Origin of the sequence: Lysobacter yananisis, assembly GCF_031199375.1 — a bacterium.
Taxonomy (GTDB): Bacteria; Pseudomonadota; Gammaproteobacteria; order Xanthomonadales; family Xanthomonadaceae; genus Lysobacter; species Lysobacter yananisis.
Genome location: NZ_CP133568.1, coordinates 2,145,531 through 2,595,018, shown reverse-complemented (window position 1 = coordinate 2,595,018; position 449,488 = coordinate 2,145,531). Strand labels below are relative to the sequence as shown.

Sequence of the window (449,488 nt, the reverse complement as noted above, 5' to 3'; positions counted from 1 at the left end):
GTCACCGCCCGGTACTCGGGGAAACGATTGAAAAGGAAACTTTCCTTGCGCAGGACGAAATCGCGCAGCGCTTCGTCGAAGTAGTCGTCGGCATCGGCGCGCTCGCGGGTCTCGTGCGCCTGTTCGGGCAGCACCCGTTCATGCATGCGTACCGCCTCCGCCTGCGCGGCACCGACCCCGAAGCGGGCGAGCAGGTCGGCCAGGCCGTCGTTCAAGGTTTCCGTCTTCAGAAACTCGACCGGATATTCGTACGGTTCCGCGCGGCCGCGTTGCAGCGCTTGTTCGGTGAGGCCGGCGAAGGCCTGGCGGGAGTCGCGGCAGTAGAAGCGCACGAACTGCTCGGTGTGCCAGCCCGGCGTCAGCGCCGGCGGCAAATGCGGCGTTTCGTAGCCGGTGGCGACACCGCGGTGGACGTTGACGAAGAACCGATTGGCGATCTTCACGAAGTCGGCGAAGCCGACGTCCGGATAGCGCGGGAAGTCCGCGCGGATCGTGGCGGGATCGCAGTACTCCTGCGGCTGCGTACGCCACCAGCCGTAGTGGTACTGCGACACGTAGCGGTCGAACGGCGAGCGCATCACCGACACGATCGGCTTGCCGCGCTCGGCCTCGGGGATCTCGTCGCAAGTGGCGTGCTTGCGGCCGGTTTCCACGGCCGCGTCGCCGTAAACCTTCTGCAGCATCCTGACGATGAAGGTGCCGCCCGTCTTGGGCATGTGGATGAAGACGAAATCCGGAGTGATCAGCATGCGGTCGTCAGGCCCTCAGCGGCTTGGTGTCGCCGGTGAACACCCGCCGCAGCCCGGCGCCGAGGTAGCGGCCGCTGTAGTCGCCGTAGACGATGCCTTCGTCGGTCAGGCGAAGACGGCCGTCCTCGACCGCGACCAGGCCTTCGCGCGACAGGTGCGCGATCTCGTCGGCCAGCGCGTGATCCAGGCGCAGGCCGTGCCGGCGACGGTACTCGTCGAGATCGATCACGGTCGTCTTCAGGCCCATGACCAGGTCGCGCATCATATGGTCGGCGCTGCTGAGTTCCAGCACGCGCTGGGTCGGAATGCGGCCGCTCTCGACGCGTTCGAGGTAGACGTCGATCTCGCTGACGTTCTGGCGCGCATGCCCGGCCACGGTGCCGAACGCGGAGGCGCCGAAGCCGTACAGATCCTCGCCGCGCCAGCGGCTAATGATGTGGTGCTGCGGGTACTTCCCTTCGCGGGTGAAGGTGAAATAGGTGGACGGCGCATAGCCGTTATCGCGCAAGCGGTCCAGGCCCCAGCGCGCGAACGCCAGTTCCTCGTCCTCGCTCGGCAGCGAGAGCTTGCCCTGGCGGATCTCGCTCATGTAGTGCGCGTTGGAATACAGCTCCATCTTGTAGACGGTGACCGCATGCACGCCCAGCGCGATGGCGCGGTTGATCGAATGCTGCCAGCTGTCCATCGTCTCGCCTTCGAGCCCGGCCAGCAGGTCGACGTTGACCACCGCGCCGGTCTGCAGCGCGCGCTCGATCGCCCGCGAGTTCTTCTCGTCGGTGTCGTGGCGGCCGGTCAGCGCGACGACGCGGTCGTCGAAGGACTGGATGCCGAAGCTGATGCGGTTGACGCCGAGGTTCGCGAGGCCGTCGATCATCCGGTTGTTGAGCGTGATCGGTTCGATCTCGAACACGAACTCGGGATCTTCCAGGCGGAAACATTGCTCGATGGTCCGCTTGATCCGCGCCAGCTGCTCCGGCGGAATCACGCTCGGCGTGCCGCCGCCGAAGTAGATCGACCGCACCGCGCGCCCGCGCAGCCGGTGCGCGTCGGCGACCAGCTCGATTTCCCGGCACAGCGCGCTGACGTAGCGCTCGCGCTGCGCATGCGAGGAGTCGGACAGTATCTCGATCTTGTAGAAGCAGTAGCGGCAGCGCTGCAGGCAATACGGAATATGGAAATACAGGTGCAACGGCTTCTCGGAGGTCAGGTCGGTTTCGCTCGCGGACTTCCAATAGCGTTGCGGCGGCCAGGCGACGACGAATCCGTTGCGGTTGGGCGTTTCGCCGCGATAGTCCGCCGGCGCTTCGGCCAGCGGCGGCGGGGCGTCGCCGACCAGCGATATCTTGAGCGGTTCCATCACGCGCCGACCTCGAAGGCGCTCTCGGCCAGCCGCTTCTGCACCAGCGCGGCCACGTTGTCGAGCGACTGGAACGTCGCCGACTCCAGGTCCTCGTCGAGGATGCGGATCTGGAACCGGCGTTCGAGCAGGTTGATGAACTCGGCCATGCTGATCGAGTCGAGCGCCAGGCCGTCCTCCAGGAACGAGGCCGCGTCGTCGACCTGGTCGTAGCCGATGTTGAGGTCGAGATCCTCGGCGATGATCTGCTTGAGGATGTCGATGACCCGGGATTTATCCATGGCGGTAGTCCTTGGTGATGGTGTTGCGGTCGGGTTTGCCGCTGCTCAGACGCGGGAGCTCGGCGGCGAGCGCGTAGCGGTCCGGCCGCGCGAACACCGGCAGCGTGTCCGCCGCATGCTGCTTGAGGGCGTCGACGGTCAGCGCCGGCGACGAGGGTTGGATCACCACGGCGATGGCCTTGCCGGCGGCGCTGTCTTCGTCGAGCGCGATCGCCACGGCGAGATCGACGCCGGGCCAAGCCATGATCGCGCGCTCCAGATCGGCCAGAACCAGCAGCTTTCCCGCGCGATTGAGGCTGAGGTCGGCCCGCCCCTGGATCGCGAAGCCGCCTTCGTCGTGGAAGATCGCGATGTCGCCGGTGTCCCATGCCTGCGGCAGGGCGATGGGCGCGTCGGTCTGGGCGATATGCGTGGCCGCGTGCGGATGGCGCACCAGCAGCCGGGTCTGTTCGGCGCCCGCTTCGGCCGCGAACGCGCGCACGCCATCGAGCGGATGCAGCGCGCGCGGTTGGTTGGGGCCGGAAATCGCGATCACGCCCAGTTCGGAACTTCCATACAGGTCGAAGACGCGCTGGAACACCAATTGCGCCTGCGCGCGCAGCGGCTCCGGAATGCCGTCGCCCGCCAGCACCAGACTACAGGGCGGCGAGATAGCGGTTTGCTTGCGCTGCACCAGCGTGCGCAGCAGATGCGGCGTCGAGTACACCCAGCTCGGCGCGGCCGCGCGCAGCGCGTCGTTGAAGCTGAGCAGGTTGGCCTTCGGCAGCAGATGCACCTGCGCCCCCGCCAGCAGCGCGGGGATCAACGCCGCGCCGAGGCCGTACATATGGTGCAGGGGCACGGTCACCAGCACGCGGTCGTCCGCGCCGAGCGCCAGCCGCCGCATCACCAGCGCCGCGGTCGCGAGCAGGTCGCGCGGGTCGTGCCAGATGGTTTTTGGAGTTCCGAGCGTGCCCGAGGACAGCACCGCCAATCCGTCCGGGCACCGCTCGCGTTCGCCGGTCGCGGACGCGCGTTCGCCCGGCGCGTCCGTCGCGCGCGCCTCGGCCGCGGCGCCGATCGAACCGTCGCACATGGCGGGCGGGGTCGCGTCCGCGGCGCACAGCAGCACCGGGCGCCGGTCGACGACGGCGGCCAGCAACAGCGACAGCATGTCGACGTCGCCGATCCCGCGCAGCGCCGGAAAGCTGCAGGCCGCATGCGCCCGCCAGCCCGCGCGCCCGCGCGCCAACAAGTCCTTCGCCGAAATCGATTCGCCGCCCAGGCGCACCACGCTGGCGCTGTCGGCGAGCGCCTGCGTCCAGTCGCGCCCGGTCCGGCGCGCGCGTTCGACCGCGTTCATCGTGCGCGCTCCAGCGATTCGTTGTTGAGGATTTCACGGATCTCGCCGCAACACTCGCCGTTGAACTTCAGCGAGAAGTAACGCGAGACGGCCCAGTCCGATGCGGTCTGCAGACTGTGCGGCGCCGGTACGCGCGAGACTTCGATGTCGTTCTTTTCGAGCAGGCCGAGATTGCCCGGATCGAGCAGTTTGCCGATGCCTTCGCTGCGCTCGATGAGTTTCCGTCGTTGCCCCGGATCGAGCCGCGACAGTGCGATCTCGGATTTGGCGACCAGCACGATGTTGCGCGCATGGCGCACGTACAGGCGTGCATGCCGGCGCAGGATGTCGCCGCGATTCGGATGCGTCTCGACGCTCTGGTGCAGGACTTCGACTTCGACCGGATGGCCGGAGACGGCTTGCAGGAAGAAGGTCGTCGAGCCTTGCAGGGCCAGGTATTCGGCGAGCCGCTTCGAAGGCGCAGCCTCGACAAGACTCGGATCGGCGAGGCTTGGATCGACAGGGCTCGGATCGACAGGGCTTGAACGGGAGTCTGACGAAACAAGCTCCGCGCCCGAAAGCGCTGGCTGGAGAGCTAGCAAATCGGAGTTCATGGACGTCCGTGTCGAGAAGCAATTCCAATCGGCCGCAAGCGCGGCCAACGCATGTGCGCATCCAGCAACGCCGTCGCGCCCCTTGGCTTGCCTGCCGGTGGACGCGCTGCGATTTGTTGAAGATACGTGACGACTATAGGCACCGAAAACGCGGGAATTCAATACACCTGTCTAATCGCGATCACCATCGATCAGGAACGACATCACGAAACCTTTGAAGACTTCCGCGACGACGCGTTGTTGCGAACAAGGTAGGCCGCGCGGGTCTCGCCGAACGAGAATTCGTCCGTCGCGAACCTCGGATCGGCGGGACCCGAATCGTTATCGCGTGCGTTCAGCGAGCAGGGTTTCGGTCGATGCCGAAAACACCCAGGCGGTCTGACGGCATCGCTTGGCGTTGGGGTCGTAACCGCCGACGTACCACAGGCCCGACGCGAACGGCGACGCGGCGAAGCTGCGCGCGGCGACGAGATCGGCGACGGCGGGCGCGTCCGGATCGTCGACGCGCCCCAAGGTGTAACGCGCGCCGTCGGGGTCGCGCACCAGATACCACGCGTCGCCCACCCAGGCGTCGGCCGGGTGGGTGTCGAGCTGCGTGCTGTAGGTCGCGCCCAGTCCGCACAACAGCCGCGGCGCGCCGCCGCGCGGATCGGGCACGGGGGTGAAGTCGTCGTAGGCGGCCACCGCGTAGGTCGGACGCGCACCCCAGTGGCGCTCCAGGAAATCGATGACGTCCAGTTCGAGGGTTTCGCGGTAGCCGTCGTTCGGATCGATGCGCACCACCCGGCACAGGTCGCCTTCCAGCGCGGCCAACAGCACTTCGCCGCGTCCGGCCGGATCGGGCACGCTGGTCAGCCCGCGAAAACCGCTGCTGGGAACGACCAGCGGCAGGCCGATGGTGTAGACCTTTTCCCAGCGCGGCGCCGGGCCGTCGATGCGCCGGTAGATGTCGGGCTTGATGCTGACGTACAACTGGCCGTTGCATCGCGCGAACGACATCGGCCGACGCGTGCGGCCCGACAGTTCCGCCGTGTCGTCCCAGCGGATGCGGCCCGGCACGCCCGGATCGTAGACGCCGCTGAATATGCCGGTCGGCGCGGTGCCGGCGAACACCCGCTCCTGGCCGGTCGCCGTGTCGCGATGGACGAAGAAGCTGCGGGTGCTGCCCGCGCCGGAGCCGCTGCCCAGGTGAATGCGCGTCCACTGGCCGCTGTCGTCGTCGTAACTGTCGACATAGACATGTCCGCGGCTGTCCGAAGGCGCGGCGAGCAGCAGCGCGACGGGCGCGTCGAGCCTGCGTCCCTGGCCGTCTTCGGTGAAGGTCACCGATTCCAGCGTCGCGCGCCAATGCACGCGCTCGTAGCCGTGGGCCAGCCGCCAGTCGCCGTCGGCGCGGTCGAGCACCGCGATCTGCGCACCGGTGTCGGGATCGTCCGGCCGATAATCGTTCAACTTGTACGACAGCGAGGCGAACAGGCGCCCGCGATGCGGCACCAGGTGCAGCACCTCGGTGCCGCCCAGCAGATGGCCCTGGGCGTCGCGCAGGCCGGCGCGGAAGGCGCGGCGGAATCCAGCGGGCGTGGGCGACGCCGATCCGTCCACGCCGGCGTTGCAGGGGAAATGGCGGTCCAACACCGCGTGCGAAGCCGGCTGTCGCGCATGGGCATAGAGCGATCGCCGGAACTCGGCGCGCCGCGCGTCGTCGGACGGAAAGTGATTGGACACCCAGGTGTGGATGCGCGCGCCCATACCCTGGATGTCGCGGTCTGCGCGCTCGTCCAGATACGCGCGCACATTGTCGGTGGCCGCGTAGCCACGGCCGAGGAACTGCAGGATACGAAAGGTGATGCGGTAGCCGGAGTCGAGCACGCGCCGGTCGGCGATCAGCCGCAGCGCCCTGGCGCGCACGTCGTCGCCGCCGCAGCCCAACGGATCGAGCAGCGCCTGGTCCCGGCAGTCGTAGTAGAACGCGTTGACCGAGAAGTCGCGCATCCGCGCGTCCTCGATCAGATCGGCGCGCGGGACGAAGGCGGTGCTCCACATGTCGCCGTTGCGGATGTCCTCGCAGCTGCGCAGGATATTGATCTCCACGCCGCCGCTGGCCTCATCGCCCCAGCGCAGCACGCCGAAGCGCTGGTTGTGCATGCGCACGCCGTCGATGTCGGGATAGGCGTCGCGCAATCGCTGCAGCGCCTCGTCGACGGACACGTCCACGCACAGGTCGATGTCGCTCCCGGGCAAGCCGAGCAGCCAGTCGCGCGGGACGCCACCGACGACGAACACGCGCATGCCGGCGGCCTGGAGCAGATCGATCACGTCGCGCACGCGCACGTCGTGGCGGTCGTCGCGATACACCGGCCGCTCGTAGGCGGCGGCGACCAGGCCGGGGTCGATCGCGAGGGTCAAGTGCGCGTCCCCACGCCGCGGCCGAGCAGGAACAATGCGAGCGCGGACAGGCCCAGGGTCAGGACCAGCATCACCGCGATCGACACGCCGACGCCCGGCGCGCCGGTGCCGAGCACGCCGTAGCGGAACGCGCCGATCATGTGCGCCAGCGGATTGACTTGCGCGATCTCCTGCCAGGGCGTCTTCAGCAGGCCGATTGGATAGAACACGCCGCCCAGGTAGGCCAGCGGCGTGAGCACGAAGTGGGTGACGTGGCCGATGTCGTCGAGCGTCTTCGCGTACAGCGCGTTGATGAAACCCAGCAGCGAGAAGATCGTCGCGGCCAGCAGGACCGACAGGCCGGCGATCCACGGATGCGCCAGCGGCAGCGACGGCGCCAACGCCAGCGCGATGGCGACGACGATCGCGCCGACCAGCAGGCTGCGCACCAGGGCGCCGACGACGTAGCCCAGCAGGATGGTCCGGTTACGCATCGGCGACGCCAGCATCTCCTCCACCGCGCGGTTGAAGCGGACGAAGAAGAACGAACTGGAGGCGGTGCCGTAGCTGCTGGTGATGACGCACATCATCACCAGCCCGGGCGTGATGAAGTGCAGGTAGCTCGCCCCGCCCTCGACGCTGCCGATGCGGTCGCCGATGAGCTTGCCGAAGATCGCGAAGTACAGCGCCGTGGAGACCGCCGGCGGCACCAGCGTCTGCAGCCAAAGCCGCAGGATCCGCACGACTTCGCGACGCACGATACAGTGCAGCGCGATCAGCTCGGAGCCGACGCTCATGCCCGCGCGCTCCCGGCCCGGCCGCGATACCGTCCCATCCAGGCTCAAACCCCGCCGCCGGCCGCGCGCCAGGCGTTGGCCTGCGCGGTGATGCGTACCACCAGGATCTTCTTCAACGCGCTGTATTCCAGCCAGGTCTGGCCCGGCGCGGCCGCCAGTTCGCGCTTGAGCTCCACATAGCGTTGCCGCTCGTGCGGAAAGGCGCGCAGGAAATCGCGGAAGTTCCTGACTTCGGCGAAGCGCGGATTGTCGGCGGCGCAGGTGTGCACCACGAACGAGCGGCCGCCGTCGGGCCCGATCCGCCAATGCCACGAGAACCCGGCGTCGATCGGACTTTCGCCATGCGCCCGGTAACCCAGCCCGGCCAGCGCCGCGGCCGTGCGCTCGATCGCCGCCGGCTCGCGCATCGCCACCACGATGTCGAGGATGTCCTTGCTGGCCAGCTGCGGGATCGACGTGCTGCCGATGTGTTCGATACCGGCCACGTCCTCGCCGGCGAGCGCCGCGAGCAGGCGCTGCTTCTCCTCGTCGAAGGCTTGCGGCCAGGCCGGGTCGCAACCGCTGCGCAGGTTCAGGTCGAGCGTCGGCGCGCGCACGCGCGAGTAGCGGCGAACGAATTGCTCGACGCTTTCCGCGCCCAGCTCGCCGGGCTGCACCTGCTCGCGCAGTCGCCTGAGCACGCGGGCCACCTGCAGGGCGCCGCTGAGGTCTCCCGTCGAGGCGTTCATCGCGTTGCGCCTCGTTCTTCCGTCGCGACGGTCTCGCGGCATGCGATGCGCGGTGGCGAGAACGCATCGGAACCCGCGCCCGGGATGCGGCGGTCGGCGTTGCCGGGCACGGCGGAGATGAGCGGGTGAAATACGGCGGGTACGACGGCTAACGAATTCATCCTGATCCTTGGACGCGACTACTGAACTCCTGCAAGCGCCATAGCATGCCCCTACTGACGTATCCGAAAGTGAGACTCGGTGCCGCGATCGTGCAATGCCGACCCCGCGGCCGATCCCGCTCGACTCGCCCCAGAGTCGTTCAGCACGGCTTCGTCCTGGGCAGTCGCTTGGCTTGAACGGGGGAGCATCGACAGATCGTCTCGGTGAAGCGCCACCACCGAGGCGACAGGCGCACGGCCGCCGAAGATGACGTCGGCGCGGTCGCGGAGTCGCCGCGCCGAGATCGGTCGCCAACGCCTGTCAGCCTGACAGCGTGGCTATCGAGACCCGGTCGACCGCGGCTTGGACTCACACCCGCTGACTATGCTGAACAACGTTCGGTCGGTCGCATCAGGAACGCGGCAGAGAAAACCCGGGCGCGCCACGCAACTCGCGACATTGCCGACGCTGCGGCAATAAAAAAGGGCTCCTAGGAGCCCTTTTTCAGCAGCATTAGCTTGCGCAACTGCGGCGCCGGCCGCTTCCGCGTGCGCGACTGCCCGGCAGCGACTTGCGGGCCGCCCACACAGCGACCCGATACAGCCCGAATCGCAGCGTGTGGCTTACCGCACGGACCAAGCCAAGCCGATCAACCGCCCCGCCTCACCCACACTTCGAATATCCGCAATTCAAACACGTCGCGCATCCGTCCATGATCACCACCGCCTTGGTGCTGCACTTGTGGCACATGGTCGCGCTGGGCGGGAAGCTGGCACCGTCGCCGGTGACGGTCACGTCTTCGTTGCGCGGGGCGACTACGGTGATCGAGGCGCCGGTGTCAGCGTTTTTTTTTGAGCGCTCTTCGTACGCGCGACGCTTCTCGGCGATCAGTTCGCGGTGGGAGTCGCTCATTTCCGGGTCGTGGATCATGCCGATCGACTTGAGGTGGTCTTCGACGATCGCGCCGAGCTCGGCCACCAGCGAGGGCATGTACACGCCGCCGGCCTTGAAGTAGCCGCCGCGTGGGTCGAACACGGCCTTCATCTCGTCGACCAGGAAGGTCACGTCGCCGCCCTTGCGGAACACCGCCGACATGATGCGCGTGAGCGCCACGATCCACTGGAAGTGGTCCATGTTCTTGGAGTTGATGAAGATCTCGAACGGACGCCGCGACTCGTGTTCGGTGCCGGCGTTGAGCACGATGTCGTTGATGGTCACGTACAGCGCATGCTCGAACAGCGGCGATTTGATCTTGTAGGTCGAGCCGATCAGGATCTCGGGGCGCTCGATGCGTTCGTGCATCTGGATCACGTCGGCGGTCGGCAGTTCTTCCGCCTTCACGGACGCGGCGCTGGCCGCGGCCGCTTTCGCCGCTTCCTTGGCCTTGTCTTCCGGCGTGACCACGCTGTAGCCCTTGATTTTCTTTTCGATCTTGACGGCCATCGGCCCGACTCCTGCGTTGCTGCGCTGCTGGTGCTGATTGGAGGAACTTCGTTGCCGGGCGGGAAACCGCCCTGCCCTCTCCCGCCGTGCGACGGGAGAGGGACTCAGGCCGGCCTGGCGGGGGCTCGCTCGGCGAAGGCGCGCCCGGCCAGGCGCCGGCTCAACGCTTGGCGGCCTTCTTGGCGGCCTTCTTCGCCGGGGCCTTCTTCGCGGCCTTCTTGGCGGCGGCCTTCTTCACCGCTTTCTTGGCCGGGGCCTTCTTGGCGACCGCCTTCTTCGCGGCCTTCTTGGCCGGGCTCTTGGCCGCGACCTTCTTGACCGCCTTCTTCACCGCCTTCTTGGCGGCGGCCTTCTTGGTCGCGACCTTCTTGGCGACCTTCTTGGCCGCCTTCTTCGCGGTCTTCTTGGCCGCGGCCTTCTTGCCGGTGGCCTTGGCCTTGAGCGCGCTCACTTCCTTCTTGGCCTCGGCGCTGGCCTTGGCCAGTTTCTTCTTGGCGGTGCCGACGGCCTTCTTGGCGGCCTTGCGGGCGCGGGTGGCGGTCTGCTTGACCGAAGCCACCGCTTCCTCGGCGCGCGTGGCGATGGCGCTGCCGAGGTTGCTCGCGGTTTCCTTCACGTTCTCCGCCGCCTGGGTCAGGGTCGCGGTCACTCCGTTACCGTTGCTCATTGGTGCCCTCCTGGTGGGCTTGTCTTGGCGTACGCATGGTCAGGTGCAGCAATCGGGGTGTTGCCGGAGTGATGCTATACCCGCGGCGCGCGAGAAAAACAGAGGGCGCGCGCCGCTTTCGACCGACGGCGCCGGCGCGGCGGCGGACCGTGGTCCGCGTCCGGATTTCCCGCCGCGGGCCGCGGTTTCGCGCGCCGCCGCCTGAACGCGAATGCCCGCCTCGCGCAGGCCGGCCCCGGGCCGGCCGCGCACGGCGGGCGCGCCGTCAGAACTTGCCGTAATAGCCTTCCTTCAGGGCGTCGAACAGGTTCGCGGCGGTGTGCATCTCGCCGTCGTACTCGATCTGCTCGTTGCCCTTGACCTCGAGCACGCTGCCGTCTTCGAGCTCGAAGCGGTAGGTGGTGTTCTCCAGGTCCGCTTCCTTGACCAGCACGCCCTGGAAGGCGGCCGGGTTGAAGCGGAAGGTGGTGCAGCCCTTCAGGCCCTGCTGGTGGGCGTAGCGGTAGATGTCCTTGAACTGCTCGTACGGGTAGTCCGTGGGCACGTTCGCGGTCTTGGAGATCGAGGAGTCCACCCACTTCTGCGCGGCGGCCTGGACGTCGACATGCTCCTTCGGCGAGATGTCGTCGGCGGCGATGAAGTAGTCCGGCAGCTTGGCCTCGGGCTCGTCGCTGAACGGCATCGCGCGGGCGTTGATGAGCTCGCGGTAGGCCAGCAGCTCGAAGGAATAGACGTCGACCTTTTCCTTCGACTTCTTGCCTTCGCGGATCACGTTGCGGCTGTAGTGGTGGGCGAACGACGGCTCGATGCCGTTGGAGGCGTTGTTGGCCAGCGACAGCGAGATCGTGCCGGTCGGCGCGATCGAACTGTGGTGGGTGAAGCGCGAGCCGACGTCGGCGAGTTCGTCGACCAGCTCCGGCGCCGCCTCGGCCACGCGCTGCATGTAGCGCGAATACTTGGCGTGCAGCACCTTGCCCGGGATGTCCTGGCCGACCTGCCAGCCGTCGCGCTTCATCTCCGGACGCTTGCGCAGCATCTCGGCGGTGACGGCGAAGATCTCGTCCATGATCGGCGCGGGACCCTTCTCCTTCGCCAGCGCCAGGCCCATCTCCCAGCCGGCCACGGCCATTTCGCGGGCGATGCGCTCGGTGAACTCGCACGACTCGGCCGAGCCGTACTTCATCTTCAGCATCGTGACCGTGCTGCCCAGGCCGAGGAAGCCCATGCCGTGGCGGCGCTTGCGCATGATCTCGTTGCGCTGCTGCTCCAGCGGCAGGCCGTTGACCTCGACCACGTTGTCGAGCATGCGGGTGAACACGCGCACGACTTCCTTGTATTCCTCCCAGTCGAACTCGGCCCGGTCGGTGAAGGCGTTGCGCACGAACTTGGTCAGGTTGACCGACCCCAGCAGGCAGGCGCCGTACGGCGGCAACGGCTGCTCGCCGCAGGGGTTGGTGGCGCGGATGGTCTCGCACCACCAGTTGTTGTTCATCTCGTTGACGCGGTCGATCAGGATGAAGCCCGGCTCGGCGTAGTCGTACGTCGAGACCATGATCATGTCCCACAGGTGCCGCGCGCGGATGTGGCCGTAGATCTTGCACGCCACCAGGCCGTCGTCGCGGACGATGTAGTTGCGGTGGGTCGGCCAGTCGCGCCAGACCACGACGTTGGCGTCGTCCAGGTCGAGGTCGCCGCGCTCCTTGATGTTGACCGGGAACACCAGCGGCCAGTCGGCGTCGCTGTCGACCGCTTCCATGAAGCCGTCGGTGATCAGCAGCGACAGGTTGAACTGGCGCAGGCGGCCGTCTTCGCGCTTGGCGCGGATGAAGTCCTTCACGTCGGGGTGGCTGACGTCGAACGTGCCCATCTGCGCGCCGCGGCGGCCGCCGGCGGAGGACACGGTGAAGCACATCTTGTCGTAGATGTCCATGAAGGACATCGGACCCGAGGTGTAGGCGCCGGCGCCGGCGACGAAGGCGCCGCGCGGCCGCAGGGTCGAGAATTCGTAGCCGATGCCGCAGCCGGCCTTGAGGGTCAGGCCCGCTTCGTGGACCTTGTCCAGGATCCCGTCCATCGAATCTTCGATGGTGCCCGAGACCGTGCAGTTGATCGTCGAGGTGGCCGGCTTGTGTTCCAGCGCGCCGGCGTTGGAGGTGATGCGGCCGGCGGGAATCGCGCCGCGGCGCAGCGCCCAGACGAAGCGCTCGTACCAGTACTGCTGCTTCTCGGCGTTGGGCTCGGCGTCGGCCAGGGCCCGCGCCACGCGCTGGTAGGTGCCGTCGATATCGGCATCGACCGCCTCGCCCGACTTGGTCTTGAGCCGGTACTTCTTGTCCCAGATGTCCTGGGACGCGGGCTGCAGCGCGATTTCCTGCTCTGCCGCCGGGTTCTTGACCGCCTCGAGGCGCACGGTGCTCATGCCTGTTTCGTCTCCTTCAATGGCGGCGGGCCGTTGGGTTGCGCCCGCCGCCGGTGGTTTCTTTGTACGAGGTAACCGGGGATCGTCGTGTTGCGGCGTGCCGGGTCAAGGGCACGGTGTTGCGCTCGCTACGTCGTTGGTGCTGGATCGGTGAAGCAGGTCGAAGCGGTAATCGGGACGTTCTTTTTGTGTCCCGGGACGTAGCTCCTCACTGACGTGTTGTGTATCGATTCACGTGTGTAGGAGTCGTCGCGGGTTGTCGCATCCGCTCGGGCGGCAGGAGCCCGGGGCGGGGTCGTTCGCGGCCCGTCGTCAGCCCCCCGCCGACGACGAAGCCCACGGCGCGTTGGCTTACGCGCCGCGTGCGGCCATTAGTGTCATTGCGAGGTTCGCGTCCGCTCTCGTCATGAGCATGTCCTGCCTCAAGGAGACGTGAAGACTTTCCCAAGCCGAACCCCTACGCTTGGGCTCCCTCTGCGGGGCCGACCACTACATGTTGTGGCCTCGCAGGGGAGTCACGCTACGCCCGGCGTCTGCGGAAGTCAACGGCTTGTTGATGACTATCACGCTTCGGCTGTCATCGCCGCGACCCGAATCGCAGCGCCGGCGCAGTCGGTCTGCAACGCCGAGGCACTTCGCCGGTGCGCCTCGGCACGGATCGGCTTCGCGCATCGCCACAAGGGCCACTTCATCGGTTATTTATTGCCGCTCTCCAACACTGCGGCGCAGCGGGGCGGACGCCGTCGTGCGGAACGCGGCGCGGCCGGCGCGGTCCAAGCCCGGCACGGCGCGCTTGAAGCCGGGCGCCGCCGCCACGATTGCTGAAACACGATTGCTGAGATCGGTCTTCGTCACCGCACCGCCCTTTCTTCCACGCACTTCCGGAACCGCGACACGATGCGTCCCTTGCCGACCCTGTTGACCCTCGCCCTGGCCGCCGCGTTCGGCGGCTTCGCCGCCACCGCCGTGCGCGAAGGCTTGCAAGCGCCGGCGCAGGCCGCGCCGCCGCCGATTCCCTCGATCACCGTGCCGGCCGCGGCCGCGCTGCCGGCCTCGGTCGCCGGCCAGGCGCTGCCGTCGCTGGCGCCGATGTTGCAGCGGGTGACCCCGGCCGTGGTCAGCGTGCACACCAAGCAGACGGTGCGCATCCGCAACCCGTTCGCCAACGATCCGATCTTCCGCCGCATGTTCCCCAACATCCCGCAGGAGCGGATCAACGAATCGCTGGGCTCGGGCGTGATCGTCGACGCCAAGAACGGCTACGTGCTGACCAACCATCATGTGATCGAGGGCGCCGACGAGGTCTCGGTGACGCTCGCCGACGGGCGCACGGTCAAGGCCGAGTTCCTGGGCTCGGACCCGGACACCGACGTGGCGCTGATGCGGATCCCGGCGCAGAACCTCAGCGCGATCTCGCTGGCCGATTCCGACGGGCTGCGGGTCGGCGACTTCGTGGTCGCGGTCGGCAACCCGTTCGGGATCGGCCAGACGGTCACCTCCGGCATCGTCTCGGCGGTCGGCCGCAGCGGCCTGCGCGGGTTGGGCTACCAGAACTTCATCCAGACCGACGCCTCGATCAACCCGGGCAATTCCGGCGGCGCGCTGGTCAACCTCAACGGCGAGCTGGTCGGCATCAACACCGCCAGCTTCAACCCGCAGGGCAGCATGGCCGGCAACATCGGCCTGGGCTTCGCGATCCCGGTCAACCTGGCGCGCAACATCAAGGACCAGCTGATCGCCAACAACGGCGTCGTGCGCCGCGGCACCCTGGGGCTGGAATCGCAGGACGTGACTCCGCAACTGGCGGCCGCGCTCAAGCTGGCCGAACCGCGCGGCGCGCTGGTCTCGCGCGTGTTCGCCGGCAGCGCGGCGGCGGCGGCGGGGCTGCGCCCGGGCGACGTGATCCTCTCGGCCAACGGCCAGCGGGTCGACGGCCGCGACGCGCTGCGCAACTTCGAGGGCTTGCAGTCGATCGGCAGCAAGATCGCGCTGGAAGTGCGCCGCGACGGCCAGGCGCTGCAGCTCGATGCGAGCCTGCGCGAACAGCCGCGTTCGATGCCCGGCGCCGATCTCGATCCGCGCCTGGCCGGCGCCACCTTCGGCGAGCTGCCCGAGCGCCTGCGCCAATCCGGATTGTCGGGCGTAGTGGTCGAAAGCGTGACCCGCGGCAGCCGCGCGGCGGCCAACGATTTGCGCAAGGACGACATCGTTCTTGCGGCCAGCAGCGGCAACTTCGACGATCTTCCGGGTTTCCGCGCGAGCTTCACGCGCGCTCCGGCACAGTTGATCCTGCGCGTGCAGCGCGGCAACGGCGTCGGCAACCTGGCCATCCGCTAGGGCCGCGGTCCTCGTGACCTTGCACGCGGGCCGTTAACATCGGCCCGCTAAGATCGACCCGCAAGCCCGCCCATCCATTCCAGGCAAGCGCGCCTGGTTCGTGGCAGACATGCAGATCCAGCGCACGCGACCGCCCGTCGGCCGCAGCGCGCGTCACCCGTTCATCGCCGTCGAGGGCAGCCACATCGCCCGGTCTTGTCACGGCCCGCCGAACCCGGGACCCGTTCCGCGGTTCATTCCCGCAGCACTACGGAGCAACACGGAGGAAACACCATGACCCCCACCTCGACCGACAACGTCAAGAGCAACCTCGGCCAGGCCGGCGGCCACCTCAAGCAGGCCGCCGTCGATGCCGGCGACGCCATCCGCAGCGCGGCCGGCGTGGCCGGCGAAGAGCTCAAGCTCGGCAAGGCCAACGTCAAGTCCGATCTCGCCGACAGCGCGCTGGCCGGCATCGCCGCGGCCGAGCACGCCGGCGGCGCGGCGCGCGAGCAGGTCGATGCGCTGATGGACAAGGGCCGCGACCTGATCGAAAGCGCCGCCGAGCTGGTGCGCGAGCGTCCGCTGGCGTCGTTCGGCGTGGCCTTCGCCGCCGGCTTCATCATCGCCAAGCTCGCGCGCAGCGGCGACAAGTGAGCGCAGGCGACGCGCCCCACGGCGAGCAGGCGCACGCCGCGGGTCCCGATGGCGGCGAGCCCCGGCAGGGGCCGCTGCCGATCGACGAGGCGGTGCGCGAGATCGGCGAGGCGGGCCGCGAGGGCCTGTCCGCCGCGCTCGACACCGGCCGCGCGCTGCGCGGCCTGCTGATCGCCGATCTCGCCCTGGCCCGCAGCGCGCTGGGACGGGCGCTGATGTGGGTGGCGGTGGCGATCGTGTTCGGCGCGTCCACCTGGTTGTTGCTGATGGCGGCGCTGATCGCGCTGCTGCAGGGCGCGTTGGGTTGGTCGTGGCTGGCCTCGATGTCGGCCGCAGCCGGCCTGAGCCTGGTGGTCACCGCGATCGGCGGCTGGCAGGCGCTGCGTTATTTCGAACACACCCGGCTCTCGGCGACGCGGCGGCAGTTGCGGCGGATGGGGCTGGGCCACGACGACGACGATGACGACGACCGGGGCACCGGCGCGCGTCGGCAGGAGGCGCGATGAGCCGGTTCGATCGTCTGCAGCGGCGCGTGGACAAGCGCGAGCGGCTGCTCGAAGGCCGCTATGAGCAAGTGCAGGAACGCAAGCAGGTGCTGCAGCGTTCCTGGCGCGAGGCGTGGACGCCGGGTCGGATCGTGATCGCCGGCTTGGTGTCGGGCTTCTTCATGGGCCGCGCCGAGCCGGTCAAGATCGCGGTCAAGAGCGGCAATCTGATGCAGATCGTGAGCCTGTTGTCGGGGCTGTTCGCCGGCGCAGGCGCGCAGGAAGCGGCCGATCAGGCGGGTCAGGCCGCCGGTCAGGCGGGGCGGGCGGCGCGCGCGGCGGATCAGGCGGCCGATGGCGCGCAGGCGGCTGCGGAGCGCAGCGCGGCTTGATTCGGTTTGTGAGGCGTTGGGGGTTGGTCGCGGATTGGTTGGATCGGGCTTCGGACGTCGTCCGGGGCCAGAGCGAGACTTTCGTGTATCTGACGCTATAGGTGGTGGGGCGAGACTTCGGGCTTCCGGACCTTGGCCCGGGGAAGCTCCCCGCCGGCTAGGGCCTGCGGCAAACGCCTGCGGGGAGCTTCCCCGGGCCAAGGTCCTCCACCGCTATTGAGGTCCTGCTTGTTTGCAGGCCGCATGCATCGCATCAACACGCATGCCCCATGCGCCCAGCACTTCCCTCCATAGCCCACGAAAGCCGCAGCCTCGGGCCTGCCGGAGTCCCTCCCGGGCCTTTGCCGCAGGCCTTGGCCCGGGAGGGACTCCGGCAGGCCCGAGGCCCCGCGTAAGCCCCGGCAAGCCCGATGTCCCGCGCAGGCTCCGGCAGCCCCGATCCCCGCGTAGCCCCCCAAGCCCGATACCAACGCGCAAGCCCCGAAATCCCGCTGGCGCCTACACACGCAAGAGCGCACAGTTTGCGCCGGCTCACCGCACGCTGCCGCCTTGACCCCGTCCGACTCCGCTCCCAACCCGCCGGCCACCGCCGTCCCGCCGCCCGCCAGCGAACCCGCGGCGACACCGCCACGCCCGCGCGGCCCCGTCTCGCTGCTGGTCCTGGCCACCCTCGCCCTCGGCTACACCCTGTGGGCGGCGCAGGAATTGCTGCTGCCGATCCTGCTGGCCGCGTTCTTCGCCCTGGTCGGCAATCCGATCCTGCGCCTGCTCGGCAAGCTGCGCCTGCCGCGGCTGCTGGGCGCGCTGATCGTGATGGTCGGCGGCCTCGCCGTCGCCGGCGCGCTGACCCTGCAGCTGGCCGAGCCGGCCGGCGAATGGGTGCGCCAGGTGCCCAAGGAACTCAAGCAGGTCGGCCCCAAGCTGCGGCAGATGACCAAGCCGTTCCAGGACGCCAACCGCGCCGCGCAGAACTTCGCCCGCGCCGCCGGCGGCGAGAACACCGCCAGACCGGTGCAGGTGGTCAAGACCGAACTCGACGACCCCTACCGCGCGCTGACCTCCACCCCGAAACGCCTGGCCCAGGTGCTGGCGGTGGTGCTGCTGACGTTCTTCTTCATGGTGTTCGGCGAATCGCTGCAGCGCAACGCCATCGCGCTGCTGCCGAGCCAGCAGAAGAAGAAGCTCACCATCGACATCCTGCATTCGATCGAGCGCGAGATCTCGCGCTACGTGCTCACCATCAGCTTGATCAACACCGGCCTGGGCCTGGCCCTGGCCGGCGCGCTGTACGCGCTGGGCACGCCGCTGCAGGAAGCGCTGCTGTGGGGCACGATGGCGGCGCTGCTGAACTTCGCCCCGTTCGTCGGCCCGCTGATCGGGGTCGCGGTAATGCTGGTGATGGGCCTGGTCGCGTTCGACCAACTCGGGCCGTCGCTGTTGCCGGCCGGGCTGTACCTGGGCCTGCACACGATCGAATCGCAGGTGGTCACGCCGCTGGTGCTGGGCCGGCGCATGCGCCTGTCGCCGCTGGTGCTGATGCTGGCGCTGATGTTCTTCGGCTGGCTGTGGGGCATCGTCGGCCTGCTGCTGGCGGTGCCGTTGCTGGTGTGCGTGAAGCTGGTGCTGGCGCGCATCGACGGCCTGGAAGGCTGGGCGCGGCTGCTGGAATGAGCGGCGCGTGATCCTCGCCACCGACGTGCATTACTTCGACGGCCGCGCGCGAGCGGCCGGGGTGCTGTTCGCCGACTGGAGCGACGCGCTCGCGGCGGCGACGCTGACCGCCGACATCGACGCGGTCGCCGACTACCAGCCCGGCGCGTTCTACCGCCGCGAACTGCCGTGCCTGGCCGCGTTGCTGGCGAAGCTGGACGCGCCGCCGGAGTGCATCGTCGTCGACGGCCACGCCTGGCTCGACGGCGCCGGCCGCCCGGGCCTGGGCGCGCACTTGTGGGAGTCGCTGCAGCGCCGGGTCGCGGTGGTCGGCGTGGCCAAGACCCGTTTCGTCGACACCCCGGCCGAAGCCGAGGTCCTGCGCGGCGGCGCGCGGCCGCTGTACGTGACCGCGGCCGGCCTGGAGCCGGCGCTGGCGCGCGCGGCGGTGGCGCGCATGGCCGGCGCGCACCGGCTGCCGGACTTGCTCAAGCAGGCCGACCGGCTGGCGCGCGGCGGCTGAACGCGGCGATCGCCGCGCACGGCGACGCGCGTCGTCCATCGGCGCGGACGCGGCAGGCTAAAATGGCCGCCATGAACTTCCCTGTCCGCGCCATCACCCTGGACCTCGACGACACCATCTGGCCGATCGCGCCGGTGATGGTGCGCGCCGAGGCGGTCCTCGACCAATGGCTGCGCACGCATGCGCCGCGCACCGCCGCGCTGTACCCGATCGACGCGGTGCGCGCGCTGCGCGACCGCATCGCCGGCGAGCGCCCGGACCTGGCCCACGACTACACCACCCAGCGCCGCCTGACCCTGCAGCACATGCTGCGCGAGTCCGGCGACGACCTCGCCCTGGCCGAGCCGGCGTTCGACGCCTTCTTCGCCGCGCGCTGCGAAGTCGAGCATTACGCCGACAGCGAGGCCGCGCTGGCGCGGCTGGCCGCGCGGGTGCCGCTGGCGGCGCTGAGCAACGGCAACGCCGACCTCAAGCGGATCGGGCTGATGCCGCTGTTCCGCTTCCAGCTCGGCGCGCGCGAGCACGGCCGGGCCAAGCCCGACGCGAGCATCTTCCACGCCGCCTGCGCGCGGCTGGAGTTCGAGCCGGCGCAGGTGCTGCACGTGGGCGACGACATCGAGATGGACGTCGTCGGCGGCCGCGGCGCCGGCCTGCGCACCTGCTGGATCAACCGCGAGGCGCGCCAGTGGCCCGGCCAGCATCCGCGCCCGGACCTCGAATTCTCCACCCTTACCGAGCTGGCCGACTGGCTGGATCGCACCTCCCTGGACCGCGCCGTCGTCGACGGCGCGTCCCGCACGGACACCACCTGCGCATGACCGAACCCCTAGGCTTCACCTCTTCCGCCAGCGGCGCCTTGCCGCTGGACCTGGTCGGCCGCGTCGACTTCGCCGCCTGGCGCGACGCGCTGCCGCCGGCCTCCGCCGCCTGGGTGCAGACCCAGGGCTTCGACGGCGCGCCGGGCACCGTGGTGCTGGTGCCCGGTCCCGACGGCGAACTGCTCGGCGCGGCGATCGGCATCGGCGATCCGCTCGATCCGTATTCCTACGGCCACGCGCCGTTCGCGCTGCCGGCGCGCAGCTGGCGCGCGCCGACCGGGCTGGGCCCGGGCGTGCGCGATGCGCTGCGCCTGGGCTGGGGCCTGGGCAGCTATCGCTTCGACCGCTACAAGGCGCCGCCGCGCGCGCCGGCGCAGTTGCTGGCCGAGGGCTTCGACGACGAAGTCTTCGCGGTGCTCGCCGCCAGCATGCGCGTGCGCGACCTGGTCAACACGCCGACCGAGCACATGGGCCCGGACGAACTGGAGCAGATCGCGCGCGGGATCGCCGAGCGTCACGGCGCCAGGATCGAGGTGATCGCCGGCGACGAGCTGCTGGCGCAGAACTTTCCCGCCATCCACGCCGTCGGCCGCGCCTCGCACCGCGCGCCGCGGCTGATCGCGCTGGACTGGGGCGACGCCGCGCACCCGCACGTGGCCCTGGTCGGCAAGGGCGTGTGCTTCGACACCGGCGGCCTCGACCTCAAGCCGGCCGACGGCATGCGCTGGATGAAGAAGGACATGGGCGGCGCGGCGCACGCGATCGCCCTGGCCGAACTGATCATGGCGCGCAAGCTGCCGCTGCGGATCACCCTGCTGGTGCCGGCGGTGGAGAACGCGGTCGGTCCCAACGCGTTCCGCCCGGGCGAGGTGATCGCCACCCGCCAGGGCACCAGCGTGGAGATCGACAACACCGACGCCGAAGGCCGGGTGGTGCTGTGCGACGCGCTGGCCTATGCCGGCGAGCGCAAGCCGGCGCTGCTGCTCGACTTCGCCACCCTCACCGGCGCGGCGCGGATCGCGCTGGGCCCGGACTTGCCGGCGCTGTATTCCAACCAGGACGCGCTGGCGCAGGACTGGCTCGACGCCGGCACCGCCCAGCGCGACCCGGTCTGGCGCATGCCGCTGTGGCGTCCGTACCTGCGCTACCTCACCAGCCACATCGCCGACATCGCCAACGGCGGCCCGTCGAAGATGGCCGGCTCGGTGACCGCGGCGCTGTACCTGGAGCGCTTCGTGCCCGCCGACCTGGCCTGGGCGCACCTGGACGTGTACAGCTGGAACGACGCCGACCGCCCGGGCCGCCCGGCCGGCGGCGAGGCCCAGGGCCTGCGCGCGGTGTTCGCCATGCTCAAGGCGCGCGCGGCCGGCTGAGGCCGGCGGCGCGGGAGGACGGCGGATGACGTACCCGTCGGTGTGCATGATGGTGGCGCTGGCCGCCGCGGCCGCGCTCGCGGTCGGTTGCGCGGGCGCGAAGACGAAACCGGAGATCGCAGGCATGACCCAGGCGGACCCGACCGGGCGGATCGATTCGGACCAGGCCGCTTCGCGGCCGCCGCAGCCGGCCTCGGCCGCGCAGGCGCGCGACGGCACGGCGCTGGCGCGGCCGGCGAACTCGCAACTGGTGCGCTCGCCGCAACCGGTGCCGGCCGACGACCGGCTCAAGGTGTTCCTGGCCGGCAGCATCGACATGGGCGGCACCACCGATTGGCAGGCGCAGCTGGCGCGCGAACTGGCCGACGAGGGCGTGGTGCTGCTCAACCCGCGCCGCGAGGACTGGAACCCGGCGTGGAAGCCGGTCGCCGAGGAACCCGAGTTCCGGCGCCAGGTCGAGTGGGAACTCACCGCCCTGCAACGCGCCGACGTGATCGCGATGTACCTGGCGCCGGGCTCGCAGGCGCCGGTCAGCCTGCTCGAACTGGGCCTGCACGCGGGCTCGGACAAGGTCCTGCTGGCCTGCCCGGACGGCTTCTGGCGCAAGGGCAACGTCGACATCGTCGCCCAGCGCTACGGCATCCCGAGCTACGACAGCCTGCCGGCGCTGGCGCAGGCGGTGCGCGCGCGGCTGGCGGAACTGCGGCAGGCGCGGGCGCGCTGATCGCGCCCGGTCCGCGCGATGCGGACGCCAGCGGGCTTGCGCCGCGACGCTCCCCGGCCGTCATTCCCGCGAACGCGGGAGTCCAAAGATTTCAGCGCCCTGCCTGGATAAAGCCCTGGATGCCCGCCTTCGCTGGCACGACGCCGGCGGGCGGCCCAGCGACGCTCCCCAGCTTTCATCCACGCCAACGCAGGGCGGATCTGGTCACAAAGGCCCGGCGGATTCGCGCCACCCTGCCGGCTCCCAAGCCCGCCTCCCGCCCCGCCACGCTTTGCCGCGTCGGCCGGTGTCCTCTGCGCTCCTCGTACCGCGTTGATTCGTTTCGGTTCCGGGTCGCCCAGGGGACTGGCGCCGGCGCCGTCGTTCATACAAAATGTGATTTGTGGCACATCAATTCAGTGTCATGAATCACTGAAACAGGCTCAGGCCTTGCGCCTGGGCCCAGGGCCGCCAGGCAGCCTCAGCGCCCGAACCTTCGCAGTAAGGCTCGCAACAGGGGAATCCATGAATCGCTCGACCCACTTCGGCCGCAAGGCCGGCGCGCTGCTGTGCGCTCTCGCGCTGGCGTTCGCCGGCCCAGTCCTGGCCAGCGGCGCCAACAGCCAGCGCCAGGCCAACGCCACCGGCGGCGTGCTCACCGACGGCTCCGACGGTCTGCGCGTGATCTGGGGCAGCAACAGCCAGTTCCAGGTGCGCCTCGGCAACGCCGACCAGGTCTACAACGCCGGCGCCACGCCCAGCAACGGCAGCCTGTTCAACAGCGTCTACCTGCGGGTGGACCGCGGCAACGGCGCGGTGCGGGTCTACAACAACGCCAACAACGCCACCCAGGCCGCGTTCGCGCTGTTCAACCAGGTCTCGCAGAGCGCGCTGACCGGCGCCGGCACGCCGGCCTCGCCGTACCAGACCACCACCGTGCTGCGGCCGAGCAACGCGGCCGACACCAACATCACCCTGACCATCGTCGACAGCTACATCGTCCCGCAGGCCTGGTTCACCCGCCGGGTCTCGTTGAGCGGCATGCCCGCCAGCGGCGCGACGATCCGCTTCTACCAGAACGTCGATACCTACCTGCAGGGCGGCGACAACGGCCCGGGCTTCAGCCGCACCAGCCCCGGCAACACCAGCGGCCGGCCCGATCTGGTCGGCGTCGCCAAGGGCACCCAATTCGAAGCGCTGTGGTGGGAGCCCTCGTCGGGCACGCCGAACTGGGACCGCTACTTCAGCGGCAGCTACACCTTTCCGCAATGGCAGATCTGCAACGGCGGCAACACCCAGAGCGGCAGCTGCACCACCGCCGGCGGCAACCTCAGCAACGCCATCGACACCAACGCCAACACCGACAACGGCATGGCGGCGCAGTGGAACATCCCCAGCGGCGCGTCCAGCTTCGTCGCCGAGTACCGCATCACCTTCGCGGTCAGTTCGGTCGACCTGGTCAAGCGCTTCGCCCCGGCCACGATCAACGTCGGCGGCGTATCGACGCTGACCTTCGACCTGACCAACAAGAGCGTCAACACCACCAACAGCATCCGCTTCACCGACACCCTGCCGGCCAACGTGGTGGTGGCGCCGACCCCGAACGTGCGCACCAACTGCCCGGCCGGCGGCGCCTTGAGCAATACGCTGGGAAGCATGACCGTGACCGCAGCGGCCGGCAGCGGCTCGATCGCGGTCAACAACGCCACCGTCAACGGCGCGACCAGCAACGGCGGCCAGCTCGCCTGCCAGGTCACCGTCGACGTCACCTCCGCCACCGTCGGCGTTTACCACAACACCAACGCCAGCATCGGCAACACCAACAACCTGGTGAACCTGGTCGGCGACGAAGTGCTGACCGTGGTCCAGCCGCAGCTCACCGCCAGCAAGTCGGTGGTCGGCGCGCTCGCCGCCGGCCAGACCGGCGCGGCCGGCGACGGTTACTTCAACATCGGCGTGCAGAACAGCGGCAGCGGCGCGACCAGCGGCGCGATCACCATCGCCGACACCCTGCCGGCCGGCTTCAGCCTGGTCTCCGCCTCCAGTGCGCAGGGCGCGGTGAACTGCGGCACGTTGCCGGCCACCGGCACGGTCACCTGCAGCTTCACCCCGACCGCGCCGATCGCCGCCGGCGACAGCGCCAGCGTGCGCCTCAACGTCGCCATCGCCGCCACCGCGACCGGCTCGCCGGTCAACCACGTCGGCGTGGCCGGCGGCGGCGATCCCGATCCGCTGCCGGCCTGCCCGGCCGCCGGCAACGCGCAGTGCGCGCAGACGCCGTCGCCGATCGCGGTCAACGTCAGCCTGAGCCTGATCAAGACCGAAGATCCGGTGTCTTCGACCTACACCCCCGGCACCTCGACCATCTACACCCTGAGCGCCTGCAACGCGGCCGGGCCGGCGGTGGCCAACGGCGCCACCCTCAGCGATCCGCTGCCCAACGGCGCGCGCCTGTCCGGCCCCTGGAGCTGCACCGGCACCGGCAACGGCACCTGTCCGTCCGGCGGCGGCGCGGCCGGCGACGCCGCGGTCAACATCGCCGGGCTGGTCTTGCCGGTGGGCGGCTGCATCAATGTGCGGGTGCCGGTGCAGTTCAATCCGAACCCGTCGGCTTACTGAGCCGACGCCGCGCGCCGCAGACGGCCGTCGCCGGGGTTCCCGGCGGCGGCCGTTTCGCGTTGCGCCGGCGCGAAGCCGCGACCGCGCGCCGGCGCCGCCGGCACCGCCATGTCGCGGCCATGACAAGTGTCAGCCGCAGCCGGCGACAGCGGCGCTGACAAAAACTGACTTTAAGCAGGTTGGATCGCGCGCGCGCCCCGGTCACACTAGGCGGCATCTGGCGTCTTGGTTGGGAACATGAGCGCATCCGCCGATCTGCTGAAGGAACTCCGCATCGACCGCAACCGCCCGGCGCCGCCGTCGGGCCCCGGCCGCGGCCTGATCGTCGGCGCGATCGTGCTGGTGCTGGTGTTGGCCGCGGTGGCCGGCTGGTTCGTCTTCGGCCGCAACGCCGGCGTCCAGGTCCGCACCGCCGGCGTCACCGCGATCGGCGCCGGCAGCGGCGGCGCGGGCGCCTCGGTGCTCGACGCCACCGGCTACATCGTCGCCCGCCGCATCGCCACGGTCTCGGCCAAGATCACCGGCAAGGTGCGCGAGGTGATGATCGAGGAAGGCCAGCGGGTCGAAGCCAACCAGATCATGGCCACGCTGGACCCGATCGACGCCAACGCCCAGCGCGAACTCAGCGCCGCCCAGCTCGCCGCCGCGCAGAGCGACGTCGCCCGGGTCCAGGCCCAGCTCAAGGAGGCCGAGGCCAACGCCGGGCGCCTGGCCGGGCTGACCCAGCAGCAGTTGGTGTCGCGCTCGCAGTACGACCAGGCCGTCGCCCAGCGCGACTCGCTGCGCGCGCAGCTGCTGACCGCGCAGCGCAACGTCAAGGTGTCCGGCGATTCGCTGCGCATCTCCGACATCGGCGTGGACAACACCGTGGTGCGCGCGCCGTTCGCCGGCGTGGTCACCGCCAAGGCCGCGCAGCCGGGCGAGATCGTCTCGCCGCTGTCGGCCGGCGGCGGCTTCACCCGCACCGGCATCGGCACGATCGTCGACATGGATTCGCTGGAGATCGAAGTGGATGTCGGCGAGGCCTTCATCGGCCGGGTCCAGCCGAAGATGCCGGTGGAGGCCACGCTCAACGCCTACCCGGACTGGAAGATCCCGGCCGAGGTCATCGCCATCATCCCTACCGCCGACCGCGGCAAGGCCACGGTCAAGGTGCGCATCGCGATCAAGAGCCGCGATCCGCGCATCGTCCCGGACATGGGCGTGCGGGTGAGCTTCCTGGAAGCCGCCAAGCCCGCCGGCGCGGCCCCGGCCAAGCCCAGCGCGATGCTGCCCAACGCCGCGCTGGCCCAGCGCGACGGCAAGGACGTGGCCTTCGTGGTCGAGGACGGCAAGGCCCGCCAGGCCGCGCTGACCCTGGGCCGCAAGCTCGGCGACGACCGCGAGGTCACCGCCGGCCTGGTCGGCGGCGAGAACGTAGTGCTCGACCCGCCCGATTCGCTCGCCGACGGCGCCAAGGTCCGTGTCGAAAACGCCGGCGCCGATTCGTCGGATACGCAATGACGCCGTGACCCGGCACTGAGGCAGACCACGCGCCGGCGGCCCCACGCCGCGGCGCGCGCATCCACCGCAGTCGCGCGCATTCACCGCAGTTGCGCGCGGCCGTCGCGGCGACGCGCGCGTTCCACGGGTCCGCGACCGGCGCGCCCGCGCGCGCTCCGACCTCCGCCGCTTCGTTTCGCGCCGCACCGCTTCGAGCTGCACCGCTTCGAGCCGCACCGTACCGACCGCACCGCGCCCGTCGCCGCACCGCCCCGCATTGGCAACGCTCACCCGCATCCGCACACCCGAGGACGTCGAAGATGGACACCCTGGTTTCGATCAACCACCTCACCAAGACCTACCAGCGCGGCCCGGAAAAGGTCGAAGTGCTGCACGGCATCAACCTGGACATCGCCAAGGGCGACTTCGTCGCGCTGATGGGCCCGTCCGGCTCGGGCAAGAGCACCCTGCTCAACCTGATCGGCGGCCTGGACAACCCCAGCGGCGGCGAGATCACCGTCGAGGGCGAGCGCATCGACCGCATGATCCCGGGCCAGCTGTCGCAGTGGCGCAGCCGCCACGTCGGCTTCATCTTCCAGTTCTACAACCTGATGCCGGCGCTGACCGCGCAGAAGAACGTCGAACTGCCGCTGCTGCTGTCGCCGCTGGGCGCCGCCCAGCGCAAGCGCAACGCCGAGATCGCGCTGACCCTGGTCGGCCTGGCTGAGCGCCGCAGCCATCGCCCGAACGAGCTCTCCGGCGGCCAGCAGCAGCGCGTGGCGATCGCCCGCGCGATCGTCTCCGACCCGACCCTGCTGATCTGCGACGAGCCCACCGGCGACCTCGACCGGCAGTCGGCCGAGGACATCCTCGGCCTGCTGCGCCTGCTCAACCGCGAACACGGCAAGACCATCGTCATGGTCACCCACGACCCGAAGGCCGCCGAGTACGCCACCCACACCCTGCACCTCGACAAGGGCACCCTGGTCGAGCAGCAGCCCGACGCGCACTGAGCCGGAGGGACGGGCCATGAAGTACTTCCATCTGATCTGGGCCGAGCTGATGCGGCGCAAGACCCGCACCGCGCTGACCCTGCTGTCGATCGTCGCCGCGTTCCTGCTGTTCGGCCTGCTCGACGGCGTGCGCGAGAGCTTCGACCAGGCCGGCAACAGCGCCAACGGCGCCAAGCGCCTGCAGACCGGCTCGCGGCTGTCGTTCATCCAGCCGCTGCCGATGTCGCTCAACGACCGCATCGCCCAGGTCCAGGGCGTCAAGCAGGTGTCCTACGCCAATTGGTTCGGCGGCGCCTACCAGGATCCGCACAACCAGATCTTCAGCTTCGCGGTGGCGTCGAACTACCTCGACCTGTATCCGGAGATCCAGGTCGACAAGGCACAGCGCAAGGCCTTCGACGAGACCCGCACCGGCGTGCTGGTCGGCGCCCAGCTGATGCAGCGCTTCGGCTGGAAGGTCGGGCAGAAACTGCCGCTGCAGTCGACCATCTTCCCCAACAGCGACGGCAGCAAGAACTGGAACTTCGACATCGTCGGGACGATCGCCGCCGCCGACAAGAAGACCGGCGGCTGGTACGACCAGATGGTGCTGCTGCACTGGAAGTACTTCGACGACTCCAATCCCTACAACCGCGGCCAGGTCGGCTGGTACATCACCGAAGTCGGCGACGTGAACCAGGCCGACCGCGTGGCCAAGGCCATCGACGCGATCTCGGCCAACTCCGACCACGAGAGCAAGACCCAGACCGAGGCGGCGTCGGCGGCGAACTGGATGAAGCAGATGGCCGACATCGGCCTGATCGTCGGCTCGATCATGGGCGCGGTGTTCTTCACCCTGGTGCTGCTGACCGGCAACACCATGGCCCAGGCGGTGCGCGAGCGCACCTCCGAGCTGGCGGTGCTCAAGACGATCGGCTTTCCCGACCGCAACGTGCTGATGCTGGTGCTGGCCGAATCGGTGCTGCTGTTGCTGATCGGCGGCGTCATCGGCGTCGCCCTGGCGCGGTTGATGGGCCCGATCGTCAGCGCCGGCAGCCGCGGCGCGATCAACATCCCGCCGATCAGCGGCCACAGCTGGGCGCTGGCACTGGGCCTGATGGTCGCCATCGGCCTGGTGGTCGGCGCGCTGCCGGCGATCCGGGCGATGCGCCTGAACATCGTCGACGCCCTGGCCGGGCGCTAACGGAGACCGCACATGAAGAAGCTCTTATCGTTCGGCCGCGGCCTGCTGACCGCGCTGGCGTTGATCGCCGGACTGGCGTTGTGGGCGGTGGCGCCGTGGCCGGTGCTGGTCGGCCTGGCCGCGCTGGTCGCGCTGTGGATGCTGCTGACCCGCAGCGGCCAGCAGGCCGCCTCGGTCGCTGGCGTCGGCATCAGCACGCTACGCCAGCGCCTGGGTTCGTCCTCGGTGGTGGTGATCGGCATCGCCGGCGTGGTCGCGGTGCTGGTGGCGATGCTGTCGATGGCCGAAGGCTACCGCCAGACCCTGGCCCGCACCGGCAGCGCCGACACGGTGCTGGTGCTGCGCGGCGCGTCCGCGGCCGAGGTGATGTCGACCCTGGACCTGGCCAGCATCAACGTGATCGAACAGGCCCAGGGCATCTCCCGCGGCCCCGACGGCCGGCCGCTGGCCTCGCCGGAGACCGTGGTCGCGGCCAACCTGCCGATCAAGGGCGGCGCGCCCGACCAGGACGGCAGCGTGCAGTTGCGCGGCGTCGGCGACCGCGCCTGGCTGGTGCGGCCGCAGGTCAAGATCGTGCAGGGCCGCAAGTTCGAGACCGGCAAGCGCGAGGTGGTGGTCGGCAGCGGCGCGCAGCGCCAGTTCGCCGGCCTCGACGTCGGCAAGCAGATCCGCCTGGGCAGCGAGCAGTGGACCGTGGTCGGCGTGTTCAAGTCCGGCGACGCCATGGACTCGGAAGTGTGGGCCGACGCCGAGATGGTCGCCGCGACCTACCGCCGCGGCGCCTCGCGCAACGCGGTGGTGGCCAAGCTGACCTCGGCCAAGGCGTTCAAGCCGTTCAAGGCCGCGCTGGCCGGCGACCCGCGCCTGCAGGTCGACGTCACCACCACCGCCGACTACTTCGCCAAGCAGTCCGAGGGCATGACCACGGTGATCCGGGTCATCGGCATCGTGGTCGGTTCGATCATGGCCATCGGCGCGGTGTTCGGCGCGCTCAACACCATGTTCGCCACCGTCGCCACCCGCGCGCGCGAGATCGCGACCCTGCGCGCGATCGGCTTCCGCGGCCTGCCGGTGGTGGTGGCGGTGATGCTGGAGACCATGCTGCTGGCGCTGGTCGGCGGCCTGATCGGCGGCGTGCTGGCCTGGGCGATCTTCAACGGCTACACCGCCTCGACCATCGCCGGCGGCGTCGGCCAGCTGACCTTCGACTTCCGCGTCACCGGCGAACTGCTGTGGAGCGGGCTGAAGTGGGCGCTGGCGATCGGCTTCGTCGGCGGCCTGTTCCCGGCGCTGCGCGCGGCGACGCTGCCGGTGACCTCGGCGCTGCGGGCTTTGTAAGCCGCGCCGCTCGAACCGCATCGCCATCGCGCGGACACGAAAGCCCCCTTCGCCGAAGGGGGCTTTTTCGTGACGCGCGGCGCGCCGCGTCGCATCGCGCTGCGCGCGCCTCGCGCAGGTCGCGCGCATGCGCCCCGCGCGGCGGAAAAGGCGCTGGCGGCCGCCACGCGGCGCGCGCTAGGCTGCGCCAACGCCATCGTGTTCGGGGACCGGAATGAGCGCCAGCATGCGCAAGCGGCTGTACCACGTCGCCGCCGTGGTCCTGGGCACGCTCACCCTGATGTTCGCGCTCGAAGGCGTGCGGCCCGACGGGCATTCGCCGTGGCTCGGCCTGCTGCTGTTGCTGGCCGGCATGGCCGCCGCCGGCACCTGCGCGATCGCGGCCTGGCGCATCGACCTGGACGCGGCCGATCGGCGCCATGCGCAGGTACGCGAGGCCTTGCGCGACGGCGAAGTGCGCGGAGTCGGCGCCGACCCTGCGTGGACGCTGGCCGCGCTGGCCGCATTCGCGGCGTTGTGCGGCGGGCTGGCGTGGTCCGAGCTCGCGCGCGGCCGCATCGCCCTGGCGCTGATTCCCGGCGCGCTCGCCGCTGCGTTCGGAATCGGCGCGCTGTGGCGTTGGCGCGCGCGCGGCGCGCGAGGCGAACTGCGCATCGACGCCGCCGGCGTGCGCTCGCCGGACTTCGGCCTGATCGCCTGGGCCGATGTGGTCGGCCTGCGCCGCTACCGCATGCGGGTGCTGGACACCGACAGCGAAGGGCTGCAGCTGCTGGTGCGCGACCCCGCCCGCTACATCGCGCGCGTGCCGGCCTGGCGGCGTCGCTATTCGGGCCTGGACGGCGCCGGCCGCCGCTTCGCGCCGCTGCTGCTGCCGCTGGACCTGTACGGCATCGCGCCCGAACCGGCCTATGTCGCCGCGACGACGTTGCGCCGGCGCGTTGCCGCGCCGTTCGTGGACGGCTGGCAGCCGCAGATGGACGACACCGAGATCGATGAGCTGCTGACCGCTTCGCCCCTGCGCATCGCCGCGCCGGCCAACGACGGCCCGAACGCAGCGAACGACATCGCGAACGCGGCGGCCGACGACGCGCACCCGCAGCTGGCCGCGCTGCGGCGCCAGCTGCGCTGCCGCGCGCGCGAACGGCGCTGGCGCGAGACCGCGCCGGTACGCGCGGGCATCGCGCTCGCCGTGGCGCTCGGCTACGTCGTGCTGCGGGCCTGGAGCGAAGGCTTGCTCGGCTGACTCAGGCCGGGTTCGTCGCCGCCGCCAACCGGCGCGAGCGCAGCACGCCCTCGCTGGCGAACACCGCCAGCCCCGCCCAGATCAACGCGAAGCCGATCGCGCGCTTGGCGTCGAAGGCCTCGCGCAGCACCAGCCAGCCGATCAGGAACTGCAGGGTCGGCGCCACGTACTGGAGCAGGCCGATCGCGGTCAGCGACACCCGCCGCACCGCGTAGGCGAAGCCGATCAGCGGCAGCGCGGTCAGCGCGCCGGCGATCACCAGCAGCGCGTCGATGCCCAGGCCCCAACCGCCGAAGAAGCCGCCCATGCCCTGGGTTTCGCCCCAGGTCATCAGCGCCAGCGCCGCGGGGAACAGGTAGACGTTCTCCACGCCCAGGCCGGTCACCGCTTCCACCGCGACCAGCTTGCGCACCAGCCCGTAGACCGCGAACGAGATCGCCAGCCCCAGCGCGATCAATGGCGGGCGGCCGTGCTGCAGGGTCAGCCACAGCACCCCGGCGAAGGCCAGCGCGATCGCCAGCCACTGCACCGTACGCAGCCGCTCGCCGAGGAACAGCACGCCGAGCATCACGCTCACCAGCGGACCGATGAAGTAGCCCAGGCTGGTCTCGATCACGTGGCCGGCGTTGACCGCCCAGATGTACAGCCCCCAGTTGAACGCGATCAGGCAGCCGCTGACCGCGAGCATGCCGGCCTTGCGCGGCTCGCGCAGCACCTCGCTCAGCCACTGCCGGCCGTTCTTCCAGCACAGCCACGCGCTCACCAGCAGCGTGCTCCAGACGATGCGGTGGGCCACGATCATCAGCGAGGGCACCGAGTTGAGCAGGTGCCAGTACAGCGGCATCAGCCCCCACAGCACGAAGGACGCGACCGCGATCCACAACCCGCGGCGGTCGGTGCCGGTATTCATGTCGATTTCTCCAGTTCGCTCGCGGCGACGACGGCCGGCGCGGACGCGACCGCGGCCGCGACCGGCGCGGCCTTGGCCGCGCGCGCCTTGGCCAGGGTGATGATGACCACGCCGACCAGGATCACCGCCATGGCGCCCAGGTCGTGGGAGGTGAAACGTTCGCCCGCCAGCAGCGCGCCGAACAGTACCGCGATTGGCGGATTGACGTAGGCGTAGCTGGTCGCCAGCGCCGGACGCACGTGGTGCAACAGCCAGATGTAGGCGGTGAAGCCGAAGATCGAGCCGGCGACCACCAGATACAGCAGCGCCGCGGTGGCGCCGAAGGTCGGCACCTGCACGATGCGCTCGCCGGTGACGGCGGCCGCGCCGAGCATCCACGCGCTGCCGGTCAGCATCTGCGCGCTGGCGGTCATGAACGGCGACGGCAGGTCGAGGTCGCGGCTCCAGATCGAGCCCCAGGCCCAGGCGATCGGCGCGACGATCAGGCACACCAGCCCGAGCGTGGACGCCGACAGCTTGCCGCCGGCGTTGAGCCAAACGACGCCCGCGAAACCCACCGCCAAACCCGCCCATTCGATCTTCGACGGATGGCGCCCGCGCAGCATCGCGAACACGCCCGCGAACAGCGGCATCGACGCCACCGCGATCGCCGCCAGGCCCGAATCGACCTGGGTCTCGGCCAGGTTCACCAGGCCGTTGGACAGCAGCACCATGAAGATCGACAGCACCCACAACGTGCGCCACTGCTTGCGCGTCGGCGCCGGCACGCCGCGCCTGCGCAGCACCACCCACATGATCGCGCCGGCCAGGAACATGCGCGCCGCGCCGAGCAGGAACGGCGGATAGCTCTCCAGGGCGAAGCGGATGCCGAGGTAGGTCGAGCCCCACAGCACGTAGACCGAAGCCAGGGCGAAGGCGACGGCCAGCGGGCCGGGAGCGCGCGGGTCGGACGGCGGGGCGGCGGGGGCGCTCATGCGGGTACTCGCGGGGGAGGGGCGAACGGAACGGGGAGAAAAGCGCGATAGCTTGACGCGCCTGCGGGCTAAACAGGAGCGAGAAAAACTTGAGTCAGCCTGTAGCCAATCTTGAGTCCGCGCGGCGACGGCTGCGTGTCGCGGCGCGGTCGCGTCCCTGCGCTGCGGGCTCGCGTTTGCGGCGCCGCGCACCTGTACCGGCGCGCAGCGCTGCGCCGCCCGAGCAACGCGGCTCGGCTTCTTTGCCGGCGCGCCGCGGCGCTGCATCCTCGCGGCGCCGGCGACACGCGCGCGTTCCCGCGCGACACGCCTGCGTCCCGATGCCGCACCGCGCAGCGCCGCCGCACGGCGACGGCGCCCTGCCCGCTCAGTCCAGCGCGAGCAGGCGCGACACGCTGGTGCGGCCGCTGCCGACCACGCGCCGGCGCGGATCGTCGTAGACGTCGATGACCTCGAAACCGGCCTTGCGCATCATCCCGGCCGAGCCCTCGTTATCCTCGTGGCGCTCGATGTAGATCTCGCGCAGTCCCATCGCGCGCATCCGCGCCACCGCCGCGGTCAGCAGCCGCGAGCCCAGGCCCTGGCCGCGGTGCGCGCGGTGCACCACCGCTTCGCCGACGTGGCCCTGCCAGGCGATCTCGCGCCCGGCCGGCTGGTAGCGATGGAACGCGTCGCTGGGCTCGAACGTGACCACCGCCACGATCGCGCCGTCGGCCACGGCGATCATCGCCTGGGTGCGCCCGCGCCGGATCCCGGCCAGGTGCGTGGCCAGCTCGACCTCGGGCAGGTAGTTCCAGGGGTTGGGCCCGTGTTCGCGGATCAGCGCGAGGATCTCGCCGATCTGCTCGGGCGCGGCGGCTTGCGTCACGTACCGGGACATCCCGGGGGCGTCCGTTGTGGAGGGGCAGGGAGCGCGCGGCGGCACATAAAAATTCCTGAGGACCGATGCGCGAGAATAGCGTATCGATGTCAGTCAAATTGCGGTTGAATAATTGCCCGCGCCGACGCAAAAATCTTGCATGAATTCCGCCCCCCTGGTCCTCGACGAGTTCGACCACAAACTGCTCGAACTGCTGCAACAAGACGCCTCGGCGACCCTGAGCGAACTCGGCGACGCGATCGGCCTGTCGCCCAGCGCGGTGCAGCGGCGCATGACCCGCTACCGCCAGGAAGGCCTGATGCGCCAGGTCGCGGTGCTCGACCCGACCGCGCTCGGCAGCACCCTGGCGGCGGTGTGGGTGACCATGGAGCGCGAATCGGCCGAGGGCAACGCCACCTTCCACGCCCGCGTGCGCGCCGCGCCGGAGGTGCAGCAGTGCTACACCCTGGCCGGCGAGTGGGACTATCTGGTGATCCTGGCCACCACCGGCGTCGCCCATTGCCGCCAGGTGGTCGACCGGTTGTTCCTCGACGAAGGCAACGTCAAGCGCTACGACACCCACCTGGTGTTCGACGTGGTCAAGCACGGGCTGGAGCTGCCGACCCGCGATGCGCCGCGCGCGGCGCGCAAGCGGCGCGGCGGTGGGTGAGGCTGGGCGGATGCGTCGTGGCGATCTGAGCGGAAGGCGTCGGGCCTGAAGGCCCTCCCACAGCAGCCCCTTTAGAAGCAGCCCCGTCAGAAGCGGCACCTTCCGCAGCAACCTCAGCGAGCATTTGTGGGAGGGCCTTCAGGCCCGACGCTTTTCGCCCGGATCGCGACGTTCCGCCCCCGCCCCTGCAGGAGCGGGGCGAGCCGCGATCGCGACATCCGGCCTGCGGCGCAAGATTGAAGTATCGCGGTCGCGGCTCGCGCCGCTCCTGCAGTCGCTGCATCCGACAACGCGGTGGGTTCAAGCCGCCCGCTCGCGCTGCAACAGCGTCTGCTTGAGCGGCAAGCCCCAGCGATACCCGCCCAGCGAACCGTCGCCGCGCACGACCCGATGGCAGGGCACCACCACCGCTACCTTGTTGCTCGCGCAGGCCTGCGCCACCGCGCGCGCGCCGCGCGGCGAGCCGATCTGCCGCGCCACCTCTTCGTAGCTGCGGGTCTGCCCCGGCGGGATCTTCATCAACGCATCCCAGACCTTTTTCTGGAACGCGGTGCCGATCAGGTCGACCGGCACCTCGCCCGCCCCGCCGCCGAGCGTGTCGGCCACCGCCTGCACGCGCGGCGCCAGGAACTCGTCGCGACCGGCGTCCACCCGCTCCAGCGCCGCGCGCGGGAACTCCTCGCGCAGCCGCGCTTCCAGCGCCGCCGCGTCGTCGCCGAGCTCGACCATGCAGATGCCGCGCGCGGTCGTCGCCACCAGCGCCAGGCCGAGCGCGGTGCGGGTCACGCTCCAGCGGATCTGCTCGCCGGCGCCGCCGGCGCGATAGCGCGCCGGGGTCATGCCCAGGCGCGCGGCGCCGGCCTCGTACACGCGCGAAGGCGAGCCGTAGCCGGCGTCGTAGAGCGCGGCGCTTACGTCGTTGCCCTCGCGCAGCGCGTTGCGCAGGCTGCCGAGCTTGCGCTGGGCCAGGTATTCGGCCGGGCTGAGCCCGAAGCGCGCGCTGAAGCGGCGCTGCAGGTGCGACGGGCTCAGGCCGACCGCGGCCGACAGCTCGGTCAGCGAGAGTTCGCCGCCGTCGAGCAACTGCCGGGCGCGTTCGAGCTTGTCGCCGGCAACGGCGTTGGACGAAGCGCCGGCCGCCGCCTGATCGGCGGCGCCGGGACCGGACTTGCGCGTGGGGGTTTTGGCGTTCATGGGGCAAGACTAGGCCGGCGCGCGCGGGGTCGCTATCCGCATCTTGCGTGGGTGGGTTTTTGGTCGCCAATGGCGCGGGCGGCCAAAGCGTTCTGCGCGGGACCGGAGCGGCGCGGTCGCGGCTTGCGCCGCTCCTACCAGCAGGAATGGTGAGCGCGTCCGCAACCCCTCCCCTGTAGGAGCGGGCGCGAGCCGCGACTGCGATGTCTCGACCTTGCGCCGCAAGCCGAATGTCGCGGTCGCGGCTTGCGCCGCTCCTACAGGGGGCTACGGAACTTTCGCGGAACGCAAAAAGAAAGCGCGCCGTTCGGCGCGCTTTCGGTGTCGCGGGCGAGCGCTCGGGCTCAGTCGGCCCAATGCCCCGGCCGGGTCGCGGTCGGCAAGACCTGCGCCGACAGCTGCCGGTCGGCGTTGAGCAGGCGCACCGCGTCGGCCAGGATCGAGGCCGATTCGCGCAGCAGCGGGTCCGGACGCTTGTCGGCGAGCTTCTCGCGCGCCGCGTCCTTGACGATGTCGCGCTCCGACGAGGCCAGGCCATCGTCGTTGGCGTCGTCGGCCAGCGGGTCCAGGGCCAGGCCGAGGGTCTTGCGCTCTTCCTGGCGCTGCTTGCGCTTGGCGTCCTCGCGGTCGCGCTCGGCGCGGCGGTCGGCCTCGTTGAGCGAGATCCACTTCTTGGCCCGCTCCTCGCGGAACTGCGCCACGTCCTGCGACCACCACTGGAATTCCTTGTCGCCGGCGATGCGCGCGGTGTGCAGGCCTTCCAGCTTCGGCAGCAACGGCGCGAAGTTGCCGTAGCTGGTGTGCTGCACCGAGGCGATCTTGGTCCACGGCAGGGCGTTGTCGTAGGTGCTCTCGCCGTACTCGGTCGCGTCCACCGACACCGGGAAGGCGAGGTCGGGCACCACGCCCTTGTTCTGGGTCGAACCGCCGCTGACGCGGAAGAACTGGGCGATGGTCAGCTTGAGCTGGCCGAAGCGCGCGCCCTCGTTGGCCGGCCAGCGGTCCAGGTCGAGCATGTTCTGCACGGTGCCCTTGCCGAAGGTGGTCTCGCCGATCACCAGGCCGCGACCGTAGTCCTGGATCGCGCCGGCGAAGATCTCCGACGCCGAGGCCGAGCCGCGGTTGATCAGCACCGCCAGCGGACCTTCCCAGGCAATGCCGGTGTCGCTGTCGCTCTCGACGCTGACCCGGCCGCCGGCCTCGCGCACCTGCACCACCGGGCCGCGATCGATGAACAGGCCGGTGAGCTCGATGGCTTCGTTGAGCGAACCGCCGCCGTTGTTGCGCAGGTCCAGGACCACGCCGTCGACCTTGTCGGCGCGCAGCTTGACCAGCAGCTTGGCCACGTCGCGGGTCGCCGAGGCGTAGTCGTTGGCGTTCTTGCGGCGGCCTTCGAAGTCCTGGTAGAAGCCCGGCAGCTTGATCACGCCGATGCGCTTGGCCGGACCGTCGCCGGCCGCGGGAATGTCGATGATTTCCGACTTGGCCGCCTGTTCCTCCAGGCGCACCTTGTCGCGCACCAGCACGATGCGGTTGGGCTTGCTGTCCTGGCCGGCCTCGGCCGGGATCACGTCCAGGCGCACCTTGCTGCCCTTGGGACCGCGGATCTTGGCGACGACATCGTCGATGCGCCAGCCGATCACGTCCTCCATCTGCCCGCTGTCGCCCTGGCCGACGCCGACGATGCGGTCGCCGGGCTTGACCAGGTTGCTGCGCGCGGCCGGGCCGCCCGGGATCACTTCGCGGATCGCGACCACGTCGTCCTGCTTCTGCAACTGCGCGCCGATGCCGTCCAGCGACAGCGACATGGTCATGTTGAAGTTGTCGGCCGACTTCGGCGTGAGGTAGTCGGTATGCGGGTCGATCGCGTTGGCGTAGCTGTTGACGAAGGTCTGGAACACGTCCTCGCCCTTGAGCTCGCCGATGCTCTTGCCCATGTTGGCGTAGCGCTTGTCGAGCGTCTTGGCGATGTCGTCGGACTTCTTGCCGGCCAGCTTCAGGCGCAGCCAGTCGTTGCGCACCGACTGCTTCCACAGCGCGTCGAGCGCGGCGGTGTCGCCGACCCAGGGCGCTTCCTTGCGGTCGTAGTCGTAGCGCTCGCTGCCGCTGAAGTCGAAGTTGCCGTTCTGCTTGAGCAGGCCGCGCGCATAGGCGACGCGTTCGTCGACGCGCTGGCGGTAGGTGGCGAAGATCGAATAGGCCGGGGTCAGGTCGCCGCTCTTGATCGCGTCGTCGAGCTTGGTCTTGAACGCGTCGAAGCGGCCGATGTCGGCGGCGGTGAAGAACTGCTTGTTCGGGTCGAGCGCTTCGAGGTAGCGCTTGTACATGTCGGCCGACAGCGCGTCGTCGAGCGCGCGCGGCCGGTAGGCGTAGCGGCTGTCGGACAGCAGGCCGTAGACCAGCTTGGCCGCGGTCGCCTGGTCGGCGGTGGGCGCGTTGGGCAGGGTCGAGACGGTGGCCGCGGCGGCGGCGCCGTCGGGCCGGGCCAGCAGCGCCAGCGGGGCGGTCAGCAGCAGGCCTGCGAACAGGGTCAGGGCACGCGTGTTCTTGGGAGTCATCGCGGAGTCTTCCCGGCTGGGGGAGCCGGATTTGTCGGGTGCTGCGGGAGGATGATGCGGCGTTGGACAAGCCCACAGTGCCGAAAGTTGCCGGCCCTGTCACGCGAGCCGGCGCAAATGCGTGTTGCAGGGGTGAATCCGGTTCAGATTGCTCGCCGGGCCGCGCCGCGGACCGCGCGAAGCCAGGCGGGGCGCGGCATTGCGCCGGATCGGGCGGGCGCGAACCGGCTCGGGCCGGGCCGGCCGAGCCGGTCGAGCCGGATCGGGCTTGCCGCCCCAACCGGGCTCGACTATGTTGGCGCCGAGCAAAAGGAATGGCTGCGCGGCGCTTGCGCCCGGCCTGCCGCCCACCCGCACGTGGAGTCCCCATGGAACCGGACCCTTCCGCCTGCGCCCGCCGTCGCGCGGACGCATCCGCGCCCGGCCCGCGCCGCGCCGGCGCGATCGCCGCCGCCGTCCCGTTCGTATCGGGTCCGCGCCCGCCGGCCGCCCGCACACCGATCCCAACCGCGCCGACCCCGCCATGCGCCTGACCCGCCTCGCCCTGTTCGCCGCCCTTTCCACCTGCCTCTTGAGCGGATGCCCCATGTCCCAGTCCGACGACGCCCAGCATTACTTCACCCAACAAGTCGCCCACCTGCTGCAAGGCCGCGACTCGGCCGTGGTCGACGCCGCCCAGCTCACCGACTTCGACTGGCAGCAGCTGTGCTTCGAGCGCGAGGACCAGCTCGAACTCAAGTTCACCGGCGCCGGCGCCGAGAAGGTGTTCCGCTTCGGCTATGAGGACTACTTCGTCGCCGAGCCCTACGTCGCGCGCTCGCCGGCCGAGCGCTGCATCGGCCGCCAGGACAAGCTGGTGCTGAAGAAGAAGTACCCCGGCTACAAGGACACCGTGGAATTCCAACTCGCCGACGGAGCGGCGACGCCATGAACAATCCGATGAGCGACCTCAAGCGCGGGATCGAGCAGGACGCCTACCGCTATTACGAGCAACTCAGCGGCGAGAAACTGGCGCGGCGGCCCGACGGCAGCTTCGCCGGACAGGGCCACAACGATGCCCTCGACGCGTTCCGCCACGCCTACACCAGCGGCCGCACCACCCAGCTGGCGGCGGGCCAGCAATGGATCTCGCGCAGCTACGGCGACGACAACGAGATCGGCTCCAAGCATCCCAACGATCCGCGCGAACACCGCATGGACCTGTGGAACAACGAGGTCGGCCGGCGCCTGGGCGACGAGGCCTCGGGCAAGGACGACCTGGCCAAGCGCTGCTACGAGGCGGTCAAAAACGGCACCTTGATCACCGGCCTCGACGACAAGCGCATCGGCCAGCTCTATCCCGACGACCCGCGCCTGAAACGCCGCGAGGGCGACCCCGAGCGCGAGCTGATGACCAAGGAAGACGTCGCCAAGGTCAACCGCGACGTCAGCCACGCGCTCGACCATCCGCGCATTCCGTTTCCCAAGGACCACCCCGACCGCGACATGTACGACAAGCTGCGCTCGGGCCTGCCGGCCCAGGTCAGCGACGAAAAGGTCGCCGAGGCGGTGCTGGCGGCCAAGCGCGGCGGCATGCGCGAACCCGCCGACATCGGCAAGGTCGCGCTGCAGGACGGCCAGATCTTCATCGCCGGCAGCACTCCGGGCTTCCGCGCCCAAGTCGATGCGGGCAAGCCGGCGGCGGACATGGGCGGCACCGTGCAGCAACTGGATTCGCACAACCGCACCGAGACCTACGAGCAGAAGCAGCAACAGCAGCAGCAACAACAGCAGCAGCCGACCCAGCAGTACGGCGGACGCTGACGCCGCGCACCGGCGCGGTCGCCAGGATCGGGAAACGAAAAAGCCGACGCATCCGCGTCGGCTTTTTCGTCATGGCGGACCGCGGCGCATCGGCGGCGGATCGCGCAGCGGAGCCGGCGCCCCGCCCTCGCCCGCCGGCGACCGCGCCGCCCGGCTTACGCCACCGCGAACCCGGCGTCGATGGCCTGGCGGTCGGCGTGGTACGAGGAACGCACCAGCGGCCCCGAAGCGACGTGGGTGAAGCCCAGCGACATGCCGTAGACCTCGAGTTCCTTGAATTCTTCCGGCGTCCAGTAGCGCAGCACCGGGTGGTGGTGCGGGGTCGGCTGCAGGTACTGGCCGATGGTGATCATGTCCACGTCGTGCGCGCGCAGGTCGCGCAGCGTGGCCTGCACCTGTTCCATGGTCTCGCCGAGGCCGAGCATGATCCCGGACTTGGTCGCCACGTTCGGATGCTGGGCCTTGAACTTCTGCAGCAGGGTCAGCGACCACTGGTAGTCGGCGCCTGGGCGCACGTTGGAATACAGGTCCGGCACCGTTTCGACGTTGTGGTTGAACACGTCCGGCGGGTTGTTCGCCAGGATCTCCAGCGCGCGCTCCATGCGGCCCTTGCCGCGGAAGTCCGGGGTCAGCACTTCGATCTTGGTGCGCGGGCTCTGCGCGCGGATCGCGGCGATGCAGTCGACGAAGTGCTGGGCGCCGCCGTCGCGCAGGTCGTCGCGGTCGACGCTGGTGACCACCACGTACTTCAGGCCCATGTCGGCGACGGTGTTGGCCAGGTTGACCGGCTCCTGCGGGTCCGGCGGCTTGGGCCGGCCGTGGGCGACGTCGCAGAACGAGCAGCGGCGGGTGCAGACCTCGCCGAGGATCATGAACGTCGCGGTGCCGTGGCCGAAGCACTCGTGGATGTTCGGGCAGCTGGCTTCCTCGCACACCGTGACCAGCCGGTTCTCGCGCAGCTTGGCCTTGAGCTGGGCGACCGAATTGCCTGAGGGAATGCGCACGCGGATCCACGAGGGCTTGCGCAGCACCGGCGCGTCGGCGAACTGCACCGGCGAGCGGTTGATCTTGTCGCCGCCGAGCTGCTTGGCGCCCGGGGTCATCGTCGTGGACTGCAGCACCGCCGGATTCGCGACCGGATCGGCCGCGCCGACGACGGTGAGCGGGATGGTCTTGGACGCGGTGTCGCTCATGTGTGCTTCGACTCTGGAGATTGAACCCGCTCTCCCGTTGGCGGGAGAGGGCTGGGGGAGGGCCGCGGACGCCTGCCGCGTCGTGCCGCGCTGGGTCAGCCGAAATTCAACGGCGCCGCATCCTCGACGCTCAAACCGAACTGGCGCGCGATGTTCGCCACCAGCACCGGCTTGACCTGGTCCATGCCCGAGGGGCCGCCCAAGTCTAGCACCGAGGTCACTTGCAGCCCCTGGTAACCGCAGGGGTTGATGCGCTGGTACGGCGACAGGTCCATCGCGATGTTGAACGCCAGCCCGTGGAAGGTGCAGCCGCGGCGCACGCGGATGCCCAGGGCCATGACCTTGGCCCCGGCCACGTACACGCCGGGCGCGCCGTCGCGGCGCGCGCCTTCGAGGTTCCATTCGCCGAGGGTGTCGATCACCGCCTGCTCGATCCGGTCCACGTACTCGCGCACGCCGACCTTGAGCCGGCGCAGGTCCAGCAGCGGATACAGCACGATCTGTCCGGGACCGTGGTAGGTCACCTGGCCGCCGCGGTCGACGTGGATCACCGGGATGTCGCCCGGCATCAGCACGTGCTCGTTCTTGCCGGCCTGGCCGAGGGTGAACACCGGATCGTGCTCGACCAGCCACAGCTCGTCGGGGGTGTCGCCGTCGCGGCCGTCGGTGAAGGCCTGCATCGCCCGCCATACCGGTTCGTAGGGTTGCCGGCCGAGATCGCGCAACTGCGCGCGCGGCGGCGCGGACGGGGCGCCGAAGAACTCGGCGACGGCGTCGACTACAGCGTCCACTTCACTTCCGGATGGTCGCGCAGCACCTGGTGGGCCAGGTCGTACTGGGCGCGGTCGGCGGCGCGGAAGCTGATCCGGATCGACACGTACTTGCCGGTCGAGGAATGCTTCCATTGGATGGTTTCGGTTTCCACGTCGATCCCGGCTTCGAGCAGGCGCCGCGGCAGTTCGCGCTCCAGGCCGGCCTCGGCGGCGCCCATCGCGCTGAGCTCGAAGGTGCCGGGGAACTGGAAGCCGTGATCGGGGTTGTCGGAATGAATGTCCATGCCCGCCATTATGGGTCCGTGCGCAGGGCAACCCAAGCGCGGCGGCGGGACGGCGGCATTGCGCTGGTGGAACGCGGGCGCGGCGCGGCACCGGGCGCGCGGCGGCGGCGGCCCGGCCGCAGCCGCCAGATTCGGCATGGCCGCGGCCGCGCCGACGGTGGCGCCCATGCCCTGCCGAAACGGCGCGACAAACGTTAACGTGGGGCTCCCGTTCCGCAGTCAGGCCACGATGGGTCCGCGCGACCGCCAGCATTCGATCCGCCTCAAGGCCCCCGGCCTGCTCGCCCTGCTGCTGTTCGCGGCGGTGCTGGCGGTGGCGGTGCCGGCCCTGCGCAAGCCCGAGCACGAGGGCTGGATCGCGCTGCCGCCGCAGCCGATGGAAGCGACCGGCCCGGACATCCGCGAACTGCTGCGCAAATCCTCCCAATTCGCCCCCGCCGGCGAGCCGCCCCTGGCCGCCAGCTGCGGCGCCGACGAGGTCGAAGCCGAGCGCCTGCCGCCCGACTTCGCCCGCCCGCCGGCCCCAGCACAGACCGACGACGCGCCGATCCGGCAGCGCTACGCCGTGCTGATCGGCGGCCCGGACCGCAAGACCTGGCGGCTCGACCTGCGCCTGGACGGCGAACGCGCGCGCCTGCGCGCGCTCGCCCCCGGCGCGGCCGCGACCGAACGCGAACTGCCGCTGGCCGCGCTGGCGCCGCTGCGCGAAGCGCTGAGCGCGCCGGAGCTGTGGTCCGCGCCGCAGCGCAGCTCGGTGTTCTGCGCCGATCGCCACCGCCTGCGCCAGGCCTTCTTCGAAGCCTGCATCGACGGCCGCTACTACGCCCGCGACCGCGCCTGCGACCGCAACGCCTGGCCGCTGCTGGACGGGCTGTGGCGCCAGGCGCGTGCGCTGGCGCCGGCCGCCGCGCCGGCGCCAGCGCCGTGATCGCGCGCGACCGTCCCACGCCGCCCAGCGGCGACCGCCTGGCGCTGATGCTGGACCTGGACGAGACCCTGATCCACGCCAGCGACGTCGAGCTCGACCGCGCGGCCGACTTCCGCGCCCTCGACTACCACGTCTACCGCCGCCCGCACCTGCAGGCCTTCCTCGACCACGTGCTGGCGCGCTACGACATCGGCGTGTGGACCTCCTCCGGCCGGCTCTACGCCGAAGCGGTCTGCGCCGAACTGTTCCCGCCGCAGTCGCTGCGCTTCCTGTGGGCCAGCGAGCGCTGTTCGCTGAGCCGCGACTGGAACACCGGCGAGCACCTCTAGCGCAAGCGCCTGCAAAAGCTCAAGACCCACGGCTATCGGCTGGAACGGCTGATCGCCATCGACGACACGCCGAGCAAGCACGCGCAGAACTACGGCAACCTGGTGTGCGTGAGCGAATACCGCGGCGAAGACGCGCACGACGACGAACTGCTGCGGTTGATGCCGTACCTGGACGCGCTGGCGGGCGAGGCGAACGTGCGCGGGATCGAGAAGCGGCGCTGGCGCGAGCGGGTCGCCGCCGCGGGTCCGCGGCCGCTGTAGCAGCGGCGCGAGCCGTGATCGCGAAACCGCGGCGACGCCGTCTCCACGATGGCGCGGCCGCGGCCCACGCCGCGCCGGCGAGGGGCGGCCTCGGCAACCGGACAGTCTCAATTTTTGCGCACAACGCGCGGTAAATTGGCACTCAAATCGCTCCCGGAGCCCGGCCATGCCCGCCAGCCAGTCCGTCGCCCTGCCCCTGCGCGGCCAGTTCCGCGCCCTGTACCAGCAGCTCAAGCGCCGCGGCGCGCTGGCGCATACGCCGGTGGTGTTCTGCGAGGGCGATTCGTGGTTCTCCACGCCGCTGGCGATGAACCTGCTCGACTGGATCGTCTCGCCCGCGCCGCAGGACGAGGAACGCGGGGTGCCGCTGCTCGGCCGCGGCGGGCTGTTCTTCCGCGCCGAACGCAGCGGCGACCACGCCTCGCGCAATCCCGACGATCCCAAGCGCTCGATGTTCGTGCGCGACAACATCGACGACCTGATCGGCTGGTATGCGAATTTCGAATTCGACCTGATCCTGCTCAGCGCCGGCGGCAACGACTTCGTCGAGGGCTTCCTCAAGCGCACCCTCGGCAGCCGCAGCGGCCTGAGCGCGCAGGCGGCGTTCCAGCGCGTGCTCGACAGCGGCAAGTACGAGACCGTGCGCAAGGCCTACGCGTCGTTCCTGCAGGCGGCGATCGCGGCGCGGCCGGGCGTGCCGGTGCTCGCGCACACCTACGACTACCCGCTGCTGATCGGCCGCGCCGGCGCGCTGACGCCGGGCAACCTCGGCGTGGCGGCGCTGCTCAAGAAGAGCGTGGGGCCGTGGATCGGGCCGTACATCCAGGGCATCGCCGAGGCCGAGCGGCCGGCGTTCGCGCGCCTGCTGATCGACGGCTTCGAGCAGCACGTGCTGCGCGCGCTCAAGGCCGATGCGCGTTTCGCCGCGGTGTTCGACTACGTCGACCTGCGCGGCACGCTGACCCAGCCGGGGCAGTGGTTCGACGAGATGCACCCGACCGAGGCCGGGTTCCATGCGCTGGCGACGAAGTTCCGCGGCGCGATGCTCGGCAAGCTGCCGGCGGCCAAGCGCTGAAAGCTTGGGAGGGCCTGCAGGCCCGATACTCTTCGCTCTTGTGGGAGGGCCTTCAGGCCCGACGCTTTTCGCCCAGGTCGCGGCGATCCGAAACAAGAACTTCAGGCCTGAAGGCCCTCCCACAACAACAAAAAAGGCCGGCGAATGCCGGCCTTTTTCATCGCGGGGGGAGCGAAGCTCAGTCCGACTCCCACCACATCCAGAACTCGTCCCACAGCCGCTTGAAGAAGCCGCCTTCCTCGACCGCGGCCAGCGCCACCAGCGGGCGCTGCGCGACCACCTTGCCGTCGAGCATGACCTTGACCATGCCGATGGCCTGGCCCTTCTTGATCGGCGCGACCAGGGTCTTGGGCACGTCCATGCTCGGCTTGAGCTGCGGGTACTTGCCGCGCTGCACGGTCACCAGCAGCGGTTCGGCGACGCCGAGCTGCACTTCGGCGCTCTGCCCCTTCCACACCTTCTGCTTGGCGATGGCCTTGCCGGCGTCGTAGAGCTTGTGAGTCTCGAAGAAGCGGAAGCCCCAGTTGAGCAGGGCCTGGCTGTCGCTGGCGCGCTGGGCTTCGGAGCTGGAGCCCATCACCACCGAGATCAGGCGCTGGTCGCCGCGCTGGGCCGAGGCCATCAGGCAATAGCCGGCCTTGGAATGGTGGCCGGTCTTGATGCCGTCGACCGAGGAATCGCGCCACAGCAGCAGGTTGCGGTTGGGCTGGGTGATCGGCCCGACCTTCAGTTCCTTGATCTTGTTGTACGAGTACGCGGTCGGGAAGTCGTGGATCAGCGCGCGGCCGAGCAGGGCCAGGTCGTGCGCGGTGGAGTAGTGGTTCTCCTGCGACAGCCCGTGCGGGTTCATGAAGTGGCTGTTCTTCAGGCCGATCCGCGCGGCGTACTGGTTCATCAGCGCGGCGAACGCGTCCTCGCTGCCGGCGACGTGCTCGGCCAGGGCGATCGCGGCGTCGTTGCCGGACTGCACCACCATGCCCTTTTCCATCTCCACCAGCGGCGCGGTCTTGTTGACCTCGAAGCCGGAGTAGCTGCCGTCGGTGGCCGCGCCGCCCTTGCGCCAGGCGTTCTCGGTCATCATCACCTGGTCGGTGTCCTTGACCTTGCCGCCGGCCATCTCGGCGGCGATCACGTAGCTGGTCATGACCTTGGTGATGCTGGCCGGTTCGACCCGCATGTCGGGCTCATGGCTGGCCAGGATGTTGCCGCTGGCGGCGTCCATCAGCACCCACGCGGTGCCGGCGATCTGCGGCGGCGGCGGGACCGGCAGCGAATCGCTGGCCGGCGGCTGCGCGGCGGCCGGGGTGGCGGCAGCGGCGGCGGGCTTGGCCGCGGGCGCATGGGCCGAAGCCAGGCCGGCGACGGCGGTGGCGAGGAAGGCCGAGGTCAGCGCGGCGAAGGCGGCCGCGCGCGGGGCCATTCTCTTAAAGCGGGAACTCATCGTTGAACTGTCTCCGGGACCGGTACCGTGCCGGCCGCAAGGCTTGGAGGTCGGCGCCGCCGTCCTGGCGGCCACCGTCGAAAGTGGCCGGACCGTGCCTTCCTGCCGCGGTCCGCGAGCCGTGCATCGTGCCTGAGATGCGCGGCGCTTGCAGCCGCCGGCCGGTTCGGCCGGCAGGGCGGGTTCAGTCGGTCGTAGGCCGGACGCCGCCGTTCCCGGCCGCCCTGCCCGCCTGCGCGGCGCTCAGTCGCGCACGCGCTGCGGCTGACCGAAGCCCAGACCGACGATGCGGGCCGCAAGTTCCGGCGCGGCATCGGCCTGCAGCGGGCCGACCCGCAGGCGCCAGATCTTCTGGCCGCTGGAGGAGTTGCCGTCGAGCAGCCGGGCCGCGGAAATGCCGGCGCCGCGCAGCATGCCCAGGGCGCGGTCGGCGTTGCTGCGGGCGGAGAAACTGGCCACCTGCAGGGTCACGTCGCCCGCGGCCGGGGTCGCGGCGGCGACCACCGCGGCGGCCTTGGCCGGGCTCGGCGGCGGCGGCGCGGCCGGCGGCGCCGGCAATGCGGTCTGCGAGGCGGCTGCGACGGCGGTGGCCGGCGCGGCCTTGCCGGCCTTCTTCGCCGCCTTTTCGGCCTCGGCCAGGGCGCGCTGCTGTTCCTTCTGCTGCTTGGCCAGCAGTTTCTGCTGCTCGCGCTGCTGCTTCTCCAGCGCGCGCTTCTCGGCCTTGGTCAGCGCCTTCGCCGGCGCCGGCGCGACCGGCTGGCCGGTGGCGACGCGCACCTGGCGCGATTTCATCCAGGCGTCGAATTCGTCCGCGGTCATCGACTTGCCGTTCTGCATCATGTCGAAGCGGTAGTCGTGCGGACCGGATTTGCCGGCTGCTGCGGCCGGGGCGGCGCTGGCGACGGTCTTGGCCGGCGCCGGCTGGCCGGTGGCCACCGTGGTCTTGGCCGGCTCGGCCGCGACCGGCGCCGGCTTGCCGGTCGCGACCGTGGTCTTGACCGGCGCGGACGCCGCGTTCATCGGCGTCGGCTTGCCGGTGGCGATGCGCACGCCCGGCGGCAGTTCGCCGGCGTTGGCGCTGGCGATCGGCATCGCCGAGACCAACCGGTCGATCGCGCTCGGCGTTTTCTCGCTCGGGGTCTTGGGCGGCGCGGCGGCGGGCGCCGGCGGCGGATTGTTGGCGGCGCTGGCGTACATCGGCGGCGGCGCTTCGCCCGGATGCAGCGCGCGCACCTCGACCCGGCCGGTGCCGCGCTGGGTGATGCCCAGCTTGACCGCGGCCGCGTAGCTCAGGTCGATCACGCGGCCGTCGTGGAACGGGCCGCGGTCGTTGACCCGCACCGTCACCGCCTTGCCGTTGTCCAGGTTGGTGACCCGGGCGAAGCTCGGCAGCGGCAGCGATTTGTGCGCGGCGGTGAAGGCGTACATGTCGTACACCTCCAGGTTGGAGGTGCGGCGGCCGTGGAATTTCTGGCCGTAGTAGGACGCCGTGCCGGTCTCGACGTAGTCGTCGTGCGAGTCGAGCACCTTGTAGGACTTGCCCAGCACCACGTACGGCGAGCGGTTGCCGAACTGCGAGCGCGCCTCGGCGACCACTTCGGGCTCGGGAATGGAATCGACGTCGGGGATGTAGTCCGGCGTGGTGTCCTTGACCCCCGGCGCGTACAGGCCGCCGGCCTTGTAGTTGCCGCGCTTGCTGAGGTCTTCCTGGGCCGCCGCGTACGGCGATTTCTTGCGTCCGCCGGAGTGGGCCAGGGCCGAGCTGTGGACGCGGTCGCGGTCGGGCAGCGCGTGCGCCTGCGAGCTGGATTTCTTCGGGGAACTGGCGCAAGCCGCGAGGGCCAGCGGCAGCGCGGCGACGACCAGCCGTCCGATCCAATCGATCGACGGCCGCTTCGGGCCGGCCGCGCTCACGGGCGCGGCGCCTGGGGTTTGGCGGCGGGCGCCGGCGCGGCGGCGGGCGCGGCGGGGACAGCGGGTGCGATCGCGGTGGCCAAGGGATTCTCCCGTCCGGCGATCGCTTCCGCCAACTGATACACCGCCATGCCGTAATGCTTGGAGATGTTGTAGCGGGTGATCGCGTAGAAGTTGCGGAAACCGAGCCAGTATTCGGGACCGTTGACCCCATCTAGATTCAGCAGCGTCGCGGTCTCGGTCGACGCCACCGGGGTCAGCGGACGGTAGCCGCGCGCGGCCAGGTCCGTCAGCGAGTACACCGGGTCCATGTTCTCCGGCACGAAGTCCTGCGCGCTCGGATCGCGGCCGGCGCGCGCGACCACCGGGCCGCCGCGCACCCAACCGCCCTTCTTGACGAAGTAGTTGGCGACCGAGGCGAACACGTCGTCGAGGTCGGTGAACAGGTTGCGCTTGCCGTCGTTGTCGCCGTCCACCGCGAACTCGCGGTAGCTCGACGGCATGAACTGGCCCCAGCCCATCGCGCCGGCGTAGCTGCCGGTCAGGGTGGTGATGTCGATGCCCTCTTCCTTGCCCAGCGCGAACAACTGGCCGAGTTCGCCGCGGAAGAACGCCTCGCGGCGGTTCTCGCGATCGAGCTTGGCCGGGTCGCCGCTGCGCGGATAGGCGAAGGCGAGCGTGTACAGCGCGTCGACCACGTTGTACTTGCCGGTGTTCTTGCCGAAGCTGGTCTCGACGCCGACGATGGCGACGATGATCTCCGCCGGCACGCCGGTCTGCGCCTGCACGCGCTCGAGCTGCGCGCGATGCTCGGCGAGGAAGGCCTTGCCGCCGTCGATGCGCGCCTGGGTGATGAAGATCGGCCGGTAATCGCGCCACGGCTTGCCTTCGGCCGGCCGCGACATCGCCGCGACGATGGCGTCCTTGATCTGCGCCTTGGCCAGCACCGACTCGATGTAGGCCGGCTCCAGGCCGTACTGGATCGCGGTGTTGGCGACGAACTGGGCGCGGGCCTGCTCCAGCGGCATCTGCACCACCGGCTCGGGCAACGCGGGCGTGCCGACCACGGGCGTGGCCGCTTTGACCGGCGCCGGAGCCTGCGCGGCCGGAGCGGCGGGCCGGGACGCCGGGGTCGCCGGCGGGGCGGCCTGGGCCGAAGCGATGGGCGCGATCGGCGCCTGCGTAGCGCAGGCGGCCAACGCGATCGTGAGCGCGCCGAACAAGGCGCAACGGGCGGTATGGCGTCGGGTCATCGGCGCGAGAGTAGCACGCGATTGCGGGGCAAAAAACCTTGGCATTGCGGGACTTAACCGATTTTATTCATGTAGGGTTTGCGAAGTGCGGGCGCCTCCGGCCGGCACAGAAACATGAACAGCGGGCCACTTTTCTCCCCGACCCGGCCCGCCCGCCCCGGATCGCACGGGATCGTCCTCAGTGCTTCCGCAGGAGCGGCCTACCGCTTTCGTAAGGAAGGCCTGCCTGCTTTGTGGCAAGCATTTCCTGCTTTGCGGGAGGGACTTCCTGGCTTTTGTGGGAGGGACTTCAGTCCCGACGCTTTCCGCTCAGCGCCCCACGCCGCCCCAACCTCTCACTCCACCCCGCCCACCCGGCTATTGCCGATGGTCAGATGCAAGCCCGGCTGCGGCTCGCGCGGCAACCCCAGTTCCTCGCGCAACGTAAGCAGTCGCTCGCAGCGCACCGGGCACCACACGAACCCGTCGGTCTCGCGCACCGCCGGGTCGTATTCGAACGCCACCGTCGCCCCGTCCCAGCGCTTCCACAGCGCTTCGCGCGGCGGCCGCTCGCCGCGGATCGCCGAGATATGCGCGCCCCACAGCGGACTCTGCAACTGGCGCGTGCGTCGATGCCCCAGCAGGAACTGATGGCGCAGGTAGCGCCCCAGCTCCGGATCGCAGTCCACGATCAGCCACCACAGCGTGCTGCCGCCGTCGCGGCGGGTGTGGCCGCCGTGGCCGAGTTGCGGGCTGTAGCGCAGGGTGCCGGTGGCGGCGAGCAAGGCGGCGTCCATGCCGGCGTCAGTCCACGCCGCCGAACCAGCGCGCGCGCATCGCGTGCAGGAATTCGCGCTGCAGCGGAAAACCGGCCGCCGAACCGATCACCGCATCGATGCCGCAGACCGGGCACAGCGCAGTCGTACCGGTCTCGTTGTCGTCGCTGTCGGCGTCCGCGTCGTCCGCCGCATCGATCCATTCGTCGATGGCCTGCGGCGAGAACACCGCCAGGCAATAGAAGCAGCCGCAGCGCTCGCTGGCCAGCAACTCGGCGCGATGGCCGGCGCTGTGCCGATGGGCGCGGTCGAGGTCGAAACTCATCGCCGATCTTCCGGTTCGGCCAACACCGCGCGCATCCGCGCATTCGGCACTTCGACCCCGCGCACCACCGGCCGTTGCTGCGCCACGATGTCGAATCCGAAACGGGTGAAGAACGGCTGCGCGGTGCGGCTGACGTTCGAATGCACGACGCGCAGCCCGCGCTCGCGCGCCAGCGCGAGCAGGTGGGCCATCAGCGCGGCGCCGACGCCGCGGCGGGCGAAGTCCGGCGACACGTAGAAATGATCGATCAGGCCGTCGTCCTGCAGGTCGGCGTAGCCGGCGGCGACGCCGTCGATGTCGGCCACGAACGGATGCAGCGCGCGCACCCGCTCGATCCAGCGTTCGCATTGCGCCGGCGGCCACTGCGCCGGCGACCAGGCTTCGATCTGCTCCGGCGCGTAGTCGCGTGCGGCGGTTACGCGCACGGCGGCGCGGAAGATCGCCAGCAGCGCCGGCGCCTCGTCCGGCCGCAGCGCGCGGATATGCATCAGGCCCGCGGCGCGCCCACGCCGGCGGCCTGCGCCAGCGCGACCAGCGCCTGCTCGTCCTGCGGCGAGGCCAGCGCGCGCAGCGGAATCGCGTGCGCCTGGCGCGGCGCGAAGAACAGCAGCACGAAGCCCTGGCTGCGCTTGATCCGCACGATCGCCGACCACGGATGGGTGTGCGCGAACGCGGACGTGGACACGTGCACGCCGGCGCGGTCGAACACGTAGTTGAACGGCTCCTGCGGCCCGCGACGGACCAGGAAACCGGCCGCGGCGCTGAGCGCCAGCAGCACCGGGATGAACACGATGCACAAGCCGATCATGCGCCACAGCGGCGCGCCGACCGGCACGCCGCCGGCCAGGGCGAGGATCGCCAGGATCAGGCCCACCGCCGGCCACGCCAGCGCGAACGCCAGGAACAGCTTGCGTTGGAAGGTCAGCACCGCGGCGAGACGGACGCGTTCCCAGGGGGTGAAGGCGAACGAACAGCGGATGTCCTGGGCAGATGGCATCGAATACGGTCGGAGAAAGGCGAAAACGTTCGGAGCGGCGGCAGGCGCCCGCGCCGGTGCGGAAACAACGCCGACGCGCGCGCGGCGCCCACGGGGGCGACGCGATCGCGAGGCGATGCGCGGGCGGGCGCGATCCGCGCCGCCTGCGCAGGCGAGTGTACGTGGTGAGCGGCGTCGGCCGGAAACGTTGCGGCCCGAGCCGCGCCGCGGCCCGACGCGCACCGCGGCGGATCCGCGCCGCCGCGCCGCCCGCGCAGGACGGCGCGGCGCGCGGGGCGTTACTGCGCCATGGCCTTGGCCTGGGTCTGCTGCGGATCCTGGCGCAGCGGCGCGTTGGCCGGCACGTCCTGGGCCAGCGCCTGGGTGGTCTGCTCAACCGACGGCCCGACCGCCTGGGCCTTGTCGGCGACGACGCGGCGGTGGCTCGGGTCCTGCAGTTCGCCCTGCACCGCGAACAGGCGCTGGCCGTCGGCGCTGGCGACGACGTGGTCGATCTTGTCGAAGCCGCTGACCTTGGCCTCGTACACCATCGTCGCCGCGGCCCGCTCGAGCTTGTCGCGGTCGCCGCCGAAGCCGGCCTGCGGGCCGAGCTTCTCCAGCCCGGCGACGGCCTGGCGGTACATGCCGTTGTCGGGATGGTTCGCATCCGACAGCAGCGGCGCGGCCGGGCGGATCGGCGTGGGCTCGACCGCGCCGCGGGTCTGCGGCGTCGGCGCGACCGGCGTCGCGCCCGGCGCGGCGGTAGCGGGAGCCGGCGTCGCGCCCTGCGGCTGCTCGCGCGCCGGCGCGGGCGCGGTTTGCGTCTGGCCCTGGACTGGCTGGCCCTGGACCGGCTGGCCGATGCCCAGCGCGTTGAGGCTCTTGGCGCCGGCGATGCCGTCGTCCTCCAGGTCGTGGCTGCGCTGGAAGGCCTTGAGCGCGTCGGTGGTCGGGCGGTCGAAGGTGCCGGTGACCGGCAACTGGGCGCCGTTGCGGTTCAGCGCGGCCTGCAGTTCGCGCACGTCGTCGGGCCGGCCGCGGCCCTCGCGCAACGCGCCGCCGAGCACGGACGGATAGCCGCTGTTGCGATCGCCGGTGGAGACCTCGCGATACGCCTCGTTGGCCGACATCCCGCTCTGCAGGTTCTGCTGGTAGCGCTCGCGCATCTGGGTCAGCGCCGCCGCGGACTGCGCCGCGGTGATCGAGGAACTGTTGCCGCCCACGCCGTCGTGGTAGCTGCGCCCGGTGTTCGGATCGGCGACGCTGGCGAACTCCTGCGCCAGCGCCAGCTGCGCGCCGCGCAGCGACTGCGGATTGCCGTCGCCGGTGATGAACGCGCGCACCTGCGGGCGTTTTTCGTCGACCAGGTAGTCGGCGAACATGCGCTCCTGCAGCTGCGGGGTGAAACGCGCGTTCGGGTCGATGCCGAGCCGTTCCACCGTCTCGCGCATCGTGCCCGGGACCATCTGGTACTTGCCGACCGCGAACAGCTCGTCGCGATGGCCCGGGTTGGTCTCGTGCAGGCGCTGGCGGCGCATGACTTCGCCGACGGTCAGGTTCGAGAAGTCGATCTGCGCGCCATTGGCGTCGCCGGCGCGGCCGCGGTTGAACGAGTTGTAGCCGCCCTCGCCGCCGGAGATCAGCGCGCTGAGCGGACTGTCGCGGAACTGCGGCGTGGCCGCGGCGACGGCGGGCGCGGCGGGCGTCGCCGGCGTGGGCGTTGCCGGAGTCGGGCTCGGCGTCGGCGTCGGAGTAGTCGCGGCCGGCGCGGGCGCCGGGGCAGGCGTCGGCGCGACCGGCGCGACCGGCGCGGGCGCAGCGGGCGCAGCGGGCGCCAGAGCCTGCGCCTGCGTCGCGATCCCCAGCGACTGCAGCGTGCGCGGGCCGGCGATGCCGTCGACCGGCTCCAGCCCCTTGGAGCGCTGGTACGCGGACACCGCCGCCTCGGTCTGCGGGCCGTACACGCCGTTGGTCGGCAGCTGCGCGCCGTTGCGGTTCAGCGCCTCCTGCAACTGGGTCACCTCGGCGCCTTGCTCGCCGCGGCGCAGCACGCCGTCGCGCATCGGCGAGATCGTGCCCGGCTGGATGGTGCCGTTGTCGATGTCGCGCACGTAGTTCTGGAACTGGCCGCGCTCGACTTCGACGTGGGCATGGATCGACCCCGGCGAACCGACATCGCCCATGCGCCCCAGCGGCTGGCCGTACTCCACGCGCGCGCCTTCGGGCAAGGTCGAGCCGTGGGCCATGTGCAGCACCTGGCCCAGCCGCACCGCGCCGGCCTCGCCGAACGGGCGATCGTAGATCTGCACGGTGTTGGTGCCGTCGTTGAGACGGTGCACGTAGCCGGCGACCGGCGAAGGAATGTTGACCGGGCCCGGGGTGTCCTGCGAGAGGATGAAATCCTTCTTGATGAAGGTGCGCCCGTCGGACAGATGGCGGACTTCCTCGAGCTTGCCGCCGATGACCTCGTAGTCGCGCCCGTCCTCGCGCCCGGCGCTGGGATGGTGCTTTTCCAGGTCTTCGAAGCTGTGCACGTCCTCGCGCCCGCCATGACGGTCGACGCTCTCGCTGATGCGGTACCTTCCGCTCATGACTGCTCTCCTGATCCTTGGTGAGTCCGGTGGTGGTTGAATGCGGGCCGGCCGCGCGCCTCAGGGCGAAGGCGGCTCGGGGTCTTCGGTGAGGCTCCAGCAACCGCCCTTGTCTTCGAAACGGTACGAATTGCCTTCGGACATGTTGAGCCGGTAGGCGACCAGGCGCGCGTTCGCGCCCTGCTTGGACACGTTCAACTTCAGCGGCTGCTTGTCCGGCTGGCCTTCGTAGACGAAGTGGTAGGCGCCGTTCTGATAACGCACATCGAAGCCGCGATAGGCCGAGCCCAGCACGTACACCGGCTGCGGCACGTCGCCGTCCTCGTCCGAGCGCAGCTCCACCACCTTGACCAGCGGCGCGGTGAACTGGCGCGCCAGCGCCGGATCGGCCGCGAACCGGGTCAGGAACTGGTCGAAATCGCGCGAGGGGCACGCCGCCGCGGCCGGCGCATCCAGGCCGACGAACTCCCAGTAGCGCACCGCGGTGGCGGTGCCGTTGCCGAGGGTGTTGCCGCGGTCGTTGGGGCCGTAGGTGCCGACCCGCACGCGCAGGCCGAGGTCGCGGTTGGCGAACCACATCTTGCAGTAGCCGTCGGAACTGCAACCTTCGACTTCGGGCAGATACGTGCAGACCCGCGCCTCGCCGCCGACGTTGCCGCGGCAATCGGGATCGCGCAGCGGCAGCCAACCGGCGCCGAGCAGGCGCTTGCGCAGGTCGCTGTAGGTCATGTCCTTGGAGAAGGACTGGGCGATCTCGGGTTCGGCGACGGTCGCCGCAGGCGTCGGCACGACCGGCGCAACGGCCGGCGCCGAGGTCGCTTCGGGCGCCTTGGCTGCGGCGGGTGCCGGCGCGGGCGCGGCCTTGGCCGCGGCGGCCGCATCGGCGGCGGAAGCGGCCGGCTTGCAGGCCGCCAGCAGCAGCGCGAGCGGCAGGGCGGCGTAGATGGGGTAGCGCATGCTCGTCCGTGGGTGCGTTGATCCGCGCGCAGTCTAGCCAGAAAACGTGGCGGAACGCGCCGCGGGGCCGCAGGCGCTGATGGACGGACTATGAAACCGCCTGAACCGCGACGCGACCCCGCATTCAGCATCGGTGGCAGGCGCCGGCGCCAGTCATGCGGCCGCAATCCGCGCGGCCGGAGACGGCCGGCACCGGCCACCCGGTGCGCGAAGCGCCGCGGCGCGCGCGGCGGTTACTTCTTCTTCGACGCGTTCAAGGCGATCGCCGCGCGCACCAGCGCCTGCAGCGCCTTGCCGTCGATCTTGTCGCCTTCGTGGATGTCGATCGCGCGCCGGGTGTTGCCGTCGAGGCTGGCGTTGAACAAGCCCTTCGGGTCCGGCAGCGACGCACCCTTGGCGAAGGTCAGCTTGACCGCGCTCTTGTAGGTCTCGCCGGTGCACACGATGCCGCCGCGCGACCACACCGGCACCCCGCGCCACTTCCACTCCTCCACGATCTGCGGATCGGCCTCGCGGATCAGTTTGCGCACTTGGGCCAAGGTCTCGCCGCGCCAGTCGGCGAGTTCCTGGATGCGTTCGTCGATCAGCCGCGATGCGGCGACATCGGTGGGCGCGGCGTCCGCGCCGGTGTTCTTGCTCATGCGCTGGTTCCTGCGGTCGTGGTCGAAACTTCGGAGCCGGCGGCGCTCACATGCGCTCGCCCGGCAGGCGGCTGGCCTGCGCGATCCAATCGGCCAGTCGCGCCTCGTCGAAGGGATCGTGCTCGTGGATATGGTGATAACGCACGTCGGCCATCTTCGATGCGTGCGCCGGCGGCGGGTCCAGCGCCGCGCCGCGGAAGAAGGTGACTTTGAGATAACGGTCGAAGCAATGCATGGCGAGGAACCAATGGCCCTCCTCCACCGCGTACAGCGGCGTGTTCCACTTCACCGCCTTGCCCACGCCGGGCACGGTGCGTTCGACCAGCGCATCGAGACGGCGGGCGATCTCGCGCTTCCAGCCCGGGACCGCGTCGAGATAGGCCTGGACCGGGGCGTCGCCGTAGCCCTTGGGGATCTGCGGATTGCCGCCGGAGAGCAATCGCGGCCCGGGAGCCGCGGCTTTGCCGGGCTTCGCGGCCGTGGCTTTGCGCCGGGACGCGGGCGTTACGTCGGCCGGCTTGCCGGCCTTCGCCTTTGCCGTCTTCGTCGCCGGCTTTGCAGCCGGCTTGGCCGCGGCCTTCGCTGCGGATTTGGACGTCTTTGCGGTCATCGCCAGCGCTCCCACCGAGAAGCCTAACAGGGCCGGACGATACCCCTTTTCGCAACGCCAGGGCGCGACCGCGTCGGCGGCGACGATCATCGGCCGCCGAACGGGCGCGCTCAGCGCTTGCCCGGCGCGGGCTCGGCGCCGGCGTGATCCTGCGACAGCGTTTGCCGCAAGGTGACGCGGCAGACCGGATCGTAGGTCGCCACGATCCGGATCCTGCGGCGCGTGTCGGTCGTGCGCACCACTGCGAAATAGGTATCGCCCCAACCCAAGACTTCATGCGCGTGGGTACGCAGCCCCGTCGACAACACCACCTCCTCGCCGTCGAGTACTTCCATCCGCGCAACGTCCAGGTCCTTGCCGTCCACCTGCTTGGCCAGCAGTACGAAATACTCGACTTCGGTCTTGGCGTCGTCCGCATCCGTGGCCGGATGTTCGGAGACCTCATAACGGATCGGATCGGGCAGATCCTTGGGATAGCCGCGATCGGCGCAGACGACGCTCAAGGCGAACGCCGCGGGCGAGAAGACCGACAGCGCGACGACCGCCAGCCAGCGCATCAGCCGCCTCCCGATTCGGTGCCGCCGATCCCCTCGCCGAACTCGCCGACGCGCAACTCCATCCGCACTGTCAGGCTCAGCTTGCCTTCGTGATTCTCTACCAGCTGATAGCCCTTCATGTCGTCAGCGCTCATCGCCAGCTTGGCGCGCGCGCCGCGCGCCATCGGGTAGGCGTGGTCGTTGTCGTCGTTCGGCTCGCCCCACTGCTGCGACAGGCTGTGCACCGAGCGCAGCCGCAGCCCGGCGGCATCGGCGATCAGCCGCGCCTGGCGCATCGATTCGGCCACCGCGGCGCGCAGCAATTCGTCGCGCTCGGCGCTGAGGGCGCCGTATTCGCGGCGCATGCCGCGCAGCGACACGCCCTTGAGCGAGGCCAGCCCGCCCAGCGCCTCGGGCACCGACTGAGCGGGCACGTCGCGGATCTCCAGGTCGATCTCGACCGAGGAACCGGAGAACCAGCGTTCGCCGGCGGCGAAGGTCAGCGAGTCGATGCGGATCTTGTCATCGCCGACGCCGAGGCCGCGCATGAGATCCTGGATCGCGACCAGTTCCTTGCTCTTGCGCACCGCCGCCATCGAGCCGACCGACGCGGTGCCGACGACGTGGACCTGCAGGGTGATCCCGATGGGTTTGACCCAGGCGTCGCGGGTGACGAGGGTTTCGATGCGGTCGGGCGGCGTGGACATTCGGTTATCCAGAGGGAGGGGCGGGAGTGGCGCGACGAATCGGAACGGGCGCTCGATCTCAGGCCGAGCGCACGTCGGCGCCGTGCGCCGCGGCCATCGACACCAGCGCGGCCTGCACCGCGGAGTCGGGAATCGCGCGGAACGGAATGCAGTGCGCGCAGCCGGGCGAGAAGAAGAACATCAGGAACCAGCGCTTGCGCTTGACCTTGAAGATCGCCGGCCACTTGTGGGTGAAGTCGTAGGTCACCGCGGCGACGTGGATGCCTTCGCCGTCGAAGGTGTAGGTGAACGGCTCGCGGGACTGGCGATGGAAGTAGTGCGTCATCGCCGTACCCAGCAGCACCATCGCCGGGACGAACGCGAACAGCAGCGCGATGGCCAGGGCGAGCTCGCCGGTGATCGGCCGGCCCTTGACCAACGCGAACGCCGCCAGGCCGACGCCGCACAACGGCCACAGCAGCGCCATGCACAGGCTCACCGGGCGTTCGGCGATCAGCGCCAGGGTGGCGCGCGCGCGGTCCCAGTAGCCGAACGCCAGCGAGAAGCGGATTTCCTGAGCGTTTTCCATCGAGCCGGATCCATCCAGTCAGAGCGGGCGGGTCGGCCGCCGTGCGCGGCCGCTACCGCGCATTCTGCAACCGCTCGGCGAATTGGCGCAAAAACGGCCGCTCATCGCGCAGCCCCTCCGCCAGCAACGCCTCGAACCGCGGCGATTGCAGTTCGCGCAAGCACTCCAGCGCCGACATCCGCGCCCACTCCTGATATTCGTCCGGCCGATGCCACGCCGCCCAGGCCAGTTCCTCGGCCGCGCGCACGCCCAGGCCGGCCAGCGAGCGGGTCGCGCGGCGGCGCACGTATTCGTCCTGATCGCTGGCCAGCGCGAACAGCAACGCCTGCGCTTCCTCGTCCCCGCTCAGGTGTCCCAACTCCACCGCCAACTGCCAGCGCGCGTCGATCTCGCCGTGGGCGAGCGAGGCGCGCGCCAGGAAGCGCAGCGTCCCCGGACGCAACCGGCGGATCTCGCGAACCAGGTACTGCGCGTCGTTGTCGCGGGCGATCGCGTACAGCACGTGGCCGACCTCCGCGTCCGACCAACCGCGCGGATGGCGCCCCTGCACCCAGGCCAGCACCGCGCGGTGCCAGGCCGGCCACTGGCTGTAGTCGCATTCCCATTGCCCTTCGCGCGGAACGATGCCGGCCCCGGCCCATTCGCGAAAACGGGTGGTCTCGATGCTGAGGTCGGTCATGGCGGCGCGAAGGCCTCCGTGCGGGCGCTGGCGGCCAGCTTAGCGAAAAGCACGCGCCGCCGGAGCCCGCGGCGCGCGGCCGCCTCACCGCCGCTCACGATGCAACGCCAATCACACTCGCCGCGGTCGCCGCACGCCTAAGATCGCGGCGACGGCGCCCGCCGCCGTCCATCGCAAGGCCAGTCCCCCGCGCGCAAGCGCCGTCGTCCCCCAAGCCGCAGTCGCGGCGCGCGCCGTCCGTCTTTTCCTCCACGGAGCAGACCATGAGCCGACGCACTCTCGCCTTTTGCGCTTTCCTGATCGCCGCCCTGCTGGCCGCCGACGCGGCCGCCAAGAACAAAGTCACCCGCCAGCTCGGCGGCGCCTGCGGCGAAGACGCCAACACCATCGCCCAATGCGACGTCGGCATGAGTTGCAAGGACGGCTATTGCGCCATGAACAGCTACCTTTCCGAGGCGTCGAGGAGTTGCAAGGACCTCATGGTCAAGGCCGGCGTGGTCGGCGCGCGCGAAACCGTCTCGGTGCACGACGGCTTCTGCTACAAGCATTGCGACGGCATGTACGAACTGGCGATGGAGGCCACGCTGGTGACCGAGCGCCTGATGCACCGCGCGCGCGTCGGCTCCAAGGAGTTCGGCGAAGAGGTCGCCAAGCTGTCGGACAGCGAGAAAGCCACGTTCAAGGCGGCCGAGAACAAGTGCAACGCCTGCGGCAAGCAGTGCACGATCGGATCGAGTTTCCTCGGCCGCGGCGGTTACTGATCCGCAGCGGCGGCGCGCGCCTCCCGGCGATGGTCAAGGCAGGCCGGCCAGCGCGCCGGCCACGAATGCGCCGTGAGCGCCCGCCTGCGCGGGCAAGACCTCGGTGGCCGGCGCGGCGCAGTTGCCTGCGTGGACGCGAAACCCGGTCGGCAGCGGCCCGCCCGTCCGCGCCTCCGTCGCAGCGCGCTGCTGGCCGAACTCAGCTGCCAGCGACGACGGCATGGTTTAGACCAGACGCAGCGCCGCCGGCGTGCGCGCCCGCGCCTGCCGCGCATCGTCCGGCGCGAACCGCAGCGCCGCGCCGGTCGAGGTCATGGCCAACGCATAGACGATGAAAGCCGACCGCAGGGCCTGGATGAAATCGCTCGACGTCAGCATGGGCGGAGCCTCGGTGGGGATGCCATCGCACGCTATCGCCGGGGCGCCCACGGCGCGGGACTTATCTGTCGAGTGGGGGAATCGGGAGGCGAGCGGCCGCAGGGCCGGGCCAGCGGCAACGCGCGCAGCCGCGATGGCGTGCGGCGCTCGTTTGAACAGACCACCGTCCCCAGCCGATCGCTGCAGCAGTGAAACGCAGCGCCGACGTACCGGCCAGCCCTTGCGAGTCAATGCCCGTAACCGATGACCCGGGCATTCCCCAGCCATATCCTTGCCACGTCCACGGATGGACGAAACGCGGATGCGCCACCAGCGGTAGCGATGCCTCGACAAAAATCCCCGCGCCGCCGTTGGCCATTCGCTCGGCGGCCACACCGTGTATTCGTTCGCTGACAAAAGGCGCGATCGACTTGCGCAAGTCCGCCGCGCCTCCTGTTTCGCTCGCGGCGGTGTTGCACCGTTGCACGCCCGCCGGATGTCCGGTAGGCCGGAATGCCCGCGTTGTACCCAGTGGCGTCACCTGCATCCGCCCCGCCATCGGACCGCAATGCGCAGCGCGTGGATCGGTCTTGCGCACCTGCGTGCGCGAGCGGCCGACGCTGCGCCGCATCCCGCAAAAGGACCTTGCCATGCCTCCCCGTCTGCTCGACCAGATCGCCACCGGCATCCAACGCGCGTGGCAGGAATCCTTCGTCGACCGCTATCGCCTGTGGTCGGCGCGGGTCACCGGTATCGAAATCACCCAAGCCATCCAATACCACCGCGCGAACGAGCACCTGACCGATGCGGCCGACCGCGGCGCAGACAACTCGGTGCAACTGGTGGCGTTCAAGGCCGCATGGGTGCGCGTGTATGTGCGCTCGGGCTTGTTGGGCAACATCGTCAACGTCACCGGGACGCTGGAAGTGTCGCGCCGGAATCGCTTGCGCGACTACGAGCCGGTCGGCACCTACGCGCCGCAGGGCGGCCCGGTCGGCGCCGAACAGTTCCCCAACTACCGCGCCGAACGCGGCAACCTCGGTCGCAGCCTAAACTTCGTGATACCGGCCAACGAGTTGTACGGCACGCTGCGCCTGACCGCGCGCCTGACCGACCACGACGGCAGCGAGAAATCGGTGGAAGTCAGCGTGCGCCTGGTGCAGACGCTGCGCGTGCGCGGGATTCTGGTGGCCTACGACGGCGACAGCACCTCGGCACCGGCGACGCCGACCGCGCCGGTGATGCGATTGACCTTGGCGGCGCCGACGCTGGCGGATCTGCAAAACACCGCCGCGACTGCGCTGGCGGCGATGCCGGTACAGGCCACCGGTTCGTTCGCGGTCTGCTCGAACATGAATTGGTTCACGCCGCTGGACGATGCGCGCACCGCGCCCGGCAAGTGCTCGGACAACTGGAATAGCCTGCTCGCCTGGATGTCGCTGTTGCGCGACAACGACGGCAATCGCGACGACGTCGTGTACTACGGCCTGTTGCCGGCCGGCATACCGCTGGGCGTGCCCGGCTGCGGCGACGACGGACTGGGCGCGGCCGCGGTCGGCAACGAGCAGACCTTCCTGCACGAAACCGGGCACGGCTACGGTTTCCAGCACACCCCGTGCGGCGCCGCCGGCGACACCGATCCCGACTATCCGACCTACGAGCCGTACGCGTCGGCTTCGATCGGCGAGTTCGGCCTGGACATCCGCGACGGCACGATCCACGACCCCCAGCTCATCTCCGACTACATGAGCTATTGCCGGCCGCGCTGGATGTCGCTGTACCAGCATCGACGCCTGCTCAACCATCCGCGCCTGGCGCCGGAATGGCTGCCGCCGGACTTCCCCTTGGTGCCGCCGTTGGAGCGGCCGTTCAACCTCGAACACCTGTGGTGGCCCGACCCGCCGTGGCGCTACCAAGGCCCGGAATGGCGCATGACGCCGGTGATCTCCGTGCAGGGCCGGGTGCTGGAGAACGGACGCATCGAAGTCGAATCCGTCGCGCGCATCGAGGTGGCCGCGCCTGCGCTGGGCGTGCCGACCCGATGGAGCGCGCAACTGCTGGACGAGCAAGGCGGCATGTTGTCGCGCGCGGTGCTGATGCGGCGCGAACCGCAAGGCGGCGGTTGTTGCTGCGGGGGCGGCCATGACCATCGCGACAAAGACGCGCCGCCGTTCGCGTTTCGGGCCTACCTGCGCAACGTCGCGCCGGGCGCAGCGCTGCGGATCGACGGGCCGGACAAACAGACCTGGAGCCGCAAGGCCAGCGCGCACCCGCCACGGTTCACGGGTGTGGCCGCCAACGTGAGCGGCGAGAAGGAACTCGCACTGGAATGGAAGCTGGATACCGCGGACATCAAGGACGTCTGGGCGCAATGGCGCCGCGAGGACAAGGACGCCTGGCACGGCTTGGCCGTCGGCCTGCGCGGCGACCACGCGCGATTGCCGCTACAGGGCCTGCCGGCGAATCGCATCCAGGTCCGGCTGATCGCGCACGACGGCTTCCACTCCGGCGAATCCGAACCGGTCGACGTGGACTTGCCCGAGCGCGAGCCGGTGCTGGCCATCGTCAGCCCGTCCAACGGCGGGACGTTCCGCGTCGGCCGTCCGATGCAGCTGCAAGGCAACCTCACCGACAGCGCCGGCCAGCCGCTGCCCGACGAGAAGCTGACGTGGTGGCTCGACGGCGTGCAGATCGGGCACGGCCGCGAGCGCTGGCTCGACGCGCCCACCGCGGGGGATCACGAGTTGGTGGTGCAGACGCAGTGGAGCGGAGGCGTTGCGAAGCGCGCGGTGAAGTTCACGACGGAGCGCGGGCCTGGGCGCGGCGGGTGAGGTGTCCGCCTTGAACGGTGGTTACGCAGGCGCGGGCAAACGCTGAGACACCCAGCGCCAGAGTCGAAGGCAACAGGCTACGGCAGCCCGAGGATAGAGCCGACCGAGGCCTTGAGCAGATCGACGAGTTCCGGGTCCATGTACTGATATTCGTCCGGGATGTCAAGCACGTGGATGGGCCTGTCGGCGATGGCCTCGCCGAACTCGGCCTGCAACCTGGATCGATGCTTTTTTTCCATGACGAAGATAGCGCCAGCCCAGCGGATGTCGTCGGCCGACACGCGCCGGCGCGCGCTGGGGCTGGTGCCGGCGGACCTTGCCCGCAGGTCCGGGTGATTGCGCCATACGGCTTCGGCCGTTGGGCTTCGCCATTGGTTGCGGCTGCAGATGAAAAGGACGTTGAGCGGTTCGTTGGGCACGATCTAGCCGTTACTCGATAAAGGTGGGGACTAATTTCGAATGGGTTGCCGCGTCCGTGCTCAATCCCAGGCCGTCGCGTTCTTCGGAAACCCAGGCCGTTGCACCCGCACCACGCAGAACCGCTGCCCTGTAGGCGCCTGCATCACCACCCAACGTTCCAGGCGGTCGACCACCGTTGCGCCCAGCGCCTCAAGATGCGCCACCTCCGCTGGAATATCGTCGGTCTCGATATCGATATGAACCCGACTCTCGTGGTCGACCTTCTGAATCTGCACGATCGGCTCATCCGGCGGCGTTTCCAGCATGCGGTAAGGGCCACGGGTTCCCGGATGATCGGGATCCACCGGACGGCCCAGCGCGTCGGCCCAGAATCGGGCGGCGCGGTCGATGTCGGAGGTGTTGCAGTCGATCAGAAGGGCGCAAAGACGCGAGTGGTGCATGGCGGGTTCCTTCGATGTGTGGGGCGAATCGCACGTGGCGTGTTGTTCCTCGGGAATCCCTTCCTTTAGTCCCGACATCAACGACAGCGGCTGTAAGTCGTGGCTCGCTTCCCGTCAGTGACGGTGAGAGAGTCGCCGCTCAGAACGTAAGCAGCGAAATCATGAATGCTGAGCCGATAGTCCTTTTAGTTAGTTCGCATATCGTCGTCTGCCTGGGCGAAAGGTTGGTTTGCCGTATCCGAAGCCAAATTCGCTTTACGGAGTTCTGATCTTGTCCTTACGTTGGCACAACCGAGTCCGGATCGCGACGCAACACCGCCATCCGGCGGCCTTATGCCTCAGTCGCCTGCGACATGCCCGTAACTGATCACCCGGGCAATAATCCATCGCCCCTGCCGCTTCCACAGATACACAAAGCGCGGATGCACCGCCAGTTGCTCAGCCCCCTGTTTGCGTCACCCCTGTTTGCGGTGAGCCTGCGCGGCTTGCGATTAACTCAGACTGAGTCTGCGCCAAGGCATAAAAATAGAACTTGCGCACTCTCTTTCTTACTCTTTAACTCGCCTCAAAAAAGCTTCGGATGCCTGTAAGACTCGCTGTCGCTGCTCTTCAGCCTGCCTTTTTATACTATCCAGATCGACATCCAAATCAAATTCAGATCGGAGTAGCGCAGTAACCTCCGCCTGCAGGCCCATAACCTCGGCCATTTTCACGCCAACCATCGCACCATAAGCAGTGAGCGCATTATTATGTTTATCACTGAGGATCAAGTACTCCGTCGCAACAATCTCTAATGGAGATGTTGTTGAATCAAAGGAGCGCAATAGCGAACCTAGATGATGTTTCGAGTCTTTCAGCTCCCCTACATCCCGCATGGCGGCTATTAGCCTAGTACGCTCGGACTGGAGATCCCCATACTTCTCGCGATTAATATCGATCTCCATTTTCAGTTTGTGGGCTACGCTCGCCTCCCCCATTAATTCCAAAAAAATACCAGCGTAAGCTCCGGAAAGTTCAGCGATCTTGAATCTTGAGCGCTCACTAGCAACCAGTTGCACTCGACTGCATGCCCGAGCAAAACTATTGAATTTTGAAGTCAATGCCACACTATCGGTTGGATCAAGGACCGCCAATCTTCCCAGCAACTCACCTACCGCCACTACTTCATCAACGGCAGTGAGATAAACCTCGCGGCGCAGTTGCATGGCGCGGTCTTTAGCCTTCTGCGTGGCATCGTGCGCTAGCTGCCGCACAAATCGCTTGTCGTTGCTGCGATTCGAAAGAAAGTTGGCGCCTAAAGTTCCAAACACGCCAACGACCGTCCCAGCCAACCCCCATAGGGGCGCAGGTATTCCATTAACAAAACCAATAAAATCCATTTTTACTCCCCACTTGCCCACGAATGAGAAAACCAGCTCAGAAAGGCACGAAACCAGCAAAAATCCAATAAACCATCCATTAGAGAAGGGTCAGAGTAGCCTTTTTCGACTTATAGAGAGAAAGGCTACTCTGACCCTGTTTGCGTATCTCCGTGCACCTGCGATCTGGTTGCAATCTACCGAACCCCTGTTTGCGCTCGACTTGGCCGGCCCGAAGTCCTGCCGCCTCCAGTTGTGATTAACGCAAAGGGCGCCGTGACTGCGAGGGAGCCAAACACGCTTAACCACTTGAATGGACCTACTTTGTTTTAGTCAGTATATCTAAGAAAGATGGAGGAACCCCTTCATCTTTCACGATGCCATCAGATGCTGGACGAAACAACGCATTCAGAATTAGCTGCCGCTCTGCATCAGCCTTTAGCTGCCCGCCCTCAATTAATGATAGGTACGTCTTGAGCATCACAACTCGCTCGGACGCGTCAGTCGCCAAATGCACGTGACTCAGGAAAATTCTAACGACCAATCGAACCGCCCAGACAGCAAAAACACTTATCAGCGCCAGCACAGCAACGCGCCAATAGTCTGGAACAGTTCCAACTTTCGTATTATCAAGTATGCTCTTCACCTCTACCGATAGAAAATATGCGCAACCCACAATAGCAATAAAAGAGAAAAATCCAGAAATAGCAGCCATCCAGCGATGCGCGAATCTTTTTCCCGTCCAGTATTCAGCAGGGGCGCGAAGAGCCAATTCCTCTCGAAATGTTTTTCTCAGCGCCTCAAGCTCCCGCTTGTGCTCGCTTACAAGCACTCCAAATTCCTCGCCCCTACCATTCTGAGCGGCTTCGAAATCGGAGAGCTGACCTTCCTTCTGAGCACTAATTTCCAGCACGATGCTTTCATAGTTGCGATGAAGCTCATCGTATTTAGAGCGCCCGTCCCCGAGCAAATTTTCGACCCTGCCCCTCAGGTCATCAATCGAGCTTTCAATAGCTCGAACATTGCCACCTTCAGAGTCCAACGCTCCATATCTGTCCCCAATTGCTTCTACCAACCCTTTCCAGGCACTCAACTCGCTGGGCTGATAAGTCGTTCCAGGCCTATCCATTCGAGCGGCAGTATAGAAGCTCGCCGCCAGATCGCCGTAGGCGGAGCGAACCTCATCGACCCTGATAAATATCGGTGTGCTTATATGTGGTAGACCTCGATTTACGTAAACCTCATTAATGCTGTCGGCGACGGACTTGAGCAAGTTCCTTGAATGATCAGGGTTGCCCTGCATCATACTCAAAGCTTCCTGAGCATTCCTGAGAGCCTTCTCCAACAAAACAAGCGGGTCCCGCAACACTGCATCGTGGCTGCCAAACGATCTATTTCTTAGCCAACTCCAGTGCCCTTCATTATCTTTAATCCAATCGATGAGCTCTTCGTAGCTTAACGGGGCAAGAGCACCTCCGTTATCGCCAAGATCCAGTCTCATAATTGGCTCGGCATTCGCAGGCGTAAATTCTGTAGGCATACCCCCTCCTAAACATTAGCTACAGGACGGCGATCACAAAGACGTAAAATTTAAAATCACCTCATCGGATCGCCAATTCGAAACGTTTCACAAAGGAGCTCAACGAGACATTACAAGCGGCACAGTATTCCCGGAGTTGGATCAAGTCCAAACGGCGCGTGCCGCTTTCGATATCGCTTATATGAGATTGAGATCGTCCCAACACCTCGGCAAGAGCTACTTGTGTGATGCCTGAGGCTTGCCTCATCTCTTTGAGCAACCGGACAAGGATTGCGTGCTCGTCCTGATGTACCGACTTCTTAGGCATTTCTTGTGGCCTTGCTGTAACGAAGACCACAAAGACGCTATATCTACTTTCTAGATATCGGAAAACCAGATATAACTGTCTCGGCGTACTGGTCGCGATGATGCCTACCAGAGCGACCCGGCGCGGCTGCTCGCCTTCTGTCAGCTCGGAGAGAACCGTTATGTCTCACATCACAACCGCTTCATGCTCTACGCATCAGTTACTCCAACTATTGGAATCTGATCGAGATCACTTAGCTCAGACCCATCTCGCATGCCTAGATGTGAGTGTTCTGGAGTACCTGCAAACCAAGGCTTCAGGGCTGCACTTCCGTGCGCTTGGCGAGGCACGCAATCTACTGGATGTCGCATTGGAGGCACTGGAGCACCCTCTATCTCCAAATCATCAACGTTGCTTGCTCGAAAGAGCGGACGACGAGTTGGCATCGGCTCAACGTTGGAGCGAACTAGCCGCGAACGCTCGGTTCTGCCGGGAGCATCCCGAATTGGCGCTGCAATTGGCGGGCGATGCGTCGCCGGATGATGAGACGCTCGACAGAGCCCACCAGGCAGCGATCGGTGCGCCGACGCCGGGGCGCGCAAAACGAGGAGTGAAGATGCAGGACTGAAGCTATGGCATGCGGCCGGCGCATATCGTCCGAATCAGATTCCACGGGGCGGCGTAGTTCGCAGTCGCGGCTTGCGCCGCCCCTACAGCCAGATGACGCCCTTCGCCGACTGCCGATTCAACTCGCTACAAATTCGCCGCCCGAGTGCAGGCGACGAATGACGAGCGCGGCCAGCATCCCGTAGACGCCTTCCGGCGGGCAGTCGTTGTCGATAAAGCGGGCGCGGTCGATGGCGTAGGCGGTGCCCAATTCGGCGTTTGCGTGGGCGATGCCGGCCATGACGGCGTCGAGTACGGCTTGATCGGACAAAGGGCCGTGTACGCAAGTGCCCACGGCGGGCATGCGTTCGACCCGTGGCTCTGCATTCGGGTCTTGCGTGAGCCGCAGTTGCAGCAAGTTGTGCCTCGGGCCGGTGATGCGGCTGACGGTCAGGTATTCGCCCTGGCGGCTGTAGAACATGGGTGTCGGTGGCGGCGTTGTTGCGGGTTCGCGGTCGCGGCTTGCGCCGCTCCTACAGGTGGGCCATGCGGGTTAGCGGCCGCCGTGTACGGGTTTGTGAGCGCGTACGGCCATGACTACGCCCAGGCCGGCGAGCAGCGAGACAGCCGACGTACCGCCATAGCTCAACAACGGCATCGGCACGCCCACCACCGGCAGCAACCCGGAAATCATGCCGCCGTTGACGATCACGTAGACGAAGAACGCCAGCCCCAACGCGCCGGCGATCAAGCGCGAGTAGCCGTCGCGCGCGCCCGCGGCGATCCACAGGCAGCGGCCGACGACGAACAGGTACAGCGTCAGCACGGTGATCACGCCGACCCAGCCGAATTCCTCGCTGAGCACGGCGAAGATGAAGTCGGTGGTGTGTTCGGGCAGGTAGTTCAGGTGCGACTGCGAGCCCTGCAGCCAGCCCTTGCCGGTCATGCCGCCGGCGCCGATGGCGATCTTGGACTGGATGATGTTCCAGCCGGTGCCGAGCGGGTCGGTCTCGGGGTTGAGGAAGGTCAGGATGCGGTCTTTCTGGTACGGGCGCAGCAGCCAGAACCAGGCGACCGGGGCGATCGCGGAAACGGCGCCGAAGGCGGCGACGAACCACCACCACGACAGACCGGCGAGGTACAGCGCGAACGCGCCGCTGATGCCGACCAGCATCGCGGTGCCGAAGTCGGGCTGCAGCAGGATCAGCACGGTCGGCGCGCCGATCAGCACGCCGGCGACCAGCACGTTGAGGAACTTCGGCGGCAGTTGCTGGCGGTTGAGATACCACGCGACCATCATCGGCAGGCTCAGCTTGAGCAATTCGGCCGGCTGGAAGTAGAAGACTTTCAGGTCGATCCAGTGGCGGCCGTGCTTGCCGGTGCCGACCGCCAGCACGGCCAGCAGCGGGATCATCGACACGGCGTAGATCACCGGGGTCCAGTTGCGCAGTTGGGTGATCGACATGCGCGACAGGCCCCACATCGCGGCCAGGCCGACGGCGAAGCGCGAGCCCTGGGCGAACACCATGCGGGTGGAATGTTCGCCGGCGCTGTAGAGCACGGCCAGGCCGATGACCATCAGCGCCAGCAGCGCGGCCAGCATCATCAGGTCGAGGGTGCGGGTGAAGCGCAGGCCCAGGTCCCACAGGTAGCGCAGGATCACTCTCACCGCTGCGGCTCCACGGTCGGGCTCACGTCGTCGTCTTCGGGGTCGAGGTTGGGTTCGATCAGGGCGTCGTCGTGGCGCGCGGGCGCCGCGGCGCCGTCGGCGGCCGGTTCGGGCGGCGGCACGTAGCCGGGCAGGTTCGCCTGCAGGCCGGATTCGGCGCCGGCCGCGGCCTGCGGCACGTGGCCCGGCTGCGCGGCGACGCGGGCGTTGGCCATCGCCACCGCCTTGGCCCAGGCGCCGTTGACCGGCACCGCCACGACCTGGAGTTCGGCCGGCACCGCGGCGCCTTCGCCCGGCGCCTGGCCGGGCGAGACGGTCGGCGCGGAACCGGGCGCGACCGCGAGCGGGGCCACGGTCGGCGCGGGCTTGCCGTCCTTGCCCGCCGGCGCTTCGGGCATCTTGCCGAGCAGCCACGCGTCGAAGATCTTGCGCGCGATCGGCGCGGCGGTGCTGCCGCCGTAGCCGCCGTGTTCGACCACCACCGCGACCGCGATGGTCGGGTTCTCGGCCGGCGCGTAGCCGACGAACAGCGCCTGGTGGCGCAGGTGGTACGGCAGCGAATGCGGATTGAGGCTGACGTTGCCCTTGCGGCTGACCTTCTGCGCGGTGCCGGTCTTGCCGGCCATGCGGTACGGCGCGCCGCGCGCCATGATCCGCGCGGTGCCGCGGCCGCCGTGGATGGTCGATTCCATGCCCTCGTGCACGGCCTGCAAGTGCGCGGGGTTGTCGGTGATGCGCGTCGGTTCGTTGAGTTCCTTCGGCAGCCACGGCGATTCGTAACCCGTGCGGATCTCGCGCACCAGGTGCAGCTGGCGCAAGGTGCCGCCGTCGGCGATCGCGGCGGTGCCGCGCGCGAGCTGCAGCGCGGTCACCACCCAGTAACCTTGCCCGATGCCGGCGATGACGGTTTCGCCCGGGTACCAGCCTTCCTTCTTGTTGCGTTTGGCCTTCCACTCCGGCGACGGCAGGATGCCGACGTTCTCGCCGAGCAGGTCGATGCCGGTCTTCTGGCCGAAGCCGTAGCGCAGCATGTATTGGTCGACCTTCTGGATGCCCATGTCGAGGGCGAGCTTGTAGTAGTAGGTGTTGACCGACTGGGCGATGGATTCGCGCAGGTCGACCCAGCCGTGGCCGCCGCCGTGCGAGTCGCGGTAGCCGCGCTTCTGGCCGGGGATGTGGAACTCGCCGGTCGACAGGATCTTGTCCTCGGCGCGGCGCGCGCCGCTGTCGAGGCCGGCCAAAGCCATGAACGGCTTCATCGTCGAACCCGGCGGGCCGCCGCCGAGTACGTTGCGGTTGAACTGCGGGCGCGAGGGATCTTCGTTGAGCGCCTTGTAGTTGGCGCTGGAGATGCCGTTGACGAACAGATTGCTGTCGTAGCTCGGCAGGCTGACCATCGCCAGCACTTCGCCGGTGCGCGGGTCCACCGCGACCGCCGAGCCGTCCATGTCGCCGAACGCGGTGACCATCGCGCGCTGCAGGTCCAGGTCGATGCTCAGGCGCAGGTCGGCGCCGGGCTTGGCCGGTACGTGGCCGACCTGGCGGATCGGGCGGCCGTCGACATTCGTTTCGATCTGCTCGTAGCCGACCTGGCCGCGCAGTTGCTGTTCGTAGGAACGCTCCAGGCCGGTCTTGCCGATGTGGGTCAGCACGCCGGCGTTGACCCCGAGCGCTTCCTGGTCCTTGGTGTCGATGCGGCCGACGTAGCCGATCACGTGCGCGAACAGCTCGCCGTACGGGTAGCGGCGATTGAGGTAGGACACCAGCTCGACGCCGGGGAAACGCCAGCGGTCGACCGCGAACGCGGCGACTTCCTCGTCGCTGACGCGCAGCTTCAGCACGATCGGCTTGAACCCGCGGGTGGCCTTGCGCTCGGCTTCGAAGCGCGAGATGTCCTCGGGGGTCAGCGCGATCACCCGCGCCAGCTGCGGCAGCCATTTTTCGCTGTCGCCGGCTTCCGACGGGGTCACTTCGATCCGGAACGCGGGGACGTTGTCGGCGAGGATGCGGCCGCGGCGGTCGTAGATCAGGCCGCGTCCGGGCACGACCGGGCGCAGCTTGACCCGGTTCTGCTCCGAGCGCATCGCATAGTCGTCGTGTTGCCAGACCTGCAGGCGGAAGTACCAGAAGCCCAGGCCGACCACGCCGATCAGGACGAAGAAGAACGCGACCGCGGCGCGCAGGCGGAACTGGTCGGCCTCGGCCGCGGTGTTCTTGAGCACGCGCGGGCGGCGGTTGAGCAGGCGGCGGCGCGGGCCCATGTCAGCGCCTCCGCCAGGTGCCCAGGCGCAGCGCGTCGAGCAGCAGGAAGATCACCGGCCACAGCGCCATGCCGACCAGCGGCGCGAACCAGTAAGTGGTCGGCAGCGAGGGTTCGCGCAGGACCATGTGGACCACGGCGGTGACGATGCGGTCGTTGAGCATCAGGCCGCCGATCGCCAGCGCCTGCTGCGACAGCGGGAAGAACCGCAGCCGCGCGCGGAAGCGTTGCAGGATGAAGGCCATCACCACCAGCCGCAGCGCTTGTTCGCCGAGCAGGCCGTCGGAGACCAGGTCGCCGCACAGGCCGACGATGAAGGCGAAGCCCAGGCCGACGCGCTCGGGGTCTTCGATCACCCAATAGGCCAGGACCAGGCCGAGCCAGAACGGACGCAGCGGCGCCAGCACCTGCGGCATCGGCAGCAGGCTCAGCGCGAGCGCGGCGATCAGGCTGACCGGCAGCACCCAGTGGTGGCGGGCGCGGGTCATCGCTGCGGCTCCTGTGGGGCGTTGCGCGGTTGGGGGCGCGCGGCGGCGGGCGGCGCCGAGGTCGCGGGCGCGTTCGCCGGCGCGCGCTGCGCCGACGGGCGCGCGGCGGGCGCGGCGGCGTTGCGGCTGCCGGCCGCGGCGTTGGCGCCCGCGCCGGAACGCGCGCCCGCGGCGTCGGCCGGCGGCGCCGGTTCGATTTCAGACTTCAGTTCTTCCGGCGACGTCGCGCTGCGCGCCTTGGGCTTGCGCTGCTTGAGTTCGCTCAGGCGCTGCGCGGCGGCCTGCTCGGCCGCGGCCTGGGCTTCGGGCGTGGAGGCCGAGGCGGTCTCGGCCACCGCCGGCTGGGTGTCGAAGTCCTGCGTGTCCACCGGCGGCGGCGGCAGCGACAGCAGCACCAGCACTTCGCGGCCGCGGTCGAGCTGCGCGGCCGGCTTCACTTCGCCGACCAGGAACGCGCGGCTGTCGTCGGGCTTGAGCGCGGCGATGGTGCCGACCGGGAAGCCCGGCGGGAAGCGCCCGCCGAGGCCCGAGGTCACCACCACGTCGCCGACGCGCACGTCGCTGGACAGCGGCACGCTGCGCAGGGTCAGGCGGTCGCTGCGGCCTTCGCCGTACACCACCAGGCGCACGCCGTTGCGGGCGACGTTGACCGGCACCGCGTGCGAGGGGTCGGTGATCAGCAGCACGCTGGAGTGCAGCGGAGTGATGCCGGTGACCTGGCCGATCAGGCCGCCGGCATCGATCACGCTCTGGCCCACGCGCAGGCGCTCGCGGCTGCCGGCGTCGAGGATCAGGCGCTGTCGCGACGGGTCCAGGTCGATGTCGAGGATCGGCGCCAGCACCACGTCGAGGTTGCCGCGCTCGGCCACTTCCAACAGCCCGCGCAGGCGCTGGTTGTCGGCGGCGACCGACTGCAGCCGGGCCATGCGCGCCTGGTTCAGCAGCGCTTCGTTGCGCAGGCGGCGGTTCTCGTCGGTGAGCTGGCTCAGGGTGCCGGCGTCGTCGCTGACGCGTTCGACCAGCCGGCCGGGCCAGCCGGCCACGGCCCACAGCGGCGCGACCAGCGTCGCGGCCTGCTTGCGCGCCTGGCTCAGCCAGCCGCCGCGGTGGTCGAGCACGATCAGGGTCAGCGCCAGCGCCAGGTAGGCCATCAGGCGCAAGGTGTCGGCGACTTCGCCGCTGCGGGCTGCGGTGGGTGGGCCGGCGTAAGGGGGCATCGGGCCGGGAGGTCGCCGTTGGAATCAGAGGGAGTAGAAACGCGAACGCAGCGAAAGTTCGCTGCGCGCGTGACGATGGAGCCGGATTTGAATCTTAGCCACTGCAGCGCGCGCTGGGCGCATGGTCGGACCGCATCGGGGGAAACGCGGTCCGCGCACGCCGCGCGGTTGGATCGGCAGCCGGATCACTCCGGCGCGAAGAACTCGTTGCCGTGCATGTCCACCAGCTCCAGCGCGCGGCCGCCGCCGCGGGCGACGCAGGTCAGCGGGTCGTCGGCCACCTGCACGTGCAGGCCGGTTTCCTCGCTGATCAGGCGGTCCAGGTCGCGCAACAGCGCGCCGCCGCCGGTCAGGACGATGCCGCGCTCGGCGACGTCGGCGCACAGTTCCGGCGGGGTCTGCTCCAGCGCCAGCTTGATCGCCGAGACGATGCCCGACAGCGGCTCGCGCAGGGCTTCGAGCACTTCGTTGGAATTGATGGTGACCATCTTCGGCACGCCCTCGGCGAGGTTGCGGCCGGAGATCTCGACGGTGCTGGCGCGTTCCTGCGGGTAGGCGCAGCCGATCTCGAGCTTGATCCGCTCGGCGGTGGCTTCGCCGATCAGGGTGCCGTAGGTGCGGCGCACGTAGTTGATGATCGATTCGTCGAAGCGGTCGCCGCCGATGCGGACCGAGGCCGAGTAGACGATGCCGTTGAGCGCGATCACCGCGACCTCGGTGGTGCCGCCGCCGACGTCGACGACCATCGAGCCGCGCGCCTCGGTCACCGGCATGCCGGCGCCGATCGCCGCGGCCATCGGTTCCTCGATCAGGTAGACCTCGCGCGCGCCGGCCTCCTCGGCCGATTCCTTGATCGCGCGGCGCTCGACCTGGGTCGAGCCGCAGGGCACGCACACCAGCACGCGCGGGCTCGGGCGCAGGAAGCGCGATTTGTGCACCTTGCGGATGAAATGCTTGAGCATTTCCTCGGTATAGGTGAAGTCGGCGATGACGCCGTCCTTCATCGGCCGGATGGTGGTGATGTGGCCCGGGGTACGGCCGAGCATCTGCTTGGCCTCGCCGCCCACCGCCGCGACCGTACGGTTGCCGCCGATCATGCGGTCCTGGCGCACCGCGACCACGGACGGCTCGTTCAGCACGATGCCCTGGCCGCGCACATAAATGAGGGTATTCGCCGTGCCCAGGTCGATGGACAGGTCGTTGGAGAACATGCCGCGAAACTTCTTGAACATCGGGGGATTGGGCCGTCAAAAATGGGGGCGGAGCGGGGCCGTTAGCCTAGCAATCGCCCCCCCTGCGAGCAAGGAAAATCAACGGTTTCGGGCGCCGCCGGCTATTCAGCCAAGGCCCGCCCGGAGCGGCCCGGGACCCTGGGGATAACCCTAGGCCGGGGACCTGGCGGGGCCGGTCGGGGACCGGGTCCGGGGCGGGGTCCGGGGTCGCCCCCGGCACCGGCCGGGCCCATGCCTCGGGGCGGTCCACACGGCGCCCCGTCCCCGCCGCGCGACCGGCGCCGTGGCCGATCCCGGGGCCGGACTTCGCCGCTTCGAGGCGATCCCGATGCCATCCACGCGCCCCCGGCACGCAAAAAACTGGCCGCGCGCGCGTCCAGCCGCTACGCTACCGCCGCCGGGCGGCCACAAACCGCCCGTTCTTGCATTCGCGGACCGGCGCTTGCCGGTTTTTCCGTCCGCGACGACGACGCGACCAATAACAATCTTCGGGGTGAACCTACATGTCTGCGCTGATCTGCGGCTCGCTGGCCTACGACACCATCATGGTGTTTCCGGACCAGTTCAAGAACCACATCCTGCCCGACAAGGTCCACATCCTGAACGTCTCGTTCCTGGTGCCGCGCATGCGCCGCGAGTTCGGCGGCTGCGCCGGCAACATCGCCTACAACCTCAAGCTGCTCGGCGGCGATCCGATCCCGATGGCCACCGTCGGCCAGGACTTCGGCCCGTACCGCGCGCACCTGGAGTCCTACGGCATCCGCCTGGACTGCGTGCGCGTGTTCGAAGAGCAGTTCACGCCGCAGTGCTTCATCACCACCGACCTGGACAACAACCAGATCACCGCGTTCCATCCCGGCGCGATGTCGAACTCGCACAGCAACCACGTGCGCGACGTCGCCGGCGTCACCTTCGGCATCGTCGCGCCGGACGGCCGCGAGGGCATGCTGCAGAACTCCAAGGAATTCGCCGAGCTCGGCATTCCCTTCATCTTCGACCCGGGCCAGGCGATGCCGCTGTTCAACGGCGAAGAACTGCGCGCGTTCATCGAGCAGGCCGACTACGTGGTGGTCAACGACTACGAGTCGAACCTGCTGCAGACCCGCACCGGCTGGGACGAGAAGCAGATCGTGTCGCGGGTGAAGGCCTACATCACCACGCTCGGCCCGCGCGGCGCGATCATCCACACGCCGAAAGAGACCTACACCATCCCGCCGGCGTACGAGCGCCGCGTGACCGATCCGACCGGCTGCGGCGACGCGTTCCGCGCCGGCCTGATCTTCGGCATCGAGAAGGGCTACGACTGGATGACCATCGGCCGCATGGGCAACCTGATGGGCGCGCTGAAGGTCGAGCATCCGGGCACCCAGAACCAGCGCTTCGACTACGCCGAGTTCGCCGAACAGTTCCGCCAGCAGTTCGGTTACGCGCTGTAACCGCAGCGGCGTTCGCGACACCCGAAAAATCCCGGCTCCGGCCGGGATTTTTTTGGGCCCTCGCCGCTTCTTGGAAGACTTGGCTGTCGTGGGAGGGCCTTCAGGCCCGATGCTTTCGTCTCGGATCGCGGCGACCTGAGCGGAAGGCATCGGGCCTGAAGGCCCTCCCACAACAGCGTTCGCAAGCCGCGATCGCGAATCCGCAATTAAGACGAAACCTTCGACGCGACCGGTTATTGCACGCTCGCGGCTCGTGCCGCTCCGGCAGGCGGATCGCGCGGTTGTGCGTGCGCGTCGCGCCAACGCGCGAACGCGGCGGCGTCGCCGTCGAATACGTTGAGGTCCACCGGCCCGTCGATGCCCGCCACCCGCGCGCGGTTGTGGTATTGCCACAGCGTCCACGCGGCGCGCGAATCCGGCGCGCGCAGGATCGCGCGCCGCCACAGCGGCCGCGACGGCAGCGCCGCGCGGTAGGCGTCGAAGAATTCCGGGGTCACGTACAGCAACGCCGGTTTGCCGTAAGCGGCTTCCACCCCCGCCAGGAACGCATCGAGCTCGGCGCGCATCGCCGCGCCGTCGGGGCGGCGCCCGCAGTTGCCGCCGAATTCCAGATCCACCGCCGGCGGCAGCGCGTCGGCGGCGGCCGGCGCGGCGGCGAGGAAGTTCGCCGCCTGCGCTCCGCCGTCGCGGCAGAAGGTGAAGAAGTGATACGCGCCGACGGCAACGCCGGCCACGCGCGCGTCGCGCGCATTGGCCGCGTAGCGGCGGTCGCGGTGGTCGCCGCCTTCACTGGCCTTGAGGTAGGCGAAGGCGACGTCGTCGCGCGCGACCGCGCGCCAGTCGATCGCGCCCTGGTGGTGCGACACGTCGATGCCGCGCAGCGGGTAACGCGTGCGGTCGGGTTGCCAGTGCAGGAACCACCAGCGCGCGGCTATGCTCAGCGCCAGCGCGGCCACAGCGATAGCCAAAGTACGCCTGGCGATGCGGCGCCAACGGGCAAGAGTGAGTTTATCGGGCATGAGAGCGGATCCGTGTGCGGCCGAGTCCATGGCTGCGCGACCATTCTTCCCCAGTAGCCCAGGCCCTGGCCATAGCGTCGGCGCCGCTGTCGCGACTGGATTCAGCGTGACGCCGATACGACCGGGCGTCCGCCATCGCATCCTGTCCGGACGCCGCTATTCGTCCTCACCTTTCGCATCGGCGTCCTTGGACAACGGCACGCCCGCGCGGGTCAGGATCGCGTTGATCGCGCGCAGGTCGCTCATTTCGTAAGCCTGGCCGTCGCCGCTGTCTTGCTTGCCGTCTACCACGACCTTGACCTGCCCGCAGTGGTAGCACAACAGGACTTCGTATCGATGCGCCTGGTCGGCGAATGCAAGCGCATGGCGGTACACCGCACCACAGGCATAGCCGAAGTTTGGCACCTTGCCGAGCGATTCGCGGGCGGCCTGCAGCACGACAAGGCGGTCGGCGCCGCTGGTTTCCACGCGGCCAAGGACACGATTGGCATCGATGCAGGCGTACCCCCTGCACCATCGGCGCCGATCCTTTTCGAACAAAGCGTCTATCCGCCCGGATCGTTTCGCCTCGGGCAGTTTGTGCCAGGCAGTAGGGACGCGCGGTGCTTGCCAAGGTTCAAGCGAGTACAGGGTCAATGTCTCCGTCTGCTCCAGCGCCGCCAGCGCCTGGGCGCGCAGACTTCCGGCCTTGGGCGGTTCGACTTCGACCTTGAAGTCCTGGTTTTCGGCAGGCGTCCCCGGCTGCGGCTCGTTGGTTTGCGCAGCTGCCGCCATCGGCGCCAACGCGAGCGCGAGCGCGAATAACCGTCCTTTGTTCAGCGAATCCATTCGTCCCCCGCCGCTCGCTGCCTATGGTTTGCCGATGACGCCGCGACGACGCCTCACTTCCACCCCGGCATCTTCTCCGGCTTCAACCCGCCCACCTCGAACGTCGCGGTGCGGGTGCCGCCGGCCTTGACCGGAAACTCGATGCTCAATTCCTTCGCCCCGCCGAGCATCCGCCACAGCGCGCGCTCGTCCTCGACGAACATGGCGATGGCCTCGTCGGTCTTGGGCCGGCTGCCGGCCATGGTCTTGACCTTGCCGTCGATGCCGACCTTGAGCTTGCAACCGCCGTAGCAGTTGAAGTCGCCGACCTGCAGCACGAGGTAGCTGCTGCGGCCCCAGTCGGGATGGTCGCGGAAGATCAGCTGCACCGGGCGCGGGGTGCTGCCGTCGGTCTCCACGTTCGCCTTGGCATAGATCGAGGCCGACAGCTGGGTGCCGTCCTTGCCCTTGGCCAGCTTGACCGGCGTGCTCATGTACGACCACAGCGATTCGACCCGGCGCTGCTCGCGCGCGGTCTTGGCCTTGCCCTGCGCTTCCTCGTATTGGGCGCGGATGCGTTCGGCGGTGGGCGTGCCGGCGTACTTCGACGTCACGATCTCGCCGTAGGCGGCGGCCATGTCCCACTTCTGCTCGGCGTAGGCGCTGTCGAAGTTCTTGGCCTCGGCCGCGGCGGCCTGTTCCTTCTGCGCGGCCAGGGCGGCTTCGGCGGCCTTGGGATCGGGCTTGTCGCAACCGGCCAGGATCATCGCGGCGGCGAGCAGGGCGGTGGCTTGACGGACGTTCATCGCGGGCGGGCCTCGGTTATCAGTCGGTTCACCGCCTCGGCGGCTTGTTGCGGGCGTTCGACGATCGACATATGGCCGCAGCCTTGCAGCAGCACGCGTTGCGCCTGCGGCAGGCGCGCGGCGTACAGGTCCAGCGCGCTGGGATCGATCACCACGTCCTGCGCGCACCATAACAGCAGCGACGGCTGGCGGATGCCGGCGGCCTCGATGCCCGGCAGGAAGCGCTCGTCGCTGCGGCCGATCTTGTCGAGCACCGATTGCTCGAACGCGGCGTCGCGGCGGCGCTTGTCGATGTAGATGCGGCTGGCCGGCCACGGGATGACCGGCTTGGCCGCGTCGTCGTAGAACACGATGTCGATGTAGCGCTGCAGCGAGGCCGCATCGTCGACCGCGAACGGGTTCTTGCCGCGCAGCACCGCCAGTCCGAAGGCGTTGTCGTTGAAGCGCACGCCGGCGGCGTCGAACAGGCCCATGCGGTCCACGTCGTGCGGATGCCGCGCGGTCGTCAGCGCGACGATGCCGCCGCCCATCGAATGACCGAGCAGCACCACCTCGCTGCCGGGCTTGCGCGCCACTTGCTCGATGAAGCGCGCCACGCGCGCGCTCTGGGCGAGGAAGCCGTAGTCGCCGCCGGCCTTGCGCTCGCTTTCGCCCCAGCCCGGCAGGTCCGGCGCGAACAGGCGGTAGCGGCCGCGCAGGCGTTGCGCCAGCGGGTACCAGTTCTCCTTGCTGCCGGTGAAGCCGTGGATCATCACCACGGTCGGCGCGTTCGCGGGCGCGTCGTCGTTGTAGGCGTAGACCCAGCGGTGATCGTCGATCTTCGCCGCGTTGCGGGTCAGCCCGGCTTGCCAGCGCTGGCGCGCGTAGTCGGCCAACACCACGCGGTAGGGATCGGGCCACAGCCAGATCGCCAGCGCGCACAGCAAGACGGCCGCCACGAGGGCGGCCGTCCCGAGCAGGGCGCGAGACTTGCGCATGCGCCCTGCGCGCTTACTGGCCCGCCGCCGCGGCCGGCGCCGGCTTGGCCTTGGCGATGACCGCCTCGACCGAACCGGTGGTGATCGGGTGGTAGCCCGGCTTGGCCTTGGCGAAGGTGTCCTCGGCCAGCTTCAGGCCTTCGGGGGTTTTCGCCAGTTCGGTGTAGGTCGGCATGATCAGCTTGCGCCGGCCGATCTTTTCCAGGAACGCGGCGATCGCCTTGTCGGCATCGTGGTAACCGCTGCGCACCGTCAGCGGATACCAGCGCTGGGCGATCTCGCCGTTCGGCGTGCCGGTGAACTTGTAGGCCGCGTCCAGCGCCTTGAGCTGCTCGACGCTGAGCGTTTCGGGCATGCCCTCGATGAAGTGCACCCACTCCTGCGTGCTCCACTTCGCGGACGCCGCGGCCGCGGGCAGCGTGCCGCCGTCGACCCAGGCCTTGCGCGCGGCGTCGACCGCGTCGAAGCGCGGCGACACCGTCGCCGGCGCCGACTTCGGGATGCCCGGGCCGTAGATCCACTCGTCCAGCTCGGCCTCGCTGACCTTGCCCGGGTGCTTGGCCAGCAGGTTGGCCTTGGCGTATTCGACGAACTTGGTGGTCGGGATCGACTGGAACGCGAAGTGGTCGAAGTAGCTGCGCAGGAACGGGTCGAACACCTCGCGGCCGTAGCGCTGTTCGAGGAACTGCAGGAACCACGCGCCCTTGGTGTAGACGGTCGCGCTGGAGGCGTCGTCGGGATCCTTCAGCGTGCCCGGCTTCAGCGCCAGCGCCTGCAGCTTGGGATCGATGGTCTTGAACTCGGCGGCCAGTTCGTTGCGGCCGATCACGTTCTCCATGTCGGCGCGCTCCTTGCCGTACAGCGACTCGACGATGCGGTTCTCGACGTAGCTGGTGAAGCCTTCGTTGAGCCAGCCGTCCTTGCTGCTGCTGAAGGTGACCAGGTTGCCCGACCAGCTGTGCGCGAGTTCGTGCGCGACCAGCGACACCAGCGACTTGTCGCCGACGATCACGGTCGGGGTGGCGAAGGTCAGGCGCGGGTTCTCCATGCCGCCGTACGGGAACGACGGCGGCAGCACCAGGATGTCGTAGCGCTCCCAGCGATAGGGACCGTAGAGCTTCTCGGTGGTCTCCATCATCTTTTCGGTGTCGGCGAATTCGGTCGCGGCCTTCTTGACCATCGCCGGCTCGGCCCACACGCCGCTGCGGTTGGAGATCGGCTGGAAGCTCAGGTCGCCGGCGGCGATGGCGAGCAGGTACGACGGGATCTTCTGCGGCATCTTGAAGCTGTAGTCGCCGTCGCGCGCCGCCTTCGGATCGTTGTCGGCGCTCATCAGCACCATCGCGTCGTTCGGCGCGGTCACGTGCGCGGTGTAGGTGAAGCGCACGCTCGGCGTATCCTGCAGCGGTACCCACGAACGCGCGTGGATCTGCTGCGACTGGCTGAACATGAAGGGCTGCTTCTTGCCCTCGGTCATCGACGGCTCCAGCCACTGCAGGCCGGACGCGCCCGGCGACGTGAGGTAGGCCACGCGGATGCGCTTGTTGCGCTGCGGCGCGTCGATGGTGAGCTTGCTGCCGAGGGTCTTGTCGGCCTCGGCCAGGGCGAACGTGAGGTCCTGCCACTTGCCGTCGGCGCTTTCGCCGGTGACCTTGTCGATCTTGAGGTCGCGGGTGTCCAGCACCAGCTGGTTGGCCTTGGGATCGGTCCAGTCGAGCGTGTAGGTGGCGCTGCCGGCCAGGGTCTTGGCGGCGAAATCGACCTTCAGCTCCAGCGCGAGGTCGTCGATGCGGACCAGGTCGGGCTGGGCGTAGGAGTGTTCGTCGCGGTCGGCCGCGGCAACGGCGGTGTCGCTCACTTTGGCCTCCGGGGTCGCGGCGGGCTTGCTGGAATCGGCGGCCGGCGCGGATTCGCGCGAGCAGCCGGCGGCGGCGAGGGCCGCGACGAGACAGACGGAGAGGGTCGAAATGCGCATCGGAAAACCACGGAAGCCGGTGAATGGCCGAGTGTAGCGCCTCGCCCCGGGCCGGGGCTTGTGCATCTTGGCAGTCGGCGCGGGCGGCGCTCGCGCGGCGCCGCGGCGGCGGACCGGCATCGGCGCGGGCGCGCGACCGGCCCGGAACGGGTGCGCCGCGGGCGGGCAGAATCCGGATCGGGCCCGCCCCGCCGGACGGTCTGCGATGCGCGCCACGATATGCAGCGTCCCGGCCACGCGCACTGGCGCGACGGTCGCAGCCCGGCTAGCCTTGTACCGTTATTCCATCATTCGGAACTTTAGACATGACCCTTCCTCTCGCAGGCAAAGTCGCTCTCGTCACCGGCGCCAGCCGCGGCATCGGCGCCGCCATCGCCCGCCGTCTCGCCGCCGACGGCGCCGACGTGGCGATCACCTATGTCAGCTCCGCCCAGCGCGCCGAGGACCTCGCCGCGCAGATCCGCGCCGACGGCCGCCGCGCGATCGCCATCGCCGCCGACAGCGCCGACGCGCAGGCGGTGACCGCCGCGGTCGAGCGCACCGTGGCCGAACTCGGCGGGCTCGACATCCTGGTCAACAACGCCGGGGTCTGGACCTACGGCCCGTTCGAGGACGAATCGCTGGAGAACTACGAGCGGGTCATGGCGATCCACGTGCGCGCGCCGTTCGTGGCGGCGCAGGCGGCGTCCAAGCACCTGCCGCGCGGCGGCCGCATCGTCACCATCGGCAGTTGCCTGGGCGAACGCGTCGGCGCGCCGGGGATGGCGCTGTACTCGCTGAGCAAGGCCGCGGTGGTCGGGCTCAGCAAGGGCCTGGCGCAGGACCTCGGCCCGCGCGGGATCACCGTCAACACGGTGCAGCCGGGGCCGATCGACACCGACATGAATCCGGCCGACGGCGAAGGCGCCGACCACCAGCGCGGCGGCTTGCCCCTGGGCGAGTTCGGCACTGCCGACGACATCGCCGCGACCGTGGCGCATCTGGCGGGGCCGGGCGGCGCGTTCATCACCGGCACGCAGATTTCGGTGGATGGCGGGTTTTCGGCCTGATACGCGGTGGGGCGCAGGTCTCGATGCCGGTTCGCGGCGATTCGAGCGGAAGGCGTCGGGGCTGAAGCGCCTCCCACGAGTTTCGTCGCGGTGAAGCCCTGGATGTCCGCAAACGCGGGGATCCAGAGACTTCAGCGCCATGCCCCGACAAACGCCCGCCGCAACAAAAAACGCCGGGCGATGCCCGGCGTTTTGGTCTGCGCGAACCGCGAACGCGTCAGGCCTTGTAGCCCGTATGCACCGCGCAGATCCCCGCCGACAGGTTCTTGTAGTCCACCCGCGCGAATCCGGCATCGACCATCATCCGCTTGAGTTCGTCCTGCGGCGGATGCTTGCGGATGCTCTCGGCCAGGTAGCGGTAACTCTCGCTGTCGTTGGCGAACAGCTTGCCCAGCTTCGGCAGCACGTTGAACGAGTGGAAGTCGTAGATCGGCTTGAACCAGTCGGCCTTCACTTCCGAGAACTCCAGCACCCGCGCCTGGCCGCCGACCTTGAGCACGCGCAGCATCTCGCGCAGCGCGGCGTCCTTGTCGGTGACGTTGCGCAGGCCGAAGGCGATGGTGACCAGGTCGAAGCTGGCGTCCGGGAACGGCAGCGCCTCGGCGTTGCACTGCACGTATTCGAAGCCGGACACGCGGCCGCGGTCGGTCATGCGGTCGCGGCCGACCTTGAGCATGTCGTAGTTGATGTCGCCCAGCACGATGCTGCCGCTGTCGCCGACGCGGTCGCGCAACAGCGCGGCGATGTCGCCGGTGCCGCCGGCCAGGTCGAGCACGCGGTCGCCGCGGCGGACCTGGGCGGTGGCGGTGAAGTAGCGCTTCCAGACCCGATGGATGCCCAGGCTCATCAGGTCGTTCATCAGGTCGTAGTTGCCGGCGACCGAGGAGAACACTTCGCCGACCAACTTGCGCTTCTGTTCGCGCGGCACGTCGCGGAAACCGAAGTGGGTGGTGTCGTCGGTCTGGGGCTTGGATTCGTTCATGGGCGCGATTATCGCATGGCCGCCGGGCCGGGGCTTTGCCCTGGTGGCAGGGCCTTCAGGCCCGATGCTTTTGTTTCGGACCGAGGCGACCTGCGACCAAAGCATCGGGCCTGAAGGCCCTCCCACGAAAGTCCTCCTTCCCGCGGGAAAAATCCCCCAAAAGGATTAGCCCCGCCCCGCTCCGCCGGCCGCCCGCTTTGGCATGATGCGGGGATGACCGCGACCGTGACCTGGCAAGCCAAGCGCTACGCCGACCTCAGCCTCGACGAGCTCTATGAGCTGCTGCAACTGCGCTCGCAGGTGTTCGTGATCGAGCAGGACTGCGTCTACCTCGATCCCGACGGCAAGGACCGCCATCCCGAGGCGGTGCACCTGATGGGCCGCGCCGGCGACGGCCGGCTGGCGGCCTATCTGCGCATCCTGCCGGCCGGCCTGAGCTATCCCCAGGTCAGCTTCGGCCGGGTGCTGACCGCGGCGGAGTTCCGCGGCCAGCGCCTCGGCGGGCCGCTGCTGGAGGCGGCGCTGATCGAGATCGAGCGGCGCTGGCCCGGCGCCGACATCCAGATCGGCGCGCAATCGCACCTGCAGGCCTACTACGGCCGCTACGGGTTCGAGCCCGCGTCCGAGCCCTACGTCGAGGACGGCATCCCGCACATCGACCTGCTACGGCGCGGGCGCGGCGCCGGCTGATCCGCCGCGGCCCGCGGCCGCACCCGCGCGTAGCAACGCCAGCGCGCCGAGCAGCAGCAACAGGTCCTTGAGCAGGAACTGGCCGGTACCGCCGACGAACGGCGCGCCGTAACCCGGCTGCCAGCCCGGCGGGGTGAACAGGAAGCTGTTGGTCAGCAGATAGGTCGCCACCGCCGCCCACAGGCCCCAGCGCGCCAGCCGCGGCCGCCACGGCCACAGCGCGATCGACGCCGCGGTCGCCAGTTCGACCGCGCCGATCAGGTTCGACGCGCCCTGCACGTCCAGCGGCCCGTACAGCCAGGAAAACAGCGGGCTGGAGCGCATCAGCCCGGCCACGCCCTCGGCTTCGACCTGGGTGAACTTCATCAGCCCGATCCACACCAGCACCAGCAACTGCCCGGCCCACAGCGTCCACAGCGCGCGCGCGCCGCCGCGTTCGTGCGCGAACACGCCCAGCGCGAGGCCGGCGATGCCCAGGTGCTTGAGCAGGGTCTGGCCCGAACCGATCATCGGGAAACCGTCGTACGGCGGCTGGTGGATCCACGCCGCCGGGCTCAGCAAGCCCAGCAGGCCGGTGCCCCAGAACGCCATCGCGGCCAGCGCCGCGCCGCGGCGCCAACGGCCCGCGGGCGCGACCAGCAACGCCGCGCCGATCGCGCATTCCAGCGCGCCCAGCGCCGGGCTCAGCCACGCCGCCTGCGACGCCAACCCCGCCAGCCCGCTCGCGCTCAAGAACTGGGCCAGGGCCGCGATCTCGAAATCGAACGCGCGCATCGCGCCGAACCACAGCATCCACAGGCCCAGGACCCGGGCCGACACCTCCCACACGCGCGCCAACGGCGCGCGCTGCATCGCACAGTGCATCGCTCCACTCCAGTGTGTCCCGCGCATTTCGCGCGTACCCATAAGAGGCCGGCGCGGCGCGAAAGGATTCGCCGCCCCTCGACCCGGACGCGCCGGCGCGCCAGACTGCGCAGCGATACGCACCGGAGCCCCGCATGATCGCCACCCCCGACTACCGCGCCCTGCTCGCCACCGCCGTCGCCGAGGCCCGCCAGGGCATCGCCGAGGGCGGCATCCCGATCGGCGCCGCGCTCTATCACAACGACGGCCGCCTGCTCGGCTGCGGCCACAACCGCCGCATCCAGGAGAACGATCCCTCGGTGCACGGCGAAACCGACGCCTTCCGCAAGGCCGGCCGCCAGCGCCGCTACCGCGACACGATCATGGTCACCACCCTGGCGCCGTGCTGGTACTGCAGCGGGCTGGTGCGCCAGTTCAACATCGGCACGGTGGTGGTCGGCGAATCGGTCAACTTCCGCGGCGGCATCGACTGGCTGCGCGAGAGCGGGGTCGAGGTGATCGACCTGGCCGACCAGGAATGCATCGACCTGCTCGGCGGCTACATCGCGGCCAATCCCGAAGTCTGGAACGAGGACATCGGCGAAGACTGAGCCGCCGCCATGACCGCGGAAAACGGAATTTCCATGCGCGCGCGCCGCCTCTGGCCGCTGCTGCCGCTGGCCGCCGCCGCGCTGGCGCCGGCCGCCGCGCAGCCGCAAGACTGCGGCGCCACCGCCGAGATCGCGCTGATCTGCCGCCAGGCGCCGGACGGCCGCAAGGCCAGTTTGGTGCGCACCGAACTGCCCGCGCGCGGCGGCTGCGAGCGGCCGCTGCTGGAAACCTTCACCGACAGCGACCGCGACCGCCCGCGCAGCCTGGCCCTGGCCGTGGGCCAGAGCGGCGAATGCCGCTTCGCCGACGGCGGCAGCCTGCGCGTGCGCGTGCAGGCCGGACCGCCGCCGCCGGCCGGACCGTGCAGCGGCCAGCCGTCGGCGAGTTTCTCGCTATGGCTGGACGACCGCCGCGTGGCCGACCAGCGCGAGGTGCGCAGCCGTTGCGAAAGCGCGCCGACGCCATGGACCTACCGCGTCGATGGCGACGCCGTGTACGACTGCAGCAACGGCGACTGCGGGCCGCTGCTGGCGCCGGAGCAAACGCTGGCGGCGCTGCCGGTGGACGCCGGCGAATTTCCCGACGCCGCCGCCGCGGCGACGGCGCAGGCGGCGGCGCAGGCCGCGGCCGCGGCCGCGCCCAACGGCCTGCAACGCCTGCTCGACCGCGGTCCGGTCTGCGCCGAAGCCGAGCGCCAGCTGGCGCTCAGCTGGGACGCGTTCGATCCGTTCCGCCGCGGCGACGACGCCGACGCGCCGCTGCACCGCGTGGCCGCCAGCGAAGCGCCCGCCGGCACGGCGATGCCGGACGCGCTGGCGTTCGCGCACGGCGCATGGCGCGCGTTCGATTTCGACTTCGACAACGACGGCCTGATCGACCGGGTGTACCTGGGCGACGCCCGCGACGAAGGCGAGTGGTACGCCTCGCCTCTATTGGTGGTGCCCGGCGCGTCGGCGCAGCAATTCCAGGCGCGCGCGGGCGCCGCGGCGGCGCAGGCCGTTCCGTGCCAATGGGACGGCACGCGGCCGCCGCTGTCGCACTGCGACGACCTGCGCAGCCCGGCCTGGAGCCGGCGCCAACCGCTGCAGCAGGCGGTGCCGGCGCCGCTGCCGGGCCTGCCCGGCGGCGACGCGTTTTTCCAGACCCGCACCACCACCGCGTTGCCGCTGAGCTACGAAGACGCCACCTATGTCGCCCTGCGGAGTTCGGCCGGCCCCGCGCGCGATTACGTCGCGCTGTACCGGCCAAAGCCGGGCGGCGGACGCGAGGCGGTCTGTCTGATCCAGCGCCGGCCGGACGCGCGCTGAAGCCGCGCCGGCGCGCGCCGGGCGCTTACACCCGTCACTGGGCAAGCCGCGGGAGCGGGCGCAGAATCGCCCGCACATGGCCGCCGCTCCCGCCCCGCTGTCGATCCGCGCCTACCGGCTCAGCGACTGGCCGCGCCTGTGCCAGATCCACGACCGCGCGCGCCTGGACGAACTGCAGCGCAGCGCCAGCGTCGACGCGTTCCGCAACCTGGCGCGCACCGCGCACAGCGAGGGGCTGTTCGACGGCCGTCTCGACGTGGCCGAAGTCGACGGCGTGGTGCGCGGCTTCGTCGCGTTCCAGCGCGCTTCGCTCAACTGGCTGTACGTGGACCCCGACAGTTATCGCCAGGGCGTCGGGCGCGCGCTGCTGCGCCACGCGCTCGCGCACTCCGGGCCGGTGGTGTCGACCCAGGCGCTGCTGGGCAACGACCCGGCGATCGCGCTGTATCGCTCCGAGGGGTTCGTCGAGATCGAGCGCCGGCAAGGGCGGCTGGCGGGGTGCGACGAGTTCGTGGCGGTGGGGCTGATCCTGGAGTTGCGACGCTGAGCGATCGCGGCGCCGAATCCGTTCGTTGTTCGGGCGAAAGTCGACCACGCGGGCCCGTCATTCCAGCAAACGCCGAGGCCTCTCGGACGCGTCGTTCCGACGAAAGCCGGGACCTCACAAACCCGTCATTCCGGCGAACGCCGGAATCCATTTTGATCTTGCCATTGCCGTTTCTTCGCAAGAGCGCAAGCAACAGCAAAAAAAATGGATTCCGGCGTTCGCCGGAATGACGGGGTTGCGAGCGGCAGGCCTCCATCTGGAAAAGAGGCCGGGTGTTCGCGGCTTCGGGTTGCCGCGGCGGAGCTACATCGCTGCGGTTGGCTTCAAAACCATCAACCAGAAGATCCCCACCACGCTCAAGAACGCCGGCCAGCCGAGCCAGAACCACCAGAACATCGTGCGGTGGTAGCTCGCCGGCAACGGCGCGTTCGCGGCCGCCGCCTGCGCCGCGAGCCGGCGCGCGCGCGCCTGCAGCCACAGCACCGGCAGCCAGCACGCGCCGACCACGAAGAACAGGATCAACGCGGTCTTGAGCCAGAACAGCGACCACGGAATGCCCAGGTACAGCGCCAGCCACACGCCGGTGCCGAACTGCACCAGCACCGCCGGCGCGGTGAAACAGGCGTCGGCGATGACCACGGTGCGCGCGGTCTCGGCGATGACTTTCGCATCGCCGCGCTTGTGCGCGATCCAGAAGAAGAACGCGATGCCCAGGCCCGTGCCGAACAGCAGGGTCGAGGACAGGACGTGAATCCACTTCACCCACAGGTACGCCATCGTCTTATCTCCGGTCCGCCAACACCCACGCCACCGCCAGCGCCGGCAGCACCACCAGGTTCTTGGCCAGCCCGCCGAGCGGATCCAGCCACTGCGCCGGCAGCAGCGCGCCGAACGCCAGGGTGTAGGCGAGTACGCTGATCCCCATCAATCCCAGCATCGCGCGCGGCCGCCAGCCGATCAGCAGGCCCAGCGCCAACACCGCATCGAGCGCGCCGGTGATGCGCGCCAGCGCCACCGGCTGCCACGCCGCCAGCGGCGAGCCGGCGACCATCGCCTCGATCGTCGCCGCCGGCGTCGACCAGCCGACCGCGGCCGAGATCAGCCACAGCGCGACGATGGCCAGGCGCAAGGTCGGCGCGAGGAAATACAGCTGCGCCTGCCAGCGGTCTTGCACTTGGCTCGGCGTCGCCGCCAATGCGTCGGCCAGCGCCGCCGGCGCGTGGCCGAAATCGGCACGCACGCGCGCATGCGCGTCGGCGCGAGCGATGTTGCCGCGACGCAGCATGCGCCACATAGTTTCGCCGACCGGGCCGCGGCCCAGGCGTTCGCCGATCGCCACCTGCAGGCTCACCAGCGCTTCGGGAAAGAACACCGCGCCGCGGCCGTCGATGCGCAGCCAGCGCCGCCAGGTCGACTGGTACTCGCGCAGGCTCAGCGGCGCCGGGCCGCCGATCTCGTAAACGCCGGATTGCGCGCCGCCCGCGGCGCGCGCGGCGATCTCGCCCAGGTCCTCGGCGGCGACCGGCTGCAACGGCCAGCGCCCGTCGCCGGGCAGCAGCTGGCGGCCCGGAAACGCGGCCAGCGCGCGCAGCAACGAGGTGCCGCCGTAGGAGCCCGAGGCCGCGTAGACCACCGACGGACGCAGTGCGACCGCGCTCAGCGGCAGTTTCAACAGCTCATCGTCGAAGCGGTGCTTGGAGGCGATGAATTCGCCGTCGGCGGGTTCGCCCAACGCCGAGAGCTGGACGAAGCGCGGCACGCCGCAGTCGGCGCAGGCGCGCGCCAGCGCCAGCGGGCCGTCGACATGGATGGCCTGGAACGTCTGCGCGCCGGTTTCGCGCAGGATGCCGGCGGCGTTGACCACTGCGTCGACGCCGCGCAGGGTCTCGCGCCAGTCTTGCGGCGAGGTCATGCGGGCGAGGTCGGCCGGACGTTCGTCCTCGCGCAGCGCGCGGCCGCCGTCGCGGATGCCGCGCAGCACACGCCAGCCGTGGCGGCGCAGGGCGGCGATGAGGTAGCCGGCGAGGAAGCCGTTGGCGCCGACGACCAGAACGGTTCGCGGCGAGGCGGAGTGCGGAGGTGCTGCGTCGGTCCGTGGCGCGCGTGCGGGTGCGGGGTCGTCCATGGGGCGACACGGTAGCAGAGCGCGAAGCGGGAGAGGACTGTCAATAAAAAAGCGCCTTACGGCGCTTGTTTTTCTGCTGGTCCCGTTTGCCCTCACCCTAGCCCTCTCCCGCAAGCGGGAGAGGGAACGGCCTCGTCGCTATCCAACCTTCGCAGTCAAAGCCCCTCTCCCGTTGGCGGGAGAGGGGTTGGGGTGAGGGCCGCTGTACGCGATCAGAGAATGTACCGGCTCAAATCCGGGTCCTTCACCAACTCGCCCAAGTGCTGGTCCACGTACGCCTTATCGATCGTCACCGCTTGCCCATCGCGATCGGGCGCCTCGTAGCTCAACACATCGAGCAAGCGCTCCAGCACCGTGTGCAGGCGCCGCGCGCCGATGTTCTCCTGGCGCTCGTTGACCTGCGCGGCGATCTCGGCCAAGCGGTCCACCGCATCGCCGGTGAACTCCAGCGTCACCCCTTCGGTGCGCAGCAGCTCGACGTACTGCGTGGTCAGCGCCGCCTTGGGCTCGGTCAGGATGCGCACGAAATCGTCCTTGCTCAGCGCGCCGAGCTCGACCCGGATCGGGAAGCGGCCCTGCAGCTCCGGAATCAGGTCGCTGGGCTTGGCCAGATGGAACGCGCCGGAGGCGATGAACAGGATGTGGTCGGTCTTGACCGCGCCGTACTTGGTGCTCACCGTCGAGCCTTCCACCAGCGGCAGCAGGTCGCGCTGCACGCCCTCGCGGCTGACGTCGCCGCCGCTCACGCCGGCCTCGCTGCGCTTGGCGACCTTGTCGATCTCGTCGATGAAGACGATGCCGTGCTGCTCGCAGGCCTCGATCGCGGCTGCGCGCACGTCGTCCTCGTTGACCAGCTTGGCCGCTTCCTCTTCGATCAGTTGCGGACGCGCGGCCTTGATCGACAGATGCTTCTTGTGGGTCTTGCCGCCGGACACCTGCGAGAACATCTGCCGCAGCTGCTGGCCCATCTCTTCCATGCCGGGCGGCGCCATGATGTCGACGCCGCCGAGGTTGACCGCGGTTTCGATCTCGATCTCGCGCTCGTCCAGTTCGCCGCTGCGCAGTTGCTTGCGCAGCTTGGCGCGGGTGTCGCTGTCGGGCGCGCTGTGGTCGGCGGCCGGGGTTTCCGAACCGAAGCCGAAACCGCCGGGCACGCGCTTGGGCAGCAACGCGTCGAGGATGCGGTCTTCGGCGCGTTCCTCGGCCTGCACGCGCACGCGCACCTTGGCCTGTTCGCGGTACAGCTTGACCGCGGTGTCGGCCAGGTCGCGCACGATCTGCTCCACGTCCTTGCCGACGTAGCCGACCTCGGTGAAGCGGGTGGCCTCGACCTTGACGAACGGCGCGTTCGCCAGCGTCGCCAGGCGCCGCGCGATCTCGGTCTTGCCGACGCCGGTCGGGCCGATCATCAGGATGTTCTTGGGCATCACCTCGTTGCGCAGTTCCGCGGGCAGCTGCATGCGGCGCCAGCGGTTGCGCAGGGCGATGGCGACCGCGCGCTTGGCCGAATGCTGGCCGACGATGTGTCGGTCCAGTTCCTGCACGATCTCGCGCGGGGTCATGGTGGCGTGGCTGTTGTCGGGTTTCATAGAGGCAGGAGTGAGATCAGAGGAATGAGGAGTGAGTGGCGTGCGCTATGAACGGGAGACGGGGCGAGGAAACCGCTTTTTCTCACTCCTCTCCGCTCTTTTCTACAGCTCTTCCACTACTACATTGCGATTCGTGTAAATGCAGACGTCGCCGGCGATGTTGATCGCCTCGGTGGCGATGCCGCGGGCGTCGAGGCTGCTATGCGCCATCAGCGCGCGCGCGGCCGACAGCGCGTACATGCCGCCGGAGCCGATCGCGACGATGCCGTCTTCGGGTTCGATCACATCGCCCGTGCCGCTGATGACCAGCGAGGTTTCCTTGTCGGCGACCGCGAGCAGCGCTTCGAGCTTGCCGAGGCGGCGCTCGGTGCGCCAATCCTTGGCCAGCTCGACCGCGGCGCGGGTCAGTTGCCCGTGCTTTTCGAGCTTGGCTTCGAACAACTCGAATAGGGTGAACGCATCGGCGGCGGCGCCGGCGAAACCGGCCAGCACCTGGCCGTCGCGGCCCAGGCGGCGCACCTTGCGCGCATTGGATTTCATCACCGTATGGCCGAGCGTGACCTGGCCGTCGCCGGCGATGGCGACGCGGCCGTCGCGGCGGACCGAGACGATGGTGGTGGCGTGGAAAACGTTGGGATTCTGACTCGGGTCCATGGCGACCTCCGGGGGATAGCCCTTGGATGGGGGCGCCGGGCGGGCAGTCAAGCCCCCCGGAGGCGGAGGAGTGAGCGGAGAGAAGCGAGGAGTGAGCGAAAGCGGGACGCGAGGCTCTTGCTCACTCCTCGCTTCTCTCCGCTCACTCCTCGCGCTTGCGCTTGGCCCGCGGGTGCGCCGCGTCGTACACCTTGGCCAGATGCTGGAAGTCCAGGTGGGTGTAGATCTGCGTGGTCGAGATGTCCGCATGGCCCAGCAGTTCCTGCACGCCGCGCAGGTCGCCGGAGGATTCCAGGATGTGGCTGGCGAAGGAGTGCCGCAGCAGGTGCGGGTGCACGCGCTTGAACAAACCCTGGCGCTGGGCCAGCGCGCGCACCCGCAGTTGCACCGCGCGCGCGCTGATCTGCGCGCCGCCGCGGCCGGGGAACACGAAGGCGTCGTTGGCCGCGCCGGTGGACGCGCGCCATTCGCCCAGCGCGGCGCGCGCGTGCGAGCCCAGCGGCACGCTGCGCTGCTTGTTGCCCTTGCCGAGCACGGTGACCAGGGCGTCGTCGAGATCGAGGTCGCGCCAGCGCAATGCGCACAGCTCGCTCAGGCGCAGGCCGGAGGAATAGAACAACTCCAGCAGCGCGCGGTCGCGCAGTCCCAGCGGCGCGTCGGTGTCGACTTCGACCAGGGCCTTGGCTTCGTCGGGATCGAGCACCTGCGGCAGCTTGCGCGGCGCCTTGGGCGCGCGGATCGGCGCGGCCGGGCTGGCCTCCAGCGCGCCCTGCCTGACCTGCCAGGCATAGAAGCTGCGGCAGGCGGACAGGCGCCGCTGCAGGCTCTTGGGGGTGAGGCCGCGCCGGTGTTCGGCGGCGATGAAGGCGCGGATGTCCTCGGCCTGCAGCGCGAGCACGTCGCCGCCGGCGTGTTGCAACGTCCACACGGTCAGCGCATCGAGGTCGCGCCGGTAGGCGTCGAGGGTGTGCGCGGACATGCGCTTTTCCACCCGCAGGTGATCGAGGAAGGCGTCGACCGGATTCATGCCGCGCATCCTACTCCGCCGCGCGCGGACGCGGCGTCGCGGCGCCGCATCGGCCGCATCCGCCGCCGCCCCAGCTCAATCGAAGCGGCGCAGCGCCACGGCGAGCGATTCGCCCATCATCCGCAGGAACAGCGTGCCCATGCCCGGGAAGAAACGGTTGGCGTCGCGGCTGCCGACCGCGATCAGGCCCACGCCCGGCAGCGGCAACAGCGCGGTGGACTGCACGTCGGCGGCGCGATCGGCGTACAGCACCGCGTGCTTTTCCGGCTGCAGGCGGCCGCACAGCGGCTCGCCGTCGGCGAGCGCGTCGCGGAACGGCTGCAGGCGCGCGTCGCCGTCCTCGATGGTCTGCAACCACTCGCTGTCGGCGACGCCGTCGTAGCGGCGCAGAACGATCAACCGGACCAGGTCGCCGTTGAAGTCCTCGGCCAGGCTCGCGGCCATCGCGCGCAAAGTGTCGCCGGCGTTGGACTGGCGCATCAGCGCCAGGGTCAGCTGGTGGGTGCGCACGGCCAGGCGCTCGTTCTCCTGGGCGTTGCCGAACAGTTCGTGCAGGCGGCGCGAGAGTTCGCGGTTCTTGTCGCGCAGCACTTCCAGCTGGTAGCTGGCCAGCGAGGCGGCCGAACCTTCCTCGCGCGGCACCACCAGGCTCATCGACAGGTCGGGGAAGTGCTGCAGGAAACGCGGGTGACGGCGCAGCCACGCGGCGACTTCATGGGCGCCGAGCTCGGTCGGCTTGTCGCCGGATCGTTCGCTCATCGATTCCACTCTCCTTCGAACACGAATGCGGTCGGCCCCGACATCGACAGCGTCGACTCGGCGTCGGGCCAGGCGATGCGCAGCTCGCCGCCGGGCAGTTGCACGGCGACTTCGCGCTGGATGCGGCCGCGCTGCATCAGCACCGCGGCGGCGGCGCAGGCGCCGGAGCCGCAGGCCAGGGTCTCGCCGACGCCGCGCTCGTACACGCGCAGGCGGATGCGGTCGGGCGCCAGCACCTGGGCGAAGCCGACGTTGGCCGATTCGGGGAATTCCTGGCTGGACTGCAGCATCGGCCCGATGGTCTCCACCGGCGCGGCGTCGACGTCGTCGACCTCGATCACCGCGTGCGGGTTGCCCATCGACACCGCGCCGAAGCCGATCACGGTGTCGTGCACGTCGAGCACGTACTGGTCCTGGCGCGCGGGGTAGCCGCGCAGCGGAATCCGCGCCGGATCGAATTCGGGACGGCCCATGTCGATGCGGAAGCGGCCTTCGCCGAGCGCGGCGACCGGATGGCGGCCGGCCGGGCTGTCGACGGCGAAGTCGCCGTCGGCGGCGGCGCCGTCGCGCACCAGCCAGGCGGCGATGCAGCGAGCGCCGTTGCCGCATTGCTGCGAGGCCGAGCCGTCGGAGTTCCAGATCCGGTAGGACGCCACCGCGCCGGCGCTGAGCGGGTCTTCGACGGTGAGGATCTGGTCGCAGCCCACGCCGACGTGGCGGTCGGCCAGGCGCCGGCACAGTTGCGCGTCCGGCGCGACGCCGCCGCCGCGCAGGTCGAGCACGACGAAGTCGTTGCCGGCGCCGTGCATCTTGCTGAAACGCAGCGGCGCGGCCGGTGCGGCGGCCTCAGCCATCGCCCTGGCCGCTGGCGGGGACCGGCTCGGCGGACTTGTCCTGCGCCGGCTTGTCGGCGCCGTCGGTCGCGTCCTGCTTGTCCTTGTCCGTGCCTTCGGCCGGCGGCGGGGTCAGCACCTGGTCCAGCGACGGCACCGCCGCGCCCTTCTTGCGCGGGTCGGTCGCCACCGGCGGCGCGTTGGCGTTGGAGATGGTCACCGGCACTTCGCCGGGCTTGGCTTTGGGCGGCTCGGGCGGCGGCGGCGCGGTCGGCAGGACCAGCGGGCCCTTGTTGCCGCAGGCGGCCAGGACCAGGGTCAGCGCGGCCGGGATCAGGAGCGGGGCGAGGCGTGCATTCATGGCCGAAGTGTAGCCCGCGGGGGTGACCGAAACGAACCCGGGGCGCGGGGACTGGGAGCGGCGTCGGGGTGCGGGTTCAGGCTGGATGCGACGACGGCTCGGCGGCGCGCCAGGCCGGAACCAGGGCGTCGTGGGCGGCGCCGCGCGCGGCGCTCAACCGGCCGGCGGCTCGGGCCGACGCCACAGCCAGATCGCCACCACGGTCATGATCGCGGTGCCGGTGGCGGCCATCCACCATTTCGGTGAGGTCAGGAACATGATCGCCGCGCACAGCGCCATCATCGACACCGCCAGCCGCTTGGCCCGGCGGCTCACCGCGCCGTGCGCCTGCCAGTCGCGGATCATCGGGCCGAACTGGCGGTGCGCCAGCAGCCGCGCGTGCAGGCGCTGCGAGCCGCGCGCGGCGGCGTAGGCCGAGAGCAGCACGAACGGCACCGTCGGCAGGCCCGGCACGACGATGCCGACGATGCCCAGGCCGAGGCTGGCGTAGGCCAGCAGCCACCAGGCCCAGCGGAAACGGCTGGGGCGCGCGGGCGGCGGGGTCGGCGCGGCCTCGGTCGCTGAGGGCGGCGTCGGCGCGGGGCCGGCGGCGTCCTGGGGAGGCGGGGGTACGGACATGGCGGGAGTATGCGGGGTGGCGCGATGGGGTTGCAGCGGGGGTGCGGCGAGCTGGAACAAGAGCGTCGGGGCTGAAGCCCCTCCCACGACAGCCGCTCGAACCGAGGCCGCGGGCGGCTGTTGTGGGAGAGGCTTCAGGCCCGACGCTCTTCACTAGTTGTGGGAGGGCCTTCAAGCCCGATGCACTTCGCTCTTGTGGGAGGGCCTTCAGGCCCGACGCCCTTCGCTCAGATCGCGACGCCACCCCACAAACGAACAGGCCCGGCTCGCGCCGGGCCCGTCGTCGCTCAATCGCGGCGAATCACTTCGCCTCGACCTCGTGGCTCACCCGCAACTGGTCGATCATGAACGCGAACATCTCCGACTGCTCGCGATAGCGCCGGAACCGGCCCGACTTGCCGCCATGGCCGGCGTCCATGTTGGTGCGGAACAGCACCGGGTACTTGCCGGTGTCGAGCGTGCGCAGCCGCGCCACGTACTTGGCCGGCTCCCAGTACTGCACCTGCGAATCCCATAGGCCGGTGCCGACGAACATCGCCGGATACGCCTGCTGCTTCAGATTGTCGTAGGGCGAGTACGACAGCATGTACTCGTAGTAATCCTTCTTCTCCGGATTGCCCCACTCGTCGTACTCGTTGGTGGTCAGCGGGATGCTCGCGTCGAGCATCGTCGTCACCACGTCGACGAACGGCACCTGCGACAGGATCGCCCGGTACTTGTCCGGCGCCATGTTGGAGATCGCGCCCATCAGCAGGCCGCCGGCGCTGCCGCCGTACGCGGCGACGCGGTCGGGCGCGGCGTAGCCGGCCTTGACCAGCGCGTCGGTCACGTCGACGAAGTCGTTGAAGGTGTTCTGCTTCTTGAACAGCTTGCCGTTGTCGTACCACTGCCGGCCCATTTCCTGGCCGCCGCGGATATGGGCGATGGCGTAGACCATGCCGCGATCGAGCAGGCTGACGTTGGTGCCGGAGAACCCCGGATCGCTGGAGATGCCGTAGCTGCCGTAGGCGTACTGCAGCAGCGCGGCCTTGCCGTTCTTCTCGAAGCCTTTCTTGTAGACCAGCGACACCGGCACCTTGACGCCGTCGCGCGCGGTCGCCCAGAAGCGTTCGGTGACGTACTTGTCCGGGTCGTAGCCGATCACCGGCTGGCGCTTGAGCAGCTTGCGCTCGCCGGTGACGGTGTTGAGCTCGTAGGTCGTCGCCGGCGTGGTCAGCGAGGTGTAGGTGTAACGCAGCCACGGCGTGTCGTGTTCGGCGTTGACCGACAGGCCCATCGAGAACGCCGGCTCGTCGGCCTTGACGAACTCTTCCTTGCCGTCCTTGCCGTCGGCGCCCTTGTGGATCAGGCGCAGGCGTTCGAGCGCTTCGGCGCGCTCGGACACCACGGTGAAACCGTCGAACAGTTCGAAGCCCTCGATGAAGACGTCGTCGCGGTGGGCGATCCAGTCCTTCCATTCCTTGCGCGAGCGCGCGCCGTCGGGCGCGGTCACCAGCTTGAAGTTCGGCGCCGGCTTGCCGTCGGCGCCGGGCGCGTTGGTGCGGATCACCCAGCGGCCGTCGAGACGGTCGGCGTCGTATTCGACGTCGCGCTCGCGCGGGGCGAGCACGGCGAACTCCCTGGGATCGGCGGCCGGCGCGCAGCGGGTCTCGCTCGACACGGTGCTGTGCACCACGATGCACAGGTAGGCGTCGTCGCGGGTGCGGCCGATGCCCATGTAGAAGCTGTCGTCCTTCTCCTCGTACACCAGCGCGTCGCTGGAGGCCGGGGTGCCGAGCACGTGCTTCTTGACCCGCACCGTCAGCAGCGTTTCCGGATCGTTCTCGACGTAGAACAGGGTCTTGTTGTCGTCGGCCCAGACCAGGTCGGTGGACACGCCCTCGATGACGTCGGGATAGATCTCGCCGGTGTCGAGGTTCTTGAAGCGGATCACGTACTGGCGGCGGCCGACGGCGTCGTCGGCCCAGGCCAGGATGCGGTTGTCCTGGCTGACTTCCATCGCGCCGACGTTGAAGTAGTCCTTGCCCTTGGCCATGACGTTGACGTCGAGCATGACCTGTTCGGCCGCGTCCATGTCGCCCTTGCGGCGGGCGTGGATCGGGTAATCCTGGCCGGTCTCGAAACGGGTGTAGTACCAGAAGCCGCGCTCGCGGTACGGCACCGAGCTGTCGTCCTGCTTGATGCGGCCGACGATTTCGCCGTAGAGCTTGTCCTCCAGCGGCTTGAGCGGCTTCATGACCGCGTCGACGTAGGCGTTCTCGGCGTTGAGATACGCCAGCATCTGCGGGTTCTTGCGCTTGTCGTCGCGCAGCCAGTAGTACTCGTCCTGGCGTTGCGCGCCGTGCGGCGCCTTGACGGCGTGCGGCTGCTTGGCCGCGACCGGCGGCGCGGGCAGGCCGGCGGCGGGAGCGTTGAGGGTCGTGGTCATCAGGAGCGTGGCCGCTAGGGTAAAGAATGAAGGTTTCATATGGGGTCCGCCGGATTATTCCTCAATGGCGCGGGGTGGAGCGCGGGGAAACACGAACTGGGACGTGGGTTGCGGCAGCGCGAGGGCCGAGCGGCCGCCGGAGAGCGGCACGCCGTCGGCTGCGCCGGCGCTTCGCGAAGCTCGGTTTTCCAAGCCCGCAACTCCAGAACCGTCATTCCGGCGAAAGCCGGAACCCATTTTGATTTTGCCCTTCTCCGGCCAACGCAGCGAAGCAACAACAAGGTCAAAATGGGTTCCGGCTTTCGCCGGAATGACGGGGCGGGAAGAGGCGTCGCAGCTTGAAGCCCGTTTGTCGCGGCCGCACTGCGCGCTTCGCGCGAACCCGCCCCACCGATGCAAGAACGGGCGCCCGAAGGCGCCCGTCCATGATCGGAACCCGTCGCGGTCGCCGCCGGCCGGATCACTTGGCCAGCTGCTCCCACAGGAAGGTGTAGGCCAGCGCGTTCATGTGCGCGGACTGGGCGTTGTTGGCCGCGCCGCCGTGGCCGCCTTCGATGTTCTCGTAGTAGCGCACGTTGCTCTTGCCGGCATCGAGCATCTTCGCCGCCATCTTGCGCGCATGGCCCGGATGGACGCGGTCGTCCTTGGTCGAGGTCATGAAGATCACCGGCGGGTACTCGCGCTTGGCGTCGAACAGGTGGTACGGCGAGAAGGTCTGCACGAACGACCAGTCGGCGGTGTCCGGATCGCCGTACTCGGCCATCCACGAGGCGCCGGCCAGCAAGTGGCTGTAGCGCTTCATGTCCAGCAGCGGCACCTGCACGACCACCGCGCCGAACAGCTCGGGGTACTGGGTCAGCATGTTGCCGGTGAGCAGGCCGCCGTTGCTGCCGCCCTGCACGCCCAGGTGCGGGGTCGAGGTGATCTTGCGCGCGATCAGGTCGCGGCCGACCGCGGCGAAGTCCTCGTAGGCCTTGTGGCGGTTGGCCTTGAGCGCGGCCTGGTGCCAGCGCGGGCCGTACTCGCCGCCGCCGCGGATGTTGGCGACCACGTACACGCCGCCCTTCTCCAGCCAGCCCTTGCCGATGCTGCCGGAGTAGTTCGGGGTCAGCGAGATCTCGAAGCCGCCGTAGCCGTACAGCAGGGTCGGCGCCTTGCCGTCGTACTTGAGGTCCTTCGGCCGCACCACGAAGTACGGCACGCGGGTGCCGTCCTTGCTCGAGGCGAAGTGCTGCTCGATCACGTCCTTGGACGCGTCGAAATAGCTCGGGTTGGTCTTCAGCGTTTCCGGCTTCTGGCCGATCTGCGCCAGCGCCAGCGTGGTCGGGGTCAGGTAGTCCGAGGCCGACAGCCACACCGCGTCGCTGTCGTCGCTGTCCACCGCCGACACCGTCACGGTGCCGAACGCCGGCGCGCCGACGAACTCGCTGCGCTTCCACTCGCCCGGGCCCGGGGTCAGCACGCTGAGCTTGTACTTGACGTCGTCGAGCACGTTCAGCACGAGGTGGTCGCGGGTCCAGGCCGAGCTCGCCAGCGAGGTGGTGTCGGTCGGCGCGAACACGGTGGTGAAGTCGCGCTTGCCGGCCATGAAGTCGTCGAAGCCGATCGCGAGCAGGCTGCCGGCCGCGTACTTCTTGCCGCCGGCCTCGTACGGATCGCGCAGCTCGACCATCAGCCACTGCCGATAGGCGTATTTCATCGCCGAGTTGGGCAGGTCGACCTTGGTCAGCTTCCCGTCCTTGCCGCGCAGGTACAGCTCGTCGTTGTAGAACGCCAGGGTGCGGCGGACGAAGTCGCGCTCGAAGCCCTTGGTCGGATCGTGGTGGGCGTCCACCGACATGTCGGTGTCCTTGCCCTCGTACACCAGCTTGGCGTCGGCCATCGGCGTGCCGCGCGTCCACAGCCGCACGGTGCGGTTGTAGCCCGAGGTGGTCATCGTGCCCTTGCCGAAATCGGTGGCGACGTAGACGTGGTCCCGGTCGATCCAGCCCAGGCTGCCCTTGGCCTCGGGACGGAAGAAACCGTCCTTGACCCAGGTCTTGCTGGCCAGGTCGAACTCGCGGGTCACGTCGGCGTCGGAGCCGCCGCGCGACAGCGCGACCAGGCAGCGCTGGTAATCGGGCCGCAGGCAGTCGGCGCCGTGCCAGACCCACTGCTCGTTCTCTTCGCGGTTGAGCGCGTCCAGGTCGATCACCGTTTCCCACGCCGGCTGTTCCTTGCGGTACTCGGCCAGGGTGGTGCGGCGCCACAGGCCGCGCTGGTGCTGCGCGTCCTTCCAGAAGTTGTAGTAGTAGTCGCCGATCTTCTCCACCGCCGGGATCTTGGCGGTGGAATCGAGCACGGCGAGGATGCTGGCTTCGAGCTGCTTGAACTGCGGGGTCGCGGCCAGCTCGGCCTCGGTCTTGGCGTTGCGCGCCTTCACCCACTCCATCGCGCGCGCGCCGTTGACGTCTTCCAGCCAGGCGTAGGGATCATCGGTCACTGCGTTCTTCTCCTGGGCGGGCGCCGCGCCCGCGCTGGCGGCCACGGCCAGGCCGGCCGCGAACAACAGGGACTGACAGCTCTGGGACAACTTGGGCATGGCGGTTCCGGGACATAGGAAGGCCGCCACGCTAGCACAGGGCGCCGGGGCGGCCGCCCTGTCCTTGGTCATGTAGGGAGTTGCCGGGTCTGGCGCGTTGAAGGCGCCGCGGCGGAGGTCGCGAAAACCGCTTCGCTAGCGGGGAAATCGCTCGCGTGCGGCCGCGTCGTCGGCGGTCGCGCCGGTCCGCGGCGGGGCCGTCGCCAGCGGATGCGTTTGCAGCGGCCCGGTGCGGGGCGCCCCTGTCCACGGCGCCTCGGTTCGAAGCATCCCTGTAGGACGCCGGTGGCCCGCGCTACGGCCGCACCGCGGCGGCCGGCCGTGCGCCGAAGCCGCCCGCGCCCGGATCGCTCAGGCCACCCGCGGCAACGGCCGCGGCGCGGCCGGACGGTTGCGGCGGCGCGCCTGGATCGCGCCGCGGCGGCGACGGCGCGCGGGCTGGGCCGCGGCCGGTTCCTGCGCTTCGCCCCACGCCGGCAGGCGGAAACGGTTGAGCGCCCACCACGCCAACGCCGGCATGGCGACCAGCCACAGCGGCAGCCAGCCGATCAGCGCGTGCGAGCCGCGCGCGGCCGGCAGCATCAGCACCAGCAGCGCGCCGACGGCGGTGGCGTAGCCCAGGGCCGTGCCGAGGTCGGCGCGCCAATCCGGCGCGGCGCGCAGGTCGCCGCCGAACTCGGGATCGAACCCGCCATCGAACGAGGAAGCCGACGGGGAATCGGCGCGGCGGGCGGTTTCGAGGACGGTCATGGCCGGACTCCGGAAGCGTGGAAGTGGAAACTCGTGGTGAGTCCAACTTCCCGCCGCGGCGTCTCAGGGGCTGCGATATCGGCGACCGCTCGTCGGGACCGCCGTCTCCGCGGCGGCGGCCGGCTCAGTACCCGGCCTTGTCCAGGGCCTGCTCGGCCTGCTCGCGGCCGAGTTCGATCAATTCCTTGGCGCGCCAGAATTCATAGAACTGGCAGGCGTCGCGCGGAATGCGGATGACCAGTTCGGGCGGGTCCAGCGCAAGTTGCACGCGCGCGATCTGCGCCTGCATGGTGTCGAGCGAACGCGCCATCAGTTCGCTGAAGCTCAGCTCGTGCGGCGGCGCGTCTTCGGGCGGGTCGACCGTCACCGGCTGGTTGCGGCGGAACCAGCGGGTCAGCGGCGGCGGCTTGACCGAGACGATCTGCGAAGCCGGCACCGGCGCGTGCCGCGCTTCGTCGGCGCCGGCATGGCGGCCGAGCGCGCCGGTGGGCTGGTCGGGCCAGCCATGCATGTCCACCGCGATCAGCCGGTGCGCGTCGGACAGGCGCGTGGCGGTGATCGGCAGCGGCGCCAGCAGGCCGCCGTCGACCAGCTCGCGGCCGTGCAGCTCGTACGGGGTGAACACGCCGGGGATGGCGATCGAGGCGCGGATCGCGTCCCACAGGTCGCCTTCGCGCAGCCACACCTCGCGCTGGCGCAGCAGGTCGACCGCGACCGCGGTGAACTGCACCGGCAATTCCTCGATGCGCGGCTCGCCGATCAGCTCGCGCAGCGCGTGCATGAGCCGGTCGCCGCGGAACAGCGCCGGCTGGCCGAACACCGGGTCGAGCAGGCGCAGCATGTCGGTGCGGCTCATGCTGTAGAGCCAGTCGCGGTAGACCCCCATCTTGCCGGCGGCGAACAAGCCGCCGACCAGCGCGCCGCTGGAGGAACCGGCGACCGCGACGATGCGCAGGCCGCGCGCCTGCAGCGCCTCGATCACCCCGATCTGGGCCAGCCCGCGCGCGCCGCCCGCGCCGAGCACCAGGGCGACGGGTTCGCCCTGCTCGGCCAGGCCGGTCTGGCCGGCGCGCGGAATATCGGCGCCGGCCATCAGCGGCCGTAGTTGCTCAACGCCAGCTCCAGCATGGTCTTGGCCTGCTCGCGCAGCACCACCGGCTCGACGATCTCGGCGTCGTTGCCGTAATGCATCACGTCCATCAGCAGCTCGCGCCCGGCGCTGTAGGGCACCTTGAGCTCGTAGCGGCCGTCGGGCAGGAACCGGCCCTGCTGCTGCGAATGCCAGTGCTCGTCGGCGACCCAGCGCGCCGCCTTGGCGCTGAACAGGATCGTCGCCCAGCCCTTGGGCGCGCCGGAGAAGATGCCGTAGCTCGACGCGAGGTGCTGGTCGAGTTCGTCGTCGGCGACGTCGTGCGCCGCGTCCTCGCCGATCTTGGCCGCGCTGATGCGGTCGACCGAGAAGCTGCGCAGCGCATCGCGCTCGTGGTCCCAGGCGTCGAGGTACCAGTTCTCGCGATAGTGCGTCAGCCGCTGCGGCGAGACGCTGCGGCGGGTGCGCTCGTCGGTGGAGCGGGCGCGGTATTCGAACGTCAGGCGCTTGCGGTCGAGCACCGCGGTGGCGACCGTGCGGAACGCGGTCTCGTCCTGGCGGCGGGTGCGGTGCGGGATCACCCGCACCCGCTCCACCGGCAGGCGGCGGCCGCCGGCGTGCTCGTCGAGCAGCTTTTCGATGCGCTGCTGCAACGGCGCCAGCGCGTTCGACAACACGCCCCCGCCGCTGCGCATCAGCAACTGCTGCGCGGCCAGCAGCGCGTGCAGTTCCTCCGAGCTCAGCCACAGGCCGGGCAGCTCGAAGCGGTCGCCCTCGCTGGTGTCGTAGCGGAAGCCCGCCTCGCCGTTGCCGACCACCGGTGCCATCAGGTAGTCGCGCAGATAGGCCAGGTCCCGATAGACGGTCGCCCGCGAGCATTCCAGGTCCTCCTGGAGCCGCTGAACTGTGACCGGGTACCTGGCCGCAGTGAGAATCCGGTGCAACGCGTGAATGCGTTCGATACGTTCCATGTCGGCCGAGATGTGGTGGAGGCGGTGGGGACAGAACTAGCATGGCACCGGCCGCTGTTCGGCCGCCACCATCGAACCTGAGGATCCTACGTGATCAAGACGTCATTATCCGCAACACTGGTCCCGGCGGCGGTACTGCTGGGTCTGGCCGCCGCCCACCCGGCCGTCGCCGGGCCGAAGGAGGAGGTGGTCGCCGCGGTGGACAAGTTCCTCGCCGCCAAGAGCTACCACGCCAGCATGAGCATGGGCCCCGGCGCGGCTACCGAGACCGACTTCGTCGCGCCCGACCGCATGCGCGTGAGGCTGGGAGCGGTGGGCGACCAGGTCCTGATCGGCGACACCATGTACGTGACCGTCCAAGGCAAGACCCGCAAGCAACCCGCGCCCGGCGGCGGCGTGGCGGGCACGCGCAGCCGCGAGAAGGTGCTGGGCAACCTGCAGACGCTCAAGGTCGCCGCGCTGGGCAGCGAAACCCTCGCCGGCACCGCGACGCGCAAGTACAAGGTGGAGAACAGCCAACCGAACAAGACCTCCTCGACCTTCTGGGTGGCTGCCGACACCGGCTACCCGGTGCAGGCGGTCAACGTGGCCGAGGTCGGCGGCAAGACCTATACCTCCACTTTGAAGTATTCGCGTTACAACGATCCGAGTATCAGGATCGAGGCGCCGGCGGTGAAGTGACATTAGACACGGGCGCGGTCGCATGGACTGCGACCGCGGCGACGCGGGTCGCGCATTCAGCCGCCCGTCGCGCGCATCGCCGCGCCCATTTTCTGTAATACGAACAAGGCGCCGACGCCGAGCGCCGCGGAGACGATCGCGGCCAGATGCCAGCGATTGAAGCCGGGCCGGCGCACGCGCTCGCAGTAGCCGACCCAGGCCAGCAACGCGGCGGTCCAGATCGGTCCGCCGTAGGCGGCGAACCCGAATACGAAATCCATTCCCTGTCGCTCCCTGGGCGCGTCGCCGCGCGTCGCAGTATGTCCGCACCGCCGCAGCAGCGACAAGCCGCGCCGGCGCGCTCGCCTGAGTGCGACGCAGTAGGCACAATGGCCGCATGAGACAGCCCGCTCCGTCCGAGCCAGCGCTCGACCTGTCGCCCTCGCCCGGCGATACGGTCAAGACTACAACTTGTTACATGTGCGCCTGCCGCTGCGGCATCAAGGTGTGGCTGGCGGACGGTCGCATCCGCTACATCCAGGGCAACCCCGAGCATCCGGTCAACCAGGGCGTGCTGTGCGCCAAGGGCTCGGCCGGGATCATGCAGCACTACTCGCCGGCGCGGCTGAGCAAGCCGCTGCTGCGGGTCGGCGAGCGCGGCCGCGGCGAGTTCCGCGAGATCGAATGGGACGAAGCCTTGTCGATCGCCGCCGGCTGGCTCGGCGCGATCCGCGAACGCAATCCGGACGAACTGGCGTTCTTCACCGGCCGCGACCAGTCGCAGGCGCTGACCGGCTGGTGGGCGCAGCAGTTCGGTACGGTCAACTACGCCGCGCACGGCGGTTTCTGCTCGGTCAACATGGCCGCCGGCGGGCTGTACACGCTGGGCGGCTCGTTCTGGGAATTCGGCGAGCCCGACTGGGAGCATTCGCGCTACCTCATGATGTGGGGCGTGGCCGAAGACCACGACTCCAATCCGATCAAGCTCGGCCTGGGCAAGCTCAAGGCGCGCGGGGCCAAGATCGTCGCGGTCAATCCGGTGCGCAGCGGCTATGGCGCGATCGCCGACGAGTGGATCGGGATTCGGCCGGGGACGGACGGGCTGTTCGCGTTCGCGCTGATCCACGAGTTGCTGAAAGCCGACACGATCGACCTGGACTATCTGGTGCGCTACACCAATGCGCACTGGCTGGTGCTGCGCAATCCGGGCGGGGCCGACGATGGCTTGTTCGCGCGCGACGGCGAAGGCCGCGCGCTGTGCTGGGACCGCAATTCCGGCGGCGCGCAGCGCGCCGAGGCGGTGGACGTCTCGCCGGCCGTGGTCGGCGAATACGCGCTCGCCGACGGCCGCCGCGCGGTGCCGGTGTTCCACCTCGTCGCCGAGCGCTACCTCGATCCGCAGTACGCGCCCGACGCCGTCGCCGAACGCTGCGGCATTCCCGCCGACACCATCCGCCGCATCGCCCGCGAACTGGCCGAAGCCGCGTTCGAACATCCCGTGCGCCTGCCGGTCGCCTGGACCGACGCGCACGGCCGCGAGCACGCCGAGATGGTCGGGCGCCCGGTCAGCCTGCATGCGATGCGCGGCATCAGCGCGCACAGCAACGGCTTCCACACCTGCCGCGCGCTGCACCTGCTGCAGCTGTTGCTCGGCGCGGTCGACACGCCCGGCTCGTTCCGCTACCAGCCGCCCTATCCCAAGCCGATCCCGCCGCCGAACCGTCCCGGGAAACAGCGTCAGGCCAACGGCGCGCTGGATGCGGCGCCGCTGGGTTTCGTCCACGGCCCCGAGGACCTGGTGGTCGACGCCGACGGCAACCCGCGCCGCATCGACCATGCCTTCTCCTGGGGCTACCCGTTGTCCGCGCACGGCATGATGCACAGCGTGATCCGCAACGCCTGGGCCGGCGATCCGTACAAGATCGACACGCTGATGATGTTCATGGCCAACATGAGCTGGAACTCGGCGATGAACACCCGCCAGACCATGGGCTGGCTGACCGACAAGGACGAGAGCGGCGAGTACCGCATCCCGCACATCGTCTACGCCGACGCCTACGCCTCGGAGATGACCGCCTACGCCGACCTGGTGCTGCCGGACACGACCTACCTGGAGCGCTTCGACGCGATCAGCCTGCTCGACCGGCCGATCTCCGACGCGGATTCGGCCTGCGACGCGATCCGCCATCCGATCGTCGACGCGGCCAGCCAGCGCCTGCGCGAGGACGAAGCGCCGCGCGACGTGCGCGGCTTCCAGTCGGTGCTGCTCGACCTCGGCGCGCGCATCGGCCTGCCCGGCATGACCCTCGACGACGGCAGCCCGCGCTACCGCGACTACGCCGACTACATCGTCCGCCACGAACGCGCGCCCGGCGTCGGCCTGCTCGCCGGCTGGCGCGGCGAGCGCGGCGAACTCGAAGCCAAGGGCCCGCCGAATCCCGAGCAGTTGCAGCGCTACATCGACAACGGCGGCTTCTGGCGCGGCCACGTGCCGGAGGCGGCGCGCTATTTCAAGATGAGCAACCGCGCCTATCTCGACTGGGCGCAGAAGCTGGGCTTCCTCGGCCACGCCGATCCGATCGCGCTGCAGCTGTACAGCGAGACGCTGCAGAAATTCCGCCTCGCCGCGCAAGGCCACGGCGCGCAGCAGCCGCCGGAACAGCATCGCGAGCGCGTGGCGACGTACTTCGATCCGCTGCCGATCTGGTACGAGCCGTTCGAAGGCGCGCAGGTCGAGGACGGCGCGACGCGCTTCCCGCTCAGCGCGGTGACCCAGCGGCCGATGTTCATGTACCACGCCTGGGGCTCGCAGAACGCCTGGCTGCGCCAGATCGCCGCGCGCAACTACCTGTACCTGCATCCGGACACCGGCGCGCGCCACGGCATCGCCGACGAGGACTGGATCGAGGTCGAATCGCACCACGGCCGCATCCGCGTGCAGGCCAAGTTCGCCGGCAACGTCCAGCCCGACACGGTCTGGACCTGGAACGCGATCGGCAAGCGCCGCGGCGCGTGGAAGCTCGACAAGGACGCGCCGGAAGGGCGCAAGGGCTTCCTGCTCAACCATCTGATCAGCGACGTGACGCCGCGCGGCGACTACGCCAACGCCGACCCGGTCACCGGCCAGGCGGCGTGGTTCGACCTGCGCGTGGCGATCCGCAAGGCCGACGCCGCCGGCGACGCGCAGTCGCGGCCGCAGTTCGAACCGTTGCCGGGCCCGGCCGCCGATGACCGGCCGCTGCGTTACGGCGTAGAGTTCCGGCGACAGCGATGAACCACGTCGTTGCCGCACCAACGCCAGGGAGGCGAGCGCACCATGATTGCCGCTGCAAACACCGGCCGACGGGCCGCGCCGACGGGCGCATCGCGATGAGGGCGGCGCGAGTGTTCGCCGGCCTGCTGTGCATGCTGGCCGGCGTCGCGGTGGTGTTCCTGCTCGGCCTGGGCGGCCTGGACCCGGCCGCGCCGGCCGCGGCGACGCCGGCGATGGTGGCGTTGCTGCCGAGCGTGGCGCTGGGCCTGTCGGTGTTCGCGCTGGGGCTGTGGCTGGTGTTCGCAGGGCGCCGGCGATGACCGCGCTGCCGCCGCCGTCGAAGAAGAAACTCGGCCTGGTGATCGACCTGGACACCTGCGTGGGCTGTCATGCCTGCGCGGTGAGCTGCAAGGAGTGGAACGCCGGCGGTTTCGCCGCGCCGCTGACCGACGAGCGTCCTTACGGCGAAGACCCCAGCGGGGTCTGGTTCAACCGCGTGCACAGCTACGAGCTGGCGGCGCAGGACGCGCCGGCCGGCGGTGGTTGCGGCGTCGCCGGCGATGCCGGTGCCGCCGCCGGTGCTGCCGTCGCCGACGCGCCGCAACCGGCGATGACCCTGCACTTCCCGCGTTCGTGCCTGCACTGCGAGCAGCCGGCCTGCGTCACCGTGTGCCCGACCGGCGCCAGCTACAAGCGCGCCGAAGACGGCATCGTGCTGGTCGACGAGGACAAGTGCATCGGCTGCAAGCTGTGCTCGTGGGCCTGCCCCTACGGCGCGCGCGAGTACAGCGCGGTCGAAGGGGTGATGAAGAAATGCACGCTGTGCGTCGACCGCATCTACAACGAAAACCTGTCCGAGGCCGAGCGCCAGCCGGCCTGCGTGCAGGCCTGCCCGACCCGCGCGCGCCACTTCGGCGACCTCGGCGACCCGGAGTCGGCGGTGTCGAAGCTGGTGGCCGAACGCGGCGGCGTCGACCTGATGGCGCAGCTCGGCTACCAGCCGACCAACAAATACCTGCCGCCGCGCCCGCGCCGCGCGGGCCAGGCGCAGGCCGACGCGCCGCAACGCGAGGAAGCGCTGGACCCGCAGGCGTTGCCGACGGTGCTGCGCTGGCTCGACCGGGTGTTGTCGCGATGAAGTCCGCACGGCGCGGAGAATTGCGGCGTGCGCGGCACGGCGCGTGGCGGCGCGCGCTCCGGCGCTCGCGGCGGATCGGGGCGGGCGCGGCTCGCGCGGACTCGACTTGGGCCGGCACGACTCGCGCGCGCCGGATCGTCGCAGATCGGGCTGTGCCCGAGCAGAACCTGCCGACCCCGTACTTGATCCGGACGGACCGCGCCCGCGCCGACGCTTCGCTGCCTGCGATGTCCCGGTCGATCCGCCCGCCGTCGGCGCGTTCGACTCCTCTCGCCGCTGGCCTTCGCTGACCCATGCATCCGGCTTTCTCGGTCATTTTCTTCACCACCCTCTCCGGCGCCGGCTACGGGCTGATGGCCTGGCTCGGCGCGCTCGCGCTGCTGCAGCACGCCGGTCTGCGCGGCGCGCCGCAACTTCCGTCGTTCGCGCTCGGCGCCGGCCTGCTGGCCTCGCTGGTGTTGGTCACCATCGGCCTGCTGAGTTCGACCGCGCACCTGGGCAAGCCGCTGCGCGCCTGGCGCGCGTTCTCGCAATGGCGCACCTCGTGGCTGTCGCGCGAGGGCGTGATGGCGCTGCTGACCTATGCGCCTGCGCTGGCGCTGCTGGGCTGGCTGCTGGCGCTGGACCCGCAGCGCGCGCTGCCGCCGGCATGGCCGGCGCTGGCCGGCGCGGCGCTGGCGGTGTGCGCGCTGCTGACGGTGGCGTGCACGGCGATGATCTACGCCTCGCTGCCGCCGATCCCGGCCTGGCGTCATCCGCTGGTGGTGCCGGTGTACCTGGCCTTCGCCCTGCTCAGCGGCGCGGCCCTGCTCGCGGCGCTGCCGGCCTCGTTCGCCGCCGGCCGCGTCGCGGCCTGGGCGGTGCTCGCGCTGGCGCCGCTGACCGCGCTGCTGAAATGGCGTTACTGGCGCGCGATCGACCGCGACCGGCTGCCGGTCACGCGCGGCGAGGCGATCGGCCTGCCGGCGCGCGCGCCATCGGTGTTCGAACGCCCGCACACGCAGGACAACTACCTCACCCGCGAAATGGGCTATGTGCTGGCGCGCAAGCACGCGGCCAAGCTGCGCGCGATCGCGCTGGCGCTGTTCGCGGCCCTGCCGCTGGCGCTGGCCGCGCTGGCGCTGGCGTTGCCGGCGGCGACCGCGCCGCTGATGGCCGTCGCCGCGCTGTCGGTGCTTACTGGCGCCCTGGTCGAGCGCTGGCTGTTCTTCGCCCAGGCCCGCCACCTGGTGACGCTGTACTACTGAGGCCGCGACGCCTCGAAAGCCGGTCGCATCAGGCTAAACGGCCTGAATATTGCGATGATCTTCACATTTAGTTTCGCGCCCGTGGCGCTTACAGGACGCGGCTCCTGGTATCGACGACCGCCCGGCGTGGGTTGTGGCCCGGCCCGCACGGCGAATCGGACCAATGCACCGCTTGCGTGACCAAAAGCTGTCCGATGCGCACGTCGGTCGCCGTCCTGTAACCGGTTCCATGGCATTATGCTGGGCCGTCTCCACGACCGCTTCCAGACGATGCTCGGTGCAATCGGGCTCGCCCTGCTCGGCGCGCCCCTGGTCACATTGCCCAATCCCGCCTTCGGCGGGGACCCGACGTTGATCGCCATCGCCAGCGATCCGGCGCAGATGCGCCTGTACTGTTTTTCGACCCGCTGCGGCGACGAAGAATGGCGCGTGGCGATGGCGCCGAAGCAGCGCCTGCCCGACATCGACCCGGCCGAACTGCCGCCGCTGCGGCCCAACGTGTTCCTGCCCGGCCAGCAGCGCGTCGGCATCGGCGGCGTCAGCGCCCCCGCCAGCTCGCGCGAGAGCCGGGCGATGTATTCCAACGACCACCGCATCGGCGCCCGCTATGGCGTTCAGGCCATGCGCGACGGCCCGACCCAGATCGGCCTGAGTTTCGGCGCCGGCTACCGCCTGGCGCCGCTGTACGACGACGGCATCAACCGCACCGGCGCGGTGTTCCGCGGCGAGCTCAACCTCGGCCAGCGCCTCACCGACCGCGCCCGCTGGACCCAGCGCGTGCAGGTCGAAAGCGGCCGCGGCGACACCTTCGTCAAACAGTCGGTGCGGCTGGACGTGGACCTGTACCCGAACTGGAAACTGGAAACCGACTTCGCCATCCGCCACGACAACAAAGGCGGCGGCGGCACCGACAGCGCCGAAAGTTCGATCGAACTGATCCGGCGGTTCTGAGCCCGGCGGGAGGGCTTTCAGGCCGATGGCTTCGCTCAGGTCGCCGCGCGGCAGCGGACACAAAAGCGTCAGGGCTGAAGCCCCCCACAGCAGCCCCCGCGGCTTGCGCGGCTGTTGTGGGAGGGCCTTCAGGCCCGACGCTCTTCGCTCAGGTCGCCGCACAGCAGCGGACACAAAAGCGTCGAGGCTGAAACCCCTCCCACAGCAGCCCCCCGCGGCTTGCGCGGCTGTTGTGGGAGAGCCTTCAGGCCCGATGCTCTTCGCTCAGATCGCCACGCAGCAGCGGACACGAAAGCGTCGGGGCTGAAGCCCCTCCCACAACAGCCCCGCGGCTTGCGCGGCTGTTGTGGGAGGGGCTTCAGGCCCGACGCTCTTCGCTCAGGTCGCCATGCAGCATCGGACACGAAAGCATCGGGGCCCCCTCCTGCTCAGTCGTCTTCACCAAGCCCGCCCTGCAGCGACGCGGCGATGAACTCGCCCGCGCCCTGCTCCAGCAGCCGGCCCGCCACTTCGATTCCCAGGCATTGCGGCGCGTCGCCGCGGCCTTCGCCGTGCGCGCGCACGCTGCGGCCGTCGCCGGCGCTACCGACCTGGCCGTCCAGGCGCAGGTGTTCGCCGTCGAGCCAGGCATACGCGGCGACCGGCACGTGGCAGCTGCCGTGCAGGCTGCGGTTCATCGCCCGCTCGGCCTCGACGCAGGTGCGGGTGGCGGCGTGGTCGAGCGCGGCGCACAGCGCGCGCGTGGCCGCGTCGTCTTCGCGGCATTCCACCGCGATCGCGCCCTGCGCCGGCGCCGGCAGCCAGTGCGGCGCCTCCAGGCGGCGGCGGATGCGCGCGTCCAGGCCGAGCCGCTGCAGGCCGGCGCAGGCCAGGACGATGGCGTCGTAGTCGCCGGCGTCGAGCTTGGCCAAGCGGGTGTTGACGTTGCCGCGCAGGTCCTGCAGCTGCAGGTCCGGACGCAACGCGCGCAACTGCGCCTGCCGGCGCAGCGAGGAGGTGCCCACGCGCGCCCCCGGCGGGAGGTTCTCGATGCCGTCGTGATGGTTGCTGACGAAGGCGTCGGCGTAGTCGGCGCGTTCGAGCACGGCCGGCAGGGCAAAGCCGGGTTCCAGCTCCATCGGCACGTCCTTGAGCGAGTGCACGGCGCAGTCGGCTTCGCCGCGCTGCATCGCCAGTTCCAGCTCCTTGAGGAACAGGCCCTTGCCGCCGATCGCCGCGAGCGAGCGGTCCAGCACCTCGTCGCCGCGCGTGCTCATCGGCACCAGGGTCACCGTGAGGCCGGGGTGCGCGGCGCGCAGGCGGTCGGCGACATGCTCGCTCTGCCACAGGGCGAGCGGGCTCTTGCGGGTGGCGATGCGCAGGGTCTTCATGCCGGCATTATCGCCGCTGCGGCGGGTTGCGGCCAAAGGGGGCCGGGAAGGCGCGGCGGGGCGCGTGATCGAACAAGGGGCGGCATCGCCCTCCAGGCCGTCATTCCCGCGAAGGCGGGAATGACAGTTGGGGAGATGTCGCTGAAGGCTCTGGATTCCCGCGTTCGCGGGAATGACGGTTGAGGGATGGCGCTGAAGGCTCTGGATTCCCGCATCCGCGGGAATGACGGTTGGGGAGATGGCGCTGAAGGCTCTGGATTCCCGCGTTCGCGGGAAGAACGGCTTGGGGCTTGCGGTCGAGGCGCGGTGTGTGCCGGTCCGCGCTGTCGCAACGCAAGCCCCTGTAGGCGCTGCGCAAGCTGCGACCGCGATCCTGCGCTTGCGACGCAAACGGCAGCCCCGCGGTCGCAGCTTGCGCAGCGCCTACAGGGGGCGACCGGTTTTCAAGCGAGAAGGCGGGCCCATCGCCCGCGCCGCGATCACAGGTGCTTCAATGTCTCGCGCAGCGACGCCACGCAGCGCCGGCTCACTTCCAGCGGCTGCTTGCCGTGGCGCAGGATCGCCTGCACGTGGCCCTCGGCGTTGCGCTTGAGTTCGACGATCTCGTGCCGCGCCACCAGGCAGTTGCGGTGGATGCGCACGAAGCGTTCGCCGAATTCGTCCTCCAGCGACTTGAGCGATTCCTCGATCAGGTCCTCGCCGCGCGCGTGGTGGACGATCACGTACTTCTCTTCGGCGTGCAGGTAATGCACGTCCTCGATCGGGATCAGCCGCAGGCTGCCGCGCAGGCGCGCGCACAGGTGGCTGCGGACCTGGCCCGGCGCGGTCTCGCCGTCGCCGGCGCGCTCGCGCCCGGCGGCGAAGGTGCGCACGCGCTCGAGCGCGGCGTCCAGGCGCTCGGCCCGCACCGGCTTGACCAGGTAATCGATCGCCTCGGCCTCGAACGCCGACAGCGCGTGGGCGTCGTAGGCGGTGCAGAACACCACCGCCGGGCGCGGCTCGAACGCGGCCAGGTGGCGCGCGGCCTCCAGGCCGTCGATGCCGGGCATGGCGATGTCGAGCAGGACCAGATCCGGCCGGTGCTCGGCGCAGGCGTGCAGGGCGTGCTGGCCGTCGGCGGCTTCGGCGACGACCTCCACGTCCGGCCGCAGCGCCAGCAGCCCGCGCAGGCGTTCGCGCGCCAACGGTTCGTCGTCAGCGATCACCACTCTCATGGCCAGCCTCGCACCCTTCATCGGCTCTGCGCCTCCACCCCGGTCGGCACGTGCAGTTCGCACAGATAGTAGCCCCCGTCCCATCCTGCGGTCATCCGCGCCGTGGGTCCATAGGCATAGCGCAGGCGCTGGCCGATGCTGTGCTGGGCATGGCGGGCGCCGGCGCGGGCCTCGGCCGGGGCCGGGGCGGGGTTGCGGATGCGCAACAGCAGGTGGTCGCTGAGCTGGGTCAGCTCGATTTCGACCTCGCCGCCGCCGGGCAGGCGCGAGATCCCGTGCAGGACCGCGTTCTCGACCAGCGGCTGCAGCACCAGCCGCGGCAGCGGCATCTTCCACGGCAGCGGCTCGCGCTTGCGCCAGACCACCCGCAGCCGCTCGCCGAGGCGCAGCTGCTCGATCGCCAGGTAGCGCTCGGCCAGCTCGACCTCCTCGGTCAGGCTGGAATCGCTCTTGGACGCGCCCAGCGCGGCCCGGAACAGATCCGACAGGTCCAGCACCGCCCGCTCGGCGACGGCCGGGTCGCTGCGCACCAGCCCGGCGATGGTGTTCATGCTGTTGAACAGGAAATGCGGCTTGATCCGCGCCTGCAGCGCCTCGACCTCGGCGCGCGCGTTGGCGCGGACCTGCGCCTTCCAGCTGTCGTTGACGTAGAGGTAGCGCAGCACCACGCTCACCGCCAGGATCGCGATCGCCGCGGTGCCGCCGACGAAGCGCGCGAACGTGGTGCCGGCCGGGATCAGGCCGACCCCGGTGACCGAGTCGATCCAATGGGTGACCGCCGCCACCGCGGCGGCGATGGCGGCGGCGGTGGCGGTGGCGATGAAGCCGCCCAGCCCGGGCGGCAGCCGCGACAGCTGCCGGCGCGAGACGCACAGCAGCACCGAGATCGCCAGCGCCAGCCACAGGGCGAAGGCGCTGGAGGACACGAACCGGCTCAGGTTCCAGGCGCTGCCGTCCGGGGCCAGCGCCAGCACGATCACGATCAGCTCGGCCATGCTCAGCATGACCACCAGCCGCGGCAGCCGGCACAGGTCCGGCAGCCAGGGCTCGGGTTCGCTCGCGGCGGTGCCGCTACGCAGGTCGGCCATGGGCGCGCGGTTCGGCGGCGGGCTCAGACAGGCGGGCTCGGATGGGCGGGCTCAGACAGGCCGGCTCAGGCGGCGGCGAAGCGCTGCGACAACCAGGCGGCGATCGCGTCGATTTCCTCGGCGCAGGCCTGGTGCGCCATCGGATAGGTGTGCCAGTCGATGCTGAAGCCGAGCGTGCGCAGGCGCGCGGCGGCCATCTCTCCGCCCTGGAACGGCACCACCGGGTCGTAGCTGCCGTGGGCCATGAACAGCGGCTGCGCGCTGGCCGCGGGCGCGGCCTCGCGGACCAGGCGGTCGGCCATCGGCAGGTAGGTCGACAGCGCGATCAGGCCGGCCAGCGGCTCGCGCCGGCGCAGGCCCGCGGCCAGGGCGATCGCGCCGCCCTGAGAGAATCCGGCCAGGATCACGCGCGCAGCCGGCACGCCGCGCCCGGCCTCGCGCGCGATCAGCGCCTCGACCTGGGCCACCGACTCCTCCACCCCGGCCTCGTCGGCGCGGTTGGCGAGGTCCTGGAAATCGCGGATGTCGTACCAGGCGCGCATGCGCGCGCCGTTGTTGATGGTGACCGCCCGCACCGGCGCGTGCGGGAACACGAAGCGCAGCGCCGGCCAGCCCTTGCGCACCAGCTCGGGCACCACCGGCGCCCAGCCTTCGCCGCTGTCGCCCAGGCCGTGCAGCCACAGCACGGTCCAGGCCGGCTGCGGGCCGGTTTCGATTTCGACGGTTTCGAGCGGGGCGGCGACGGCCGCGTCAGAGGTGGCGTTGTCCATGCGCGGCATTGTGGCCGCTCGCGCCAACCGCGCCAACCGCGGCGCCGGGCCGGGGCCCGTCCGGCACGCGCCGGCGCGGCGGGCGGTTCGTGGTCCGGCCCGCCGCTCGTGCGCCGGCCGATCGTGCGACCGGCCGCGAGCCGCTGCGCGCGGCCCGCGCTCAGCGCCGCGGCAGCCTGAAGTTCAAGGTGCGCCGGGCCGGATGGCTCTGGCCGCTGGCTTCGAAGCGCAGCCGCGCCACCGCCGACAGCGCGGCCTCGTCGAACACCCCGGCCGGCTGCGAGGACAGCACCCGCGCCGCGCCGGTGCTGCCGTCGGGCTGGATGGTGAAGGCGACCTCGACGCTGCCTTCGAGCTTGCGGGTGATCGCCACCGACGGGTAACGCGGGCTGGCGTCGGCGATCAGGCGCGGCGCGATCTTGGCCGCCGGCTTGGGCGCGGCCGGCGTCGCTGCTGCCGCGGCGGCGGCTGGGGCGAGCGCGGCGGACGCGGCCGGATGCGGCACCGGCGCCGGCGGGGTCGAAGCGCGCGCTGCGGCCTCGTCGGCCGCCGCCGCGCTGGCGTTGGCCTGGGCCTTGAGCGCGGCGTTGGCCGCGGCGGTGCGCTGCGCGGCCTGGGCGCGGGCCAGGGTCGCGGCCTCGGCGCGTTCGCCCGCCAGCCGCTCGGCGTCTTCGCGCGCGCGCCGCTCCTGTTCGCCCTGCGCGCTGCGCAGGCCCTCGCGCAGGCGCGGCAGCGCCGGCGCCTGCGGGTCCATGCGCGCCAGCAGATCGGTCAGGCGCCGCGATTCGGCCAGGTCGCCGTCGGCCAGGGCCTGCTCGCCGGCGATCACCACGTACGGCTGCAGTTCGGTCAGCGCGGCGGCGACGTCGGCGTGGCCGGGAGTCTTCTCGCGCAGGGCCAGGTAATAGTCGACCGCGCTGTCGCCGGCCGGGGTGTGGATGCGTTGCTCGCGCAGCGCGCGCGCGGCGCGGTCGCGCAGGCCGCCGGCATCGAGTTCGTCCAGCGCCGGCGGCAGCGGCGCGGCGCGGTCGGCGGCGTCCTGCGCGGCCGCCGGCGCCGCGGCGGCCGATTCGGACGCGGCCGGCTGGCCGGAACCGCATCCCGACAAGATCGCCAGCCCCAGACCCAAGGCGACGCCGGCTGCGGCGTCCTGCCATCCCCACGCGCCATTCCTGCGGCGCGCGCCCGGGCCCTGGCCGGCGGCGACGATGCGCGCCGGCTCGATCACAAACTTCACTGCCAACCCCCTGTACCACCGACTGCAGAATGCGAATTGCGGACTACGGACCGCCAGATGCGCGCGCAGATTAGGGCCGGGATATGACGCGGCGAATGCACCGCATTGACCGCTCCTGGCGGATGCGGCCGTGCCGTCCGCGCCCCAGCGTCCTGCCGCGCGGCGCGGATTATCGCGGGGGCGCGACGCCGGCGCGATGCGCAATCGGTCCACTGGCGCCTGCGGCGCAAGGTCGCGGCATCGCGGCGCCCAGGCGCGCGTCCGCGCCAGGCGCCGCGGCCCGCGCGCGCGATAGCGCTGCCTGGCGCACGAAATGCAGGCTCAGACTGAACGATCTGCGCCCCGGTGAAATTGTATTGCGCGCGCGCCGGCTTCTAAGATCGCGCCCATGCCCGCCCGGTCCGCCCTCGCCAACGTCATGCGCCACCTCGTCTTCGGGGTGCTGATCGCGGTGATGCTGTTCAAGCCGGTGCTGGCCTTCGCCGGCGAAGTCAGCGAACTGGACGACCTGGTGCCGGACGCCGCCCTGGTGTTCGACGCCGCCCACGCCGGCGGCCTGCCCGACCAGGACGGCTGCGGCGACCTGCAACGCCACCTCACCCATTGCTGCGCCGTGCAGGCCGCCCTGCTGCCGCGCATCGAGCTGGGGCTGCTCGCCCCCTCCCCCGCGAGCCCGCTGCCAGCGCGCGCCACGGCCTTCGTCGCGGCCGATCCCACGCAACCGCTGCGCCCGCCGATCCACGCCTGAGTCGCCGCCGGCCCCGCCGGCACGGACATGACGTCCGCTCTCGCCGCGCCCTCGAGGCCGCGGCGTCTACAGCGATTCAGGAGACAACCCCATGCGTTTGCGTCCGACGGCCCTGGCCGTCCTGACGGCTGCGCTGTGCTTTTCCGCACAGGCGCGGCCGCCCGTTGCTGCACCCGCCGCTTCCGCCGCGCCGCCCGGCGCGCAGGACGGCATCCACGCCGAAACCGGCGCCCAGCGCGGTTCCGTCCGCGCTGCGTCCGCGCGCGCTGCCTCGGTCTTCACCCTCGACGACGCCTTCGGCCGGATCCAGGACACCCACCCGGACCTGCGCCTGTTCGGCAACCAGCGCAGCGTGCTCGAAGCCGAGCGCGACATCGCCGCGCAGAAGCCCGCCTACGTCGCCGGCGCGTCGATCGACAACGCGCTCGGCACCGGCGCGCTCAGCGGGACCAAGGCGGCCGAAGTCACCTTGACCCTGGCCTCGGTGTTCGAACGCGGCGGCAAGCTCGACGCGCGCCGGGCCTTCGCCCAGAGCCGCATCGACGCGCTCGCGGTGGACCGCGAAGGCCGCCGCCTGGACCTGCTCGCCGAAACCGCGCGCCGCTATCTGGCCGTGGTCGCCGAACAGCGCCGGATCGAACTGGCCGAGTTCGACATCGCCCAGCGCAAGCGCGCGGTGGCCGCGGCGCGGGTGCGCCTGGAGGCCGGCGCCTCGCCCGAATCGGGCCTGCTGACCGCGCAGGCGCAGCTGGCCCGCGCCGAACTCGACCGCAGCCGCGCGCAGCGCGCGTTGCTGGCCGCGCGCCAGTTCCTCGCGGCGCTGTGGGGCGAGCGCGATCCGGGCTTCGCCGCGGTCGCCGGCGACCCATTCGCGCTGCCGCAGGTCCAGGACGCGACCGCGCTGGCGAGCCTGCTGGAACGCAACCCGGAACTGACCCGCTTCGTCGACCAGCGCCGCATCGCCGAATCGCGCGTGCGCCTGGCCCAGACCCAGTCCAAGGCCGACGTGGATTGGCAGGTGGGCCTGCGCCGGCAGCAGGAGAACGGCGATTTCGGCTTCGTCGCCAGCGTGTCGATGCCGCTGGGCGCGGCCGCGCGCGCCGAACCCGGCATCCGCGGCGCCCAGGCCGAGCTGGCGATGCTGGAAACCGAGCGCGAGGCCAAGGGTCTGTCGCTGTACTCCACGCTGGTGGAAGCGCAAGGCCGCTATCGCCTCGGCGCGCTGGAAACCGAACGCTTGAAGCAAGACGTGCTGCCGCGCCTGGAGCGCGCGGAGAAAGCCGCCGAGTACGCCTACCGCGCCGGCGCGATCAGTTATCTGGAACTGGCCCTGCTGCAGGCCGAGAGCGTCGCGGTCCGGCGCCAACGCCTGGACGCCGCGCTGGACGCGCAACTGGCGCTGATCGAGATCCAGCGCCTCACCGGCGAGCCCTTCCTCGCCGTCACCACCGCCCCCGCAGGAGCCACGCCATGAAGCCCGAACTGTTGATCGCCGCGGGCCTGCTGGCCCTGAGCCTGAGCGCCTGCGGCGGCGCGTCCGACCAGGACAAGGCCGCGCCGGCCGCCGCCGCGCAAGGCAAGGACGACCACGCCGACGAAGGCCATGCCGACGAAGGCGACAGCGGCCACGCGCACAAGGAAGCCGAAGGCGAAGCCGGTCACGGCGAAAGCGTGCCCGGCAAGGGCGGCGGCGAAGAAACGCCCGAAGCCGCGACGATCCCGAACGAGATCGCGCGCCGCTCCGGCATCGTCGCCGCGGCGGCAGGTCCCGGCACGGTCGCCGACGAGCACGACGTGCAGGGCCTGATCACGCCGCTGGAAGGCCGCGTGGCGCGCATCACCGCGCGCTACCCCGGCCCGGTGCGCTCGCTGCGCGCCAACATCGGCGATGCGGTCAAGGCCGGGCAGACGCTCGCCACCATCGACAGCAACCTCAGCCTGACCACCTACGGCATTTCTGCGCCGATCTCCGGCGTGGTGCTGGCGCGCAACGCGTCGGTCGGCGAGGTCGCGGTCGAAGGCACGCCGCTGTTCGAGATCGCCGACCTGTCGACGCTGTGGGTCGACCTGCACGTGTTCGGCGCCGACGCCTCGCACCTGCGCCCGGGCCTGCCGGTGACGGTGATGCGCATGGGCGAGGAACAGGGCGTGGACACGGTCATCGACCGGATCCTGCCGGGCACGGCGACCGCCAGCCAGAGCACGGTCGCGCGCGCCTCGATCAAGAACCCCGACGGCCTGTGGCGTCCCGGCTCGGCCGTGCACGCGCGGGTGACGGTCGAGCAGCAGCCGGTGGCGCTGGCGGTGCCGCTGACCGCGCTGCAGCGCATGGACGACGGCGATGTGGTGTTCGTGCGCGACGGCGAGCGCTACAGCGCGCGCCCGGTCAAGCTCGGCCGCCGCGACGCGCGCCGCGCCGAAGTGCTGTCCGGGCTCAAGGCCGGCGAGCAGGTGGTGGTGGAGCAGAGCTTCCTGATCAAGGCCGACATCGAAAAGTCGGGGGCCTCGCATGAGCACTGAGCCGCGGCCCGCGAACAAGGGCGAAGACCCGGCCGGCGCGCTGGAGCGCATCATCGGCTTCGCCATCCGCCACCGCTGGCTGATGCTGGCGCTGACCGTGGCGCTGATCGGCCTGGGCGTGTGGAGCTTCACCAAGCTGCCGATCGACGCCACCCCCGACATCACCAACGTGCAGGTGCAGATCAACACCCAGGCGCCGGGCTATTCGCCGCTGGAGGCCGAACAACGGGTCACCTTTCCGATCGAGACCGCGTTGGCGGGCCTGCCGAAGCTCGATTACACGCGCTCGCTTTCGCGTTACGGGCTTTCGCAGGTCACCGTGGTGTTCAAGGACGGCACCGACCTGTACTTCGCCCGGCAACAGGTGACCGAGCGGCTGCAACAGCTCAAGTCGCAGATTCCCGACGGGCTGGAACCGCAGCTCGGGCCGATCGCCACCGGCCTGGGCGAGATCTTCATGTACACCGTCGACGCCGACCCCAAGGCGCGCAAGCCCGACGGCAGCGCCTACACCGCCACCGACCTGCGCACGCTGCAGGACTGGGTGATCCGGCCGCAGTTGCGCAACACCCCCGGCGTCACCGAGGTCAACACCACCGGCGGCTTCGCCCGGCAGATCCACATCACCCCGGACCCGGCGCGCTTGATGGCGCTGAACCTGAGCCAGCGCGACATCGTCAACGCGCTGGCGGCCAACAACCAGAACGTCGGCGCCGGCTACATCGAACGCAACGGCGAGCAGTTCCTGGTGCGCGTGCCCGGGCAGATCGTCGACATCGAGCAGATCGGCGGGATCGTGCTCGACCGCCGCGACGGCGTGCCGATCCGCATCCGCGACGTCGCCACGGTCGGCGAAGGCCCGGAGCTGCGCAGCGGCGCGGCCACCCAGAACGGCCACGAAGTCGTGCTCGGCACGGTGTTCATGCTGGTCGGCTCCAACAGCCGCGACGTCGCCCAGGCCTCGGCCGAGAAGCTCAAGGTCGCCAACGCCAGCCTGCCCAAGGGCGTCAGCGCCAGCCCGGTGTACGACCGCACCTCGCTGGTCGACCGCACCATCGCCACCGTCGCCAAGAACCTGGTCGAAGGCGCGCTGCTGGTGGTGGTGGTGCTGTTCCTTCTGCTCGGCAACTTCCGCGCCGCGCTGATCACCGCGCTGGTGATTCCGCTGGCGATGCTGTTCACCATCACTGGCATGGTCCGCGGCGGCGTCTCGGGCAACCTGATGAGCCTGGGCGCGCTCGACTTCGGTTTGATCGTCGACGGCGCGGTCATCATCATCGAAAACTGCCTGCGCCGCTTCGGCGAGGCCCAGCACTCGCTCGGCCGCGAGATGACCCGCGAGGAACGCTACGACCTCACCGCCAAGGCCACCGCCGAGGTGATCCGCCCCAGCCTGTTCGGCTTGGGCATCATCACCGCGGTGTACCTGCCGATCTTCGCGCTCAGCGGGATCGAAGGGAAAATGTTCCACCCCATGGCGATCACCGTGGTGCTGGCGCTGACCGGCGCGATGCTGCTGTCGCTGACCTTCGTGCCGGCGGCGGTGGCGATCTTCCTCGGCGGCAAGGTCGACGAGAAAGAGAACAAGGCCATGGCCTGGCTCAAGCGCCGCTACGAGCCGGCCCTGGCCTGGGCGCTGCGCAGCCGCGCGATCGTGGTCGGCGGCACCGCCGCGCTGGTCATCGTCAGCGGCTTCATCGCCACGCGCATGGGCACCGAGTTCGTCCCCAGCCTCGACGAGGGCGACGTGGCAGTGCAGGCCATGCGCATCCCCGGCACCAGCCTGACCCAGTCGACGACGATGCAGAAGCACCTGGAGCAGGCGCTGCTGGCGATGCCCGAGGTCGAGCGGGTGTTCAGCCGCATCGGCACCTCGGAAGTCGCCAGCGACCCGATGCCGCCATCGGTCGCCGACGCGTACCTGATCCTCAAGCCGCGCAAGCAGTGGCCGAACCCGAAGAAGTCCAAGGACGCGCTGATGGAGGAGATCGAAGCCATCGCCGGCACCCTGCCCGGCAACAACTTCGAGTTCACCCAGCCGATCCAGATGCGCACCAACGAGTTGATCTCGGGCGTGCGCGCCGACGTCGCGGTCAAGGTCTACGGCGACGACCTGCAGCAATTGCTCAAGGTCGCGCAACAGATCGAGGCGGTGGCGCGCAAGGTGCCGGGCGCGGCGGACGTGAAGACCGAGCAGGTCACCGGCCTGCCGATGCTGAGCATCGAGCCGAACCATCGCGCGCTGGCGGTGTACGGGCTGAACCCGGCGGCGGTGCAGGAGACCGTGGCGACCGCGGTCGGCGGCGAAGTGGCCGGCCAGTTCTTCGAAGGCGACCGCCGCTTCGACCTGGTCGTGCGGCTGCCGGAAAACCTGCGCCAGGACCCGGCCGCGCTGGCCGACCTGCCGATCCCGCTGCCGCCCGGCACCGCCGACCGCGACGAGTCCAGCCGCGACGCCACCTGGCTCGCCGGCGCGCCGCGCACGGTGCCGCTGCGCGAAGTGGCGACGATCAAGTCGGTGCTCGGCCCGAACCAGATCAACCGCGAGAACGGCAAGCGCCGGATCGTGGTGACCGCGAACGTGCGCGATCGCGACCTCGGCGGCTTCGTCACCGACCTGCGCTCGCGCATCGACGCGCAGGTGAAGCTGCCGGAGGGTTACTGGATCGGCTACGGCGGTACCTTCGAGCAGTTGATCTCGGCCAGTCAGCGTCTGGCGGTGGTGGTGCCGGTGACATTGGTGCTGATCTTCGCGTTGCTGTTCATGGCCTTCGGCTCGGCCAAGGACGCCGCGATCGTGTTCAGCGGCGTGCCGCTGGCGCTCACCGGCGGCGTCATCGCGCTGTGGCTGCGCGGGATACCGCTGTCGATCTCCGCCGGCGTCGGCTTCATCGCGCTGTCGGGCGTGGCGGTGCTCAACGGTCTGGTGATGATCGCCTTCATCCGCAAGCTGCGCGAACAGGGCGACCCGCTCGACAACGCCATCGTCGACGGCGCGCTCGGCCGCCTGCGGCCGGTGCTGATGACCGCGCTGGTGGCCTCGCTGGGCTTCATCCCGATGGCCTTCAACGTCGGCGCCGGCTCGGAAGTGCAGCGGCCGCTGGCCACCGTGGTGATCGGCGGCATCGTCTCCTCGACCCTGCTGACCCTGCTGGTGTTGCCGGTGCTGTACCGCTGGCTGCACCGCAACGAGGAGCGCGGCGGCCACGGCGACACGCCGGCACCGACGCCGGCGGCGCTGCCGCCGGGCGAGCCCGCGCCGGCGCACTGACGCCGGTCCCGCGCGGGCCGCGCGAATGCGGCCCGCGTCCATGCCGCGCCGCTCACGCGCGGCGCGCTTGAATGGGCCGTCGCCGCCCGGCGGCGGCCCGCACTGACGGAGAATCGACATGGGCAGCGGACACGACCACGGCACCGCCGCGATCCGCCACGAGAAACCGCTGTGGTGGGCGCTGGGCCTGACCGGCGGCTTCCTCATCGCCGAAGTGATCGGCGCCTTCCTCACCAACAGCCTGGCGCTGCTGTCCGATGCCGCGCACATGGGCACCGACACGGTCGCGCTGATGATCGCGCTGACCGCGGTGCGGCTCAGCCGCCGGCCGGCCGACGCCAAGCGCAGCTTCGGCTACGCGCGCATGGAAGCGATGGGCGCGATGGCCAACGGCCTGATGCTGTTCGTCGTCGCCGGCTACATCCTTTACGAAGCGGCCGGCCGCTTCGCCAAGCCGGCGGAGATCGCGACCACCGGCATGCTGGTGATCGCCTCGCTCGGCCTGGCGGTGAACCTGATCGCGATGCGCCTGCTGCGCGCCGGCAGCGGCGAGAGCCTCAACATGAAGGGCGCTTACCTGGAAGTGTGGAGCGACATGCTCGGCTCGGTGGCGGTGATCGCCGGCGCGATCGCGATCCGCTACACCGGCTGGGCCTGGATCGACCCGGTGCTGGCGGTGCTGATCGGCCTGTGGGTGCTGCCGCGCACCTGGACCTTGCTGCGCGAAGCCGGCAACGTGCTGATGGAGGGCGTGCCCAAGGGCATCGACCTCGACGCGGTGCGCGCCCTGCTGGCCTCGACCGCCGGCGTGCACGACCTGCACGTGTGGTCGCTGGGTTCGAGCACCCCGGCATTGACCGCGCACCTGGTGGTGGCGCCGGGGACGGATGGCGAGGCGTTGCGGCGGGAGCTGACGAAGCTGCTCGATGAGCGTTATGGGATCGAGCATTGCACGTTGCAGATCGAGAACGAGGCGTGCGAGGGCGAGGCGTGCGACGCGCCGCATGCTTGAGTCCGGGGTATCGGCGCCGAAATCCGAACGCATGGAACCTGCAGCCCTTTTGCCGTTGCCGTTGCAACTGCTGTTGCCTTCGCTTCCCCTCATCACCCGAGGCGCCAGCTGCGCAGACCCGGAGGGCGCGCGCATGGATGCGCGCGTGCGCCGTAGGGGCAGGATGCCCCTTACGGCGCATCCCCGCGCAAGGTGCTGGACGCTGGTCTCTAACCTCAAGTGCATCACCTCAGTGAGGCACTGTGAATGGGTCAGCAGTATTCGCATCTGAGCGCAGAAGAGCGCGGCGCCATCATGGTCTTGATCGCCCAAGGGGCGAGCGGACGGCAAATCGCGCAGACGTTGGGTCGGGCGCAAAGCACTATTGCTCGCGAGTTGCGCCGTAATGGGTTTCGGTCCCATTCGGGGCCGCCGCTGCGCGGGCGCCCCCGTTTCGACCCTGGCTACGATGCGACCCGGGCGGGCCGGCGGGCCCAACGGCTGCGTCGGCGGGCGCGGGTGCGCCGCAAGCTGCGACGCGACACCGTGCTGTGGCGACGCGTGCGCTATTGGCTGGAACGGTGCTGGTCGCCGCAACAGATTGCCGACAAACTGCGGGATCTGTACCCGGACCGGCCCTGGCTGCGCGTGTCGCACGAAACGATCTATACCGCGATTTATGCGATGCCGCGCGGCGAATTGCGCCGCCAGGTGACCCGTCTGCTGCGGCAGGGGCGCAAGTCCGGCCGCCGCACGCGCCAGGGAATCGACGCCCGCGGCCATCTGCCGGATCTACCCAACATCCGCCTGCGGCCGCCGGCCGCGCATGAGCGCCTGATGCCGGGACATTGGGAGGGCGACCTGATCGTGGGCGCGCACAATCGCTCGGCGATTGGGGTATTGGTCTGCCGCCGCACCTTGTACGTCAAGCTGGTCAAGCTCGCCGACGCGACCGCGCACACGGTGCTGGAGGCCTTCAGCTCGGCGTTCGAAGGTGTGCCGGAAAGTTTGAAGAAGACCTTGACCTACGACCAGGGCAAGGAAATGGCATCGCATCGGCAGTTGAGCGAACGCACTGGTTTAGCGATCTACTTCGCCGACCCCCATAGCCCGTGGCAACGCGGAACCTGCGAAAACACCAACGGCTTGTTGCGGCAATACTTTCCCAAGGGCACCGATCTGTCGGTGCATTCTGCGCAGCGCCTCAAAGAGGTGGCGTGGGAAATGAACAACCGCCCCCGTCGTAGCCTGGGCAGGCGCTCGCCCGTCGAGGTGCTCTATGAGGAACTCAAAAACCCGCGGGCGCAGGGTGATGCACTTGGACATTGACTCCGCCAACCAAAGAAAGGGCCTTATCTTTTTCGGATCAAGAGCCACTATGGCTCGAAAGTGGCGCGGGGCCGCGCCATAAGGGGCATCCTGCCCCATGGCGCGCGTGCGCATCCATGCGCACGCCCTCCGGGGCTGCGGAACATGGGCTTCAGGTAGAGATTCGTCCGGGCGAACGGCAAGAGCAAGGGCAAAACAAATTCCGGCTTTCGCTGGGAGAGTCGCGGTTAGGCACAACGCATTCCCGCCAGCGCGATCGCGTCTCGCGCAATGCCCGCAACCGAACACAAAACCGCCCGAAGCCCCTGTAGGAGCGGCGCAAGCCGCGACCACGACATCGCGCTTACGACGCAAGCGAGGTTTCGCGGTCGCGGCTCGCGCCGTTCCTACAGCTGGATCGCGACGCCACGCAGCGACTCATCCCTTCGGACAAGGCCCGCCCGCATCGGCCCAAGTCTTGAACGCCTCCACGAACCGATCGTGCGCCACCGGCACCGGCGCGCGCGTGCCACCGGGAGCCCATCCCCACAGCACCAGCTTGTCTTCGCTGACGTGCTTGATCAGCGCGGCGAAATCGCGCCCGCCGTTGCGTTCCTTGTCCTTGATCATCGCGCACAGCTGCGGCGCGGGCAGGCCGATCCAGGCCATCTTGTGCTGCGGCGGCGGCAGTTGCCAGTGCGGCGCGCCCGGTGGCGCGCCGGGGCCGTAGCTGGCCGGCAGGTTGGCTTCGCCGTGGCAGGTCGAGCACGGCAGGCCGGCGGCGCCCTTGCCGTCGGGGCCGCGCACCACGCCCTGCGCGTGCGGGCGGCCGTCGTCGAATTGCAGCGGTTGGTCGCCGGGGATGTGGCAGTTCTGGCAGCGCGGATGCTGGAACACCTTCTGCACCGTGGCGAAGGCGGCCACCGCGCGCGCTTCGCCGGCGGGCGCGGGCTTGGACCCGGCGCCGAACACCGCCAGCAACGGCGCCAGGGCCAGCGCGGTCAGGATCAGGGGCGTTGCGCGCATCGTCGATTCTCCTCGGGCCGGCCGGTTCACGCGGGCACCCGCAACGGCAGCTCGCGCAGGCGCGTGCCGCCCAGCGCGAACACCGCGTTGGCCACCGCCGCCGCCACCGGCGCGGTGCCCGGTTCGCCGGCGCCGCCCATCTTTTCCGCGCTCGGCACGATGTGCACCTCGATCGCCGGCGCCTCGTCCATGCGCAGCACCCGGTAATCGTGGAAGTTGGATTGGCGCACGCGCCCGTCGCGGAAGGTCAGCTCGCTGTACAGCGCCGCGCCCAGGCCGAAGTTGATGCCCGATTCCATCTGCGCGCGCACCCCGTCGGGATTGACCGCCAGCCCGCAGTCGATCGCGCAGACGAAGCGGTGCACGCGGATGCGCTTGCCGCCGGGCGCATCCTCCAGCGAGACCTCGGCGATCTGGGCGATGTAGCTGCCGAAGGATTCGTGCACGGCCACGCCGCGCGCGCGTCCGGCCGGAAGTTTCGAACCCCAACCGGCCTTCTCCGCCGCCAGGTTCAACGCCGCCAGGTGCCGTGGATGCTCGCCGAGCAACGCGCGCCGGTATTCGACCGGGTCGCGGCCGGCCGCGTGCGCGGCTTCGTCGATCAGGCTCTCCATGACGAAGCCGTTGTAGCTGTGCCCGACCGAGCGCCACCACAGCACCGGAATCCCGGTCTGCGGCGAATGCAGTTCGACGAAGTGGTCCTTGACGCCCTGGATGTACGGCGAATCGGCCACGCCCTCGACCGAGGTCGAATCGACGCCGTTCTTGACCAGCATCGGCGCCATCGGCGTGCCGGTGATGATCGACTGCCCCACCAGGGTCTGCTTCCACGCCACCGGCCGGCCCTGCTTGTCCAGGCCGATGCGCGCCCGCTGCAGGTACATCGGCCGGTAGTAGCCGCCGCGCACGTCGTCCTCGCGCGACCACACCGTCTTGACCGGCTTGCCCGCGGCCTTGGCCACATGCACCGCTTCGGACACGAAGTCCGAGCTCGGCGTCGCGCGCCGGCCGAAACCGCCGCCGAGGAAGGTGGTGTGGATCTGCACCTGCTCGGGCGCAAGCCCGGTGATCTTGGCCGCCACGGCCTGGTCCAGGGTCTGGAACTGGGTGCCGGTCCAGACCTCGCAGCGGTCCGCGCCGATCCTGACCGTGCAATTGAGCGGCTCCATCGGCGCATGCGCGAGGTACGGCACGTGGTACTCGGCCTCGATCACCTTCGCCGCGCCCTTCAACGCGGCGTCGGCGTCGCCGGCGCGGCTCGCGACCGCGCCGCCGCCGGCCGCGGCCAGGCGCGCGAACTCGGCGCGCAACTTGGCGTCGTCCAGTCCGTCCGCGTTCGGGCCGGGATTCCAATCGATCTTCAACGCGTCGCGGCCCTGCTTGGCCGCCCAGTAGTGATCGGCGACGACGGCCACGCCGCTGGGCACCCGGACCACGTCGCGCACGCCGGGCACCTTGCGCGCGGCGCTGTCGTCGAAGGATTTCACCGTGCCGCCGAACACCGGCGCGCGCGCGACCATCGCGGTCAGCAATCCGTCGAAGTGCACGTCCATGCCGAACTTGGCGCGGCCGTCGATCTTCTCCGGGCCGTCCAGGCGCCGCGTCGGCTTGCCGATGATCTTCCAGTCCTTGGCGTCCTTGAGCTTGGGCGGCGTCGCCGGCGCCGTCAGCCCGGCGGCGGCCGCGACGAGTTCGCCGTAGCGCAGGCGGCGCGAACCGTCGATCACCGCGCCGTTCTCGGTGCGCAAGCGTTCGGCCGGCACGCCGAGCCGTTTCGATGCGGCCGCCAGCAACAGCGTGCGCGCCGTGGCGCCGGCCATGCGGTAGCGCTCGAACTCGCTCCAGGTGCTGGTCGAGCCGCCGGTCATCTGCATGCCGAACGCGGTGTGCTTGTAGTCCGGCGCGGCCGGCGCGTGCTCGACCTTGATCTTCGACCAGTCCGCGTCGAGCTCTTCGGCGATCAGCATCGCCAGGCCGGTCCAGATGCCCTGACCCATTTCCGAGTGCGACAGCAGCACGGTCACGGTGTCGTCGGCGGCGATGCGCAGGAACGCGTTGGGCGCGAAGCCCGCGGACACGGCGGCGGCCGCCGCCGGCGCGGCCTGGGCGAAGCGCTTGGCGCCGGGCACGAGGAAGCCGACCACCAGGCCGCCGCCGATCGTCGCCCCGCTCTTGAGGAACCGGCGCCGCGAGGGCGCATCGAGGGTGTTCACAGCCACCTCCTTGCAGACGCATGCGGCGGCGGCGCGGGCCGCGGCCGCGGAGCGGGAATCAGGCGGTTTCGACGTTGCGCAGCACCGGCAACGGCAGCGGCACGGCGCTCGCGGCGGTCGGCGGATCGAACGCCGTCGCGCCGCCGCCGGCGATCTGCGCGGCGCGATGCACCGCCGCGCGGATGCGCGGATAGGTGCCGCAGCGGCAGATGTTGCCGGACAGCGCCTGGTCGATGTCGGTGTCGGTGGGTTGCGGGACTTTGCCCAGCAGCGCGGCCGCGGACATGATCTGGCCGGACTGGCAGTAGCCGCACTGGACCACGTCGATCTCGGCCCAGGCGCGCTGCACCGGATGCGGGCCGTCGCGGCCGAGGCCCTCGATGGTGACGACCTTGCGTCCTTGCACCGTGGCCGCCGGCGTCACGCAGGCGCGGCGCGGGGCGCCGTCGACGTGCACCGTGCAGGCGCCGCATTGGGCGATGCCGCAGCCGAACTTGGTCCCGGTCAGGTGCAGCAGGTCGCGCAGCACCCACAACAACGGCATGTCCGGCGGCGCGTCGACGTCGTGGTCGATGCCGTTGACGTTGAGCTTCATCGGTGTCCCTCGCGGCGGCTGGGGTGGTCCGAGCCTACACCCGGCTTCGCCGCCGATGCCAGCGCGCCGCGGCGCCGCTGCGGCGATGCATGACGGGCGTCGCGGCCGGGCGATCCGGCCCGGGCTTGCCCAGGACTGCAGGCCGAAGCGGTATACGCGTCCGCCGGATCGGCCCCGGCGTCGCGGCGACGGGAGAAACCCCTGCGCGCCGGCTTGCCTGAAACTGCCGTTCGCGCGCCGCCGCCGGCGCGCCGCGACGGCGGCGGCATGCCGCGCCGCCGCAGTCGTTCTAGACTCGACCCTACCCCGCCCACGGTCGCCCTCCATGGCCGATTCGCCGGAACCCGGTTCTTCCCCCCGCAGCGCGCCCGGCGGCGCGCGCGCGGTGCTCGAAGCCAGCGCCGCCGCGGCCGCGCGCGGCGACCCGGCGACGCTGGCGCTGGTGCTGGAGACCGAAGGCTCGACCTACGTACGCGCCGGCGCGATGGCGCTGTTCGGCGCGCGCGAGGGCCAGATCGGCTGGCTCAGCGGCGGCTGCGTCGAGCCGGAGATCGAGCAGCGCGCCGCCGAAGCCGCGGCCGCCCAGGGCATCGACTGGATCGACATCGACACCCGCAGCGACGAAGACCTGTTCGCCGGCTCCGCGCAAGGCTGCCGCGGCCGCCTGCGCCTGGCCCTGCTGCCGCTGGCGGGCCTGCGCGACTGGCCGGCGCTGGTGGACGAATGGCGCCGCGGCCACGGCGACCTGCGCCTGGACCTCCAGGCCGGCGGCGCACTGACCGCGGCGGTCGGCGACGAACGCCAGCGCTGGACCCTGCCGGCGGCGTCGTTGCCGTGGCCGTCCGCGCCCGGCGCCGCCGAACCCGGCCGCTGGCGCCTGGAGATCGCCGCGCCGCCGTCGGTGCTGGTGCTCGGCGCCGGCCCGGAGACCCCGACGCTGCTGCCGCTGCTGCGCACGCTCGGCTGGATGACCACCCTGGTCGAACGCCGCCCGCGCTGGGCCGCGCTGGCGGCGCTGGCCGACCACGCGCTCGCGCGCAGCCCCGCGCAGGCGCTGGCGACCGCGCGCGCGCACGACGCCGCGCTGGTCATGCACCACCATTTCGAACTCGACCGCGAAGCGCTGGAACATCTCGGCGGCGACGGCGGCCAGGGCATCGGCTTCGTCGGCCTGCTCGGCCCGCAACGCCGTCGCGACGACCTGTTCCGGGTGCTGCCGGCGGCGGCGCGCGACGCGCTGGCCGCGCGCCTGCATTCGCCGATCGGCCTGGCGCTCGGCGGCGAAGGGCCCGAGGCGATCGCCCTGAGCGTGGCCGCGCAATTGCAACGCCACCGCCACGGCGCGGACTGAACGATGGACTTCGCCGCCGTGCTGCTCGCCGCCGGCGCCAGCCGCCGCCTCGGCCAGCCCAAGCAACTGCTGCGCCGCGACGGCGAAAGCCTGCTGCGGCGCGGCGCGCGGCTGGCACTGGCCAGCGGCGCGGCGCGCACCGTGGTGGTGCTCGGCGCGCGCGCCGAACGCCTGGGCGCCGAACTCGACGGCCTGGCGGCACAGAGCGTGCTCAATCCCGATTGGCAGGACGGGATGGCCAGCAGCCTCGCCACCGCCGCGCGCGCGCTGGCCGGATTCGACGGCGCCGTGCTGGTGCTGGCCTGCGACCAACCGGCGCTGGAGCTGGCGCACCTGCTGGCCCTGCGCGACGGCGCCACCGCGGCCGGCTGCGCCGCGACCGAACATGCCGGCGCGCTCGGCGTGCCGGCGCTGATCTCGGCACAGCTGTGGCGCGAGGCCACCGGCGTGCGCGGCGACCGCGGCTTCGGCGCCGCCCTGGCACAGGCGCCGGACGGCGCGGTGTGGCGCCTGCGCGCGCCGGAACTGGAACTGGACCTGGACACGCCCGACGACGTCGACGCCGCCATCGCCCGCGGCTGGCTGGATCCGCTCTGAGCGATCTCGGTTTGGGGTTGGCTTGTGTCGCGCGCGCGGCGTCGGTCAGGTGTGCCGCCTGTAGGAGCGGCGCGAGCCGCGACCGCGAAACCTCGCTTGCGTCGTAAGCGCGATGTCGCGGTCGCGGCTTGCGCCCCGCCCGCAGCGGGCAGCGCACGAGGAAACCGGCTTGAGTCATAGGCCGCGGCCGCTGGGGAGGGTCGGGGTCGACCTGGGGATGCGACCGCGACCTATGACTCAAGCCGGCTGCTTCGCCCCACGCGAGGCGGGCGGTGCGGGCGGGAGGGGGTGCGAAGGGCCGACGCGGCGGCGGAGGCCCGCGCCGCCCGGCCAGACGTCCTGTCGGCCGGGCGGCGCAAACCGCACGCCGGCCCTAGGGAACCAACGTGCCAAACACGGGCTGCGAGTCGCCGTTGTAGAAGACGCGGAGCCACAAGCCCTTGCCGGCCTGGAGCGCGTACTTCCGCGCCGAGGGCAGCACGGACTTCAGCGCCGCTTCGGCGCTGCGGTACTCCTGCTCGATTTCCGCCACCGCCGCGGTCAGCGCTCTATCGTCGCCGCCGTCGCGTTGCTTCAGTTCCACGCGAAACATGGGTCATCCTTGTTGAAAAGTTCAGCCGGCCCGGTCTGGGGGATGTCCGCTTCCTGGCGGATCTGTGACTCGGTAGTGCCGTCGAGCGATTCAAAAGATGCTTGTTGCGCGCAATAGAAACTGTCGTCGGAGTGCTCTACAGCGTGTAGGAATTTTCCTAATCCGACGTGCCACGCGTCACAGGTTTCAAACGCTACGGTGGACTTGTGATGCCGTTTGCTCATGTGGACCTGCTTCACGGTCGCTACCCCGGGGCCGCGCTAGGCGGTCCGGGCGGGACTTGGCCGGGTCGGACCTACCCGATCGGACCTGCCCGACCGGACAGGTCCGGCTGCAGCGCGCGCACGCCCTCGCGCAGGGCTTCGGCCAGCGCGCGCACGCGCTCGGTCCGGCGCAGGTCGGGGTGTTGCAACAGCCACAGGTCGGCGCCCATCGCCTCGACCGGGTCGCCGACCCGGACCAGCCCGCGCTCGCCGTCGCCGAGGTAACACGGCAGCACCGTCAGGCCGAGGCCGGCGACCGCGGCCTCGCGCAGGCCGAGCAGGCTGTTGGCGCTGAACACGGCGCGGCGGTCGTACTGCATCCGCCGCAGCCACTGGGCCATGGCGATGTGGGCGAGGTTGCCGGCGGGCAGCAGCCAGTCGTAGCCGTCCAGGTCCTGCGGCCCGGCGCCGCGCGGCAGACGCAGCGCGCGCGGCCGGTACACGGCGCTGGCCAGGCGCGCGAGCTTGCGCCCGACCAACCCCTCCGGCGGCTCGCCGCCAGGGCGCAGGGCGAGGTCGGCCTCGTGCCGCGACAGGTCCTGGGTGTGGTTGTCGGCGGTGACCTGCACGACGATGCCCGGATGGGCGCGGCGGAACCGCGCCAGCAGCGGCGGCAGCACCCGGTGCAGCAGCGGCTCGACCGTGGCCAGGCGGACCGTGCCGGTCGGACGCGCGTCCAGGCCGGCCAGGCGGCGCTCGGTCGCGGCGATGCGTTCCTCGATCTGCGCCGCCGCGGCGATGGCTTCCTCGCCGTTGGGCGTGGGCGCATAGCCCTCGCGCGCGCGTTCGAACAGGCGCACCCCGAGCGCGCGCTCGATCGCGTTGACGCGCCGGAACACGGTGGGATGGCTGACGCCCAGGCGCTTGGCCGCGCCGTTGAGCGAGCCGGCGCGGCCGATCGCGAGCAAGAAGCGATAGTCGTCCCAGGACAGCGGCGCGGCGACGGCGGCGAGGCGGGAGCGGTTGTTCATTCGTGCAAGCCCGGATTGCATCGGTGGGGAAATGTATTTCAGCACTGAACAGCCTAGCCTGCGTCCACCGCGTCGCACGACGCAAGTTTCGAGGAGCCCGTCCATGTCCGCCCGCCTGGATTACAACAAGGTCGACCCGCGCGGCACCCAGGCCCTGCTGGGCCTGCGCAAGTACATCGAACACAGCGGCCTGGAGCCGTCGCTGGTCGATCTGGTCAATGTCCGCGTCTCGCAGATCAACGGCTGCGCCTACTGCATCCGCGCGCACACCGACGAGGCGGTGGAACGCGGCGAGAGCCATCGCCGCCTGCACCTGTTGCGGGTCTGGCCGGAGGGGCCCTTCAGCGAACGCGAGCGCGCGGCGCTGGCCTGGGCCGAGGCGATCACCCACGTCGGCGATCCGCTCGACCAGGCGCCGGTGGACGATGCGGTGTATGCGCGGGCGCGCGCGCAGTTCGCCGATTCGGATTTGGTCGCGCTGACGTATGCGGCGATCGCGATGAACGCGTGGAACCGCTTGGCGATCGCGTTCCGCAAGCCGGATCCGGCGTTGGCGGGTTGAGCCGCGGCGCGAGACGGTGCGGAAGCGATACCGGAGCGCGTACGCCGCGTCGCTCAGAACCGGTAGCGCACCACCCGGCCCAGCTCGCGCAGCCAGCGCGAGCGCTCGTACAGGCCGATGGCCCAGCGCTGCGTCCACGGCAGCGCGGCCATTTCCGGCAGTTGCGTGTAGCGCGCCTCGTCGACCAGTTGCAGCCGCGGATGCCAGGATTCCACGCCGCCGGCGCCCTCGCGCCCCCATTCGCCGATGCGCGCGTCGGTGGCGCGGATCATGCGCGCGTGGCGCAGCAGCCGCAGCGCCAGGCGATTGTAGACATCGCATAGCAACTGCCCGCCTTGCGGGAAATGCTCGACCAGGCGCCGCACCAGTTCGCGCGCGCGCCATTCGTCGAGATAGGGAAACAGCCCCTCGGCGATCACCAGCACCGGCCGGTCGCGGTCGAGCCGGCCGATCCAGTCCGGCTCCATGACGTTGGTCGCCAGGGTGCGGTACAGGCCCAGCCGCTGCGGCAACAGCTCGCGACGCAGCTGGATCACCGCGGGGAAGTCGATGTCGAGCCAGTCCACGTCCAGCGCCGGATCGACCCGGTAGATGCGCGAGTCCAATCCGCAGGCCAGGTGCAGCACCAGGGTGTCGGCGCGCGACTGCAGCGCCGCGCGCGTCCACTTGTCGATCGCCAACGAGCGCAGGGCCAGGCCGCGGATGTCCAGCGGCCCCAGGCCGAAGCGCTCGAAGTCGTAATCGATGCGGCGGACCAGGTCGTCGGCGAGGCGATCGTGCAGGACCGGATGCGCGGCGCGGTTGTCCATCGCCTTGGCGTAGAGGGTGATCAGCAGGGTTTCCTGGCTGCCTTCCAGGCGCATCGACGGCTCCATCGGACGAACGAAGACGGGCTGCGGGCCGCCGATCCGGCACGGCCCGGACGACGACACTAGGCCCGGCCGCGGTAGCGCGGCGTGATGCCGGTGGGCGGCGCCGCGCCCTATGCGCCACGACCGCACTTGGCGCCGCGCCCGTCGCCGGCCACGCAGACCGGTTCCGCCCGCGCCTGCCGGGCCGCGCAGCGGCGGCGTCGCGCCTGCAACGATCCGTGCCCGCGGTGCGATTGCGCGGCCGCGGACGCGCGCGGAGACTTCACGCCATCGCCGCGCCGCCCTCCTCGCCGCGCCGGCCATGCCCAGGACCCCGGATGGACGCGTTGCTGCACCTGATCGAGAACTACGGCCTGCTCGTGGTGTTCGTCTGCGTGCTGCTCGACCAGGGCGGGCTGCCGGTACCGGCGTATCCGCCGATCGTGGTCGCCAGTTCGGTGGCCGTGGACCACCAACCCAACCTGTGGCTGGCGTTGCCGCCGGTGCTGCTGACCGCGACGCTGGCGGCGCTGCTGGCCGACAGCGCGTGGTATTTCGGCGGCCGCCGCATCGGCGCGCGCCTGCTGCGGCTGATGTGCCGGCTGTCGCTGTCGCCGGATTCGTGCGTGCTGACCACGCGCAGCCTCTACGCGCGCTGGGGCGCGCCGTCGCTGGTGGTCGCCAAGTTCGTGCCCGGCTTCGCCGCGGTGGCCACGGTGCTGGCCGGCGAGACCGGCACCCGCGCGCGCCGCTTCGCGTTCTACGACGGCCTCGGCGCGCTGCTGTGGGCCGGCGCGGCGGTGGCGCTGGGCGCGGTCTTCCACCGCGCGGTCAACCAGTTGCTGGAACGGCTCGACACCCTCGGCCGCTATGGCCTGATCGCGTTGGCCGCGATGCTGGCCGCGTGGATCGGCTACAAGCTGCTCAAGCGCTGGCTGTTCCTGCGCGAACTGCGCATGGCGCGGATTTCGGTCGCCGAACTGGCGCAGTTGCTCGACGCCGGCTCCGAGCCGACGATCCTGGACGTGCGTCCGCACCAGCAGCGCGACGCCTCGGGCTGGATTCCCGGCGCGATCTTCGTCGCCACCCTCGCCGACGAGTCGCTCAGCGGCATCGCGCCGCAGCGGCGCGAGGAAGTGATCGTCTACTGCGACTGCCCCAGCGAAGCCTCCGCGGCGACGCTGGCGCGCGAACTGCGCCGGCGCGGCTTCAAGCGGGTGCGGCCGCTGGCCGGGGGCTTCGAGGCGTGGCGGGCGCAGGGGCTGGCGGTGGCGCAGGAATGAAGGGCGAGGAGTGAGCGTGGAGGAGTGAGGAGCGAGAGGGAGCGCTGCTGTCGCTCGCTCCTCACTCCTCTGAGCTCGCTTCTCAGCCTTCGTAGAACTCGAAATGAAGGGCGAGGAGTGAGCGTGGAGAAGTGAGGAGCGAGAGCGAGCGCTGCTGTCGCTCACTCCTCACTCCTCTGCGCTCGCTTCTAGCCTTCGTAGAACTCGATCGGCAAGCCGTCCGGATCGGCGCAGAACGTGAGCCGCCGGCCGGTGTATTCGTCCACGCGGACCGGTTCGGCCGCGACGCCGTGCGCGGCCAGGCCGGCGATGCAGGCGTCGAGGTCGGGCGTGCGGAACGCCAGGTGGCGCAGGCCGCAGGCTTCCGGATAGGACGGACGCGGCGGCGGGTCGGGAAACGAGAACAGCTCGATCTGGCCGCCGTCGGGCAGGGCCAGGTCGAGCTTGTGCGAGCGCCGCGCCTCGCGCCAGGCTTCGGCGATCACGCGCAGCCCGAGGATCTGGACGTAGAAGCGCCTGGAGCGCTCGTAGTCGGCGCAGATGATCGCGACGTGGTGGATCGCGGACAGGTGCATGCGGCCTCCGGCGGGCGCGGGGTGTCGCTCGCCCGGGGCCGATTGTCGGATACTGCGCGCGTCCTGTCGCGCCGCGACGCCGCCGCTCCCCGGATGCCCATGCCGCGCAAGCCCCGCCCGTCCCGCAGGAGAACGCCATGACCGTCTACGTCGACGACGCCGTGTGGCCCTGGCGCGGCGAGCGCTGGGCGCACCTGATGGCCGACACGCTGGAGGAGCTGCACGAATTCGCCCAGCGCCTGGGCAAACCGCGGGTGTCGTTCCAGGACAAGCCCAGCGGCTGCCATTACGACGTCACCGCGCACATGCGCGAACGCGCGCTGGCGCTGGGCGCGGTGGCGATCTCGCGCCACCGCGACCGCGCCCAGGTGCGGGCGATCATCCAGCGCGCGCGCGACCAGGCCGCGCGGCGCGCGCCGTGAGAGGTTGTGGGAAGGCTCTCGAGCCCGATGTCTTCCTGTTGGGCTCGAGCGAGCCGGGACGAGTGCATCGGGCCTGAAGGCCCTCCCACAAAGGCAAGAGCGTCGGGCCCGAAGGTCTCCGACAGCCGCATCGCCCCATGCCGGGGGCCGGGAGCGGCCGCTCAGCGGCGTGAATCCACCGCCATGCGCAGCGCCAGCGCCGACAACACCCCGCCCATGACCCAGCGCTGCGCCGCGATCCAGCGCGGGCGCCCGGCCAGGAACGCGGCGATCGTGCCGGCGGCGGCCACGATCAGCGCGTTGACGCCGACGCTGATGCAGATCTGCACCGCGCCCAGCAGCAACGACTGCGGCATCACGCTGCGCGCCGGGTCGATGAACTGCGGCAGCAGCGCGAGGTAGAACACCGCCACCTTGGGATTGAGCAGGCTGGTCAACAGCCCCATCGCGAACAGGCGGCGCGGGCTGTCCGGCGCCAGTTCGCGCACCTGGAACGGGGAACGCCCGCCCGGCTTGATCGCCTGCCACGCCAACCACAGCAGATACAGCGCGCCGCCGAAACGCAACGCGTCATAGGCGTAGGGCACGGCGAACAGCAGCGCGGTGATGCCGAAAGCGGCCCCCAGCAGATAGAACACGAAGCCGACCGCGACCCCGGCCAGCGACGTCCACCCGGCGCGGCGACCCTGGCAGATCGACCGCGAGACCAGATACACCATGTTCGGCCCCGGGGTCAGCACCATCACCAGGGCCAGGCCGGCGAACGCCAGCAACGACGACGGTTCGATCATGCGGGGCTCCATGGGTAGAAGGCGAGGCGGCGCCGGGAGCGGCCATGATCGCCGATCCGGACGGGGCGTGGCTGTGCGCATTGCGAGCAGAACTGCTATCCGTTCCGTCCCTGAACGCCCGGCGGATCGGGATGTCTCATGCGGGGCAGTGCGGCGGCGGCCGTAGATACCGCCGGCCGGTTGGCAACGTTGGCGACGACGTCATTGCCACTACACCTATTGAAGGAAAAATCAGCATGCCCTGTTGCCGGAATGCTATGGCCGGCGCCACGTCGGCACAAAGCACACACATAAGATCATCGTTTTTGTCATCCGCTTCGCTCCGGGCGAATCGCCATCGTCAGCGGCTCGCGATTAATGCGTGTTGACGCCCGATCTAAAAGCGATCCAATCTTCGGCTCGGAAACGATCCATCACACGAACCCGCTGTACGAATTTTCTGAAGGTTACGCTGCGCCGGCAGCAGGGCAACGCGACCTTCTGCCATCCCGCTCGGCGAGCGCTCCTCGTTATGCATCACCCTTCTCAACGTTCGCCAACAACTCCCAAGAAACTCAAACCCAACCTGATGCATGAACAGTCGGGCGACAAGGAGCCACACCATGCCAATCAGCCCTGAGCTCCAAGCCAAGATAGACGCGCTGGAGGACGAAGGCCTCAGAACCAGGATCCTTCGGGTCCTGACCGGCCCTGGCAAGAGACGCGTGAGCGATGAGGCGATCTACGAAAATGCGCTAGCCGGCTACCTGGTCGCGAAAGAGCAGCAAGCGCGGCTGCGGACATGGCACGACGACGAGATCGTGGCCTTCGCTCGCTACTTCCTTGAAAAAAGGCCGGAAGACTACGCCGAGTTCTTGCGCCAGGAAAAGGAATTCAACGAGATCGAGCCCGATCTCGCCCTGGCGGTCCGCCATCTGATTTGGCAATGGATGCCGGACCTGGATTTCCCCGACTGCGATGAACTCTTCGGGAAGTTCCGCGACTACGTCAAATCGGATCGCGTCTGACCAGGGAGGGTCGGGCCATGACGAACTACTTTTTGTCCGACACGAGCAGTTTGGTCTACGCCTATCGCGCAGGCGGCTCGCAGTTGCTGGACACTTACATGGATGTCGCGAAGGCCGAAGGATACGAACTGGCCATCTCCAATACCGTACGCCTGGAAATACGCAACGGCCCTCTCAATCGTGAGCTTCTCGCGTACATCGCCGATCGGCAGATCCCGGTCCTCGAAGCCCCCGACACCGAAAGAGAACTCAGGGCCGCCACCGACCCCGACGAGCGCTCCCGGCTCGCCAAGAACGCCGGCGAACGTTCCCTGATCGAGATCGCCGCGCGCGAGCACACGCAAGGTCGCGACACCGTCGTCTGGTCCGACGACAAGCACTTCGTTTCGCCGCAGATCCAACGCCAGTTGCAGCGGGAATTGCCTGGCCTGCAGACGACGACCACCGCCGAGTTGCTGGACCGATCCTATCGCGACGGCTTCATCGCCGAGGCCGAATACAAACAACACTTAGCGGGCTACCAGAACCAACCGGTCTTCAAAGACAGCCCGCGACTGAACTCGTTCGACACCGCCCTGTCCGGAGCCGTGGCCGATCTCGCCGAAGGCGATGCGTCCGTGCGCGCTCCCGGCGGGCAACGCGGATACGCCTCGGCGCAATTGCTGATCGGCGAGGTGCCCCGTAACACGCTGATACGTTCCGGCGGCCTGCTGGCGACCGGGGCCGACCTGACGGCCAGCGCCACGCGCGTCGCCGAGCTGCTGGAGCAGGACAATCCGGCCGCGGCGCAGTCGGAAGCCAGCCATGCCGTGGCGCGCAATGTCGGCGGCTGGCTGGGCGGCAGCGCCGCCGCTGCGACCGTGGGCACGTCGGGCTACCTGCCGGCCGCCATCGTCGTCGCCGACGCGATGCTGATGAGCAAGGCCTTCGACAAAGCCGTGGACCTCAAGGAAAACCGCGACATCACCCGGCAGACCGATCGGCAGGGCGTGGTCTGGACGTTCGACGGCCGCAATTGGGTGCGCGAGGAACGGATCGACAAGACCGCCGACGGTCGCGACGATCCGGTCGAGGGCCGGCTCGGCGCCGGCTACGAAAAAGCGCGCGAGCTGGGCGCGTACGCCAGCGCCCGGGCGGTCGAGCTGGCCTTGGCCAAGACGCCGAGGCCTCAGGACCCGTTCGATGTTCCGGCTGGGCCAGGCGATCGGCGCGGCCTGGACAACCAGAACTGGCGGCGCGACCCGGAAACGGAACAATGGCAACGTCTGGTCAAGACCGCGGTGACCGGCGCCGGCGAGCGCGGCGTGTACCAACAGCAGATCGCTACGCCCGAACGCGCCGCGGAGCTCAACCGCGAAGCCGTCGTACGCATCCAGCACAACATCGCCAATGGGCGCGAATCCGTCGCCGCCGCCTATCTGGAAAGCCATGCCGCGCAGCGCTCGCGCGACTTCGTCGAGGTTCCGTCCGCGGTGCAGTGGGCGCGGCCCCGGCCCGACGAAGCGCAGGGCTCCGACGGGCAACGCTACCGACGCGGCGCGGACGGGGAATGGAGCGGCGGCGGCCGGGTCGCGCAAGGCAATCTGGCGCTGGAACTGGACTTGACCCAGGCCGCCCGCGAACCGTCGCTGCAGCGCTTCGATGCGCGCATCGCCGCGCTCGAAGCGCGACCTGCGCCGACCGAGCAACAGCGGCAGCAGAACCAGCTGCTGCATCAGTACCGGGTCACCGGCGAAAGGACGGAACTCACGCCGCAATGGCAGCGGGCGATCGAGCTGGCGGTTCAACGCACCCGCGAGCAGCACGGCATCGCCGGGCCGGGCGCGCTGCAACTGCAACCGCGCGACGGGGCGTACGGCGCCGACAGCGCGGTCGCGCACTATCGGCGCGGCGTGGATGGCGTGAATCGCTTGGTCGCGGTCACCAGCACGGAAGAGATTCTGCAGGCGCGCCAGCAGGTGCTGGCGCAGGATGCGCAGCGAGCGCCGCCCTCGAAACCGGACGCCGCACAGACGCCCCAACACGTCCGACCCGATGCCCGGCACGAGCCCGAACCGCCCGTGGACCTGTCGCGCTTCCCGCGCGAGGATCGGGCGATGATCGCGAAAATCCGCGCCAGCGTGCCCGACGGCGTAACCGATGAACAACTCGCGGCGGGGGTGCTGGCGGCCAAGCGCAACGGCATCCGCGATGCGGACAACCTGGGGCCGGTCGGCGTCGTCGGCGCCACCTTGTGGATGGATCGCACCGTGCCCGGTTTCCACACCGGCGTGAACCTGGCACAGCCCGCACCGCCGTTGCAGGACACGCTGCGCGACACGCTGCGGTTCGATCAGGAGCAGGCGCAGCTGCGGACCCAGGAACGCGAGCGCGAGCAACACCACGAACGCCAAGCCGGCGCCACGCGAGCCCAGCCATGAGCCGGCGCGCGCGCCGATAGCCGCTCCAGGCCGCAATCGCGCGGCAACCGCCTGCGAAACGGCGGATCGCTGCAACGATCCCTGCGCCGTCGATGGCAAAAATCCCCACGCGCTTGTACAAAAAAAGCCGCGACGGCAACGCCGTCGCGGCTTCGTGCATCCGTCGCCGGATGCGATCGCTCAGAACCGCAGCGAGTAACGCGCGTTGAAGCCGTGGTCGTTGCCTTCGTTGGCGAACTGGCCGCTGTAGTTCAACTCCAGCAGGCCGTTGGCGCTCAGGCGCGCGGCCACGCCGGCTTCGACCAGGGTCGAGTCGTCGGCCAGCGGAGCGCCGGCGACGGCGAACGCGCTGCCGCCGCGCCAGGCGACCTGGGTGACCGGGGTCAGGTCGCCGCTGGCGTGGCGACGGCCGAGGCCGCCGCGCAGGCTCAGCCAGCTCTGGTCCTGCTGCGAACCCTTGAGGTCGACGTTGAAGCGCACGCCCAGGGTGGCCAGGTCGACTTCGCTCTCGGCGCTGGCGCCGCTCAGCGCGGCCGCGCCGCCGGTTTCCTGGAACGCGTCGGTCTTGGCCCGCAGCTTGGCGACCTGCAGGTACGGCTCCAGGCCCCAGCGTTCGTTGCCGAAGCGGTAGCCGCCTTCGACGAAGGCCTGCTGGGTGCGGCCGTCGTACGACGCGCGGGTGCGGTCGGCGAAGCCGTTGAAGCCGATGCGGCGGTCCAGGGTCAGGTCCTGGCGCGCGTGCGTGTAGCCGGCGCTGAGGGCGATGCGGCCCCAGTTCTGACCGGCGTAGACGCCGAGCTGGGTGCTCTTGATCCGGCCCTTGTCCTGGCGCTCGCTGTCGTTGTCGGTGCGGGCGCTGCCGCCGAGCGCGCCGATGCGCCAGCCGTTGGCGAAACGGTAGTCGTAGCCGACCAGGGTGGCCGAGCCGCTGTACTCGTTGCGCGCGGCGTTGCCGTCGCCGGACAGGGTGCCGCCGGACTTCAGCACCTGCGCCCAGGCGCCCTGCGAGGCGCCCTCGCCGTCGGCGGCGAACTCGGCGCGGCCGCTGCGCGCGCGCGCCAGCGCGGCGTCGCGGACGTGGCGGGCGTCGTCGATGGCGATCGAACGCAGGCTGGCGTGGCCTTCGCCGCTGAGGGTGTCCAGCGCGGCGATGGCCTGCGCGGGGAACAGCTGAGTCAGCGGCTGCGGAATGCCCTGGCCCACGCCGAGGCGGTCGGCCGCGGCGCCGGCGGCGATCTGGTTCGGCGTGGTGCCCGCGCCGGCCAGCGACAGGCCGCGGGTCACTTCCACCCCGACCGAATTGGCGCCGTAGCTCAGGCCGAACTTCAGCAGCGGCGAGAACGCGGTCTGGTCGAGCGCGGCGAACTGGCCGCTGATCCCGCCGGCGGCGCTGATCAGGTTGAAGTTCTGGCCCAGCATGTACTGGCCCGGCGCGTGCAGGACCATCAGCGTGCCGCCTTCGAGCACGGCCTTGCCGGTCACGTCGATGCGGTCGGACTGGCCGCCGGCGGACAGCTCGGCGACATAGGTCGAACCGGCCGCCTGGGCGTAGTCGCCCTGCACGGTCAGGGTGCCGATCGAATTGCCCGGCGAAACCGCGCCTTCCACGCGCACGTCGCCGACGATGCGGCCGCTGCCGCCGAGGCCGGCGCCGGCGCGCACCGGCAGCTGCGCGGTGGTCAGGGTGCCGTTGACCACCAGGGTGCCGCCGTCGACCTGCGCGGCGTAGACGTTGTCGCCGGTCAGTTCCAGCACGCCTTCGCGCACGTGCAGGCCGCCGAAGCTGTTGTCGCCGCTCAGGCGCAGCCAGCCGATGCCGGACTTGGTCAGCACGCCGGTGCCGCCGATGTCGTTGCGCCAGTCGTCCCAGGCCTTGCCTTCCCAGACCTTGGCGCCGCCGGCGAGGCGGTCGACGATCACGTCGGTGTCGACGCGGATCTGGCCCGGGCCGTCGATGGCCTTCTTCAGATCGATCAGGCCCCAGCCGTAGACCTCGTCCACGCCGGCCGCGCCGAGGTCGGTGGCGGTGGTCAGCAGCACGTCGCGCACCTGCGCGCCGGTCATGTACGGGAAGCGTTCGAACAGCAGGCCGAGCGCGCCGGTGACGTGCGGGGTCGCCATCGAGGTGCCGCTGAGCAGGCCGTACTCGTAGGTCGGCGTGCCGGCGGTGATATTGAACGACTGCGAGCCGTCCGGGTTGCGCACCAGCCCGCCCTGCAGCGAGCCTTCGCCGCCGAGGTAGGTCGAAGCGATGTCCGAGCCCGGCGCGGCCACGCACCAGTTGGCGGCCTGCGCGCAGCGCATCGAGAAATCGCTGAGGGTCAGTTCCTGGTTCACGCTGACCACGGTCAGCCAGTACTGCTCCAGGTCCTTGAACGCGCGCGGCAGGCTCGCGTACAGGCCGGCCTGCGGCGCGGTCTCGGGAGTGACGACCTCGTTGTGGTTGCCGGCGGCCCAGACCTGCAGCATGCCCTTGGCGCGCGAGGCGTCGCCGAACACGTTGAAGTAGGACTCGTTCTCCGGCTCGAACAGATAGCCGTCGAGGTCTTCCAGGGTTTCCGGCTCGGTCGCCAGGCCCCAGCTGTGGTTGAGCGCGCGCACGCCCTGCGAATTCATGTCGGCGTACATGCGGGCGATGGTCGCGTCGTCGGCGCTCGGGCGCGGGATGCGCACCACGCTGTAGCCGGTGGCGGTGCGCTGCCATTCCTGCACCGCGTTGAACGACCACTTGGCGACGCTGAGGTCGGAGCCGAAGGCCACGCCGTGGGTGCCGTTGCCGTCGCGGTTGGCGGCGATGGTGCCGCCGACGTGGGTGCCGTGGGTGTTGAACTCCCAGCCCGGCTGCACGTACGGACCGGACATGATGATGCGGCGGATGTTCTCCGGCACGTTGGCGTTGAAGCCGGTGTACGAGATCTGGCCCTCGTCGCCGCGGCTGTAGAAGCAGGCGCCGGGGCCGGTCAGCACGCTGGTGTTGCTGCAGAAGCTGCCATCTTCGAGCTGCTCGGCCATGATCACCGCGCGGTTGTCCTTGCCGGCGAACTCCGGATGCGCCAGCGCGGTGCCGCTGTCGTACACGCCCAGGCGCACGCCCTTGCCGGTCAGGCCGCGGGCGTAGGCGTACTGGGCGTTGATCGCGCTCAGGCCCCAGTCGGCGTCGAATTCTTCGCTATGCCAGCTGTCGGGATCGCCGGTCTGGCCGTTGGCGCTTTGCGCCGCGGCGGAACCGGCGCCGGCCAGCAGGCCGCCGGCGATGGCCAGGCACAGCAGGGAGCGGGAAAGGGAGCGGTGCGACGGAAAAACGTGCTTGCGCGTCATTGCGCGATTGGAGCCTTGCATCTTCTTGATGAACCCCTGTCATGTAGAAGACGTCCTTGCGGACGCCATTGGTCAATGGCGGATGCGCTGATGGCATCGCAGACGAGAACGGGCCGCTAGGGCGGCCTCTAACAACACTAACGCGGTTTTAACGCTGCCACCCTACCCACATTTCCGCGCATGTGGACATGACCAAAGACACATGAAATGGCGAGCGCGCTTAGGTTCGCGGCGTTTTCAGGCGCATGCGCGCACGGCGCGATCGCGGCCTCCGCCTGCGACGCACGCGCGGTTTCGCGGTCGCGGCGTGCGCCGCGCCTGCAAGAGCGAGCCGCCGCGCGGCTCAGTCGTCGTCGCGTTCGCCCGACATCAGCCCGCGCCGCCAGGCGAAGGCCACCGCCTCGGTGCGGTCGGCCAGGTGCAGCTTGGCCAGCACGTTGCCCAGGTGCGACTTGACCGTCTTCTCGCCGATGTTGAGCGCGGCGGCGATGCGCGCGTTGCTGCCGCCTTCGGCGAGCTTGCGCAGCACGTCGAGCTCGCGCTCGGTCAGGCTGGCGAACGGGTCCTCGCGCGGTTCGCGCTTGCGCCGCACCGCCTTGAGGATGCGCTGGGCGACGAAGGGATGGATCACCGCCTCGCCGCCGGCGATGCGCCGCAGCGTGGTCAGCAACTCGTCGCCGAGCATGCTCTTGAACAGCAGCGACTGCGCGCCGGCCTCGATCGCGGCGAAGGCGAGGTCGTCCTGGTCGGTCGAGGTCAGCACCGCGATCGCGCTGCGCGGGCTGAGCTTCTTGATCGCGCGGATCGCCTCGACGCCGTCGACGTCGGGCATCATCAGGTCGATCACGATCAGGTCCGGCGCCAGGTCGCGCGCGCGCTCGATCGCCTCGGCGCCGCCGGCGGCCTCGCCGACCACCTCGAAATCGTCGGTCAGCGCCAACAGGCTGCGGATGCCCTTGCGCACCACTTCGTGGTCGTCGACCAGCAGGACCGAGGTGCTCATGCGGATTCTCCTTGCGGCGCGGGCAGAGTGAAGGACACGGTCACCACCGTGCCGCTGGCGGAACTGGCGATGCGGAAACGCCCGCCAGGCAGGGTCCGCGCGCGCATGCGCATGTTGCCCAGGCCCATGCCGGTGCTTTCATGTTCGTTGACGGCGAAACCGCAGCCGTCGTCCTGGATGGTCCAGCCGTAGCGTTCGTCGGCGCTGTTGAGCACCACTTCGATCCGGCGCGCGCCGCTGTGGCGCAGGCTGTTGGACGCGGCCTCGGTGGCGATCAGCAGCAGCTGGCCGGCGTGCTGGTGATGCGCGCCGACGCCGCGCTCGGCGACGCCGTCCAGCAGCAGCCGCCATTCGATGCCGCTGCCGCCGAGCAGGTGCGAGAACGTGTCTTCCAGCGCCTTGCGCAGGCCCTGTTCGGCCACCGTCGGCGCGGTGAAGCGCTGGATCACGTCGGCCAGATCGCGCTGCAACTGCCCGGTCAGGCCGAGCGCGGCCTTGATCAGCGCGCCCTGGCGCGGATCGCGCCCGGCCTCGCCGTCGCGGCCGTTCAAATGGTCGAGCACGCTCAACTGCAGGCCGAGCGCGAAACTGCGCTGCTTGGCGGTGTCGTGCAGGTCGCGCGCCAAACGATTGCGTTCCTCCGACACCGCCAGTTGCTGGCGCACCTGGATCACTTCGCCGAGCGCGTCGGCCATGCGGTCGAAGCGGTGCGCCAGGCCGCCGAATTCGTCGCGGCCGCGGTCGTGGATGCGCGCGTCGAGACCGCCGGCGGCCCACGAGTCGGCGACCTGTTCGGCGTGGCCGATGCGCCGGGTCAGCAGCGTCGCCACCGCGACCGAGGCCATCGCGCTGATCACCAGCAGGTAGAACGCCAGCCACACCATGTCGCCGGATTCGCCCGAGCTCATGCGCAGGAACGTGGCGGTGGTGTCGGCGGCGTGCTGGCCCACGCCGAGGCTGGCGCCGGGCGCGCCGGCCAGCGGCAGGGCCGCGACGCTGACCCAGTCGCCGTCGCGGTCGAGCGTGCGCGCGGCGGCGATGCCGTCGGCGGCGACGTCCTGTCCGGCCTGCTCCAGCGCGCGCGCGAGCGGCGCGCTGGGACGCTCGGGATACAGGCACACGCGGCCGTCGCGGTCGCGGTAACGGATCGCGATGCGGCCGTCGGCGGCGCCGCCGGCGAAGCTGTGCGAGTACATCCACTTGGGCGTGTCCATGCCGACCACGCGGACCAGCAAGCCCTGCAGCAAGGCCTGGCATTGCGCCGGCGACACCGCGGCGAGGTCCGGCATCGGCCCGAGTTGGGCGAGTTCGCGCCGTATCGAGGTTTCCAGCGCCGGCGGCGCCATGTCGTCGCGCAGTTCCCGGCGCAACAGGTACACGCCCAGCAGCGACAACAAGATGGTGCTGATCCAGCACGCGGTCAGCATCGACAGCAGGCATTTCCAGAACAGCCCGCTCCACCAGCGCCGCGTCGGCGCGCGTGCGGCCGGGGTCGGGCGTGCGGCGGTTTCGTCCATATCGCTAGTATTCCAGGTTCCGCGTGCATTTGATCCGCCAAACGTCCGGGATCCGGCCCGCCCCAGGCCCGATGCCGGGCCCTGGCGCGCGCCGCACCATGCGCCCGTCTCCGATCGCGGCCCGCGCATGCACCCTCCTGCTTCCGCTGTACGCGCCGCGCGCATCGAACACCTCGACGCCCTGCGCGGGCTGGCCCTGTTCGGCATCGCGCTGGTCAACGTCGGCGTGTTCGCCTCGCCATGGTGGGGACTGGGCGTACCCGACCCGGCGTTTTCCGCGCCGCTCGACCGCATCGTGGCGGCGCTGGTCGCGACCTTGTTCGAGATGAAGTTCTACCTGCTGTTCTCGTTCCTGTTCGGCTACAGCTTCAGCCTGCAACAAGCCGCCGCCGCACGCGCCGGGCAGGCGTTCGCGCCGCGCATGGGCCGGCGCCTGCTGGGGCTGTGGCTGATCGGCGCGCTGCACGCGGCGCTGCTGTTCCACGGAGACATCCTCACCACCTACGCGTTGATGGGCGCGCTGCTGCTGGGCTTGAGCCGCGCCGGCGAAACCGCGCAGTTGCGCATCGCGCACGGGTTGATCGTCGCAACGGCGCTGGCCTGGGCCGCGCTGGGCGTCTTGGCGTGGCTGCAGCCCGCGCCAGCCGCCGATGCGGCCGCGCAGGCGCAGGCCGTGCTGCGCGGCTTCACCGGCGCGCCCGCCGGCGTGCTCGCCGCGCGCGCGGACGCACTCACGAGCGCCTGGCCGATCCTGTTGGCGTTGCAGGCGCCATGCGCGCTGGCGATGTTCCTGTACGGCCTCGCCGCCGGCCGCCGCACTCTCGCCGCGCGCCTGGACGACTACCGTCCGCTGCTGCGGCGCCTGCGCCGCGTCGGCTTCGCCGTCGGCCTGCCCGCCGCGCTCGCGCTCGGCACGATCGAAGCGTGGCCGGTGTCCGAGCCGGTGCAGCTGTGGGTACTGGCGCTGAGCCTGCTGACCGCGCCGCTGCTGAGCCTGGCCTACGCCGCGCTGGCGCTGCCGTGGTTCGCCGGCGGCGGCGCGCGCATCGCCGACCGGCTGGCGCCGGCCGGACGCATGGCCTTGTCGAACTACCTGCTGCAATCGACGGCGATGGCGCTGCTGTTCACCGGCTACGGCCTGGGCTGGATGGGCCGGGTATCGCCGGCGGCGACGCTGGCGATCGTGCTGGCGCTGTTCGCCGCGCAGCTGTGGCTGAGCCGCGCGTGGCTGCGCCGCTTCGCTTATGGGCCGGTGGAATGGCTGCTGCGGGCGGCGACCATCGGCGCGTGGCCGCGGATGGGCAAGGCGGCGTATTGAGGGATGCGTTGGAGCGCACCCTCGGCGGATACAAGGGCATCGGGCCTGAAGGCCCTCCCACAAGAGCCCTGAAGGCCCTCCCACAAGAGCGGGACGGGCCTGCTTTTGTGGGAGGGCCTTCAGGCCCGATGCCTTCCTGTCGGCCGGGACCGAACCCTCAGAACGCCCGGCTCACGGTGAAGCTGCCGAACACCGGCGTCTGCTTCTGCCCTTCGAATTCGCGCGTGCTGTGGTAACGCGCCAACGCGAACTTCCAGCGTCCGCGCATCAGCGCCACGCCATAGCCCACTTCGGCCACGAACGGCCGCTTGTCGACGCTGTGGCTGGCGCGGAAGGTGTTGCCGTCCAGGGTGATGTCGCGCAGCACCCAGCGCGCGTCGCTGGTCAGGAACAGGTGCGCGGCGAACGGCCGGTCGCCGGTGTTGTAGTGCTCGGTCGGCGCGGTGTTCTCGCCGGCGGGGCGCAGCGGCGTGCTGCCGAAATCGTCGGGCAGGCGCAGGCCGAAGCGCACTTCCATGCCGGCGTTGGCGTAGGTGGCCAGGTTGCCGAAGCTGCCGCCGTAGTGGCCGATCGCGTCCCAGCCCCAACGCCGCTCGTGCGCGTCCTTCGGCGCGAACCGGCGCATGCGCTCGTGCACGATGCGGAACACCGGCTCGTCGTGCAGTTGGTTGTCCCAGCCCTGGAAGGTTTCGTCGCCGAGGGCGCGATGCACCGCGTTCTGCACCTGCTTGCCCAGCGCCGACGGGCCGACGATGCCGACCTGCAACTGGGTGGTGCGCAGGTAATCGCCGGTGCGCGCGTTGTAGCCGAGCCCGACGAGCAGCGCGCCGGCGTAGGGCCGGTCGTCGCGGATCAGGTCGCGGCGGCTGTAGTCGGTGGGGGTGAAGATGCCCTGGGAGAAGGTCGCGATCATGTTGCGCTGCTCGTAGCCCTGCGGCGGCTGCAGCGCGTCGAGGCGGCGGTTGATCCAGCGCGCCAGGCGCGGGATGCAGGGATCGTCGGTGTAGTCGGCGAGATTCGGCGACACCAGGGTCAGCTGGATGCCGTTGCTGTAGCCCTGGTCCTGGCCGCCGAACAGGTCGTTGTCCAGGCGCAGGTTGACCGTGGGCGGCAGCCGGGTGTGGCCGTTGGTGCAGGCCTCGCGGCCTTGCGCGGCGGCGGCGCCGGCGTGCAGGGCGGTGCCGGCGAACAGCAGGGACAGCAGCAAAGCTTGGCTACGCATGGGCGATCGCAGGCAGGCGCCGCCGCGTTCGGCGCGGCGGGCAGGTGAGTGCGGCGGGAGCGCCGCGACCCTGGCGACGGCGGCGCATCGGGCGGCGCGGCCGGCTGGCGGGGCAAGGCGCACAAAGTCTCACGGATCGCGCACGGCGGCGCTGGCGCGGCCGCGACGGTTCGTCCCGCAGATGGTGCTTGAGAAGGGCGGCGGCGTCTTTGCCGCATGGGGCTGGTGGGTGCGGGTGTGTCGCGACCGGACAGGAGAGCGTCGGCCTGAAGGCCCTCCCACAGAAGCACGAGGGTCGGGCCGCTGCGGGGGAATCAGGTCGCTATGGGAGAACCGAGCTGTCGAGGAAAAACGGCAGGCCGTGAAAGCAGCCGGCCGTTGTGGAAGGGCCTTCAGGCCCGACGCTCTTCGCTCGGCCCGCCGCGCTCACTCCACCCCGGGCAACGCATACTCGAACCGATAGAAGTGCGCCCCGCCCTCGCGGATATCGATCTTCATCCGCCCGCTCAAGCCTTCCAGTTCGCCGCTGCCCGAATCGGGCACCACCACGATCGTCAGCTCGGCCTGACCGCGATTCATCAGTCCGCTGTGCAGCAGCAGGAAGCTGCCGCGACGGCCGTCGAGCGCGCCGTCGACCTTCTCCAGCGCAACGTAGCCAGCCGAGCCCGGCACCGCGGTCGTCGCCGCCAGCATCTCGCCGCGGCTGTCGGCCTGGAGCGCGCCCTCGAAGCGCTTGTCCAGCGCCATCCGCCCGAACATGCCCTCGGCGGCCGCGTGCAGCGGCTGCGGGCTCAACTTGACCTGGAACGGACCTTCGACCTGGGGCATGGCGGCGGCTTCCGAAATAGCGGCGGCGCCACGGCGGCGCGGCCCGGGATGAGGTGTACGGACAGTGACAGCGACCGCGCATGCTAATCCGATTCGCGCCGCGCCGGTTGCGCCGCACGTGCGCGCCCGCCGGGCGCAGTGCGGCAACTTGCCGCAGCCGCCGGCGCGGCCGCTCGCCTAGCATCTGCGGCGGCCGCAGCACGTGGCCTTGCTGCGTCCCGCGCGTCCCGCGTTGCCCTCGCTTCCCGTTCCTCGCGCTACGACGCGCCGGTGGCGCGCGCCGCCCTCCCCTCCTCCCGCGCGCCGCCGACGCCGCGCCCGAGCCGTCCCGCGCCTCGCCATGCCGACCCATCGCCTGTCTTCTTCATCGTTCTTGCGCGCCGCGGCGCTCGCGCTCGCGGCCGCCGCGCTGCCGGCGCCGGACGCGCACGCCGAACCGATCGGTCCGCGGCCGGCCGACGCCGGACCAACGCACAGCGTCCGCGCCCGTTCCGACCGAGCCGTGGACCTCGACGCCGTGCGGGTGCAGGCCGAACGCCGCGACGCGCGCGCCGCTTCGGTCGCCAGCGCCAGCCGGCTCGGCCTGGACCCGGCCGAGATTCCCGCGACCCTCGACCTGCTCGACGCCGAAGCGATCCAGGCGCGCGGCCTGCGCGACAGCGTCGAGATCCTGCGCGCCATGCCCGGGGTGATGGCCGGCAACCTGCCCGGCCAGCCCGGCGTCGCCTCGATGCGCGGTTTCGCGTCCGGCGCGGTGTCGTACCTGTTCGATGGCGTGCGCCTGACCAGTTCGGGGTTCTCCTCGCGCAACTGGGACAGCTTCCAGTTCGAACGGGTGGAGGTGCTCAAGGGTCCCGCGTCGGTGCTGTACGGCGAGGGCGTGCTCGCCGGCGCGATCAATTTCGTCCCCAAGAGCGCGCAGCTGGACGGCCGCGGCGGCGAGCTGCTGCTCGGCTACGGCAGTCACGGCAGCGCCCGGCTCGGCCTGGACCGCAACGCGCCGCTGGGCGACACCGTGGCGGTGCGCGGCGTGCTCAGCGCCAACCGCAGCGACGGCTACATCGACGACACCGCCTCGCAGGCGCAGGCCTTCGGCGGCTCGCTGCTGTGGCAGCCCGATGCGCGCCTGAGCCTGCGTGCGGCGCTGGACTACCAGCGCGACGACTTCGACACCGCCTACTTCGGCGCGCCGCTGGTGCCGGCCGAGGTCGCCGCCGATCCCAGCGCCCTGGTCGACAACGCGCTGGGGCTGGTGGTGGACAAGGCCGCGCGCGACCGCAACTACAACGTCCGCGACGGCCGCATGGATTCGCGCTCATGGTGGCTGCGCACGCGCCTGGACTATCGCTTGAACGACGCCTGGAACCTCAGCAACGAGGCCAGCGTCTACGATGCGCGCCGGCGCTGGGACAACAGCGAAGACTTCGCCTACGACGCCGCCAGCGGCCGGCTGCAGCGCAGCGCCGCGCGCATCCACCACGAGCAGCGGGTGTGGAACCAGCGCCTGAGCCTGCGCCACGAGGGCCGCGTGGGCGGCCGCCGCCACCTGTTCGCGGCCGGTTTCGAATACAGCGACACCGACTTCTTCAACCTGCGCCGCTTCGGCAACGCCGGCTCGGTCGATCTGCTGGCGCACGAACGCGGCCTGCTGCCGCCCGACAATCCGCTCGACTACGGCGACGGCCGCAACGATTTCAGCACCCGGGCGAAAGTCGCCGCCGTGTTCGCCGAGGACGCGCTCAACCTCACCGAGCGCTGGCTGCTGGTGGCCGGTCTGCGCCACGAGCGGATCGAACTGCGGCGCCGCAACCTCGATCTCGACAGCGGCCTGCGCAGCGGCTTCGGCCGCGAGTTCTCGCCGACGTCGTGGCGCCTGGGCAGCGTGTTCGAACTGCGCCCGCAGACCCAGCTCTACGCCCAGTACAGCAGCGCGGTGCTGCCGGTCAGTTCGTTCCTGACCATCAACCAGCGCAACAACGCGTTCGACCTCAGCCACGGCGAATCGTTGGAAGTCGGCCTGCGCAGCGAACTGTTCGACCAGCGCCTGCGCCTGACCGCGGCCGCCTACAAACTGCGCCAGGACGACATCCTCACCCGCGACCCGCTGCAGCCGCAGATCAGCGTGCAGGACGGGCGCCAGTCCGCGCAGGGCGTGGAATTGTCGCTGAGCGCGCAGGCCGCGCCGCGCCTGCGCATCGACGCCAGCGCCGCGCTGCTGTCCTCGCGCTTCGACCGCCTGCGCGAGGCCGGCGGCGCCGACCGCAGCGGCAACCGCCCGTCGAACGTGCCCGAACGCACCGCCAGCGTCGATGCCTGGTATCGCCTCGACGGCCTGCCGCTGAGCTTTCATCTCGGCCTGCGCCACGTCGGCGATTTCTACACCGACAACGCCAACCAGTTCCGGGTGCGCGCGCACACCGTCGCCGACGCGGCGGTGGACTGGAACGGCACCAGCGGCCGTTACACCCTGCGCGTGCGCAACCTCGCCGACGCGTTCTACGCCGACTGGTCCGGCTACAGCACGCGCCAGGTCTACCTGGGCGCGCCGCGCAGCGTCGAACTGACCTACACCCGCGCGTTCCGATGAGCGCGACGGCGCGCCAGCGCGGGTTCTACCGCAGCGTCTGGCGCTGGCATTTCTATGCCGGCCTGCTGGTCATGCCGCTGTTGCTGATGCTGGCGCTGACCGGCGCGGTGTATCTGTTCCACGACGAGATCGAAGACGCGCTGCACGCGCCGCTGCGCTCCGCGCCGCAACGGCGCGCCGACCTGCCGCCGTCGCAGCTGATCGACGCGGCGCGCGCGGCCTATCCGGGCATCGTCACCCGCATCGACCTGCCGTCCGATCCGCGCCGCACCGCGCAGGTGTTCGTGACGCCCGCGCAGGGCGAACCGCTGCGCGTGTTCGTCGATCCCGGCAGCGCGCGCGTGCACGGCGCCTTCGTCTACACCCGCACCCTGGTGGGTTTCGCCGACACCATGCACGGCTCGCTGATGCTCGGCCGGTTCGGCGACGCGCTGGTCGAACTGGCCGCGTGCTGGGCCCTGCTGCTGGTCGCCACCGGCGCCTACCTGTGGTGGCCGCGCGAACGCGGCTGGCGCGACGCGCTGTGGCCGCGCTGGCGCGCGCGCGGCCGTACGTTCTGGCGCAGCCTGCATGCCAGCGTCGGCGCCTGGACCGCGGCGCTGATCGTGTTCCTGGTGTTGACCGGCCTACCCTGGGCCGGGGTGTGGGGCGAGTTGCTGCGCGCCGGTTTGCAGCCGCTGGGATGGGGCTATCCGGCCGAACATCGCCACCATGCCGCGCCAGCGCCGCGCGTAGGCGCGGCGGTCGCCGATGCGCCGTGGACGCTGCGCGACGCGCCGCTGCCGGCCTCGCACGCGCAGCATCGCGGCCACCACGGCGGCGCGCGCGACGTCGGCATCGACGCGGTCGCCCGCGCCCTGGCCGCGAGCGGGCTGCGCGGCGATTATCGGTTGTCGCTGCCGCGCGGCGCGGACGGCGTCTACACCGCGGTGGTCTATCCCGACCGGCCGCAGGGCCAGCGCACCGTGCACGTGGACCGCTACAGCGGCGCGGTGGCCGGCGACACCGGCTTCGCCGACTACGGCCTGGGCGCGCAGGCGGTGGAGCTCGGCGTGCAACTGCACATGGGCCGCTACTTCGGCCGCGCCAACCAGTTGCTCATGCTGCTGCCGTGCATCGGCATCGTCGTGTTGAGCGCGAGCGGCGCGTGGATGTGGTGGCGACGGCGGCCGCGCGGCCGCCTCGGCGCACCGCCGGCGCCCGCGCCGGCGCGGCTGCGCACGGTGGCGTGGATCGCGCTCGGTTGCGGGATCGCGTTTCCGCTGCTGGGCGCGTCGCTGTTGCTGGTGTATGCGCTGGATCGCCTGCTGATCGCGCGGGTGCCGCGCTGGGCGGCGTTCGTGCATTGAGCCGCGTGGGTGTGGGACGGGCTTCGGACCTGGGGCTCGGGTTTCGGATCGCGGCGACCGCGGCGCGGGGCATCGGGCCTGAAGGCCCTCCCACAACAGCGCTGGCTTGGGCAGAAGCGATGAGATCCGCCACAAAACGACATCGCCGCTCGCGCGGCGATGCCGTCCCCTGCCGATGCTTCGTCCGCGCATGGCGATAAAAGCGACTACCGGCCCCGGTCCAGCGCACCGGAGCCGGTAGCGCCACCCGTCCGGCGGCGCTGATGCTTCCGGCCCGTGCTTACGGCGTACGGGCCGAAGCCTCGTCGCACCAGGTCGTCGGCTGGGTCACCGCGCCCGACGGAGGGACGGATCGCGGTGTCGCGGCGGCCAGCCGCGTCGCCGGACGACGCGGCTTGGCCTTGCTGCCGGTGCCGCGCGAGGCGACACGCTTGCTCTTGGAGATCGGGCGCGCGCCGCCGTGCTTGGCCTTGGCGAGCGGGCGCGCCGGCGCGGCCTTCGCCGCCGGACGCAGCTTGCACTGGCCGAAACCGGCGCTGCCACTACCAACCTTCGCATCCGCGGCCGTGGCCGCTGCGCCGCCGCCGGCCGCGGCCAAGGCGCCGGCGCGCGAAGGATCCGACGACGTCGCGGACGCGGCGTTCGTGCTCGCCGCACTGGAGCCGGCCGTATTGGAGCCTGCTGCATTGAAGCCTGCTGCATTGGAGCCGGCCGTCGCCGCCACGGCGGCCGCGCCGCGCGTCGAACCCGAGCCCGAACCGGCGCCCGGCGCCGAAGCCGCCGCCGGATCGGCTGCAGCGGCCGCACCCGCTGCAGCCGCACCCGCCGCCTTCGTCGACGCACTCGAACTCGAACTCGAATTCGACCCCGACCCCGAATCCGTCGCCGCGGCGCCCGGCGCGGACGCGCCCTGCGCCGCCCACCCGGCCGCCGTCGGCGTCGCCATCGGCGCCGCGCGCGCCGCCGCCATCGCCGGCGTCGCGCCCCAGCCCAAACGCAAGCCGAGGTTGAGCGAATGCGCGCGATCGTCGCTGCCGAGGTCGCCGCGATATTCCAGGAAACCGCTGCTCGCCGGCCCCATCCGGTACTGCAGGCCCAGGCCCACGTTCCAGCGATTGCGCTCGGCGGCGAAACCGGTGGTGGCGAAGCCCGGCACGCTGGCGCCGGCGAAGGCGTTGCGCGCGTACGGGCGGTCGTCCTGCAGGTCGTGCAGGTAACGGATGTCCGCGGTCGGGCTCCACTTGCGCGCGCCGTTGCCGGGCGCGCCGGAGAAGCGCACGCCGACGCCGGCGGTGGTGGTGTCGTAGCTGGCCACCGACACCAGCAGGTCGGCGTCGCCGGCGCCGCGCTCGCGGAAGCTCACCGACTCGACCTTGTTGTAGTACACGCCCAGCAACGGCTCGATGCGCACGCTGGCGCCGTCCCAGCGCCAGCCGGCTTCGAGCATCGCGTACGCGCCGTCGTTGCTGAAGTGCGCCTGGGTGCGGCGGTTGTACACGCCCACCGCGATCTCGCGCTCGGCGTCGAAACTGCCGTAGCTGTAGCCGGCCGCGCCCTGGGTCCAGAACGCGCCGGGCGCGTACAGCCAGTGGATGCCGACGTTGAACAGGTCGCCGTCGACCTTGTCGTCGCGACGGTCGGTTTCCATCTTCGAATGGGCCATGCCGATGTGGCCGCCGAAGCGGAAATGAGCGCCAGGCGAGCCTTCCAGGCCGATCGCCAGGCCGCCGACGGTGTTGTCGATGCCGGCCAGGCGCTCGCCGTCGAACTCGGCGCGGCCGCCGTAGGCGGTGGCCCACAGCGTGCCCAGCGTGCTGTCCTCGTCGACGCCGTTGTCGCGCGCCAGGTCCAGCTGGCGCGCCACGCTGCGCTGCAGTTGCTCGGCGTTGTAGCGCTGGGCGCTGGCGATGGAGGCGTAGGTTTCGCCGTTGAGGGTGTCGAACGCGCGCGGCGCCTGCGCCGCGCTGAGGCCGCGCGCGGCGGCGATCAGGGTCGGCAGCTGGCCGCTGTTGCGGTCGGCGATGGCCTGCAGGGCGTTGGCCACGGCCTGCTGGTTGGCGCTCAACCCGGGGAACTGGTTGAAGCGGATGCCGGTGCCGCCGGCGTCGTGTTCGCTCAAGCGCAGGAACACGTCGTTGCCCTGCACGAACAAGGCCGCGTCGAGGAACGGCAGCGCGGTCTGGCTGACGCCGGTGAAGGCGCCGCTGAGCGAGGACGCGTCGAGGATGCGGTAATCGGTGACCGGCGCGTAGCTGCCGGCCTGCGGGATCGCCACCACCTGGCCGCCGTTGATCGCCGCGTTGCCGGCGACCACGACGCTGTCGGTGGCGCCGCCGCCGTTCTGGCGCACCTGCAGGGTCGCGCCCGGGTTGACCGTCAGGCTGGCGACGTTCAGCGACGCGCCGACCGCGCCGGTGCCCGCGGCCGCGCCGCTGGCGCCGGCGAGGCCCGACGGCGCGAGCGTGCCGCCGAGCGTCAACGCACCGGCCAGCGCGCCATCGCCGATCAGACCGCCGCCCGCGGCGACCGAGGCGTTGCCGCCGAGATTGCCGTCGAGCACCAGATTGCCGCCGATGCTGGAATCGGCGAACGCACCGCTGGCGCCGCCGGGCAACACCAGGGTGCCGCCGGGCGCGAGCGAGAGGTTCTCGAAGCCGCTCAGGCCCGCCGCCGGCAGGACGCCGTCGCCGCTGCCGTTGACCGCGAACGTATCGCTGCCGGCGCCGGCGTTGATCGCGCCGGTGAGGCCGGCGAGGTTGGCCAGGCTGGAGGTCAGCGAATCGTTGCCGGCGCCGAGGTTCACCGCGCCGGCGACCGCGCCGGTCACGGTCAGCGAGTCCGCGCCGCCGCTGAAGTTGGCGGTGGTGCCGGCGGCCGACGCCAGGCCCGCGGTGATCGCGTTGGCGACGTTGAGCGTGCCGCCCTGGATCGACAGTCCGCCGCTGAAGCCCACCACCTGCCCGTTGAGGCCGAGCGCGCCGCTGCCGTTCTTGACCAGGGTGCCGCTGCCGGACACGGTGCCGTTGAAGTCCAGGCTGTTGTTGCCGTTCAAGTTCAGCGCGCTGCCGGCGGCGAGATTGACCGCGTTGGCCAGCGCCAGCCCCGGCAGCGCCGAGGTCAGCGCGGCGTTGCCGCCGATGTTGAGCGCGCCGGTGCCGAGCGCGGCGTTGTTGCCCAGGCTCAGCGTGCCGGCGTTGAGGTTCACCCCGCCGGCGAAGGTGTTGGCTGCGCTCAGCGCGAGCGTGCCGCTGCCGTTGAAGCCGAGGCTGCCGGCGCCGTCGATGACCCCGCCCAGGCTCAGGTCGTTGCCGCCGCCGATGCCAAGCTGCGCGCCGGCGCCGAGGGTGACGGCGTTGCCGAGCGCGATGCCCGGCGCGATCGCGCTGAGGCCGGCGCTGCCGCCGACGTTGAGCGCGCCGGTGCCCAGCGCGGTGTTGCTGCCGACGCCGAGCGAACCGGCGTTGAGCGCGACGCCGCCGCCGAAATTGTTGGCGCCGCCGAGGTTCAAGGCGCCGCTGCCGTTCATCGCCAGCCCGCCGCTGCCGCCGATGCTGCCGCCCAGCGCGAGGTCGTTGCCGCCGGTGACGCCGAGCACGACGCCGGCGCCCAGGTTGACCGCGTTGCCCAGGTTCACCCCGGCCGCGCTGGCGCTGAGGTTGGCGCTGCCGCCGACGTTGAGCGCGCCGGTGCCGAGCGCGGTGCTGGTGCCGACGCCGAGGGTGCCGCCGCCGAGCGCGACGCCGCCGCCGAAGCTGTTGGCGCCGCCCAGGGTCAGGGTCGAGGGGCCGTTGAAGCTGATCCCGCCGCTGCCGCCGATGGCGCCGTTCAAGCCGAGGTTGGCGCCGCCGCCGATGGCGAGCGCGGCGTTGAGGTCGATGGCGTTGGCCAGGTTCGCGGCCGCGCCGGCGTTGAGCGTGGCCGCGCCGTTGACGCCGAGCGTGCCGGTGCCCAGCGCGGTGTCGCTGCCGACGTTGAGCGTGCCGGCCTGCAGGTTCAGCCCGCCGCCGAAGCTGTTGTTGCCGTTGAGGGTCAAGGCGCCTGCGCCGGTCTTGATCAGCGAACCGCCGCCGTCGATGGCGCCGCCCAGGGTCAGGTCGGCCGCGCCGCCGAGGCTGAGCGCCGCGCCGGCACCGAGGTTGACCGCATTGCCGAGGTTCAGCGCCGCGCCGGTGCTGGCGAGGCTGGCGTTGCCGGTGACCGCGAGCGTGCCGGTGCCGAGCGAGGCGCTGCCGCCGAGCAGCAGGTTGCCGGCGCCGAGCGCGACGCCGCCGCCGAAGCTGTTGTTGCCGGTCAGGGTGAAATCGCCGGCGCCGTTGATCGACAAACCGCCGCCGCCGCCGATGTCGCCGCCGAGGTTGAGCGCGTTGGCGCCGGTGAGCCCGAGCACCGCGCCCGCGCCGACATCGATGTTGTTGCCCAGCGCGATGCCGGGCGCGCCCGCGGTGAGCCCGGCGCTGGCACCGACGCTGAGCGTGCCGCTGCCCAGCGCCAGATTGTTGCCGACGCTGAGCGTGCCGCCGCCGAGCGCGACGCCGCCGCCGAAGGTATTGGCGCCGTTGAGCGCGAGCGTGCCGGTGCCGTTGAAGCCGAGCCCGCCGCCACCGCCGATCGTGCCGCCGAGCGCCAGGTCGTTGCCGCCGCCGATGGCGAGCGTGGCGCCGGTGCCGAGGTTGACCGCATTGCCCAGCGCGATGCCCGGCGCGGTCGCGGTCAGCGCCGCGTTCGCGCCGACGTTGAGCGCGCCGGTGCCGAGCGCGAGGTTGTTGCCGACGCCGAGCGTGCCGGCGTTGAGCGCGACGCCGCCGCCGAAGTTGTTGGCGCCGCTCAAGGTCAAGGTACCGCCGCCGTTCATCGCCAGGCCACCGGCGCCGCCGATGGTGCCGCCCAGGCTCAGGCTGTTGCCGCCGCCGATGCCGAGGGTGGCGCCGGCGCCGAGATTGACCGCGTTGCCGAGCGCGACGCCGGGCAGGCCCGCGCTGAGGCTGGCGCTGCCGCCGACGTTGAGCGCGCCGGTGCCCAGCGCGGTGTTGCTGCCGACGCTGAGCGAACCGCCGCCCAGCGCGAGGCCGCCGCCGAAGTTGTTGTTGCCGTTCAAGCTCAGCGTCGCCGGGCCGTTGAAGCTCAGCCCGCCGCTGCCGCCGATGGCGCCGTTCAAGCTCAGGTCGACGCCGCCGCCGAGGCTCAGCCCGGCGTTGAGGTTGATCGCGTTGCCCAGGGTCATCGCCGCGCCGGCGTTGAGCGAGGCCGCGCCGTCCACCGACAGCGCGCCGATGCCCAGCGCCGAAGCGTTGCCGAGCGACAACGTGCCGGACTGCAGGCTCACGCCGCCGGTGAAACCGTTGACGCCGTTCAAGGCCAGGGTGCCGGCGCCGGTCTTGACCAGCGAACCGCCGCCGTTGATGCCGCCGCCGAGGCTGAGATTCGCCGCGCCGCCGACGGTAAGCCCCACGCCGCTGCCGAGGTTGATCGCGTTGCCCAGGTTCAAGGCCGCGCCGGTGCTGGCCAGCGAGGCGTTGCCGCCGACGTTGAGCGCGCCGGCGCCGAGCGAGGTGTCGGTACCCAGCAACAGGTTGCCCGCGGCGAGGTTCACGCCGCCGCCGAACGTGTTCGCGCCGCCGAGGGTGAAGGTGCCGGCGCCGTTGATCGACAAACCGCCGCCGCCCCCGATGGCGCCGCCGAGCCCGAGCGAATTGGCGCCGCCCAGGCCCAGCGTCGCGCCCGCGCCGAGGGTGACGCCGTTGCCCAGATTGATGCCCGGCACGCCGGCGTTGAGGTTGGCATTGCCGGCGACGTTGAGCCCGCCGAGGCCGAGCGCGAGATTGTTGCCGACGCTGAGCGTGCCGCCGGCGAGGTTGACCCCGCCGCCGAAGTTGTTGGCGCCGTTGAGCGCGAGCGTGCCGGTGCCGTTGTAGCTGAGCCCGCCGCCGCCGCTGACGATCCCGCCCAGGGCGATGTCGTTGCCGCCGCCGATGCCGAGCCCGGCGTTGAGCACCACCGCGTTGCCGAGGTTCACCCCGGCGTTGGCGTTGAGCGTGGCCGCGCCGTTGACGGTCAGCGCGCCGAGCCCGAGCGAAGTGTTGGTGCCGACGGTCAGGCCGCCGCCGAGCAGGTTGAACCCGCCGGCGAAGTTGTTGGCGCCGCCGAGGGTGAGGTTGCCGGCGCCGTTCTTGGTCAGCCCGCCGAGCCCGTTGATGGTGCCGTTGAGGGCGAGGTTGCTGGCGCCGCCGATCGACAGGCCGGCATTGAGGTTGAAGTTGTTGGCCAGGCCGACCCCGGCGTTGGACGCCAGCGAACCGGCGCCGCTGACGGTGACCGCGCCGGTGCCCAGGGCGAGATTGTTGCCGACGGTCAGCGCGCCGCCGCCGAGGTTGAAGCCGCCGGCGAAATTGTTGGCGCCGTTGAGCGTCAGCCCCGGCACGCCGGCCATGCTGATCCCGCCGGCGCCGCTGATGGTGCCGTTGAGGGTCAGCGCGCCGCCGCCGGCGCCGAAGTTCAAGGTGTTGTTGAGGACGACGTTGTTGCCCAGCGCGACTCCGGCCGCGCCGGCGAGGCTGGCGGCGCCGTTGACAGTGAGCGCGCCGGCGCCGATCGCGCCGCTGTTGCCCAGATGCAGCGAGCCGGCCTGCAGGATGGTGCCGCCGGTGTAGTTGTTGGCTCCGGTCAGGGCGAGATTGCCGCTGGCCAGGGTCAGCGAACCGGCGCCGTTGATGTTGCCGCCCAGGGTCAGGGTGCCGGCGCCGTTGAGGGTCAGCGCGCCGTTGAGCTGCACCTGGTTGGTGAGCGTGCCGGTGAACGCGGTATTGAGCTGGGCCGGTCCGCCGACCAGGAACAGGCCGGTGCCGAGCGAGTTGGCCGTGCCCAGGGTCAAGCCGCCGCCGTTTAGCGCGAGGCCGCCGTTGAAGTTGTTGTTGCCGGCCAGGGTCAGCGTGCCGGCGCCGTTCTTGATCAGGCCGCCGGCGCCGCTGACGGTGCCGCCGAGGGTGAGGTTGTTGCCGCCCTGTACGATCAGCCCGCCGGTGAGATTGACGTTCTGCCCCAAGGTCAGGCCGCCGACCGAGGCCTGGATCGCGCCGCCGTTGCCGGTCAGCGTGCCGGTGCCGAACGACAGCGCATTGTCGAAGATCGCGGTGCCGCCGTTGAGCGTGGCGCTGCCGCTGACCACCGCGCCCTGCAGGGTCCAGGTGCCGCTGTTGAGGGTCAGGTTCTCGAAGTTGAGGTACTGCGCCGCCGAGATCGTGCCGGCGCCGCCGTTGCCCGAGCCCGGTCCGGCGGCGGTGTTCTGCAGCACCAGGGTGTCGCTGCCGCCGATGCCGGCGTCGACCGTGCCGCCGGCGGCGTAGGTCAGGAAGCTCGGCGGGATCGACAGCGTCGGGATGGTCACGCCCGGCAGCGGCACCAGGCCGCCGTTGATGCTCGAACCGGTCACCGCGACGAAGGTGTCGTTGCTCAACGTGGTGCCGAGCGAGACGCTGCCGTTGATGGTGCCGACGTTGACGAAGGTGTTGCCGCCGGCGGTCGGGCTGGAGAACGCGACCCGCCCGGTGATGGTGCCAGTGTTGGTGAAGTTGACGTTGCCGCCGCCGTAGATGCCGACCGCGATCGAGTTGATCGGATCGAACAGGCCCAGCGCGCTCATGCCGATGGTGCCGGAGTTGGTGATCGTGGTGGTGCCGGTGTTGGCCACCACCATCGCCGAACCGCCGAGGCCGAAGGTGCCGTCGAAGGTGCCTTCGATCAGACCCTGGTTGTCGATCACGACGTTGCCGGCTGCGGGCACGACGGTATTGCCGACCATCAGCCCGCGCGCCAGCACCAGCGAACCGAAGGCGTTGGCGTCGATCGCGCCGAGGTTGGTGAGGTTCAGGCCGTTGCCGCCGAAGGTCATCGCGGTGCCGCCCGGCAACGTGCTCATGATCGCGCCGCTCTGCACGGTCGCGTTGAGGTTGTTGGCGTTGCTCAGGAACGAATTCGGATTCGGCGGCAGCAGGATCGGCACGCCGGTGCAGCTGACCGTGGCGCCATCGGTCGGCACCGCCGGGGTGCACGCCGCGGCGGCGCTGCCGCTGTAGAACTGCAGGGCCAGCAACAACGGGATCGCCTGGGCGACGCCGAGGCTGAGCGGATGGAAGCGAAGACGACGTTGCGCGCGAGCGGACATGACCGATCCTCCGTTTATTCCGAACTGCTGGTTCCGATCTGCTGGTTGCATGCCTGCAGTACGGATCGCACGGGCGGATGCCGGAACGGGCGGACTAGCGAAGGACGAGGGCCTTCGCGATCTGCGTCGTCGCGCTCGTGCCGGCGATGGACCGGGCTGCAGGTTTCCCGGTGCATCCGACTGCGACCGAACCGCTATCGACAGCGTTGCGGAGCGTTCGGCTCCGGTAGGGGGGAAACAACGAAACGCTTGGATCGCGTGAACGAACGGCCGCAGTGTATGAGCAGAAAAATTCCGTAAAACTCACTCTCGCTCACGGCTTGCTGAGCGCATTCATGCGTCTGTACGGGGATCACGCACGCTCACCGGATGTCATGCCTTCGCGAAAGGAATTTGCAGCGGGTTGCCCGTTTCGAAACTGCCGTCGGCAGCGCTTCGCCGGCGCCGCGCCGGCCGCGCACGAAAAAACCCCGGACGCTCGCGCGTCCGGGGTTTCGTGAGCGAGTCGCCGTTGCGGCGCGCCGCGGCGCGAACGCCGCGGACGTCGGCGGCTCAGACCAGGGTCAGGGTCACGTCGATGTTGCCGCGGGTCGCGTTCGAATACGGGCACACGATGTGGGCCTTCTCGATCAGCTCCTGCGCCTGCTCGCGCGCCAGGCCCGGCAGCGAGATCTTCAGTTCGGCCTGGATGCCGAAGCCGGTCGGCAGCGGGCCGATGCCGACGCTGCCGTCGATGGACGCATCGGCCGGGAACGCGATCTTGTCGCGGCCGGCGACGAACTTCATCGCGCCCATGAAGCAGGCCGAGTAGCCGGCCGCGAACAGCTGCTCCGGATTGGTGCCGTCGCCGCCGGCGCCGCCGAGATCGCGCGGCGTGGTCAGCTTGACGTCGAGCGCGTTGTCCGAGGACACGGCGCGGCCGTCGCGGCCGCCGGTGACGTGGGCGTGGGCGGTGTAGAGGACTTTTTCGAGGGACATGGTTGGGTGCTCCGGGAGTGGGGATCGAGGGATCGGAAGGGTGTGCGGCGGGTGGTGCGGTTTCTATCGTTGACTATTGAATCGCTTGCTATTTTTATATCGTGGCTGCGTCCGCATGTTCGTCGCGGCGGGGGCAGGATTGGGAGAATCAGGAATGGAAGAATCAGGAATGGGCGATCAGGCTGGCGCGCAGGGTTTCGAGCTGGGCCTTGAGCGCGGTCAGTTCGTCGATGCTGCAGTCTTCCAGCGCGCAGCCCATGCCCTCGGGCACGCTGCGGGCCTTGGCCTTGAGCGCGCGGCCGGCCTTGGTCAGCTCGATCACCACCTGGCGCTCGTCGCTGGCGGCGCGGGTGCGGGTCAGCAAGCCGGCGGCCTCCAGGCGCTTGAGCAGCGGGGTCAGCGTGGCTGAGTCCAGGAACAGGCGCTCGCCGATCTCCGACACCGTGACCCCATCGCGCTCCCACAGCACCATCATCGCCAGGTACTGCGGATAGGTCAGCTCCAGCTTGCCGAGCAGCTTGCGGTAGACCTTGTTGAGCGCCAGCCCGGTGGAATACAGGGCGAAGCACAACTGGTCGTCGAGCAGCAGGGTCGGCTTGGGCGGATTGGCGGGGGCGGTGCGCGTCTTCATGGGACGCAATTTACATAGCGCGCTATTTAATAGCAAGCATTAAATGGCCGGCCGTCCCGGCCCGCAGCGTTCCGCCCATGGCGCGAATCCCCCGGAACCCCCTGTAGGAGCGGCGCAAGCCGCGACCGCGAGACCACAGCTACGCCGCAGGCTTCGACGCAAGCGAGGTGTCGCGGTCGCGGCTCGCGCCGCGCCGCGCCTACAGAAGGCCTGACCCGTCGGGGGATCAGGGCAGATACAACGCGCCGATCTTCAACGCCGTCCGGTACGGCTCGGGATCGTTGCGGTTGCTCAGCATCGCCACGGTCAGGCGCCGCTGCGGCCAGCGCACGATGACGTTGCGAAAGCCGATCGTCTCGCCCGAATGCCACAAGGTCTCGCCGGTGATGCGCCAACCGTAGCCGTAACCGACCTCGGCCACGTCGGTCGGCGTGTGCGCCGCGAACGCGAGCCGGCGCGAGGCGTCGCTGAGCAAGCGGCCGTCGTACAGCGCCGCGTCCCACTTGGCCAGGTCGTCGATGGACGAATAAATGCCGCCGTCGCCGAGCACCGCGCTGGTCGGGCTCTGGTCGGTGCGCCGCCAGCGCCCGTCTTCGAAGCTGTAGCCGTAGGCGCGGTGCGCGACCTGCGACACCCCGCGCTCGTAGGCGACGGTGTCGCGCATGTCCAGCGGGGCGAAGATGCGCTCGCGCAGGAAGGCGGCGAAGGAACGGCCCGAGGCCTTCTGCACGGTCAGCGCCAGCAGCGCGTAGCCGCTGTTGCTGTAGCGGTAGCCGCCGCCCGGCGCGAAGTAGGTGCGGTCCTGGCCTTCGAGCGTCGCCAGCACGTCGGCGTCGCGCATCTGCCGGGCGTCGGCGTCGAAGCGCGCGGACATGACGTCTTCGTAGTCGATCAGGCCCGACTGGTGGCTGAGGATCTGGCGGATCGTGATCGCATCGCAGGCCTTGGGCAGGCTCGGCAGCCAGCGCTTGATCGGATCGTCCAGGTCCAGCGCGCCGTCCTGGGCCAGCAACAGCACCGCGGCGGCGGTGAACTGTTTGCTGACCGACGCCAGCCGGTAGTTGGTCCGCGGCGCTGCCGCCACGCCGTCTTCGAGCACCGCCATGCCGTAGCCGCGCCGCAGCACCGGCCGGCCGTCGCGCAGCACCAGCACGCTGGCGCCGGGCACGCGGCCCCGGTAATCGGCGAGCAAGGCATCGACCTGTTCGGCCCGCGCCGCGTCGTCGGCGCCCTGCTCCGCCGCGCGCTGCGGCGCGCCGGCGCACGCGGCCGCGCCCAGGCAGGCGGCGACGACGACGGCGAGACGTCCGCCGCTCCACCCGGTGGCGGCGGCCGGCATCGCTACGTTCATCGCATCGCTCATCGCTTCGCCTCCATCGACCCCTGCGGCCACCCACGAACGACGGCTTGGGATCGGACGCGGCGCCGCTTCCGGCGGCCTGCGTTCCGATTCCACGGCCCCTGCTCCCGCCCCGCTCACCTCACCGGAAAATCGAACGCCGTGCGCGGCGTCGGCTCCGGCTTGAAGGTGTAGTGCCACCACTCCAGCGGATAGTTCTCGAAGCCTTCGCGCTGCATCGCCGCGCGCAGGCGCTGGCGGTGGCCGCGCTGGGCCAGGCTCGCGCCGGGCGCATCGGTGTGGGCGAGTTCGTCGAAGAAATCGAAACCGGTGCCCATGTCCAGCGGCGCGTAGCCCTCGCCGCTGGGTTCGAGCAGGGTCAGGTCCAAGGTCGCGCCGCGGCTGTGGCCCGAGGTCGGCGAGATGTAGTCGCCGAGCAGCCGGCTCTTGTCCAGCGTGGGGTAGTAGCGCGGCTTGGTCTTCTGGTCGTCGGGATCGGCGGCCCAGGCGACGAAGTCGCGCACCGCGCGCACCGGGCGGTAGCAGTCGTAGATGCGCAGGCGCAGCCCCTGCGCGCGCAGTTCGCGCTCGACCCGCGCCAGCGCCTGCGCCACCGGCCGGTGCAGGTAGCACGCGGCGCCGAGGTAGCCGGCGACCGGGCGGCCGACGAAGTTGTCGCCGCCGGCGTAGCGGATCTCCAGGTCGATGTCGGGCACCAGGCTGCGGATCTCGACCATGCCGGCCGCAGCGGCGTCCTGGGCGGTGGAGATGGTCGGCGCGACCGCCGCCACCGGCGCGGCCGCGGCCGCGGCCGGCGCGGGCGATGGCGCCGGCCCGGTCCGCGCCTGCGGCGAACGCACCGCGGCGACGCAGCCGATCAGCACCAGCAGCGCGCAGGCCTCAACCGCAATCGCCGACGCGCGCGAACGCCAGGTCTTCATAGTCGTAGCTGAAATCGGCATCCGGGTCGAGCTTGCTCATGCTGAAGGCGGCTGGCTCGGCCGCGGCGGCGAAGTCGATCCAGGCCTCGGCGTCGACTTCCTCCGCGTCCCAGTCGACCAGCAGGCGCGGCCCGACCCGGACGATCTTACCGGTCATCAGCGGCGACTTTCGCGAGGCGAATTCCACTTCGCCGCCGCGCGCGCACAGACCGACCTCGCCGAACCACGGATCGCGGTAGACGCCCAGGCGCCCGCGCAGCTCGTCCGGCTGCGCCGGCCGCCGCGCCGAAGTGTCGGGCGCGCGGCCGGCGGCCGGCGCGGCCGCCTCGCGTTCGATCGCGTCGGCGTACCAGGCCACGCCGCGCTCCCCGCGCGGCCGGCCGTCGCGCATCCGCGTGTAACGCTGGCTCAACACCTGGTCGAACACGCTGCGCGCGTCGCCGGCGTCGCCGTTGATCAGCACCACGAAGCCGGCCTTGCGTTCGGGCAGCAGCGCGGTCAGCGAGTACATGCCCATCAGCGTGCCGGTGTGGGCGACCTTGAATTCGCCGTCGAAGTCGCTGAGCCGCCAGCCGTAGCCGTAGGCGGCGAAACGGGTGCCCGACCACTCGCGCTGGCGCCGGGTCGGGGTCATCGGCATCTGCGCGCGCCACAGTTCGCCGCGCTGCTGCGCCGACAGCCACGGCCGGCCGTCGCGCGAGTACGCGGCCGGATCGAGCCAGGCGCGCAGCCAGCGGGTCATGTCGTCCAGGCCGCAGCGCACGCCGCCAGCCGGGTCCATCGGCGTGGCGGCGATGGCGTCGCCGTCCTCGCGCACCGGCACGTAGCGGCCCTCGCGCCGTGCGTGCGGCTGCGCCAGCGGCGCCGCGTCGCGGCGCGCGAACGCGCCGACCCGGCAGCCGTCCATGCCCAGCGGCGCGAACACTTCGCGCCGCAGCAACTGCTCGTACGGCGCCCCGCCCGCGGCCGCGGCGACTTCGCCGGCGACGATGTAGAGCAGGTTGTCGTAGTCGTAGCGCGAGCGGAAGCTGTGCACCGGCTTGAGGTAGCGCAGGCCGTGGATCACGTCGCCGCGGCTGAAGCGGTTCGGCTCGGGCCACAGCATCAGGTCGCCGGCGCCGGCGCGCAGGCCGGAGTTGTGGATCAGCAGGTCGCGGACCTGCATTTCGCGGGTGACCCAGTCCTCGTGCATGCGGAAATCCGGCAGATGCTTCGTCACCGGGTCGTCCCAGCGCAATTTTCCCGCATCGACCAGCCGCGCCAGCAGCGCGGTGGTCATCGACTTGGTGTTGGAGGCGATCTTGAACAGCGCGTCCGGACCGATCTTTCGCCCGGAACCGGCGACCAGCTCGCCGTCGGTGCGCGCATAGACCACCTTGCCGTCTTCGACCACCGCCACCGCCAATCCGGGCAGGCGGTAGCGTGCCTGCACTTCGTCGACGAGGCGGTCCAGGCCGGCGGCGCGCGGGTCGTGCGCGGCCGCCGGCGCGGACGAAGAAAAGAACAGGGCCGCGCCAAGCAAACCGATGCCCGCGATCGCGCGGGACAGCGATGCCGGCCCTGTCGAGGTAGAACGAAGACGGCCCCGTTCTGCCGGGGCCGCCCGAAAGCACGAGGCGGCAACGCGGTTCACGCCGCGCGGCTCAGAAATCCACCGACACGGTCAGTTGGGCGTAGCGCGGGTTCTGGTAGCCGGTGCCCAGGCCGTAGAACTTGTTGACCACGCCGACGCCGGTCTCGTAGGAGTCGTCCACTTCCACCGCGCGCTGCTGGTTGAGCAGGTTGTAGACCGCCAGCTTGACCCGCAGGTCGGCGGCGCCGAAGGACTTCTGATAGGTCAGGCTGGCGCCGACGTCGTAGATCCACGGCGTGCGCCCGCCGGCGCCGCGCCCGCGCAGCTGGTATACGCGCTGGTCGTAGGGCAGCGTGCACTTGTCCACGCACACGTAGAAGCTGTGGTAGATGCGGCGGTCGTACGGCGTGCCCATGCCGAAGGCGTTGATCGGGCGGCCGGACTGGGCGTTCAAGGTCGCGCCCACGGTCCAGTGGTCGTCGATCGCATAGGCGCCGCGCAGCTTGAGCTGGTGGCGGCGGTCGTTCGGCAGCGGGCCGTCGCCGTCGAGGTTGACGTAGGGATCGTCGAAGGACTCGGTGCGGCTGGTGTTGTCGAAACCGAAGTCGGAGTTCGACGGGCCCTCGGCGTTGCCCTCGCTCTTGGACCAGGTGTACGAGGCGTTGAACGCCCACTTGTCGTCCCAGGCGCGGTCGAGCATGAACTCCAGCGCGCGATAGGTGCGCTTGGGCTTGACCCAGCCGCGCTCGCCCAGGTACTTGCCGTTGGCGTCGTACACCGCCCAGCCCGCGCGCGAGGTGTCGATGGTGACGTAGGCGTCGTTGACGCCGTCGCAGTCGGTGTCGGTGTACAGCGTGACGTTCTTGCCCGGGTTGGCCATCACATAGCCCATGTCCTTGCGCTTGCCGTTGCAGACGATGCCGTTGGACGAGATGTTCATGTCGTCGATGGCGTTGTGCAGGCGCCGGTAGATGCCGCGCACGCCCCACGACCAGGTGTCGCCGAACATGGCCTGGTAGCCCAGGATCGCCTCGTCCTGGTAGACCGGATCGAGGTCGCGGTCGACCTCGCTGCGCAGGTCGCCGACGGTGCCGTCGCCCTGGCTGTTGTCGATCGGGCCGATCTGCGCGCCGAGGATCGGCCGGTAGTACGTGGTGCCGTTGCGCTCGAACGCTTCCAGCCCCTGGAACGCGTAGTAGGTGCGCTCGTCGAGGAAGGCGCCGGCCTGCTTGACGTTGATCTGGTTGACCAGCGGCAGGTAGTAGCGGCCGATGTTGCCGAACACCTTCGAGCGCCCGTCGCCGCGGAAATCCCACGAGAACCCCGCGCGCGGAGCGATCATGTCGTCGATCTTGATGTAGGTGCTGCCGGCGCCGTTCTTGTTGTCGAAGCTCTCCACGCGCACGCCGGCGTTGAGCATCAGGTTCGGCGTGACCTGCCAGTTGTCTTCCAGGTAATAGGCCGAGTTGATCGTTTCGAAGGTGCCGCTGACCTCCTGCTGGCGCGCGCGCACGTAGGCCACGACGCCGGCCGGGACGATGCCGCCGTTCTCCAGTTCGGTGCCCGGCGCGGTCGGATAGATCTGGTAGAACTTGCGCGAGGGCCCCGGATAGAAGCTCTCGTTGTCGGAGGTGTTGGTTTCGCGGTCCAGGCCGAAGCGCAGCAGGTGGTCGCCGAGCTGCCACTCGAAGTCCAGGCGCGCGGCTTCGCGCTTGTCGGCGCCGTTCTCGACCTGGGCCGAGGACACGCAGCCGATCTGCGGCAGGCTGCCGTCGCGGCGGTCCTGGACCGCGTCGCAGTCCTGGTCGTTGAGGCTGCTGGCGATGCGGTCGCGCTTGTTCTCGCCGTACAGCGCCTTCATCGAGAAGTTCTCGCTCAGGTAGCCGGTGTAGGTCAGCGCCCAGTTGACGCCGCCGACCTCGCTGTACTGGGTGTTGCTGCGCACGCCGCGGCGGCCGGTGGTGAAGTCGTAGTTGTCGGTGGTGGTCTCGTTCTTGTCGGAGAAGGCCAGGAACTCGAGCAGGTGGCGGTCGCTGATCTGCCAGTCGAGCTTGGTGCCCCAGAAGCCCTTGTCGGACTTGCCGTCGAAGAAGGTGCCGCCGGCGTTGTTGGTGCTCTGCGGCTGGTAGTCGCGGAACTCGTACATCGCGTAGAAGAACAGCTTGTCGCGCACCAGCGGCCCGGACGCATGCACGTTGAGGTTGGTGCGGTCGTACTTGTCCTTGCTGGAGATGCGGTAGGCCCGGCCCTGGCGGTCGTAGTGGTCGTCGCCGGTGGACTGCAGCGACTTGGGCTCCCACACCAGTTCGGCGCCGTACTTGAACTCGTTGGTGCCCGACTGGGTGACGGCGTTGATCACGCCGCCGGTGGTGCGGCCGAATTCGACCGAATAGCCGCCGGTCTTGACCTGGAACTCCTTGAAGAAGCCGAACGGGATGGTCGAGAAGCCGACCCGCTTGTAGAAGTCGGTGACGTTGAGGCCGTTGATGTAGACCGCGTTCTCCGACACCGACGAGCCGCCGAACGAGGCGCCGCCGTACTGGCCCTGGACCACGCCCGGCGCCAGCAGCGCTACCGCCTGGGCGTCGCGGGCGATCGGCACGCGCTCGAGTTCGGCCTTGGTGATGTTGGTGGCCGATTCGGTCGAGCGCACGTCCACCGGGGTGATCACGCGCGAGCCGATCACCTGCACCGCGGCCAGGTCGGTGGCGCCGCCGAGGCTGACGTTGGATTCGTTGCCCAGGCTCACCACCACCTGCACCGTCTCGCCGACCGCCTGGCCGTCCTTGCTGGCCTGCAGCTGGTAGGTGCCGATCGGCAGGAACGGGAAGCGGTAGTTGCCCTGCGCATCGGCCTTGACCGTGCGGGTGAAGCCGGTGTCGGCATTGCGCACGGTGACCTCGGCGCCGGCGGCGACGCGGCCGGACAGCGAACCGTCGGTGTTGGCCGCCAGCGCCGGCAGCATCATCGATGCGAGGCAGATCCCCATCGCCACGCACAAGCCGGACCTGCGAAAGCTCTTGCCTTTCATTGCCGCACTTCCTCCCCTAACTGATGTGGGCGGTGCCGCGCCGCGTCACTGCTTCGTCGTCAGCACCTGCGCTTTGTAGTCGTAGTCCCACTGGTCGAAGTAGAGATTTCCCCCTTCCCACTCGACCTCGCCGCGTTGCGAGTCCACGGTCTCGGAACGATCGAACCGCTTGGCCGGGACGAAGCCGCGGCCGTAATCGTCGTTGTACGCCACCCGGTACGCGTCCAGGCCGCCGAGGTAAAAGCCGGCCAGTTGCGGATCGGGCGATTCGAAGCGGCCGGTGGTGACGTCCACCGGCAGCCAGCCGTACGGGGCCAGGTACAGCCAGGCCCAGTCGTGCATGTTGGTATAGCCGTCGTCGCCGTAGACCCAGCCGGACTGCCAGCGCGCCGGAATGCCGTTGAGGCGCAGCAGCGCCATCAGCAGCAGGGTCTGCTGGCCGCAGTCGGCGTGGCCGGCTCGCAGCGCGTAGTCGGAAATGTTGGAGATCGTCGAATACTCGCGCGCGCCGGCCCACGGGATCGCGTCGACCGCGGCATAGAGCTTCTGCGCGATCCGGTACGGATTCTTCTCCGCGCCCACGACCTTGCGCGAGAATTCGCGCAGCGCCGGGGTGAACACGATGTGCGGCGGGCGCTCGCCCAGGTAATCGCGGGTTTCCCCGTTGTCCGGCGCGGGCGCGACTTTGTCCGGATCGATGCGCCGGTACTGGCCGAACACGGTCAGCTCGTAGCTGACCTCGAATTTCGTCGGTTTGCCGGCTTGCGCGGGCTGCTCGAAGTGGACCGTGCGCTGCAGGCTCGATGCCGGCGCGATCTTGTGCGCGGCCGGCGCGCTGGCGAGGAAACGGATGTCTTCCTGCTGATGCGGCAGGTCGCGCGGATACGGCAGCCATGCGCGCAACGTCTTGCCGGCCGGCACCGCGTCGGCCTTCACCGTCAGCGACTGGACGATGCGCACGCGCCGCGGCGCGCCGTAACCGCGTTCGAGCGCGTCGTCGCGCACTTCGCGCTGATGATCGTTGAGCGTTTCCATCGGCCCCGCGCTCAACGGCTTGGCATCGGGCCGCCGCCGCGCGAGCGCCTGCGCGCTGAGCCGGAACAGGTTCGACGGCGCGCGGTTGAAGTAGCGCTTGTCGCCGTCGATGGTCATCGATTCGAGCAGGCCCTGGCGGTCCCAGGCGTCGAACTCTTCGCGCTTGAGATCGGGAATCTGCGCGCGCACCTTCTGTTCGGCCTCGGCCCGGTCCAGGCCGAAGTCCAGGCGGATGCGGCGCATGCGCTCGCGCTGGAACGCCAGCGCGGCGCGTTCGCGTTCGTCGACGCCGGGCTGTTGCGATGCGGCATCGATTCGAGCGCGCGCATCGTCGAAACGGCCGGCGTCGATCAGCGCCACGATGGCATCGAGTTCGCGCGCCGCGGCCTCGTCGGCCGCGCGCGCCTGCGCCTGGGCGGGGCCGACCGACACGCGCAGGCCCAGCACCAGCGCCGGCAGCGCGAAGATCAGGCCGAACGCCAGCGCGCACGGGCGCCAGCGTCCGCCGGGAGAGACGATGGCCCTCGCGCGGGGAGCGATAAACAGCAGGTCAGTCACGGGATCCATACCTGTGTCACCCACGCGGGGCCATCGGTTCATGGCTGTGTAACATGTGGAAGAAAGGCGGTCAATAAATTATTCCGTATCTATTTTCGCTAGGAAGCATGTATTCTCCGGCTCGACCCCGGACGCGCCGCGGCGCGCCCGGCATCGATGCCGGACGTCCGGCATCGCCCTGTGACGGCGCCCGCCGACCGCGCGCGCCCGCCGGAGCCTGACGCGATGGGTACCGCCCCGAGCCGCCGACGCCCCACCCGCTTTCGCGCACTCGCGCGCTGCATCGCAGCATCGGCGCTGCTGTCGGGCACGCTGTTCGCGCAGAGCCCTAGCACCGCGCCCGGCGCCGCGCGCGACCGCGGCATTCCCGCGACCGGCGTGATCGGCATCGAGGAGGGGCAATTGAACGCCGATTACTGGATCCGCCAGCAGCGCAGGCCCGACGCGGTGATCCTCGACGGCCGCGCCATCGCCCGCCAGAACGCGCGCCTGGCCGAGCTCGACGCGTCCGTGCACGACATCGAGCGCCTGCCGGCGACGCTGCCGCGCGAGCGCGTGCGCGAATGGATCGCAGCGATCTCGCAGGCGCGCGACGAACCGCTGTTCGACGAACGCGGCGAAGACGTCCCGGCCGCCACGTTGCAAGGCTTCGACGCCGAACTCGCGCTCGACGCGATTCCCGCGCAGCAAGCCGTCCGCTACGGCCTGGTGGTGCGCCGCGCCGATTTGCGCACCTTCCCCACCCGCATGCGCGTGTTCAATTCGCGCGGCGACACCGACATCGACCGCTTCCAGGAAAGCGCGCTGTTCCCGGGCACGCCGGTGGCGGTCGCGCACGAGAGCCGCGACCGCAAGTACTGGTTCGTGGTCAGCCCGCTGTACGCGGCCTGGGTCGAGAAGGACCGCGTCGCGCTCGGCGACAAGGCGGCGGTGTTCGCCTACACCCGCAAGACGCCATACCTGGTCGTCACCGGCGCGACCGCGCGCACCGTGCACACGCCCGAGCAGCCCGGCGTCTCCGACGTGCAGCTGGAGATGGGCGTGCGCGTGCCGTTGCTGGCCGACTGGCCGGCGGACCGGCCGGTCAACGGCCAGCATCACTACGCGTCGCACGTGATCGAATTGCCGTACCGCGACGCCGACGGCACGCTGAAGTTCTCGCCGGCGCTGCTGCCGCGCACCGCCGATACCGCGGCGGACTACCTGCCGCTGACCCAGGCCAACCTGGTCCGCCAGGGCTTCAAGTTCTTCGGCGAACGCTACGGCTGGGGCCATTCCTACAACACCCGCGACTGCAGCGGCTTCGTCTCGGAGATCTACCGCAGCTTCGGCGTGCAGTTGCCGCGCAACACCCGCGACCAGGCGGTGAGCCCGGCCTACAACCGCATCGACCTGGACGAAACGCTCGGCCACGAAGAACGGTTGAAGATCGTCAAGACCCTGGAGGTCGGCGACCTGATCTACATCCCCGGCCACGTGATGATGGTGGTCGGGCACGAGGACGGCTGGCCGTACGTAATCCACGACACGACCGGCATCACCTTCCGCGACCGCACCGGCGACCTCGCCCGGGTCCACCTCAACGGCGTCTCGGTGACGCCGCTGGTGCCGCTGCTGTTCAACAAGGAGCAGCCGACGGTGGACCGGATCACCAGCATTCAACGTATTCGTCCATGAGCGCCGCCCCTGTGGGAAGGCCTTCGGCCCCGATGCAGCCTGCTCTTGTGGGAGGGCCTTCAGGCCCGACGCTTTTCTTCCAAGCCACCGCAACCGGGAACAGAAGCGTCGGGCCTGAAGGCCCTCCCACATAAAAACGGCTCGTCGCGAAGCGCCGCTCGCCTCCGCGACCGGACCGGCTTACCTTCTTCTACGGCGCCCGGCGCCTCACCCGAACACGACGCACCCCACGACACCATCGACACATGAAGATCACCGACATCCGATTCGGCATGCTGCGGGTTCCGCTCAAGACGCCGTTCAAGACCGCGCTGCGCACGGTCGACACGGTCGAGGACATCGTCGTCACCATCCACACCGACACCGGCCACGTCGGCTACGGCGAGGCGCCGGCGACCGCGCCGATCACCGGCGACACCCACGGCTCCATCGTCGAGGCGATCCGCAAGTTCATCTCGCCGCGCCTGATCGGCCAGGAGATCGCCAACCTCAACCGCATCACCGGCCTGATCCAGGGCGCGATCGAGAAGAACTCCAGCGCCAAGGCGGCGGTGGAGATCGCGGTCTACGACCTGTTCGGCCAGCTCTACGGCGCGCCGCTGTACAAGATGCTCGGCGGCGGCGATCCGGTCATCACCACCGACCTGACCATCTCGGTGGACTACATCGAGAAGATGGTCGCCGATTCGATCGCCGCGGTGGACCGCGGCTTCGAGTCGCTCAAGATCAAGGTCGGCAAGGACATCGGCGTCGACATCGAGCGGGTCAAGGCGATCTACGCCGCGGTCGAGGGCCGCGCCCTGCTGCGCCTGGACGCCAACCAGGGCTGGACCGCGAAGCAGGCGGTGTACGCCCTGCAGACGCTGGAAGACGCCGGCGTGCGGCTGGAACTGGTCGAACAACCGGTCAAGGCGCAGGACCTGGAAGGGCTCAAGTACGTCACCGACCGCGTCCACACCCCGATCATGGCCGACGAAAGCGTGTTCGGCCCGGTCGAGGTGATCGACCTGATCCGCATGCGCGCGGCCGACATCATCAACATCAAGCTGATGAAGACCGGCGGCCTGTCCAAGGCGATCCAGATCGCCGACATCGCCGCGATGTACGGGGTGGAATGCATGATCGGCTGCATGATCGAGACCTCGATCTCGGTCGCCGCGGCGGTGCACCTGGCGGTGGCCAAGTCCAACGTCATCACCAAGGTCGACCTCGACGGCCCCTCGCTGTGCGCGTTCAACCCGGTCGACGGCGGGGTGATCTTCAACGAGTCCGAGATCACCGTCACCGATGCGCCGGGCCTGGGCATCCGCGAGATCCGCGGCCTGGAGACGCTGGCCGCCGCCTGACCTGCGCACTCGCGCGAAGCCGGCTACGCTGTAGCCCACACCGCCGCGCCCGGGACCGGACCCCTGCCGATGTCGCCCCTGCTCAAGATCCGCTCAGAACGCGACCAGATGTCGGCGATCGAACGCCGCATCGCCGACTATCTGCTGGAGAACGCGCACCTGCTGCGCGACTACTCTTCGCAGCAGTTGGCCAACGCGCTCGGGATCAGCCAGTCGAGCGTGGTCAAGTTCAGCCAGAAGCTCGGCTTCAAGGGCTATCCGGACCTGAAGTTCTCCATCGGCGAGGCGATCGCGCGCGGCGACCGCCACGACGACGGCGCCGGCGCCCAGGCCGCGCCGGCCGATCCCAACCAGGCCCTGGCCGAACGGCTGTGGCACGGCAAGGCCCGCGCCGAGGAAGAGACCCGGCTGATCAATCCGCCCGAGCGCATCGAGGCCATCGCCGAACTGATCCAGCACGCGCGCCGGGTCTACGTGATCGGCCTGGGCGAGGACGGCGTGCCGGCGCGCGCGCTGTCGATGAAGCTGGCGATGATCGGCATCCTCGGCATCCACCATTTCGATCCGGTGCTGATGGCCGCCAGCACCGCCAGCGCCGGCGCCGGCGACGTGCTGCTGGTGCTGTCCGAACAGGGCAAGCTGACCTCGCTATGCCATCTGGCGCGCAGCTTCGCCGAGAGCGGCGGCCGGGTGGTCTCGGCGACCCGGCACACGCCCAACCCCTTGCGCGCGCACGCCGACCACGCGCTGCTGGTGTCGGCGCACGATGAGCGCGCGCACGTCGAACCGCTGCTGTACCACAGCGCGTTACAACACCTGCTCGACCTGATCTTCGTGCTGCTGTGCGAACGCGGCCAGGACCGGCTGCGCCAGCTCGACCGCCAGGCCGAGCGGGTGCAGGACATGCTCGACATCTGAGGCGGATCGTTGGCGATGCCGCGCGATCCCCACACCGCTGCGACCGCGCTGCCGCGCGATCTCCACATCCCATCGACCGCGCTGCCGCGCGATCTCCACATCTCGTCGACCGCGATGCCGCGCGATCTCCCTGTAGGAGCGGCGCGAGCCGCGACCGCGACACCTCGCTCGCGACGAACCTTGCGCCGCAGGTGCGATGTCGCGGTCGCGGCTCGCGCCGCTCCTACAAAAAGCGACGCAAACCCGTCGCACCCGGCGAATCACTTTCCAGGAACCAATCCGCCATGCCCCGCTACGCCCCCGCCCTGCTCTTCGCCGCCGCCATGACCCTTGCCGGCTGCGCAAGCACCCGCGCCGACCGCGCCGGCGACGGCGCCGCGCAGCCGCAGCTGGTGCTGGTCACCACCGCCGACTGGAACGCCACGCAAGGCCGCCTGCAGCGCTATCTGTTCGAAGGCGGCCAATGGCTCGCGGTCGGCGAACCGGTCGCGGTCAGCATCGGCCGCAACGGCGCCGCCTGGGGCCGCGGCCTGCGCGCCGCGCCCGACGACGGCGGACCGCTCAAGCGCGAAGGCGACGGCCGCGCGCCGGCCGGCATGTTCGCGGTCGGCACCGCGTTCGGTTACGCCGAAACCGCGCAGACCGCGCTGGCGTACGCGCCGATGAGCGCCAGCCACTACTGCATCGACGTGCCCGCCTCGCCGCTGTACGACCGCATCGTCGATGCGCGCCGGGTCGGCGACGAAGCGGTGAAGGGCTCGACCGAACCGATGCGCCGCGACCTGCACGCCGACGGCGATCCGCGCTACCGCCTGGGCTTCGTCATCGCCCACAACCCGGCGCACGTCCCCGGCGCCGGCAGCTGCATCTTCGCCCACCTGCAGCGCGCGCCGGGCGAACCGACCGCGGGCTGCACGGCGATGAGCGACGCGGCGATGGACGAACTGCTGGCGTGGCTGCGGCCGCAGGCGCGGCCGCTGTTCGTGCTGTTGCCGCAGGCGCAGTATCGGGCGGTGTGGAAGCCGTGGGGATTGCCGCAGCCGGTTGCGGACTGAGCGCGACCGACGGCGTCGCGTCGCAACGCATACCGTCTAGCCCCCACGACCGTCATTCCGGCGAAAGCCGGAACCCATTTTGACTTTGCTTCGACCCGCACGCCGCAGAGACTTCAAGGCGCTGTCGCGATGAAGCCCTGGATTCCCGCGTTCGCGGCAATGACGGTAGGCGAGGTCGCGGCAAGAGGGTCGAGCGCTGCATCCGCGCCACCGCATATCGCACTGCTCATCGACCCGCCGCGCAGTCCTCACACCGTCATTCCGGCGAAAGCCGGAACCCATTTTGACTTTGCTTCGACCAGCACGCCGCAGAGACTTCAAAGCACTGTCGCGATGAAGCCCTGGATTCCCGCGTTCGCGGGAATGACGGTAGGCGAGGTCGCGGCAAGAGGGTCGAGCGCTGCATCCGCGCCACCGCATATCGGACTGTTCATCGACCCGCCGCGCAGTCCTCACACCGTCATTCCGGCGAAAGCCGGAACCCATTTTGACTTTGCTTCCACCCGCACGCCGCAGGGACTTCAAAGCACTGTAGCGATGAAGCCCTGGATTCCCGCGTTCGCGGGAATGACGATAGGTGGGGGCGCGGCAGCATGAGATAGCGCTGCATCACGCCGCCGCATCACGCCGCTCGATCGCGCTGTCGCATCACACCGCTCGATCGAGCCACCCGATCACCCCGCTGCAGCGCTCTTCTTCGCCGCCGCATCGCGCTTCTTCTCCGCCGCCTTGGCCCGGCTCTCCTCGATGAACCGGTCCACCCGCCGCTCCAGCACCGGCAGCGGCACCGAGCCCAGCGCCAGCACCGCGTCGTGGAAGGCGCGGATGTCGAAGTCCTCGCCCAGCGCTTGCTCGGCCTTGGCGCGCGAGCGCTCGATGCTCATCTGGCCGAGGTAGTACGACAGCGCCTGCCCCGGCCAGCCGATGTAGCGGTCGACCTCGGTCTCGATCTCATGCTCGCTCAGCGCGGTGTTGTCGCGCAGGAACGCCAGCGACTGCTCGCGGGTCCAGCCCAGGTGGTGCACGCCGGTGTCCACGACCAGACGGCTCGCGCGCCACATCTGGTAGGTCAGGTAACCGAAGTAATCGTAGGGCGTGTCGTACATGCCCATCTCGATGCCGAGCTTCTCGGTGTACAGCGCCCAGCCCTCGCCGTAGGCGGAGATATAGGTGTAGCGGCGGAAATCCGGCAAGCCCTCGTGCTCGGCCGCCAGCGACATCTGCAGCGAATGGCCCGGCGCGGATTCGTGCAGGGTCAGCGCCGGCAGGTTGAACAGCGGGCGCGACGGCAGGTCGTAGGTGTTGACCAGATAGACGTCGCGGCCGCCGCGGCCGGCGGTGTAGAACGGCGCCAGATCCGGCGGCACCGGCTTGATCGCGAAGCGCTGGCGCGGCAACAGGCCGATGTAGTTGCCGATCTCGGCGTCCACGCGCTTGGCCAGCCACGAAGCGCGCATCAGCAGTTCGTCGCCGCTCTTGGGATAGAACTTCGGATCGGTGCGCAGGTAGTGCAGGAACTCCGGGAACGTGCCCTTGAACCCGGTCTTGACGATGGTCTGCTCCATCTGCGCGCGGATCTTGGCCACTTCCTCCACGCCGATCCGATGGATCTGCTGCGGAGTCAGGTCGAGCGTGGTGAATTCGCGGATCTTGGCGCGGTAGTAGTCCTCGCCGCCGGGCATCTTCTCCGCGGCCAGGGTGGTGCGCGCCTGCGGCGTGTACTCGTCCTGCATGAAACGCAGCAGCTTGCGGTACGCCGGCAACACCGAGGCGTCGATCGCCTTGGCCGCTTCCGCGCGCAGGCGCGCCTGCTCGGCGGCGGGGATGGTGGCCGGCATCTTCTTGAACGGGGTGTAGAGCAGGTTGTCCTCGAGCTTGGCGTCGACGACTTCCTTGATCGACACGTCGCGCCCGGTCAGCGTCACCCGCGGCACGCTGAAACCGCGCTTGAGGCCCGCGCGCATGTTGCCGATCTGCTCGTCGAAATAGCGCGGGATGTCGCGCAGCTGGCCGAGGTAACGCTCGTAGCCGTCGACGTCGCGGAACGAACGGCGCGCGGTGAAGCCCAGGTTGGTCCAGAACGCGCTGTCGCTGTTGAACGGCATCTCGTACTGGCGCACGCGCTGGTTGGCGAGCAGGCTCTGGATCTGCTGGCGGAACACTTCCAGGTTGACCGGGTCCTCGCCTTCGAGCTGCTTGGCGTCGATGGCGTCGAGTTCCTTGAGCACCTGCGCCCAATAGCGCTCGCGTTCGGCCTGGGTGGCCGGATCGACCTTGGGCAGGCGCGCGGCCGGCTGACCCTGCGGACCGTCCTCGTCGTCGCCGCCGGCGAACTGCGCCTGGCGCCATTTCCATTCGCGCGTGTACAGCGCCTTGAACCGCGCCGCGGCGCTGTCGGCGGCCGCGCTGGCGGCCTTGTCGGCGGCGGCGGGCGCGGCTTGCGCAGCCAGCGCGGACGCGGGCGCGAGCGCCATCAGCACGGCCACGGACAACGCGGCCAGCGGCGCGCGCACGAATACGGAACGGATCGAAGGCATCGCGGGACCCTGCGGTTACGGACTCGCCCATGATGCGCGAATCCGCGTGCCCGCGGATATGTCTTTAGGGCTAGAAAACAGCGAAAAGCAGCGAGCAGCGAGCCGGATCCGACCGGCTCGCTGTCCGCGTCTTTGCGCAGCCAGCTGTTTCAGGGCACCGGGCGGAACTCCGGATACGCCGGGCTGCCGCGGTCGAACAAGCGCGTCGGCCGGCCCTTCAAGTGCAGGTCGAAGAACGCGCGGCTGTGGTAGCGCGTCGCGGCCACGGCCTGGGCCGGCGGCAGGCTGCCGTAGACGGCGACGCCGAAGCCGGGCGGCACCGCGTCGCCGAGCGCCGGCAGCACCGCGGTGAAATCGCTGAAGGTGAAATGCTCGCCGCGGGCGACGTTGACCTCGCGCTTCCAGCCGCGCTGGCTGGCCCAGAACTGCGGCCACGACGGATCGTGCGAATCCAGGTGGCTGTGCACGCCGGCGCCGACCAGCAGGAACGGCCGGTCCAGGCCGAAACGCGCGGCCAGGGTCGGGCCGTACGGCAGGTCCTGCGGCGGGCCGTAGGTAGTCGAGAGGCGGCCGTCGTAATCCAGCCCGGCGTCGAAACGGCGGTCGAAGAACATGGTCTCGGCCGCGGTGGTGCCGCCGTAGGAATGGCCGAGGAAACCGACCCGCGCCAGGTCCAGCCCGCCGCGCCAGCCCGGCGGCAGGCGGCCGTGTCCGGCGCCGGGATAGAACCCGCGGTTCGACAGCGTCAGCGCGTCGAGCAGATGACGCGAATCGCCGACCCGCGTGTCGAGCCACATCTGGGTCGATTCCACCGTTTCCACCAAGTCCTGGCCGCGCACCACGCGCCCGCCCGGAAACGCGGTGTAGAAGGCTTCATGAGTGTGGGTCATCGACGCGACCACGTAGCCGTGGCTGGCCAGATCGTCGGTGAGCGAGCTATAGAGTTCCCGGAAGTACTGCAGGCCAGGCGAGAACAGCACCACCGGCCAGCCGCGCGGGTTGCGCAGCAGCGGCGCGCCCTGGATCGCCGGCCGGCGCGCGCCGGCCCAGTCGACCGCTTCGGGCGCGATGCCGTAGCCGGCGGCGGTGGCGCTCCATTCCGGCACCAGCGCCGGTTCCAGCCACGGCACGCGCGCGCCGCGCGCGTGCGGCGCGATCGGATAGCTGACGGTGACCATGTACTCGCGCGGCCCGCCGACGAAACGATCGGCGCGCGCGCGGTCGACGATGTGCAGGGTGAAGGTGCCGACCTTGTACGGGCCGGTGGTCGGCGGCAGGTCGAAGCGCTTGGGCGCCGCGGCCGGTGCCTGCGGCGTCGCCGCGAGCGCGGGCGCGGCGGCGAGCAGCGACAGCGCCGGCGACAACAGCGCCACGGCCAGCAAACGTCGGGGCGCGGCGGCGAAACGGGACAAGCCAATGCGGATTGCGCGGAACATGCGAACCTCCTTGGACGGCGTGTTCAGGGGACGCGCCGCGCGCAGGGCGCGAGCCCCGGCGACGGCGCGGACCACAGCGAAACGCGGACCGCACGGGCGCGGCCAGTGCCGCATTGCATGGTCGGGAGCGCAAAGCTTGATCGGCCGCGCAGATACGCAGTTCGGAACGAACGGTTGCCGCGCGTTGGCGGGTTGCGCCGGCGGTTGGAGGGGCGCGGTCGCGGCTCGCGCCGCTCCTACAGGGGCTTCGGTCGGTTTCGTCTCCGACTGTAGGAGCGGCGCGAGCCGCGACCACGCATCCTAAACCGCCGGCGCACCTAGCCCCGCATGCGAATTAATCCGCGAACGGCCGGTCGATCGCCACCGACGGCTCGGTGAACCAACGCGCGCCGTCTTCGGTGACGAAGAAATGATCCTCCAGCCGCACCCCGAACCGCTCCGGCACGACGATCATCGGCTCGTTCGAGCAACAGTTGCCGATCTCCAGCCCTACGCGGTTGCCGCGCACCAGGTACGGCGCCTCGTGCACGCTCAACCCGCAGCCGTGGCCGGTGCGGTGCGGCAGGCCCGGCAGACGGTAGTCCGGCCCCAGGCCGCCGCGCTGCAACACCGCGCGCGCCGCGTCGTCGACCGCTTCGCCGCTGACGCCGGGACGCACCGCTTCGAACGCGGCGCGCTGGGCCGCGTGTTCCAGGTCCCAGATGCGCCGCTGGTCGTCGTCGGCGCGGCCGCAGATGTAGGTGCGGGTGATGTCGGAGTGGTAGCCCTGCACCGCGCAGCCGGTGTCGATCAGCACCAGCTCGCCTTCGCGCAACTGCTGCTCGCCTGGGATTCCGTGCGGGAACGCGGTGGCGCGGCCGAACTGGACGATGCAGAAGGTCGAGCCGTTGTCGGCGCCGAGCGCGCGGTGCGCTTCGTCGATGAAGCGGCGCAGGGTCGCGGTGGAGACGCCCTCCTCGGCCAGGCCGGCGGCGAGACGATGCGCCTGCAGGGTCATCGCCGTGGCCTGTTGCATCAGCGCCAGCTCGGCCGGCGACTTGCGCGCGCGGCAACCGTCGACGATCGCCGCGGCGTCGCCGAGTTCCAGCTGCGGCGCGGCCGCGCGCAGGCCGGTGAAGATCGCGAACGCCGCACCGGGGTCCAGCGCCAGCCGGCGCGCGCCGCGCTCGCGCAGGGCCGCGGCGACCAGCGCGTGCGGGTCTTCGTGTTCTTCCCAGAACCGCGCCTGGGCCGGAATCTTGAGCACGTGCGCGAGCGAACCGGCTTCGAACGCCGGGCACACCAGCAGCGGATCGCCGTCGAGGGTCAGCAGCAGCGCCACCAGCCGCTCGCTCGCACCCCAGGGCACGCCGGCGAAATAGCGCAGCGAGGCGCCGGCGCTGACCAGCAGCGCGTCGAAGCCGTGCGCGCGCATCAGCGCGCGGGCGCGTTCCAGGCGCTGCTGGTATTCCTCCGCGCCGATCGCCGGCGCGCGCTGCGTCCACGGCGCCAATCGCGCGCGCGCCGTTTCCAGAGTCAGTCCGCCGATCTGCGCCGCTGCGTTCATGCCGTCGTTCCGTCCGTCTTCGTCGCGATGTCGTCCAAGGTCCAGCCGCCGTCGACCCAACGCGACAGGCCACCGGGATTGCGGTCGCGCAATTCGTCCGGCAACGCGTCCTGGCGCACGTGGTCGTAGCAATGCAGCGCGGCGAAACGGCGGATCGCGCTGGGCATGCCGACCGCGGTGAAACCCGGATGGCCGGTGCTCGGATACGGGCCGCCGTGGTTCATCGCCGCGCTGACCGCGACGCCGGTGGGCATGCGCCCGTCGATCAGCCGGCCCACGCGCGGGCGCAACGCGCCGGCGAGGCGGCGCCAGTCGTCGTCGTCCGCGGCGCTGTCGCCGCCGTAGATGGTGCCGGTGAGATTGCCTTCCAGCGCCGCGGCGACCTGCAACGCCTCGTCGATGCCGTCGACCCGCACCGCCAGACTGGCCGGACCGAACGCCTCGCTCTGCAGGCGGCGGTCGGCGACGAACGCGGCCGCGTCGACGCCGAGCAGCGCCGGCCGAACCCGATAGCCCTCGCCGTCCGCCGCCACGTCGCCGCCGAGCGGCTGCGCGCCGGCCGCGCGCCAGGCCGCCACGCCCGCGCGCAGGTGATCGAGCACGCCTTGCGAGAACATCGTGCCGGCCGGCGCGGCGTCGAAACGCGCGGCTGCGGCGGCGACGAACGCGTCGCCGGCCTCGCCGCGCGGCACCACCACCACGCCGGGGTTGGTGCAGAACTGGCCGACGCCGAGCGTGCACGAGGCGAAGAATTCCTGCGCCAGCGCTTCGCCGCGCTCGCGCAACGCGCCTTCGAGCAGGAACACCGGGTTGATGCTCGACAGTTCCAGGTAGGCCGGCACGCCGGCCGCGTCGGCCGCGGCCTTGAGCGCGAGCCCGGCGCTGCGGCTGCCGGTGAACGCCAGCGCGCCCAGGCGCGCGTCGCCGGCCAGTTCCAGGCCGAGCGCGGGATCGAGGTGATACAGCACCTGCAGCGACTGCGCCGGCAGGCCGGCGTCCAGCAACGCGCGGTGCGCCAGCTGCGCCAGCCGCTGGCTGGTGCCCGGATGCGAGGGATGAACCTTGGCGATCACCGGATTGCGCGCGGCGATGGCCGAGGCGAAATCGCTGCCGGCGACCGCGTTGAACGCGAACGGGAAATTGTTCGGCCCGAAGATCAGCACCGGCTTGCGCAGCGGTGCCAGGTGCGAGCGCAGGCCGGCGGCGGTGTCGATGATCGGCTGGGTCCAGCTGCGCTCGCGCGCGGCGCGCGCGGCCTGGCGCAGCTGGCCGCTGGCGCGCGGCAATTCGACCTCGGCCAGGCGCGGCCGCGCCGGCAGCGCGGTTTCCAGGTGCGCCAGTTCGACCAGCGCCTCGCCGTCGGCCTCGATCGCCGCAGCGTAGGCGTCGAGGAAGGCCCCGATGCGCGCGGGCGCGCACGCGGCCAGTTCCTCGGCGGCCGCGCACGCGGACGCCAACGCAGCGCGCGCGTCCTGCGCGCCGGAGATCGGGAACGCCGCGCCGACCTCGACCGCGCGGGTCGGGTCGAAGGCGCGGAACTCGCCGGCCGCGTCCAGCGAGGCCTGCCAGCGCCCGCCCACCAACACCGGTTCGCGCGCGCTCATCGTCACAGCTCCGGACGCTGCGCCTGGGCGCGTTCGATCACCGCCAGCGCGGCGTCGCGCTCGGCGCCGGTCACCGGCAGGCGCGGCGCGCGCACGTGCTCGGCGCCCATGCCGACCTGGGCCTGCACCAGCTTGATCAGCTGCACGAACTTGGGCACGGTGTCGAGCCGCAGCAGCGGCAGGAACCACGCGTACAACGCTGCCGCCGCGGGCGCGCCGCCGTCGCGGGCGAGCTCGAACAGGCGCACCGATTCCTTCGGGTAGGCGTTGACCAGGCCCGCGATCCAGCCGGTCGCGCCCATCGCCACGCCTTCGACGATGGCGTCGTCCATGCCGACCAGCAGCTCCAGCCGGTCGCCGAGCAGCGCGCGCAGCGCGGCGAAGCGGCGCACGTCGGCGGAGGATTCCTTCACCGCCTGCACGTTGGCGAATTCGCCGGCGAGCTCGGCGATCTGTTCGGGCGAGAAGTCGGTCTTATACGCGACCGGGTTGTTGTAGATCATGCACGGCAGGTCGGTGGCGGCGATCACCGCGGCCACGTGCGCCTTCATCTCGCGCCAGTCGGTCGAATACACGTACGGCGGCAGCACCATCAGGCCGGCGCAGCCGATCTTCTTGGCTTCCTGCGCCAGGCGCACGGCCTCGGCGGTGGACAGCGCGGCGATGCCCGGGATCACCGGCGCGCGGCCGTCGAGCGCGGCGACCAGGGTGCGCAGGATCGCCAGCTTGTCGTCGAAGCTCAGCGTCGCCGCCTCGCCGAGCGAGCCCAGCGGGACGATGCCGGTGCAGCCGGCGTCGATCAGCTCGCGCGCGTGGCGGGCGAGGAAGTCGTGGTCGATCGCGCCGTCGGCGTGGAAGGGAGTGGTGATGGCGGGGATGACGCCGCGCCAGATGGAAGCAGTGCTCATGGAACGGTTCCTTGTGGGACTGAGTGCGTGATCGGTTCGGACGCCGCCGGCGGCGGCGCGTGCGGCGCGGCGCCGTGCGCGGCCAGGGCCGCCAGGCGCACGGGGAAAACGGGAGGACGCGGGCCCGCGGCGGACAGCGAGGGCGCGAACGCAGGCCCGCGCAATTGCGCCAGCGCGGCGCCGCAGATGCGGCCCTGGCAGCTGCCCATGCCGCAGCGGGTGGCGAGCTTGGCCGCGCGCCAGTCGGCGTGGGCGTCGATCTCGCCCAGGCGCACGTCTTCGCAGCGGCATACCAAGGCGTCCGGCGTCGCCGCGGCCAGGACGCTCGGATCGAGCCGGAAGTGTTCCGGCAACAACGCCGCGAACGCGCGCGAACGCGCGCGCCGCGGCTGCAGCGCGCGCGCGGCTTCGACCGCGCCGGCGGCGGCGTGGCCGGCCATCGCGCCCTCGACCAGCGCGCAGTCGCGGCCGCCGATGCCGCAGGCCTCGCCGGCGGCGTACACCGAAGCGACGCTGGTGCGCAGCAGCGCGTCCACGCGCACGCAGGCATGGGCGCCGTGCGCCTGCAGCTCGCAGCCCAGTTGCTGCGCCAGTTCCAGATTCGGCACCAGCCCGTAGCCGACCGCGAGTTGGTCGACCGCGATGCGTTCGCCGTCGTTCAATTCGGCCTCGACCACGCGGCCTTCGCCGTGCGCGGCCACGACCCAGCGGCCGGTGCGATACGGCGTGCCGGCCAGACGCGCGCGCAAGGCCGCGGCCTGGGCCAATTTGCCCGGCCAGCGCCACAGCCGACGCGCGAACGCGTGCAATCGCGCGGCCGGCGCCTGTTCGTAGATCGCGACCACGCGCGCGCCGTGGCGCTGCGCGGTGGCGGCCGCGGCCAGCAGCAGCGGGCCGCTGCCGGCGACCAGCACGCGCCGGCCGGCGATCGGCCAGCCTTGCTTGACCAGCGCCTGCAGGCCGCCGGCGCCGGTGACGCCGGGCAAGGTCCAGCCCGGAAACGGCAACAGCAATTCGCGCGCGCCGGTGGCCAGCACCAACGCGCCGTAACTCAGTTCGATGGCGGTTCCGGCTTGTTCGACCAGCACCTGCCCGGGCTCGGCCGCGACCACCTGCGCCTGCCCGAGCCAGCGCACTCGTGCGCCGGCGAGCAATGCGTCGAGGCGCTCGCGCGCCGGATCGGGCGCGGGCCGGCGCGCATCGCGCCGCCACACCTGTCCGCCCGCGTTGGCCTGCATGTCGACCAGCGCGACCCGCGCGCCGTGCGACGCGGCCGCCTGCGCCGCCGCCAGCCCGGCCGGGCCGGCGCCCACCACCAGCACGTCGCAGCGCTCAGTCATCGCAGGCCACCCGCATGCCCTCGCGCGCCGGCACCAGGCACGAGCGCTGGTGCTCGACGCCGTCGATGCGCACCCGGCATTCGAAGCACACGCCCATGCCGCACAGCGGCGCGCGCGGCTGGCCGCTGCGCGAGCGGCGGAAATGCGGCGCGGCCAGCGCCACCGCGGCGGCGACGCTGGCGCCGGCGGGCACCTCGACCGCGACGCCGTCGATGTCCAGGCGAACCGGCGCGGCGCTCATCGCAGCATCCGCGTCGGCGCGTACGGCGCCGGGTCGATGGCCGGCGCGCGGCCGAGCAGTTGCTCGACCAGCAACTGCGCCGTGCCCAGCGCCGTGGTCACGCCCAGGCCTTCGTGGCCGGCGGCAACCCAGGTGTGCGGGCGCGGCGCGAACGCGCCGATGTAGGGGCGGCCGTCCGGCGTGCACGGGCGGAACCCCGTCCACACCCGCAACGCCTGCAATTCGCGCAGCATCGGCACGAAGGCGAAAGCGCGTTCGAGCATGCGCCGCAGCATCGGCGGCGAGACCGCCCGCTCTTCGACGCCGAACTCGCGCGAGGAGCCGATCAGGATCTGCCCGGTCGGCCGCGGCTGCACGTTGAAGGCGACGCTGCTGTCGGCGTCGCCGTGGGCGCTGTCGGCATAGCCGAGTTCCAGCAGCTGATGGCGGATGCGGCCGGGATAGCGCTCGGTGATGACCAGATGGCCCTTGCGCGAACGCATCGGCAGTTGCGGCAGCAGTTCGGGCAGGGCGCAACCGGTGGCGACCAGCACCGGGCCGCGCAGCTCGCTGCCGTCGTCCAGGCGCGCGCCGTGCGCGGTCAGCGCGACCGCGCGGCGGCCGAGGTAGGCCTGCGCCTGGCGTTCGCACGCCAGTTGCAGCAGGTGCTGGGCGACGCGCGGCGGATACACCACCGCTTCGCCCGCGACCAACATGCCGCCGCACAGGCCGGGCGTGAGATGCGGCTCCAGCGCGTACAACTCGTCGGCACCGACCGGCCGCGCCTCGATTCCGGCCGCGGCCAGGCGCGCGACCTTGGCCGCGACGCCGTCGAGTTCGCGCGGCTCGCGCGCGACCCACAAGGTGCCGCAACGGCTGAATTCGGCCAGCGGCAGGTCGGCAAAGCGCTCCCACAACCGCAGCGACAGGCGCGACAACGCCAGCTCGGCCGGATCGTCGTCCATCGCCACCAGATGCCCCATCGCCGCCGCGGTCGCGCCGCCGCCGACCGGGCCGGGTTCGACCACCGCCACGCGCAGGCCCTCGCCGGCCGCGCGCTCGGCGCAGGCCGCGCCGACGATGCCGGCGCCCAGGACGATGAGGTCGTAGCTGGCCATGGCGCGCTAGGCGGCGCGCTCAGCGCGCGCCGATGCCCCAGGCGAAGGGATCGGTTTCGTCGATCAGCAGCTGCGCGCGCGCGGTGATGTGGGCGCTGCCGGTGATGGTCGGATGCACGCCGCGCTCGCCGCTGCGGTACGAGCCTTCGAACACGCTGCCGAGCACGCTCTCCTGGCGCCACAGCGCGCCCGGCGCGAGCTTGCCGTCGGCGGCCAGGCAGGCGAGCTTGGCGCTGGTTCCGGTGCCGCACGGTGAGCGGTCGTAGGCCAGGCCCGGGCACAGCACGAAGTTGCGGCCGTCGATGCCGGGCGTGGTCGAAGCGGTTTCCAGTTCGATGTGGTCGATCTGCGCGCCGTCCGCGCCGCGCACGCCGGCCGCCTCCAGCGCGGTGCGGATCGCCTCGGCGAACGCGCTCAGCTCGCGCACGTGGGTCAGCGCGATCACCCGCGCGACCTTGACGATGAAGAACCAGTTGCCGCCCCAGGCCACGTCGCCGCACACCGCGCCGTAGCCGGGCACGTCGAGCCTCACCTGCGCGGCGTGGCGCCAGCTTTCGACGTTGTCGACCGACACCCGTCCGTCGTCGTGCAGGCGCGCGCCGACCGTGCCGACCGGGGTGTCGATGCGGTGCTCGCCCGGCTCGATGCGGCCGAGGAACTGCAGCGTGCGCACCAGGCCGATGGTGCCGTGGCCGCACATGCCCAGGGTGCCGACGTTGTTGAAGAAGATCGTGCCGGCGCAGGCGCCGGGCGACTGCGGCGGCAGCAGCAGCGCGCCGACCACGGTGTCGGAACCGCGCGGCTCGCAGGCGATCGCGCTGCGCCAGCCGTCGTATCGCTCGCCGAAGCGGCGGCGCTGTTCGGCCAGGCTGCCGCCGCCGAGGTCGGGGAAGCCGGCGACCACCACGCGGGTGGGTTCGCCGCCGGTGTGCGAGTCGATGATGTCGAGGCTGTGCATCCGCTCATGCTCGCGTCGCGGGCGCCTGGAGGTCTAGACGGGCTTGCCGGTCGCCGATGCGGAATTCGGCACAATGGCCGACGCGGCTGCGGGCATAATCGGCGGGGTCTCCACTGCCTGCCCGCCGCTGCCGCCATGGCCACTGCCCTGCCCGCGCTCCAGCCCGATCCGGTGCGGATCGACGCCGAACTGATGCAGACCTTGTGCGACGCGCTCGCCGACGTGGTGTTCTTCGTCAAGGACGAGGCCGGCCGTTACACCCACGCCAACCTGACCTTGGTGCGACGGCTGGGACTGAAGCGGCGCGAGGAGGTGATCGGCCGCGACGTCGCCGAAGTGTTTCCGGCGCGGTTGGCCGCGCGCTACGCCCAGCAGGACCGGCGCGTGCTCGACGGCGGCACGATCGAGAACCAGTTGGAAGTGCATCTGTATCCGAACCGCCGCCCGGGTTGGTGCCTCACCGGCAAGCGCCCGCTGGCGCTGCCCGACGGCGGCCGCGGCCTGGTCGGGCTGTCGCGCGATCTCGGCGCGCCGGACGGGCGCGATCCCACCTATGAGCGGCTGCGGCGGGTGTTGGAACATATGCAGGCGCACTACGCCGGGCCGCTGCGCATCGCCGCGCTGGCGCGGCTCGCCGATCTGTCGGTGGCGCAGCTGGAGCGGCATTTCCAGCGCGTGTTCCAGCTCACGCCGCAGCAGAGCCTGACCCGGCTGCGGATCGAAGCGGCGATGCGCGAGCTGTGCGGCGACGCGAGCATCGCCGAGGTCGGGCTGGCCTGCGGCTTCACCGACCAGAGCGCGTTCGCGCGCCAGTTCAAGGCGATGGTTGGAATGGCGCCGCGCGATTACCGCGCATTGCATCGCGGCGGCCAGTGGGGGCCGGCGCGCTGACGCGCCGCCGTCGCGCGGACGGCGGCGCGCGCGGGCTTCAGTAAAGCTCGTCGAAGCCGAAGATCGGCTTGCGGTCCTTCCACTTGCCGTCGGTGAAGTCCGGGAACTCCAGCGTGCGGTGCTCGGCGATGGACTGCTCCGACAGCGGCGTGATCGCGCTCCAAGCGACCGCATCGAAGATGTCGATCGGCATCGGCGCGCCGGCCTTGAGCGCCTCGACGAAGGCGTTGATCACGAACCAGTCCATGCCGCCGTGGCCGGCGCCGGCGGCGGTCGCGCCGTGGCGCTTCCACAACGGATGGTCGTACTTGTCCAGCCACACCTCGGCCTTGTCCCACTCGTGCGGCTTGCTCTTGCCTTCGATGTGGATCGAATCGTTGACGTCCATCCACAGCCCGTCGGTGCCCTGCACGCGGAAGCCCAGCGAGTACGGGCGCGGCAGCGAGGTGTCGTGCTGCAGCACGATGGTCTCGCCGTTGGCGCAGGCGATCTGGGTGGTCACCAGGTCGCCGAGCTTGAACTTGACCTTCGCGTTCGGATGGTCCGCGCCGGCCTTCTTGACGATGTAGTCGTGCAGCCCGCGCGGCTTGCTCGACATCGCGCTCAGATAGGTGAAGCGGTTGCCGCGATGGATGTTCGCCGCCATCGCGCAGGGGCCGATGCCGTGGCTCGGGTACAGGTCGCCGTCGCGCTCGACCGAATGCTCGGTGCGCCAGCGCGCCTCCGACCATCCCTTCGGCCCGAACTCCACGCCGCTGCCGTAAGGCTGGTCTGGATTGCCGTTGTTGAACTTCACCGCGCGCAGGTCGTGCTGGTAGCCGCCCTGCAGGTGCACCAGTTCGCCGAACAGGCCCTGGCGCACCATGTTGAGCACGGCCAGCACGTCGCGGCGATAGCACACGTTCTCCAGCAGCATGTACGGCGTGCCGGTCTTGAGCTGGGTGCGCAGCACCTGCCAGTGATCGTCCAGGGTGATGCCGGCGACCACCTCGCAACCGACCGCGATGCCGGCCTGCATCGCCGCGATCGCCATCGGCGCGTGGTACTCCCAGGGCGTGGCGACGATCACGCCGTCGAGCCCGCCCTTGGCGAGCATCTTGCGGTACGCCTCGACGTCGCCGCCGTCGCCGTACGTCGCCGGCTTGGGCTTGCCGGCCTTGTCGATCATCGCCAGCGCGCGGCCGAGCATGATCGGCTCGATGTCGCACAGCGCGACGACCTCGACATCGTCGCGGCGCACCAGCTCCTTGAGCAGGACCTGGCCGCGCATGCCGGTGCCGATCATGCCCAGGCGCAGCGTGGAGCGCTTGCGCGCGAGCGCCGGGGCGAACGCGTTGGCGGCGAGCAGGGTGCCGGCGGTCGCGGAGCTGGCGATGAAGTCGCGTCGGTTCATGCGGGTGCCTCGATGGATGCGGTGCGGTGGAAAGAAGGATCGTGCGTTGCGCGCGGGCGCGGGCAAAATCGAAATATTTCGCCCGGAAAATCTTTCTAATTTCTTTCGATAAAATATATTACGAGTATCCGGGATGCATTTTGCGCCGCACAATGTGGCATAAGTATCGAATTCATTAGGATGCGCTCGAAAGCCCTCGGCAATATCGAAAGTTATCGCTTGAAAACCACAAGGAATCGAAAGATGTTGCTCGGCCGTCCGCCCGCGCTGCGTTCGCTCTACGTCTACCCCTGGGACGTGGCGTCGCAGGGCGCGCGCGAGTTCGCCGCGCAGGCGCTCGGGCTGGGCCTGACCGCGGCGACCGTGGCGCTCGGCGGCCGCGCAAGCAAGTTCGTCGCCGCGCAGCATCGCGGCAGCCGCGTGGTGTTCGCCGAAGAAGGCACGGTGTGCTTCGAACCCGATCCGCGCGGCTACGGCGAGATCGCGCCGGTCGCCCACAGCGACCCGGCGCTGCGCCACGCGGTCGAGGATCTCGCCGCCGACGGACGCCTGCAGCTGCGCGCGAAGCTGCCGCTGCTGCACAACGCCCGCCTCGCCGCTCAGCATCCGCTGCACGTGGTGCGCAACGCCTGGGGCGACGCTTACGCCCACCACCTGTGTCCGTCGTCGCCGGCGGCATTGGAATACGCGCTGGCGCTGAGCGCCGACTGCGCGCGCCTGCCGCTGCGCGGGCTGGTGCTGGAAGCGCCGAACTGGCTGTCCTATGCGCACGGCCACGCGCGCGAGTTCGCCCAGGCGCGCGGCAACCTGTGGCTGGAGGCGCTGCTGAGCCTGTGCTTCTGCAGCCACTGCCGGCAGCGCGCCGGCGCGGCCGATGTCGACGCCGACGCGCTGGCGGCGCGGGTGCGCGCGCGCGTCGACGCCTACCTGGCCGCGCCGGTCGACGCCGCGGCGGACCAGGCGGCGGCGTGGCTGCTGGCCGACCTGCTGGAGATGCCGCAGTTGGCGACGTATCTGAGGTTGCGGCACGAACGCGTCGCCGAGGCCGTCGCTGCGATCCGCGCGCGCCTGCCGCGCGACCGCGACGTCTGGGCGATCGCGACCACCCGGCGGCCGAGCGCGAACGCCTGGCTCGAAGGCAGTCCGCTCGCCGCGCTGGCGCGCGCTTGCGACGGCGTGGAAGTGCGGCTCGACCATGCCGACGCCGCGCGCGTGGCCGCCGACGCCTTCGACGCGGTCCAGCGCGTCGACGATCCGGCGCGGGTGCGCGCGATCCTGCGCCCCGGCCCACCGGAGCTCGGCGACGGCGCCGCGCTCGCCGCGGCGCTGGCCGCGCTGCAGACGGCCGGCATCGGCGATGTCGCGTTCTATCACTACGGCCGGCTGCGGCCGCACCAGTTGCACGCGCTCGGCGCGGCGCTGCGCGCCGGGTCGGCCGGCGCCGCGCATCCATCGGCGGGCGTCGCATGAGCGCGTCGCGGCCCGCGGCGATGTTCGCGGCGCGCGCATCGGCCGCGTCCAGGCGCGGGCGCAGGCGCACAGACCCGCGGCCGCGCGTCGCCGATGATGCGTTTCGGCGCGGCCGTCGCGCCTGCGCAGCGCCGGCCAACCCACCCGACCGCCGGCGCTCCGGAGACGACCATGAACGAAGCATTGCGCGCGTTGCAGAGCCAGACCCTGTTGCCGGGCGTCAAAGGCCTGCCGCTGCAAGCGCCGCTGGCGCAGGACCGGATCGCCGCGCAAGGCTATTGCGTGCTCGACGGCCGCCTGTCGTATCCGGTCGCGGTGCTGCGGCAATCGACGCTGGACCACAACCTGCGCTGGATGCGCGAATTCGCCGAACGCGCCGGCGCGCTGCTGGCGCCGCACGGCAAGACCACGATGAGCCCGCAGCTGTTCCAGGCCCAGCTCGACGCCGGCGCCTGGGCGATCACCCTGGCTACGGTTCCGCAACTGCGCGTGGCGCATCGTTTCGGGGTTCGGCGGGTGCTGCTGGCGAACCAACCGGTGGCCTACGCCGACATCGAGAGCCTGGCGGCGCTGCTGCGCGAAGACGAAGGCTTCGAGGCCTGGGTGTTGGTCGATTCCAGCGCCGGCGCGACGCGCTTGAACGAGGTCGTGCGCCGGCACGCGCCGCAGCGGCGGCTGCCGGTGTTGGTCGAACTGGGCCTGTCCGGCGGCCGCACCGGCGCGCGCGGCGTCGACGCCGCGCTGGCGCTGGCCGGCGAAGTCGCCGCCGCCTCGCACCTGCGCCTGGCCGGCATCGAAGGCTACGAAGGCCTGTGGACCGGCGCCGACCGCGCCGCCGACCTGCAATGCGTGCAGGACCTGCTCGCGCAGATGCTCGACGCCACCCGCCGCTGCGACCGCGCCGGCCTGTTCGACGGCGAGGAGATCCTGATCAGCGCCGGCGGCTCGGCCTATTTCGATCTGGTCTCCGACGCCTTCGCCGGCCTCGACGGCCTGTCGCGGCCGCTGCGCCGGGTGCTGCGCTCGGGCTGCTATCTCACCTCCGACCACGGCCTTTATCACGGTCTGCAACAGGAAATGCGCACCCGCCACGGCGCCGAGTTCCGCCACGGCCTGCAACCGGCGCTGGAACTGTGGGCGATGGTGCAGTCGCGGCCCGAGCCCGGGCTGGCCTTGCTGACCCTGGGCAAGCGCGACGCGTCCTACGACGTCGAACTGCCGCGCCCGCTGCAATGGCACCGTCCCGGCGAACCCGCGCCGTGGCCGCTGCGCGAGGCGCGCATCGCGCGCATGAACGACCAACACGCGTATCTGGAACTGCCGCCCGAGCATCCGCTGCAGGTCGGCGACCTGGTCGCCGTCGGCATCTCGCACCCGTGCACCACCTTCGACAAATGGCCGTTGATGCTGCTCAGCGACGACAGCTACCGCGTCGTCGGCGCGATCAACACCTTCTTCTGACCGCCCCGCCAATGAGGAGCGCAGCCCCGTGTCCGACAACCTGATCCCGGCGATCCGCGGCGCGCTGCACGCGCTGCGCCCGGCCGAACGCAAGGTCGCCGCCGTGGTCCTGGCGGAACTGGATTTCGCCGCCGGCGCCAGCATCCGCGAACTGGCCGCGCGCGCCGGCGTGTCCGAGCCGAGCGTGACCCGCTTCAGCCGCGCGGTCGGTTGCGGCAGCCTGCGCCAGTTCAAGCGCCGGCTCAGCCACAGCCTGGCCGCCGGCGTGCCGTACCAGGCGGTCACCATCGACAAGCGCGATGGCGCGGCGCTGCTGGTGCACAAGGTCTGCGACAGCATCGCCGCGGCGCTCGACGAGATGCGCGAACGCACCGATCCGGCCGCGCTCGACGAGGCCGCGGCGCTGATCGCCGGCGCGCGCCGGGTGTGCTGCATCGGCGTCGGCCCGGGCTGCGCGGCGGTCGCGCAAGAGGCGTGCCTGCGCCTGCAGCGCCTGGACATCGCCGCCAGCGCGCACAGCGACGGCGAATCGCAACGGCTGGCCGCGGGCCTGCTCGGCGCGCAGGACGCGCTGCTGGCGATCTCGCTGTCCGGATGCAGCGCGGAAATCGCCGACTGCGCGCGCATCGCCCGGCGCCAGGGCGCGCGGACGATCGCGCTGACCGCCGCCGGCACGCCGCTGAGCCGCGACGCCGACGTGCCGCTGCTGCTGCCGCCGTCGAGCGCGGCCACGCCGTACTCGCCCGGCGTGGCCCAACTGATGCAGTTGGCGCTGGCCGACATGCTCGCCATCGCCGTGGCGCTGCGCCAGCAGCCGGCGGTGCTGGAGAAAGCGCGCCGCGCCGCGGTCGGACTCGAACGCGCGCCGTCGGCGCCGGCGCCGGGGACGGTGCGCGCATGAATCCGCATCCGTTCGCGCCGGCGACCGCCGCGGCTTCCACCCGCGCCGTCGGGGCCGCGCCGCGCGCCGGCGCGGATCTCGGCAACGCATGCCTCGACCGCGCGCTCGCGCACGGCGTCGATCCGGACGGCGCGCAAGCCGCACCGACGCTGGCCTTGCGCGGGCGCGCCGACGACGCCGCGTTCGCGCCCGGCCTCGGCCGTCGCGCGGCCGCCGCGCGCACGCCGCCGGGCCCGCAAATCGCCCTGATCGGCGTCGACTGGGGACCGACGCGGGTCCGCGCCCACGCCTTCGACAGCCACGGCGGCGTGCTCGCCACCCGCGACAGCGCGCGCGGCATGGCCGCGCTGGCCAACGCCGACGAATTCTCCGCCGCCCTGGACGAACTGCTCGGCGCGGAACTGGACGACGGACGCGCGCCGATCCTGCTGGCCGGCATGGTCGGCGCGCGCCAGGGCTGGCAGGAGGCGCCGTACGCAGCGTTGCCGGCCGATGCCGATGCGATCGCGGCGATGCTGCAGCCGCTGCGGTTCCGCGGCCGCCACGCGGCGATCGTGCCCGGCGTGTGCGGCCCCGCGGTCGCCGGTTTCGGCATCGACGCGGCCGCCGCCGGATTCGCCGACGTGATGCGCGGCGAAGAAACCCAGGCGATGGGCGTACCGCCGGGCACCGCGCGCGCGGTCGCGCCGGGCGCGCACAGCAAATGGCTGCGCCTGCGCGCCGGAGCCGTGGTCGGATTCTCCAGCTACCCGACCGGCGAGCTCTATTCGCTGCTGCTTGAGCAAAGCCTGCTCGGCCGCGGCCTGCCGGCGCAGGCCTGGTCCGGACGCGGCTTCGCGCTCGGCCTGGACACGGCGCGCGCGCAGCCGGACTGGCTGCACCAGCTGTTCGGCGTGCGCGCCCGCCACGTGCGCGACGCCGCGCCGGCCGAGGAACTGCCGGCGTTCCTGTCGGGCTTGCTGATCGGCTACGAATGCCTGGCCGCCCAGGCCGCCGACCCCGGCGAGGGCGAAATCGCCATCGTCGGCGACGCCCGCCCGGCGGCGATCTACGCACAAGCGCTGCGCCGCTACGGCCAGGCGCACTACATCGTCGAAGGCGACACCGCCTTCTGCCGCGGCCTGTGGCGCATCGCCCGCGCGGCCGGTTACGCATGAGCGCGCGCTCGGCGCGCGCGAGGAGTGAGCGCAGAGGAGTGAGGAGTGAGAGAAAAGCCGCTGTTCTCACTCCTGTAAGCGCGCCGGAATCAGGAGCGAGAAGGCCGCTTTTCTCTCACTCCTCACTCCTCTGCGCTCACTCCTGCTCCCCAACCGCCCGATGCGCGTAGCTCAACGCCCGCGTCACCCGCCAGCGCTCGCCGTCGCGGCGCCAGACCATGACGAACTCGCCGCGCCCGTGGCAGGCGCCGCCGTCGGGTTTGCAGAAGCGATGCTCGCCGATTTCCATCACTCCGAATCCGGGAATCGGATACGCGCGCAGGCTGCCGGCGACCAGCTCGCGGCGGAACTTGCCGCAGACGTTGCGGCGCACGCTGTCGACCATCGCCTCGCGGGTCCAAGTGACGCCGCCAAGGTCGTGATAGAACTCGACCTTCTCGTCGAACAGCGCGCCATGGCGCGCGAGTTGGGCCGGATCGGTGCAGCGGTTGAACGAGTCGAACAGCTGCGCATCCAGTCCGGCGACCAGTTCGTCCAGCGCCGCGCCCTGCGGCAGCGCTGCCTCGGCCGGCGCGGAAGCGCCATCGGCGCCGGCCGGCTTGGCGGGCGCTGCCGCCCAAACCGGTTGCGGCGCTGCCGCGGCCGCGGCCGCACACATCAAAGTCGCGGCCAACGCCGCCTTGCCTGCAATACCCAACATCGCCACGCCTCCATCGTTGCGGTCGGCGCAGCCTAGCGCGGCCTGCCGACGCGAACCGCGGGGCGGAGGTCACCCTGTCTTTTGGCGGGTGCGGGTTCGATCGGCCTGCGTGCGCAGCGGCAGCCTGTCATGGCCGGGCAGATTGCAGCCTGAAATCGGCGCATGGCCGCCGGCGAGTTTCGATCAGGCGCGCCGCGGCAGAGCGCGCTGCGACGAGCGCCTCCATGCGAGGCGAATCGTATCGATACGAGAGCGCTCGACCGGTCTTCTCAACCCACCGGCGCGTCGTCGGGCGCGTCGTCGTTGGCCTGCGCCGGCGCGCCGTCCTCGACGATGGCCTTGCGGATCTCCGCCAGCATCGGCAGCAGGTTGTAGAACGAATTCGCCACCGCCTTGCGGCCCAGCGCGGTGTAGCGGTCGCCTTCGCTGAGCGCGAAGAACGTCGCCTCGCGGATGGCCTGGATCGCGCGGTCGGCTTGTGCGGCGGAAACGGATGGGGTGCTCATGGCGGGCCTGCGTCGGCGACGTGCGAGGACGATGCGTCCAGCCTAGCCGAGCGCCGATGCACTGCCTGCGACGGCGGCCCGGATTATGCCGACGCCGACCGCGGCGGCGGATCGGCGTTGGGCTGGCGATCAGTTTCGTTCTCTGCGACGCGACGATGGGAGTCTGCGATTGCGCCGGCCGGCGCGCGAACGTGCGAAGGCCTGCGCAGCGGACAACGATGCGCGGCGAACGAGCGCCTGCATGAGCGCTCACGAACCGGCGGCGCGCGCGGCGATCGGCATCGATGCGCCGCGCACGGCCTCGGCGCATCGGCAAGGCGCTCGCCCCGGATCGCGAGCGCATTGCCTGAAGCGGCTGAAGCGCGGCTTGCAACCGGCCGGCGCCGAGCCGGCTCTGTTGCGCTGGGCCGCCCCGCAGCCGCGGCGACGGTAACGGGGACAGACGGCAGGGCCGAAGCACAGCGCATCCGTTCGTCTGGCGTCACAAAATTTAATGCCAGATAAACGGAATTTCGTCACAAATTTGTTCTCCAATCGTCAAGCCATTGATCCTAAATAGAAAACAATCAGGACAAAGACCGAGTATGAATCACGATTGGGATCACATTTACTCGATCCGAAAAGTTACGATAGCGTCAAAGCGTTGCGCTTTAACTTTTTATTCACATTTGTGAAACCCGGTACAAGGACGCACGGATCAATGAGCGCAGCTCCCGATTTCGCCGCTTTGACGGCGCGGCACCAGCGCCTGCAGCAGTACCTGCAGGCCGACCCGGACAACCTCGGCCTGCTCGCCGACGCCGCCTCCGCCGCCTTCGACGCCCGCCACCTCGACGAATGCGATGCGCTGATCGCGCGCTATGCGCGGCATGCCGCGCCGACGCCGTCGCTGCGCAATCTCGCCGGCCTGTCGGCGATGTCGGCCAGCCGTTTCGACGAAGCCGAAACGCAGTTCGCCAGCCTGCTGACCGAGTTCGACGATCCCCAGCTGCGCTTCAACCACGCCTATGCGGTGGCGATGCAGGCGCGCTATGAAGAGGCACTGCAAGGGCTCGACGACGCGGTGCTGGAACAGGTCGCCGAAGCGATCCGCTTGAAGATGCTGTGCCTGTACCACCTCGGCCGGCTCGATGACGTCGTCGAACTCGGCGAGCGCTACGCGCAGCATCCGCAGGCCGGCGAACAAGTGCGCGGCCTGCTCGCCACCGCGCTGTTCGACGCCGACGAATTCGAGCGCGCCCAGCACTACGCCGCGCTCGCGCCCGACTCGGTCGGCGGCCTCACCGTGCTCGGCCTGCTGGCGCTGCACGAGGACGACACCGCGACCGCGCGGCAACGTTTCGCGCTGGCGCTGGAAGCCGATCCGGCCAGCGGCCGCGCCCAGCTCGGCGAAGGCCTGGCCTGCCTGGCCGAGCACGACTTCGCCGCGGCCGCGCCGCGCCTGGACCGCGCCGCGACCTTGCTGCGCAGCCACGCCGGTTCCTGGCTGTCGGCCGGTTGGGCCTATCTGATGGCCGGCCAGCCGGCGCAGGCGCGCGAGCGTTTCGAACGCAGCCTGCAGACCGATCGCGGCTTCGCCGAAGCCACCGGCGCGCTGGCCGTGGTCGATGCCTTCGAAGGACACGACGAGCAGGCGCGCCACCGCGCCGAAGTCGCCCTGCGCCTGGACCCGAACTGCCTGTCCGCGACCTACGCCCGCAGCCTGTTGCTGGCGCGCGGCGGACGCGAGCAGGAAGGCGCCGCGCTGTACCAGCAGATGCTGCAGCGCCCGCTCGGCGAAGACGGCCCGAGCATCGCCCAGTTGATCGCGCGCCGTGCCTCGCACGGCGCGCGCGACTGAGCGGCCGCGACCGTCCACAGGGGGACCCATGTCGGCCGACCAAGCGCTGCAGCTGATGGAACAGCTGTTCTGGAACAGTTTCCTGATCGCCTCGCCGATCCTGATCGCGACGCTGCTGGTCGGCGTGCTGATCAGCATCGTGCAGGTGGTGACGCAATTGCAGGAGATGAGCCTGAGCTACGTGCCCAAGCTGGGCGTGGCGGTGGTGATCGTGGTCGTGCTCGGCAGTTGGATGCTGGGACGGCTCACCGGTTTCGCCACCGAGCTGTTCAAGAGCATCGCCAACCTGGGCTGACGCGATGAACGCCTATGTCGCCGCGATCGCCTTGCTGACCCTGCGGATCGGACCGGTATTCGTGCTGTCGCCGCCGTTTTCGCTGGTGCGCGTGCCGCAACGGGTGCGGGTGTGCCTGGTGCTGGCGCTGGCCGCGCTGCTGGCGCCGGTGCTGCCGATGGCGCTGCCGGCGAGCGAAGGCGCGTTCGTGCTGTCGGCGCTGTCGGAACTGCTGATCGGCCTGACGTTCGCGGTGGCGCTGCAGATGGCGTTCGCCGCGCTGTCCTTCGCCGGGCGCGTGCTCGACGTGCAGGCCGGCTACGGCCTGGCGCTGGTGATCGACCCCTCCACGCGCGCGCAGTCGCCGCTGTTCGGCACGATCTTCTCGCTGGCCGCGGCGGCGATCTTCTTCGCCAGCAACGGCCACCTGGAACTGGTGCGGGTGCTGGCCGCCAGCGCCCACGCCATGCCGATCGGACTGCCGGTCATGGCCGGCACGCCGCAGGCGCTGATCGGCTACCTGGGATTGCTGATGAGCACCGCGTTCGGCGCGATCGCCGCGGTCACCGTCACCTTGTTCCTGATCGACCTCACCATCGCCCTGCTCTCGCGCGCGCTGCCGCAGATGAACGCGCTGATGCTCGGGCTGCAGGTCAAGACCATCGCCACCCTGGTGATGCTGACGCTCTCCGCCGGCCTGCTGGCGCCGGTGGCGCTGCGGCTGATCCGCCACGCGCTGGACTTCATGGCCGCGCTCGGCCCGGCGGGCGCGCCATGAGCGAGAGCGATCTCAACAAGTCCGAGCAGGCGACGCCGTACAAGCTCGAACAGGCGCGCAAGAAGGGCATGATCGCCAAGAGCCAGGAACTGGGCCTGGTGGCGGCGCTGGCCTGCGCGGCCGGTTATCTGTACGCGCGCGGCGACCTGCTGTTCGCCCGGCTCGGCGCGCTCAACGCGCGCGCGCTGGCCGAGGCCGCCGCGCTCGACGGCGGCGGCCGCGCGCTGCTGCACTGGCTGCAGCGGCTGATGCTGGAAACCGTCGCCGCGATCGCGCCGCTGATCGGCGTGGTCGCGCTCGGCGCGCTGGTCGCCAGCCTGGCCCAGACCGGGCTGCTGTTCGCGCCCGCGGCGATCAAGCCCGACATGTCCAAGCTCAACCCGATGCAGGGCTTCAAGCGGGTGTTCTCGCTGCAGACCCTGATCGAGGCGGCCAAGGCCTGCTTCAAGATGCTGGTCTACAGCGGCCTGTGCCTGCTGCTGATCTGGCAGCTCGCCCGCACCCTGGCCGACGCCGACCGCAACGCCGCCGGCATCGCCGTGTCGCTGTCCTCGCTCGGCCTGAAGCTGCTGCTGTGGTTCCTGTTCGCCGCGGCGGTGTTCGCCGCGATCGACCAGATCCTGGTGCGGCGCATGTTCGCCCGGCGCATGCGCATGAGCAAGCACGAGATCAAGCAGGAACACAAGCAGCGCGAAGGCGATCCGCGCATCAAGCAGCGGCGCAAGCAGCTCGCGCGCGAGCTGCTGCAGCGCGCGCAGAGCATGCGCAACGTGCGCGGCGCCGACGTGCTGGTCACCAACCCCACCCATTACGCCATCGCGCTGAAGTACGAGCCGACCAAGATGCTTGCCCCCACCATCGTCGCCAAGGGTTCCGGCGAGTTCGCCCTGCGCCTGCGCAAGCTGGCCTTCGTCTACGGCGTGCCGGTGATCGAATCGCGCGCGCTGGCGCGGCAGCTGTTCCACAAGATCCCGCTGGAGCGCGAGGTGCCCGACGCGCTGTACCGCGACGTGGCCCAGCTGTACCTGCGCCTGCGCCGCGGCGCGGAGGCGTGCGCATGACCGCGCTCGCTTCCAAGACCTGGCTCGGCAGGCTCGGCCGCCACGCCGACCTTGCGCTGGTCGGCGCGGTGCTCGGGATCCTGCTGATCCTGTTCATCCCGATCCCGCCGGCGCTGCTGGACCTGCTGATCCTGGTCAACTTCGCGTTCGCCCTGTCGATCCTGCTGATGACGTTCTACGTCGCCCGGCCGGTCGATTTCTCCACCTTCCCGTCGCTGCTGCTGATCGCCACGCTGTTCCGATTGGCGCTGAACATCGCCGCGACCCGCCTGATCATGTCCGGCGCCGACGCCGGCAACGTGATCCATTCGATCGGCGACTTCGTGGTGCGCGGCAACTACGTCATCGGTTTGATCGTCTTCTTCATCCTGATCGTGGTCCAGTACGTGGTCGTCACCGCCGGCGCCCAGCGCGTGTCGGAAGTGGCCGCGCGCTTCGTGCTCGACGCCATGCCCGGCCAGCAGATGAGCATCGACGCCGACCTCAACATGGGCCTGATCGACCAGGACGAGGCCAAGCGGCGGCGCAAGGAACTGGAAAAGGAAGCCGGCTTCTACGGTTCGATGGACGGCGCCAGCAAGTTCGTCAAGGGCGACGCCATCGCCGGCATCGTGATCCTGCTGATCAACATCTTCGGCGGCTGGGCGGTCGGCGTGGCGCAGATGGGCATGCAGTGGCACGACGCGCTGCGCACCTTCACCTTGCTGACCATCGGCGACGGCATCGTCACCCAGGTGCCGGCGCTGGTGATCTCGGTCGCCACCGGCATCATCGTCACCCGCTCGTCGTCCGACAACGAGCTCAGCGCCGAAGTGGTGCGGCAGATGGTGCGCTTCCCCAAGATCCAGCTGATGGTGGTGCTGGCGCTGATGGGGCTGCTGTTGCTGCCGGGCATGCCGAAGTGGCCGCTGCCGATCCTGGCGGTGGTGGCGCTGGCGATCTGGCTGCTGGTGCGCAAGATCCAGCGCGCGGCCAGGAGCGAGCCGGCCGCCGAGACCGAGGACGCGCCGGCCGATGCCGCCGCGGCCGGCGCGGTGGCGCCGATCGAAATCGCCTTCGGCCCGGCCCTGGCCGCGGCCTGGCTGCCGATGCGCAGCGTGCTGACCGACCGCATCGCCTCGTTCCGCAAGCACTATTCCAAGGACATGGGCGTGAGCGTGCCGGCGGTGACCTTCCGCGAGGAAGCGATGCCCGGCGCCGACGACTACCGCATCTATCTGTTCGGCGACCGCTACGCCGACGCCACCGTGCACGCCGACAAGACCCTGGCAATCCACGCCTCGGACAAGGCCGGCAAGCTCGCCGGCATCGCCACCAAGGATCCGGCGTTCGGCCTGCCGGCGGTGTGGATCGACAACGAACAGGCCGCGCAGGCGCGCCAGCTCGGCTACACCCCGATCGATCCGTTGACAGTGCTGACCACCCACGCGATCGAGGTGATCAAGGCCAACATCGCCGGCCTGCTGACGCGCGCGGAGACCATGGCCATGCTCGAAGGCGTGCGCGCGCGCCAGCCCGGGCTGGTCGAGGAACTGGTGCCGAACGTGCTCGCGGTCAGCGACGTGCAGCACGTGCTGCAAGGGCTGCTGGAAGAGAACGTGTCGATCCGCAACATCGACCTGATCGTCGAGGTGCTGGCCGACAACGGCCGCCACGAGAAAGACCCGGCGCGGCTGGTCGAAGCGATCCGCCGGCGCCTGGGCCACGGCATCTGCCGCGCGCTGCAGGGCGAGCGCGAGACGCTGTCGGTGCTGACCCTCGATCCGGCGGTGGAGAACCGCATGCTGCAGAGCCTGGCCCAGGCCGGCGACGCCAGCCACGGCTTCGTGCTCGATCCGCGCCTGGCCGAGAGCTTCCTGGCGCGGCTGCTCAAGCTCAACGAAGCGATGATGCGCAAGAACCTGTCGCCGGCGCTGCTGTGCCGGCCGGAGATCCGCCGCGCGCTGCGCCAGTTCAGCCGCCGCGTCGCGCCGCGCCTGGCGGTGCTGTCGATGAGCGAGATCCCGCATTCGATCAGCCTGACCTCGTTCGGCACCGTCGGCGCCGATCTGCCGCCGGCGCCGGCCGACGCGACCGCGTCCGCCGCGCCCGTCTCCTTCAAACCCGTCGCCGCCTGAGGATCGCCATGGACAACCTGATGCTGACGGCCACCCAGATGATCGCGCGCGAATCCCAGCGCGTGGAGGTCTCGGCCAACAATATCGCCAACGTCGCCACGCCCGGCTTCAAGCGCGAACTCGCCTTCCACAGCGTGCTCGGCGCGCAAGCGGCGCAGCAGCTGCAGCAGCAGGCGCTGGACGCCGCCGCCGGGATCGCGCCGGACGCGGAGCTGCGCGAAGGCGCGGCGCAGGCGCCCGCCGCGAGCCGCGCGGTGCGCCGCGCCACCGACTTCGCCGCCGGCAAGCTGCAGCACACCGGCAACCCTTACGACCTCAGCGTGACCGGCCCGGGTTTCCTGCAGCTGGCGACCGAACGCGGCTTCGTCTACGCGCGCACCGCCGCGCTGCACCGCGACGGCGAAGGCCGCCTGGTCACCGCGCAGGGCTGGCGTCTGCAGGCCGCCGGCGGCGGCGATGTGACCGTATCCGGCGAAGACTGGAAGCTCGAGCGCGACGGCACCGTGGTCGACGCCGGCAACCCGGCCAGCGCGGTGCGCCTGGTCGAGTTCGACCAACTCGAACGCCTCGCCCGCGCCGGCGGCAACGCCTTCGCCGCGCCGAGCGACGCGCGCATGAGCGAGCGCCTGCCCGGCGCGCAGGGCGGCGCGCTCGCCAGCGCGGTGCAGCAGGGATACCTGGAAGCGGCCAACGTCTCGGTCGGCGACGACATGGTCCAGATCATGGAAGCGATGCGCCGCATCGAATCCGCACAGAAGCTCGTCCATGCCTACGACGACATGGTCGGCAGCGCACTGCAACGCCTCGGAGGCATGTAAGCGATGAACGGAATTTTCTATATCGGCGCGACCGGACTGGACGCGCAGGGCAAGGCGGTGGAGACGGTCGCCAACAACGTCGCCAACATCAACACCGCCGCCTACAAGCGCGGCACGGTCTCGTTCTCCGAACTGCTGAGCGCCGACGCCGCCAACGGCGCGGCCGGTGCCGACGAGGTCAAGCGCGCCGCCGCCGGGGTGATGGCCAACCCAACCCTGCACGTGTTCGCCCAGGGCGACCTGCGCCCGACCGGCAACGACATGGACATCGCCGTGCAGGGCGAGGGCTTCCTGGAACTGGCCGGCGGCGACGGCCGCACCACGCTGTGGCGCGGCGGCACCCTGCGCATCGGCGCCGACGGCTTCCTCGCCGCCGCCAACGGGCTGCCGCTGGCGTCGATGATCGCGGTGCCGGCCGACGCCGAGGCGATCCACATCGCCAAGAACGGCATGGTCACCGCGACCCTGCGCAACGAGCGCACGCCGGTGGAGATCGGCCAGATCGAGCTGGCGGTGCCGGCCGACCTGCAACGCATGGAATCGCTCGGCGATGGCCTGTACGCGTTGCCCGACGACGCGCTGTCGGTGACCCGCTCGGTGCCGGGCGAGGACAAGGCCGGCCTGGTCGCGCAGGGCTTCAGCGAAGCCTCCAACATCAAGCTCGCCGACGAAATGGTGAGCCTGATGATCTATCAGCGCGCCTACGCCTCCAGCGCGCGGCTGGTGCAGATCGGCGACGAGCTGATGGGCATCGCCAACGGGCTCAAGCGCTGAACATGGCCGCCGTCGCGCTCCCGCCGTCGTCGCCGCGCCTGCGCGCCGCGCTGCTGTGCGTCCTCGCCGCCGCGCCGGCCGCGGCGACCGCGGGCGTGCGCCTGGATCGGGCCGCGGACGCGGTCGACGTCGCCGCGGCGGACGTCGCCGCGCCCGCGCCCGCCGGCGAGCGCGCCTGCATGCGCGTGTTGCGCGCGGTCGCGCGCGGCCAGGCCTTCGTCGCCGCGGACCTGCGCAGCGCGCGCTGCGGACGCGAGGACACCGTGCTGCGCGCGCACTACGACCGCGACGCCGGACTGGTGCGCGCGCCGGCCGATCTCGCCGCCGGCGCGGCGATCGCGCCGGTCGCGCCGACCCTGCTCGCCGATCTGCGCCAGGGCGACAAGGTCGCGCTCATCTACCGCGACGGCGCCATCGCAATATCGCGCGGCGGCGTCGCCGCGCGCGACAGCAAGCCCGGCGCGCCGGTGCGCGTCGCCCTCGCCGACGGCGCGGTGGTGACCGCGCCGTCTTCCGCCGCCGATCCCGTCTTCGTTCCCGCACTTCCGTCGCTTCCGCTTCCGCCTTCGTCCCGCCCCGGGGAAACGCCATGAACCGCCGCAACCGCACGCCGCTGGCCGGCGCGCTGCTCGTCCTGTCGATCGCCGCGCCCTTCGCGGGAATCGCCGCGGCCGCCGATCTGTACCGCGAGGAAAGCTTCCAGCCGCCAACCTCCGACCGCCGCGCCCAGCGCGTCGGCGACCTGGTCACGATCCTGGTCTACGAGAATTCCAGCGCGCGCAACACCGCCGACACCACCACCAAGACCGATGTCGGCATCGGCGGCAACATCAAGACCCTGGGCGACACCAGCTCGGACTTCAGCGTCGGCCTGGGCGACCGCTACGGCGGCCGCGGCCAGATCCAGCGCTCGGGCAACCTGCTCGCGCAGATCAGCGCCACCGTCACCGGCACCTATCCCAACGGCGACCTGGCCATCTCCGGCGAGCAGCGCATCAACATCAACGGCGAGAAGACCCAGATCCGCCTGACCGGCAAGGTCCGCCCCAACGACATCGGCCAGAACAACACCGTGCTGTCCAGCCGCATCGCCGATGCGCGCATCGACTACACCGGCGACGGCTACGTCAGCGACCGCACCAAGCCCGGTCTGATCCCGCGCATCCTCGGCTGGCTGGGGCTGTGGTGAACCTCATGAACGCGAATTTCGCCGTGTACAAGCACACTCTCGTCGCGTTCGGCCTCGCCGTCGCGCTGGCCGTCGCCGCGCCCGCCGCGCGCGCGGCCGAAGACGCCGCCACCGGTTCGGTGCGGCTGAAGGACCTCGGCCGCTTCCTCGGCCGCCGCGACAACATGCTGGTCGGCTACGGCATCGTCACCGGCCTGGCCGGCTCGGGCGACGCGCCGCGCAACCAGGCCACCCGTCAGGCCATGCAAAACCTGCTGTCGCAGTTCGACCTGACCGTGCCGCTCGATCAGATCCAGAGCCGCAACGTGGCGATGGTGATGATCACCGCGACCCTGCCGGCCACGTCCAACATCGGCGACAAGATCGACGTCAACGTCACCTCGACCGGCGACGCGCGCAGCATCGCCGGCGGCACCTTGATCATGAGCGCGCTGCGCGGTCCGGACAAACGCACCTACGCGCTGGCGCAGGGCCCGGTCACCGTCGGCGGCTACCGCTTCGACGGCAACGGCAACCTGCGGCAGAAGAACCACCCCACGGTCGGCGTGGTCTCCGAGGGCGCGACGGTCGAAGTGCCGGTGCGCGCGCAGATCGCCGCGCAGGACGGGCGCGTGGACTACGTGCTCAAGAACAGCGACGCGGTCACCTCCGAGCGCATCGCCGCGCGCATCAACCAGGCCTTCGGCGCCGGCGCGGCGGTGTCGCTGGATCCGGAAACCGTGCGCATCCGCGCGCCGCAGGATCCGGGCCGGCTCAATGCTTTCGTCGCCTCGATCGAGGCGATGGCGGTGGTGCCCGACGTGGCCTCGCGGGTCGTCATCAACGAACGCACCGGCACCGTCGCCGCCGGCGGCGACACCCGCATCTCGCCGGTGACGATCTCGCACGGCGACCTGCGCGTGTCGATCGACACCGAATACACCGCCTCGCAACCCAACTTCATCGGCGTCGCCGACGACTCGGTGCGCAGCCTGATCGTCGGCAACAGCCGCCTGGACGTGGACGAGAGCGGCCAGCGCGTCGCCCAGACCTACAAGCAGACCACGGTGGCCGAACTCGTCGCCAGCCTCGCCCGCGCGCGGGTCGGCACCCGCGACGTGATCGCCATCCTCCAGGCGATCAAGGCCGCCGGCGCGCTGCACGCCGACCTGGTCGTCCAGTAACCGCACGCACCGCACAGAACCCACAGGGGAACCACCATGACATCGCCGGTACTCGAAGCGATCGTAAGCAAGGCCCTGGACGGCCTGCACCTGCGCGAGGTCGCCACCTCGCACAACGTCGCCAACGCCTCCTCGCCCGGCTTCGTGCCGGTGCGGGTGAGTTTCGAAGGGCAGTTGCAGGAGCTGGCCCAGGCCACCGCCGCGATGGCGCCGCCGCAGCGCGCCGCCGAGCTCTCGGCGTTGCAGCCGCGGGTCGCCGCGTCGGCCGACCCGGCCGAACGCAGCGTCAAGATCGACCAGGAGATCGCCATCGCCTCGGAGACCTCGGCGCGCTACGCGATGCTGATCGGCATGCTCAACCGCAGCCTGCAGATGCAGCAGCTGGCGATCCGCGGGAGCTGACGGCCATGAGCGATACGCTTTTCGCCATCGCCCGCTCCGGCATGGACGTCGAACGCCTGCGCATGGAGGTGATCGCGCAGAACCTGGCCAACGCCAGTTCGGCGCGCGGCGCCGGCGTCGAGGGCTACCAGCCGGTGCGGCTGGTGTCCGGCCCGAACACGGCGTCGGGCTTCGAGCAGGCGCTCGGCGACGCCGCGCGCGGCTACACCGTGCACGCGCCCGGCGCGCTCGCCGGCGCGCGCAGCTACGGCGTGCAAGCCACCGCCGCGCCGCCGCGGACCGTGCACGAACCGGCCAATCCGCTGGCCGACGCCGACGGCAACGTCGCCTACCCCGGCGTCGACCACGCCGGCGAGATGGCGCTGATGGTGCAGACCCAGCGCGTCTACGAGGCCAACGTGGTCATGTACAACTCCGCGCGCAGCATGTTCATGCGCGCGATGGACATCGGAGGCAACAGCCCGTGAGCATCGACGCCATCGCCGCGCTGAGCGCGGCCCAAGCGGCCGCGGCCGCACCGCAAGCCGCCGCGCCGGCCGCCGCGCCGCACGCCGCCGGCCAGGACTTCGGTTCGATGTTGTTGGCCAACGTCATGCACGCCGACGCCTCGGTGCAGGCCGCCGAAAGCGCCGTGCAGGCCTTCGCCCTCGACGGCCAGGCGCCGCCGCACCAGGTCATGCTCGCGCTGGAAGAGGCGCGCATGTCGCTGCATTTCGCCCTGCAGGTGCGCAATCGCCTGGTCGAGGGCTACCAAGAACTGATGCGCATGCAGCTCTGACATGGATACCGCCACGCACACCCCAAACGCCGGCGGCTGGCTGGCGCGCCTGCAGGCCGACCCGCGCCGACGCCAGATCGCGGTGGCCGTCGCGCTGTCGCTGCTGATCTTCGCGCTGCTGCTCGGCGGCTACCTGATGCTGCGCCCGAACTACATCGTGCTGTTCCGCGGGCTCAAGCCGCTGGATGCGGCGGCGGTGGTCAAGGAGCTGGAGAAGGAGAAGATCCCTTACCGCTACGACGAAGCCGCGAATGCCATCCTGGTGCCGGAAGGCGAGTCCAAGGCCGCGCGGATCAAGCTCGGCAGCGCCGACCTGCGCCTGCAGGACGTGGTCGGCCTGGAGCTGTTCAAGGACTCCGACCTGGGCCTGACCGAGTTCGCGCAGAAGGTGAACTACCAGCGCGCGCTGCAGGGCGAGGTCGCGCGCACGCTGATGTCGCTGGAGGAAGTGGACATGGCGCGGGTGCACCTGACCCTGCCGGAGTCGTCGATCTTCCGCCGCGACCAGGTCAAGCCGAAGGCGTCGGTGACGATCTTCCCCAAGAGCAGCGCGCCGCTCGGCGAGGACAGCATCCGCGGCATCCAGAAGCTGGTCGCCGCCTCGGTGCCGGGGATGGCGCCGGGCGACGTGATCGTGCTCGACCAGCGCGGCGCGGCCGCGACCGCCGACGAGATCGGCGACGTCTCCGATCCCAAGTTCGCGCTCAAGCAGGCGATCGAGCGCAGCTACGAGAAGAAGATTTCCGAGCAGCTGGCGCGGGTGCTGCGCGAGACCGGCGCCACCGTCAGCGTCAACGCCGAGATCAATTTCGACCAGGTCCAGACCACGCGCGAGACCGGCATCGCGCCGCCGGCCGAAGCGGCGCCGCGCGCGCTGCCGCCGCTGCCTGTGGTGGCCGGCGCCTCCGCCGCGCCCGGCGCCGCCGATCCGCTGCCGCCGCTGCCCGCGTCGTCGTCGGCGGCGGCGCCGGCCGCGCCGGTGCGCACCAACCGCGTGCTCGAACAGATCGTCAGCGCGCCGGGCACGGTGCGCCGGCTCAGCGTGGCGATCGTGCTCGAGCGCGAGCAACCGGCCGAGGTGGTGGAGAAGGTGCAGGCGGTGGTCGCGGCCTCGGCCGGCATCGATGGCAAGCGCGGCGACGTGGTGTCGATCGTGGTCCGCGATCCGGCCCTGCCGGTGGCCGCCGCGGCGACGCCGGTTGCGGCGCTGCCCGCGCTGGCGGCGCCGCGCGCGCAGCCGGTTTCGGCCGCCACCGCGAACGCCACGGCGTTTGCCGCCAAGGACGCGGCCCTGCTCGGCGCCGCCGGCGTGTTGCTGCTGGTCGGCGGCGTCGCCTGGCGCGCGCTGCGCCGGCGCGAGCCCGCCGCGCGCCGGCTCAGCGAGCACGAGCGCGAGGAATTCGCCGCGCGCCTGAAGCGGCTGCTGCAGGAACAGGGAGACGCGCATGTCCGGCCTTGAAACGATCCGCCCTGACGGCGCGCGCGGCAAGTCCGAACGCGAGCTGCGCCGCACCGTCGGCCGTCTGAGCCAATGCTCGATCGAGGACATCGAGGCGATCTGGTCGCAGCTCGATCCGCGCGAACAGGCGCAACTGCGGCCGTTGCTGGCCGAAGCCAGCGGCTCGTTGCCGGAGTCGGCGCTGGGCGCGCTGCCGGCCGTGTCGCAGGCCGCGGCCGAGGCCGCGCCCGCGTCGCTTCCGCCCGCGTTCGGACACTATCTCGCGCAGTTGCCCGAAACCGTCGCCGCCAGCGTGCTGGCGAGCCTCGACGCGTCCGCGCGCGAGGCCGCTTTGCAGGCGCTGCCGGACCCGGCACGGCGCGAAAGCCTGCGCGCCGCGGCCGCGCCGCTGCGGCTGCGCCCGGCCGCGCGCCGGGCCCTGCATGACGCGGCGCTGGCGGCCGCGCGCGAAGTTGCGCCCGCACCGATCCAGGCGCCGGCGGAAACCGCGCCGCGCGGCCTGTCGCGGCTGTGGCGGCGGAGCGCGCGCGCATGAGCGGCCCGCCTGTGAACGGCCCGCCTTTGAACGGCCCGCCTGTAAACGGCGTGATCAAGGCCGGCACCGTCGCGGTCAGCGGCGAACGCCGTTCGACCGTGCGCTATCCCACGCCTGCGTCGGCGGCCGTCGCCGCGCCCGATGCGCAGGCGCTGCGCATCGCCGAACTCGAACACGCGTTGACCGCCGCGCAGGCGCAACTGGCGAGCCAGGCCAAGGCCGCCGAAAGCCGCGAGAAGCAAGCCTTCGAACGCGGCCGCGTGCAGGGCGCCGAAGCCGGCCAGGCGGCCGCGCAGCAGCGCTACGACGAACGCGTGCAGGCGCTGACCGAGGCGGTGACCGGCGCGCAGCAGCGCTTCGAGACGCAATTGGCCGACGTCGCCCGCGACTGGTCGCTGCAACTGGCACAGGCGGCGTTGGCGCGGATCGTCGGCGACGGCTCGCTCCACGCCGAACTGGTCGCGCGCACCCTCGCCCATCACCTGTCCGCGTTGAGCCACGACAGCGTGCTCGCGGTGGAAGTCTCCGCCCAGGACTTCCCCGACGCCGACTTCCCCGACCAGCCGGCGCTGCGCGCCGCGCTGTCGCGCCACGGCGCGCTGCCGCCGTGCCGGATCGACGCCGATCCCGCCCGCGCGGCCGGCAGCTGCGTGGTCCGGCTGAAGCTCGGCCGCCTCGACCTCGGCCTGGCATCGCAACGCGAGCGCCTGGACGCGGCGTTCGCGCAACTGCGCGAGGGCGACTGACATGGCCTTGCGCGCGCTGCTCGATGCGATCGGCCGGGTCGATACCGCGACCCGGCTCGGCACCGTGACCCGGATCATGCCGACCTTCATCGAGGCCGACGGCCCCGGCCTGCCGCTGGGCTCGCTGTGCCGGGTACGCGCGGGCGGCGGCCAGGAATTGCTGGCCGAAGTGGCCAAAGTCGAGACCGGCCGCATCACCCTGGCGCCGTATGGCGCGGTATCCGGCGCGCACGTCGGCGACAGCGTCGAAGCGCTGCGCGTCGGCGCGACCTTGCCGGTCGGCCCCGGCTATCTGGGCCGCATCGTCGATCCGATGGGCGCGCCGCTCGACGGCGGCGGCGCCATCGGCGACTGCGAACGCGACTGGCCGCTCGCCGGCGCGGCGACCTCGGCGCTGGACCGGCTGTCGCCGCGCGCGCCATTGCACAGCGGGCTGCGCGCGATCGACGCGCTGCTGACCCTCGGCGTCGGCCAGCGCGCCGGCATCTTCGCCGGCAGCGGCGTCGGCAAGACCACGCTGCTGGCCGACCTCGCCGGCCAAGTGCAGGCCGACGTATGCGTGCTGTGCCTGGTCGGCGAGCGCGGCCGCGAGGCCGACGATTTCTGGCGCCATTCGCTCGACGACGCGGCGCGCCGGCGTTCGGTGATGGTGGTCGCCAGCTCCGACCAGCCGGCGATCCTGCGCGCGCGCAGCGTGCTCGCGGCGCTGTCGCTGGCCGAGTATTTCCGCGCCCAGGGCAAGCACGTGTTGCTGTTGCTGGATTCGATCACCCGTTACGCGCTGGCCTTGCGCGAGATCGGCCTGGCCGCGGGCGAGCCGCCGACCATCCGCGCCTACACCCCGAGCGTGTTCTCGGCCCTGCCCAAGGTGATCGAACGCTGCGGCGCGCTGCGCCAGGGCGGCGCGATCACCGCGCTGATGACGGTGCTGGCCGAGAGCGACGACATCGACGATCCGATGACCGAGACCCTGCGCGCCCTGCTCGACGGCCACATCGTGCTGACCCGCGCGCTGGCCGAACAAGGCCACTATCCGGCCATCGACGTGCCGCGCAGCATCAGCCGCGTGTTCGGCCAGGTGACCTCGTCCGAGCATCGCGCCGCGGCCAAGGCCGCGATCGCCCAGCTGTCGCTGTACGAAAGCTCGCGCACCCTGGTCGAATCCGGCCTGTACGCGGCCGGCACGAATCCCGAACTCGACCGCGCCTTGCGCACGCGCCCGGCGCTGCTCGATTTCCTGCGCCAGGACAGCGGCCAGGCCGACGACGCCGCGGCCAGCGTCGAGCGCCTGCGCGCATTGCTCGCCGCCGGCGAAGGAAGCGCGCGATGAATCGCGACCGCCTGCGCCAGTTCGAGTCCATCGCCCAACTGCAGCGCGTGCGCCTGGATCGGGCGCAGCTGCACGCGGCTGGGCTGCGCCGTGAACTGCAGCGCGCGCAACAGGCCTGCCAGGCCAGTCTGACCGAACGCGACGGCCTCCAGGCCCAATGGCGGGCCGCGTTGGACCGCGGCGCCGGATTGGATCTGGCCGCGATCGCCGGCTGGCGCTCGCTCGCCGGCGAGGCCCAACGCCGCTGCGACGAAAACGAAGTCGCGCAGCGGCAGGCCGGCGACGCCGTCGACGCGTTCGCGCGCGAACTGCTGCGCCTGCGCACCCAATCCGAACGCAGCGACGCGGACGTCGCGCGCGAACGCGCCGCGCTGACGCGCAAGCGCGAGGAAAAACTCGGCGATGCCGCGCTGGAGCGGCACAACGCCTTGCTGCACGAAGCGACATCGACACACGCCCAGGGAGCCGCGCCATGAAGATCTCCGCACCGGCTTCGCCGCCGCTGCCCGCGCCCGCCAACGGCGCGGCGCCGCGCGGCCAGGAGCGCGGGCCGTTCCAACAACTGGTGCAACGGCTGGAGCAGGACATGTGGTCCGGCGCCGCCGCCGGCGGCGCGCCGGGCTCGGCGCCCACGCCGCATGCCGGTGCGCGCGCGCCGCTCGCCGCAGCCGCGCCGGCGGTGGTGCGTCCGCTCGCCTACCTGCGCGATCCCGACCTGCCCGCGGGCGGCGCCGAACCGACGCCGCAGTACGGCTTGCGCGACATCGTCGAAGCCAGCACCGCGGCGCCGGCCGTCGCGATGCCGGCGGCCGCGCGCGGCAACGGCGACGCCGCCGCGTTCGCGGCCTTCGTCGCGACGCCGCCGGCGCGCGTGGGCATCGGCGCGGCGACCGGATCGGACAACGCCGTCGCCGACGCCACGCGTGTCTTCCACGCGAACCCCGCGCCGCAACGCGAAGAATCCGCCGGCGACCGCCTCAGCCTGCTCGCCGCGCCCGGCGGCTTCGGCCTGGCGCTGCGCCTGCGCGAGGACCGCCCGCTGGACGCGGACCTGCTCAGGCGCGCGCTGGCGCGCGTGCTGCACGAACACGGCGCGCGCCTGATGCGCCTGACCATCGACGGAACCGACGCAAGCCTTTTCCAAGGGGAAACACCACATGGCGATTAGTCCCATCAGCGGCGGCGGCGGCAGCGCCGGCACCTCGCAGCGCATCGATTCGCTGGGCCTGGACATGCAGTCGCTGCTGCAGATCATCCTGACCCAGCTGACCTACCAGGACCCGCTCAAGCCGGTCGACAACTTCGAGTTCGTCTCGCAGCTGGCCCAGTTCACCTCGCTGGAGCAGAGCCGCCAGCTGACCGACAAGATGGACCAGCTGCTGGGCGTGCAATCGGCGACCCAGACCCTGGGCCTGCTCGGACGCAGCGTCGACGTGCAGCAGGGCGAGGCGCTGGTGTCGGGCGTGGTCAAGAACGTCTCGTTCAAGAACGGCGCGCCGGAACTGACCATCACCACCGCCGGCGGCGAGTTCCTCGCCAACGCCTCCCTGTCCCAAATCGTGCAAGTGCGCTGAAGGAGCCACCGACATGCTCGACAGCATCTACATCGGCATGAGCGGCCTGACCGCCCATTCCAAGGGTCTGCAGACCATCAGCAACAACGTCGCCAACCTCAACACGCCCGGCTTCAAGACCACCACGCCCCGCTTCTCCGACCTGTACTACGGCCAGCGCTTCTTCGGCCAGGGCCCGGATTCGGCGCGCGTGGCCAGCGGCGGCAGCGGCGTGGAATACGGCTACGGCGCGCTCAACTTCAAGCAGGGCGAGATCCGCCGCAGCGACGGCCAGCTCGACCTGGGCATCGACGGCCCCGGCTTCCTGGCCCTGCTCCAGGACGGCAAGGTGCGCTACGCGCGCACCGGCCAGTTCGTCATCGACGACGACGGCATCGTGCGCGAGAAGGGCAGCAAGATGGAGCTGACCACGCTCGGCGCCGACGGCAAGCTCGCCAACATCCTGATCGACAAGCTGCGCACCAGTTCGGCCAAGCCGACCGCCACGGTCAAGATCGAAGGCAGGCTGCAGTCCAACGTCAATCCCAACCAGCCCGGCAGCGGCAACAACCCGCCCACCGGCACCGCGCCGGAAACCTTCTCGATCGCCAACGTCGAGATGTACGACGCCTCCGGCACCAAGATCGTCACCACGGTCAAGATCACCCGCGACCTGATCTCGCCGCCGCTGGGCAACAACTCCGCGCGCTGGCAGGTGGCCTTGATCGACAAGGACAACAAGACCATCGGCCAGGGCGAGATCCGCTTCATCAACTCGACCATCGAGCCGGGCGCGGACAAGGTCGCGATCCGGGTGACCTCCGGCAACGGCATGACCAGCGAGGTGACCCTGGACTTCGCCAACATCGCCTATGTGTTCGGGCCCACGGTCAATTCCGACCTCAAGGTCGCCAAGACCGACGGCTACGGCCCCGGCACGATGTCGGGCATGCGCGTGGACGACACCGGCGCGCTGGTCATCGACTACTCCAACGGCCAGAAGGAAACCCTCGGCAAGATCGCGATGGCCGACTTCGCCGACCCGCAACGCCTGATCCAGCTCGGCGACGGCGTGTTCGACGCCTCGCAATTGCCGGACCCCGCCTACGTCGCCAGCAAGCAGGGCGCCGGCACGCTCTCCTCGGGCGCGATCGAGGCTTCCAACGTCGACCTGTCCACCGAGTTCGGCCGGCTGATCCTGATCCAGCGCGGCTTCCAGGCGTCCTCGCAGGTCATCAGCACCGCCAACGAGATGATCATGCAGCTGTTCCAGATGAAGAGCGGCCAGGGATGAGCGCCGCGGCCGATGTTTCCTCGCGCGGCGCCGAAGCGGCGCCGCGCTGGCGTCCGCTCGGTCAGGCCGACGCCGATTGGCTGCGCGAGCGCGCGGCGCCGGCGCTGCGCGCCTGGCAGGACGAATGGTTCGACGCCGGCGCGTTCGACGTGCTCGACGCACAGGCGTTCGCGCCGGGCCAGGCATGCGCCGACGGCGGCGCATGCTGGCGCGCCGGCGCCTCGCTGGCGGCGCAGACCGAGCCGGGCGCGTGGAAGCGCCATGCGCTGGCGGCGATGGCGCTGTCGGCGCAGGCCGACGCGCAGGTGCCCGAAGCGCTGCTCGCGCCGCTGCAGGCGCAGATGCTCGACGCGCTGCTCGCGCGCCTGGCCGACGCGCTGGCGGACAGCGCGTCCGGCGCCCGCGCCGGCTTCGAGCGCACCCTGCCGGGCGACGGCGCCGGCTTCGCCGCCGGCGGCGTGCGCCTGCGCATCGGCACCGCGCGCGATCCGCAGTTGCTCGACCTGTATTGCGCCGCCGAACTGGCCTGGACGCGGCCGCTGAGCGCCGCGCCGGCGGCCAAGCCGGCCGCGCCCGCCGCGCGCGCCGAAGCGCTCGGCGACAACCCGGTGCGGCTCTCGGCCGTGCTCGGCCGTTGCCGGCTCACCGCGCTGCAGCTCAGCGAACTGGCGGTCGGCGACGTGCTGACCACCGCGCAGTCGCTGCACGAACCGATCGCGCTGCGCCTGCACGCCGACGGCGTCGCGCCGCGCACCATCGCCCACGGCCGGCCGGGACGCGCGCAGCAGCGGCTCTCGATCGAGCTCACCACCCTCCAGCAGAAGCGAACCCCATGAACACCCCGCTCGGCGTCAGCAAAATCGACATCATGCAGATCGACCTTCCCGAACACGCCGCGCCCGCCGGCGAACGCGCCGGCGCCGAACCGCCCGGCCAGCGCATCCCGCTGGACATGCTCGGCGAGATCGCGGTCGAGGTCGAAATCCAGCTCGGCACCGCCCGGCTCACGGTCAAGGAACTGATGGCGCTGCAGGCCGGCTCGCTGCTGACCCTGGACCAGCACCTGCTGCAGGACGTGGACGTGCTGCTCAACGAACGCGTGGTCGCGCGCGGCGAAGTGGTCGCGGTCGGCGATCGTTTCGGCGTGCGGATCAAGGAACTCGGCGCCGCCTGAGCGCGCCGTCCGCCGCCGCGGACGGCCCGGATACCGAACTATGTCCATGCAGATCGACTACCTGCGCGTCGCGCTGTCGCTGGCCCTGTGCCTGGGACTGGGCGTGGCCGCCATCTTCCTGCTGCGCTCGCGCTTCCGCGGGCTCAGCGTCGGCCCCGCGCGCGACCTGGCGCTGCTGGAAAGCCTGCGCGTGGACCCGCGCACGGCCGTGCACGTGCTGGCCTACCAGGACCAGCGCCTGCTGCTGACCACGCGCGACAACGCCGTGCACGTGACCGTGCTGCCCGCCGGCGCGCCGGCGCCTGTAGCGTCCGCGCCGCCGCGCGACGCCGGCGCGCAGCCCGCTTCCCACGACGCCAGCGACGGAGCGCCCGCGCCATGACCGCCTTCTCCGTCCGCCATCGCCGCCTGCTGTTGCTGGCGCTGCTGATGGGCGTGTTCGCCGCCGCCTCGGCGATGGCCGCCGCGCCGCCGCAGGCGCCGGCCGTGCCCGATCCGTTCGTCCAGCAAGGCGCCGTGCTCGGCGCGCTCAAGGGCGGCACCAGCGAGAGCGTGCGCATCGCCACCGTGCTGACCCTGCTCAGCATCGTGCCGGCGCTGGTGATCTCGATGACCGCGTTCATCCGCATCATCATCGTGCTGTCGATGATCCGCCACGCCTTCGGCATGCCCGAGACGCCGCCGACGCCGGTGCTGATCAGCCTCGGCCTGCTGCTGACCGTGTTCACCATGTTGCCGACCCTGGAGAAGGTCAACAGCGAGGCCTACCAACCCTTCATGAGCGGGCAGATGGCGCTCGACGTCGCGCTGGACAAGGGCAGCGCGCCGGTCAAGGACTTCATGCTGCGGCAGGTGCGCGAGGACGAGCTCAAGCTGATGTACGAGATCTCCGGCAAGCCGCTGCCGGACGAACCGGCGCAGGTCGGCATGCTGCAGCTGACCTCGGCTTTCATCCTCAACGAACTGCGCGTGGCCTTCCAGATCGGCTTCGTGATCCTGCTGCCGTTCCTGCTGATCGACCTGGTGGTGTCGAGCGTGCTGTTGTCGCTGGGCATGCTGATGGTTCCGCCGGCGACGATCTCGCTGCCGCTGAAGGTGCTGATGTTCGTGCTGGTGGACGGTTGGAGCCTGATCCTGCAGGGCGTGGTGCTCAGCTTCAAATGACCGCGCCGCCCGCCCTCGCCGCCGAAGACGACGCCGCGCCCGCGGCGGAGGCGGCGCTGTGGGCGGCGTTGCGGCGCGACGGCTCGACCGCGGCGCGCGAGGCCCTGTTCCTGCGCTATCAGCCGTACGCGCAGGCGCTGGCGGCGCGCATCTACGGCGGCCGCCACAGCCGCGAGGTCGAGTTCCGCGATTACCAGCAACTGGCCTACATCGGCCTGCTCGATTCGATGGACCGTTACGATCCGCAGCAGGGCGCCGGCTTCAAGACCTTCTGCACCCCGCGCATCACCGGCAACGTGCTCGACGGCCTGCGCCAGCTCAGCGAGGCGCAGGAACAGATCTCGCTCAAGCGCCGGCTGCAGCGCGACCGCCTGAGTTCGCTCAAGGACGGCGGCCGCGACGGCAAGCCCGCCGGACGCAAGCTCGACGCGCTGTCGGAACTGGCGGTCGGCCTGGCCATCGGCCACATGCTCGAAGGCACCGGCATGTACGCCGACGGCGAGCAGGCCGACCGCCACGACGGCTATGCCGCGGTCGCCTGGCAGCAGACCTGCCGCAGCCTGCGCCAGGCCGTCGACCGCCTGCCGGCGGACATGGCCAAGGTCGTGGGCTACCACTATTTCCATTCGCTGCCGTTCGAACAGATCGCCGGCATCCTCGGCCTGAGCAAGGGCCGCATCTCGCAGATCCACCGCGCCGCCCTGAGCCAGCTGCGCGAGAAGATCCAACCCCATTCCCCATCGCGGACCACGACATGAGAGACGACCGTTACCCCATCGCCTGCGACGACGACACCCTAGACGCGATCAAGGCGGCGATGCAACGTTCCGACGAGGAAGCGCTCGCGCTGCTCGACGCCGCGGTGTCGCGCCATCCCGCCGATGCGCGCCTGGCGCTGCTGCGCGGCTCGGTCTACGCCAGCCAGGGCGCCTATCCGCAGGCCTTCGCCGACCTCAGCCAGGCGGTGGTGATGGCGCCGGAGCTGTACGCGGCGCGCTTCATGCTCGGCTACCTGGAGCTGTGCCATCGCGGCGCGGCGCAAGCGATCGCGGTGTGGCACCCGCTGACCCAGCTCGGCGAGCACGAAGCGCTGGGCGACTTCGCCCGCGGCCTGACCTTGCTGGTGACCGGCCAGCCGGAGCAGGCGCGCGCGTTCCTGCAGCGCGGCCTGGAAGGCAACCGCGAACATCCCGAACTGTCGCCGTTCGTGCAGTCGCTGATCGAGAAGTCGCACGAAATCGTCGCCGCCGACGAGCCCGCGCCGGTGCCCGGCTTCGGCACGGTGCCGGCCGTCGCCGAAACCGACCACGACACCGGCGACGGCGCGGACGAGGATCTCGGCAACGGCAGCCACCTGCTGCTCGGCGGTTATCTCGACCGCCGCGATCACTGAGTCCGCGCATGAATCCCCACCGTCTCCCGCCGCGACGGCGCGCGTTGGCGCCCTCGCTGGCGCTGGCCGCGCTGCTGGCGTCCGCGCCGGCCGCGGCCGACTGCATCGACGACGCCGCGCGCTACCAGGGCGTGCATCCGCACGTGCTGCGCGCGATCGCGTACCACGAATCGCGGATGAAACCCGAGACGGTCAACCACAACAAGAACAGCACCCGCGACATCGGCCTGATGGGCATCAACACCGTGCACGGCGGCGAACTCTCGCGTTACGGCATCGGCCCCGACCGTTTGTTCGACCCCTGCGTCAACGCCTACGTCGGCGCGTGGCTGTTGCGGCGCAAGGTCGACAAGTACGGCGCCACCTGGAAGGCGGTCGCAGCGTATCACTCGGAAACGCCGCAGATCGGCGAGGCGTACATGCGCCGGATCCAGGACGTGATGCGGCGGTGGGGATTGTTGCCGGCGGTCGCGGCGGCGGCGGCGAAGCCCGCGCCGGCCGCCGCACAGTCGTCCGCGAACGCCACGAGCGACGCGATGGCCGCGGCTGCGGCCGTCGCGCCGGCCGCGCCGCAGGCCGCGACTCAGAGCGGCGGCGGCGGCGAACTCGGCGCGTTGGCGACGATCCGCTGACCCGCGGCGCCCGTGGAGCTATTGCGGCCCGTAACGGCTAGCCGCAGCGCGGCGCTCAGGCTTCCTCGACGCAGGCCCGGCACAAGGCCCAGGCCTCGACGTCCTCGCCCAGCACCGAAACCACCACCGCGATGGTCTGATGGAACTCGGCCGAATTGGCGAGTTCGTCGCCGAACTCCTCGGCCAGCAGCCCCTCGACCAGGCGCCCGACCAGCACCTTCTCGTCGCCCACGCCGGCGGCCTTCAGCGCTTGCACCGCCTGCAGCGGCGACTGCCGTCCGGCCTCGCGGGCCGGCGCGCCTTCCTGTCGCGGCTGGCGCGCGGCGGTGGCGCCGCCTTGCTTGCGCAGGTGCACGCGCAGTTGCGCGATGAGGCGGTCGAGGCGGGAGATTTCGGTCATCGCAGGCGTTCGGTTTCGAAGAGCGGCGGAAGGGAACAGCGGCGCATTGCGACGGCGAGACAACCAGGCGCGCGACTACGGGCGGCGCGCAGCCTGCGCCATAGTATGCGCCATGGCCGCGCGGCCGCGGCGATCCTGGCCGGACGCGGCACGGCTTAATGGCCCTGTCGCAGCCCACGCGCAACGCGCACCGTGAAGCCCCGTCTTCGTGAGCCGCCCGCATGCACGCACCCCGCTCCCCGTCGCGCCGCCGCGTCCTCAGGCAAGCCTGCGCCGGCGCCGCCGCCCTGGGTCTGTCGCCGCTGGCCTTCGCCGCCGCCGGCGCCAAGACCTTGCCGGGAACCGACATCGCGCTGCCGACCGGCGATGTGCGCGACTTCGACTTCTTCGTCGGCCAGTGGACCTTCCGCAACCGCCGCCTGAAACAGCGCTGGGTCGGCAGCGACGACTGGGACGAGTTCCCCGCTTCGCTGCGCTGCGAAAGCCGCATGGGCGGCGTGGTCAACCTCGACGAAGGCGCGTTCCCGACCAAGGGCTGGCAGGGCATGACCGTGCGCGTGTTCAATCTCGCCGAAAAACGCTGGTACCTGTACTGGATCAACAGCAGCACCGGCCAGTTGTTCCCGCCGGTGGCCGGCGGCTTCGACGGCGACCGCGGGGTGTTCTACGGCGACGACAGCGACGAAGGCCGCCCGGTCAAGGTGCGCTTCCTCTGGACCCGCATCGACGCCGACCACGCGCGTTGGGAACAGGCGTTCTCGCGCGACGGCAAGGCGTGGGAGACGAACTGGACGATGGAGCACACGCGGGTCGGCGGCTGAGCCGGTCGCCACGGCCGAAGACGCCGCGCCATCCGCGCTCCGCGGCGGTTCCCGCGCAGGTGCGCACGGCGACGAGGCGAGGTCATGACAACCATCATGCGCGGCCCTCGCCCGCGCGGGCTACGCTATCGGCATGGCCAAGCATGCCGGCTCCGTGTTCAGCGTCGACGTCACCGGACTGGAGCCCGAGGCCGGCCAGCCGGCCTATGCGCGCATCGGCGAACGCATCCGCGCCGCGATCCTCAGCGGCGCGCTGCCGCCCGAGGCGCGCCTGCCGTCGGCGCGCACGCTGGCCCACGACCTCGGCGTCGCCCGCAACACCGTCGACTGGGCGCTCGACCAACTCGTCGCCGACGGCTACATCGTTCGCCGCCGCGGCGCCGGCAGTTTCGTCGCCGCGCGCTTGCCCGAACGCGACGCGCCGCCGCTGCGTCCTGATAGCAGTCGCGTCGCGCTCCCGGACACCGCTCCTCGCCGGCTTTCGCGCCGTGCCGAAGCGCTGCGCGTGTATCCCGGCCACTACGCGCCGGCCGCGGCCACGCCGTTCACGCCATCGCTGCCGCCGACCGACCTGTTCCCGCGCCAGACCTGGAATCGCCTGCTGCAACGCGAAGCCGCGCGCAGCGGCGACGACTACTGGCACTACGGCGCGAGCAACGGCCTGCCCGCGCTGCGCCGCGCCATCGCCGCGCACGCCTCGGCGATGCGCGCGGTACGCTGCTCGGCCGAGCAGGTCGTCGTGGTGACCAGCACGCAGCAAGCGGTCGAACTCGCGGCGAAAGCGCTGGCCGATCCCGGCGACCGCGCCTGGTGCGAGTCGCCGGGCTACCCGCCGGCGCGGCACGGCCTGCGCAGCGCCGGTCTGGACATCGTCGACGTCCCCATCGACGACGAAGGCCTCGATGTCGCCGCCGGCCTCGCGGCCGCGCCCGACGCGCGCCTGGCCTATCTGACGCCCGCGCACCAATACCCGTTGGGCGTCGAACTCTCGCTATCGCGCCGTCGTGCCCTGCTCGACTGGGCCCACGAGCGCGACGCCTACGTGCTCGAAGACGACTACGACGGCGATTACCGCTACGAAGGCCGCCCCATCGCCTCGCTGCAGGCCATGGACGAACGCGGCCGCGTCGTTTACATCGGCAGCTTCAACAAGATCCTGTTCCCGGCCTTGCGCATCGCCTACGCGATCGTGCCCGAGCCGCTGGTCGACGCGTTCGTCGATGCCAAGCACATCGCCGACGGGCATACCGCGCTGCTGATGCAGGGCGTGTTGGCGGCGTTCATCGAAGAAGGCCACCTCGGCCGGCATTTGCGCAAGACGCGGGCGGCGTACGACCAGCGGCGTTTGGCGTTCCTGGAACACGCGCAGGTCTTGCGGCCGTGGCTGGACTTCGGCCCCGCGGTGGCCGGAATGCACGTGGCGGCCCGGTTCACCGATGCGGCCGCCGGGCTGGACGATCGCGCCGTCAGCGCGGCGTGCGCCGAAGCAGGAATCGTCGTGCATCCCTTGTCGAAATACGGCGAGAGCGGGCGCGGCGGTTTGGTGTTCGGATTCGCGTCGGCGCTTCCGCATCGCGTGCAGAGCGGATGCGAAGTGGTCCGTAAGGTGTTGGCGGGCTGTCGTTCGCGGGCCTGAGTGCGGCGCCAGGAACCGCAGCACCGCAATCGCGTCCGCCACGGGTCACGGCTAAATCGCTTCCCACCGCATTTTCAGCGGCGGACGACGTCCGTCGTCCGCCGCTGACGCTTGGATTCGCGAGTCCTTCATCGCAGGAGCAAGCATGAAGGCCCACCGCTTCGCCATCGCGATCGTCACGACATGAGCCATCGACGCAAGTGCGCGACGAACAGTCCTTGGGGCCGCGCTAGCGGCTGGCGACGATCCGTGCGCACCGAGCCGCCATTGATTCATGCAAGGCCATTGCGAGCGCCGAATCTCAATTCAGATGAACGGCGATGCCGGTAATCAACTGCTCCGGCTCATCATCCAACGAAGCCGCTTCTCCGAAAAAGACGATACCGCCGACGGGCTGCCCGCTCCCAGGACGGAAGAGCTCATCGATATCGTCGAAAATCAAACCGAGATGCTTCTGAATCAATACCAGTCTCGATCCGATCGTCAGATCGCCGAATACGCTCCCCTTGTATCCGGAAGACGCGCGTATGTAAGCAAGCACCCCTTGCGCGTCGAAACTCAGCTCCAATGCTCCGTTGCCGTAATAGAGCGTCGCAGCGGACCGATCACCGCCCAGCTGGTCCTGGGTAACCAAGAGCCAGCCGGCGGTGGACACAACCGCATCGTCCAAGGTCGTCTCGTCGCTCCGCCAGGCCTCGCATTCTCCTATGGAGGATCGTACCTGCGCGAATTACTGCCCCAACAAGTACCCTCCGGCACCGCTCCCAGGAACGATCTCGGCGAAAACATCAACCGCAGCCATGGAAAACCTCATTTGACAGGAACCCACTTGCCGCCTTCGTAGCGGATCTTTTGCCCGTAGGGATCGAAGAACGTCTCGTTACTCTTGACCGTTCCCGGCCGATAGGTCTTGGGATCGATGATCTTGAACTCCGGCGGCTTGCCCTGGAACCCTTCGGGAACCTTGACAGTGAATTTATAGAATTTGCCCGCGCATGACCGATTCCGGACCGGAGAAAACTGGAATTTTTAATGGTTGAAGGCCACCCTCGACCTCATACGCATTCATTCGTGAAACGTGTCAGCGCTCGCACGCCGACGCCGGCATTTCCACATGGGCCTGGCGGGCAGATCGAAACCTCAAAATAGCGCGCTGAAACCGATCGCTGCCCCGCTCCCCATCCAACCGCAAACGGAAGCACTCAGCGCCCATGCGACATGGATCACGCTATGGAGAGCTGGAAACCTCATGGCGCGCAGCCAGCAATTCACGTCCCTCGCCTACAACATAGAGGCCGCCCGAACAACCTACCGCCAACTCCTCGACCGATCTATTGAAATAGATAATCTCCAGGACCTTCATGTTGATGGGCATACCGGGCTGCTTTTTTACCACGACCTCACCCATTTCGTTCCTTTCCGCTTCGATCTTGCCAATACAGACGAACACATCACCGACCCGCACGGGACCGCTGATGCAACGCCCCATGAGCCCAATACCATCCTTGTAGGGAACAACATCCTCTATCTCGAAACGACGCAAGTCGCCTGCAATCATGATCAGCCACCCTCTCCGCTCAATTTTTTTGCACGAACCAAATAGTCAGAAACCTGCTTTGGAGTCATCATCGGAGTTTGACGCAGCACGGCCGATATGTTCTCCGTAGATATACTCCTCTGCACCCCAAGCCCCATGTCTTCAAGGATCCTGGCGGAGCCCTGAGCCGATATCTTATAGGGCGCCGCCGCGGCAAAATGACTGGGCGTGGTGATCGCCCCCATTTCTAGCTCCAGTTGCACCAGTGACGAAGTCGACTGCCCCATCGGTACGTTGCCGATACCCAGTTCGACACCTAACTCCGTACGCGATCCGAAGAAGACTGCCCCGGGCACTTTTCCTGCGCCTTCCCGCCCTAGCGCGAATACGGTTGCTCGCAAGGGATCGATGGTGACCGGCGTCACCGCCAGCTTACTTGATGTCTCGCCACCTGCCACTACGGCATCGGCTCTCGTCCCTCTAAATACGTAGAGGTCGCCTCCTGTGGCCTTCATCAAACTGCTTATCTGGCTTCGCGTTAAGCCGATCGCTTGCAAGCCCTCGAGCTCCGGCGCGGACAGCGGCGCAACCCGGTTGAAAGTACGACTGAACACGCCCGAGAGGGCGCTACCCAGACGTTGAAGCTGCGTGGCGCCCATTTCTGCCAGGGCACCACTGACTCTCGCGCCTCTATTGAATATGGATTTAACGCCGTGGACGAACCCCCTTGGATTAATGGCGATTCGCCGTCCGACGTCGGCCAGGCCGGCGATCAGCGTCGCGCGATCAAAGCGCTCGCTGGCCATGGCGTACCCGACCGAATCGAACGTTCTTGAATCGATATAGCCGGTGGCGTTCAACGTCGCGATCGTGCGGCCTGAAATCTTGTCCACCCCCTCCGGGTTCATGAAGAAATAGACGCCCTCAGCGTCGATCTCTTTCAAGTAAGGGCTTACATGGTCGGGGTTGTGTGGATAGCCGAGCGCCTGAAGTCCCTTATCCGATATGGCCAGCGTAAGGTTGGCCGCCCCATCGACCGCACGATAATAGGTATCCGAGTTCTGGGAAATCCAATCGCCCAGTCCGCTGGGCGATTTGTAACGCAACCCAAGATCTGCGATATGGAGGGGAGCGATCGCCATGTAGGGCGAGTCCCAACCATTGTTTTTTATGTCTCCGATCACTTGATTGAACACACGGCGATCCGACCGCATCGCCTCGACCAGTGCCAAACGCTCGTAGGCATCATCCTGCATGTCTAGCAAACGCAACTCTTGCGCCGTGAGCTTTTGGCCGACAACCGTGACCGGCTCGATATCGACAATGCTGGAGGAACTTGAAATCGAAGACCTGACATCCGTGAAATCCGCGCGCCCTATGCCGCTGGTGGACGCCGACGTTTCGAAGAACGGATCGGAAACATCCCCCAGAACCAAGGAAACGTCCTCGACGTCCAGGCTCATACCTGGCATATCTATGGCTTGACGCTGTACCGGACCGATGGCGTTACGATCGGCGACGGCACCGGCCACTCCATGGCCGATAGTGCTACCCAATGCGTCCAGGCCAACACTGACAAGAACTGAGCCGGATAGATTGCCGCGCGCCGCCGCACTGAAGACGCCTCCGGCGAAGCCGCTGATCGTTTCCCGGGCGAACTTCTTGCCGATATTTTTCTGGGCCGTGCCGTCCTTCAGCGCGGTTTCCCAATCCGCTTTACCGCCGTACTGCAAACGACCGATCCCCTGGCCAACCGCGTACCCAACGCCCGAACTGACCGCCGAGATCGCGACGCTCTTCCAACTGAAGCTGCCTACATCGAGCGCCGACGCAAGCCCGCTGGTGATCGCGCTATCGACGGCACCCGAAGCGACCGCACGCCCAAAGCCGCCGGCGACCTTGCCAACACTGTCGAGAGCGCTCTTCAGCGCGCCCGACGTACCCAGCCCGGCGGTCACGCCGGCGCCGAGCGCACTCAATCCGACGCCTTTCCAATCGAATCCTTGCTGCAGGCCGCCCGCGATCATCACGCCTTGGCTCGCGATGCTGCCCACGGCGCCGCCAACCGCCGCAGCGGCGAAACTGGCGGCCGCGACACCAGCCGCAGCGGCAAAGCCACTCGCCGCCGTGGCGGTCCCTCCCAATACGGCCAGACCCGCCCCGAACGTCGTGGAAGCGCCGGTCGTCAATCCCATCAAGCCCGCCGCCGCGCCCGCGGTATAGATCGTCACCACCACCGCCACGATCACCGCCAACACCTTGACGAACCCACCGCACCCCTTCTTCGCCGAAGGCGGCGGCGGCGGTTCCGGCACCGTCGGGCTGGTGTTGCCCATCGCCGAGCCGGCGTCGTACGGCTTGAACGTGCTGGCGTTGTTGTGGATGTTGGTGACCTTGTTCGGCACCGTCAGCACGGTGTTGGCGATCAAGGGTTGGTTCGGCGCCAGGCCGTTCGCGTCGGCGAGCAGGTACCACATCGCCGAGTCGCCCCACAGCGCGGCGGCAATGCCTTGCAGGGTGTCGCCGGCCTTGACGATGTAGCTGCCCGGCGCTGCGGTGGGGTACAGGCTGTTGATCGGTTGGTAGTTCTCGTCGAAATTGGCGCCGGCCACCGGGGTGAAGCGTTTGTGGCGGTCGTCGTTCTTGGCGCCGGCGCGGGCTTCGTTCTGCGCCAGTTCCTTGGCGTAGTCGATGCGGTCGATGCCGTCGTTGCCGACGTTGCCGATCTGCTTGTCGTCGAAGAAGTAGTAGCTGTGGTGGCGGTTCTGCTGGGCGTTGCTGACGTTGCCGTTGGCGTCGACCTGGCCGCCGATCAGTTCGTCGCGCTGCAGGATCCGGCCTTCGCCGTCGACCTGATAGGCGAAGCCGCGGTTGCCGGCCTGGTCGTAGGCGAGCTTGATCCGGCCCTGCTCGTCGTAGACGTAGCGCGAGAAGCCCGGCGCCCAGTTCTTCACGCTCTGGTTGCTGGCCTGGACCATGATCTGGGTCTGCTTGGCGCCGTCGAACCAGACATAGTCGTAGCTGGTCTTGATCGTGGTCGCTTCGCCGTAGGTCTCGGTGAAGTCGACCGTGCCGTCGTTCAGGCGGTAGGTGATGGTGCCGGTGTTGGCCTGGTTGTCGTGCTCCTGCATCAGCAGGCTGTCGTTGTCCCAGTAGCGCGTGGTGCTGCTCTTGAGCGCGCCGTTGGCGTCGTACTCGTAGTAGTCGCCGACCCGGCCGGCCTGGTCGTTGACCCGGCGCGCGCGCAGCACGCCGTCGATGGTGGTGTCGGTGAGGTAGCCGCGCGCGTCGTAGTCGTAGCGCTCCAGGTGGCCGTCGCGCGCGTACTGGGCCGAGCGGCGCTGGTTGGCCGCGTCGTAGGCGATCGTCACGCCGTCGCCGCCGCTGCCCTGCCACACGCTCACCCCGGTGTCGGCGGCGCTGCTGCCGCGGGTCTTGTTGTCCGCGCCGAGCTGGCCCATGGTCACCACGAACCGGTTCATGTTGTCGTAGCGGTACCAGTACTCCTGCTCGCGGGTCGCGCCGTTGAGCCCGTCGCGGTACAGCGAGTGCATGCGGATGCGGTTGCCCTGCGCGTCGAACTCGTAGGTGATTTCGTAGCGCGGGTCTTCGACCTTGATCAGGCGGTTGAGCGCGTCGTAGGTGCCCTTGGACTGCTGGAACGCCCAGTTGCCGTCCTTGCCGGTGAAGCCTTCGAAGGTGCGATTGCCGTTCTCGTCGTACTCGTAATAGCCCTTGATCCCGCTGGCGCTGTCGCTCATGCGCTTGATCAGGCCGTTGGCGTAGTACTCGTACACGGTGCTGCCGGACTTGCTGAGCAGGCCGGCATGGTTGTACTCGTACGCGAACGCGTGGCCGCCCAGGTCGAGGTGGCTGAGCTTGCGGCCCAGCGCATCCACCAGGTCGGTGGTGCTGCGGCCGTTGGCGTCGGTCATGACCCGGCGCCAGGCGCCGTTGCCGTGGTTGGCCTGCGCGTCCCAGGTCGCGGTGTAGGTGGTGGTGCGGCCGGCGGCGCTGACGACGCGGCCGACTTCGCCTTCGATGGTGAAATCGGTGGTCGTGGCGCCGAGCAGGCTGCTGGTATGGCGGATGCGGCGGTCGAGCTCGTCGTAGGCGTAGCTGTCGACGATGCTGCCGCTCTCGCTCGCGTCCTTGGGACGCTCGATCCAGATCAGGCGGTTGCCGAGGTCGTAACCGTAGCTGGTGCGGCGGCCGATCTCGTCGACCACCACGCGCTGGTTGCCGAACACGTCGTACTGGAACCGCTTGACCCCGCCGTCGGCATGCCACTCGCCGACCAAGGTCGGCTGGGCACTGCCGTAGTTCCACGCCTGAGTGGTCAGGTTGCCGTTGGCGTCGCGGTAGGCGACCACGCTGCCGGCCAGATCGTAGACGTAGTCGACGGTCGGATTGACCTGCTCGCGGAAGCCGTTGGCGTGGGTGATCCAGACCGTCGGATCGGTCTTGCGCACCAACTTGCCGAGGGTGTTGTAGATCAGCGCGGTGGCGTTGCCGCGGCCGTCGATCTCGCTCGCGATCTCGCCGAAGGCGTTGTAGTCCTGGCGGCGGTGGATGGTCAGCGAGGACGGTTCGAAGTTGCGCAACTCCCAGCTGGCTTCGGTCGCCGGACGGTCGTTGTCGGCCCAGAAATAGCCGCTATTGCGCACCAGGCTCTGGCCGCCGGCCGGATTCTGCGCATCGGCCAGGGTGCGGAAGACGTCGTAGAAATACTCGTAAGTCGCTTCCTTATTCAGACCCAGGCTGTCCCAGCGGAACTTGCCGTCGGCGCCGCGCAGGATCGTCACCTGCTGGAACGGCGCGTTGACGTCGCCCTCGGGACGGTAATGCAGCACCAGCACCTGTCCTTCGGGCTGCTGCGGATCGAGGTTGAGCGTGTACAGGTGGCCGTCGACCTGGATCGTCGCGGCGGGCTGGCGCTGCGGGCCGACTTCGATGGCGCCGGCGGCGGTGTAGCTGCTCGGCGGCACCACGAGGTTGTCGGTGAAGGTCAGCGCGAGACGGTAGCGGCGCACGCCGCCGCCGGCCGCGGCGAGGATCTCGGCCGGAATCGGCCAGGTCAGCTGGCCGTTGGCGACCGCCAGGCCCGGCGCGGACCAGGCCACGCTGCCGTCGTCGTTCAACAGCTTCAGATCGACCGAGGACGCGTTCGGCGGCAGGTTGCCCAGGCGCACGACGTCGGCGTCGTGGGCGAAGTCGATCGCCACCCGCGGCGCCGCGCCGACGCTCACTTCGCCGGCCACGCTCTCGATCGTCGCGCCTTGCGCGTCGAGCATCTTGAGCACGACCTCATAGTCGCCGCTCAATCCCGTCGTATCCCAGCGCACGCTGCCCGGCGTCGCCATCGGCGGCAGGCCGCCGAGCGCGGCGGTGCCGGTCCAGGGGTCCTGGCTGCCCTTGCGGCGGTACTCGACCACGACCTTGCTCGGCGCTTCGCTGCGGCGGGTGAGCAGGTTGCTCATGTCCAGGCCGGCTGCGCTCCACACGAAGGTGCCGACGCCGTTGCTCTGGAAGGTGTTGTCGTTGGCCTCGGCGACCCGGGTGACGGACTGGCTCACGCCGACGGTGAGGTCGTACGCCTCGCGCCGCATCAGCGTGCCGTCGTTGCGGGTGGCGAGGTAGAGGACTTCGTACTGGCCGTCGGCCAGCGCGGCGATGTCGGCGGTGGCCTTGCCTTGCTGGAAGTCGCGCTGCACCGCCAGGGCCTGGTAAGGCCCGGTCGAGCCCTTCGCGCGCACGTACACCTGCGGCGAGACGTCGGCGCGATAGCCGTCGATCGGCAGCTGCAGCACGTCCGGCGAGAACTCGCTCGGCGTGCCGAGGTCGAGGGCGACGTTGAGATCGGTGCGGCCGAGGGTGTAGTCGATCCGGATCTCGGTGTTCCAGTTCCAGTCGCGATCCCAGGTCAGCCTGGCGCCGACCGTCTTGCTGCCGAGTTCCAGCTCGCGGCCGCCGCCGCTGCCCTTCGGCGTCACGAACACCTTGAGCGCGAAGCTCACATGGACTTCGCGATTGTCGCCGTTGCGCAGATTGAACAGACCGACCGGCACATCGACGGTCAGGTTGGCGCCGCCGTTGGGGCTGTACAGATAGCCCTGCCCGGACAGCGGCTCGGTGACGATCCGTTGCAGATCCACCGAATACGCGGTCTGGGTGCCCTCGATGACCACGCGCACGTCGTATTCGCCGAACGCCGCGGTCATGTCGGGAACGAACACGCCGTACTTCATCAGATCCGGCGGCCAGTTGTCGGAGGTTTCGCCGCCGTTCTGTTGCGCCCAGCCGCGATCGCTGTAGACGCCGGAGACCTGGCCCAGCGAGCCCGAGAACGGCGTGATCGCGATCGAGCCGTCGGCGCCGCCCAGCGCCGGCGTGCGCGCCTGCGCGCCCAGGCGTCCGCCGACGGTCGCCTGGATCTGGCCCGGCCGCACCGGCTGCACCGTCACCGTCTTCAGGCCCAGGCGTTCGCCGGCGGTGGTCATCGCCGCCTGGATCACGTCGACGGCCTGGTTGCGGCGGTCGTACAGGGTCAGCGTCGTCGCCAGCTGCGCCGATTCCTCCGCCGAAGCGCCGAGCACGCGCTCCAGCGTCCATCCCGCGGAAGCGAGGTCGATCGTCTGCGACTCGATCCGCACCGCCGCGTTGCCGGCGCCGTCGTAGATGTTCAGGCGGGTCACGCCGCCGTCCATGTTGCTCTTGAGCACGCGGCCGGCGTAGTCGTACTCGGCGTACTCCTGCCAGCCGCTCGGCCCGGTACCGCGGCCGGTGACGTCGCCGAACAGGTTGTAGCGCGTGCGCCGCTCGACGCTGCGGCCGCCGTCGCTGGCGACGGTGACGCGGTGGGTCTCGCGGTTGTCCAGGTCGTAAGCGACCTGGACCGTCTCGGTGCGCTGGCCGCCGGCGGAATCGGTCCGCTGGTAGCTCATCGAGGTCATGTTGCCGATCGCGTCGTAGCCGAAGCGAGTGGTGTGGTTCAACGCATTGGTCTTCGACAGCAGGCGTCCGCCATTGCCGTAGACGTAGGTGGCGACCTGGTCCTGGTCGCTGCCGGTCCCGCGGCGCAGCTCCTTCACCACCTGGTTGAGACCGTTGTAGGCGTACTCGGTGCGCGCGACGACGCTGCGGCCGGCGTAGTCGACGAAACCCGGCAGTATCACCGCGGTGTTGCGGCCAGCCTTGTCGTATTCCCAGCCGAACGCGCTGCCGTTGGCGTCGGTGCGGCGCAGCAGGTTGCCGGCCGCATCGTAGGCATAGGTCGCGGTCGCATTGGCGAAGCCTTCGGTCAGGCGGCCGGTAAGCGGATCGACGCTGCCGTGCGCCACGCTCAGGCGCGAATCGGTGAGACGGCGGCCCATCGTGTCGTAGGTGTAGACGGTGACGCGATCGTCGGCGCTTCGCGGCCAGTACAGAATCAGGTTTTCCGCTTCGCCGTTGGCCGACGTCGCAGCCGCCGCCATCGCCGGCGGCTGCCAGCGCCCGGCGTAGCGGACTTCCTTGAGCACGTTGCCTTCGGCGTCGCGCTCCCAGGAGATGCCGAACCCTTCGCCGTCGATCTCCAGGCGCTTCTGGCCGAGGGCGTCGTAGTAAGTGCGGGTCTGGTTGCCGGCGCCGTCGCGGTGCGAGACCGCGCGGCCGTTGCCGTCGTAAGTCCAGCGCTCGACGATGTCGCTGCCGTCGATCGCGTAGCTGCGCTCGGGGTTCCCGTCCGCATCGACGCCGTCGCGCAGCGTTCCGTGCACCACGCCGACGGTGGTGGCCTGGATGCGGCGGCCGTTGGCGTCGTAAGCGAAGCGCTGCTCGCGCGCGGGACTGGGCTGGCCGGTGGCCGGATTCAGCGGAATGGCCGGCAACACCGTGCCCGCCGGCAGCCCCACCGGATTCACGAACGCGCGCGTGCGGATCAGGTTGCCGGCCTTGTCGTACTCGTTGAGGGTCAGCCGGCCGTTGGAATCGACCTGGCCGACCAGGCGGTCGGCGGCGTCGTAGTAGTAGACCGTACGGGCATTGTTGCCGCTGTACTTCTCCACCACGTTGCCGCGCGCGTCGTAGATGAATTGATCGTAGTTTCCGCCGGCGGTGCCGTCGTCGTTGATGGCGTAGACGCCGGCGACCTTGATCCGGTTCAACGCATCGTAGTTGTAGGTCGTGATGCGCGGATCCGCGCTGTCGCCCGATTCCTTCTTGTAGACGACGTTGCCGTGGGCATCGTAGGTGAAATAGTTGGCGACCGCGGTCGGAGTACCGTCCCACCACGACGGCGCGTCGATCGGCAGGCGCTCGACCACCATCCGGCCCAGCATGTCGTAGCGGTACGAACTGGTGCCGCCGAGCTTGTTGGTGTACTCGCTGCGGTTTCCGAACGCGTCGTAGCGGTAGGTCTCCACCGCCTGGGCCGCGTCGGTGGTGCCGACCAGGCGCCCGAGCAGGTCGTACGCCATGCGGGTGACCGCCGCCGCGCCGGACGGATCCGACGGCGGTTCGGTGCCCGCGGGAACCGCGCCGACCCGCTCGTAGAAACGGGTGACGGCGACCGGCTGGCCGAGGAATCCATACTCGGTGCGGGTCAGATAGCCCTCCGGGTCCAACTGGTGGGTCGTCCGGCCCAGCGCATCGAAGTAGAAATAGCCCGTGTTCCCCAACGCATCGGTCACGGCGACGGCGTTGCCGAAGGCGTTGTAGATCCGCGTCACGCTCGCGCCGAGCGCATCGACGCTTTCGACCGCGCGCCCGAGGCGGTCGTAGACGCTGCGGCTGGTGTAGCGCGCACGCAATTCGTCCTGGCGCGCCTGGCCGAGGTCGGCGGCGCGCAGGGCCGCGCCGGTCTCGTTGACGTAGCCCAGGCTTTTGCGCGTTTCCAACGCCCAGGCCGAGTCGGATTCGGCCAGCTCGACTCCACGCGGGTCGACGACGGCCACGACCTGGCCGAACCCGTCGTAGACGGTGCGCGAGGTCGCCGCGGCGGCGGTGTCGGCGGCGCGGATTTCTTCGACCATCCGTCCGGCCACGTCGTAGCTGCGCCGGGTCGCGACCTGCGCGGCGGTGCCCCAGGCCGCATATTCGTCCAGCACCTGGCCGAGCCCGTCGCGCTGGTAACGGCGCACCCCGCCCGCGGCGTCCACGGACTCGGACATGCGCCCGGCCGCGTCGTAGCCGAAGCGGGTGGTGCGCTCGCCTTCGCCCATCGCATCGACCAGCGCGCGCAGGCCGGCGACGGTATCGCCGAGCGCGATGGCGCGGTCGCCGGAGCGGCCCCACCTGCGCTCGTAGCGCGTGGTGGCGATTTGATTGCCAGCTGCGTCGTACTCGCTGCGGTTGAAGTAGTTCTCGGCGTCGTAGCTGAAGATCGCCCGGCCGGCGCCGTCGTAGAACCACATCGTGGTCGGGTTGGACAGCCGGCTGGGGCCGCCCATCAGAGCGGCCCACGCATCCATCGCTTCGACCGTGTAGGCAGCGGGCCCCTGATACGGCCCATTGACCGACCGCCACATTCTGACGCTGGCCCGCAACAGCCCGGCCGCGTCGTAAGTGTTGCCGGTGGCGAAACCGCCTGCGTCGATCTGCCAGACCGCGCGCCCAGCCGCGTCGAACACCCAACGGTTTTCCGCGACCTGCTCGACCGGCTGCGCCGCGGCCCATGCCTCCAGGCTGGCCGCATCGACGCCGCCCGCGGAAGGATAGACGGCGGCGAACTTCGCGCTGGCGACCAGGCTGCCCCCGGCGTCGTAACGATTGCGGGTGAGATAACCGCCGGCATCGATGTGGAAGGCCAGGCGCCCGGCGGCGTCGTAGACATTGCGCGCGATCCTGTCCGCCGCATGCAAGACGCCGGGTTGCGCCGCCAACGCGGCGGCGACGCTCGCCGGCGTCGCCACGCCGGTCAGCGCGACAGGGGTGGCGTAGGCGATGGAACGCACGATGTTGCCGCCGGCGTCGTAGACCGATTCGGTCACATGGCCCAAGGCATCGATCGCATAGCGCAGGCGCCCGTCGCGGTCGAACACTTGGCGCAGCGTGCGGTCCTCGCTGGCGCTGGGCTGCAGGCGCGCCTGGATCTGCTCGACGGTGACGGCCGCGTCCAGCCCGGTCAGGTCGATCGCCTTGGCGAAGCGGGTGATGCCGACGAACGCGCCCGAGAACGTATCGTAGTCGCGCCGCTCCACCGCGCCGTCCGCGCCGATGGTGAGCAACAGCTGATCGGCGCGGTCGTACACGTAGCGGGTGACGCGGCCATTGGCATCGGTGCGCGCGACCACATTGCCGCCCGCGTCGTAGGCATAGCGCGTCGTCAGCGCCAGGCCGCCGGGATCGGCGACGGTCGCGATCACGCGGCCGGCCTTGTCGTACTGATGCTCGGTCGCCTGGGCCGCGCTCGTACCCGCGCCTGCGGTCGTGCGCACGGTGCGCCCCAGCGCGTCGTATGCGAAGGTCGTGGTCAGATTGAGCCGGCCCTCGCCCGCGTCGACCACGACCGACACTTTCTGGCCTCGCAGGTCGTAGCCGGTCTCGGTCACGCTGCCGTTCGGATCGGTCGTGCGGACCAGCTGGCCCTTGGCGTCGTACGCGTACGCAGTCCTGATCGCCAGGCCGTCCGGGTCGAGCGTCCGGGTCAACACGCGCCCGGCCGGATCGTATTCGAATACAGTCTTGATGCCGCGCGCATCGACGGTCTCGATCGCCTGCCCGGCCTGATCGTAGACCGTGGACACCGTGCCGGCCGGCGAGGTCGTGCGGATCAGGCGGCCGTCGAGATCGTATTCGTACACGGTGGCGTTGCCGCGGCCGTCGATCAACTCGACGATCTGGCCGTGCTCGTTGTAACGACTCTTGGTGACCACGCCCTCGGCCGTGGTGACCTGGATTTCGCGATTGAACGCGGTATAGGCGTAGGTCGTGTTGCCGGCGATGCCGGTGGCCGTGTACTCGGTGCGGGTCAGGACGTTGCCGAACGCGTCGTAGCTCAGCATGTAGCTGGGCAACGAATACGAGCGGTCGAAGCCCATGGTCGCCCGGCCGTTGCGGTCGTACGCGACCGACACGGCGTGGCGGACCACGCCCTTGATGTCGCTGGTCTGGGTGTTGGTCACCCGGCCGAACGCGTCGCGGATCTGCCAGTCGATCAAGCCCAGCGGCGCGGCGCCGGTCGCATCGACGGTCTCGGTGTTCTGCCGGCCGGCGCCGTCGTAGCTGCGGACGGTTTGAATCCAGTTGGCGTAGGTCCGGGCGTAATCGCTCCAACGGTCGACTTTCTCGACCGTTCCCGAGGTCGTGTACGTCCATTCCGTATAGGCGCCCAGCGCGTCCACCGACCGCGCCAGCGCGCCGGTGATCGCATAGCTCAGGGTCGTGCGGCTGGCCTGCGCATCGTCCAGCGCCGCGATGGCGTCGCGCGCGCCCGGGGTCAGCGCGCCGCCGTGCATCTGTCCCAGCGACAGCGACGTGAGGCGCTTGGCGTAGACGATGGTCTGGGCGACGTCGCCGAACGCGTTGTAGCGCTGCTCGGTCACTTCGCCGAGCGGATTGACGGTATGGGTGAGGCGGCCGAGGCTGTCGTAGTAGTAGAGCGTCGAGCGGTCCAACGCATCGATCATCGCGGTGCGCCGGCCGCCGGCGTCGTACTGGTAGCGCACCGCGCGGTCGGCCCATACCGCATCGACCGACGTCTGCGAGGGGTTGGGGCCCAGCGCTTCCAGCGCCTTGACGCCTTCGCCGCTGAGCTGGGCGACAACGCGCCCTTGCAGGTCGTAGCGATAATGCGATTTGCGATCGCCGCGCCGTTCCGTCGTCACCCGACCGAGGCTGTCGTAGCTGCGCTGCGAATCGACGTCGCCGCTGCTGGAAAACTCGGTTTGGAACAGCAGCCGGCCTTCCACGTCGTAGCGGTAGTCGGTGCGCTCGATCAAGCCGGGCGTGGCCGTCAGCGCGGCCAGGCCCTGGGTCGCGGACACGCCCCAGCGGAATGCGCCGTCGCCGGTCACGTGCGCTTCGCCGGCGGGCCGGGCGGTCGCGGTGCCCGCTTGCGCGCCGGTGCCGCCGGCATCCCACATCGACAGGCCGTTGGCGTCGAAGGCGACGCCGGCGAACTTGGCCGCGCTCAGCCACAGTTCGGCGCCGGCGCTCCGATAGACCAGCGAGACCTGGTGATTGGCGTTGGCCACGACTTGGGCATTGAAGCTATAGACGGTATCGGTCGTCGACAGCGGGATGTCCTTGACCTTGATGCCGTCGACCCAGACTTCGATGGCCGGCGCGGTTCCACCCGCATTGGCGCCCGCGCGGGCGGTGAAACTGCCCTGTATCGTCTGCGGCAGGCCCAGCGCCGCCGGCGGGATCTTCTCGCCGCGGGTACGGCGCGAGACGTTGCCGGCCGCGTCGTACTCGTACCGGGTCAGGTAGCCCTCGCCGTCGATCTGCGAGACCAACAGGCCGCGGCTGTCGTAGTTGTAGTAGTTGTGGATGTCCTTGAAATTCGATCCCGGGCGCAGTTGTTCCAGCGTTCCGGTCATGCGCAGGCTTTGCGTGGTCGGCGTCGCGTAGCCAATCGTCTTGATCTTGCGCCCGGCGCCGTCGTAGATCGTCTCGGTGAAGCCGCCGCCCCCGTTCATTCCGTTGGCGCCTTCCTGGACGCCGACCAGCAGTCCATCCGCGCTGTAGAAGTAACGCGTGGTCACGCTGCGGGAGTCGATCGTCCGTTCGGGTACGGCATTGGCCAGCGTCGGCGCCGCCAGGAACGCCGACATCTTCACCGCGGCGCCGTGCACCTGCATGCGGATCAGGCGCGAGCCGGCGTCGTATTCGTACTCGGTCAACGCGCCGTCGCCGCCGACGGTCTTGATCACGCGACCGGCCGCATCGTAGAACCGCCATTGCGGTCGGTCCGCCGCGGCATCCGCCGCCGGCCGCAGCCCCGAATTGGCCAAGGTCAGCGCCACCGTCTGTCCATTGACGCTCGCCGTCTGCTTCGGCTTGCCTTCGGCATCGAGCAACGCCGCCAGCGCCGCCGCGCCGACCGCGTTGGCATAGGCCAGCGTCTTCACCACCTGGTTGTTGGCGTCGTAGACGTATTCGGTCAACGCGCCGGCCGCGTCGATCTCGGCCACCCGGCGACCGGCCTCGTCGTACAGCACGTGGGTCTTCGCCCCGAGCGCGTCCTCGCTCATGCGCAGGCGGCCGTCGGCGTCGTAGTGGTAGCGCACCTGCGACAGCACCGTGCCGCCGCTGCCGGATTCGGCCAGCGCGATCAACTCGCCGGCGTGGTTGTAGCTCGACGTGCGCACCAGGCCGTTGGCGAAGTTCACCACCGTGCGGCGCTGGGCGTCGTCGTACTGGGTGATCGTCACCGCGTCGTTGAAGCCGGTGGTGCGGATCGTCCGGCCCAGGCCGTCGTAGACGAACTGTTCGACTTCCGGCGCGGCGATGGGGCCGGCGTAGCGCTGCAGCAGGCGGCCCTGGGCGTCGTAGACGTAGCGGGTCTGGATCGTCTTGTCGTCGATCACGCCGTTGCCGTCGGCGGCCAGCGTGCTGTACTGGGTCAGCTTGCTGAGGTTGCCGCGGAAGTCGTACTCGCTGTCGGTGCGCTCGCCGATGCGCGCGTTGGCGCCGGCCCACGCGGCCAGCGCGGTTTCGCTGTAGTCGCCGCCGGCGTAGCGGCCTTCCGAATAACTCAGCTTGGCGGTCTGCTGCCCTGCGGCGTTGTAGCGCAGTTCGTTGACGCGCCCCTCGGCGCTGATCGTGAAGCGCAGGTGCTGCTCGGCGTCGTAGACATAGCGCGTCGTCGCCGCGGCCGTATTCGGCCCCGACACCGTCTCGCTCAGCAACTGGTTGTCGCTGCCGAACGTGCGCTCGACCACCGTGCCGACCGCGTCTTCCTGCTTGATCAGGTTGCCGGCCGCGTCGTAGGTGTACTTGACCTCGTTGCCCAGGCCGTCGCGGATCGTCGCCACCTGGCCGGCGGCGTCGTAGCCGAAGAACTGGGTCTGGCGCGCGCCGTTAACCGCCGGGCTACTGGTCTGCAGCAGTCGGCCCTGGGCGTCGTAGGCCAGGATCGTGTCCTGGCCGAGCGGATCGGTGATCGTGGTGCGGCGGTTGGCGGTGTCGTAGCTCAGCGTGGTCGTGCGCAGCACGCCGATGTCGCTGGTCTGGGCGATGCTGACCACGCGGTACTGGCCGTCGATCAGTTGGTAGCCGAAGGCGACCTTGGCGCCGTCGGACTGGGCGATCGAGGCGATCCGGCCGGTGCTGCCGTCGTAGCCGTAGGTGGTGGTGAACACCTTGCCGTCGGCGATGCTGTTGTCGTCCGGGCTCAGGTCCAGGGTCACCGTGCTCAGCCGGCCGGCGCCGTCGTAGCCGTAGCGCACCGCGGTCGAGGTCTGCGGACCGCCGCCGTTGTTGGTGACGGTGCGGATCTTGCTCAGCCGGCCGCTGCCGTCGTAGTCGAGGTAGGTGATCTCGCCGTTGGCGGTGCGCACTTCGCCGAGCGCGCCGGCGGCGTTGTAGACGTAGCTCGTCGCATTGCCGTCGCGGTCGACGCTTTCGAACAAGCGGCCGTTCTTGCTGGCGTCATAGCGCTCGATCAGCTGGCTGCCGCCCTGGGTCCAGGTCCAGCGCTGGGTGCCGGCGTCCCAGGCCAGGGTGTCGCGGGTGCCCGCGCCTTCGCCGGCCACGTACAGCGAGCGCGTCGCGTCCCAGGCGTAGGCGATGCGGCTGCCGTCCCAGTCGGTGCGGTAGACCACGCTGCCGGCGGTGTTGACCGTCCCGGTCAGGCCGCCGACCTGCTTGCTGACCCCGGCGCGCCAGCTCTCGCCGATCAGCTGCGCCTGGCTGTTGTAGGCCCGGTACAGCTCGGCGTCGACGCCGCGGCCCATCAGCCACTGGTCGCGGTCGCGCAGGATCAGGTTGCCGGTCGCGGCGTTGACGAACACTTGTTCGCCGGACTTGCCGAACCCGGCCGCGCCGACCTGGCCCCTGCCGCCCAGTCCCAGCGCCGAGGACGCCTGCAGACCGAGTCCATTCCCTGTGACGATCGCGACCATGTGTGCCTTCCCGTTCCAATTTGTGCCGCCAAGGGGCGGCTCTCAAATGGACTTCTCGGCACTTCGCGGAAAAAGTTTAGTCGGCCGGCTGAAACGCCTGAACACCGGCCGGACGCCTTCGCCGGCGCCGCAGCGCCGGCCCGCGGCGGCTCAGATCGCCACTTCCTCCATCGCCGCGCGCTGCACGGTGACCCGATCGCGGCCGCCGGCCTTGCTCGCGTACAGCGCCGCGTCGGCGCGTTCGAGCAACTGGTCGAAGTTCTCGCCCGGGCGCAGTTCGGCCACGCCCATGCTCAGGCTCAGGTTGAGCGCGCGGCCGTGCACGCTGGGCGGGTTGGCGCCGACCGCGCGGCGCAGGTGTTCGGCCACCACCAGGCCTTGTTCCAGGCGCGTGCCGGGCAGGCCGACCAGGATCTCGTCGCCGCCGTAGCGGCCGCACAGGTCGGTCGCGCGCAGCCGGTTGCGGGTGCGCTCGGCGACCGTGCGCAAGGCTTCGTCGCCGGCGCTGTGGCCGTGTTCGTCGTTGATGCGCTTGAAGTGGTCGATGTCGAAGAACACCACCGTCAGCGGCCGCCGGCTGCGATGGGCTTCGAGGATCGCCTCGCGCAGACTCTGCTCGATCGCCTGCCGGTTCATCACGCTGGTCAGGCGGTCGTAGGTGGCGCGGTGCTTGGCAGTGTCGTGGTCCTCGCGCAGCTTCTGCAGCTTGGCGGCCAGGCCCAGCAGCAGGCCCAGGCCGCCGAACACCAGGCCGAGCGGATAGGCGTATTCCAGCCAGGCGAACATCGGCCACCATTTCTGGAAGCCGCCGACCAGCACCACCAGCACCGCCAGCAACGGCACCCAGGCGCCGGCGAGGAAATAAGCCTCGTGCTGGCGCCGCGAAATCGCTACCGCGCAGGCATAGAACACCGCGCCGATCAGCACCAGCAGCACCAGGTTGCCGAAGCTGGCGCTGAGCTTCCAGGTCTGCACCAGCGATACCGCCAGCAACGCGCCCAGCACCCAGCTGCAGACGTTGAGCACCTTGGCCACTCCGGCCTGGGTGGTGCGCAGGTCGAGGTAGAACATCAGGAAGCGCACGCTGGCGAGGGTCGCGGCGGTGTTCAGCACGACGTTGGTGCGGCGATTGGGCAGCACCTCGTACAGCCACGGGATCATGCGGATCTCGCCGCCCTCCACCGCCAGGTTGACGGTCTGCACCAGCAGGGTCAGGCACAGGTAGGCGTAGCCGCGCTCGCGCAGGCCGACCCAGAAACCGAACGCCAGGATCGCGGTCGCGCCGAGCGCGGTCAGCACCACGCTGCGCAGGGCGACGTGGCCCATGTCCTCGCGGTGCACCTGCGCCAGCGGTTCGATGCGCAGGGTCGAGGGGGTGAACTCGGTCGCGTAGGTGCGCAGGTAGATCACCTCGCCCTTGCGCAGGCCGCCTTCCAGCGGATAGACCACGAAGCGCGAGGAATGCTGGAACTCGCTGCCGCGGCCGTGCAGCGCGCGCCGCACCGGGTCGGCGTCGCGGTGGCGCCAGATGTCGAAGAACTTGCGGTAGGGCTGGTCGATCACCAGTTGCGGCAGTTGGTCTTCGCCGACGTCGGCGGTCGCGGTCAGGCGCAGCCACTGCATGCGGCGATCGGGATAGGCGATGCGTTCGCCGGCCACCGGCGCGAAGCGCGCGTCGTAGCGCCCCGCCAGCACCTGCGCCAACGGCGGGTCGGCGCCGGGGCCGAGCCGCGCGACCACGAACGGCTGCGCGCACGCCAACGCCGCTGCGCTCAAACCCAGCAGGGTCAGCAGGGTCTGCCAGAGTAGGCGCCAGGACCGTTCCATTTCCTCAGCAACGTGTTTTCAGCCTGTGGAGGATAGCCCACGGTATACGGTCGGCCGGCCGGCGCCGGCACCGATGGCGGCGCGGCGAGCGCGGAACTGGGACGTGGATTCCGGTCGCGGCCGCGGCCGCCGCCTGTTCACCGAGGCCGCCGCGGCGCGCGGGATTTGTAAGCGTCGGTCAAGCTGAGAAGTCGCGCCGGTTTCGTTGCCGGCCGCCGCCGCGATGCTGGCGTCCCCGGTCGGGCCGCAGTCGCGGGCCGGCCGCGGGCGGCCCCGGGGCCGCGACGGCGCGCGACGCCCCTGGCGTTCGCGCCCCGCCGCCCGGGCCGCGCAATCGCAATCCACGCGCGCAGGAAGCACGGCAGGAGCCGCTGCGCGCCGCCGACGTCGCCCCCATCCCCCATCGCCGCCCGGCGCTCGCGCGCCCGGGCCGGCCGCGACCGATCCGCCGCTGGCGCGCGGCGCGACGGCGCGTGAGCCGCGGGCGGCGCGGTCCGCCTCGCACGTCCCCTCCGTCCGATTCCCTACATTCCGATTCTGGAGATGCAATGAACAAGTTCGCGCTCATCGCCCTGGCCCTCGCCGCCGCGCTCTGCGGCCCCGGCGTCCACGCGCAGGCTCACGCCGCCGTCCGCGCCGAAGCCGCCGCCCCGACCTGGAAGCCGCTGACCCCGGGCACCAGCTGGAACTGGCAACTCGACGGCCGCGCCGCCAACACCTCGATGCTCGACGGCCTGGCCAATCCGAAGAAGATGCTCGACATCGACCTGGACGCGACCTCCGCCGCCGAAGTCGCCCGGCTCAAGGCCAAGGGCATCTACGTGGTGTGCTACACCGAAGTCGGCAGCTACAACATCCAGCGCGCCGACGCCGCCGAGTTCCGCAAGGTGCCCGGCCTGATCGGCAAGCCGATGGACGGCTTCGAGGATGAGTACTGGATCGACGTGCGCATGACCGACGCGCTGATGCCGATCATGACCGCGCGCCTGGACAAGGCCCGCGCCAAGGGCTGCGACGGCGTCGAGCCGGACCTGGACGACTCCTTCAACCAGGGCGAGGAGAACACCGGCTTCGACCTGACCATGGAGGACTCGCTGCACTACCTGCAGTTGCTGGTCGACGCGGCGCATGCGCGCGGCCTGTCGATGGGCCTGAAGAACGGGCCGGAGATGGCGCCGTACGCGGCCGCGTTCGCCGACTGGGCGCTCAACGAGGAATGCAACCAGCACGACGAATGCGGCGGCTACAAGGAATTCATCAAGCGCAACAAGGCGGTGTTCCAGGTCGAGTACCGTTCCAACGGCACCCGGCTCAAGGACTTCTGCCCGGCCGACAACAAGAACGACTTCGACGGGCTGCTCAAGGACGCCAGCGAACTGCTGCGCGCGCTGCCGCGCGACGCCTGCCGCAACGGCTGATGCCCGCGTGCGGGCGTGGCCCGCGACGCCGGCCGCGCGAGCGGTCGGCGTCGTCGCGCGCGCCGCCGGCGCCCGCGCTCAGGCGTTGCGCCACGCGGACCCGGCGCGCGCGCGGCCGCCCGGCCGCTCGAAGTCGCGGCCCAGGTAGGCCTTGCAGCGGAACTGGTCGATGTCGTTGATGCGCAGGATGTTGCGCTTGCGGCTGACCAGGCCGCTGCGGTGCCAGGTCTGCAACTGCGCGTTCAACTTCGGCCGGCTGGCGTTGACCATCGCCGCCAGGATGCTCTGGGTCGGCGGCAGCGCCACCTCGAAATCGCCGCCGCGCGGCTGCGGCTGGTTGTGCATCAGCGACAGCAGGTAACGCGCCAGACGCGATTCGAGCCGGTGCAGGCACATCGTCTCCAGACTCTCCACCGCCTGGCGCAGGCGCAGGCACAGCGAGGCGTGGGCGCGCTCGATCACCACCGGATCGTTGGTCAGGCTGGGAAAGTGCCGGCGCGGCAGCAGCAGCACCCGGGTCGGGCTGTAGGCGACCGCGGTGAAGGTGTGCGCGTGGGTGTCCAGCAGCGGCGTCTCGTCGACGGTCTCGCCGCTCTCGATCGTGTCCACGATCAGCTCCTGTCCGTCCGGGCCGTACAGCAGCTTGTAGATGCGCCCGTGCACGACGAAGGCGAGGCAGTCGCTGGGATCGTTCTTGAAGAACAGCGCGTCGCCTTCTTCCAGATTGGCCTCGCTGCTGTGGCGGGCGATGTGTTCCAGCAGCGTGACCGGCAGGCCGCGCAGCAGCGCGCAGCGGTCCAGGCCCCAGCGGCGCCTGCGCACCGCGGCGCCGTCGGCGGCGCTCAGGGCCATGCGCCCGGCCGCGCGCACGGCGCGGCGGCCGGCCGACCCGCGCATCGGCGCGGGTTGCGGCGGGCAAGGCGAAGGACGGCCCGGACGCCGCGGCAGCCGGCTCCGGAACGGCCGCGGGCGCGGCCGGTGGCAGGATTCATAACGCCCCCTGTGGACGTCGGCACGGCGCGGACGCGGCAAGCGACCGGCGATCCGCGCCGCGGACGCGGCGCGCGGATCGATGCGGCTCGGCTGGGTTCGGATCGGATCGGATCGAACCGACGCGGATCGATCCGGGGCGAAACTGTTCGAATCGAGTCGGTTCGAAGCGAGTCAGTCCGAAGCGGCTCGGCTCGAAACGGTTCGGCTCGAAGCGGTTCGATTCGAAACGGCTCGATTCAAAATGGCTCGATTCAAAGCGGCTCGGTGCGAAGCGGCTGAGTGCGAAGCGCGTGCGGCCCGGGTCGATTCCAATCGGCTCGCCACGGCCAGGCGCGGCCGGGATGCGGCAGCGACGATGCCGGAGCCGTGTTCCGGCCCGGCATCGCGCGGCGCGGGCCTTACGGGCCGTACGGATTGCTCTTGAACGACTGCAGCACGGTCATCAGGCTGGTCAGGTTGTCGGCCACGCCGGTCTGCGCGATCTTCTCGGTCGCGCCGGCCGCGGCGGTGGTGTCGACGGTGTAGATCTGCATCACGCCCTGGTTGGTGGCGGCCTGCGACAGCGACGTCTGCTGCTGCTGCGACGCGATCGCGTTCTCGAACAGGATGCCGGTGGAGTGGGCCGACGCCTGATACATCGAGCCCATCGCGAAGGCCGGGCCTTCGGCGATGACCTTGACGTTGGACTGGGTGACGGCGTCGGTGATCTGGTTGTTGACTGCGGTGGGGTATGCCATGGAACGCTCCTCGGTATCGGGTTGGGGCTAGGCTGCGACGCCGGCCCTCATGCCGGGCGGGCGCCGCGTGGCCCGATCGCGCGGATCGGGCGCCGAGCCGGCCTTACTTGAACGCCCGCAGCACGGTCAGCAGGCTGGTGAGGTTGTCGGACACGCCGGTCTGCGCGACCTTCTCGGTGGCGCCGGCGGCGGCGGTGGTGTCGACGCTGTAGATCTGCATCACGCCCTGGTTGGCCGCCGCCTGCGAGAGCGAGTTCTGCTGCTGCTGCGCGGCCACGGCGTTCTCGAACAGGATGCCGGTGGAGTGGGCCATCGACTGGTAGATCGAACCCATCGCGAAGGCCGGCGCTTCGCCGATGACCTTGACGTTGGACTGGGTGACGGCATCGGTGATTTGATCGTTGACGGCGGTCGGGAATGCCATATCGAGCTCCTTGGAAAGTGAAGTACGGCCGCTGCCGTACATGGCTGATTAACGAGTCATGCCTTGCCTTGTGAAGCGACCCCGCCGTTCGCCTGAGCGGCGGAATCGGAGTTGTTGTCGCGGTCGGGGCGAACAGCGTCGGCGCTGTCCGGGGCGGTTGCGCGCGACTCGTCGGAGGACGCGGAACCGTCGTTTTCCTGCGCGGGCGCGTCGCTATCGGGCAAGACCCCGTTGGCGCGCGCGGCGTCGATCACTTGCTGCAATTGCCGCGCGAGCGGGCCGATCTCGCGCTGGAAGCACGCCTGCACTTCCTCGCGCACCAATTCGCCCAGGCGCACGGCGATCTGCTCCATCGGCGTGGCCGGCGCGGTCCGCGCCGGCGCGCCCGGCGCCGGCTTGGGCGGGATCAGGTCCTGCAGCGACTGCGCGCGTTCGACCACGCCCAGCACTTCGCGTTCGGCGGCCTCGCCGGCGCGGGCGTTGCTGGCGACCGCGGACTGGGCGCGTTGCAGGCTTTGCCGGATCACCTCCTGGATCTGCTGGCGTTCGCTGTCGAACAGGTTGCCGACCTCGCCGCGCGACGCCGTCGCGGGCGCCGGCGACTGCGCGTCAACCAGCGCCACGTAGGCCGCCAGCACTTGCTGTTCGTCCTGGCCGAGTTCGCGGCCGAGCTGGGCGCGGGCGAAATCGCGCACGACCTGGTCCAGCTCCTCGCGCGCGCCGCCGGCGGCAGGCGCTGGCGTCGATGTCGGCGCGCTCATGCGTGCAGCCCCAGCAGGCGTACCAGCGCTTGCAGCAGCTTCGGATCGCGCAGGCGCTCGGCCCGGGTCGGTTCGAACGCCGGCCCGGCGCCGTCGTCGGCGTCGCGATCGGGCTGCGCCGCGACGGCCGCGGACGGCTCGGCCTGCGTCGCGAACGCGGCCGGCGACGGCGCGCCGTCGCCCGTCCCGGCGCCGGCCGACGGCCGATCGAACAGCCCGTCCAGTTCCTGGTGCAGTAGATAGTGCAGATTCTCGTCCATCGCGAACTCCGTCTTACACGTCATGCGATACGCAATGAGGGCGCCGATCAGGCCGACTCGGCGGGCGGGAAGAGCGTGGCGGGCGGCCCCTGCGGCGCGGCGACGCGGCGACGGCGGCCGCATGCGGGCGCCGGCAGCCGTCGTTGGGGCAGGCGCGCCCTGCGGGTGCGCCCGCGTCCGGCGCGACCGGTCCGGCGGCAAGGCGGACCGGTGGCCGCGGGCGGTTCGGTCGCGACGCCGGCGCGGTATCGAAGGACCGGCCCGGCGCCGCCGCGGGCTACTTGGCGCCGCTGTTCTGCAGCACCGAGGTGTACTTGGAAATGCTCGAGTCGATCGCGTCGATGGCGAACTTGGCCGACTCGGCCTCCATCGCCCCAGCCGCGGCCGCGACCGCGGCGGCCACGCCCATGAACACATCGGTGGCGAGTATGCCGATCGCGTCCTCGGCGGCGTTGGTGACCTTGCCGGCGACGATGTCCTGGGTGAGCTGCTTCATCAGCACGCCCTGGCTGGCCAGCGCGATCTTGGTGACGCCGTCGAAGTAGGCCGCCGCCGACTGCGCGACCAAGCCGGCGGCCTGGCTGATCATCATGTCGGCGTTGGTGGCGATCTGCGCCGGCGCGTAGGACGCGGTCTCGGCGTTGCTGAACTGCACCGCCTGGACGATCTGCGTGTTCAACGCGCTGGTGTCCGGCGGCGTCGCGCTGCCGCTCATCATCGCCTTGCTGCGGGTCAGCGCCCGGCCGCGCGCGGCGGCGAGCGGCGACTGCGGCAGGCGGCTGCCGTTGTCGTCGCCGCTGCCGGCGCCGTCGCTGCCGCCATTGCCACTGCCACTGCCACTGCCACTGCCACTGCCACTGCCATTGCCGCCGCCACCGTTGCCCGGGCCGGCGCCGTCCCCATTCGCGCCGTTGCCGGAGCCATCGTTTCCGGGAGCGCCCGCGGCGGGAGCGCCGGCCGCCGGCGCGTCATCGCCGGCCGCTGCGCCGGCGGACTTCGCCTTGCCCGCATCGCCGCCGGCACCCGCGCCGCCGGCATCGTCGGGCAGGGTCTTCGCAGCCGCGGGCGGCGTACCGTCGCTAGCGTCGCCGTCGGCGGTCTTGGCCGCAGCCGCCGCCGCAGCGGCCGCCGCGGCGCCGTCGGCCGCCCCCCGCGCCGCGCCCGTCTCCGCATCCGCGTCCGGCCCCGCTCCGGGGCCGCCGCCGTGCGCGGCGGGCGCGGCGCCCGCCTGTTCGTTTTCGTCCCAATCCAGTTTCATCGCTGTCCTCCCGGACGCACGTCAGCCCCGTATCGCCCGCGCCGTCGGCGCGGCGCGCCGCGCTGCGTCCTTACTTGTCGCCCACGGCCATGATCATCTGCACGGCCTTGGACACCACCGCGCTGGAGATCTGGTTGAGCACCTGTTGGCTGTGCACCGCGTTCTGCAGCGCCAACCCGGTGGAATGGCTGGATACCTGGTACAGCGAGGCGATGGCTTGCGCGGGCGCCTCGGCGACCACCTTGACGTTGGTCTGGGTAACGGCATCGGTGATCTGCGAGTTGACGGGGTCGGCCATGAGCCTGTCCTTGGTGAGAGATGCGTTGCGGAGTCGGTCGCGTGCGTTCGGTTGCGTTTGTATGGGGTGGAACGCGGGCCCGGGGCCCTTGTGAACCGCCGCGCCGGCGCGCTCACTCGCGTCCCACCGCCACCCGCAGCCGGTTGCGCAACAGTTCGACGTGCTTGCGCGCCAACGGCTGGTTCATTTCCAGACGCTCGGCAATAACCGGATACGGCAATTCCTCGACAAAGCGGTAAGCGAACAGCCGGCGCTGCTTGCGGCTCATTCGCGCCACCGCCGCCACCACCCGCTCCAGTTGCTCCTCCAGCTCGAGCTTCTGCAGCGCCGACAGGCCCTCGTGGGCGAAGCCGCCGCCTTCGCCGTCGACCTCGCGGTGGCGGTCGAACACTTCGCGGTCGCGGCTGCGCTGGCGCACGCTGTCGAGGAACACGTGGCGCAGCACCACGAACAGGAACCCGCCCGGATCGGTGATGGTGTGCGGCGCCCGGCGCATGAACAGCAAGGCCTTGATCGCGGCGTTGCCGAGCAGTTCCTCGGCGCGGTCGCGCTGGCCCTCGGCGAAGCGGCGCGCGCGCGCTTCCAGTTCCGGAAGGTTGCTGCGCCAGGCCTCGGTGAACATCTGGTCGGCGAGCTTGAAGTCCGCGCACGGCCCGCCGGCGGCGCCGCGGTCCTGCGCGGCGCCGGCCGGCGCTGGGCGAAACTGCTCGGTATCGACACGCTCGCGTCCGTTCGCATCCATCACGGTCCCCCTCCTGTCGTCTGCAGTGCAGGCGAGTCTGGACAGGGGGTCGGGCGATGGCTGTTACTTGGGTGACACGCACACGGCGCATGCGGCGGGGCAACTGCGCACCCGGTCGCGATACAGCGAAATAGCGGGGTTTTTCGCGATTTCCGACGCCGCGATCGCAGCCGCGGCGGGTCGGCGCGCGTGCGCCGGGCAGCGGCGCGGGCTTGCGCGCGGCCGCATTCGAAGCATGCGCGGGCTCACATTCGTCGCGCTGCGGCGTTGTCGCCGCGCGCGGCGGCGGTCACGCCGCGCGCGCCGATGCGCCGGGCTCCAGGCCCGCCGCGCGCGCGAGCGCGCTCCAGCCCCAGCTCAGCAGACAGCACGCGCCGGCCAGCGCGCCCCACGAGACGATGCCGGACGGCAAGCGCCGCAGCGCCGCGTCCACGCCCGGCAACCATTCGCTCGCGCCGCCCGCGATCAGGCTCGCGCCGGCCACCGCCAAACCCAGCAACAGCAGGCGTTGCAGCCAGCGTTCGATGCCGTCGCCCGCCTCGGCCGCGGCCTGCGCGCGCCGCGCGACCTGTTCGGCGAAACCGTAGGGGATCGGCTCCATCGGCGGCGCGCGCAGCGCCCGGCTCAGCAAGCGGTACTGGGCCAGGCGCGGCTCGTCCTCGCTCATCGGCGCGCCGCGCCGCTCGTCCTCGCGCGCGCGCTCCTGCAGCGCCCACTCGCGCGCGTCGGCGGCCTCGGAATGCGGCGGGCGTGGACGCGAACCGCCCGGGCGCGCGTCGGAATCGTCGTTGCGGTTCATGCGATCTCTCCCAGCCGCGCTTCCAGCCGCTGGCGCAGGCGCGCCCGGGTCCGGAACAGGTGGCTCTTGATGGTGCCCTCGGCCAGGCCGGTCATCTGCGCGATCTCGCCGATGGGCACTTCTTCCAGGTGATACAGGGTCAACAGGGTGCGCTGCAACGGCGGCAGCGCCTCGATCTCGGCGTGCAGGCCGGCGGCGATCTCCTCGTCGGCGCAGGCCGCCTCCAGGTCGAAGCCGTCGCTGACCGCCTCCAGCGGCGACAGCGCGTCCTCGTCGGCGGCGGCCTCCACGATCGGGATGCGCTTGCGTTCCAGATGGCGCTTGGCCACCGAGTAGGCGACCTGGCCGATCCACGACTTCAACGCGCTCTCGTGGCGGTACTGGTGCAGACACTGGTGGACGCGCAGGAACGCTTCCTGGCACAGCTCGCGGGTGTCGTCGGGATGCCGGACCATGCGCTGGATGATGTGCCAGCACAGCCCCTGGTACTCGCGCACCAGGCGCTCGAACGCGCCCGGCTGGCGGGACAGGACGGCGTCGACCAGGGCGCGGTCGTCGGTCGGGGCGGGGTTACCGGTCATCGCAGCGAGGATGCGGGCAAGGCGCGCACGGTTGCAGTGCCCGCCGCGCCCGCCCGGGTGTGACGACTGTCACCCCGTCGCCCGCGACCGCTGCAACCGCCCCGCGGCCGGCCGTATCTCTTGCCCCGAAGCCCGGCTCCGCCCGCGGCAACCCTCTTCACGGCCCGCCCCATCCGCCCCTGTCACCCGGACACGAACCCAAGAGACCGCCGTCATGCCCGATATCCTGGTTCCCATCACCCTGTTCGTCTGCATCGCCTTCGCCATCAAGGTCGTCGTCGAGGCGCGCGTGCGCGGCAAGCTGGCGCAGAGCGCCGGCAGCGAAGAACTGCTGCGCTCGCTCGCCCGCGACGAAGACCAGCGCCGCCGCCACGGCGCGCTGCGCTGGGGCATCGTGCTGGTGCTGCTCGCCATCGCCTTCGCGATCATCGAAGCGGCCGGCTGGCGCGACGCCACCGCCGGCACCTTCGCCCTGCTGTTCGGCGCGGTCGGCCTGGGCAACCTGGCCTACTACGTGATCGTGCGCAAGCTCGATTGACGACGCGGCCCGCGCGCGGCCGTGCGGCCGGCGCGAAAGACCGGTCAACCACCCACAGCGCGAGCTAAACGGCCCGGGATGCGCCGTAAGTCGCTGGTCATGCGCCGCGGGCGCGGCCATCATCGGCGCCATCCCGACCGGATCGTTCCGCATGCGCCCGTCCGCCCGTCTGCGTTGCCTGCTCGCCTGCCTGTTGATGATCGCCGCGGCCGCCGCGGCGGCCGCCTCGAAGCCCCAGGCGCCGCCGCCGGACCGGCGCATCGCCCTGACCGTGGACGACCTGCCCTGGGTGCAGCTGCCCGTGGTCTCCACCGAGTCGATCCTCGACGGCCACCGCCGCCTGATCGCCGCGATCCGCCGCGCCGACGTGCCGGTGGTCGGCTTCGTCAACGAAGGCAAGCTGGACGCCGACGGCCAGCCGCAACCGGCGCGGCTGGCGATGCTGCGCGACTGGCTCGACGCCGGCGCCGAACTGGGCAACCACACCTACGGCCATTCCGACCTGCACGCGGTCGGCCTGGCCGCCTACCAGGACGACATCCTGCGCGGCGAGCGCCAGCTGCGGCCGCTGCTGCAGACGCGCGGCCAAGCCCCGCGCTGGTTCCGCCATCCTTACCTGCGCGCCGGCCGCAGCGCCGCCGACAAGGCCGCGCTTGCGCGCTTCCTCGACCAGCACGGCTACCGCATCGCCCCGGTCACGGTCGACAATTCCGACTGGATCTGGGCCGCCGCCTACCTGCGCGCCGACGAACCGCTGCCCGCCGGCGTCAAGCCCAGCGCCAAGAACGACCCGCAGCGGCTCAAGGCGCGCCTGCGCCGCGACTACGTCAAGTACATGGGGCGCAAGCTCGATTACTACGAACGCCAGTCGGTCGCGCTGCTCGGCTACAACCTGCCGCAGGTGTGGCTGATCCACGCCAACGCGCTCAACGCCGACAGCTACGGCGACCTGATCGCGATGGCGCGCAAGCGCGGCTACCGCTTCATCGGCCTGGACGAAGCCATGCGCGACCCGGCCTACCAGCGCGCCGACGCCTACACCGGCCCGGCCGGCCCGAGTTGGCTGCATCGCTGGGCGATCGGCGAAAAGCGGCCGGCGGGTTTCTTCGCCGGCGAACCGTCGGTGCCGGACTGGGTGCTGAATCTGGCGCAGATCGATTCCGAGTAACGCCGGCCGCCGAAACTTCGCGACCACCGCTCGCGCCGCTCCCGCATGGCCTACCTGTAGGAGCGGCGCAAGCCGCGACCGCGACGCCGCAACCGCCGGCGCCAGCCCGCCGCCTCACAGCCGATCCAACACCGTGCGCAACACCGGCACCGTGGTGACATCGTCCACGCCCTTGAGCCCCATCACCCGTTCGCGCAGATCGGCCAATTCGCCCGGCGAACGCGTTTCCACCAACACCATCAGATCGGTGTCGCCGACCACGCTGTGCGCCAGCCGCACCTGCGGCAGCGGCGCCAGCAGCGGCACCACGTCGTCGCAGCTGAAACCCTCGGCGTAGCGCAACAGCAGCCACGCCCGCAGCGGATCGCCGCCGCTGCCCAGGCGCACGGTGTACTGGGCGATGGTTCCGCTGGCTTCCAGGCGCTGCAGGCGTTCCTGCACGGTGCTGCGCGACAACGCCACCGCCTTGGCCAGGGCGACGGTGGACAGGCGCGCATTGTCCTGCAGCAACGCGATCAGCTTGCGGTCGATCTCGTCGAGGGTCTTCATGCCAAGTCGGTCCGTAGCGTCGCGGCCGGCGCGGCGCCGGCGGGAGCCGTCATTCTGCCGGGTTGAGACCGGCCGCGGCGAGCGGCCACGATGGCGCGTCCCGCCCCATTCGAATCCACGCCATGACCGCCACCCGCCAACGCATCGCCCTGATCCCCATCGACGTGCAGCGCGGCTTCGACTATTCGCCGTGGGGCCGCCGCAACAACCCGGACATGGAAGCCAACGGCCGCCGCCTGCTCGCGGCCTGGCGCGAACGCGGCTGGCCGCTGATCCACGTGCGCCACGATTCGGTGCAGCCCGGATCGAGCCTGAGTCCCGGGCATCCCGGCAACGCCTTTCGCGACGGCTTCGAACCGCGGCCCGACGAAGCGGTGGTGGCCAAGTCGGTCAACGCCGCCTTCATCGGCACCGACCTCGACCTGCGCCTGCGCCGGCTCGGCGTCGACACCGTGGTGCTGTTCGGCGTCAGCACCGACATGTGCGTGTCCACCACCGCGCGCATGGCGAGCAATCTCGGCTATCGCACCGTGGTGATCGGCGACGCCTGTTTTTGTTTCGATCTGGACGACGGCGCGGGCGCGACGATCGCGGCCGAAGCGATCAGCGCCGCGCATCTGGCGACCCTGCGCGCGGAGTTCGCGCAAGTGCTGGACACCGCCGAGTTTCTGGCCACGCTCGACGCAGTCTGATGCCCGCTGCCGGTCTTGCGCTTGCAGGCGAAGAACAGAGCGAGGCCGTCATACGCGCGCATGCGCGCTGCCTCGTCCAGCGCATGCGCGATGCGGACCGCGAGCGCGCCGCGAAAAACATCCGCTCATAAAACGACGAACGGTCTTGCAAGGGTAATTTTCCCCGCGTAAAGTTCGCGCCCATCTTCCCCACACCTTCCGACCGCCTTCTCATGCGCATCGAATCGAACATCGCCAAGCACAACGCGCAAGGGCACAGCCCGGCGACGTTTGCGTGCGCGTCGATCCCGCGCGGTCGCGGCCGGGATACGCGCACCCCGCACTGATCTTCCATTCCAGGAAGATCGGTCGCCCCGATCTTCCGAGGAAGCCCACGCCCTCGGAGCTCGCTCCGGGGGCGTTTTCGTTTCGGGCGTCGGCAAAGGACTTGCTGCAGGAAATCACCTTAAAAATCGCTCTTTCCGCATACCCCCGAAGCATCCGAGACGAAGGGGGATCGGCCGTCGAGGCGTCGAAAGACGCTGTGCCCCGATGCTTCGGCACGGGCGGTGCGTGCGCGAAAGAAACCAACAGGGGCGCTTGCGCCCGAATGGATTGCCGTCCGGAGACGGGCGGCAATAGGCAGCACCCGATGAAACGCACCGCAGCGGCGCCGGTTTCCGACCGGCCCGGTGCGCGCGGCCCTGCCGTGGCGTATGCCGCGGTGCGTGGAGGGGCTCCAACCTAGGGAAGTAGCTCAGCGGTTAGAGCGGCGCCTCGTGCGCAGGCCGTCGGTTCGATTCCGACCTTCTCTGCCGGATATAGCTCAGACGGTTAGAGCGCAGCAAATGATGCTGTTGTCGCGGGTTCGACTCCCGCTATCCACTGTCCTGAAACGACAGTCGTTGAACGCGGAACGAAAGTTCCGACCCGGGAAACGCCCCGCGCGGCGTTCCTCTTCGCATCGCCGGCACGGGACGCGCGAAGGAACGTCGCAGCGGCGATGCCGCCGGCTTCATGCCCGGCGAGCGATGGCGCCCGGCGCACGGCATCGGCCACAACGGACGTGGCGATGCCGGCGCCGACCGCGCCACGCCCGCCGCGCATGCGGTCCGCGACGACGACGCCAGGGGCGTTCCCACCCTATTGCCTTCCGCCGCGCTCGCGCGACGGAACCCGAGATTCGCGTTTATCGCCGTTCGCGTCGCCGACGCGATCCACCGCGCCGTTGCGACACACCGATTCGGTCGCAGCGGCCCACACCACGGATCGGACCACACCCGAACCCAAGGAGAAACTCATGTTCTGGACGAAGAAGGTCGTGGTCGGCGATGCCGAGCGCGTCCTGGTCTACCGCAACCGCCGCATCGAGCGCGTGCTCGGCCCGGGCGTGCACAGGCTGCGCGACCTGCGCGACGAGCTCACCCTGGATCACTGCAACATCGGCAACAGCGCCTACGCCGGCAACGATAGCGAAGCGCTGATCGCCGGCCTCGGCGAGCGCCTGTCCGAGTATTTCGTCCTCGCCGACATCGGCAACGACGAAGTCGGTCTGGTGCTGCGCAACGGCCGCTACGCCGAGGTGCTGGCGCCGGGTCTGCGCCGCCTGTACTGGAAGGGCCTGGCGACGATCGAGGTGCGCACGCTGCGACTGGGCGAGGGCCTGGAGATCGAGCGCGAAGTCGCCGACGGCCTGCGCCAGATCGCCCAGCTCGACCGCGTCGCGGCGCACGGCACCGTGCCGACCGAGTCGGCCGGCCTGCTGTTCGTCGACGGCAAGTTCGTGCGCGTGCTGGCGCCGGGCGCTTACGCGTTCTGGAACCTGCGCAAGAACGTCGCGGTGGAGACCGTGGAGCTGCGCGTGCAGGCGATGGAAGTCTCGGGCCAGGAACTGCTGACCCGCGACAAGGTCACCCTGCGTGTGAACCTCGCCGCCAGCGTGCGCGTGGCCTCGCCGGTGGCCGCGCGCACCAAGGTCGCCAAGTACGCCGAGCACGTCTACCGCGAGCTGCAGTACGGCCTGCGCAAGGCGGTCTCGTCCAAGACCCTGGACGAACTGCTCGGCGACAAGGCCTCGCTCGATGCGGACATCCTCGCCAGCGCGCGCGGCGCCTGCGCCGAGATCGGCGTGGACGTGCTCGGCGTCGGCGTCAAGGACGTGATCCTGCCGGGCGAGATGAAGGAGATCCTCAACGCCGTGGTGCAGGCGGAGAAGACCGCCCAGGCCAACACGATCCGCCGCCGCGAGGAAGCCAACGCGACCCGCAGCCTGCTCAACACCGCCAAGCTGATCGAGGACTCTCCGGTGCTGATGCGCCTGAAGGAACTCGAGGCCTTGGAAAAAATCACCGAAAAGATCGACAAGCTGACCGTCTTCGGCGGTCTGGAGGGAGTCATGAAGCAGCTCGTCAGCCTCAAGGGCCACGGCTGAAACGCAGGGCCGGACGGCATCGCGCCGTCCGGGTTCCGATAGCGCGACAGCGTGAGCCAACGCGAACGCCGCCCCGAACGGGGCGGCGCAGGGTCGCGTGCGCGCAACGCAAGCCGCGCGCGGCCGACTATCGGATACGAAATCCCTATGCGAAGCGATATGTACAAAGTGATCGTGGAACGGCCGCGCACGGGCGCCGGCTGGACCAAGCCGGGGCGCCAACCGCGCGAGCCGGACGATCGTCGCGCCTGCGAAGGCATGCGCCCGCGCGGCAGAAGCCGCAAATGGCTCAACGAGAACCTGCGCCCCTTGCAGCGCTGGCTGGAGCGCCAGGCCGGACGCCGCTGGGATGCGGTCTATTCGGAACTGTGCAAGGGCGTGGACCGGCGCAATACCGTGCAGCAGCACATCCACGAACACCTGCGCGATTTCGTCGCCGTCGACGTGCTCGAGATCGGCGGCCGGCTGTGCGTCGCACGCGATTGGGGCGGCGTTGTCGCCCTGGCCGACAGCCGCTGCGACCTGTACGTGGACCCGCGCAACGGCTGCCTGATGCGCAACGAGGAAGCCGCGGCCGACCGTGCCCGGCGGCGCCGCGAGCATCTGCTCGCAGTGCGGGCGCGCGAAGCGGGTTGGCGCAAAGGCGTGCGCCGGCTCGACGACACCGCCCAGCTGCATCGGGTGGATGGCATCTGGTACCGGGTGGAACTCGCGCCGGTGCCGCCGCCGCGTCCCAGCAAGCGCAAGCCCGGCGCCTGCGTGCCGGTGCCGGCGTTCGACGCGCTGCTGCGCGACAAGGTCGGCTCGTGCGCGGGCAAGCGTTGCGGCCTGTACGGCCGCTGCGATGTCTATGCGCGCAGCAAGCGTCAGCTGAGCCAGGCCGAATTGATCGCATACCGGCTGCGCAACGGCGACGGGCCCGATCCGTTCGACCCGCGTTGGACCGCCACGCGGCGCGAGCGCCCGCGCAAGTGCCGCGGTCCGCTGTACTTCGGCGAACAACACAAGGAACACTGAACCATGAGTACTTCACACTACGAACTGCTCCACGCCGACGAAGGCGTGGCACCGGTCAAGGCCTGGATCCGCGGGGTGCCGGTCGACGAGGGCGCCAAGCGCCAGCTGCGCAACATCGCCGCCCTGCCCCATGTCGGCCCCTGGGTCGCGGCGATGCCCGACGTGCACCTGGGCAAGGGCGCCACGGTCGGCTCGGTGGTGCCCACGCGCGGCGCGATCATTCCCGCCGCGGTCGGCGTCGACATCGGCTGCGGCATGGCCGCGGTGCGCACCACGCTGCGGGCCCAGGACCTGCCCGACAGCCTGGCCCGCGTGCGCGCGGCGATCGAGCACTGCGTGCCGGTCGGCAACGGCCGCGGCGGCGAGCACCGGCGCCTGCCCGACAGCCATGCCACCCGGCTGGCGAAGTCGGGGCTGGCGACGCGGCTGGACGCGATCCACGCCAAGCACCGCAAGCTGCGCACCGACAAGCTCGACAAGCAGATCGGCACGCTCGGCGGCGGCAACCACTTCATCGAGCTGTGCCTGGACGAGGCCGGCGCGGTGTGGGTGATGCTGCACTCCGGCTCGCGCGGCACCGGCAACCTGATCGGCAGCTACTTCATCGAGCTGGCGCGGATCAAGCTGGAGAAGCGCACGCTCGGCTTCCACCTGCCGGACAAGGACCTGGCCTTCCTGCTCGAAGGCGAGCCCTTGTTCGACGACTACGTCGAAGCGGTCGGCTGGGCCCAGGACTACGCCCGCCACAACCGCGAGGCGATGATGGACCGGGTGCTGCACGCCATGCGCATCCAGCTGCCGAAGTTCCAGCTCGACAAGACCGCGGTCAACTGCCACCACAACTACGTCCAGCGCGAACAGCACTTCGGCGAGCCGTTGTGGGTGACGCGCAAGGGCGCGGTCAGCGCGCGCGAGGGCGAGCTCGGGATCATTCCCGGCAGCATGGGCGCGCGCAGCTACATCGTGCGCGGCAAGGGCAACGCCGACAGCTTCCACAGCTGCAGCCACGGCGCCGGCCGGGTGATGAGCCGGGCCGAGGCGCGCCGCAGCATCACCCTCAAGCAGCACCGCGAAGCCACCGCCCACGTGGAATGCCGCAAGGACGCGGCGGTCATCGACGAATCGCCGGCGGCGTACAAGCCGATCGAGGCGGTGATGGCGGCGCAGGCCGACCTGGTCGAGGTGGTGCACACCCTGCGCCAGGTGGTCTGCATCAAGGGCTGAGCCAGGATCTGCGTTGGGTTTATTGCGGTACTTTGCGCCGCCCGCGAGGGCGGCGTTTTTTTGTTCAGTCGGCCAGGACCAGCCGCCAGGCGCCTTCGACGTCGGCCTCGACCTGCGACCACGACGCGCGCTCGGCCCCGCGCAGCCGTTCCCAGCCGCGCGCGAGCTCGTCGCGGATGTCGTCCCAATGGCGCTCGCCGTGGTGCAGGCGCGCGCCCAGGCCATAGGTGATGGCCAGTTCGCGGGTACGGTGGGGAATCAGGGCCTGGACGGCGGCGGTCGCGGCGGCCGACGCGGCGTCGGTCCCGCTGGCCTCTTCTGCGCTGATGGAACTGAACCGATCGACGTTTCGAGGCGGCATGGACGAATCCGTTGGCATCCCTTTTGCATCTCGACGATAACGTTTTTTATCGCGCGGGAGTTCGGCAAAAGTCGAATCCGCACGCGCAAAACGCGAGCGATGTCGCAAACGCGAATCGGGATCGCAGGCATTCGTTCGTCCGCTGCGTGAGCGCCCTGCGACGAACCGGCGACGAACGCCGCTCGCGACTGAACGCGCGTGACCGCATTCACAGCATGGGCGTCGCGCGACAAAGTCCCACCGGCGCGTCCTTGTGCCGGCCACCGCGCGCGAGGGCGCGGCGGATCCGCTAATGGGCGGACCGGGTCGAGAAAACCGTCGTCGCCGCAACCGTATACCGTTGCGCGGGCGCGGCGCCCGCCCGGGCCGGCGCGCTCACGCGCGCGCCGGCTGCGCGCGCAGGCGCCACCGCCACTTGAGGTTGACGCCGAGCGTGCCGAGCACGATCAGCGCCACGCCCAGGCTCTGCACCGGCGCCAGGGTGTGGCCGTAGACCGCGTAATCCAGCAGCAGCGCGACCACCGGATAGATGAAGGCCAGCACCGCGATCGTCGCCACCTGCAGGCGCGGGTAGGACGAATAGAACAGCACGTAGCACACGCCGCTGTGGATCAGGCCGAGTCCGGCCAGCCAGAACCAGTGCGCGCCGGGCAGCATGACCTTGGCGTAGTCGGCGAACGGCGCCAGCATGACCACCCCGACCAGGCACTGGATCAGCACCACCGCGAACGGCCGCTCGCGGCTGATCCGGCGCGACAGCAGCAACGAGGCGCCGCACAGCACCGCCGCGACGAAGGTCAGGCCGACGCCGATCAAGTAACCGCTGTCGGCGCTGCGCAGCAGCTTGAACGGATCGGCCGAGCACAGCACGCCGACGAAGGCGATCGCGGTCCAGCCGATGTCGGCGACGCGGCTGCGCTCGCCATAGAACGCCGCGGCCAGGCCCAGCACCACGAACGGGAAGAAGTGGTAGACCATCGTCGCCACGCCGATCGATGAGCGCTGCATGCCGGCGAACAGGGCGACCCAGTTCAGCACCAGCAGCACGCCGCTGAACACCGCCGAGCGGATCAGCGCGCGCTCGCCGAGCAGGCCGCGGAACAGCCCGCGCGCCCAACCCCAGGCGAGCAGGAAGACGACGCCGAACACGCAGCGGAACAGCACCGAGGTGATCGCGTCCTGGCCGCTCTCGTGCACGAACACGCCGACCGAGCCGATCAGCAGTTCGGCGATCAGCAGCTGGATCAGCGCGGTGCGCGAATCGGCGCTCGGCGCGGTGGCGGTGACGGTGCTCATAGGGGGACGGACGGGGGCGGGAGACTCAGGGTAGGTCCGGGCCGTGGACCGATACAGATTCAGTTAGGATGAATTTCGACCAATACAGATTCACCCGCTGTCTTGCTCCCGCTCCCGCTTGCGGGATCGGGTCGGAGTGAGGGCAAGCGCATCGCCGGCCGCGCAATCACCCCAACCCCTCTCCCGCAAGCGGGAGCGGGGCTTTCCAGTCGCGAGGTTCGTCATGTCCCAGGAGCTGCTCTACGAACGCCTCGCCGAGCGCATGCGCCGGCAGATCCAGCGCGGCGTGCTGCGCGCCGGCGAACGCCTGCCGTCGCTGCGCCGGCTCGGCCGCGATCAGCGCATCAGCCTGGCCACCGCGGTCGAGGCTTACCAGCAACTCGAACGCGAAGGCCTGATCGAGGCGCGGCCGCGCTCGGGCTATTACGTGCGCGCCGCGCCGGCGGCGCCGCTGCGCAGCCACCGCGCGCGCCATCTCGCGCGCGCGCCGACGCCGATGCGCAATCCGGCGCTGCTCGGCGTACTCGATGTCCAATCGCGCCGCGACCTGGTACCGCTGCACGCCGCAACCCCGGCCGCGTCGCTGCTGCCCAGCGCCGCGCTGGCCGCGTCGGTGACCCGGGCGATGCGCCGCGATCCCGTCGCCGCGCTCGGCTACACCGTGCCGCAGGGCCTGCCGGCGCTGCGCGAGCGCATCGCCCAGCGCTACGCGCAATGCGGGGTGGACGTCGATCCGGACGAAGTCATCGTCACCGCCGGCGCGATGGAGGCGATCAGCCTGACCCTGCGCACGCTGACCCGGCCCGGCGACATCGTGATCCTGGAAACGCCGACCTACCACGGCCTGTTGCAGGCGGTGGCCGCGCATGGGCTGCGCGTGCTGGAGATCCCCAACCATCCCGGCCGCGGCCTGGATCCGGCGCAACTGCGCGAACTGCTCGAACGCCACGCCGTGCGCGCGGCGCTGCTGGTGCCGAACTTCAACAACCCGCTCGGCAGCCTCACCGGCGAGACGGCCAAGCGCGAGATCGTCGCCGCCTGCGCCGCGCACGGCACGGTGCTGATCGAGGACGATCTGTACGGCGAACTGGCTTATTCGGGCGAACGGCCCGCGCCGCTGCGCCGCTACGACGACGGCGAGCATGTCGTCACTTGCGGCTCGTATTCGAAGATCCTCGCGCCCGGCCTGCGCGTGGGCTGGATGCTCGGCGGCCGGCGGCGCTCGGAGCTGCTGCGCACCAAGAGCTTCTCCACCGTCGCCACCGCGACCCTGCCGCAGATGGCGCTGATCGACTTCCTCGCCCGCCACGACATCGAACGCGGCCTGCGCCGCCTGCGCCGCGCCCTGGCCGGCAACGCCCAGGCCTACCGGCAGGCGCTGCTGGACCACTGGCCCGAGGGCACCTGCGTGGCCGAACCGGCCGGCGGGATGACGCTGTGGGTGGAGTTGCCCGAACGCAGTGACGGCCAGGCCTTGTTCGAAGCGGCGCTGGCGCGCGGCATCGGCATCCTGCCGGGGCATCTGTTTTCCAACCGCGGCGATTACACCCACCACGTGCGGTTGAGCTGCGGGCAGCCGTGGGATCGGGCGATGGAAGCGGCGTTGAAGACGTTGGGCGGTCTGGCCAAACAGCTTGCGCGATAGCCGCGCGGCATTCCTGCAAGAGCGGCGCGAGCCGCGACCGCGACAACGCAACTACGCCGCGAGCTTCGTCATGGTTGCGTTGCCGCAGTCGCGGCTTGCGCCGCTCCTACAGGGTGCGACCCTACATTCGCCGCTATCGAAACGAAACGAGCCGCGGTCTCGCGACCGCGGCTCGTTTCGTTATCGCTTCGGGCCGGACCGGCCCCGTCTCAGGCCTGCGCCGTCAACAGGCTCGGCAGGAACTGGCTCAACGCGGTCTTGACCTGATCGACGGTGAGGTCGGGCTGGCTGATCGCGCGCATCGCCAATCCTTCGATCAACGACTGCAGGATCAACACCCGCGTGCCGACCTGGTCCTGCGGCACGCCCAGGCCGCCCTCGGCGGCGCTGCGCGCGAACCACGAGGCCAGGTCCGCCCGGAACACCTTGTCGGAGGCGTGCGTGGCCGCGGCGATCTCCGGATCGCGCGTGGCTTCGGCGGTCAGCTCCAGGAACAAGGCCGCGCTGGTGATGCCGGGATCGTTGGCCTGCCATTGCTGGAAGACCTCGGCGATCCCGCCGACCAAGTCGCTGCTGGTGTTGAGCTTGGCCACATCGGCCCGAGCCTCTTCGAGCTGGCGCTCGATGATGGCCAGGATGATGTCGTTCTTGCCCTTGAAGTAGCGGTAGATCAGCCCCGCGCTCATGCCCGCGGTCTCGGCGATGTTGGCCATGCTGGCGGCGTGGAAGCCGTGCACGACGAAACATCGCTGCGCCGCGACCAGGATGCGCTCGCGCTGGGCCTGCGCGCGCGCGGCAGCCTTGGCGCTGGGCTTGGCGGTCGTGTTGCCGGGGCTGCTCATTGGCTGCGCTCGTTCCAGCCACCTCCGAGCACTTTGTACAGCGCGACCCGATTGCTCTGCTCGGCCAGGCGCGTGGTCACCAGCCCCTGCTGCGCGCCGTACAGCGTGCGCTGGGCATCGAGCTGGTTGAGGTAGCTGTCGCGGCCGGCCTTGTAGCGCGCGGTCGACAACTGGTCGGCGCGCGCGGCCGCCTCAACCAGCGCTTCCTGCGCCTGGCGCTGTTCGGCCAGGGTCTTGGTCAGCGCCAGCGCGTCGGACACGTCGCGGAAGCCGGCCTGGATCGCCTTCTCGTACTGGGCCAGCGCGATCTTCTGGTCGGCCTTCGCCGAGGCCAGGTTGGCGCGCAGCTTGCCGCCCTGGAAGATCGGGATGTTGACCACCGGATTGACCAGCCAGCTGCGGGTGTTGGAATCGAACAGCCCCGACAGTTCGTTGCTGGCGCTGCCGAGGAAGCCGGTCAGGCTGATCGACGGGAAGAACGCGGCGCGCGCGGCGCCGATGTTGGCGTTCTGCGCGCGCAGCAGGTGCTCGGCCTGGAGCACGTCGGGACGGCGCAGCAACACCTCCGACGGCAGGCCCTGCGGCAACGCCGCCAGGCCGGTGACGCCGGCGGTGAGCTTGCTCGGCAACAGCGCCGGATCGACCTGTTCGCCGACCAGCAGGTTCAGCGCGTTGGTGTCCTGCGCCACCTGCCCGGCGTAACGCGCCGCATCGGCGCGCGCCTGTTCGACCTGGGTGCGCGCCTGGCTCAGTTCCAGGCCCGAGACCGCGCCGAGTTCGCGACGCTTCTGGGTCAGGTCGTAAGCCGACTGCTGGTTCTTCAGCGTCGCCTCCGACACCGACAGCAACTCGCGGTCCGCGGCCAGGGTCAGGTAGGCGTTGGCGACTTCGGCGATCAGGCTCAGCTGGGCGGCGCGGCGCGCCTCCTCTTCGGCGAAGTAACGCTGCAGCGCCGACTGGCTCAGGCTGCGTACGCGGCCGAACAGGTCGAGCTCGAAGTTGGCGATGGACGCGCCGGCCTGGTACTCGTCGACGACCTGCTGGTTGTCGCCGCCGGTGCGCCGCAGCTGCGCCGTGGCGTTCAACGCGGGCAAGCGGTCGGCGCGCTGGATGCGGTACTGCGCGCGCGCCTTCTCGACGTTGAGCACGGCCACGCGCAGGTCGCGGTTGTTGTCCAGCGCGCGGCCGATCAGCTGCTCCAGGTTCGGATCTTCGAAGAAATCGCGCCAGCCGATGTCGGCCACCGCCGCGCCTTCGCTCGCGGCGGCGGTTTGCGACGCCGCCGGATCGGAGGTCAGCGGCTGCGCGCCGACGAAGGACTGGGTGGTCGGCGGCAGCGGCCACTGCGCCGGGATGCCGGCCTCCTGCGCCGGCAGCTTGGGCGCCAGGCTCACGCAGCCGGTCGCCGCCAGGGCGATCGCCAGCGCCAGGGCGTGGGTCGAAAACTTACTCATGGCTCTGCGCTCCTTGGGCGCTGTGCTCAGCGGGCGCGTGTTTCTTGCGGACGAAGATCTTCTCGACCACGACGAAGAACAGCGGAACGAAGAAGATGCCCAGGAAGGTGCCCACGACCATGCCGCCGAGCACGCCGGTGCCGATCGCGCGCTGCGCGCCGGAACCCGCGCCCGAGGCCAGGGCCAGCGGCAACACGCCCAGGCCGAACGCCAGCGAGGTCATGATGATCGGGCGCAGGCGGTCGCGGACCGCGGCCAGCGTGGCCTCGATCAGGTCCATGCCCTTCTCCAGGTTCTCCTTGGCGAACTCCACGATCAGGATCGCGTTCTTGCTCGACAGGCCGACCGTGGTGAGCATCGCCACCTGGAAGTACACGTCGCGCTCCATGCCGCGCGCCCAGGTCGCCAGCACCGTGCCGAGGATGCCCATCGGCGCGATCAGCAGCACCGAGGTCGGGATCGCCCAGCTCTCGTACATCGCCGCCAGACACAGGAACACGATCAGCAGCGACAGCGTGTACAGCAGCGGCGTCTGCGCGCCCGCCTGGCGCTCCTGGAACGACAGGCCGGTCCACTCCAGGCCGATGCCCTGCGGCAACTGCGCCACCAGCTTCTCGACCTCGGCCATGGCCTGGCCCGAGCTCACGCCCGGCTTGGCCTCGCCGTTGATTTCCAGCGCGGACACGCCGTTGTAGCGCTCCAGGCGCGGCGAGCCGTATTCCCAACGGGTCGTGGCGAACGCCGAGAACGGCACCATCTCGCCCTTGTCGTTGCGCACGTACCAGCGGTTGAAGTCGCTGGGCACCATGCGGAACGGCGCATCGGCCTGCACGTAGACGCGCTTGACCCGGCCGCGGTCGACGAAGTCGTCGATGTACTGGCCGCCCCAGGCCGCCTGCAGGGTCGAGTTGATGTCGGCGATGCTCAGGCCCAGCGCGGCGGCCTTCTGGTTGTCGACGTCGACGCGGAACTGCGGGGTGTCCTCCATGCCGTTGGGACGCACGTTCTGCAGCAGCTGGCTCTGCGCGGCCATGCCGAGGAACTGGTTGCGCGCGGCCACCAGCGCATCGTGGCCGAGCGCGCCGTTGTCCTTCATGTAGAACACGAAGCCGTTGGAGTTGCCCAGTTCGAACACCGCCGGCGGCGCCAGCGCGAACACGAACGCGTCCTTGATCTGCATGAAGCTGCCCATCGCGCGGCCGACCACGCCGTTGACGCTGTTGTCCGGCGCGGGGTTCTTGCCGAAGCTCATCCACGACTTGAAGCGGTCGCCCCAACTGGTGGCGCGCTCTTCCCACGGCTTGAGCTGCGAGAACGCCATGCCCGCGTTCTGGCCGTTGCCGGCGAAGCTGAAGCCCTGCACGGTGAACAGCGAATCCACGGCCGGGTCGTTGAGGAACTGGTCCTCGACCTTCTTCAGCACTTCGCCGGTGCGCTCCTGGGTCGCGCCGACCGGGGCCTGCACGATGGTGAACAAGAAGCCCTGGTCTTCCTGCGGCAGGAACGAGGACGGCAGGCGGAAGAACAGCACGCCCATCAGCGCGGCCATCGCCGCGAACACGATCATGAAGCGGCCGGCGCGGGTGACGATGCCGTGGACCACGCCCTGGTACTTCTTGTTGCCGGCGTCGAACTTGTTGTTGAACCAGCCGAAGAAGCCCTTGTCGGACGCGTGATGGCCCTTCTGGATCGGCTTGAGCATGGTCGCGCACAGCGCCGGGGTCAGCACGATCGCGACCAGCACCGACAGGAACATCGCCGAGACGATGGTCACCGAGAACTGGCGGTAGATCACGCCGGTGGCGCCGCCGAGGAAGGCCATCGGCACGAACACCGCCGACAGCACCAGGCCGATGCCGATCAGGGCGCCGGTGATCTGGTCCATCGACTTGCGCGTGGCTTCCTTCGGCGAGAGGCCTTCCTCGCTCATCACGCGCTCGACGTTCTCGACCACGACGATGGCGTCGTCGACCAACAGGCCGATGGCGAGCACCACCGCGAACATGGTCAGCATGTTGACCGAGTAGCCGAACAGCGCGAGCAGGCCGAACGTACCCAGCAACACCACCGGCACCGCGATCGTCGGGATCAGGGTGGCGCGGAAGTTCTGCAGGAACAGGTACATGACCAGGAACACCAGCACGATCGCTTCGAGCAGGGTCTTGACCACTTCCTCGATCGCCACGCGCACGAACGGCGTGGTGTCGAACGGCGTCACCGCCTTGAGGCCCTTCGGGAACGAGGGCTTGAGCTGCTCCAGCTCGGCCTGCACCGCCTGCGCGGTGGCCAGCGCGTTGGCGCCGGTCGCCAGCGAGATCGCGATACCGGTGGCCGGCTTGCCGTTGAAGCGGGCGATGGTGCTGTAGTCCTCCTGGCCCAGCTCGACGCGGGCGACGTCGGACAGCTTCAGCACCGCGCCGGTGCTGTTGGCGCGCACCACGATCTGCTTGAACTGCTCAGCGGTCTGCAGGCGGTCCTGCGCGGTGATGGTGGCGTTGAGCTGCTGGCCCTTGACCGACGGCGTGCCGCCGAGCTGGCCGACCGCGACCTGGGCGTTCTGCGCGCGCAGGGCGTTGATGACGTCGGTCGGGGTCAGCTTGTAGGTGTTGAGCTTGTCCGGATCGAGCCAGATCCGCATCGCGTACTTGGTGCCGAACAGCTGGGTGCTGCCGACGCCGTTGACGCGGGCGAGCGGGTCGACCAAGTTGGCGGCCACGTAGTCGGCGATGTCGGCGCCGTTCATGCTGCCGTCCTCGGACACGAAGCCGATGACCTGCAGGAACGACGAGTTCGCCTTGGACACGCTAACGCCCTGCTGCTGCACGATCTGCGGCAGCAACGGAGTGGCCAGCTGCAGCTTGTTCTGCACCTGCACCTGGGCGATGTCCGGATCGGTGCCGCTTTCGAAGGTCAGCGTCACCGAGGCCTGGCCGTCGGACGAACTCGTCGCCGACATGTACATCAGGCCGTCGATGCCCTTCATGTTCTGCTCGATGATCTGGGTCACCGAGTTTTCGACGGCTTTGGCCGAGGCGCCGGGATACGACGCGTTCACCGCGACCGTGGGCGGCGCGATGGTGGGATATTGCGAGATGGGCAGCCGGGTGATCGCGATCGCGCCACCGAGCATGATGATGATCGCCAAGACCCACGCGAAGATGGGGCGATCGATGAAGAACCGTGCCATGAATGTCTCCGATTACTGCTTCGGCGCGGCGGCGGGGGCCGCCGGCTTGGCCGGCGCGGCGCCCTTCTCGGTCGCGTCCACCGGCATGCCGGGGCCGATCTTCTGCAGGCCTTCGACGATGACCTTGTCGCCGGCCTTCAGCCCGCCCTCGACCAGCCACTTGTCGCCGATGGCCTGGCCGACCTTGATCTCGCGCGGCTCGACTTCGCTCTTGGCGTTGACGACCAGCGCGGTGGCGTTGCCCTTGGGATCGCGGGTCACGCCCTGCTGCGGCACCAGCAGCGCATTCTGGCGCACGCCGGTACCGACCTGGGCGCGCACGTACATGCCCGGCATCAGGATGTTGTCGGGATTCGGCACCACCACGCGCAGCAGGAAGCTGCCGGTGCCTTCATCGACCGTGACCTCGGAGAACGCCAGCTTGCCGTCGTGTTCGTAGCGGCTGCCGTCCTCGAGCAGGATCTGCACCGGCGTGCTCGCTTCGCTCAGCGTGCCCGCGGCGATCTGCTTGCGCAGGGCCAGCAGTTCGGCGCTGGACTGGCTGATGTCGACGAACACCGGATCGAGCTGCTGCACCACCGCCAGCGCATCGGCCTGATTCGCGGTGACCAGCGCGCCGGCGGTGACCGCCGACTTGCCGATGCGGCCGCTGATCGGCGAGACGATGCGCGCGCGGCCGAGGATGACCCCGGTGCTGGCGACCTGGGCGCGGCCGGCGGCGACGTCGGCGCGGGCTTGCTTCAGCGTCGCGGTCGCGTTCTCGTCGTCCTGCTTGCTGACCGCGTCGATCTTGACCAGCTCGGTCGAGCGGCGCGCGTTGAGCTGGGCCGAATTCAGCGACGCCTCGGCCCGCGCCAGCGTGGCCTTGGCGTTCTCGGCGTCGGCCGCGTAGGTCTTGTCGTCGAGCTGGTACAGCGGCTGCCCCGCCTTGACCAGCCCGCCTTCGGTAAACAGGCGCTTCTCGACGATGCCGTTGACCTGCGGCCGCACCTGCGCGACCAGCGACGCGCTGGTCCGGCCCGGCAGCTCGCGGGTCAGGGTGATGGTCTCGGGCTTCAGGGTCACCACGGTGACCTGGCCCTTCTGGCCGCCCGGCCCGCCGGGGCCGCCTTGTTGATCGCCGCCCTTACCGCAGGCCGCGAGGGCCAGCGCAAGCGCGGAAACAGTGAAAATTGCCTTGTAGGACATGGACTTGCGCGACGGCATTGGGGGAGCCTCAGGTCGGTGGTGCGGCCGGATGGATCGGTGGCACTGCGGAGAATGAACGATCATTCTCTTTTTTTGAGTGTGAATGGTCAATCAACACAAGCGGCGCGAGCGCCCGTTCGTCGTGCAGAAGGGTGTGTTTTTTTGTGCAAAGCACCATTTGGCGACTCTTCCACCGGGCACCTTGGATGCGCCACCCGGTTCCCGGGTCCGCACTGGGCACTGTCGCCCGTGCCTCAGCCCATGCCTCGCGGATCGCCGGGACTAAGGCCCCGGCGTGAGCCCCGACCCGGCGCCGCCATGCAGCGCTCTCCTGCGCCGGTTCCAGAGAACCGCATGAAGGACCAGCGGATTGGCCACGGCCAGCACGAGCCACAGCTCCGGGCGGATCAGGCCGATGAACAACAGCCCGTAGCTCGCGCCGACCGCGAAAGGCCGCGCGCCGGTGAACGACGGCGCGAGCAGCGCCAGCAGCCCCTCGCACACCAGCGCTACCGTCGCGTAGGCGGCCGCCAGGATCGGCGAGAACACGATGAACATCCTCGGCGACATCTGCGGCCGCAACCCCATCCATTCGTACCAGAGCGTGCGCAGTACCGAGATAAGCACCACGCAGGCTGCCGCGCCGCAGGCGACGAGGAAGAAGTAACGCAGATTCTTGCGCGGCGCGTCGGCGCCGCGCGGCGACTGCGATCCGGTCAACGAACGGTCTCCGTCATCAGCGCGCGGCCTGCGCGCGCGGTCTCAGCAACGCTTGGCCCCGCTCATCCGGCGTTCCTGCATTCCGAAAGCGAGAACATACCGCTGCAAGACAGTCCGAACCAGAAAGGCGTGCCGCCGACGTTCTGCACGTTGCCGCACGCGCCACCGGTCTGGCACAGATCCACGGGGTCCTTGAAGTAGTCCAGGGCGCCGTATCCCGAGCGGCAGAACGCGCTGGCGCAACAGTTCGCCGCCCCCATGATGGTGCAGTTCACCGTCTGGCTGTGGAAAAGGCCGTTGCCGAACGAATAAATCGACCATACGTACAGATCGTCCTGGCGGGATTTGGTGAACTGCACGGATTGCCCAGGACTCAACGTGCCCGCCAGCTGTCGAGTGCGGTGCCGCACGTCGTTCTGCAGCGAGTGGGTCGCCGAGGCCACCTCCGGGTCGGCGACGTAGTCGTCGCACCAGGCGGAAATGTCCAGGTACCGCCCCGGGTCCAGGCCGCTGGAGAAGCCCAGGAAATGCCTGACCAGCGCCATGTCGGCGCCCGAGAGCAGCCCGTAGCGGTCCGACCGGCCCAGAGGATCGCCGTTGCCGTAGGCGTACGTGCTGATTCCGCCGCGCAGGCCGATCGGATCGCTTTCGACATAGCGCCCGAACTCCGGCAAGTAAGTGCGCATGTAGTTGTAGTTGGCGCCGAGCGCGGCGTCGTAGCGTTGGCCCGGGAACCTCAGATCGAACACGAAGCCGGTTCCATCGCGATCGGGATCCTGATCCGGCGTGCCGGCCCCGAACGCCTCGCCGTTGACCGGCCAGGACCAGACCGGCACGTTGCGCGCCGGATCCACCACGGTCCTGGGCGATCCGCCGCGATCGGGCTCGACATAGTGGATGCTGCCCGCGCCGGTACCGTCGAACAGCGCGACCGGCGCGCCGGCCAGCCACACGATCTGGCGGCCCGCCTGCGACGCGGAAAAGTCGCCCAGCCAGTTGCCTTCCTCGTCGTAGATCGAGTCCAGGTCCTGGGCGACGCCTGGCCTCGACGCCGTCGTGCGCTCGCCCTTGGCGTTGTAGCGGTAGGTCGCGACCACCGCGCCGCTGCGCTTGGCCTCGTTGATCCGCCCGGCGCCGTCGTACCCGAGCCCCAGCCCGGTCCGGTCGATCGCGATCGGATTGCCGACCGCGTTGTACTGCAAAGCGCTGCCGCCGACGCTCGCCAAACGATGGCTGCCGGGCGCATAACCGTAGCCGGTCGTCACTCCGCCATGCGTCAGGCTCAGGCGGTTGCCGACGCCGTCGTAGGCATAGGTCTCCAATGCGACATTGGTCGCGCCATCGCGCGTGTGGGTCAAGCGGCCCAATGCGTCGTAGCTGTACTTGGCCAGGATCGCGCCGCTCGCAGGATCCACGATCTCGGCCAACTCGCCCGGATCGCTGTATCCATAACGCACCGACAAACCGGCGCCGCCCTGGGCGACGATCGATTCGGCGCGATAATTCTGGTCGTAAGTCCTGCGCAAGACGCGGCCGTTCGCGTACTGCCACGCGCCGACGGGGCCGAACGGCTCGTAGGCGATGGCGCCGAGCAAGACCTGGCGGGTTGCGCCCGGGAAAACCACGCCCACCTCGGACACGCGACCCTGGGCGTTGTGCACGTAGTCGACCGTAGCGCCGCCGGGATAGGTCACCGAACGCAAACGACCGCCCGCCGTGTAGCCATAGCCGACCGTCAGCGCGCGCCCCGATACGGTCTGCACCTTGCGTACGACCTGGCCGAAGCGGTCGTAGCAGTACCTCAGTTCGGTGCCGTTGGCCCGCGCCGCCGTCAACCGCCCCAAGGCGAAGGTTTCACCGGCCCCGCACTCGGCGTTGACCGCGTCGTAGTCGTACTCGACATCCGCGGCCGCGGCTTGGGAATAATGGATCGCCCTGAGCCGGTTGAGCGCGTCGTAGGTGTAGCGGTGGGCCTGCGCATCGTCGGCGTCGCGCTTCGACGCGACGCTGCCGGCCTCGTTGAAGGCGTACTCGGTGACGCCGGTGTCGGGACTGCTCTGGCGGATTCGGTCGCCGAAGCCGTTATAGCCATAAACGGTTTCCAATCCCTTCGGATCGACGATCTTGACCTGGCGATCGAGCGCGTCGTACTCGAACTTGGTTTCGACGGCGAGACCGCCGACGTCGCGCAGGGTCCGCACCAGCCGGTTCAGCGGGTCGTAGGTGCGGTCGTTGCTGCGCCCCAGCGCGTCGGTGAGGCGGTCCTGATTGCCCCGGGCGTCGTAGCGGAACGTGATCGCATGCAGCGCCGCGTCCTGGTTCGCCTGCAACTGTCCCATCGCGTTGTAGACCCTCGACAAGACCCGCTTCAACGCGCCCGCCGCGGCGAAGGTCTCCTCTTTGATGCGCTTGCCGTCGTTGTCGAGCGTGTAGCGGATCCGATTGCCCGCGTTGTCGGCGACATCCGTCAAGCGCTGCGCCGCGTCGTAGCCATAGGTCAACGACACACCATCGCTCAAGGTCGTCTTCTTGACCTGGCCGGTCGGCCAGTACTCGAAACGGGTGATGCGGTCGTCCGTCTCGCTGCCGGCGTCGGGCCCCCGGATCTTGCTCGCCACCAGCCAGCCGCGGTCGGAGTACTCGCGATCGGTCACCACCGCGTTCTCGTCCCTGCTCGACAGAACCCGGCCGGACGCGTCATAGCGCAGCGCCTCGACCGAGCGCCCCAACGCGTCGGTGGTCTTCCACGGGTCGCCCTTGCGGTAGTCGCAGCCCGTCGACGGCGTCGCCGAACAGTTGGCCGCATCGGCGGGGTAGTACGAGTAGCGGGTTATGTCGGCCACATCGGTGCGCGGACCGTCGACGGACACGATCTGGCCCAGCACAGGGCAGCGGCCCGCGTCGATGTCCGTTTGCTCGCAGTACGCCGTCGTGGTCGCGCGCTGCTGCCCGCTGGCCGGATCGATGTCCGTCGCGACCAGCGGCTGGCCGCGTTCGTTATAGGTCCAGTTCTTGCGCGAGACGACGGCGCCCGCGCTGTTCAACACCCGCCGCTCGCCGATTTCGTTGTACGCGAGGTTCCAATCGGTCTGGGTGGTGCGCGTGAGCGGCGTCGCCTCGCCGTTCTCGCCGAGCCCTTCGGTCAAACTGACCTCATTCGCGCCCTGGTAGCCGAAACCGGACCGGCCGCCGCCGGCCTGGCCGGTAGAGGCCACCCGCCATCGATTGTCGTAACTCACCGACGCGGACTGGCCGGCGTCGCCCGCGCCGCCGGTGGTGGCGACGCCGGAGAGTTTCTTCAGTTCTTCGTTGGTGTAGCCGAAGGTGCGCACCGCGCCGGAGGCGAGCGTCGCGCGGCTTTGCGTCGCGGACACATAGTCGATCGCGACGCGACCGGCACCGCCGGCGTGTTCGCTGACCGTCGCCCGCCCCTTGTCGTCGTAGGAATAGTTCGCGAAGCGCACGCTCAGTTCGTCCTCGATCCCGGTCAGGTGGTTCGGGAACTTGGCCGGGTCGCATCCGGCGATCGCGGCGCCGCTGGCGTTCTTGCACAGCCATCCCGCTTCGCCGTAGAGGTAGCGACGCCCGGCTCCGGCGACGCCGCCGCGCCATGCGGAGGTCAGGCGCCCCTGCGGGTCGTAAACGTACTGGATCCTGACTCGCCCTTCGGACTTGATCGATGCCAGGCGAACGTCCTGTACGGTGCCGGTGCCGGGCAACACCGTGTAAGCGAACTCGAGGACGCGGCCGCGCGAATTGACCGCGCGCCGCACGAGATCCTGCGAAGGGCACTCGTCGCTGCCCAGTTCCGTCCCGCCGCAGTACTGCAGATCCACCGACGTGCCGGCGATCTGCTTGCGCAGCACTCGTCCCTGGCGGTCGAACCAGGTGACCTGCTGGCCCGGCGCGCTGAGCTTCCAGACGCCTTCCGCCGGGTCCGCCGGCGCCTTGACCGGCGCGGTCAGCGTCAGATTCGAGGTGTTGGGGGAAAAATAGACGTGCTTGCCGGACTCGACCGTATACAGGCGCTCGACGTACCCGTCCGACCTGACCCAATAGGTGGCGTATCCGGCGTTGTCGAACATCAACCGGTCCGAGAACGTATGCGACCAGTTGTCGCCGAAACCCGACGACAGCGGAAAATCCGCGATCGAGTTGTAGGCGCGCCGGAAGTCGAACCCGTCCCAGGAAAAATCGTCCTCGCGATATTCCTTGTTGCCGAAATCCGCGGCGCAGGGATTGCCGGGACGATCGCTCGGCGCCTGGCAGAACGGCGCGCGCTGCTTGAACCGGACGCGGATGCTGCCTTGCGCGGTATTCATGCAGATCATCGGCCATGCGCCGCGATGCGGCTCGCCGAACGTGTTGTCCACCGCGGTGAACAGTTCGTGGCACTGATAGACGTCCGTGCGGTTGATCCGATACGTATAGGAATGACCCGCGGCGTTGGTCGCCGTTATCTGGCGTTCGTTCGGAATGGTTCCGCCGCTGTACTGCACCGCATTCATGATCACATGGGCGTTGCGGCCGTTGCTGCCCCACATCTGGAACGGCGGCGACAGGTATGCGCCGCGCAGGGTCGGGGTATACGAACCCGACAGCGGATAGGCGCGCATGCTGGCGGCGACCATCTCCTCTTCGCTGCGGCATTTCTGCCCGGAACAGTCGGTCGCGTTTCCGCTCATGTGACCGTCGTAGTAGCCACCCAGGTAAGTCTCGTACGTGCGCCGGGGCACTTCGTACTGCAGCAGGACCTCGCCATCGCCCAGCGCCAGCGTCTTGGCTTTGCGAAGGAAGGCGTTGCCGCGCGGGGTGGCCGGCTCGACCCGGATGTACGCCTCGGCGTCGGCCAGATTGGTGAAGTTCTGGCTCTCGCCCTGCGGCATGTATCGGCTGGCCTGGTAGACATACTCGGCCACCTGCGCCTGAGCCGTCCCCACCACCGACATGCCCGCGATGAGCGTCGCCACACCCGCGATCCTGGCCCGATCCATTCGCCGCCCCATTCGATGCATCTCCGTTCGAGCCGGCGACGCCGGCGTTCCCGCCACTTCAAGATCCTGGCGATGGATGCGCCACTGTCATGTCCCGGTCGCCCGGAACGCGCGTCGGTAGCGCAGCGTGCGCGATGCTACGCGTCGCGCACGCCGGCTTTGTGCGTGCACGATACGGCCAGATGTATTCATGCAGACGCGATCACACTTCGATGCGGCGTGGTGCCGACGGGCTCCGCCGGCATATGACGCCGCGAAGCGGTCACCGATACGGGTTATAGCTATACGCCCCGCTCACCGCCTCCGGAATCCGGAAGTAGTTCATCGTCAACCCCACCGGATCCGTCGCCAGCGCGCCGCGCCCCGGACCGTCGTTGCTGTCGTCCCAGCCCCACGGCGCGTTCGCCGCGTTTACGCTGCAGCCGATCGCGCCGCTGCCGCAGCCGCCGCTCTTGTCGCCGGCGAAGCTGCCGTAGCCGGCGAACAGCGACGGGTTGTTGCGCTGGTCCCACATGCCGCCGGGTTCGAAGATGTCGATGAGTTTGTATTTGACGTCGCGGTCGTCGGGGCTTGAGGGGACTTCGGCCACGGTCAGCGAGGGGTAGTAGACGACACCGTCGCCCTTGATGTCGTACGCGGGCCAGGCCTTGAGGCCGTGGCCCTTGGCTTCCTGCGCGGTCACCGGGTGCGGGGCGCCGAGGTAGCTCAGGAACGACAGGCTGCCGTCGACGTTCTCGGCGTTGCCGGTCCAGTCGCTGCCGGCGGGGACGTAGGAAAAGAAATCGGTGTGGGCGACGGTAACGGCGGCCTTGAGCGTGCCGTAGGCGCTGCCGTCGCGGGCGATGGCGAACATCACGCCTTCGGCGTCGTTCTCGTGTTCGGTGTCGAAGAACGAGTCGGTCCAGTCGCGCGGGTGGAAGAACAGGTAGGTGATGTACCAGTGGGTCGCGGTCTCGACCACCGAGTAATAGGCGTGGGCGGCCAGCGGGTACGCGGGCTGGCCGGCGCGGTCCCAGTTGTTGCGCGCGTCGAGGTCGCCGTCGAAGTCGTAGCGGGCGATGTAGTCGGCGGCACCGCCGAGGGCATGGCCGCCGGTCTGGTCGACGTCCTGGTAGTGCACCGGCGCCCAGCGCAGGGCCAGCGCGGCGCGGTCGGCGGCATTGGCCGCGGACAGCGCGGCGGCGTTGGCGCCGAAGGCGGCGAGCAGGCCGAGGCCGGCGACGGCCGCGCGCACGGCGCGGCGCAGCGTGGAGGAAGCGGGTCGGAGCATGGCAACGGTCCTGGCGTCTGGGCGAACGCCGGAGCTTGCCTGGGCCGCGATGGCAGCGTTGTTGCAAGCGCGGCCACGACGGCGGCCGCGTGCGCGATCCGCTCGTAAGGTCTCGGTATAAACGGGCGGCGGTCACCGCGCGCGGGCGAGGCGTGCTGCGATGCGGGAGGCGCGAAGAGAACGGCCGGCGTCTGCGGACACGGGACTGGCGACGATGAGGCGCGACCAAGCAACAAGCACGGCGCGCGCCAAGAAAGACGACGGCATCGCTCAAGGCGATGCCGTCGTCGTCATCCTGTTTTCAACCGGCGCGAATCGACGCGACGCCGCCGCGAAACCTCAACCGCGCCCGCCGCCCTGCGCCGCGATCTGCCGCAACGCCGCTTCGAACTGCTCCACCGGCTGCCCGCCCTGGATCAGATGGCGGTCGTTGATGATCACCGACGGCACCGCGCTGATCCCGGCCTCCTGGTAGAAGCGTTCCTGCTGGCGCACGTCCTGCGCGTACTCGTCGGAATCGAGCACGGCGCGGGCGCGCTGCGCGTCCAGGCCGCTCTCGCCGGCGACCGCCGCCAGCACCTCGCGCGAGGACACGTCGCGCCCGTCGGTGAAGTAGGCCTTCAGCAGCGCGTGCTTGAGCGCGCGCTCGGCATCGGCGCCCTCGGTGCCGGCCCAGTGCAGCAGGCGGTGGGCGTCGAAGGTGTTGTAGATGCGGTCGCGCTCGCCGAACGCGAAGCCGAGCGCGGCGCCGCGCTGGCGCAGCGCTTCGCGGTTGCTCGCCAGTTGCTCGGCGCCCAGGCCGTACTTGTGCGCCAGGTGCTCGTCGATGTTCTCGCCCTCCGGCGCCATCTGTGGATTGAGCTCGAACGGCTGGAAATGCAGTTCGACCTCGACCTCGCCGTCGAGCCGGGCGATGGCCTGTTCCAGCGAATTCAGGCCGACCGCGCACCACGGGCAGACCACGTCGGAAACGAAATCGATCTTGACCTTCGGGGTGGGGGAAACGGCGGTCGAATTCATGGCAAGGCTCCGCGCAGCGCGCGATTAGGCGATTGGCCTTCACGATGCGGCCGGCGCCGGCCTCCATCAAGACCGGGCCGGCCGCACCGGCGGATCGATGCGTTCCATTGTCCGTGGGGAGCGGCGATCGACATGGCGCCGGCGCCGGCACGAGCGCATCGCGTCGTCGTCCTCAGGGTTCTTTCGCCAGCGCCGGCGTGCGCTGGCAACACCGATTCGGCCTCGTTCAACGACAGCAGCCCAAACGGCCGGCGACTTTGCCGCAACTGACCGTTGCCGCACCGGCGCTGGCGCGGACCGCACGCTGTGGCCACACTGTCGCCCGCCTCTTCCCCGATTCATTCGATCCCACCGCGCGCCGCGCCGGCGCGCCCGAGCGAACCGCGACGTGCGCGGCGCGCGGCCTGGCGCCGCTCGTCGTACCCGCAATCCAACCGTCGAAGCCTTCCGCCATGAGCGCCAACGCCGTCCCCGCTTCCGCCGTCCGCCCGCTCTGGCAGGGACGCGCCTGGGTCCTGGCCGGCATCGTGCTGTCGGCGTTCACCTTGCGCACCGCGGTGACCTCGCTGACCCCGCTGCTGGATGCGCTGGGCCGCGAATTCGGCTTCGGCGCGACCATGACCGGCGTGTTCGGCATGGTCCCCACCGCCGCGTTCGCGCTGTTCGGCGTGGCCACGCCCGCGCTGGCCCATCGCATCGGCCTGGAGCGCGCGGCGCTGCTGGCGATGGCGGTGGCGGCGCTGGGCCTGCTCGCGCGCGGCTTCGTCGGCGACACCTGGCAACTGCTCGCCGCCAACGCGGTGGCGCTGGCCGGCATGGGCATCGGCAACGTGGTGCTGCCGCCGCTGGTGAAACGCTATTTCGGCGACCGCGTCGGCGCCGTCAGCACCGCCTACATCACCGTGCTGCAGCTCGGCACGATCCTGCCCGCATTGGCCGCGGTGCCGCTGGCGCAGGCCGCCGGCTGGCGGATCTCGCTGGCCTCGTGGTCGCTGGTCGCCGCGGCCGCGGCGCTGCCGTGGATCAGCGTGCTGTGGATGGAAGCGCGCGGCCGCTCGGCGCAGGCGCGCGCGCTCGCGCAGGCCCACGACCGCGCGGTCGCCGGCGGCGACGAAGCGCCGGAACTGCCGGCCGCCGCGGCGCGCGGCAAGGTCTGGCGCTCGCCGGTGGCGTGGGGCATGACCTTGATGTTCGGCATGACCTCGCTGGTGACCTATTCGATGTTCACCTGGCTGCCCAAGCTGCTGGTCGAAGCCGGCGGCAGCCCCGCGCTGGGCGGCGCGATGGTCGCGCTGTTCTCGACCCTGGGCATGATCAGCGCGCTGACCATGCCGGCGCTGGCGGTGCGCATCGCCAATCCGTTCCCGATCGTGCTGGCCTGCGTGCTGTGCTACCTGGGCGGCTTCGCCGGCCTGTTGCTGGCGCCGATGCACGGCACGTTCCTGTGGGTCGCCTTGATCGGCCTGGGCCCGAGCACCTTCCCGCTGGCGCTGACCCTGATCAACCTGCGCACGCGCACGCCGGCCGGCTCGGCCGCGCTGTCGGGCTTCATGCAGGGCCTGGGCTACACGCTCAGCTGCCTGGGCCCGCTGACGTTCGGCTGGCTGCACGAACTCAGCCACGGCTGGGTGTGGCCGTTCGCGATGCTCGGCGGTTGCCTGCTGGTGCTGATCGCCGGCGGACGCATGGCCTGCCAGCCGCGCTACCTCGAAGACAGCTGGTAAGCCGGACACCGCGCGCGCTGCCGCGCATCGGCCGCGCCATCGCGACGCGACGCGCGCGTTCGCCGTGATCCGCTTGCGCGCCGACCGCATCGGCGCGTTCTAGCCCACATCGCATTACGCGCGCCACCGCGCGCACGACGCCTCGCAAGCCCGTCGCGAGCGCCGCGACCGCATCGATCCACCGCCGCGCGCGCGTTCACCAGCGTGAACCGACAAGCGTGCGCGCGATCAAACGCCGGATATGGAAACGCGGGCACAGATCGCCGTGTCATCTCGCGACGGTTTCCGGCAGGCGATCACGTAACGCGCTTGCCCGCTCAAGACAATGAACGCACGGGATCCATGCTTGCCATGCCAACACGCGTCCGCCCGCGGCCGCGTCCGAAGGAGATCGTCCGATGCATTCGCACACCCTCGCCGCAGCCCTCGGCGGCGTCTTGTTGCTGGGCCCGCTGAGCGCCGCCGCCACGCCCGATGCGGCCGCGCTGCGCTTCGAACTCGATCGCGCCAACGCCACCGTCGCCGCGCAGGTCGCGCGCGCGGCCTATCCCGAATACTTCCGCCGCGCCTACGCACGCTACCCCAACCTGCCCGCCGGCGCGCTGGAAGCCATCGCCTACAGCGAGACCAACTGGGTGCACGTGCGCCCGCAAGCGCAGGACCCGAACGACCTGCACATGCCGCGCTCCTACGGCGTCATGGGCCTGTACCACGGCGGCGGTTTCGCCGACCAGGTCGGCGAAGGCGCGCGCCTGACCGGCCGTACCGCGCAGCAGGTGATCGACGATCCGGAAAGCAACATCCTCGCCGCCGCCGCCCTGCTCGACCGCGCGCTCGGCGCGAGCCAGGCCGATAAGCGCAGCCGCGCGCTGGCCCAGCCCGAGGACATGGCCGCCGCGCTCGCGCGCTATGCCGGCTACGGCGCCAGCAACGGCGGCATCGCCGACTACGCGCGGCAGAGCTTCGCCTACGGCGTGCTGCAGACGCTGCAGCACGGCGTGGACGCGCAAGGGGTGAAGATCGCGCCGCAACCGTTGCGGCTGGAGCGCGCGTTCGATGCCGCGCAGTTGCGCAAGCTGCGCGCGCCCGCGCTGTTGCTCGATGGCGCCGACGACAGCGTGCGCTTGAATCCCGCGTTGAGCCGCGACATCGCGCGCGCGGCGGCGCCGGCGACCGACGTCGGCGCCAAAGCGGTGGACTTCGGCGAGGCGATCTGGAACCCCGCCAGCTCCAGCAACTACAGCACCGCCTCCAACCAGGCCAGCGCGGTGATCATGCACACCATGGAGGGCTCGTACGCGGGCTCGATCTCGTGGTTCCAGAACCCCAGCGCGCAGGTCTCCGCGCACTACCTGATCCGCAAGTCCGACGGCCAGATCACCCAGATGGTGCGCGAGTACCACCAGGCCTGGCACGCCAAGAACCATAACTACTACACCGTCGGCATCGAGCACGACGGCCGCGCCGCCGACGCCGGCAACTGGTCGGCGGCGATGGTCAACGCGTCGGCGCGGCTGACCAAGAGCATCTGCGCGCGCCGCGGCGTCAACTGCGCCAGCGCCTGGAAGGGACCGGGTTACGACACATTCCACCTGGTCCCCGACAGCGTGCGGGTCAAGGGCCACGGCATGCTCTCGGGCAACCAGAACCGTTACGACCCGGGCAAGTACTTCCCGTGGGCGAACTACTACAACCTGATCAACGGCGGCGGCGGCAACCCGAATCCGCCGGGCAAGTACTGGGTCGACACCTTCGCCAACGCCACCGGCTACAAGTGGCCGTCGACGCTGACCCCGGTCGGCACGCTCAACCAGGGCACCAACTACGTCTACTGCAAGGCCTGGGGCGAGGAAGTGCGCAACGGCGCGTCCTACAACCACTACTGGCTCAAGACCGATCTAGACGTCGGCCCGGCCGGCGCCTGGGTCTCGGCCTACTACCTCAGCCGCTGGGGCAACGACGAAGCCCGCGACAACAGCGGCGCGGTGATTCCTGACTGCTGACGGCCGCAACTGCCGATCGAACCAGAACCCCTCTCCCGTCCGCGGGAGAGGGTTGGGGTGAGGGCCCCACCCCGCAACGCTTCCGCCTCCCCACACGAGCCCTCCCGATGAAACGCAAGATGATGCTGTGCGAACGCGTCATGTACGTGGATCGCGACGCCACTTTCACCATCGTCCAGGCCGCGCGCGTGCGCGGCGCGCTCGATCCGCAGCGGCTGCGCGCCGCGCTCGACCGGGTCCAGCGCAAGCACCCGATGCTGCGCTGCTCGATCGAGGACGGCGATCCGCCGACCATCGTGCGCGAGGACGATCCCGCGCCGATCCCGCTGCGCATCGCCGAACGCGTCGATGCCGAGGAATGGCAGCGCCAGTCGCACCTGGAACGCGAAACCCGCTTCGACAGCGCGCACGCGCCGCTGATCCGGCTGGCCTGGGTGCGCGGCAGCGACGCCCAGGGCGAGGTCGGCGAATTGCTGCTGGCCTGCCACCACGTGATCTGCGACGGCATGTCGATGCTGACCCTGCTGCGCGAGATCCTGGCGCTGTGCGCCGAGCCGGAGCTCGACATCGGCGTCCACACCGGCTTCAACGCGCTCGCCGACATCCTGCCGGCCGAGGTGATCAACGACCGCCGCGTGCGCCGCAGCGCGGGCTGGAAGGCGCTGGCGTTCCGGCTGTTCTTCTCGCTGCGGCGCCGGCGCCCGCCGGTGCCGCAGGGCGAGTTCTTCGTCCTGCACTGGAAGCTTTCGCGCGAGGACACCGCCGCGCTGGCCGCGCGCGCCAAGGCCGAGGGCGTGACCGTGTTCGCGGCGATGTCGGTGGCGTTCTCGCTGGCGTTCCGCACGGTCAAGGGCGCCGCCGCCACCGGCAAGATCTTCGCCCCGGTCGACGTGCGCAAGTTCCTGCCGCTGATCCTGCCCGACCAGTTGTTCGCGGCCTCGCCGGGCGCGATCGTCCCGCTGGACACGCAGCTTCCGCCCGAGCGCGTCGACGACGCCGCGTTCTGGGCGCAGGCGCGCGCGTTCAAGGGCCGGCTCAACCAGAAGGTCGAGCGCATGAGCCGCAACGTGCACGAATACTTCATCGGCCTGGAGATGATGCATTCGATCTTCGCCCAGTTCGTCGCCGAGCGCCGCTCGGACCTGGACAAGTTCGACACCACCATCTCCAACATCGGCCGCATCGACATTCCGCAGGACTACCCGGGCTTCCGCGTGGAGACCGTCTACAGCCCGACCGCGCGCCTGCCGTGGCGCAGCACCACCGCGATCCTGAGTTCGGGTTACGCGGGCGAGCTGGACTTCGTCTTCACCTGCGACACCGCCTCGCTGTCGCGCGAACAGGTCGACCGCGTCCGCGCGATCGCCATGGGCCTGCTGCGCGAGCGCTCGCATGCGCCCGCCGCGGACGCCGTACCGTTGCGGGCGGCGGCATGAACGACGCCGGCTTTCCACGCGTGGACGACGAACCGGCCGATCGCGCCGACGGCCCGTCCGGCGCGCGCGCGCCCGCATCGGTCGATCCCGATTCCTACGGCGCGGTGGCGGTGCTGTGGCAACCCAAGCCCGAGCACGTCGACCATCTCGAACGCGTGCGCGCCGCCTGCCGCCACCTGATCGCGGTCGACAACTCGCCGCAGGCCGATGCGGCCTTGCACTCACGGCTGCGCGCGCGCGGCATCGAGGTGCTGCACAACGGCAACCGCGGCGGCATCTCCGGCGCCTACAACCGCGGCGCCGCCGCGCTGTACGCGGCCGGCCGCGAGGTGGTGTTCCTGCTCGACCAGGACTCGCAGCTCGGCGCGGACTTCTTCGACGGCATGATGCGCGCCTGCGCGCGCGCCCGCGTCGACGGCGAGGCCTTCATCGTAGGACCCAAGGTGTTCGAGGTGAACCTGGGCCGCTACCTGCCGGTGTTCGCGCCGCAGCCGCGCATGCCCAAGCCCGAGCGCATCGACGAGCGCCGCGACGGACTGGTGCCGACGCTGTTCGTGATTTCCTCTGGCTCGGCGGTGTCGGCGGCGGCGTTCGCGCGCATCGGCGAATTCCGCGAAGACTACTTCATCGAGTACGTCGACATCGAATACGGCCTGCGCGCGACCCGCAACGGCGTGCCGGTGCTGGTCAACGCCGCGGTGGAGATGCGCCAGCAGGTCGGCCAGTACGTCAAGCGCGGGATCTTCTCGACCAGCAACCACGTCGCCTGGCGCCGCTACTACGCCTCGCGCAACGCGGTGCACGCGCTGCGCTCCAACGCCTCGCGCTGGTCGATCCATTGGCTGATCGAACTGCTGACCCTGCACCAGGTGGCCTGCGTGCTGGTGTGCGAGGAGCACAAGCTGCGCAAGGTGGTGGCGATCGCGGTGGGTTACTTCGATGGACTGTTCGGCAAGCTCGGGACGTTCGAGCAGCGGCATCCGCGGGTGGCGGCGTTCTGCAAGCATTGAAGGATCGCAGCGGCTGGAACAAGAGCGTCGGGCCTGAAGGCACTCCCACAGGAGCGCGCCAGTCTTCGCCGGCAGGGGAGGACCTGCTCCCGGGAGGGCCTGCTTCTGTGGGAGGGCCTTCAGGCCCGACGCTCTTGCCTCAGCCCCGACGAATCTCAGAACGCCTCGTTGGCCGGCTGCACGTCGATCCCGAGCCCCCTCGCCACCGCCTTCATGTTCTCGTCGTCGCGCCGCAACGCGATCCAGCCCGCGTACGCGTCGCCGCCGGTGTCGTAGTTCCACAGCGTGTAACCGTGCTCGCGCAGGCGGTCGTAGGCGATGGCCATCAGCTCGGGGACGTCGACGCCGTCGAGGAAGTCCTCGTCGGACGGGTCTTCCACGCCCCAGTCGATGCGCAGGTTCCAGCGCGCGGCGAGCTGGTCGATCACATCGACGAAGCTCGGCGTGTCCTTCCAGTCGACGTAGAAGCCCGAGGTCCAGTCGATCGCCTCGCGCACGGTGTCGACCGGCTCGTCCTCGTCGCCGCTTTCCTCGCGCGCCTCGCGGTAGCGGGCGAACTGCTGCAGCGCGGTGTCTTCGTCGCCGGGGTTGATCAGCAGCAGCAGCTGCCAGACCAGGGCCTCGTCGTCGAGGTCCTCGCCGTCGTCGCCGGCGAAGTCGTGGCCGTCGTCTTCGTAGTCGGACTCGTTATCGGGCAGCATCGGCGGCGCTCGCGGGATCGGGCGCACCATGGTCGCGCCGACGACGGGCAAAGGAAAGTACGCGGCCGGCCGGTTGCGCGGCGGCGGGCCCGGCGGACGCGCAAAAGAAAAGCCCGGCTTGCGCCGGGCTTTTCGAACTGCTTTGAGCAGATGCCTTGGCAGGCGGGCCGCTTAGAGCGGCTGCACCTGATCGGCCTGCAGGCCCTTCTGGCCCTGGGTCACGATGAAGGACACCTTCTGGCCTTCCTGCAGGCTCTTGAAGCCATTGCCGAGGATGGCGCGGAAGTGCACGAACACATCGTCGCCGCTCTCGCGGGAGATGAAGCCGAAGCCCTTGGCATCGTTGAACCACTTGACAGTGCCGGTCTCGCGATCAGCCATGTTTGCTAACTCCTTGAAACATAATGTTGAAGTACCGCTTTCGCGGCGTTGGAGCTGGTCGCAAGGAGGAAGCGTGGGACGATGGAGTGGATCTATGGATCGACGATCTACGGCATCGGGTCACGACCTACGGTGACCCTTGACTAACTCAGCACGCACACCGTAGTGGCCTGCGCGGCGAAAATCAATCGGTCCGAAGCAGGAAATTTACCCTCCGCGCCTGGCTGAATTCGCCCCTGGGGACACATCCGACAGGCTAGCCGCTTGATTCTGATGGCTTTTTCTGCGTATACCGCTCGCAAGCCCCGTTCAGCCAAATCCGTTCAGGCGTGTGTCTTTCTCTGCCGACGGTCACGTCCTGGCTGCGAATCCGATCGTCGGCGCGCGCCGGGCGGTTCAGCCGCCCTCGCCGCTCTCGGCGTCGGCGCGCGCCTGGGCGCGCTTCCACAGGGCGTACTCGGCGCGGCTGAGGCGGAAGTCCTGCAGCGCCAGCGCGGCCGCGCCGCGGTCGCCCGGCGCGCTGGCCGGGTCGGCGGCGATCGCCAGCAGCGCGTCCTTGAGCCGCTCGCTGCGCGCGTGCGAGCCGGCCACGGCGTTGATCGCCTTGCTGCGCACCGCCGCGGCCGGGTCGAGCAGGGCGCGGTGCAGCGCGTCTTCGGCCTGGACGGGATCGGCCCACTGCGCCAGTTGGAACACCGCCTCGGCGCGCACCTCCGGATCGGGGTCGCGCGCCAGCGTCGCCAGCTGCGCGGCCACCGGCGCGGCGTCCTCGTCGGCGACCGCGGCCGGGGTCAACAGGCGGATCAGTTCGACTTCGCGCTGCGCATCGCCGCCGGCGCGCAGTTTCGCCAGCAACGCCTCGCGCACCTCGGCGCGCTCCAGCGAGTAGCCGCCGAGCAGGTCGAGCCCGGCGCGCTCGTCCTGGCCGCGGGTGCTGGCGGCCAGCGACAGCGCGTAGCGCAGCACGTCCTCGCCGCCCACCGCCTGCAGCAGCGCCAGCAGTTCGCCGCGCGCGTCGGGCTGGGGGTCGTTGCGGAAGCGCTGCAGCAGGTCCTGCAGGAACGCCGGATCGGACGCCGCTCGCTTGCGCAGCGCTTCGAAGCTGGCCGGAGCGCCGTTGCCGAGGGCGAGATAGCGCGGGTACGGCGAGCCGGCCTCGCCGCCGCCGTGGACGCTGGCATCGTCGCGCGCGGGCGCGGCGGCAGCGTCCGCGCGCGCGGCGGCCAACGCCGGCGCAGGCTCGACGCGATCGCGATGGCGCACGTAGGCGCCGCCGGCGAGGGCGCCGATCGCGGCGGAGACCACGGCGATCGGCAAGGCCTGCTTGAGGTTCATGCGGAGTGGCGGTGCGTGCGCATTTCGGCAGGATAACGGCTGGCGGCGTTCGGTTTCGCGGGACGTCGCTGCAACCGGATCCGAATGGATTCCGGCTTGCGCCGCCATGGCGGCCTTGGCGGATTGCGCCATTCGCCGCCATAGCGGACTTGAGAGTCCCCGCCTTCAACGCAACGACCGGCGCCCGCTTCGCGAACGAAGCGAACGCCGGCGCGGCGCGCCGTCAACAGTTCGGCGCCACCCGTCCGTCCGAGCCGGTGTAGGTGTAGGCGTCGGGGATGAAGCGACCGCTGCCGATCCGGTTCCAGATATTGCTGGTGCCGTAGGTGCCGCTGACCGAGGTGCCGGTGGTCTGGCACTGGATCGTCACCTGCGCGCCGTCGGCGAGGCTGCCGACGATGGAGTACGACGTGCCCGGACCCGAACGCACGTTCAACGGGGTGCCGCTGGTGTTGACCGTGCCGGCCGCGCCGCCGCCACCGCCGCAGGAGTTGCGGCTGGTGTAGCTGGCGCTGCCCCAGTAGGCGATCTGCGCGCCGTTGAACTTGATCTTCTGCGCCGCGCCGTTGAGGCGTTGTTCGAAGTGCAGGTGCGGGCCGGTCGAGCCGCCGGTGCTGCCGACGGTGCCGATGGACTTGCCGATCGCCACGTTCTGGCCGACCGAGACCGAGTACGAGTTCAAGTGCGCGTACAGCGTGCTCCAGCCGCCGCCGTGGTCGATCACCACGTACTTGCCGTAGCTGGTGCTGCCGAGGTTGCGCACCACGCTGACGGTGCCGGCCGCCGCGGCGACGACGGTGTCGCCCTCGTCGTTGGCGCGGTTGAAGTCGACCGAGTTCTGCGGGTTGTGGTTGGTGCGGGTCTGCCCCTCCCAGACCTGGCCGCAGGGGAACGGCATCTGGAAGGTCGGCGCGGCCTGCGCGGCGGTGCCGAACAGCGAGGCGAAGGCCAGCAGCGCCAGCGCGCTGCGGGTGCGGAAACGGTTGGCTCGGACGTTCACGGGTGCGGCTCCTGGGTGGGTGGCCGCCGCGCGGGCGGCACGGTGGTGGCGGGGGTCAATGGACGATCTGCACATCGTCGAGATAGAGGTTGACGTCGAAACTGGTCTGTTCGCGCAGCAGCCAGACCGCGTCCAGGCGCACGCCGGCGGCGTCGATGCGGCCGTTGCTGGCGCCGGCCCAGGCGTTCCAGTGCGCGTCGTCGGCGAGCGTCCATTCCAGGTACGTCCATTGGTTGGCCGGGATCGCGCGTTCGACGCTGCGCTCGGTGCCGTCGCTGTCGTCGACGCTCAGCGCGGCGCGCAGGCCGCTGCCGCCGGTATAGATCCACAGGCCGACCCTGCCGCCGGCGCGGATCAGCTCGACGTTGTTGGCCGGGGTGCCGCCGCCGGACAGCAGCCGCACCGACCAGGCGCTGGCGACGCCGGGATCGTCCTTGAGCAACACCCGCAGCGAACACGCGCCGTTGCGGCGGGTGGCGCAGTCGCGCTGCGCCAGCGAGGCGGCGGAGATTCCGACCGTGCTGCCCGAATAGGTCGGCGCGCTGTCGAAGCGGCCGACGCCGGTTTCGAAATCGTCCAGCACCACCGCGCCCGGGCCCGGGCCGGCGCCGTCGTTGGCGAGGTAGGCGTTGCGTTGGCCGGCGGGCGCGTTGTTGCCGTTGAAGTAGTGGTTGGCGATCCAGCGCCAGTCGCGGCCGTTGTTCGCCGCCCAGCGCTGGGTGCCCCACTGGCTCATGCCGCGGCCGTGGCCGAAGCAGCCGCGGCCGCGCCCGACTTCGTCGGACAGGCACGGCCAGCCGTTGCGCGGCGAGCCGTTGCGGCCGTTGCCGCAGCTCAGGTCGGTGTTGACGCAGGACAGGCCGTCGGACGGATCGTCCCAGGCGTTGTTTTCCGAGGAATACTCGCTGAAGGCGGCGCTGGCGCCGTCGCGGGTCAGGACCACGCCGCGGGTGGCCGCGGCGGCGGCGACGGTGGCCGATACGCTGTCGCCGTCGAAGGCCTGGCACGAGGTGCTGGCGCAGATGTCGTAGCGGCTGTTGATCGGGTGCGCGACGTAATACGCGGCGTAGCTGCGATAGGCGACCGCGCCGGCGGCGAGCGATTGCGGGTTCCACGACGCGATCCATTCTTCGTCGAGGCCGCGGCCGACGTAGTCCTCGAACGCGTACACCGACACCGAACTGCACGAGCGCCCGGAACAATTGGTGCCGACGCGGATGCTGGCCGGCACCGGCACGTTGGCCGATTGCGCGGCCAGGGCTTGCGCGCGCGCGACCGTCGCCGGGCGCGCCGGGTCGAGCGGGCGCGCGGCGGCGTCCGCATCGGCGCGCGCCTGCGCGGCGTCGGCGGCCGGCATCGGCCGCTGCAGGTCGGCGCTGGCGCGGGCGCGCTGCTGCACGTGGCGGCGGTCGCTGCGGGTCAGGCCCTGGCCGGGTTCGAGATCGACGATCAGCGCGCGCGCGTCGTTGAGCAGCGGCAGGCCGGCGAATACGCGGCCGCGATGGCCGGGCGATTCGACGGTGAGATCGAGCGTGGCCGGCAGCGCATCGGCGGCGGACGCGTCGACGGGCAGCTGCGCGGGCAGTTCGAAATAGCCGTCGCGGTCGCTGCGGGTGCGGCCGCCCTGGCTGCTGCGCACGCTCGCGCCGGCCAGCGACTCGCCGCTGGCGGCGTCGAAGACGCGGCCACTGAACACAGCGCAGCGCGCGCAGGCCGCGGCCTTCAGCGCAAGGCGGTCGAGCGCATCGGACGACACCGTCGGCGGCAGCCACACCGTCAACGGCAAGGGTTGCGCGGCATCGATGCGTACGCGCGTGCTCAGGCGCTGGTGACCGGCGGCGCCGATGCGCAGTTCGTATTCGCCGGCGGCCAGGGCGGCGCTGCGCGCGCCGCGCACGGACGGATCGGCGGCGAGCGCGCGCACCTGCGCGCCGGCATCGAGCGGATGGACGCTGACGTTGGCGTCGAGCGCGCCGCCGTCGACGCTGTCGCGCACGCGGATGCGCAACAGGCGGTCGCTGGAAACGGCGCCGAGCGGATGCTGCGAAGACGCCGCCGCGGATGCGGCGAGCGGCGCGTTCGCGGCGGCGCGTTCGCGCACCCATTGGGCGGCGAAGACAGCGCCGGCCAGCAGCAGCGCGAGGATCGCCAGCCAGGTGGACGCGCGGCGCGGCGACGATGAGTGCGGATCGTTCATGCGGATTCCCGGTGACGCGGGTCTGCGGGTTCGGCCTGAGTGGAGCGGGACGCGTCGGGCTTGAAGGCCCTCCCGCAACGGCGCAAGCGCGATCGCGGGTCTTCGGAGAGAACCGGCGCGCCGGCCGCCGCGGGATCGCGGCCGGCGCGCCGGGCGCTCAGTTCTTCACTTGCACGTCGTCGAGGTACACGTTGACGTCGAACGAGGTCTGGTCGCGGTACAGCCACAGCGCGTCGAGCTTGACCGTGGCCGCGGTGATCGCGCCGTTGGCGCCGCCGACCCACGCGTCCCACTGGGCGGCGTCGTCGAGGCGCCACTCCAGGTAAGTCCATGTGTTCACCGGAATCGCGCGCGCGACCGAACGCTCGGTGCCGTCGCTGTCGTCGATGCCGACCGCCGCGCTCAGGCCGCTGGCGCCGGTGTAGACCCAGACGCCGACCTTGCCGCCGGCGCGGGTCAGCGCGGCGTTGCTGCCGGGATTGCCGCCACCGGACAGCAGCCGCACCGCCCATGCGTTGGCGCTGGCCGCATCGTCCTTGAGCAACACCCGCAACGAGCACTCGCCGTTCTTGCGCGTGGTGCAGTTGCGCTCGGCCAGCGACGCGGCGGAGATGCCGGTGGTGCTGCCCGAATACGCCGGCGCGCTGTCGAAGTGGCCGACCGAGCTTTCGAAGCTGTCGATCACGCTGCCGCCGCCGGGCGTGCCCGGGTTGAGCAGGTTGTAGTAACGCGCCCAGTCCCAGTACTGGCCGGGATCTGTGTGGGTCTGGCTGCTGTAGTGCTGGTGGCCCTTGACCTTGACGCTGGCCGGCAACACGTTGATGCCGGTGCCGCCCGGGCCCTTGAACGCGCTGGCGCAACCGATCGCGGAGTAAGTCGCGCAGAAGTGCCGGGTCAGCGCGGCCGAGGCGTTGTACATCGCCGCCGTGTACCAGCTGGCGTTGGCGATGAAGCCTTCGTGCTCGATGCCGAGCGTGGTCTTGTTGTGCACGCCGACGTGATGGGCCGCGCGGTTCTCGCGCACCATCTGGGTGATCTGGCCGTCGGAGCTGCGGATCAGATAGTGCGCGCTGACGCTGTTGGGATTGTTCTGGAACCACGAGATGCTGCCGGCGTAATAGCCCTGCATCGTGTGGATGGTGACCGAGTCGTAGGACGTGCGCGTGGAGTGGTACGGCGAGGCCACCCACAGCGCCGGCGGATAGTCGGTGCTCTTCTCCGCCGCCGCGGCCTCGCTGCGCGAGCCGGCCGGCGCGCGCAGGGTTTCGTCGAGCGGATCGATGCGCCAGCCGTTGTCGGTGCCGAGCGCTTCGACCTTGTCGGCGGCGACGTCCAGGCGCACGAACGGCGCGCGCAGGCGCAGCAGCGCCGGCGCGTCGAACGCGCGTTCCCAAGCCACCGCGCGTTCGGGCACGACGATGCCGCGGTCGTTGACGCCCTTGTCCTGCGCCGACAGCACGTCGAAGGCGAAGCTGGCGCGCGCATGCGCCTGCACCGCGCTCTTGGCCGCGGCGCCGGCGCCGGCGGGCGCGAAGCCGGCGTAGCGCTCCAGCGCGGCACGGGTGGCTTCCACCGGCGACTTCGCGTTCACCGCATCGGCGCGCAGTTCGCGGTCGAGCAAGGCCGCGGCGGCGAGGATGTTGCTGGCCGGATCGCGCATCACCCGTTGCGCAGGCACGCCGAGCAGACGCGCGCCCTCGCCGACCTGATCGGCGAAACCCTCGCCGCGGTACAGGCCCATGACGCCGTAGGCGCGCGGCATGTGCTGGTGCTGCTCGCCGTAGCCGGCGCCATCGGGCTGCAGGTGCTGCCAGCGCGTGGTGACGTAGGCCACCGCCTCCAATGTGCCGGCCGGAATCGACGGATAGCGCGCGTACGCCTGGCGGAAATAGCCGGTGTAGAGCTGGCGGTCGATGCGCGACAGCGATTCTTCCAGGCGCAGGCGCTGGGCCAGCGCCGGGTCCTGCGGCGCGGCGCTCGCGCGTTCGGCGGCATGCGCGTCGACGGCGAAACCGCAGGCGAGCGACAACGCCAACGACAAGCACGACAGCGGCTTGGCCGACAGGATGCGGCCGCAAAGCGCGCGCGACAGCGGCCGCCGGCGCGCGCGCCGGGTAACGGAATATTCATTCATGTTGTTTATCCCCGAGAGAATTAAAAATTCCCGCGCCGCTCTTGTACTGCATTTGTTTGTCGCGCAAGTGCTGGCCGCCGCGGTTTGCGCGGGCAGTGTTCGGTTCCGCGACGTCTATCACCCAAGGAGTGCGTGTTGCGGCGAATCCATGGCCGGCTGCGACGGCGCTTGGGTGCGGCGCGTCATGGCGCGGGCCCTGCGGGTTGTCCCCAGTACCGGCATGTTTCGCGTTCTTCTATCTTGCGGCCCGCGGTAGCCGTGCGCGGCACCGCCCCGCATCGCCCGGACGCATGAAGCGTCCTGTCCCCCGACGAAGGACCGAACCCATGAGTGGACTCAGCAGTGTGCAGTGGCAGGCGCTCCGCAGCCTGCCGGAAGACGATCGCGCCGGCATCCTCCAGCCCGCCGCGCAACCCACGCCCAACGAACCCTCGCCCGCGCCCCCGGTGGCCGCGGCGATCGCGCCGGCGCAGGCGCGATCGGCCGCCGAAGCGGTGCGCGCGATCAACGCGCTGCCGCTGCCGACGCAGGACGACCTGCGCGGCCTCGACGCGCAGACCGCGCAATCGCTGTACCAATCGCGCGTGGTCGAATTCAACAAGACCCGCGGCGGCGAAGCGCAGTCGGCGCTGGAGCGGCTCACGCCCAAGCGCGACGGCGCCGGCAATGCCGACAACCATTACGCCCAGACCCTCGCGGAGTTCGACAAAGACCCCTACGTGGTCGAGCTCAAGCGCATCGTCGACGAGTGCCGCCAACCCGCCGCGCAACTGCCTGCCTACCTCGAACGCGCGCAAGGCGCGCAGGCGCCGCTCGGCCAGGACGCGCTCGCCGGATTGCAACCCGACGCGATGAAGCAAGCGCTCGATGCGCTCGGCGTGGACCTGCCGCCGGATCCGACGCCGGCGCAGATCGCCGCCGGCTACGAACTGCTCGCGACCGTGCCGCGCGATCTGCTCGCCTACGCGATCAATCCGGGCATGTCGGTGAGCTATGCCGGCGAAGTCGGCGCGCCGATGCCGTCGGCCGGCGGCGTGCGCCCGCAGGTTCAGTTGGCGGTCGAAGGCAAGGTCGAGCTGTCGGATGTGCAGACCGGCGTCGGCTTCCAGCAGACCCAGCAGTTCAAGGCCTCGGTGCAGATGCAAGGCGAGACCGGCGTGGAGGCCGGCAAGGCCGGGCCGCTGCATGGCCTGCACCGCTGGAGCGAACGCCTGGGCCTGGTGTCGGAAGGCGCGCAGCGGCTGATCGCCGACTCGCCGCGGTTGCAGCGGGCGATGCGCGAGGAGAAGCTCGCCGGCAGCTACACCGACTTCGCCGGCGCGCGCCTGAGCTACGAAGCGACGGTGACGCCGGCGCAAGGCCAGCGGCTCGATCAGGGCGACCTGGCCGCGCTGCCCAATCCGCTCGACCCGTTGGGCATGCCCGAAGGCACTTCGGTGCTGATGCGTGGGCAGCAGCTCAAGGGCCACGAATTCGAATTCAACTACCGCTATTACGGCGGCGGCAAGGAAAGCCGCACCGAACTGGAAGGCGCCGGCTTCGGCGTGCGCAAGCTCGAAGGCGCGCTGGTGGAGGTCTATGCCGGACCGATCAAGACCGCCGAGAACGCGTCGTATCTCGGCCTGGGCAAGGTCGGCACCGCCTCGGTCGGCTTGAGCATGGAAAACTCGGCCGAGACCCGCTCGCTGCACAGCGCGCGCATCGACCTGTCGACCCAGGAAGGGCGCGACGCCTACCAGGCGTTCATGAGCGCGGGCAAGGTGCCCGACTGGAATCCGCCGGGCGTGCAGCGCTCCGGCAAGACCGAGGTGTTCAACGCCGAGGACGCCAAGCGCCTGGGCATCGAGTTGGGGCCGATGTCGCTGGCTCTGGGCGGCAACAGCCAGGTCACCCTGACCCGCAACACCTGGCAGGACGGCAGCGCCGATTGGCAGGCCAGTTACCAATCCGCCGGCGGCATGGCGACCGAACTCAAGTGCCGGATCGGCGCCGACGGCAAGGAAGCGCCGGGCAGCAGCCAGTGGACGCTGACCCTGGCCGATACCGATCCGACCCTGGCCCGCTATTTCAACGCCGCCTTCGATCCCAAGCAGTTGGGCCGGCAGTTCGAGCACCGTCAACACCTGCAGATGCAATTCAGCGACGACCAGTTGCTGGACCTGCGCGAGCGAGCGCGGCAGGCCGTGGTCGCGGACGGCGGCGCGGACGGCGAACAACGCCTGCGCGATCTGGATGCGGGGCGCGGCGTGCTCGGCCCCGGCGACGTGATCGAGAAGATCGCCGTCGCCGACACGCCCGACGAAGTGTTCGCAACGATCTCCAGCAATGGCGACACCGGCCACGTCGCCCCCGCCCTGTTGGCGATCGTGCGCGCCGGCGACGATGCCCCGCTGCTCGGCGGGTTCACGATGAAGCAGGCCGGCTGAGCGCGGTGGCGGGCCGGGTCGCGGCGGCGCGGGCGCCGCGCGGCTCGGCCCGGCGTCGGACTGCGACGCCGCTGCGAGTGCGTTGCCGCGGCCGCGACGGACTCGCGACGCGACGGCCTGGGACGCGGCCGCTCGCGCGCGGCCGCGCGGACCCGGTGGTCCGAACCCGCGCGCCGGCTCCGACATCGGCTGTCGTGCCTGCCGTGGTGACGGTTGTCATGTCTGTTCCAGTTCTAGGGTTACCCCCAGTTCCGAACCTGAACACGCGCTCTTATCGTGGCGGCCTGGGCGCTTCGCGGCGCCCCCAAGCCAAGACGAGGGATCAGCGATGAGCGGCATCGACGGCGTCAACTACCAACTGTTGCGCAACCTGCCGCCGGAAGACCGGCAGGCCATCCTCGACGCCGCCAAGACCCAGGCCGCGCCGGCGCCGGAACCTCCGCCGCCGCCCCCGCCGCCGCCGCCGGCCCCGCCGCCGCAGGACGCCAAGACGCCCGAAGAAGCGGTGCGCGCGATCCACGGCCTGCCGCTGCCGAAGAACAGCGACCTGTCCTCGAGCATGCCCTCGCAGGTCTACGACTCGATCTACCGGCCGCGCGTGAGCGAGTTCAACACCACCCGCCGCACCGAAGCGCAGGCGGCGCTGGACCGGATGGAGCCCAAGCTCGAGGACTTCCGCAACAGCGGCCTCAACGGCGCCACCGCCAACTACGAGTACCAGCAGTCGCGCGACGCGTTCGACAGCAATCCCTACGTCAAGGAATTGCAGCGCATCGTCGTGGAGGCCACCGACAAGCCGACCGACGTGCCGGCCTACCTGACCAACAGCGGCGACGCCAAGCCCAGCGAAGTCGCCAAGCTCGATTTCCCGACGGTGCGCGGCGCGCTGGAAACCCTGGGCGTGCAGTTGCCCGACCAGCCTACGCCCGAGCAGGTCGCGTCCAGCTACGAACTGCTCAAGCTGATGCCCGGCGACGTGCTGTCGTACGCGATCAACCCCGGCATGTCGGTCACCTACAGCACGCCGGTCGTCGGCATCGGCACGCCCGGCGTGGTCTCGCCGCAGCTCAAGTCCGACATCGTCGCCGAGGGCAAGGTGGAACTGTCCGACGTGCAGACCGGCGTGGACTTCCAGCAGACCCAGCAGTTCAAGGCCTCGGTGCAGCTGCACACCGAAGCGGGCGTGGAAGTGGCGAAGACGCCGCTGCAAAAGCTCTACAAGTACGCCGACCGTTTCAACCAGGTGCCCGACGGGGTCAAGGAGCTGGTCGACAACTCCAAGCTGCTCAAGGCCGCGCTGAAGGCGCCGCCGGTGCTCGGCCACTACATGGAGGTCGAAGGCACCCGGCTGAGCTACGAGGCGACGGTGACGCCCGAGCAGGGCGCCAAGCTCGACAAGGGCGACATGAGCGGCATGCCCAATCCGCTCGATCCGCTGGCGATGCCCGAAGGCACCTCGGTGCTGATGCGCGGGCAGAACCTGACCGGCTCGGATTTCGCCCTGAACTACAAGTCCTACGTCGGCATCGGCGGCACCCACACCGAACTCGACGGCGCCGGCTTCGGCGTGCGCAAGGTCGACAGTTCGGTGGTCGAGGTCTACGCCGGCCCGATGGAGACAGTGGAGAACGCGACCATGTTCGGCCTGGGCAAGGTCGGCTCGTACTCGATCGGCCTGAGCGTGGAGACCAGCAGCGAGACCCGCTCGCTCAACACCGCGCGCATCGACCTGTCCACCCAGGAAGGCCGCGACGCCTACCAGGCGTTCATGAGCGGCGGCAAGGTGCCGGACTGGAACCCGCCGGGCGTGCAGCGCTCGGGCACCACCGAAGTGTTCAACGCCGAGCACGCCGCGCGGCTGGGCATCGACCTGGGCCCGGTGTCGATGGGCATCGGCAACAGCAGCCAGCTCACCATCACCCGCAACGTGTGGCAGGACGGCACGGTCGACCAGACCAACAGCTACCAGTCGATGGGCCAGACCACCGACGTGCAGTTCCAGGTCGGCGCCGACGGCAAGCCGGTCAAGGATTCCACCCAGTGGACCCTGGTGCTGCCCAACACCAGCGACGTGGCCGCCTCGTACTTCAACTCGTCGTACCACCCCGAGCAGCTCAACAAGAAATTCGACGGCGACCAGCACCTGCAGTTCGAATTCACCGACAAGAACCTGATGGCGCTGCGCGACCGCGCCCGCGAGAGCGTGGGCAACATCGGCGGCGAACAGCATGGCGGCGAGCGCCTGCGCGACCTGGATTCGGGCCGGATCACGCCGTTCCCCAACGACCTGAGCGAACAGATCGCCATCGCCAAGACCCCGGACGAAGTGTTCGCGGCGATCTCGCGCCGCGGCCAATCGGGCTGCGAGGATTTCGTGTCGATGATGATGTGGGGCGACCAGCGCGACACCAAGTTGCCGGGCACGTTCACGCTGAAGGACGCGGGCTGAGGTTGCGGATCCTGGGGAGGGTCGCGAAAACGCCCGGCATGCCGGGCGTTTTCGTTTTTCGCCGCGCACCGCAGCCCCTGTAGGAGCGGCGCAAGCCGCGACCGCGACAACGCAACTACGACGAAACTTGCAACGCGAGCGGACGCCCCGCGGTCGCAGCTCGCGCGGCTCCTACAGGTAGATTACGCGGCGCCGCGAGATTCACACCGGCGAGGGATTGCGCTCGGCGAAACCGGCCTGGTGCCAGTACGGATAAGCCTTATCGCGCGCGCTCGCGGCGTCGAGCGTAGCCACTTGCTCGGGGGTAAGATTCCAACCGACCGCGCCGAGGTTCTGCCGCAGTTGTTCCTCGTTGCGCGCGCCGATCACCACGGTCGCCACGGTCGGCCGCTGCAGCAGCCAGTTCAGCGCGATCTGCGGCACGGTCTTGCCGGTCTGCGCGGCGATTTCGTCGAGCGCGTCGACCACGCGGTACAGGTACTCCTGCTCCACCGGCGGTCCCATGTCGGCGGTGGCGTGCAGGCGGCTGGTGTCCGGCAGCGGCTGGCCGCGGCGGATCTTGCCGGTCAGGCGGCCCCAGCCCAGCGGGCTCCACACCACCGCGCCGACGCCCTGGTCCAGGCCCAGCGGCATCAGCTCCCATTCGTAGTCGCGGCCGATCAGTGAGTAATAGGCCTGGTGGGCGACGTAGCGGCTCCAGCCGTGGCGCTCGGCCAGGTCCAGCGACTTCATCAGATGCCAGCCGGAGAAATTCGACACGCCCAGGTAGCGCAGCTTGCCGGCGCGGACCAGATCGTCGAGGGTCGACAGCGTCTCTTCGATCGGCGTGCGCGCATCGAAGCCGTGCAGTTGGAACAGGTCGATGTAGTCGGTGCCCAGGCGCTTGAGCGAGGCGTCGACGCTGCGCAGCAGGTGTTGGCGCGAGGAGCCGACCTCGTTCTCGCCGTCGCCGAAGCGGAAGGTGGCCTTGGTCGAGATCAGGTAGCTGTCGCGCGGGCGGCCCTGCAACGCTTCGCCGAGGATGGACTCGGCCGCGCCGCGCGAATAGATGTCGGCGCTGTCGAACAGGTTGACGCCGGCTTCGAGCGCGATGTCGAGCAGGCGGCGCGCCTCGGCCACGTCGGTCTGGCCCCAGGCCTTGAAGAAATCGCCGTGGCCGCCGAAGGTGCCGGTGCCGAAGCTGAGCACCGGCACGCGCAAGCCGGAGCGGCCGAGATAACGGTGTTCCATGCCGCACTCCTGAGATGAGGGGAGAGCGCCATTGCACGCCATCGGCGGCGCGCGCGGCAACCGCGCCGGCGGGACGATGCGTTGTCGCCGTGCGGCGCCCCCGCTCCTGTGGGAGGGCCTTCAGGCCCGATGCCTTCCGATCAAATCGCCGCAGCCCGACGCAACAGCCTCAAGCTACGGTTACCGCGAAGGCCCCGGCACGAACTTCACGTCCGAAGGCGACACCATCGGCAAGGTCTGCACCGTCGCGCCGAGTTCGCCGCTGGCCGGATCGCGCGCGATCACCACCAGATTGCCGCTGTGCTGGTTGGCCACCACCACATGGCGCCCGTCCGGCGCGAGCGCGAATTCGCGCGGCCCGCGGCCTTCGCTGGCGCGGCGCTGCAGCGGACGCAGGCGGCCGTCTCCGGGATCGACCGCGTACACGGCGATGTGGTTGTCCTCGCCGCGGTTGCTGGCGTAGATGAATCGCCCGTCGGCCGACAGGTGCAGCGCGGCGGCGGCGTTGCCCTGGCGCCGGCCCGGGTCCAGCGCCAGGGTCTGGACGATGCGCAGGCGGCCGTCGTCGTGATCGAGCGCGACGATCTCGCCGCTCATCTCCAGGGTCAGATAGGCATGGCGGCCATCGGCGGAAAACAGCAGGTGGCGCGGCCCGCTGCCGGCCGGCAGTTCCAGCCACGGCGTCGTCGCGGCCAGCAACGGCCGCTCGGCGCTGCGCGCCGGGTCGTAGCGATAGGCATAGACCTTGTCGGCGCCGAGGTCGGCGGCGAACACGTAGCGGCCGTCGGGCGATTGCGCGGCGGCGTGCACGTGCGGGCCGAGTTGGCGCTCGCGATCGGCCTGGCTGGCGCGATGGCCGAGCACCTGCACCGCCGCGCCGAGACGGCCGTCGGCATCGACCGGCAGTACGGCGAGGCTGCCACCGGGGCTCTGCGCACCGGAGTAGTTCGACACGAACAGGTAGCGCCCGTCGCGGCCGAGCGCGGCGTGCGCCGGATCGTCGCCGAGGGTGTTGGCGCGCGACAGCGCGCGGCTGCGGGCGGCACCGCGGCCGAGCGCGAAGCTGCTGGCGCGGCCGACCGGATCGGGCGAGGCCGGGCCGTTCTCGTTGACCGCGAACAGGCGCGCGCCGTCGGCCGAGACGGTCAACCACGACGGATTGTCGGTGACGATGGTTTCCAGCGGCCGCGGATCGATGCGGCCGCTGGCCGGGTCGAAGCGATAGCGGCCGACGCCTTGGCACTGCCCGCCGGTGTAGCAGCCCACCAACAATTCGACCGGCGCGGTCTCGGCGTGGGCGATGGCGGCGCTCATGAGCAGGCTCCAGGCTAGCAGGGCGGAACGCAGGGGCATCGTGGGCTCCGGTGGGCGCGAAGCGTCGATGCTGCCTCAATCGCGGCGTTCGACCAAGGACGGGGTTTGGCGTTCGGGCGGTCGAAGCGACCGGATCCGAGAGCATCGGGGCTGAAGGCCCTCCCACAACAGCCGCTCTTGTGGGAGGGCCTTCAGGCCCGACGCTGTCCTGTCCGCTCAGCGCGAATACTCGAACTCCACCTCCGCCTGCGCCGTCACCTCGCCGGTCTGCGCCGGCGCCTCGGCCGCATAGTCGTACGCGCGCGCGCCGTACTGCCGCGCGGTCGGCGTTTGCGGCGACCACCACGGACGCTCGTCGAGGAACTTCACCGCGCGCGCCCCGCGCAGACGCCAGCCCAGTTCCTGCGCGGTCGCCAGGGCGCGCCGCTGCGCGTCGCGCAGGGCCAGGCGCTGCGCTTGCTCGGTGTACTCGGGCAGGCGTTCGGAGAACGACCGCAGTTCGAATTCGGCCACGCCGGCCTCGGCCAGGGCCTGCTGCAGCCGGACCAGCGCGGCCTCGCCGCGCACGCGCACGGCGAAACGGCTGGAGAAGCGCCATTGCGGCGCCGCCTGGGTCCCGCGCGACTGCAACCGCGGCGGGTCCTGCGCGCGCCCGGCCAGGGCGCCGGCGTGGGCGTCGAGCACCCGCCGCAGCGCCGCCTGCGCCGGCTCGAAGCGTTCGCGCGCGGCGTTCGCGTCGGCGCCGTCGCCGACCGCGGCGAACGCCAGTTCGTACAGGTCCGGCTGCCAGGCCACGCGGCCGAATCCGGCCACGCGCAAACGCCCGCCGGTCTCGATGTCTTGCGCCGCCGCAGCGGCCGGCCACGCCAGCCCCAGCGCCAGGATCCAGGCCGCCGCCATGTTCATGGGCACCGCCCTCTTGGAGGTCGGCGCCATTCTATGGCGCCGCGCAGTGCGCCGGCGTCGCCCAGGCTGGGCCGTGCCGGCGCGCGCGCGTATCCTAGGCGCCGCGCCGGCCGCGTCCGCGCCGGCGCGCAGTCCATCACGCACGAGCGCCGCCATGACCGATACCCCGCCCGACCGCCTCTCCAACGACCCGCGCAGCCCGTTCTACGCCCCTTCCGTGCTCGAACGCGGCATCGGCATCCGCTTCAACGGCGTGGAGCGCAGCAACGTCGAGGAGTACTGCATCAGCGAAGGCTGGGTGCGCCTGCCGGTCGGCAAGTCGCTCGACCGCCGCGGCAACCCGATGACGATGAAGCACAAGGGCGCGGTCGAGGCCTATTACCTCACCGAAGCGCCCGACGCCGAATAAGCCTTCGCCGCCGCGCGAGCTTTCGTGGGAGGGGCTTCAGCCCCGACGCTTTCGTCTCAGGTCGCCGCGACCCGGGCCGGCGGCGTCGGGGCTGAGGTCCCTCCCGCTGCGTTTGCGGGCGCCGCGCGCAGGCCCGCGAGCAATCGGTCCATGTCGGCGGCGAGTTCCGGGATCGGCTGCGGCAGGCGCTGCGCGGCCTCGATCAAGGCGCAGGCGCGCGCCGCCTCGCCGGCCGCCGCCGCGTCCAGGGCGCGGGCGTAGTCGCCCAGCGGCGCCGGCGCGTCCAGCACCGGCCGCAGCCACTGGCGCGCATCGCTCGCAATGCCGCGCATCAGCAGCAGTTGCGCCAGTTGGAAACGCGCGACCACGAATTCCGGCAGCCGCGCCAGCACCGCGCGCAGGCGCTGCTCGGCGCGGTCGTACAGGCCCAGTTGGGCGTGCTGGATCGCCAGCAGGTACTGCGCGTGGACGTTGTCCGGATCGCATTCGAGCACCCGCTGCAGCAGGCGCACGGCCTCGACGTCGCGCGCCTGGGCGATCGCGGCGTGGGCGCGCTGCAGCAGCGCCGTCAGATCGGGACGCGGTTCGGTCATGCGGTGGGCGGAAGGCGACAGGGCGGAATCGGCGCGACGGGCGCGGCCGCGCGTTCCCCGGTGCGCGGCCCCGCCGTGCGGGGGTGCTCATTGTGCCGCGCCGACGGTCCGCGAAAAAAGCGAACTGCGTCATAACGAAAAGCGAAGACGGCTTGGTGTAGCGTCCGATCGCCGCCGTCCAGGGACGGCCCCGCCACCGGCCACGAAGGCCGCGGCGCGGCCCGCACGGCCCGCGGCCTGCAGTTCACCGACGCACAACCGATCATTGGAGGATCACCATGTCGTCGCGTTCCCCGCTCCGCATTCGCCCCCGTTCCCCTCTCCCCGCGCGCGGCCTGCTCGTCGCCGGCCTCGCCGTCGCCCTGGCCCTGGCCGGCTGCAGCCGCAAGGTCGAGCGCGCCGAATCGGCCGATGCCGCCGCCGTGGAGTACGTCTCCGCGCCCGAGCCGCCGATGGCCGCGCAGGCGCCCGCAACCAACACCGAGAACTACGAGAAGATCGAGCCCAACCCGATCCACCGCACCGCCGAACAGCCGGTCTCGACCTTCTCCATCGACGTCGACACCGGCAGCTACGCCAACGTGCGGCGCATGCTCGCCGCCGGCGAACTGCCGCCCAAGGACGCGGTGCGGATCGAGGAACTGGTGAACTATTTCGACTACGGCTACCCGCGCCCGGAATCCAAGGACGTGCCGTTCGAGGTCACCACCGAGCTGGCGCCGGCGCCGTGGAACGGCAAGCGCGTGCTGCTGCAGATCGGCATCCAGGGCTACGACGTGGAGCGCGAGCAGCTGCCGCCGGCCAACCTGGTGCTGCTGGCCGACACCTCCGGCTCGATGGACGAACCCGACAAGCTGCCGCTGCTCAAGCGCGCCTTCGCCCAGTTGCTGCCGCAGCTGCGCGCGCAAGACCGGGTGTCGATCGTGGCCTACGCCGGCTCGGCCGGGCTGGTGCTGCCGCCGACCCCGGGCGACCACGGCGGCGAGATCATGGACGCGCTCGAACGCCTGCAGGCCGGCGGCTCCACCAACGGCGGCGAAGGCATCCAGCTGGCCTACGCGACCGCGCGCCAGGCCTACATCGACGGCGGCATCAACCGCGTGCTGCTGGCCACCGACGGCGATTTCAACGTCGGCGTGGCCAACCAGCAGGCGCTGGAAACCCTGGTCGCCGACCAGCGCAAGAGCGGCATCGCCCTGAGCACGCTCGGCTTCGGCACCGGCAACTACAACGACGCCATGGCCGAGCGCCTGGCCGACGTCGGCAACGGCAACCACGCCTACATCGACAGCGCGCTGGAAGCGCAGAAGGTGCTGGTCGAGGAAATGGGCTCGACCCTGATGACCATCGCCGGCGACGTCAAGGTGCAGGTCGAGTTCAACCCGGCCACGGTCGCCGAGTACCGCCTGATCGGCTACGAGAACCGCCTGCTCAAGCGCGAGGACTTCAACAACGACCAGGTCGACGCCGGCGAGATCGGCGCCGGCCACGACGTCACCGCGCTGTACGAACTGGCCCTGGTCGGCTCCGGCGGCGAGGCCAGCGACCCGCTGCGCTACGCCAAGGACGAGGCGCCCAAGCCCGCCGGCGCGGTCAAGCCCGACGAGCTGGCGCTGCTGAAGCTGCGCTACAAGCGTCCGGGCGAAGACCGCAGCCGCCTGATCGAGAGCCCGCTGATGCGCCGCGACATCGCCGCGCAGCCCGGCGAACGCATGCGCTTCGCCGCGGCCGTGGCCGGCTTCGGCGAGATGCTGCGCGGCGGCGAGCGGCTGGGCCCGGGTTTCGGCTGGGACGGCGTGATCGGCCTGGCGCGCAGCGCGCGCGGGGACGATCGCAACGGTTACCGCGGCGAGTTCCTGCAACTGGCGCAGACGGCGCGCAGCCTGCAGGCCAAGGCGCCGGGCGGCGGGTCCGTCGCGGCCGGCGAGTAAACCGGCGTCGTTGGGACGCATCTGCCGCGCGCTCGGCGGATGCGTCCGTTGCGACGAGACATTCGAATGCGCCGCCTCCGAGGGAGGCGGCTCCGAGGTCGCGAAGCCACCAGGTTCGGGTGTCGTTGCTGTTGCCACTGCTCTTGCAGTTGCTCTTCGCTGTGACGCAACCCCGCCCGAGGCCCACGTCGCCCAGCCCCGGAGGGCGCGCGCATGGATGCGCGCGTGCGCCATGGGACAGGATGTCCCTTATGGCGCAGTCCCGCGCAAGACGCTGGACTTAGTGGCTTGTGACCTTAAACAAGCGTTTTTCTTTGGCTACTTTCTTTTGTCGCGCTGACAAAAGAAAGTAGCTCGGCCGCTTGCGGACGAAAGCTCTTGATAGTGGCTTGTCATCGCGCGACATATCGATAACGGCGAAGGCAGCAGCAAGATCAAAATGGGTTCCGGCTTTCGCCGGAATGACGGGCGAGGGGTTGCGTATCCGACTGTAGGAGCGGCGCGAGCCGCGACCGCGGCAACGCAACTACGACGCAACTTTCGCAATCGCCGCGATGGCGCGGTCGCGGCTTGCGCCGCTCCTACAGGGGGCGTGCCGCGGTGGGCTCTGCGTTTGCGTGTTCGCACGAGTGACGACAAGCGAAGATCAAGAGCTTCCGTCCGCAAGCGGCCGGGTCACTTTCTTTGTCTTAAGCCACAAAGAAAGTAACCAAAAAAAAAGGCCTTGTTTTTTCGGATCAAGAGCCACTATGGCTCATCGTGGCGCGGGGCCGCGCCATAAGGGGCATCCTGCCCCATGGCGCGCATGCGCATCCATGCGCACGCCCTTCGGGGCTGCAGAACGTGTGCTTTGCTTGGGGTTGCGTCCCAGCAAAAAGCAACGGCAACGACAACGGCAAAATCAAAACGGATGGTGGTTTTCGCCGGAATGGCGGCGCAGCTACGGAAGCGCCGCCCTAAACGCAAAGCGGCGCGAGCCGAAGCTCGCGCCGCCTGGGTCCGGCGCCGTCGCCGCGGTGCTCAATCCACCGCTGCGCGCCGATGGAACCCCAACGCGTAGAACAGCACCGTCAACAGGACCAAGAACGCCGGTCCCACGATCAACGCCACCCGGGTGTCCGGGAAATAGGCCATCAGCCCGATCACCAGCACCAGGAACGCCAGCGCGATCCACGAGCCGACCGGGAACATCGGCGCCTTGAACGCCAGCGCATCGCGCTCGGCCGCGCTCAGGCGGGCGCGGAACTTCATGTGCGCCACCAGGATCACGCCCCAGGTCCAGATCGCGCCGAAGGTGGCGATGGACGTCACCCACACGAACACCTTGGCCGGGGCCAGATAGTTCGCCGCCACGCCGATCAGCAGCGCCGCCACCGACACCAGGATCGCCGCGCGCGGCACGCCGCCGGGCGAGGTGCGCGCGAACACCGCCGGCGCCTGCTTCTGCTGGGCCAGGTTGTAGAGCATGCGCCCGGTGCTGAAGATGCCGCCGTTGCACGACGACAACGCCGCGGTGAGGACCACGAAGTTGATGATGCCGGCGGCCTCGCGGATGCCCAGGCGTTCGAAGGTCTGCACGAACGGGCTGCCGGTGGTGCCCAGTTCGTTCCACGGGTACAGCGACAGGATCACGAACAGCGCGCCGACGTAGAAGATCACGATCCGCCAGAACACCGAGTTGATCGCGTCGGGAATCGACTTGGCCGGGTTGGCCGCCTCGCCCGCGGTCAGGCCGATCATCTCCACGCCGAGATAGGCGAACATCACCATCTGCAGCGACATCAGCACGCCCTGCGCGCCGTTGGGGAAGAAGCCGCCGTGCGCCCACAGGTTGGAGATGCCGATGGCCACGCCGTTGTTGCCCAGGCCGAACACGATCATCGCCAGGCCGCCGAGGATCATCGCGACGATGGTCACCACCTTGATCATCGCGAACCAGAATTCGAACTCGCCGTAAGCCTTGACCGTGATCAGGTTGACCGAGCCCATCGCCACCAGCGCGGCCAGCGCCCAGGCCCATTGCGGCGAACCGGGGAACCACACCTGCATGTACACGCCGACCGCGGTGATCTCGGCCACGCAGGTCACCAGCCACAGGAACCAGTAGTTCCAGCCGGTCAGGTAGCCCGACAGCGGGCCGAGGTAGTCGCGCGCGTAGCGGCTGAAGGAACCGGCCACCGGGTTGTGCACCGCCATCTCGCCGAGCGCGCGCATGATGATGAAGATCGCGCCGCCGCCGAGCAGGTAGGCCAGCAGGATGCCGGGGCCGGCCAGCTTGATCGCGTTGGCCGAGCCCAGGAACAGGCCGACGCCGATCGCGGCGCCCAGCGCCATCAGGCGGATGTGGCGCTCGCTGAGGCCGCGGTGGAGTTGCTGGTGGTCGTTGGGCATCCGCGGTGGCTCCGGCTGCGGTCCGGCGCGACGACCGCGCTGCGCTCAACGCGGCCGGGCCGGGACCGCCGCAGCATACTCCGCGGGTCGGGTATACGGCAGGGTTCGGTCGCGACGAATGGCTGCCGCTTTTCCCGGTTTTTCCCGTGTCGGGCGGTTTTCGGTGAGGGCGCCGTCGGCGGCTGCGGCGAAACTCGCGTCTGCGGCGCTCATCCCCTCACCCCGACCCTCTTCCGCAAGCGGGAGAGGGAACACATTCGCAGCGCCGCTCAAAGCCCCTCTCCCGCTTGCGGGAGAGGGGGTGGGATGAGGGACGCGCTCCGACCGACTAGACCGCCGCGTTCAACTCTTGAGCTTGTAGCCGGTCCGGAAGATCCACCACACCACCACCAGGCACAAGACCATGAACCCCGCGGTCATCCCCACGCTCAGCCCGATGTCCACGTCCGACTTGCCGTAGAAGCTCCAACGGAACCCGTTGACCAGGTACACCACCGGATTGAACAGCGACACCGAGCGCCAGAACGGCGGCAGCATGTCGATGGAATAGAAGCTGCCGCCGAGGAAGGTCAGCGGCATCACGATCATCATCGGGATCATCTGCAGCTTTTCGAAGCCGTCCGCCCACACCCCGATGATGAAGCCGAACAGGCTGAAGGTGACCGCGGTCAGCACCAGGAAGGCGATCATCCACAGCGGATGGACGATCTCGAAGTCGACGAAGAACCGCGCCGTGATCAGCATCAGCGTGCCCAGGATCACCGACTTGGTCGCGGCCGCGCCGACGTAGCCGCAGATCGCCTCGATGAACGACACCGGCGCCGACAGCAGTTCGTAGATCGTACCCGACCACTTGGGCAGGTAGATGCCGAAGGAGGCGTTGGAGATGCTCTCGGTCAGCAGCGACATCATGATCAGGCCCGGCACTATGAAGGCCGCGTAGCTGACCCCGCCGATCTCGACCATGCGCGAGCCGATCGCCGAACCGAACACGATGAAGTACAGCGACGTCGACAGCACCGGCGTGGCGATGGACTGCATCAGGGTGCGGAAGGTGCGGTGCATCTCGAAGAAATAGATCGCCTTGATCGCATGCAGGTTCATGCCCGCGCCTCCTGCGCCGCCGTGCGCGGTCGTTTGACCAGTTCGACGAAGATCTCCTCCAGCGAACTCTGCGCGGTGCGCAGGTCCTTGAACTCGATGCCGTGCTCGGCCAACCGCTTGAGCAGCGCGGCGATGCCGGTGTCCTCGGCCTGGGCGTCGAAGGTGTAGACCAGCTCGTTGCCGTCGGCCGACAGCGCCAGCGCGTCGTTGGCCAGTCCGGCCGGCAGCGCGGCCAGCGGCGCCTGCAGTTGCAGGGTCAGCTGCTTCTTGCCGAGCTTGCGCATCAGCGCGCGGGTGTCCTCGACCAGCACGATCTCGCCTTTGTTGATGACCCCGACCCGGTCGGCCATTTCCTCGGCCTCCTCGATGTAGTGGGTGGTTAGAATGATGGTCGTGCCGTTCTCGCGCAGGCGCGACACCATCGCCCACATTTCGCGGCGCAGTTCCACGTCGACGCCGGCGGTGGGTTCGTCGAGGAACAGGATGCGCGGCTCGTGCGACAGCGCCTTGGCGATCAGCACGCGCCGCTTCATGCCGCCGGACAGGGCCATGATCTTCTCGCCGCGCTTGTCCCACAGCGCCAGCTCGCGCAGCAGTTTTTCCAGATAGGCCGGATCGGGCGCCTTGCCGAACAGGCCGCGACTGAAGCGGACCGTGTCCCACACGGTTTCGAACGCGTCGGTGTGCAACTCCTGCGGCACCAGCCCGATCGCCGCGCGCGCGGCGCGATAGTCGCGCACGATGTCGTGGCCGTCGGCCAGCACCCGGCCCTCGCCGGGATTGACGATGCCGCAGACGATGCTGATCAGGGTGGTCTTGCCGGCGCCGTTGGGGCCGAGCAGGGCGAAGATCTCGCCGCGGCGGATGTCCAGGTCGATGCGCTTGAGCGCCTGGAAACCGCCGGCGTAGGTCTTGGTCAGGCCCTGGATCGACACGATGGCGTCGGCGGCGGGCATGGGGGAAGCGGGGGTCTGTGGCGGCATGGCGGCTCCGCGGTCGCCGCGCGCGGCGCGGCTGTGGAGGTGGCGCGGCGCCGGGGACGGCGCGGCGGCGAAGGACGGTCGGCAACGGGGCAAGACCGGGCGCTGCGATGGTAACGGCGCCGGCGCGCGCGGCGCGTGTGGGTACGAGCGCACGGATGGAACAGTGCGGGCGCGCGGCGGCGGCCGCCAGGGTGATTTGTCAGGCGCTTGCGGGCGATGGCGGGGCCGCGGCGGAGTGCCGCGACGCCGCGCCGGCTTAGCGCTCGGCGAGGTAGGCGTCCAGGCGTTCGAACGAATCGCTCCAGCCCGGCACCGTGCCCATCTCCTGCGCCAGTTCGCGTTCCTCGCGGTCGGGGAACACGATGGCCACGGTCAACAGGGTTTCCTCGGGGCCTTGTTCGGCGAAATCGACGGTCACCTCCGAGGGCTGCGGCGGGCGCTCGTCGTCCCAGTCGTCGGTGTAGACCAGCCGGTCGGGTTCGAGGATCTGCCGGTACACGCCCTTGATCGGATACTCGGCGCCGTCCGGCCCGACCATGCAGATGCGGAACTGCCCGCCCACGCGCACGTCCATCTCGCGCACCACGCTGCGAAAGCCGTGCGGGCCCCACCAGCGGGCGACGTGGACCGGGTCGGTCCAGGCCAGGAACGCCAGCTCGCGAGGGGCGTGGATGATGCGTTGCAGGGTGATGCTGCGCTCTTCGATACGGTGGGTCGTGCGCGCGGGCGCCACCGCGAGCGTGCTGGAACCGTCGGACGTCATGTCGGAACTCCTGAGCGAGGAAACGCCGCGCCGCGGCCCCCGGCGCTGCGAAGCCGGGGCGAACCGAAGCCGGACGGCACGGACCGCAAATGGTTTGGATCGATCTTATGTGGAGCTGTGGTAGTTAACCGGTTGGGAAACTAGCGCCGGGACCACGCTCCGTCAAGGCAGCGGGCCACAGCATGCACAGCCGCGTCCCAAGGCTTGAGACGCACGCCGGCGCATCGACGTTGCAAGGCCTCAGGCGCCCGGCGCGGGCCTTCGCGGGCGCTTGGGGCCGGGCGCGGAATGGCGGCCTTGGTCGGCGTCGATGTCGTCGATCCAACCCGCGCGCGCGCCGGCGAACGCGTCGGCGTAGGGCACGTACGGCTTGATGTCGAGCACCGGCGTGCCGTCGAGCAGATCGACCCCGCGCAGCACCAGTGCGCCGTCCTCGACCGCCACCAACTCCACCGCCGACAACCCCAGCGGATTGGGCCGGTGCGGCGAGCGCGTCGCCAGCACCCCGCGCTTGGGCCCGCCGCGCGGCGGCTTGACCTGCGCGTTCCAACCCTGGCTGCGGTGGAACGCGAAGATCAGCCAGATCCGCTCGAACCCGGCCAGGTCGGCGTAGGCCGCCGGCGGCAGATCGGCGACGAACTCCAGCCGCGCCTGCACCGCCGCGCCGCTTTCGGTGCCGGCCACCACCGTGGACTGGTGCGGCGCGTCGATGCGCTGGGCGTAGGGCGAGCGCAGGTAGGCGATGGGGCGGCAGACGAACTCGGTAGACATGGACGGGACGGCGGCTGTGGGAGGGACGATTTCGCGGAGGGGGCTGTTCCTGTGGTTCTGTGGGAGGGACAGCTTTGTGGGAGGGACAGCTTTGTGGGAGGGACAGCTTTGTGGGAGGGACAGCTTTTGTGGGAGGGACTTCAGTCCCGACGCTTTCCGCTCAGCCCTGAACATAGTCCCATGGAGCCGCTCGCCCGCGGAAACAAAAGCGTCGGGGCTAAAGCCCCTCCCACAACAGCCCGCCCCCGGCACTCGCCCGCGGCAACTGAACCCGCATGCGTTTTGTCACTGCATCGCCCTGCGCTCCTGGCGTTATCCTGCCGGCCGAACGCCCGCCCCCGCTGCCGAGGTCCCGATGAAGTTCCTGGTGATGATCTACAACGACGATGCGCTGATCGAAGCCCTGCCCGACGGCGAGTACGCGACCATGATGCGCGGCTGCATCCGCCATGCCGACGAGATGCGCGAGAGCGGCCAGCTGGTCGACTCGCAGATGCTGGCGCCGCCGGCGCAGGCGGTGTCGCTGCGCACCCGCGGTGGCCGCACCACCTTCATGGACGGCCCCTTCGCCGAGGCCAAGGAATACCTGGGCGGCTTCAACCTGATCGAGGCGGCGGACATGGACGAGGCCGTGCGCATCGCCCAGGCGTTCCCGTGGAGCCGCACCGGCCGCATCGAGGTGCGCCCGGTCGCCGACTTCGAAGCGGTGCGCAAGCACTTCGACGCCTGAGCCGGCCGGCGGCGCGCCGCCGCCGACCCCACGGCGCCGACACGGACGTTGATGGCGATATCCGCCGCGGCCGCCGGCCGCGGCGTCCTCGCCCGGACCACAAGGACGACTCCATGAAATCGCTGTTCGCCGCGGCGCTGTCCGCCGCCGCCCTGCTCGCCCTGGCGGCCCCGACCGTCGGCCGGGCCGCCACGCCGGCCGCGGCGGCCCGCCCTCCCGCCGCGGCGGCCGCCGGCAAGACCCTCAAGCCGTTCGCCAGCGAGCGCGAATTCCGCCGCGCGATGGCGCGCCTGCTCGGCTCCAACGCTTCGCGCCGGCACTACGCGCCGCCCGTTCCAGTCGCAGCGGACGCGCCGGCGGCGCCTGCCGCGCCCGCGCCATCGGTCCCAGCCCCGCTGGCGGCGGCGGCGAACAAAGGCACCACCCTCGACCGCATCCAGGTCACCGGCTCGCGCATCCAGTCGCCGTCCGCCGAGTCGCCGTCCGCCGACACCATCACCAACGTCCAGACCCAGGGCGTGGACGAAGGCGACATCGTCAAGAAACAAGGCGACTACCTGATCGTCCTGCGCCGCGGCCGCCTGTTCTCCGTGGACACCGGCGGCGACCGCCTGCGCGCGGTGTCGTCGATCGACGCCTTCGCCCCCGGCTCCGATCCCAGCGACACCTGGTACGACGAAATGCTCGTCGCCGACGGCACCGTGGTGGTGATCGGCTACAGCTACGACCGCGGCGGCACCGAGATCGGGCTGTTCGACCTGCAAGCCGACGGCGGCCTGCGCTATCGCGCCACCTACCAGTTGCGCAGCAGCGACTATTACTCGGCGCGCAACTACGCCAGCCGCCTGATCGGCAAGACCCTGATCTTCTACGCGCCGATGTCGCTGGAAGACTACGAAACCGACCGCCCCGACGCGCGCCTGCCCGCGCTGCGCCATTGGCGCAGCGGCGCGACCCCGGCCGACTTCCGCCGCATCCTGCCGGCCACCGCGATCTACACCGCGCCCGGCCTGCTCGACCCGCACGACGTCGCCCTGCACGCCGTGACCCAGTGCGAACTCGGCGGCCCGCGCATGCGCTGCCGCTCCAGCGCGGTGCTCGGCGCGGACAGCCGCACCTTCTACGTGTCCGAGGACGCGGTCTACGTCTGGACCTCGCGCGACCCCGATCCCGACCACCCCGGCCGGCCCAACGCCGCCGTGTTCCGCATGCCGCTCGACGGCCGCCCGCCCAGCGCGCTGCGCGCCAGCGGCTCGCCGGTCGACCAGATGTCGTTCCTGCAGCGCGACGGCTGGCTCAACGTGCTGGTCGGCAACGACGCCGAGGGCGAAGCAATGTGGGCCTCGCGCACGCGCACCGGCGATCTCGCCCTGTTGCGCGTGCGCCTGAGCGAGTTCGGCGACGGCCGCGGCATCGCCCACCGCGCCGCTTACCGCCCGCTGCCGCAGGCCAACATCTACGACTACGACCTGCACGCGCGCTTCATCGGCGACTGGCTGGTGTTCGGCTTCGGCGGCGACTGGGGCGATAAGGACGGTGTCGACGTGAAGCGGGCCTTTGCCCTGCGCTATGCCCGGCGCGAGCCGGTGTCGACATTGCGGCTGGCCCACGCGGTCGAACGCGTCGACGCGCTCGGCCCGGACGCGATCCTGATCGGCACCGACCGCGACGACGAAGAACAGGTCAGCACGCGCGCGTTGCATTTCACCAGCCTGCGCCTGGGCGCGGCGGCGCGCGTCGCCGGCCACCACCTGCAAACCGGCGCCACCCAGAGCGAGGACCGCACCCATGGCTTCTTCTACCGCCCCGAAGACGCGGACAACGGCCTGCTCGGACTGCCGGTGATCGCCGACGACGGCGACGGCGGCGCCCGCGTGCTGTTCCTGCGCAATCGCCGCCTGGACCTGAGCGCGGCCGGCGCGCTGGCCTCCAGCGCCGACGCCGGCCAGCGCCGCGACGACGGTTGCGTGGTCAGCTGCGTGGACTGGTACGGCGACGCCCGCCCGATCTTCGCCGGCCAGCGCGTCTACGCCCTGCTCGGCTACGAGTTGGTCGAGGGCCGGCGCGACGGCGGCCGCATCGTCGAACGGCGGCGGCTGGACTTCACGCCGCGCGCCAAGGTTTCGCGCTGAGCCGGGCGGCATGACCGCTTCGCGTCCCCCGCCGCGTTGACGCGCAGACGGGGGACACGATGAAACCGATCCACGAACGGCGCCGGCGCACCGCGCTGGCCGCCCTGCTCGCAGTGCTCGCTGCCGCGCCGCCGGCCGCGCCCGCGCATGGCGGCGGGCTGGACAAACACGGCTGCCACCACGACCGCAGGAACGGCGGCTATCACTGCCATCGCGGCAGCGCGCCGGCCACGGCGGCGCTGGACCGGGGCGGGTCCGCCCTGCAGCCGCCGGGACGGCGCGCCCTGCGTCCGCTGCCGGTCGATGCCGCCGGCGGCGGCAACACGCATGGCGCGACCGCCTACCCCAACTGCGCCGCGGCCCGCGCCGCCGGCGCGGCGCCGCTGCTGCGCGGCGATCCGGGCTATTCGCGCCGCCTGGACCGCGACGGCGACGGCCGCGCCTGCGAATAGCGCCACCGCCGCCGCCCGCGAACGGCGCCTGGGCCGGCCGCGGCCGGCATCGTGAACTGCCGCCAACACCGCCCGGTCCGCACTGGCCTGCGACGCGCGGCAGGCGGAGAATCGGGGGCGAATCCACTCACGGAGAGCGTCATGACACTCCGAACCGCCTGGCTGGCCCTGGCCGCCGCCGCCGTCCTGGCGAGCGGCGCCGCCGGCGCCAAGTCCCGTACCGTCACCGATCCCGACGCCCCGCGCGCCCTGCCCGAACAAGGCCCGGTCAGCGTGCGCTGGGAGAACCCCGAGCAGTTCGCCGAAATCCGCCAGAGCCGCAACCGCTTCGACGCGCGCCGCGGCAACTGGGTCGAGCAGATCGCCCAGCACGTGCGCAAGCGCGGCGAACGCGAACTGGCGCCCGGCCAGCGCCTGGCGGTCGACATCACCGACATCAAGCGCGCTGGCGACTACGAGCCTTGGCACGGTCCGCAGTTCGACGACACCCGCTTCGTCCGCGACATCTACCCGCCGCGCATCGCCCTCAGCTTCACCCTCACCGACGCCAACGGCCAGGTGATCGAACAGGGCGAACGCACCCTGCGCGACCTCAGCTTCCTGATGGGCCCGCGCAGCGCCACCGAGTCCGACCCGCTGCGCTACGAGAAGCGGCTGATCGACGACTGGATGAACCGCGAGTTCAAGGCCGACGCGCGCAGCGCGGCGCGGTGATGCTCGCCGGTCGCTGAAACAAGGGCATCGGGCCTGAAGGCCCTGCCACGAAAAGCCCCGCGATCGCGGGGCTTTTTCTTTTCCTACGGAAGGCAACGCTCCTGCGAAAGGGACCGCTCCCGTGGGAGGGACTTCAGTCCCGACACCTTCCGCTCAGATCGCCGGATTCTCTCAACCCAAGGCCTCGCTCGGCTCCGCATTGGCGTCCATGTAGAAGATCTCCCAGGTATTGCCGTCCAGATCGTCGTAAGCGCGCTGGTACATGAAGCCATAGTCCTTCGGCGCGTGCGCCTTGGCCCCGGCCGCGACCGCCTTGTCCACCAGCGCATCGACCTCCTCGCGGCTGGGCACCGGCAACGCCACCAGGGTCTGCACCTGGCGCTGCGGATCGATCAGCTCCTTCTGGGTGAAGGTCTGGAAGAACGGCCGCACCAGCAGCATCGCGAACAGGTTCTCGCCGAGCAGCATGCAGGTCGCGTTCTCGTCGGTGAACTGCGGGTTGAAGCTGTAGCCGAGCTGGGTGAAGAAGGCGACCGAACGGTCGAGGTCCTGCACCGGCAGATTGACGAACAGTTGCGCGTGGGTGGTCATGGCGAAGCTCCGATAAGGGATCGAGGTTGGGGCGGCGGGCGCCGGAACGGGTTCCGTTCCCGCCTGCTCATGACAGCGACGAGCCAGGATCGCAGGAATCGACAAGGGCGGCGAAAAAAAATCGTTGCTGTCGAGCCGCCCTTGCCGCGCCGGAAAGAACGTTCGGTCAGTTCCCGACCGGCAGGCGTGTAGCCATCAGCTGCGCCCAGCGCGCCATCAGCAATTCGGCATAACGATCGGCGGCGATGCCGTAGGCGCCGAGCGCGTAGCCGTCGTTGGCCTCCACCAACGCAGTGTTGCCGTTGTCCAGAACGCCGAAATCGATGCCGTAACCGGCTGGCGCCTCGCCGCTGTCGTGGTAGGCCCGCACCGCCTCGGCGATGGCGCGCTCGCACGGCCGCACATCCGGGTCGCCGGCATAGTGATCCAGCGCGATGACGTCCGCGCCGATCACATAGGCCCGGAACTCCGAGCGCCATCCGACCGGCGTCGAACACCATACCGATTGCCGGCGCGACCCGCCGCCCAGGAAATACAGGTCGCCCGGATGCGAAAACACGCGCCCGGTGAAAGTCTTCAGGCGGTCGGCCGGCTTGACGAACAGACTGCCCGCAGCGCCTTCGGACACCCATGACTCCACCGCGCCCAAGGTCTCCCGCCAGACCCGGCGATGCAGCCAGGGCTGCAGCGCCTGCGGGTAATCGTGCGGCGCGGGCACCGGAATGCCGAGCTGTTTCATCGCACCGTGTACGCTGGGCGCCGTGCCCATCACGAAACAGTCTTCGTCCAGCGGCAGGCTGCGCCGGTCGATGTGTTTTCGGGTGTAGCGGCGGATTTCGACGCCGCGCGGGGCCAACGCCTCGGCGACCAGGCGTTCCTCCAGTTCGAGCACGTTGTGCCGCTCTTCCAGATAAGCGATGCGGAACATGCGACGACCGGAGAGCGGGACGAGGAGTCTCACTGTAACGGCCGCCCTGGCGTCGGCGTCAACGGCTTCGCCGCACATCCCGGACAACGCAGCGGCCGCCCTGCGAACAAGGCGGCCGCCTGGCGCAGCCACGAAGCCTCAATCCTTGTCGACCCCGACGATGCGGCCGTTGTCCGGGTCCAGCCGCAGTTCGACATCGCGGCCGCCCGGATCCTCGGCCTTGGCCAGCCACAGGCCGTCGCGGTAGTCGAGGTCGTGGATGTCGGTGTAGCCGGCGGCGGACAGCGAGGCCTGGATGTCGCGCCGGCTCAGCTGCGCGACCTGTTCGTCGGGGTAGATCCGGCCGTCGGTCGGGTCCAACGCGACCTGCACGCGATTGCCGTCGGCGCTGCGCGCGTCCGCGCGCCAGACGCCGCCGCTGAAGTCCAGGTCGTTGACGCGGGTGTATCCGCGCTCGGCCAGACGGTTGCGCACGTCGTGCTCGGTCAGCGCGGTCTGGTTCTCGCGTACTTGCGCGCCGGCGGAGAGGCCGGCGCCGGCGACGGCCAGGGCGAGCGCCAGCAGGATACGACCGCCCAGGCGAGGCGGCACGGGGCGAGGCGGGATCGGCTTGCTCCTCATGACAGGCTCCTGCGATGGGGGAGTTCCGATTTTCCTCGCGGTCCCGGCGCGATGCGCGAACCATGGATGAACATCGCCGCGCGCGTGCGCGCGCCGCGGCGTTCGCGCCAGCGCATCGCGGAAACTGAAGCGGCGCCGCCGCGGTTTTCGGCCGCGCCGGCGCGGGCCTCACCTGCCGCTAACGCGATGTTCGCGCCATCGCGACGCCGCCGATGTCCGTCGTTGCGCCGCCGCATGCGTTTGCGCGGCCATCGCCCGGGGCTGGCTGCGCGCCCCGGGCCTGACCGATAATCGCGCCCACCCTCGGCCCGCGCCGCTTGCGCGCGGCCGCCCCTCCGGAGACCGGCCGTTGTACGCCCAGTGCCGAAAATGCAAACGGCCGATCGCGCCCAACGCCCTGCGCTGCCCGCAGTGCGGGATTCCGATGCCGTTGGGCGGGGTGCCGTCGGTCTGGCAGATGTGGCGCGCCAACGGCACCGCCACCCGCATCCTCTTCATCGGCGCCTGCATGCTGATCACGCTGCTGGTGTTGTCGATGGCCAGCGACGATGTCAGCGACTTCATCGCCCAAACCAGCAAGGCCCACAACGACGCCGCCGACAGCCGCGAACTTCTGCTGCGCGAACAGCAGCGCCTCAACCAGCCCGACGGCAGCGAGAGGCTCGACCGGCCCGAACCTTCGGCCGCCACCGCGCTGGCGCCCGCGCGCGACGCCAAGTCGCTGATGCAGGGCATGCGCATCGTCCTGCGCGAGGTCGGCGACAAGAGCCGCTACCGCCAGGCCAAGGCCCAGCAGCGGATCGAAGGCCTGCACCTGGAGCAGCAGTTGCTGCCGGAAACCCTGCTCGGCCCCAAGGCCACCCAGGCCGCCCGCCGCACCAACCGCGAGTACGCCGAACTGCTCAACTACACGTTGGCGGTCAAGCAGGCCAGCCAGCGCGAACTCGCCCTGCGCCTGCGTGCGCTGACCGGCGAAGGCCCCGACGGCCGCGCGATCATGACCGAGTTCCAGCGCAACCTCGCGCGCGAGAGCGAAGAGGACGCCGCGCTGATGAAGAACCGGCGCGCGATCATCGAGCGGATCGAGCGCATTTACGACCTCGCCGACGCGCACCGCGACGGTATCGAAGTGCGCGACGACGGCAGCCTGGCCTTCGCCGATCCGCTGGTCGCCGAGCAATACAACCGCAGCATCGCCGAGATCGGCGCGTTCCTGCAGCAGAGCGAGAGCATCGACGTGCAGCGCCGCGCGCGCACCCAGGCGGCGCTGCAGGAAATCGACCGACTGCGCCGCTGAGCGCGCCCGCCGGGCAAGTCCAACCGCGCCAGCGAAGCTACGGCCGTGTCGCCGCCTCGAATTTGCGCGCCAGCGCCCGCTCCACGTCCGGCCCCGGCGGCAGGCGCAGGCCGAACTCGCGCTCCAGCACCTCCATCACCGCGCGCGGGCCGTCGAGCTCGCGGCGCACGCTGTCCTGGCCCAGGCGATGCACGGCGAAGCTGGCGTTGTTCAAGGTCTTGCGCCAACCCGGCCCAGTGCGCGCGACCAGCAACTGGTCGCGGAACGGCGAGGCCGGATGCGCGCTGACGTACCAGTTGCCGACCTCCAGGTCGATCGGCGCCAGCGGCTGCAGGTCGAAGACGTACAGCGCGCGCCATTGCCCGCCGACCTCGGCGCGCAGCAGGTAGCCGTCGTCGCGCAGGTCCAGCCGGTACGGTTCGTGCGGCGTGGCCTGCGGCTCGCGCGAATCCAGCCGTAGCGGCGCGGTCGGCACCATGCCGCCGAAACCGACGTCGGCCAGGTAGTCCGCGCCGTCCAGCCGCACCAGCGCGACCAGGTGGGTGCGCGCGGTCAGCGCGTCCTCCGGCCCGCCCATCACCACCCGGCCGGCGACCGCGCGCAGGTCGAAGCCCAGTTCGCGCAACAAAGCCTGGAACAGGCCGTTGAGTTCGTAGCAATAGCCGCCGCGGCCGTCGTGCAGCAGCTTGCGCTGCAGCGAATCCAGGTCCAGCGCGATCGGCGCGCGGGTCAGGTTGGCCACGGTTTCGAACACGAATTGCGCGCTGTGGCGCTGCTGCAGCGCGGCCAGGGTCGCCAGGGTCGGCGGCGGCGGCGCGTCGAAGCCCAGCCGTTGCAGGTAGCGCGGCAGGTCGTGCAATAGTGGAGACATCGCAGGGCGTCCGGTGATCGGGTACGGCCAAGGTAGTCCCTCGACCGCGCTTGAGGTCAAGCCGATCGATGCGACGCTGGCCGCGCTGCGCGCCATCGCCGATACTCGCGCCGGGATTGGCGCGCAGGGGGCTGCGCCGCCCGTACAGGGGAAACACCGGATGTTCGCGAATGTACGAACCGGCGGCCGGACGGCGCCGCGCCGCATCGCCGCGCAGCGCGGCCAGGGCCAAATCTGGCTGGTCTGGGGTCTGATCGGCGCCGCAGTGGTGCTCGCCGTATTGTTCGGCGCCGGCGTGTACGTCGGCGTCAAGCGCCAACAGAACAACGAGCGCGAACTCGCCGCCCTGCGCGCGACCGGCAACGAATTGATCGAACAGCAACGCCGCCTCGCCAACGGCAAAACCGCCGCCCCGCTCACCGGCCGCGCGTCCAAGGCCGCGAACACCGTCCCGGCGCGCAACAACACCGAACTGCTGCGCGGCTTCAACGCCCTGCTGCGCGATGTCGCGTCGCGCACGCAGCAGCGCCAGCAAGAAGTCGCGGCCGAGGTCGCTGCGCTGCAGCTCGACCAGCTGCTGGCGCCCGAACGCCTGGCCAGCGCGGCCGGCCGCCGCGCCAGCCGCGAGGCGGCCCAGCGTTACATGCAACTGATCGACCGTTCGGCCGCGATCGCCGAGCAGGCGCGCAGCGAGCTGCGCCAGCGCTCCCAGGTCCTGGTGAGCCAGCTGCCGCAACGCGATACCCTGCTCGGCCAGATGCAAAGCTCGGCCAGCGAGCGCGCCGCGCTGGAAAAGCAGATGGTGCGCAACCAGCGCGAAACCGCCGAACTGAGCCTGCAGATCGTCGACCTGGTCGAACGCGCGCGCGCCCGCATCCAGTTGCAGGACGGCGGGCTGGCCTTCACCCGGCAGCAGGACCTGGACGCCTACAACCGCTTGATCGAGCGCATCCAGGCGGGCGACCGGGAACAGCAGCGGCTGGAGCGGCTCAACGCCGCCTTGCTTGCCAAGGCCCAGGCCCGGTTCGCGGCGCACGGACCTTGAACGAATGCGGCGCCTGCGCCAGCATCCGCGCATGAGCGACAAATACCTCACCACCCCGCGCCGGCCCCAGTTCGAAGGCGAGCACCTGCCCGGCAACCGGGTCTGGCACGGCACCCACGTGCATTACCTCAGCGACGCGGAGCTGCCCGGCTACCGCGTGCGCATCCGCGACGGCCTGCTGTACGGCGCCGACGGCGCGCTGTTCGACACCCGCGACGCCTACACCCACTGGAGCGGCCGCGGCCGCGCGATCTTCGTCATGCACGGCGACGGCGCGCTCTACTCCGCGCCCGAGCACCGGGTCGGCGAGTTCCACCATTCCAGCCTCGGCCAGGGCCAGCCGGTGGCCGGCGCCGGCGAACTGGAAGCGCGCGAAGGCCGCCTGCTCGCGATCACCGACCACAGCAGCCACTACTGCCCGCCGCGGCGCTACACCGAACAGGTGCTGGCCGAACTCGCCGAAGGCGGCGTCGACCTGCGCTGGGTGACTCAGGAGTTCCGCTACTGAGTCGCCGCGCGCGGCTCAGGCTTCGCGCGCCATCGCGATCAGCTTGGCGACGGTGTTGAGGTTGCGCGCGGTGCCGGCCTTGGCCGCGGGAATCGCCAGCTTCGAATCGGCCATGCCCTCGCCGTAGTGCACGTAGATCTCGCGTTCGCCGAGCGCGAGTTCCTCGTCCTGGCGATGGCGCACCGTCGCCAGCGCATCGGCCGGCGGCGCCTGGTCGAGGAAGATCAGCACCGCGCGGTTCGGCGCGGCGCGGGCGAACGGGTTGGCCGCCAGCGCGCGCGCCATCTCGTCGGCGCTGCGCACGATCGCTCCGACCGGCTTGCCGGCGTACGCGTGCAGCGCGGCTTCCAGCGCCGCCTTGGCCTTGGCCGCGCTCAAGCCGGTACGAAACACCACGTTGCCGCTGGCAATGTAGGTACGTACCTCGCCGAAGCCGAGCGCCTCGCACATCGCGCGCAACTCGGCCATCGGCAACTTGCCGGTGCCGCCGACGTTCACCGCGCGCAACAGCGCGATATAAGTATGCAAAGCCCTCTCCCGCCCCAAACCAACCCGCATCGTAGCCCTTGTAGGAGCGGCGCAAGCCGCGACCGCGCCACCGCATCCACGCCGCAACCGCCCTACCCCGCTCAATCGCCCAAGCCTTCCTCGGCCAATCCCCGCCGCAGCGCTTCGCCCACCGCATCGGACAATCCGTCGATCTGCATCACCATCGCGTGGAACCACGGATTGGCGTGCTCGGCATCGAACGAATACTCGATGCGATACCGACGTTCGCCTCGATCGCGCAACCAGCCGTCCACCCAATCGCCGGCATCGTCGAAATTGTCGCCGCCGAAGCGCTCGCGGATCAGGCGGATCGGAAGTCGGAACACGGCCATGCGGCGATCCTGCAACGAAACCCGGCTCAGTTCACCGCACTGGTGCCGCCGCCGCAAGCGTGCCCCGTGCCGGCCGCCGGACGGTGGATGACGCTGGCCGCGCGGCTTGGCACACTGGCCCGGCACACTCACGGACGAGCCAGGGAAAAACGGCGATGAAAGCGCTCCGCACGTTCGTAGCACTGGCTTTGCTCGCGCTGGCGCCGGCCGCGTCGGCCTGCATCAACGAAGTCGGCACCGACCGCAGCGGGCGCAGCTTCTCGCCGGACTGGGTCCTCGGCGATTTCCTGATCCAGACGATGACGCCCGAACCGCCCGACCGGGAACGGGTCGGCCGGCGCATCGCCGCGGCGCGCGCCCGGCCCGATTTCGCCAATCTCAACGACCTGGGCGTGCTGCTGATCCACCAGGGCAAACCCATCGCCGCGGCCGAGCTGTTCGTCGCCATCGAGAAGCTTTATCCCGGCCGCGCCGCAACCGCTGCCAACCTCGGCACCGCGCTGGAACTGATGGGCCGCGACGCGACCGCGCTGCGCTGGATCCGTATCGGCATCGAGCGCGACGCCAACGAACACGGGCGCAGCGAATGGCTGCACGTGCGCATCCTCGAAGCCAAGATCGCCGCGGCCAAGGACCCGGGCTGGCTGCAACGCCACTCCATCCTCGGCTTCGAATTCTCGTCGGCGCTGGTGCCGCCCTTCCCGACCCGCATGCCGCCCGGCAACGCCGGCAGCACCCTGATCGGATCGGACCTCGACAGCGGCCTGAGCTACCAACTGCACGAACGCGTGCAATTCGTGAAACCGCCGGACCCGGTGGTCGCCAGCCTGTTCCGCGACTGGGCGATCCTGCACCTGTCCGGCGGCGCGATGGAGAACGCCGACGCGCTCTATACACTGGCCTTCCGCTACGGCGCCCCGCGCGACGCGCTGTCGCTCAAGCGCCAGGCCCATGCCAGACAGGTCGTGGCGCGCGCGCGCAAACAGGACGAACGCTACGGCGCCGACTGCAAGCTGTGCGATCCGCCGTTTCCCTGAGGGCGCCACGCTTTCGCCGCGTCCCCCGATCCAGCGCACCGTGGGAGGGACTTCAGTCCCGACGCTTGCGTTTCAAATCGCCACGTCCCACCCCGCCCCCACAGGCCGCGCCCGATCTCACCAGACCAAATCGTCCGGCACCTGGAACTGCGCGTAATACGCATCGTCCTCGCTCAGCGGCTCGGTCGGCGCGGTCTTGGACGCGCCATGATCGAGCACCACCATCGCCGCATCGCGCTCGCGCACCTTCTCGGCGACGGCGCGCGGGACCAGTTCGTAGTCCTCGCCATGGCGCACGATCGCCAGCGCGCCGCTGGCCAGCTGGGCGCGCAGCGCCGTATCGACGTACACGGTCCTGATCGCCTCGCCGTCGTCGAAGCGATAGGCGATCTCGCCTTTGCGCTTGACCTTGCCCTGCTCGACGATCTGCTGGATCTGCGCGCGCAGCTCGTGCGCGCGCGCCTGCGCCTTGCGCTGCGCCTCCAGCGCGCGGTCGCGCTCGACCTTCTCGGCGCGGGCGCGTTCGGCCTCGGCCTGTTCGGCGCTGGGCGCCTGCGGGTTCTTGGCCTGGCGCTGCTTGTTCTGCTCGCGCACGGCCTGGGTGGCCTGGGACTTCTTCGCCAGGCCGGCCTTGAGCAGCTGTTCTTGTAATGGATTTCGCATGGACCGCAGTCTAGTACGCCCGCGCCGGGGGCCGGAAGGCGGCCGCTGCCGCCCGATCGGGAAAAGCCCGGCGGCCGGCGCTGGCCGTAGCGGCTAGAATCGACCCGCTCGGCCCGTCGGCGCACCGCCGCCATGGCCGCGACCTCCCCGCTTCAAGGAACGACAGCAACGCCATGAAGATCGCACCGTCCCTGCTCGCGCTGGCCATCGGCCTGCTCACCCTCGGCGTCCAGGCCGAGGAGACCAAGCCGCGGTTCCGCGTCCACAACACCGATCCCGCTCCGGCGGCGCGCGCGCCGGCGAAGGCGCCGGCCGCGGCCGCTCCGACGGCTCCGGCCGCTGCAGTGCCGGCGGCCCGGCCGGGCCCGACCGGCTCGACCGCTCCGGCAAGCAAGCCGGTGCCGGCGGCCGCGACGCTCTCGTCCTCCGGCAAGCCGGCCGGCGCGCAGCGCGCGCCCTGGGACGCCGCGCGGGTCGCGGCCAGCGCGGTGCCGGCGGTCTATCTCGCCGAGTGGAAGAAGGCCAAGAACCGCGCCCGCTGCGCGCCGCTGGCGCTGGTCGGCGGCGAGAAGACGCCCGGCGTGACCGTGCGCCGCGCCAACTTCTCCGACGGCTGGGCGGTCGCCTACGACCTGCCCGGCCAGCGCAGCGCCTACGGCGTCGCCGGCACCGGCCTGGACCTCGACGGCAAGGGCTACACCTTCCCCAACTCGCTGACCTTCGCCGACGGCAGCAGCGCCCATTACGGCCTCAGCGGCGGCACCGGCCCGGGCTACATCGCCTATGTCGAAGTCGCGGGGCAGCGCTGCCTGTACAACGTGTGGGCCGACGTCGGCGGCCAGGAACGCCTGGAAGAACTGCTGCGCAGCCTGCGTCTGGTGCAGACGCCGTAAGCGCGCGACGCGACGCGGCCGGCCGCCCCACGACCTCCGTTCGTGGGCGCGGCGGCCGTGCGTCGAGTTCGCGGCCGCAGTATCCACACGCTCGCTGGACAGGTCTACCGTCCAACCTCGCTTGCCCGCACCGGGCGGCGATGTTGATCGCGGCGACTGCAATCGCTCGCGCGGCCGCGCGTGGCCCGTGGCCGCGGTTTTTTGCGTTACGAATGGACGAGAGCCGGCCCCTGTCGCGCGTACCGCGCCACAGGAATCCGCGGCCGCATCCAACGGATTGGGAGCCAGGGCATGAGCATACTTCCCGGTTGTAAAGACCCCTCCCTGAGCGCGCTCAAGTCCAAGGGCTACAACGTGGTCCAGTTGCCGCGCGCGGATCTGCGGCCCACCCAGTTGCTGGTCGAGAAGAGCAAGCGCCTGCAGCGGTTGGGCGAACTGCTGTCGGTCTTCGACGCCGCCGCGGACGGCCCGCCGGCGCCGCCGGTCAGCGCCGACCGCCCCGGCCCCAACATCGCCGGCACCCAGTCGGCCGATCTCGACGTCGACCTCGGCCTGAGCGTATTGCGCGGAATCATTTCCGCGCTCGGCGGCTCCACCTTGGGGGTGGACGCGGCCTTCGCCCGCGCCGCGACGGTCCAGTTCGAATTCTCCTCGACCCTGGAAAACAACAGCGAACTGGCGCTGATCGATCGGTTCCTCGCCGCCTCGCGGGTCAACCCGCATGCCCGCGCGGTCGCGGAGATGCTCGAACAGGACCAGGTCTACGTCGTCACCAGCACGCTCAAGGCGCAGCGGATCAATGTCGCCGCCAAGGATTCGAACAAGCAGTCGCTGGGCTTGAACCTGCCGGTGATCCAGGACGCGATCGGCGCGAACGTCAAGATCGCGGCCGCGGCGGCGAGCGGTTCCACAGTGAGTTTCGAGGGCGCAGTGCCGCTGGTGTTCGGCTTCCAGGCGGTGCGGCTGATCTTCGAGCAGGGCCGCTACCGGACGATGCGGCTGGTCGACGCCGGCGGAGTCGTCGCCGAGGCGGTGCGGCCCGACGGCGCGGCGGACGGCGAACCGCCCTGCTATCTCGACGTCGAGGCGATGCTGTTGGATCGGTAACGCGCAAGCCAGGGAACGCACAGGGGGAAGGCATGGAGCAGGAACGGATCAGGCAGTTGGCCAAGTTGCTGGCCGCGGGCGCGCGCGCGCGCGATGCGCAGGCCGAATCGATGATGGACGGGGGCGTCGCCGCGGCGGCGGCGCCGGCCGGACAGACGCTTGACGTGGTGGAGCAAGCCCTGTCCACGCCGCCCGACGGCGTCGATGCCGCGCTGTGGCGCGCGGCGCGCGAACAATTGCTCATCCACGCGCAGAACGGCCTGGTGAAGCTGCAGCGCGGCGATCTGCAATTGGACGCCGACGAAGGCTGCGCCATGGAGGCGGTGATCATCAGCGACGGCACCCGCCCGAGTTTCCTGCTGTGCGACGGCGAGATCGATCCCAACGACCGCTTCATCGGCTCTTGGGCCGGCAACGTCGCCGCCGCCCAGGCGCTCGGCATCGCCAAGCTGGCCGCGGCGGTGGGCCGGATCCAGCCGCAGAACGGCCACGCGTCGCGCTATGTCGGCACCGGCACGCTGATCGACCGCGACGCCGGCCTGATCCTCACCAACTACCACGTGATCGAACAGGCGCAGCAGAACTACGGCGTGGCGATGACCCGCAACGGCGATCGCCTGAGCGTGGACGGTTGGCTGGAAATCGACTTCGTCGGCGAATCCTGCTCGCTGCGCACCCACCGGTTCCGCATCGTGGAAGTGGCGTTGCCGCAGGGCTACGGCAGCACCTTCCACGGCATCGACGCGGCGGTGGCGCGGATCGAACCGCTGCCCGACAGCCCGGCGCTGCCCGACCCGGTTCCGTTGCTCAGCGCCGACGCGGCCTACGCCACCGGCGCGATTTCGTCGCTGGCGCTGATCGGCTTTCCGGCCCAGCCCGCGCTGCAGGACGGCAAGGACGTGGATTGGAACTTCGTCCTGCGCGTGCTGTTCGGCAACCGCTTCGGCGTCAAGCGGCTGGCGCCCGGCCAGTTCACCCTGCCGCTGGGCAGCCATGCGCTCGACCAGGGCCGGCGCGCGATCGGCCACGACGCCACCACCTTCGGCGGCGCGTCCGGCTCGCTGCTGATGTCCTGGCTGGACGACCGCACGCCCAGCTTCGCCCTGCATTTCGGCGGCACCACCGGGGCGAGCAACTACGCGTTGTCTTTCGCCGCCGAGCGCAACGCGTTGAGCGCGATCGGAGCGCGGTTCTAGATGGTCGCGGTGGTGCAAGCGGATTACAGCCGCGCCGAGGCCTTGGCGGATTGGACGCGGCTTTCGGACGAATTCATCGGCAACTGCTACGTCAGCGTGCGCCCGCGCCACGCGCCGGCCTGGGAAGTCATCGTCGCCAGCGCCGCCGGAAGCCTGCGGCTGGAAGCGTTCAAGCGCGCGCACGATCACGATTTCCTGGACCGCCTGGCCGTCGCGATCGGCAACTGGGAGCAGAAAGCGCAACGCCCGGACCACGAGATCGCGCAGATGCTCGACCAGGTCGGCGACTACGGCCTGATGCAGGGCATGACCAATCCCGACAAGGGCTTCATGCACGCGGACATTCTGCTGCCGCTGCTGCAGGCGCGCGACGCCTGCGCCATCGTGGTCAGGACCGAGCCGGTGTTCCAGCAGCTCGGCACCGCCTTCCTGGTGCGGCCGGATCTGATCCTGACCGCGGCCCACGTGGTGATGGACGTGGACGCCGCCACCGGGCGGTGGGCGTCGACGCTTAAGAACGGACTGGCCTTCCACTTCCGCGAAAAGCCCAACCAGCGCGAACATCCCACGCTCGCGATCCGGCCGGCCGCCGTCGCCCTGATTTCGCACGCGCTGCCGCACGGCAGGCCGCCGAACCTGCTCGAACGTTCCCTGGCCGCGCCGGCCGACACCTGCCTGGACTACGCCCTGATCCGGCTGGCGCAGCGCGTGAGCCATCTACGTCCGGTCGAGGTCGTCGACACCGCGGCGGTCAAGCAAGGCAAGCCGTGCTGGGCGTTCGGATTCCCCGGCGGCAACGCCCTGATGATGGACGTGGACCTGGTGACCGATATCGACCCCGGCTCCGGACGCTGGCTGCACCGCGCCAACGTGGCCGCGGGCATGTCGGGCGGTTGCTGCATCAATCACGAGGGCCAGGTCGCGGGCTTGCACGAGGGAACGCTGGACAGCGAGGACGACGCGAAAGTCAAGCGCAACCGCGGCATCAGCATCGCCGCGATCCGCCGCGATCAATGCCGCGACGGCAAGGACCCGCTCAAGCAAGTCGCGAGCTCGCCGAGCCTGGAGTTCCGCGATCCGGCCTTGGTCGACGGCTGGTACCGCGCCGGAACGGCGCTGGCCGGCGAGGCGGGCGCAGCGCAATGGCGCGCCTCGGTCGAAGCCGCGCTGCGCGGCCGCGATCCGGACGCGACTGACTCGCTGCCGGCGTATCACCCGTGGTTCGCGCGCGCCGACGTGGAGAAGTGGATCGACAGCGCCGCTCCGGACGAGCGGCTGTGCCTGATCCACGGCCCGCCCGGCGTCGGCAAAAGCTTCTGCATCCACCTGCTGCGCGGCAAGCTCGATCCGTACGCGGATCTGGTGGTGTTCAACCCGACCCAGACCAACGACATGGCCTGGAGCGACGCGACCGGCCACGCGGCCGCGGCCAACGCCTCCGACTACCGCACCGCGGCCGCGAGCGTGCGCTACCGCGCCATCGACGACTTCCTCGGCGAACTGCGCGATCGCTCGGCCGGCGGCACCCGCACCTGCTACGTGGCGATCGACTTCGGCCCCGCCGGCCGGCAAGACCGCTTCGTGGGCACCAACTGGGTGGAGCTGATCGCGATCCTGGCGGCCGCCGGCTGGATCCGCGTGATGCTGATCGGGCTCGACGACTACGAGCGCAGCGTAATGATCGACCGCATGGAAAGCCGTCCCGAAACGGACAGCGTGAAAATCGCCGAAAGCGAACTCGCGCCGATCACCGCCGCCGAGTTCCGCACCTACGCCAAGCACTTGGCCAGCGCGCGCGGCAAGCCCGCCCCGAAGCAAGCGGAGATCGCCAAATACGTGGACAGCGCGGTCGTCGGCGTTGCCGAACCGATGAAAATGGTCGCCGCCGTGCGCGCGGCGATCGAACTGGAGGCCGCGCTGTCATGACGCCGACCGTTCCCGAACTCGAATACGCGCAAGCGACGGCATTCGAATCGAACGTCCCGCCGATCTTCCCCGGGCGCGCCGGCGCGGACGACGGCGCCGACCGCCTGCGGCTCAGGCTCGCGCTGCGCGGCTGGGCGCGGCCGCTCGACCTGATCGGTGCACCGAATTCGCCGGACGACGTCATGGCGATCCTCGGCGCGCTGGCCGCCGAGGTCGAAACCGCGGTGCAGACCCGCCCGAACCAGTGGTATCTGTCGCTCGCCGCGCGCAAGCGCGAGTTGGCGCGCCGCGACGACGCGCAACTGCGCGCGGCGGCGAGCGCAAGCTTCCGCGGCGACGACCACGACCCGGTCCTGCACGCCATGCGGATCGCGCTGGCCGATGCCGCACCGCCGCTGTCCGCGCTCGGTACCGACGTCCTGGCCGCCTTGGGCAACGCCTGCGACTGGCTCGGCGAGCGTTGGCGCCATGCCGTCGGCGCGCAGCACATCGCCGGCGAGTTGGCGTCCAGGGCCCTGGACGCCGACCTGCGGCGAATGACCCGGGACCCGATGGTGGGGCGCAGCCACCGCGATACCCTCGCCCGCTTGATCGGCTTCGCCACCGCAGCGACGCAAACGCCGCTGAGCGTCGCCTACGTGTACGGCGGCGGCGGTGCGGGCAAGACCACCTTGTTGTCGTTCCTGCAACGCGATTTGAGCCAGCGGGCCGAACCGGTGCCGGTGGTGCGCATCGACTTCGACGAACCGGCGATCGATCCCACCCGCATGGTGACGCTCAACATCGCGCTGGTCGAGCAACTGGCGCGCTCCGTCCCGGCGGTTTTCGACCGCGCTTCGGACATGCTCCCCGCCCTGCGCGACACCGCGCTGGTGCAGCACGACGCGGGGCTCTCGCGCGGCGGACCACGCAAGCGGATCAAGTCGAGTCGGCCGGAATCGATGCTCAAGGCCGAGTCGGTGGCCTCGCAGGCGGCCTCCGACGAAGGCTCCATTCTCTATCGCTTGCTGGCCCCCGACATGGTGGCCGGGCCGATCCTGATCGTGTTCGACACCGCCGAGTTGGTGCTCGCGCAGAGCGACCATGTCGCCAGCAGCCTCGTGTCCTGGCTGGGCTTCCTCCACAGCGAAGCCGGCGCGCGCGACCTCAGGCTGGTGATCGCCGGCCGCGATCCGCCCGACGACCCAGACCTCGGGCACGCCGCGAACAATTTGCTGTCCCGGCTCAAGGACACTGGCGCCCGGATCGAAACGCCGATCGGCCTGCCGGAACTCGATCCAGCCGAAGCGCAGCAACTGCTGCGCAACTGCGGCGTGGAAGACCCGACGACCGCGGCCGAAGCGGCCGCCGCGGTACCCGGCAATCCCCTGCTCCTGCGGATCACCGCAGACGCGTTGCTGCAAGGCGAGGCCGAACTGCGCGAGAGCGTGCGCAGGGCGCATCGCGACAGCCGCATCGATGCCGACAGCGCCCGCAATTACCTCCTGCGACGCGTCGTCGCCCACGTCCGCGATCCGATCGCGCGCCCGTACGTGCTTGCGGCGACCTACTCGCCGGTGGTCACCGCCAAGTTGTTGGAAGAAGTGGTCATCCCGGCGGTGGACCGCAGCGAGCGCGAACCCGGGCCAGGCAAACCGGCGGACGCGAAGGCGGCGACCGCCAAGGCCAAACGCGTGTTCGACGCGCTCGCCTCCACCTATTGGCTGACCCGGCAGACGCTGCGCTCCGAAACCGTTCCGTTCAACCGCGAGATCCGCGCCTTCGCGCTCAAGCTGCTCGCCGCGACGCCCGAAGGCGCGCTGCTGGAACGCGATGTCCGCCAGTCCGCGGCGATCCACCACCTGCGCCGCCGCTCCGCCGACGACCGCGCGCTGGCGCTGTATCACCTCGCCGTGCTCGGCCATCCCTACACCGTGCCGCGCGATCTCGCATCCGTGCAGACGGTCCTGCGCGACGTGATCGAAGAACTGCCCGCGGATCTGCGCAACCGGCTCGCCCCACCGGTCGGCAGCGTGGCGCCCGGCGTTGCGCGTAGCGTTGCGCGTAGCAGCATCGACGACATGAGCGACAGCGACTGGCAGCGCTACCTCGAAGGCGATGAGCGCAGCAAGCGCGCGGGCGAAGGCGCGCAGATGGTCAAGGCCGACCGCGCCCGCGAAGCGCTCGATCTCTATCTCGCACGCCCGACCCGACCGCCCGGATTGCCGCCCACGTTCGTGATCCAGGCGCAGGCCGATCTCGGCGAATGGGACGAAGAAATCACCGACATCGACGCCATCCTTAAGCGGGAAGCCGATGATTGGCTGGTCCGAAAGAGCATCGGGCCCGAGGCGCTGTCGCGGATCTACTGGATCACCCGGCTGGCGTTGCAGGCATACGGGCGCTTGTCGACTCCGCATGCAGCGCTTCTGCGCAACGCATCGGAGACGGCCACGGGGCCCGGGCTGAGTACGTTGCCGGCCTTGATCGCGGTCGCCGAGACTATGAGCGGCGAGCCGATCATGGCCGGGCGCATGCGCTCGCAAGCGCTCAAGACCGACGCCGCGGGCAGGACGCTGCTGTGCCCGATCCACGGGCGGTTGCCTGAGACCATCGAATTGTTCGACGCCGGCATCGCGGTCGTGCAATCCGACTGGCGACAGCGAATGATCCAGCTCGCGCCGGCCAGGCTGATCCGCGCGAACGAGGCGCACCTGCGCGATCTTCAGTCCCGGCTCGACGCGCTGCATGCCAAACCGATCGCGCAGGTGAACCAGCTCTTCAACAAAATGCGCACTGGCATCGCGGTGGAACCCACAACCATGGCAGGCCTGAACAGTGCGGTGTTGCTGCTCCGCGGACTCACGCCGGAGTTCTACCGCCCGTTGCGCGAGGCGCTGCTCGCGCTGTGCGAGAACGGCGTCGCGAGCTCCATGATGCGCCACGCGGTCGATCCCCTCTTAGAGCGCATGTCGATACGCCCGGCCGAGATGGAACCTGCGACGTTCTACTACAGGCTGTCTAACAATCCGAACGCCTGGTGCACGGCGCTCGTCGTCTACGCCGACCGGTGCCGGCTGCTTCCAGGCCTGTGCGAGTCCTTGGTCCGCTACGCGAAAAACCCTAAGTCCCGCCGCATCGCATCCTCGTTCCTGGCCTGGGACAAGGCCCTATGCCGCGGCACCAGCAGCGACTGGGGCCAGCCGGCCAAAACTCGCAAGTGAGCGCCAGGCCGCCCCGACGGATTCCAACGCCGCGGTCGACCGAACCCTTCCCATCCACCTCGCCGAACCAGGAGCAGGCCCATGCAAAACACCCTAGACGACGTCCTCGCGCGAATCTCCGCGATGCCCGACGGCGATGCCGAAGTCGTCGCCGAAGCCGCCGCCGACTACGGCCGCTTCGTCGGCCTGCCGGCCAAGATCGCGCTGGACGAGAACGGTCGCAGCGCGGAACTGCTGGAACCCATCGGCTACGTCGCTGCCTCGGGCGTCGAATGGCCGGTGCCGGCCGGCGCATGGCTCGACGGCGCTTCGATCCCGAAAGCGTTCTGGAGCGTCATCGGCGGGCCGTTCGAAGGCAAGTACCGCGAGCCGTCCATCGTGCACGATCACTATTGCATCGTGAAAACCCAGCCCTGGCGCGACACCCACCGGATGTTCCATGCCGCGATGCTGTGCCGCGGCGTCTCCGGGTTCAAGGCGCGGGTCATGTTCTACGCGGTCTATCGGTTCGGGCCGCGCTGGGGTGTTCCCGGCGATATCGCCGAAGCCGCGCCGGCGCAGGCGGCGGAGGTCGCCGGCGACGCCAACGCCGATTCGATCCTGCGCGATGTCGAGGCGATCAGGGACGGGGCGTTGAGCCTGCACGACATCGAGCGGCTGGCGGATCGCTCGGCGGATTCGCCCGCCGGTTAAAGCGCGCCATCCCCGCGCAAACGGACGGGCCTACTCCGCCCCGCCCGCCAGCACCGCATCGGCGCGCGCATCCGCGCGCGCCCAGAAGTAGATCAGCAGGCCGCCCAGCGCGGTCATCGCGCCGACCACGCCGGTCGAGGTCCAACCCAGGCCGGCGTTGATCGCCATGCCGCCGAGCCACGGCCCCAGAGCATTGGCCATATTGAACGCGGAGTGGTTCGACGCCGCGGCCAGCGTCTGCGCCGAGCGCGCCACGTCCATCAGATGCGCCTGCAGCACCGTCGCCAGCGCGCCCATGGTGCCGACCGCCAGCACCGCCGGCAGCACCGTCCACACCGAGCGCGCGGCCAGCGGGAACAGCAGCAGGATCGCCATCGACCAGATCAGGATCCACGCGGCCGCGCGGAACTGCAGCCGGTCGAACAGCCAGCCGCCGCCGAGCGTGCCGAGGATGCCGCCGATGCCGAACGCCATCAGCCCGAACGGGATGAAGGATTCGCGCACGCCGGTGACGTGGACCAGGGTCGGCGCGAGATAGGCGAACACGCAGAACATGCCGGCGAAGCCGATCGCGCCGATGCCCAGCGCCAGCCACACCGGCTTGCGGTTGAAGTCGCGCAGCTCGGCCAGCGCGTCCGGGCGCGGCGCGTGCATGCCCTTGGGCAGCACGCGCGCGGTCATCGCCACGGTCGCCAGCGCGATCAACGACACCAGTGCGAACGCCCAGCGCCAGCCGAAGGTCTGCCCCAGCCACGTCGCCAGCGGATTGCCGACCAGCAGCGCGATCGACAGGCCCAGCATCACCCGCCCGACCGCGAGGCCGCGCTGTTCGGGCGGGCTGATGCGCACGGCCACCAGCGCGGCGATGCCGAAGTAGGCGCCGTGCGGCAGGCCGGCGACGAAACGCGCGAGCGCCAGGGTGTAGTAGCCCGGCGCCAGCGCGCTGGCGAGATTGCCGACCGCGTAGAAGCCCATCAACGCCAGCAGCAGGCTGCGGCGCGACAGCTTCGAGCCCAGGATCGCCAGCGCCGGCGCGCCGACCACCACGCCCAGCGCGTAGGCGCTGATGACATGGCCGACCCGCGGCTCGTCCACGCCCATCGCCCGGGCGATCTCGGTGATCAGGCCCATCACCACGAATTCGCTGGTGCCGATGGCGAAGCCGCCCATGGCCAGGGCGAACAGGATCAGGCCGACCTGGCGCGGGGACAGGATCGGGGCGGGCGCGGGGGCGGCCTCGGCGGCGGGACGGGCGGGGGTCATGGAAGCATTATTGTGCATCGCAGCATGCGATGCCATTGCGGGGTCGGTCGGGTCGGGGCTGCCGGGACCGGGCAGCCCGCGGGGGCCGCGTCAGAGGCTGGGCGTGGCCGCATCGACCACCACCAGTTGCGGCGAATCGTCGAAGCCCGGCTGGCGGTCGCACAGGTGTTCGTGGCCGTAGCCCGGCCCCACGCGATCCATTTCGTCGGCGGCCGCGGCGAGGAAGGCGGCGATGCGGCGCAATTCGGCGGGCGTCGCAAGCAAGGTGACCTCCTCCAGCCATTCAGGGCGGGCGTCTTGACCGGACCGATGGCCTTCGCGGTAACCGCAGATTTTCATGGTATCGCGTCCCGCAGCGGGACGACCGCGCTTCGCAGACTCGCGCGCTCGCGCAGCCGCTGCAGCATCATGTCCAGCGTCCATTGCTGCGGCGTCAACAGCAAGGCGTGCCGCAGTTCATCCTGCAGGACCCTCTGTGTTTCGACGCCGTGCGCCGCGAGCAGCTCGCGTGCCTGGCGCAAGCTGCGCCCGGTGCCGGTGAGCCAACTGCGATTGGCGTCCTCCAGCAGCCAGCGCGCGTCGATCAGCGAGCAGCCCAGGCGTTGGTGCAGATGGACGATGGCGCGCTTGTCGCCTGCCGCATAGTCCGGACGCAGCACGTAATGCGCGCCGGCCGCGTCGTCGAGGTCGTAGATGTCCTGGATGCTCTCGTGCCAGGTTTCGTAACTGGGCGTGATCGTCAGGCGGCCGCTGGCGATATGCACCAGATAGGCGCCGTCGCCGATCAGGCAATGCTCCGAACGGCCGTTGACCACGTACTCGTACGCGTTGGCGTGGATCACCCAATACTCGCCGCGCGGGTCGAGCCGGCACGAGGCGATGGCGCCGCGGGTATCGACGAAACGGGCTAGGACCCGGTCGCAGGCTTCCTGTTCGCTGATCATCGTGCCTTCTCGCTTGCCGATCGCATCGCCGGCACATGGTCCGCCAGCCGGTTTGCATCATACTCAGGCGCGGCCGAAGACGTGCATCCGTCGCGCGCGAATCGCCCTTGCCTGCCGAGTCCTGCCGACATGTCCCTGCGCCGCGCCTTCCACATCGTCCTGTCGAGCCTGCTGGCCGCATCCGCCATCGTCCCGGCCGCACACGCCGCCACCGTCGCGTTCGTTCGCGTCCACGTGTTGCCGATGGACAGCGAACGGGTGCTGCGCGACCAAACCGTGATCGTCGAGGACGGCCGCATCCGCGCGATCGGTCCGGACCTGCGCGTGCCCGCCGATGCGCAGGTGATCGACGGCGCGGGCCAGGCCTGGCTGTCGCCGGGCTTGGCGGACATGCACACGCATTCGGACAGCCGCCAGGACATGGCGGTCTACCTCGCCCACGGCGTGACCACGCTGCTGCACATGGGCGAGGCGCCGACCGCGTTCGCGGTCAAGACGCGCGCGGCGATCGAGCGCGGCGAACTGCCGGGGCCGCGCGTGTACGCCGCGTTCATGGTCGACGGCTCGAACCGCTACGGGCATCTGGCGGTGCGCGGCGCCGCGCAGGCGCGCGCGGCGGCCGAATTGGCGCAGGCCAACGGCTTCGACTTCATCAAGGTCTACAACGACCTCGACGCGACGGCGTTCGACGCCTTGATCGCCGCCGGCAACGACGGCGGATTGAAGGTGATCGGGCACGGCCTGAGCGCGGTGGGCCTGGAACGGCAGGTCGCGGCGGGACAGGTCGCGGTCGCGCACGCCGAAGAGTTTTTCTACAGCTGGCTGTTCCGCCCCGGCGACGACGACGGCATCGCGTTGCCCGATCCGGCCCGCATCGACGCGGTCGTCGCCTCGCTCAAGCGTCATGGCACTTATGCGACCGCCGACTTGGCCACCTATGCGGCGGTCGCCTCGCAATGGGGCCAGGCCGGCGCGACCGAAGCGTATCTGAAGCAAACCCAAGCGGGCTGGCTGGCGCCCGAAGAACGCCTGGAATGGCGCCGGCGCGGCGACGCCTATGCCGCGCGCACCGGCACGCTGGCGCCGCGGCTCGCGTTCCTGCAGCGCTTGGTCGCGGCCATGGCCGCCGCCGACCTGCCGCTGATGACCGGCACCGACGCGCCGGTGGTGCCCGGGATGTTTCCCGGCGCGGCGCTGCACGCGCAGTTGGCCGCGCTGGAAGCCGCCGGCGTGAGCCGCTATCGCGCCTTGCGCGCGGCCACGCGCACGCCCGGGGACTTCATCGCCCAGCACCGGCCGGGCGGCGACCGCTCCGGCCGGGTCGCGCCGGGCTACCGCGCCGACCTGCTGCTGTCGGCGTCCGATCCGCTCGACGACCTGGCCACGCTTGCGCAACCGCTGGGCGTGATGGCGCAGGGGCGTTGGTACCCGCGGGCGCGGCTGCGCGAACTGACTGCCCAGGTCGCCGACGAGTATTCCAACGCCTGCGCCCGTCCGCGGTGAGCCGCCCTTGGCGCATCCGGCGTCCGGCCCGACCGGCGGCCGCGCGGCTTCATCCGCCTGTGCATCCGCGCGGGTAAGCTGCGGCCCATGCGCGTCCTGTTGCTCGAAGACCAATCCGATCTGCGCGACGCCGTCGCCGGCCGCCTGCGCGCGCACGGGCACGCGGTGGACGAAGCCGGCGACCTCGCCGAGGCCGAATCGTTCGTGCAGTCCTACGCCTACGGCGCGCTGGTGCTCGACCGCACCCTGCCCGACGGCGACGCGCTCGCCGCGCTGCAACGCTGGCGCCAACGCGGCATCGCCACCCCGGCCTTGTTCCTGACCGCGCGCGACGCGGTCGCCGACCGCGTCGAAGGTTTCGCCGGCGGCGCCGACGACTATCTGGTCAAACCCTTTTCGATGGACGAACTGGTCGCGCGCATCGGCGCCATCGGCCGCCGCGGCGGCGCGATCGTGCCGAGCACGATCCGCATCGCCGATCTGGAAGTCGACCTGGGCCGGCGCGAGGCGCGCCGCGCCGGCATCGCGCTGCCGCTGCGGCCGAAGGAATTCGCCCTGCTGCAACTGCTGGCCGAACGCGCGGGACAGGCGGTGCCGCGCCAGGCCATCCTCGCGGCGTGCTGGGGCGAGGAACAGCAACCGGCCTCGAACGCCGAAGAAGTGCTGATCGCAACGCTGCGGCGCAAGCTCGGCGACCCGCCGCTGCTGCGAACCGTGCGCGGTTCGGGCTATCGGCTGGACGCGCCCGATGCCGCGCGCTCGTGAGCGTCTGCTGCGCGGGCTGCATCTGCGCCTGAGCGCGGTGTGGACGCTGGCCTGGCTGCTGTGCGTCGCCGCGCTGTGCGCGGTGGCGATCGCGACCCATGCGAGGCTGGCGCAGTTGGATCTCGCCTCCAGCCTGCGCCTGCGCGCGACCGCGGTGTACGGGCTGACCTGGTTCGACGCGCAAGGCCGCTTCCACGACGAAACCGCGCGCAAGGAACCCGGCTTGCTCGACGCCGACGCCGATGTCTGGGTGATCGGCAACGACGAACCGGCGAAAGTGTTGCTGGCGCCGAAGCGGCCGCGCTTCGACCTCGCCGATCCTTTCGCCAGCGCCGATGCGGCGTTGCGCGACGGCCCCGAAGGCGCGCTGGAAGGCCGCGACCGCCGCGGCCGGCCGTACCTGCTGCAGGCCAAGGAAACCTACGACGAACGCGACCGCCCCGTCGCCACGATCCTGGTGCTGGCCGATCCCGCCGCGCGCGACGACGCGCAGGCCGCGTTCGTGCGCCGCACCCTGCTGATCGCGCTCGGCTTCGCCTTGTTCGGCGTCCTCGTCGGCCACTGGCTGTCGCGGCGCTCGCTGCGGCCGGCCATCGCCTCGTTCGAACAGCAGGAGCGCTTTCTCGCCGCCGCGGCGCACGAGTTGCGCACGCCGGTGGCGCGGCTGCAGGCGCTGTGCGAGACCGCGCACGACGGGCGCGAGCCGGCGGCGCAGGTGCTGGCCAAGGTCGAACGCGTCGCGGCGCAGACCGCCGGCCTGGTCGACAAGCTGCTGCTGCTGGCGCGGCTGGATGCGTCCGCCGCGCCGGCGAGCAAGGAGCCGGTGCGGCTGGACCTGCTGGTCGAAGCGATACTGCCGGAAGATCGCGAGATCGAGTTCCACGCGGCCGAGTCGGTGGTGGACGCCGACGTGCGGCTGATCCAGACCGCGGTGCGCAACCTGATCGAGAACGCGCTGGTGCATTCGGCCCGGACCGGCGCCGCCGCGCCCGTCGCGGTCGCGGTCGAAGCCGGCAAGGTGATCGTCGAAGACCGCGGCCCCGGCTTCCCCGCCGATTTGCTCGCGCGCCTGCACGAGCCGTTCGTGTCCGGGCCCGGCAGCCCCGGCAGCGGCCTGGGCTTGTCGATCGTGCAGCACGTGGCGCAGCTGCACGGGGGCGAATTGCGATTGTCGAACCGGCCCGGTGGCGGGGCACGGGCGGAGTTGGTTTTGCGCGAGCGGGCTTGAACGGGCGGCGGCGTCGATCGCAAGAGCGAGATCGAGATGGATTCCGGCGTTCGCCGGAATGACGGGGGATGGGGCAGCGGCGATCCGGGCGGGGCGCGTCCGCAGCGCCAGCCTTGCATGAACCGGATTTCGCCGGGCCCGGGCGGTATCAGCTGGATATCAGGTTCGCTGGCTAAGGTGCGCGGCATCCCCAACCCGCAGGCCCGCCGCCATGCCCACCCCGACCCTCCCCGCCGCCCTCCCCGCCGCCCGCCCCGCCTGGCTCGCCCTCGCCGCCGGCGCCCTGTTCGCCGCCGCCCTGGCCCAGCCCGGCGCCGCGCGCGCCCAGTCCGGCTACATGCCCGACGAGACCGCGCGCCACGACGCCACCTGGCTGCAGTGGCCGCACGCCAACACTTACGGCCGCGCCTACCGCGACCGCCTCGACCCGACCTGGGTGGCGATGACCCGCGCGCTGATCGCCAGCGAGCGCGTGCACATCGTCGTCTACGACGCCGGCGAACAGGCGCGCGTGCGCAAGCTGCTCGGCGCCGCCGGCGTCGCGCTGGACCGGGTCAGCTTCCTGATCCGTCCGACCGACGACGTGTGGGTGCGCGACAACGGCCCGTTGTTCGTCTACGACCGCAACGACCGCCTCGCCATCGGCGATTGGGGCTTCAACGGTTGGGGCCTGGACGCGCCGTACCGCAAGGACGACACCGTGCCGGCCGCGGTCGCGCAGCGGCTCGGCCTGCCGCGCATCGACTTGAACGACGTGGTGCTGGAAGGCGGCGCGATCGAAGTCGACGGCCGCGGCACGCTGCTGGCCACGCGCAGCTCGACCCGCGAACCGCAGCGCAACGCCGAACTGAGCGAAGCCGAACTCGAACAGGTGCTGCGCGACCAGCTCGGCGTCGAAAAATTCATCTGGCTCGACGGCAAGGACGGCGGCAAGGAGGACATCACCGACATGCACGTCGACGGCTTCGCCCGCTTCGGCCTGCCCGACACTATCGTCACCATGAACCGCGCCGACCTGCGCGAATGGGGCCTGTCCGGCGCCGACATCGAGCGGCTGTACGCCGCCAGCGACGTCGACGGCAAGCCGTACCGCTTCGTGCAGCTGCCGCTGACCGCGAACGACGTGGTCACCGAGTACGGCTACGCGCTGGGCTACAAGGGCTCGTACGTGAACTTCTACGTCGGCAACACCGTGGTGCTGATGCCCGAATACAAGGACCCCAACGACGCGAAGGCCAAGGCGATCCTGCAACGCGCGTTCCCGGGGCGCACGGTGATCGGCATCGACGTGCGCAATCTCTACCGCAACGGCGGCATGGTGCATTGCGTGACCCAGCAACAACCGGCAGCGTTGTGAGGCGCGCGCGGCGGGACCGGTTCGCCTAACCCGCCGCGCACCCGCAACCTCAGGCGCGCTCGATCAGGCTCACGTCCGCGTCGTCGCCGAGCGTGTCGGCGGGATAGTGCACCAGCCCCGCGTCGTGCGCGAACAGCACGCAACCGCCGCCGAGGTAAGCCCACTCGTCGGCGATGTAGCCCTCCACCGCGGCCTGTTCGTCGATCAGCACCACCACCCGGCAGGTGTCGTGCGCGCCGAAGCTGGCCACGTCGCCCAACCGCACGTCCTGCCCGTCGTGATAACGCATCGTGGCCATGGCCGGCTCCGCGAGAGTCCGCCGCGGCGGGGGCCGCGACGGCCGCAGCTTAGCGCGGCGCACGCGCCGGCGGATGCCGCGCGGTTGGCAGATTCGTGTTGCGGTCGCGCAACATCGGTCGCGACGTGCGGCGGCGGGCGCAAAAAAACAACGCCGGGGCGGGCCCCGGCGTTGTCGTGCGATGCGGCCCGCCCGTCGGGCGCGGCCGCGGCGGACTTACTTCGACGCGCCGCCCTGCGCCGCCTCGGCCTGCGCCTTGGCTTTCCCCTGGGTCTCCTGCGTGCGCGCATAGGTCTGGGCGAAACCGCGCTCGCCGGTGATCATCACGTCGAACACGCAATTGCCGCGCATGCGCTCGTCGCGGACGATGGCGCACTCCTGCACCGCGATCTCGCGGCTCAGCGGCTTGACCGGCACCTGCCCGGTCAGGTTGCACGGCGGGTTCTCGTTCGGCCAGCTCTTCAAGGTGAAGGTGTCGGTCGAGGTGCCGGGCGCGTAGTCGAACAAGGTGTTGGCGTTGCTCACCCGCCAGGCTTCGCCGAACTTCTTGTACAGATGCTCGTAACGGTCGCCCAGCGTCGCCGGACGCGGCCCCAGCGACGAACCGTCGGGCAGCGGCGGTAGCCAGCTCTGCGCGGCCAGCGGCGCGCCGATGCCGCCGAGCGGCGTTTCGCTGTCGCCGGCACCGCCGGCGCCGTCGGCCAGCTTGCGGGTCACGCCGATGTTGAGGTACCACTTGCCTTCCGACGCCCACCAGCCCGGCGTCACCTGCAGGTTGTACTTCTCCGGGAAACTCACCCGGATGCCGCCCGGCGCCGAGGTCGGGCTGATGCTGCCGCCGTTGCCGAGGTCGATGCCGGTGCCCAGCGACACCAGCCGCCCGTCGATGCGCAGCTGCAGGCCTTTGGGATCGGGCTGGCCGCTGAGGTTGGGCTGGTAGGTCACCCGGTACTTGCCGACGCGCGCGGCGACCGCGCTGTTGAGGCTCACGCAGGTCGCCAGGCCGCTGTACGGATCGGCGCCGGGATTGAACGAGGTCGCGATCGGCGTCTGCCGCGCCTGGATCTCCACCCCGGCCGGATCGCGCAGCACGGTGTACTCGCCGGCGCCCTGGAAGTCGTAGCGCACGCCGTCGAGCGTGGTCACGTGCGGATCGCCGTCGATGCCGATCACCCCGGTGTTGGTCGGATCTAGCCAGTCCTTGAGCCGGGTCGCCGGCGTGCCGCCGCCGTTCCAGCTCACGCTGAGCTTGCCGTACCAATCCGACGTAGTCGGCGCGCTGCACGAGGCATAGCCGCCGTGCAACTGGCCGATGCAGCGCTTGCTGCTCGCGCCCCACAGGCACGAGCCGGACGAACCGCCCTCGGTGGTGCCGCTTTCCCACGCGTCCACGCGCCAGTGGTTGGCAGTGGCGCTGACGGTGTTGGACAGATACGCGGTCGAGGTTACCGCGTTGTTGTTGAACGAGATCGCCTTCTCGTCGCCGCTGGGATGGTGGATGCCGACCGTCGCGGCCGGCGCCGTGCCGCTGATGTCCCAACCGCTGAAGTAGGGATTGGAGCCCGCCACCGGCGGCGCGTTGAGCTCGACCAGCAGGAAATCGCTCGGCGCATACGACGCGCGATAGGTCGCGCCGGTCTGGTTGATCGCCAGGCTGCCGCCGCTGAGCGCGCCGCACGTCGGCGAGTGGAACTGCCAGTAGAACACCAGGGTGTCGTCGTTGGCCGTGGTCACGCCGCAGTGGTTGGCGCTGAGGAAATACGGCTTGAAGTCGTAACTGGTGTTGTTGACCAGCTGGCCGCTGCACAGCGAGGTGCCGCCGATCAGATAGCGCGCCACCGTGCGGATCTGCTGCCCCCAACCGGCCGCGACCGGGCAGACCACGTCGTTGTTGCAGCTGCCCTGCTTGTCCCAGTTCTTGGCGGCGAAATCACGATAGCCCTGGTTGACCGCGCCGAGCGTCAGCTTCGGCTGGGCCGCGCCGTTGGGCACGAACAGCTCGACCACGACCTCGTCGCCTTCGATCATCGGCGTCCACAAGCGGCCGTGCTGGCTGCGGTCCTTGGCCGTGTACGCGCCTTCGACGTGCTTGCCGGCCGGATCGTAGATCCACAGCTTGGCGCCGGGCGTCATGTCGTAACGGGTGAAGCCGAGGTTGTGGTTGGTCGCGCCGGGCGTGTGGATGCGCAGGCGCCACAGCAGGCCGTCGGGCAGTTTGTGCCAGGTGCCGGAACCGCCGGTGTCGTAGGTCACGCCGGCGTTCACCGCGAACCGCAGCGGCTGCGGCGCGCCGACCGCCTTCGCCCGCATCTCGTCCTCGGCCAGCAACCGCGCCGGATCGACGCTCGGCAGGGTCTTGCGCTGCACCGCGTCGAGCGACTTGTCGTGCAGCGCGAAACTGCGCGGCGCCTCGGTCATGCGCGCGACCGCGCTGGCCAGCGGCAGCGCCGCCAGCACGGTCGCGATCGCGAGCCGGCGCAGCCAGCGCACGCCGGACGGCGTGTGTTTGCTTGGAACTCTCATCGCACACTCTCCTTAGGATGGGTGGAACGTCCTGTCGTCCAGGCCATGAGTGATGCCCGCAACTTCGCCGATGAGTCCCTGTCGCATGCGCACGCCCAGTTCCGCGCGCCGCGGCTGCACGGGCCGGCCTGTGCGGCCCGCCGATCCGCAAAACGGAAGTTGCTGTGTAGCCAACGCCCGCGCCCGCGCGCGTCGGACAGCGCTTGCGCGGCGGGTTTGTTAAATCTCGACGGGAAGCGCTTTCTCGCCGCGGCGACGACGCATTTGCGTGACGCGGCGAATGAAAGCCTGCCGATGCAACGAGGTTCGCCTGGCACGTGCGTTCGTTTTTCCGGCGCGCGCGGAGCCGCGGAATTGGACGCAGCGCACGTGTATACCGAGAGATCGGCGTGAGCGGCGACGCTGCGCGGGCCGGCATGGCGGCGCGCGACTGCGCGGTGCGCGGCCGCGATCGCGGGCTGCATCATGCTTGATCGCGCGTGCGCGTTCGCAAGCGACAATCGACAGTCGCGATGCAGTTCGCGCGGCGCGACGGGTCTCGCTCGCGAAGATCCGCGCGAGCGCTACCTGCGGAAAGCGACAACGAATCGACAACACCTCGCCCATGCGCCTTATGGCCGTATCGCTGCAGGCGCCGCGACGCGGTCCTGGTCCGCGACGACAACCGGTATGCTTGGCCGCTTGGCGCGCCGTTCGCAGCAGCGACGGCCGCCGAGGACCGACGCGGCCGCGCCGGCCTGCCGTCTGGGGGATGCATGCACCATCGAATTCGCGCCGCGGGCTGCGGCCTGGCCCTGACCTTGTCGCTCGCCTCCGCGGGCGCGTCCGCGCAGCAAACCCCGCCCGCGCCCGCGCCGGCGCAGCCCGCCACCGCGCGCAACACCGAGGCCGCGGTCGAAGCCGAGGTCACGCGGTTCCTGGAGAGCATCAACATCGCGCTCGCGCATTCGCGCGAAGGCCGTTACGAACAAGCCGACGCCGCTTTCGCCGAGGTGTTCAAGCATCCGGCGTTCGCCGTCCTGGGCGCCGGCGACCGGCGCGTCGCCCTCGCCGCCGCCGCCCAGGCCGCCGCAGTCACCGGCCATATGCCGCGCGCCATCGGCCTCTACCGCCAGGCCATCGCGGCCGAGAACACCCCCGACGATTGGTACCGGCTGGCACTGGTCGAATACGACCTCAAACACTACGAGGCCGCCGCCGACGCCTTCGTGCAACTGGTCGAGTACTGGCCGGAATCGCTGTCGAAAGTGAACTCCGACATCCTCTCGCGCCTGCAGACCGAGCTGCCGCACGGCTCCGAGCAACGCCTGACCCTGCTGCGCGCGCTGTACGCCGCCAACTGGAGCCACCGCACCGCCGACGCCAGCCCGGTCTGGTTCGCCCTGGTCGAAATGCTGGTCGAACGCGGCCGCCGCGACGAGGCCCGCACCGTCGTCAAGCGCATCGTCGACCCGATGCAGCTGGTGCGTTTGCGCATCGACAAACGCTTCGACTTCCTCGCCCAGGACGGCGGCTGGGCCACCGACATCGCCAACGCCTCGCGCCGGCAGATCGAAGCCCAGCGCGAGAAGGCCGAACTCGCCCCGCGCAGCCTCGACAGCCGCGTGCAGCTGAGCTACGCGCTGCTGACCGCCGGCGACAACGCCGCCGTGATCGCCCTCGACCAAGAGGCCGGCCAGCGCAGCGACAGCGACTACGACGACCCGCACCAACGCGCCTGGCTGATGAATACCGCCGCGATCGCGCTGCGCCGCCTCGGCCGCGGCGACGACGCCGTGGCCGAACTCGAACGCGCCAGCCGCCTGACCGAAGACGGCCTGCCCAACGTCAGCCAGACCATCAACCTCGCCTCGCTGTACTGCAGCCTGCAACGCCCCGACGACGCCCTCGCCGCGCTCGGCCGCATCGGCTCCGATCTCAACGCTTACGCGCGCCTGGTCGTGCAGAACGTGCGCCTGTGCGCCGCCGAGGCCAAGGGCGACCGCCGCGGCGCCGACCGCGCCCTGCGCCAGCTCAGCGAACAGCGCAAGGACGGCCCGCGCGTCTACCTGGAAAGCCTGCTGCGGATGCAGAGGCTGGACGAGGCGGCGGCGCTGACCGTCGAATTGCTGGCGACGCAGGACGAGCGCGTGGAGACGCTGCTGTGGCTGCAGGAGTTCCGGCGGCCGGACCCGTTGCCCGGGGATGTGGCGTATCGCGAAGCGCGCAAGGCGTTGCTGGCCCGCGCGGACGTGCAGGAAGCGGCGGCGAAGGTGGGACGGATCGGGCGGTACGAGGTGTTCGGGTCGGGGGAGATGGACTGACGCGGCGATGGCGCCGGTCTACGGCAATCGTCGGACCGCAGGGAAACGCCGCCCGATCGATACCGCCCGATCCGCAAGCCTCCGTCATCGCAGCCGCATCACCCTCTGCGCGCCGCCTCGATCTTGGCGATGTCGATCTTGCCCATCGTCATCATCGCGTCGAACGCGCGCTTGGCCGCGGCCCGGTCCGGATCGGTGAACGCCTCGAGCAGCGCGCGCGGCGTGATCTGCCACGACAAGCCCCACTTGTCCTTGCACCAGCCGCAGGCGCTTTCCTTGCCGCCGTTGCCGACGATTGCGTCCCACAAACGATCGGTCTCGGCCTGGTCGTCGGTGGCGATCTGGAACGAAAACGCCTCGTCGTGCTTGAACGCCGGCCCGCCGTTCAAACCCACGCACGGAATGCCCGCCACCGTGAACTCCACCGTCAGCACATCGCCCTGATGGCCGTCGGGATAATCGCCGGGCGCATGATGGATCGCGGTCACCGCGCTGTCCGGAAACGTCTTCGCATAGAACTCGGCGGCTTCCAGAGCGGCGCCGTCGTACCACAGGCAGATGGTGTTCTTCGGGGTCATCGTCGTTCTCCTGTCGCAGGGAAGGAACACGGGTCGCGTCGCGCGAGCTCCCGATGGTAGCAGCGCCCCCACGGCGCGAATGCGCACAGACCGGCTTTATGCGACCGGCGCGGCTCGAATGGCTTCGCTAAACGGGGCCGACCGCGCCGATGCGCAGCCCCCTCCATCGTCATGGCCCACTCAATCGCCCAGCCCGCGCGGCAACGCCAACCCCGACGCCCCCGCGACCACCTTGCGCACGCTGGACACCGCCGCCGACGTCAGCGGCCCCTTGGCCATGAACGCCGGCGTATTGCCGCCGATATCGGTCAACGACGCATACACCAACCGCGTCCCCCCGGCCGACGGCGTCATCAACCATTCCCCGCGCGAACGCAGCGCCACGCAATCCGGCGCCGCCCCCGTACCGGCCTCGTCCAGCGACGCGAACTTCACCCGCACCGCACCGTCGGCCAGGTCCTGCCGCTCGAAGCGCATCGAATAACAACGATCCGCCACCGGCGTGCGCAGCACATCCGCCCACACCACCACCTCCGGCCCGCGCTGGATAAAACGCCGGCGGATGTTCTTGTTCCTGGCGTCGAGATACTTGCCGAGCAGAAAATCCGCGACCGCATCTGGCGACACCTTCAACGATGTGCTGACGCGAAGCTCGTCGAAACGCTCGCCCGCGACACGGCGCGCCTCGAGGTGGATGCCGTCCTCGTTGCTGAGAGTTCGCCAGGGCGAAGGTTGCGCGGCGGCGGCCGGCGAGCAGGCCGCCACCGCGCAGAACAGCATGGCCACAGAGCGTATCGGCTTACCACGGAAAGCCAGGATTCGCCCTACGGCCGAATTGTGCATCGACGCCATGTCTCGTCTCCCGGCAACTGGACCGTTGCGCGGATTCGATGCGACAGGCATGACAGGGGCAAGACAATTCCCGGACCGTGAAACTACGGCTCAGGCCGGACGTCGAGCCCATCGCCACATTCAGGTTCGGGACCACGAGCCGCCTTGACCCGCTCCCACAGCGCATCCGGCGTCCTGTTCTTCCACACACCGTGCAGCAAATCGCGGAACGCCGGATCGCGCCGGGCCGCGTCTTCGATCCGCTCGATGAAGTGGTCACCGAAGTGGGCGATCATGTCTTCCAGCGGCCCCGCCGCCAGATAGCCGAGCACATGCCCGGGCGGTTTTCGGGCCAATACGGCCGTAACGAACTGCCACATCGTCTCGAAGTCGACGGGCCTGAGAACGAACATGGTGCGCTCATCGGCCCACCACAAAGGATGATCGGAGCCGGTGTCCGTGCCTTCCGGCAACGTTTTGATTTGTATGAAGGCGTCTACCCAAGCATCGAGCGAAGGTTCGGGGTGCATGAATCGGGCGGCATGGCCGCGGGTTGGGGAAAGCAACGAAAAGGCGTGCGTCGCCGAATCGGCTCTGGGAGCGATCGAGCGGGTTTTCCTGGGGAGTCGGTCGACAGAGCAGGCGCTGAGGGCCTGCGGCGCCGTTGCGGCGCGATGAGGTGGTGCAGATCATACGGGGGTTCGGGCTGGAATCAAGTCCCCGCTCCGGCACCCTTATCGCAAGCAGCGCCACGACAAGCGAGTGATTGCCGCGCCAACACGCAACTCATTCCTTGACCTGAGCCTTCAAGAACACATTGGTCCGGTGGTACTCCAAGCGGAAGAGCGCCCCCGTTCCACCCACTGGCTTTCGCTTTCTTCTTTACGGCGAAGACGATATCGCTTTCAGCAACGCCAGCGTTCGCTCAAACGACACCCTGTTGCCGATTTCTTCCCTGACCTGCTGCTCCGGGCGTCCCTGGGCATACCCTCGCAAGAAATCCTCGGCGAACGGAGTGACGTATTCATCCGTCTTCTTCAGGTTGATCTGGCGGTTGAAGTTGATCTGATCGCGGCGATGCTTTTCCAACGCCTGGCGATAGGTTTCGCGTAGCGAGGGGTCCCGAATTTGCTCGGGCGCCGCGCCGGGCAGGAGAACGCGGCCGTCTTCCTGCGGTGGAGATACATTGCGTGGGGGAACGCGGGTCGGATCGAAGCCGATCGCCTTCGCATCGTCGATTTGATGCAGCAGTTGCAGCCACGCATGCAACACCAGCCGCTGCGTCGGCGCCCGGGTAGCTTCGGACTCGCCGTCCAGATCTACCGAGCTCAATGCATCGGCACTGCGCTCCAAAAGATAGGGTTCGGCATCGCGTTTATCGCGGAACTGAGTCGCCAATGCCGCGGCCTCGGCCAGCCTGTTTTGATTCTCGGTCATGGGTTTGGCTCCGGTCAGGACCAGGATCAACAAGGAAACGACAAGAACACAGGTACGCGTGCGCATGAAGTGCCTACCATGACCATGAAGTCGGTTCAGAGTACAGGATGGACTCGGTATGGCCGCCCTTCCGGCTTTCGCAGCGACCATCGGCGAATAGCTGGCTTTCCTGCGCTTGCAGTGGGAAATCGTGAACCGTCGTCGCTCCGTACACCTGCCATTGCATTCGGATATCGAAATGCAGTTGCCCCGCCGTGAACGGAACGGCGGTCCCGGTGCTGCCGGCGCCGCAGTCACCGGAGTAAATCTGGTCCAGGCTGGAGTCGGTGGTTCCATCGGCGGTGTGTCCCGTCAAGCGGAACCAAGGGCTGGCGAAATCAGGGCCTGGATAGCTACCGTGCTTGTTTCCGTGCTGACACGCCATGCCGCCCGACGCGGTGCAGGTGGAGTCGACTTCCCGGGTCTGCAGGTTCTCGAAATTCACATCGGTGGGATGCACGAAGAACTCACCCAGCCAGCCACAATCCGGGCGACCGTTGCGATGCTTTTTGGGCCGACCGGCAGCAAGCTTCATGATCCAGCTCGCAGGCTCCACTACATCCAGGGTGATCGAGCACGTGCCGCTGCTTCCCGTCGCGCTGATCTCAACCTGAGCGGCCGCTTCGCCGGCGGTATACGTGACGGTTGAGCCGCTGGTCGCCGACAGCGTGCCTCCGCCCCGCACGATTCGCCAAGTCGCGGCTCCCGAGTTGTAACGCAGGCGCACCCGCTCCGCGACGCCTATCCGGGTTCTTGCCCGGTTCGATGGCGAGGTGGCCACCGTTTGCGATGTGATGCTGCAGGGCGGCCCCGGCGGTGGAACGGTGGCTCCCGGCGCGGGGGCGGGCGATGTCCCGGCAGGGACGTGTTGCCCGCTGGCTGCCTGCATGCGCTCGCCGCGGGCCTGCGTGACGGCGGGCGCGGCAGCGCCGCCGGCATCCACCAGCACGTGGGACTGCAGCGCCGAGAGCACCTTGCAACCGCACGCCAATGAACTTCCGTGCAGGGCGACTGGCTGGCCGTCAACGAGCATCGTGCTGTCCCCATCGACGATGGGAAATACGCCTTTATGCACCGGACAGATTGCAGAATCGGTAACGCGCGATACCGGCTTGCCGTCGATATCGGTGAACGGCGAGCCTGAAATTACTCGACCGCCGCTGGAGGTCGGGTCGCCGACCACGATCCACATCCTTGTCATCACAAACTCCTGTGCGACTTCTGCGTGTATGCGGCCTGGGAAAGGATTAAGCCTCTACGGCTTACTCCATCCCGACCTGTCCATCAGGCCACCGAGTTGCGGCTGCGAGTGGGGGCGACCATGAAGTTAACAGTACCCGTATTGAACTTGTCGTGGCCGACTTTGTGAGCCAGTTTCGTGAGTATTGCAAGTTCAAACGCAATGGATCGAGGGCTCTATGTTAGGGCAGCCTACCGCTTTGGAGTAAATGGCGAAAATATGTGGCTTAAGTGCACACGCACTCACAATGCTCGCACTGATGATAAACGTTCGGCTCTGGGGGACGATCGCGCGGGTTGTCGTGGGGAGTCAGGCGCTAAGGGCCTGCGGCGCCGTTGCGGCGCGATGAGGTGGCGCAGATCAAACGGCGCTGCGGGCTGGAATCAAGTCCTGCAAAGAGCGACCGCATTCGGAAGACAGCTGATTCTTTCGTATGATGCCGCTGCGTCTTGATCGTTCAGGCGGCTTCCAACTGCGAGTTGGGTCCAGCCTTGATTCAATCCGCTCCGTGAACGGAAATGGATTCCAAGCAAGTCTTCGTGGCCGTGCCGCCGTCTGGAGCCGCCATCGTCCACTCGCGGATGATGATGTTCACCTCCCCCCTGCTAAGCGAGTAGTTCTGCAGTTGCCCTATTTCGCCAAACTCGGGGCCACCCTCGTAACCGGCATGCCTCAGCTCAGCAAGGGCATCGTTCAACCCGAGTTCGCACACCGGGCCCACATCGCGGCCGCGCTGATCGTTGGCGAAGTCGAGGCTGAAGGTTTTTCGCTTCAGGCCGGCGGATTCCAGGAAATCAACGCCGTAGGACCATCCGCTGTCGGGTATTGCGATGCGGAAGGCGTAGCCACCGGATGCGGTTCGCTTCAACGGAATGCCCAGTTCCCGGGCTACATCGGCAGGCGATAAATCGGACACGCCTTGCAGCGAGGACAAGTATTTGAGGAATTTGCGGGAGACCGCTGCTGGAGTCAGGTCGGGGTGCTCGGCCAGCGAACTCGGCTTGAACGTGTTGGCCGACGCCATGTCGTGTTGCTCCTTGTTGGATACGGAAGAAGGCTGGGCGGGCTCGTGAGCGCAGGCGCTGCCCAGCACCAGAAGTGTCGCTGCTAGCGCGAATCGTGGCAGATGGCGCAACGTTGGGCGCTTGCGATCCCATCCGGAACTTGCACGGCGCGATTGAGGTGCAGTCCGTCGCGAATCGGAAGTAAGCGCTCCCGCGCCATCTGCCGAACGATAATCAAGCGAAATGAACTGAAAGTTGCGCATTCCGTGCACCGCTGCACCTTACAGATGGGGCGAGCATAAGCGAGTCGGCTCGCAACGAGTAGCGAACCACTCAAGCCCCGCTCCGAGCGCGAAAATTTGGGAAATATGCGTTGAGATTGCGTGCCCTTTATGAGCCTGCATACGCGCGCGTCCGGCTGCCGCTCGCCATCATTCGGAGCTATTATCGCCGTGTAACTCAGCCGCAGGCTCCTCACAGGATCTGAATACATGAGGTCAACGACCGACACCTGCCGCACTGAATCCGAAGCTCCGCAGGTCGCCAGCCAAAGGCAGACCGCCATTTGGAGTATCGCCTCCCTGCTCGTCCTTTCGTCCGCATTCGGCTGCGCATCGACTGTCGAAGCGGATGAGGCGCCTACGATCGAGCGATTGCTGACCACGCCGCTTACCGGAATCGAAGGCAGAAACCGTACTCGGTCCGCAATGATGAAGCTGTACGGCATCGCGGGTGCGGATTCGAAACGCATCGACAACCAGCCCAAGACGCTGCAAGACCGGCACGTGCTTTCGATGTTCTGGCTGGAGCCCGCCGCCCCCGACTTTATGTCGATGGCTGTGGCGGCTGAGCCATGTTTCCAAACCGAGCGCGCGCTCCAAATTACCCAAGCCAAACCGCACACCCAAGAGCGGACACCCGGCCCACAGACTTACGACGCGACCCGGAACGGAGTGATGGTGAGCTTCAGCACCACATCCGACGAAAAGTGCGTTTCCTACATCCATATCGAGCCTGACCGATGAGCCAAAAGGAAAGGGATTTCCTCGAAACCAACCGCAACTTCCAGGCCATGCCGGAGCACATTCGCGGCTGGATACTCGCTTCGCCCAACGCTACGGCCGACTTCGCCACGTTCTTCGAAAAGGGCGGCGCGATTCAGACCGATCCCAGCCAATCCAAACCGCTCTATCGCCCCAGCTCGCCACCGGCGATCGTAGTGAACGAGAGCGAATGGACCGCCCTGCGCCAGTACGGCACGAACCCGTGGCCGCAGCGTCATATGTTCGCAATGCTGGCCCATGAAATCGGGCACGACAAAGACAACACCACCCGTCCCCTCCCTGCAGGCGGCTCCCGCGACGAGTACGTGCAGTACCGAAGCGAGATCGAAGCCACCGCTATCTTCAATGCATTCCCGATCTTCAAAGATTTGAAGAACACGCCGGAGTTTTCGAAAGAAGCGCCCTTCGATTCCATCGGGTATCTGCATGGTATGGAGCTGGCCAAGCTGTACCGCGAATGGAGCGGCGGCGAATTGAACGACAAGCAAGTCGTCTCAGCCATCGCCAGCAAAGTAGCCGATACGCGATACACCCTCGGCGGATCGTTGACCGATCAAGACGGCAACGGCGTGCTGACCCATCGCGACGCCTACCTACGGGACTTCGAGCGCGTGCTGCGGCCTAAGAGCGAAGCTCAGCCGTCCGGGCGAGGAAGCGACGGGGAACCGAAGCAGCCGCAGCGAAACGATCACGGTAGCGCGAACCCCGAAGACGCGCTTTGGCGGAACACACGCGAGAGGACGCAGGAAGCATTCGCCCAGCATGGACTAAAGCCCAGCGACCAAGTGCTGGATTGCATCGCCGGCTGCCTGGCCGCTCAAGCCGCGCGCGACGGCCTGGACCGGATCGACCATGTGCTGTTGAGCCAGCACGCCGGCGGCGAAATCGGTCGGAACGTCATCGCTGTAGAGGGTCGACTGGACGATCCTGCCCAGAAACGCTCGCACGTCGAGACGCAAATCGCGGCATTGGTTCCGCTGAGCGATTCGCTGCGTGCAATGGAGGCAATCACCACTTCCGTGGATCAATCCCTGACGCACTCCGCGCCTACACCCGATCGACCGCTAACCCGCTAACCCCGCCTCCGGCGAGGCTAAGATTTCGCAGCCGGTTCGGCCGCCCCGCCCGCCCGCGCCAGCCAGGCCTTGAGGTCGGCCACGGCCTTGCGCTGCTCGGACTTGGACAGCAGGCCCAGGGTCAGGATGGCCTCGGCCAGCACGTCGGTGTCGGCGTAGAGGAAGGCGAGCGGGACGCCCAGCGACTGCGCGGTTCGGCGCGCGTTGGGCACCTCAGTGAGGGATCTCGATCAGGCTCCCGACTGTGCCAGGACAATGGAGCCTACGCATTCGGAGCCGGGTCCAGCGGTAGAAACTATCGCCAGCATGCCGTTCCTCTTCGTGGTGAAGGTGCGGCCGTGTTCGTCGTCGTGCTCTTGCGGGAGAGCTTTCGCGATTTGCACATCAGTTATCCCCGCGACTTGCGCGAGCGGGAAGCACTTGTCGCTGTCGAAGGCCAAACTCAACTTCCGTTGTCCCTTATAGTCCTCAACGGTTACGTCACTCACAACGATTCCGTCGGTAAGCGTGATCGATCCCGCAGCTTTCAGGATGGGCGGTTCCTGCCGGAACACCTTGAAATGGACCACTGAACGAAGAGCCTCGGCGACGCGATCATAGCCAACGGCTCCCTGCTCAAGCGGAAGCCGGAGAATGTCCTGCGCTTCCAATGCGGCGACATGTTCCTTTCGCACCGAATTTCCATCCGGTTTACTGAGGCAACCTGTAGATAACAGCAAGAAAATCGCACAGATTGCATGGCTGCGAATCTTAGGACGTCTCATACGAATCGACACTCCCTGTTCCATGACGTTAGCCTAGGCGCGGAAGATGCGGTCGACAAGCCGTGTCAGAACCCACGGACAACGGGGCAGTGATGGAAAGCACGGACCGCAGCGCCAAGCATCGTCAAGACCTGGCCGTCCTGGATGGCAGTGCCGAATTTGCACGCATGCCTGAACGCACGAAACAATGGATCAGGCAATCGCCTCATGCCAGCGAAGATTTCGCGGAATTCTTTCGCAAAGACGGCCGGATCGACAGCTCGCAGCGCCTCGACCTGCCGTACTACCAAGCCACCGAGCCCCCGGTCATTCGAATAGGCAGCAATACCTATGACGCGCTCCGCGGGCCGGACGCCGAAAAGTTCCTGCTCATGGAGCAGTCGATGTTCACGACCCTGGCGCACGAGATCGGCCACGACCGCTACAACACGGCCGCGATCAAGTTCCCGCTGGACGGCTCCAAGGAGGAGTACGTCGACTACCGAAGCAAGCTCGAAGCCCAGGCCATCTTCAACGCGTTCCCGATCATCGACGAACTCAAGGACAAGTCCACGTACTCTGCGCGCTGGCAGGACCTGGGCTACTTGCCGGGACTTGAGCTCGCACAGATGTACAACGACTGGAAGCAGGGCGCGGACTCCGCCACCATGGTCGACCGGATCGCCAAGCAAATCGCGGATCGGCCCTACACGCGGTCGGAGCCATTGAGCGATCAGAACCAGGACGGCCGACTGACACATCGCGACTTGTACCTGCGCGACTACGAATATTTCCGGCGATCCAACCCACTGCCGGGCCAAGCACCGGATGCCCCTCATGAACCTCGCACCGGATCGGCCCCTGAGCGCGATGAGCACAGCCAAGCGTCCTGGCGGCAAACGCGGGAACTGACGCGCGAGGCCTTCGAGCGACAGGGCCGCTCACTGAATCCAGAAGCCCTCGACTGCATCGCGGGTTGCCTGGCGACGCAGGCGAAGCGCGACGGTCTGGGCCGGATCGATCATGTGGTGCTGAGCCAGCACGCCGGCGGCGAAATCGGTCGAAACGTCATCGCCGTAGAGGGCCGGCTGGATGACCCGGCCCAGAAACGCTCGCACGTCGAAACTCAGCATGCGTCTACGGTTCCGCTGAACGATTCGCTGCGCGCGCTGGAAGCAGTGACCGCCTCCGTAGACCAATCCCTGGTGCACCCCACGCCTACGCCCGATCGGCCGATGACCCGCTGAGCCCCGTCACGGCTAGGACTTCCCAGTCGGCTCACCGCCCGCCCCGCCCGCCTGCGCCAGCCGGGCCTTGAGGTCGGCCACGGCCTTGCGCTGCTCGGACTTGGACAGCAGGCCCAGGGTCAGGATGGCCTCGGCCAGCACGTCGGTGTCGGCGTAGAGGAAGGCGAGCGGCACGCCCAGCGACTGCGCGATGCGGCGCGCGGTGGCCAGATCGGCGTCGTGGACGCCCTTTTCGTAGCGGTTGATGCGGACCGCGGCGGTTTCTTGCGGCAAACCCACAGACATGCCCAGCTCCTTCTGCCTTTAGCCCATTAAGACAGCCTGTCTCGAGTGGAGATAGGCGGTAACGACCTGTGTCGGTCGCGGCAAGAGGGTTGCGGTTTAATCAACCGCCGTCAATTACGATAATCGTAATTACGTTAAACGTAATCCATTGGCCGCCGCCATGATGGTTACACACTCTAGTGCAGCGCAAAGCCTCAATCAAAACCAACGTCCGAACGACAAAGGACTGACGCAACGCAAAGTGAGCCGCAAACCGGCCATCGAACCAGCCATTTTCGATGGCCATCTCAACCGTCGACCTTCTTGAAAAGCATCATCAAAAGCACATAGTCTCAGACAGGCGGTACATATCTGCCCTGCTCTGTACATGAATGTTGAGTCCGTCTAGGGGGACGGCTGGATGCCATACGACCTGAAAAATCGCTTAGTCATTGGACTAGCTTCGAGTGCACTTTTTGACCTTACCGACTCTGACTATGTGTTCAGAACAGAAGGCGAAGAGGCGTATCGTGATTTTCAACGAGCCAATCAATCTGTGCCACTTAAGCACGGCGTGGCATTTCCGTTCATCCGACGACTACTTTCACTCAACGAGTTGGACCCTAAAAATCCGCCGGTTGAAGTAATACTTTTGTCTCGAAACGATCCCGACACTGGATTACGAGTCATGAAATCCATTCAGCATCATGGCCTTCCTATGACTCGGGCAGTTTTTCTACAAGGCAGAGCCCCTCTCGACTATATTCCGGCACTAGACATCAGCTTATTTTTATCTGCCAATGAATTAGACGTAAAGCAAGCAATGTTAGCGAGCTATCCAGCCGGCCAAGTTCTTTCTACCGCTTCGCCCGACAATGTCACGGATAGCGAGCTACGAATTGCTTTCGATTTTGATGGAGTTATTGCAGATGATGAAGCAGAGGCCGTCTATCAAGAAACAAAAGATTTAGCTGATTTCCACGATCACGAGAAAGAGCGAATAAATATACCCCACCCTCCTGGCCTCTTGGCTGAGTTTCTAAAGAAAATATCCCACATCCAGAAAATGGAACAGGAGCGTGCCAATACTGACGCTCGTTACCGCCCAAAACTACGAGTCAGCATCGTGACCGCGCGAAACGCGCCATCACACGAGCGAGTGATAAATACGATGCGCGCATGGGAAATTACGGTTAACGAGGCTTTTTTTCTTGGCGGAATAGAAAAAAAGGCAGTCCTACAGGTACTGAAGCCACACATATTTTTTGACGATCAGCGATTGCATCTCGACCCCGTAGCGTCTGTTCTGCCGTCAGTCCATATACCTTTTGGAGTGGCAAATAGAAGCAGGTCGTGAACACCACACCCGCAGTTTCCGTGGCTATAAATTAATGCTCATAAGACCCCGAGCTTCACGGGACGCCTTTGAGCATAAAAATCAGAAAGCCGCACTATTTTCTTAACACCCGGAACCCATCTAAAACAATTTCCTCAATCTATTTATGGGAATATTTTCTATTTTCAGCTACGCACCAGGAGCAAACCCAGGAACGAACCTATCAATAGAGAGCCCACCAGATGACGAGAATATCTTTAACCGATTTCATTGATGTTGTATCTAAGTCTGGAACACCCAAAGCCACTAAAGTGGCTCAAATCAAGAACCGCCCCGAATATGGGCCCGCCCAAGATTTCTATAAGATATTCCGCGACGGCGTAGTCGAGCTTCACAAGCAAGATGGAGATAAAATAGACTTAAAGAATATCCTTCTAAAGACAGCCGATTCGAAACGTCTTGATCACTACCCCGGCATGATCAAGGGTTATAGTAAGTGGTGGGGCAAAAAAACACTCGCGTGGTTTCCGCCGCCCACCACAACATACAGCAATCTCGGAATAGAGATTTCTGTCAATCCTGAACTTGGCCTCACGATTGACGACACCAATTACATCATCAAGATGTACATGAAATCGGAAAAGCTAACAAAGCTGAGAACTGAGATTATAACGGAGCTGATGGAGAAGTCCCTTAGACCACTGATAAAAAACAAGGCAAAGGTCGTGGTTCTCGACGTCAAGAATTCCAAACCATTTGAGTACGTGCCTGGCAAGAAGGCTCTTAAACCGATGATCGACGCTGAACTCGCCTACATAGCTTCTCTATGGCCTAGTCTATAGCAGAAAATTACGACTTAAGCCGATGCAATGCGCTCCCGAAGTAAGTAATAAAAAAGCCGAGCTAAGCTCGGCTTTTTTCAAAGTTGAAAAATCATATGCCGCCAGACTTTAGGAGTGCTGAGCCGCCAGAAGCCTTCCAGAAAATTCACTAAAAAGATTACGTATACTCGTCGCGGGGGATAGAGCCCTATGTTCTAGCTCCCCCTTTACAGTAAGCTCAAGAGCCGCTGCACTATACAACTGCCGCTCTACAAGCCTTTCGCAAAGAATCTGATAGCGGCGCGCATATGACGCCCCCTGAAACTCCGGAAAAACTGGATAGTGTGGCTCATCGCATCTAACCGACCTCATGGACGCCTCACTTTCCTCCAGCAGCATGAGCCAAGCTAGAAATGGCGGGCGGGGATCCGACTGAACCGATGGAGCGAGCGCGAACTCAATTTGGGCATCTGGGCTCACCCGAGGTTCCATGCGGCTACCATAAGCGCCATGATGATGCGCGACCCAAAGGTCAGCAGCCGAGCCAATTACTTCTTCACTACGATTATTAAAGTTGTTCCCAAACGAACCCACTTGCGACTTAAATTCAAAAACACCCAGCAATCGATGCTGATAGATGACTAGAACGTCCCAGTTCTTCGTCGCTCGGAAGAACCCCGGCAGAACAACCTGTGATTTCCGCACATGCACAATATCTGCCGGCAAGCCACAATGCTCAACGATAGCGTGAACGATGCTCACAAAGCCGTCCATGTTCTTGCCTCCAACTACGGCATCCCTACCTCCTCCTTGACTAATATTGACAACCCCACTCCCCCTAGAGTTCCAAAACTTATCGACGGCAGCTCTAGTGAGATCGTCAAAATTCGGCGGCAGCAACGAAATACTCATGCGACTTTTCCTTTGTTAGCACGAATAGATGCTGCGACACGGGAGACATGCTCTGCATCTTCGCTATTGAGCCCAAAGAGCTGGCCAACCACTTTATCAATCTCATTTTGCGAATTTGAACGGGCCACTGATACTAGCCTCTCTCGCATGGTGGAATCGACATCATTCCAGGCAGGAACACGAATTCGGCGAAGGTACTGAGCTTGAAATCTAAGGAATCCTCCCGCCATTCTCGTGCAGTATGTAGCTACAGTCATTAGGGTTAGCGATGATCGCAGCACGGCCTGTAGCGCCCTAAGATCCCACTCACGCGAAGTAATAAAGTAAAGATTGTGGTGCGGGTAATACCTCCCTTCGTCAATGACGAAAACCCCCTCACCTTTTATATCAGGAACCAATATTTTTGGCGTTTTCAGCAGCTCGGGATGTACTTTGTCGATAGTACGAAACCAGCCTAACTCATTACGTCTTGCAACATTTCTAGCTGCAATCAGGCCATGATGCTTCATTAGGTAGCGTTTGAATTTTGGATACTCGTCAATCGCTACCAACGCTCCAGACTCATCAAATGGATTCAAGAGCTCGTTCTCGCCCCAATGAATCTCTCCGCCAATTAGATCCTTTGCCATCACTATCGGCAACTTCCGCTCGGACTCAACTGGAAGTTCGCCTCGTGGCTTTATATAAACTCGGTCACAGCCAGTAGCAACACCTATACCAACTTTACATTGAGCCTGCTCGATAGTGTGGAAGTCGCGCTCAATACGGCGTAAGAGAGCTAGCCTTGGAATATCATCCAGAAGCAACGGCTCGTCACTATCGCGCTTGAGGACTATTTCCTCGACTACTCCACGAGCACTTCCGCGCGAACGCAAAGCTTTAGTTATGGCAGCCAACGAACTTATACATTCGCCCTCGCCACCGACGGCCCGCGTAACTCCAATCTTTTCTGAGCGCTGGATGATGGTAATTGCAGGATATGCAATTACGTCCGAAAAGAAGGCTTTAAAACTCTCCATCCCCACAAAGTACTTCAACCAGTAACCGCTGGAAATCTTCTCTCTCAGCGGTCCACCATAGCGATTCTTCAGCCACCTATTCGCACATATGTAGCCGAGTACGCCATCATCGCTCAAAAGATCCAGTGATCTTTCAAAAAACGGTACATAGAGATCTGCTCTATCAAACAGCGTCTTATATCGACGCCTGTATTCCGCTAGCAAGCTGCTATTAATTCGCTCTTGCCGAACATATGGTGGATTGCCTACAACGAAGTCAAACCGCCCCTTTATCGACGCAAGCAGAAAATCATCATTAATTAGCCAGGCCTTGCATAGATATGACGCCGAACGCGGGCGCATACCCCATTGAACCAAAACGTTCTTTAGATTCAAGAAGGTCTGATCATAGGTTTCGACGTGAATTTCTACCGCTTGAATAGCATCCCGCAAGTCTTTCCCGGCCTTCGCAGTTGCGCCCCCAGAATTTTGATATGAAACAAGCAAGCGCCTGACAGCGGCCAGAAGAAAATCGCCGGCGCCAAAAGAAGGCTCCAACAGCCTCATCGTGTGTAGTTCACGATCAATCGAATAACCAACTAGATCCAGAATGGACTCAACCACTTCGGGCCGAGTAAACACGGCCCCTCTGTTGGTTTCGTTGTGGTTTGCCATAGCAATGATGGCAGCCTCCAAATCTGGGGTTCGCTCGTAGGAATCAAACATCTCTAAGTTCACAAGGACTACCGGACAGCAGGAGCATGGGGCGTCAAGCCGGAGGAAATGCAATTTTGGAAATTTAGGCTAGGGCTGTCTCAGTCGATGAGTGCAGAAAAAAAGGCGGCCTGAGCCGCCTTTTTTATAGCCAGTTGTAGAGCTCAAACTCCCAAGGGGTTGGGCTTCTCCACATCAATCTTGTACTGCTTGATAGCCCTCGCCACATCCTTCCCGGTCATCTTCCCTTCCGCCGCCAGCGCCGCAATGGCCGCATGGGCGATGTAGTACCGATCGACCTCGAAGTGACGCCGCAGGTTCGCGCGCGTATCCGACCGCCCGAACCCATCCGTACCCAACACGGTGTAGCGCATCGGCACGTAAGCGCGCACCTGCTCCGGATACACACGAATGTAGTCGGTCGCAGCGATCGCCGGGCCCTGACGCCCTTCCAGCAGTTCGGTGATGTACGGCTTACGCGGCGTCTTCGCTTCCGGGTTGAAGCGGTTGAAGCGCTCGCAGTCGGTCGCGTCGCGGGCGAGTTCGTTGAAGCTCGGGCAGGACCAGATGTCGGCGGTGACGCCGAAGTCCTTGTCCAGCAGCTCGGCCGCGGCGATGGCTTCGCGCAGGATCGTGCCGCTGCCCATCAGCTGTACGCGCAGTTCGCCCTTCTTCGGCTTGCCGGCGTCCTTCAGCAGGTACATGCCCTTGATGATGCCGTCGGCGGCGCCTTCGGGCATGTCGGGGTGCGGGTAGTTTTCGTTCATCAGGGTGAGGTACCAGTACTCATCCTGCTGTTCGGTCAGCATGCGCTGCATGCCGTGCTGGAACAGGGTCACCACTTCGTAGCTGAAGGTGGGGTCGTAGCTGCGGCAGTTCGGGATCAGGCCGGCCTGGACCATGCTGTGGCCGTCTTCGTGCTGCAGGCCTTCGCCGTTCAAGGTGGTGCGGCCGGCGGTGGCGCCGAGCAGGAAGCCGCGCGCGCGCATGTCGGCAGCCTGCCAGGCGCTGTCGCCGATGCGCTGGAAGCCGAACATCGAGTAGTAGATGTACAGCGGCAGCATCTGCAGGTCGTTGGTGCTGTAGCTGGTCGCGGCGGCGAGCCAGGACGCGAACGCGCCGGCTTCGGTGATGCCTTCTTCCAGCACCTGGCCGGTGGTGTCTTCGCGGTAGTACATCAGCTGGTCGCGGTCGACCGGCTTGTACTTCTGGCCGTGCGGGGCGTAGATGCCGAGCTGGCGGAACAGGCCTTCCATGCCGAAGGTGCGGGCTTCGTCGGCGACGATGGGCACCAGGCGCGGGCCGACCTGCTTGTCGCGCAACGCGATGTTCAGCGCCTGCACGAACGACATGGTGGTGCTGATCTCGCGCTCGCCGGTGCTCTTAAGCAGGCGGTCGTAGGTTTCGAGCTTCGGCACGTCGAGCGAGGTGCTGGCCTTGCGCCGGCGCTGCGGCAGGTAGCCGCCCAGCGCCTTGCGGCGCTCGTGCATGTATTCGATTTCCGGCGACTTGTCGCCGGGGTGGAAGAACGGCACGGCGCCGTCCTTCAGCTGTTCGTCGCTGACCGGGATGTTGAAGCGGTCGCGGAACAGGCGGACGGCTTCGTCGTCCATCTTCTTGGTGCCGTGGGTCGGGTTCAGCGATTCGCCCGACGCGCCCATGCCGTAGCCCTTGACCGTCTTGGCCAGGATCACGGTCGGCATGCCCTTGGTGTTCACCGCTTCGTGGTACGCGGCGTAGACCTTGTGCGGGTCGTGGCCGCCGCGGTTGAGGCGCCAGATGTCCTCGTCGGACAGGTTGGCGACCAGCGCGGCGGTTTCCGGGTACTTGCCGAAGAAGTTGTCGCGGGTGTACTTGCCGCCGAAGGCTTTGCAGTTCTGGTATTCGCCGTCGACGGTTTCCATCATCAGCTGGCGCAGCTTGCCGGTGGTGTCGCGCGCCAGGAGCGGATCCCAGTAGCTGCCCCAGATGGTCTTGATGACGTTCCAGCCGGCGCCGCGGAACTGGCCTTCCAGCTCTTGAATGATCTTGCCGTTGCCGCGCACCGGGCCGTCGAGGCGCTGCAGGTTGCAGTTGACGACGAAGATCAGGTTGTCGAGGCCTTCGCGGCCGGCGACCGAGATCGCGCCGAGCGATTCGGGCTCATCCGTCTCGCCGTCGCCGAGGAAGGCCCAGACCTTGCGGTCGGACTTCGGCATCAGGCCGCGGCCTTCGAGGTATTTCCAGTTGCGCGCCTGGTAGATCGCGCTGATCGGACCCAGGCCCATCGACACGGTCGGGATCTGCCAGTAATCCGGCATCAGCCACGGGTGCGGGTAGGAGCTGACACCGCGGCCGTCGACTTCCATGCGGAAGTTGTCGATCTGCGATTCGCTGATGCGGCCTTCGAGGAACGAGCGCGCGTAGATGCCCGGCGAGCTGTGGCCCTGGATGCCGATGAGGTCGCCCGGGTGGTCGGCCGAGGGCGCGCGCCAGAAGTGGTTGAAGCCGACGTCGTACAGGGTGGCCGCGGACGCGAAGCTGGCGATGTGGCCGCCGAGGTCGCCGGGCTTGCGGTTGGCGCGCACGACCATCGCCATCGCGTTCCAGCGGATCAGCGAGCGGATGCGCCATTCCATCGCGGCGTCGCCGGGGCTCTTGGCCTCCAGGTGCGGCGGGATGGTGTTGATGTATTCGGTGGTGGGCTGGAACGGCAGGTGGGCGCCGGCGCGGCGGGTGACTTCAACCATGCCCTCCAGCAATTGGTGGGCGCGCTCGGCGCCGTCGCGGGCGATGACCGCCTGGACGGATTCGACCCATTCCTGGGTCTCGGTCGGGTCGGGGTCGTTCTGCAGCAGGTCGTGCAGGGAGCTGGCAAGCGGCTGGTTCATCGATCTCGCGGCCCCGTGGCCGCGCCTCGTGTTTGTGGGGGCGGATTAGAGTGTCGAGTCTAACAAACGGGGGCGACGGATCGGCTTGCTTTAGGTGGTCGGAGGGGTGGGATAGTCCGTTTTGGCTAGGGGGTTTGGGTGGATACGCGGGCGTGTGGTGGGTGGCGCCGGCGGTTGTATTGGCGCGGTCGCGGCTCGCGCCGCTCCTACAGATAGCCCATGTAGGAGCGGCGCGAGCCGCGACCGCGTTACCTCGATGGCCGACGCTACATACCTACCGGGCTTAATCCGACACGGCCCGACGGCTTTTCCCGATTTGGCGTCCCGGGCCGCCCGCCGACGCTGGATTCATGGACGAATCGATGGCCCTCGCGCCGATTCGCGGCCATGCGGCGCTGCGGCGCGGCCGGGTCTCGGAGGCGCAGCGGATTTATCTGCTGACTTTCGTGACGGACGGGCGCGCCGCCTGGTTCGCCGACGGGCGATTGGCCGAGGCCGCGATTGCCGCCCTGCTGGACCGACGCTCCTGGCAGCGATCGACGCTGCTGGCCTGGGTGCTGATGCCGGATCACTGGCATGGCGTGGTTGAGCTCGGGCCGGACGAGTCGTTGCCGGCGTTGGTGCGGCAGCTGAAGTGCGCGAGTTCGCGGCGGATTCGCGCGGCGATGGGGGCGGCAGTGCCTTGGGCGGTGTGGGGGTCGGCGTATCACGACCGGGCGTTGCGGAAGGAGGAGGGGTTGGTGGCTATGGCGAGGTATGTGGTGATGAATCCGGTGCGGGCGGGGTTGGTGGAGCGGGTGCGGGAGTATCCGTATTGGGATGCGGTTTGGGCGCAGCGGAAGGTTTCGGTCCCGGCGGAGGGTTGCGCGGTCGCGACTTGCGTCGCTCCTACAGGGGCGTCGGACCCATCTGGGCTACCTGTAGGAGCGACGCAAGTCGCGACCGCGACAACCGAACTACGGCGAGACGACCCGTCCGCCGAGAACCCTCAAGCCGGCGCGCTACGCAACAACACGATGCCGCCAACGATCAGCCCCACCCCGCCCAGCTTCAACGGCGTGATCGCCTCGCCGAACAACACCGACCCGATCAACACCGTCCCCGCCGCGCCGATCCCGGTCCACACCGCATACGCCACGCCCACCGGCAACGCCGTCAACGCCCGCCCCAGCAGCCACACGAACGCGGCCAGCGCGATCAACGACACCGCGGTCCAGCCGGGCCGGGTGTAGCCGTTCGACAACTTCATGCTCAGCGCCCAGGCCACGTCGATCAGGCCCGCGGCGATCAGCATGATCCAGGCGGTCCCGGCGCTCATGGCTTGGCGTCCTCGCGCTCGGCGCGCAGCGCTTCGCGCACGCTCGGGCGCTGGTCCAGGCGGGCGAGGTATGCGGCCAGGTGCGGATACGGCGCGAGGTCGAGCTTCAGCAACCGCGCCCAGCCGGCCACGGTGTAGAGATAGGCGTCGGCGATGCCGAAGCGTTCGCCGAGGAATTCGCGGCCTTCGAGGTGCCGGTCGACCAGGGCCAGCCGCGGCTGCAGGCGCTCGCCGGCGATGCGGCCCGGTGCTTCGCCGTATTCGGGGTGGAACAGCCACGGGCTGAAGGTCTTGTGCAGCTCGGAGTTGATGAAGGTCAGCCACTGGTCCTGTTCGGCGCGCTCGAAACTGCCGAGCGGGGCGCTGAGGCCGGCGGCCGGGTCCTGGTCGCCGAGGTAACGCAGGATCGCCACGCCTTCGCGCAGCAGGCGGCCGTCGTCGAGCTGCAGCAGCGGGACGTAGCCGAGCGGGCTCAGTTCGCGGTAGTCGCGGTCCTCGGCCAGCACGCGCGCCTCGGCGCCGAGACGCACGCGGCGCAGGTCCAGCGGCAGGCCGAGTTCGCGGGCGACGATGTGCGGGGCGAACGAGCAGGTGTGCGGGGTGTAGTAGAGCTTCATGGGTGGGGTCCGTGAGGAGATGGCGCTACTCTCCTCGTCCGGCCCGGCGCGCGGAATACGGCGCCTTCCCAAGGATCGCTTGCGCATGCGACAAACCGCCCGCCTGTCGTTGGAAGACTTCGAACTGCTGCGCGCGATCGGCGCGCACGGTAGCCTCAGCGGCGCGGCCAAGGCGTTGGCGCTGGATCACTCCAGCGCGTTCCGGCGGCTGGCCGGGATCGAGGCGCGCGCGGGGACGCCGTTGTTCCGGCGCAGCCGCACGGGCTATACGGCAACCGAGGCCGGCGCGGTCGCGATAGAAGGCGCGCAGCGGATTCTCGACGATGCCGACCAGTTGCAGCGGCAGTTGGCCGGGCGCGATGCGCGCGGCGGCGCGCGGTTGCGGATCACGATTCCGGACACGCTGGCGGACGTGGCGGCGCGCTTGTGCGCGGCGTTCGCCGCGGCGCATCCGCAGATCGGCTGCGATCTGCTGGTGTCGAATGCGTTCGTGAACCTGCAGCAGCCCGAGGCGGATGTGGCGCTGCGGGCGTGCGCGTTGATGCCGAGCGGGTTGTCGGTGCGGCGGGTGGGGTCGATCGCGACGGCAGTGTATGCGGCGAGCGGCGCGAAGGTCGGCAAGCGCGAGGCCTTGAGCGAGGGTGCGTGGGTCGGGTTCGACGACAATCTGTCGCATCTGTCGTCGGCGCTGTGGCTGCGCGCGAACGTCGACGAGGCGCGGATCGCGATGCGGGTGAATTCGCTGCCTGCGGCGTTGGCGGCGTGCAAGGCCGGGGTCGGCAAGGCCTTGTTGCCTTGCTATTTCGCCGATGCGGCGGGCGGGGTGAAGCGGGTGTCGCAGCCGTTGACGGAGGTGCCGACGGAGTTGTGGTTCGCGATACATCCGGATTTGCGGCGCTCGGCGCGGGTGCGGGCGTTGCGGGAGTTTGCGTTGGGGTGGTTGCCGAAGGAGATGGCGTTGAGCTGAGGTGCTGGCCTGCTGTTGTGGGAGGGCCTTCAGGCCCGATGCTTTTCTCTGAGGTCGCTGCCATCGGGAACAAGAGCATCGGGCCTGAAGGCCCTCCCACAACAGCGGCTTGCGTCGTCGGTGAATTGGCGCGGTCGCGACTTGCGTCGCTCCTACAGGTAGCCCAGGTGGGTCCGAAGCCGCTGTAGGAGCGACGCAAGTCGCGACCGCGAATCCGCAGCTACGACGCAGGCTCCGAAGCCTCCATCTCTTCGTCCAACCACGCCAAAAACGCCCGCACCGGCGGATGTCGCTCGCGCCCCGGCACGCACAGCACGTGGTAAGTCTCGCCCAGCACCGCGATCTCCGGCCGATACGCCTCCAGCAACCCACGTGCGAGATTGCCGGCGACGACGACCGAACTCGCCAGCACCAAGCCCTGCCCCGCACCGGCGGCGTACATCGCGTAATGCTCTTCGTCGTATGCCCGCACCGTCGGCGCGCGTTGCAGCCAATCCACACCGGCGCGTTCGCACCACGCTTCCCAGGTGCGGCAGTACAGCTGCGAATCGCCCCACTCCACCGAGATCAAGGTCGGCGACGACTTCGCCGCTTCGGCCTGCGTCCGCCCCGGCGCGCCGTACACGCCGAAGAATTCGCGCAGGCCGCCGTGTCGGTGCAGGCGGGCCGGCACCGCGCCGCCGTAGCGGATCGCCAGGTCGACACCGGCGTTCTGTTCCAGGTCGACCACCTGCGCGCTGGTGTCGATGCGCACGGCGATGTCGGGGTGGCGGACGTAGAAGCGGCCCAGCCGCGGCACCAGCCATAGCGCGGCGAATGAGGTCGAGGTGGTGACGGTCAGGCAGCCGGCGTCGGGACGCGGACGCAACGCAGCGACGGATTGCGCCACTTCAAGCAGGGCGCCGTGGACGTCGCGAAACAGCCGGCGGCCGTCGTCGGTGAGGGCGACGCCGCGCGGCTGGCGCTGGAACAGGGGCCGGCCGAGCCAGCTTTCGAGCTGGCGGATCTGGTGCGAGATCGCGGTCGGGGTGACGTGCAGCTCCTCGGCCGCGGCCTTGAAGCTGGACAGGCGAGCGGCGGCTTCGAAGCTGCGCAGGGCGGTCAGGGGGAGCTCGGCGAACATCGCGTCAGGCCTGAATCTGGCTCATGTCGGATCAATTATCGTCATTTGAGGCAGTCGATGTCGCGAACTAGATTCATCCCAGCCCTCACTACGACAGCCAACCGATGACTCCCGACCGCCCCCGCCGCCTGCTGATCCTCGTCGCCAGCCCCCGCCGCAACGGCAACAGTGCCGTGCTCGCCGAAGCCGCCCTGCGCGGAGCGCAGGATGCCGGCCTCGACGCCTCACTGCATTTCGCCGACGACCTGATGCAGACCTTCCTGCGCGATTGTCGCGACTGCCGCGACGAGCACGGACGTTGTCGCATCGACGACGGTTACGCGGATTTCTTCTTCGAGCATTTCCTCGACGCCGACGGGTTCGCCCTGGCCTCGCCGGTGTATTGGTACGGCATGTCGTCGCAGGCCAAGGCGTTCTTCGACCGGATGTTCTGCTATGTGGCGCGCAGCTATCCCGATTCGCAGCGGGTGCGCGAGCGCATCCAGGGCAAGCGGGTGGCGCTGCTGACCGCGTCGGAGGAGATGTATCCGACTATCGCACTGAGCCTGGTCAACCAGATGCAGGAGTACGCGCGCTACACCCACTCGCAGTTCGTCGGCGCGGTGCATGGGCAAGGGGATCGGCGCGGGTCGGTAGCCGAAGATCGGCACGGAGCGATGGCGGCGGCCGAGGCGCTGGGGCGGCAGTTTTTCGAGCGGCCGCATGCGGATTACCACGTCGATTCGGTGCGGTGACGGGCGCGCGGTAGTTGCGTCGTGGTTGTATTGGCGCGGTCGCGACTTGCGTCGCTCCTACAGGGGCTTCGGATCGATCTGGGCTAGCTGTAGGAGCGACGCAAGTCGCGACTGCGCAACCGCACTTGCGTCGCAACTCAGAGGCCGCGGTCGCGACTTGCGTCGCTCCTACAGGAAGTTGGCGCGTAGCGCGGCGATTTGAGAGGAAAGCATCGGGCCTGAAGGCCCTCCTACGACAAGCAGGCGCTTGCAGGAATCAGCGCAACCCGAACCACGACCGCGGCAGCAGCAGCTTGAGCGCGCGTTCGGCGCTCTTGCGCCGCAGGCCGCGCTGGCCGAGGCCGCGCAGCACCGGGCCGAGCCAGCGCCAGCGCGGTTGCAGCAGGATCGCTTCGCGCGCGTCGGCTTCGATGCGGTACATCGCCAGCACCTGTTCGGCCAGGCGGCGCTTGCTGCGCGGCAGTTCCGGCATCTTGCGCAGGCAGGCTTCCAGGTCGTCGGCGGTGCCGCGGTAGAACTGCACGGTGCGCTCGTAGCGGCGCCGGGTCGCCAGCGCGCGCGGTTCGTCGCGGGCGAACACGGTGCCGCTGACGCTGCCGGGGTGGCGGCGGTACTGGATCAGCGGCTGGCGCAGGTTCAAGGATTGGCCGAGCAAGGCGCCGCGCAGGCTCAGCGCGTTGTCCTCGATCGGGCCGAGCAGCGGGCCGAAGCGGTCGTAGACCTCGCGCCGGAACGCCATGGTCGCGCCGAGCAGGCCGATCAGCCGGCCGATGCGCACGTAATAGTCGAAGTCGTAGCGCTGCGGGCGCTGGCGGAAACTGACCCGGATCGGCTCGCCGTGGCTGCCGATGGCGTCGAAGTCGCTGCCCAGCACGGTCGCGCCGGGGTGCTCGTCGAAGGCGCGCACGATCGTCGCCACCCGCTCGGGGTAGGCGATGTCGTCGCCGGCCATCATCACGATGATCTCGCCGCTGGCCAGCGCCATCACGTCGTTGAAGTGCGCCGAGACGCCGAGGTTGCGCTCGGTCTTGCGCACGTGCACGCGGTGCGGGCCGCGGTAGGCGGCGACCAGCTCCTCGGCGATCTCGAAGGTGCCGTCGCCGGAACAATCGTTGGAGACGATGATCTCGCACGGCACGGTCTGGGCGAAGGCGCTGTCGAGCGCGGCGCGGATGTAGTCCGCGTCGCGGAAACACAGCAACAGCACGCTGACCCGCGGCCGGGGTTCGGCCACGGATTCCAGCACCGGCAGCGCGCTCACCGCTGGCAGTTCGGTCAGTACCGCGTTCAGTGCGCCCCCTTCGCCCGCCCGGTCATCCGGTCAGGCTCCGCCCAGCTCGGCCAGGCCCTTTCGGCCCGATTCTCGCGCCGTGCGGATCTGCGCGTCTACCGCCGCGATGGCGGTCATGTTGACCACTCGTCGGGGCGTCGAGGCCGGGGTCAGGATGTGCGCCGGCTTGTCCAGGCCCATCAGGATCGGGCCGATGGCGACGCCATCGGTCATCACCCGGACCATGTTGTAGGTGATGTTCGCCGCGTCCAGGTTCGGCAGCACGAACAGGTTGGCGCGGCCGTGCAGGGTCGCGTTGGGGAAGATGCGCTTGCGCAGCAGGTCGTCCCAGGCGGTGTCGGCCTGCATTTCGCCGTCCATCTCCAGCTTCGGCATGCGCTGCTGGATGATCTGGCGGACCTTGCGCATCTTCGCCGCCGACGGATTGTCGTGGCTGCCGTAGTTGGAGTGCGACAGCAGCGCCACCTTCGGCTCGATGCCGAACAGGCGCAGGCGGTAGGTCGCCTGCAGGGTGGCTTCGGCGATCTGCTCGGCGGTCGGGTCGACCTGCACGTGCGTATCCAGGAAGAACCACGCGCCCTGGTCGTTGATCACGCCGGTCATCGCCGAGGTGCCGGACACGCCCGGGTCGAAGTCGAAGATGCTGCGCAGGTAGCCCAGTTTCTTGTGGAAGCGGCCGACGATGCCGGAGATCATCGCGTCGGCTTCGCCGCGCTCGACCATCAGCGCCGCGATCAGCGTCGGGCGCGAACGCAGCAGGTTCTTCGCCGCCGCCGGGGTCACGCCGCGGCGCTCGGTCAGCGCGTGGTACTGCTGCCAATACTCGTTGAAGCGCGGATCGTCGTTGATGTTGGTCAACTCGAAGTCCACGCCCTCGCGCATGCGCAGGCCCAGGCGCTTGATCCGGGTGTCGATGACGTCGGGGCGGCCGATCAGGATCGGGAACGCCAGTTCCTCGTCGATCACCGTCTGCACCGCGCGCAGCACGGTCTCTTCCTCGCCCTCGGCGTAGACCACGCGCTTGCGGTCGGCGCGGGCGCGGTCGTAGACCGGCTTCATCAGCAGGCCGGTGCGGTAGATGTACTGGCTGAGCTTTTCCTCGTAGGCGTCCATGTCGACGATCGGACGCGTCGCCACGCCCGAGTCCATCGCCGCCTTGGCCACGGCCGGGGCCAGCATCACCAGCAGGCGCGGGTCGAACGGGCGCGGGATCAGGTATTCGGGGCCGAAGGTCGGCACGTCGCCGCCGTAGGCGCCGCCGAGGTCCGACGATTCCATCCGCGCCAGCGCCGCGATCGCACGCACGCACGCCAGCTTCATGTCCTCGTTGATCACCGTCGCGCCGACGTCGAGCGCGCCGCGGAAGATGTAGGGGAAGCACAACGCGTTGTTGACCTGGTTCGGGTAGTCCGAACGGCCGGTGGCGACGATGCAGTCCGGACGCACGGCCTTGGCGTCTTCCGGCAGGATTTCCGGATACGGGTTGGCCAGGGCCAGGATCACCGGCTTGTCGGCCATGGTCGCGACCATCTCCGGCTTGAGCACGCCGCCAGCCGACAGGCCGAGGAAGATGTCGGCGCCGGCGACGATGTCGGCCAGGGTGCGCTTGTCGGTGTCGCGCGCGTAGCGCTCCTTGTCCGGGTCCATCTTGCCGCGGCCGGTGTAGAGCACGCCGTCGCGGTCGACCGCGAGGATGTTCTCCGGCTTCAGGCCCAGCGCCACCAGCATGTCCAGGCATGCGATGCCGGCCGCGCCGGCGCCGCTGGTGGCCAGCTTCACTTCGGCGATGTTCTTGCCGACGATCTCCAGCGCGTTGAGCACGGCGGAGCCGACGATGATCGCGGTGCCGTGCTGGTCGTCGTGGAACACCGGGATCTTCATCCGCTCGCGCAGCTTGCGCTCGACGATGAAGCACTCCGGCGCCTTGATGTCTTCGAGGTTGATGCCGCCGAAGGTCGGCTCCAGCGAGGCGATGATGTCGACCAGCTTGTCGGGGTCGCGCTCGTCGATTTCGATGTCGAACACGTCGATGCCGGCGAACTTCTGGAACAGCACGCCCTTGCCTTCCATCACCGGCTTGCCGGCCAGCGGGCCGATGTCGCCGAGGCCGAGCACGGCGGTGCCGTTGCTGATCACCGCCACCAGGTTGCCGCGCGCGGTCAGCTCGCTGGCGGTGTTGGGGTCTTCGACGATGGCCTCGCAGGCGTAGGCCACGCCCGGCGAGTAGGCCAGGGCCAGGTCGCGCTGGGTGACCATCGGCTTGGTCGCGGTGACCTTGATCTTGCCCGGCGGGCTGAGGCGGTGGTAGTCGAGCGCGGCGGTTTTCAGATCGTTGTCGGACATCGCAAAGGCAGCCGTGGCAAGGGGCGCGAAAGTGGATTGGATCAGCAGTCTAATGGATGCGTCGGACGGTTTCGCGCGACCGCCGGCACCTGTTCATTAGTACTTTGGAGTTGTACCGGGTTGCGGCGACCGCGTCAGGCGCCGGCTTTGCCCGGTCGGCCGGCCCGTCTCGCCCAACCGGCCCGCCGGCCCGACGCCGGGGTATGGACGCCGCGCGGTCACGGCGGCGGCGTCCCGGGCCGGGCGCCCTGCGGCTGCACGGTGCTGCGCCAGGCGTCGAGGAATTGCCGGCGCTTGAGCGCGTCCAGGTACACCAGCAGGCCCGGCCCGAGCGGGATCGGCCGCAGCGCGCGCACCCGCGCGCCGTCGCCGGCCTGCGGCGCCAGCGGCGCGCCGCTAGCCGAGCGGATCGGCTGCAGGCCGACCTGGCGGGCCAGCACCGCCTGGCCGCGCGGCGAGATCAGATAGTCCAGGAAGCGGCCGGCCTCGACCGCGTTGGCGGCCTCGCGCGGGATCAGCGCGGTGCGCAGCAGCACCAGGGTGTAGTCCTCGGGCAGGACGATGCCGAGCGGGGCGCCGGCGTCGATCCGGGCCTGGGCGTAGGAGCCCAGCACGTTGTAGGCCAGGGCCAACTGGCCGCGCGCGACCCGGTCCAGCAGTGGCCCGGTGCGCTCCTCCAGCACCACCGCGTTGTCGCCGAGCGCGGCCTGCAAGGCCCCGGCCATGCTGCCGAGCTGATGGTCCTGGGTCGCCAACAGATAGCCGACGCTGCTGCGGCCGGCATCGTAGGTGCCGACCCGCCCGGCCAGCTTCGCCTTCGGGTCGCGCAGCAGCGCGAGCAACTGGCGGCGGGTGCGCGGTACCTGCGCCGGAGCCAGCAAACGTTTGTTGTAAACGATGACGATCGGCTCGTAGCTGATGCCGAAGGCCTCGTGCCGCCACTGCGACCACGCGGGCAGCCCGGCGGTGGCCGGCGAGCGGTGGACCAGGGCGTGGCCGTCGTTGACCAGCTTGGTCTGCAGATCCATGCCGCTGCTGATCAGCAGGTCGGCGCGATCGCGCGGCGCCGAGCGCAGATAGCGGCGGTAGATGTCCTGGGCGACCAGATCCGAGTATTCGACCTGGGTCCCCGGGCTGAGCTTCTGGTAGTCGGCGATGACCGCGGCGAAGTTCTCGATGTCGGTCGAGCCGTGGATGCGCAGGCGGGCGGTGGTGGTTTGCGGGCTTTTGAAGGTTTGGACGTCGCCGGGGGCGGCGGCGGCGGGGAAAATGAGGAGTGAGCCGAGAGGAGTGAGGAGCGAGAAAAGGCAAAAGCGCAGCCACGCGCCAGCCCGCCTCCCGGCACGCCTTTGATTTTTCTCACTCCTCACTTCTCTCAGCTCACTTCTCATACCGCTGTCCTCGGCAACCGCAACGTCACCACCAACCCGCCGCCCACGCGATTGCTCAGATCGATCGCCCCGCCGTGGCTTTCGACGATGCGCTTGACGATCGCCAGGCCCAGGCCGGCGCCGCCGGCGGCGGCGTCGCGGCCGCGGGCGAAACGCTCGAACACGGTCTGGGCATCGGCGGGGGCGATGCCGGGGCCGTGGTCGGCGATGGTCAGCACGGCCGTCGGCGCGGCGACGCCTTCGCCGGCGGCGGTCAGGGCGATCTGCAGCGGCGCGCGGCCGTGCTTGAGCGCGTTGTCGATCAGGTTCTTGATCGCCTCGCGCAGCAGCAGCGCGTCGCCGCGCACGCGCAGCGCTTCGCTGGTCAGCGCCAGATGCAGGTCCGGGCGCGGGCCGGACTGCGGCACCGCCTCGAAGATCGCTTGGTGCAGCAGTTCGGCCAGATCGACGGTTTCGAACTGCTGCAGATGGCTTCTGTGGATCGCGCTGGCGTCGCTGAGCAACTGGTTGAGCAGGCGGCTCATGTGGCTGGCGTTGCGCTCGATGGTCTCCAGGCTGCGTCGCTGCTCGGCCGGGTCGTCCTCGTCCAGAGCCAGTTGCGCCTGCGCGCGCAGCGCGGCCAGCGGCGTGCGCATCTGGTGCGCGGCCTCGCCCATGAACGCGCGCAGAGTTTCGTTGCTGGCCGCCAGCCGGGCCATGAAGCGGTTCAGCGATTCCACGGTCTGGTCGAGTTCGGCCGGCACCTCGCGCGCGACCGGGCGCAGGTCGGAGGGATCGCGTTCGGACAGCTCGCGCTCCAGCCGCTGCAGCGGCCGCAGCGCGCGATACACCCCGATCCACACCAGCGCCAGCGCCGCCAGCGACAGCGCCACGATCGCGACCAGCGCGCGCAGCACCATGTCGTCAGCCAAGGCCTCGCGCGCGCGCCGGGTCTGGCCGACCTGGACGATGGCCTGGCCCTGCGCGGCAGGGCCGGCGACCCAGCGCGAGACCGCGACGAAGCGGGTGTTTTCGCCGCGGTACATCGCATCGAACAAACGCGGTTGGCCGTCGCGCGGCGGGCTCGGCGGCGCCGGAAGATCGGCGTAACCGGTGATCGCCTGCCCTTCGCGGCTGGACACGCGGTAGAACACCCGGTCCTCCGGCGCCATCGCCAGCAGGTCGAGCGCGGCGTACGGCAGGTCGACCTGCCATTGACCGTCGACCAGCGCGACCGAATCGGCGATCGACAGCGCCGAGGCGATCAGCAGGTGGTCGTAGGAGCGGTCGGCGGCGGCGCGGCCGTAGCTGCGCGCGGCCAGGAACAGCAGCGCGGCGCCGATCAGCGACAACGCGCCGAGATAGATCAGCAAGGTCTTGCGGATCGAATCGCGGCGCCCGGCCGCCGCGCGCGCGGGCTCAGCCATCGCCGCCGCCTTCGGCCGCGGCGCCGGCCTCGATCATGTAGCCCGCGCCGCGCACGGTGACGATGCGCAGCGGCGCGCTCGCGAGCTTCTTGCGCAGGCGCCCGACGTACAGCTCGATCGCGTTCGGCCCGGCCTCATCGTCGAAGCCGAACAAACCGTTGCCGATCTCGTCCTTGCTGACCACCTGGCCGAGCTTGCCGATCAGGATCTCGAGCAGGCGGAACTCGCGGTTCGGCAGCTCGATGGGCTCGCCGTCCAGGGTGACCCGGTGCGCGCCGGCGTCGAAGGCGAAGCCGCCGACCTGCACCGTGCCGGCGGCCTGGCCGCGGTTGCGCCGCAGCAGCACCCGGCAGCGCGCTTCGAATTCGCGGAAATCGAAGGGCTTGCTGAGGTAGTCGTCGGCGCCGGAGTCCAGCGCGCGCACGCGGTCGTCGATGCCGTCGCGCGCGGTCAGCATCAGCACCGGGGTGGCGTCGCCGCGCTCGCGCAGGCCGGCCAGCAGGCCCAGGCCGTCGAGCCGCGGCAGGCCGATGTCGAGCACGATCAGGTCGAAGCCCTGGTAGCGCAGCACGCTGTCGGCCTTGAGCCCGTCGCTCTGCCAGTCCACCGCGTGGCCGTCGCGGCGCATGCGCCGGACGATGGCGTCGGCGAGGTCGGCGTTGTCTTCGACGAGCAGGATGCGCACTCGGTGTAGTCCTCTGCCTGTGTCGAAGTCCGATGCCGTCCGCGAATCTCCGAAGCGCCGCGACAGACCCACGCCATGACAGGTCTTTGACAGCTTCGACCGCCTAGCCTGCGCTGGAGGGGTTGGGACAGGCCGTCCGGGCCGACCCAACTATAAGCGCCCATCGCGCCGTTGTGCGCGAAAAGAGGCGGGAAAAGAAGGGTCGGGAGAGAAATCGATGGCTGTTGCCCCCCACGCCGGCGCGTGCGTCGCGCTGTGCCTGCTCGCCGCGTCCGCCGGCTCCGCCGCGGCCGCCGAAGGCGCCGACGATCGCCCCGTGACCGCCGAACTCGGCGGCCGCATCCACTGGGATTTCGCCGAATTCGACAACGACCGCCGCGGCGCGCCGAACCCCGACGACACCGAAGTGCGCCGGCTGTGGCTGGACGTGTCGGGCAAGTTCTACGGCTGGGGCTACAAGATCGAAGGCGACTTCGCCGGCCTGCAGGACGAGTTCAAGGGCGACAGCGTCGAGGCCAAGGACGTCTACGTCACCCGCGATTTCAAAGCCGGCAAGCTCACCGTCGGCCAGTTCAAGCAGTACTTCACCCTCGACGACCGGATCAGCTCGAACTACGGCGTGTTCATGGAGCGCAGCATGTTCGCCAGCTCCGTCGCGCCGCTGTACCGCCTCGGCGCGGCCTGGATCACCGCGCGCGACGACTACACCGTCGGCGGCAGCGTCTACAGCCTGGAAAGCATCGACGTGTGGCAGGTCAAGGGCCGCGCGTTCGGCGCGCGCGGCACCTGGGCGCCGCGCCACGACACCGGCGACGCGCTGCACCTGGGCCTGTCGCTGGCGCGCGAGTATTACGATCACCCGGGCCGCGACGGCGCCAACGGCTTGCGCATCGCCCCGCGCCCGGCCGGGCATTTGTCCGACAACAGCCGCGCGACCCTGGTCAACTTCAACCGCGGCCTCGACACCGACGTCGACAAGTACTCACTGGAGTTCGCACTGGCGCGCGGCCCGGTCTACCTGCAGTCCGAACTCAGCGGCGCGGACTTCGACGACGGCAGCCAGCGCGGCGAGATCCGCTCGGCTTACGCCACCGTCGGCTGGTTCATCACCGGCGAAAACATGCCCTACGACACCAAGTCCGGCCGCTTCGGCCGGGTCAAGCCGTCGCGCCCGAACGGCGCCTGGGTGGTCGCGGCGCGCTACGACACCATCCGCGGCAAGCAGCACCTCAACGGTGCGGCCGACTTCAGCGACGTGTCGATGGAGCAGACCAGCGTCGGCGTGAACTGGCACCTGCGCGCGAACCTGCGCTTCATGCTCGACTGGATCGAGAGCCGCAATCGGGATCGGCTCGCCGGCGTGACGCTCGACCGCACGCGCGCGGTGACGGGGCGGTTTCAGTACGACTTCTAAGACAGGAGTGAGCGTAGAGGAGTGAGGAGTGAGCGAGAGCGCGTTCCCCTCCCCTCCGGCTTTCGCTCGCTCCTCACTCCTCTTCGCTCACTTCCCGCTTTACGGAGCCAATAATGCTGACGATCCTCGGCTTCGGCATGGTCCTCACCTTCATGTACTTGATCATGAGCAAGCGGCTGTCGCCGCTGGTGGCTCTGATCGTGATCCCGATCGCCTTCGCCCTCGCCGGCGGTTTCGGCGCCGGGATCGGCGAGATGATGATCGAGGGGATCAAGAAGATCGCGCCGACCGGCGTGATGCTGATGTTCGCCATCCTCTACTTCGGGGTGATGATCGACGCCGGCCTGTTCGACCCCATCGTCAAGCGCATCCTCAAGCTGGTGAAGGGCGATCCGGTCAAGATCGTGGTCGGCACCGCGGTGTTGGCGATGCTGATCTCGCTCGACGGCGACGGCTCGACCACCTACATGATCACCGTCTCGGCGATGCTGCCGCTGTTCCAGCGCCTGCGCATGAACGCCTTGAACCTGACCTGCGTAACCATCCTGGCCAGCGGCGTGATGAACCTGACCCCATGGGGCGGGCCGACCGCGCGCGCGGCGACCGCGCTGCACGTGGATCCCAGCGAAGTGTTCGTGCCGCTGATCCCGGCGATGGTGGTGTCGCTGCTGAGCATCCTGCTGCTGGCGTGGTACCTCGGCCTGCGCGAACGCAAGCGCCTGGGCATCGTGACCCTGCACGGCCACGCCGCCGACTGGAATCCCGAGCTCGACACCGCCAGCGACAACCTGCCGACCCTGGCCGACAGCGAGGACACCAAGCGGCCGAAGCTGCTGTGGGTCAACGCCGGCCTGACCACCGCGCTGATGGCGGCGCTGATCCTGGGCCTGCTGCCGCTGCCGGTGTTGTTCATGATCGGCTTCGCGATCGCGCTGGTGATCAACTATCCCGACCTCGCCGAACAGCGCCGCCGCATCGGCAACCACGCCGGCAACGTGCTCGCCGTGGTGTCGCTGATCTTCGCCGCCGGCATCTTCACCGGGATTTTGTCCAACACCGGCATGGTCGAGGCGATGTCGCGCAGCTTCCTGGCGGTGATCCCCGACGCCTGGGGCCCGTACCTGGCGGTGATCACCGCGATCGCCAGCATGCCCTTCACCTTCTTCATGTCCAACGACGCGTTCTATTTCGGCGTGTTGCCGATCCTGTCGGAAGCGGCCGGTCACTACGGCATCACCCCGGTGGAGATGGCGCGCGCTTCGCTGGCCGGGCAGCCGGTGCACCTGCTGAGCCCGCTGGTGCCGTCGACGTATCTGTTGGTCGGCATGGCCAACGTGGACTTCGCCGACCACCAGAAATTCACCCTGAAATGGGCGGTGATGGTGTCGCTGGTGCTGATGTTCGCTTCGCTCGGATTCGCGCTGTATCCCTTCGCCGCCTGACGGCCACGAGGAGTGAGCGGAGAGGAGTGAGGAGTGAGAAAAGCGCTCCTGCTCCTGCTGCTGCCCTTGCTCACTCCTCACTCCTCTCCGCTCACTCCTCGCCCCAAAGAGGCGCACATGACTCTCCGCATCGCCTACGTCACCAGCGGCATGGGCAGCCTGGGCACCGCGATCTGCCGCAAGCTCGCCGACAGCGGCCACACCGTGGTCGCCGGTTGCGGGCCGAATTCGCCGCGCAAGGCCGGCTGGCTGCGCGAGCAGCGCGAGCTGGGCTACGACTTCATCGCCTCGGAAGGCAACGCCGCCGACTGGGATTCCACCGTCGCCGCGTTCGCCAAGGTCAAGGCCGAGGTCGGCGAGGTCGACGTGCTGGTCAACAACGCCGGCGGCACCCGCGACGTGCTGTTCCGGCAGATGAGCCGCGACGACTGGAACGCGGTCATGGCCGGCAACCTCAACACCTTGTTCAACATCACCAAGCAGGTCGTCGACGGCATGGCCGCGCGCGGCTGGGGCCGGATTGTCAACATCGGCTCGGTCAGCGCGCAGAAGGGCCAGATCGGCCAGGTCAACTACGCCACCGCCAAGGCGGCGATGCACGGCTTCACCCGCGCGCTGGCGCAGGAGTTCGCCGCGCGCGGGGTCACCGTCAACACGATCTCGCCGGGCTACGTCGCCAGCGCCGCGATCAGCGCGTTCCCGCCCGACGTGCTCGACCGCCTGGCCGCCTCGGTGCCGGTGCGCCGGCTCGGCAAGCCCGAAGAAGTCGCGAGCCTGTGCGCGTGGCTGGCCGGCGACGACGCGGCGTTCGTGACCGGCGCCGATTACGCGGTCAATGGCGGCCTGCAGATGAGTTGAAAGCATAGGAGTGAGCGTGGAGGAGTGAGGAGTGAGCGAAAGCGGCAAGCGCAGTCGGCTTGGAGCTGTTGCTCACTCCTCACGCCTCTCCGCTCACTCCTCACTCTCCTGTAACCACTTCTCGGCCTCACCCAATCTCGCTGAAATCGCCCTCGGCCATGTGATCCAGGCGGATGCGGTTGGCGAACAACGAAAACGCCAGCATCCCCGCCAATCCGTTGGCGCGGGTGATCCACGGCGGCATCCAGCGCGGCGGCGCCAGCACGCCGGCCTGGAACAGCGGCTCGAAGCGCTGCACGTCGCCGAGGGTCATCTTGCCGGCGAACAACCAGCGGCACAGGTGCAGCTTCTGCTGGCGCAGCGCCCAGCGGAAGAAAGTGTGCACGCCGACCAGGCCGCGCAGGTAGACGGTGTCCTTGGTGAAGGCCGCGCCGCCGTCGGTGGGCACGCCGCGGAACACCCGCTGGGCCGAGGCGAAGCTGTCGTCGGGCGATTGCCCGGCGTCGATGAAATAGCGGAACACCTGGATGAAGTCGGCGCCGTCCAGCGCCATCGCCACCGCGTCGATGCGCAGGCTCAGCCGCTTCATCCGGCCGATGTCGATGCTGCCGGTGATCTGTTCGGCGAAGGTCGCCAGCCCTTCCTGGGTCGCGGTGCTGCGCGGCGAGGACAGCGCAAGGCTCGGCAGCACCGGCTGCAGGCGTCCGTTGAGCGCGGTCAGCGAATGCACGAAGGCTTCGTGCTGCAGCAGCTGGTGGCGGTCGTAGTCGCTGAAGGCCGCGCCGCTGCGCAGGCGGATGCGGGTGGCGCCGGCGGCGGCCTTGGCGATCAGGTCGGGGTCCAGCACCACGTCGATCACCCGGCTGTCGAAGTAGTCGTCGAGGTCGCGCTGCAGTTGCAGGCTCAGCGCGGTCGCCGAGATCTGCACGGTCTCGGCCGGCGACATCAGTTCGCGGTCGAGCTCGTTGGCGATGGAAATGAAGTGGTTGGCGGCCTCGCGCGTGCTCGGGCCCTGGCCCGGCAGCGCCACGTCGGGCTTGCCGAACAGCTGCACCGAATAATCGGTGACCCGGCGGGTGCCCAGGCATTCGAGCAACTGCGCGGCGATGCCCCAGGAATGCGCCGATTCGATCAGGTACTCGCCGAGCGGATGGTCCGGATCGGCGGCCTGGGCGATCGCCTCCAGCTCGGCACGGACTTCGCTGAAGTCGTGCCTGGGATAGTCGATGACCGGCAGCGTCGCCGCGCCGCGCGCGTAGTCGGCCAGGAACTTCACCTCCAGGCCGGCCGGCCAGCTGGCCATGGTCAGCAGCTTGATCCCGCGCGCGGCGCGGACCATGCGCGCGTCGAGTTCGGCATGGTGCTGCAGGTCGGGCGACAGTTCGATCGGGAGGGCGCTCATGCGGCGGCCTCTGGGCTCGGGGGAAAGGGGAGGGACGCGGAACGCGGCAAGCCGGCGCGGGAGACGCGCGGCGCTCGCTCAGTGCCGCCCATATTTCTCGTCCAGGCGCTTGTTCAGGGCCTTGCCGAGGACCTTCTCCTCGGACTTCTGCGCGCGCCGGTTGGCCAGCTTATTGGCCGCGCCGGCGACTTCCTCGCGCAGCTTCAGGTAGTTGGCGAAGCGCTGCGGGTCGAGCTTGCCGGCCTCGATCGCCGCGCGCACCGCGCAGCCGGGCTCGCGGTGGTGCGAGCAATCGCGGAACTTGCACTGCTCGGCCAGGGCCTCGACATCGGCGAAGTTCTCGCCGATGTCTTCCTCGCCGGTCGGCTTGAGCTCGCGCATGCCCGGCGTGTCGATCAGGCAGGCGCCCGACGGCAGCGGGATCAGCGCGCGGTGGGTGGTGGTGTGGCGGCCGCGCGCGTCGCTCTCGCGCACCGCGCCGGTCTTCATCCTGTCGCTGCCGAGCAGGCTGTTGGTGATGGTCGACTTGCCGGCGCCGGACGAGCCGACCAGCACCACGGTGCGGCCCGGGCCCAGCCACGGCGACAGCGCCGCGAGCACGCCGTCGCGGTCGCGCGCGTTGACCGCGCGCACCTGGATGCCCTGGCTGAGTTCGACCAGCGCGCCGGTGGCCAGCGCCACCGCCTCGGGATCGGCCGCCAGCGCGGCGTCGGCCTTGGTCAGCACGATCACCGGCTCGGCGCCGCCGCGCACCAGCAGCAGGTAGCGCTCGATCCGGCGCGGGTTGAAGTCCGCGTCCAGGCCGCAGACCACGAACACGGTGTCGATGTTGGCGGCGATCAGTTGCTGCTTGTAGTGCTCGCCGGCAGCGCCGCGCTTGATCGCGCTGTGCCGCGGCAACAGCGCCACGACCTTGTCGCGCGAACCGGCGCGTTCGATCAGCAGCCAGTCGCCGACGCCCGGGCGCTGCTCCGGCGGGAACCGCGGCCGCTGCCACTCGGGCAGCGAATCGACCGGGAAGCCGGCGCTGTCGGGGCCGTCGGAGACCACGTAGCCGCTGCGGTGCTGCTCGATCACCCGCGCCGGGCGGGCCTGGGGATGCTCGGCCAGGAGCCGGCGCCAGGCCGGGTCGTCGCCGGGCGGCGCGGACGTTGCGGCAGCGGCCAGGCCAGGGTCGGACAGCGCGGAATCGGAGGGAACTGCGTCGGCCGGCTCGGCCGGGAGCGGCCAACCGATCGCCTGCAAGGCGGCCAGTTCGGGGATCAAAGGCGCGGGAGGCGGTTGGGCATGGCGCGATTCTACATAGCCCGCTCGCCGGTTTTGCCGTTGCGCGGTTGGATTTCGGCGCGCCCGGAACGATCCGCGCCGGCCAGGGACATCGCTGGGGAAAACGTTTGCACGACCGCGACCGCGGCCCGGGCTCGGCTTTTTCCGCGCCCGCTCGCGCCCCGCGCCGTACCGGGAAGCTCGATTCAGGCTGTTTACCAGGGCGGATTCGGCTAGTCTGGACGTTCATCCACTTTCCCATGTGACGCCCCGATGTCCTTGCCGCCCCTGAAGACCCGCGAACGCCTTTCCGAAGTCCGTTACGAAATCCGCGGTGAATTGGCCCGGCGAGCTCGCGAGTTGGAGGCCCAGGGACGCAAGCAGATCAAGCTCAACATCGGCAACCCCGGCGCGTTCGGTTTCCGCGCCCCGGAACACCTGCAGCGCGCCATCGCCGAACGCATCGCCGACACCGATCCCTACACCCACCAGCAGGGCCTGCCGGCCGCGCGCGAGGCCATCGCCGCGTTCCACAAGCGCCGCGGCACGCCCAACGCCTCGCCCGAGCGGGTGTTCGTCGGCAACGGCGTCAGCGAGCTGATCGACCTGTCGCTGCGCGCGCTGCTCAATCCCGGCGACGAAGTGCTGCTGCCCTCGCCCGACTACCCGCTGTGGTCGGCCGCGACCATCCTCAACGACGGCCGCCCGGTGTACTACCGCTGCCAGCCGGAGAACGGCTTCCTGCCCGATCCGGACGAGATCGAGCAACTGGTCTCCAGCCGCACCCGCGCGATCGTGCTGATCAACCCGAACAACCCAACCGGCGCGGCCTATCCGCGCGAGCTGATCGAACGCATCGTCGCCATCGCCGCCAAGCACAAGCTGCTGCTGATGTGCGACGAGATCTACGACTCGATCCTTTACGACGGCGCCCAGTTCGTGCCGGTCGCGCCGATCGCCGGCGACCTGCCGTGCCTGAGCTTCGGCGGCCTGTCCAAGGTCCACCGCGCCTGCGGCTGGCGGGTCGGCTGGGCGGTGCTGTCGGGCGATCCGGTCGCCAGCGGCGATTTCCACCATGCGATGGACCTGCTCGGCGCGCTGCGCCTGTGCGCCAACGTGCCGGGCCAGTTCGCGATCGAGGCCGCGCTCGACGGCACCGACACCATCACCCCGCTGTGCCGGCCCGGCGGGCGCCTGTTCGAGGCGCGGCGCGCGGTGGTCGAAGCGGTCGAAGCCAGCCGGCACCTGCAGCTGGTGGTCCCGGCCGGCGCGCTGTACGCGTTCCCGTCGGTGACCGGCGCGGCCGCGCAGGGCTTCGACGACCACCAGTTCGCGCTGGAACTGCTGGAGACCGAGGACGTGCTGGTGGTCCCCGGCTCGAGCTTCAACGTGCCCTACCGCAACCATTTCCGCGTGACCCTGCTGCCGCAGCCGGAAGACGTGCGCGAGGTGTTCGGTCGGATCGAGCGCGTGCTCGACCGCTACGCCGAACGCGCCGGCGCGCCGCGCGCCGCCGTGGCCTGAGCCGCCGATGGCGCAGTCCTACCTGGCGCTGGGCGACAGCTACAGCATCGGCGAGGCGGTGCCCGAAGCCGGACGCTGGCCGGTGCAGCTGGCCGCCGGCCTGCGCGCGCGCGGCGTCGCGCTGGCCGCGCCGCGCATCATCGCCACCACCGGCTGGACCACCGACGAGCTGGCGCTGGCGCTGGACCTGGCCGAACCGCTGGGCGACTGGGACTTCGTCAGCCTGCTGATCGGGGTCAACAACCAATACCGCGGCCGCAGCGCCGCGCAGTACGCCGGCGAGTACCGGCAACTGCTGGAACGCGCGATCGGCTACGCCCGCGGCCGGCCCGACCGGGTCCTGGCGCTGGCCATCCCCGACTGGGGCGCGACCCCGTTCGGCGCCCAGGACAAGCGCGGCGCGGCGACCATCGGCGCCGAGCTCGACGTGTTCAACATCACCGCCGGCGAGATCTGCGCGCGCCACGGCGTGGCCTTCGTCGACATCGCCCCGCTCTCGCGCGAACTCGCCGCGCAGCCGGCGATGCTGGCCGACGACGGGCTGCATCCCTCGGCGCAGATGTACGCGCGCTGGACCGAGCTGGCGTTGCCGGTGGCCGAAGGCCTGTTGCGGCAGGGCTGAGCGGCGGCACGGGACGGCCGGACTGCGGCGGCCGCCTCGCCGGGGCCTCGTCCCGATCAGGCCGTTGCGCGCTGCTCCTGAAGCGCTGCTCCTGAAGCGCCCCGCCTGACGCGCAACCAAGCCCCGCGCCACTCTCGCAGCGTTCGACGGCCGTGCCGCGCGGCCCCGCGCTGCGGCGACGAATGTGTTCATTGGTAATACCCGCCGCCGCGGCCGCAAACCGCGGTTTTCGCCCGGGGCCGGCCGGTGCCACACTGCGGGCACCGGCGACGACGACGCCGGGGGAACCTCCGACCCGAATGACTTCAGCGGTACAAGCCATGCCCCCCGGCCAGGCCGTGCGGATCGCCCGCGCCTACCTGCCCGAGCATCCGCTCGGCAATCGCTGGGACTACTACTACAGCCGGGCCAAGCTCGGCAGCGACCCGCTCTACCCCGGCGTCAGCCAGGCGCTGCGCGGCACCCGCGCGCCGCTGCTGGACCTGGGCTGCGGCCTGGGCCTGCTCGCCCATACCCTGCGCGCCGACGGCATCGCCCTGCCCTACCGCGGCGTCGACAGCGACGCCGCCAAGATCCGCCGCGCCGGCCGCGCCGCCGCCCGGGTCGGCCTCGACGGCGCCGGCTTCGCGGTCATGGACCTGTCGCGCGAACTGCCCGAACACCGCGGCAGCGTGGCGATCCTGGACGTGCTGCAGTTCATCCCCTACCCGGCCCAGGCGCGCGCGATCGACGCGATGATCGCGATGCTGGTGCCCGGCGCGCGCCTGGTGATCCGCACCGGCCTGGACGACGGCACCGGCCGCGCGCGGGTGACCCGCGCGGTGGATCTGTTCTCGCGCGCGCTGGGCTGGATGAACGCGACCCCGCGCTACTACCCCGACGGCGAGGCCTTGCGCGCGCGCTTGCAGGCCGCCGGCTTGCGGGTGGAGTTCGCGCCGATGTTCGGGCGCACGCCGTTCAACAACTGGCGGATCGTCGCGGCGAGGGAGTGATCGGCTGCGGGTTGCGGCCTGCTTCGCGGTGGCGGGCGCGCCTGCCGGTGCCAGCGACGCGGGACGGCTTTCGTCGCGATCGGATTTTCGCGGTCGCGGCTTGCGCCGCTCCTACAGGGGCTGCGGCCGCATCGCATCCGGCTGCAAGAACCGCGCCCACGCACGACGCCAGCCCGTCGTTCCGGCGAAAGCCGGAATCCATTTTGCCGTTGCTGTTGCCATTGCCGTTGCTATTCGCTCGGACGCAACCCCACGAAAAGCACACGTCTCGAAGCCCCGGAGGGCGTGCGCATGGATGCGCACGCGCGCCATGGGGTAGGATGCCCCTTATGGCGCGGCCCCGCGCGCCTTTCGAGCCATAGTGGCTCTTGATCCGAAAAAGATAAGGCCTTTTCTTTGGTTACTTTCTTTGTGGCTTCAGACAAAGAAAGTGACCCGGCCGCTTGCGGACGGAAGCTCTTGATCTTCGCTTGTCGTCACCCGTACGCACACGCAAAGACGAACCCACCGCGGCACGCCCCCTGTAGGAGCGGCGCAAGCCGCGACCGCGCCATCGCGACGATTACGAACGTTTCGCCGTAGTTGTGTTGGCGCGGTCGCGGCTCGCGCCGCTCCTACAGTCGGATACGCAACCCCTCGCCCGTCATTCCGGCGAAAGCCGGAACCCATGTTGACGTTGCTGCTGCTTTCGCCGTTACCGATGTTTCGCGCGACGACAAGCCACCGTCAAAAGCTTTCGTCCGCAAGCGGCCGAGCTACTTTCTTTTGTCAGCGCGACAAAAGAAAGTAGCGGCGGAGTCAATGTCCAAGTGCATCACCCTGCGCCCGCGGGTTTTTGAGTTCCTCATAGAGCACCTCGACGGGCGAGCGCCTGCCCAGGCTACGACGGGGGCGGTTGTTCATTTCCCACGCCACCTCTTTGAGGCGCTGCGCAGAATGCACCGACAGATCGGTGCCCTTGGGAAAGTATTGCCGCAACAAGCCGTTGGTGTTTTCGCAGGTTCCGCGTTGCCACGGGCTATGGGGGTCGGCGAAGTAGATCGCTAAACCAGTGCGTTCGCTCAACTGCCGATGCGATGCCATTTCCTTGCCCTGGTCGTAGGTCAAGGTCTTCTTCAAACTTTCCGGCACACCTTCGAACGCCGAGCTGAAGGCCTCCAGCACCGTGTGCGCGGTCGCGTCGGCGAGCTTGACCAGCTTGACGTACAAGGTGCGGCGGCAGACCAATACCCCAATCGCCGAGCGATTGTGCGCGCCCACGATCAGGTCGCCCTCCCAATGCCCCGGCATCAGGCGCTCATGCGCGGCCGGCGGCCGCAGGCGGATGTTGGGTAGATCCGGCAGATGGCCGCGGGCGTCGATTCCCTGGCGCGTGCGGCGGCCGGACTTGCGCCCCTGCCGCAGCAGACGGGTCACCTGGCGGCGCAATTCGCCGCGCGGCATCGCATAAATCGCGGTATAGATCGTTTCGTGCGACACGCGCAGCCAGGGCCGGTCCGGGTACAGATCCCGCAGTTTGTCGGCAATCTGTTGCGGCGACCAGCACCGTTCCAGCCAATAGCGCACGCGTCGCCACAGCACGGTGTCGCGTCGCAGCTTGCGGCGCACCCGCGCCCGCCGACGCAGCCGTTGGGCCCGCCGGCCCGCCCGGGTCGCATCGTAGCCAGGGTCGAAACGGGGGCGTCCGCGCAGCGGCGGCCCCGAATGGGACCGAAACCCATTACGGCGCAACTCGCGAGCGATGGTGCTTTGCGCCCGACCCAACGTCTGGGCGATTTGCCGTCCGCTCGCCCCTTGGGCGATCAAGACCATGATGGCTCCGCGCTCTTCTGCGCTCAGATGTGAATACTGCTGGCCCATTCACAGTGCCTCACTGAGGTGATGCACTTGAGGTTAGAGACCAGCAGCCAAAGAAAAACGCTTGTTTAAGGTCAAAAGCCACTAGGTCCAGCTCCGGGTGCGGGGATGCGCCGTAAAGGGCATCCATGCCCCTACGGCGCACGCGCGCATCCATGCGCGCGCCCTCCGGGTCTGCGAAACAAGGGCTTCGGTCGGGGTTGCGTCCAAGCCAACGGCAACAGCAACAGCAACAAAATGGATTCCAGCTTTCGCTGGAATGAAGGCGAATGCGGCCCGGCATGATCGCGCCACGCCCGCGAAACGAACGCTTACTCCCGCACTTCGGGCAACACGCAGCGATACCCCAACGCCTGCAACCGCGCCAGCAACGCCGCCATCGTCTCCACGCTGCGCCCATGCCCGGCGCCTTCGTGCATCAGCACGATCGCTCCCGGCGCCAGACCGCGCTCGACCCGCGCCACCACCCGCGCCGGGTCCGCCGCCACCGCGTCGAAGCCGCGCGCGCTCCACGCCACCCGCGCCAGGCCGCAGCGCTTGAGCCCGCGCGCGACGAAGGGATTGGCCATGCCGACCACGGCGCGGAACCATTGCAGCCGATAGCCCGGCAACAATTCGCGCAAGGTCCGGTCGGCTTCCTCGATCTCGCGCCGCATCGCCGCCGGGCCCAGCCGCCAGAACGCGGCCGACGGATGGCTGCCGCTGTGGTGGCCGACGCCATGGCCGCGCTGCACGATCCGGGCCAGCAGCTCGGGCCGCGCACGCGCGCGCTCGGCGACGACGAAGAAGGTCGCCTTGGCGCCGTGCGCGTCGAGCAGGTCGAGCATCGCGGCGGTGTCGTCGGACGGGCCGTCGTCGATGGTCAGCCAGACCACCGGCTCGCGCGTGGGCAGGCGCCGCAACACCGGGCTGAACAAGGCCGAGCCGGGGCGCAACGTGCCCCAGAGCATCGCCGCGTGGCTCAGCGCCAGCGCCGCCAGGCCGATCTTCCAGCCGGCCGCCCACCACAGGCCGAGCACGGCCAGTTGCGAGGCCGCGAACAGCCACGGCGCGGCCTCGGGGTGGCGCGGCGGGCGGTGCGGGACCGTGGGGTTCATCGGCGAACGGGGACTCCGGCGGGGGCGATCATCGTAGCCGGGCGCGCGCGCCGGGGCACGGTGGCTGCGCAGGCTTCGTCACGGGCGAGGCAGGCGGCGGCGACGACTTGGCTGGCGGCCAGGGCGGTTGTGCCGGTGGCGAGAATGCGGCGGCGGAAACGAAAGCGTTGGGCCTGAAGGCCCTGCCACAACGGCCTCACGGCGCGCCCGGGGGAGCGTGGCGTTCGGGCCTTCGCGGACCTTCCCACGCCGGCAAGCCCCCAGGCCAGCCCGCCGCTGCCTACTTGCATCGCCGCGCCGGCGCCCCCATGTGCCCAGGACTTCCGTCAGCTTCCGCCAACTCCATGTCCCTCACTCCCGAACTGCGTTCGCGCATCGAATCCCTGCTCCAGTCCAACCGCGTCGTGTTGTTCATGAAGGGCGCGCCGGACGCGCCGCAGTGCGGCTTCTCGGCCAAGGCCGCCGGCACCCTCAACGCGCTGCTGCCACAGGGCTATGCGCATGTGGACGTGCTCGGCGACGGCGAGATCCGCGAGGGCATCAAGGCCTACGGCGAGTGGCCGACGATCCCGCAGCTGTACATCGACGGCCAGCTGGTCGGCGGCAGCGACATCATCTTGCAGATGGCCGGCAACGGCGAACTGCACGGCCTGCTCGGCCTGGCCGCGCCCGACCGCAGCCCGCCGAAGCTGGAGATCAGCCCGGCCGCGGCGAAGATGCTGCGCGAGGCGGTGGCCGGCGCGGGCGAAGGCTATGCGGTGCAGCTGGAAGTCGACGCGCGCCACAACGTGCGCCTGCAGCTGGCGCCGGCCGACGCCGACGCGGTCGCGGTGGAGATCGACGGCGTGCGCGTGCAGACCGACTGGATCAACGCGCGCCGCGCCGACGGCGTGTCGATCGACTGGGCCGACGACGAACGCGGCCGCGGCCTGGTCATCACCAATCCGAACGCGCCGCCGGCGGTGCGTTCGATCGCGCCGGCGCAGGTGCGCGAGCGCGTGCAGGCCGGCAGCCTGCGCCTGATCGACGTGCGCCCGGCCGACGAACGCGCGCTGGCCCAGGCCGATGTCGCCTTCGACACCTTCGACCACGGCACCGACGCGCTGGAAGGCCTGCCCAAGGACGTGCCGATCGCGTTCCTGTGCCACCGCGGCGGGCGCAGCGCGCAGGCGGCGGAGCAGTTCCGCCAGCTCGGCTTCCGCGAGGTCTACAACGTGGTCGGCGGGATCGACGCCTGGGCCGATCTGGGCGGCGGCATCGCCAAGTACTGAGCGCGGATTCGTCCCTTCACGCGAAGCCGCGGCCTCCGGGCCGCGGCTTCGTCGTTTGCGGCGAGCGCGAACGCGCTCGCGGGCCGACGACCGCGGTGCCGGACACGTTCGCGCACGCGCCAGGCGCCGCCATCCCGCCCTGGCTTGCCGCACGCGGGCCGCTTAGCGATACTCGTCACACTACGCGCCTGGAACTGGGCGCGGCGAGCCCCACCATGGATTCAGGACGAATCGCCTGCGTTGCGCGCCAGGCCGTCTCGCCGTCGGCGAGCTGGGTCCGCCGCAGCGTCCCCGCATCCGCTCGCGCCGTCTTGCGCGGCCGCGCCCACGCGGCGCCGACCGCTTCCTTCCCCCGACCATCGCAGTACGGCCCCGGCCGCGAGACGGCGCGCCCCGGCGCGCGCGCGCCGCGGCCGGCCGCTGTCCTGAGACCCCGCGCATGCCGCCCATGAAGTCCTTTCTTCTTGCCTCAGTGGTGACCTTGATGACCGTTTCGACCGCCGCCTGCCAGCAACCGGTGCCACCGCCGCAGGTCAAGGCCAATCCGAATCCGCAGCACAAGTACGAAGTCGTGATGACCGTGCGCAACGCGCCGCGCGCGTTCGAGCAGGTCGCCGGCAGCGCCCAGTTCGACATTCCCGCCGAACAGGACGCCTGCCTCCCGCTCGACCAGACCCGCGCGCTGGCCGGCGTGCGCAACCGCCCCAGCGAAACCGTGCCGCTGCAGTTCCGCAAGGTCTCCGACACCGAGTACCGCGCCGAATTCTTCGCCGACGCGCTGCTGGACGAGGACTACTACGGCCTGGGCGTGTGCCACTGGAAGCTCACCGCGGTCGGCGCGACCCTCACCGCCCAGCCGGCGGTGTTCTCCACCGAGACCTGGAACGAGGCCATCGTCAGCGGCGCGCAGCAGGTCACGTTCGCGCCGAAGTCGCTGTTCGCGCTGTCGCCGGATCCCATCGAGTTCCATCCCATGACCCTCGCCGGCGAGCGCGCGCCGTCCGCCGAGGACTTCGAGGTCGTGTTCCAGTCCAGGAAGATCGAACAATGACGCTGCCCAGCCGCGCCTACGCCTCCCTCGCTGACGACTGCTACCAGGACCGCGCCAAACAGGAAGGCGCGAAGATTTCCGTCGAGGGCCGCGAGTACAAGGTCCTCAAGACCTCGTCGGATTTCGCCAGCGGTTACCAGGGCACGATCTACCAGGACGTGAAGTCCGGCGAGATCGTGGTCGCCCACCGCGGTTCCGAAGGCGGCCTCACCAGCGCCGTGCAGGACTGGGTCGGCGGCAACGGCAACATGGTGCTCAACCGCACCAATCCGCAGATCAAGCACGCCAACGAACTGACCGAAGTGGCGATGAAGCTGGCCGAGCGCTATCCGGTCAACGGCCACGCCGCGCAGGTCTCGGTCACCGGCCATTCGCAGGGCGGCACCCTGGCCCAGGCCACCGCGGCCAAGTACGGCCTGCACGGCGAGACCTTCAACGCCTACGGTGCGGCCAGCCTCGACCTGCACCTGCCCAAGGGCGCCAAGCTCGACATCGTCAACCACGCCCGCGCCACCGACATCGTCAGCGCCGCCAGCAAGCACCTGGGCGAAGTGCGTCTGTACGCGATCGACAAGGACGCCAAGGACCTGCTGGCCGACAAGCAGGACCCGCGCACCCAGGGCGTCGCCGGCTTCGCCGCCGACATCAAGAAGGTCGGCTTCGATCCGCACAGCGTCACCCAGTTCTACAAGCAGAACGACATCTCCGGGCCGCCGCTGCTCAGCGACGCGAACCGGCAGACCTACGCCAAGAACAAGGACATGTTCGACTCGTTCCGCCACGACATCTACCAGATGCGCGCGGTCATCACCAACGGCAAGGACCTCTCGGACTGGAAGCTGCCCAAGGAGCCGACCGCGGGCATGCCCGACGTGCTCAAGCGCGAGATCAAGCACCGCTACGAGGACGCCAAGGAAGGGGTGCAGCAGGGCTACGAGAAGGCCAAGCAGGGCGTGCAGCATGGCTACGACCGGGCCAAGCAGGGCGTGCAGGAAGGTTACGACCGCGCCAAGCACGGCGTGCAGGAAGGCTACGACCGCGCCAAGCAGGGCGTGCAGGACGGCTACGACAAGGCCAAGCGCGGCGCGCAGGACGCCGGCGAGCGCCTGCAGGAAGCCGGCGACAAGGTCCGCGGCGCGGTCAAGGACGGCTGGGACCGGTTGCAGAACAACATCCCGCACATCCGCTTCCCGGGCCTGTCCGCCAACGACGCGCGCCAGCCCGGCGCGCCGCTGCTCAACGAACCGGGCCACTCGCACAACCCGATGTTCAACAAGGCCTTCGCCGGCATGAGCGAGATCGACGCGCGCCACGGCCGCCCGTCCGACGACGCAACCGCGCGCGCGGCCGGCGCGCTGACAGCGGCTGCGGTGGCCGGCAACCTGCGCGACATCGACAAGGTCGTGCTCGGCAAGGACGCACAGCACCTGTTCGCGGTCCAGGGCGATCCGCGCTCGGTCCACCACAACGCGGTGTCGGTGCCGACCGAGCAGGCCATGCAGCAGACGCTGGTGGCGAGCACCGAGCAGGTCGACCGCTCGGTGCGGGGACAGGAAACGCAGCGCGACCAGCAACTGGCCCAGCAGCAGAACGAGAGCCGCTCGCGCTCGATGGGCTGAGCGTGCTTCGCGGTGTTTTTTTACTCGGGGCGGCCTTGGCCGCCCCGAGTCGTTTCTACGGAAGCTGGCGGCCTCGATTGTTTATTTGCGCGGCCCAGGCCGTCGCGAACCGTTCTTGCGCGAGCCAGCCGCTCCGAGTCGTCTCTACGCAGCCTTGGCCGCCCCGCGCCGTTTCTACGCGGCCTTTTCGTTCTTGCTCGCGCGTGGGCGCTGCGTATCGTCGCTATCCGCCTCGACCGCGCCGGGCCGCATCCGCATCACGGCGCGACGGCCGCGCCGAACCAGCCGCGCGCCTCAGCCCTTGAAGCCGCCGCCGTCGAGATAGGCCTGCTCCTCGGCCGTGGTCGCCCGGCCCAGCGCCGGGTTGCGGTGCGGAAAGCGGCCGAAGCGCTCGACGATCTGTTGGTGCTGCACGGCCCACTGCGCCGGATCGCTGCCGTCGGCCGACGGCGGCAGGGCGCGGTGCAGTTCGACCGAGCGCTGCTGGTCGGCGAGATCTTCGGAATGCTCCAGCGGCAGATAGAAGAACGGCCGCAGCGGCGCCTCGATCTTTTGGTCGTGGCCCAATTCCAGCGCGCGCCGGGCGTAATGGCGCGCCAGCGGATCGGTGGCGAAGGCGTGGGCGCTGCCGCGGAACACGTTGCGCGGGATCTGGTCGAGCAGGATCAGCAACGCCAGCGCCGACTCGGCGTCGCGTTCGACCCAGTCGTCGTGCTCGCGCCGCGCCGCGGCGAAATGCGCTTCGAGGAAGCCGCTGCGGCATTGCTGGTCGAAGCGGTCGCTGCGGTCGAACCAGCGGTCGGGGCCGGCGTCGCGCCAGAACGCGACGACTTCTTGGGCGGTGACGGACATGGCGGATCCGGCTTGGGGGACAGGGCCGCACCGTAGCACGAAGCCCGAAGCCCGAAGCACGACTGTAGGAGCGGCGCGAGCCGCAACCGCGAAACCGCGCTTGCGTCGTAGGCGCGATGTCGCGGTCGCGGCTCGCGCCGCTCCTACAAGGGGGGATCGCCGGCCGCGCGGCAATCAGGCGCCTTCGCCGAGCTGGGTCTCCAGTTCGTTGATCCAGGCCACGGTGATGCTCTCCATCGTCACCGCGTAGATCAGCGGCCGCACCGAGCCGGAGGAATACGACTGGGCGACGAAGCGCGCATGCTGTTCGCGGAACGCCATCCAGGCGTCGTGCACGCGCTCGAACGCGGCACGGCCGTCGTCGTCGAGCCGGTCGCGCAGATGCGCGACCACCGCGTCCAGGCGCGCCTGCTCGCGGCCGAGCTCGGCCACGGCCTGCTGATTCATGTCGGCCTGGCTGACCGCGGCATCGCCCTGGTCGCGGGCGATCGCCTCGGCCTTGCCGACGTAGCTGTCGGCCACCCGCGCGGCGTGCTCGGCCTTGCCGATCAGGCGGCTCTCGAAGCGCTGCAGTTCCTCGACGCTGGTGTGCGCGCCGTCCAGTTCCTGCTTGAGCGCGAGCAACTGCTTGCCGCGCTCGATCGCGTCGACGGTACCGCGACGCTCGGCGATGCGTTGGATGAAATAGAAGGCCCAGGTGAGCAGGGCGCCGATGACGGTGAAGATGAGCTGTTCCATGACCTGTCCTCCGGTCGTGGAGCACAGTGTCGCGCCCGGGGGTCTCAGGCCTTCGGATGTCGCGTGTCGCGCGTCGCAAAACCCCTATAAAAATAGGGGTTTTATGACAATCCATGAAGCGTTCAGCGCGATTTCTCAGTTCCGTCGGCGCGCGTCGGCGCGGCGCCGAGCAGCGCGCGCAGGATGTCCTGCGAGCGGCGCTGGCCGTAGCCGCGGCCGTAGGCGCTGGACTGGATCGCCACCACCATGCGCAGCGACGGCACCAGGTAGAGCTTGTTGCCGCCGTTGCCTGAGGCGAACACCACCGGGATTTCGCCGGCACCGACGCGCAGGCGCTTGCGGTACCACATGTAGCCGTACTCGTCGGCGTAGGGATCGACCGCGCCGATGCGCGCGCGCGGCGCCAGGATCGCGCGCAAGGTATCGGCGCGCACGATCTCGCGCCCCTGCCAGCGGCCATCGTCGAGCGCCATCTGGCCGATGCGGGCGAAATCCCCCGCGCGCAGCGACAGGTTGCCCTGGCCCTTGGCGTGGCCGCCGACGTCGCGCTGCCAGCGCCAGTGCGCGATGCCCAGCGGCGCGAACAGATGCGCGTCGGCGAACGCGTCCAGCGGCTGCCCGGTCGCGCCTTCCACGCACAGGCCGGCGAGGTACGCGGTCAGCGAGTTGTAGACGTAGCGCGTCCCCGGCGGCTCGCGCCGCGGCGCCGACAAGGCGAACGCCACGGGGTCTGCGGCCTCGTCCAGGCGGTCCTCGTTGCCCGGCGACTGCGGGTTCTCGTCGTCGGCGTCCAGGCCCGAGCGCATGCTCAGCAGATCGCTCACGCGCGCGCCGGCCAGCGCCTGGCCCGCGCCGGGCAGGCAGCGCGCGGCCGGTTGATCGAAGCGCAGGCGACCGCGGTCGGCCGCGATCCCGGCCAGCAACGCGGTCACGCTCTTGCCGGCCGAACGGATGTCGTGCAGCGACTGCGCGTCGTTGCCGTTGTAGTAGCGCTGCGCCGCCAGTTGCCCGTCGCGCAGCACCACCACGGCCTTGAGGTCGGCGCGGGCGTCGCCGTCCCAGCGTGACAGCACGCGCTCAAGCGCCGGGTCGGCGGTCGTCTGTGCGGCGGCGAAGAAGGGAGCGCACAGACACAAACCAAGCAACCAGCGGGATGCGGCACGCATGCGAATGCCTCGCGTAGAGGTGGCGGGATGGGCGCGCGCGACCGGCGCGACCGCTCCGAGGACCTGCAGCATCGCCTATCGGGCCGATGCGGGCTCGTGCCGACAGTCATTGCCGTACCCGCGCCGACGCAACGGCGCGGGCCGGGGCCGCCGCGCCGCGCTCGGCGGCGCAGCGTGGCGCTTACTCGTCGAAGCGCAGGTGCCGCACCGACTTGCCGTGGCGGCGGATCAGCTTGAGCGCCTCGATGCCTACGCCGATGTGGTTGTCGACATAGCTGGCGCTGACCTTGGCGTCGGAGGCCTCGGTCTTGACGCCCTCCGGGATCATCGGCTGGTCCGACACCAGCAGCAGCGCGCCGCAGGGGATGCGGTTGGCGAAGCCGGCGGCGAACACGGTCGCGGTTTCCATGTCGATGGCCATGCAGCGCATCGCGCGCAGGCGTTCCTTGAACGCTTCGTCGTGCTCCCAGACCCGGCGGTTGGTGGTGTAGACGGTGCCGGTCCAGTAGTCGTGGCCGAGGTCGCGGATGGTGGTCGATACCGCGCGCTGCAGCGCGAACGCCGGTAGCGCCGGCACTTCGGGCAGCAGGTAATCGTTGGAGGTGCCCTCGCCGCGGATCGCGGCGATCGGCAGCACCAGGTCGCCGAGTTCGTTCTTGCGCTTGAGCCCGCCGCACTTGCCCAGGAACAGCACCGCCTTGGGCATGATCGCCGAGAGCAGGTCCATCATGGTCGCGGCGTTGGGGCTGCCCATGCCGAAGTTGATCATGGTGATGCCGTCGGCGGTGGCGCTCGGCATCGGCCGGTCCAGGCCGACCACTTCGGCGCCGGTCAGGCGGGCGAAGGTGTGCAGGTAGCCGCCGAAATTGGTCAGCAGGACGTGGTCGCCGAACTGGTCCAGGGGCACGCCGGTGTAGCGCGGCAGCCAGTTCTCGACGATCTGTTCTTTGTCTTTCATGGGGTTTTCCCTTTTTTGTTGTTGTAGTCCGACCATTGTCGCACGGCCATGACCATCGTCAGGGTTGGCACGGTGGCGGGCGGCGGCTACGGTTCCGGGGCTGGCCCCGGCGCCAGTGCCATCGTCCGCGTTCTTCGGGGGAAACCATGTTCCGACCCTTCCTGGCCGGCTGCGGCCTGGTCTTGCTCGCCGGCGCGGTGCAGGCGGCGGCGCCCGCGCCCGCCTCGCGCTACACCCAGGACCCCTACCCCAGCACCTACAAGCCGGTCGCGTCCGGCCCGGTGCTGCTGCAAGGCGCGACCGTGCTGACCGGCACCGGCCAGCGCCTGGACGGCGCCGACGTGCTGCTGCGGGACGGCAAGATCGTCGCCGTCGGCAGCCGCCTGGACGCGCCGGGCGACGCCACCCGGGTCGACGCCAGCGGCAAGTGGATCACCCCCGGCATCATCGACGTGCACTCGCACCTGGGCGTCTACCCCAGCCCGGGCGTCGGCGCGCACAGCGACGGCAACGAGATGACCAGCCCGGTCACCCCCAACGTCTGGGCCGAGCACTCGATCTGGCCGCAAGACCCGGGTTTCGCCAGCGCCCTGGCCGGCGGCATCACCTCGCTGCAGATCCTGCCCGGCTCGGCCAACCTGATCGGCGGCCGCGGCGTCACCCTCAAGAACGTGCCTGCCGGCAGCTACCAGGCGATGAAATTCCCCGGCGCGCCGTGGGGCCTGAAGATGGCCTGCGGCGAGAACCCCAAGCGCGTCTACGGCAGCCGCAACGTCTCGCCAGGCACGCGCATGGGCAACGTCGCCGGCTACCGCGCGGCCTTCATCGACGCCAGCGAGTACCTGCGCAAGACCACGCCCAAGGCCGCCAAGCCGGCGAAGAAACGCTGGTGGCAGAGTTCCGGCGCGCCGGCCGCGAGCGACAGCGAGAAGGACACCGGCGGCAAGCGCGACCTCAAGCTCGACACCCTGGCCGGCGCGATCAAGGGCGACATCCTGGTCCACATCCACTGCTACCGCGCGGACGAGATGACCACCATGCTCGACCTGGCCAAGGAGTTCGGCTTCAAGGTCAGCGCCTTCCACCACGGCGTGGAGGCCTACAAGATCGCCGACCGGCTCGCCGCCGAGAACGTCTGCGGCGCGCTGTGGGCCGACTGGTGGGGCTTCAAGATGGAAGCCTTCGACGGCATCCAGGAAAACATCGCGATCGTCGACCGCCCGGCCAACAGCTGCGCGATCGTGCATTCGGATTCGGAAGAAGGCATCCAGCGGCTCAACCAGGAAGCGGCCAAGGTGATCGCGCACGCGCGCCTGGCCGGGATCGAGATCGCGCCGGAACGCGCGATCCGCTGGCTGACCCAGAACCCGGCCAAGGCGCTGGGCATCGGCGAGCGCACCGGCACCCTGGAGGCCGGCAAGATGGGCGACGTGGTGGTGTGGAACGGCAATCCCTTCAGCGTCTACGCCAAGGCCGAGCAGGTCTATATCGACGGCGCGCGGGTCTACGACCGCAACGATCCCTCGCGCCAACCCAAGTCGGACTTCATGCTCGGCCAGCCGGCGGCGCAGGGCGCGGCGGCGGGAGACGTGCGATGAGCCGCTTCTCTCCGCTCGCTTCGCGGATTTTTTCGCCGGCGCTTTCGCAGCCCCCGTCGCCGTCTCCTTCACCCGTCATTCCGGCGAAAGCCGGAATCCATTTTGCTGTTGCTCGCGCAAACGGCGAAGGTGGACGGAGCGCGATGAACGCAAGAGCAAAATCAAAATGGATTCCGGCTTTCGCCGGAATGACGGCGGAAATTTTCGCTGGAACGAGGTTAGCGAGAGCCACGATGAGCAGTCCATGTGCCACGCGCACCGCCCTCGCCGCCGCGCTGCTGTGCGCCAGCTTCGCCGCGTCCGCGCAGAACCTGCTGATCCGCAACGCCACCGTCCACACCGCCAGCGCGCAAGGCTCGCTGGAGAACGCCGACGTGCTGGTGTCCGGCGGCGTGGTGCGCGCGGTCGGCAAGGGCCTGAGCGCGCCGGCCGGCGCGCAGGTGATCGACGCGGCCGGCAAGCCGGTCACGCCGACCTTGTTCGGCGGCATCACCGAGATCGGCCTGGAGGAAGTCTCCGGCGAGAAGTCCACGGTCGACCAGACCGTCGCGCTCGGCGCCGACACCAAGGAAATGACGGTGCGGCCGGAGTTCGACGTGACCTTGGCTTACAACCCCGATTCGGTGCTGATCCCGGTGACCCGGATCGAAGGCATCGGCTGGACCCTGCTCGGCGCCGGCACCGCCACCGGCGGCTCCATCGTCGCCGGCCAAGGCGGCGTCGAACGCCTCGACGGCGGCGCCGACCCGATCGGCCCGCGCGTGCTGTTCGTGCGCCTGGGCAAGGACAGCCTCGGCCTGAGCGGCAGCTCGCGCGCAGCGCAGTGGATGATCCTCGACCAGCTGATCGACGAAACCCGCGGCCGCATTACCCCCGACAACCACGCCGCGCTGCTGACCCCGGCCGGCCGCGCCGCGCTGCAGAAGTATTTCGGCGGCGGCGGCCGGATCGTGTTCGGCGTCGACCGCGCCGCCGACATTCGCCAGCTGCTGCGCTGGTCGTCCAAGCACCAGTTGCGCATCGCCATCGCCGGCGGCGCCGAAGGCTGGCGGCTGGCGCCGCAGCTGGCCGCGGCCAAGGTGCCGGTGTTCGTCAATCCGCTGTCGAACCTGCCCAGCGATTTCGATCAGGTCGGCGCCAGCATGGAGAACGCCGCGCGCCTGCGCGCCGCCGGCGTGGCGGTGGGCTTCAGCGAAGGCGGCGCCTCGCACAACGCGCGCAAGGTGCGCCAGCTGGCCGGCAACGCGGTCGCCGCCGGGCTGCCTTGGGCCGACGGCCTCGCCGGGCTGACCCGAGTGCCCGCGGAAGCCTTCGGCGTGGCCGGCGAAGTCGGCGCGATCGCCCCGGGCAAGCGCGCCGACCTGGTGCTGTGGAGCGGCGATCCGCTCGACGTCGCCAGCGTCGCGCTGCAGGTGTGGATGGACGGCCGCGCGATCCAGATGCGCAGCCGCCAGACCGAACTGCGCGATCGCTACCTGCATCCGGACAACGGCCTGCCGCGCGCGTATCCGCTGCCGGCGGGGCGCTGAAGCGGCCGCGGCCGGCGCCCTGAGCGCTGGCCGCGTTGCGCGCGGCGCGGCGGACGACCGCGCCGATTCGGCGATTCAACGATTCGCTGGATTTGCCTACGCGCCGCGACGCCCGGCTCAGGCCTGCGCGTCCGGCGCTCCCGTCTTCGCTCCCATCTGCGGCGAACGCGGCTGCCGCGGCGCCAGATACGCCGCCGCGCAGGCGCTGACCAGATACGCCACCGCCAGCGCGAAGGCGAACCGCAGCGGGAACAAATTGGTCAGCCCCGCTTCCGGCCGCGGGTTCCAATCCGCGCTGCCGAACTGCCAGGTGAAACAGACGCAGAAGGCGGCCACCGCCACGGTGTTGGCCATCCACGCCGCGCGCCGCTGCGAGCGGACCCGGCGCCGCAGCGCGACGAAGCCGATCAGCCATGCGGCGAGCACGATCGCGATCAACGCCAGTCCGGACGGAAACGCGATCGCGGTATCGGTCACGCTGCCGGGCACCCGCTTGCCCAGTTGCCAGACGAGCGTGGTGGAAAGCGCCCACAGAAACGGCAGGGCGAAGGACAGCAGCAACGCTGCGGTCGAGGCGATGCGCGAATCGCGAATGCGCGCGGCGAGGGTTGCGGTCATGCCGGGCACAATGCCCGACGCCGGTCCGCGGCGATAGCCCGCCGCGCGCGAGCCTGACGCGCTCGCGCCAGCGCCGGACGCGACGCGCCGCCTGCGTCCACACCGCCTACACCCGCGCCCCCGATGCCGGCGCCCGCGCCGCGAACGCCCCGTCCCGCCGCCACGGCGTATGCTTGCCGCACAGCGCGCCACGCCGTCGCGCGCCCGCCGCGCATGGACGGGCGCCCGCCTCACGCAACCGCCTCAGCACCGCCTCCGGAGCCCCGCATGAACGTCCCGCTCGACCAGGTCAACTGGCTCGCCATCGCCGCCGCCACCGCGTCTTCGTTCGTCCTCGGCGGGCTGTGGTACGGGCCCCTGTTCAAGAAAACCTGGTGCCGCGAGGCCGGGGTCGATCCGGACGCCAAGCCCGCCCACGCCGGCCGCGTGTTCGCCACCGCGATCGTCTGCGCGCTGCTGTCGGCGACCATCTTCGCCGCGCTGATGCCGCCGCAGGCCACCGCGGTCGACGGCTTCGGCGTCGGTTTCGTGGTCGGCCTGTTCTTCGTCTCGATGAGCTTCGGCATCAACTACGCCTTCGCCGGCCGCAGCCTCAAGCTGTGGATGATCGACAGCGGCTACCACATCGTCCAGTTCGTCCTCTACGGCGTGATCCTCGGCGCCTGGAAATAAGGAGCATGCGATGAGCGCCCCCGCGCTGCGTTGGTACTTCGATTTCATCTCGCCGTTCGCCTACCTGCAGTGGCAACGGGTGCGCGCGCTCGCCGCGCAGCGGCCGGTCGCGCTGGTGCCGGTGGCGTTCGGCGCGGTGCTGGCCGCGCACAGCCACAAGGGTCCGGCGGAAATCCCGGGCAAGCGCGAGTTCACCTATCGCCACGTGCTGTGGCAGGCGCGGCGCGCGGGCGTGCGCCTGCGCTTCCCGCCGGCGCATCCGTTCAATCCGCTGGCGTCGCTGCGCCTGAGCGTGGCCGCCGGCAACACGCCCGAGGCGGTGGAGGCGATCTTCGACTGGATCTGGGGCCAGGGCCGCGAAGGAGACAGCGTCGAGGCGCTGGGCCCGGTCGCGGCCGGCCTGGGCGTGCCGGCCGAGGCGCTCGCCAGCGAGTCGGTGAAGACCGCATTGCGCGCGAATACCGAAGCGGCTCTGCTTGCCGGTGTATTTGGCGTGCCCACGCTGAGCATCGGATCAGACCTGTTCTGGGGCAACGATGCACACGATTTCGCCCTTGACGCGCTGCAACATCCGGAAATGCTTGAAGATCCCGAAATGCAGCGGCTGCTGCAGTTGCCCATCGGAGTGCAGCGCCGGGCCTGAATGAACGCCCGACCGTCGCCGGCCTGCGTGAGTGCGCGGCCGGTGTCGCCGCGGGTATGCTGCCGGTCACATTCGATAGCCACGCGCCAAGAACCCGGGGGGGGACCCATGCGCATTGGAATCGTCGTCGACTCCGCTTGCGACCTGCCGCTGGAGTATCTCCAGCAGCACCACATCCACCTGCTGCCGATCACCGTGCGCATCGGCCAGGCCGTGCTGGCCGACCACCGCAACGAAGAGGCCACCCTGCAGTTCCTGCAGGCGCACCTGGCCGAACGCGGCTTCGAGGCCGAAACCACGCCGTTCACCGTGCAGCAGGTGCGCGACCTGTTCGTGAGCCAACTGGCGATCGACTACGACTACGTGTTCTGCATGACGATCACCAAGACCCGCAGTCCGGTGTTCGAGAACGCCAACCAAGCCAGCTTCGCCATCCTCAACGACTACAAGCCCGTGCGCAGCGCCGCCGGCTTCAACACGCCGTTCTCGCTGCGGGTGATCGACACCTTGAACCTGTTCGCCGCGCAGGGCATCACCGCGGTCGAGGCGGTGCGCATGCGCGCGGCCGAGGAGCCGCCGCCGAAGATCCGCGCGCGGCTGGAGCAACTGGTCAACGCCACCCACGGTTATCTGATCCCGCGCGACCTCAACTACCTGCGCGCGCGCACCCGCCACCGCGGCGACCGCAGCGTGAGTTTCCTCAGCGCGACCCTGGGCACCGCGCTCGACATCAAGCCGGTGCTGCACTGCAACCGCGGCGAGACCGGCCCGATCGCCAAGATCAAGACGTACGAGGCCGCGGCGCAGAAGTTGCTGGAATTCGCCGCGCGGCGGGTGAGCCGCAACGAGCTGCTGACACCGACCGTGTGCCTGAGCTACGGCGGAGAACTCGCCGAACTGCGCGCCCTGCCCGGCTACCAGACCTTGCGCCTGGCCTGCGAACAGCACGGCGTGGAATTGTTCGAGAGCCTGATGAGCCTGACCGGCATGGTCAACATCGGCAAGGGCGCGCTGGCGCTGGGGCTGGCGACCGAACAGGCGGCCTGGGACGGCTGAGCTGTGGGAGGGCCTTCAGGCCCGATGCTGTTGTTCCAGACTGCGGCGACCTGAGCGAAGAGCGTCGGGCCTGAAGGCCCTCCCACAACAGCGGCGGCCCCGTTCCAGATCGCGGCGATCGGACCGGAAAGCGTCGGGCCTGAAGGCCCTCCCACGACAGCGGCGGCCCCGCATCGCGGCGAACAGGACTTCCAGCCCAGGCCCGCACCACGCGCGCCGGGTTAGCCTGCGGGACTGTCCGTCCCAGGTATCCGCTCCATGCCCAGCCACCGCCTGCTCGCCCTCGCGCTCGCCAGCGCGCTCGCCGCTCCGGTCTTCGCCCAGACGCCGCCGCCGGCGCCCCAGGACAAATCAGGCCAGGATGCCGACAAGCCCGCCGCCCAGCTCGAACAGGACGCGCTCAAGCCCGCCGGCACCGACCCGGCGCGCGCGCCGGCGGCGACCGCCAAGGGCGCGGCCAAGGCCGGCGACAAGGACGAGAAGAAGTGGGACGTCAACGCCGCCCACGGCCCGACCAAGACCATCTCCTTCGACACCGACGAAGGCACCTGGATGGACCTGGACGTGTCGCCCGACGGCCGCGAGATCGCCTTCTCCCTGCTCGGCGACATCTACCTGCTGCCGATCGGCGGCGGCCAGGCCCGGCGCATCAGCCAAGGCCCGGCCTGGGACGTGCAGCCGCGCTACTCGCCCGACGGCCGCCAGATCGCGTTCACCTCCGACCGCGGCGGCGGCAACAACCTGTGGCGGATGAGCCGCGACGGCGCCAATCCGGTCGCGGTGACCAAGGAAGACTTCCGCCTGCTCAACAACCCGGCGTGGACGCCGGACGGCCAGTACCTGATCGGCCGCAAGCACTTCACCGGCGAGCGCTCGCTCGGCGCCGGCGAGCTGTGGATCTACCACGCCGCCGCGGGCGGCGGCGGCCTGCAGCTGACCAAGCAGAAGAACGACCAGCAGGACCTCGGCGAGCCGGCGGTGTCGCCGGACGGCCGCTACGTGTACTTCTCCGAGGACGTCACCGGCGGCCCGAGCTTCCAGTACAACAAGAACCCGCACGACACCATCTACGCGATCAAGCGCCTGGACCGGCAGACCGGCAAGACCGCGACGGTGATCGACACCGCCGGCGGCGCGGTGCGCCCGCAGCCCTCGCCCGACGGCAAGTCGCTGGCCTTCGTCAAGCGCATCCGCGAGAAGTCGGTGCTGCACGTGCTCGACCTCGCCAGCGGCGAAGCGCGGCCGGTGTGGGACGGGCTCTCGCACGACATGCAGGAAGCCTGGGCGATCTTCGGCCCCTACGCCAATTTCGCCTGGACCCCGGACTCCAGGTCGGTGGTGATCTGGGCGCAGGGCAGGCTGTGGCGCGTGGGCATGGCCGACGGCAAGCCGGCGCAGATTCCGTTCAGCGCCCACGTCGAACAGACCGCGGCGCAGGCGCTGCGCTTCGAACAGAAACTCGACGCCGGCCGCTTCGATCCGAAGATGATCCGCGACGTCGCCACCAGCGCCGACGGCAAGACCCTGATCTTCCACGCGGTCGGCCAGCTGTGGCGCAAGCGCCTCCCCGACGGCAGGCCCGAACGCCTGACCGGCAACGACAACCTCTACGAATACCAGCCCAGCTTCAGCGCCGACGGATCCAAGCTGCTCTACACGACGTGGTCGGACGCCGCGCTCAGCGCGATCTACGTCACCGGCGCGGGCGGCGGCGGCGGCAAGCGCCTGACCCAGGACAAGGGCTTCTTCTACAGCCCGCGCTTCTCGCCGGACGGGCGCCGCATCGTCTACGCCAAGACCGGCGGCGGCGGCCTCACCGGCAGCCTGTGGTCGGTCGACCGCGGCATCTACGTGATGAGCGCCGACGGCGGCAAGCCCACGCGCGTGGCCGCCAGCGGCGAGTCGCCGCAGTTCAGCGCCGACGGCAGCCGCGTGTATTACCTCACCGGCGGCGGGCTGAAGAAGAAGCTGATGTCGGTCGGCTTGAACGGCGAGGACGAGCGCGAAGTCTTCAACCTCAAGTACGTCGATTCGATCAGCCTCAGCCCCGACGGCAAGTGGGTCGCGTTTACCGAACTGTTCAACGCCTATGTCGCGCCGATGATGACCGGCACCGGCTCGGTCGAACTCAGCCGCGACAGCAAGGCGCTGCCGGTGGCGCCGGTCAGCGCCGACGTCGGCAGCTATCTGCATTGGTCGGCCGATTCCAGTTCGCTGCACTGGATGGTCGGCAACCAGTACCACTCGCGCGCGCTCAACCAGGCCTTCGCGTTCCTGCCGGGCGCGCCGGCGAGCATCGCCAAGCCCTCGTCCGACGAGCGCGGCATCGCGGTCGGGCTGGAGGTGCCGGTGTACGCGCCGAAGGACACCGTCGCCTTCACCCATGCGCGGGTGGTGACCATGCGCGATGCGGACAAGGCGCAGGAAGTGATCGAGGACGCGACCGTGGTGGTGCGCGGCAACGAGATCGTCGCGGTCGGTCCGAGCGCGTCGACCGCGGTGCCGGCCGGCGCGCGCAGCATCGACGCCAGCGGCAAGACCATCCTGCCGGGCTACATCGACGTGCACGCGCACGCCGCGCACTTCGGCCAGGGCGTGGTGCCGCAGCAGAACTGGGCGTACTACACCAACCTCGCGTTCGGCATCACCACCATGCACGACCCCTCGGCGACCACCGAATTCGTGTTCTCCGAATCCGAACTGGTCAAGGCCGGCAAGATGGTCGGCCCGCGCGTGTTCTCGACCGGCACGATCCTGTACGGCGCCGACGGCGACTTCAAGGCGGTGGTCAACTCGCTCGACGACGCGCGCAGCCACCTGCGCCGGATGAAGGCCAACGGCGCGTTCTCGGTCAAGAGCTATAACCAGCCGCGGCGCGAGCAGCACCAGCAGATCAACCAGGCCGCGCGCGAGCTCGGCATGCTGGTGGTCGAGGAAGGCGGCTCGACCTTCAACCACAACCTGCCGATGATCCTCGACGGCGCCACCGGCATCGAGCACAACATCCCGGTCGCGCCGCTGTACAAGGACGTGGTCGAGCTGTGGCGGCAGACCGACGTGCGCAACACCCCGACCCTGGTGGTCAGCTACGGCGGCCTGTCGGGCGAATACTGGTGGTATGCGCGCGACAACGTCTGGGAGGACAAGAAGCTCAACCGCTTCTTCCCGCGCGAGACCCTCGACGCGCGCTCGATCCGCCGCGAGACCGCGCCGGATTGGGACTACTGGCATGTGCAGGTGTCCAAGTCGGTCAAGAAGCTGCGCGACGCGGGGATCAAGATCCAGGTCGGCGGCCACGGCCAGTTGCAGGGCCTGTCGGCGAACTGGGAAATCTGGATGCTGACCCAGGGCGGCATGAGCAACTTCGAGGCGCTGCGCGCGGCGACCATCGACGGCGCCGATTACCTCGGCCTGGCGAAGTCGCTGGGTTCGCTGGAACCGGGCAAGAAGGCCGACCTGGTGGTGCTCAATACCAATCCGCTGGAGAACATCCGCGCCACCATCGACACCCGCTATGTGATGGTCGACGGCCGCCTGTTCGACGTCGACGCGGACATGGCCGAGATCGGCAACAAGGCCGAGAAGGCGCCGTTCTTCTACTGGCAGCGCCACCGCGACGGCCGCACCTTCGGCGCCGAGTACGGGCCGACCTCGGTCTGCCATTGCCCGAAGGGGCACGGGCCGCATCAGGCGCACGACCACGACGAGGAGTAAGCCTCGCCGCGGTCGGGGCGGCATCGCCGCGCGCGCGGTCGGCGTGCACGATCGGCGCGCGCGGCGGCTGCTCAGGCCATCGCCACGGTCTCGCGCTGCATCAACGCATCGAGACAGGCGAGGATCGCCGCGCCGCCGTCGCCGGGCGCGGCCGCGGCGATATGCGCATCGGGCCGGACCAGGAGCATCCCATCCGGGTACGGCGAGTCCGGCGCGTCGATCCGGATCGCCTCGACGAACGCCGGCAACTCCGCCGGCTCGCGGCAATCGCCGAACAGCAGCAGGGCGAAGCGCCGGTAATCCAGCAACGAATAGACCCGCACCAGGGCGTCGCCGCGGCGGACCATGAAATCCAGCAGGCGCTTGCCGCAGATGGCGTCGCCATCGACGGCGGCGTCGCCGTAGGCGATGCCCATGCCGGTGATGTAGCCGGCGCGCCGCTCGACGATCTTCACGTAGTCCTGCGCATGGGTGTTGCCGCTGGAGTACTTGGTCGAATGCACCAGCTGGCTCGAGGTCTCCACCACGCCCAAAGCGACCGGCTTGCGCTCGTCCTGATAGCTCGCGAGCAGACGCTGCGGGGCGCCGTGGCGCAGCACCAGGTGCATCTTCCAGATCAGGTTGAACGCATCGGCCAGGCCGGTGTTCAGGCCTTGGCCGCCGTTGACGGAATGGATATGGCAGGCGTCGCCGGCCAGGAACAGCCGGTTGTCCACCGCATAGCGCTCGGCCACCGCCTCCTTGACCGAGAACCGCGAGAACCACGCCACCTCGCTGAAACGCAGCGTGTGCGGGCGCATCGCCCGGTTGATCTTGGCCACCGCCTGCTCGAAGCTGAATTCCTGGGTGTCCATGCGTACGTAGAAGCGATCCAGGTCGCCCTCGCGCGGAATCCAGGCCACGTCGGAGGTCTCCGCCTGGAACACGATGATCTCCGGCACCTTGGCGAAGTCGGTCTCGACGACCCCGTCGATCACCGCCCAGATCAGCTGCGGCCGGCGGATCTCGAAGCCGATGCCGAAGGCCTCGCGCAGCGGCGAGCGCGAGCCGTCGGCGCCGATGACGAAGCGCGATGCGAGCGTCCGTCCGTCCGACAGCCGCGTCAGGCAGCCGCGTTCGCCGAGTTCGACCTGTTCGACCGCGGTATCGCGCAGCACCGGCGCGCCCAGCGCTTTCAGCCTGTCGTCGAGCAAGCGTTCCAGGTGGGACTGCCCGAGCATCAGGAAGTGCTTGTGGAAACAGCCGTCCAGCGCCTTCCACCAGGCCGACTGGCGCGAGACGAAGGCGCCGTCGGCCCACACCGAACTGGTGTCGCAGGTCTTGCCCTGCGGGTACAGCGCGTCGAACAGGTCGGCGATCTCCAGCAGCTGCAGCGTGCGCGCGTTGAGCGCGTCCGCCCGTCCGGCTTCGAGCGGCCCCGCGGTCTTGTCCACGATCGCCGTGCGCAAGCCGCAGCGCTGCGCGAGGTAGGCGCACAGCAACCCGACCGGTCCGGCGCCGGCGATGACGAGGTCGGTGTCCTCGCGGCTCATTCGTAGGCCACCAGGTGCGGATTGTCGAGCGGCGGATCGCCGAGCACGTGCACGCGGCGCAGGTGCCGCGGCGCGCCGCTGACGAAGCCCTCGCGGCCGTGCAGCAGGGTGTAGTTGTCGGTGACCACCACGTCGCCGTCCTGCCAGGCGTGCGCGTACAGGTTCTGCGGCGCGTACAGCGCCTCGTGCAGGCTGCGGTGGAATTCGCCGAGTTCGTCCGGCTCGACGCCGACGAACTCCAGGTCGGGCCGGTTGACGAAGCCGGCCGCGTCGGCGGCGGGCGGCTCGTTGTAGCGGATCACCGGGAATCCGCGCACCGGGTGCGCGGTCACCACCGGCGCGATGGTCTTGCTGTCGTAGAACTCCATCTTGCGCCGATAGACCCCGGTCGCGCGGCTCCACAGCGAGCGCAGGCCGGGCGCGGCGCGCTCGAGCGCGCCGGCGGTGTCGGAAAACGTCGTGCGTCCGCCCTGCGCCGCCGCGGGCGCGCTGACGCAGTGGAAGACCTGGAACTCCGGCACCTGCTTGCGGTACATGCCGTCCCAATGCAGCGGCACGTACTTGTTGTCGAAGATGTGGTCCTCGGGCGCCTCGTGCTCGACCAGTTCGAGCACCTTGCCGAACGGCCACAGGCTGACCTCGCCCCAGCCTTCGCAATAGTCGGCGAAATCCTCCGCCCCGGCGAACGAGCCGAAACCCCGCAGCGCCAGCAGGCGATGGCGGCGAACGTGCTCGCGCAGCTCGGCGATCGGCAGCTCGCGCACGTCGACCGCGCCGCCCGCGGGCCGCAGCATCAGGCCGAACGGCTGCATCGGCGACATCTGGTAGTTCACTTCGGCTCCTTCGCGCCGCAGACGGCGCCCGTGGGGTCGCGCGGCGACGCCGCGCGCAGGACGTAATGGCTCGGCCGGCCGTCGCGGAACACCATCCGCGCGCCCGCCGCCTCGGCTTCGCGCCGCTTGATCAAGGTGAAGCTGCCGTTCGCGAGCGCGGCGACGCCGTGCCACGGCGTCAGCCATTCGTCCGCGGTCGCCATCATGTGGATGCCGATCTTGCCGCTGCCGCAGCCCTGCGGATGGATCGACAACCGCACCGCATCGGGAAACTCGCCCGCCAGCAGCCCGTCCCAGGCCTTGCTCCGCTGCACCACGTGATAGGCGCGCTCGCGGCAGAGTTTCTGCAATGCGGTGCGGCTGATGCCCAGGTCGGGCCGCAGCGCGTCCTCGAACAGGAAGCGGGTGATCCCGCAATAGATCTGCCGCGCTTCGCCGCCGGCGCGCACCGCCGCGCGCAGGTCGTCGAGCGGCCGGCCGTGGCGCGCCATCAGGCGCGAGCGCATCTCGGCGAAGTCGCAGCCGGGGAACAAGTCGTCCAGGTTGAAGGTGCTCAGCGCCTCCAGCCGCAGTTCTTCGATGATCGACTCGATTCCGCGCTGGTACGCGGTGACGTCCGGTTCGTGCAGTCCGACCGCGTCGCTGAAGACGCGACCGTCCGAACACAGGATCAGCCGCGCACCGGGCGCATGGCGCTCGCCGATCTTCCGGCACAGCGTATTGAGGAAGGTCAGCGACGCGCGCTCGGCCATGTCCGGCATCGGGCCGAGCACCTTGGCCGGGTTCGGCGACTTGCCCGGGAACGACGGCAGGATGAAAACGATCGGCTGCGCACGCTCGACCGCCCTGGCGACGCGATCCAGATGCGGCCGCACGCAGGCGTCGGAACACAGCGCGCCCTTGCAGGCGCACCGCGCCGGACTGCGCCGATGCTTCATGACTTCGGCGAGTATCCTCGCCGCATGTTCGCGAACGGATGGATCGGACATGGCGCCTCGCACTGACTGGCTTCGACATGCGTCGAGTCGCCCCGACATGTATCGATAACGCGACGAACCCGCCGGACCCTACATCAATTCTTTCGCGATCTTCGTTGCCGTTGCGGGTTTGTGACTGCCCGCATTCTTCTTATTGCACCTCGTCGCGATGCGCGCGCCATCGGCGACGCGACGCGATCGCTTCGTGGTGCGGCGCTGCATGCGATCGCGCGCACAAGACTCTTCGACGACCGAAAAGCCGCGCTTTTCCGATGCGACGCTTGCGCGACTGCGTCATGCACAAGCCGTGAAACCTTAAGCACTTTCGTACGAGCCCGTACGAATGCGCCGATGCGACGCCGATGCGAGGACCGCCGAACATGAGCGATGCGTCGCGCTTTCGCGCCCACGCGTCGCCAGCGGCCGCATCCAGAACGGATGCGGCCGCGATGGAGTCGGCTTCACGTGCGATGCAGCGGCTCGCGTCGTGCGGCCGGATCGGCCGCGCGCGCGCTCAGGCCGCCGCGTCGCGGCGCAACGCCGGCCACGCGCGCAGCCGCCGCAGCGCTTCGTCGAGCACGGCCTCGGCCTGCACCAGCGCGATCCGCACCCGGCCCGCGCCGCCCGGGCCGAAGCCGCTGCCGGGAGCGACCAGCACGCCGGTGGCGTCGAGCAGGGCTTCGACGAAGTCCAGATCGTCGCCCTCGAAACCCGGCGGCAGCGGCGCCCACAGGAAGAAGGTCCCGTGCGAGGGCGCGATCCGCCAACCCAGCGCGGCGGCGCCGTCGACGAAGCGGCGCATGCGCGCGGCGTAGACGGCGCTGTTGCGCGCGGCGATGGTTTCCAGCTCGTCGAGCATCTCCGCGGCCACGCATTGCAGCGGCAGGAAGGTGCCGAAGTCGGCGTTGAACTTGGCCGCGCGGATCTTCGCCACCAACGCCGGCGCGCCGGCAGCGAAGCCGATGCGCCAGCCGGCCAGGCCGCAGGATTTGCTCAGGCTGTGCAGTTCCAGCACCCGCTCCAGCGCGCCCGGCGCCGGCAACGCGGCGCCGCCGAGCACGCCGCCGCGCGGCGGCTCGAACGCGATCTCGGCGTAGGCGCGGTCGATCAGCACGTACAGGTCGTGGCGCCGGGCGAAGTCCAGCACCTCGTCGAGCTTGGCCGGCGACAGCGCGATGCCGGTCGGATTGCTCGGCGAGCAGATCACCAGCACCCGCGCGCCGTGCAGTTGCTCGGCGCGGATCGACTCCAGCCGCGGCTGGCCGCGCTCGTCGCAGGCGAACAGTTCCACCCGCGCGCCGAGCAGGCGCGCGGTGCTCTGGTAGACGGTGTAGGACGGATCCGGCATCAACACCGCCTCGCCGGGTTTCAGGCAGGCGAACAGGCTGTGGAAGATGCCCTCCTTGGAGCCGAGCAGGTCGACCACGTGGCGCTGCGGATCCAGCAGCGCCGGCGCGCCGGCCGGCAGGAAGCGGCGCTGGTAGTAGGCGGCGAAGCGCTCGCGCAGGCGCAGGTTGAGGTCGGCGCGGAATTCGCCGTAGCCGTGCAGGTCGTCGCGGCCGACGTAGTGCTGCAGGCGTTCGCGCCAGCGCGGCTCCGGGGCGAGATCGGGATTGCCGATCGACAGGTCCAACAGCGGCGCGCCGGCGAAACCAGGCGCGTCCTGGCGCGCGCGGTGGCGCTCGGCCAGGGTCTTGAGCAAGGCGAAAGCGTCGCGCGGCGCGGACTGCGCCGGCGCGGGGTCGGTCATCGGGTTCATGGCGGCGGTTCCGGATTCGGGGAGTGACGATCAGCGAATGGGTTTTTCGAACGCGCTCGCGCTCAGCGCGCGCGGCTGCGCGCGCAGCCGGGCCTGGAAGTCGTGGAACTGCGCGGCGATCAGCGCCACCGCGCGATCCCATTGCGCGTCGCTGCGTTGCTGCATCGGATACAGCAGGAAGCCGGTGGTGACCGCATCGGGATCGTTGTCGATGCGATAGCCCGGCACGATGCTGAACAACGGCAGGTCGTAGCCGGCGTTGACCCGGTCCCAACACTCCTGCATGAAGCCCAGGGCGAGGTCCTGCCGCGACGGCGCCAGCGCCAGCAGGTCCGGCGCGAACGGCGCCTCGAACACCAGCTCCCAGCCGAGGCTGGCGCGGTTGAGCACGCGGAACAGGCCGTGGCGCTGCAGCGCGTCGGCGAGCGCGTCGCGCGCCTGGTGCAGGCCGGCGAGGTAGTCGGCGTAGCCGGCGCGGCCGAGCCGGCGCAGGTTCATCCACGCCGCCAGGATGCCCTGCCCCGGCCGCGAGTTTTCGAAGGTGTAGCGGTAAGCGCGGAACTGGCCGTACTGGAAATCCTGTTCGCCGTAGCGATAACTGCCGTCGCCGAGTTCGTCCATGAAGCGGCGGTCGCGGGCGACGAAGAAGCTGCTCGCGTACGGGCACAGGCCGTCCTTGTGGAAGTCCACGCCGAGCGAATCGAAGCCGTCCACGCCGCGCAGACGGCGCAGCACTTCGGCGATGCGCGCGCGGCTGCGCGGATCGGGCACGCGCTCGCGCAGTTGCGCTTCGTCGGCGTCGAGCAGGCTCAGGTACAGCCAGCCGATCACGCTGTCCAGGTGCAGGTAGGGCCGCGCGGGCAGCTTGCGTTCGCGCGCGAACGCGTCGGCGATCTCGCGCACCTCGCGCGCGTCTTCGCAGTTGAAGTTGATCGTGGTGCCGCCGCAGCACACGATCGCCGCGACCCGGCGCCCTTGCGCGTGCTGTTCGTCGAGCATGCGCCGCAGCGCCTCGGGCCGCATGCGTCCGTCGCTGCCGCTGGGCACGCGCAGGCAACGGCCCGAGCCCAGGCCGAGCAGGCTGGCGGCGTGCTCGACGCAATAGTGCGCGCCTTCGCTGCACAGGATCGCCAGGTCACGCGGCAGGCCGTCGCGGATCGACTCCGGCGCGATCCGGCTCAGCGCCGACTTGATCGCGTACATGATGGTGAACTTGCCGCCGTTGCAGGAGATCCCCATCGCCTGCGGCCAGCCGGCCCAGCGTCCGATCTTGCGCGCGACCTGCTGCTCGATCAGCAGCGCTTCGCCGCCGAACGCGTCCATCAGGCTGTTGGCGTTGTACGCGGTGGCCAACCAGGCCGCGGCGGTGGCTTCGACGCTGGGCTCGGGCACCATGTTGAACAGCGAATGCGGCGACTGCGGGCGGATCGCGCCGCGGAAGTAGCGCGCGGCCTCGTCGAGCAGCGCCGCCTCGGCGGCCGGCGCATCGTCGTCGCCGCGATCCAGCTCCTCCAGGTAAGCGAACGCGCGCGCCGGATACTTCGGCCCCAGCGCGGCGCGCGCGTCCGGCGCGAGCGCCAGTTCCGGCAAGGCGGCGAGATCGGCGCGCGCGCGCCGTTGCACGTGGCGGTCCAGTTCCAGGGTGCGCTCGATCAACGCTTGCATGCGTTCCGGCGCAGCGGGCGCGGACGCGGGTTCGGTTTGGGGCGGCAGGGCGAGGCGTTGCAGCATGGTCATGACGGTGTCTCCGGTTGCACGGCGGGAAGATCGGCCGCAGCCGCCGGCGCCGCCGCGGCCGTGCCGCGGCGCCACGCCAACCCGGCCAGGCCGGAACAGAACAGGGCGATGCCGAACCACTGCGCGGGCACGATCGGCGCGCCCAACCACCAGCGCGCGTACAGCGCCGCGGCCGGCACTTCGACTAGCGCGAACACCGTCGCCAGCATCGGTCCGCCGAGCGCGATCGCGCGCACGTACAGCACGTCGGCGAACACGGTCGGGATCAGGATCAAGGCCGCGATCCACAGCCACGCGGGAACGTCCGACAGCGCCGGCCACGCAGCCGGCGCGGCGCCGTGCAGCGACGCGAGGCACGCCGCGCCGAGGCCGAGGCTGAAACTCACCACCACCCAGGTGTCGAGCGGACCGAGCGCGCGCGCGAAGATCGGGAACAGGCCGTAGCACAGGCCCGACAACAGGCCCCAGGCGACACCGACATACCACGGCGCGGCGAACAATCCGGCGGCGGCGGGTTCGCCGCGACCGCACAGCACGCTCAGCGCTAGTCCGGACAACGCGAGCAGCACCAGCCGCCACGCCGCGCCGTCGAGGCGTTCGCCGAAGCACAGGCGGTTGATCGCGGCGGTGAACAGCGGCCCCATGCACAGCAGCACGATCGCGAGACTGCTGCCGGCACCGTCGACCGCGGCGGAGAACGACACGCTGCCCAGCGCCTGACAGACCGCGCCGATCGCCGCCAGCCAAGCCCATTGGCGCAGGCTCAACGCGCGCACCCGGCGCATCGCCAGCGCGGCCAGCAAGGTGATCGCGAACGCGCCGCCCAGGCGCAGCAGCGCCAGTTGCGCCGCGCCGAGGCCGTAACCGAGCAGCGCGCGGGTGATGAGTCCCAGCGATCCCCACAGCGTGCCGGCGGCGAGCGCCAGCGCGATGGCCGCCAGCGGCGCGCCCGCGCGGGTTGCGGTGATCATGAATTACGTCCTTGTAGAACGGCGGCCCGGGGCCGCGCATCGGCCGCGCAGTGTCGTGCGCGCCCGTCTCAACGGTTGCGCGGGCAATCACAGATCCACCGGCCGACAGGGTCGGCAAACGCGGCGCATGACGGGCTTTGGAATTCAGGATCGCTTAGGCGCGGTCCTTCGACCCCATTCACGCCCGACCCATGCGTCGCTCATTAATCTGAACGCGCCCACTCACCGAGAGATGCGAATGGCCACCCGTTACTTCCTCAGCATTCCCGACGCCGACCGCGCCCGCGGCAGCGATGCCGATCTGTCCTTCACCGCGATCAGCTCGGAGGGCTTCGCCGCGCAGTTGCAGGACGCGCTGCGCAGCGATGCGCTGTTCGAGCGCTGGCGCGCCAAGCAGCCCGATCCGGACGAGGTCGATCCCAGCCTCGGCGCGACCGACCCCAACGCCACCGTCGTCGGCGAACAACGCGACCTGCGCATGGACCTGACCGTGGTGACCGCGCTGTCGGGCACCGTGCTCAAGCACCGCCTGCGCCTGCTCGCCGGCAGCGGCTGGGAACTGCGCGACGTGACCGCGGCCTGAGCCGCCCGCGGCGGCGGGGCGTGCGCTACTCCGCCGTCTCGAACGGTTCGTCCGACAAGACCAGCAGCGCCTGCGCCATCGCTGCGATGTCCTCGCGCATGACCAGGCGCTGCAGCCAGGCTTCGGGAATGCCCTGCACGCCGTAGAACGCGCCGGCGACCTGTCCGCAGATCGCCGCCGTGGTGTCGGCGTCCTCGCCGAGGTTGGCCGCGCGCAGGATCGCGGCCTCGAACGAGTCGGTATGCAGGAAGCACCACAACGCGGCTTCCAGCGACTCGACGCTGTAGCCGCTGCCGCGGATTTCGTCCTCGTGCTTGCCGGCATAGCCGCGCGCGTGGATCGCCGCGACTTTCTCGCTTTGCGGCGGCGGCATCGCCGGCGTCAGCACGGCTTCCTTGCCGGCGCCCATCAGCGCCGCGCGCACTTGGCTGGCGAACAGGCGCGAGCAATCCAGCGCCTCGGCCGCGCCGTGGGTGGTGCGGGTGGATTCGGCGGCGTAGCGGCGCAGGCGCTCGGGATCGCGCCGCCACAGCATCGGCACCGGCGCCAGCCGCATCAGCGCGCCGTTGCCGGCCGCGCGCGGGCCGGGATCGCCGGCGTAGGGATCGCCGCTGCGCAGGTAACGGTCCAACGCCGCGCTCACCGTCGCGCCGATGTCGAAACACTCGCCGTTGCTGCTGAGATAACCGTGCGCGCGCCAGTTGCAATAGCGGTTCATCTGGTCGCGCGGATCGAAGCCGCGGCAATGCAGCAGGCTCGCGCCCAGGCACAGCGCCATCGAGGTGTCGTCGGTCCATTCGCCCGCGCGCAGGCCGAACGGGCCGCCGCCGGTCATGTCGGTCAGCGGCGCGAAATCGCCGCGCACCTTGAATTCCACGGTGGTGCCGACCGCGTCGCCGCAGGCCAGGCCGAGCAGGCAGCCGAGGTAGCGTTCGCTCAGTTCGGGTCGCGCGGCGACGGCGTTCATGCGTCGGCCGACTCGAGGTTTTGATAGCACTCCGGCACGAAGCGCGGGGTGCAGATCGCCAGGAACATCAGGTCGTCGTCGCCGAGGTTGGCGATGCGCTGCGCGGCGCCGGCGGGAATGAAGACGGTGTCGCCCGGGCCGACTTCGGCCGGCGCGAGGCCCTCGACTTCGATGCGGCCGCGACCGGTGTGGATCAGATAGCGCTCGGCGGTGCCGCGCAGGCGGTGCAGTTGCGTGGTCGTGCCCGGCGCGACCCGGATGCGGGCGATCGAGGCCTGCGCATCGTCGGGCGAGTTCCAGTGTTCGACCACGTGGCAGCGTTCGCTGAGGTAGAACTCGGTCGGTTCGTCGCGGCGGACGATGCGCGGCTCGGTCATGGTTCGCGTTCGGTCGGGGCGGGAGCGCCGAGTCTAGCGCTGCCGGGCGGCAGCCAGTCCGACGGCGATCCGGCACCCGCCGCGCCGCGCCAGCCGGCATTGCGCGACGACCGCTGCGATCGCCGCCAACCACCCGACCCAGGCCCCGCCGAATCCATGCCGGCGCCGCTCCGCTCGCCCTGTCGCAGGGCATCGCGGCTAATATCGCGCCGGCGCCGGCGCGCGCCTAGGCGGCGTCCGCGCGGGCGCGGATCAGACGCCGACGCCGTGCGGCTGGACCACGCCGGTGGCGATGCCCACGACCACCAGCGCGATCAGCGCGATGGAAAAACCGATGCGCCGGGTCAGCGCGTTGACGGTGCGTTTGCTGGTGCCCTTGTCGACCAGCATGTAGTACAGGCCGGCGCCGAGGTTGTAGACGATCACGGCGAGAAACGCGGCGACGAACAGCAGTTTCATGGTGCGACCTTGCCCGGATGGGCGATGGGGGAACGGAAGAGTCAGGCGGCGACGCGGCGTGCGCGCAGCCAGCGCCAGCGCGCGAGCAGCGCCGCGGTCATCACCGCCAGGAACAGGCCGTAGGCGACCGAGGTCGCGAGCACCTGCTTCCAGATGGCGCCGGCGTGCGGATCGGCGTTGTACATGCCCCAGTGCATGCCCCAGAACGCCGCCAGCGTGGCCAGGACCAGGCTGGCGCTGTCGAAGACGGTGCGCGCGGCCGAGCGCGGCTGGCGCGGGTAGGCCCAGAACAGCCAGGCCAGGATCGAGAACCAGGGGATGAACAGGATCAACGCCAGGTTGAGTTCGATTTGCGGGTTCATGTCGTTGGACGCTTGCGCAGCCTTTGCTGCGGGGTCCATTGTTCGTCTATCGGCTCAGATTGCGTAGACTCAGATTCGGAGCAAAAAACCGGATCAGTCGCACAAAAGCTGGAGAACGGGACCGGGGACCGGGGACTCGGGACCCGGACGGCAAGCCTGGTCAACGCCCCGCTTTTCGGGTCCCCGGTCCCGGGTCCCCGGTCCCGAGCCCCCCGACATGACCCGCTACCAATCCCTCGCCGACGACATCGCCCGCTCGATCCGGCAAGGGCTGCTGCGGCCCGGGCAGCGGCTGCCGTCGGTGCGCCAAGCGAGCGCGGCGCGCAAGCTCAGTCCGGCCACGGTGTTCCAGGCCTATTACCTGCTCGAGGCGCAGGGACTGGTGCGGTCGCGGCCGCGTTCGGGCTACTACGTCGCGCCGGCCGCGCAACGGCTGCCGCCGGAACCGGACACGGCCTCGGCGCCGCGCGGCGAGTCGCGGCCGGTCGATGTCAGCGCGCTGGTGTTCGACGTGCTGGAGTCGGCGATGGCGCGCGAGATCGTGCCGCTGGGCTCGGCCTTCATGAGTCCGGCGCTGTTCCCGCTGGCCAGGCTCGGCCGGGCGATGGCGCACGAGGCGGTGCACCTGGACCCGCGCAGCACCGTCGACGACCTCACCCCGGGCAACGCCGAACTGCGCCGCCACATCGCCCTGCGCTACCGGGTCGAAGGCGTCGAGCTCGGCGCGGGCGACCTGGTGGTCTGCAACGGCGCGATCGAAGCGCTGAACCTGTGCATCGCCGCGACCACCCGCCCCGGCGACGCGGTGCTGGTCGAATCGCCGTGTTTCTACGCCGCGCTGCAGACCCTGGAACGCCATGGCTTGCGCGCGGTGGAAGTGCCGACCCATCCGCGCGAGGGCATCGAGCTCGGCGCGCTCGAAGCGGCGATCCGCCGCCACGCGCCCAAGGCCTGTTGGGCGATGACCCGCTTCCAGAATCCGCTCGGCGCCAGCCTGCCCGAAGCCAAGACCCGCGAGTTGGTGCAACTGCTCGCGCGCTACGACCTGCCGCTGATCGAGGACGACGTCTACGGCGAGCTGCACTTCGGCGCGCGCGCGGCGCCGCCGGCCAAGGCCTTCGACACGCGCGGGCTGGTGCTGCACTGCTCCTCGTTCTCCAAGACCCTGGCGCCGGGCTACCGCATCGGCTGGGCCGCGCCGGGGCGCTACACCCAGCGGGTCGCGCGGCTCAAACTCACCAACACCCTGGCGACCTGCGTGCCGGCGCAGCTGGCGATCGCGCGCTACCTGCAGCGCGGCGGCTACGAGCGCCACCTGCGCGGGCTGCGCAAGACCCTGGCGCAACAGCAGGCCGCATACCTGGACGCGGTGGCGCGGCACTTCCCCGCCGGCACCCGCGTCACCCGGCCCGACGGCGGCTATTTCCTCTGGATCGAACTGCCGCCGGGCCGCGACGCGCTGGCCTTGCAGCGGCAGGCCGCGCAACGCGGCATCAGCATCGCGCCGGGACCGATGTTCTCGGCCGAACGCGGTTACGGCCGCTGCCTGCGGCTCAACTACGGCCACCCGCTCGATGCGCGGATCGAGGATGCGTTGGCGACCTTGGGCGCGCTTTCGGCGGCGCCACCGGCGTGAGCCGCTCGCGCACCGCCGCGCTGGCCCCGTGCCAGGCCTCGGCCTGGCGCTTGCGGCTGAGGTTGCCGAGCGCGCGCCGGTACGACCAGTCCACCAGTTCGCGCAGGTAGTCGGCCGGCATCTGGCGTACATCGACCACGGTGACCCAGTGGTGCCGGCCCATGAAACGCGCCGGCTTGATCCCGGGGATGCCGGTCAGTTCGAGGAAGCGTTCGGCGTCGGCCCGGAAGCTGAAACGCCAGCGTTCGGGTTCGCTGGTCTTGAAGTAGGCGAAGAACTTTCCGCCGACGCTGTAGACCAGGATGTTCGATGGCGCGGCGTGGAGTTTTTCCTCGACGCCCGGATAGCTGCGGCAGACTTTCTTGAGAGCGTGGGTGTCCATCGGATTCGCGCGTGAGGACCGTCGCCAAGCATGCGCGGGTTTCGCCGCGGCGCAAAGATCGCGACGAACCCCGCCGCTTACATATGCGCCGTTACCGCCGGCGGCCGCTCCCAATCCTCGTCGCGCCCGTTGAGGTAGGCCACCGGCACCGCCGCCAGCCATTGCGGGGCGACGTCGAGGCAGGCAAGGCTCAACGACACGTAGTCGCCGCCGAGTTCCTCGACGTGGTTCTGGGCGAACACGTGCACGCCGCAGTGCCGGCAGAACCGGTGCCGCGCCACGCCGCGGCCGAAGCGATAGTCGGCCAAGGCGTCCTCGCCTTCGAGCAGTTCGAACGCCGACGGCGCCAGGATCGCGGCCCAACGCCGTATGCGCGCGCACAGCGAACAGTTGCAACGCACGCTGCCCTGGGCGGGATCGACTTGCGCGCGGAAGCGAACCGCGCCGCAGTGGCAACCGCCGTGGAAGGTGCCGCTGTATGGGGTGTGCTCGCTCATGCCGGACTCCGAGGGAAGGGCGACAAGCATGGCCGGCGCCTGCGGGCGGGTTCGGTCCTGGATTCGCCCGCCGCCGCGCACGGGCGATGCGGACGATCCTTCGGCAGTGCAGCGCAAACGCCGCCGCGCGCCAAGCGCACGATCGTCCGGATCGGGAGCGGTGTCGCAATGCGCCGGACCTGCGCCGCCATCCATCGGCTGAAGCCGGCCGGCGCGGCGGCGGCGCGCAACGCGGTTGCTAAGCTCGGCGCGCCCGATCCCGGGCATCCAAGGAGTGGGAACATGGCCCGAAAGACGCAACTGGCAGCGCTGTGCACCTTCGCGTTCGGACTGAGCTTCGCCGCTGCCGCGTTCGCCGGCCAGGACTACGACCTGGCCTGCGTCTCCAACTGCCAGCAGATCGAGATCGAGCGGTGCCAGGCGGCGGGCGGCGGCGACGAATGCCGGCTGATCAACATCGACCACTGCTATTACCAGTGCCCGCTGATCTATCCGTGATCGGATCTGGATCGAAGGCTTCGGATCGTCCTGGGCGCCTTGTCGGTCGCGACAAGGCGCTTTTCCGTTTCGGCGCCGGTAGCGCTCGCGCGTTTTCGCGGGGCGGCGGGGTTCGTCGTCGTCGCGGGTTCGCGGTCGCGGCTTGCGCCGCTGCTACAGGCAGGCCATGCGGGTGCGGCGCGGTTTACATGTGCGAGGTCATCGCCGGCACTTCGAACCAGTTGTTGTGCAGGCCGTCCATGAACCGCACCGGCGCGGCGGCGAGGACGGCGTGGTCCACGTCCAGGCAGGCCACGTTGATCGCGTAGTACTTGCCGCCCAGCACTTCCAGTTCGCCTTCGCCGAAGGCGTGGATGCCGCACTGCTTGCAGAAGCGGTGGTGGCCGCTGAAGGTGCCGAACTGGTAGTCGCCCATCTGCGCCACGTCGCCTTCGAGCAGGCGGAACGCGTCGGGCTTCACGATCGCGCCCCACTTGCGCAGCTTGCCGCAGATCGAGCAATTGCAGCGCGAGGTGCCGGCGTCCAGGTCGAGGTCGACTTCGTAACGGATCGCACCGCAGTGGCAGCTGGCCTGGTAGGTCTGGACGGTCATGGCGGTGGCTCCGGTTCGGGTGGTGGCGGGGCGGTTGCCCGGTTCGCAGCCAGAGTACCCCGCTTTGAGGACAGGATATGTCCTCAATGGGTTTTACACTGGGCCCATGCTCAAGACCTCGACCCGCCTGCTGCGACTGCTGTCGCTGCTGCAATCGCGCCGCCACTGGACCGGGGCGGAGCTGTGCGAACGCCTGGAGGTGGACGCGCGCACGGTGCGCCGCGACGTCGACCGGCTGCGCGAACTGGGCTATCCGGTGCAGGCCTCGGCCGGGGTCGGCGGCGGCTACCGGCTCGCCGCCGGCGCCAGCCTGCCGCCGCTGCTGCTCGACGACGACGAGGCGGTGGCGATGGTGGTGGCGCTGCGCAGCGCCGCCAGCAGCGTGGCGCGGATCGAGGACACCGCGGTCGGCCTGCTCGGCAAGCTCGACCAGCTGCTGCCGGCGCGGCTGCGGCGCCGGGTCGGCGCGCTGTACTCGGTGACCCTGAGCCTGGGCCAGAATCAGGAAAGTCCCGATGTCGACACCCTGACCGAACTGGCCGGCGCCTGCCGCGACCATCGCCTGCTGGAACTGGACTACAACGACCGCGGCGGCCGCGCCAGCCAACGCACCATCGAACCGCTGCGCCTGGTCAACAGCGGCCGGCGCTGGTACCTGCTGGCCTGGGACCGCAGCCGCGACGACTGGCGGCTGTTCCGCGCCGACCGCATCCGCGGCCTGCGCTGCGGCGGCGGCTTCGTGCCGCGCAAGTTCCCCGAGGACGTGGCCGCCTACGTGCAGCGCTCGATCAGCCAGGTGATGACCGGCGAAGGCCTGCGCGTGCGCCTGCGCGGCAGCGCCGAGGCCCTCGCCCCGACCTTGCCGCCGTGGTGCGGCGTGCTCGAGCACATCGACGAGGGCAACAGCCTGCTGCACGTGCGCGGCGACAGCGCCGAGGAAATCCTGGCGCTGCTGGCGCTGACCGGGGTCGAGTTCGAGTTGATCGACGGCGCCGAGCGGGTGGCGCAGCTGCGCGAGGTGGCGCAGCGGCTGTTGCGCGGACTCGACGCGCAGGCCGGCTGAGGCCGCGGCTGCCCGAGCGCGCGGGAGGCCGGGCCCGCAGGCCCGGCCAGGACGCGGCCTCAATCGCCGGCGCAATCGGCCAGATAGGTCGCGTGCAACTCGTCGTAGGCGGCTTCGCCCGGCGGCAGCGGCGCGTATTGCAGGTACTGCGGCACCAGCCACGCGCGCGCGTTCGCATCGGCGGCGTACATCTGGGCGAAGAAGCACGACGGCGAACGGTCGTCGAACCGCAGCAATCCATAGCCGTGGACGTTGTCGACGGGCTCCGCGCTCATGCGGTTTCCGCGCGCGCCGGCCACCGCCTTGAGAGTGCGTTCGGTCGCGTCGGCCAGGGCCAGGCGCCGGTCCAGTTGCACCTGAGCCAGGGCCTGGCGTTGCGACGGCGTCGCGTCCGGGCGCATGACGCCGGTCAGGCTGGTTTCCGCCAGCGCCGCGTGCCAACCCAGTGTCGCCGCCGGCCGCTGCGCCGCCTTGCGCGCTTCGATCATGGCCACTTGCCGGTGATGCTGCAGCGCCAGCGCCGCCAGTCCGGCCGCGTGCGGCGCGGCGGCGGAGGTGCCGTCCATGTAGCCGCCGCGCGTGGCGACCATGGTGTAGCTGGTCAGGTCGGGCTTGGGCGCGGACGACGGCGCCACGGGCAGGACGCCGCCCGGACCGAGCACCGGTCCGCGCGAGCTGTAGCTGGCGTCGATGAAATCGATCATCGACGTCGCTCCCACCGTCAACACTTGCGGCGAGTCGGCCGGCGAGTCCAGCGATCGCGCCATGACCCCATGCTCCAGTTCGTGCACCGTACTGAGGAACAGGCGCAGGAAATGCCCGGCCGACGGCGTCTTGCGCACGATCCGCACGCCGAAGATGCCGGCGCCGGAAACGCTTCCGGGGGGCGCATTCGCCACCACCGCGTCGCAGCGCCGGGTGTGGTCGGCCGCCGACGCGGCGTAGGACAGGCGTTCGGTCGGCAGCGCGCCCGGCCTGCCGTCCTGCGGGGCGTCGGCTTGCGCCACCACCGTCCAACCCGCCGGCTGCGCGACGATGCGCTCGCCGTCGCGTCGATCGTTCCTGCCATCGGTCCAGCGCACCAGCTGCAGACGGTAATCGCTGGCGGCGTTGCTCCAGCGCGTTGGCCAATCGCTCCAGGTCAGGCTCAGTTGGAATAGATGCAGGGCGCCGAGCTCCGGGTCGGCATAGAACGGAACGCAGTTGGCGAGTTCCGCGTCGTCATCGCTGCGCAGCAGCGGACTCAGGCGCAGCACATTGACCTCTACCGGCGCCGCGCCGCCGTCGTCCGGGTCGAAGTCCTGCGCCACCGGAGCGGCCGCGCCCGCGGTGGCCTGCCCGTCCCAATAGGAATGAGCGGAATTGCCCGCCGCGACGATCATCACCACGCCGTTGGCGCGCGCCGCGTCGATGGCCTGGTACAGGCCCTGCGCCTCGCCGGCGCCCCCGGTGCCGTCGCCGGGCGCGCTGCCGATCTCGCCCAACGAGGTGTTGATCACTTGCGCGCGCGGCGGCCCGAGGCGCTGGTTGTTCGCATCCAGATTGGCCGCGTCCTGGATCGCGCGGGTCCAGTTGATCAACGAGAACGGCGCGTCTTCGTCGTTCAGGTCGCCGACGTCGTACAAGCGGTACTTCGCGCCCGGCGCGAAGTCGTAGACGATCTCGGTCACCGAATTGCCGTGCGAGGACTCGGCATGGCCGAAGATGCGCCCGTTGGCCGGAATTTCCACCGTATCCGCCGCCGCCGGCCATTCTCCGGCCTCGCGCAACGAGGCCGCCCGCGACCGGCCGAAACTGTCGATCACCGCGACGGTCAGGCCGGCGCCGTCGAGCCGGCGGCGCACCGCTTCGGGAATGCGCTCGGCCTCGCCGAACCCGCGCAGGAGTTCGGCGCCGCTCGCCGCGACGCCTGCGCTGACGGTGGCGGCGTTGGCCTGCGGCGCCAACCGGATCGCGGCCACCGCGTCCAGGCCGGCCAGCCATTCCAACCGCGCCAACGGCACCGCCGCCAGCAGCGCCGGCGAGCCCGGGACGGCGTATGCGCGCAAGCCTGCGGCGTCGAGGCGCCGCTGCAGCGCCGCGCTCGCGCGGGCGAGCGCGACCGGCTCGACGACGGCGTCGTACCGCAACGCCAAGTCGATGCCGACCATGACGTTCTCGCCGTCGCGATGCGACGGCGGCAGCCCGACCCGGTCGAGCGCGGCGATCTGCAGCGCGGCGTCGGCGGCGCGCGCGCCCGAGCCGCGACGGCGCTGCTCGAACCATTGCAACGCGTGCAGCAGTTGCCCGCGACCGAGCTTGGCCTGGGCCGCGTTGCGCGGTTCGGGCGCGGCTTCGCCCGGGAACACGGCCGCGCGGGAGAACCCGTGCGCAAGCGCGTGGTGCGCGGGCGACGGTCGGGCATGGACCGACGGCGAAGACGGCGACGCGTCGGCATGCGGCGATGGCGCCGATAAGGGCGATAGCGGCGAAGCAAGCCACAAAGCGCACGCGCACGCCGCGGCCAGCGCGCACAGGCGCGCAGTAGGGAGAGGTTTCATCGATAAGTATCCGGCAGGGGCGACGCCGCGCACCGCGGACGCCGTCGGAACGATGCCGGCCGCGAGATGGCCGGCCCTGGAGTGCGAACCCATCGGCAGCGACCGATTGCCGACGAGTTCAAGGATTAAAACGCGAACGACATCGCATTTCCCCACTGATACTCGTCTGATTCATCGCGACAATCGCCCTCGAGCGGCGCAATGCGCCGCGACGACGCAACCGCGAAAACGCCGACACTGGCGGTCGCGGCATCGGCATCGGGGCCGTCGCGCAAACGCCGACGGCGCCCGTCGCCGGGCGCCGTCGTCATTCGCAACCTTCGCCTCTCAGCCCAGATCGTGCAGCAGGTTGTCCGCCGCCTGCAGCGCCAGCGCGGCGATGGTCAGGGTCGGGTTAGCGGTCGCGGTGGTCGGGAACACGCCGCTGCCGACCATGTACAGATTGTCGTGGTCCCAGGATTGTTGGCGCGCGTTGAGCACCGAATCGCTGGGGCTGCTGCCCATGCGGTAGGTGCCGATGATGTGGCCGGCGCCGTAGAAGATGAAGTTCTGCCCCTGGTAGCGGAAGGTCGTGGCCGAGGCCTTGGGCCCGCTGAGCTGCGCGTTCTGCGGTTCGCGGGTGTACTCGGTCGCGCCCAGCGCCTTGAAGATCTGCGTCGATGCCTGCTTGGCCGAAACGAAGGCGTTGCGCACGTAGTCCTCGCGGATGCGGTAGGTCACCTGCGGCCGCGGCAGGCCGAGGTGGTCCTTGTACTGGCTCGACAAGGTCACCCGGTTGTCGGGATCGGGCACCTGCTCGATCAGGTAGCCCAGGCGCAATTGCCGGATGTAGACGTTGTTGAGCGTCGTCGCCAGCTTGGAACCGAACAGCTGGCTGTACGCCGGCAAAGTCGGGTCGAACCGCAGCGCGGTTCCCTGCGCGTTGACCGAGTCGCCGTTGAGCTGGCTGTTGTTCTGCCCGAACACGAAATCCGCGAGCGTGGTGTTGGGATCGTTGGCCGCCCAGTTCCAGCCCTCGTTGCCGATCTCGATGCGGTAGGCCGCGCGCTGGCTGCGGAACGCGCCGTCGCGCGCGGCCTCGATGCCGGACGTCGCCAGCGGCCCGCGATAGGCATACACCGGTTTCTTGGCCAGGCCCCAGGCCAGGTACATCACGTGGTCCATGAGGTTGCGCCCGACCTGGTCGGAGCTGTTGGCCACGCCGTTGGGATAACCGGGGTTGCCTTTGGACATCAGCAACAGCTTGGGCGTCTCGATCGCGTGCGCGGCCAGCACGTAGCGCTTGCCCACCGCGGTGCCGCCGCCGGTCGACGGCCCGGTCTGGGTGTCGTAGCTGAGGTAATCGATGCCGCTGACCTGGTTGCCCTTCAGGCGGATGTTGCTGGCCACGCTCTGGTACTGGATCTGCACGTTGCCGGTCTGCAACGCCTGGGCCAGGGTCACGGTGCCGTCGTATTTGGCCTGGATCGGGCAGATCGGGATGCAGTTGGTGTTGCCGGCGCACTGGCGGCGCTTGCCCGGACGCGAGTTGCGCCCCTGCGGCGTCGGCGTCACGAACAGCGGGATGCCGTCGATCTTCAGCGCGGTCACGTTCTGCTGGTACAGCGCGTCGTTGGTCGAAGGCACGATGCCCGGCATCGGGAAATCGTAGTCCGGCCCGTACACGCCGTTGGGCTGCACGTTGAAGGTCTTGTACAGGTCGACCATCGGATCGCGGTCGCTGGACACGCCGATCACTTCGGTCGCGGCGCGATAGTACGGCAGCAGCTGGGTGTAGAAGTTCGCGCCTCCGGGCCAGTCCACGCCCTGGCCGTACTTGGTCTTGAGCTGGAAATCGTTGGGCAGGTGCATCAGCGAGGTACCCAGCCAATGCCAGGTGGTTCCGCCCGCGACGCGTTCGTAGGAACTGCCGAAGGCGAAGGTCATCTGCGGGTCGCTGGCCGAGGTCGCCGCCTGCGGCCCGTAGACGAAATAGCACTGCTTCGGGTCCTGCCAGGCATTGATCTGCAGCACCGTGTAGCGCGGCGTGTTGAGCGTGGCCGGGTCGGGCTGGCCGAGCGGGTTGTCGGTACCGCTCGCGCCCTGGGTGGTCGGCGGGTACGGCGACTCCGGGGTCTTGGCGTCGGCGGTGAAGAAGGTCTGCATGTAGTCCTCGCGGCTCTTGGGCACCGGCGGCCCGCCTTCGAGGATCAGCACTTTCTTGCCGGCCTTGCCGAGCTGGTAGGCGATGATCGAGCCGGAGATGCCCGAGCCCACGATCACCACGTCGAAGCCGCCGGGAGGGGTGACGATGCTCATACCGGATTCTCCAGATAGGCCGACAGCGGCGGCGGGTCTGCGGCCCAGTAACCGTAGTTGTAGGTCGAGCTGCCCATCGGATGCGATTGCATCACCCGCCACACCAGGCCCTGGGTGTAGCTCTCGGCGGAGATCACACTGCTGAAGGTCTGCCCGCGCGAGGGGCTGTTGTCGTACTGCACGGTCGGCCAGGCGCCGGCGTACCACAGGAAGATCAGTTGCCGCATCGCCAATATCTGCGCGGGCGAGGTGCCGCTGCCGGCGAGCATCTGGCCGACGAGTTGCTCCTCGTTGCCCGGCTTGCCGCCGGCCGCATCGAACAGCGCCTTGTAGCGCTGCAGGATCTGCTCGGCCATGCCGCCGGGCAGTTTCTCGTCGAACGCCTGCAGGTAGACGGCCTTGATTCCGACCGGATCGATTTCCGGCGCGATCGCCTCGCTGGCGAAGCCGGTCAGGCCGACGCTCATGCTGACGAAGTAATCCATGTAGTCGAACACCATGTCGCTGTCCCCTTATTGCGCGCGCTGCAGCAGGTAGGTGAAATCCGAAGGCAGTTGGTTGTTCATGGTCGCGTTGTTGTGGCAGGCCATGCAGCTCGACGAGGCCTGCGGCACCCGGCCCTGGATGTAGGTTTCCAAGGTGGCGTTGGCGAGGAAGCTCGGCGCGGGATTGCCGGTCGGGTCGATCGGGTTGTTGGCCTTGGTCGGCCACTGCGTGCTGATCAGCTCGTAGTTGGCCCAGACCGTGCCCGGATAGTTCTTCTGCAACAGCGCCTGGTAGGTCGCGTTGAGCCGCTTGGTCGAGTCGGTCAGCGGAATCTCGCGCATGACCTGGGTCGGCACGGTGTGCGGGTTGTTGGGATTCCACGGCCGCGGCGGCGGCTGGTTGACCTGGCAGGTCGTGCAGTTCTTGTCGAAGAAGTTGTAGCGCGGCTTGTCGATCGGCTCGCCCTGGGTGGGCACGTTGTCCACGTGCTCGAAGGTCGACCACACCCACTGCGGCGCGCTCTGGGTCTTGTGCGCGATGTGCAGGCCGACCAGGCCCATCGTCTGCAGCTTGCACGCCGCCTGCACGCCCTCGTTCTCGTCGGGATTGGTGTAGACCAGCGCCTTGGCGGTGTGGAAGCGGGCGGCGTTGTCGTTGGCGCCGAGCACCTTCCACGCCGACTTGATCATGATCGCGCCGACCTTGGGCGAGCCCTTGGGCAGGGCGAAGTTCGCGGGCTTGCCGAACTTCTTCTGCCCGGCCGTGCTGTACAGGCCGTTGGCGACGATGTTGTCGAACATGTCGCGGTTGGTCAGGATCGCGAAGCGCACGTACTGGCCGTTCTGGTCGATCAACGGGCCGGTCTCGAACGGCTCGCCGCTTTCGTCGAGCACGTTGGGGGTCTTGCCGACCTGGGTCAGGCGCAAGGTCGCATCGCCCAGGCCCTTGCACACCGCCGGCGGCGGGGTGTCCTGGCCCCACGGCGGTGGAGTCGCGCCGCCGGGCAGGAAGATCTCGCGGCTTTCCTTCCAGTTCTCCCACACCGTCGGCACGTCCGGGCCGATGGTCGCGCCGGTGTTCGGATTGCCGTCGGGCCCGGCCGGCCAGTTCACCGCGACGAAGGACTGCCACGACAGCAGGTCGAAATCGTCCTGCAGGTCCTGCAGGTCGGGGTTGGCCTGCGGCACGCTGACGTCCTGCGGAATGGTCGGGCTCAGCGGCGGCGGCGGCGGCCCGTCGTTCCACCGCTGTTGCGCAGTGGCCTGGGCGGCGGCTTCGGGCTTGACGTTGCCGTCGCCGCAGGCGGCCAGCGCGAGCGTCAGCGCCGCCGCCAGCAGCGGCAGCGCCGGCGCGCGCGCGCCGGCGGCGAAGGTATGGAAGGTCTGCGGCATGTCCTGGTCCCCTGGCTCCTCGATGAGCGAAGCGGAGGCTTCCGCTTCGCGGCGAGACGGCCCGGGCCAGTGCGCGCGGCCGCGCGCGCTGCGCGGTCGTGGCGACGTCGGCTGGCTGGCATAGCGCGGGCTGCTTCGCGTCGGGAACGCACGCTAGCCGCGCGCGCCGGACGAAAGTGCGATGCGCCAAGCAAAAGCCGCGCGCGGCGCGCAAGCGCGAACTCGTCCGGCGCGTTTGTCCTCGGCGTGGACGCGATTGCGTATGAACCTGTGGGGCGATGCGGCCCGCGCCTCGGCGGCGGCGGCGCCGATGTGAGCATGAGTGAGCGCTGTTGCGTCGCAGCGCGGATTTGCGCGGACAGGCGCGGATCGACGCGGCGCGAGCGCGCTCGCCGCAGCGTCGGCGATGCCCGTCCGGACCAGGCGGGAGCGCGCGAGGTTCGCGACGCCGACTCGCGGATTCGGCGTGGCCGCTCATGCGCGGCCCGACGCCACCTCCACGCCGAACGAAAAAAGCGCCGGACCGAAGTCCGGCGCCCCGGGTGCGACCCGCGCCGCATGCGCACGATGCGGGCCGCCGACCCTACGGCGCGGCCCCGGCACGGGTCCGCGCCGCTGCGGTGCTCAGCGCGCGACGGCCGCCGCCGCTGCCGCCGCGCAGGCCACGCTGTTCTCCTGCGCCAGCGTGTCGTAGCTCTTCTGGCCCTGCGCCTGCACCGGCAGCAAGGCGCGGTAGCGGGCGTCGTAGGTCGACGCCAGCAGGCAGGCCGCCGACTGGGCGTGGAACTTGAGCCGGCCGTTGCCGAAGCTGCTGTCGAAGCCGGCCGCGCCGAGGTCGTTGCCGCCGGTGGCGGCGACCCTGACCAGCGAGTCGTAGGTCAGGTCGGCGAGGTCGACGCGGCGCTGGCGCAGTTCGGTCTCGCGCTGCGCCTTCTGCGCCGCGGTGGCGTTGGCCGGCAACGCCGCGGGCACGGTCGCGTCGGTGAGCTGGCGCTGGTGCTGCAGGCCGAGCAAGGCCAGCGCCGCGGCGTGCGGCGCCGCCGCCGAGGTGCCGTTGAAGCCGGCGCTGGACTCGGTGCTGACCACCGCGAAGCTGGCCAGGTCGGGCTTGGCGTTGCCCGCGGCCTGTCCGGCCGGACGCGCGCCGCCGGCGGCGAGCACCGGGCCGCGCGAGCTGTAGGCCTCCAGCGCCGAAGTCGCGGCGTTGATCGCCGCCACCGTGATCGCGCTGGCCGAATCCGACGGCGGCAACAGCGAGCGTTCGTTGGAGCGGAACTCCGGATCGATCGCCTTGCTGCCCATGATGCGCAGGAAGTTGGCCGCGCCGGCGGTCTTGCGCAGGATGCGCACGCCGAAGATGCCGCCGCGGATGTTCGGCGCGCCCGCGAACGCGTTGTTGCACAGCGCGGTCGAGTCGGCCTGCGGCGGCTTGTAGTTGACCAGTTCGATCGGGCGCTGGCCGGCGCCGCCGTTCTGCGCGGCGTCCGACGAGGCCACCTGCACCCAACCGGCCGGCGTCGGGTTGATCCAGGTCCAGGTCGACCAATCGAACACGCGCTGGGTCACCGCGTCGCGCCAGCGCACCAGCTCCAGTCGGTAGTCGGCGTCGGTGGCGTTGGTCGCGCTCTGCCAGTCGTTCCAACCCATGGCGGCGAACAGCGACCAGGTTGACGCGCTCGGTTCGCTTAACCCCACCGGCGTGCACTGCGCCTGCGCCGCGGGCTGGCCCAGCACGCCGGCGGTCGGCAGCAACACCATCACGTTGGACGGCCGGGCGGTGCCGTCGGGATTGAGGTTGGCGGCGCCGAAGTTCTGATAGACGTTGGCGCCGGCGCCGGCGGTGCTGTCGCCGTCCCAGTAATGCTGGCCGTGGTTGCCGGCGGCGTTGAGCACGATCGCGCCGTTGGCCGCGGCGGCGGCGATGGCGTCGTACAGCCCCTTGAACTCGCTGTTGCTGGTGCTGCCGTCGCCCGGCGAGAACGGATAGTTGAAGCCCAGCGAGGCGGTGATCACCTGCGCGCGCGGCTCGCCCTGCGGCACGTTCTGGGCGTTGAGGTTGGCCGCGTTCTGCACGCCCGACACCCAGGCCGCGTCGCTGCCGGAGACGTCGTAGGCGCGGAAGCTGGCGTTCGGCGCGATGTCGTAGACGATCTCGGTCACCGCGTTGCCGTGCGACTCGCCCGTGTAGCCGAACGCGCCGGCCGGGCTGGCGATCTTGGTCAGGCGCGCCGCCGCCGGCCAGTTGTCGCCGGCCTGCAGCGCCGCGACCTGGCCGTTGTTGTCGCCGAACTGGTCCATGATCGCGATGGTCAGGCCATCGCCGCGCAGTTCGCGGCGCAGCGCCTGCGCGACCACCGCCGAGTTGCCGAACGCGCGCAGCGTATCGAGCGCGCTGGCGTTCGCGCCTTCGGTGTAGGCGACCGGCTCGGCGATCGCCTTCAGGCCCACCGTCGCGACCTCGCTCAGGCCCGCGACCCATTCCAGCTTGTCCAGCGGCACCAGCGCTTCCAGCGCGGGCGAGCCGTTGATCGCGGCGGCCTGCACGCCCTGGGCGAGCAAGGTGTCGCGCAGCGCGTGGCTGGCGCGTTCGAGCAGGCTGGGGTTCTGCAGTTCGTCGAAGCTCAGCGCCAGGCCGACGCTGACCTTGACCTTCTCGCCCTCGCGCCAGCGCCCGGGGATGCCGGCGCGCTCCAGCGCGGCGATCTGCGCCGCCGCGGTCGCGGCGCTGCGCGCGGCGCTGCCCGAGGCGGGACCGCCCGCGCCCGCACCGGCGCTGCGCGCGGCCGGACTGGCGGCGAAGGACTGCACCGCTTCGAGCAACTGGCCGCCGCCGAGCTTGGCCTGCGCGGGGTTGCGCGGCGTCGGCGCGGCATAGGCGACCGGACGCAGGCTGGCGGCCGCGGACGGCGGCGCCGCGGCCAACGCGCGGCTCGAATCGCCCGCCACCGGCGCCTGCGACGAGGCCTGCGGCGCGGGCGCCTGGCGCGACCACACCAGCACCGAGGCGCAGGCCGCGGCCAGGCCGAGCACGGCGAACTTGTTCGGAGAAAGCTTCTTCATGGACCGTTCCCGAGTTCGATGGGACGAACGCCCGCGCCTTGCATCCGCGCGCAGCCGTCCGCCTCGCAGCGTCCGGCCTCAGGGCCGCGCGCCTGCGAAAGAAAGGATGTAGGTGGAGTTCGAGCGCCTGAAACTTCGGCTTTCCGTGGCTTTGTTGCGCGCTCCCTTAGTCAAACGCGCGTCATGCGAAATCCCCCCACTCACGGGTGGAACTTCGCTAAGAACGAATCGCCATGAAATCGGCACTGGGGGGATCGCGCGGCGGTGCGTTGCAAGCACAGCGCTCGCCGCGTGCGCCGCGGCCATGCCGCGCGCGAAGAAACCCAGGCGACGCCGACCGCGCGGCGGACGAAACGGTTTCGCCGGAAACGATCGCGCCGGCCTCGGCGCGGCGTCACCCTCAGCCCAGCGGCAAGCCGCGCGCCAGGCTCACTTCCGCGCGCGGCGGCGCGCCGAACAGGCGCTTGTATTCGCGCGAGAACTGCGACGGGCTCTCATAGCCGACGCGGTGCGCCGCGGCCACCGCCTCCATGCCGTCGATCATCATCAGCCGGCGCGCCTCGTGCAGGCGCAGATGCTTTTGGAACTGCAACGGCGACATCGTGGTCACCGCCTTGAACTGATGGTGCAGCGACGAAGTGCTCATGTGCAGTTCGTCGGCGAGGTCTTCGATGCACAGCGGCAGCAGGTAACGCTGGCGCAGCATCGTCACCGCCTTGGCGATGCGGTGCGAGCGGCTGTCGTTGAGCGCCAGCGCGCGCAGGCGATGGCCGAGGTCGCCCATCAGCACGCGGTAGAAGATCTCGCGCAACGCCATCGGCGCCAGCACCGGCAGGTCTTGCGGCGTATCGAGCAGGCGCATCAACCGCAGCACCGCGTCCATCAGCGTCGCGTTGACCCGCGCCGCGTACAGGCCCAGGTCCATGCCGACGCCGTCGCGCGCCTCGCGCGAGCGCTCGCCCGGCGGCGATTGGCCGGCATCGACGATCAGGCGCGCGATCTCGGCCGGATCGATGTCGATGCGCAGGCACAGGTAAGGCTTGTCCGGCGTCGCCTCGACCACCTGCCCGATCATCGGCAAGGTCACCGACACCACCAGGTAGTTGAGCGGGTCGTAGTGATAGACGCGATCGGACAGCGTCACCACCTTGCGTCCCTGCGCGACCACGCACAGCCGCGGTTCGTACACCGACGGCGAGCACTCGGTCGGCCGGTCCATCCGGATCAGGTGCAGCTGGCGCACGTCGGTGCCGTGGACGCCGTCGCCGGCGACCGTCAATCGGGCAATCCGGTCGACCAACTCGGCCTGCTGGGCGCAATGCCCGCGCTGTGCGATGGTATCGGCGGAAGTGCTGGCGCTCATGGCTTCCCGTGGGCGGTCGGGGTGACACGATTATCGGTATGAATCTGTCCTGAGACTGTGCCGCTTCGGCCGAATTGCAGGATCGTGCAAGGATGCGGCAGTAATGTACTAACGCGTCCGCGCTTTCGGGCCTACCTTAATCGCGCTCCCCCAGCGGTTCGAGCTGCGCCCTGCGCAGGCGGTCCGGTGGGCGGCGGCCCGGTGTCCCGTCGCGCGCGACGGCGGCGGCCGCGGCCCGCGCGCCGGCCCGGAGCCGCCGGCGGGCCGGCGCGCGAGCGCCGCCGATCCGCCCAGCCAGCGAGGCACGCCAGCCCCCACGCGTTCGATCCGCCGCCGCCCGCCGACATCGCCGGCGCGGCGCGCCTGACGAATTTGTCAGCGCGGCGACAGCCTCGCGTATGTACGCGCCGCCTACAGTTGCGACGTCGGCACGCGCCGAAGCCGCGGCTGCCGGCCACGCATCCGCCGCAGCGTTGCGGCACGCATACGAATCATTCCACGCGGTACGGCTGCGCGACGGCCGCGCTGCGTGGAGACTTCGCACCACTCATCCAGCCGTCGGAAACTGACACGATGTGGATAGTCCAATACGCCCTGAGCCGCCGCTACACCATCGGCGTCCTGGCGATCCTGATCCTGCTGTTCGGCGTGCTGTCGGCGCGCAAGATGCCGACCGACATCCTGCCGGAAGTCGGCATCCCATCGGTCAACCTGGTGTGGACCTATAGCGGCCTGCCGGCCGCCGACGTCGCCGCCAAGATGACCTCGTTCTCCGAGGCGGCGATCCTCAACACCGTCGACGACCTGAAGGAAGTCCGCTCGGAGACGCTCAACGGCGCCAGCATCGTGCGTATCGACTTCCAGCCCACGGTCAGCCTCGACCGCGCGCTGGTGCAGATCACCTCGGTCTCGCAGACGATCCTGCGGCGCATGCCGCCGGGCACCTCGCCGCCGCTGGTGGTGCGCAACAACGTCTCCTCCACGCCGGTGCTGCAACTGGTGCTGTCGTCGGATTCGCTGACCGAGGCCCAGCTCTACGACTACGCGCGCCTGCAGCTGCGCTCGCAGATTCAGACCATCCCCGGCATCCGCATGACCCTGCCGTACGGCGGCGCGCCGCGGCAGATCATGGTCGACCTGGATCCCTCGCGGCTGCAGACCTACGGCCTGACTCCGGCCGACGTGACCGCGGCGCTGGAGCGCGGCAGCCCGACCCTGCCGTCGGGTTCGATCCGCGAAGGCGCGCGCGAGATGCAGATCTCGATCGACACCAGCCCGGCCACCGCCAGCGAGTTCCTCGACATCCCGGTGGCCTCGCGCGCCGGCACCGTGATCTACGTGCGCGACATCGCCTCGGTCCGCGACGGCGGCGCGCTGCAGACCAATGTGGCGCGCATGGACGGCTCCAGCGCGGTGTCGGTGGCGCTGATCAAGCTCGGCGGCGCCTCGGCGGTCGAGATCGTGCGCGCGGTGCGCGAGCGCCTGCCCGAAATCGAAGCATCGGCGCCGCCGGGCACGCGCATCCACGCGATCTTCGACCAGTCGGTGTTCGTCGACAACGCGATCGGCTCGATCGAGCACGAAGCGGTGCTGGTCGGCCTGCTGGTGGCGCTGGTGGTGCTGGTGTTCATCGGCTCGTGGCGCTCCAGCCTGATCGTGCTGTCGGCGATCCCGCTGGCGCTGCTGGCGTCCGTCGCGATGCTGCATCTGCTCGGCTACACCTTCAACGTGATGACCCTCGGCGGCTTGGCGCTGGCGATCGGCATCCTGGTCGACAACGCGGTGGTCGACGTCGAGAACACCAACCGCAACATCGCGCTCGGCAAGGACGTGCGCACCGCGATCATCGACAGCGCCAAGGAAGTGGTGTTCCCGGAAATGGTCTCGACCATCTCCATCTGCATCGTGCTCACCCCGATCCTGCTGATGACCGGCCTGTCGGCCTGGGTGTTCACTCCGCTGGCGCTGGCGGTGATCTTCGCCATGCTGGCCTCGTTCCTGCTCTCGCGCACGCTGATCCCGGTGCTGTGCTACCTGCTGCTGCCGGCCGACATCCGCAGCCGCGCCAACCCGCGCTGGGCGCCGGAAAAGCTGCTGCTCAACGTCAACCACAAGGTCGAACATCGCCTCGACTCGCTGCGCGACAAGCACCACGCGCTGCTGGTCAAGCTCGGCCACCACGGCGGCGTGCTGGCCGTGGCCGCGCTGCTGGTGTTCGCGCTCGGCGCCGGCGCGGCGATGTCGCTGGGCCGCGAATACTTCCCGCAGGTCGACGCCGGCCAGCTGCGCCTGCAGGTGCGGCTGCCGACCGGCACCCGCCTGGAGGAGACCGCGGCCAAGCTCAGCGAGATCCAGCGCGAGATACGCGCGATCATCCCGCCGAACGAACTGCAGACGGTGTACGAGCAGATCGGCGTGCCCGACGCGATCAACCTGTCGCTGGTCGACAGCACCGTGGTCGGTTCGTTCGAAGCCGAGATCATGCTGCAGCTGCGCTCGCCGCACGCCAACAGCCACGACTACCTGGTCAAGATCCGCAAGCGCATCGCCGAGCGTTTCCCCGAGGTCAAGCTGTTCGAGCGTCCGCCGGACGCGACCAGCCGCACCCTTGCCGGCTCCGCCGCGGCCGCGTTCGAAGTGCGCCTGATCGGCCGCGACGTGCCCGGCAACATGGCGCTGGCGCGCGAGATCGAGAAGCGCCTGCACCAGGTGCCCGGCGCGGTCGACATCTCGCTGCGCCAGGTGCTCGACCTGCCCGAGTATCAGGTCAAGATCGACCGCACCCGCGCCGCCCAGCTCGGCCTGGACCCGCAGCAGGCCGCGCGCGCGGTGCTGGCGGTGCTCGGCTCGGCCGGCACGGTCTCGCCGGTGTACTGGACCGACACCGTCAACGCCATCGCGTACACCGTGCAGGTGCAGGCGCCGCTGACCCAGATGCAGGACATCGACCAGCTGATGAATTCGCCGCTGCGCATCGGCGCCAACGGCGAAGCGGTGTTGCTGCGCAACATCGCCACGGTGGTGCCGCGCAAGGTCCCGGCCAGCATCGCCCGCACCACGCTGGCGCCGACCATCAGCGTCATCGCCAATGTCGAAGGCACCGACCTGGGCTCGGTCTACGACAAGCTCAGCGCGATCACCAAGGAGTTGAACGGCCAGCTCAAGCCCGGCAACCGTATCGAAATCGTCGGCCAGGCCGGCGAGATGCAGAACGCCTACGGCGAACTGGCCGCGGGCCTGGTGATGTCCGCGATCCTGGTATTCCTGGTACTCGTGGTGAACTTCCAGTCGTGGATCCAGCCGGCGGTGGCCATGTCCGGCCTGCCGATCGCCATCGCCGGCGCCGCCATCGGCCTGTTCGTGACCGGCACGCCGCTGAGCGTGCCGGCGCTGATGGGCGTGATGATGGTGATCGGCGTGTCGACCGCGAATTCGGTGCTGGTGACCAGCTTCGCGCGCGGACTGATCGCCGACGGCCACGATCCGGAACTGGCCGCGTACGAATCGGCCGCGGTGCGCTTGCGCCCGGTGCTGATGACCGCCAGCGCGATGATCCTGGGCATCGTCCCGATGGCGATCGGCCTGGGCGACGGCGGCGAGCAGAACGCGCCGCTGGGCCGCGCGGTGATCGGCGGCCTGCTGTTCGGCACCCCGGCCACGCTGATCCTGGTGCCCTCGATCCTCGCCGTCGTCGGCCGCCGCCGCAAGCCGGCCGGCGACGAAGACGCCGCCGCCACGAACCTCCCCGCCGCCGCCCCGGGCGCCGGCGCCCCCGCTGGAGTCAACGCATGAACCGCCCCCTCCGTACCCTCGCTCCCCTGCCGCGCGCCGCGCTGAGCGCCGCGGTCGCCGGCCTCGTGCTGTTCGCCGCCACCGGCTGCGGCCGCAGCGAAGCAGAGACCGCGCAGGCGCCGGCCACGCCCGAAGTGCTCACGGTCAAGGCCAAGGCCGCCGAGCCGGTCTACGACCTGAGCCTGCCGGCGCGCGCCCAGGCCGGCGAATCGGCGGCGCTGTACGCGCGCGCGACCGGCTTCGTCAGCGAACGCAAGGCCGAGCTCGGCGACAAGGTCGGCGCCGGCCAGGTGCTGGCGACGATCTCCGCGCCGGAAATCGACCAGGCCGTGCGCGAGGCGCGCGCGGTGCTCGCCCAGGCCAACGCCGACGAAGAACTGGCCAAGGTCAACTACCAGCGCGCGCAGCAGTTGATCGGCTCGGGCGCGGTGTCGAAGGAGTACTTCAGCGACCGCAAGGGCAACTTCGATGTCGCCGTGGCCGCGCGCAACGCCGCCCAGGCGCGGCTGACCTCGGCGCTGGAGCGGCAGTCCTTCACCGCGGTGCGCGCGCCGTTCGCCGGCGTGGTGGTGGCGCGCAACATCGAGCGCGGCGACCGCGTGGTCGGCGATTCGGCCACCGCCACCGTGCCGATGTTCGAAGTCGCCGTGCTCGACCCGCTGCGCGTGGTCGTGGACGTGCCGCAGAACGTGTCGCTGCAGATCAGCAACGGCCTCCAGGCCGAAGTGAGCTTCCCCGAACTGCCCGGCCAGGTGTTCCAGGCCGAAGTCGCGCGCAGCGCCCGCGCGCTGTCGCGCGACGCCGGCGTGATGCGCACCGAACTGCGCCTGCCCAACCCCGACGGCCGCATCCCCGCGGGCATGGTCGGCAGCGCCCGCCTGCACCTGCCGCGCGCGGCGACGGCGGTGGTGTTGCCGGTCTCGACCGTCGTGCAGCGCGCCGCCGGCACCCAGGTGGCGACGGTGACGCCGGGTTCGACGCTGACGTATCGCGACGTGACCGTGGGCCGCAACCTCGGCAACGAGATCGAAGTGCTGACCGGCATCGCCCCGGGCGACACCGTGGTGCTGGCGCCGAATGCGTTGTTGGCCGAGGGCAACAAGGTCAGCGCGAAGGCGCTGCCGCCGCCTGCGGCCAAGAAGTCCTGAAGCAGCCCTGATCCGGCTCCCTGCTTTCGCAGGAACGAGTCCTTCGGACCACCTTCTCCCGCGAGCGTGGGAAGGGACAACGGTCAGCGGTCAGCGGTCCGGGCGACGGCCCGTTTCGAAGCCGCCGACGCGACTGCGGCGCCGCTACTGCGGCATGCGGAGCCGCGGTTCTTCGGCGATCGCACGCATCGCCCGGCCGTCAGGGCCGTCAGGGCCGGCAGCGCGCACGTAGCGCGGAGCAGCACCACCGGCACGCACCCCTTTGGTTGCTTGCGGCGGCGGATAGAACGCCGCCACCCGTGCCTTGTTCTCGGTCAGCACGCGCGCGTTGTCGTGCGTGTCCACGGAACCTGCAGCCTCGCCCTGATGCTGCCGCAGCGGCGACGACCAGAAGTTCTGCCGTGGGCAGCGCTGCGGCGGACAATCGGTCGCCATCAACGTGCTCCAGCCCGCGACGCCCTCCGCCGGCAGGCGCTGGAATCCGTGACCGTAGGCGAACACCGGCGGATCGAGCGCCGCGCCGGGCTGATGGTCGGCGCCGAGCAGATGGCCCACTTCATGAGCGAAGGTGTGCGACGGCAAACAGCCGCGTTTGAACACGAATAAAGCGGTGTCCTTGCTCGCTCCCACCTGCTGCGCTTGTCCGCAGATGGCATCGTTTCCAGCGCCGACCGCCATCGCGAGCAGATCGGCATTTTCGCCATCGCGAGCCGCATGCGGTAGCCACAGCGTGCCGTCGGGCCCCTCGACCAGGGCGGCCAAAGCTGCAGGTATGTCGCTGCCGTTACCACTCTCGGCGTAGCCTGCGCTGTCAGCCCACGCCGCCAACTCCAGGCGCAACGCGATGTTGCTGGCCGTAAAGCTTTCGTTAGCGACATCAATCGACTCTTTGACATCTGCGAACATCGTCTCCAGCGGATCGCCGTTCAATGCAGCCGCGGTATAGCCAACCGCCACGCGGACCGTTTCCATTTGCATCGATTCCGATACCGCAGACGGCTTCAACGAAGAGGGTTGCGGGCGCTTTACCGGCCTGGAGCGATCTCCGACATCGTCTTTTTCACTGTGTAGCCGCGAAAGATCCTGTCGGATCAGCGCATGGATTCCATGCGACAACGGGCGTATCAAATAAACGATATCGCCGATGTATATAGAACCCCGGATCCCGCCCCCCTCCAACCTGTACAGCCTCACGTCGCGCAGAGTGCCGGGATCCCACTGCGGCGGATCGCCAGGTAACGCAGCGCGCCCCCGCCAAAGATCGGGCCTGGGACCGAAGCTTTCCGGAAGAGCTTGTTTGCGCACAACCACCTTGCGGTCGTGCAGATCGATTTCGAACTTCGCCAGTTCCAGCACCCGCGGATCGATACGCACCAAAGTCACCCAGTCGATCGAACGGTCCTCGCGCTGACGCTGGACATAGGCGAGGTCGCGGGCCGACAGGCGCTGCTCGGCCACCGGCATCCGCACCAGATTGGAAGATACGTCTTCGACGGCGAATGCGGACGAGACAGGCGCGGCCAACAGCCCAGCCAATACATACGGCCATGCATTGATGATGATGCGCATATGGTTTTTCCTCGTACGATGGGCTAGGCGCGAAGCGACGATCCTGTATCGCAGACAACCTAGTCGTTCGAAGAAGGTCGCAATGCGGAACTGCTCGCAAAACTGCAGATCGGCAGCGAGGAAAGAATTAGCCGCTTAGTTTCTTCTTACTTTCTGCGCCTGGTGGCATATCGAATGCAGACAGCGCGTGCTCGACGCCTCGCAAGCCACATTCCCGTCATCTTTACGATATGCCGATAGCGGGCCAAGCAGGAATGACTCCCGGCTTTCGCAGGGATAACGACCTGTGACGGCACCGGGCCTGGCGGGACGCCCGCCAAGCCCGCGCGGCGTCGCCCCGCGAAGGATGGAGCCCGGGGCTTCTATAGCCTCCCGTCTTCCACCGCCGCCCCATCGCACGAACGACTCTTGTCGCACGCGGCGATGTCGTCAACCTCAGCCGCACAAGGCCTTGGCGTGATGCGCGAGGTGCTCGCCGATGAAGCTCGAGATGAAGTAATAGCTGTGGTCGTACCCCGGTCGCAGCCGCAACTGCAGCGGATGCCCGGCCGCTTCGCACGCCGCTCGCAACAGCTCCGGCTTGAGCTGGTTCGCCAGGAACTCATCGTCGCCGCCCTGATCGATCAGCAACGGCAACCGCTCCTGCGCGCCCGGCACCAGCGCCGTCGCGTCCCACGCCTGCCACGCCTCGCGATCCTCGCCCAGATACGCCGAAAACGCCTTCTCGCCCCACGGCGACTGCGACGGCGCGGCGATCGGCGAGAACGCCGACACGCTGCGGTAGCGCCCCGGATTCTTCAGCGCGATGACCAACGCGCCGTGCCCGCCCATCGAATGGCCGCTGATCGCGCGCGCGCTGGTGGTCGGGAAGTGCGCATCGACCAGCGCCGGCAGTTCGTCGACCACGTAGTCGTACATGCGGTAGTGCTGCGCCCACTTCGGCCGGGTCGCGTTGAGGTAGAAGCCCGCGCCGATGCCCAGGTCGTAGCCTTCCGCATCGGGAACGCTCTCGCCGCGCGGACTGGTGTCGGGCGCGACCAGGATCACCCCGTGCTCGGCCGCATACCGCTGCGCGCCGGCCTTGGTGATGAAGTTCTGTTCGCTGCAGGTCAGGCCCGACAGCCAGTACAGCACCGGGCAATCGGCGCTCTCGGCCTGCGGCGGCAGGTAGACGCCGAAACGCATCGTGCAGCCCAGCGTGGTGGCGGTGTGGCTCCAGACTTGCTGGCGGCCGCCGAAGCAGCCGTGGGATTCGATTTTTTCCATGTTCGCTCTCTCAGCGGCGCAGCTTGGATCCGTTCGGATTGACCGCCAGTTCGTCCACGCGCTGCGGATAGAACGGCTTCTTTTCGTCGAGTTGGTAGAACAGCAGGCCATGCAGGCCGACGACCTCGCGCTTGGGCACGCGGTTGCGCCACAAACGCTCGAACACCGGTTCGAGCGCGGCCGGCGGATGCCGCGCCAGGACTTCGTCGATGAAGGCGACGTCCTGGCCCGGCGGGAACAGCAACGCGAAATCCGCATCGTCGAGCGCGAACACGTCGTAGACGCAGTTGATCGCGCCGTCGACGACCTGGACGTTCTTCATCGCCGCCTCAGAAGTGGATCACCGTGCGGATCGACTTGCCTTCGTGCATCAGGTCGAAGGCCTCGTTGATCCGCTCCAGCGGCAAGGTGTGGGTGATGAACGGGTCCAGGTCGATCTCGCCGCTCATCGCCTGCTCGACCATGCCCGGCAGCTGGGTGCGGCCCTTGACCCCGCCGAACGCGGTGCCGCGCCACACCCGCCCGGTCACCAGCTGGAACGGACGGGTCTTGATCTCCTGGCCCGCGCCGGCCACGCCGATGATGACCGACTCGCCCCAGCCCTTGTGGCAGCACTCCAGCGCCGAACGCATCACCTCGACGTTGCCGATGCATTCGAAGCTGAAATCGACGCCGCCGTCGGTCATCTCGACCAGCACTTCCTGGATCGGGCGCTCGGAGTCCTTCGGATTGACGCAGTCGGTCGCGCCCATCTTCTTCGCCAGTTCGAACTTCGACGCGTTGGTGTCCACGCCGATGATGCGCCCGGCCTTGGCCTGCACCGCGCCCTGGATCACCGCCAGGCCGATGCCGCCGAGGCCGAACACCGCGACGCTGTCGCCCGGCTGGACCTTGGCGGTGTTGTGGACCGCGCCGATGCCGGTGGTGACGCCGCAACCGAGCAGGCAGACCTTCTCCAGCGGCGCCTCGGGATTGACCACGGCCAGCGAGATCTCCGGCACCACGGTGTACTCGCTGAAGGTGCTGCAGCCCATGTAGTGGTGGATCGGCTGGCCTTCGTAGCTGAAGCGGGTGGTGCCGTCGGGCATCAGGCCCTTGCCCTGGGTCGCGCGCACCGCCTGGCACAGGTTGGTCTTGCCCGACAGGCAGAACTTGCACTGGCGGCATTCGGCCGTGTACAGCGGGATCACGTGATCGCCCGGCTTGAGGCTGGTCACGCCCTCGCCGACCTCGACCACCACGCCGCCGCCCTCGTGGCCGAGCACGGCCGGGAACAGGCCCTCGGGATCGTCGCCGCTGAGGGTGAACGCGTCGGTGTGGCACACGCCGGTGGCGTGGATGCGCACCAGCACTTCGCCGGCCTTGGGCGGCTGCACGTCGATCTCGACGATCTTCAACGGTTCGCCGGCGGCGAAGGCGACGGCGGCGCGGCTTTTGATGACCCGGCTCATGGGCGATGGTCTCCTGGTGGCGGGAGGTGGAAGCGGAAGCGCGCGGCTAGCGTCGCGCAAGTCGTGGTGAAGCGTTATTTCAGGTACGAGCGCACCAGCGCGGCGATCTCGTCGATGCTGGCCTCGCGCCCGCGATCGGCCACGGCCTGGCCGAGCTCCTCGCGGATATGGCTTTCCAGCACCTGCGACATCAAACCGTTGACCGCGCCGCGGATCGCCGCGATCTGCTGCAGCACCGCCGCGCACTCGCTGCCGGCCTCGAGCGCGCGCTCGAGCGCCTCGGCCTGGCCCTTGATTCGGCGCACGCGGGCGAGGACGAGTTTTTTCTCTGCGGGGGAGTGCGGCATGGCGGGCTCCGGTGGGGTGTCGCTGGATACTGGGGGATAGTATCAGATCGTACCGTCGCGCATGGCCTTCCTGTAGGAGCGGCGCAAGCCGCGACCGCGGCACCACATACGCCGGCGACACCCAGCGCAACCCGGCTACAACACGCCCGGCAATCGGTCGCGCCGGCGCTCGCGGATTCGCGGTCGCGGCTCGCGCCGCTCCTACAGGGGCTTCGGATACGAAAACGGCGCGCCGAGGCGCGCCGTTTCCAAGCAGCACGGGCCGCCGCCCTCAACCGGTGTTCTGCACCCCCGCCGCAATGCCGTTCACCGTCGCCACCAACGCCTGCAGCAGCGCGTCGTCGGGGCGGTCGGCGGCGCGCCAGCGCGCGAGCAGATCGACCTGCAACAGGCTGATCGGATCGACATACGGATTGCGCAGCCGGATCGACTGGCGCAGGCGATGGTCGCCGCGCAGCAGTTCGTCGCTGCCCTTGATCGCCAGCACCGCGGCGCGGGTGCGTTCGAATTCGGCGGCGATGCCTGGGTGGAAACGCGCGTGCAGGTCGCCTTCGGGCAGCGCTTCGGCCAGGCGCGAGTAGCGTTCGAAGATCGCCGGGTCGGACTTGGCCAGGACCATTTCCAGGTCGTCGATCAAGGTGCCGAAGAACGGCCAGTCGCGCGCCATCTCCGCCAGCGCGTCGCGGCCGTGCTGCGCCAGGGCGCGTTCCAGGCCGGTGCCGACGCCGTACCAGGCGGTCAGTCCGGCGCGGTTCTGCGACCACGCGAACACCCACGGGATCGCGCGCAACGAGGAGATGTCGCCGGTGCCGGCGCGCTTGGCCGGACGCGAGCCGATGCGCAGGCGTTCGATCACGTCGATCGGCGTGGCGGCGCGGAAGTAGGCCGGGAACTGCGGGTCTTCGTGCACCAGCGCGCGGTAGTGTTCGCGCGCGTCGAGCGCGAGCCGGCCGGCGATGCCGCGCCAGCCGGCCTCGCGCGGCTCCGGCGCGCGCGGGCGCAGGGTCGCGCGCAGCACCGCGCCGCTGGTCTGTTCCAGGTTGCGCAGGGCCAGCGCGCGGATGCCGTACTTGCGATGGATCACCTCGCCCTGCTCGGTCAACCGCAGATAGCCGTCGACCGAACCGCGCGGCGCGGCGATCACCGCGCGCTCGGTCTTGCCGCCGCCGCGGCTGATCGAGCCGCCGCGGCCGTGGAAGAAGGCGATGCGCACGCCGCTGTCGGCGGCCAGCGCGGTCAGCGCGATCTGGGTCTGCTGCAGGGCCCAGCGCGAGGCGACCATGCCGCCGTCCTTGGCGCTGTCGGAATAGCCCAGCATCACCACCTGGCGGTCGCCGCGCGCGCGCAGGTGGCCGCGGTAGACCGGGTCGGCGAACAACGCGCGCAAGGTGTCGGCGGCGGCGTCGAGGTCGTCGACGGTCTCGAACAGCGGCGCCACGTCCAGCGGCACTCGGCCCTGGTCGTCGGCGCAGCCGGCGGTGCGCGCCAGCGCCAGCACCGCCAGCGCGTCGGCGGCGCTGCGGCTCATGCTGACGATGTACGGGCCGAACGCGCGCGCGCCGAAGCGCGGGCGCAGGCGCGCGACCGCGCGGAACACTTCCAGCGTCGACTGCGCCGCGGGCGCGGCCGGACGCGCCGGCGGCGCCTCGCCGTCGAGCAGGCGATGCAGGCGCGCGGCGCGCGCGGCGACGTCGAGCGCGGCCCACTCGGGCTGGTCCAGCAACGCCGCCAACGCGGCGTCGTGGGTGGCCGAATCCTGGCGCAGGTCGAGCCCGGCCAGGTGGAAACCGAAACATTCCGCGCGCCGGCGCAGGCGCCGCACCGCGAAGCCGCCGGCGTGCGCGCCCTGGTGCGCGGCCAGGCTGCGTTCGATCAGATCGATGTCGGCCAGGAACGCGGCCGCATCGGGATAGCCGTGCAGGCTTTCGTCCAGCGTCGCCTGCAGCCGCGCCGACATCAGCCCCAGCAGGTTGCGGTAAGGCATGTCGGCGTGGCGCGGCTTGAGCAGCGCGGCGGCCTTGGGCAACAGGTAGCGATAGTCCTCGACCTTGGCCAGCACCGCGTCGTCGACGCGTACGCGATGCACCGACTGGCTCAGCAGTTCTTCCAGCGAAGCCAGATCGCGCCGGTACGCGCCCAGCACCAGCGCGCGCTGGCCGGCGAGCGTGGCGGCGACGGTGTCGGCGCCGACATTGGGATTGCCGTCCATGTCGCCGCCGACCCAGGTGCCGAAACCAAGCACGTCCGGCAGCGCCGGCGCGTCGCCGTAGGTTTCGCGCAGCGCCTCCTCGAACACTTCGTAGTAGACCGGCAGCACCCGGTAGAGCACGTCGGACAGATAGAAGCCGACGTGCTCGAACTCGTCGGCGACGCTGGGCTTGGCCGCCGGCGCCTCGGCGGTCTGCCAACTCGCGGTCAGCGCGAGGCGGATGCGCTCGCGGTCGGCGCGGCGCTCGGCCGGGGTGCGGCCGCGGTCGATGTCGGCGACCAGGCATTCGACGATGGTGCGCTCCTTCTCCAGCAACGCGCGCCGCACCGCTTCGGTGGGATGGGCGGTGAACACCGGCTCGATCCGCAGCCGCGGCAGCAGCGCCGCCACTTCCTCGGCGCTGACGCCCTGCCGCGCCAGCGCCGCCAGCGAATCGCGCAGGCCGCCGGGCTGGGCGCCGGCGCCGCTGCGCTCGTAATCGCGGCGGCGGCGGATGCGGTGCACGCGCTCGGCCAGGTTGACCGCCTGGAAATACGTGGCGAACGCGCGCACCAGATCGGCGGCCTGCTCCAGGTCGATGTCGGCCAGCGCTGCGGCCAGCGCGTCGACCGGCTCGCCGGCCTCGCGGCGGCGGATCGCGGCGCGGCGCAGCCGCTCGACATCGTCGAGGAAGCCCTGGCCGCGTTGCTCGGCGAGGATCTCGCCGACCAGGGCGCCGAGCGTTTTGACGTCCTCGCGCAACAGGGCGTCGGTGGGCGCGAAATCGGCCGCGCGGTCGGCGGCCGGGTCGGCCGCGCGCAAGGATTCGTCGTTGCTGTCGGTCATGACGTTCATTCGTCCAAGGCTAGCGCAGAGGCTTGTGCATTGCAGCATGCCGCCGTTCAAACCGCGCGAGGGCGCGTTAGTTGCCGCGGTAACCAATGCCGCGGCGGCATCGGGCATGCTGGGCCGCAACCGCATCGGAGCCGCTCCATGCACCCGTCCGCGCTCGCCCGCTGCCGCCCCGCCGTCGCCGCGGCGCTCGCGCTGGTCGCGATCGGCTGTTCGCGCCCGCCGCCGTTGCTGGCCGACGCCGCGGCGCTGACCCAGGCCCAGCGCGCGCTGGCGGCGTTGCCGGAGTTCGCCGGGCGCGCGCCGCACGTGCATGCGGCCGCGTTGTTTCACGACGATGACATCGAGATCGCGATCGTCGACCCGGGCGATGCGCGCACGCTGCACACCTACCGTTATCGGCAGGGCCGCTGGCGGCGCGAGGACGCGATGGGCCACAGCTGCGCGCAGTGGCGCGACGCGTTGGGCGAAAACAACGACGACCTTGCGCTGCAACGGATCGATTTCGCCACCGCGGCGCGGGTGCGCGCGAACTGGTACGAGCGCGCGCGCGGCGTCCCCGGCGCGCTCGCCGATCCCGACTACGACCGGCTCAGCGGCGTGTGGTTCTACACCCGCGACCACCGCCGGAGCGTCGGGCGCGGCGACGATGGCGCGGTGGACAGCGATGCGCCGCCCGGCGGCGGGCGCGGCAGCGACGAGCCCGGCAGCGACCAGCCCGACCGCGTCGCGCCGGGCCCCGGCGAGCGCGACGACGGCGAGCGCGGCCAGTGGTCCACCGGCCCGATTTCCGGCCAGGGCGGCGTCGGCTACCAGATCGAATTCGGTATCGACGGCTCGGTGCGCCGCTTCGAACGCCTGCGCTGACCGCTCGTCCGCGACCGTCGCCACGGCGCTGGCGCCGGTCGCGCAAAACCCGGACACTTGCGCCCTTTCCGCCGCCCGCCTCGCAAGGATCGCGTCATGCCGTACTTCGGCCTCGGACTGCACGTGCTCGTCGCCCTGTGTTTCGCCGTCCACGCCGTGCGCAGCGGCCAGGACCGCTACTGGCTGATGATCCTCTTCATGTTCCCGCTGCTCGGCAGCGTGGTCTACGCCTTCGCCATCTGGCTGCCGGAGCAGCGCCACAGCCGCCACGGCCGCGCCCTGGTCGGCAACGTGCGGCGCATGCTCGACCCGGGCCGCGAACTGCGCGAGGCGCAGGACGCGTTCGACACCTCGGCCACCACCGACAACCGCCTGCGCCTGGCCGACGCCCTGCTCGGCGCCGGCCGCGCCGGCGACGCGCTGCCGCTGTACCGCGCCGCGCTCGGCGGCGTGCATCGCGACGATCCGCACATCCAGGTCAAGCTCGCCCACGCGCTGCTGGAAGCCGGCGAACCGGCGCAGGCGCGCCAGTTGCTCGACGAGCTGATCGCCAAGCGCCCCGATTTCCGCTCGCCCGAAGGCCACCTGGCCTATGCGCGCGCGGTCGCCGCGCAGGGCGACCGGGCCAAGGCGAAGGAAGAGTTCGAAGCCCTGGTCGGCTACAGCAGCGGCTTCGAGGCGCATGCGCGCTACGCCGAGTGCCTGATCGGCTGGGGCGAACTCGGCCGCGCGCGCGAACTGTGCGAACAGGTGCAGGCCAAGGCGCGGCGCCTGCCGGCGTATGCGCGCAAGATGCACAAGCCGGACCTGGACAAGCTCAAGGAACTGGACAAGCGCGCGCAGGCGATGTGAGCGCGGCCGGCTGAAACGAAAGCGTCGGGGCTGAGGTCCCTCCCACGACCGCACGCTCTTGTGGGAGGGACCTCAGTCCCGACGCTCTTGCACCCGATCGCCGCGCTACACCGCCTCCTCGCCGCGCAACAACGCCACCACCCAATCGCGCACCCATCCCAGCCGCGCCGCGCCTTCGGCTTCCGGCAGCCACGCCAGGTACAAGCGCTTGGCCGGCGCGGCGCGCGGCAGCGGCAAGGCGTTCAATTCGCCCTGTTGCAGCCGCTGCGCGATCAGCCGCGGATACAGCAAGGCGATGCCCTGCCCGGCCAGCGCCGCACTGATCGCCGGCATCGGCGAGGACAGGCTCAGCTGCGGCAGCGGCCAGGCCGCGACGTCGTCGCCGAACCAGGCCGGCCAGTCTTCGCGCCAGCCCTCGCTGACCACGTGCAGCAGGCGCGCGCCGGGCACCGGGTCCAACCACCAGCGCTGCGGGTCCAGCCGCGCGTACAACGCGGGCGAGACGACCGGCACCAGCGCTTGCTCGAACAGCAGCTCGCCGCGCAGCCCTTGTTCGCCGGGATCGCGATGCATCAGCAACGCATGCACGCGCGCTTGGGCGAGGTCGGCGGCGCCGGCCGGGCAGATCAATTGCAACTCGAATCCGGCGCGGGCGGAGAACTCCTCGATCCGCGGCAACAGCACGCTCACGCTGAGGCTGGTCGGCGCGCCCAGCAGCAGGCGCCGGCTTTCGTCGCCGCGCAGGCGCAGGCGCGCGCTCGCCGCCTCGATCCGGGCGAAGCCGTCGATCAGCGCCTCGCCGAACTCGCGCCCCAGCGGGGTCGGCCGCGCGCGGCCGCCGCTGCGGTCGAGCAGGCGCAGGCCGAAGGCCTCCTCCAGGTGTTGGACGTGCTGGCTCAGCGCGGCGTGGCTCAGGTGCAGGTGCTCGGCGGCGCGGCGCATGCCGTCGTGGCGGACCACCGCGGCGAAGGCCTGCAAGGCGCGCAGCGGCGGCAGCCGGCGCGCGGGCGGGGCGTCGCGGGGTTCCGGAGCGTCGATGCCTGTGGTCATTTTTACTTACCACCTTTCTCGATAAACGAGATTTTTCAATAGCGAACCTGCGGATAGATTTACCACATGTCTTCCGCCCAGCTGACCGCCACGGCCGCCACGCCCTCCCGCTCCCTGCCCCTGCGCGCCGGCCTGATGGCGGCCGCGTCGATCTCCCTGGCCCTGCTCGCCGTGCTCAGCCGCTACACCCGCGGCCTGGCGCCGGAGCTGGTCACCTGGGGCCGCTTCGTCCTGCCGGTGCTGGTGCTGACCGCGTTCGCACGCGGGCCGGACTGGCGTGCGGCGTGGTCGCTGGCCGACCGCCTGGGCTGGCTGCGCGCGCTGTGCGCGGTCATCGCGCAGATCTGCTTCGTGTTCGCCGCGACCCAGGGCGACCTGTTGCAGGCGGTGCTGCTGTACAACACCGGCCCCTTGTTCATCCCGCTGGTGGCGTGGCTGTGGCTGCGCGAACCGCTGCGGCCGGCGACCGTGGCCGGGCTGGCGCTGGGCTTTCTCGGCGTGCTCGCGGTGCTGCGCCCGGGCGGCCGCGCGCTGGACCCGCTGGCCCTGGTCGCGCTGACCGGCGGCGTCGCCATGGCGGTGTCGCAGGTGCTGTTCTATCGCTGCGCGCAGCGCCAACCGCCGCTGCGCAACCAGTTCAAGCTGTACACCCAGGCCTCGCTGCTGAGCCTGCCGCTGGCGCTGCTCGGCGCGGCGCACACGCCCTGGGCCACGGTGCTGGGCGGCGGGGCCGCGTCCGAACCGGTGTGGGTGCTGACCCTGGCCTTGCTCGGCATGACCGCATGCAGCCTGGGCAACCAGTCGTTGCGCGACCTGGCTTACCGCGGCATGGACAACGCCTCGACCCTGGCGCCGCTGATGTACGTGGCGGTGCCGGTCAGCGCCGCGCTCGACTGGCTGCTGTTCGGCCGCGTCGCCGCGCCGATGGCGCTGTTCGGCGCGGCGCTGATCGTCGCCGGCGCGGTGGTGGCGCTGCGCAGCGGGGCGCGGGAGGCAGCGCGGGCTTCGCCTCGATGAGTGCGGCGGCGCTGTTGTCGAGGGCGCGCGCGGCGCGGCGATGGCGTCGGGACGAAGCGGGGGCGTGCTCAGGATGAAGCATGAGCATCGCGGCTTCGATTACTGCTATTGCTATTGCTGTTGCTGCTGCTGTAGCTGTGGTTGTTCGCTTTGACGCATCCTCGCCCGAGGCCCACGTTCCGCAGCCCCGGAGGGCGCGCGCATGGATGCGCGCGCGCGCCATGGGACAGGATGTCCCTTATGGCGCAGCCCCGCGCCCGATGCTGGACTTAGTGGCTTTTGACTTAAAACAAGCGTTTTTCTTTGGCTACTTTCTTTTGTCGCGCTGACAAAAGAAAGTAGCTCGGCCGCTTGCGGACGAAAGCTCTTGATGGTGGCTTGTCGTCGCGCGACACATCGATAACGGCGAAAGCAACAGCAACGTCAACATGGGTTCCGGCTTTCGCCGGAATGACGGTCGTGGGGTTGCGTATCCGACTGTAGGAGCGGCGCGAGCCGCGACCGCGACAACGCAACTACGACGGAACGTTCACTGTGTTTGCGGTGGCGCGGTCGCGGCTTGCGCCGCTCCTACAGGGGGCGTGCCGCGGTGGGGTTCGCCTTTGCGTGTGCGTGCGCTTGGTTACAAGCGAAGATCAAGAGCTTCCGTCCGCAAGCGGCCGGGTCACTTTCTTTGTCTGAAGCCACAAAGAAAGTAACCAAAGAAAAGGCCTTGTTTTTTCGGATCAAGAGCCACTATGGCTCGCAGCGGCGCGGGGCCGCGCCATAAGGGGCATCCTGCCCCATGGCGCGCGTGCGCATCCATGCGCACGCCCTCCGGGGCTGCAAGGCGACTGCATCGCGCTCAGGGGCGAGCACAAGCAACAGCTACAGCTACAGCTACAGCTACAGCTACAGCAAGATCAAAATGGATTCCGGCGTTCGCCGGAATGACGGCTCGGCATCGCCTCGCGGTCGCAACCGCGCGAAACGTCGCAGACAAGCTCGCTCCGCGCCAGCGACGCGTCGTCGCAGTCCGTCCCGTCATCCGTGACGCATCCCCCGTTTCGCGCATCGCGACCGCCGCCACACGCCCGCGCATGTCCCTCCAGGCGACCGCCCGCACAGAATCGCCCGGCCGCGATCACTAGGATCGGGCCGCATAAACGCCGGGGCGCCGCCGCGCGGCCGCACCCGTCCCGAGACGCGATCGCAATCGCGCCGGAAGCACGCCATCGCGAAGCTGTTGGGGGGCCCGTCACCATTGCCCATCGACAGGAGTCGCCATGACCCGCATCCAGCGTTGCACCCTGCTGTCCGCCGCCGTCGCCCTGTGCGCGGCCGCGCTGCCCGCCTCCACCGCCTTCGCCCACGGCACGTTCGTCAATCCGCAAAGCCGGATCTACAAGTGCTACCTGGGCAACAAGGAAAACCCCTCCGATCCGGCCTGCCGCGCCGCCTGGGCCGTGGCCGGCTCGCAGCTGTTCTACGACTGGAACGGCATCAACCAGGCCAACGCCAACAGCAACCACCGCGCGGTGGTGCCCGACGGCAAGCTGTGCAGCGGCAACAACCCGACCTTCCGCGGCCTGGACATCGTGCGCAGCGATTGGCAGACCAGCACCGTGCGCTCCGGCAGCAGCTACACCTTCACCTTCTACGCCACCGCACCGCACGCGACCAAGGACTGGACGTTCTACGTGACGCCGCAGGGCTGGAACCCGAACTCGACCCTGCGCTGGGGCGACCTGCAGCAGTTCTGCAAGACCGGGCCGATCCCGTTGTCGGCCGGCAACAACTACCACATCACCTGCACCCTGCCGGCGCGCACCGGCCGCCATGTGATCTACAACACCTGGCAGCGTTCGGATTCGACCGAGGCGTTCTACACCTGCATGGACGTCAACTTCACCAGCTCGCTCGCCGACGCGCGCTCGCCGTGGCGCGAGGCCGGCCCGCTCAACGTGATCAACGACTATCCGGCCGGCACCGCGGTGACCCTGCGCGTGTTCAACGCCGACGGCAGCGACGCGGAGAAGATCGAAACCGTGCTGCGCGCCGGCGAGACCTCCACCGCGCAGTGGCCGCAGCGCGTCGCCGCGCAGGTCAACGCGCGCGCCAAGTTCGCCCGCATCGGCCAGCAGCGCGGCGGCCAGGTGCAGGCGCAGGCCGGCACCGACAACCGCGTCTACGTCAGCGGCAACCGCTCCTACGCCTTCGACGTGCGCCTGCCGGCCTCGGCGCAGCCGCCGGCCGATCACGCCCATCACGGCCACTGAGCGAACGCGCGACGGTTTCACCACGCGAACGGCGGCGCGGGCAACCGGGCCGCCGTTCGCGTGTTCGCATTTCCACGGCCGCCAGTACGCACAGCGCGTTCAACGCACACGCGCTCGATGCCGTACGCACGCAATCGAAACACACTCGATCCGCATTCGTTGCAGGCGCCGTTTTCACCCTATTCGACCATCGCCCGATTACGCGACGGCGACCGATCTTCCAGCATGGATCCGGAGCGCGGACCGCATCGCCGGGGCGCGCTCCGCCGCCAGATTTCCGCGCCGGCGCCCCCGCGCCGCTTCCCGTCACCCGGAGACTTCCATGCCCCGCCCTGCTCCTCTTGCGCCTTCGCTGCTGGCGCTGTTCGCCTTGTCGTTCCTGTGGCCCGCTGGCGACGTTCGCGCGCACGGTTCCATGGTCCACCCCAAAAGCCGCATCTATGCCTGCAAGCAAGGCGATGCGGAGAATCCGTCCGATCCGGCCTGCCGCGCGGCCTGGCAGGTGTCGGGCTCGGCGATGTTCTACGACTGGATGAGCATCAACCGAGCCGACGCCGACGGCCGCCACCGCGCCGTCGTGCCCGACGGCCAGTTGTGCAGCGGCGGCAACCCGACGTTCGCCGGCCTCGACCTCGCTCGCGCGGACTGGCAGGCGCAGCCCATCGCGGCCGACGCCAACGGCCGCTTCGCGTTCCTGTTCAAGGGCACCGCGCCGCACGCCACGCGCGCGTGGACTTTCTACATCACCCGCGACGGCTGGAACCCGGAGCGGCCGCTGCACTGGAGCGACCTGGAGCCGTTCTGCACGCTCGGCAACGTGCCGCTCGGCAGCGACGGCAACTACCGCCTGGACTGCCCGCTGCCCAAGCGCAGCGGCCGCCACGTGATCTACAACACCTGGCAGCGCTCGGATTCGACCGAAGCGTTCTACACCTGCATGGACGTGCGCTTCGGCGCCGGCTCCAGCACGCCGCCGGGCGGCGAACCCGGCACGCCGCCGACCCGGCCGGGCCCGCAGTGGAACGACGCCGGCGCGCTGGGTCTGCGCGGCGAACTGGCGGTCGGCACGGTGCTGACCTTGCGCCTGTTCCAGGCCGACGGGCGCGACGCCGAACGGATCGAGGTCGCGCTCGGCGCCGGCCAGACCGGCGCCGAAGCGTGGCCGCTGCGCCTGGCCGAGCGGGTCAACGCGCAATCGCGCTATGCGCGCGTCGGCGTGCTCGAAGGCGGCGTGGTGACGCCGCGCGCCCCGGCCGAGGCCAACCGCGTCTACCTCGGCGGCGTCGCCCGCCGCTTCGCCCTGGAAACGCGGACACCCGCGCCGCAACCCGGCGACCGCTACGACTACGCCTATCCCGACGGCATCGGCCGCTACCGGCCCGGCGAGACCGTGGTGCTCGGCCGCGACGGCAAGCGCTACGCGTGCCGGCCGTTCCCGCAAGGCGGCTGGTGCAACATCGACCACGACGCCTATCGCCCGGGCAGCGGTTACGCCTGGCAGGACGCCTGGATCGCGTACTGAAACGGCCGCATCGGGCGGGCAACGACGCGCCCGATGCGAAGCGCCGGGGCGGGACCATGCGACACTCGGCTTTTGCCGCCGGGCCCCGCGCATGACCGCCTCTTCGCTGAGCATCGAACAAGCCGCCGCCGCGCTCGCCCGCGGCGGCGTGCTGGTGTATCCGACCGAAGCGGTGTGGGGCATCGGCTGCGATCCGTTCGACCGCGCCGCGGTGCTGCGGTTGCTGGCGATCAAGCAGCGGCCGGTGGACAAGGGCGTGATCCTGATCGCCGCGTCGGTCGCGCAGTTCGACGCGTTGATCGATTGGAACGCGCTGCCGCCCGAACGCGCGCAGGCGGTGCGCGCGAGCTGGCCCGGCCCGCACACCTGGGCGCTGCCGGCGACGCCGGCGGTGCCGGCGTGGATCAGCGGCGAACACCGCAGCGTCGCGCTGCGGGTCAGCGCGCATCCGCAGGCCGCCGCGCTGTGCCGCGCCCACGGCGGGCCGCTGGTGTCGACCAGCGCCAACCTCGCCGGCCAGCCGCCGGCGTTCCGCCGCGAGCAGCTCGACCGCGCCGTGCTGGCGCTGGCCGACGGCGTGTGCGAAGGCGAGACCGGCGGACTGGCCGCGCCGACGCCGATCCGGGTGGCGCTGAGCGGCGAGGTGCTGCGCGGCTGAGCGGCGCGCGGCGACGGCCCATCGGCGCGCGCGCGACTGGGCGCGACGGCGTCATAGCCCAGGCGCGGGCGCTGCGGCATCCGTACGACGGCTTGCGCGCATCGACGCACGCCGCTCCGACACCGCCGCGACCGCCGTGGCGCTAGGTTCGCGGCATCGCGCAACGGAGCCGCCGGCATGACCTCCTTCCCCGCCTGGGCGATATGGGCCCTGCTTTCGGCCGTGTTCGCGGCGCTGACCGCGGTGCTGGCCAAGGTCGGCGTGCAAGGCATCTCGGCCGACTATGCGACGCTCGTGCGCACGGTGGTGATCCTGTGCGTGCTGGCCCTGCTGGTGCCGCTGAGCGGGCAGTGGGTGGACCCGCGCAGCCTGCCGGCGCGCTCGCTGCTGTTCCTGGCCCTGTCCGGGCTCGCCACCGGCGCCTCGTGGCTGTGCTACTACCGCGCGCTGCAGCTCGGCGAGGTCGCGCAAGTGGCGCCGGTGGACAAGCTCAGCGTGGTGCTGGCAGCGCTGTTCGCGATGGCCTTCCTCGGCGAGCGGCCGTCGCCGCGCGAATGGTTGGGCCTGGCGTTGGTCGGCGGCGGCGTGCTGGTACTGGCCTGGCGGCGCTGAACCGCCGCCGGACGGCGCCCGTTCGACTTTTCCGTAACCCCTCGGTGGCGCAAGATGGGCACATGCCCTCCGCGCCGCGCCACCGCATCGCCGCCGCCGCCGCCGTCCTCGCCTGCCTCGCCGCGGGCGCGGCGCAGGCCACGGGCGCGCCGGCGCCACCGGCCGCCGACACCCCGGCCCGGCCGACCGCGGCGCAGGCCGCCGCCGCGGGCAAGCCCAGCGGCGAAGTGCTGATCTACCGCTGCACCGACGCGCGCGGCCAGCTGAGCCTGCGCGATACGCCCTGCGCCGGCGGCGAGCGCCAGCAAACCGTCAGCATGGTCCGGCCGGTGGACCCGCCGCCGCGTCCCACCGCGCCGACGCCGGCGCCCGCCCCGGCCGCCGCGCGCGCGCCGGCGCCGGCGACCCAGGTCGTGGTGCTGCGCGCGCCGCAGCCGATGTACGACTGCGTGCGCCCCGACGGCAGCCGCTACGTCAGCGACAACGGCGACGGCAATCCGCGGATGATGCCGTTGGTCGACCTCGGCTACGGCCTGCCGATCTACCCGAACGGTTCCTATTCGAGCGGTTCGTACTCGCGCAGCGAGTACTCCGGCGGCATTTCCTCGCACAGTTCGCTCGGCACCGGCCTGCCGCCGCCGCAAGCCGGCGTGCGGGTGGCCGACTCGTCCACCCGCATCGCCATCGGCGGCCGCCACGGCCACGTCTCGTATTCGCGCAACAGCGGTTATGTCGTGCCCGGCGGTTACGATTACGGCTACGGCGCCTACTACGGCAGCCAGCTGGTGCGCGACGAATGCCATCCGCTGCCGCAGCAGGAAGTCTGCGCGCAGCTGCGCGACCAGCGCTGGGCCGGCGACCGCCGCTACAACAGCGCGCTGCAGAGCGAGCGCGCCAGGATCACCGAGGAACAGCGCGTCATCGACGCGCGCCTGAACGCCGATTGCGGAGCTTACTGATGCGCGTGTGGGGGTTGTGGATGTTGCTGCTGGCCGTTTCCGGCGCGCAGGCCCAGGGCAAGGTGGTGATCTACCGCTGCACCGACGCGATCGGCCAGCTCACCGTGCAGAACAACGTGCCCTGCCCCAAGGGCAGCACCCAGGAAAAGCGCGTGATCGAGGACGCGCCGGTGTCGTCGGCGCCGCCGACGGTGATCACCGGCCCCGGCCAGTACCCGCCGCCAGCGCAGCCGGCGCCGCCGATGCACCCGCCGGTGTCCTCGCAACTGCCGCAAGTGGCGCGGCCGCCGCAGCGTCCGGCGCCGACCGCGCCGACGCCTCCCGCGCCGCTGCCCAAGGCCGACATCGCCGACGCCGACCGGCTGCCGCCGCCGGCGCTGTACGAGTGCCGCACCTACGACAACGGCCGCTACCTCAGCGACACCGACGCGCCGCCGCAGCGCTGCGCGCCGCTGCAGACCACCGGCCTGGGCAACGTCGGCAACGGCGCCGGCGTGGCCTGCCAGATGGTCGACGACCAGTGCCAGCGCATCCCCGACGAGCGCCTGTGCGAGAACTGGAAGCAGCGCCTGCGCGAAGCCGAATCGGCGCTGCGCTTCGGCCGCGCCGACGACCGCGACGCCTCTGCCGGCGAGTACGCGCGGATCCAGCGCATCGTGGTCGAGAGCACCTGCGGCAAGCAGTGACGGCGGCGGCGCTGCCGCGCCCGTCGCGTTTGCCAAACCCGGCCTCCGCCGGCAAAGTCCGCGGATCGCCCTGAGCCCGGCGCGCCCTTGTCGAATCCCGCCCCCGCCGAAGTCCGCCGCATCAACCGCCTGTACTGGATCGAACTGATCCTGGCCTGGGCCGGGCTGTGCGCGAGCATCGTCTGGTCCGGCGAATACGCCGAAACCTTCCAGTACTCGCGCGATGCCGCGTGGATGCGATGGGCCGCGCACGCGCTGCTCGTGGCGCTGTCGCTGGGATGCTTCGCCGCGCTGCAGCGCTGGCAGCCCCGGCTCGCGCCGGACCGCCCGCTCACCGGCATGAACCTGATCCTGACGATGATGGTCGCGATCGGCCTGTACGCGCTGCTCGACATCGTGCCGATCGCGCTGCACCGCGGGGCCGATCCGCAACCGCTGACCGCGGTCGCCTCGGCCGATCCGCGCTATTCCAGCTGGAGCCGCAACTGCAAGCGGCGCGTCTGGATCCAGGGCGACACGCCGCTGCGCGGCCTGCGCCTGTGCGTGCGCGATCGCGCCATGTACGAGCGGTTGACCGCGAGCCGGCGGATCGAAATCGCCGCCACGGCCTCGCCCTACGGCATCGCCATCCAAAGCTTCCGCGCGGCGCCCGCGGCTCAGAACCCGTAACGCAGGAACCCGCCGTCCACCGCGATGCATTCGCCGGTGATGTAGGCCGCCGCCGGCAGGCACAGGAACGCGACCGCCGCGGCCACTTCCTCCGGCTCGCCGATGCGCCCGGCCGGGGTGCGCAGCAACACTTCGTCGAGATAGTCCGGATCGGCCAGCTTGTCTGACGTGCGGCGGGTGCGGATGTACCACGGCGCCACCGCGTTGACCCGGATGCCGTCCTCGGCCCATTCCACCGCGAGGTTGCGGGTCATCTGGTGCATCGCCGCCTTGCTCATGCCGTACGGCGAGCCGGTGCGCACGTGGGTCGAACCCGACACGCTGCCGACGTTGACGATGCTCGAGGCCGCATGCCGGGTCAGCAGCGCGTGCGCATAGCGCGACAGCTCGAACGCCGAGAACAGGTTGATCTCGAACACCTGCCGCCACTCGTCCTCGGTGTAGTCGTTGGTGGCCTTGCTGAGGTTGCCGCCGGCGTTGTTGACCAGGATGTGCAGGCCTTCGCCGAAGTCCTCGACCCAGTCCAGCAGCTCGCGCCGCTGCTCGTCGTCGGCGACGTCGGCGACGAAGGCCTGGACCTCGCGATCGGGAAAGTCCTCGACCAGTTCGGCGCGCGCCGACTCCAGCGCGGCCGCATCGCGCGCGGCCAGCAGCACGTCGGCGCCGAAGCCCAGCAGTTCGCGCGCGATCGCCCGGCCGATGCCGGCGCTGCCGCCGGTGATCAGCGCGAGCTGTCCGTCCAATCGCCAACGCTTGGGGTCCATCGCTGCCTCCGTCACGGTCGTTGCTTGCGGTCGTTCGCCGCCGCGCGCGCGGCGCGCGACCGGCGTAGCATACCGGCCAGACCGTCGAGAGGATGCCGCGATGAAGCCCAGCCTTGCCGTTATCGCCCTGACCTGCGCCGCGCTGCTGGCGGCGTGCTCCAAGCCGCAGCCGCCCGAGAAGGAGCATCCGGTGGACCCGCAGGCCACGCAGATGCGCGACGCGATCCAGAAGCCCATCGAAAAGGCCAAGGCCGTGGAAGGCGACGTCCAGCAGGGCGCGCAGAACACCCGCGATGCGATCGACGCGGCGGGCGGGTGAGGTTCCGCGCGATCTGAGCGGAAGGCGTCGGGCCTGAAGGCTTTCCCACAACAGCCCAGGTCCGTGGCTCGCACGGCGGTTGTGGGAGGGCCTTCAGGCCCGACGCTTTTCGCCCCGCCGCGACGACCCCCCGAAACGAAAACGCCGCATCGCGAACGATGCGGCGTTTTCGTTTGCGCGGCCGGCGCAAGACGCCGGCCGCGATGCGCTCAACTCACAGCGTGCAGAAGCAGTACGCCAGCGCC

The 449,488-nt window shown here is 69.8% G+C and carries 387 protein-coding genes, 2 tRNA genes and 15 pseudogenes (2 of these 404 only partly in view); 180 read left to right on the top strand and 224 right to left on the bottom strand.

Annotation, left to right across the window (positions count from 1 at the left end; all coding sequences use genetic code 11):
- The 11 genes from RDV84_RS10940 to RDV84_RS10890 form a co-directional block, all read right to left on the bottom strand.
- Positions 1–749, bottom strand: the 5' portion of a protein-coding gene (locus tag RDV84_RS10940; RefSeq protein WP_309153432.1) for a hypothetical protein. The gene continues 7 nt to the left of window position 1, outside the view; only the first 749 of its 756 coding nucleotides appear in the window; it begins with the start codon at positions 747–749; the stop codon falls past the left edge of the window.
- Positions 750–756: 7 nt separating this feature from the next.
- Positions 757–2,106, bottom strand: coding sequence for a coproporphyrinogen-III oxidase family protein (locus RDV84_RS10935; RefSeq protein WP_078995852.1), 1,350 nt, complete (start codon positions 2,104–2,106; stop codon positions 757–759).
- Entirely contained in the window at positions 2,106–2,387 is a 282-nt protein-coding gene (locus RDV84_RS10930) for an acyl carrier protein (RefSeq protein ID WP_309153431.1), read from the bottom strand. The genes RDV84_RS10935 and RDV84_RS10930 overlap by 1 nt, the downstream gene beginning before the upstream one ends.
- Positions 2,380–3,729, bottom strand: a complete 1,350-nt coding sequence (locus RDV84_RS10925; RefSeq protein WP_309153430.1) for a class I adenylate-forming enzyme family protein — start codon at positions 3,727–3,729, stop codon at positions 2,380–2,382. The genes RDV84_RS10930 and RDV84_RS10925 overlap by 8 nt, the downstream gene beginning before the upstream one ends.
- Complete coding sequence (locus tag RDV84_RS10920) at positions 3,726–4,322, bottom strand: chorismate--pyruvate lyase family protein (protein WP_309153429.1); 597 nt, start codon at positions 4,320–4,322, stop codon at positions 3,726–3,728. The genes RDV84_RS10925 and RDV84_RS10920 overlap by 4 nt, the downstream gene beginning before the upstream one ends.
- A 321-nt stretch (positions 4,323–4,643) precedes the next feature.
- Positions 4,644–6,728 carry a nucleotidyltransferase family protein gene (locus RDV84_RS10915; RefSeq protein WP_309153428.1) on the bottom strand — a complete coding sequence of 695 codons (2,085 nt, stop codon included), beginning with the start codon at positions 6,726–6,728 and terminating at the stop codon, positions 4,644–4,646.
- The gene (locus RDV84_RS10910) at positions 6,725–7,504 is read right to left on the bottom strand and encodes an ABC transporter permease (protein WP_309153427.1); all 780 of its coding nucleotides are present in this window, start codon (positions 7,502–7,504) and stop codon (positions 6,725–6,727) included. The genes RDV84_RS10915 and RDV84_RS10910 overlap by 4 nt, the downstream gene beginning before the upstream one ends.
- Positions 7,505–7,548: 44 nt before the next feature.
- Positions 7,549–8,232 carry a GrpB family protein gene (locus RDV84_RS10905; protein WP_309153426.1) on the bottom strand — a complete coding sequence of 228 codons (684 nt, stop codon included), beginning with the start codon at positions 8,230–8,232 and terminating at the stop codon, positions 7,549–7,551.
- Between the two features lie 804 nt (positions 8,233–9,036).
- On the bottom strand, positions 9,037–9,816 hold the full coding sequence (locus tag RDV84_RS10900) for a TSCPD domain-containing protein (protein WP_309153425.1): 780 nt from the start codon (positions 9,814–9,816) through the stop codon (positions 9,037–9,039).
- Between the two features lie 160 nt (positions 9,817–9,976).
- Entirely contained in the window at positions 9,977–10,483 is a 507-nt protein-coding gene (locus RDV84_RS10895) for a hypothetical protein (protein WP_309153424.1), read from the bottom strand.
- A gap of 265 nt (positions 10,484–10,748) precedes the next feature.
- Positions 10,749–12,902, bottom strand: coding sequence for an adenosylcobalamin-dependent ribonucleoside-diphosphate reductase (locus RDV84_RS10890; RefSeq protein WP_057949064.1), 2,154 nt, complete (start codon positions 12,900–12,902; stop codon positions 10,749–10,751).
- A gap of 897 nt (positions 12,903–13,799) precedes the next feature.
- Here RDV84_RS10890 and RDV84_RS10885 point away from each other — a divergent pair.
- The 15 genes from RDV84_RS10885 (at position 13,800) to RDV84_RS10815 (ending at position 30,697) form a co-directional block, all read left to right on the top strand.
- Positions 13,800–15,239 carry a Do family serine endopeptidase gene (locus tag RDV84_RS10885; protein WP_057949065.1) on the top strand — a complete coding sequence of 480 codons (1,440 nt, stop codon included), beginning with the start codon at positions 13,800–13,802 and terminating at the stop codon, positions 15,237–15,239.
- A 273-nt stretch (positions 15,240–15,512) separates the two neighbouring features.
- On the top strand, positions 15,513–15,875 hold the full coding sequence (locus RDV84_RS10880) for a hypothetical protein (protein ID WP_057949066.1): 363 nt from the start codon (positions 15,513–15,515) through the stop codon (positions 15,873–15,875).
- Positions 15,872–16,381, top strand: coding sequence for a phage holin family protein (locus tag RDV84_RS10875; protein WP_241833632.1), 510 nt, complete (start codon positions 15,872–15,874; stop codon positions 16,379–16,381). The genes RDV84_RS10880 and RDV84_RS10875 overlap by 4 nt, the downstream gene beginning before the upstream one ends.
- The gene (locus RDV84_RS10870) at positions 16,378–16,752 is read left to right on the top strand and encodes a hypothetical protein (protein WP_057949067.1); all 375 of its coding nucleotides are present in this window, start codon (positions 16,378–16,380) and stop codon (positions 16,750–16,752) included. Before RDV84_RS10875 ends, RDV84_RS10870 begins: the two co-directional genes overlap by 4 nt.
- Positions 16,753–17,301: 549 nt before the next feature.
- Positions 17,302–18,423, top strand: coding sequence for an AI-2E family transporter (locus RDV84_RS10865; RefSeq protein ID WP_309153423.1), 1,122 nt, complete (start codon positions 17,302–17,304; stop codon positions 18,421–18,423).
- Positions 18,424–18,430: 7 nt separating this feature from the next.
- Positions 18,431–18,925, top strand: coding sequence for an endonuclease V (locus RDV84_RS10860; RefSeq protein WP_309153422.1), 495 nt, complete (start codon positions 18,431–18,433; stop codon positions 18,923–18,925).
- Positions 18,926–18,996: 71 nt separating this feature from the next.
- The gene (locus RDV84_RS10855; RefSeq protein ID WP_309153421.1) at positions 18,997–19,743 is read left to right on the top strand and encodes an HAD family hydrolase; all 747 of its coding nucleotides are present in this window, start codon (positions 18,997–18,999) and stop codon (positions 19,741–19,743) included.
- Positions 19,740–21,116, top strand: coding sequence for a leucyl aminopeptidase family protein (locus tag RDV84_RS10850; RefSeq protein WP_309153420.1), 1,377 nt, complete (start codon positions 19,740–19,742; stop codon positions 21,114–21,116). The genes RDV84_RS10855 and RDV84_RS10850 overlap by 4 nt, the downstream gene beginning before the upstream one ends.
- A gap of 25 nt (positions 21,117–21,141) precedes the next feature.
- Positions 21,142–21,840: a nucleoside 2-deoxyribosyltransferase domain-containing protein gene (locus RDV84_RS10845; RefSeq protein WP_309153419.1), complete on the top strand. Its 699-nt coding sequence runs from the start codon at positions 21,142–21,144 to the stop codon at positions 21,838–21,840.
- Between the two features lie 504 nt (positions 21,841–22,344).
- Positions 22,345–24,438 (top strand): DUF7933 domain-containing protein, encoded by a 2,094-nt coding sequence (locus RDV84_RS10840; protein WP_309153418.1) that lies wholly within the window; start codon positions 22,345–22,347, stop codon positions 24,436–24,438.
- A gap of 237 nt (positions 24,439–24,675) precedes the next feature.
- The gene (locus RDV84_RS10835; protein WP_309153417.1) at positions 24,676–25,941 is read left to right on the top strand and encodes an efflux RND transporter periplasmic adaptor subunit; all 1,266 of its coding nucleotides are present in this window, start codon (positions 24,676–24,678) and stop codon (positions 25,939–25,941) included.
- A 299-nt stretch (positions 25,942–26,240) separates the two neighbouring features.
- A complete protein-coding gene (locus RDV84_RS10830) occupies positions 26,241–26,933 on the top strand; it encodes an ABC transporter ATP-binding protein (protein WP_309153416.1) in 693 nt (230 codons plus the stop codon).
- A gap of 16 nt (positions 26,934–26,949) precedes the next feature.
- Complete coding sequence (locus RDV84_RS10825; RefSeq protein WP_078995863.1) at positions 26,950–28,116, top strand: ABC transporter permease; 1,167 nt, start codon at positions 26,950–26,952, stop codon at positions 28,114–28,116.
- Positions 28,117–28,128: 12 nt separating this feature from the next.
- Positions 28,129–29,454 (top strand): ABC transporter permease, encoded by a 1,326-nt coding sequence (locus RDV84_RS10820; RefSeq protein ID WP_309153415.1) that lies wholly within the window; start codon positions 28,129–28,131, stop codon positions 29,452–29,454.
- A gap of 214 nt (positions 29,455–29,668) precedes the next feature.
- Entirely contained in the window at positions 29,669–30,697 is a 1,029-nt protein-coding gene (locus RDV84_RS10815; protein ID WP_309153414.1) for a hypothetical protein, read from the top strand.
- Between the two features lies 1 nt (position 30,698).
- Here RDV84_RS10815 and rarD read toward each other — a convergent pair whose 3' ends face one another.
- The 3 genes and pseudogenes from rarD to RDV84_RS10800 form a co-directional block, all read right to left on the bottom strand.
- Positions 30,699–31,607 (bottom strand): EamA family transporter RarD, encoded by a 909-nt coding sequence (rarD, locus tag RDV84_RS10810; RefSeq protein WP_309153413.1) that lies wholly within the window; start codon positions 31,605–31,607, stop codon positions 30,699–30,701.
- Positions 31,608–31,687: 80 nt separating this feature from the next.
- Positions 31,688–32,581 (bottom strand): annotated as a pseudogene (gene yedA, locus RDV84_RS10805) (drug/metabolite exporter YedA); the annotation flags it as partial.
- A gap of 367 nt (positions 32,582–32,948) precedes the next feature.
- Entirely contained in the window at positions 32,949–33,449 is a 501-nt protein-coding gene (locus tag RDV84_RS10800; protein WP_309153412.1) for a GNAT family N-acetyltransferase, read from the bottom strand.
- Between the two features lie 151 nt (positions 33,450–33,600).
- On the opposite strand from RDV84_RS10800, the gene RDV84_RS10795 reads away from it, so the two are divergent.
- Positions 33,601–34,110, top strand: a complete 510-nt coding sequence (locus RDV84_RS10795) for an Lrp/AsnC family transcriptional regulator (protein ID WP_057949079.1) — start codon at positions 33,601–33,603, stop codon at positions 34,108–34,110.
- Between the two features lie 113 nt (positions 34,111–34,223).
- Here RDV84_RS10795 and RDV84_RS26225 read toward each other — a convergent pair whose 3' ends face one another.
- The 3 genes from RDV84_RS26225 to RDV84_RS10785 all read right to left on the bottom strand — a co-directional run bounded on the left by RDV84_RS26225 (position 34,224) and on the right by RDV84_RS10785 (position 37,862).
- Complete coding sequence (locus tag RDV84_RS26225; protein ID WP_425606279.1) at positions 34,224–34,328, bottom strand: DUF6053 domain-containing protein; 105 nt, start codon at positions 34,326–34,328, stop codon at positions 34,224–34,226.
- Positions 34,329–34,410: 82 nt separating this feature from the next.
- On the bottom strand, positions 34,411–35,304 hold the full coding sequence (locus tag RDV84_RS10790; protein ID WP_078995867.1) for a bifunctional transcriptional activator/DNA repair enzyme AdaA: 894 nt from the start codon (positions 35,302–35,304) through the stop codon (positions 34,411–34,413).
- A gap of 344 nt (positions 35,305–35,648) precedes the next feature.
- Complete coding sequence (locus RDV84_RS10785) at positions 35,649–37,862, bottom strand: carboxy terminal-processing peptidase (protein WP_078995868.1); 2,214 nt, start codon at positions 37,860–37,862, stop codon at positions 35,649–35,651.
- Positions 37,863–38,448: 586 nt separating this feature from the next.
- On the opposite strand from RDV84_RS10785, the gene RDV84_RS10780 reads away from it, so the two are divergent.
- Together RDV84_RS10780 and RDV84_RS10775 are read left to right on the top strand one after the other, a co-directional pair.
- Entirely contained in the window at positions 38,449–38,793 is a 345-nt protein-coding gene (locus RDV84_RS10780) for a hypothetical protein (protein ID WP_309153411.1), read from the top strand.
- The gene (locus tag RDV84_RS10775) at positions 38,790–39,665 is read left to right on the top strand and encodes a DUF6973 domain-containing protein (protein ID WP_309153410.1); all 876 of its coding nucleotides are present in this window, start codon (positions 38,790–38,792) and stop codon (positions 39,663–39,665) included. The genes RDV84_RS10780 and RDV84_RS10775 overlap by 4 nt, the downstream gene beginning before the upstream one ends.
- 155 nt (positions 39,666–39,820) lie before the next feature.
- Here the strand turns inward: RDV84_RS10775 and lipA are convergent, their stop codons facing one another.
- The 3 genes from lipA to RDV84_RS10760 form a co-directional block, all read right to left on the bottom strand.
- A complete protein-coding gene (gene lipA / locus RDV84_RS10770) occupies positions 39,821–40,858 on the bottom strand; it encodes a lipoyl synthase (protein WP_309153409.1) in 1,038 nt (345 codons plus the stop codon).
- Between the two features lie 95 nt (positions 40,859–40,953).
- The gene (gene lipB, locus RDV84_RS10765) at positions 40,954–41,649 is read right to left on the bottom strand and encodes a lipoyl(octanoyl) transferase LipB (RefSeq protein ID WP_309153408.1); all 696 of its coding nucleotides are present in this window, start codon (positions 41,647–41,649) and stop codon (positions 40,954–40,956) included.
- Positions 41,637–41,915, bottom strand: a complete 279-nt coding sequence (locus RDV84_RS10760) for a DUF493 family protein (RefSeq protein ID WP_057950289.1) — start codon at positions 41,913–41,915, stop codon at positions 41,637–41,639. The genes lipB and RDV84_RS10760 overlap by 13 nt, the downstream gene beginning before the upstream one ends.
- A 229-nt stretch (positions 41,916–42,144) precedes the next feature.
- Between RDV84_RS10760 and RDV84_RS10755 the strand changes: the two genes are divergently transcribed.
- The 4 genes and pseudogenes from RDV84_RS10755 to RDV84_RS26220 all read left to right on the top strand — a co-directional run.
- A complete protein-coding gene (locus tag RDV84_RS10755) occupies positions 42,145–42,843 on the top strand; it encodes a hypothetical protein (RefSeq protein WP_309153407.1) in 699 nt (232 codons plus the stop codon).
- Positions 42,844–42,890: 47 nt separating this feature from the next.
- Positions 42,891–43,433, top strand: a pseudogene (locus RDV84_RS10750) (NIF family HAD-type phosphatase).
- A gap of 166 nt (positions 43,434–43,599) precedes the next feature.
- Complete coding sequence (locus tag RDV84_RS10745; protein ID WP_078995874.1) at positions 43,600–44,508, top strand: hypothetical protein; 909 nt, start codon at positions 43,600–43,602, stop codon at positions 44,506–44,508.
- A pseudogene (locus RDV84_RS26220) lies at positions 44,447–44,629 on the top strand (DUF6053 domain-containing protein); the annotation flags it as partial. The gene RDV84_RS10745 and the pseudogene RDV84_RS26220, both read left to right, overlap by 62 nt.
- 57 nt (positions 44,630–44,686) lie before the next feature.
- Here the strand turns inward: RDV84_RS26220 and RDV84_RS10740 are convergent.
- The 15 genes and pseudogenes from RDV84_RS10740 to RDV84_RS10670 all read right to left on the bottom strand — a co-directional run bounded on the left by RDV84_RS10740 (position 44,687) and on the right by RDV84_RS10670 (position 58,461).
- Complete coding sequence (locus RDV84_RS10740) at positions 44,687–45,928, bottom strand: D-alanyl-D-alanine carboxypeptidase family protein (protein WP_309153406.1); 1,242 nt, start codon at positions 45,926–45,928, stop codon at positions 44,687–44,689.
- A 264-nt stretch (positions 45,929–46,192) separates the two neighbouring features.
- Positions 46,193–47,863, bottom strand: coding sequence for a septal ring lytic transglycosylase RlpA family protein (locus tag RDV84_RS10735; RefSeq protein ID WP_425606280.1), 1,671 nt, complete (start codon positions 47,861–47,863; stop codon positions 46,193–46,195).
- Between the two features lie 77 nt (positions 47,864–47,940).
- Positions 47,941–49,116, bottom strand: a pseudogene (mltB, locus tag RDV84_RS10730) (lytic murein transglycosylase B); the annotation flags it as partial.
- 335 nt (positions 49,117–49,451) lie between these two features.
- Positions 49,452–49,892: a hypothetical protein gene (locus tag RDV84_RS10725; RefSeq protein WP_309153405.1), complete on the bottom strand. Its 441-nt coding sequence runs from the start codon at positions 49,890–49,892 to the stop codon at positions 49,452–49,454.
- A 7-nt stretch (positions 49,893–49,899) separates the two neighbouring features.
- Positions 49,900–50,196: a hypothetical protein gene (locus tag RDV84_RS10720; RefSeq protein WP_309153404.1), complete on the bottom strand. Its 297-nt coding sequence runs from the start codon at positions 50,194–50,196 to the stop codon at positions 49,900–49,902.
- Entirely contained in the window at positions 50,193–50,684 is a 492-nt protein-coding gene (locus RDV84_RS10715) for a GNAT family N-acetyltransferase (protein ID WP_309153403.1), read from the bottom strand. The genes RDV84_RS10720 and RDV84_RS10715 overlap by 4 nt, the downstream gene beginning before the upstream one ends.
- Positions 50,684–51,193, bottom strand: a complete 510-nt coding sequence (locus RDV84_RS10710; protein WP_309153402.1) for a YcxB family protein — start codon at positions 51,191–51,193, stop codon at positions 50,684–50,686. The genes RDV84_RS10715 and RDV84_RS10710 overlap by 1 nt, the downstream gene beginning before the upstream one ends.
- Positions 51,194–51,471: 278 nt before the next feature.
- Positions 51,472–53,763, bottom strand: coding sequence for a peptidoglycan-binding protein (locus tag RDV84_RS10705; RefSeq protein ID WP_309153401.1), 2,292 nt, complete (start codon positions 53,761–53,763; stop codon positions 51,472–51,474).
- Positions 53,764–53,823: 60 nt separating this feature from the next.
- Complete coding sequence (locus RDV84_RS10700) at positions 53,824–54,720, bottom strand: hypothetical protein (RefSeq protein ID WP_309153400.1); 897 nt, start codon at positions 54,718–54,720, stop codon at positions 53,824–53,826.
- Between the two features lie 233 nt (positions 54,721–54,953).
- Positions 54,954–55,361 (bottom strand): DUF1801 domain-containing protein, encoded by a 408-nt coding sequence (locus RDV84_RS10695; RefSeq protein ID WP_078995881.1) that lies wholly within the window; start codon positions 55,359–55,361, stop codon positions 54,954–54,956.
- Between the two features lie 46 nt (positions 55,362–55,407).
- On the bottom strand, positions 55,408–56,061 hold the full coding sequence (locus RDV84_RS10690) for a DUF1801 domain-containing protein (protein WP_309153399.1): 654 nt from the start codon (positions 56,059–56,061) through the stop codon (positions 55,408–55,410).
- 20 nt (positions 56,062–56,081) lie between these two features.
- Positions 56,082–56,528 carry a hypothetical protein gene (locus RDV84_RS10685; protein ID WP_309153398.1) on the bottom strand — a complete coding sequence of 149 codons (447 nt, stop codon included), beginning with the start codon at positions 56,526–56,528 and terminating at the stop codon, positions 56,082–56,084.
- Entirely contained in the window at positions 56,528–57,214 is a 687-nt protein-coding gene (locus RDV84_RS10680; protein WP_309153397.1) for an SIMPL domain-containing protein, read from the bottom strand. Before RDV84_RS10680 ends, RDV84_RS10685 begins: the two co-directional genes overlap by 1 nt.
- Before the next feature lie 58 nt (positions 57,215–57,272).
- Positions 57,273–57,782, bottom strand: a complete 510-nt coding sequence (locus RDV84_RS10675; RefSeq protein ID WP_309153396.1) for a YcxB family protein — start codon at positions 57,780–57,782, stop codon at positions 57,273–57,275.
- 52 nt (positions 57,783–57,834) lie between these two features.
- The gene (locus RDV84_RS10670; protein WP_309153395.1) at positions 57,835–58,461 is read right to left on the bottom strand and encodes a HEAT repeat domain-containing protein; all 627 of its coding nucleotides are present in this window, start codon (positions 58,459–58,461) and stop codon (positions 57,835–57,837) included.
- A 263-nt stretch (positions 58,462–58,724) separates the two neighbouring features.
- Between RDV84_RS10670 and RDV84_RS10665 the strand changes: the two genes are divergently transcribed.
- Positions 58,725–59,222, top strand: a complete 498-nt coding sequence (locus RDV84_RS10665) for a hypothetical protein (RefSeq protein ID WP_309153394.1) — start codon at positions 58,725–58,727, stop codon at positions 59,220–59,222.
- A 33-nt stretch (positions 59,223–59,255) separates the two neighbouring features.
- Here RDV84_RS10665 and RDV84_RS10660 read toward each other — a convergent pair whose 3' ends face one another.
- The gene (locus tag RDV84_RS10660; RefSeq protein WP_309153393.1) at positions 59,256–59,444 is read right to left on the bottom strand and encodes a hypothetical protein; all 189 of its coding nucleotides are present in this window, start codon (positions 59,442–59,444) and stop codon (positions 59,256–59,258) included.
- 3 nt (positions 59,445–59,447) lie between these two features.
- Entirely contained in the window at positions 59,448–59,600 is a 153-nt protein-coding gene (locus tag RDV84_RS10655) for a hypothetical protein (RefSeq protein ID WP_309153392.1), read from the bottom strand.
- Positions 59,601–59,788: 188 nt separating this feature from the next.
- Here RDV84_RS10655 and RDV84_RS10650 point away from each other — a divergent pair, with 188 nt between their 5' ends.
- Positions 59,789–62,410 carry a hypothetical protein gene (locus tag RDV84_RS10650; protein WP_309153391.1) on the top strand — a complete coding sequence of 874 codons (2,622 nt, stop codon included), beginning with the start codon at positions 59,789–59,791 and terminating at the stop codon, positions 62,408–62,410.
- 77 nt (positions 62,411–62,487) lie between these two features.
- Here RDV84_RS10650 and RDV84_RS10645 read toward each other — a convergent pair whose 3' ends face one another.
- The 5 genes from RDV84_RS10645 to RDV84_RS10625 form a co-directional block, all read right to left on the bottom strand.
- A complete protein-coding gene (locus RDV84_RS10645; RefSeq protein WP_309153390.1) occupies positions 62,488–62,829 on the bottom strand; it encodes a low molecular weight protein tyrosine phosphatase family protein in 342 nt (113 codons plus the stop codon).
- Between the two features lie 60 nt (positions 62,830–62,889).
- On the bottom strand, positions 62,890–63,270 hold the full coding sequence (locus tag RDV84_RS10640) for a VOC family protein (protein WP_309153389.1): 381 nt from the start codon (positions 63,268–63,270) through the stop codon (positions 62,890–62,892).
- Positions 63,271–63,818: 548 nt separating this feature from the next.
- Entirely contained in the window at positions 63,819–64,649 is an 831-nt protein-coding gene (locus RDV84_RS10635) for a hypothetical protein (RefSeq protein ID WP_309153388.1), read from the bottom strand.
- Positions 64,650–64,947: 298 nt separating this feature from the next.
- The gene (locus RDV84_RS10630) at positions 64,948–66,168 is read right to left on the bottom strand and encodes a DUF6161 domain-containing protein (protein WP_309153387.1); all 1,221 of its coding nucleotides are present in this window, start codon (positions 66,166–66,168) and stop codon (positions 64,948–64,950) included.
- A 61-nt stretch (positions 66,169–66,229) separates the two neighbouring features.
- A complete protein-coding gene (locus RDV84_RS10625) occupies positions 66,230–66,475 on the bottom strand; it encodes a helix-turn-helix domain-containing protein (RefSeq protein ID WP_309153386.1) in 246 nt (81 codons plus the stop codon).
- A 160-nt stretch (positions 66,476–66,635) separates the two neighbouring features.
- Here RDV84_RS10625 and RDV84_RS10620 point away from each other — a divergent pair, with 160 nt between their 5' ends.
- Entirely contained in the window at positions 66,636–67,082 is a 447-nt protein-coding gene (locus RDV84_RS10620; protein WP_309153385.1) for a hypothetical protein, read from the top strand.
- A 117-nt stretch (positions 67,083–67,199) separates the two neighbouring features.
- Here the strand turns inward: RDV84_RS10620 and RDV84_RS10615 are convergent, their stop codons facing one another.
- The 6 genes and pseudogenes from RDV84_RS10615 to RDV84_RS10590 all read right to left on the bottom strand — a co-directional run bounded on the left by RDV84_RS10615 (position 67,200) and on the right by RDV84_RS10590 (position 73,926).
- On the bottom strand, positions 67,200–67,541 hold the full coding sequence (locus RDV84_RS10615; RefSeq protein ID WP_309153384.1) for a hypothetical protein: 342 nt from the start codon (positions 67,539–67,541) through the stop codon (positions 67,200–67,202).
- Between the two features lie 72 nt (positions 67,542–67,613).
- Entirely contained in the window at positions 67,614–68,729 is a 1,116-nt protein-coding gene (rodA, locus tag RDV84_RS10610) for a rod shape-determining protein RodA (RefSeq protein ID WP_309153383.1), read from the bottom strand.
- A 254-nt stretch (positions 68,730–68,983) separates the two neighbouring features.
- A pseudogene (gene mrdA, locus RDV84_RS10605) lies at positions 68,984–70,990 on the bottom strand (penicillin-binding protein 2); the annotation flags it as partial.
- Position 70,991: 1 nt separating this feature from the next.
- Positions 70,992–71,477 carry a rod shape-determining protein MreD gene (gene mreD / locus RDV84_RS10600; protein ID WP_057949110.1) on the bottom strand — a complete coding sequence of 162 codons (486 nt, stop codon included), beginning with the start codon at positions 71,475–71,477 and terminating at the stop codon, positions 70,992–70,994.
- On the bottom strand, positions 71,474–72,694 hold the full coding sequence (mreC, locus tag RDV84_RS10595) for a rod shape-determining protein MreC (protein WP_309153381.1): 1,221 nt from the start codon (positions 72,692–72,694) through the stop codon (positions 71,474–71,476). Before mreC ends, mreD begins: the two co-directional genes overlap by 4 nt.
- A gap of 185 nt (positions 72,695–72,879) precedes the next feature.
- A complete protein-coding gene (locus RDV84_RS10590) occupies positions 72,880–73,926 on the bottom strand; it encodes a rod shape-determining protein (protein ID WP_057949112.1) in 1,047 nt (348 codons plus the stop codon).
- Between the two features lie 503 nt (positions 73,927–74,429).
- On the opposite strand from RDV84_RS10590, the gene RDV84_RS10585 reads away from it, so the two are divergent.
- The gene (locus RDV84_RS10585; protein ID WP_309153380.1) at positions 74,430–75,362 is read left to right on the top strand and encodes a carbohydrate kinase family protein; all 933 of its coding nucleotides are present in this window, start codon (positions 74,430–74,432) and stop codon (positions 75,360–75,362) included.
- A 90-nt stretch (positions 75,363–75,452) separates the two neighbouring features.
- On the opposite strand, the pseudogene RDV84_RS26215 reads toward RDV84_RS10585, so the two are convergent.
- The 6 genes and pseudogenes from RDV84_RS26215 to RDV84_RS10560 all read right to left on the bottom strand — a co-directional run.
- Positions 75,453–75,533, bottom strand: a pseudogene (locus RDV84_RS26215) (DUF6053 domain-containing protein); the annotation flags it as partial.
- A 62-nt stretch (positions 75,534–75,595) separates the two neighbouring features.
- Entirely contained in the window at positions 75,596–76,381 is a 786-nt protein-coding gene (locus tag RDV84_RS10580; RefSeq protein WP_309153379.1) for a GH25 family lysozyme, read from the bottom strand.
- A 156-nt stretch (positions 76,382–76,537) separates the two neighbouring features.
- Positions 76,538–77,209 carry a hypothetical protein gene (locus RDV84_RS10575; protein WP_309153378.1) on the bottom strand — a complete coding sequence of 224 codons (672 nt, stop codon included), beginning with the start codon at positions 77,207–77,209 and terminating at the stop codon, positions 76,538–76,540.
- 53 nt (positions 77,210–77,262) lie between these two features.
- Entirely contained in the window at positions 77,263–77,994 is a 732-nt protein-coding gene (locus RDV84_RS10570) for a hypothetical protein (RefSeq protein WP_309153377.1), read from the bottom strand.
- Complete coding sequence (locus tag RDV84_RS10565) at positions 77,991–78,932, bottom strand: alpha/beta fold hydrolase (protein WP_250449070.1); 942 nt, start codon at positions 78,930–78,932, stop codon at positions 77,991–77,993. Before RDV84_RS10565 ends, RDV84_RS10570 begins: the two co-directional genes overlap by 4 nt.
- Positions 78,933–78,984: 52 nt before the next feature.
- Positions 78,985–80,946, bottom strand: coding sequence for a M1 family metallopeptidase (locus tag RDV84_RS10560; protein WP_309153376.1), 1,962 nt, complete (start codon positions 80,944–80,946; stop codon positions 78,985–78,987).
- Between the two features lie 305 nt (positions 80,947–81,251).
- On the opposite strand from RDV84_RS10560, the gene RDV84_RS10555 reads away from it, so the two are divergent.
- Positions 81,252–81,995: an SDR family NAD(P)-dependent oxidoreductase gene (locus RDV84_RS10555; RefSeq protein ID WP_309153375.1), complete on the top strand. Its 744-nt coding sequence runs from the start codon at positions 81,252–81,254 to the stop codon at positions 81,993–81,995.
- 217 nt (positions 81,996–82,212) lie between these two features.
- On the opposite strand, the gene ubiE is transcribed toward RDV84_RS10555, so the two are convergent.
- Positions 82,213–82,977: a bifunctional demethylmenaquinone methyltransferase/2-methoxy-6-polyprenyl-1,4-benzoquinol methylase UbiE gene (gene ubiE, locus RDV84_RS10550; RefSeq protein ID WP_250449067.1), complete on the bottom strand. Its 765-nt coding sequence runs from the start codon at positions 82,975–82,977 to the stop codon at positions 82,213–82,215.
- Between ubiE and RDV84_RS26205 the strand changes: the two genes are divergently transcribed.
- A complete protein-coding gene (locus RDV84_RS26205) occupies positions 82,976–83,146 on the top strand; it encodes a DUF6053 domain-containing protein (protein ID WP_425606282.1) in 171 nt (56 codons plus the stop codon). The genes ubiE and RDV84_RS26205 overlap by 2 nt on opposite strands.
- Before the next feature lie 44 nt (positions 83,147–83,190).
- Positions 83,191–83,668: pseudogene (locus RDV84_RS10545) on the top strand (GNAT family N-acetyltransferase); the annotation flags it as partial.
- 35 nt (positions 83,669–83,703) lie between these two features.
- Here the strand turns inward: RDV84_RS10545 and RDV84_RS26200 are convergent.
- Positions 83,704–84,177: pseudogene (locus RDV84_RS26200) on the bottom strand (DUF417 family protein); the annotation flags it as partial.
- Between the two features lie 488 nt (positions 84,178–84,665).
- Here RDV84_RS26200 and RDV84_RS10535 point away from each other — a divergent pair.
- From RDV84_RS10535 to RDV84_RS10525, 3 genes are all read left to right on the top strand, one after another.
- Complete coding sequence (locus RDV84_RS10535; protein ID WP_057949121.1) at positions 84,666–85,121, top strand: nucleoside deaminase; 456 nt, start codon at positions 84,666–84,668, stop codon at positions 85,119–85,121.
- Positions 85,122–85,154: 33 nt separating this feature from the next.
- The gene (locus RDV84_RS10530) at positions 85,155–86,429 is read left to right on the top strand and encodes a hypothetical protein (protein ID WP_309153373.1); all 1,275 of its coding nucleotides are present in this window, start codon (positions 85,155–85,157) and stop codon (positions 86,427–86,429) included.
- Between the two features lie 76 nt (positions 86,430–86,505).
- A complete protein-coding gene (locus tag RDV84_RS10525) occupies positions 86,506–86,976 on the top strand; it encodes a GNAT family N-acetyltransferase (RefSeq protein ID WP_309153372.1) in 471 nt (156 codons plus the stop codon).
- 303 nt (positions 86,977–87,279) lie between these two features.
- Here RDV84_RS10525 and RDV84_RS10520 read toward each other — a convergent pair whose 3' ends face one another.
- The 9 genes from RDV84_RS10520 to RDV84_RS10480 form a co-directional block, all read right to left on the bottom strand.
- Positions 87,280–87,753, bottom strand: a complete 474-nt coding sequence (locus RDV84_RS10520) for a DUF2269 family protein (RefSeq protein WP_309153371.1) — start codon at positions 87,751–87,753, stop codon at positions 87,280–87,282.
- A 4-nt stretch (positions 87,754–87,757) separates the two neighbouring features.
- Positions 87,758–89,101 (bottom strand): SDR family oxidoreductase, encoded by a 1,344-nt coding sequence (locus RDV84_RS10515; protein WP_309153370.1) that lies wholly within the window; start codon positions 89,099–89,101, stop codon positions 87,758–87,760.
- A gap of 212 nt (positions 89,102–89,313) precedes the next feature.
- Positions 89,314–90,690, bottom strand: coding sequence for an ATP-dependent protease ATPase subunit HslU (hslU, locus tag RDV84_RS10510; RefSeq protein WP_309153369.1), 1,377 nt, complete (start codon positions 90,688–90,690; stop codon positions 89,314–89,316).
- 102 nt (positions 90,691–90,792) lie between these two features.
- Entirely contained in the window at positions 90,793–91,344 is a 552-nt protein-coding gene (gene hslV, locus RDV84_RS10505; protein WP_057949125.1) for an ATP-dependent protease subunit HslV, read from the bottom strand.
- Between the two features lie 142 nt (positions 91,345–91,486).
- Entirely contained in the window at positions 91,487–92,371 is an 885-nt protein-coding gene (gene xerC / locus RDV84_RS10500; RefSeq protein ID WP_078995904.1) for a tyrosine recombinase XerC, read from the bottom strand.
- A 75-nt stretch (positions 92,372–92,446) separates the two neighbouring features.
- A complete protein-coding gene (locus RDV84_RS10495) occupies positions 92,447–93,130 on the bottom strand; it encodes a DUF484 family protein (RefSeq protein ID WP_057949127.1) in 684 nt (227 codons plus the stop codon).
- A complete protein-coding gene (gene dapF, locus RDV84_RS10490) occupies positions 93,127–93,984 on the bottom strand; it encodes a diaminopimelate epimerase (RefSeq protein WP_078995905.1) in 858 nt (285 codons plus the stop codon). Before dapF ends, RDV84_RS10495 begins: the two co-directional genes overlap by 4 nt.
- Positions 93,977–94,324 (bottom strand): LPS translocon maturation chaperone LptM, encoded by a 348-nt coding sequence (gene lptM, locus RDV84_RS26195; protein WP_057949129.1) that lies wholly within the window; start codon positions 94,322–94,324, stop codon positions 93,977–93,979. The genes dapF and lptM overlap by 8 nt, the downstream gene beginning before the upstream one ends.
- A gap of 153 nt (positions 94,325–94,477) precedes the next feature.
- Positions 94,478–94,942 (bottom strand): YbaN family protein, encoded by a 465-nt coding sequence (locus RDV84_RS10480; protein WP_309153368.1) that lies wholly within the window; start codon positions 94,940–94,942, stop codon positions 94,478–94,480.
- Here RDV84_RS10480 and RDV84_RS26190 point away from each other — a divergent pair.
- Positions 94,941–95,099 carry a DUF6053 domain-containing protein gene (locus RDV84_RS26190; RefSeq protein WP_425606283.1) on the top strand — a complete coding sequence of 53 codons (159 nt, stop codon included), beginning with the start codon at positions 94,941–94,943 and terminating at the stop codon, positions 95,097–95,099. The two genes, RDV84_RS10480 and RDV84_RS26190, sit on opposite strands and share 2 nt — an antisense overlap.
- Before the next feature lie 144 nt (positions 95,100–95,243).
- Here the strand turns inward: RDV84_RS26190 and RDV84_RS10475 are convergent, their stop codons facing one another.
- The 5 genes from RDV84_RS10475 to RDV84_RS10455 form a co-directional block, all read right to left on the bottom strand.
- Positions 95,244–97,409, bottom strand: a complete 2,166-nt coding sequence (locus tag RDV84_RS10475) for a S9 family peptidase (RefSeq protein ID WP_309153367.1) — start codon at positions 97,407–97,409, stop codon at positions 95,244–95,246.
- Positions 97,410–97,830: 421 nt separating this feature from the next.
- Positions 97,831–99,951, bottom strand: coding sequence for a prolyl oligopeptidase family serine peptidase (locus tag RDV84_RS10470; RefSeq protein ID WP_309153366.1), 2,121 nt, complete (start codon positions 99,949–99,951; stop codon positions 97,831–97,833).
- Positions 99,952–100,302: 351 nt separating this feature from the next.
- Positions 100,303–100,701 (bottom strand): hypothetical protein, encoded by a 399-nt coding sequence (locus RDV84_RS10465; protein WP_309153365.1) that lies wholly within the window; start codon positions 100,699–100,701, stop codon positions 100,303–100,305.
- 124 nt (positions 100,702–100,825) lie between these two features.
- On the bottom strand, positions 100,826–101,794 hold the full coding sequence (locus tag RDV84_RS10460; protein WP_057949133.1) for a patatin-like phospholipase family protein: 969 nt from the start codon (positions 101,792–101,794) through the stop codon (positions 100,826–100,828).
- Complete coding sequence (locus RDV84_RS10455) at positions 101,794–102,762, bottom strand: helix-turn-helix transcriptional regulator (RefSeq protein WP_057949134.1); 969 nt, start codon at positions 102,760–102,762, stop codon at positions 101,794–101,796. Before RDV84_RS10455 ends, RDV84_RS10460 begins: the two co-directional genes overlap by 1 nt.
- Before the next feature lie 90 nt (positions 102,763–102,852).
- Here RDV84_RS10455 and RDV84_RS10450 point away from each other — a divergent pair, with 90 nt between their 5' ends.
- Positions 102,853–103,443: a LolA-like protein gene (locus RDV84_RS10450; protein WP_138885341.1), complete on the top strand. Its 591-nt coding sequence runs from the start codon at positions 102,853–102,855 to the stop codon at positions 103,441–103,443.
- A 56-nt stretch (positions 103,444–103,499) separates the two neighbouring features.
- Here the strand turns inward: RDV84_RS10450 and RDV84_RS10445 are convergent, their stop codons facing one another.
- A complete protein-coding gene (locus RDV84_RS10445) occupies positions 103,500–103,703 on the bottom strand; it encodes a hypothetical protein (RefSeq protein ID WP_309153364.1) in 204 nt (67 codons plus the stop codon).
- Between the two features lie 116 nt (positions 103,704–103,819).
- Between RDV84_RS10445 and RDV84_RS10440 the strand changes: the two genes are divergently transcribed.
- From RDV84_RS10440 to RDV84_RS27325, 6 genes are all read left to right on the top strand, one after another.
- Entirely contained in the window at positions 103,820–106,696 is a 2,877-nt protein-coding gene (locus tag RDV84_RS10440) for a molybdopterin oxidoreductase family protein (protein WP_309153363.1), read from the top strand.
- Positions 106,697–106,791: 95 nt separating this feature from the next.
- Complete coding sequence (locus RDV84_RS10435; protein WP_139381771.1) at positions 106,792–106,995, top strand: hypothetical protein; 204 nt, start codon at positions 106,792–106,794, stop codon at positions 106,993–106,995.
- The gene (locus RDV84_RS10430; protein WP_309153362.1) at positions 106,992–107,813 is read left to right on the top strand and encodes a 4Fe-4S dicluster domain-containing protein; all 822 of its coding nucleotides are present in this window, start codon (positions 106,992–106,994) and stop codon (positions 107,811–107,813) included. Before RDV84_RS10435 ends, RDV84_RS10430 begins: the two co-directional genes overlap by 4 nt.
- 293 nt (positions 107,814–108,106) lie before the next feature.
- On the top strand, positions 108,107–109,060 hold the full coding sequence (locus RDV84_RS10425; protein WP_309153361.1) for a dimethyl sulfoxide reductase anchor subunit family protein: 954 nt from the start codon (positions 108,107–108,109) through the stop codon (positions 109,058–109,060).
- A 237-nt stretch (positions 109,061–109,297) separates the two neighbouring features.
- Positions 109,298–110,011 (top strand): DUF481 domain-containing protein, encoded by a 714-nt coding sequence (locus RDV84_RS10420; RefSeq protein ID WP_057949140.1) that lies wholly within the window; start codon positions 109,298–109,300, stop codon positions 110,009–110,011.
- 116 nt (positions 110,012–110,127) lie between these two features.
- On the top strand, positions 110,128–110,202 hold the full coding sequence (locus RDV84_RS27325) for a DUF6053 domain-containing protein (protein ID WP_486624526.1): 75 nt from the start codon (positions 110,128–110,130) through the stop codon (positions 110,200–110,202).
- Positions 110,203–110,439: 237 nt separating this feature from the next.
- On the opposite strand, the gene hemC is transcribed toward RDV84_RS27325, so the two are convergent.
- The 5 genes from hemC to RDV84_RS10395 all read right to left on the bottom strand — a co-directional run bounded on the left by hemC (position 110,440) and on the right by RDV84_RS10395 (position 115,690).
- Positions 110,440–111,381, bottom strand: coding sequence for a hydroxymethylbilane synthase (gene hemC, locus RDV84_RS10415; RefSeq protein ID WP_250449057.1), 942 nt, complete (start codon positions 111,379–111,381; stop codon positions 110,440–110,442).
- A 479-nt stretch (positions 111,382–111,860) separates the two neighbouring features.
- Complete coding sequence (locus RDV84_RS10410) at positions 111,861–112,595, bottom strand: LytR/AlgR family response regulator transcription factor (RefSeq protein WP_057949142.1); 735 nt, start codon at positions 112,593–112,595, stop codon at positions 111,861–111,863.
- A 17-nt stretch (positions 112,596–112,612) separates the two neighbouring features.
- Entirely contained in the window at positions 112,613–113,683 is a 1,071-nt protein-coding gene (locus RDV84_RS10405; RefSeq protein WP_082644678.1) for a sensor histidine kinase, read from the bottom strand.
- A gap of 65 nt (positions 113,684–113,748) precedes the next feature.
- The gene (locus RDV84_RS10400) at positions 113,749–114,453 is read right to left on the bottom strand and encodes an alpha/beta hydrolase (protein WP_309153360.1); all 705 of its coding nucleotides are present in this window, start codon (positions 114,451–114,453) and stop codon (positions 113,749–113,751) included.
- A 160-nt stretch (positions 114,454–114,613) separates the two neighbouring features.
- Positions 114,614–115,690 (bottom strand): energy transducer TonB, encoded by a 1,077-nt coding sequence (locus RDV84_RS10395; RefSeq protein WP_309153359.1) that lies wholly within the window; start codon positions 115,688–115,690, stop codon positions 114,614–114,616.
- A gap of 388 nt (positions 115,691–116,078) precedes the next feature.
- On the opposite strand from RDV84_RS10395, the gene RDV84_RS10390 reads away from it, so the two are divergent.
- The 6 genes and pseudogenes from RDV84_RS10390 to RDV84_RS10365 all read left to right on the top strand — a co-directional run bounded on the left by RDV84_RS10390 (position 116,079) and on the right by RDV84_RS10365 (position 124,549).
- A complete protein-coding gene (locus RDV84_RS10390) occupies positions 116,079–116,438 on the top strand; it encodes a hypothetical protein (RefSeq protein ID WP_309153358.1) in 360 nt (119 codons plus the stop codon).
- A gap of 91 nt (positions 116,439–116,529) precedes the next feature.
- Positions 116,530–117,912 (top strand): TolC family protein, encoded by a 1,383-nt coding sequence (locus tag RDV84_RS10385; RefSeq protein ID WP_082644679.1) that lies wholly within the window; start codon positions 116,530–116,532, stop codon positions 117,910–117,912.
- A complete protein-coding gene (locus RDV84_RS10380) occupies positions 117,909–118,958 on the top strand; it encodes an efflux RND transporter periplasmic adaptor subunit (RefSeq protein WP_309153357.1) in 1,050 nt (349 codons plus the stop codon). The genes RDV84_RS10385 and RDV84_RS10380 overlap by 4 nt, the downstream gene beginning before the upstream one ends.
- Positions 118,948–122,229, top strand: a complete 3,282-nt coding sequence (locus tag RDV84_RS10375) for an efflux RND transporter permease subunit (protein WP_078995921.1) — start codon at positions 118,948–118,950, stop codon at positions 122,227–122,229. Before RDV84_RS10380 ends, RDV84_RS10375 begins: the two co-directional genes overlap by 11 nt.
- A gap of 118 nt (positions 122,230–122,347) precedes the next feature.
- Positions 122,348–123,232 (top strand): annotated as a pseudogene (locus RDV84_RS10370) (cation diffusion facilitator family transporter); the annotation flags it as partial.
- Positions 123,233–123,487: 255 nt separating this feature from the next.
- Positions 123,488–124,549, top strand: a complete 1,062-nt coding sequence (locus RDV84_RS10365; RefSeq protein WP_309151652.1) for an IS30 family transposase — start codon at positions 123,488–123,490, stop codon at positions 124,547–124,549.
- A gap of 417 nt (positions 124,550–124,966) precedes the next feature.
- On the opposite strand, the gene RDV84_RS10360 is transcribed toward RDV84_RS10365, so the two are convergent.
- Genes RDV84_RS10360 through RDV84_RS10350 form a run of 3 tightly spaced genes read right to left on the bottom strand, consistent with a single transcriptional unit; the run spans position 124,967 to position 128,362 of the window.
- Complete coding sequence (locus RDV84_RS10360; RefSeq protein ID WP_157490439.1) at positions 124,967–125,554, bottom strand: hypothetical protein; 588 nt, start codon at positions 125,552–125,554, stop codon at positions 124,967–124,969.
- Positions 125,555–125,580: 26 nt separating this feature from the next.
- Complete coding sequence (locus tag RDV84_RS10355; RefSeq protein ID WP_309153356.1) at positions 125,581–127,767, bottom strand: xanthine dehydrogenase family protein molybdopterin-binding subunit; 2,187 nt, start codon at positions 127,765–127,767, stop codon at positions 125,581–125,583.
- A 58-nt stretch (positions 127,768–127,825) separates the two neighbouring features.
- The gene (locus RDV84_RS10350) at positions 127,826–128,362 is read right to left on the bottom strand and encodes a (2Fe-2S)-binding protein (protein WP_309153355.1); all 537 of its coding nucleotides are present in this window, start codon (positions 128,360–128,362) and stop codon (positions 127,826–127,828) included.
- A gap of 325 nt (positions 128,363–128,687) precedes the next feature.
- Between RDV84_RS10350 and RDV84_RS10345 the strand changes: the two genes are divergently transcribed.
- Together RDV84_RS10345 and RDV84_RS10340 are read left to right on the top strand one after the other, a co-directional pair.
- A complete protein-coding gene (locus RDV84_RS10345) occupies positions 128,688–129,713 on the top strand; it encodes an XdhC family protein (protein WP_309153354.1) in 1,026 nt (341 codons plus the stop codon).
- A gap of 3 nt (positions 129,714–129,716) precedes the next feature.
- Entirely contained in the window at positions 129,717–130,310 is a 594-nt protein-coding gene (locus RDV84_RS10340; protein ID WP_309153353.1) for a nucleotidyltransferase family protein, read from the top strand.
- A 373-nt stretch (positions 130,311–130,683) separates the two neighbouring features.
- Here the strand turns inward: RDV84_RS10340 and RDV84_RS10335 are convergent, their stop codons facing one another.
- Both RDV84_RS10335 and RDV84_RS10330 read right to left on the bottom strand, forming a co-directional pair.
- Positions 130,684–130,902: a hypothetical protein gene (locus RDV84_RS10335; protein ID WP_057949150.1), complete on the bottom strand. Its 219-nt coding sequence runs from the start codon at positions 130,900–130,902 to the stop codon at positions 130,684–130,686.
- A 295-nt stretch (positions 130,903–131,197) separates the two neighbouring features.
- The gene (locus tag RDV84_RS10330) at positions 131,198–132,136 is read right to left on the bottom strand and encodes a LysR family transcriptional regulator (RefSeq protein WP_309153352.1); all 939 of its coding nucleotides are present in this window, start codon (positions 132,134–132,136) and stop codon (positions 131,198–131,200) included.
- Positions 132,137–132,239: 103 nt separating this feature from the next.
- Here RDV84_RS10330 and RDV84_RS10325 point away from each other — a divergent pair, with 103 nt between their 5' ends.
- A complete protein-coding gene (locus tag RDV84_RS10325) occupies positions 132,240–132,698 on the top strand; it encodes a carboxymuconolactone decarboxylase family protein (protein ID WP_057949151.1) in 459 nt (152 codons plus the stop codon).
- 53 nt (positions 132,699–132,751) lie between these two features.
- Here RDV84_RS10325 and RDV84_RS10320 read toward each other — a convergent pair whose 3' ends face one another.
- Complete coding sequence (locus RDV84_RS10320) at positions 132,752–133,561, bottom strand: class I SAM-dependent methyltransferase (protein WP_309153351.1); 810 nt, start codon at positions 133,559–133,561, stop codon at positions 132,752–132,754.
- A gap of 326 nt (positions 133,562–133,887) precedes the next feature.
- Here RDV84_RS10320 and RDV84_RS10315 point away from each other — a divergent pair, with 326 nt between their 5' ends.
- A complete protein-coding gene (locus RDV84_RS10315; RefSeq protein WP_309153350.1) occupies positions 133,888–134,832 on the top strand; it encodes a DedA family protein/thiosulfate sulfurtransferase GlpE in 945 nt (314 codons plus the stop codon).
- A gap of 188 nt (positions 134,833–135,020) precedes the next feature.
- Here RDV84_RS10315 and gloA2 read toward each other — a convergent pair whose 3' ends face one another.
- Positions 135,021–135,407 (bottom strand): SMU1112c/YaeR family gloxylase I-like metalloprotein, encoded by a 387-nt coding sequence (gloA2, locus tag RDV84_RS10310; protein WP_309153349.1) that lies wholly within the window; start codon positions 135,405–135,407, stop codon positions 135,021–135,023.
- A gap of 137 nt (positions 135,408–135,544) precedes the next feature.
- On the opposite strand from gloA2, the gene RDV84_RS10305 reads away from it, so the two are divergent.
- On the top strand, positions 135,545–135,829 hold the full coding sequence (locus tag RDV84_RS10305) for a DUF4031 domain-containing protein (protein ID WP_309153348.1): 285 nt from the start codon (positions 135,545–135,547) through the stop codon (positions 135,827–135,829).
- A gap of 161 nt (positions 135,830–135,990) precedes the next feature.
- On the opposite strand, the gene RDV84_RS10300 is transcribed toward RDV84_RS10305, so the two are convergent.
- The gene (locus RDV84_RS10300) at positions 135,991–136,620 is read right to left on the bottom strand and encodes a LysE family translocator (RefSeq protein ID WP_309153347.1); all 630 of its coding nucleotides are present in this window, start codon (positions 136,618–136,620) and stop codon (positions 135,991–135,993) included.
- A 602-nt stretch (positions 136,621–137,222) separates the two neighbouring features.
- On the opposite strand from RDV84_RS10300, the gene RDV84_RS10295 reads away from it, so the two are divergent.
- Both RDV84_RS10295 and RDV84_RS10290 read left to right on the top strand, forming a co-directional pair.
- Complete coding sequence (locus RDV84_RS10295; RefSeq protein ID WP_250449041.1) at positions 137,223–137,627, top strand: hypothetical protein; 405 nt, start codon at positions 137,223–137,225, stop codon at positions 137,625–137,627.
- 17 nt (positions 137,628–137,644) lie between these two features.
- Complete coding sequence (locus tag RDV84_RS10290) at positions 137,645–140,047, top strand: hypothetical protein (protein ID WP_057949158.1); 2,403 nt, start codon at positions 137,645–137,647, stop codon at positions 140,045–140,047.
- Positions 140,048–140,227: 180 nt separating this feature from the next.
- Here the strand turns inward: RDV84_RS10290 and RDV84_RS10285 are convergent, their stop codons facing one another.
- From RDV84_RS10285 to RDV84_RS10275, 3 genes are all read right to left on the bottom strand, one after another.
- Complete coding sequence (locus RDV84_RS10285) at positions 140,228–143,365, bottom strand: autotransporter domain-containing protein (protein ID WP_057949159.1); 3,138 nt, start codon at positions 143,363–143,365, stop codon at positions 140,228–140,230.
- Between the two features lie 343 nt (positions 143,366–143,708).
- Positions 143,709–144,368: a response regulator gene (locus tag RDV84_RS10280; RefSeq protein ID WP_057949160.1), complete on the bottom strand. Its 660-nt coding sequence runs from the start codon at positions 144,366–144,368 to the stop codon at positions 143,709–143,711.
- A complete protein-coding gene (locus RDV84_RS10275; RefSeq protein ID WP_309153346.1) occupies positions 144,365–145,885 on the bottom strand; it encodes a sensor histidine kinase in 1,521 nt (506 codons plus the stop codon). The genes RDV84_RS10280 and RDV84_RS10275 overlap by 4 nt, the downstream gene beginning before the upstream one ends.
- A 127-nt stretch (positions 145,886–146,012) precedes the next feature.
- Here RDV84_RS10275 and RDV84_RS10270 point away from each other — a divergent pair, with 127 nt between their 5' ends.
- Positions 146,013–147,203 (top strand): DUF418 domain-containing protein, encoded by a 1,191-nt coding sequence (locus RDV84_RS10270; RefSeq protein ID WP_309153345.1) that lies wholly within the window; start codon positions 146,013–146,015, stop codon positions 147,201–147,203.
- Positions 147,204–147,360: 157 nt separating this feature from the next.
- Here the strand turns inward: RDV84_RS10270 and RDV84_RS10265 are convergent, their stop codons facing one another.
- Entirely contained in the window at positions 147,361–148,425 is a 1,065-nt protein-coding gene (locus tag RDV84_RS10265) for a lipid A deacylase LpxR family protein (protein ID WP_057949163.1), read from the bottom strand.
- A gap of 426 nt (positions 148,426–148,851) precedes the next feature.
- Positions 148,852–149,253, bottom strand: a complete 402-nt coding sequence (locus tag RDV84_RS10260; protein WP_250449037.1) for a DUF3224 domain-containing protein — start codon at positions 149,251–149,253, stop codon at positions 148,852–148,854.
- Positions 149,254–149,755: 502 nt separating this feature from the next.
- Here RDV84_RS10260 and RDV84_RS10255 point away from each other — a divergent pair.
- Together RDV84_RS10255 and RDV84_RS10250 are read left to right on the top strand one after the other, a co-directional pair.
- Positions 149,756–151,840: a TonB-dependent receptor gene (locus tag RDV84_RS10255; RefSeq protein WP_309153344.1), complete on the top strand. Its 2,085-nt coding sequence runs from the start codon at positions 149,756–149,758 to the stop codon at positions 151,838–151,840.
- Positions 151,837–152,994: pseudogene (locus tag RDV84_RS10250) on the top strand (PepSY-associated TM helix domain-containing protein); the annotation flags it as partial. The gene RDV84_RS10255 and the pseudogene RDV84_RS10250, both read left to right, overlap by 4 nt.
- Here the strand turns inward: RDV84_RS10250 and RDV84_RS26175 are convergent.
- On the bottom strand, positions 152,939–153,283 hold the full coding sequence (locus RDV84_RS26175; protein WP_425606413.1) for a DUF6053 domain-containing protein: 345 nt from the start codon (positions 153,281–153,283) through the stop codon (positions 152,939–152,941). The pseudogene RDV84_RS10250 and the gene RDV84_RS26175 sit on opposite strands and share 56 nt — an antisense overlap.
- Here RDV84_RS26175 and RDV84_RS26170 point away from each other — a divergent pair.
- On the top strand, positions 153,195–153,389 hold the full coding sequence (locus RDV84_RS26170) for a DUF6053 domain-containing protein (protein WP_425608208.1): 195 nt from the start codon (positions 153,195–153,197) through the stop codon (positions 153,387–153,389). The two genes, RDV84_RS26175 and RDV84_RS26170, sit on opposite strands and share 89 nt — an antisense overlap.
- 80 nt (positions 153,390–153,469) lie before the next feature.
- Here the strand turns inward: RDV84_RS26170 and RDV84_RS10245 are convergent, their stop codons facing one another.
- The 8 genes from RDV84_RS10245 to RDV84_RS10210 all read right to left on the bottom strand — a co-directional run bounded on the left by RDV84_RS10245 (position 153,470) and on the right by RDV84_RS10210 (position 171,442).
- Positions 153,470–161,347 carry an autotransporter-associated beta strand repeat-containing protein gene (locus RDV84_RS10245; protein WP_309153341.1) on the bottom strand — a complete coding sequence of 2,626 codons (7,878 nt, stop codon included), beginning with the start codon at positions 161,345–161,347 and terminating at the stop codon, positions 153,470–153,472.
- 552 nt (positions 161,348–161,899) lie between these two features.
- Positions 161,900–162,325, bottom strand: a complete 426-nt coding sequence (locus RDV84_RS10240) for an organic hydroperoxide resistance protein (RefSeq protein WP_057949168.1) — start codon at positions 162,323–162,325, stop codon at positions 161,900–161,902.
- Positions 162,326–162,488: 163 nt separating this feature from the next.
- A complete protein-coding gene (locus RDV84_RS10235) occupies positions 162,489–162,956 on the bottom strand; it encodes a MarR family winged helix-turn-helix transcriptional regulator (protein ID WP_309153340.1) in 468 nt (155 codons plus the stop codon).
- Positions 162,957–163,182: 226 nt separating this feature from the next.
- Positions 163,183–164,295, bottom strand: coding sequence for a serine hydrolase domain-containing protein (locus RDV84_RS10230; protein ID WP_425606415.1), 1,113 nt, complete (start codon positions 164,293–164,295; stop codon positions 163,183–163,185).
- A 137-nt stretch (positions 164,296–164,432) separates the two neighbouring features.
- Complete coding sequence (locus RDV84_RS10225; protein WP_309153338.1) at positions 164,433–165,236, bottom strand: M15 family metallopeptidase; 804 nt, start codon at positions 165,234–165,236, stop codon at positions 164,433–164,435.
- Positions 165,196–166,758, bottom strand: coding sequence for a serine hydrolase domain-containing protein (locus RDV84_RS10220; protein ID WP_309153337.1), 1,563 nt, complete (start codon positions 166,756–166,758; stop codon positions 165,196–165,198). The genes RDV84_RS10225 and RDV84_RS10220 overlap by 41 nt, the downstream gene beginning before the upstream one ends.
- Before the next feature lie 121 nt (positions 166,759–166,879).
- Entirely contained in the window at positions 166,880–169,840 is a 2,961-nt protein-coding gene (locus RDV84_RS10215) for a TonB-dependent receptor (RefSeq protein ID WP_309153336.1), read from the bottom strand.
- A gap of 45 nt (positions 169,841–169,885) precedes the next feature.
- A complete protein-coding gene (locus tag RDV84_RS10210) occupies positions 169,886–171,442 on the bottom strand; it encodes a transglutaminase-like domain-containing protein (RefSeq protein WP_309153335.1) in 1,557 nt (518 codons plus the stop codon).
- 216 nt (positions 171,443–171,658) lie between these two features.
- Here RDV84_RS10210 and RDV84_RS10205 point away from each other — a divergent pair, with 216 nt between their 5' ends.
- The 6 genes from RDV84_RS10205 to RDV84_RS10185 all read left to right on the top strand — a co-directional run bounded on the left by RDV84_RS10205 (position 171,659) and on the right by RDV84_RS10185 (position 177,026).
- Positions 171,659–173,110, top strand: a complete 1,452-nt coding sequence (locus RDV84_RS10205; RefSeq protein ID WP_309153334.1) for a C40 family peptidase — start codon at positions 171,659–171,661, stop codon at positions 173,108–173,110.
- Positions 173,107–173,244 carry a DUF6053 domain-containing protein gene (locus RDV84_RS26165; protein ID WP_425608197.1) on the top strand — a complete coding sequence of 46 codons (138 nt, stop codon included), beginning with the start codon at positions 173,107–173,109 and terminating at the stop codon, positions 173,242–173,244. Before RDV84_RS10205 ends, RDV84_RS26165 begins: the two co-directional genes overlap by 4 nt.
- Positions 173,245–173,355: 111 nt before the next feature.
- The gene (locus RDV84_RS10200; RefSeq protein ID WP_057949172.1) at positions 173,356–174,456 is read left to right on the top strand and encodes a dipeptide epimerase; all 1,101 of its coding nucleotides are present in this window, start codon (positions 173,356–173,358) and stop codon (positions 174,454–174,456) included.
- A gap of 69 nt (positions 174,457–174,525) precedes the next feature.
- Entirely contained in the window at positions 174,526–175,374 is an 849-nt protein-coding gene (locus tag RDV84_RS10195; protein WP_057949173.1) for a MurR/RpiR family transcriptional regulator, read from the top strand.
- 284 nt (positions 175,375–175,658) lie between these two features.
- Entirely contained in the window at positions 175,659–176,429 is a 771-nt protein-coding gene (locus RDV84_RS10190; protein ID WP_425606284.1) for a L,D-transpeptidase family protein, read from the top strand.
- A gap of 129 nt (positions 176,430–176,558) precedes the next feature.
- Positions 176,559–177,026: a hypothetical protein gene (locus tag RDV84_RS10185; protein ID WP_309153332.1), complete on the top strand. Its 468-nt coding sequence runs from the start codon at positions 176,559–176,561 to the stop codon at positions 177,024–177,026.
- A gap of 77 nt (positions 177,027–177,103) precedes the next feature.
- Here the strand turns inward: RDV84_RS10185 and RDV84_RS10180 are convergent, their stop codons facing one another.
- The 9 genes from RDV84_RS10180 to RDV84_RS10140 all read right to left on the bottom strand — a co-directional run bounded on the left by RDV84_RS10180 (position 177,104) and on the right by RDV84_RS10140 (position 188,096).
- Positions 177,104–178,966 (bottom strand): DUF885 domain-containing protein, encoded by a 1,863-nt coding sequence (locus tag RDV84_RS10180; RefSeq protein ID WP_425606285.1) that lies wholly within the window; start codon positions 178,964–178,966, stop codon positions 177,104–177,106.
- Positions 178,967–179,115: 149 nt separating this feature from the next.
- Positions 179,116–180,402 carry an alpha/beta hydrolase family protein gene (locus RDV84_RS10175; RefSeq protein WP_309153331.1) on the bottom strand — a complete coding sequence of 429 codons (1,287 nt, stop codon included), beginning with the start codon at positions 180,400–180,402 and terminating at the stop codon, positions 179,116–179,118.
- A gap of 334 nt (positions 180,403–180,736) precedes the next feature.
- On the bottom strand, positions 180,737–181,948 hold the full coding sequence (locus tag RDV84_RS10170) for a M24 family metallopeptidase (protein ID WP_309153330.1): 1,212 nt from the start codon (positions 181,946–181,948) through the stop codon (positions 180,737–180,739).
- The gene (locus RDV84_RS10165; RefSeq protein ID WP_309153329.1) at positions 181,945–183,552 is read right to left on the bottom strand and encodes an aldehyde dehydrogenase family protein; all 1,608 of its coding nucleotides are present in this window, start codon (positions 183,550–183,552) and stop codon (positions 181,945–181,947) included. Before RDV84_RS10165 ends, RDV84_RS10170 begins: the two co-directional genes overlap by 4 nt.
- Positions 183,553–183,554: 2 nt before the next feature.
- On the bottom strand, positions 183,555–184,460 hold the full coding sequence (locus RDV84_RS10160) for a dihydrodipicolinate synthase family protein (protein ID WP_078997485.1): 906 nt from the start codon (positions 184,458–184,460) through the stop codon (positions 183,555–183,557).
- Positions 184,457–185,800 carry an FAD-dependent oxidoreductase gene (locus tag RDV84_RS10155; protein WP_309153327.1) on the bottom strand — a complete coding sequence of 448 codons (1,344 nt, stop codon included), beginning with the start codon at positions 185,798–185,800 and terminating at the stop codon, positions 184,457–184,459. Before RDV84_RS10155 ends, RDV84_RS10160 begins: the two co-directional genes overlap by 4 nt.
- Positions 185,793–186,041 carry a 2Fe-2S iron-sulfur cluster-binding protein gene (locus RDV84_RS10150; RefSeq protein ID WP_057949179.1) on the bottom strand — a complete coding sequence of 83 codons (249 nt, stop codon included), beginning with the start codon at positions 186,039–186,041 and terminating at the stop codon, positions 185,793–185,795. The genes RDV84_RS10155 and RDV84_RS10150 overlap by 8 nt, the downstream gene beginning before the upstream one ends.
- Positions 186,038–187,138: an NAD(P)/FAD-dependent oxidoreductase gene (locus RDV84_RS10145; RefSeq protein WP_309153326.1), complete on the bottom strand. Its 1,101-nt coding sequence runs from the start codon at positions 187,136–187,138 to the stop codon at positions 186,038–186,040. Before RDV84_RS10145 ends, RDV84_RS10150 begins: the two co-directional genes overlap by 4 nt.
- Positions 187,139–187,157: 19 nt before the next feature.
- Positions 187,158–188,096, bottom strand: a complete 939-nt coding sequence (locus RDV84_RS10140; protein ID WP_057949181.1) for a 4-hydroxyproline epimerase — start codon at positions 188,094–188,096, stop codon at positions 187,158–187,160.
- 135 nt (positions 188,097–188,231) lie between these two features.
- Here RDV84_RS10140 and RDV84_RS10135 point away from each other — a divergent pair, with 135 nt between their 5' ends.
- Entirely contained in the window at positions 188,232–188,987 is a 756-nt protein-coding gene (locus RDV84_RS10135) for an AraC family transcriptional regulator (RefSeq protein ID WP_057949182.1), read from the top strand.
- Positions 188,988–189,024: 37 nt separating this feature from the next.
- Here the strand turns inward: RDV84_RS10135 and RDV84_RS10130 are convergent, their stop codons facing one another.
- The gene (locus RDV84_RS10130; protein ID WP_309153325.1) at positions 189,025–190,380 is read right to left on the bottom strand and encodes a Gfo/Idh/MocA family protein; all 1,356 of its coding nucleotides are present in this window, start codon (positions 190,378–190,380) and stop codon (positions 189,025–189,027) included.
- Between the two features lie 243 nt (positions 190,381–190,623).
- Here RDV84_RS10130 and RDV84_RS10125 point away from each other — a divergent pair, with 243 nt between their 5' ends.
- From RDV84_RS10125 to RDV84_RS10110, 4 genes are all read left to right on the top strand, one after another.
- Entirely contained in the window at positions 190,624–191,850 is a 1,227-nt protein-coding gene (locus tag RDV84_RS10125) for a hypothetical protein (protein ID WP_309153324.1), read from the top strand.
- Between the two features lie 171 nt (positions 191,851–192,021).
- Positions 192,022–193,311, top strand: coding sequence for an amino acid deaminase (locus RDV84_RS10120; RefSeq protein ID WP_309153322.1), 1,290 nt, complete (start codon positions 192,022–192,024; stop codon positions 193,309–193,311).
- 28 nt (positions 193,312–193,339) lie between these two features.
- On the top strand, positions 193,340–194,212 hold the full coding sequence (locus tag RDV84_RS10115) for a MurR/RpiR family transcriptional regulator (RefSeq protein WP_057949186.1): 873 nt from the start codon (positions 193,340–193,342) through the stop codon (positions 194,210–194,212).
- Complete coding sequence (locus RDV84_RS10110; RefSeq protein WP_309153321.1) at positions 194,209–195,369, top strand: 2-dehydro-3-deoxygalactonokinase; 1,161 nt, start codon at positions 194,209–194,211, stop codon at positions 195,367–195,369. The genes RDV84_RS10115 and RDV84_RS10110 overlap by 4 nt, the downstream gene beginning before the upstream one ends.
- 136 nt (positions 195,370–195,505) lie before the next feature.
- On the opposite strand, the gene RDV84_RS10105 is transcribed toward RDV84_RS10110, so the two are convergent.
- Together RDV84_RS10105 and RDV84_RS10100 are read right to left on the bottom strand one after the other, a co-directional pair.
- On the bottom strand, positions 195,506–196,069 hold the full coding sequence (locus RDV84_RS10105; RefSeq protein WP_309153320.1) for a nuclear transport factor 2 family protein: 564 nt from the start codon (positions 196,067–196,069) through the stop codon (positions 195,506–195,508).
- Positions 196,070–196,338: 269 nt separating this feature from the next.
- On the bottom strand, positions 196,339–196,575 hold the full coding sequence (locus RDV84_RS10100) for a hypothetical protein (protein WP_309153318.1): 237 nt from the start codon (positions 196,573–196,575) through the stop codon (positions 196,339–196,341).
- A gap of 700 nt (positions 196,576–197,275) precedes the next feature.
- Here RDV84_RS10100 and RDV84_RS10095 point away from each other — a divergent pair.
- The 28 genes from RDV84_RS10095 to RDV84_RS09960 are packed head-to-tail and all read left to right on the top strand — an operon-like array spanning position 197,276 to position 219,049.
- Complete coding sequence (locus RDV84_RS10095) at positions 197,276–198,415, top strand: tetratricopeptide repeat protein (protein WP_309153317.1); 1,140 nt, start codon at positions 197,276–197,278, stop codon at positions 198,413–198,415.
- 28 nt (positions 198,416–198,443) lie between these two features.
- On the top strand, positions 198,444–198,710 hold the full coding sequence (locus RDV84_RS10090) for a flagellar biosynthetic protein FliQ (RefSeq protein ID WP_057949191.1): 267 nt from the start codon (positions 198,444–198,446) through the stop codon (positions 198,708–198,710).
- Positions 198,711–198,714: 4 nt separating this feature from the next.
- The gene (locus RDV84_RS10085) at positions 198,715–199,467 is read left to right on the top strand and encodes a flagellar biosynthetic protein FliR (protein ID WP_309153316.1); all 753 of its coding nucleotides are present in this window, start codon (positions 198,715–198,717) and stop codon (positions 199,465–199,467) included.
- On the top strand, positions 199,464–200,528 hold the full coding sequence (locus RDV84_RS10080; RefSeq protein WP_309153315.1) for an EscU/YscU/HrcU family type III secretion system export apparatus switch protein: 1,065 nt from the start codon (positions 199,464–199,466) through the stop codon (positions 200,526–200,528). The genes RDV84_RS10085 and RDV84_RS10080 overlap by 4 nt, the downstream gene beginning before the upstream one ends.
- Positions 200,525–202,645 (top strand): flagellar biosynthesis protein FlhA, encoded by a 2,121-nt coding sequence (locus RDV84_RS10075; RefSeq protein ID WP_309153314.1) that lies wholly within the window; start codon positions 200,525–200,527, stop codon positions 202,643–202,645. The genes RDV84_RS10080 and RDV84_RS10075 overlap by 4 nt, the downstream gene beginning before the upstream one ends.
- Positions 202,646–202,653: 8 nt before the next feature.
- Entirely contained in the window at positions 202,654–203,463 is an 810-nt protein-coding gene (locus RDV84_RS10070; protein WP_309153313.1) for a flagellar hook-basal body protein, read from the top strand.
- A gap of 3 nt (positions 203,464–203,466) precedes the next feature.
- A complete protein-coding gene (locus RDV84_RS10065; protein WP_057949195.1) occupies positions 203,467–204,237 on the top strand; it encodes a flagellar hook-basal body protein in 771 nt (256 codons plus the stop codon).
- A 2-nt stretch (positions 204,238–204,239) separates the two neighbouring features.
- Positions 204,240–204,830, top strand: coding sequence for a hypothetical protein (locus RDV84_RS10060; RefSeq protein ID WP_309153311.1), 591 nt, complete (start codon positions 204,240–204,242; stop codon positions 204,828–204,830).
- Positions 204,827–205,426, top strand: coding sequence for a flagellar basal body L-ring protein FlgH (locus tag RDV84_RS10055; RefSeq protein WP_309153309.1), 600 nt, complete (start codon positions 204,827–204,829; stop codon positions 205,424–205,426). Before RDV84_RS10060 ends, RDV84_RS10055 begins: the two co-directional genes overlap by 4 nt.
- Before the next feature lie 5 nt (positions 205,427–205,431).
- On the top strand, positions 205,432–206,589 hold the full coding sequence (gene flgI / locus RDV84_RS10050) for a flagellar basal body P-ring protein FlgI (RefSeq protein WP_309153307.1): 1,158 nt from the start codon (positions 205,432–205,434) through the stop codon (positions 206,587–206,589).
- A gap of 36 nt (positions 206,590–206,625) precedes the next feature.
- Entirely contained in the window at positions 206,626–206,991 is a 366-nt protein-coding gene (locus RDV84_RS10045) for a flagellar basal body rod protein FlgB (protein WP_309153306.1), read from the top strand.
- Between the two features lie 5 nt (positions 206,992–206,996).
- Entirely contained in the window at positions 206,997–207,458 is a 462-nt protein-coding gene (locus tag RDV84_RS10040) for a flagellar basal body rod protein FlgC (RefSeq protein WP_309153305.1), read from the top strand.
- Positions 207,455–207,769 carry a flagellar hook-basal body complex protein FliE gene (fliE, locus tag RDV84_RS10035; RefSeq protein WP_198944620.1) on the top strand — a complete coding sequence of 105 codons (315 nt, stop codon included), beginning with the start codon at positions 207,455–207,457 and terminating at the stop codon, positions 207,767–207,769. Before RDV84_RS10040 ends, fliE begins: the two co-directional genes overlap by 4 nt.
- 1 nt (position 207,770) lies before the next feature.
- Complete coding sequence (gene fliF, locus RDV84_RS10030) at positions 207,771–209,228, top strand: flagellar basal-body MS-ring/collar protein FliF (protein ID WP_309153304.1); 1,458 nt, start codon at positions 207,771–207,773, stop codon at positions 209,226–209,228.
- On the top strand, positions 209,215–209,763 hold the full coding sequence (locus RDV84_RS10025) for a hypothetical protein (protein WP_309153303.1): 549 nt from the start codon (positions 209,215–209,217) through the stop codon (positions 209,761–209,763). The genes fliF and RDV84_RS10025 overlap by 14 nt, the downstream gene beginning before the upstream one ends.
- The gene (locus RDV84_RS10020; RefSeq protein WP_309153302.1) at positions 209,760–210,509 is read left to right on the top strand and encodes a FliH/SctL family protein; all 750 of its coding nucleotides are present in this window, start codon (positions 209,760–209,762) and stop codon (positions 210,507–210,509) included. The genes RDV84_RS10025 and RDV84_RS10020 overlap by 4 nt, the downstream gene beginning before the upstream one ends.
- A gap of 1 nt (position 210,510) precedes the next feature.
- Positions 210,511–211,839 (top strand): FliI/YscN family ATPase, encoded by a 1,329-nt coding sequence (locus RDV84_RS10015; protein WP_309153300.1) that lies wholly within the window; start codon positions 210,511–210,513, stop codon positions 211,837–211,839.
- The gene (locus RDV84_RS10010) at positions 211,836–212,315 is read left to right on the top strand and encodes a hypothetical protein (RefSeq protein WP_078997509.1); all 480 of its coding nucleotides are present in this window, start codon (positions 211,836–211,838) and stop codon (positions 212,313–212,315) included. The genes RDV84_RS10015 and RDV84_RS10010 overlap by 4 nt, the downstream gene beginning before the upstream one ends.
- Positions 212,312–213,007 (top strand): hypothetical protein, encoded by a 696-nt coding sequence (locus RDV84_RS10005; protein WP_309153298.1) that lies wholly within the window; start codon positions 212,312–212,314, stop codon positions 213,005–213,007. Before RDV84_RS10010 ends, RDV84_RS10005 begins: the two co-directional genes overlap by 4 nt.
- A complete protein-coding gene (locus RDV84_RS10000; RefSeq protein WP_057949207.1) occupies positions 212,997–213,413 on the top strand; it encodes a flagellar hook capping FlgD N-terminal domain-containing protein in 417 nt (138 codons plus the stop codon). The genes RDV84_RS10005 and RDV84_RS10000 overlap by 11 nt, the downstream gene beginning before the upstream one ends.
- Before the next feature lie 13 nt (positions 213,414–213,426).
- Positions 213,427–214,686: a flagellar hook-basal body complex protein gene (locus RDV84_RS09995; RefSeq protein WP_057949208.1), complete on the top strand. Its 1,260-nt coding sequence runs from the start codon at positions 213,427–213,429 to the stop codon at positions 214,684–214,686.
- Positions 214,683–215,522, top strand: coding sequence for a FliM/FliN family flagellar motor C-terminal domain-containing protein (locus tag RDV84_RS09990; RefSeq protein WP_309153297.1), 840 nt, complete (start codon positions 214,683–214,685; stop codon positions 215,520–215,522). The genes RDV84_RS09995 and RDV84_RS09990 overlap by 4 nt, the downstream gene beginning before the upstream one ends.
- On the top strand, positions 215,519–215,860 hold the full coding sequence (locus tag RDV84_RS09985; RefSeq protein WP_309153296.1) for a FliM/FliN family flagellar motor switch protein: 342 nt from the start codon (positions 215,519–215,521) through the stop codon (positions 215,858–215,860). The genes RDV84_RS09990 and RDV84_RS09985 overlap by 4 nt, the downstream gene beginning before the upstream one ends.
- A 40-nt stretch (positions 215,861–215,900) precedes the next feature.
- The gene (locus RDV84_RS09980) at positions 215,901–216,242 is read left to right on the top strand and encodes a hypothetical protein (RefSeq protein WP_309153294.1); all 342 of its coding nucleotides are present in this window, start codon (positions 215,901–215,903) and stop codon (positions 216,240–216,242) included.
- Positions 216,239–217,024 (top strand): flagellar type III secretion system pore protein FliP, encoded by a 786-nt coding sequence (gene fliP, locus RDV84_RS09975; protein WP_309153293.1) that lies wholly within the window; start codon positions 216,239–216,241, stop codon positions 217,022–217,024. Before RDV84_RS09980 ends, fliP begins: the two co-directional genes overlap by 4 nt.
- Positions 217,021–217,782 (top strand): sigma-70 family RNA polymerase sigma factor, encoded by a 762-nt coding sequence (locus tag RDV84_RS09970; protein WP_309153292.1) that lies wholly within the window; start codon positions 217,021–217,023, stop codon positions 217,780–217,782. The genes fliP and RDV84_RS09970 overlap by 4 nt, the downstream gene beginning before the upstream one ends.
- The gene (locus tag RDV84_RS09965) at positions 217,779–218,417 is read left to right on the top strand and encodes a tetratricopeptide repeat protein (RefSeq protein ID WP_309153291.1); all 639 of its coding nucleotides are present in this window, start codon (positions 217,779–217,781) and stop codon (positions 218,415–218,417) included. The genes RDV84_RS09970 and RDV84_RS09965 overlap by 4 nt, the downstream gene beginning before the upstream one ends.
- An 8-nt stretch (positions 218,418–218,425) precedes the next feature.
- On the top strand, positions 218,426–219,049 hold the full coding sequence (locus tag RDV84_RS09960; RefSeq protein ID WP_309153290.1) for a lytic transglycosylase domain-containing protein: 624 nt from the start codon (positions 218,426–218,428) through the stop codon (positions 219,047–219,049).
- 55 nt (positions 219,050–219,104) lie between these two features.
- On the opposite strand, the gene RDV84_RS09955 is transcribed toward RDV84_RS09960, so the two are convergent.
- A complete protein-coding gene (locus RDV84_RS09955; protein WP_309153289.1) occupies positions 219,105–219,449 on the bottom strand; it encodes a hypothetical protein in 345 nt (114 codons plus the stop codon).
- 221 nt (positions 219,450–219,670) lie between these two features.
- On the opposite strand from RDV84_RS09955, the gene RDV84_RS09950 reads away from it, so the two are divergent.
- Both RDV84_RS09950 and pdxR read left to right on the top strand, forming a co-directional pair.
- Positions 219,671–220,270, top strand: coding sequence for a hypothetical protein (locus RDV84_RS09950; RefSeq protein ID WP_309153288.1), 600 nt, complete (start codon positions 219,671–219,673; stop codon positions 220,268–220,270).
- Positions 220,271–220,403: 133 nt separating this feature from the next.
- On the top strand, positions 220,404–221,906 hold the full coding sequence (gene pdxR / locus RDV84_RS09945; protein WP_309153287.1) for a MocR-like pyridoxine biosynthesis transcription factor PdxR: 1,503 nt from the start codon (positions 220,404–220,406) through the stop codon (positions 221,904–221,906).
- Between the two features lie 301 nt (positions 221,907–222,207).
- On the opposite strand, the gene RDV84_RS09940 is transcribed toward pdxR, so the two are convergent.
- The 4 genes from RDV84_RS09940 to RDV84_RS09925 form a co-directional block, all read right to left on the bottom strand.
- Positions 222,208–222,576, bottom strand: coding sequence for a hypothetical protein (locus RDV84_RS09940; protein ID WP_309153285.1), 369 nt, complete (start codon positions 222,574–222,576; stop codon positions 222,208–222,210).
- A 558-nt stretch (positions 222,577–223,134) separates the two neighbouring features.
- Entirely contained in the window at positions 223,135–223,464 is a 330-nt protein-coding gene (locus RDV84_RS09935; protein WP_309153283.1) for a hypothetical protein, read from the bottom strand.
- 2 nt (positions 223,465–223,466) lie between these two features.
- A complete protein-coding gene (locus tag RDV84_RS09930) occupies positions 223,467–238,490 on the bottom strand; it encodes a LysM peptidoglycan-binding domain-containing protein (protein ID WP_309153282.1) in 15,024 nt (5,007 codons plus the stop codon).
- Between the two features lie 150 nt (positions 238,491–238,640).
- Positions 238,641–240,317 (bottom strand): sensor domain-containing diguanylate cyclase, encoded by a 1,677-nt coding sequence (locus RDV84_RS09925; RefSeq protein WP_309153281.1) that lies wholly within the window; start codon positions 240,315–240,317, stop codon positions 238,641–238,643.
- A gap of 548 nt (positions 240,318–240,865) precedes the next feature.
- Here RDV84_RS09925 and RDV84_RS09920 point away from each other — a divergent pair.
- Positions 240,866–241,735, top strand: a complete 870-nt coding sequence (locus tag RDV84_RS09920; RefSeq protein WP_309153280.1) for an endo alpha-1,4 polygalactosaminidase — start codon at positions 240,866–240,868, stop codon at positions 241,733–241,735.
- 78 nt (positions 241,736–241,813) lie between these two features.
- Here RDV84_RS09920 and RDV84_RS09915 read toward each other — a convergent pair whose 3' ends face one another.
- The 10 genes from RDV84_RS09915 to RDV84_RS09870 form a co-directional block, all read right to left on the bottom strand.
- Positions 241,814–242,587: a Crp/Fnr family transcriptional regulator gene (locus RDV84_RS09915; protein WP_078997789.1), complete on the bottom strand. Its 774-nt coding sequence runs from the start codon at positions 242,585–242,587 to the stop codon at positions 241,814–241,816.
- Positions 242,588–243,126: 539 nt separating this feature from the next.
- On the bottom strand, positions 243,127–243,465 hold the full coding sequence (locus RDV84_RS09910) for a RebB family R body protein (RefSeq protein WP_057949220.1): 339 nt from the start codon (positions 243,463–243,465) through the stop codon (positions 243,127–243,129).
- A 103-nt stretch (positions 243,466–243,568) separates the two neighbouring features.
- Positions 243,569–243,889 (bottom strand): RebB family R body protein, encoded by a 321-nt coding sequence (locus RDV84_RS09905; RefSeq protein WP_057949221.1) that lies wholly within the window; start codon positions 243,887–243,889, stop codon positions 243,569–243,571.
- Positions 243,890–243,945: 56 nt separating this feature from the next.
- A complete protein-coding gene (locus tag RDV84_RS09900) occupies positions 243,946–244,650 on the bottom strand; it encodes a hypothetical protein (protein ID WP_309153278.1) in 705 nt (234 codons plus the stop codon).
- Positions 244,647–244,910 (bottom strand): hypothetical protein, encoded by a 264-nt coding sequence (locus RDV84_RS09895; RefSeq protein ID WP_309153276.1) that lies wholly within the window; start codon positions 244,908–244,910, stop codon positions 244,647–244,649. The genes RDV84_RS09900 and RDV84_RS09895 overlap by 4 nt, the downstream gene beginning before the upstream one ends.
- Before the next feature lie 277 nt (positions 244,911–245,187).
- Positions 245,188–246,168, bottom strand: a complete 981-nt coding sequence (locus RDV84_RS09890) for a hypothetical protein (protein WP_309153275.1) — start codon at positions 246,166–246,168, stop codon at positions 245,188–245,190.
- Positions 246,169–246,238: 70 nt separating this feature from the next.
- Complete coding sequence (locus RDV84_RS09885; protein ID WP_057949224.1) at positions 246,239–246,466, bottom strand: RebB family R body protein; 228 nt, start codon at positions 246,464–246,466, stop codon at positions 246,239–246,241.
- A gap of 112 nt (positions 246,467–246,578) precedes the next feature.
- Positions 246,579–247,208 (bottom strand): RNA polymerase sigma factor, encoded by a 630-nt coding sequence (locus tag RDV84_RS09880; protein ID WP_057949225.1) that lies wholly within the window; start codon positions 247,206–247,208, stop codon positions 246,579–246,581.
- A gap of 289 nt (positions 247,209–247,497) precedes the next feature.
- On the bottom strand, positions 247,498–248,007 hold the full coding sequence (locus RDV84_RS09875; protein WP_309153274.1) for a hypothetical protein: 510 nt from the start codon (positions 248,005–248,007) through the stop codon (positions 247,498–247,500).
- Complete coding sequence (locus RDV84_RS09870; protein ID WP_057949227.1) at positions 248,004–248,588, bottom strand: RNA polymerase sigma factor; 585 nt, start codon at positions 248,586–248,588, stop codon at positions 248,004–248,006. Before RDV84_RS09870 ends, RDV84_RS09875 begins: the two co-directional genes overlap by 4 nt.
- A gap of 214 nt (positions 248,589–248,802) precedes the next feature.
- Here RDV84_RS09870 and RDV84_RS09865 point away from each other — a divergent pair, with 214 nt between their 5' ends.
- Positions 248,803–249,126: a DUF6249 domain-containing protein gene (locus tag RDV84_RS09865; RefSeq protein WP_309153273.1), complete on the top strand. Its 324-nt coding sequence runs from the start codon at positions 248,803–248,805 to the stop codon at positions 249,124–249,126.
- Positions 249,127–249,295: 169 nt separating this feature from the next.
- Positions 249,296–250,294, top strand: coding sequence for a polysaccharide deacetylase family protein (locus RDV84_RS09860; protein ID WP_486624527.1), 999 nt, complete (start codon positions 249,296–249,298; stop codon positions 250,292–250,294).
- A 114-nt stretch (positions 250,295–250,408) separates the two neighbouring features.
- Here the strand turns inward: RDV84_RS09860 and RDV84_RS09855 are convergent, their stop codons facing one another.
- Positions 250,409–250,843, bottom strand: coding sequence for an Lrp/AsnC family transcriptional regulator (locus tag RDV84_RS09855; RefSeq protein WP_057949229.1), 435 nt, complete (start codon positions 250,841–250,843; stop codon positions 250,409–250,411).
- Between the two features lie 122 nt (positions 250,844–250,965).
- On the opposite strand from RDV84_RS09855, the gene RDV84_RS09850 reads away from it, so the two are divergent.
- From RDV84_RS09850 to RDV84_RS09825, 6 genes are all read left to right on the top strand, one after another.
- The gene (locus tag RDV84_RS09850) at positions 250,966–251,535 is read left to right on the top strand and encodes a cysteine hydrolase family protein (RefSeq protein WP_309153272.1); all 570 of its coding nucleotides are present in this window, start codon (positions 250,966–250,968) and stop codon (positions 251,533–251,535) included.
- 725 nt (positions 251,536–252,260) lie between these two features.
- Positions 252,261–252,329 (top strand) — tRNA-Thr (locus tag RDV84_RS09845).
- Positions 252,330–252,331: 2 nt separating this feature from the next.
- A tRNA-His gene (locus RDV84_RS09840) sits at positions 252,332–252,399 on the top strand.
- Positions 252,400–252,814: 415 nt separating this feature from the next.
- Positions 252,815–253,945, top strand: coding sequence for a slipin family protein (locus RDV84_RS09835; protein ID WP_309153271.1), 1,131 nt, complete (start codon positions 252,815–252,817; stop codon positions 253,943–253,945).
- 147 nt (positions 253,946–254,092) lie between these two features.
- Positions 254,093–254,962 carry a hypothetical protein gene (locus RDV84_RS09830; protein ID WP_309153270.1) on the top strand — a complete coding sequence of 290 codons (870 nt, stop codon included), beginning with the start codon at positions 254,093–254,095 and terminating at the stop codon, positions 254,960–254,962.
- A 3-nt stretch (positions 254,963–254,965) separates the two neighbouring features.
- A complete protein-coding gene (locus tag RDV84_RS09825; protein ID WP_250448983.1) occupies positions 254,966–256,186 on the top strand; it encodes an RtcB family protein in 1,221 nt (406 codons plus the stop codon).
- 64 nt (positions 256,187–256,250) lie between these two features.
- Here RDV84_RS09825 and RDV84_RS09820 read toward each other — a convergent pair whose 3' ends face one another.
- Both RDV84_RS09820 and RDV84_RS09815 read right to left on the bottom strand, forming a co-directional pair.
- Positions 256,251–256,547: a hypothetical protein gene (locus tag RDV84_RS09820; protein ID WP_309153269.1), complete on the bottom strand. Its 297-nt coding sequence runs from the start codon at positions 256,545–256,547 to the stop codon at positions 256,251–256,253.
- A gap of 375 nt (positions 256,548–256,922) precedes the next feature.
- Complete coding sequence (locus RDV84_RS09815; RefSeq protein WP_309153268.1) at positions 256,923–257,843, bottom strand: DMT family transporter; 921 nt, start codon at positions 257,841–257,843, stop codon at positions 256,923–256,925.
- 223 nt (positions 257,844–258,066) lie between these two features.
- On the opposite strand from RDV84_RS09815, the gene RDV84_RS09810 reads away from it, so the two are divergent.
- Positions 258,067–259,488 (top strand): aminotransferase-like domain-containing protein, encoded by a 1,422-nt coding sequence (locus RDV84_RS09810; protein WP_309153267.1) that lies wholly within the window; start codon positions 258,067–258,069, stop codon positions 259,486–259,488.
- A 209-nt stretch (positions 259,489–259,697) separates the two neighbouring features.
- Here RDV84_RS09810 and RDV84_RS09805 read toward each other — a convergent pair whose 3' ends face one another.
- The 8 genes from RDV84_RS09805 to RDV84_RS09770 form a co-directional block, all read right to left on the bottom strand.
- Positions 259,698–260,330: a TetR/AcrR family transcriptional regulator gene (locus RDV84_RS09805; RefSeq protein ID WP_057949237.1), complete on the bottom strand. Its 633-nt coding sequence runs from the start codon at positions 260,328–260,330 to the stop codon at positions 259,698–259,700.
- Complete coding sequence (locus RDV84_RS09800; protein ID WP_078997772.1) at positions 260,327–261,784, bottom strand: efflux transporter outer membrane subunit; 1,458 nt, start codon at positions 261,782–261,784, stop codon at positions 260,327–260,329. Before RDV84_RS09800 ends, RDV84_RS09805 begins: the two co-directional genes overlap by 4 nt.
- Positions 261,777–264,971: an efflux RND transporter permease subunit gene (locus RDV84_RS09795; protein ID WP_309153266.1), complete on the bottom strand. Its 3,195-nt coding sequence runs from the start codon at positions 264,969–264,971 to the stop codon at positions 261,777–261,779. Before RDV84_RS09795 ends, RDV84_RS09800 begins: the two co-directional genes overlap by 8 nt.
- Before the next feature lie 12 nt (positions 264,972–264,983).
- On the bottom strand, positions 264,984–266,159 hold the full coding sequence (locus tag RDV84_RS09790; protein WP_197414779.1) for an efflux RND transporter periplasmic adaptor subunit: 1,176 nt from the start codon (positions 266,157–266,159) through the stop codon (positions 264,984–264,986).
- Positions 266,160–266,441: 282 nt separating this feature from the next.
- Positions 266,442–266,879: a hypothetical protein gene (locus tag RDV84_RS09785; RefSeq protein WP_309153265.1), complete on the bottom strand. Its 438-nt coding sequence runs from the start codon at positions 266,877–266,879 to the stop codon at positions 266,442–266,444.
- 62 nt (positions 266,880–266,941) lie between these two features.
- Positions 266,942–271,849, bottom strand: a complete 4,908-nt coding sequence (locus RDV84_RS09780) for an RHS repeat-associated core domain-containing protein (protein WP_309153263.1) — start codon at positions 271,847–271,849, stop codon at positions 266,942–266,944.
- A gap of 286 nt (positions 271,850–272,135) precedes the next feature.
- On the bottom strand, positions 272,136–273,143 hold the full coding sequence (locus RDV84_RS09775; RefSeq protein ID WP_309153261.1) for a hypothetical protein: 1,008 nt from the start codon (positions 273,141–273,143) through the stop codon (positions 272,136–272,138).
- Positions 273,144–273,482: 339 nt separating this feature from the next.
- Positions 273,483–274,163, bottom strand: a complete 681-nt coding sequence (locus RDV84_RS09770) for a DsbA family oxidoreductase (RefSeq protein ID WP_309153260.1) — start codon at positions 274,161–274,163, stop codon at positions 273,483–273,485.
- Between the two features lie 452 nt (positions 274,164–274,615).
- On the opposite strand from RDV84_RS09770, the gene RDV84_RS09765 reads away from it, so the two are divergent.
- The 4 genes from RDV84_RS09765 to RDV84_RS09750 all read left to right on the top strand — a co-directional run bounded on the left by RDV84_RS09765 (position 274,616) and on the right by RDV84_RS09750 (position 280,336).
- A complete protein-coding gene (locus RDV84_RS09765; protein ID WP_078997777.1) occupies positions 274,616–275,887 on the top strand; it encodes an MFS transporter in 1,272 nt (423 codons plus the stop codon).
- 398 nt (positions 275,888–276,285) lie between these two features.
- The gene (locus RDV84_RS09760) at positions 276,286–277,890 is read left to right on the top strand and encodes an N-acetylmuramoyl-L-alanine amidase (RefSeq protein WP_309153259.1); all 1,605 of its coding nucleotides are present in this window, start codon (positions 276,286–276,288) and stop codon (positions 277,888–277,890) included.
- 107 nt (positions 277,891–277,997) lie between these two features.
- A complete protein-coding gene (locus tag RDV84_RS09755; protein ID WP_309153258.1) occupies positions 277,998–279,326 on the top strand; it encodes a condensation domain-containing protein in 1,329 nt (442 codons plus the stop codon).
- On the top strand, positions 279,323–280,336 hold the full coding sequence (locus RDV84_RS09750) for a glycosyltransferase (RefSeq protein WP_309153257.1): 1,014 nt from the start codon (positions 279,323–279,325) through the stop codon (positions 280,334–280,336). The genes RDV84_RS09755 and RDV84_RS09750 overlap by 4 nt, the downstream gene beginning before the upstream one ends.
- A gap of 155 nt (positions 280,337–280,491) precedes the next feature.
- Here the strand turns inward: RDV84_RS09750 and RDV84_RS09745 are convergent, their stop codons facing one another.
- The 6 genes from RDV84_RS09745 to RDV84_RS09720 form a co-directional block, all read right to left on the bottom strand.
- Positions 280,492–281,034, bottom strand: a complete 543-nt coding sequence (locus RDV84_RS09745) for a DUF6630 family protein (protein WP_309153710.1) — start codon at positions 281,032–281,034, stop codon at positions 280,492–280,494.
- Between the two features lie 174 nt (positions 281,035–281,208).
- Positions 281,209–281,418 (bottom strand): cold-shock protein, encoded by a 210-nt coding sequence (locus RDV84_RS09740; RefSeq protein WP_057949247.1) that lies wholly within the window; start codon positions 281,416–281,418, stop codon positions 281,209–281,211.
- A gap of 396 nt (positions 281,419–281,814) precedes the next feature.
- Positions 281,815–282,753 carry a HEAT repeat domain-containing protein gene (locus RDV84_RS09735; protein WP_309153256.1) on the bottom strand — a complete coding sequence of 313 codons (939 nt, stop codon included), beginning with the start codon at positions 282,751–282,753 and terminating at the stop codon, positions 281,815–281,817.
- A 223-nt stretch (positions 282,754–282,976) separates the two neighbouring features.
- Complete coding sequence (locus RDV84_RS09730) at positions 282,977–283,753, bottom strand: M23 family metallopeptidase (RefSeq protein WP_057949249.1); 777 nt, start codon at positions 283,751–283,753, stop codon at positions 282,977–282,979.
- A 55-nt stretch (positions 283,754–283,808) separates the two neighbouring features.
- Positions 283,809–285,950, bottom strand: coding sequence for a SpoIID/LytB domain-containing protein (locus tag RDV84_RS09725; RefSeq protein WP_309153255.1), 2,142 nt, complete (start codon positions 285,948–285,950; stop codon positions 283,809–283,811).
- Between the two features lie 157 nt (positions 285,951–286,107).
- Positions 286,108–288,084 (bottom strand): N-acetylmuramoyl-L-alanine amidase, encoded by a 1,977-nt coding sequence (locus tag RDV84_RS09720; protein ID WP_309153253.1) that lies wholly within the window; start codon positions 288,082–288,084, stop codon positions 286,108–286,110.
- A gap of 326 nt (positions 288,085–288,410) precedes the next feature.
- On the opposite strand from RDV84_RS09720, the gene RDV84_RS09715 reads away from it, so the two are divergent.
- Entirely contained in the window at positions 288,411–290,510 is a 2,100-nt protein-coding gene (locus tag RDV84_RS09715; protein ID WP_309153252.1) for a hypothetical protein, read from the top strand.
- A gap of 328 nt (positions 290,511–290,838) precedes the next feature.
- Complete coding sequence (locus tag RDV84_RS09710; protein WP_309153251.1) at positions 290,839–292,959, top strand: hypothetical protein; 2,121 nt, start codon at positions 290,839–290,841, stop codon at positions 292,957–292,959.
- A 201-nt stretch (positions 292,960–293,160) separates the two neighbouring features.
- Here RDV84_RS09710 and RDV84_RS09705 read toward each other — a convergent pair whose 3' ends face one another.
- On the bottom strand, positions 293,161–294,189 hold the full coding sequence (locus tag RDV84_RS09705; protein ID WP_309153250.1) for an aldo/keto reductase: 1,029 nt from the start codon (positions 294,187–294,189) through the stop codon (positions 293,161–293,163).
- Between the two features lie 108 nt (positions 294,190–294,297).
- Here RDV84_RS09705 and RDV84_RS26160 point away from each other — a divergent pair.
- Positions 294,298–294,354: pseudogene (locus tag RDV84_RS26160) on the top strand (DUF6053 domain-containing protein); the annotation flags it as partial.
- 15 nt (positions 294,355–294,369) lie between these two features.
- Here RDV84_RS26160 and RDV84_RS09700 read toward each other — a convergent pair.
- The gene (locus tag RDV84_RS09700) at positions 294,370–295,542 is read right to left on the bottom strand and encodes a lactonase family protein (RefSeq protein ID WP_309153249.1); all 1,173 of its coding nucleotides are present in this window, start codon (positions 295,540–295,542) and stop codon (positions 294,370–294,372) included.
- 177 nt (positions 295,543–295,719) lie between these two features.
- Positions 295,720–296,409, bottom strand: coding sequence for an SIMPL domain-containing protein (locus tag RDV84_RS09695; RefSeq protein WP_309153247.1), 690 nt, complete (start codon positions 296,407–296,409; stop codon positions 295,720–295,722).
- A 154-nt stretch (positions 296,410–296,563) separates the two neighbouring features.
- Here RDV84_RS09695 and RDV84_RS09690 point away from each other — a divergent pair, with 154 nt between their 5' ends.
- Positions 296,564–296,818: a DUF3297 family protein gene (locus RDV84_RS09690; RefSeq protein ID WP_057949257.1), complete on the top strand. Its 255-nt coding sequence runs from the start codon at positions 296,564–296,566 to the stop codon at positions 296,816–296,818.
- 24 nt (positions 296,819–296,842) lie between these two features.
- A pseudogene (locus RDV84_RS27320) lies at positions 296,843–296,890 on the top strand (DUF6053 domain-containing protein); the annotation flags it as partial.
- Here RDV84_RS27320 and RDV84_RS27315 read toward each other — a convergent pair.
- Positions 296,875–297,411, bottom strand: coding sequence for a tetratricopeptide repeat protein (locus RDV84_RS27315; RefSeq protein WP_309153246.1), 537 nt, complete (start codon positions 297,409–297,411; stop codon positions 296,875–296,877). The pseudogene RDV84_RS27320 and the gene RDV84_RS27315 sit on opposite strands and share 16 nt — an antisense overlap.
- Before the next feature lie 278 nt (positions 297,412–297,689).
- Between RDV84_RS27315 and RDV84_RS09680 the strand changes: the two genes are divergently transcribed.
- Positions 297,690–299,342, top strand: a complete 1,653-nt coding sequence (locus RDV84_RS09680) for a vWA domain-containing protein (RefSeq protein WP_078997788.1) — start codon at positions 297,690–297,692, stop codon at positions 299,340–299,342.
- Between the two features lie 1,020 nt (positions 299,343–300,362).
- Here the strand turns inward: RDV84_RS09680 and RDV84_RS09675 are convergent.
- The 5 genes from RDV84_RS09675 to tsaA all read right to left on the bottom strand — a co-directional run bounded on the left by RDV84_RS09675 (position 300,363) and on the right by tsaA (position 305,354).
- On the bottom strand, positions 300,363–301,733 hold the full coding sequence (locus RDV84_RS09675) for an amino acid permease (protein WP_309153245.1): 1,371 nt from the start codon (positions 301,731–301,733) through the stop codon (positions 300,363–300,365).
- 342 nt (positions 301,734–302,075) lie between these two features.
- Entirely contained in the window at positions 302,076–302,837 is a 762-nt protein-coding gene (locus RDV84_RS09670) for an ABC transporter permease (protein ID WP_057949260.1), read from the bottom strand.
- A complete protein-coding gene (locus RDV84_RS09665; RefSeq protein ID WP_309153243.1) occupies positions 302,834–303,793 on the bottom strand; it encodes an ABC transporter ATP-binding protein in 960 nt (319 codons plus the stop codon). The genes RDV84_RS09670 and RDV84_RS09665 overlap by 4 nt, the downstream gene beginning before the upstream one ends.
- Positions 303,794–304,076: 283 nt before the next feature.
- Entirely contained in the window at positions 304,077–304,583 is a 507-nt protein-coding gene (locus RDV84_RS09660) for an SRPBCC domain-containing protein (protein ID WP_078997400.1), read from the bottom strand.
- Positions 304,584–304,823: 240 nt separating this feature from the next.
- Positions 304,824–305,354, bottom strand: a complete 531-nt coding sequence (tsaA, locus tag RDV84_RS09655) for a tRNA (N6-threonylcarbamoyladenosine(37)-N6)-methyltransferase TrmO (RefSeq protein ID WP_309153242.1) — start codon at positions 305,352–305,354, stop codon at positions 304,824–304,826.
- Between the two features lie 355 nt (positions 305,355–305,709).
- Between tsaA and RDV84_RS09650 the strand changes: the two genes are divergently transcribed.
- From RDV84_RS09650 to RDV84_RS09635, 4 genes are all read left to right on the top strand, one after another.
- Positions 305,710–306,084, top strand: coding sequence for a YciI family protein (locus RDV84_RS09650; protein WP_057949264.1), 375 nt, complete (start codon positions 305,710–305,712; stop codon positions 306,082–306,084).
- Between the two features lie 113 nt (positions 306,085–306,197).
- Positions 306,198–308,216, top strand: a complete 2,019-nt coding sequence (locus RDV84_RS09645; protein WP_309153240.1) for a beta-propeller domain-containing protein — start codon at positions 306,198–306,200, stop codon at positions 308,214–308,216.
- 59 nt (positions 308,217–308,275) lie between these two features.
- Positions 308,276–308,668, top strand: coding sequence for an excalibur calcium-binding domain-containing protein (locus tag RDV84_RS09640; protein WP_309153239.1), 393 nt, complete (start codon positions 308,276–308,278; stop codon positions 308,666–308,668).
- Between the two features lie 141 nt (positions 308,669–308,809).
- The gene (locus RDV84_RS09635; protein WP_057949267.1) at positions 308,810–309,382 is read left to right on the top strand and encodes a DUF3016 domain-containing protein; all 573 of its coding nucleotides are present in this window, start codon (positions 308,810–308,812) and stop codon (positions 309,380–309,382) included.
- Between the two features lie 171 nt (positions 309,383–309,553).
- On the opposite strand, the gene RDV84_RS09630 is transcribed toward RDV84_RS09635, so the two are convergent.
- The 3 genes from RDV84_RS09630 to RDV84_RS09620 form a co-directional block, all read right to left on the bottom strand.
- On the bottom strand, positions 309,554–309,973 hold the full coding sequence (locus tag RDV84_RS09630; RefSeq protein WP_309153238.1) for a VOC family protein: 420 nt from the start codon (positions 309,971–309,973) through the stop codon (positions 309,554–309,556).
- A gap of 166 nt (positions 309,974–310,139) precedes the next feature.
- The gene (locus RDV84_RS09625; protein WP_057949269.1) at positions 310,140–310,901 is read right to left on the bottom strand and encodes an ATP-grasp domain-containing protein; all 762 of its coding nucleotides are present in this window, start codon (positions 310,899–310,901) and stop codon (positions 310,140–310,142) included.
- 138 nt (positions 310,902–311,039) lie between these two features.
- A complete protein-coding gene (locus RDV84_RS09620; protein ID WP_082644697.1) occupies positions 311,040–311,522 on the bottom strand; it encodes a PepSY domain-containing protein in 483 nt (160 codons plus the stop codon).
- Between the two features lie 424 nt (positions 311,523–311,946).
- Between RDV84_RS09620 and RDV84_RS09615 the strand changes: the two genes are divergently transcribed.
- Positions 311,947–312,819 carry a hypothetical protein gene (locus RDV84_RS09615; protein ID WP_057949271.1) on the top strand — a complete coding sequence of 291 codons (873 nt, stop codon included), beginning with the start codon at positions 311,947–311,949 and terminating at the stop codon, positions 312,817–312,819.
- Between the two features lie 37 nt (positions 312,820–312,856).
- Here the strand turns inward: RDV84_RS09615 and RDV84_RS09610 are convergent, their stop codons facing one another.
- The gene (locus RDV84_RS09610; protein WP_309153237.1) at positions 312,857–313,690 is read right to left on the bottom strand and encodes an arylamine N-acetyltransferase family protein; all 834 of its coding nucleotides are present in this window, start codon (positions 313,688–313,690) and stop codon (positions 312,857–312,859) included.
- A 160-nt stretch (positions 313,691–313,850) separates the two neighbouring features.
- Between RDV84_RS09610 and RDV84_RS09605 the strand changes: the two genes are divergently transcribed.
- Together RDV84_RS09605 and RDV84_RS09600 are read left to right on the top strand one after the other, a co-directional pair.
- The gene (locus RDV84_RS09605) at positions 313,851–314,735 is read left to right on the top strand and encodes a hypothetical protein (protein ID WP_309153235.1); all 885 of its coding nucleotides are present in this window, start codon (positions 313,851–313,853) and stop codon (positions 314,733–314,735) included.
- 31 nt (positions 314,736–314,766) lie between these two features.
- Positions 314,767–315,243 (top strand): hypothetical protein, encoded by a 477-nt coding sequence (locus tag RDV84_RS09600; protein ID WP_309153234.1) that lies wholly within the window; start codon positions 314,767–314,769, stop codon positions 315,241–315,243.
- Positions 315,244–315,258: 15 nt separating this feature from the next.
- Here the strand turns inward: RDV84_RS09600 and RDV84_RS09595 are convergent, their stop codons facing one another.
- Together RDV84_RS09595 and RDV84_RS09590 are read right to left on the bottom strand one after the other, a co-directional pair.
- Positions 315,259–315,771 carry a DUF1697 domain-containing protein gene (locus RDV84_RS09595; RefSeq protein ID WP_309153233.1) on the bottom strand — a complete coding sequence of 171 codons (513 nt, stop codon included), beginning with the start codon at positions 315,769–315,771 and terminating at the stop codon, positions 315,259–315,261.
- 101 nt (positions 315,772–315,872) lie between these two features.
- Positions 315,873–316,124 (bottom strand): hypothetical protein, encoded by a 252-nt coding sequence (locus RDV84_RS09590; protein WP_309153232.1) that lies wholly within the window; start codon positions 316,122–316,124, stop codon positions 315,873–315,875.
- Positions 316,125–316,279: 155 nt separating this feature from the next.
- Between RDV84_RS09590 and RDV84_RS09585 the strand changes: the two genes are divergently transcribed.
- The gene (locus tag RDV84_RS09585) at positions 316,280–317,161 is read left to right on the top strand and encodes a tetratricopeptide repeat protein (protein WP_309153231.1); all 882 of its coding nucleotides are present in this window, start codon (positions 316,280–316,282) and stop codon (positions 317,159–317,161) included.
- A gap of 117 nt (positions 317,162–317,278) precedes the next feature.
- Here the strand turns inward: RDV84_RS09585 and RDV84_RS09580 are convergent, their stop codons facing one another.
- Positions 317,279–317,824 carry a DUF2058 domain-containing protein gene (locus RDV84_RS09580; protein WP_309153230.1) on the bottom strand — a complete coding sequence of 182 codons (546 nt, stop codon included), beginning with the start codon at positions 317,822–317,824 and terminating at the stop codon, positions 317,279–317,281.
- A gap of 173 nt (positions 317,825–317,997) precedes the next feature.
- Between RDV84_RS09580 and RDV84_RS09575 the strand changes: the two genes are divergently transcribed.
- From RDV84_RS09575 to RDV84_RS09550, 6 genes are all read left to right on the top strand, one after another.
- On the top strand, positions 317,998–318,717 hold the full coding sequence (locus tag RDV84_RS09575) for a hypothetical protein (protein ID WP_309153229.1): 720 nt from the start codon (positions 317,998–318,000) through the stop codon (positions 318,715–318,717).
- 291 nt (positions 318,718–319,008) lie between these two features.
- Positions 319,009–319,824 carry a gasdermin gene (locus tag RDV84_RS09570; RefSeq protein WP_057949280.1) on the top strand — a complete coding sequence of 272 codons (816 nt, stop codon included), beginning with the start codon at positions 319,009–319,011 and terminating at the stop codon, positions 319,822–319,824.
- Between the two features lie 56 nt (positions 319,825–319,880).
- Positions 319,881–321,020, top strand: coding sequence for a trypsin-like serine peptidase (locus tag RDV84_RS09565; protein WP_309153227.1), 1,140 nt, complete (start codon positions 319,881–319,883; stop codon positions 321,018–321,020).
- Complete coding sequence (locus tag RDV84_RS09560) at positions 321,021–322,946, top strand: trypsin-like serine peptidase (RefSeq protein ID WP_309153226.1); 1,926 nt, start codon at positions 321,021–321,023, stop codon at positions 322,944–322,946.
- Entirely contained in the window at positions 322,943–326,149 is a 3,207-nt protein-coding gene (locus RDV84_RS09555; RefSeq protein WP_309153224.1) for a hypothetical protein, read from the top strand. The genes RDV84_RS09560 and RDV84_RS09555 overlap by 4 nt, the downstream gene beginning before the upstream one ends.
- Positions 326,150–326,230: 81 nt before the next feature.
- On the top strand, positions 326,231–326,842 hold the full coding sequence (locus tag RDV84_RS09550) for a DUF1353 domain-containing protein (protein WP_309153223.1): 612 nt from the start codon (positions 326,231–326,233) through the stop codon (positions 326,840–326,842).
- Positions 326,843–326,872: 30 nt separating this feature from the next.
- On the opposite strand, the gene RDV84_RS09545 is transcribed toward RDV84_RS09550, so the two are convergent.
- The 3 genes from RDV84_RS09545 to RDV84_RS09535 form a co-directional block, all read right to left on the bottom strand.
- On the bottom strand, positions 326,873–328,105 hold the full coding sequence (locus tag RDV84_RS09545) for an MFS transporter (protein ID WP_309153222.1): 1,233 nt from the start codon (positions 328,103–328,105) through the stop codon (positions 326,873–326,875).
- Between the two features lie 90 nt (positions 328,106–328,195).
- A complete protein-coding gene (locus tag RDV84_RS09540; RefSeq protein ID WP_309153221.1) occupies positions 328,196–328,444 on the bottom strand; it encodes an Imm32 family immunity protein in 249 nt (82 codons plus the stop codon).
- Positions 328,441–329,049, bottom strand: a complete 609-nt coding sequence (locus RDV84_RS09535) for a hypothetical protein (RefSeq protein ID WP_309153220.1) — start codon at positions 329,047–329,049, stop codon at positions 328,441–328,443. Before RDV84_RS09535 ends, RDV84_RS09540 begins: the two co-directional genes overlap by 4 nt.
- Positions 329,050–329,178: 129 nt before the next feature.
- Here RDV84_RS09535 and RDV84_RS09530 point away from each other — a divergent pair, with 129 nt between their 5' ends.
- The 4 genes from RDV84_RS09530 to RDV84_RS09515 all read left to right on the top strand — a co-directional run bounded on the left by RDV84_RS09530 (position 329,179) and on the right by RDV84_RS09515 (position 333,902).
- Complete coding sequence (locus RDV84_RS09530) at positions 329,179–330,552, top strand: amidohydrolase family protein (protein WP_309153218.1); 1,374 nt, start codon at positions 329,179–329,181, stop codon at positions 330,550–330,552.
- An 87-nt stretch (positions 330,553–330,639) separates the two neighbouring features.
- A complete protein-coding gene (locus RDV84_RS09525) occupies positions 330,640–331,317 on the top strand; it encodes a winged helix-turn-helix domain-containing protein (RefSeq protein ID WP_309153217.1) in 678 nt (225 codons plus the stop codon).
- A complete protein-coding gene (locus RDV84_RS09520; protein WP_309153216.1) occupies positions 331,301–332,545 on the top strand; it encodes a sensor histidine kinase in 1,245 nt (414 codons plus the stop codon). The genes RDV84_RS09525 and RDV84_RS09520 overlap by 17 nt, the downstream gene beginning before the upstream one ends.
- A 211-nt stretch (positions 332,546–332,756) precedes the next feature.
- On the top strand, positions 332,757–333,902 hold the full coding sequence (locus RDV84_RS09515) for an agmatine deiminase family protein (RefSeq protein ID WP_309153215.1): 1,146 nt from the start codon (positions 332,757–332,759) through the stop codon (positions 333,900–333,902).
- Positions 333,903–333,951: 49 nt separating this feature from the next.
- On the opposite strand, the gene RDV84_RS09510 is transcribed toward RDV84_RS09515, so the two are convergent.
- Entirely contained in the window at positions 333,952–334,200 is a 249-nt protein-coding gene (locus RDV84_RS09510) for a hypothetical protein (protein WP_057949290.1), read from the bottom strand.
- Between the two features lie 216 nt (positions 334,201–334,416).
- Positions 334,417–336,723, bottom strand: coding sequence for a VWD domain-containing protein (locus tag RDV84_RS09505; RefSeq protein ID WP_309153214.1), 2,307 nt, complete (start codon positions 336,721–336,723; stop codon positions 334,417–334,419).
- A 755-nt stretch (positions 336,724–337,478) separates the two neighbouring features.
- On the opposite strand from RDV84_RS09505, the gene RDV84_RS09500 reads away from it, so the two are divergent.
- Positions 337,479–339,026, top strand: coding sequence for a tetratricopeptide repeat protein (locus RDV84_RS09500; protein ID WP_309153213.1), 1,548 nt, complete (start codon positions 337,479–337,481; stop codon positions 339,024–339,026).
- Between the two features lie 98 nt (positions 339,027–339,124).
- On the opposite strand, the gene RDV84_RS09495 is transcribed toward RDV84_RS09500, so the two are convergent.
- The 6 genes from RDV84_RS09495 to RDV84_RS09470 form a co-directional block, all read right to left on the bottom strand.
- A complete protein-coding gene (locus RDV84_RS09495) occupies positions 339,125–339,604 on the bottom strand; it encodes a VOC family protein (RefSeq protein ID WP_057949293.1) in 480 nt (159 codons plus the stop codon).
- Between the two features lie 180 nt (positions 339,605–339,784).
- Positions 339,785–340,456, bottom strand: coding sequence for an SRPBCC family protein (locus RDV84_RS09490; RefSeq protein ID WP_309153212.1), 672 nt, complete (start codon positions 340,454–340,456; stop codon positions 339,785–339,787).
- Positions 340,457–340,539: 83 nt separating this feature from the next.
- The gene (locus RDV84_RS09485; protein WP_309153211.1) at positions 340,540–340,965 is read right to left on the bottom strand and encodes a DUF6869 domain-containing protein; all 426 of its coding nucleotides are present in this window, start codon (positions 340,963–340,965) and stop codon (positions 340,540–340,542) included.
- A 352-nt stretch (positions 340,966–341,317) separates the two neighbouring features.
- Positions 341,318–341,872: a hypothetical protein gene (locus RDV84_RS09480; RefSeq protein ID WP_309153210.1), complete on the bottom strand. Its 555-nt coding sequence runs from the start codon at positions 341,870–341,872 to the stop codon at positions 341,318–341,320.
- A gap of 73 nt (positions 341,873–341,945) precedes the next feature.
- The gene (locus RDV84_RS09475; protein WP_309153209.1) at positions 341,946–343,103 is read right to left on the bottom strand and encodes a PAAR domain-containing protein; all 1,158 of its coding nucleotides are present in this window, start codon (positions 343,101–343,103) and stop codon (positions 341,946–341,948) included.
- 544 nt (positions 343,104–343,647) lie between these two features.
- Positions 343,648–344,175: a hypothetical protein gene (locus tag RDV84_RS09470; RefSeq protein WP_309153207.1), complete on the bottom strand. Its 528-nt coding sequence runs from the start codon at positions 344,173–344,175 to the stop codon at positions 343,648–343,650.
- 471 nt (positions 344,176–344,646) lie between these two features.
- Here RDV84_RS09470 and RDV84_RS09465 point away from each other — a divergent pair, with 471 nt between their 5' ends.
- Together RDV84_RS09465 and RDV84_RS09460 are read left to right on the top strand one after the other, a co-directional pair.
- A complete protein-coding gene (locus RDV84_RS09465; RefSeq protein WP_309153206.1) occupies positions 344,647–345,180 on the top strand; it encodes a hypothetical protein in 534 nt (177 codons plus the stop codon).
- Positions 345,177–346,295 carry an XVIPCD domain-containing protein gene (locus tag RDV84_RS09460; RefSeq protein ID WP_309153204.1) on the top strand — a complete coding sequence of 373 codons (1,119 nt, stop codon included), beginning with the start codon at positions 345,177–345,179 and terminating at the stop codon, positions 346,293–346,295. The genes RDV84_RS09465 and RDV84_RS09460 overlap by 4 nt, the downstream gene beginning before the upstream one ends.
- 17 nt (positions 346,296–346,312) lie before the next feature.
- On the opposite strand, the gene RDV84_RS09455 is transcribed toward RDV84_RS09460, so the two are convergent.
- A complete protein-coding gene (locus RDV84_RS09455; RefSeq protein ID WP_309153203.1) occupies positions 346,313–346,507 on the bottom strand; it encodes a hypothetical protein in 195 nt (64 codons plus the stop codon).
- 18 nt (positions 346,508–346,525) lie between these two features.
- Positions 346,526–347,083 (bottom strand): hypothetical protein, encoded by a 558-nt coding sequence (locus RDV84_RS09450; RefSeq protein WP_309153202.1) that lies wholly within the window; start codon positions 347,081–347,083, stop codon positions 346,526–346,528.
- A 68-nt stretch (positions 347,084–347,151) separates the two neighbouring features.
- On the opposite strand from RDV84_RS09450, the gene RDV84_RS09445 reads away from it, so the two are divergent.
- Positions 347,152–348,285, top strand: coding sequence for an XVIPCD domain-containing protein (locus tag RDV84_RS09445; protein WP_309153200.1), 1,134 nt, complete (start codon positions 347,152–347,154; stop codon positions 348,283–348,285).
- Positions 348,286–348,297: 12 nt separating this feature from the next.
- On the opposite strand, the gene RDV84_RS09440 is transcribed toward RDV84_RS09445, so the two are convergent.
- Entirely contained in the window at positions 348,298–348,570 is a 273-nt protein-coding gene (locus RDV84_RS09440) for a helix-turn-helix transcriptional regulator (RefSeq protein ID WP_309153199.1), read from the bottom strand.
- Positions 348,571–348,970: 400 nt separating this feature from the next.
- Between RDV84_RS09440 and RDV84_RS09435 the strand changes: the two genes are divergently transcribed.
- Positions 348,971–349,906, top strand: a complete 936-nt coding sequence (locus tag RDV84_RS09435) for a 5'-nucleotidase (protein WP_309153198.1) — start codon at positions 348,971–348,973, stop codon at positions 349,904–349,906.
- A 221-nt stretch (positions 349,907–350,127) separates the two neighbouring features.
- Positions 350,128–350,727 (top strand): hypothetical protein, encoded by a 600-nt coding sequence (locus tag RDV84_RS09430; protein WP_309153197.1) that lies wholly within the window; start codon positions 350,128–350,130, stop codon positions 350,725–350,727.
- A 108-nt stretch (positions 350,728–350,835) separates the two neighbouring features.
- Here the strand turns inward: RDV84_RS09430 and RDV84_RS09425 are convergent, their stop codons facing one another.
- The 3 genes from RDV84_RS09425 to aceE all read right to left on the bottom strand — a co-directional run bounded on the left by RDV84_RS09425 (position 350,836) and on the right by aceE (position 356,200).
- Positions 350,836–351,618, bottom strand: coding sequence for a PaeR7I family type II restriction endonuclease (locus RDV84_RS09425; RefSeq protein ID WP_309153196.1), 783 nt, complete (start codon positions 351,616–351,618; stop codon positions 350,836–350,838).
- A complete protein-coding gene (locus tag RDV84_RS09420) occupies positions 351,615–353,342 on the bottom strand; it encodes an Eco57I restriction-modification methylase domain-containing protein (RefSeq protein WP_309153195.1) in 1,728 nt (575 codons plus the stop codon). The genes RDV84_RS09425 and RDV84_RS09420 overlap by 4 nt, the downstream gene beginning before the upstream one ends.
- 152 nt (positions 353,343–353,494) lie before the next feature.
- On the bottom strand, positions 353,495–356,200 hold the full coding sequence (aceE, locus tag RDV84_RS09415) for a pyruvate dehydrogenase (acetyl-transferring), homodimeric type (RefSeq protein WP_309153194.1): 2,706 nt from the start codon (positions 356,198–356,200) through the stop codon (positions 353,495–353,497).
- 350 nt (positions 356,201–356,550) lie between these two features.
- On the opposite strand from aceE, the pseudogene RDV84_RS09410 reads away from it, so the two are divergent.
- Positions 356,551–357,006, top strand: a pseudogene (locus RDV84_RS09410) (REP-associated tyrosine transposase); the annotation flags it as partial.
- 182 nt (positions 357,007–357,188) lie between these two features.
- On the opposite strand, the gene RDV84_RS09405 reads toward RDV84_RS09410, so the two are convergent.
- Both RDV84_RS09405 and RDV84_RS09400 read right to left on the bottom strand, forming a co-directional pair.
- Positions 357,189–357,518 carry a DMT family transporter gene (locus RDV84_RS09405; RefSeq protein WP_057949302.1) on the bottom strand — a complete coding sequence of 110 codons (330 nt, stop codon included), beginning with the start codon at positions 357,516–357,518 and terminating at the stop codon, positions 357,189–357,191.
- On the bottom strand, positions 357,515–358,135 hold the full coding sequence (locus RDV84_RS09400; protein WP_309153192.1) for a glutathione S-transferase C-terminal domain-containing protein: 621 nt from the start codon (positions 358,133–358,135) through the stop codon (positions 357,515–357,517). Before RDV84_RS09400 ends, RDV84_RS09405 begins: the two co-directional genes overlap by 4 nt.
- 85 nt (positions 358,136–358,220) lie before the next feature.
- Between RDV84_RS09400 and RDV84_RS09395 the strand changes: the two genes are divergently transcribed.
- Both RDV84_RS09395 and RDV84_RS26140 read left to right on the top strand, forming a co-directional pair.
- Complete coding sequence (locus RDV84_RS09395; RefSeq protein WP_309153191.1) at positions 358,221–359,102, top strand: LysR family transcriptional regulator; 882 nt, start codon at positions 358,221–358,223, stop codon at positions 359,100–359,102.
- Entirely contained in the window at positions 359,003–359,290 is a 288-nt protein-coding gene (locus tag RDV84_RS26140) for a DUF6053 domain-containing protein (protein ID WP_425608196.1), read from the top strand. The genes RDV84_RS09395 and RDV84_RS26140 overlap by 100 nt, the downstream gene beginning before the upstream one ends.
- Positions 359,291–359,322: 32 nt before the next feature.
- On the opposite strand, the gene RDV84_RS09390 is transcribed toward RDV84_RS26140, so the two are convergent.
- The gene (locus tag RDV84_RS09390; RefSeq protein ID WP_309153190.1) at positions 359,323–360,225 is read right to left on the bottom strand and encodes a LysR family transcriptional regulator; all 903 of its coding nucleotides are present in this window, start codon (positions 360,223–360,225) and stop codon (positions 359,323–359,325) included.
- Positions 360,226–360,329: 104 nt separating this feature from the next.
- Between RDV84_RS09390 and RDV84_RS09385 the strand changes: the two genes are divergently transcribed.
- Complete coding sequence (locus RDV84_RS09385) at positions 360,330–360,959, top strand: flavodoxin family protein (protein WP_309153189.1); 630 nt, start codon at positions 360,330–360,332, stop codon at positions 360,957–360,959.
- Between the two features lie 168 nt (positions 360,960–361,127).
- On the opposite strand, the gene RDV84_RS26135 is transcribed toward RDV84_RS09385, so the two are convergent.
- The 6 genes from RDV84_RS26135 to RDV84_RS09360 form a co-directional block, all read right to left on the bottom strand.
- Positions 361,128–361,202 carry a DUF6053 domain-containing protein gene (locus RDV84_RS26135; protein ID WP_425606420.1) on the bottom strand — a complete coding sequence of 25 codons (75 nt, stop codon included), beginning with the start codon at positions 361,200–361,202 and terminating at the stop codon, positions 361,128–361,130.
- A gap of 13 nt (positions 361,203–361,215) precedes the next feature.
- A complete protein-coding gene (locus RDV84_RS09380; protein ID WP_309153187.1) occupies positions 361,216–362,220 on the bottom strand; it encodes a glycosyltransferase in 1,005 nt (334 codons plus the stop codon).
- Positions 362,221–362,280: 60 nt separating this feature from the next.
- Positions 362,281–364,593: an NADP-dependent malic enzyme gene (locus RDV84_RS09375; RefSeq protein WP_057949308.1), complete on the bottom strand. Its 2,313-nt coding sequence runs from the start codon at positions 364,591–364,593 to the stop codon at positions 362,281–362,283.
- 218 nt (positions 364,594–364,811) lie between these two features.
- Positions 364,812–365,984 carry an ABC transporter substrate-binding protein gene (locus RDV84_RS09370; RefSeq protein ID WP_309153185.1) on the bottom strand — a complete coding sequence of 391 codons (1,173 nt, stop codon included), beginning with the start codon at positions 365,982–365,984 and terminating at the stop codon, positions 364,812–364,814.
- Positions 365,981–367,390 (bottom strand): sensor histidine kinase, encoded by a 1,410-nt coding sequence (locus RDV84_RS09365; protein WP_309153183.1) that lies wholly within the window; start codon positions 367,388–367,390, stop codon positions 365,981–365,983. The genes RDV84_RS09370 and RDV84_RS09365 overlap by 4 nt, the downstream gene beginning before the upstream one ends.
- Positions 367,383–368,075 (bottom strand): response regulator transcription factor, encoded by a 693-nt coding sequence (locus RDV84_RS09360; protein ID WP_078997450.1) that lies wholly within the window; start codon positions 368,073–368,075, stop codon positions 367,383–367,385. The genes RDV84_RS09365 and RDV84_RS09360 overlap by 8 nt, the downstream gene beginning before the upstream one ends.
- A 217-nt stretch (positions 368,076–368,292) precedes the next feature.
- Between RDV84_RS09360 and RDV84_RS09355 the strand changes: the two genes are divergently transcribed.
- The 3 genes from RDV84_RS09355 (at position 368,293) to phbB (ending at position 371,789) form a co-directional block, all read left to right on the top strand.
- The gene (locus RDV84_RS09355) at positions 368,293–369,489 is read left to right on the top strand and encodes an OprO/OprP family phosphate-selective porin (protein WP_309153181.1); all 1,197 of its coding nucleotides are present in this window, start codon (positions 368,293–368,295) and stop codon (positions 369,487–369,489) included.
- A gap of 113 nt (positions 369,490–369,602) precedes the next feature.
- Positions 369,603–370,931, top strand: a complete 1,329-nt coding sequence (locus tag RDV84_RS09350) for a CitMHS family transporter (protein WP_078997452.1) — start codon at positions 369,603–369,605, stop codon at positions 370,929–370,931.
- Between the two features lie 117 nt (positions 370,932–371,048).
- Positions 371,049–371,789: an acetoacetyl-CoA reductase gene (gene phbB, locus RDV84_RS09345; protein WP_309153180.1), complete on the top strand. Its 741-nt coding sequence runs from the start codon at positions 371,049–371,051 to the stop codon at positions 371,787–371,789.
- A 127-nt stretch (positions 371,790–371,916) separates the two neighbouring features.
- Here the strand turns inward: phbB and RDV84_RS09340 are convergent, their stop codons facing one another.
- Positions 371,917–373,191 (bottom strand): flavohemoglobin expression-modulating QEGLA motif protein, encoded by a 1,275-nt coding sequence (locus RDV84_RS09340; protein ID WP_309153179.1) that lies wholly within the window; start codon positions 373,189–373,191, stop codon positions 371,917–371,919.
- 78 nt (positions 373,192–373,269) lie between these two features.
- On the bottom strand, positions 373,270–374,457 hold the full coding sequence (gene rsgA, locus RDV84_RS09335; protein ID WP_425606287.1) for a ribosome small subunit-dependent GTPase A: 1,188 nt from the start codon (positions 374,455–374,457) through the stop codon (positions 373,270–373,272).
- 273 nt (positions 374,458–374,730) lie between these two features.
- Here rsgA and RDV84_RS09330 point away from each other — a divergent pair, with 273 nt between their 5' ends.
- From RDV84_RS09330 to RDV84_RS09320, 3 genes are all read left to right on the top strand, one after another.
- Entirely contained in the window at positions 374,731–375,981 is a 1,251-nt protein-coding gene (locus RDV84_RS09330; RefSeq protein ID WP_057949316.1) for a pyridoxal phosphate-dependent aminotransferase, read from the top strand.
- 7 nt (positions 375,982–375,988) lie between these two features.
- On the top strand, positions 375,989–376,603 hold the full coding sequence (locus tag RDV84_RS09325; RefSeq protein WP_309153178.1) for an SGNH/GDSL hydrolase family protein: 615 nt from the start codon (positions 375,989–375,991) through the stop codon (positions 376,601–376,603).
- A 320-nt stretch (positions 376,604–376,923) separates the two neighbouring features.
- Positions 376,924–377,595, top strand: coding sequence for a methyltransferase domain-containing protein (locus RDV84_RS09320; RefSeq protein ID WP_057949318.1), 672 nt, complete (start codon positions 376,924–376,926; stop codon positions 377,593–377,595).
- A gap of 798 nt (positions 377,596–378,393) precedes the next feature.
- On the opposite strand, the gene RDV84_RS09315 is transcribed toward RDV84_RS09320, so the two are convergent.
- Both RDV84_RS09315 and RDV84_RS09310 read right to left on the bottom strand, forming a co-directional pair.
- A complete protein-coding gene (locus RDV84_RS09315) occupies positions 378,394–379,455 on the bottom strand; it encodes an IS30 family transposase (protein WP_309151652.1) in 1,062 nt (353 codons plus the stop codon).
- Positions 379,456–379,763: 308 nt separating this feature from the next.
- Positions 379,764–380,549, bottom strand: coding sequence for a polysaccharide deacetylase family protein (locus RDV84_RS09310; RefSeq protein WP_309153176.1), 786 nt, complete (start codon positions 380,547–380,549; stop codon positions 379,764–379,766).
- A 344-nt stretch (positions 380,550–380,893) separates the two neighbouring features.
- Between RDV84_RS09310 and grxD the strand changes: the two genes are divergently transcribed.
- The 3 genes from grxD to RDV84_RS09295 all read left to right on the top strand — a co-directional run bounded on the left by grxD (position 380,894) and on the right by RDV84_RS09295 (position 384,490).
- On the top strand, positions 380,894–381,820 hold the full coding sequence (gene grxD / locus RDV84_RS09305) for a Grx4 family monothiol glutaredoxin (protein WP_309153174.1): 927 nt from the start codon (positions 380,894–380,896) through the stop codon (positions 381,818–381,820).
- A gap of 484 nt (positions 381,821–382,304) precedes the next feature.
- Positions 382,305–382,871 carry a hypothetical protein gene (locus RDV84_RS09300; RefSeq protein ID WP_078996905.1) on the top strand — a complete coding sequence of 189 codons (567 nt, stop codon included), beginning with the start codon at positions 382,305–382,307 and terminating at the stop codon, positions 382,869–382,871.
- The gene (locus tag RDV84_RS09295; protein ID WP_309153172.1) at positions 382,868–384,490 is read left to right on the top strand and encodes an XVIPCD domain-containing protein; all 1,623 of its coding nucleotides are present in this window, start codon (positions 382,868–382,870) and stop codon (positions 384,488–384,490) included. The genes RDV84_RS09300 and RDV84_RS09295 overlap by 4 nt, the downstream gene beginning before the upstream one ends.
- A 294-nt stretch (positions 384,491–384,784) precedes the next feature.
- On the opposite strand, the gene RDV84_RS09290 is transcribed toward RDV84_RS09295, so the two are convergent.
- The 4 genes from RDV84_RS09290 to RDV84_RS09275 form a co-directional block, all read right to left on the bottom strand.
- Positions 384,785–385,342, bottom strand: a complete 558-nt coding sequence (locus RDV84_RS09290; protein WP_057949323.1) for a DUF924 family protein — start codon at positions 385,340–385,342, stop codon at positions 384,785–384,787.
- A gap of 174 nt (positions 385,343–385,516) precedes the next feature.
- A complete protein-coding gene (locus RDV84_RS09285; RefSeq protein ID WP_309153171.1) occupies positions 385,517–386,080 on the bottom strand; it encodes a lysozyme inhibitor LprI family protein in 564 nt (187 codons plus the stop codon).
- 122 nt (positions 386,081–386,202) lie between these two features.
- Positions 386,203–387,153, bottom strand: coding sequence for a serine hydrolase domain-containing protein (locus RDV84_RS09280; RefSeq protein WP_309153170.1), 951 nt, complete (start codon positions 387,151–387,153; stop codon positions 386,203–386,205).
- A 274-nt stretch (positions 387,154–387,427) separates the two neighbouring features.
- Complete coding sequence (locus RDV84_RS09275) at positions 387,428–388,204, bottom strand: AMP nucleosidase (RefSeq protein ID WP_057949325.1); 777 nt, start codon at positions 388,202–388,204, stop codon at positions 387,428–387,430.
- Positions 388,205–388,350: 146 nt separating this feature from the next.
- On the opposite strand from RDV84_RS09275, the gene RDV84_RS09270 reads away from it, so the two are divergent.
- Both RDV84_RS09270 and RDV84_RS09265 read left to right on the top strand, forming a co-directional pair.
- Positions 388,351–389,802, top strand: coding sequence for an amidohydrolase (locus tag RDV84_RS09270; RefSeq protein ID WP_309153168.1), 1,452 nt, complete (start codon positions 388,351–388,353; stop codon positions 389,800–389,802).
- Between the two features lie 233 nt (positions 389,803–390,035).
- Positions 390,036–391,331, top strand: coding sequence for an amidohydrolase family protein (locus tag RDV84_RS09265; protein WP_309153167.1), 1,296 nt, complete (start codon positions 390,036–390,038; stop codon positions 391,329–391,331).
- Between the two features lie 117 nt (positions 391,332–391,448).
- On the opposite strand, the gene RDV84_RS09260 is transcribed toward RDV84_RS09265, so the two are convergent.
- Complete coding sequence (locus tag RDV84_RS09260; RefSeq protein WP_309153166.1) at positions 391,449–391,958, bottom strand: hypothetical protein; 510 nt, start codon at positions 391,956–391,958, stop codon at positions 391,449–391,451.
- Between the two features lie 258 nt (positions 391,959–392,216).
- Here RDV84_RS09260 and RDV84_RS09255 point away from each other — a divergent pair, with 258 nt between their 5' ends.
- From RDV84_RS09255 to RDV84_RS09245, 3 genes are all read left to right on the top strand, one after another.
- A complete protein-coding gene (locus RDV84_RS09255) occupies positions 392,217–392,621 on the top strand; it encodes a DUF1761 domain-containing protein (RefSeq protein ID WP_057949328.1) in 405 nt (134 codons plus the stop codon).
- A gap of 10 nt (positions 392,622–392,631) precedes the next feature.
- The gene (locus RDV84_RS09250; RefSeq protein ID WP_078996913.1) at positions 392,632–393,264 is read left to right on the top strand and encodes a 2-hydroxychromene-2-carboxylate isomerase; all 633 of its coding nucleotides are present in this window, start codon (positions 392,632–392,634) and stop codon (positions 393,262–393,264) included.
- A gap of 108 nt (positions 393,265–393,372) precedes the next feature.
- On the top strand, positions 393,373–394,320 hold the full coding sequence (locus RDV84_RS09245) for a DegV family protein (RefSeq protein WP_309153165.1): 948 nt from the start codon (positions 393,373–393,375) through the stop codon (positions 394,318–394,320).
- Positions 394,321–394,331: 11 nt separating this feature from the next.
- On the opposite strand, the pseudogene RDV84_RS26130 reads toward RDV84_RS09245, so the two are convergent.
- Positions 394,332–394,475 (bottom strand): annotated as a pseudogene (locus RDV84_RS26130) (DUF6053 domain-containing protein); the annotation flags it as partial.
- Between RDV84_RS26130 and RDV84_RS26125 the strand changes: the two are divergent.
- Positions 394,429–394,545, top strand: coding sequence for a DUF6053 domain-containing protein (locus RDV84_RS26125; protein ID WP_425606422.1), 117 nt, complete (start codon positions 394,429–394,431; stop codon positions 394,543–394,545). The pseudogene RDV84_RS26130 and the gene RDV84_RS26125 overlap by 47 nt on opposite strands.
- 33 nt (positions 394,546–394,578) lie before the next feature.
- On the top strand, positions 394,579–398,034 hold the full coding sequence (locus RDV84_RS09240) for an amidohydrolase family protein (protein WP_309153164.1): 3,456 nt from the start codon (positions 394,579–394,581) through the stop codon (positions 398,032–398,034).
- A 71-nt stretch (positions 398,035–398,105) separates the two neighbouring features.
- On the opposite strand, the gene RDV84_RS09235 is transcribed toward RDV84_RS09240, so the two are convergent.
- The 6 genes from RDV84_RS09235 to RDV84_RS09210 form a co-directional block, all read right to left on the bottom strand.
- Complete coding sequence (locus tag RDV84_RS09235) at positions 398,106–399,566, bottom strand: FAD-binding protein (protein ID WP_309153163.1); 1,461 nt, start codon at positions 399,564–399,566, stop codon at positions 398,106–398,108.
- A complete protein-coding gene (locus tag RDV84_RS09230; protein WP_309153162.1) occupies positions 399,563–400,399 on the bottom strand; it encodes a TauD/TfdA dioxygenase family protein in 837 nt (278 codons plus the stop codon). The genes RDV84_RS09235 and RDV84_RS09230 overlap by 4 nt, the downstream gene beginning before the upstream one ends.
- Positions 400,396–401,436 carry an L-tyrosine/L-tryptophan isonitrile synthase family protein gene (locus RDV84_RS09225; protein ID WP_309153160.1) on the bottom strand — a complete coding sequence of 347 codons (1,041 nt, stop codon included), beginning with the start codon at positions 401,434–401,436 and terminating at the stop codon, positions 400,396–400,398. The genes RDV84_RS09230 and RDV84_RS09225 overlap by 4 nt, the downstream gene beginning before the upstream one ends.
- Before the next feature lie 454 nt (positions 401,437–401,890).
- Positions 401,891–403,135, bottom strand: coding sequence for a pyridoxal phosphate-dependent aminotransferase (locus RDV84_RS09220; RefSeq protein WP_309153159.1), 1,245 nt, complete (start codon positions 403,133–403,135; stop codon positions 401,891–401,893).
- A gap of 30 nt (positions 403,136–403,165) precedes the next feature.
- Complete coding sequence (locus RDV84_RS09215) at positions 403,166–404,872, bottom strand: pyridoxal phosphate-dependent decarboxylase family protein (protein WP_309153158.1); 1,707 nt, start codon at positions 404,870–404,872, stop codon at positions 403,166–403,168.
- Entirely contained in the window at positions 404,869–405,843 is a 975-nt protein-coding gene (locus RDV84_RS09210) for a DMT family transporter (RefSeq protein ID WP_309153156.1), read from the bottom strand. The genes RDV84_RS09215 and RDV84_RS09210 overlap by 4 nt, the downstream gene beginning before the upstream one ends.
- 238 nt (positions 405,844–406,081) lie before the next feature.
- On the opposite strand from RDV84_RS09210, the gene RDV84_RS09205 reads away from it, so the two are divergent.
- The gene (locus RDV84_RS09205; RefSeq protein WP_057949335.1) at positions 406,082–406,426 is read left to right on the top strand and encodes a hypothetical protein; all 345 of its coding nucleotides are present in this window, start codon (positions 406,082–406,084) and stop codon (positions 406,424–406,426) included.
- Between the two features lie 25 nt (positions 406,427–406,451).
- Here the strand turns inward: RDV84_RS09205 and RDV84_RS09200 are convergent, their stop codons facing one another.
- The 4 genes from RDV84_RS09200 to RDV84_RS09185 all read right to left on the bottom strand — a co-directional run bounded on the left by RDV84_RS09200 (position 406,452) and on the right by RDV84_RS09185 (position 408,591).
- Complete coding sequence (locus RDV84_RS09200) at positions 406,452–407,393, bottom strand: ADP-ribosylglycohydrolase family protein (protein ID WP_309153155.1); 942 nt, start codon at positions 407,391–407,393, stop codon at positions 406,452–406,454.
- Entirely contained in the window at positions 407,390–407,770 is a 381-nt protein-coding gene (locus RDV84_RS09195) for a cupin domain-containing protein (RefSeq protein ID WP_309153154.1), read from the bottom strand. Before RDV84_RS09195 ends, RDV84_RS09200 begins: the two co-directional genes overlap by 4 nt.
- 252 nt (positions 407,771–408,022) lie before the next feature.
- Entirely contained in the window at positions 408,023–408,229 is a 207-nt protein-coding gene (locus RDV84_RS09190) for a twin transmembrane helix small protein (RefSeq protein WP_057949338.1), read from the bottom strand.
- A 41-nt stretch (positions 408,230–408,270) separates the two neighbouring features.
- Entirely contained in the window at positions 408,271–408,591 is a 321-nt protein-coding gene (locus RDV84_RS09185; RefSeq protein ID WP_057949339.1) for a hypothetical protein, read from the bottom strand.
- A gap of 217 nt (positions 408,592–408,808) precedes the next feature.
- Here RDV84_RS09185 and RDV84_RS09180 point away from each other — a divergent pair, with 217 nt between their 5' ends.
- A complete protein-coding gene (locus RDV84_RS09180; RefSeq protein WP_309153153.1) occupies positions 408,809–410,227 on the top strand; it encodes an aminotransferase-like domain-containing protein in 1,419 nt (472 codons plus the stop codon).
- Here RDV84_RS09180 and RDV84_RS09175 read toward each other — a convergent pair.
- Together RDV84_RS09175 and RDV84_RS09170 are read right to left on the bottom strand one after the other, a co-directional pair.
- Positions 410,145–410,609, bottom strand: coding sequence for an MmcQ/YjbR family DNA-binding protein (locus tag RDV84_RS09175; RefSeq protein ID WP_309153152.1), 465 nt, complete (start codon positions 410,607–410,609; stop codon positions 410,145–410,147). The genes RDV84_RS09180 and RDV84_RS09175 overlap by 83 nt on opposite strands.
- A gap of 77 nt (positions 410,610–410,686) precedes the next feature.
- Entirely contained in the window at positions 410,687–411,106 is a 420-nt protein-coding gene (locus RDV84_RS09170; RefSeq protein WP_309153151.1) for a GFA family protein, read from the bottom strand.
- Positions 411,107–411,388: 282 nt separating this feature from the next.
- Between RDV84_RS09170 and RDV84_RS09165 the strand changes: the two genes are divergently transcribed.
- A complete protein-coding gene (locus RDV84_RS09165) occupies positions 411,389–411,604 on the top strand; it encodes a hypothetical protein (protein ID WP_057949342.1) in 216 nt (71 codons plus the stop codon).
- Positions 411,605–411,788: 184 nt separating this feature from the next.
- On the opposite strand, the gene RDV84_RS09160 is transcribed toward RDV84_RS09165, so the two are convergent.
- Positions 411,789–412,196, bottom strand: a complete 408-nt coding sequence (locus RDV84_RS09160) for a GFA family protein (protein ID WP_078996925.1) — start codon at positions 412,194–412,196, stop codon at positions 411,789–411,791.
- 106 nt (positions 412,197–412,302) lie between these two features.
- On the opposite strand from RDV84_RS09160, the gene RDV84_RS09155 reads away from it, so the two are divergent.
- A complete protein-coding gene (locus RDV84_RS09155) occupies positions 412,303–413,259 on the top strand; it encodes a helix-turn-helix transcriptional regulator (protein WP_057949344.1) in 957 nt (318 codons plus the stop codon).
- Between the two features lie 59 nt (positions 413,260–413,318).
- Here the strand turns inward: RDV84_RS09155 and RDV84_RS09150 are convergent, their stop codons facing one another.
- The 7 genes from RDV84_RS09150 to RDV84_RS09120 form a co-directional block, all read right to left on the bottom strand.
- Positions 413,319–415,892, bottom strand: coding sequence for a S8 family serine peptidase (locus RDV84_RS09150; protein WP_309153150.1), 2,574 nt, complete (start codon positions 415,890–415,892; stop codon positions 413,319–413,321).
- Positions 415,893–415,924: 32 nt separating this feature from the next.
- Entirely contained in the window at positions 415,925–416,110 is a 186-nt protein-coding gene (locus RDV84_RS09145) for a hypothetical protein (RefSeq protein ID WP_138885396.1), read from the bottom strand.
- 16 nt (positions 416,111–416,126) lie between these two features.
- The gene (locus tag RDV84_RS09140; protein ID WP_309153149.1) at positions 416,127–418,097 is read right to left on the bottom strand and encodes a GMC family oxidoreductase; all 1,971 of its coding nucleotides are present in this window, start codon (positions 418,095–418,097) and stop codon (positions 416,127–416,129) included.
- The gene (locus RDV84_RS09135) at positions 418,094–418,597 is read right to left on the bottom strand and encodes a hypothetical protein (RefSeq protein ID WP_078996927.1); all 504 of its coding nucleotides are present in this window, start codon (positions 418,595–418,597) and stop codon (positions 418,094–418,096) included. Before RDV84_RS09135 ends, RDV84_RS09140 begins: the two co-directional genes overlap by 4 nt.
- Before the next feature lie 12 nt (positions 418,598–418,609).
- Complete coding sequence (locus RDV84_RS09130; RefSeq protein ID WP_231783896.1) at positions 418,610–419,974, bottom strand: hypothetical protein; 1,365 nt, start codon at positions 419,972–419,974, stop codon at positions 418,610–418,612.
- Positions 419,975–420,598: 624 nt separating this feature from the next.
- A complete protein-coding gene (locus tag RDV84_RS09125) occupies positions 420,599–423,034 on the bottom strand; it encodes a S8 family serine peptidase (RefSeq protein WP_309153148.1) in 2,436 nt (811 codons plus the stop codon).
- Positions 423,035–423,434: 400 nt separating this feature from the next.
- The gene (locus tag RDV84_RS09120) at positions 423,435–424,397 is read right to left on the bottom strand and encodes an AraC family transcriptional regulator (protein ID WP_250448877.1); all 963 of its coding nucleotides are present in this window, start codon (positions 424,395–424,397) and stop codon (positions 423,435–423,437) included.
- A 573-nt stretch (positions 424,398–424,970) separates the two neighbouring features.
- Between RDV84_RS09120 and RDV84_RS09115 the strand changes: the two genes are divergently transcribed.
- Together RDV84_RS09115 and RDV84_RS09110 are read left to right on the top strand one after the other, a co-directional pair.
- Positions 424,971–428,189: an efflux RND transporter permease subunit gene (locus RDV84_RS09115; protein WP_057949350.1), complete on the top strand. Its 3,219-nt coding sequence runs from the start codon at positions 424,971–424,973 to the stop codon at positions 428,187–428,189.
- Complete coding sequence (locus tag RDV84_RS09110) at positions 428,186–429,337, top strand: efflux RND transporter periplasmic adaptor subunit (RefSeq protein WP_309153147.1); 1,152 nt, start codon at positions 428,186–428,188, stop codon at positions 429,335–429,337. Before RDV84_RS09115 ends, RDV84_RS09110 begins: the two co-directional genes overlap by 4 nt.
- Before the next feature lie 144 nt (positions 429,338–429,481).
- Here RDV84_RS09110 and RDV84_RS09105 read toward each other — a convergent pair whose 3' ends face one another.
- The 6 genes from RDV84_RS09105 to ppc form a co-directional block, all read right to left on the bottom strand.
- Entirely contained in the window at positions 429,482–430,906 is a 1,425-nt protein-coding gene (locus RDV84_RS09105; protein ID WP_309153146.1) for a zinc-dependent metalloprotease family protein, read from the bottom strand.
- Between the two features lie 435 nt (positions 430,907–431,341).
- Positions 431,342–432,172, bottom strand: a complete 831-nt coding sequence (gene fghA / locus RDV84_RS09100; RefSeq protein ID WP_309153145.1) for an S-formylglutathione hydrolase — start codon at positions 432,170–432,172, stop codon at positions 431,342–431,344.
- A gap of 10 nt (positions 432,173–432,182) precedes the next feature.
- On the bottom strand, positions 432,183–432,494 hold the full coding sequence (locus RDV84_RS09095; protein WP_078996934.1) for a hypothetical protein: 312 nt from the start codon (positions 432,492–432,494) through the stop codon (positions 432,183–432,185).
- A gap of 7 nt (positions 432,495–432,501) precedes the next feature.
- Positions 432,502–433,611 carry an S-(hydroxymethyl)glutathione dehydrogenase/class III alcohol dehydrogenase gene (locus RDV84_RS09090; RefSeq protein ID WP_309153707.1) on the bottom strand — a complete coding sequence of 370 codons (1,110 nt, stop codon included), beginning with the start codon at positions 433,609–433,611 and terminating at the stop codon, positions 432,502–432,504.
- An 86-nt stretch (positions 433,612–433,697) separates the two neighbouring features.
- Entirely contained in the window at positions 433,698–433,970 is a 273-nt protein-coding gene (locus RDV84_RS09085; RefSeq protein WP_057949354.1) for a metal/formaldehyde-sensitive transcriptional repressor, read from the bottom strand.
- A gap of 271 nt (positions 433,971–434,241) precedes the next feature.
- Positions 434,242–437,004, bottom strand: coding sequence for a phosphoenolpyruvate carboxylase (gene ppc / locus RDV84_RS09080; RefSeq protein WP_309153144.1), 2,763 nt, complete (start codon positions 437,002–437,004; stop codon positions 434,242–434,244).
- A 147-nt stretch (positions 437,005–437,151) separates the two neighbouring features.
- Between ppc and RDV84_RS09075 the strand changes: the two genes are divergently transcribed.
- Both RDV84_RS09075 and RDV84_RS09070 read left to right on the top strand, forming a co-directional pair.
- Positions 437,152–437,877: a hypothetical protein gene (locus RDV84_RS09075; RefSeq protein WP_309153143.1), complete on the top strand. Its 726-nt coding sequence runs from the start codon at positions 437,152–437,154 to the stop codon at positions 437,875–437,877.
- Positions 437,878–437,973: 96 nt separating this feature from the next.
- Positions 437,974–438,729: a tetratricopeptide repeat protein gene (locus RDV84_RS09070; RefSeq protein WP_057949356.1), complete on the top strand. Its 756-nt coding sequence runs from the start codon at positions 437,974–437,976 to the stop codon at positions 438,727–438,729.
- Between the two features lie 53 nt (positions 438,730–438,782).
- On the opposite strand, the pseudogene RDV84_RS26120 reads toward RDV84_RS09070, so the two are convergent.
- Positions 438,783–438,875 (bottom strand): annotated as a pseudogene (locus RDV84_RS26120) (DUF6053 domain-containing protein); the annotation flags it as partial.
- Entirely contained in the window at positions 438,835–439,779 is a 945-nt protein-coding gene (locus RDV84_RS09065; RefSeq protein WP_309153142.1) for a LysR family transcriptional regulator, read from the bottom strand. The pseudogene RDV84_RS26120 and the gene RDV84_RS09065, both read right to left, overlap by 41 nt.
- A gap of 66 nt (positions 439,780–439,845) precedes the next feature.
- Between RDV84_RS09065 and RDV84_RS09060 the strand changes: the two genes are divergently transcribed.
- From RDV84_RS09060 to RDV84_RS09020, 9 genes are all read left to right on the top strand, one after another.
- Positions 439,846–440,796, top strand: coding sequence for a DMT family transporter (locus RDV84_RS09060; protein ID WP_309153141.1), 951 nt, complete (start codon positions 439,846–439,848; stop codon positions 440,794–440,796).
- Between the two features lie 80 nt (positions 440,797–440,876).
- Positions 440,877–441,125, top strand: a complete 249-nt coding sequence (locus RDV84_RS09055) for a hypothetical protein (RefSeq protein ID WP_309153140.1) — start codon at positions 440,877–440,879, stop codon at positions 441,123–441,125.
- A gap of 936 nt (positions 441,126–442,061) precedes the next feature.
- Complete coding sequence (locus RDV84_RS09050; protein ID WP_057949359.1) at positions 442,062–443,054, top strand: lytic polysaccharide monooxygenase; 993 nt, start codon at positions 442,062–442,064, stop codon at positions 443,052–443,054.
- Positions 443,055–443,376: 322 nt separating this feature from the next.
- Complete coding sequence (locus RDV84_RS09045) at positions 443,377–444,576, top strand: lytic polysaccharide monooxygenase (protein WP_425606288.1); 1,200 nt, start codon at positions 443,377–443,379, stop codon at positions 444,574–444,576.
- Positions 444,577–444,667: 91 nt separating this feature from the next.
- Positions 444,668–445,234 (top strand): L-threonylcarbamoyladenylate synthase type 1 TsaC, encoded by a 567-nt coding sequence (gene tsaC / locus RDV84_RS09040; RefSeq protein WP_309153139.1) that lies wholly within the window; start codon positions 444,668–444,670, stop codon positions 445,232–445,234.
- 177 nt (positions 445,235–445,411) lie between these two features.
- Positions 445,412–445,846, top strand: a complete 435-nt coding sequence (locus RDV84_RS09035) for an EamA family transporter (RefSeq protein WP_309153138.1) — start codon at positions 445,412–445,414, stop codon at positions 445,844–445,846.
- A gap of 62 nt (positions 445,847–445,908) precedes the next feature.
- Positions 445,909–446,805, top strand: a complete 897-nt coding sequence (locus RDV84_RS09030; RefSeq protein ID WP_309153137.1) for a DUF4124 domain-containing protein — start codon at positions 445,909–445,911, stop codon at positions 446,803–446,805.
- A complete protein-coding gene (locus RDV84_RS09025) occupies positions 446,805–447,491 on the top strand; it encodes a DUF4124 domain-containing protein (protein WP_078999226.1) in 687 nt (228 codons plus the stop codon). The genes RDV84_RS09030 and RDV84_RS09025 overlap by 1 nt, the downstream gene beginning before the upstream one ends.
- Before the next feature lie 87 nt (positions 447,492–447,578).
- The gene (locus RDV84_RS09020) at positions 447,579–448,160 is read left to right on the top strand and encodes a hypothetical protein (RefSeq protein WP_309153136.1); all 582 of its coding nucleotides are present in this window, start codon (positions 447,579–447,581) and stop codon (positions 448,158–448,160) included.
- On the opposite strand, the gene RDV84_RS09015 is transcribed toward RDV84_RS09020, so the two are convergent.
- A complete protein-coding gene (locus RDV84_RS09015; RefSeq protein WP_057949366.1) occupies positions 448,148–448,924 on the bottom strand; it encodes an SDR family oxidoreductase in 777 nt (258 codons plus the stop codon). The two genes, RDV84_RS09020 and RDV84_RS09015, sit on opposite strands and share 13 nt — an antisense overlap.
- Positions 448,925–449,024: 100 nt before the next feature.
- Here RDV84_RS09015 and RDV84_RS09010 point away from each other — a divergent pair, with 100 nt between their 5' ends.
- A complete protein-coding gene (locus tag RDV84_RS09010) occupies positions 449,025–449,243 on the top strand; it encodes a hypothetical protein (protein ID WP_078999238.1) in 219 nt (72 codons plus the stop codon).
- 214 nt (positions 449,244–449,457) lie between these two features.
- On the opposite strand, the gene sppA is transcribed toward RDV84_RS09010, so the two are convergent.
- A protein-coding gene (sppA, locus tag RDV84_RS09005; protein ID WP_309153135.1) for a signal peptide peptidase SppA crosses the window boundary here: on the bottom strand, positions 449,458–449,488 show its end. Its footprint extends 1,856 nt past the window's final position; the window shows 31 of its 1,887 coding nt (coding positions 1,857–1,887); its start codon lies beyond the right edge, outside the window; it ends in the stop codon at positions 449,458–449,460.

What these genes read in the sequence shown, in the direction of transcription:
- RDV84_RS09105 (WP_309153146.1), bottom strand. Translation starts at nt 430,906, where the DNA reads ATGCGCATCATCATCAATGCATGGCCGTATGTATTGGCTGGGCTGTTG.
- RDV84_RS09315 (WP_309151652.1), bottom strand. Translation starts at nt 379,455, where the DNA reads ATGGGCCAGCAGTATTCACATCTGAGCGCAGAAGAGCGCGGAGCCATC.
- RDV84_RS09010 (WP_078999238.1), top strand. Translation starts at nt 449,025, where the DNA reads ATGAAGCCCAGCCTTGCCGTTATCGCCCTGACCTGCGCCGCGCTGCTG.
- RDV84_RS10895 (WP_309153424.1), bottom strand. Translation starts at nt 10,483, where the DNA reads ATGAGCAACGGTAACGGAGTGACCGCGACCCTGACCCAGGCGGCGGAG.
- RDV84_RS09525 (WP_309153217.1), top strand. Translation starts at nt 330,640, where the DNA reads ATGCGCGTCCTGTTGCTCGAAGACCAATCCGATCTGCGCGACGCCGTC.
- RDV84_RS09915 (WP_078997789.1), bottom strand. Translation starts at nt 242,587, where the DNA reads ATGGCCCTGAGCGCCGCCGACGGCGCCGCGGTGCGCAGGCGCCGCTGG.
- RDV84_RS09055 (WP_309153140.1), top strand. Translation starts at nt 440,877, where the DNA reads ATGAGCATCGCGGCTTCGATTACTGCTATTGCTATTGCTGTTGCTGCT.
- RDV84_RS09550 (WP_309153223.1), top strand. Translation starts at nt 326,231, where the DNA reads ATGCAAAACACCCTAGACGACGTCCTCGCGCGAATCTCCGCGATGCCC.
- RDV84_RS09555 (WP_309153224.1), top strand. Translation starts at nt 322,943, where the DNA reads ATGACGCCGACCGTTCCCGAACTCGAATACGCGCAAGCGACGGCATTC.
- RDV84_RS09250 (WP_078996913.1), top strand. Translation starts at nt 392,632, where the DNA reads ATGAGCGCCCCCGCGCTGCGTTGGTACTTCGATTTCATCTCGCCGTTC.
- RDV84_RS10350 (WP_309153355.1), bottom strand. Translation starts at nt 128,362, where the DNA reads ATGAAGCTCAACGTCAACGGCATCGACCACGACGTCGACGCGCCGCCG.
- RDV84_RS10910 (WP_309153427.1), bottom strand. Translation starts at nt 7,504, where the DNA reads ATGAGCGTCGGCTCCGAGCTGATCGCGCTGCACTGTATCGTGCGTCGC.
- RDV84_RS10340 (WP_309153353.1), top strand. Translation starts at nt 129,717, where the DNA reads ATGGACTTCGCCGCCGTGCTGCTCGCCGCCGGCGCCAGCCGCCGCCTC.
- RDV84_RS09890 (WP_309153275.1), bottom strand. Translation starts at nt 246,168, where the DNA reads ATGAAACTGGATTGGGACGAAAACGAACAGGCGGGCGCCGCGCCCGCC.
- RDV84_RS09350 (WP_078997452.1), top strand. Translation starts at nt 369,603, where the DNA reads ATGCTGACGATCCTCGGCTTCGGCATGGTCCTCACCTTCATGTACTTG.
- RDV84_RS09225 (WP_309153160.1), bottom strand. Translation starts at nt 401,436, where the DNA reads ATGTCGGGGCGACTCGACGCATGTCGAAGCCAGTCAGTGCGAGGCGCC.
- RDV84_RS10845 (WP_309153419.1), top strand. Translation starts at nt 21,142, where the DNA reads ATGACGTACCCGTCGGTGTGCATGATGGTGGCGCTGGCCGCCGCGGCC.
- RDV84_RS10590 (WP_057949112.1), bottom strand. Translation starts at nt 73,926, where the DNA reads ATGTTCAAGAAGTTTCGCGGCATGTTCTCCAACGACCTGTCCATCGAC.
- RDV84_RS09125 (WP_309153148.1), bottom strand. Translation starts at nt 423,034, where the DNA reads ATGAAGAAGCTTTCTCCGAACAAGTTCGCCGTGCTCGGCCTGGCCGCG.
- RDV84_RS10615 (WP_309153384.1), bottom strand. Translation starts at nt 67,541, where the DNA reads ATGTTCTACAGCCGCCAGGGCGAATACCTGACCGTCAGCCGCATCACC.
- RDV84_RS09720 (WP_309153253.1), bottom strand. Translation starts at nt 288,084, where the DNA reads ATGAATGAATATTCCGTTACCCGGCGCGCGCGCCGGCGGCCGCTGTCG.
- RDV84_RS26225 (WP_425606279.1), bottom strand. Translation starts at nt 34,328, where the DNA reads ATGTCGCGATCGCGGCTCGCCCCGCTCCTGCAGGGGCGGGGGCGGAAC.
- RDV84_RS10705 (WP_309153401.1), bottom strand. Translation starts at nt 53,763, where the DNA reads ATGAGCGGAAGGTACCGCATCAGCGAGAGCGTCGACCGTCATGGCGGG.
- RDV84_RS09430 (WP_309153197.1), top strand. Translation starts at nt 350,128, where the DNA reads ATGACGAGAATATCTTTAACCGATTTCATTGATGTTGTATCTAAGTCT.
- RDV84_RS09015 (WP_057949366.1), bottom strand. Translation starts at nt 448,924, where the DNA reads ATGGACCCCAAGCGTTGGCGATTGGACGGACAGCTCGCGCTGATCACC.
- mreD (WP_057949110.1), bottom strand. Translation starts at nt 71,477, where the DNA reads ATGACCCGCGCCCGCCACCACTGGGTGCTGCCGGTCAGCCTGATCGCC.
- RDV84_RS09245 (WP_309153165.1), top strand. Translation starts at nt 393,373, where the DNA reads ATGCGCATTGGAATCGTCGTCGACTCCGCTTGCGACCTGCCGCTGGAG.
- RDV84_RS09600 (WP_309153234.1), top strand. Translation starts at nt 314,767, where the DNA reads ATGAGCGACAAATACCTCACCACCCCGCGCCGGCCCCAGTTCGAAGGC.
- RDV84_RS09650 (WP_057949264.1), top strand. Translation starts at nt 305,710, where the DNA reads ATGAAGTTCCTGGTGATGATCTACAACGACGATGCGCTGATCGAAGCC.
- RDV84_RS10585 (WP_309153380.1), top strand. Translation starts at nt 74,430, where the DNA reads ATGTCTGCGCTGATCTGCGGCTCGCTGGCCTACGACACCATCATGGTG.
- RDV84_RS26205 (WP_425606282.1), top strand. Translation starts at nt 82,976, where the DNA reads ATGGGCGCGATTATCGCATGGCCGCCGGGCCGGGGCTTTGCCCTGGTG.
- RDV84_RS09830 (WP_309153270.1), top strand. Translation starts at nt 254,093, where the DNA reads ATGCGAAGCGATATGTACAAAGTGATCGTGGAACGGCCGCGCACGGGC.
- RDV84_RS09035 (WP_309153138.1), top strand. Translation starts at nt 445,412, where the DNA reads ATGACCTCCTTCCCCGCCTGGGCGATATGGGCCCTGCTTTCGGCCGTG.
- RDV84_RS09815 (WP_309153268.1), bottom strand. Translation starts at nt 257,843, where the DNA reads ATGAGCACCGTCACCGCCACCGCGCCGAGCGCCGATTCGCGCACCGCG.
- RDV84_RS10670 (WP_309153395.1), bottom strand. Translation starts at nt 58,461, where the DNA reads ATGACCGACCTCAGCATCGAGACCACCCGTTTTCGCGAATGGGCCGGG.
- RDV84_RS09905 (WP_057949221.1), bottom strand. Translation starts at nt 243,889, where the DNA reads ATGGCATTCCCGACCGCCGTCAACGATCAAATCACCGATGCCGTCACC.
- RDV84_RS09190 (WP_057949338.1), bottom strand. Translation starts at nt 408,229, where the DNA reads ATGAAACTGCTGTTCGTCGCCGCGTTTCTCGCCGTGATCGTCTACAAC.
- RDV84_RS10455 (WP_057949134.1), bottom strand. Translation starts at nt 102,762, where the DNA reads ATGGAACGTATCGAACGCATTCACGCGTTGCACCGGATTCTCACTGCG.
- RDV84_RS10525 (WP_309153372.1), top strand. Translation starts at nt 86,506, where the DNA reads ATGGCCGCCGCTCCCGCCCCGCTGTCGATCCGCGCCTACCGGCTCAGC.
- RDV84_RS09765 (WP_078997777.1), top strand. Translation starts at nt 274,616, where the DNA reads ATGAGCGCCAACGCCGTCCCCGCTTCCGCCGTCCGCCCGCTCTGGCAG.
- RDV84_RS10260 (WP_250449037.1), bottom strand. Translation starts at nt 149,253, where the DNA reads ATGCCCCAGGTCGAAGGTCCGTTCCAGGTCAAGTTGAGCCCGCAGCCG.
- RDV84_RS10225 (WP_309153338.1), bottom strand. Translation starts at nt 165,236, where the DNA reads ATGAAGACCTGGCGTTCGCGCGCGTCGGCGATTGCGGTTGAGGCCTGC.
- RDV84_RS09535 (WP_309153220.1), bottom strand. Translation starts at nt 329,049, where the DNA reads ATGATCAGCGAACAGGAAGCCTGCGACCGGGTCCTAGCCCGTTTCGTC.
- RDV84_RS09935 (WP_309153283.1), bottom strand. Translation starts at nt 223,464, where the DNA reads ATGATTGCAGGCGACTTGCGTCGTTTCGAGATAGAGGATGTTGTTCCC.
- RDV84_RS09110 (WP_309153147.1), top strand. Translation starts at nt 428,186, where the DNA reads ATGAACCGCCCCCTCCGTACCCTCGCTCCCCTGCCGCGCGCCGCGCTG.
- RDV84_RS10385 (WP_082644679.1), top strand. Translation starts at nt 116,530, where the DNA reads ATGCGTTTGCGTCCGACGGCCCTGGCCGTCCTGACGGCTGCGCTGTGC.
- RDV84_RS09170 (WP_309153151.1), bottom strand. Translation starts at nt 411,106, where the DNA reads ATGAGCGAGCACACCCCATACAGCGGCACCTTCCACGGCGGTTGCCAC.
- RDV84_RS09470 (WP_309153207.1), bottom strand. Translation starts at nt 344,175, where the DNA reads ATGGCGTCGGCCAACACGTTCAAGCCGAGTTCGCTGGCCGAGCACCCC.
- RDV84_RS10150 (WP_057949179.1), bottom strand. Translation starts at nt 186,041, where the DNA reads ATGAGCGCCGCGCCGGTTCGCCTGGACATCGACGGCGTCGCGGTCGAG.
- RDV84_RS09375 (WP_057949308.1), bottom strand. Translation starts at nt 364,593, where the DNA reads ATGTCCGACAACGATCTGAAAACCGCCGCGCTCGACTACCACCGCCTC.
- RDV84_RS10145 (WP_309153326.1), bottom strand. Translation starts at nt 187,138, where the DNA reads ATGGCCAGCTACGACCTCATCGTCCTGGGCGCCGGCATCGTCGGCGCG.
- RDV84_RS09560 (WP_309153226.1), top strand. Translation starts at nt 321,021, where the DNA reads ATGGTCGCGGTGGTGCAAGCGGATTACAGCCGCGCCGAGGCCTTGGCG.
- RDV84_RS09120 (WP_250448877.1), bottom strand. Translation starts at nt 424,397, where the DNA reads ATGAGCGCCAGCACTTCCGCCGATACCATCGCACAGCGCGGGCATTGC.
- RDV84_RS09195 (WP_309153154.1), bottom strand. Translation starts at nt 407,770, where the DNA reads ATGACCGAGCCGCGCATCGTCCGCCGCGACGAACCGACCGAGTTCTAC.
- RDV84_RS10095 (WP_309153317.1), top strand. Translation starts at nt 197,276, where the DNA reads ATGAGCGCAGCTCCCGATTTCGCCGCTTTGACGGCGCGGCACCAGCGC.
- RDV84_RS09405 (WP_057949302.1), bottom strand. Translation starts at nt 357,518, where the DNA reads ATGAGCGCCGGGACCGCCTGGATCATGCTGATCGCCGCGGGCCTGATC.
- RDV84_RS10315 (WP_309153350.1), top strand. Translation starts at nt 133,888, where the DNA reads ATGGACGCGTTGCTGCACCTGATCGAGAACTACGGCCTGCTCGTGGTG.
- RDV84_RS10755 (WP_309153407.1), top strand. Translation starts at nt 42,145, where the DNA reads ATGGGTCCGCGCGACCGCCAGCATTCGATCCGCCTCAAGGCCCCCGGC.
- RDV84_RS09025 (WP_078999226.1), top strand. Translation starts at nt 446,805, where the DNA reads ATGCGCGTGTGGGGGTTGTGGATGTTGCTGCTGGCCGTTTCCGGCGCG.
- RDV84_RS10110 (WP_309153321.1), top strand. Translation starts at nt 194,209, where the DNA reads ATGAATCCGCATCCGTTCGCGCCGGCGACCGCCGCGGCTTCCACCCGC.
- RDV84_RS09395 (WP_309153191.1), top strand. Translation starts at nt 358,221, where the DNA reads ATGCGACAAACCGCCCGCCTGTCGTTGGAAGACTTCGAACTGCTGCGC.
- RDV84_RS10880 (WP_057949066.1), top strand. Translation starts at nt 15,513, where the DNA reads ATGACCCCCACCTCGACCGACAACGTCAAGAGCAACCTCGGCCAGGCC.
- RDV84_RS10180 (WP_425606285.1), bottom strand. Translation starts at nt 178,966, where the DNA reads ATGCCTTCGATCCGTTCCGTATTCGTGCGCGCGCCGCTGGCCGCGTTG.
- RDV84_RS09145 (WP_138885396.1), bottom strand. Translation starts at nt 416,110, where the DNA reads ATGACGACGGCGCCCGGCGACGGGCGCCGTCGGCGTTTGCGCGACGGC.
- RDV84_RS09390 (WP_309153190.1), bottom strand. Translation starts at nt 360,225, where the DNA reads ATGTTCGCCGAGCTCCCCCTGACCGCCCTGCGCAGCTTCGAAGCCGCC.
- RDV84_RS10575 (WP_309153378.1), bottom strand. Translation starts at nt 77,209, where the DNA reads ATGGATTCGCTGAACAAAGGACGGTTATTCGCGCTCGCGCTCGCGTTG.
- RDV84_RS09165 (WP_057949342.1), top strand. Translation starts at nt 411,389, where the DNA reads ATGGCCCGAAAGACGCAACTGGCAGCGCTGTGCACCTTCGCGTTCGGA.
- RDV84_RS09160 (WP_078996925.1), bottom strand. Translation starts at nt 412,196, where the DNA reads ATGACCGTCCAGACCTACCAGGCCAGCTGCCACTGCGGTGCGATCCGT.
- RDV84_RS10205 (WP_309153334.1), top strand. Translation starts at nt 171,659, where the DNA reads ATGGGTACCGCCCCGAGCCGCCGACGCCCCACCCGCTTTCGCGCACTC.
- RDV84_RS10290 (WP_057949158.1), top strand. Translation starts at nt 137,645, where the DNA reads ATGACGAACTACTTTTTGTCCGACACGAGCAGTTTGGTCTACGCCTAT.
- RDV84_RS09185 (WP_057949339.1), bottom strand. Translation starts at nt 408,591, where the DNA reads ATGAACCCGCAAATCGAACTCAACCTGGCGTTGATCCTGTTCATCCCC.
- RDV84_RS09750 (WP_309153257.1), top strand. Translation starts at nt 279,323, where the DNA reads ATGAACGACGCCGGCTTTCCACGCGTGGACGACGAACCGGCCGATCGC.
- aceE (WP_309153194.1), bottom strand. Translation starts at nt 356,200, where the DNA reads ATGAACCAGCCGCTTGCCAGCTCCCTGCACGACCTGCTGCAGAACGAC.
- RDV84_RS09710 (WP_309153251.1), top strand. Translation starts at nt 290,839, where the DNA reads ATGAGCGGCATCGACGGCGTCAACTACCAACTGTTGCGCAACCTGCCG.
- RDV84_RS10930 (WP_309153431.1), bottom strand. Translation starts at nt 2,387, where the DNA reads ATGGATAAATCCCGGGTCATCGACATCCTCAAGCAGATCATCGCCGAG.
- RDV84_RS27315 (WP_309153246.1), bottom strand. Translation starts at nt 297,411, where the DNA reads ATGACCGAACCGCGTCCCGATCTGACGGCGCTGCTGCAGCGCGCCCAC.
- RDV84_RS10475 (WP_309153367.1), bottom strand. Translation starts at nt 97,409, where the DNA reads ATGAAACCTTCATTCTTTACCCTAGCGGCCACGCTCCTGATGACCACG.
- RDV84_RS09510 (WP_057949290.1), bottom strand. Translation starts at nt 334,200, where the DNA reads ATGGCCACGATGCGTTATCACGACGGGCAGGACGTGCGGTTGGGCGAC.
- RDV84_RS09850 (WP_309153272.1), top strand. Translation starts at nt 250,966, where the DNA reads ATGACCGCCACCCGCCAACGCATCGCCCTGATCCCCATCGACGTGCAG.
- RDV84_RS09085 (WP_057949354.1), bottom strand. Translation starts at nt 433,970, where the DNA reads ATGCCGCACTCCCCCGCAGAGAAAAAACTCGTCCTCGCCCGCGTGCGC.
- RDV84_RS09485 (WP_309153211.1), bottom strand. Translation starts at nt 340,965, where the DNA reads ATGCACCCCGAACCTTCGCTCGATGCTTGGGTAGACGCCTTCATACAA.
- RDV84_RS09740 (WP_057949247.1), bottom strand. Translation starts at nt 281,418, where the DNA reads ATGGCTGATCGCGAGACCGGCACTGTCAAGTGGTTCAACGATGCCAAG.
- RDV84_RS10900 (WP_309153425.1), bottom strand. Translation starts at nt 9,816, where the DNA reads ATGGCCGTCAAGATCGAAAAGAAAATCAAGGGCTACAGCGTGGTCACG.
- RDV84_RS10855 (WP_309153421.1), top strand. Translation starts at nt 18,997, where the DNA reads ATGAACTTCCCTGTCCGCGCCATCACCCTGGACCTCGACGACACCATC.
- RDV84_RS10795 (WP_057949079.1), top strand. Translation starts at nt 33,601, where the DNA reads ATGAATTCCGCCCCCCTGGTCCTCGACGAGTTCGACCACAAACTGCTC.
- RDV84_RS09115 (WP_057949350.1), top strand. Translation starts at nt 424,971, where the DNA reads ATGTGGATAGTCCAATACGCCCTGAGCCGCCGCTACACCATCGGCGTC.
- RDV84_RS10785 (WP_078995868.1), bottom strand. Translation starts at nt 37,862, where the DNA reads ATGACTCCCAAGAACACGCGTGCCCTGACCCTGTTCGCAGGCCTGCTG.
- RDV84_RS10120 (WP_309153322.1), top strand. Translation starts at nt 192,022, where the DNA reads ATGAACGAAGCATTGCGCGCGTTGCAGAGCCAGACCCTGTTGCCGGGC.
- RDV84_RS10935 (WP_078995852.1), bottom strand. Translation starts at nt 2,106, where the DNA reads ATGGAACCGCTCAAGATATCGCTGGTCGGCGACGCCCCGCCGCCGCTG.
- RDV84_RS10720 (WP_309153404.1), bottom strand. Translation starts at nt 50,196, where the DNA reads ATGAGTTTCGACCTCGACCGCGCCCATCGGCACAGCGCCGGCCATCGC.
- tsaA (WP_309153242.1), bottom strand. Translation starts at nt 305,354, where the DNA reads ATGTCTACCGAGTTCGTCTGCCGCCCCATCGCCTACCTGCGCTCGCCC.
- RDV84_RS10040 (WP_309153305.1), top strand. Translation starts at nt 206,997, where the DNA reads ATGAGCGATACGCTTTTCGCCATCGCCCGCTCCGGCATGGACGTCGAA.
- RDV84_RS09755 (WP_309153258.1), top strand. Translation starts at nt 277,998, where the DNA reads ATGAAACGCAAGATGATGCTGTGCGAACGCGTCATGTACGTGGATCGC.
- RDV84_RS09835 (WP_309153271.1), top strand. Translation starts at nt 252,815, where the DNA reads ATGTTCTGGACGAAGAAGGTCGTGGTCGGCGATGCCGAGCGCGTCCTG.
- RDV84_RS09870 (WP_057949227.1), bottom strand. Translation starts at nt 248,588, where the DNA reads ATGACCGGTAACCCCGCCCCGACCGACGACCGCGCCCTGGTCGACGCC.
- RDV84_RS09235 (WP_309153163.1), bottom strand. Translation starts at nt 399,566, where the DNA reads ATGAGCCGCGAGGACACCGACCTCGTCATCGCCGGCGCCGGACCGGTC.
- RDV84_RS10230 (WP_425606415.1), bottom strand. Translation starts at nt 164,295, where the DNA reads ATGCCGGCCGCCGCCACCGGGTGGAGCGGCGGACGTCTCGCCGTCGTC.
- RDV84_RS10055 (WP_309153309.1), top strand. Translation starts at nt 204,827, where the DNA reads ATGAACCGCCGCAACCGCACGCCGCTGGCCGGCGCGCTGCTCGTCCTG.
- RDV84_RS10890 (WP_057949064.1), bottom strand. Translation starts at nt 12,902, where the DNA reads ATGAGCACCGTGCGCCTCGAGGCGGTCAAGAACCCGGCGGCAGAGCAG.
- RDV84_RS10125 (WP_309153324.1), top strand. Translation starts at nt 190,624, where the DNA reads ATGTTGCTCGGCCGTCCGCCCGCGCTGCGTTCGCTCTACGTCTACCCC.
- RDV84_RS09855 (WP_057949229.1), bottom strand. Translation starts at nt 250,843, where the DNA reads ATGAAGACCCTCGACGAGATCGACCGCAAGCTGATCGCGTTGCTGCAG.
- RDV84_RS10630 (WP_309153387.1), bottom strand. Translation starts at nt 66,168, where the DNA reads ATGCCTACAGAATTTACGCCTGCGAATGCCGAGCCAATTATGAGACTG.
- RDV84_RS09955 (WP_309153289.1), bottom strand. Translation starts at nt 219,449, where the DNA reads ATGACCGAAATCTCCCGCCTCGACCGCCTCATCGCGCAACTGCGCGTG.
- RDV84_RS09295 (WP_309153172.1), top strand. Translation starts at nt 382,868, where the DNA reads ATGACGCTGCCCAGCCGCGCCTACGCCTCCCTCGCTGACGACTGCTAC.
- RDV84_RS10285 (WP_057949159.1), bottom strand. Translation starts at nt 143,365, where the DNA reads ATGACGCGCAAGCACGTTTTTCCGTCGCACCGCTCCCTTTCCCGCTCC.
- RDV84_RS09990 (WP_309153297.1), top strand. Translation starts at nt 214,683, where the DNA reads ATGAGCGCCGCGGCCGATGTTTCCTCGCGCGGCGCCGAAGCGGCGCCG.
- RDV84_RS09400 (WP_309153192.1), bottom strand. Translation starts at nt 358,135, where the DNA reads ATGAAGCTCTACTACACCCCGCACACCTGCTCGTTCGCCCCGCACATC.
- RDV84_RS10360 (WP_157490439.1), bottom strand. Translation starts at nt 125,554, where the DNA reads ATGCGCGCAACGCCCCTGATCCTGACCGCGCTGGCCCTGGCGCCGTTG.
- RDV84_RS09790 (WP_197414779.1), bottom strand. Translation starts at nt 266,159, where the DNA reads ATGTCCTACAAGGCAATTTTCACTGTTTCCGCGCTTGCGCTGGCCCTC.
- RDV84_RS09275 (WP_057949325.1), bottom strand. Translation starts at nt 388,204, where the DNA reads ATGAAAGACAAAGAACAGATCGTCGAGAACTGGCTGCCGCGCTACACC.
- RDV84_RS09620 (WP_082644697.1), bottom strand. Translation starts at nt 311,522, where the DNA reads ATGAGGAGCAAGCCGATCCCGCCTCGCCCCGTGCCGCCTCGCCTGGGC.
- RDV84_RS09885 (WP_057949224.1), bottom strand. Translation starts at nt 246,466, where the DNA reads ATGGCCGACCCCGTCAACTCGCAGATCACCGATGCCGTTACCCAGACC.
- RDV84_RS10085 (WP_309153316.1), top strand. Translation starts at nt 198,715, where the DNA reads ATGAACGCCTATGTCGCCGCGATCGCCTTGCTGACCCTGCGGATCGGA.
- lptM (WP_057949129.1), bottom strand. Translation starts at nt 94,324, where the DNA reads ATGAATGCACGCCTCGCCCCGCTCCTGATCCCGGCCGCGCTGACCCTG.
- RDV84_RS09135 (WP_078996927.1), bottom strand. Translation starts at nt 418,597, where the DNA reads ATGGTGTTCGACTACATGGATTACTTCGTCAGCATGAGCGTCGGCCTG.
- RDV84_RS09475 (WP_309153209.1), bottom strand. Translation starts at nt 343,103, where the DNA reads ATGTGGATCGTGGTCGGCGACCCGACCTCCAGCGGCGGTCGAGTAATT.
- RDV84_RS10070 (WP_309153313.1), top strand. Translation starts at nt 202,654, where the DNA reads ATGGACAACCTGATGCTGACGGCCACCCAGATGATCGCGCGCGAATCC.
- RDV84_RS09150 (WP_309153150.1), bottom strand. Translation starts at nt 415,892, where the DNA reads ATGGGTTCGCACTCCAGGGCCGGCCATCTCGCGGCCGGCATCGTTCCG.
- RDV84_RS09310 (WP_309153176.1), bottom strand. Translation starts at nt 380,549, where the DNA reads ATGAACCCCACGGTCCCGCACCGCCCGCCGCGCCACCCCGAGGCCGCG.
- tsaC (WP_309153139.1), top strand. Translation starts at nt 444,668, where the DNA reads ATGACCGCCTCTTCGCTGAGCATCGAACAAGCCGCCGCCGCGCTCGCC.
- RDV84_RS09760 (WP_309153259.1), top strand. Translation starts at nt 276,286, where the DNA reads ATGCATTCGCACACCCTCGCCGCAGCCCTCGGCGGCGTCTTGTTGCTG.
- RDV84_RS10375 (WP_078995921.1), top strand. Translation starts at nt 118,948, where the DNA reads ATGAGCACTGAGCCGCGGCCCGCGAACAAGGGCGAAGACCCGGCCGGC.
- ppc (WP_309153144.1), bottom strand. Translation starts at nt 437,004, where the DNA reads ATGACCGACAGCAACGACGAATCCTTGCGCGCGGCCGACCCGGCCGCC.
- RDV84_RS09920 (WP_309153280.1), top strand. Translation starts at nt 240,866, where the DNA reads ATGAACAAGTTCGCGCTCATCGCCCTGGCCCTCGCCGCCGCGCTCTGC.
- RDV84_RS10130 (WP_309153325.1), bottom strand. Translation starts at nt 190,380, where the DNA reads ATGAACCGACGCGACTTCATCGCCAGCTCCGCGACCGCCGGCACCCTG.
- RDV84_RS10380 (WP_309153357.1), top strand. Translation starts at nt 117,909, where the DNA reads ATGAAGCCCGAACTGTTGATCGCCGCGGGCCTGCTGGCCCTGAGCCTG.
- RDV84_RS10245 (WP_309153341.1), bottom strand. Translation starts at nt 161,347, where the DNA reads ATGTCCGCTCGCGCGCAACGTCGTCTTCGCTTCCATCCGCTCAGCCTC.
- RDV84_RS10885 (WP_057949065.1), top strand. Translation starts at nt 13,800, where the DNA reads ATGCGTCCCTTGCCGACCCTGTTGACCCTCGCCCTGGCCGCCGCGTTC.
- RDV84_RS10100 (WP_309153318.1), bottom strand. Translation starts at nt 196,575, where the DNA reads ATGAGCACCCCATCCGTTTCCGCCGCACAAGCCGACCGCGCGATCCAG.
- RDV84_RS10305 (WP_309153348.1), top strand. Translation starts at nt 135,545, where the DNA reads ATGACCGTCTACGTCGACGACGCCGTGTGGCCCTGGCGCGGCGAGCGC.
- RDV84_RS10025 (WP_309153303.1), top strand. Translation starts at nt 209,215, where the DNA reads ATGTCCGGCCTTGAAACGATCCGCCCTGACGGCGCGCGCGGCAAGTCC.
- RDV84_RS09805 (WP_057949237.1), bottom strand. Translation starts at nt 260,330, where the DNA reads ATGAGCAGCCCCGGCAACACGACCGCCAAGCCCAGCGCCAAGGCTGCC.
- RDV84_RS09675 (WP_309153245.1), bottom strand. Translation starts at nt 301,733, where the DNA reads ATGCCCAACGACCACCAGCAACTCCACCGCGGCCTCAGCGAGCGCCAC.
- RDV84_RS10090 (WP_057949191.1), top strand. Translation starts at nt 198,444, where the DNA reads ATGTCGGCCGACCAAGCGCTGCAGCTGATGGAACAGCTGTTCTGGAAC.
- RDV84_RS10105 (WP_309153320.1), bottom strand. Translation starts at nt 196,069, where the DNA reads ATGTTGGGTATTGCAGGCAAGGCGGCGTTGGCCGCGACTTTGATGTGT.
- RDV84_RS10075 (WP_309153314.1), top strand. Translation starts at nt 200,525, where the DNA reads ATGACCGCGCTCGCTTCCAAGACCTGGCTCGGCAGGCTCGGCCGCCAC.
- RDV84_RS09965 (WP_309153291.1), top strand. Translation starts at nt 217,779, where the DNA reads ATGAGAGACGACCGTTACCCCATCGCCTGCGACGACGACACCCTAGAC.
- RDV84_RS10080 (WP_309153315.1), top strand. Translation starts at nt 199,464, where the DNA reads ATGAGCGAGAGCGATCTCAACAAGTCCGAGCAGGCGACGCCGTACAAG.
- ubiE (WP_250449067.1), bottom strand. Translation starts at nt 82,977, where the DNA reads ATGAACGAATCCAAGCCCCAGACCGACGACACCACCCACTTCGGTTTC.
- RDV84_RS09215 (WP_309153158.1), bottom strand. Translation starts at nt 404,872, where the DNA reads ATGACCATGCTGCAACGCCTCGCCCTGCCGCCCCAAACCGAACCCGCG.
- RDV84_RS09985 (WP_309153296.1), top strand. Translation starts at nt 215,519, where the DNA reads ATGAACACCCCGCTCGGCGTCAGCAAAATCGACATCATGCAGATCGAC.
- RDV84_RS09930 (WP_309153282.1), bottom strand. Translation starts at nt 238,490, where the DNA reads ATGGTCGCGATCGTCACAGGGAATGGACTCGGTCTGCAGGCGTCCTCG.
- RDV84_RS09180 (WP_309153153.1), top strand. Translation starts at nt 408,809, where the DNA reads ATGACCCGCTACCAATCCCTCGCCGACGACATCGCCCGCTCGATCCGG.
- RDV84_RS10300 (WP_309153347.1), bottom strand. Translation starts at nt 136,620, where the DNA reads ATGATCGAACCGTCGTCGTTGCTGGCGTTCGCCGGCCTGGCCCTGGTG.
- xerC (WP_078995904.1), bottom strand. Translation starts at nt 92,371, where the DNA reads ATGAATCCGGTCGACGCCTTCCTCGATCACCTGCGGGTGGAAAAGCGC.
- RDV84_RS09725 (WP_309153255.1), bottom strand. Translation starts at nt 285,950, where the DNA reads ATGAACGATCCGCACTCATCGTCGCCGCGCCGCGCGTCCACCTGGCTG.
- RDV84_RS09950 (WP_309153288.1), top strand. Translation starts at nt 219,671, where the DNA reads ATGCACGCACCCCGCTCCCCGTCGCGCCGCCGCGTCCTCAGGCAAGCC.
- RDV84_RS10060 (WP_309153311.1), top strand. Translation starts at nt 204,240, where the DNA reads ATGGCCGCCGTCGCGCTCCCGCCGTCGTCGCCGCGCCTGCGCGCCGCG.
- RDV84_RS09700 (WP_309153249.1), bottom strand. Translation starts at nt 295,542, where the DNA reads ATGCCCCTGCGTTCCGCCCTGCTAGCCTGGAGCCTGCTCATGAGCGCC.
- RDV84_RS10780 (WP_309153411.1), top strand. Translation starts at nt 38,449, where the DNA reads ATGTCCCAGTCCGACGACGCCCAGCATTACTTCACCCAACAAGTCGCC.
- RDV84_RS09330 (WP_057949316.1), top strand. Translation starts at nt 374,731, where the DNA reads ATGTCCTTGCCGCCCCTGAAGACCCGCGAACGCCTTTCCGAAGTCCGT.
- dapF (WP_078995905.1), bottom strand. Translation starts at nt 93,984, where the DNA reads ATGGCTGAGGCCGCCGCACCGGCCGCGCCGCTGCGTTTCAGCAAGATG.
- RDV84_RS09820 (WP_309153269.1), bottom strand. Translation starts at nt 256,547, where the DNA reads ATGCCGCCTCGAAACGTCGATCGGTTCAGTTCCATCAGCGCAGAAGAG.
- RDV84_RS10840 (WP_309153418.1), top strand. Translation starts at nt 22,345, where the DNA reads ATGAATCGCTCGACCCACTTCGGCCGCAAGGCCGGCGCGCTGCTGTGC.
- RDV84_RS10425 (WP_309153361.1), top strand. Translation starts at nt 108,107, where the DNA reads ATGCATCCGGCTTTCTCGGTCATTTTCTTCACCACCCTCTCCGGCGCC.
- RDV84_RS10215 (WP_309153336.1), bottom strand. Translation starts at nt 169,840, where the DNA reads ATGAAAGGCAAGAGCTTTCGCAGGTCCGGCTTGTGCGTGGCGATGGGG.
- RDV84_RS09030 (WP_309153137.1), top strand. Translation starts at nt 445,909, where the DNA reads ATGCCCTCCGCGCCGCGCCACCGCATCGCCGCCGCCGCCGCCGTCCTC.
- RDV84_RS10330 (WP_309153352.1), bottom strand. Translation starts at nt 132,136, where the DNA reads ATGAACAACCGCTCCCGCCTCGCCGCCGTCGCCGCGCCGCTGTCCTGG.
- hslU (WP_309153369.1), bottom strand. Translation starts at nt 90,690, where the DNA reads ATGAAACCCGACAACAGCCACGCCACCATGACCCCGCGCGAGATCGTG.
- RDV84_RS09450 (WP_309153202.1), bottom strand. Translation starts at nt 347,083, where the DNA reads ATGGAACAGGGAGTGTCGATTCGTATGAGACGTCCTAAGATTCGCAGC.
- RDV84_RS09420 (WP_309153195.1), bottom strand. Translation starts at nt 353,342, where the DNA reads ATGTTTGATTCCTACGAGCGAACCCCAGATTTGGAGGCTGCCATCATT.
- lipA (WP_309153409.1), bottom strand. Translation starts at nt 40,858, where the DNA reads ATGAGCGACACCGCGTCCAAGACCATCCCGCTCACCGTCGTCGGCGCG.
- RDV84_RS09800 (WP_078997772.1), bottom strand. Translation starts at nt 261,784, where the DNA reads ATGAGTAAGTTTTCGACCCACGCCCTGGCGCTGGCGATCGCCCTGGCG.
- RDV84_RS10320 (WP_309153351.1), bottom strand. Translation starts at nt 133,561, where the DNA reads ATGCGCCTGGAAGGCAGCCAGGAAACCCTGCTGATCACCCTCTACGCC.
- RDV84_RS10465 (WP_309153365.1), bottom strand. Translation starts at nt 100,701, where the DNA reads ATGACCGTCCTCGAAACCGCCCGCCGCGCCGATTCCCCGTCGGCTTCC.
- RDV84_RS09960 (WP_309153290.1), top strand. Translation starts at nt 218,426, where the DNA reads ATGAATCCCCACCGTCTCCCGCCGCGACGGCGCGCGTTGGCGCCCTCG.
- RDV84_RS10830 (WP_309153416.1), top strand. Translation starts at nt 26,241, where the DNA reads ATGGACACCCTGGTTTCGATCAACCACCTCACCAAGACCTACCAGCGC.
- RDV84_RS09795 (WP_309153266.1), bottom strand. Translation starts at nt 264,971, where the DNA reads ATGGCACGGTTCTTCATCGATCGCCCCATCTTCGCGTGGGTCTTGGCG.
- RDV84_RS09910 (WP_057949220.1), bottom strand. Translation starts at nt 243,465, where the DNA reads ATGGCATACCCCACCGCAGTCAACAACCAGATCACCGACGCCGTCACC.
- RDV84_RS10020 (WP_309153302.1), top strand. Translation starts at nt 209,760, where the DNA reads ATGAGCGGCCCGCCTGTGAACGGCCCGCCTTTGAACGGCCCGCCTGTA.
- RDV84_RS10210 (WP_309153335.1), bottom strand. Translation starts at nt 171,442, where the DNA reads ATGGATCCCGTGACTGACCTGCTGTTTATCGCTCCCCGCGCGAGGGCC.
- RDV84_RS10620 (WP_309153385.1), top strand. Translation starts at nt 66,636, where the DNA reads ATGTCTCACATCACAACCGCTTCATGCTCTACGCATCAGTTACTCCAA.
- RDV84_RS09445 (WP_309153200.1), top strand. Translation starts at nt 347,152, where the DNA reads ATGGAAAGCACGGACCGCAGCGCCAAGCATCGTCAAGACCTGGCCGTC.
- RDV84_RS10675 (WP_309153396.1), bottom strand. Translation starts at nt 57,782, where the DNA reads ATGGAAAACGCTCAGGAAATCCGCTTCTCGCTGGCGTTCGGCTACTGG.
- RDV84_RS10160 (WP_078997485.1), bottom strand. Translation starts at nt 184,460, where the DNA reads ATGAGCACTGCTTCCATCTGGCGCGGCGTCATCCCCGCCATCACCACT.
- RDV84_RS09695 (WP_309153247.1), bottom strand. Translation starts at nt 296,409, where the DNA reads ATGAACATGGCGGCGGCCTGGATCCTGGCGCTGGGGCTGGCGTGGCCG.
- RDV84_RS10270 (WP_309153345.1), top strand. Translation starts at nt 146,013, where the DNA reads ATGCACCCTCCTGCTTCCGCTGTACGCGCCGCGCGCATCGAACACCTC.
- pdxR (WP_309153287.1), top strand. Translation starts at nt 220,404, where the DNA reads ATGGCCAAGCATGCCGGCTCCGTGTTCAGCGTCGACGTCACCGGACTG.
- RDV84_RS09645 (WP_309153240.1), top strand. Translation starts at nt 306,198, where the DNA reads ATGAAATCGCTGTTCGCCGCGGCGCTGTCCGCCGCCGCCCTGCTCGCC.
- RDV84_RS09500 (WP_309153213.1), top strand. Translation starts at nt 337,479, where the DNA reads ATGCACCATCGAATTCGCGCCGCGGGCTGCGGCCTGGCCCTGACCTTG.
- flgI (WP_309153307.1), top strand. Translation starts at nt 205,432, where the DNA reads ATGAACGCGAATTTCGCCGTGTACAAGCACACTCTCGTCGCGTTCGGC.
- RDV84_RS09045 (WP_425606288.1), top strand. Translation starts at nt 443,377, where the DNA reads ATGCCCCGCCCTGCTCCTCTTGCGCCTTCGCTGCTGGCGCTGTTCGCC.
- RDV84_RS10820 (WP_309153415.1), top strand. Translation starts at nt 28,129, where the DNA reads ATGAAGAAGCTCTTATCGTTCGGCCGCGGCCTGCTGACCGCGCTGGCG.
- RDV84_RS10165 (WP_309153329.1), bottom strand. Translation starts at nt 183,552, where the DNA reads ATGAGCGCGCGCGAACCGGTGTTGGTGGGCGGGCGCTGGCAGGCCTCG.
- RDV84_RS09605 (WP_309153235.1), top strand. Translation starts at nt 313,851, where the DNA reads ATGTTCGCGAATGTACGAACCGGCGGCCGGACGGCGCCGCGCCGCATC.
- RDV84_RS10715 (WP_309153403.1), bottom strand. Translation starts at nt 50,684, where the DNA reads ATGCATATCCGCGCGCTGCGGCCGGACGAGGCGCCGGCGCTGCTGGCG.
- hslV (WP_057949125.1), bottom strand. Translation starts at nt 91,344, where the DNA reads ATGGACCCGAGTCAGAATCCCAACGTTTTCCACGCCACCACCATCGTC.
- RDV84_RS09480 (WP_309153210.1), bottom strand. Translation starts at nt 341,872, where the DNA reads ATGACCGAGAATCAAAACAGGCTGGCCGAGGCCGCGGCATTGGCGACT.
- RDV84_RS10275 (WP_309153346.1), bottom strand. Translation starts at nt 145,885, where the DNA reads ATGGACGAAACCGCCGCACGCCCGACCCCGGCCGCACGCGCGCCGACG.
- RDV84_RS09900 (WP_309153278.1), bottom strand. Translation starts at nt 244,650, where the DNA reads ATGAGCGCGCCGACATCGACGCCAGCGCCTGCCGCCGGCGGCGCGCGC.
- RDV84_RS09615 (WP_057949271.1), top strand. Translation starts at nt 311,947, where the DNA reads ATGCCGTTGGGCGGGGTGCCGTCGGTCTGGCAGATGTGGCGCGCCAAC.
- grxD (WP_309153174.1), top strand. Translation starts at nt 380,894, where the DNA reads ATGTCCCTCACTCCCGAACTGCGTTCGCGCATCGAATCCCTGCTCCAG.
- RDV84_RS09425 (WP_309153196.1), bottom strand. Translation starts at nt 351,618, where the DNA reads ATGAGTATTTCGTTGCTGCCGCCGAATTTTGACGATCTCACTAGAGCT.
- RDV84_RS09050 (WP_057949359.1), top strand. Translation starts at nt 442,062, where the DNA reads ATGACCCGCATCCAGCGTTGCACCCTGCTGTCCGCCGCCGTCGCCCTG.
- RDV84_RS10175 (WP_309153331.1), bottom strand. Translation starts at nt 180,402, where the DNA reads ATGTTCCGCGCAATCCGCATTGGCTTGTCCCGTTTCGCCGCCGCGCCC.
- RDV84_RS09970 (WP_309153292.1), top strand. Translation starts at nt 217,021, where the DNA reads ATGACCGCGCCGCCCGCCCTCGCCGCCGAAGACGACGCCGCGCCCGCG.
- RDV84_RS10420 (WP_057949140.1), top strand. Translation starts at nt 109,298, where the DNA reads ATGCTGGGCCGTCTCCACGACCGCTTCCAGACGATGCTCGGTGCAATC.
- RDV84_RS10515 (WP_309153370.1), bottom strand. Translation starts at nt 89,101, where the DNA reads ATGGACGACCCCGCACCCGCACGCGCGCCACGGACCGACGCAGCACCT.
- RDV84_RS10920 (WP_309153429.1), bottom strand. Translation starts at nt 4,322, where the DNA reads ATGAACTCCGATTTGCTAGCTCTCCAGCCAGCGCTTTCGGGCGCGGAG.
- RDV84_RS10045 (WP_309153306.1), top strand. Translation starts at nt 206,626, where the DNA reads ATGACATCGCCGGTACTCGAAGCGATCGTAAGCAAGGCCCTGGACGGC.
- RDV84_RS10560 (WP_309153376.1), bottom strand. Translation starts at nt 80,946, where the DNA reads ATGCGCATTTCGACCCTCTCCGTCTGTCTCGTCGCGGCCCTCGCCGCC.
- RDV84_RS10635 (WP_309153388.1), bottom strand. Translation starts at nt 64,649, where the DNA reads ATGGATTTTATTGGTTTTGTTAATGGAATACCTGCGCCCCTATGGGGG.
- RDV84_RS10680 (WP_309153397.1), bottom strand. Translation starts at nt 57,214, where the DNA reads ATGTCCACGCCGCCCGACCGCATCGAAACCCTCGTCACCCGCGACGCC.
- RDV84_RS10870 (WP_057949067.1), top strand. Translation starts at nt 16,378, where the DNA reads ATGAGCCGGTTCGATCGTCTGCAGCGGCGCGTGGACAAGCGCGAGCGG.
- hemC (WP_250449057.1), bottom strand. Translation starts at nt 111,381, where the DNA reads ATGAAGACCCTGCGCATCGCCACCCGCAAGAGCCCGCTCGCCCTGTGG.
- RDV84_RS09270 (WP_309153168.1), top strand. Translation starts at nt 388,351, where the DNA reads ATGTTCCGACCCTTCCTGGCCGGCTGCGGCCTGGTCTTGCTCGCCGGC.
- RDV84_RS10000 (WP_057949207.1), top strand. Translation starts at nt 212,997, where the DNA reads ATGGCGATTAGTCCCATCAGCGGCGGCGGCGGCAGCGCCGGCACCTCG.
- RDV84_RS09570 (WP_057949280.1), top strand. Translation starts at nt 319,009, where the DNA reads ATGAGCATACTTCCCGGTTGTAAAGACCCCTCCCTGAGCGCGCTCAAG.
- RDV84_RS10760 (WP_057950289.1), bottom strand. Translation starts at nt 41,915, where the DNA reads ATGGACATTCATTCCGACAACCCCGATCACGGCTTCCAGTTCCCCGGC.
- RDV84_RS09370 (WP_309153185.1), bottom strand. Translation starts at nt 365,984, where the DNA reads ATGAGAAGTGAGCTGAGAGAAGTGAGGAGTGAGAAAAATCAAAGGCGT.
- RDV84_RS10790 (WP_078995867.1), bottom strand. Translation starts at nt 35,304, where the DNA reads ATGAACGCCAAAACCCCCACGCGCAAGTCCGGTCCCGGCGCCGCCGAT.
- RDV84_RS09825 (WP_250448983.1), top strand. Translation starts at nt 254,966, where the DNA reads ATGAGTACTTCACACTACGAACTGCTCCACGCCGACGAAGGCGTGGCA.
- RDV84_RS09320 (WP_057949318.1), top strand. Translation starts at nt 376,924, where the DNA reads ATGCCCCCCGGCCAGGCCGTGCGGATCGCCCGCGCCTACCTGCCCGAG.
- RDV84_RS10200 (WP_057949172.1), top strand. Translation starts at nt 173,356, where the DNA reads ATGAAGATCACCGACATCCGATTCGGCATGCTGCGGGTTCCGCTCAAG.
- RDV84_RS10280 (WP_057949160.1), bottom strand. Translation starts at nt 144,368, where the DNA reads ATGAGCACCTCGGTCCTGCTGGTCGACGACCACGAAGTGGTGCGCAAG.
- RDV84_RS10530 (WP_309153373.1), top strand. Translation starts at nt 85,155, where the DNA reads ATGCGCGCGCGCCGCCTCTGGCCGCTGCTGCCGCTGGCCGCCGCCGCG.
- RDV84_RS09490 (WP_309153212.1), bottom strand. Translation starts at nt 340,456, where the DNA reads ATGGCGTCGATGCACAATTCGGCCGTAGGGCGAATCCTGGCTTTCCGT.
- RDV84_RS09075 (WP_309153143.1), top strand. Translation starts at nt 437,152, where the DNA reads ATGCACCCGTCCGCGCTCGCCCGCTGCCGCCCCGCCGTCGCCGCGGCG.
- RDV84_RS09735 (WP_309153256.1), bottom strand. Translation starts at nt 282,753, where the DNA reads ATGAACCTCAAGCAGGCCTTGCCGATCGCCGTGGTCTCCGCCGCGATC.
- RDV84_RS10015 (WP_309153300.1), top strand. Translation starts at nt 210,511, where the DNA reads ATGGCCTTGCGCGCGCTGCTCGATGCGATCGGCCGGGTCGATACCGCG.
- RDV84_RS10745 (WP_078995874.1), top strand. Translation starts at nt 43,600, where the DNA reads ATGCCCGCCAGCCAGTCCGTCGCCCTGCCCCTGCGCGGCCAGTTCCGC.
- RDV84_RS09240 (WP_309153164.1), top strand. Translation starts at nt 394,579, where the DNA reads ATGCCCAGCCACCGCCTGCTCGCCCTCGCGCTCGCCAGCGCGCTCGCC.
- RDV84_RS09365 (WP_309153183.1), bottom strand. Translation starts at nt 367,390, where the DNA reads ATGGCTGAGCCCGCGCGCGCGGCGGCCGGGCGCCGCGATTCGATCCGC.
- RDV84_RS10740 (WP_309153406.1), bottom strand. Translation starts at nt 45,928, where the DNA reads ATGGCCCCGCGCGCGGCCGCCTTCGCCGCGCTGACCTCGGCCTTCCTC.
- RDV84_RS09385 (WP_309153189.1), top strand. Translation starts at nt 360,330, where the DNA reads ATGACTCCCGACCGCCCCCGCCGCCTGCTGATCCTCGTCGCCAGCCCC.
- RDV84_RS09995 (WP_057949208.1), top strand. Translation starts at nt 213,427, where the DNA reads ATGCTCGACAGCATCTACATCGGCATGAGCGGCCTGACCGCCCATTCC.
- RDV84_RS10850 (WP_309153420.1), top strand. Translation starts at nt 19,740, where the DNA reads ATGACCGAACCCCTAGGCTTCACCTCTTCCGCCAGCGGCGCCTTGCCG.
- RDV84_RS09465 (WP_309153206.1), top strand. Translation starts at nt 344,647, where the DNA reads ATGAGGTCAACGACCGACACCTGCCGCACTGAATCCGAAGCTCCGCAG.
- RDV84_RS09140 (WP_309153149.1), bottom strand. Translation starts at nt 418,097, where the DNA reads ATGAGCATCGTCACCCCTCCCGGCGGCTTCGACGTGGTGATCGTGGGC.
- RDV84_RS10195 (WP_057949173.1), top strand. Translation starts at nt 174,526, where the DNA reads ATGTCGCCCCTGCTCAAGATCCGCTCAGAACGCGACCAGATGTCGGCG.
- mreC (WP_309153381.1), bottom strand. Translation starts at nt 72,694, where the DNA reads ATGCCCCCTTACGCCGGCCCACCCACCGCAGCCCGCAGCGGCGAAGTC.
- RDV84_RS09440 (WP_309153199.1), bottom strand. Translation starts at nt 348,570, where the DNA reads ATGTCTGTGGGTTTGCCGCAAGAAACCGCCGCGGTCCGCATCAACCGC.
- RDV84_RS10265 (WP_057949163.1), bottom strand. Translation starts at nt 148,425, where the DNA reads ATGCGTAGCCAAGCTTTGCTGCTGTCCCTGCTGTTCGCCGGCACCGCC.
- RDV84_RS09810 (WP_309153267.1), top strand. Translation starts at nt 258,067, where the DNA reads ATGTCCCAGGAGCTGCTCTACGAACGCCTCGCCGAGCGCATGCGCCGG.
- RDV84_RS09520 (WP_309153216.1), top strand. Translation starts at nt 331,301, where the DNA reads ATGCCGCGCGCTCGTGAGCGTCTGCTGCGCGGGCTGCATCTGCGCCTG.
- RDV84_RS10460 (WP_057949133.1), bottom strand. Translation starts at nt 101,794, where the DNA reads ATGGCCGGCGCCGATATTCCGCGCGCCGGCCAGACCGGCCTGGCCGAG.
- RDV84_RS10570 (WP_309153377.1), bottom strand. Translation starts at nt 77,994, where the DNA reads ATGAACGTCCGTCAAGCCACCGCCCTGCTCGCCGCCGCGATGATCCTG.
- RDV84_RS09255 (WP_057949328.1), top strand. Translation starts at nt 392,217, where the DNA reads ATGAACGTCCCGCTCGACCAGGTCAACTGGCTCGCCATCGCCGCCGCC.
- RDV84_RS09585 (WP_309153231.1), top strand. Translation starts at nt 316,280, where the DNA reads ATGAAAGCGCTCCGCACGTTCGTAGCACTGGCTTTGCTCGCGCTGGCG.
- RDV84_RS10640 (WP_309153389.1), bottom strand. Translation starts at nt 63,270, where the DNA reads ATGCACCACTCGCGTCTTTGCGCCCTTCTGATCGACTGCAACACCTCC.
- RDV84_RS10325 (WP_057949151.1), top strand. Translation starts at nt 132,240, where the DNA reads ATGTCCGCCCGCCTGGATTACAACAAGGTCGACCCGCGCGGCACCCAG.
- RDV84_RS09210 (WP_309153156.1), bottom strand. Translation starts at nt 405,843, where the DNA reads ATGATCACCGCAACCCGCGCGGGCGCGCCGCTGGCGGCCATCGCGCTG.
- phbB (WP_309153180.1), top strand. Translation starts at nt 371,049, where the DNA reads ATGACTCTCCGCATCGCCTACGTCACCAGCGGCATGGGCAGCCTGGGC.
- RDV84_RS09130 (WP_231783896.1), bottom strand. Translation starts at nt 419,974, where the DNA reads ATGCCGCAGACCTTCCATACCTTCGCCGCCGGCGCGCGCGCGCCGGCG.
- RDV84_RS09575 (WP_309153229.1), top strand. Translation starts at nt 317,998, where the DNA reads ATGAAGATCGCACCGTCCCTGCTCGCGCTGGCCATCGGCCTGCTCACC.
- RDV84_RS10435 (WP_139381771.1), top strand. Translation starts at nt 106,792, where the DNA reads ATGAGGGCGGCGCGAGTGTTCGCCGGCCTGCTGTGCATGCTGGCCGGC.
- RDV84_RS10155 (WP_309153327.1), bottom strand. Translation starts at nt 185,800, where the DNA reads ATGACTGAGCGCTGCGACGTGCTGGTGGTGGGCGCCGGCCCGGCCGGG.
- RDV84_RS10655 (WP_309153392.1), bottom strand. Translation starts at nt 59,600, where the DNA reads ATGCTGACGTCGAGCGATTTCATCCAGGCCCTGCGGTCGGCTTTCATC.
- fliF (WP_309153304.1), top strand. Translation starts at nt 207,771, where the DNA reads ATGGATACCGCCACGCACACCCCAAACGCCGGCGGCTGGCTGGCGCGC.
- fghA (WP_309153145.1), bottom strand. Translation starts at nt 432,172, where the DNA reads ATGGAAAAAATCGAATCCCACGGCTGCTTCGGCGGCCGCCAGCAAGTC.
- RDV84_RS09290 (WP_057949323.1), bottom strand. Translation starts at nt 385,342, where the DNA reads ATGTCCGTCACCGCCCAAGAAGTCGTCGCGTTCTGGCGCGACGCCGGC.
- RDV84_RS09205 (WP_057949335.1), top strand. Translation starts at nt 406,082, where the DNA reads ATGGCCACCCGTTACTTCCTCAGCATTCCCGACGCCGACCGCGCCCGC.
- RDV84_RS10690 (WP_309153399.1), bottom strand. Translation starts at nt 56,061, where the DNA reads ATGATCGTCGCCGCCGACGCGGTCGCGCCCTGGCGTTGCGAAAAGGGG.
- RDV84_RS09880 (WP_057949225.1), bottom strand. Translation starts at nt 247,208, where the DNA reads ATGGATGCGAACGGACGCGAGCGTGTCGATACCGAGCAGTTTCGCCCA.
- RDV84_RS09300 (WP_078996905.1), top strand. Translation starts at nt 382,305, where the DNA reads ATGACCGTTTCGACCGCCGCCTGCCAGCAACCGGTGCCACCGCCGCAG.
- RDV84_RS10480 (WP_309153368.1), bottom strand. Translation starts at nt 94,942, where the DNA reads ATGTCCGTACCCCCGCCTCCCCAGGACGCCGCCGGCCCCGCGCCGACG.
- RDV84_RS10365 (WP_309151652.1), top strand. Translation starts at nt 123,488, where the DNA reads ATGGGTCAGCAGTATTCGCATCTGAGCGCAGAAGAGCGCGGCGCCATC.
- RDV84_RS10410 (WP_057949142.1), bottom strand. Translation starts at nt 112,595, where the DNA reads ATGAGAGTGGTGATCGCTGACGACGAACCGTTGGCGCGCGAACGCCTG.
- RDV84_RS26190 (WP_425606283.1), top strand. Translation starts at nt 94,941, where the DNA reads ATGGCGGGAGTATGCGGGGTGGCGCGATGGGGTTGCAGCGGGGGTGCG.
- RDV84_RS09540 (WP_309153221.1), bottom strand. Translation starts at nt 328,444, where the DNA reads ATGAAAATCTGCGGTTACCGCGAAGGCCATCGGTCCGGTCAAGACGCC.
- RDV84_RS10135 (WP_057949182.1), top strand. Translation starts at nt 188,232, where the DNA reads ATGGCCACTGCCCTGCCCGCGCTCCAGCCCGATCCGGTGCGGATCGAC.
- RDV84_RS10470 (WP_309153366.1), bottom strand. Translation starts at nt 99,951, where the DNA reads ATGCCCAAGTTGTCCCAGAGCTGTCAGTCCCTGTTGTTCGCGGCCGGC.
- RDV84_RS09580 (WP_309153230.1), bottom strand. Translation starts at nt 317,824, where the DNA reads ATGCGAAATCCATTACAAGAACAGCTGCTCAAGGCCGGCCTGGCGAAG.
- RDV84_RS10660 (WP_309153393.1), bottom strand. Translation starts at nt 59,444, where the DNA reads ATGCCGTCGTCGCTGGCAGCTGAGTTCGGCCAGCAGCGCGCTGCGACG.
- RDV84_RS10835 (WP_309153417.1), top strand. Translation starts at nt 24,676, where the DNA reads ATGAGCGCATCCGCCGATCTGCTGAAGGAACTCCGCATCGACCGCAAC.
- RDV84_RS09715 (WP_309153252.1), top strand. Translation starts at nt 288,411, where the DNA reads ATGAGTGGACTCAGCAGTGTGCAGTGGCAGGCGCTCCGCAGCCTGCCG.
- RDV84_RS09680 (WP_078997788.1), top strand. Translation starts at nt 297,690, where the DNA reads ATGTCGTCGCGTTCCCCGCTCCGCATTCGCCCCCGTTCCCCTCTCCCC.
- RDV84_RS09980 (WP_309153294.1), top strand. Translation starts at nt 215,901, where the DNA reads ATGTCCATGCAGATCGACTACCTGCGCGTCGCGCTGTCGCTGGCCCTG.
- RDV84_RS09625 (WP_057949269.1), bottom strand. Translation starts at nt 310,901, where the DNA reads ATGTTCCGCATCGCTTATCTGGAAGAGCGGCACAACGTGCTCGAACTG.
- RDV84_RS09220 (WP_309153159.1), bottom strand. Translation starts at nt 403,135, where the DNA reads ATGAACCCGATGACCGACCCCGCGCCGGCGCAGTCCGCGCCGCGCGAC.
- RDV84_RS10725 (WP_309153405.1), bottom strand. Translation starts at nt 49,892, where the DNA reads ATGGACGCCGCCTTGCTCGCCGCCACCGGCACCCTGCGCTACAGCCCG.
- RDV84_RS09175 (WP_309153152.1), bottom strand. Translation starts at nt 410,609, where the DNA reads ATGGACACCCACGCTCTCAAGAAAGTCTGCCGCAGCTATCCGGGCGTC.
- RDV84_RS10685 (WP_309153398.1), bottom strand. Translation starts at nt 56,528, where the DNA reads ATGCGCTGGCTGGCGGTCGTCGCGCTGTCGGTCTTCTCGCCCGCGGCG.
- RDV84_RS09925 (WP_309153281.1), bottom strand. Translation starts at nt 240,317, where the DNA reads ATGGAACGGTCCTGGCGCCTACTCTGGCAGACCCTGCTGACCCTGCTG.
- RDV84_RS10665 (WP_309153394.1), top strand. Translation starts at nt 58,725, where the DNA reads ATGAGCCGACGCACTCTCGCCTTTTGCGCTTTCCTGATCGCCGCCCTG.
- RDV84_RS10430 (WP_309153362.1), top strand. Translation starts at nt 106,992, where the DNA reads ATGACCGCGCTGCCGCCGCCGTCGAAGAAGAAACTCGGCCTGGTGATC.
- RDV84_RS09640 (WP_309153239.1), top strand. Translation starts at nt 308,276, where the DNA reads ATGAAACCGATCCACGAACGGCGCCGGCGCACCGCGCTGGCCGCCCTG.
- RDV84_RS10445 (WP_309153364.1), bottom strand. Translation starts at nt 103,703, where the DNA reads ATGGATTTCGTATTCGGGTTCGCCGCCTACGGCGGACCGATCTGGACC.
- RDV84_RS09635 (WP_057949267.1), top strand. Translation starts at nt 308,810, where the DNA reads ATGACACTCCGAACCGCCTGGCTGGCCCTGGCCGCCGCCGCCGTCCTG.
- RDV84_RS09895 (WP_309153276.1), bottom strand. Translation starts at nt 244,910, where the DNA reads ATGGACGAGAATCTGCACTATCTACTGCACCAGGAACTGGACGGGCTG.
- RDV84_RS09865 (WP_309153273.1), top strand. Translation starts at nt 248,803, where the DNA reads ATGCCCGATATCCTGGTTCCCATCACCCTGTTCGTCTGCATCGCCTTC.
- RDV84_RS10185 (WP_309153332.1), top strand. Translation starts at nt 176,559, where the DNA reads ATGAAGCCCTGGATTCCCGCGTTCGCGGCAATGACGGTAGGCGAGGTC.
- rarD (WP_309153413.1), bottom strand. Translation starts at nt 31,607, where the DNA reads ATGAATACCGGCACCGACCGCCGCGGGTTGTGGATCGCGGTCGCGTCC.
- RDV84_RS10815 (WP_309153414.1), top strand. Translation starts at nt 29,669, where the DNA reads ATGAGCGCCAGCATGCGCAAGCGGCTGTACCACGTCGCCGCCGTGGTC.
- RDV84_RS10190 (WP_425606284.1), top strand. Translation starts at nt 175,659, where the DNA reads ATGCCCCGCTACGCCCCCGCCCTGCTCTTCGCCGCCGCCATGACCCTT.
- RDV84_RS09665 (WP_309153243.1), bottom strand. Translation starts at nt 303,793, where the DNA reads ATGCCCGCCGCCGACGCCATCGTGTCGATCCAGGGCCTGACCAAGACC.
- RDV84_RS26165 (WP_425608197.1), top strand. Translation starts at nt 173,107, where the DNA reads ATGAGCGCCGCCCCTGTGGGAAGGCCTTCGGCCCCGATGCAGCCTGCT.
- RDV84_RS10005 (WP_309153298.1), top strand. Translation starts at nt 212,312, where the DNA reads ATGAAGATCTCCGCACCGGCTTCGCCGCCGCTGCCCGCGCCCGCCAAC.
- RDV84_RS09200 (WP_309153155.1), bottom strand. Translation starts at nt 407,393, where the DNA reads ATGAACGCCGTCGCCGCGCGACCCGAACTGAGCGAACGCTACCTCGGC.
- RDV84_RS09660 (WP_078997400.1), bottom strand. Translation starts at nt 304,583, where the DNA reads ATGACGTCCGACGGTTCCAGCACGCTCGCGGTGGCGCCCGCGCGCACG.
- RDV84_RS09460 (WP_309153204.1), top strand. Translation starts at nt 345,177, where the DNA reads ATGAGCCAAAAGGAAAGGGATTTCCTCGAAACCAACCGCAACTTCCAG.
- RDV84_RS09060 (WP_309153141.1), top strand. Translation starts at nt 439,846, where the DNA reads ATGTCTTCCGCCCAGCTGACCGCCACGGCCGCCACGCCCTCCCGCTCC.
- RDV84_RS10555 (WP_309153375.1), top strand. Translation starts at nt 81,252, where the DNA reads ATGACCCTTCCTCTCGCAGGCAAAGTCGCTCTCGTCACCGGCGCCAGC.
- RDV84_RS09670 (WP_057949260.1), bottom strand. Translation starts at nt 302,837, where the DNA reads ATGAACCTGCATGCGATCAAGGCGATCTATTTCTTCGAGATGCACCGC.
- RDV84_RS09515 (WP_309153215.1), top strand. Translation starts at nt 332,757, where the DNA reads ATGCCCACCCCGACCCTCCCCGCCGCCCTCCCCGCCGCCCGCCCCGCC.
- RDV84_RS10625 (WP_309153386.1), bottom strand. Translation starts at nt 66,475, where the DNA reads ATGCCTAAGAAGTCGGTACATCAGGACGAGCACGCAATCCTTGTCCGG.
- RDV84_RS10400 (WP_309153360.1), bottom strand. Translation starts at nt 114,453, where the DNA reads ATGGACAACGCCACCTCTGACGCGGCCGTCGCCGCCCCGCTCGAAACC.
- RDV84_RS10440 (WP_309153363.1), top strand. Translation starts at nt 103,820, where the DNA reads ATGAGACAGCCCGCTCCGTCCGAGCCAGCGCTCGACCTGTCGCCCTCG.
- RDV84_RS10580 (WP_309153379.1), bottom strand. Translation starts at nt 76,381, where the DNA reads ATGCCCGATAAACTCACTCTTGCCCGTTGGCGCCGCATCGCCAGGCGT.
- RDV84_RS09705 (WP_309153250.1), bottom strand. Translation starts at nt 294,189, where the DNA reads ATGGAACACCGTTATCTCGGCCGCTCCGGCTTGCGCGTGCCGGTGCTC.
- RDV84_RS09095 (WP_078996934.1), bottom strand. Translation starts at nt 432,494, where the DNA reads ATGAAGAACGTCCAGGTCGTCGACGGCGCGATCAACTGCGTCTACGAC.
- RDV84_RS10700 (WP_309153400.1), bottom strand. Translation starts at nt 54,720, where the DNA reads ATGCGCTACCCCATCTACGCCGCCCTGCCGCTCGCGCTGCTGCTGGCG.
- RDV84_RS09875 (WP_309153274.1), bottom strand. Translation starts at nt 248,007, where the DNA reads ATGAACCGCAACGACGATTCCGACGCGCGCCCGGGCGGTTCGCGTCCA.
- RDV84_RS10140 (WP_057949181.1), bottom strand. Translation starts at nt 188,096, where the DNA reads ATGCACAGCCTCGACATCATCGACTCGCACACCGGCGGCGAACCCACC.
- RDV84_RS09435 (WP_309153198.1), top strand. Translation starts at nt 348,971, where the DNA reads ATGCCATACGACCTGAAAAATCGCTTAGTCATTGGACTAGCTTCGAGT.
- RDV84_RS10775 (WP_309153410.1), top strand. Translation starts at nt 38,790, where the DNA reads ATGAACAATCCGATGAGCGACCTCAAGCGCGGGATCGAGCAGGACGCC.
- RDV84_RS09610 (WP_309153237.1), bottom strand. Translation starts at nt 313,690, where the DNA reads ATGTCTCCACTATTGCACGACCTGCCGCGCTACCTGCAACGGCTGGGC.
- fliP (WP_309153293.1), top strand. Translation starts at nt 216,239, where the DNA reads ATGACCGCCTTCTCCGTCCGCCATCGCCGCCTGCTGTTGCTGGCGCTG.
- RDV84_RS09775 (WP_309153261.1), bottom strand. Translation starts at nt 273,143, where the DNA reads ATGCTCCGACCCGCTTCCTCCACGCTGCGCCGCGCCGTGCGCGCGGCC.
- RDV84_RS10390 (WP_309153358.1), top strand. Translation starts at nt 116,079, where the DNA reads ATGCCCGCCCGGTCCGCCCTCGCCAACGTCATGCGCCACCTCGTCTTC.
- RDV84_RS10065 (WP_057949195.1), top strand. Translation starts at nt 203,467, where the DNA reads ATGAACGGAATTTTCTATATCGGCGCGACCGGACTGGACGCGCAGGGC.
- RDV84_RS09690 (WP_057949257.1), top strand. Translation starts at nt 296,564, where the DNA reads ATGACCGATACCCCGCCCGACCGCCTCTCCAACGACCCGCGCAGCCCG.
- RDV84_RS09265 (WP_309153167.1), top strand. Translation starts at nt 390,036, where the DNA reads ATGAGCAGTCCATGTGCCACGCGCACCGCCCTCGCCGCCGCGCTGCTG.
- RDV84_RS10335 (WP_057949150.1), bottom strand. Translation starts at nt 130,902, where the DNA reads ATGTTTCGCGTGGAACTGAAGCAACGCGACGGCGGCGACGATAGAGCG.
- RDV84_RS10405 (WP_082644678.1), bottom strand. Translation starts at nt 113,683, where the DNA reads ATGGCCGACCTGCGTAGCGGCACCGCCGCGAGCGAACCCGAGCCCTGG.
- RDV84_RS09155 (WP_057949344.1), top strand. Translation starts at nt 412,303, where the DNA reads ATGCTCAAGACCTCGACCCGCCTGCTGCGACTGCTGTCGCTGCTGCAA.
- gloA2 (WP_309153349.1), bottom strand. Translation starts at nt 135,407, where the DNA reads ATGCACCTGTCCGCGATCCACCACGTCGCGATCATCTGCGCCGACTAC.
- RDV84_RS10925 (WP_309153430.1), bottom strand. Translation starts at nt 3,729, where the DNA reads ATGAACGCGGTCGAACGCGCGCGCCGGACCGGGCGCGACTGGACGCAG.
- RDV84_RS09495 (WP_057949293.1), bottom strand. Translation starts at nt 339,604, where the DNA reads ATGACCCCGAAGAACACCATCTGCCTGTGGTACGACGGCGCCGCTCTG.
- RDV84_RS09355 (WP_309153181.1), top strand. Translation starts at nt 368,293, where the DNA reads ATGGCTGTTGCCCCCCACGCCGGCGCGTGCGTCGCGCTGTGCCTGCTC.
- RDV84_RS10825 (WP_078995863.1), top strand. Translation starts at nt 26,950, where the DNA reads ATGAAGTACTTCCATCTGATCTGGGCCGAGCTGATGCGGCGCAAGACC.
- RDV84_RS10905 (WP_309153426.1), bottom strand. Translation starts at nt 8,232, where the DNA reads ATGAACGCCTCGACGGGAGACCTCAGCGGCGCCCTGCAGGTGGCCCGC.
- RDV84_RS10520 (WP_309153371.1), bottom strand. Translation starts at nt 87,753, where the DNA reads ATGGCGTACCTGTGGGTGAAGTGGATTCACGTCCTGTCCTCGACCCTG.
- RDV84_RS10235 (WP_309153340.1), bottom strand. Translation starts at nt 162,956, where the DNA reads ATGAAGACGCGCACCGCCCCCGCCAATCCGCCCAAGCCGACCCTGCTG.
- RDV84_RS10240 (WP_057949168.1), bottom strand. Translation starts at nt 162,325, where the DNA reads ATGTCCCTCGAAAAAGTCCTCTACACCGCCCACGCCCACGTCACCGGC.
- RDV84_RS10535 (WP_057949121.1), top strand. Translation starts at nt 84,666, where the DNA reads ATGATCGCCACCCCCGACTACCGCGCCCTGCTCGCCACCGCCGTCGCC.
- RDV84_RS09630 (WP_309153238.1), bottom strand. Translation starts at nt 309,973, where the DNA reads ATGACCACCCACGCGCAACTGTTCGTCAATCTGCCGGTGCAGGACCTC.
- RDV84_RS09325 (WP_309153178.1), top strand. Translation starts at nt 375,989, where the DNA reads ATGGCGCAGTCCTACCTGGCGCTGGGCGACAGCTACAGCATCGGCGAG.
- RDV84_RS09770 (WP_309153260.1), bottom strand. Translation starts at nt 274,163, where the DNA reads ATGAATTCGACCGCCGTTTCCCCCACCCCGAAGGTCAAGATCGATTTC.
- RDV84_RS09285 (WP_309153171.1), bottom strand. Translation starts at nt 386,080, where the DNA reads ATGGAACAGCTCATCTTCACCGTCATCGGCGCCCTGCTCACCTGGGCC.
- RDV84_RS09340 (WP_309153179.1), bottom strand. Translation starts at nt 373,191, where the DNA reads ATGAGCGCCCTCCCGATCGAACTGTCGCCCGACCTGCAGCACCATGCC.
- RDV84_RS09545 (WP_309153222.1), bottom strand. Translation starts at nt 328,105, where the DNA reads ATGACCCCCGCCCGTCCCGCCGCCGAGGCCGCCCCCGCGCCCGCCCCG.
- RDV84_RS10495 (WP_057949127.1), bottom strand. Translation starts at nt 93,130, where the DNA reads ATGAGCGAACGATCCGGCGACAAGCCGACCGAGCTCGGCGCCCATGAA.
- RDV84_RS10345 (WP_309153354.1), top strand. Translation starts at nt 128,688, where the DNA reads ATGGCCGATTCGCCGGAACCCGGTTCTTCCCCCCGCAGCGCGCCCGGC.
- RDV84_RS10010 (WP_078997509.1), top strand. Translation starts at nt 211,836, where the DNA reads ATGAATCGCGACCGCCTGCGCCAGTTCGAGTCCATCGCCCAACTGCAG.
- RDV84_RS09505 (WP_309153214.1), bottom strand. Translation starts at nt 336,723, where the DNA reads ATGAGAGTTCCAAGCAAACACACGCCGTCCGGCGTGCGCTGGCTGCGC.
- RDV84_RS09590 (WP_309153232.1), bottom strand. Translation starts at nt 316,124, where the DNA reads ATGGCCGTGTTCCGACTTCCGATCCGCCTGATCCGCGAGCGCTTCGGC.
- RDV84_RS09070 (WP_057949356.1), top strand. Translation starts at nt 437,974, where the DNA reads ATGCCGTACTTCGGCCTCGGACTGCACGTGCTCGTCGCCCTGTGTTTC.
- RDV84_RS10295 (WP_250449041.1), top strand. Translation starts at nt 137,223, where the DNA reads ATGCCAATCAGCCCTGAGCTCCAAGCCAAGATAGACGCGCTGGAGGAC.
- RDV84_RS09530 (WP_309153218.1), top strand. Translation starts at nt 329,179, where the DNA reads ATGTCCCTGCGCCGCGCCTTCCACATCGTCCTGTCGAGCCTGCTGGCC.
- RDV84_RS09065 (WP_309153142.1), bottom strand. Translation starts at nt 439,779, where the DNA reads ATGACCACAGGCATCGACGCTCCGGAACCCCGCGACGCCCCGCCCGCG.
- RDV84_RS10170 (WP_309153330.1), bottom strand. Translation starts at nt 181,948, where the DNA reads ATGAACGCAGCGGCGCAGATCGGCGGACTGACTCTGGAAACGGCGCGC.
- RDV84_RS10710 (WP_309153402.1), bottom strand. Translation starts at nt 51,193, where the DNA reads ATGCCATCTGCCCAGGACATCCGCTGTTCGTTCGCCTTCACCCCCTGG.
- RDV84_RS10695 (WP_078995881.1), bottom strand. Translation starts at nt 55,361, where the DNA reads ATGAGCAAGAACACCGGCGCGGACGCCGCGCCCACCGATGTCGCCGCA.